This window comes from Orbaceae bacterium lpD04 (genome assembly GCA_036251935.1).
Classification (GTDB): domain Bacteria; phylum Pseudomonadota; class Gammaproteobacteria; order Enterobacterales; family Orbaceae; genus Orbus; species Orbus wheelerorum.
Genome location: CP133967.1, coordinates 1,382,869 through 1,844,241, shown reverse-complemented (window position 1 = coordinate 1,844,241; position 461,373 = coordinate 1,382,869). Strand labels below are relative to the sequence as shown.

Sequence of the window (461,373 nt, the reverse complement as noted above, 5' to 3'; positions counted from 1 at the left end):
CTGATTATAGTGGTAATGAACGTGTAACTGTCGGGCGATGGTTTAAACCATAATTTTGAATACAACTAGTAGGAAAAGAATATGAAACAAAAAATTGTTAAAATTGGTAATATTTCGGTTGCAAATGATCTTCCTTTTGTACTTTTTGGTGGTATGAATGTCCTTGAGTCAAGAGATTTAGCCATGAAAATTTGCGAGCATTATGTCAAAGTCACTGAAAAATTAAACATTCCTTACGTTTTCAAAGCCTCGTTTGATAAAGCTAATCGTTCATCTGTTCACTCTTACCGCGGTCCTGGCCTTGAAGAGGGTATGAAAATCTTTCAGGAATTAAAAACGCAATTTGGTATTAAAATTATTACCGATGTTCATAATGAAGAGCAATGTAAACCTGTTGCTGAGGTTGTTGACGTCATTCAATTACCCGCTTTTTTAGCAAGGCAAACAGACTTAGTTGTCGCGATGGCTAAAACCGGCGCAGTTATTAATGTAAAAAAACCACAATTTGTAAGCCCTGGCCAAATGGGCAATATCGTTGAAAAATTTGAAGAAGCGGGCAACGATCAAATTATTCTTTGTGACCGTGGTAGCTGCTTTGGTTATGATAATTTAGTAGTTGATATGCTGGGCTTTAATGTTATGAAAACGGTTAGCAAAGGCTCACCAGTGATTTTTGATGTAACACATGCGTTACAGTGTCGTGATCCTATGGGCGCGGCGTCAGGTGGACGCAGAGGTCAAGTGACAGAGCTCGCTCGCTCAGGTATGGCAATTGGTATCGCAGGTTTATTCATCGAGTCACATCCAGATCCAGCACATGCAAAATGTGATGGCCCTTCAGCGCTACCGTTAGATAAGTTAGAGCCATTTTTAAAACAGATGAAAGCCGTTGATGATTTAGTTAAACATTTTGAAGATATTGATACAGAAAACTAAATATTAATTGATAGCTAGTCACACCTTAATTCTCAGTAAGTTTATCAATCTACTGTAAACTTGCTGAGATTTATTCTTAATAAATCACATCATAATATAATTTTTTTAAAATAAATTATCATGTTAGCAAGTAAGTAAAACTAACCCTACATTTCTTTTTTTAACTAAAACCACATAATAACTGCTATATTCGTTTTTATAATTAAGCTAAATTATTATTGCAGCATCACTGATACCGCCTTTCGCATTTTAAATATTAGATTATCTATTTATTGTTTTATTTACTTTATATCATCAAAAAAATAAGCTAAGAATTCATCATTAGTAAATGATACCTAATGATTGAATATCAATATTTTGATTTGGTAGTCATAATATTCAAAAAGAGTAAATCTATCATCAAGCCCACAAAGCCAAATTAATAACAAAATCAAATTCAAAAGGGATGTTCGGTCACTCATTAGCTTCAAATTCAATGAGTACTATTGTGTTATTTGCTTTGCTATTATGCGAATTTATTTGTGCATTCGTATTAAAGTAATATTTAATTTAAGAATTGCGCTTGTTAAGGGATTGTTTTATATCAATAAAATACATGTAAACTTAATTGATAATTTTTTTATGTAGCAGGATTGGCGAAAATTTATCTAAATTTTAGATTAAAGTCGTATGTAGTTCACCAATGTGATTGAGTTCATGTAGAGATGAAAGGTTAAGGAATTGTAATGGTATCGCTTCATATAATAGATAGAAAGAATGGTTCAAAACAAGATATAAATAGTTTAAATGTTCAACTCAATGGTCCTAAAATCAGAGCGACTCGCTCAAACCTGATAGATAACTATAAAAAACAGATAACTATCAGATTCGATTTAAACTCGTACACATTAACCAAATCCAAAATATAGCTGCTATTAATATCAGCTATATTTCGATAAACTAAGGCTTGTTATCAATAATTATTTAAACGCTTAGATATATTCATTTCGATTTTACTAGGACAATTAGTGAAATGTTTCTTTGATAGTTTCATCATCTTCAAATTCATCATCGTCATCTTCGCCGTCTTCAAAATAGGTTCCCCAACCATCATAATTAACGCTAAACTTATTGGTTAGTTCGATTAATTGGGCGATTTGGGCGTTAATAACCTCTCCATCTAATGGGATCTCAGCAATAACATCACAGCAAACAAGCTCTTGCTCATTTTCATCATCCATGTCTTCAGGGTCAGTAACTTCATAACCTAGTTTAAATGCTTCAACAGCCACTTTTTCAAGTGTATCAAAATCAGTTGCAGATATGTGGTGTTCAATTAAATAGAGCGCATCAGGATCACTACCATCATTTAACAGTTCTTCAATAATAGAATAAGTATCTTGTTGGGCTAGCTCGATTTGTTTTTTCATAGTAAACCTATATGACAATAATATATAATGAGAAATAACGAATTTGTGTGGTATATTACACGTTTCTTTTATAAAGAATAATCTTTTATTAAGTTTAGTGTGCTGTTAAGTTAATATTTTCGTTATTATTTTGTTGTAATAGCTAATTATAGTGTAAAAAAGAGATGTATTCCATTTAATGACTAGCCAATCATATTGTTATGATCTTCATTCTCATTCAACTGCTTCTGACGGTATTTTTTCTCCTGCCGATTTGATGCAAAGAGCCATCGATAATCAGGTTAACGTCTTAGCATTAACTGATCATGACACAATAAAAGGGCTCTTAGCTGCTCATCAATATATTAAGCAACACAGTTTACCGCTACATTTAGTTAATGGCGTTGAAATTTCAACTTGTTGGAAAAATTCTGAAATTCACATTGTTGGGCTTAATATTGATGTAACAAGTAAGCCATTAAATATGTTATTAGATGCACAAGAAAATCAACGCATTGAACGGGCTAAAGAGATTGCTTATAAGCTTAAAAAAGTGAGTATTGATAATGCATATGAGCAAGCACAAATTTATGCTAAAGGGGACATTGTTTCGCGCGCGCATTTTGCCCGTTTTTTAATTGATAAAGGCTATGCAAAAGATATGAAGCGGGCATTTAAAAAATATCTAGGTAAATCAGGTTATGCTTATGTTGCGCCAAAATGGACAACAATAGAAGAGGCAATTTGTGTTATTCACCAAGCTAAAGGGCAAGCGGTTTTAGCTCATCCCTCACGCTATGACCTCACATTAAGCAAAATGCGTACCTTGATCGGTTATTTTAAACAACATGGCGGCGATGCAATCGAAGTATCACAAAGTAGACAAACTGTTGATGAGCTTAATATATTAGCGAAATGTGCTCGTGATTTTGATTTATTGGCTTCACAAGGTTCTGATTTTCATGATGCAATGAACTATTTAGATCTTGGCAAAACCCAGCCGTTACCGGAAAATGTGGTTCCAATTTGGCATAACTGGTCTTTATAAAATTAATTCAATGGGAAATCGTTAAATTATGGCTCAAATGTTTTATATTCATCCTGATAACCCGCAAACTAGGTTATTAGAACAGGTTGTTAAAATATTAAAAAATCAAGGTGTTATCGCTTTTCCAACGGACTCAGGTTATTCCATTGGCTGTCTGCTTGATAATAAGCAGGGCTTAGAACGGGTTTGTAAAATTAGAAATCTCGATAAAAATCATAACTTTACTTTAATGTGCCGTGATTTATCCGAGCTTTCGGCGTATGCACATGTTGATAATACGACATTTCGCTTATTAAAAAATAATACGCCAGGACGCTATGTTTTTCTTTTAGCTGCAAGCAAAGAAGTACCGAGACGTTTAATGAACGAAAAGCGTAAAACAATTGGACTTAGGATCCCAGATAATAAAATTGATTTAAGTTTGCTTGAACTTCTTGGCGAGCCATTAATGACATCGACCTTAATTTTACCAAATGATGATTTTGCCCAATCGGATCCCGAAGAGATCGAAGAAAAAATAGGCCATCAACTTGATGCTATCATTCATGGTGGTTATATTGGTGAGCAGCCAACAACAATTGTTGATTTAACTAATGACTATCCCGATATTATTCGCAGTGGTAGTGGTGATACGACACCTTTTAAATAAATTTTGTTAAAGCTGTATCAAATAGCTTTATATTGATTATTAACTAATGATACCTGTGAAGGTAACGAGGAAAAATGAAAAAACCTAACGATAATACTGAAAAACTACAAAAAGTACTGGCTAATTTTGGTCATGGTTCACGCCGAGAAATTGAGGCAATGATTGTTGCTAAAAAAATCAGTGTCGATGGTAAGATTGCAACTTTAGGCGATAGAATCGATATTCGCAATCAACCCAAAATCCGTATTAATGGTAATGTAATAACGGTTCGACCAAAAGACAAAGACGTTTGTCGAGTACTTGCTTACTATAAGCCAGAAGGCGAAATCTGCTCGAAAACTGATCCTAACGGCAGAGCAACGGTATTTACTAATTTACCGAAAGTTAAAAATTCTCGCTGGATCAATATTGGTCGTCTTGATATCAATACTTCAGGATTATTGCTATTTACAACAGATGGCGAACTGGCTAACCGCTTGATGCATCCGCGTAATGAAGTTGAGCGTGAATATGTTGTACGCGTTTTTGGGCAAGTAACCGATGCTCAAATTTTTCAACTTAAAAAAGGTATCCAGCTTGAAGATGGTCCCGCTGCATTTAAATCGATTAAGTCTCAAGGTGGAGAAGGATTAAACAAATGGTTTAATGTCACTATTACAGAAGGGCGTAATCGAGAAGTAAGGCGTATGTGGGAAGCAGTAGGGGTGCAAGTAAGCCGATTATTACGCGTACGCTATGGTAATATCTCGTTACCTAAATGGCTATCAAGAGGTACTTGGACAGAGCTTGATCTCAATGCTGTTAACTATTTACGTGAGCTTGTTCATTTATCAACTGAAGAAAAAAGTTTTTTAAGTGTTGAACAGCAAAAAAGTAAGCCGAAAAGAATCCAAGCGAAGCGCCCGATTGTTAACTTAAAATCAAATAAACGCTAGTTATTAGTCATATTTAACCAGCATTAGCTGGTTAAATATTATCGTGAGTTACCACTATTCTTCACTGTTTCTAATGGTTTTTATTATTAATTGAGTGAGTAGGGCTTACAAGTCGTTTCGTTAATAACCACCCTCGGGCTAGATCATAAATATAAGTATAAACCATGGTATAAATTAAAAAGAAAATGAGGAAAAATGCCTCCATAAAGAACGCTTCTTTAAGACCAATTTGCTTGTAAAACATAATAAATGTTAAAGCAAAAATAGAAAAAACAGCCTCAAATCCAAATCCGTGTAATATCCTATCTTTAGCTGATTTTATAATGTTGCCTTGCTTTTTAATCAAATAGCGATCAAATAAATGATTGAATATCATATTCCAAAATAGCGCGATAAATGAAAGCATAACACTTAAAAAGAACGTATCTATAGCGTTGTAGTCACTTATTATTTTTAATAAAATAGAGGCGAGTACAGAGCCGATAATTTCATACAAAATAGCACTAAATATTAATTCTAATTTTTTTTTGGGTTGGTTTTGTAAATTTGTGAATGTCATATATACAATTAATTTCTTTTATAATTAACTGAAGTATAGCATGACTAACGAAAAATTTAATTAACAAACCAATTATATCATTTATTCAACACATTAATTAATATAGAGATTAAAAAGACAACGGGTTTTATTGAAAATAAAGCTTGTATTATTCTCTCAATTATGAGTTAATAGACGTAGCAGATAATTGCATTAACACAATATTTAGAATACCTAGTTTTTAGTCAAAAATAATTCCTTTCTTGTTTTATATCTATTTTCTTAATTTTTTAATTCTGTAATGTAAAAATCTAGCACATGTGCGCCTTATGGCTGTAATTAATTTATTAAGAGATATATTGAAATGACAAAGAAAACAGGTTTAGTTAAATGGTTTAATGAAAGTAAAGGTTTTGGTTTTATCACTCCTGATGATGGAAGCAAAGATTTATTTGTTCATTTTTCATCACTTATTGGTGATGGATTTAAGACCTTATATGAAGGTCAAAAAGTTGAATTTTCTATTGGTGATGGCCCTAAAGGACCAGCAGCAAATAATGTAACGGTTATATAATTTGAAAAAATATTATTTTCTTGTTAAACGCAAGAATAAAAAAACTAAAGATATGATGAAATTTTAATCGTTAAATCAATAGTTTTTGCAGAAATAAAAAGCCTCACAATTGTGAGGCTTTTTATTTTATTATAGTAATTATTATTGATAAGAATATGTAATTCCTATTAGCGAGTTTGCTGTTCCTTTCGATATTTCTTCACCGGTTGGTGCATAACTAAAGTTTAATGAATATATTAACGGAATACTCGAACCATAAGCACTTGTCGTTTTTATCAGCGCTCTATCTACCGTCGTATCACCAGAAGGGAACGCTGCTGAAATATCGGGGCCAAAACGTAATTTTTTTGAACTAAAGCTTACACTATAGCCAACCCCTTTAGCGGTAGAATCAGCAGTCAATTTAGATATATATGAAACATTTGTTTGATCGGTTAAATCAACTAAGGAAAGCCAGACTTGAACGTTTGGGTCGCATTTTAATGAGAACCCTTGGCTAACCGTTCCAACAGTGCTACCACTGGTCTTAGCCGCTTCTAAATCTGCAAGGGATATCGGTTCCATCTTAACAATATCCGTTTTTTTATCAGGTACACAGCTTGTTACTACCCGATTTGTGTTTAGTGGCGTCATTATTATATGATTTATTTCTCTTATGTGATCTTTAGTGTCACGGCAGTTATAGTCCATTAAAAGAGTTTCATTTGGCACAGGATATAGCTTTTCATCACCAGCGGGAACGCGATCTGTGCCTTTATAAATATAAAATCCGTGGTCGACCCTTACTCCGCCTGTTGTTGATGTGTTATTTGTCATTTTACGCTGAGCATCGGGCATGTTGCCTTGCCAAACGGTTGTTGTTTGATAATAAATACTGGCTTGCTTAATACCTGTTGAAGGCATATTTTCTCCGCCATTAAAATTACTTGTTGAATACCAAGGTGCAATTTTATAAGCAGGTATATTAGTTTCAAATAAATAAAGCATCCCCCACCCAACGCCGCTACTAAAAGACATGTTTGAGTAAGTTACTCTAGGGATCATTTCAATCCTTCCCAAATCATATGAGAAGTCTGTAGCGGTTGCATTACATAAATAGTGTGCATTGGAGCCTGAATTATAAACCAATGATTGATATAGTTGTGCATCTGCTGCGCCGGTATAATACAATGTATCGTTAATAGAACGAATTATTTTGTTGTCTTCTTTAATTATAAGCGGCCCATCGGCACTAGCAACAAAAGAGCTTAATAGTAATGATATGGCAAGACTATAGGTGATTTTTTTCATAATAATACCAATAAAATAAGGTTATAAAGTTGAACGATTTATTGTTTGTATAATAGACTCATCATCATCAATAATCGATATCCATAAATTACATTGTGAATTTTGACAAATTGATATTGGCATGAGTTCATTTGGTGAAATAGTTTTCTTAATAAATGAACGGTTATCTTTAGTTAAACTAATCATTAACGATAGCACAAAATCAGTACTATTTTCTAAATAAAATTGATTATTCGCTTTTTTAATTAATTTTAGCTTGTCAAAATTTACATTTTTTAATGGCTCATGCCTATAAATTAAATGTAAGTTTGATCTTATTGCGAGTGATACTGTGCTATTGCTCATCATCGGCGACTTAGGTATTGTTGCAATTGACAATTTACAAAGATGATCTTGATTATTCTTTTCTATCTTTGACGGAATTATAGTAACAATATTTTTGGTATTTTTAGGTAAAATAAAAAGTGGCGGTGAAACAATAAACTCGTCATTAGTGTTACAAGTAATACTTGTTTTAATCAAAAAATCACCTTCATCATCATTTTGTAAACGAATATTGAGATGCTTTGTCTTATCGTTAACAATAAAACGCGTACCTAAAACGGTCACGCCAGCGATGCTATAAAATGATAATAGCACCGTTATCATTATGAATAATCTAGTCATAAACAATTTCAAATGATGCAATGCCATTAAATTTACCGGCTGATGCATCATTACTCGTTTTAATAAATGCTGCACTAAAATTTAAGTTAGTTTGTGCATTCTCTGAATCAATTTTAAAGTCACTCCAATTATCTTGCATATCTAATGGTTGATTTAGTGAATTATATACCACAATAGAATAACCAGTCGCATTTCCCTCAGCGACCTGATTTTCAATATAACTTGATGTACTATTCGTGGTAGTTAATCTGACATGTGCGTTATCCGTGCCTAATGGGCAGTCCTTAAGGACAATCGAGAATGGGGTACGCTGAAAAGGCTCCCCAAGCACGGTGCCTTTACCATTTGCTATACTCATATCAACAGTAATATCGTTATTGATAATAGTACATGATTTTTCAACTACTTTAGCAATTATATATATAGGCACTTGCGCAGCTAAATGATAAGAGATTGAAAGCATGCAAAAAGAAGTAAAATATAAAATATATTTAATCATAATTAAAATCCAAATAAACCACGGCTGATGCATCACCTACCGTGACTAACTCTTTTGTCGACTTATACCTTAGGAAGAAATTAAAATCATAGTTTGTTTCATCTTTAAATACAACATTGGTAAGTACATACGACTGACCAAGCTTAATTTGGCTATTCTTTGAATCAAGGATCTCTACCGCTAATCCTTCTGCTACCTTTACAAGGCCTGTATTTGGATTTCCGCCAATAACTTTAAGTAAATCAGGGTTATCAGAGTCTTCTTGACCCGTAAATTGATAAGTAATATGATCTATTGATTGTGAACAGCCTTCTAAACCCACAGTCACCGCTTGAGACGCACTCACGTCGCCGATTTTTTTGAAATCAGTCTGATTAAAGTCATCAAAATATACATTTTTTTCTTTATCTTTTACGATGACGTTACAGGTTTGGGTAACGACTTTACCGTTTATCGTGACTTCTGTATCGGTAGCATAAGATGAAAAACTAAATATAATTAAAACGGGCATAAGATCTACTAAATATTTTTTTGCCATTTTATATTACCTTTATTATAAGCATGATATTGTTCGTTTATTAATCATATTAGGAATGAAATTATCACCATAATTGACTTTAAATGAGCAAGTTGTATTTTTATCCAATTGGATATTAAATGATGCATTATCTTCTACGCCAGTTAGAAATACCGTACCATCATCATTAGTGATAGACGTAGATTTATTTGTAACGTTTGTAACTAATGCACCAAATGGTATTTGTTTACCTTGATAGTCTAAAGTTATAAGGAAATTATATCCATTTAATACCTCAAAAGTAACCTTGGTAATAGCCCCTTGTGTTGGCACTGTTTTTAAAACTTTGTTTTGAATATCAAAAGAATCTGAGAATGTTCCTGGATCTAATTCCACTTCATTATAACGATATGGCTGAATATAAGGAACCAAAGCATAACCATCTTTACCAATGACAATGTTATCACCTGAGCGAGTAATTCTTGCACCAGCAGCGCCTTTCGCTTCGACTAAAACCGCGGTATCATTGATTTCTCTTGAGAAAACAACACCACCACTATGGGCAAGCATACTACCCGATATACCATAATTTACTTGTGTAGTATCAGATGTTTGTGATGCGCCGATATTTAATTTAGCAACATCAGCTGAATAGGCTGCATTAACATTAGTTGTACCAGACCCGCCATGATTAGACAAACTTTCGCTAACTCCATAACTAAGTTTATTATCAAATGCATTACCATATAAATTGGTATTGTTATTAACATCATGACTTGATGTATTATAAGTAGTGCTATTGGACGCATACATGGTGTAACTATTTGATCGACTTGATAGCGGCATGCTTAATGATAAATAGATAGAGTTATTTTTTTGATTAGCGTATTTATAGTTGTTATATGTCGCATTTAATGACAAGCCATTTAATATATCAAAGGTTTTACTCCAACCAAATTGCAAGTTGGTACTACTAGCTGCGCCCCAATAATCAGTTTTTGTTCCCCACACATACACTTGCCCATAATTTCCTAAATTTTGGGAAAAATTAACTTGGAAAGTATTTTTTCGTCTACCATATAAGTAACGATTGATATATTGCCCTGTTACACTATCAAAAGACGTGCTTTTTGAAGAGGCTTCCGCGAAAGAATAATAACCGGCAGTTGAGTAGCGATAACCCATTAATTGGAAACTCGTTCCAGACGTTAAAAAGTTTTTAGAATAAAGTAATCGATATGATTGCCCTGATTCGTAAGTATCATCATCAAGATGAGCTTGTGATGAAATTATATCAATTGACATTGCTCCAAAATAACCAAAATCATGAGCTAAACCAAAACCAAAGGCTTTATATTTAGATGATAATTGGGCACCCATATAAGCGGTAGTCCCCTTTGGTAAACCATAGGTGAACGAGCCTTGAATAAAGCCCCTGTCAAATGTTTGATTATTGTCTAATTTCCCAATCGCAAAGGAGTAGTCAAAATTACCATCTGTTAGTAAGTTAGATACCGTTGCATAGGGCACGGTGTACGTTGTTGATATTCCATTCGCGGCGGTCACCTCAACTTCATAGTCACCACTTGAACCAACTGGGTTTAAGTCAGTAATGTTATAAGGACCCGGGTCTACGTAAGTTTGATAAATGATTGAACCATTTTGCCTAATGGTAATTTTAGAGCGCGAATCAACAATACCACGAATAGGCGGTGAATAGCCTTTTTCACTGTCAGCAAGCATATCACCGGCACGTGATAAACCAATACCAACATAAGATAATGAATCAAATAAATTTGAACCTAGGGAAGTTTGCCCTATAATTAAATTACTTTTTATTGGCGTAATCGCTCTAGATAAAAAGATACTATTAGTCCGAAATTCATTTTCACTATTTGAACCCGACTTATTTTCACTCCAATATCCACTGCCATAAAGGCGCCATGGCCCTAAATTGATTTTATTATTAATATTTAGAAAATAAGATTGATAGTCACTGCTATCTTTATTTTTAGAATAAGAACCTGAAAAATTATAATTCATTAAATAGCTTGTAATACCATCATCCCAATCTTTTTCAGGTGCTAAGGTTGAATAAGAGGCAGACAAAAAGATTTGTGGAATTGATAGTCTTAATGAGGACGTAGTTAAATCTACCTTATAACTACTATTAGGTAGGCTTGACGAAATATTAATACATTCATCAGCTGATTTATTTTCTATATCTAGTTTTTTAAGTGCGACCTTATTAAAGGGGAGAGACTGAATAATCTCTTTTGTAAGACAAGGTAATACTTTTTGAGTATTGGTATCTTGATAAAATTTTATGGATATATTTTGTATAAAAGTTTCACCAACATATAAATCTAAAAAATAATCACCAGGAGTAAATTCATTCCCTTGGTTTAAATAAGTTAAGTCAGCAATAGATGCAATATCCGAGCCTAGAAATAAAGGGTTAAAATAATCCTGAGCAAAAGATATGCCTGACTGGAAACAAGCCGTTACAACTAAAATCTTTTTTATTGTTGACATATTTTTTCATCATCTTTAATTAATTATTATTACTATTATTACTAATTTATTATTATATTATGTATTAATACTATTTATTGTATTTTTGTTATTTTTGTCGGTATATTATTACTTTTTTAACGGTTTTATTATTATGCTATTGGCAATAACCAATATTTAACTAAAAATAGTTACAATAGTGGTTATTGCGAGGTTTCATACTTATAACGCACAAGAATTATCTTTTATTTGTGCACCATAATCACTAATCATATTAAAAATTAATGCATTCCCTTTTTCTGTCGTTTTAACTTGTGCTGAGTCCATTGGCGGGATCATTACTGCATTTGATACTTCTTTATTGTTAACTCTTAACGTTACGAGATTCATATAAAAAGGTGTTGGGTTTTCAATTTTTATTTGATTATTTTGATAACTGCATTTCAATTTTTTATAAGATTCCATCGCCTCTTCAACAGTTAAATTACTAGGGCGCATAAATAATTTAATTTTTGATGTGGTAGAAATAAGTAATGCACTTTGATTACTATTTAAATCAGCGGTTGACGGTATTACTTTTGAGTAAAGGTAGAATAATGATTCTCTGTCTTTTGGTAAATTATCTTTATTGCCAGTAAAAACGACTCTAAGTACGTTATTGGTATCAGCTTTGATTACAAATAATGGCGGCGTGATAATAAAATCATTGGTTTTTTTATCTACACTGTTAGTAACCCAAGACTGAACAAGGTAATTTCGTTTTTCATCGGAGTTATAAACTTTAAGTGTTACTTGATTTGCACTAATAGGATAGATAATTCTTGTCGCTCCTAGTGATACACCACCTGCATAAGCAACTTGACATAAAAAAATAGATAGAAATACAGCGATAAATTTTTTTAACATAACAACACCATTTACTAGAAGTGCAAGCTCAATTAAGAGCTTGTTATACAATAAACATTACCTTCAAAAAAAGAAGGTAATGTTTTTTACATATTACAGATGACTCAATTATAATTAGTTATAATTTAATTGGAAATCAGCAGTAGAGGTAACAGGTCCAGAAGTAACGCCTACTGAAGTTGAAACGTAGTCAACAGAATAACGAAGTACGTTAGTACCAGTAACCATAGTTTTTGCACCAGCTTCTTTTGTACCTAAAGTGATTTTATCACCATCTTGTCCATAAAGTTGTAATGCTACATTTTTAGCTGCGCCAGCACCTGGGTTATTGTTACCTAAGTATGCTGAGTTAGTTGTATCATTTTGACCACTAAATGTCACACCTACAGTTTTGTAAGTTTCGATGCTACAGTCTTTTAAAGTAATAGTAAATTCAGTTTTAGCGTTAGCTACTTGATTTGCCGCAGTAAATGTTGATGCTTTAACAGATGGTAATTTAACAACTTTATCGTTGTCACCAGCTTCGATACTACAAGCTCCATCAATGATTTCACCATTAAAAGTGATTTGACCACCATTAACTTTTAACTCTGGAACTGGATCAGCTGCAAATGCAGTTGAAGATAAAAATGCGCTAGCAACAAGTGCAGATAAAACTAACTTTTTCATATTGGATCCTTATTTTTTTATAAAATTTTCATCATAAAGTAAGTAAAACCATATCGGAATATCACTTACTGCGCGGAGTATATATCCTTTTTTAGCAAATCGCAAAACTTTTTAAGGTAAAGTCACGTGAAATTCGTTTAATTAATCGAAAAGATATTGAAAAACATTAACTTAAAGATGTAAATGAGCATAAAAATATTTAATATTTAATAATTTTGCAGAAATAGTACTAATTAATGGTTGTAAAAAAAACTATTTTAGTATTTTTATTGATCTTAATTTGTTGTTTATACATAAAAATACTGACGTTGATTTTATTGTGATTAATTATCTGATTTTATTTAAGTTTATTTTAATGATTACTCACAAGCAGGTTGTCCTAATTAAACGCACATTATTTAGTGAGCTCATAAAATAAAGTGCAATATTGAAAAATAGAAAAACAAAACGTAGAATCAAAATACAACAGTGATGTTACTTTTTTACTAATTAAATTATTACTTAAATTTAATGACATTAATCGAATTCTGAAATTATTTAATGTTACTTATACTTTATATATAAAATTATTATTGTGTAGCCGTTATTTTAAATGAAGTCTAACGTCATCTTATGAGGTAATTAATAATGAAAATAAAACCTGTTTGTTTATCAATAATCTTTTTTTTAGTGCCACAAATGCCAATAATCGCTTCAGAACTTCCATTTGAACCGGATTCATCTAAATCTGTAAATAATTTTATAACCAATGTAAATAAAGATCGAAGTATCACATTTCGTTTATTTGCCCCTACAGCTAAAAGTGTCACTGTAATAACCGGAGCAACGCCAGAAAGTTTAGTTGCAAATAAAATGACAAAAGATTCGAGCGGTACTTGGTCATGGACAAGCAACGTTATGGCTCCTAATTTGTATGAGTATTATTTTAATATTGATGGTTTTCGCTCAATAGACACCGGTAGCCGCTTTCAAAAACCTCAACGGCAAGTCAATACAAGCTTGATATTGGTTCCAGGTAGCCTACTAGATGATAACGCAGTTGCACATGGCGACTTAAAGGCTATCACATATCATTCAAAGGCGCTGAAATCAGAGCGAAAAATATATGTATGGACGCCGCCCGAAGATACAAATATCACTAAAAAATTGCCAGTTCTTTATTTTTATCATGGCTTTGGTGATACGGGGCTTTCTGCTATCGAGCAGGGCAGAATTCCACAAATTATGGATAATCTTCTGGCTGAAGGTAAAATAAAACCGATGATTATTGTGATCCCTGATACAGAGACTGATACTCCAGAGGCAATACCTGAAAATTTTCCACCTAAAGATAGACGAAAAGAATTCTTTCCGCTAAATGCTAAATTAGCAAATGATGAATTAATCACCGACATTATCCCGATGATGAGTCAGCGATATAATGTTCGTGATGATGCTAATGGCCGCGCTATAGCTGGTTTATCGCAAGGTGGATACCAAGCTTTATATTCGGGGATTAATAATCTTGATCTTTTTGCCTGGGTTGCAACTTTTAGCGGTGTATCAACTGCTACGGTTCCTAATAAAGGTGTACAAACAAAATTAGATACACCTAACGACATTAACAATCGTTTACGTAATTTTACCGTTACAGTGGGTAGCAGTGATTCGATCACCGGCGAAGACGTTTCTCTTTTAAAATCTGAATTACAAACAAAAGGGATTCATTTTGATTATATTGAGTACCCAGGACTAGGCCATGAAATGGATGTCTGGCGACCATCATATATTGAGTTTGTGCAGAAAATTTTTAATGAATAAATTAACATAAAATTCGATAGGGTATATAAAGTAGGGGAGACTTAATTAGGCAGTATTAATGGTGCCCCCTACAGGATTATTCGCGACATCCTATCGCTCACCCTTTGGGGTCAACGCTAAAGCATTGTTCAAATTTTTTCCATAAAAATTTGTGTCGAACCCAAGGTTCGAATCCAGTGCAACATAGAATATAAGTGTTGTTTGAATGAGTGGACGAAATTAAATGGTGTCCCCTACAGGATTATTCGCGACATCCTATCGCTCACCCTTTGGGGTCAACGCTAAAGCATTGTTCAAATTTTTTCCATAAAAATTTGTGTCGAACCTAAGGTTCGAATCCAGTGCAATATAAAATATAAGTGTTGTTTGAATGAATAGACGAAGTTAAATGGTGTCCCCTACAGGATTATTCGCGACATCCTATCGCTCACCCTTTGGGTCAACGCTAAAGCATTGTTCAAATTTTTTCCATAAAAATTTGTGTCGAACCTAAGGTTCGAATCCAGTGCAATATAAAATATAAGTGTTGTTTGAATGAGTAGACGAAGTTAAATGGTGTCCCCTACAGGATTCGAACCTGTGACCTACGGCTTAGAAGGCCGTTGCTCTATCCAACTGAGCTAAGGAGACAATAATAGAGATAATGCTATGAAGACGCCATGTATTATATAAAGCAAATTAATTCAGTCAATGAATTTTAACCATTTATTGACTGTTGTAATAAAATATAGCCAATTTTAGTCCTTTCATGTTAATTCATCTTCATTTTTACATTATAATATATGATTACAACAAAAATTTAACGAAAAATGATAGGGTAAGAAATTTAGCAAAGGTACTTGAATAATGTATAAATTTATTTAAGTACCAATAAATTTTTTTAAAGACTCATTCGATTATAAAAATCTTATCTTAAAAATTATAGCTTAATGTTGCCGTAACATTACGCTCTGCACCATAAAAACACCAATAGTTACAACTTGCAATATAGGTCTTATTGGTTAAATTAGCCGCATTAAGCTGTAGATTTAAATCACGAGTAATGTCATACCTTATCATTGCATCCCACACGGTATAACTTGGCACAACGGTACCTGCTGGTAAAATTGCTTCATCTTTTGTTTTACCAACATAACGAATACCACTACCAATAGTTAAACCGTCAAAGAGGCCTTGAGTGAATTTATAATCAATCCACGTTGCAATGCTGTGTTTAGGGATCATTGGTGATTGTACGGCTTTTGTTGGACTCAGATCTGTTTTAGCATTGGTATAAGTATAAGCAATATTCCAATTAATTTGCTCCGTTAATTGGGTTTTTAGTTGCAGCTCAACACCGTCGCTACGCGTTTCGAGGGTTTGTGCCGCTTGTCCTGTACCATCTGGGGTAAAGCCATTTTGCGCTTTTATATGAAAATAATCGAATGTCATTTCACCATTTAACCAATCAGGGGCGTATTTTACGCCAACTTCCCATTGCTTAGCTGAATAAGGCTTATAAAGTGTTCTTTGACTATCACTATAGCCATAAACAGGCGTAAATGATTCTGAATAACTAATATAAGGCGAAATATCATTATCAAATACATACATCGCACCAAGATTAAATGTTGTATGATTATAGTCACGATTAAAATCAGAACCGCTCCAGTAACCGTCATTTTTTATTTTATTATAACGGATCCCTTGGCTTAAAATTAAGCTTGTATCATAAATTAGTTGATTTTGTAGGTACACCCCATATTCTTGAGCTTTAAGTAAGAATGGCGTATAAGGTTCACTCGGTTTATAACCATAAGTAGGGTGATAGAGATCAACCGAGCTTGCAGTGCCATTATAATCTTGTCCAGACATTTTAGTATGCTGATATTCAAATCCAACTAACAACGTGTCTACCCAGTTACCCAAGTTAAAGGCCTTAGTTAAACGGTTATCAATAGTATGGCTATCAACTGAACCTTTTTGACCAAACGAACTACGAGAGAGCTTAGCTATTACTTTATCAAATGAGCCTGCAAACACACCTTTAATATCAACTTTTTCATGTCCATAACGATAATTTTGGCTAAACGTCCAATCATTATCAAAAATATGCTTAAACTCATAGCCTAGTGATTGGTTATCTTTACTATAATAGTTATAGCCTGGCTCACCAAAAAACGTATTCTTATCTATTTTTCCCATTGGCGTGCCAATTAGCGTACCATAAGTAGGGAAAAATCCATTTTCAGGCGTTCCATGCGTTTTTTGTATCGAGGCTAAAAATGTAATGGCGGTTTGATTATCTATATCCCAAATTAATGATGGAGCAAGGTAATAGCTTTTGTAATTGGTATAATCTTGTTGACCATCACGATCACGATAGGTTCCAATTACTCGATAACGAACGCGATTATCATCGGTTAAAACGCCGCTATAATCACCTGCAACGCCTCGGTTATGATCGCTTCCAAAGTAGGTTTGAATTTGACCTTGCGGATGATCGGTCGGGCGTTTTGATATTAAATTAACGGTGCCACCAGGTTTACTTGCACCATATAAAAATGAGTTCGCTCCTTTTACCACTTCAACTTGCTCAACACCATAAATATCAGCAGTTTCACCAAAGTAGCCAGTACTAATTACTGGTGAGCCATTAAAGGTATAGGAAACATCAAGCCCTCTCATTTTTAACCAATTAGTTTTGCTATCATTACCATAGTAGCCTTGTAAGGCACCTGAAGTATAAGATAGAGCCTGATCGACTTTTTCAAAATTGTGCTGCGCGATAGTATCTTGCGTTACGCTATCAACTGATTGCGGGTCATAAAAGCGCATTTCGCCAGATTTAGCAACAGATCCAATAACCGTAATTACTTCAAGTTCATCATTCTTTTTATCGTTATTGTCTGTATTACCGTAAACAGGGGACGTTAAAGCAAGCAGTAAACCATTTGCAATAATTGTACGTTTAAATATCATTGATGAGTTTTGACGCATAAAAATCTCCGACTAAATATTAACTATAAACAGCTTTGCTGAGTAGATTATTATATTGCTATAACTTTCTCATCAAGCCTAAAAAACAGGTTCCACCGATTAAACTTGCGATAAGCCCCGCTGGGATTTCGTAGGGATAAGCAATACTGCGCCCAATCCAATCTGCTATCATCATAAGCCCGCTACCAATGAGCATTGATATGATCATTTGCCAACGAGTTTCGCTAAAACCAAGTAACCTTGCCATCAATGGTGCAAGTAAACCAATAAAACTAAGTGGGCCAATTTGTAACGTTGCTAGCGTAATTAACAAAGTGGTTAGCATAATTAGCCCTATTCGAGCATTAAATACTGATAAACCTAATGAACGCGCAATCGTTGCAGGTAATAAAAATAAGGTTAAAATTCGATGTGCTAGCCACAAAATCATTAAGCAAACTAAGCCAATTAGCGCGTAAATTAAGGTTGGCGTCAACTCGCTTGCATAAGTTGATCCGGATAACCAAATCAGTAAATACTGCGCTCTAGGATCACCATTAGTTAAAAATAGCCTTAATAGGGCAGTTAATAAGGCGGAAATTGCAACGCCGGTTAAAATAACTTTGTCTGGCTGAAATTGGTTACGGTAATTGATTAAGGCAATAAATAAGAACGTCACAATGGCGCCCGATAATGCAAATAACCATAAGAATTGATAGCTAATATTAAAAAATAAAAAAGCGGTAATAACAAAAATTGCAGAACCTGAGCTTATCCCTAATAATTCGGGGCTAGCCATCGGGTTGTGGGTTAAACGCTGTAAAACCATGCCACATAAACTCAGCATTGCACCGCTGCAAATTGCGGTTAAGATACGTGGTAATTTAAGCTGCAATAGTACACGGTCGTCATCTAATAATACTAACCCATGCGATGAATTACTGACAAAAAAACTCACTATTAATAGTAAAATAAATAGCGCACTGATGATAAATAGCCATCTATATTTTTTGGCTACATTATAAGGTAAAGATCCTGAGTTAGGCTCATTTGCCTGTAATTGACTTGGTAAAACACTAAAAATCAAATACAGAAGTAATGGCGTGCCAATAAAGGCAGTCGTTGCCCCAACAGGAAGATAAAAATCAGTATATTGTTGAAGTAAGATAAGCACACTATCGGTTAACAATAATAGTAATGCGCCAATTAGATAAGTTACAAATAAGCGCAACTTTATCGACATTAATTGGAACTGATTCACAATTGTCGCGCTCGCTAAACCAATAAAACCAATCATGCCAACTAAACTAATCGCTGTTGCACACAAATAACATAAACTCATCAATATAATTAATCTGATCCACTTAACACTTACGCCTAAGCTACTGGCTTGATCATCAGATAGTTGCATTATTTGTAATGACCGACTTAGCGTTAAAAATAAGCTAAGGCAAACAATACTGACAATTGAAAGTTTAATAACATCTTGCCAGCTATCTTGAATTAGTGAGCCAGCCTCCCATTGAAATAGTGCTTGTGAAGACTCTGGATTAAAAATAACCATAATCGCTGCAATCGCACCAAGATAAAGATTCAAAACTAAGCCAGCAAGTAACATCCGTGTTGATAAAAACTGTTGTCGATAAGAAAGCGCTAGCACAATAAATAACGCAAGAAGGGCACCAACAAGGGCAATTAACGAAGGATCTATCCAGTACAAAATAGAGGGCACAAATAGCGTCACAACAAGTAGCAATAAATAAGCGCCACTACTAATACTTAATGTAGTATCTGATGCGAGTGGATTATGAGTTATTTGCTGTAATAATAGCGAGCTAAGACTTAATGCTCCGCCAACTAAAATAGCCATGGCAATACGAGGTAATAGTGAGTCAAAAACAATAGTTATTAGTAGATCAGGTGAAACTTGTGCTTGATATAAATTATATTGCGCAATAAACGAAAAATAACAAGCAGTAAAAGTAAGTAGGCTTATAAGTAACAGACATAATAAACATTGCATCGATTTTTTCATAGTCGCCTCTTATTATTTACGCCAAGAATAAGGTTTTGGATTTAATAATGAGTCGGTCAATAAATCACTAAATCGCTGCATGGATGGTAAAGCGCCGAATGCCCAAACTGCGGGTATAACTCGATAATTTTGATGATTTATAAACGGTAATTGTAACCAGATCTGGTTATGATTTAGTTTTTCGGCGATATTCGTTGGATAAGGGGCAATAACTATCAATAACGTATTCGGTGGTAAGTTTGCTAAATCAAGTAGTGATATTTGCATAAATCCCCAGCCATTGGTTGGTTTTTGCCAAGCATTATGCAAATGCAATTTATTTAACACAACGCCATATAAACTATTGTTACCATAAATACGCAGATGCCTTGAATCAATAAATTGTACCATTGCAATGGGGCGATCTTTAAATTCACTAATTCGTAACCCATTTTTATCTATTGATGCTTCAACGTTTGCAATTAACGCATTAGCTTGATCCTCGCGCTTGGTTATTTCACCTAACTTTAGGGTTTGTTCGATGGTATTTTGCCAAGAAAGGCCATCATTATTATAAAAATCAATTGCATACAACGTATATCGATCGTTAATTAACTCCGGTGGCAAAATTTTTTGAAACCAACTTGAATTAATCAACGTATTTGCATTGGCATTAATTAAGGCTTCCATATTTGGCTGCGCCCGCAAACCTAAGTCAATGACATTATTTGGAATATTAGGCATTACTACCCAATTATTATATTGTACTACATCGCCGATCCCAACGACTGGCGCATTAAGCATTAGTAATGTTTCTGCAATTGACCAGTCTGTTGTGATTATCTGCTGGTTTACACCCGCATGTTGTGATGGATTATTGATAATATTAGCACATGCTATATAACTACAGCACATTAGCAGTGTTGCAGCTAAATAAGCGACTATTTTTGTTATCATGGATTTAAGTATCATGGTAAAGCTACAGGATGATGACGAATAGGGTGATCAATAATCGTAAAATTAACATCATAGATATCAAGAAGCGTTGATTGCTTAATAAATGCTTGTGCAGCTTGGTTATAAATGAGTTTGCCACGTTTAAAGGCTAAAATTGAATCACAAAATTCACTTGCAAGATTGATATCATGTATAACCACAATAATTGCAATATTATGCTGATGTGCTAGATTTTGTAGCAATTTCATCACCTCAATTTGGTGATGAATATCAAGCGCTGATAACGGTTCATCTAAAATCAAATACTGAGATTGCTGAGCAAGGCACATTGCCAGCCAGACGCGTTGCCTTTCTCCACCAGATAGAAACTGCAAGAACTGATTTTGATAGATTAGCGTTTGTGTTTGCTTTAACGCTTGCCGAATAATTTTATTATCTTCATCATTAAAACGCTTTAATGAGCCTTTCCACGGGAAGCGACCTAATTTAACTAATTCAGCGACCGTAAGATGAATGTCAGCAGGTAAATATTGAGGTAAATAGCTAATTTTTCGTGCGAGTTTTTTTGTTTGGTATTGATTTATCGCTACATTATCGACAAGTATATGGCCCGTCGAACAAGCTTGCTGCTTAGCAAGGAGTTTTACGAAAGTTGATTTGCCAGAGCCATTATGGCCAATAATGCCATATAACTGACCTTGTTCAAATTTTGCAGATGTTGGGAAAAGAATTTGCTTTTCACCTACTGCATACGAAATTTCATCGGCAATTAACACAATAGTTTTTTTAGGTAAGTAATAATCAGCGAAAATGATAATGAAAATGAGAATGATTGTCTATAACAATCCTATCTTTAAATTCATAAAAATTTCATGATTAATTGTATTATCTATTCGATATAAAACTTAGATCTATTTATAATGCTATCAATTAGATAAACAGGAGCACATTTATCATGGATAAAAACGAAACAGATAGCCCATTACATCAAATTAATTTTATTATATTTATTTTGCTAGGCTTTGGTTTTTTTTGCGCCGCCGTCACTTCATTTATACGCCTTGAATTATTTGGATTTGTTTTTCTCGCAATTGCGTTATTCGCTTTCTATTTTGTCTACCGATCTATTACATCTAAAACTGCATTAAAGAATAATAATGAGCAGAAAAACTAAACATTATTTTCTGTTTGCAATATCGCCTTTAAAATAGTTAATCGTTCAAATAAAGTTAAAGAATATTCTACTAAATAATTAATTAGTTATATTTTGCTTATTGTTTGCTTTTATCGCTATGAACGGTAATAATTGAACATAACAAATGCGCCGTTAATCAAATTTGGTTAATTGGCCATAGGTGATCTTTAATCATTGATAATTGGGGTTTATATGAAAAAATTAGCTATTGTTTTTGCTGTTATATTACTTGCTGCGTGTTCAACCACAAACAAGCACTCTCCTGAAAATATCGCTAAAATTTCGCTTGACTGGTCTGGCGTTTATCAGGGCGTTTTCCCTTGCGCTGATTGTGAAGGGATAGAGACATCATTAACTTTAAATAGTGATGATACGTTCAAATTAGAAAGAACTTACAAAAAAGGTAAATTAACATCTATGCGACAAGGTACGGTTGGTAAATTTACTTGGAACCCAACTAAACCATTAATTTACTTACCTGAAGATGGCGCAATACTTACTTTCTTTGTTGGCGAAGGATATGTTACCGCTTATGATATAGATGGTAACCCTATCGACAGCAAATTAAATTACACCTTAAATAAAGTACAAAATATTGAGAGTAATAACTGAGGATAAAATAAGATAGAATAAGTTTTCAACTCATTATCTTTATTCAATAAAACAGCATATACGATTATGCTGTTTTCGTTTTAGTATCATTAAAATAGTTTAAAATATAATCAAAAACATACTGATTTATTCGATTATAACGTGATCTTTTTGGGCGACATAATAGAACGTTCCAAGAGATAGGATCAGTAAAACGCTTTTCAATAATATTTTTGTCTAAATAGAAATGACGCACAGGAGAGGGTAAAACAGTAATAAAATCGGAATCCTTCGCGACTAACATTAAAAAATCCCACGATGATGACATAGCTGAAATTTTAGGTTTAATATTATAGGCGTCAAACTGTTTTTGTAGCTTGTGTTGAATAATAAATGAGGGATCCAAAATTGCCATAAGTTGATTATGTAAGTCAGGCCAATCGAGTTTATTTTTTATCGCCAGTGAGTGCTGGTTATTCATAAATGCACTTAACTCATCTTGTTGCAACAAGTGTTCATCGATAATGTCAGGATCGATATGCGTAGGATCAAGTAAAATAGCAAAATCTAACTCATCAACCATAAACCGTTTACTCAATTCATAAGCGCCTTTTTCGATAATTTCAAACTCAATATCAGGATGATGAATAATAAGTTGAGCAATAACATCAGCAAAAACGACACCTAAAATTAATGGCGGGATCCCAATTCTTACTTTACCTTTTAACTTTGCGGAGCCTTCACGAATTTCAGTTAACATATTATCGTATTGTAATAATATTTTTTTTGCATTGTCATAAAATACCTCACCTACAGATGTGAGCCCTTGTAATCTGCCTTTAGAACGCTCAAATAACTCAATATTTTCACTATCCTCAAATGACTTAATTAATTGGCTTAATGCTGGCTGTGATATATAAAGTTTTTTAGCTGCCAATGAAAGGTTAAAGTTAGATTTAACCACCACAACAAAATAATGCAAATGTCTTAAGTCCATAATCAATACCTATAGCATTAGTTATAACATTGATGAAAGAATCATTGATGGTGACGAAAACTCTGATCTTAAACGCATAATAACAGGTCGTTTTATATTATCTATAACTCTATCTTATAGCTACTATAAAAAACAAGACTTAGACAAGAAAAAAACCATCACTTAGCATGTGATTAAATTTTGATGGGTAACAAAAGGACTTATTGATGAACGATGTCGTAATTGTTTCAGCAGTTAGAACACCAATTGGTAGTTTTGGTGGTGCTTTTAAAAATATTTGCGCGGTAGATTTAGCAGTTATCGCAGTTAAAGATGCGATGGAGAGGATTTCGTTAGATCCAAAAGACGTTGATGAAGTGATTATTGGTAATGTATTACAAGCAGGCCTAGGTCAAAATGTTGCAAGGCAAGTTACGATCTTATCAGGTATACCCAATGAAGTGCCGAGTTTTACTATCAATAAAGTGTGTGGTTCAGGGTTAAAAGCAGTACAGTTAGCGGCCCAAGCGATTGCCGCTGGTGATGCTGAGATAATTATTGCAGGCGGCACTGAAAGCATGAGTCAATCGGCGTATATTATCGAAAATACCCGATTTGGCTTAAGGATGGGAAATGGTCAAATTGTCGATACAATGATTAAAGATGGGTTAACAGATGCATTTAATCACGAGCATATGGGCATTACTGCTGAAAATATCGCTAACAAATATACGATCACGCGCAAGCAGCAAGACCAACTTGCATTTGAAAGTCAGCAAAAAGCAGACATCGCCATTAAATCAGGGCGTTTTAAAGATGAAATCGTAACAATTACTATACCTAAGCGTAACGGTGAGATTGAGGTTATTCATAATGATGAATACCCTAAATTTGGTATAACTCTTGATAAACTAGCAAATTTAAAACCGGCTTTTAAAAAAGATGGAACAGTAACTGCGGGCAATGCATCAGGCATTAATGATGGCGCCGCAATTTTGATATTAATGAGTAGTAAAAAAGCCAAACAATTAGGGTTGAAATCATTAGTAACAATAACGTCTTATGCCTCAGTCGGCGTTGCGCCCGAGATCATGGGAACTGGCCCAATTCCCGCGTGCCTTAAAGCATTAAAAAAAGCCAAGTTAACCATCAACGACATTGACCTTTTTGAAGCAAATGAGGCATTTGCAGCTCAAGCTTTAGCCGTTAAAAATAGCCTTGAGATCCCTCATGATAAAATGAATGTTAATGGCGGCGCCATTGCGTTAGGTCATCCAATTGGCGCAAGTGGTGCTCGTGTTTTAGTCTCACTCATTTATGAAATGAGAAAACGCCGAGCTAAAACGGGATTAGTCACCTTATGTATTGGTGGTGGACAGGGGATCGCGATGATTGTTTCTAATCTAGAAAGCCATGGTGAAAATAATGAATAAAGTTACCAGTATTGAAAAAGCATTATCACACATTAAAGATGGTGCAACTGTTATGGTGGGAGGATTTATGGCGAATGGATCCCCTGAAAAATTAATTGATTACCTTTGTACAACAAATATTAAAAACCTCACATTAATTTGTAATGATACCGGATTGCCGCATAAAGGTGTCGGTAAGCTAGTACTACTCAAAAAATTTAGCAAAATCATTGCCTCACATATTGGATTAAACAAAGAAACAGGGCGGCAAATGAGCACTGGTGAAACTGAGGTTGTGCTCATTCCTCAAGGTACATTAATTGAATCAATTCGGTGCGCAGGCTATGGTTTAGGTGGTTTTTTAACGCCAACGGGGATAGGCACCTTAGTTGAAGAAGGGAAACAAAAGATCACTTTAGATGATAAAGAATATTTACTTGAAAAGCCGATAAAAGCTGATGTTGCACTAATTTTTGCTACAAAAGCTGATAAAGCCGGAAACTTAATTTACAAAGGCTCTATGAATAATTTCAATAATATGATGGCAACAGCGGCAAATATAACGATTGTAGAAGCTGGTGAGGTTGTTGGTATAGGAGAACTTGATCCTAATTATATTATGACGCCAGGACTATTTATTGATTATATCGTAGATAGCGGAGCGAACTTATGATGGATAAAGAACAAATACAAAACTATATTGCAAAGCGAGTTGCTAAAGAGTTAAAAGATGGTGATATTGTTAACTTAGGCATTGGCTTACCTACTCGGGTAGCTAATTTTTTACCTGATGATATTGACATTACATTGCAATCAGAAAATGGCTTTACAGGATTAGGCCCTACACCACAAAATGATGAAATTGATGAAACGATTGTTAATGCAGGTGGTCAGCTGGTAACTATTTTACCTGGCGGATGCTTTTTTGATAGTGCGACATCATTTGGTATTATTCGCGGAGGCCATGTCGATATTTCAGTATTAGGTGCATTACAAGTTGATGAAAAAGGTAATATTGCAAATTATCTGATCCCCGGCAAAATGGTACCAGGAATGGGGGGGGCAATGGATTTAGTCACCGGTGCCAAAAAAGTAATTGTCGCAATGGAGCATACTTCTAAAGGTGTAATTAAAATACTAAAACAGTGTTCATTACCATTAACTGCTGTTAATGCTGTTAATTTAATTATTACTGAAATGGGCGTTATTGAAGTCACTGCATCGGGCTTATCATTAATTGAAATTAATACTGAATATAGCCTCAACGAAATTATTACGGCAACAGAAGCCGAGTTACATATTAATTTAATTTAATTGTTTTATGATTCTTTAAATCTAACTTGTTAACTAAAAAAGTTAGATTTAAAGAATTATTTTATATTTCAACTCACTAGCGATATTTAGAAAATCAATTCGACACTCTATTTAAAATAACAAAAAATTTTCACCTACTTAATCGTATTTGCTCTGGAATAATGCGAATTTTCGTTTTAAAACAATATAATTACAATTATTTTACATTTAATTACACGTATAAACGTTGTAAAAATATTTATATCATTTAATATCTCGCAGTTATTTGTCATTAGTCGACAAATAAAGCAACCGACACGCTAAAATGTGTTAATTAAATGGAAAATAAAATAATGAAATGTAAAAAAATAGTATTGATATCGTCAATTCTAGCTGCAATTAGCTATAGTGGTATGGCTAATGCAGCGGCTTTAACTGATAGTGCAACGATTAACTTTACGGGATTATTCCAAAGTACTACTTGCAGTGTTAATTTAAATAACAGTGATGTTACTTCAAATGGTACGGTGAGCTTAGATCTAGGAATGCATCCCGTTGCTGAAATTAAAGCCGATGCAGAGTCAACAGCTGCGGTGCCTTTTGCCATAAATTTCACTAACTGTGGTGGAATTACAGGTGCTGAAATTGCTTTTGCTGGTACTCAAACTACATCAACACTTTTTGATCTTAGTACTAATGATAATAAGACAGCGGTTGGTGTTGGGATTAATACCTCAACAACTGCAGGTAATTATATTGCAGCAAACACACCAACTACAATTGATATTACTGATGGTAGCGGAGCTATTAATTTTTATGCTCGTTACGTAAAAATTGGTGATGTAGCAATAACTGGCGCGGATGCTCCAGCAACCGTTACCATGAATGTTACATATAGTTAATCGATTACTAAATTAACAATTCATGAAAGCTAGCATGGTGCTTTCGCTTAAAGATGATTAACACGGTAGGAGTGTTTTATATGAATATTAAAGGTATTGTTTCGTTTTTGATATTGTGTTGTACGTTTTTATCGTTGAACTCATATGCGGGTATTATGCTTAGCGGTACACGCCTCATTTTTAATGGTAATAAAAATGAGGCGGTTATTACGGTCTCAAATCCTGATAAAACATCCTATTTGATTCAATCTTGGGTCAGTGTAGAGGGCAAAAAATCCCCTGAATTTATTGTTACGCCGCCTCTTTTTCGGTTAGATGGCCTTTCATCTAATGCGTTAAGGGTTGTTTTAGCGAAAAATCATCTACCCAAAGATAAAGAGTCCTTATTTTGGTTAAATGTAAAAGCGATCCCGCCGTCAAACCCTGATGCCACCGACGCATTACTGATCGCACTGAATACCCAAATTAAGCTTATTTATCGGCCAAGTAGCTTGATGGGGCCTGAGGCAAGTACGGCCTATAAAAAGCTCGCCTTTAACATTGACGCAGCGACGCAACAATTGATTGCAACAAACTCGACCGCTTATTACATCAACTTATCAAGCATTATGTTTAATAATAAAAATATTGATAATCCCGGTATTGTTGCGCCATTTAGCGAGACTAAATGGAAAATTAAGCCAGCAGCAACCAATAACCATGTTAAGTGGCAAGTGATTAATGATTTTGGTGGGGTAACTGCCGCCGAGTCGCAACAACTCAATTAATCGAATTAAACTCAGTTGCTAAGCGTGATTGAGTTAACCCAATTTATCGGCTTTTTTATATCTTTAGGTATAAATCAGCCTTTTTAGCAATAATTTCAAAAGCGAGAGAATGGTGTTTCAGGATAAATACAGTCTTAATAAATTAGCCTCTTATATGACACTACTGATAACGATATCGGTGATAGAGTTTAACTCGCCTCGAGTTTATGCTAAAGATTACTTTAATCCCAATGCCTTAAGCAATATTGATGGAATAGATCTTGCTGATCTACAGAATTTAGCGCAGTTTTCAACGCCGGGCGCTCAGCTACCGGGCGAATATAATGTCAATGTTATCGTCAATGATAATGCCGTTGGGGTAACAAAACTTGATTTTGTGCGTAACGATGAGGGACAGTTAGAGCCGGTGTTAACCAAACAGATGTTAACCGAGTGGGGCGTAAAAACGAATGTGATCCCCAGCTTAAAAGAGTTAAGCAGTGACGCTAAACTTGAGGGTATTAATCACTATATCGAGTTTGCCAGTAGCCAATTTATTTTTTCACAGCAACTTCTCAAAATCAGTATTCCCCAAATTGCATTAAATGCCGATGTCAGAGGCAATATCAACCCAGCTTTATTTGATCAGGGTATGCCTGCTTTTATTTTAAATTATGATGTGACGGGTGCAAGAACATGGTATAAAAATAGTGATTATCAAGATAACCAATTTTTAAGTTTACGTAGCGGCATTAACCTTGGTGCATGGCGCTTACGTAACTACTCGACTTACGAGCATAACGATAACCGCAGTAAATGGAATAGCATTAATACCTATTTAGAGCGAGATATTCAGCCGCTTAACTCGCAACTTTCGCTAGGGGAAGTGACCACCAATGGCGATATTTTTACCGGTTTCCAATTTAAAGGGGTTAAGTTAAGCTCAGATGAGGGGATGTTACCGTATAGTTTACGCGGATTTGCGCCGGTTGTGCGCGGCTTTGCACAAGGTAATGCAAAAGTCACGATCCGCCAAAATGGCGCTATCATTTATCAAACGTATGTCTCTCCTGGTCCATTTGCGTTTAATGATTTGTACCCAACGTCTTATAGCGGCAATTTGGATGTAACGGTTGAAGAGGAGAATGGCAGTTCGCAATCGTTTGTGGTGCCCTTTGCATCACTTGCTATTATGCAGCGAGAAGGCAGCATTAAATACTCGGCAACGGCCGGTAAGTACCGCACAGAATCGGATAATGGTAAAACGCCTAATTTTATGGAAGGAACGGTAATATACGGCTTACCTTGGAACACCACCGTCTATGGCGGCACGTTATTATCAAGTGATTATCAATCTTACGCACTGGGGGTCGGCTTTAATTTAGGTGATTTTGGGGCAATTTCACTTGATGGTAAATACGCGTCAACCCAATTTGATTTTGAGCAAGATAAACAAACGGGGCAAGCCTATCGGCTTCAATACTCAAAAACCTTACAAGAAACGCACTCGACGATCAGTTTAGATGCGTATCGTTACTCGTCGACCGGGTTTTATGATTTTTCGGAGGCGAATGAAAATACCGATATTAACGCCCGTAGTAACGCAAATAGACGTTCACGTTATCAGATAAACTTAAGCCAATCGCTCGCAAATTATGGCAGCTTCTATGTGAATGCTTATCAACAAGATTACTGGCACACGTCGGGTAAAGATCGCAATGTGACGGCAGGTTATAACTTGGTTTCAAATGGTATTTCCTATGGTTTATCTTATGGTTACACCGACTCAACGAAAAACAATAACACGTCGCATCAAGTGACTTTCCGGATCAATATTCCGCTGGGCGAATGGTTTTCAACGCGCAACTATTTAACCTCAAGTGTGAGTTACGCAGGTCAAGGTAAGACAACGGCGCAAGCTGGCATTAGCGGCAATGCCTTGGATAATAACTTAACCTACTCGGTGCAACAAAGTTATGTGCAGCAAAATCATTACACCGGGGGAAATGCCGCTATTGGTTATCAAGGCAGCAATGGTTATGCCAATATGGGGTATGCGTACACCCAAAATAGCCAACGCTTTAATTATGGGCTGCAAGGTGCGGTGATCGCCCATCCTTACGGTGTGACATTGTCACAAACGGTAGGTGATACGATAGCTTTAGTGGCGGCATCAGGGGCGAGTGACGTCTCTTTACAAAATACCCAAGGGGTAAAAACCAATTACTGGGGATATGCGATAAAGCCGTATCTGACGCCTTATGCCGAAAACAAAATCACATTAAATGCCAGTGAATTGGCTGAAAATGTGGACATAACCAATAATAGCGTCACGGTTATTCCAACAAGGGGAGCGGTGGTGCTAGCAAAAATGAATACTCGCATTGGTTACCGGGTGCTAATGACCTTAAGCTTAAATGGTAAAGCGTTACCTTTTGGTAGTAGCGTTACGTTAAATGATGGCGAGAGCAATGGGATCGTGGGTGATAATGGTGAAGTGTATTTAAGTGGCATGCCAGAAAGCGGCTCATTAATTGCGAAATGGGGTAACAAGGCCGAACAAGTGTGCCATGTTAATTATCAGCTTCCCGACAATGCAGGGGAAGACTCAATTAAGTTTATCACCGCGCAGTGCACTCAATAACGGACGGAATATTTATGATAAAGCGTAAGCAACGAATGAACCGGTTATTACTAAGCCTCTTGGCTGTTTTTTCAGTGCCGATGCCGGCCGCAGGTGTGGGATATGATTCTAATCCGTCGTCAATCACAACCCAAGTGACGGCGTTTTATGCGCCGACACCGACCTTACTTGCATCAGTCACCCCATCAGGTGGTCAGGCTTGCTCGTTAAGTTCAGCGGAGAACGGGTTTACCTCGGTGTCATCAAAATGGCGTAGCCCGAGTATTGCTGGCACATTTAGTAGCGGCGGGTATACCTATCAAATCCAGCGCACCAATATATCGGGTGTTGGGGTGGTTGCGCGCCTTGGCGCCACATTTGATGGTGGGGCAAATAGTAGCCTTGCGCAAGTTATTGGGCCTGAATATAAAACCATTGCAACCACAGGCGTTAGCTCGGCGCAAGTTGATTTGGGCGATAAGTACTGGGGACTGGTGACTATCCCCGGTGATCCACTTATTCCCGGTACTTATGAGCTCGGGCAAGCAGAAACCATGACGGATGTTTGGTGCCAATCTGATGATGCAAGCAATGACAGCCATGGGGGAAGTTATTTAAGCGGTCAAGTGGTGATAGATTCGCCGACATGCTATTTTGGGCCAGAGGTCTCATCGGTAATTAATATTGATTTAGGTCAGCACCTTATGGCAGATGTGCGCAGTTTGGGTGTTAATCGCAACTTTGGCTCAGCGACGAAGTCATTGTCGATGGCGTGTCAGGCAGGGAGCTGGCCGAAGCTGACGATTTCAGATAAGAATAACAGTAGCAATAATAGTGATATTATTACGTTAACAGACCCGTCAGGTGCAAGAACGGCTCAGGGATTTGGTGTGCAAGTTTTTCTCAATAATCAATCGACGGCACAGAAATTAGCCACGCAATTGAATTTGACGCCATCGGCATTAAGTTCAGATAGCACGATTAATTTACCGATCGAATTTAAATATATCAAAACCAGCACGGAGTTTTCTTCCGGAGAGGCAAATGCGATTGTTGATTTTACGTTTACCTATAATTAAAGGGGGGATAAGGTTTAAAATGAAAAGATTAATTTTAACATTCCTTAGCGCGCTGATATTTAGTTCGGCAAGTTATGCAAGTGATGTACTTGAGTTTAATGTTACGGGCAGTATTGGCGTTGCAACATGTGATGTTAAAAATGCAGATCAAACTCATGATTTAGGATTGTGGCTTGTTTCAGATACAGCTAACGTAAAACCCGGTGCGACATGGACATCCACGGCAGTTCCTTATACCCTTGATTTTGATTGCCCTGCAGGACAAAAAATTGCTCTCCAATTATCGGGCAATCAATATGACGCTGGAAACGAGTTTTATATTGGTTTAGATAAAACTGACGATACGGCAGAGGGGATCGTTGTTGTTATGCATTACTTTGCTGAAGATTCAAGATGGATATCTGTCGTTTATAATAGGGCGGTAGTGCCAATATCGATGACTGTTGCTGGGACTAATACAATAAAATTGCGGTCATTTTATCGAACGATCGGGCAAGCCGTTAAGCCTGGTACAGCCAATGCAACAGTAACAGTAAACGTCAGCTATCAGTGATCCGTGCCATAAATAATAGACAAAAAAGCGTTATTTTTAGCTACCTTACTCGATCTAAATAATTAAAGTTGTGTCAATTTCCTTATTTATAATTATGCGATTGGTTTTAATTAACTGCTTTTTATCATTATTGGTTAAATGGTTATTTAAATTTTCTCTAATAAATTAACCGACTTATTTATAGTAAATTTAGTGGGTGTTTTGAGTGAAATTCCATCAAATTTTTATTAAACTCCCACTCATTTCTTATTTATTTCAATACAAATCCTACGTTTTAATTTTTTAAAATTAAGAAAATAATATTTTAAGTGTATTTAAAGCGTTTACGTTTTCTTTAAAATAAAAACATTGCAATTATATTTATATGGTTTAATATCAGCGTGTTTTATTGTGCTATCCATAATTAATAAAATTTATATTGCGTAAATACGTAGAATCGGTTGGAAATAAAATTACTAACGATTAAGAATAGTATTAATGTCTTAAATTTAATCGTTTTAAGCATGCAAAGATATCGCTAAAAATCGCAACCATTTATTTGACAAGTTATTTCAAAATTGAATCTATAGTATTAATTAGAATAGATAAGAATGCTACCAATGCTCAGCACAATAAATGTTACATATAATTAATTACTAAATTAACAATTCATGAAAGCTAGCATGGTGCTTTCGCTTAAAGATGATTAACACGGTAGGAGTGTTTTATATGAATATTAAAGGTATTGTTTCGTTTTTGATATTGTGTTGTGCGTTTTTATCGTTGAACTCATATGCGGGTATTATGCTTAGCGGTACACGCCTCATTTTTAATGGTAATAAAAATGAGGCGGTTATTACGGTCTCAAATCCTGATAAAACATCCTATTTGATTCAATCTTGGGTCAGTGTAGAGGGCAAAAAATCCCCTGAATTTATTGTTACGCCGCCTCTTTTTCGGTTAGATGGCCTTTCATCTAATGCGTTAAGGGTTGTTTTAGCGAAAAATCATCTACCCAAAGATAAAGAGTCCTTATTTTGGTTAAATGTAAAAGCGATCCCGCCGTCAAACCCTGATGCCACCGACGCATTACTGATCGCACTGAATACCCAAATTAAGCTTATTTATCGGCCAAGTAGCTTGATGGGGCCTGAGGCAAGTACGGCCTATAAAAAGCTCGCCTTTAACATTGACGCAGCGACGCAACAATTGATTGCAACAAACTCGACCGCTTATTACATCAACTTATCAAGCATTATGTTTAATAATAAAAATATTGATAATCCCGGTATTGTTGCGCCATTTAGCGAGACTAAATGGAAAATTAAGCCAGCAGCAACCAATAACCATGTTAAGTGGCAAGTGATTAATGATTTTGGTGGGGTAACTGCCGCCGAGTCGCAACAACTCAATTAATCGAATTAAACTCAGTTGCTAAGCGTGATTGAGTTAACCCAATTTATCGGCTTTTTTATATCTTTAGGTATAAATCAGCCTTTTTAGCAATAATTTCAAAAGCGAGAGAATGGTGTTTCAGGATAAATACAGTCTTAATAAATTAGCCTCTTATATGACACTACTGATAACGATATCGGTGATAGAGTTTAACTCGCCTCGAGTTTATGCTAAAGATTACTTTAATCCCAATGCCTTAAGCAATATTGATGGAATAGATCTTGCTGATCTACAGAATTTAGCGCAGTTTTCAACGCCGGGCGCTCAGCTACCGGGCGAATATAATGTCAATGTTATCGTCAATGATAATGCCGTTGGGGTAACAAAACTTGATTTTGTGCGTAACGATGAGGGACAGTTAGAGCCGGTGTTAACCAAACAGATGTTAACCGAGTGGGGCGTAAAAACGAATGTGATCCCCAGCTTAAAAGAGTTAAGCAGTGACGCTAAACTTGAGGGTATTAATCACTATATCGAGTTTGCCAGTAGCCAATTTATTTTTTCACAGCAACTTCTCAAAATCAGTATTCCCCAAATTGCATTAAATGCCGATGTCAGAGGCAATATCAACCCAGCTTTATTTGATCAGGGTATGCCTGCTTTTATTTTAAATTATGATGTGACGGGTGCAAGAACATGGTATAAAAATAGTGATTATCAAGATAACCAATTTTTAAGTTTACGTAGCGGCATTAACCTTGGTGCATGGCGCTTACGTAACTACTCGACTTACGAGCATAACGATAACCGCAGTAAATGGAATAGCATTAATACCTATTTAGAGCGAGATATTCAGCCGCTTAACTCGCAACTTTCGCTAGGGGAAGTGACCACCAATGGCGATATTTTTACCGGTTTCCAATTTAAAGGGGTTAAGTTAAGCTCAGATGAGGGGATGTTACCGTATAGTTTACGCGGATTTGCGCCGGTTGTGCGCGGCTTTGCACAAGGTAATGCAAAAGTCACGATCCGCCAAAATGGCGCTATCATTTATCAAACGTATGTCTCTCCTGGTCCATTTGCGTTTAATGATTTGTACCCAACGTCTTATAGCGGCAATTTGGATGTAACGGTTGAAGAGGAGAATGGCAGTTCGCAATCGTTTGTGGTGCCCTTTGCATCACTTGCTATTATGCAGCGAGAAGGCAGCATTAAATACTCGGCAACGGCCGGTAAGTACCGCACAGAATCGGATAATGGTAAAACGCCTAATTTTATGGAAGGAACGGTAATATACGGCTTACCTTGGAACACCACCGTCTATGGCGGCACGTTATTATCAAGTGATTATCAATCTTACGCACTGGGGGTCGGCTTTAATTTAGGTGATTTTGGGGCAATTTCACTTGATGGTAAATACGCGTCAACCCAATTTGATTTTGAGCAAGATAAACAAACGGGGCAAGCCTATCGGCTTCAATACTCAAAAACCTTACAAGAAACGCACTCGACGATCAGTTTAGATGCGTATCGTTACTCGTCGACCGGGTTTTATGATTTTTCGGAGGCGAATGAAAATACCGATATTAACGCCCGTAGTAACGCAAATAGACGTTCACGTTATCAGATAAACTTAAGCCAATCGCTCGCAAATTATGGCAGCTTCTATGTGAATGCTTATCAACAAGATTACTGGCACACGTCGGGTAAAGATCGCAATGTGACGGCAGGTTATAACTTGGTTTCAAATGGTATTTCCTATGGTTTATCTTATGGTTACACCGACTCAACGAAAAACAATAACACGTCGCATCAAGTGACTTTCCGGATCAATATTCCGCTGGGCGAATGGTTTTCAACGCGCAACTATTTAACCTCAAGTGTGAGTTACGCAGGTCAAGGTAAGACAACGGCGCAAGCTGGCATTAGCGGCAATGCCTTGGATAATAACTTAACCTACTCGGTGCAACAAAGTTATGTGCAGCAAAATCATTACACCGGGGGAAATGCCGCTATTGGTTATCAAGGCAGCAATGGTTATGCCAATATGGGGTATGCGTACACCCAAAATAGCCAACGCTTTAATTATGGGCTGCAAGGTGCGGTGATCGCCCATCCTTACGGTGTGACATTGTCACAAACGGTAGGTGATACGATAGCTTTAGTGGCGGCATCAGGGGCGAGTGACGTCTCTTTACAAAATACCCAAGGGGTAAAAACCAATTACTGGGGATATGCGATAAAGCCGTATCTGACGCCTTATGCCGAAAACAAAATCACATTAAATGCCAGTGAATTGGCTGAAAATGTGGACATAACCAATAATAGCGTCACGGTTATTCCAACAAGGGGAGCGGTGGTGCTAGCAAAAATGAATACTCGCATTGGTTACCGGGTGCTAATGACCTTAAGCTTAAATGGTAAAGCGTTACCTTTTGGTAGTAGCGTTACGTTAAATGATGGCGAGAGCAATGGGATCGTGGGTGATAATGGTGAAGTGTATTTAAGTGGCATGCCAGAAAGCGGCTCATTAATTGCGAAATGGGGTAACAAGGCCGAACAAGTGTGCCATGTTAATTATCAGCTTCCCGACAATGCAGGGGAAGACTCAATTAAGTTTATCACCGCGCAGTGCACTCAATAACGGACGGAATATTTATGATAAAGCGTAAGCAACGAATGAACCGGTTATTACTAAGCCTCTTGGCTGTTTTTTCAGTGCCGATGCCGGCCGCAGGTGTGGGATATGATTCTAATCCGTCGTCAATCACAACCCAAGTGACGGCGTTTTATGCGCCGACACCGACCTTACTTGCATCAGTCACCCCATCAGGTGGTCAGGCTTGCTCGTTAAGTTCAGCGGAGAACGGGTTTACCTCGGTGTCATCAAAATGGCGTAGCCCGAGTATTGCTGGCACATTTAGTAGCGGCGGGTATACCTATCAAATCCAGCGCACCAATATATCGGGTGTTGGGGTGGTTGCGCGCCTTGGCGCCACATTTGATGGTGGGGCAAATAGTAGCCTTGCGCAAGTTATTGGGCCTGAATATAAAACCATTGCAACCACAGGCGTTAGCTCGGCGCAAGTTGATTTGGGCGATAAGTACTGGGGACTGGTGACTATCCCCGGTGATCCACTTATTCCCGGTACTTATGAGCTCGGGCAAGCAGAAACCATGACGGATGTTTGGTGCCAATCTGATGATGCAAGCAATGACAGCCATGGGGGAAGTTATTTAAGCGGTCAAGTGGTGATAGATTCGCCGACATGCTATTTTGGGCCAGAGGTCTCATCGGTAATTAATATTGATTTAGGTCAGCACCTTATGGCAGATGTGCGCAGTTTGGGTGTTAATCGCAACTTTGGCTCAGCGACGAAGTCATTGTCGATGGCGTGTCAGGCAGGGAGCTGGCCGAAGCTGACGATTTCAGATAAGAATAACAGTAGCAATAATAGTGATATTATTACGTTAACAGACCCGTCAGGTGCAAGAACGGCTCAGGGATTTGGTGTGCAAGTTTTTCTCAATAATCAATCGACGGCACAGAAATTAGCCACGCAATTGAATTTGACGCCATCGGCATTAAGTTCAGATAGCACGATTAATTTACCGATCGAATTTAAATATATCAAAACCAGCACGGCGTTTTCCTCTGGAGAGGCAAATGCGATTGTTGATTTTACGTTTACCTATGATTAAAGGGGGGATAAGGTTTAAAATGAAAAGATTAATTTTAACATTCCTTAGCGCGCTGATATTTAGTTCGGCAAGTTATGCAAGTGATGTACTTGAGTTTAATGTTACGGGTAGTATTGGCGCTGCAACGTGCAATGTTAAAAATGCAGATAAAACCCTTAACTTAGGGTTTTGGACTATTTCAGATACCGACACCAGTACGAGCACTGCCGCGCCTAAATGGACATCGACTATGCTCCCTTTTACCCTTGATTTTGATTGCCCAGCAGGGCAGAAAATTAATGTTCGAATGGACGGTAATCAATATGCCACGGGAGACATATTTTATATTGGTTTAGATAAAACGGAGCAATCAGCAAGTGGCATTATTATCGAGATGCACTATTATCAGCAGAAATGGAAATCGGTCGTTTATGGCGAAACTCGAGAATTAATTACTAACACCGTTAATGGTTCCAATTCCGTTCAGTTAAGAGCATTTTATCGGCAAATAGCTAAACCAGTAAAACCTGGCACCGCAAATTCAACGGTAACATTAACCATCAGTTATGCTTAGCTTAATATAATAATTGCTTTATATTATGTTAGATATTGTGGTAATTATCGCAACACCTAACATAACAACAAGATTTAATTAAAGTTTATTGGCGATCGCATTAAACATTAATGACGCTTCTAATGGCTGCGCATTAAAAGAAGGCTCAGCTATAGGCCACGCTGACCATTGAACAATAACCAAATTTTCAGCTTGATTTACCATAATTATTTGACCAAAAATACCTAATGCCCACTGTGTATCACTACTTTTTAATTTATTAATGCCATTGCCTTTAACATTAGCTGGCAGGCTATTATTCCACCACTCATAACCATACGAACCATCAGGATGACTATTTGTTATAGAGTTCTTGGCATGGTTCCAAGTTCTTGCATCTTTAACCCAATTATCGGGTAGAATTTTGGTGCCATCAGGCAATACACCATCATTTGCAATAAACAGACCAAATTTACCCCAATCCTCAAGTGTCGCATTAAAACCATGGGCTCCAACGTCGTGCTTGCCAGTTATATAACTTTGCCATACACCATCCCTAACCATACCATTTGGCTGCCAGATTTTATCTTGCAAGTAAGTGGCAATCGGCACTCCTGTTGCTTTTTCAAGTGTATCACCAAGTAACCACGCGCCGCCAGATGAATACGCCCATTCATCCCCAGGCTTTGCATAGGCCCCGCGAGTAGGGGATTTCACCAATTTATTTACGCAGTTATAAACATCATTACCCGCTTCACATAGTGTCAATTTGGCAAAATCAGAATTAGGATCGGTATAATCTTCTCCCCACTCAACCCCTGATGTGTGTTGTAATAGTTGTTTAATGGTCACTTTTTCCCAAACCGTGCCTTTAACATCCGGATTATACTTAATAATTAAATCATCTAAAGACGCGATTTTACCTTCTTTTAATGCAACCCCAACTAGCGTTGACACAACGGATTTACCCACTGAGCGAGATGTCCACAGCGTTGTGTCATCATTGCCATTACCATAATATTGAAAAACTATTTTACCGTCTTTAATCACCATCATTCCTGTTACATCATTACGTTTAATGTACTCACTTAATGTATAGAAATGATTATCATATTTATAGGTAATCTTTGATAAATCTTTTAGATCTTGCGTAATAGGCTGCGGATTAGTTGCTTTAAAAACATCACCAGAATAGGCTCTATAGGTATTTCTAAAACCGATAACACGATCTTGCTGACTCCAAGTTAACATGTCTTTTGCAGCCGGTAACTTTTGGTCAATAACAGATGGACAGGTTAAATTATCGATATTACATTTACTGGTAAGGGCATTTGCTTGCCAAGTCATTGTTAAGCATAATATTGTTAAACAGGTTTTTAATTTCATTTCAAAACTCCACATTTGTTTTGCTTTTAAAGATAATTACTACCATGTTTTGCACTGTATCAAAGTGCAATAACATTAGATATTAGGTGAATCATTTTTACAAATAAATTATTGCAATTATTTGTAGAAATATCTTAATCATGATTGTATTTTCCCCCAAATCAGTTAATGTAGGGAAAACCGTCATCTAGTTAGATATGTTATGTCATCGATTCATTTTACCTTAGCGCAAATAGAAGCTTTTGTTGCTGTTTGTGCCTCAAATAACTTATCGAAAGCCGCAAGTAAATTAAATAAAAATCGCACGACGATTAGTGAATTAATTAGCTTGCTTGAAATTAATTTAGGTTATGATTTATTTATCCGAGCTAAAAAGCCTTTACAGTTAACATTAGAAGGTAAGCAGCTCTACACTCAAGCTTGTTTATTTTTACAGCAAGTTAGTATTTTTGACCAATTTGCGATGCAATTACCAAAGCAATTGAAACAAACATTAACGATTTGCTATGATTGTTTTATTCCACACTCTTTTATTGAAAGGCTTCTTTGTCATTTTACTGATCAGCAAATTGAATTAAATTTATTGAATATTGACCGATTACATGCAGAGAAAATGCTACTTGAAGATAAAGCCGATATCGGCATCTATCCGGCGCTTAATCGTATTATAAATACTGAGTTTACGTGGTGCGCAATTGGTACAATTGAACTGGGTATTTATGCTAACCAGCATTTTTTTACTGAAAAGTCTGAACGAATTTCGATGCTTGAACTTGCATCGACCAATCAACTGGTGCCTTTTGCTGAATTATCTTATCAATTAATACAAATGTTAAAAATTTCAGATAAATTGCAACACGTAACCAATATTGAGTTATTAAAGCAATTATTAAATAATAAAAAAGGCTGGAGTATTTTACCTATTCATTTATTTGATATGGCTTATAAGGAGATAACTCGGTTTGATACCGAACTATGGGATAAAGGTGCAATGTTAAATATTGTCTCTATTTGTAAACCAACCAACAATAAGCAGTTACAGCAATTTATCGATCAAATTTCGCGTCTCTATTGATAGCCAGTTACTTTATAGGGTGGTTAAGAGGGGCTTTGCATTAAGCAAAAAAATAGTACTAGTCCCATCATACAGAGAAAAAAGCAGACAAAAATTTCTGAAAAACGAAATTGTTTATCCATAATATTTTCATCAAAACTAGAAATAAAAACACAAAAAAATACAATCACAACGATTAAATATATAAGAATATGGTGATAAGGTGTTAGGCTACCGTAAGCCATCAGTGAACTTTTTAGCACAGGAACAATGGCTAAGATTGCAACATACAAAATGCCAAAGCCTTTGATAATTAGAAAATGTTTTTTTAGAAAAGTATTGATATGGCTTCTATGATTTTTATAAAGATAAAATAGTGCCAAAATAGCGATAATGAAAATAAGTGTCGCTTTAACATAGTCCTCAATGCGATAAATTAAAGTTTGGTTGGCATTGAATTCACTTATATTCAACTTAAAAACCAATGTTGATATAGGTAAAAAAAAGGTTAAAGCGATACATATTGCTGCCAAGATGATAACTTTACGGGTTTTCAAATTAGACATAGTGGGTTTCATAATATTTCCTATTTAAATAATACCTTCCATTATACAAAAATATATACGCTAAACGAGTGCGAGTTATCAGGATAAAATAATTGTTATTTACTATCAATAATTTTTTTTAGTTATCATAGATAGGGCATTACACCCTGTATCAATCTTACTTGTTTGCTGATTTTTTGTTCGAGAACTTTTCATTATAATCAAAGTTTACAACAAAAAAATAACGAAACTTAAAACAAATATTCAATTAAATCATTGCGCTTGAATTTTACACCAAGTGGTATTTTTGCTATACTTGCTCGACATTTTCAACAAAAGGAAATTGTTTTGTATTTATTAAATAATACAACTATCATTTATTACATAACATCAAATTTAGCTTTTTTATTATTCTCTTCTTTAATTGTGATTAGATTTTTACTCATCTTGTTTTGTTGTTTTATCTATTATTGATATGAAATATAACAGTTCATTTTTATACTTAAACATTTAATGAATATTTTATTAAATGACGTTTTTAACAGTATTTATAAAGGTTATACATCATGAAAAAAAGTAAAAAAACTCGCAATAGGCCACTCAATATTAATGATATTACTATTATCGATGATAGTAAGCTCAAAAAGGCGATCACAGCAGCGGCTTTGGGTAACGCGATGGAGTGGTTTGATTTTGGGGTATATGGCTTTCTCGCTTATGTTTTAGGCCAAGTATTCTTCCCTAGCGTATCACCAAGTGTACAAATGGTTGCTGCATTGGCTACCTTTTCGGTTCCCTTTCTAATAAGGCCTTTAGGTGGCTTAGTTTTTGGCATGTTAGGTGATAAATTTGGTCGGCAAAAAGTACTTTCTATAACGATAGTGATTATGGCATTAAGTACATTTTGTATTGGTTTAATTCCTTCCTATGCAACAATTGGTATTTGGGCGCCAATTCTATTATTACTTGCAAAACTCGCTCAGGGCTTTTCAGTTGGTGGGGAGTACTCAGGCGCAGCTATTTTTGTTGCTGAATATTCGCCCGATCGCAAGCGGGGTTTTATGGGCAGCTGGTTAGATTTTGGTTCTATTGCCGGTTTCTTGTTAGGTGCGGGCTTAGTTGTACTACTTTCTAGCCTATTAGGGGATGAGATATTTCATAATTGGGGATGGCGTATTCCGTTTTTCTTGGCATTACCTCTTGGATTTATTGGTTTATACTTACGTCATGCATTAGAAGAGACGCCTGCATTTCAGCAACACGTCGATAATTTGGCGAAAAATCAGCCAGAAAATAGTGCCGAACAACAATCCAGTGTCTCACTTAAAGAAATTTTTAATAAATATTGGAAAAGCTTATCGATTTGTGTTGGGTTAGTTATTGTAACCAATGTAACTTATTACATGCTACTAACTTACATGCCAAGTTACTTATCACACAACCTTCATTATAGTACTGATCATGGTGTATTAATCATTATTGCCATTATGGTTGGGATGTTATTTGTGCAGCCAGTAATTGGGCTGTTAAGTGATAAAATAGGCCGTAAACCATTTATTGTTGGTGGAAGTATTTGTCTCTTTATTTTTGCTTATCCTGCATTTTTAATGATTACTAGCGATATCATTGCACTAATTTTTATCGGTTTATTAATTCTTGCTGTGATATTAAACTGCTTTATTGGTGTAATGGCATCAATATTACCCGCTATTTTCCCAACTAACGTGCGTTATAGTGCACTTGCAATATCATTTAATATTTCAGTTCTAATTGCGGGGATAACGCCAACTGCCGTCGCTTGGTTAGTTGAAGAAAGCGGTAATTTATATATGCCTGCATTTTACTTAATGGTGGTTGCTGTTATTGGTATTGTAACGGGCTTAAAAATGAAAGAGACCGCCAATAAACCCCTTCGTGGCGCAACGCCTGCGGCATCTGATCGCTCAGAAGCCAAAGAAATCTTATCTGAACATTTTGATAATATCGAGCAAAAAGTTGACGATATTGAACAACAAATTGATGATCTACAAAAGCAACGTCAAAATCTGATTGATCAACATCCAAAATTGGATTAAACCACGAAACGAAACGGCCTTAAATGGCCGTTTTATTACTTATCTATAAATTTAATGCTTAAAGTGATCAAAAAGATTATTTTGATTTTTTCTTAAGCTCACTAATATACGCAAAAAATGGCAGACTCTCATTAAGTGAGTCGATTAACATTTCAGTTATACGGCAAATATCGATATTATCTATGTGTTGAATTTGGTTGTTAAGTGATTGAATTATCGCTAAATTCCCCTTTGGTTTTAACGATAAAACATACAAAATAGTTTTAATTTGAATAAAGCAATCAAGATCAAGTTTTGGCTGTTCAAGTTTAGCGTGTAGCATGGTGATAGCATAACCGACATTTAGCGTTGATAACAGGCCATTTGGCGCAGTATCACCTAATTTCCCTGCGCGGCTTAAATGAAGCATTAAACGTAACAGTTGCCGAGTTGATTGCTCATACCAATTTTTATTAACCGCATCTTGGGCGGCAATAATTCGGTCAAGATCGCGCTGAATTGATAAAATCGCATGAAGCGCTTGTACATCAGGTTTTCGTGGTAGCAAAATAAACATACCACAAATAATGCCTGCGCATAAAACATAAATAATATCGGTACTTAATACTGAAAATGTATTAGCAGCAGGCATACCAATGTGACCTGCAAACAAAAATGCCATATTGGCATCAATTGCCGGGATAGCTGTTTTTGGATGAGCTCGGCAAATTCCCGCGATTATTAAAAAAGGAATTAAGGTTGTTAGTAGCCAAAACGGATCGGGAATGTAGGGCTGAACAACAAAGCGATAAATCATCGCCACAATAACGCCGCTTGAAACACCAATAAATAACTTGGGCGCATTATTTTGTGGTAATGGAAAAGAGCCAAAAACAATTGCAAAAATACTAATGCCAGATGCAACTTGTTCCGACAGATTTAGCTGACTTAAATAGCAAGATAAACTAACTATGAAAACAATAAAGCAGGTAATTAATGCAATATTGATAGCCATATGCCAATCACGATGAGGTAACAAAAGGGTAGATGAATAGTTTTTAGCAATAAAGCTTTTATTTTGTTCTATATTGTTGAGTAATGCATCTTCCGCCGCTAGTAACTGCTGCACCGTATAAAGTAATCTTTTAATCTCAGGTTTTAGACCTAAGTCATCAATTTGCCATTTAATAAAAAAGTCACTATCTTCAATATTAAAGGGTTGTTGCTTACTAATTTGTTTTGACAGTTGCAACAAGTCATCACTAAATTCACTCGGTAATACATTACCACGCTGATTGCGGGCTAATATTGCTCGGCTTGCTGCCATCACATCTAAAGATGCGGCAATAATTGCATCAATATAACGTAATTTACGATTTTTATTAATAGAGCCGGCCGCTGCAACTGCCGAATTATCATTAATATCATTAATATTTGCTAATATTGTTTGTTCAATATCTTGGCACTCTTCTTTATTATTTGATGTTATCACTTGGTTTGAATAAAAAATCACATCACTGGTTAATAAATGAATTTTTTGATAAAAAGAGCGAATTGGAAACTGCGGCGTAAATAATGCTAAAAGAATCGTCACAACGATGCAGCCAATAAAAGTACATACTACGCGTGAAACGGCTAAATGGATCGCATCATGTGGTGACATTATCGATGGAATAACCACAATGGCAGCAGTTAGGCCTGCGGTAAAAAAACCGTAGGCAATCGTGCCTCTAAATATATGCGTACAAGTTGTTGTAACGCCAATAATTAGGGTAAAGAAAATCAATTGAAGAATGGGCGGAAATGGGATGAGTAAAATACAAAAACCAATTGCCGCACCAACAAAAGTACCTAAAAAACGGTAAATCGCCCGTTCGAATAATAGCCCGCGTGTGGGCTGAAAAATAACCCAAGCGGGCATTGCTGCCCAATATGGGTTTGGCATATCAACCATCACGGCAATAAAAAAAGCAAACCAAGATGAAAAAGCTAAACATAAACCGTAATAAAGAACAGGGCGAGTAAGAAATGGCTTAAAAGTTAAATGACGAAGAAGCATAATTTGTTAGTTGATATAATTAAATAATATAAATCAAAGTGATTGGCGCGTAATATACTCCTATTTATGCTATCAATGAAGAGGTTTACACTATAATTACGATTTTAACGCAGTTGGCTATCTTTACTGCCACGTCGATTATAAAGCGTAAGCGTTTTTTGTTGTTTATCTAATTCATTTTGGCATTGAATACAATGCAAAACACCGGGCATTGCTTTTTTTCTTGCGTCCGAAATCGCATCACCACATTCCTGACAAAAATCTGCACTTGGTGTATTTTGATTTAGTTGACGCCTAACATTATTAATTGCATCTAAAATTGAACTCTCAATTTGTTCATTAACTGCATCATCAGATGCCCAACCACTTGCCATAGTAAGCCCCCTTTAAGTGTCATGCTTTAAACTATATAGGGATAATTTAATAATTTTCAATAGCTAACGAAATGATTTTATTGCAATTAAAATAGCTGATAGTATATAAACAAAATAAGTATAATCACTAATTAATATTGATGGATATGGCAAAATGAATCAAACTGAAAAAGCAACATTTGCCGGAGGCTGTTTTTGGTGCATGATAAAACCATTTGATAGCTATGATGGCGTGCTTAGCGTTATATCAGGTTATACGGGGGGCCAGGTCAAAAATCCCACCTACGAGCAAGTTTGTGCGGGTAATACCGGTCATACTGAAGCGGTCGAAATCACTTTTGAGCCAAGTAAAATCAGTTATAATCAGCTATTAGATATCTTTTGGCAGCAAATTGATCCAACCGATGGCAAAGGGCAATTCGCCGATCGCGGTGATAGCTATCGACCCGCTATTTTTTATCATAATCATGCGCAGCAGCAGCAAGCGATTGCCTCGAAAGATTTATTACAGCAAAGTGGTAAATTTGCTCAGCCAATTGAGGTAGCCATCGAAAAAGCAGTCGAATTTTATCCTGCCGAGCAATATCATCAACAGTTCTATCAAAAACAACCCGAACACTATAATCGCTATTATCAGTTATCGGGGCGTGCAAATTTTATCGCAAAAAATTGGAACAATAACAAGTCGTAACATAAGGTCAAAGACAATGAAAAATTACCCTCAATATTCAACTAAACAAAAATGGATCCACTGGTTAACTGCAATTTTGGTTTTTCTAGTTATTTTATTGCCCTTATTAAAAGAGCATTTAGCATATTATTTAGGTGGAATGGGTAATTTATTTACACTGCATAAATCAATTGGCGTTATTATTTTTTTTCTAACTTTATGGCGAATTATTGTCATAATCAAACAAGGCTTACCTAAAGTATTACCTAAAGAGGAAAAGTTCCAGCGTATATTGTCAAAGTCGGTTCAAGGCATTATGTACCTATTATTATTAATATTACCGTTATCTGGATATTTAATGAGTGGGCGCAGTATGAATTTTTTAGGCTTGATTCAAATCCCATCAATCAATCTACCTAACCATGTGCATGGTTTTTTCCACTCCGTTCATATTGTAACGGCTTATTTATTAATTGCTTTATTATGCCTGCATATCTTTGGCGCTATCTACCATCATTTTTGGGTTAAAGACAATGTGCTAAAATCGATGTTACCAAGTCGATGGTTTAATTAAGTTTAGTTTTATAACCTGATTTGTCGTAATGCATTATTTACGTTATGATCAGGTTAATTATCCTCTTTAAATCAATTAACAATGTCTTCATTACGATTATTACTTTCTAGCTCGTATGATCCTTGGTTCAACTTAGCGGTTGAAGAAACCCTATTTAAGCATATGCCGGCGAACCAAAAAGTATTATTTTTGTGGCGCAATGATAATACTGTGGTTATTGGCCGCGCACAAAACCCCTGGCGTGAATGTAATACAGGCAAAATGCATGATGATGGTATTAAACTTGCAAGGCGCAGTAGCGGCGGTGGGGCGGTATTTCATGATCTCGGCAATACCTGTTTTACTTTTATGGCGGGTAAGGCTGATTATAATAAAGCAATTTCAACGCAAATTATTATTGATGCAATAAACTCATTTGGTCTAAACATTGTCGCTTCTGGCCGCAATGATCTGGTACTTAAAACGTTAGAGGGTGATAAAAAAATATCTGGCTCAGCGTATAGGGAAACTTTAGATCGCGGTTTTCACCATGGTACAATCTTACTTAATGCAAACCTAGCTCGGCTTAATGATTATTTAAATCCTGATCCTAAAAAATTGCAGGCCAAAGGTATTACTTCGGTGCGCTCTCGGGTTACTAATTTAATTGAGTTTATACCATCAATTGATCACGAAAAAGTATGCCGTGTTATTAGTGAACTTTTTTTTAAGTATTATGGTGAAACGGCGATCGCTGAAATTATCTCGCCAGATAAATTACCTAATTTACCTAATTTTAAGCAAGTGTTTGCTAAGCAGTCAAGTTGGGAGTGGAATTTTGGACATGCGCCGTCATTTAGCCATACTGTAGAGGAGCGCTTTAAATGGGGAAATATCGAGTTTCATTTTGATATTGAGCAAGGCTACATTAGCCGTTGTCAAATTTTTACCGATAGTTTAAACCCAATACCCATTCAAAAATTAGCGGCGCTCGTACAACAAAATAGTTACACTGTAACTACAGTTAATGAGGCGATAGCACAGGTTATAAACTTACATCCTGAATTTGCTGTTGAACTTACTGAGATGTCGGATTGGCTAATATCTGCAATACGCTAGTTTCGTTATTTTTTTGTTGTAATGCCTTATTTTAGTGAAAATTACGATTTATTAATTAGGAGCCTTTGATGAGTGATAAACTTAAAAATAGAGATATAACAACATTAACGCCCTTACAATATTATGTAACGCAGCAAAATGGCACCGAGCTACCTTTTGATAATGAATATTACAACAATGAGTGCGAAGGGCTATATGTTGATATTGTATCAGGTGAACCGTTATTTAGCTCGCGTGATAAATTTGACTCAGGGTGTGGTTGGCCAAGTTTTAGTCAGCCAATTAATATGACCAATATTTTGCAAAAGCAAGATAATAGCCATGGTATGATGCGAACTGAAGTGCGCTCAGTAAAGGCAGACTCGCACCTTGGACATGTGTTTAATGATGGTCCTAAGGCGCTTGGTGGTTTACGATATTGTATCAATTCTGCGGCATTACGCTTTATTGCCAAAGACGACCTCAAGCAGGCAGGTTATGGCGAATATTTAGCCTTATTTGCAAACGACAAGGTTTGATAACACAATTTAACAACAAAGTCTCAAAGGGGAATATATGGCAACGCATCTTGTTTGGTTTCGTAATGATTTAAGAGTAACTGACAACTCCGCACTTTATCATGCTTGCCAAGAACCCAACGCAAAAGTGATTGCTATTTACATTGCAACGCCAACGCAGTGGCAAACGCACCACATGTCAGCACGTCAAGCATGGTTTATTTTTCAGCATTTACAACAGTTACAACAAAATTTAGCCGAACTTAATATTGAGCTTATCTATCAAGAGGTCGATACCTTTGATGACTCAATTGCCATAATCGAAACAGTTTGTCAGCAGCGTGCGGTTACCGATTTATTTTATAATAAACAGTACCAATGGCATGAACGTCAGCGGGATAATGCTTTACTTGGGCAGCCAGCGATGGCCAATGTTAACTGCCATGCTTTTGATGATTCGGTCTTTTTTGCACCAGGTCGCATTACCACTGATGCGGGAAAAATGTATCAAATTTATACGCCATTTCGTAATAAATTTTATGAACACTTACAAAATAACGTGATCAAGGTAAATCGCAAGCCAGCAAAAAGGCAGCAGGAACTATTGGTCGAACTAACCGCGCTCAAACCATTTAGCTACCCAATGCAAACAAGTCAATATGCCCCTATTGGCGAGCAACAAGCGATTATGCGCCTTCAGCAATTTTGCCGTGAAGAGGTTGATTTATATCTTAATTTACGTGATTTTCCGCGTTTATCTGCAACGAGCGAGCTTTCTGCCTATTTAGCAATTGGCGTTCTTTCGGTAAGGCAATGCTTGGCGAGGTTACAGCTTGAACGCCCTGAATTTACGCAGTCGAAATCAAGTGGTGCCTTTGGCTGGTTTAACCAACTTATTTGGCGTGAATTTTACCTACACTTACTGTTTATTTATCCAAAACTATCAAAAAACCAGCCATTTATTGATTGGACCAAGCGAGTACAATGGCGCCGAAATGAGCAAGACTTTGTGGCATGGCAAACAGGGCAAACGGGTTACCCCATTGTTGATGCAGCAATGCGCCAGCTCAATCAAACCGGATGGATGCATAATCGGTTAAGAATGATCACCGCAAGCTTTTTAGTTAAAGATCTATTAATCGATTGGCGCCGTGGTGAAGACTATTTTATGTCACAACTTATTGATGGCGACTTAGCACTTAATAACGGTGGCTGGCAATGGGCCGCCTCAACGGGGAATGACGCTGCGCCTTATTTTCGAATTTTTAATCCCACTACGCAAAGTAAGCGCTTTGATATCGATGGCCAGTTTATTCTTAAGTATTTGCCTGAACTTGCGCAGGTTCCAATAGACGCGATACATGAACCACATAAATGGGCTCAAAAAAATAAGATCACGCTCAATTATCCAGAGCCGATAGTTGAACATGCGAGCGCCAGATTATACACACTAGCCGCATATAATGCCGCTAAATAGCGGTAATTTGAGTTAATTAGATAACTGATCGCTTTTGTTGTTTAGTTATAATTCGGCTTTAGTGGAACTAAATATTTAGTAATGGTAGAATTAACAAACCTCAAAATACGTATTAAGACTGTTCTATCAGTTTATTTTATATTGTATTTTGTATATAGTAAGGCACTTTTTTAAGAAACTCATTGAGATAGATAATTATGATTATTAAACCCAAAATTCGTGGTTTTATTTGTACCACCACTCATCCAGTCGGCTGCGCAGAGAATGTGAATCAACAAATCGCGTATGTTAAATCTAAAGGTAAACTAACTAATGGCCCTAAAAAAGTTTTAGTTATTGGCGCTTCAACTGGATATGGACTTGCGTCACGTATTACTGCGGCTTTTGGTTCTGACGCGGCAACAATTGGTGTTTTCTTTGAGAAACCAAGTTCAGAAAATAAAACTGGCACCGCTGGTTGGTATAATTCAGCTGCATTTGATAAAGCGGCTAAAGCAGCAGGTTTATACGCTAAAAGCGTTAATGGCGATGCGTTTTCAAATCAATGCCGCCAAGTTGTTATCGATTTAATTAAAAAAGATTTAGGCCAAATTGACTTAGTTGTTTACTCTTTAGCATCACCGGTTCGCAAAATGCCAGATTCTGGCGAGCTTGTCCGTTCAACATTAAAACCAATTGGTCAACCTTATAAATCAGTTGCACTTGATACGAATAAAGATGTGTTAATTGAAGCAACGGTTGAGCCAGCGAACGAGCAAGAAATTGACGATACCATCAAAGTGATGGGCGGGCAAGATTGGGAACTATGGATGGACGCGCTATCACAAGCGGGAGTACTTGCCGATAACGCGCAAGCGGTTGCTTATTCTTACATTGGTACCGAGCTTACTTGGCCAATTTACTGGCACGGCACTTTAGGTAAAGCGAAAGAAGATTTAGATCGTGCAGCGCACGCCATCGATAAAAAATTATCAGCAAAAGATGGTCATGCTTATGTTGCGGTACTTAAATCAGTTGTTACCCAGGCTTCATCTGCAATTCCTGTTATGCCTTTATACATTGCCATGTCATTTAAAGTGATGAAAGAGCAAGGTATTCATGAAGGCTGCATCGAACAAATTCAGCGTATGTTTGCCTCTAAACTCTATGCAAATGCGTTACCTGATACCGATGATAAACACCGCCTAAGACTTGATGACTGGGAACTTCGCCCTGAAGTACAAGATGCTTGTCAGCAAATTTGGGCTAAAGTAACTGATGATACTATCTATCAAGTAACGGATTATCAAGGTTATAAAGATGAATTTTTACGTCTATTTGGTTTTGGTTTAACTGGTGTTGACTATGATGCTGACGTTAACCCTGATGTGCAATTTGATGTGATCACATTAAATTAATGTCAATTTAATCTTATTGATATCGATAAAAAAGGTGTTATAAAATTAACACCTTTTTTTATTTCTGCTTTTTAAACAAGGTATTTTAAGATGATAGTAAAAGCGTTAACGCTATCAACCACATAATAATGCCAATGATCACATCTAATACTTTCCACGAAATAGGATTGGTAAATAGAGGCAAAAGCATTCTAGCGCCATAACCTAATGAAAAAAAGAAAATCCAAGATGCCAAAATCGTGCCACAGGCAAATTGATAGGTTGCATCACTAAATTGCAACGAGACTGAACCAATCAACAATACGGTATCTAAATAAACGTGCGGATTTAACCAAGTAAAGGCTAAACAAACACCGATCACTTTGAAAAAACTCCCTTTTTCAAGGTCGCTAGGTTTTAACGATCCCTGTTTTTTTATGGCAGTATAAAAACTCCGTAAACCATAACAAAAAAGAAAAATAGCGCCAAAATATTTAGCGATAGTGACAACGATTGGATACTGGGTAATAAAATGTGAAAACCCCATAATACTCAAATAAATTAAGATAGAATCAGACAGTGCACACACTAAGCAAACTGAAAACACAAAGTTTTTTTTCAAACCCTGTTTAAGCACAAACGCGTTTTGGGCACCAATTGCCATAATAAGCGAAAAACCGGTGCCCATCCCATACCAAAAAGCTAACATAATTTATGGATCCTAATAATTGTTTTAAATTGTAAGTAAATAATATTTAAGTTTACTACACAAAATTTTTATATGAAGAAATCAGATGTGGCAATCAATTCTATTTTTTGCATCAATAAAAAGCATGAATAAGGTCATATTTGCTTCTAATTTTAGCATAAGCAAGATACACAATTAGCGTCAATTTTGGAAGCTATTTTTCATGCAAAAAAGCAGTCAAAATGAACACGAGTTACGATGAAATAAACGTTCGCTTTATCTATGATATATCACTTTTTATTTTTTATATCATGACTATTTAATGTATTAATAGATAAAAACGAATATTTTATAAATCAATCAAGATACGTTAAACCGTGGTTAGCGGGTGATTGTTTCATTAGTTTATATCCAGCAAATCGGTTATCATTACCGCGTAAATTAGTGACTAAATCATCAATAATAAAGGAATAAAAATGAGAATGAACAAAGTATGGTTAACCGGGTTTGCTAGCTTTTTATTAACAACTGGGCTATTTTGCTCCGTCGTTCAAGCCGATGTACAGCCGGTTGGCAATAATAGTCTTTATGGTAGAGCTATGCTTGGCGCTATACCGCCTAAACAGCAACATAAGCAAGTCGATGGTTATTATCGAATGATGTTGGGCGATTATGAAGTTACTGCACTTTATGATGGTTATACTAAAATTGATAATAACCAACTAATTGACATTAGTGCTGATGATGCAAGTCAGTTATTACAAAAGATGTTTATTAATGGTGAACAGGGCGTACAAACCGCTGTGAATGCTTTTTTAATTCATACCAATGACAATTTAATTTTGATTGATACAGGCGCTGCAAATTGTTTTGGTGATACACTTGGCCAGATCAACGGTAATTTATCTTTGGCAGGTTATGCCCCCGAACACGTTGATAGCATTTTGTTAACTCACTTACATCCTGATCATGCTTGTGGCTTGGTTCAAAAAGGAAAAGCGCTATTTCCTAACGCGATTTTATATGTAGCAAAGGCTGAGGCTGACTTTTGGTTAAGCGATGACATTGCAAAGCAAATACCCGATGAAATGAAAGGCTTATTTAAAATGGCAAAAGACGCAATTGCTCCATATAAAGCAGCCGAAAGGTTTGTTACTTTTACTAATGAGTTACCACTAATTAATAACGTAAAGTTGGTACCGACACCGGGCCATACACCAGGTCATATGTCCTATCAAATCTCATCAGGTGGTGAAAGTCTATTAATTTTGGGTGATATTGTTCATAACTACGCAGTGCAATTTGCTAAGCCAGACGTTGCTATTGAATTTGACTCAGATCCTAAACAAGCCGTTATTAGTCGTAAAAATATATTGGATTTTGCCGCTATAAATAAATTATGGGTAGCAGGAGCCCATTTACCTTTTCCCGGTTTAGGGCATGTAAGCAAAAGTGATACAGGTTATCGATGGGTTCCTATTGAGTACCAACCAATTATTAAAAAATGATGTTTACTTACACATTAAAAATAAAGCGGCTCACAAGTCGCTTTATTTTTACTAGAATAATGATTAACTGCCCGATAAAAACAAATTCAGTAATCTAACAATATAAAAAAATCAATTATTTACTGAATTTTTTTAATTCGAGGCTTGGTATCGCGAGTTGCAAGCCAACATAAAATCGCTCCCAAACAAACCATTGCCGTGCCTTGCCAAAAAGAAAAAGAGAGCGAGGTCTTTAATAGTAACGCTGATATTGAGGCCGATAACACCGGAATAAAGTACGAGGCACCCGCAAGAACCGTGATATTGCCATATAATACGCCAAAGTTCCAAGCCGCATAACCAAAACCAATAGCACTTGCCGATAAAATCAGATAGATAATTCCGGCTGCATTAAATATCATGGTATTTTCACCTAATAATAAATACTTGATCCATAAAACGAGTGCAGTTAAAAAGAAAAATAAGGTGATGCCATTTTTACCTTTAGCGCATTTAATCGTCACCATACAGTAAGCCGCCCAAATAAACGCACCAATTAGCGCTAATGCATAGCTTAACGGATTATCGCTAATATTTTCTAACATCATCCATAAGTTGAGAGAGTGATCGCCATTAAGAACCCAAACAATGCCAATTAGCGGCAAAATTGCGCCTGGAATAATTAATAAATTCGTTTTTTGATTATTAAAAAAAACTGCTGCAAGAATGGTTAACGTTGGCCATAAATAATTAAGCATACTCACTTCAATAGCTTGCTGATCACTATTGGAAAGAGCAATTGACAATGAAAAGCACAGTTCATACAAAACAAATAATAAACTGCCCCAAATTAAATAACGACGAGGAAGCTCGCGCAGCTTGGTTGGGCCAATGATAAAAAATAATAAAATTGCCGCTAAGCTATAAATAAGAGCCAACCCACCAACCGCACCAAAGTTTTCGGTAACAATTTTAAGGGTGGCAACAATTGAACTCCATAACAAAATGGCGATAAAGCCAATTAAGGTTGCTTTGTTTCTACTGGTCACAAGGTTTATTTAATAAAAGAATTTGGCTAAATTATCGCGCTGTTCACGCCAAAAATAAAGGATAATCTATTTGCTGCTTGTCTTATTGTTGGTTTATTGTGATTAAAATGAAAAAACGAACCTTAGTGGTTAATTTAGATATTTTTTTATATTAAAAACATAGGTCACGATAGATTTTGAACGAGGTTTTGATTAGTGATCATCAACTGATTTTATATTTTTTGTTATATCAATTATGATACAATTGTTCTACTTCATTAGTGAATAAAAAACACTCAAAATTAAAAACGAATACAGGGATGTTATGAAGCAAAACATGATGATTGGTGGCCTTTTTGCCTTAATGGCAGCACTATTAAATGCGTGCATTGGCATCATTAGTCTACTATTAATTAACAGTGGATTATCATCTGAGGCGATAGCTTTCTTAAAAACGGTATTAGCGTATATACTTGTTACGCTTATCTTAATAAAAATACCAAATCACCAACAAAAAAACATTATTAGCACAACGACAAACAGTAAACGATTATTCATCAAAATGAGTATTTGTGCTTTTTTAGGTATTTTTATCTTATTCTTTTTCGAAACGATGGCATATTCATTCAGTTACAGCTCTCCCGCTAATGTTGTGGTTATTTTAATGTCCAGCGCTGCTGTTTCTGCTTTATTTGTTGGCTATTTGATCTTAAACGAAAAGCTTTTTGTGAGTACTATTTTGGGGGCCATGCTTGCTATTATTGGGGTTTCAATCATATCATGGCAAGGCACTATCAACGTACCGCTTTTATTAAATGCGAGTATTGCAGGCGTTGGTTACGGCCTATTTACTGTTCTTATTAAAAAATTCAAACTCAATGGTGGTATCTATTTGACTAAATATTTACTCCTATTTGGTTCATTTTATCTATTTTTGCCATTTATTATAAAATTTGATTTTGATATTGCCGGTAAGCTAAATTTGGACATTTTTATGGGGATCTTGTTTTTAGCTGTACTGCCAACTATCTGCGGGTTTTATTGTACAACAAAAGCATTAAAATATTTGAGTGCAGGCAATGTTCAAGTCACTGAACTGTCTGAACCGATTTTCTCTGCATTATTGACCGTGATATTTTTTGGCACAATGCCGAATAACGCATTTTATATTGGCGCATTATTTATTATTTTAGGACTTGTATTAATCAATCAGCTCTTTAAGAGACATGGTTAATAATAAATATTACTGAAATTTTGCGATCTGTTTCACTAATTTTTTTTTATAATTAGTAATTAATAACATAATTCTTTATCTTATTTTTATATTCTTATATCTATCAAGGTTAGTTATGTCACTTCGTTACCAGCAGTTTAAAAATATTCCATTATCGTCGATATTTTTTGATTCTTTGAGGAATGATTATATTGGGTTTGATGCTTGGTTAAATAAAAAATCAGAACAATGTGCCTTTGTTTCTTACGATAAATCATTAGATATTAATGGTTTTTTATATCTAAAAATTGAAAATGAAGCCATTGAGGATATATAGCCTAAATTCCCTCAAAAACGGCGCGTAAAACTAGGAACATTCAAAATAGATGCGCATGGTACAAAAATGGGACAGCGTTTTATTCGTAAAATAATCGATTTTACTATTTTTCATAATGTTGATGAAATCTATGTGACAATTTTTGATAAACATAAAAGTTTAATTAATTTGTTGGAAAAATATGGCTTTAAACTACAAGCCAGAAAAATAGCTAAAACACAAAATGGTCATGAAGGTGTTTATTTAAAACAATTCAATTCTTATTACAATAATATTGATGAAAACTACCCTTTAATAAAGTTAAATCAACGAAATTTTTTACTAAGCATTCATCCTAAGTGGCATTCTAGATTACTTCCAGATTCAATTCTTAATAATGAGAAAACGCTAGATCTGATCCACGATGTATCACATACAAATAGTATTGATAAAGTCTATTTAACGGCCATGCAAGGAACAGAATCATTAAGACAGGGAGATAATCTTTTAATCTACCGTACTAGTGATGGCCTTGGTTCTGCTAGATTTCGTTCTGTGGTGTCATCTATGTGCGTAGTAAAAGAGGTAAAAAATATTAATGAATTTAATAATTATAATTCGTTTAAAAATTATTGTTCTGCTTATAGCGTATTTACTGATCAAGAATTAATGCAATTTTATCAGACTAAAAGGTATCGGGTTATAATCAAATTTACCTATAATTTTCCGTTGTTGAAAAGATTAACAAGACAAGATATTATTGATATCACACACTATAGTGAAAAGCAGTATTGGGGCTTTTTCCCCTTATCTGATAAAAATATCAAAACGATATTAAAGCAAGGTCTTGTAAATGAAAGTCTTATTATCGATTAAACCCGAATATGCAGAGCTAATTCTTTCTGGCAAGAAAAAATTTGAGTTTCGTAAAGGAATATTTAAAAGGCCAGTTAAAACTGTGGTTATTTATGCCACGTTGCCTGTCGGAAAAATTATTGGTGAATTTGATATCGATGAGGTTATTTTTCGTGATACCGAAACACTATGGCAAGAAACAAAAAAGCATGCAGGTATTTCAAAAGTGTTTTTTGATAGTTATTTTAATAATCGAAACAAAGGCTTTGCAATTAAAGTTAAAAACCCCAAACGGTACGAAAACCCGATGACTTTTAAAGATTTTTTACCCAATTCGATACCGCCTCAATCATATCGTTATATTTAATCTCAACTATTTACCCACTCAAAAAGCACCATCAAACCCCGTTGCCGCATAATACCTAGCCAAGTTCGTCTTGCTTTGGTTACGGTGCTATGGCTTATTTTTAATCTTTCACTAATGGCTTTAATGGTTTCGCCCGCGATAAACATATCAATCATCGTTAGCCAATACTCACTGTAGCCTAAATTTTCAAGCCCACTGCCTGTTAGGCCGCTAAAATAACGCCAGCAAGATTGGCAGCGCATTCGGGGGCGGTTTTCGGCTATATTTTTCACATTTTCTGATTGGCAATATGGACAAGTCACTTTATCAGCTTGTAATAAACTATTGACCCAATGCTTTAGGATCTGAGCTTCCTCGATAACGGCAATTGGCTGAGCTGTTTTCCTTACGGCAATAAACTCTTTATACCAAGCATAAAGGGGTGGGTGATTTTTCGCCATTTGCTGTTCAATAACATTCACCCGCCGCTTTACCACCGATGGCGTACAATAATCAAGCTGGTAACGGATCGCAGTACAACTTTTACCACATAAACGCTGCTCGGCAATTAATGGTAACCAGCCTAATGGTGCTAAGCGATGGTAGGGCGTGCAGGTGCTTTTATTAAAGCCTTTATGACAGTTTTTACATTGATAATGCCCAGCCTTAGCATTAATAATATAAAAGCCTGTTTGCTGACAATAAGGGCAAGCGTGAGGCTTACTGCCTAGATTTTTAAGCTGATTAATAAACTCTTCTGCTTGAAGATGTAATGATATGGGCACAAAGTGATGGTACATCGTTTCGCCTTAAATAATTATCATCAATGACAATTATTATACATGGTTTAGCGTTTTTTTATATTAAAAACATGGGTCACGATAGATTTTGAACGAAAATAATCGATATCCTGCTATCACACCACAGGATATTGATTAATTTTATGACTTAATGATTAACTAGCTTTAAGGCATCAGCCGTATAACGTTCACCCGTATTAGGGTAAGTGCGGATAATTGCATCAATCTCGGCAATCTCAGCAAGCGTTAATTTAGCGTCAACCGCTTGCGCGTTTTGTTGCAAATATTTAATTTTTTTGGTGCCAGGAATTGGTACAATATCTTGCCCTTGATGTAACAACCACGCTAAAGCAAGTTGCGCTGTTGTCAGTGATTTACCATGGGCGAATTCCGTTAACGCCTGCATTAACTTTTGATTATTGATCAAGTGCTCGCCTTGAAAGCGTGGTAAACGAAAACGCAAATCATCGGCTTCAAATTGGCTAATATCAAAATTTTCACTAAACATACCACGACCTAACGGTGAGTAGGGGACTAACGTCATGCCGAGTTCACGTACTGTTGGCAATATCTCAGGTTCAATGCCCCGTGTTAATAATGAATATTCGCTTCGTAGAGCGGCTATTGGGTGCACTTTATTGGCGCGTTTTAACGATTCGCTTGATGCTTCAGACAAACCCAAATAGCGAACTTTTCCTTCTTTGACTAAATCTGCCATCGCACCAACGGATTCTTCAATAGGAACATTTTGATCAACGCGGTGCATATAATACAGATCAATGCACTCAACTTGTAAGCGTTTTAAACTAAGATCGATTGCCTGCCTCATCCAAGCTGGCGAACCATCAAACTTTGAGCCAAAATCACCATTATTATTTTGATATTTAAAACCAAATTTAGTCGCAATAAAGATTTTATCGCGATTGGGTTTTAACACTTTAGCAATCAATTTTTCATTTTCACCATCACCATAAAAATCGGCGGTATCCCAAAAATTAATCCCCAAATCTAATGCGCATTGTAAAGTATTAAGGCTTTGTGCCTCATCGCGATCGCCATAAGCGTGCGACATTCCCATACAGCCAAGCCCAATTGCCGAAATTTTTTCGTTAGTTTGCCCTAATTGACGATATTGCATGGTGTTCTCCTTATAGTATTGCAATAAAAGTTGGTTTACTCTAATCCTTAGAGTAAACTCTAGGTCAAGCGTTTTTTTTTGAGGAAAGCTTCAACATGTCTTATACCATAAAGCAATTTGCGCAATTGGTCGGTTTGACTGACCATACATTGCGCTATTATGAAAAAGAGCAGCTATTAAACCCCTTGCGATCAAGCAATGGTCATCGCGTTTTTAATCAGCGGGATATCGATTGGATACAATTTATTTTACGATTGAAAGAAACCGGTATGCCACTTAAAGTGATTAAGCATTATGCAATGCTATTAGCACAAGGTGATAACACCATTAGGGAGCGCAAAGAAATTTTAGAATTACATCAAATCTATCTAGATAACAAACTTAATGAATGGCAAGGGCACCGCGAAAAACTACAGCAAAAAATTGATAATTATCATGCTATGTGCCAGCAAAGAAAGTGTATATAAGCAATTTTTTTTATTCAAGAATACATGTGACAAATTACATCATCGTTAACCAATAAGTATTGAATATAGCTGTGGTTTTTATATTCAAAACATAGGTTACGATAGATTTTGAACGGTATAAATTACTCTCATCAATTACATTACTGAATTATCTACACAAATATAATTAATTTAAGGTATAGTAAGCAAAATTTTTATCGATTCAGGGATCTTTATCACCATGTCAACCGTTTCAATGGCGTTTAGCCAATTACCGCTAATCTCGCCGTTACAAGATAACTTACATTCACTCGAATATACCACGATGACACCCGTTCAAGCGTTAACCTTACCGGTTATTTTAGCGGGCAAAGACGTTATTGCGAAAGCAAAAACGGGCAGTGGCAAAACGGCAGCATTTGGTTTAGGGATTTTATCGGCGATAAAAGTAGATAACTATGCGGTGCAATCACTGGTTATTTGCCCAACGCGTGAACTTGCCGAGCAAGTGGCGATTGAATTACGCCGCTTAGCAAGATTGATGAATAATGTGAAAATTTTAACATTATGTGGTGGTACACCCATTGCCCATCAAATTAACTCACTTGAACATGGCGCACATATTATTGTCGGCACGCCAGGGCGTTTACTCGATCACTTACAAAAAAACACATTAGATCTTAGTGAATTACACCTTTTAGTGTTAGACGAAGCCGATCGTATGTTAGATATGGGATTTGAAGACGATATTGTTAGTATTATCAAGCAGACACCAGCGCAAAGACAAACGCTATTGTTTTCGGCCACCTACCCAGATGGCATTCAAAAAATTAGCAATAAAATTCAGCAGCAAGCAGAATTTTTAGCTGTTGATGAAGTCAATAATCAAATTGAGCAATATTTTTATGAAGTTGATGAAAACAGCCGCAAATTGTTACTTGCAAAACTGCTTACCGAGCACTTAGCCGAATCGACTATTATTTTTTGTAATACTAAAATTGCTTGTCAGGAAGTCGACAACTACCTTAATCAGTTAGGCTTTAGTGTTATTGCGCTCCATGGCGACTTAGAGCAGCGAGAGCGAGAGCAGGTTTTATTACAGTTTACCAATAAAAGTAAAGCCATTTTAGTTGCAACCGATGTGGCGGCCAGAGGCCTTGATATCAAAGAACTTGATTTAGTGATCAATTACCAAATTTCATACGATCCACAAGTACACGTTCACCGTATAGGGCGCACAGGGCGAGCAGGTGAAAACGGCCTTGCAATTACCTTAGTTGCAGCTCATGAAATGCCTAAAGCCAATTTACTTGAAGAGCTAGAAAAGATAACCCTTAATTGGCAAACCGTTAACAATATGACCGTTGATAAATCGCGTATTGTTAAGCCTGTAATGCAAACGGTTTCACTCACCATCGGCCGAAAAAATAAAGTCAGACCGGGCGATATACTCGGCGCCTTGACGAAAGATGCCGGCTTAGAGGGGAACTTAATTGGCAAAATTATCATTACCGACCTGTATTCTTATGTAGCAATTAATCATAAAGCGATTAAAAAAGTGCTGGAATACTTTAAGCAAGGTAAGATTAAAGGTAAATCAGTTAGAGCACGCGCTTTGTAAATAGCGAGTTATAAGCGCTGTACAAAAAATATATACGCTCTTTACTCGCACCCGCGTATAGATTGTGGCATAATGTGCGCCAAATCACATTATGGCCCGTCATTTTTATGATGTCATCCCTTTATTTTGAGAGTGAATTTTAGTGTTAAGTACAAATAATATTACGATGCAGTTCGGCAGTAAGCCTTTGTTTGAAAATATTTCCGTCAAATTTGGCGGTGGTAATCGCTATGGTCTTATTGGCGCTAATGGTAGTGGTAAAACAACATTTATGAAAATACTGGGTGGTGATTTAGTGCCAACTGCCGGAAATGTTGCTTTAGATCCTCATGAACGTTTAGGTAAATTGAAACAAGATCAGTTTGCTTTCGAACAATATAGCGTTTTAGATACCGTTATCATGGGTCATAATGAATTATGGCAAGTGAAGCAAGAGCGCGATCGTATTTATTCATTAGCTGAAATGAGCGAAGAAGATGGCTATAAAGTGGCTGATCTTGAAGGCGAATATGCTGAAATGGATGGTTATAGTGCAGAAGCAAGGGCGGGTGAGCTGCTACTTGGTGTGGGCATTCCTGTTGAGCAGCATTACGGCTTAATGAGCGAAGTGGCGCCGGGTTGGAAACTTCGGGTATTACTTGCGCAAGCACTGTTTTCTAATCCCGATATTTTACTGCTTGATGAACCAACCAATAACCTTGATATTGATACAATTCGCTGGCTTGAACAAGTGCTAAATGAACGCGAAAGTACCATGATTATCATTTCCCATGACCGTCACTTTTTAAATATGGTTTGTACCCATATGGCTGATATGGATTATGGTGAGCTGCGAATTTATCCTGGTAACTATGATGAATATATGAGCGCTGCAACGCAAGCTCGTGAACGCCTATTATCAGATAATGCCAAGAAAAAAGCACAAATTAATGAATTACAGTCTTTTGTTAGCCGCTTTAGTGCCAATGCTTCAAAATCAAAACAAGCGACCTCGCGGGCAAAACAAATAGATAAAATTCAACTTGAAGAAGTGAAAGCATCAAGTCGTCAAAATCCATTTATTCGCTTTGAACAAGATAAAAAACTTTATCGTAATGCGTTAGTTGTTGAAAAACTCACAAAAGGATTTGATGATAATGTCTTATTTAAAAATCTAAATATGATGGTTGAAGTGGGTGAAAAAGTTGCTATTTTAGGTACCAATGGTATTGGTAAATCGACGTTACTTAAAACCTTAATGGGTGAATATAGTGCGGATACTGGCACTGTTAAATGGTCTGAAAATGCCAATATTGGTTATTATGCCCAAGATCATGAGTTTGAATTTGACGAAAATCTTAATGTGTTTGATTGGATGAGTCAGTGGAAACAACCTAGTGATGATGAACAAGCGGTGCGCGGTATACTTGGCCGATTACTCTTTTCTCAAGATGATATTAAGAAAAAAGTTAAAGTCTTATCTGGTGGTGAAAAAGGCCGTATGTTATTTGGTAAACTAATGATGCAAAGGCCAAATATTATCGTAATGGATGAACCAACAAACCATTTGGATATGGAATCGATTGAATCATTAAATATGGCATTAGAAATGTATCAAGGAACCCTATTTTTTGTTTCACATGATAGAGAGTTCGTTAGTTCACTTGCAACTCGCATTATCGAAATGACGCCAAATAAAGTGATTGACCACACTGGCAATTACGAAGATTACTTGCTTAGCCGCGGTATCGACTCGTTTTAGTTTTAATCCCACCTCGGTGGGATTAATTTTTGCTATCTTATAATGCTGATTACTTATATAAGTAATGAAAGGGGATCGTCAATTGTAACTGTGCAACTAATTGGCTAAGGTAGCTTTCTGCTATTGCCGCTAATGCGCGATAAAATGGACTGATTTCGTTTTCTGATAATAGCGCTAAGTAACGCGGCGCCCAGATCATAATATGCTCACTTAGTAAGGTTTTGGCAGCCGTAAATTGCTCAGCCTCAATTAATAACGCTAACGCCATTAGCATTAAGCCAAATTGGTCTTCAGGTTCATTAATGCCAGTTTGGATCACAATATTATTTTCAGCAAGAAATTGCCGATAACGCGCGGCAGATTCTCCCATCAATAAATTTTCTTTATCAAGGTAAACAGAGCCCCATGGCGGCGCGGTCATCGTTCCTTGTCCTTCAAATAAAACTGAATATTGATAAGCGAGCTCTGTATCAGTCAAGTTGTCTATCATGATATTACGCTGATTAATCACTTGCTGAAAATCACGCCAAGAAAATAACGATTCAATTTCATTTAACGCAGCTTGAAGTTGTATTAACGTTTCACTTTCTGGCGAATAATAAAAAAAGGCCCCTAATAAGCGAGCAGGTAAGTTAATGCTATTTATATCTAAAGGTTGGCTCATAAGTATTAATTTCTATTTTAGCGGTGATCCCTATCCCCGTTTAAGCTTACAAAATATAAAAATCATAAGCCATAACGCACTTATGATTTTTATTAATGAGAGTTGTTATAATCAAGTTACATCGTAATAGCCCAAAGATTATAAAACGCAATGCGCCCTGATAACTCAGCAACTAACGCTAATAGTAATGCAAAAGTATAAATAATAGTTGAATGGCGATTTTTAACGGTATTAATAATGGCAATAAACATCGCCAACACCAGTAAACTACATTGCATTATCCACCAGCAATATTGTGCTTGAGCTAACTGGGCAACGTTTTGGCTAACTAAATTAATATAAGGTAATTTGGCTACTAGCACTAATAATGACCCGATAATAAAAAATGTTAAGCCAATTTTACGGATCCCAAAAACCGTCGCTAAAATGCCGCCAAGGATCAGCATTGCACTATACATTTGTAGGGCAGTATAGTAAGTATCCCAATTTTTAACCGTTGGGATCATATACGTTGCAACTATCGTCCAAACGAAAAATAGACTAACAATAATCAGCAAGATGGCAATAATTTTATCGATAGCGGGGATCTTATTAATGCGGTTAACTAATTTTTTAATGGCGGCCAGTTTATTGCCTTTATTCGGTTTGGCAAAATAGGCAAGTAATACACTGGCAAAGGTAATACCAAATAGTACACCAAAGGTGAAAATTTCATTACTCATCGGTGAGCGGCCAATGCCAAAAACCACATTTAAAGCACGCAAAGGGTGACCTAAATGTAGTGATGCAATAGCCATTGCAAGCGCCATAACAACTAACGCTGCAATATTGATTCGTTCCACTTTTAAAACGCTTGGTACTTGATTACAAATTAGATAATAAAGTGCGGAGATCAATACTGCGCCAGCCCCCATTTGGCCAAGCACAGTAAAAAATACTAAGGGTAATTCATGCATAATTAAATTTCCTCCGGATTAAGTATACGGCCAATCGTATCACCAGAGCACTTTGCATGCGCATGAGTATTTATGACAATATTTGGCTTGGTTAATGACGAGTTTGGTAACGGTGCGATATCTCGCTCATTACCGTATTTTTCGCGTAATACGTTGATATCATCAAACTCAAGTGCGCGCTGCGGGCAAGAGTCGACACAAACGGGTTTTAATCCTTGGCTAACACGCTCATAGCAACCATCGCATTTTGACATCACTCGTTTTTGATGATCAAATTGTGGTGCGCCGTATGGGCAGCGCATCTCACAGTAGCGACAACCTACACACACATCTTGGTCAACAACAACAAGGCCATCTTCTTTTCGTTTATGCATCGCCCCCGTTGGGCAGCCATGAACGCAAGTTGGCTCCTCGCAATGATTACATGAAATAGATAAATAATAAGCAAAGGTATTATTTTGCCATAAGCCATTCGTTTGTTGCCAGCTTCCACCACCATACTCGTATACACGACGAAACTTAGTGCCGATGTCAGTATCTTTTTCATCTTTACAGCTTACTTGGCATGTTTTGCAGCCAGTACATTTAGCGGAATTAATATAAAAACCGTATTGCATATTTTTTTACGCCTCTTTTATAGGGATAGTAATTTTACATCGACTAAATTAGTATGTTGTGGATTTCCTTTGGCAAGCACCGTTGGGCGCTGTGACGTTAGGCGATTTATACAGCCCCCAATATCAACACCGTCTTTATTGGTTTTTGCCCATGCACCTTGTGGAATTGCCAAAACCCCCGGTATGATCCGCGGCGTGACCTTAGCCGGAAGGTACAATCGTCCCCGATCATTATAAACTTCGACTAATTGACCATGTTTAATTTGGCGTTTTTCAGCGTCAATTGGATTTATCCAAACAGCATCAGCCGATGCTTCTTTTAGTTGAGGTAAGTTGGCGTAACTTGAATGACAATGACCTTTAGTATGATAGCCAGTAAGTTGTAATGGATATTTTTCTAAGCCAGCAACATCTTCCACCCCTTCAATTGCCGGTAAATAAGCGGGAATAGGGTAGAGCTTATCTTTTTCATCGAGCTCCCAATCACTTGCAATATTTGCCAGTGTTTGTGAATATAACTCAATCTTACCCGATGGGGTTTTTAATGGTTGGTTTATTGGATCGTCTCTAAAATCTTTTAACGCAATATGCTCATTACTATCGGCAAGCCTTCTATCAATCACGCCTTGACCATCGGTTTTTGTAAAGGTTGGTAAATCAGGATTATTGGCGCGTGTTTGCTCATAACATAATTCAATCCAATCTTGGTAACTTTTACCTTCGGTAAATGCATCTTTGACATTTAATTTTTCGGCAACATCAGTAAGCACATCATAAGTAATTCGATTTTCCCATAATGGTTTAATGGCAGCTTGCATACGAATTAAATAGTTATAAGCGCCCGATTGATAAGAGTTATTAATTAGATCACTCGTTTCAACCCCTGATACATCAGGTAGCAATAAATCGGCATACTTCGCTGACGCCGTCATATGGGTATCCCAAACTAAAATAAATTCACATTTTGATTCATCAGCTAATATTTGGTGGGTTTTATTTAAATCGGCATGTTGATTACCAATCACATTACTGGCGTAATTCCATAAAAATTTAATGCCAACATCAAGCTTATCTTTACCTTTAATAAAGGCATTTTTAGCGGTTAAACTCTCGCCATCGTCAATCGCTTTCGTCCACATAAATACGGGAATTGTCACTTTTACCGGATTTGATAAAGTTGGCATGCCAGCAACAGGGTAAGCAACGCTGCCTCCCCAAGTACCAATATTGGTGCCAGGGCGGCCAAAATGCCCAGTCATAATCGGTAATGTCATAATCGCTCGCGCGGCGTGCTCACCAGTTTGTGTTCTTTGTACACCCCAACCTTGTGAAATCCAAGCTGCTTTTGCATCACTGATTTCTAACGCTAATTGGCGGATCCGCTGCGCCGAAATACCGGTTAGCTTTTCTGCCCATTCAGGGGTTTTAGCTACATTATCTTTACCTAAACCCAGAATATAAGACTTATAATCACTATTTAGTGGCGCACCTTCAGGTAAACTTTGCGAATCCCAGCCGACACAGTACTTCGCTAACATCTCCTCATCAATTCGGTTTTCTTGAATTAAGGTATAGCTGATAGCGGCAACTAAGGCGGCATCAGTGCCTGGGCGAATAGGGATCCAATCAGCATTATAAGCAACGACGCTATCATTACACCTTGGATCAATAATAATTACTTTCGCGTTACTTTCGGCTAAGGCGTGGTAAAGCTCGGTAACTTGTCCGCCGCCAGACATACGCGTTTCAGCAATATTTTGACCAAACATAACCACTAAATCTGAATGTTTAATTTGATCAAACAATGATTGTAATTGCGTGCCATAATTATTATTTGTTGAACCAAATAGATAGGGCTGAATGGTCATTATTTGGGCATCAGAATAAGTGCCGTGATAATCAACAAAGCCACCTAAGGTATTAAGTAGACGTTTACTCATGCCGCGGCCACTTAGATTTGCACCAGTTGTGCCAGAGCCATATTGGTAAAAAATAGCTTCATTGCCATAAGTATCAATGGTATGCCTTAGTTTACTGGCTAAAATATCCGTCGCTTCATCCCATGAAATGCGTTTGAATTTTCCTTCACCGCGTTTACCAACGCGTAACATCGGGAATTTTAGTCTTTCGGGATTATAGGTGCGCCAGCGCACTGCTCGTCCACGTAAACAAGGGCGGATTTGATGCTGACCAAAAATTGCATCATTAATGCCGTCTTCAGATGATATCTTGGTAATAATGTCGTTTTTGACATGGACTTTCAACGGGCATCGACTACCACAATTGACAAGGCAGGCGCTGTAACTAATGGTTTCTTGATTTTCGCCAGCAAAAGGCACTTTAGCAGGTAAGTCTGCTTGGCCGTAGGCAAGTGGCATCGTAAATTTGTTCATCAATGCGGCGGCGCCACCGACAAGCAGTGATTTTTGTAAAAAATTACGCCGACTAAAATTTTGGGGTTTATTCGTATTATCCATAAAGCATATCCCTATTGTTTTTGTGGAATTTCGCCTATGATAAACGGAAAACTTATTTGATAAAATAGAAAAGTTAAGCAATTGAAACTATTTTATTTAATGAAAATAATTATCATTTGTATCTGATTTGGGTAATGATTTAATCCCAAAAATAAGCCATTTTAAATCAATAAATTGGCTTATTTAGGCGCGCTTTAGCTTAAAACAATACCAAGGCAGTAGAGCACATTAGCTAACATCGCAAGCTTAACCATTTTAAATAATAAAGGGGCAATTGCTGTTGTTGAACGAAATTTAAACACATTATAGATCTGCATATAAACAAGTGGCGTTGCTAATAAAAACGAATAGCCCCAAAGCGTTTTTAGATAATAAAAAGAAAAGTGGGCTAATAATAAAAATGCTAAAATTAATAGTGCAGCATGATAATAACAACCCGCATTTTCACCGATCAAAACAATGAACGTTCGCTTATTATTTAATTTATCACTTTTTACGTCACGCAAATTATTAATATTAAGAACGGCAACTGATAATAACCCACATCCAATCGCTGGGTAGAGTAAAAATAAAGGCAACTCTTTTGCTTGCAGGTAATAACTGCCTAAAATACTGACTAACCCAAAAAAGATAAGCACAGATAAATCACCAAGGCCAATATAACCATAAGGTTTTTTACCGATGGTATAAGTCATGGCGGCAATAATTGACACGATGCCAAGTAAGATAAATTGACCAAACTGAGCAAATGTATCGCAGGCTAAAATAAGTAACATTAGGCCGCTTGCTAGGCACAGTAAGATATTAATCGCTAATGCTACTTGCAACTGTTTAAGCGTTATTAATCCTTTTTGGATCCCGCGCAATGGGCCAATTCGATCGAGTTTATCAGCCCCTTTAATGGCATCGCCATAATCATTGGCTAAATTAGACAAGATCTGTAATAGCGCTGCAGTAATTAGGGTAAAGACCATAATCGTGCTATTAAAGTGCTGTTGCCAATAAGCTAAAGCATTGCCGATTAAAATTGCCGATAAAGCGAGGGGTAAGGTTTTTAAGCGTAAACTATCAATCCATGGAATTATTTTTATTTTCATCAGTCTTTTATATGATACATCGTATGGCTATGCGCGAATAATATCAGTAATTACGCCAATATTCACGAGGTTTGAAATAAAAAATGCTATTTTTATACGATTGTTTTTTAAAAAAACGCATAGCTGTATTATAATAACTATTTATTCATCGTTATAATTTTTTAAAATAACTTATCAAAAGGTAATACGCAGTGGAAAGAATTATTGTAGTCGGCGGCGGCGCTGGTGGTTTAGAGCTTGTGACCAAATTAGGCGATAAACTAGGGCGTAAGAAACGAGCAGAAATTATGCTTATCGATCAAAACACGGAGCATCTTTGGAAGCCATTATTACATGAAATCGCGACCGGCGCATTGAATGATCAAACCGATCATATTAGCTATCTTTCCCAAGCTCAAAGCCATCATTTTTCATTTAAGCAAGGTAAATTAATCAATATTGATCGCGATAATAAGCAAGTGATTATTACTGATGCTAATCGCGCAGCACTTGGTTATAGCGATGCAGACGTTGCGATTAATTATGATGTGCTAGTTATTGCAATTGGTTGTACTTCAAATGATTTTGGTACTCCTGGCGTCAAAGAGCATGCTATTTTTCTTGATGATCAAAAAAGCGCGATCAAATTACGCAAAATATTATTATCAACGTTTATCCGTTTCGATATGGATGCACCTAATGCAGCGCAGCAAAGTAAAATCAAAATCGCAATTGTTGGCGGCGGCGCAACGGGGATCGAGTTAGCATCAGAATTACCAAATATGGTTAACACATTAAAAACCAGTGGCTATCCTAACTTAGGTGAGCAGATGCTTGATATTAGCCTTGTTGAAGCGGCTGATCGCATTTCACCTGCATTACCTGAAAAAGTCTCATTAGGGATCACGAAAACCTTACAAAACATGGGCGTAAAAGTATTAACCAAAACCATGATTGTAAAAGCTGACAATGAAGGGCTTTACACTAAAGATGGGCAAACGATTGCTGCTGATATTATTGTTTGGGCTGCAGGCGTTAAAGCACCTGATTTCCTAAATAATATTGCGGGCCTTGAAAGCAACCGTAATAATCAACTCGTTGTTAAACCAACCTTACAAAGTACCCGTGATGATACCATTTTTGTTATTGGTGATAGTTCATCATGTATGCAAGATAACGGTAAGTTAGTATCACCAACGGCGCAAGCAGCTCACCAAATGGTGCCGGTTTGTGCTTATAACATTGAAAAATCAATGAATGATTTACCAATGAAAAAATTTAAGTACAACGATAAAGGGATCATTATTTCATTACATAATACCGCGCAAGGTGTTGTATCAATGATCGGTTCAAAAGGTTTTCATGCTAAAGGGTGCTTTGCACTTTTAATTCATCGCGTTTTATACCGCATGCATTTAGCCTCGTTATTAGGGATTTGTCGCACTGTTCGTTTTACACTTGCGGCGCGAGTTATTAATAAAACGAAATCGACCTTAAGCGGCGATAAATAATTCTATATTTAACGTCAATAATTTGATTAAGAGAATACTGTTTATTCGGCATTATTTTCTTAATCAATTCTTCTTCCTTCATTTCACGAATTAAGCAAAAAAAGCCATAATTGTCTCTATTTAATCCTAAATATTGGGTATAGACTGTTAGTTGTTGAGATCATCATCGCTATTGGATTGCGTTTTGCCGCAATTATCCAGTCTATTAAAAGCTATTTTGATGCTAAGTTTAAGTCTATTTATTAATATGGGAGAAGAGAGATGACAGCAAAAGTACTTGGCTATGGTGCGTTACAAGCAAAAGCTAAACTTGCCCCTTATCATTTTGAACGCAGAGCGCCACGCGTTGATGATGTCGTAATTGAAATACTTTATTGTGGTGTGTGTCATTCTGATTTACATCATGTTTATGGTGATTGGGCAACCCGCTATCCTATCGTTCCTGGGCATGAAATCATTGGTCGTGTTACTCAAGTCGGTGACAATGTCACAAAATTTAAATCTGGTGATCTTGTTGGTGTTGGCTGTATGGTTGATTCCTGTCAGCACTGCGAGCCTTGTGATCACGGACTTGAACAATACTGTGAAGAAGGCAATACCTTAACTTATAATAGCTTAGACAGACATGATCACATGCCAACATTTGGTGGTTATTCTGAAAATATTATTGTCAGCGATAAGTTTGTGCTAAAAATTCCACAAAATATGGAACTTAGCAGCGCAGCACCATTACTTTGCGCGGGCATAACAACGTGGTCGCCATTAAAGCACTGGAAAGTTAACCAAAATAGCCGCGTTGCAGTCGTTGGGTTAGGTGGGCTTGGTCATATGGCAATTAAATTAGCCAAAGGGCTTGGCGCTGAAGTAACGCTATTTACGCGCTCTAAAGGCAAAGAGCAAGATGCTGTCCGTTTAGGCGCTGATCATGTAATTTTATCAACTGATGAAAATCAGATGCAGTCAGCTAAAAACCGATTTGACTTAATTATTGATACCGTGCCAAGCATTCATGATTTAAATCCGTATATTCCAACGCTAACGCTTGATGGAACAATTGTTTTAGTTGGTTATTTAGGCGATTTAAATCCATTTTTAAATACGGCGCCAATGGTTATGGGGCGAAAATCTGTTGCGGGCTCTTTAATTGGTGGCATTGCTGAAACACAAGAAATGCTTGATTTTTGTGCGAAACATCATATCACCTCAGATGTTGAAATGATCGACATTCAATATATCGATAAAGCGTATGAGCGTATGTTAAAAAGTGACGTTAAATACCGCTTCGTTATTGATATGGCCTCATTAAAAAAAGATAAATAACTTTCAACAATATTATCGTAAAAAAATAAAGCCACACTAGGTGGCTTTATTTAATTATCGTTACATTTAAAGGGCGCTAATCTTTATTTTCACTAACCGTAAGCTGACAAATTAAATCAGTAAGCTGGTAGCTTTTGATAAAAGATTGCATCGGTAAAAACTCAAAATAAGAGTGAAAATTATGTGCACCAGTAAAATAATTCGGGGTGAAAATTCCACGAGCGGATAGGGCAGAACCATCGGTTCCTCCCCGCATGGCCATCACTTTTGGCGTAATTGATAATGATTTCATTGCCGTAAAAATAAGGTCAATTGCTGTTTTATCTTCACCTAATGAGTCATGAATATTGCTATACACATCTGTTACTTGATATTCAATTTTTGCCTTAGGATGACGGGCGGCAATTAGCTTAACAACTTCGCCAATATAGCTTTTTCTTGCTTCGTAACTTTTCTTGTCAAAATCACGGATAGATAACTTAATTTCTGCTGAATCAGGGTTTGCCTGTAGATCGGTTACATAAAAATAACCTTCACGGCCTTCGGTATGCTCTGGCGTATCTTGCCTATCAAAGCAGCCAATAAAATCATGTGCAACGCGAATTGGGTTAACTAACACATTTTTAGCCGACATTGGGTGAGCTGTGATCCCTTTGATTTTAACGCTAACTGACGCGGCATTAAACGTTTCATAAACCACTTCACCTAATTGGCAGCAATCGATTGTATAAGCAAAATCGACCGGAAAACGCGTTAAATCCATAACTTTAGCGCCACGTAAGCCAATCTCTTCATCAGGAACAAATGCAACGTAAATATCACCATAGTTATCAGGGTGAGTTGAAACTTGCTGCATTAACGTCATGAGTACGGTAATTGCCGCTTTATTATCTGCGCCAAGTACACTTGTACCATCACTAAAAATAATATCATCACCGACATAAGCTTTAATTTCGGGATGCTCTTCAACATTAAACCAAATATCTTGCTCTTTATTAAGACAAATATTTTCACCTTCGAAATGTTTAACTTGCGGTTTGATATCAGGGGATAATCCAACATCGACGGTATCTAAATGTGCAACAAAACCAATTTTAGGTGCCTTAGGATTTTTACCTTTAAAATGCGCAGTTAAAACGCTGTGCTCATCAATATGAACATCGGCAATGCCCATCTCGCTGAGCTCACTTGCTAAGCATTTAGCCAGTAAATGCTGCCCTTGTGTACTTGGAACCGTTTGAATTGCCGCATTACTTTGTGAGGTTATTGCGACATAACGAAAAAAACGTTGTTGTAATTGTTGCATAATTAATTGCATAAAAACCTCATTACTGTGTTTGTACTACATTATAGGTATAGCCACTATCAAAACCAATTGGGATCTCAAATCCCCAGAAAACAAATAACGTGACAATTAAGACTAACCAAATACCAATAGAAAACGGGATCATCATCGAGCAAAGCGTACCAACGCCCGCATTTTTACAGTATTTATGGCAATACATCAAAATAAGCGGATAAAAAGGGAACATCGGCGTACTTACATTGACGGCAGCGCTGATCCTAAATGAGGCTTGGGTTAATTCAGGCGAAATACCTACCGCCATTAACATCGGTACCATAACTGGCGCCATAATAGCCCATTTAGACGTTGCTGATGTAATAACAAGGTTTATACATGATGATAAAAGGATCATACCGATAATGGTTAACCATGCTGGCATGCTTAGTGAACGTAAAAAGTCTGCGCCGGCCATTGAAATTAATACGCCAACATTTGAATGATTAAATGAATATAAAAACTGCCCAGCAATAAAGCAAAATACAATAAATGAAATCAGCGATTTGAGGATGTTCTCCATTGAGTTGGTGACATCTTTTGATGATTTAAAGGTACCGGCAACAAAGCCATAAATTAAGCCGGGAACTGCAAAAAAGATAAATAAAAGTGGCACAATTGCCTGCATAACGGGGGCATCAGCACTGGTTAAGCTGCCACTGCCCGTTGCGCGAAAAGGGGAGTTATCTGGGTAGAGTAACGCCGCTAATAAAACAACGAGTGCAATGATAGATAAGCCTGCATAGCGAAAGCCTCTATTTTCATTGGGCGCGATATAACTGACATCACTATTTTGTTCGATCTCTCTATCGGTATCAACCGGGCAATTTTTATTTAACCAAGGTTCAACAATTTTTGCTGTTACAAACCAACATACCAAAATAACGCCAAATGTTGCGCCAAAACTGAAAAAATAGTTACAAAGCACATTGACGTTATAGGTTGGATCTAATAGCCTTGCGCCATGTTCGGTAAATTTTTGTAAAATTGGATCGATTTGCGATGGCATATAACTGGCGGTAAATCCACCTGCAAGGCCTGCAAATGCAGTTGCGATCCCGGCTAATGGATGGCGGCCGCTGGCATAAAACATCAACGCTGAAACCGGCATTAAAATCACATAAGCAGAATCAGAAACAATATGAGCAACTACACCAACAAAAGCAACCGTTGGGGTTAGCATTTTTGGCGAGATAATACCGAGCATCTTTTTTAATGCGGTATTAACAAAACCGCTACCTTCAGCAATACCAATTGCTAACGTTGCAACAATGGTAATACTTAACGGCGGGAAGCTGATAAAGTTATTTACGATCGTTGTTAGGAATGTCACGATTTCTTGGTAAGAAAACAGATTAATTACTTCTATTTTGTTGTGAGTCGATGGATTGACATAATTAAAATCAACAAACGAAAGTAGAAACGAAAGAACCCAACAAATAATAAGTGCATATAAAAATAACATCGTAATACTTGGCATCGCATTACCGACGCGCTCGATACGATTTAAAAACCCCTTGTTAGAGGGAAGACTTCCAGCCATAGTTTATTCCTATTACAATTAACACAAAATACGACGTATTTTATACAATAAATGCTAACACACAAATTAAATCCTATTGATTGAATATACTTTAGCCATTAAACCTCATGACTTATGGCCAATTTTATCGTGATGTAACTTCAATAGCACAATTGGATCGGCCATTATTTGTAATTTGCTTGGTTCATCGATATCACTAAGTTGTTGGTTTGATATACGCTGAAAAAATGCCTCACGGTATTGTTTTTGTTTCGCATTATTTAAATGGCGGCGCGTTGATAATGCGCACACTAAGTGATTTAAATCCTCTTGCTCAATCACTTGCTTAAAGGCGTCATGGATAATGCGCTGCGACATTTCATCAAGATTTCTATCAGTATCTGTAATAGCGGCATTCGGTGAGGTTTCCTCTTTGGTTAAGAAAATATTCCACCGTTTTAATGCAAGCCCAATTGACGATAAGCTCGATAGTTTTATCACTAACGGTGAAATAATCAATGGGATCAAGATCGCAATAAACCAAGTGGTAAATTGAGGATCAAGTTTAATTACCGCATATAACCAAACAATACCGAGTAACATTAAAGGCCAACAAGAATAGAATGTCTCGCGCCATGTTAACGCATCATCACTGCGCGCCGGTGAGCGCCATTGAACTTTACTACCAAATAGGGCTTTAATCACAAATTTACTATGAAAAAACATTTTGACAGGTGCTAAGATCATCGAAAATAGAATTTCAAGTATAATTGATAGCATAAACGCAAAGATCCCACCAACAGATTTCGGCCCTTGCTTGACTAATACAATTAGGCCTGCAATGATTTTAGGAATAAGCAGTAAGGTAAATGTGGCTAACAGTAGCTGCATTGCCAGCGTTTCATTCCACCTTGGCCAGATCGGATAGAGTTGGTTTGGATGTAAAAAATATTGTGGCTGATAGTTATTAAAAACCAATAACAGTAGCGTTGAGCACAGCAAAAATATCAGCCATAGTAACGATGATAGATACGCCATTGCGCTCGTTGCAAACATAATACGATGGATAAAACGAATACCAGGTTTAAATATCACATTAAGATTAATTAAGTTGCCCATACACCAACGATTATCTCGTTTTAAATCTTCAATAATATTCGCGGGCACTTCTTCATAGCTACCTTCTAGATTATAAGCAATCATAACATGCCAACCAGCTTGCTTCATTAATGCGGCTTCAACAAGATCATGAGACATGATATGAACAGATTTACGCCTTTTATGAAACGGCGTTAAGATGCAGTTTTCGATAAACGGTTTAAGGCGAATAATGGCATTATGCCCCCAATACTGCGCTTCACGAAGCTGCCAATAATGCACACCACTACAAAAGATATCACTATACGTTTGGTTAGCAAACTGCTGAATACGGCCATATAACGTACGCATTCTAATTGTTTTGGGCGGCGCTTGAATAATGCCAACATTTGGTGATTGTTCCATCATTGCTATCATATTCGTAATGCATTCACCAGTCATAACGCTATCAGCATCAAGAATAATCATATATTGATATTTATTCCCGAAACGGCGACAAAAATCATCAATATTGCCACTTTTACGTTTTACACGCCTCTCGCGGTGACGATAAAAAATTGATGGCGCGTCACCAAGCTCATCAACTAAATCTGCCCAAAGTTTTAATTCATTAGCATACTTATCTGCCGAGTTAGTATCACTGAGGATATAAAAATCACATAAACTCAGTTGACCGCTCTGTTTTAGCGATTGCCATGTCGCTTTTAATCCAGCAAAAACGCGCGCTACATCCTCGTTACAAATCGGCATGACTAAAGCAGTTCTATGCTCGGGATCAATCGATGTTACCTTATCGCTTGGAATATCAATTGTGTAACGTTCATGTTTAAATAATATGACTCTGATCCCCATTAACGCAGTCCAAAAACCGGTTGAGATCCAAGCAAAAAGCACCGCAAATAAACTCAAAATTACAAATTGCAATAAATAAGGCAGCGCATTTTGCATTGCCAGTGTCGGATTTATTTGCCAATCTTGTAAAATGCGCAGCTCATCAAAACCTTGGTAGGGCAGGAGTGAGGCTAGATAGGTTGTTGCAAAAAAGGTTTGCACTAAAATTAATGCTAACAAAATAAAACGGCGAATCGTTGCGATAATACTAAACGAGGGTATTTTACGCGTTGGTTTATTGGCTTTATTCCAATAATGCGGCGCAATTGATTGCCTTGATATCGGCGGCGCTGAATATAATTTATTTTGTATTATATTGAGCGTGTAATGTTTTATCAAATTTGGCCATCGGCTACTTATGGAATGTAGCATGCTTTGATCAGCGTTATTATTCATAATCTTTTATTGCCATATTATCAGGTTATATTCTATTTTTTCGGCTGAAAATTAGAGATAAATTTATAGGTTAAAAGACAATAATTAGAAAACTGAAATTATCGTCTTTTAAGTTTACTTTGATTGCGTATTAATAGTCTAAATACTGGGCATTCCACGTTTCGGATAATTGGGTATTTTTACCATCATCAGACACTAAGCTGACGTAAATTTCAGTTGGCTGATCAGCCTTTTTAACATTAAAACGCAAAATAACACGCCAACCTTTATCAACGTCATTATAAACTAACTTAGAATCGATTAATTTACCGTTATCGCTGATATTAACAAAGGGTTTAATATGAGCATCTTTAGGTAAGCGGCTTAATTTATCGCCAACAAAATCAACCACGTAAGATATGGTGCCATCAAGCTTACGAATCAAATTCGCTTGTTTAATATCGCCTAAAGAATAAAAGGTATTTTTTACCCTAGCCACATCATTTGGATAACGAGAAGCTTCTAATTGGGTGAAATAGACACGGTATTTTGTGTAAAGTTTATCACCTGGTTGATACTGTTTTTCTGGTACCCAAAACGCGATGATATTATCGTTAGTTTCATCAGGGGTTGGCAGTTCAACTAATTCAACATGGCCCGCACCCCAGTTATTTTGTGGTTCGATCCAAGCACTTGGCCGTTTTTCATAGTGATCATCGAGATCTTGATAATCATCAAAGCCATCATCGCGCTGAATCAATCCAAAGCCGCTAATTCCCTTAAGCGCAAAAGAGGACAGCGATAATCTTTCGGGATTATTAAGTGGTCGCCAAATCCATTTTTTGTCATCAGTCCAAATAGATAGTCCGTTGGAATCGTGGAGCTCTGGCCGATAATTACTAATTGAACTCGGCTGATTTTTACCATATAAATACATGCTCGTTAATGGCGCAATGCCGAGTTTTTCAACTTTTTTACGGAAAAATACGCTCGATTCAATATCGACAATCATCGCATTATGAGGCGTTAATGTGATCTTATAAGCGCCAGTTACACTAGGGGAGTCAAGCAGTGCATAAATCACGAAATTTTTTTGATTCGGCTTGGGCTTTTCAAGCCAAAACTCTTTAAAGTATGGAAACTCTTCACCGCTCATCAAACCAGTATTAATCGCTAATGCCCTTGCTGATAAGCCATAAACTTGATTTTTACCGATAACCCTAAAATAGCTTGCCCCTAAGGCTGAAAATATTTCATCATCTAACTTTTTAGGATCGTTTATTGCGTATTGCACTTTAAATCCGGCAAAGCCGTCAACAACGCCATCTTTTTCTTTAATATTTAGCGCACTGGTATCAAAATAGTCCGCATGATACTTAATCTCTTGCACCTTATTATCAATAATTTCATTAATTTTAACGCGGTGGTCAAAATACATCCCTTGATGATAAAAGGCTAAGCGAAATGGTGAATTATCATTTTGCCAATAGGTTTTGCTTTTATTAAAGGTGATTTTTTGATAATCAGCAAACGCTAATTGTTTAAATTCATTAGGTAATGTGGTTTTTGGGCTTTTAAAGCTATGTTTACTTAGTTCATCTGCTTTTTTTTCGACATCTTCTAATGAAAAGGCATAACTTTTATTGGGTAATAAGAAAATGCATAACATACAGATAAGAAGCGAGGAATGCTTGATTTTAAAATATTTCATCTATTTACTCTTTTTCTTTTTATCAATTAATCAGCACCGCGATAACATTCTAGTGTCAATCATTGTCATTATAATAGTTAAGTTAGTTATTTGAAATTATAGGCTAAAGGAAGAGACATATTATTGGCTGTAACATTCAATGGTTAGGCAAAAAAACTATACTCAACTAATTTCATATAATATTGCTTATTTTGATAAATATCAAATTTATCTAATTCACAAATCGCCATTTAAATGAAATTTAATCGTGATTTATTTCACGATAAATCACAAATAAGGTTAAGTTTTTAATTGTCATGGTATTTGTCATAAAAATAACAGAATTAACTTACTAATTTTATTAATTATTTTTAAATTGTTGTAATTTTAATCAAATGAACGTTAATTAATGACAAAATATTCATTTTTTATGGACAATTTGTGCTCATTATTTTAGCATGGCGCACTTTTTGTAAACTTGTGTTAAATTTTTGTGAAAAATATAATAATAAAACCACTATTTTGGCTATGTTGTCTTACTACCTTATCATTTGATAGTATCAGTGCCCCGTTACCAACGCTAGCTGAAAAAGCGATCAGTGATCAGCAATTAATTTATCAGCAAGAGCGGCAAAAGGCATTGCAAGGCAGTTTAGCATCGCCGCAGCCCGATATTCGATTATTAAAGGCGAGGGTCAAAACCAATACAATTAATTTCCCGGCGGAAACACCCTGCTTTGTCATTAACCACGTTGAACTGCGTGAGCGTGATAGTTTGCCGTTTATTATGCCGCTATACCCGTTATCAAACCAAGCAATAGGGCGATGCCTTGGCGGTGAAGGGATTGGTTTATTAATGAGCGAACTGCAAAACCGCATTATTAGCTATGGCTATATCACAACTCGCGTGGTTGCTCCCGAGCAAGACTTAACGAGCGGCACGTTAGTGTTATTACTGGTTAAAGGAACGGTAAGGGATGTCTATTATGCTGACGGCAGTGATAAACACAATAGTTTACAAAGCACCTTACCGGTAAACAAAGGGCAACTGCTTAATTTACGTGATATTGAGCAAGGGCTTGAAAATTTACAGCGTATCCCAACCGTTAAAGCCGATATGCAGCTAGTCCCCGGTGAAAACCCGGGCGAGAGTGATATTGTCATTAACCGCACGCAGTCAAAATACTGGCGTATTGGCGCATCACTTGATGATTCAGGCACCAAAGATACGGGGCGCTATCAAGGTGGGCTTACACTCTATTTAGACAATCCACTTGGCATGAGCGATGCGTTTTATGTCTCTGGCGGTCACGACTTGGATGGCAACAGCAAATATGGCTCTAAAAACTACCTATTTTCGTACTCAGTGCCGATGGGCTATTGGGCACTAAGTTCATCACTAAGCAGCAATACCTATAATCAAACCGTTGCTGGCACGCCAGATTATCAATATAGCGGACGAAGTCGTAATATCAATGTGCAGCTAAGCCGGGTTATTCACCGTAATGAATCGCAAAAAACCACCTTAAGTTATGGGCTTAACTTTAAAGAGTCACACAACTACATTAATGATACCGAAGTTGAGGTACAGCGCCGTAAAACCACCAGTTGGATTTTAGGCATTAATCACCGTCACTACTTTGGTAATATTACCCTTGATGCAGGCGCTAGTTATAAAAAAGGGGTACGTTGGTTTGGTGCGCATCAGGCGCCAGAAGAGGGCACCGGTTATGGCACCGCGTTATCCGATATTTTTAATGTCAATGTCTCTTTAAATGTGCCTTTTACCCTTGCTGAGCAAAGCTTTCGTTATAACTTCGATTATCAAGGTCAATTTACCCGTGGTGGCGATTTAACGCCGCCAGAGCGTTTTTCAATTGGGAGCCGCTGGACGGTAAGAGGCTTTGATGGTGAACTGAGTTTAAGTGCTGATAGTGGTTGGTATATTCGTAATGAACTGGCTTTAGCAACGCCATTCAATAATGAACTCTATTTAGGCCTTGATTACGGCGAAGTCTCTGGCGCTAATTCAGGCTACTTATTAGGTAAAAAACTTGCCGGTAGTGCACTTGGTTTACGCGGCAGCCTTTATGGCGTTTCGTATGATGCGTTTATGGGCACGCCACTGTATAAACCCCATGGTTTTAAAACCGATGATGTGACGCTGGGTTTTAATATTAACTGGAGTTATTAAGTGCATCACACCTTGAAAAATAACGATAAAAACAACAATAACAATAACAATAACAACAAGAATAAAAAACGGAATGGACTATGAACAAGCATTTTTACCGAATTATTTTTAATCAAGCCCGCGGCATGTTAATGGTGGTTGGTGAGATAGTTAAACGCCATCAAGGTGAAGGGCGAAGCAGCCAACAAGCGACAGAAACTAAAATCAATGATAACACCATCACGGCGGCTTTAAAGCCAATTCGTTTTTTAACTTACGTTGCACTGGGTTTTGTTAGCGTTAATGCCGCAAGCTACGCTAACACGATTATTGTCGATAACAATGCCGATAAGTCACAGCGGCCAACGGTTAATCAAACTGCCAACGGCGCGACGCAAATTAATATTCAAGAAGCGAGTAAAGCCGGCGTTTCACATAATAAATTCAGTCAGTTTGATGTGTCACAAAAAGGCGTGATTTTAAATAATAGCGCCCAGCTGTCAAATACTGAGCTAGCGGGTTACATTAAAGGCAATGATAATTTAATTCGCTCGGGCAGTGCCAAAGTGATTTTAAATGAAATCAATGCAAAAAATGCCAGCCAACTTAACGGTTATATTGAAGTGGCAGGTCAAAAAGCGCAGGTTATTATCGCTAATGCCGCGGGTATTACCTGTAATGGTTGCGGCTTTATCAACGCCGATAGGGCGACATTAACCACCGGTAAACCCGTATTTGAAAATGGTCAGCTAAAGGGGTACTTGGTTGAGCAGGGCAATATTACCATTAACGGCAAAGGCATGGACAGTTCACGGCAAAACTATACCGATTTAATTGCCCGCACGGTTAATATTAATAGCAGCTTATGGGCCAATGATGTAACGGTTATCGCAGGTAAAAACAAAGTAAGCCATGATTTACAAACCATTGAGGCGCTTGATAGCCTTGATGATAAACCGCAAGTTGCTATTGACGTTGCCGCGCTAGGCGGCATGTACGCGGGCGGCATTAAACTGATTGGCACTGAGGGCGGCGTTGGTGTTTATAATGCCGGCAGCTTAGGGGCAAGTGCTGGCAACTTAACGATTAGTGCTGACGGTAAAATTGTTAATACGGGCGCTATGCAGGCTAAGCAAGATATTACGCTTAATAGCTCACAAAATATTGATAATCAAAACAAAATTAACGCTAAGGCGAATATCAACCTTAAAACAAAAACGACCCTAAATAATGAGGGGACAGTTGTTGCGCAAAATAATTTAACTATCAATGCCGATAATCTAAATAACCAAGCTAATGCAACAATTGCAGCGGGCATTGATGAAAATGGCAAACTGACTCAGGCTGGTAATTTAACCATTAAAGCAAATCAAGCCTCATTAAAAGGGCAGCAGCTTGCAACGAATGTGATTTCGATAAATACGGCTTCAAATCTTGATCTGGCCGGTAGTCAAAACCGCGCAGGACAACTACTTATTGAAAGTGGCTCGCTTAATACGCAAAATGCAGCCTTTGCAATCGATGGTGATGGCACATTAACTACCCGAAATTGGTATAATCAACAAAGTAGCATGCAAGTTAATGGTGCGTTTAGTGCATCAGCTGATCACATCATCAATACCGATGCGATTTTGTATGCCGATAAACTCGATATCAATGCCACCTCATTATCGGGTGATGGTAAATTACTGGCTGATTCATCGCTTAATTTGACATTAAAAAACGATTTTATAAATCGTAATCAACTGTTATCAAATGGTGATCTATCGATTTATTCCGATAATGCGATCGAAAATGAGGGTCAGTTAACCTCAGGTAAAACCCTTTCAATAACCGGTAATGACATTATTAATAAAGACACTGGCGAAATTGAATCCGCAAGCGTTAATGTAACCGGTGTTAACCTCACTAATCAGGGCTTAGTTAATGGTAACTTAGTTACGAGCCATCTGACGGGCGAACTGAATAATGAAAATAGTGGGCGGATCTACGGTGATCAAATTACCCTAAATGCGCAAACGTTAAATAATCGAGCTTTAGCCGCAATTTCGCCAGTGATTGCTGCACGTAATCAGTTAACTGTGAATGTAACAACGCTAAATAATCTCAATCATGCATCTTTATTAAGTTTAGGGGATTTGCGCATTGATGCAGCAACAGTTAATAACCACTCATCGAAGATTGAATCTGCCGATAATATGGTATTAAACGTCGAGACGTTAAATAATATTAATGACAAAATTGAGACCCAAGAAGTATTAATTGATAGTCAGGATGTTTTAGAGTATTCACCGATAGGTTCAAGTGTCCATTACAATGCCGATGTGGTTAAAGCCTATCGAACGTCATCAAACCACAATTACCTAACACTAGAATCATTGGCTGGCGAGTTTGCTAAAACTTACCAGTTTTACAAGTATAGTTACCGTGCTAACACTTATGAAACGCAGATCACAGAAACTAATCCGGGTGAAATTCTTGCCGGTAAAAATCTAACCATAATGGGCAATAATGTAAAAAATGATAATAGCCAAATTATTGCTGGTAACGAACTTACAATTAGCGCTGCAAATATTGAGAATATCTCGCTAAAAGGTGAGCACCGAGTTGAAAATATCGGAACAACAACTTATTACGATCGTAAAAAAAGGACAAAAGTCCCAGGCCAAAGTCGTAAATGGAAACAAAGTTCATCGAACTCCGCCTATAACCAAATCGTCAAAAATGAAATTGATGTTGGTAATGGCAAAATCGATGAGCATACTGTTATTCAAACACCAACAGCAGACATTAAAGATCTGACCAATGCTAACGTAAGTAGCAATGTGGTTGGTTTAGTTGAGCCAAACACCGCATTACCCAACAACAGTATTTACACTATCAACAAAGGCGTTGATAAAAACTACCTGATTGAAACCGACTCACGCTTTACCAATAAAAAAGAGTGGCTTAGCTCAGATTATATGTTTAAGCAATTAAAAGCCGATCCGAACAATATCCAAAAGCGCTTAGGTGATGGCTATTATGAGCAGCAATTAATTAAAGAACAAATTGTGACCTTAACAGGGCAACGCCATTTAGGTGATTATGCTGATGATATGACGCAGTATAAAGCCTTAATGAATGCCGGCGCCGAGTTTGCTCAACGTTATGGTTTATCGATAGGGTTTGCCCTGACTGCAGAGCAGATGAATGCCTTAACCAATGATATCGTTTGGATGGTAAGCAAAACGGTAAATATTAATGGTGAAAATATTGACGTATTAGTACCGCAAGTTTATGTGGTTAATCGACCACAAGTGACCACATCGGGTGCACTGATTGCAGGTAAAGGCGTCTCAATTGAGTCTCGCGGTGATTTAAGTTCATCGGGCAGCGTTGTAAGTAAAGACAGCCTTAATATCCTAGCAAATAACGTGAGTAACCGTGGCGTGATAATGGGTGATAGCCTTGATATTAAGGCAGTTAACAGCATTACCAGCAATGGCGCATTAATGGCAGAAAATGGCATTTCGCTGGCAGCCAATAATAATATCAATTTAATCAGTACGACCAAGACAACCGAAACAACATATGGGCAAAACAGCACCGCTAATACGGTGATTAATCACGTCTCATCGGTGCAGACCAAAAACGGCGACATCACGATTAATGCCGGTCAAGATGTTAACCTAGGTGCCGCATTAGTGGTTAATCAATCAAAAGACGGTAAAACGGCAATCAGTGCCGGTAATGACATTAATTTATCAACCGTCACGACCAATACTCAGGAAAATACCGTCTGGGGCGGCAATAATTACCGTAAAATTGATAAAGATGAGGTGGTGGGCAGTGAAATACGGGGTAAAGGCGATGTGACGCTCAGTGCGGGCAATGATATCACAGTTAAAGCGGGCAATGTGTCGAGCGACTCATCACTGAGCTTGAGCGCCGGTAATACCATTGCCATCACCGGTGATAGCCAGCATGAGCAGCTAACTGACCATCAAAAAGTGAAGTCTAGCGGTATGCTAAGTAAAAGCTCGGTGACGACTCATATTGATGTTGATAACCTGACCCAAAAAGGCAGTAGCCTATCGGGTGATACGGTTAATATCAATGCTGGTAATCACTTAGTGGTAACCGGTAGTCAAGTGGTGGGCAGCAAGAATGTCAATTTAACCGCTAACAACGACGTAACGATTGATGCGGCCGAGGAGTCTTATTACAATCATCAACAAACCATTAAGCAAAAATCAGGCTTAATGAGCGGCGGTAATTTAGGGTTTGCAATTGGCAAAGAGAAAGATGACCTAAAACAGACTGACCGCACGCAGGGTTATCAAGCCAGCACTGTTGGTAGCACCGAAGGCAATGTGACGATTAATGCCGGTAAAGACTTATCGGTTAAAGGCAGTGATATCATTGCCAAAAAGGATATTACCTTAACCGGTGACAATGTCACGCTAGAATCGAATGATTCAAAGGTGACTTATAAAGAAGAGTACAAGTACGAAAAAACCGGCTTAACACTTGCAATAACGGGTACGGCTGCGGATGTGTATGATGCGGCTAAGGCGGTTGAACAAGCGAAGAAAAACGATAATGATAAACTGCTTGCGCTACAATCGATTAAAGCCGCCTTAACGGCGGTTCAAGCGGCTCAGGATTTACAGCTCAAAAATGAAAAAGGCGATACCCAAGCGTCAATTGGGGTTAGTGCGACCTTTGGTACACAAAAAACCGAACGTGAAATCAATCAAGAGCAGCATAATGTTGTTGGTAGCGGCGTGTCGGCGGGTGACAATATCACCATCAAGGCGGTTGGTGATGTGCAAGGTAACGGCGGTGATATTACGGTGAAAGGCAGTGAGGTTAAAGCCGGTCAAGATATCACGCTTGAGGCCGGTCATGATGTCAATGTTATTGGCGCCGTTAATACCCAGCACAGCGATAAAGATGAAAAAAGCTATGGCGGCGGCGTGGGGATCAGCTTTACGGTTGGTGGCGACCAAACGGGACTGCGCTTTACTGGTAATGCCAACTTTAGCCGTGAGCGTGAAAATGCCGATGGCAGCGCGTGGAGTGAAGGGATTGTTGAGGCGGGTAAAAACCTCATGGTTAAAACTGGTAACGATGCAACCTTAATCGGGGCGCAGTTAAAAGGTGATGGTGTTAAGATGGACGTCGGTCATAACCTTAATATTGCGTCCCTGCAAGATACTGATAACTATGATTATGAAAAAATCACCGCTTCGGTCAATGGCTCATTTGGTACAGGTTTTAGTGGTAACTTAGCGTTATCACAAACCAAAATGGACAGTAATTGGGCCAGCGTCACCGACCAGTCGGGTATTTTTGCCGGCAAAAATGGCTTTGATGTGACCGTTGGCAATAATACCGACCTTAAAGGGGCGGTCATTGCCTCAACCGCTGAGGATAAATCAAACAATAAACTCGACACTGGCACCATTAGCTTTAGTGATATTGAAAACAAAGCCGACTTTGATGTCAGCCATGTATCAATCAGTATTGGTACTAGCGGCGCATCACCGACAGCGGGTATGCCATCGATTTATCACAACAGTGATAGCGCTTCAAGTACGACTAAATCAGCGGTAGAAGACGGCACGTTAATTGTGCGTAATCAAGATGAGCAAAAGCAAAATGTTGATGAGTTAAGCCGTAATACTGAAAACGCCAATAATCCATTAGGACAAATCTTTGATAAACAAAAAGAACAAGATAAAATGGATGCGCTTGACCTAGTTAGAGACATTGCCGCCCAAACGAAAGATGTGGTCAATAAATACGACCGCATACAGGCACAAAATGACTTAGCGAAAGATAAAGATGGCATAATTAATAATGCAAAGGATACATACGATAAGTTAACGGATAGCGATAAAAAAGCGCTAGCAGAAAAAGGCATCAACTCAGCCGATGATTATGCAAATAATAGCTATTATGTTGCAGTTAATGATAAAGTTATCGATAATAAAAAGAACAACCTTGGAGGAATGGGCAGCACTGTCAGTAAAGGCATTGATGCTGCAACTGCGATTGTTAGCGGCCTAATTACCGGTGATTTTACTGGTGGGCTTGCTGGTGCAAGTGCGCCTTATATCGCAGGAATTATTAAGGAACAAACTTATGAGCGTGACGATAAAGGCAATATTCGTTATGATGATAAAGGTGATCCAAAGGTTAATACTGAAGCTAACTTAATCGCTCATGCTATCCTCGGCGCAGCAGTTGCAGCAGCGCAAGGTAACTCAGCATTAGCTGGGGGTATTGGTGCGGTTACGGGTGAAGCAGCGGCTGACTTTATTTATAAAACATTATATGGTGATACGCCAAAAGATAAGCTAACTCAAGAACAAAAAGAAAACATCAGCGCCTTAGCGCAATTAGCCAGTGGCCTTGCTGTTGCAGCAGGAAGTGGCGGCAATATTGGTGATGTTGGTACCGCGGTTGCCGGTAGTAAAAATGCGGTTGAGAATAACTTATTGAGTAGCCAAAAAGGTACTGAAAAACTAGATAAGGAAAGTAAAGAGCTTTACGAAAAGATTAAAGATGTTGTTGGTTATGATGAAATCGATCAGCTACAAAAACAGTACATGAATTGCCAAAGCGATGAATGTAGAACCGCGATCTATAATGATTATTATCAAAAAGAGCAGGAAGCTGGTCAGAAATTAGTTGATTTATATAAATCAGGTCAATTAACAAAAGCTGATTTTGAGCAACTTGTTACTTGGTATAATGACTCAATGCTTGATGGTGTTGAGCAAGCAAAAGCAGATGCAGGAGGTAATCGTAAACTTTGGGATATTTATGATGCGTCATCAATGGATATGACACCTGCTGGTTTAATCGGAAATCCTTATTTAGCTGAAATAAGAGGATTAATTTTACTAGATCAATGGCGATCTGAAGGATTATCAGAGTCACAAATACAAGAGAAGTTTTTAAAAGATGGCGTGTTAGGAGCATTTGGTTCTGCTCCTGATGTTAATGCAATTGTTCACCAAATACGTAATGATGGCTTAAGTCTTGAAGATGGATTAAAATTTGCAACGTTAGCTGCTTTTGGTAAAGTCACTAGTGATGCAAGTCAAGGGAAAGTTTCTCAAACTACTGTGAAAGGGACTAGTAATAATGTTGTAAAAGCTGATACAGTAACACAGGCTGATGCAAAAAATTATTTTGGTCAGCAACGGCAGTATTGGTCGAATGATCCTGTTCAATTTAAAGGAAATAAAGTTTATCAGCGTAATGATTTGTTTGATATCAATTTTGTTGATGCTAAAGGTAGAACTAATCTTGAGCGTATGCAGAAAGGACTGGCTCCAATCGGTAAAGATGGTCAATCAGTTAATTTACATCATATGACTCAAAAACAAGATGGTCCTATTGCGGAAGTGACTCAAAATTTCCATAAAGATAATCATAGTGTTATACATGTTAATGATAATTCTATTCCATCAGGGATAGATCGAAATCAGTTTAATAAATGGCGCTCTGAATATTGGAAAAATAGAGCGGATGAATTTAAAAAATAGGTTTATTATGAGTATAAAAGATGTGAAAGATGCTATAAATATTATTAATGAAGATATTGATTTAGCAGACTTTATTGGAGAAATATCACCAGATTTGATTGATAAGGCTGAAGGGATGTTAGGTGTAAAATTTCCTGAAAGTTATAAGTATTTTCTAGAAAATCTGGGTTGTGGAGATATATATGGTCAAGAATTTTACGGAATAATCAAAGCTGATTTTATTAATTCCGGTATTCCTGATGCAATTTGGATTACTTTAAAAATGCGAGAAGAGTCAGGCCTTCCTGATTATTTTGTTATAGTTTATTTTGGGGGGGATGGTGATTATTACGCTATTGATTGCCGAGACCCAAATAAGGCACCTTTAATCTGTTGGATGCCAGGAGAGTCTAAATATGATGGCTTGCATACAAAAATAGCAAATGATTTTGGTATTTTTTTTAAAGAAACAATTTTAAATGCTAAAGAAAATTGGTGATCATTTTTTTAGCTCAGTTCTGCGATCTTTATCGCAGAACTGAACAAATTATTTACCAACTATACGATGTACCTCGTAATCTCAACAACCAACTTACCCTTTTTAGCGGTAATGGTGACGGGCTTGCCGGTGGTGAAGCCGAGTTCATTAAGCAAGTTACCTTTTAGGTGTAGTACTGGGTGTTTGCTGTAGTGAACCTCTGTTGGGCTTGCTTTGGGTTTATGGCGAACGTTGATATAGCAGGCATTAAAATGTCGCTGCGAGGTAGTTCGTTATGTTTTACTTGCGGTTTTTGTTTTATCGGTTTTTGCCGTAGAATGGGCGTTAGTCATGATAGCTAAGCATTGGTAGTAGGTTTTCGCCTGTTACTACTGCATTAATATATTGTTTTACATTTATTTCGTTGATTAACTAAAAATATCTTAACCATCGTCTTATCTTCTAAAACGTCTGAAACGGCTTTAAAAACTCTCTATCTTCAAATCGGGCATAACCCGCTATTATCTCACTAATAAGCTTTAAGCAGCAGCCGCAATTTTTATATTAAAAACATATATCACGATAAATTTTGAACGAAAATAAAGCAAGCTAATATCACAGGTAGGCTAGCTGGTACCAGTGCGCCTTATTTAGCGGGTGTTATTAAAGAAAAAACGACAAGCTATGACGAAAAAGGTAATCCTATTGTCAACACCGAAGCAAACTTAATTGCTCATGCTATCCTAGGCGCAGCAGTTGCTACTGCGCAAGGTAACTCCGCATTAGCTGGGGGTATTGGTGCGGTTACGGGTGAGACCGCAGCTGACTTTATTTATAAAACATTATATGGTGATACGCCAAAAGATAAGCTAACTCAAGAACAAAAAGAAAACATCAGCGCCTTAGCGCAATTAGCCAGTGGACTTGCTGTTGTAGCAGGAAGTGGCGGTAATATTGGTGATGTTGGTACCGCGGTTGCAGGCAGTAAGAATGCGGTTGAGAATAACTCTTTATTTGGTGATTACATTCGAGACGAAACTAAAAAAAGTGCGGAGTATTGGAAGGATAATGTTCGTGATGTTGTGGGTGAAAATGTGGCTTCAGTTATTATTAATGGCGCAATCACGGTAGCAACAGAAGGTATGGATGGTGTAGTTGCATCAGGCGATACTGCTTTTGATGTATTGGCATTATTGGCAACATGCTCTACTAGTTCAAGTTATTGTGAACAAGCAAAAACTGATTATTCAAAAATAAATGGTACAATAGGTGCAACAGTCGATGCAATAACGACTGGAGATGCTTGGAACAGCACTAATCAGATGCTAAATGATGCTTGGAATGGCGACCAAAAAGCTCAAGAGAACACAGCAGCCTTAATTGCAGCAATATTATCGCCATCAAAATCGTTAGGCAATCTAGGTAAAACAGGAAATACTATAACTAAGGTTGAAAATGTTGCTGAGAAAGGAGTTATTACAGAAATCAAAACTGGAAAGGCTGTTGGGCTGGATGAGTTTAATAAACTTAATCAAATAGATATTCATGCAGGAAAAATAAAGCCAGCAGAAGCGTCTGCCGCAGTCGAAATTCAAAATTCTTTTAGTGGTAACTTAAAAAGGATCGATGATATTGAGAGTCCTGCTGATTTTGTATTTACGAGTGGTCCAAATAAAGGCAAAACAGTTGATTTTATGTTCACAACAGCAAATGGCACAGCCAAAGAAATAGAAGGAATAAATAAATTTTTTAATAACAACTGGAATAATAATATTAATACACTGAGTGAACATTTAAATAAAGCAGATATTGTTCCTTTGGATTTTAGGAATTTGAATCAAGCTAATCAGCAAAGATTGCTAGATCATATTAAAACGCTGCCTGCTAGTAGTCAGAATAAAATAGTTATTATGAGGTAATTGAATGTCAGCTACTTTTAGCTTTGGTAATGATTTAATCGTCGTTGTAAATAATGCTGGAATGGGAATACTTGATAGAGTATTAAGACCATGTTTTAATAATTATAGTGCTCTCAGCGAAAAAATATATTTTCATTATGATTTGTATGATGGCCCTATAGATTTTTCTGAATTAACATCTGAACAATATATGAAGGCTTATGGAATTATGAAAGATATATTTGAAAATGACTTGCAAAATAATTTATCCATAGGTGATAGCTCATGCCAATGGGCTATTGATTTATGGTTTAATGAAATAAAACCAAAGATGCAATGTTCTCCATTATATCGATCTTAATGGTTTTCTTAATTAATATCTAGTTCTGCGATTTTTATCGCAGAATTATCTAAATTATCTTTTAACTATGCGATCTACCACTTCTGCATTAATATATTATTTTATATTTATTTCGTTGATTAACTAAAAATATCTTAACCATCGTCTTATTTTCTCAAACGTCTGAAACGGCTTTAAAAACTTTCTCTCTTCAAATCGGGCATAACCCGCTATTATCTTACTAATAAGCTTTAATCAGCAGCCGCAATTTTTATATTAAAAACATATATCACGATAAATTTTGAACGAAAATAAAGTAAGTTAATGCATAGTCAAACGGTCGCAATTGAAGCTAGCGGTGATTTAAGTTCGTCGGGCAGCGTTGTAAGTAAAGACAGCCTTAATATCCTAGCAAATAACGTGAGTAACCGTGGCGTGATAATGGGTGATAGCCTTGATATTAAGGCAGTTAACAGCATTACCAGCAATGGCGCATTAATGGCAGAAAATGGCATTTCGCTGGCAGCCAATAATAATATCAATTTAATCAGTACGACCAAGACAACCGAAACAACATATGGGCAAAACAGCACCGCTAATACGGTGATTAATCACGTCTCATCGGTGCAGACCAAAAACGGCGACATCACGATTAATGCCGGTCAAGATGTTAACCTAGGTGCCGCATTAGTGGTTAATCAATCAAAAGACGGTAAAACGGCAATCAGTGCCGGTAATGACATTAATTTATCAACCGTCACGACCAATACTCAGGAAAATACCGTCTGGGGCGGCAATAATTACCGTAAAATTGATAAAGATGAGGTGGTGGGCAGTGAAATACGGGGTAAAGGCGATGTGACGCTCAGTGCGGGCAATGATATCACAGTTAAAGCGGGCAATGTGTCGAGCGACTCATCACTGAGCTTGAGCGCCGGTAATACCATTGCCATCACCGGTGATAGCCAGCATGAGCAGCTAACTGACCATCAAAAAGTGAAGTCTAGCGGTATGCTAAGTAAAAGCTCGGTGACGACTCATATTGATGTTGATAACCTGACCCAAAAAGGCAGTAGCCTATCGGGTGATACGGTTAATATCAATGCTGGTAATCACTTAGTGGTAACCGGTAGTCAAGTGGTGGGCAGCAAGAATGTCAATTTAACCGCTAACAACGACGTAACGATTGATGCGGCCGAGGAGTCTTATTACAATCATCAACAAACCATTAAGCAAAAATCAGGCTTAATGAGCGGCGGTAATTTAGGGTTTGCAATTGGCAAAGAGAAAGATGACCTAAAACAGACTGACCGCACGCAGGGTTATCAAGCCAGCACTGTTGGTAGCACCGAAGGCAATGTGACGATTAATGCCGGTAAAGACTTATCGGTTAAAGGCAGTGATATCATTGCCAAAAAGGATATTACCTTAACCGGTGACAATGTCACGCTAGAATCGAATGATTCAAAGGTGACTTATAAAGAAGAGTACAAGTACGAAAAAACCGGCTTAACACTTGCAATAACGGGTACGGCTGCGGATGTGTATGATGCGGCTAAGGCGGTTGAACAAGCGAAGAAAAACGATAATGATAAACTGCTTGCGCTACAATCGATTAAAGCCGCCTTAACGGCGGTTCAAGCGGCTCAGGATTTACAGCTCAAAAATGAAAAAGGCGATACCCAAGCGTCAATTGGGGTTAGTGCGACCTTTGGTACACAAAAAACCGAACGTGAAATCAATCAAGAGCAGCATAATGTTGTTGGTAGCGGCGTGTCGGCGGGTGACAATATCACCATCAAGGCGGTTGGTGATGTGCAAGGTAACGGCGGTGATATTACGGTGAAAGGCAGTGAGGTTAAAGCCGGTCAAGATATCACGCTTGAGGCCGGTCATGATGTCAATGTTATTGGCGCCGTTAATACCCAGCACAGCGATAAAGATGAAAAAAGCTATGGCGGCGGCGTGGGGATCAGCTTTACGGTTGGTGGCGACCAAACGGGACTGCGCTTTACTGGTAATGCCAACTTTAGCCGTGAGCGTGAAAATGCCGATGGCAGCGCGTGGAGTGAAGGGATTGTTGAGGCGGGTAAAAACCTCATGGTTAAAACTGGTAACGATGCAACCTTAATCGGGGCGCAGTTAAAAGGTGATGGTGTTAAGATGGACGTCGGTCATAACCTTAATATTGCGTCCCTGCAAGATACTGATAACTATGATTATGAAAAAATCACCGCTTCAGTCAATGGTTCATTTGGTACAGGTTTTAGTGGTAACTTAGCGTTATCACAAACCAAAATGGACAGTAATTGGGCCAGCGTGACTGACCAGTCGGGTATTTTTGCCGGCAAAAATGGCTTTGATGTGACCGTTGGCAATAATACCGACCTTAAAGGGGCGGTCATTGCCTCAACCGCTGAGGATAAATCGAAAAATAAACTCGATACGGGCAACATCAGCTTTAGTGATATTGAAAACAAAGCCGACTTTGATGTCAGCCATGTATCGGTAAGTATTGGTACCAGCGGCGCATCACCGACAGCGGGTATGCCATCGATTTATCACAACAGTGATAGCGCTTCAAGTACCACCAAATCAGCGGTAGAAGACGGCACGTTAATTGTGCGTAATCAAGACGAACAAAAGCAAAATGTTGATGATTTAAGCCGAGATACCGAAAACGCCAACAATCCATTAGGGCAAATCTTTGATAAACAAAAAGAACAAGACAAAATGGATGCGCTTGACCTAGTTAGAGACATTGCCGCCCAAGCGAAAGATGTGGTCAATAAATACGACCGCATACAGGCGCAAAATGATGTTGATAAGAATAAGGATGAGCTAGCTAAAGCGGAAGCGAAAAAAGTATACGATAAATTAAGTGATGAAGATAAAGCAAAAATTTCGTTAGATGATTTTTATAAAAGTGATAAAGACAGCTTTTACTATAGTGCGGTTGATACCCAAGTCAAAAACAACCAAGAAAAAGGTAAAACCAATGGCGGAATGGGTAGCAGTGTTAGCAAAGGCATTGATGCAGCAACCGCGATTGTTAGCGGCCTGATTACCGGTGATTTTACTGGCGGGCTTGCTGGCGCCAGTGCGCCTTATTTGGCAGAGCAAATCAAATTGGCGACAGGATCTAAAGACCCGATAACCGGCAAATGGAAAAATGAGAATCCAGAGGCTAATTTGATTGCTCATGCCATACTCGGCGCCGCAGTTGCAGCCGCGCAAGGTAACTCAGCATTAGCGGGCGGAATTGGTGCGGTTTCGGGTGAAGCGGCAGCTGATTATATTCGTAAAACCCTGTATGATGGTCGAGATCCAAGCGACTTAACGCAAGCTGAAAAAGAAAACATCAGCGCCTTAGCGCAATTAGCCAGTGGCCTTGCAGTTGCAGCAGGAAGTGGCGGTAATATTGGTGATGTTGGTACTGCGGTTGCAGGCAGTAAAAATGCGGTTGAGAATAACTATTTATACGCACCAGAAGATAAGATAAAAACAGATTTAGAGCGTCAATTACCATATCTTTCGCCAGAAGAGAAAGAAAAAGCTCAGGCCGCAATAGATAAAATAAATCAATCGAGCAAAGAAAAGAATGAAGCATTAATTGATGCATGCCAAAACTTGAGCTCATCAAAATGTGGAGAACTAAGACAAGATCTTGATGCCGCAGGTAAGTCCTATGATGGAAAGTTAAGTCCTGATGATCCTTATTATCATTATTTGCAAAGTCAGTATAAAGATCAGTATGATGGTTATAAAGAGATAAATTCATTAGAGTTTGATTTAGCTTTAAAAGATGTCGAGGCTTATCGAGAATGGAAAGCTCAGCAATTGACTAAAAATTATGGGTTTAGCATAGAAACCTCTCGAAATTTAGTTTTTTGGGAAAGAGTCAGTAATACTGCAATGGCTGCAGCTGCTGCAGTTGTTGGACCTAAAGTAGTACAAGAAGCAACAGGAACCAAACCACCAGTTAGTAGCACTGAAAAAGGAACCTCGACAACAGCTAATAAGCCGAATAATATAGGTGGGGAAGTTGTTGGTGATGCAAATAAAGGGATTACTGGGAATACAAATAATATTAATTTATCATTAAAATTGGGTGAAACAAAAGTAATAAATGAAGTAAATGTTACCCGTGTAGGTCGTTGGATGTCTCCTGATGAATTAGCTCAAATGAAAAGTACAGGTAAAGTAGTACAAGGTGGCGGAGGGCAAACATTTATTTCAGTAAACGGTGTAGATGATTTCAAAGGTGCTGCTCCAAAAGGATCTGTATATGTAGAGTTTGATGTTCCTTCAAATAGCTTAATTCAAGGCGGTAAAGATGGTTGGTATAAAATGATAGGTACAGATGCTCAACCGTCTCAAAAATATCAAGTAGAAAAAAAAGGTGGTTCACTAACGCCAAATGTTGGTAATATTAGTATTCTTGAGCATAAATAGGGTTAATTAAAATGGATATGAATTATATTAAAAATAGTGTTTCTTCTAAATTAAGTGACTATAAATTGACTTATAGCTCATATCCTAGCGGCGATTTTGGAAGTTTAGAAAGGATGGTAGTTGAAGGCTGTAATAAAATGGGAGGTATTGATATATGGTCTAAAGGATGGCTAGATATTAATATTTATGATTTGGTTCTAGATAAAGAAGTAATGAATATCCTTTTAGAACCATCGGAAACTGAAGAACAGGAAGATGCAATAGCTAAATTTTTAGGAATACTATTAAGTGAAAAGTAAAATAGAAATTATTCATGGTGATATTACTAAAATTGCTGTTGATGCTATTGTAAACGCGGCCAATAGCTCTTTATTAGGTGGAAGTGGTGTTGATGGTGCAATTCATCGTGCTGGAGGAAAAAAAATTCTAGATGAATGCCAAAAGATACGAGCGAGGCAAGGTGGTTGTAAAGTAGGTGAAGCGGTAATTACGACTGCGGGTAACTTACCCGCTAAATATGTTATACATACTGTTGGTCCACGTTGGAATGGCGGTAATAATAATGAGATTGAATTATTAATAGCATGTTATTTAAACTGCCTTGAACTCGCAAATGAGAGCAATATAACAACAATTTCATTTCCTAATATTAGTACTGGGATTTATAAATTTCCAAAAGATGAAGCAGCTAAAATAGCAATAAAAACAATTAAAAAAAGCTTAGCTAAAAATAACCATATAGAAAAAGTAAATATAGTTTGTTTTGAAGCTGATAACTATCAACTTTACCAAGAAATGATAAAAATATTTTTTTAAATATAAAGCTATGGATTTTTATAGAATTGTCATATTAACTTGTTAATATGAGTTTAAACTAGCTCAAACCAGAGCTGACAGTTATCCATTTTTCATTGGTTCTGTCAGGTTAAATCCGGTTCATATTTTTTCATTTCTCCAATCTTTATCGTAGAACTGACCTAATTATCTTTCAACTATGCGATCCACTACACAATTCTTACGATTAATCTATTTTTTTGCGAGGATCTGGTGACTACTTCTAAAGTAACAAACCTGAATTATTCTGTTAGTTCAATTCTTTGATTGAAAAGGCTAGTTAACAGCGTGAAAGTTAACAGGAGTAACCTTAGTAAAACTGAGTAATAATTACTTAGCAACCGCGGTTCAAGCGGTAGAGAATTTACAGCCTAGCAAACAACGTCAATAACCAAGGCATGAGTGCTACTTTTGGTACACAAAAAACCGAACGTGAAATCAATCAAGAGCAGCATAATGTTGTTGGTAGCGGCGTGTCGGCGGGTGACAATATCACCATCAAGGCGGTTGGTGATGTGCAAGGTAACGGCGGTGATATTACGGTGAAAGGCAGTGAGGTTAAAGCCGGTCAAGATATCACGCTTGAGGCCGGTCATGATGTCAATGTTATTGGCGCCGTTAATACCCAGCACAGCGATAAAGATGAAAAAAGCTATGGCGGCGGCGTGGGGATCAGCTTTACGGTTGGTGGCGACCAAACGGGACTGCGCTTTACTGGTAATGCCAACTTTAGCCGTGAGCGTGAAAATGCCGATGGCAGCGCGTGGAGTGAAGGGATTGTTGAGGCGGGTAAAAACCTCATGGTTAAAACTGGTAACGATGCAACCTTAATCGGGGCGCAGTTAAAAGGTGATGGTGTTAAGATGGACGTCGGTCATAACCTTAATATTGCGTCCCTGCAAGATACTGATAACTATGATTATGAAAAAATCACCGCTTCGGTCAATGGCTCATTTGGTACAGGTTTTAGTGGTAACTTAGCGTTATCACAAACCAAAATGGACAGTAATTGGGCCAGCGTCACCGACCAGTCGGGTATTTTTGCCGGCAAAAATGGCTTTGATGTGACCGTTGGCAATAATACCGACCTTAAAGGGGCGGTCATTGCCTCAACCGCTGAGGATAAATCAAACAATAAACTCGACACTGGCACCATTAGCTTTAGTGATATTGAAAACAAAGCCGACTTTGATGTCAGCCATGTATCAATCAGTATTGGTACTAGCGGCGCATCACCGACAGCGGGTATGCCATCGATTTATCACAACAGTGATAGCGCTTCAAGTACGACTAAATCAGCGGTAGAAGACGGCACGTTAATTGTGCGTAATCAAGACGAACAAAAGCAAAATGTTGATGATTTAAGCCGTAATACTGAAAACGCCAACAATCCATTAGGTCAAATCTTTGATAAACAAAAAGAACAAGATAAAATGGATGCGCTTGACCTAGTCAGAGACATTGCCGCCCAAGCGAAAGATGTGGTCAATAAATACGATCGCATACAGGCGCAAAATGATGTTGATAAGAATAAGGATGAGCTAGCTAAAGCGGAAGCGAAAAAAGTATACGATAAATTAAGTGATGAAGATAAAGCAAAAATTTCGTTAGATGATTTTTATAAAAGTGATAAAGACAGCTTTTACTATAGCGCGGTTGATACTCAAGTCAAAAACAACCAAGAAAAGGTAAAACGAATGGTGGAATGGGCAGCGCTGTCAGTAAAGGCATTGATGCAGCAACTGCGATTGTTAGCGGCCTGATTACGGGTGATTTTACTGGCGGGCTTGCTGGCGCCAGTGCGCCTTATTTGGCAGAGCAAATCAAATTGGCGACAGGATCTAAAGACCCGATAACCGGCGAATGGAAAAATGAGAATCCAGAGGCTAATTTGATTGCTCATGCCATACTCGGCGCCGCAGTTGCAGCCGCGCAAGGGAACTCGGCATTAGCGGGCGGCATTGGCGCTGTTTCGGGTGAAGCGGCAGCTGATTATATTCGTAAAACCCTGTATGATGGTCGAGATCCAAGCGACTTAACGCAAGCTGAAAAAGAAAACATCAGCGCTTTAGCGCAATTAGCCAGTGGCCTTGCTGTTGCCGCAGGAAGTGGCGGTAATATTGGTGATGTTGGTACTGCGGTTGCAGGCAGTAAAAATGCGGTTGAGAATAATTCTTTGGCTAAACCTATAATTAAAGGTTTGGAAAAGGGTTATGAATTCTGTATGAAGAATGCGACCTGTCGAAATGGCCTTGCGCAACTAGGTGTGAATTTTGGTTTAACTAATTCTCAAATCCAGGAAGCAATGGATGCAGGAAGGAGCCGTGATCCTGAACAGATTAAAGGATTAATGCCTGAACAGGTTGCTTGGCTAGATCAACAAATTTTAGCCAAAAAAGGGCTTGCACCTATCATGTTTGGTAGTGATACGTGGGGCGATAAGATTTATCATGAATCATTAGATAATGAATTAAAAACGACAATAGCAATAGATCCAAATGATAGCCCTAAGTTGGAAGGTACTCCAATACCAGAACAGACTAAACCGATAATTATTGGCACGCCAATTCAAGAGCAAGATAAAGATGAAGGGAAATTTGTTACTCCAATCATAGATCGAGATAAAAATGAGGGCATTTATGCCGGTCCTGAAATAAGTGTAGGTAATTGGCAAGATAATGTTTTAACTGCAGATGGATTACCTCCGCCAAATATGTCGCCAGAGGGAGCTGGAAGATCTGGTGCTTTTAATGAAGCAAAAAGACAATCAGGAATACCTGTTACAACACAACCAGATCGAGTAGTTGATAACTATGACCGTCAAGGTAAAAAGCAGGAGGGAAGAGTGTATGAATTTGATGTTAGACATGAAGATGGAACTATAGAGGTTATTAAGATTCGAGAAGATGCTGGTGGGCATATCTACGGAGAGAATAACCCTCAAAACAGAGGACCACATTTTAATGACGATAAAGGAAACCATTATGATTACTGATTATAAAATAAGAAAAACTAAAAATATTCGAGGTGATGATAATGGCGTTTTATATTTTGAATATGTTAAAAAATTATCTCAGGATTATCCTGCTATTAGTTTAGAAGGATTTAATCCAAATCGTGAACAAGGATATTTTGATATTTTAATGAAACTTATTTATGCCACTGGTATGGATAAAAGAAGTAATATACTAGGTTACTATAGTGAGTTTGAACCATTACAAGATGATAATCCTATTTTAAAACATAAGGGCTACTGGTGGTTAAAAAAGTCACTAAATAAAAAATATATAAATTTACCATGGAAAAAATACCCATTTTTGAATAATAAAAAAGAATTTATTATTCAAGTTGATAAAAAATTAAAAATGGGAGGTATTGCTTATTTAGATATTAAAAATACAGATGAAATTGATGAATTGATCAGCAGTGTGTCGTATAAAATTAATCGTGGTTTTTTCTTTCTAATTGATAAATCTAAAATTGATGAATTTGATATAGCTATTAATCAGGCGGATTACTCTAAATGCATTGATTTTATTCTAATTCAAAAAGGTATAGTGTTTATCTTATTAGGAGAAGAGGATTTTAAGATATCAGAAATTGTCGCTATTTCTAATAATGGTATTATAGATAAAATAGTTTATAACTTAGAGCATAATAAAGAAATTAAATTAACAAAAGTACTGTAAAATTAATTTGTTAACATGAATTTAAATTTGATGATTATCTTCTTTTATCACAAAAGCCTTTCTTTAATTTCTAGTTCTGCGATCCCTATCGCAGAACTGACCTAATTATTTATCAACCATATGATCTTCCTCGCAATTTCCTCAATTGATCGCTTTTAAAGTAATAAACATGAATTAACCTACTAGCACGATTTTTTGATTAAAATAGCTAGTTAAAAGCTTTCTGTAACAGGAGCAAAACAATTTTGTTAGAGAAAGCAAACTGTTATACTACCTCGAAGCATGATCTCAAAAATAAAAAACCACAACAAAATCTGTTTCTAATTTAATTAAAGTAGATACTAAAATGTGAACTGAATTAGTACAATACTTTGAACGAGAACAGCAATATTGGTCAAGCGATCCAATTTAAATGAAATAAAGTTTATCTGTGTAATAATTTGTTTTATTCAAAATACTCAATATTTGACTATCACTAAAATTAAATCTTTTCATCGTAAAATCGCCTTTGAATCAGTTTAGAAAATAGCGTTCTGATTATTGGAAAACTAGAGCAAATGATTTTAAATAATAGAGGATACTAATGAATAAATTAGATGAAGTTATTAATCAGTTAAAAAAACTATCCAATGGAGAGGTAATGAATGTAGCTCTTCCTAATAACACGTTGCTTGATAGCTATGAAAAAGATATAGATTTTAGCTTTCCAGTTGAGTATAGAAAACTTCTTAAAGAGGCTGGTAATATTTTATATGGCACAATTGAATTATTGCTAGTAACAAAAGATAAACAGTATCCTTGCGAGTTATCTATAGTATTAAATGAAGCTAGAGAGCAAGGTTTACCTAAAGATTGGTTAACAATATGTGAAGATAATGGTAGTTATTATTGTTTAACATCAGATGGTAAAGTACGTTATTGGACATTAGATGGTTACAGTAATGACTCTTGGAATGATCTTGCAGATTGGGTTGAACAAGTATGGATTAATGGAAATTAAATATTGTTATATCAGTCGCAATATTTTTCTAGCCGTTACCAACTATACTATAGTTGATTAAAAAGACGACTTAACAGGGCAAAAGTTAATAAAATATCTTAATAAAGTATCCTTGCCATTAGTTTTATTGATACCAAAAACAAAACTGCTCTTGATGTTAGCCATATCTCAATTAGTATTAGTACTAACAGCCTGTATTCCATCAATTAATCGCAACAGCGATAGCGCATCAAGTAAAACTAAATCAGCGGTTGAAGATGGCACGTTAATTGTGTGTAATCAAGACGAACAAAAGCAAAATGTTGATGATTTAAGCCGAGATACCGAAAACGCCAACAATCCATTAGGGCAAATCTTTGATAAACAAAAAGAACAAGACAAAATGGATGCGCTTGACCTAGTCAGAGACATTGCTGCCCAAGCGAGAGATACTTTAGGTGATAAAGCAACCGAAGATGAGGTTAACAAGTTAGCCTATAGTTATGCGGTTGATAAGCAAGTCCAAATTAATCAAGAAAAAGGCAAAACTAATGGCGGAATGGGCAGCACTGTCAGTAAAGGCATTGATGCAGCAACCGCCATTGTTAGCGGTCTGATTACCGGTGATTTTACTGGTGGGCTTGCTGGCGCCAGTGCGCCTTATATCGCAGGAATTATTAAGGAACAAACTTATGAGAGTGACGATAAAGGCAATATTCGTTATGATGATAAAGGTGATCCAAAGGTTAATACTGAAGCAAACTTAATTGCTCATGCTATCCTCGGCGCAGCTGTTGCTGCCGCGCAAGGTAACTCCGCATTGGCGGGTGGTATTGGTGCGGTTTCGGGTGAAGCGGCAGCTGATTATATTCGTAAAACCCTGTATGATGGTCGAGCTCCAAGCGACTTAACGCAAGCTGAAAAAGAAAACATCAGCGCCTTAGCGCAGTTAGCCAGTGGCCTTGCTGTTGCAGCTGGAAGTGGCGGTAATATCGGTGATGTTGGTACTGCGGTTGCAGGTAGTAAAAATGCGGTTGAGAATAACTATTTATACGCACCAGAAGATAAGATAAAAACAGATTTAGAGCGTCAATTACCATATCTTTCGCCAGAAGATAAAGAAAAAGCTCAGGCCGCAATAGATAAAATAAATCAATCGAGCAAAGAAAAGAATGAAGCATTAATTGATGCATGCCAAAACTTGAGCTCATCAAAATGTGGAGAACTAAGACAAGATCTTGATGCCGCAGGTAAGTCCTATGATGGAAAGTTAAGTCCTGATGATCCTTATTATCATTATTTGCAAAGTCAGTATAAAGATCAGTATGATGGTTATAAAGAGATAAATTCATTAGAGTTTGATTTAGCTTTAAAAGATGTCGAGGCTTATCGAGAATGGAAAGCTCAGCAATTGACTGAAAATTATGGGTTTAGTATAGAAACATCTCGAAATTTAGTTTTTTGGGAAAGAGTGAGCAATACGGCAATGGCCGCAGCCGCTGCCATTGTAGGACCTAAAGTAGTACAAGAAGCAACAGGAACCAAACCACCAGTTATTAGCACTGAAAAAGGAACCTCGACAACAGCTAATAAGCCGAATAATATAGTTGGGGAAGCTGTTGGTGATATAGGTAAGGGGCCGACAGGTAGCCAGACTATTACTAATGATATCTTAGATAACCCTAGAGTTGGTTATGGTGAAAAAGGTTCAGGAAGTGGTAATAAGGTTGACCAAATCACCAATAAACCAGTGCTAGACATTGATGGTCAACAGATAACTGTTTATCCAGAAAAATTAAAACCAGGCGCAGTTCAAGAGTTCCCTTCTACTGCTAAATCACATGGCTTTAATGACATTATTGATAATTATGCTGGTCAAGCTACAAAAACAACTTTAAACAATGGAGCAACACTTCATCAGTTAGAAGGAAGTTTAAATGGTGTTTCTGGTAGATTTGAATGGATAGTAGATCCTAAGTTAGGAGGCGTAAGCCATCGAATGTTTGTACCAAATGGAAAAATAAATGGAGCTCCGTCTAAACCATGATAAATAAAATATTTAATGAACTAAAAAAGTTAGATATAGTTGATTGGGGTGTTGTTTATTTAGGTTGTAAAGGCCTCCCGATAGGTGAATTATCGCCAAACAATGTTAGTGACTATGCATGTGAGCAGTTAGCAATTATAGAATCGAATGATGCGACTTTTATGTCAGTTTCTGAATTGTCTTTTTGTACAGAGATAAATATTGAGGTTATTAATTTAATTAGTAAACTTTGTGACTTGAATAATGTTAATTTAATTCTTTCAAAGAAAAAATGGGTTGTGCTTTCAATCAAAGAATTAATGAATCACTTATCAAAAGATAGTGTGTATGGGCTTCTGGAATTAAATAATTTTTGGAATGAATGGGGAGAGCTAAATAATAGTCCAAATATAATTCAAGGAGTTAACAATAGAATGACTCCAAGTGAGTTTTATTCTGATGAGAATTATTTAAAAATTGTATTAGATTATAATTTATGGATAAAAAAAGAGCTAAATAAGCTGTACACATAATAAGATGTATTAACTCAAATTTAATCTGATAGTTACCAGATTTTTAATTTAGTTCTGCGATCCCTATCGCAGAACTGACCTAATTATCTTTCAACTATGCGATCCACTACACAATTCTTACGATTAATCTACTTTTTTGCGAGAATCTGGCGACTACTTCTAAAGTAACAAACCTGAATTATTCTGTTAGTTCAATTCTTTGATTGAAAAGGCTAGTTAACAGCGTGAAAGTTAACAAGAGTAACCTTAGTAAAACTGAGTAATAATTACTTAGCAACCGCTATTCAAGCAATAGAAGATTTACAGCTTAAAAATAACAAAGGTGACACCCAAGCCCTAATCGGGGCGCAGTTAAAAGGCGACAGCGTTAAATTGGACGTGGGTAATAACCTCAATATTGAGTCATTGCAAGACAGTGACAACTACGATTATGATAAAATCACCGCTTCGGTCAATGGTTCATTTGGTACGGGTTTTAGTGGTAACTTAGCGTTATCACAAACCAAAATGGATAGCAACTGGGCCAGCGTCACCGACCAGTCGGGTATTTTTGCTGGTAAAAATGGCTTTGATGTGACCGTTGGCAATAATACCGACCTTAAAGGGGCGGTCATTGCCTCAACCGCTGAGGATAAATCAAACAATAAACTCGACACCGGCACCATTAGCTTTAGTGATATTGAAAACAAAGCCGACTTTGATGTCAGCCATGTATCAATCAGTATTGGTACTAGCGGCGCATCACCGACAGCCGGTATGCCATCGATTTATCACAACAGTGATAGCGCTTCAAGTACGACTAAATCGGCGGTAGAAGACGGCACGTTAATTGTGCGTAATCAAGACGAACAAAAGCAAAATGTTGATGAGTTAAGCCGTAACACTGAAAACGCCAATAATCCATTAGGTCAAATCTTTGATAAACAAAAAGAACAAGACCGCATGGATGCCATCGATTTAGTTCGGGACATTGTTGTACAAGGTAAAAACTTAGGGCAAAAATACAGTAAAATAGAGGCGCAGCTTGAACTGAAAGCGCAAGGTGGCGTAAGTGATAAACAAAAAGACGAAGCTATCGAAGCCTTAAATCGACAAGGCATTAAAGCGACACCAGAAGCGATTTATAATTATACGGTCAATCAACTGGTGCAGAAAAATGGCATTGGTAGTATGGGCGATGGCTTTAGTAAAGGGCTTGATGCAGCCAGTGCCATTGTTATCGGCATTATTAGTGGTGATATTACCGGCGGCCTTGCAGGCGCCAGTGCGCCTTATTTGGCTGAGCAAATTAAAAAGCAAACCGGTCATTATGATGAGGCGGCCAAAGATTGGAAGACTGATGATAAAGCAGCTAATCTAATTGCTCATGCCATTTTAGGCGCCGCAGTTGCTGCAGCGCAAGGTAACTCAGCATTAGCGGGCGGTATTGGTGCTGTTTCGGGTGAAGCGGCAGCTGATTATATTCGTAAAACCCTGTATGATGGTCGAGATCCAAGCGATTTAACGCAAGCTGAAAAAGAAAACATCAGCGCTTTAGCTCAATTAGCCAGTGGTTTAGCTGTTGCCGCAGGAAGTGGCGGTAATATTGGTGATGTTGGTACCGCGGTTGCAGGTAGTAAGAATGCCGTTGAGAATAACCGTTTGGCAACTGTAGTTGAAGAGCGAATTGTTGATAAACTGGTTAAAGATGGGCATGATCAACATAAGCTTGATGCGGCTAGTTGTGCGCTGATAAAATGTTATGCCCAATATGCCATAGGTTCTGAAGCTTATAACCAAGCTCTCTCTCTAGCTAAAGAAGGTGAGCAGTATAAAGACGAGCAAGTGTTGTTAAAAAATAGCACCGTAACGGTTCACTACACACTAGATCCAGTTTACTGGAATAAGGTTGGGGAGAAAGTCTCAAAAGAAGAAGGTGGATTTGGTTATTCGCAGAAAGATCAGATTGCCGATGGGCAGCAATCAACTGATGAATTTAAAATTAACTATATTGCAAAAGAACTAGGTGTTGATCCTGGAGTTGTCCGTTTAACAGAAACAGGTTTTAATTTAATGGGTCAGGCTGGTAGCCTATACTATGCAGGAAAACTCACCAAACCCGGTGGCATGTTGTCTGATGACCCATACTTAGCTAAAGCAGAAAAGGGCGGAACGCTCAATATTGGGGCAGGTAATAAGCCAATTGAAGGAACATATAATATTTCAAATCCTGATTACCTTATGGGGAAAGGTGTTTATGCCGGAAATGCTAACGATTTATCTAAAATAGCAACAGGCTCTCAGAAAACAATAATTATGGAAAATCCATATGGGTTTAAACCTTTTAATGATGAAATATTAAGAGTTTTAGATAATAACGGGACTATAATTATTAAAGGTAGTTGGAATAACCCAAGTATGAAAAATCTTGAAAAAATAGCTGAAAGTAAAGGTTTTACCTTATCGGAAAAAAACATAATCTCAAGCAAAGGTTATTCTCAGTCTGATGGGATGCAAATAAAAAATGAAACAATAACTGAATATATTTTCAATAAAAAATAATGAAGGGATTTTATGGAATATCAATTAGATATAACTAGCAACTATCAGCAGTTTCTTTGTCTTGATAGTTGTATTGGGATAGAAAACTACCTATCTTTTGACTTTGCTAGTATAAATAATGACTTTGAAGTTAATTTAGAAAATATAGAAGTTAATATGAGTGAAAGTATTTGGTATTCTCCTATTATAGAAAAAAACCCAAAAAGTATTATTTCTAGTGGATTAGCTAAAATTGATTTGAATGACTATAGTAGCATATTTACCCTTTTGCTAAGAAAAGCGAAACTAGTTATAAAAAATGCTAGGTGTATATATCTAAAGCTCATTGATAATAAAGATGAGATTTACCATACAGTAGATTCAAATTTTTCCATTGGAGATAAATATATTTGGTTAGTAGGCAAAAGTGCAGACTATCCTAATATGCAAGTTAAGTTGAAAATTATTTTCTCTGATGAGTTAAATTTTATTTTTGAGGAATCAGATATCTTAATTCAAACAATAGAATTTGATAATTTTTTTACTAAACAGGATGTGGATTTTATAAATCAATATCAAGATTATATTATAAAATTAAAGAATAGATCTATTGATGGGCTTAATGTGAATAATATTAGTTCTAAATTTTTAGATTTTGATTTTTCGAAGAATTATTTTATTAGTAGTGAAAATGGTAATATTGCGATTAAAAACTATAAAAATGAAGAATAGAAATTAAATAATTTACGTATAATTGAATACGGAACCTATAATCTAATAATTTTTGTATATGTTATTAACTTTACTAGCTCAAACCTGATCTGACAGTTACCCGTTTTTCATTTGTGTCTGTCAGGTTAAATCTGGTTTATATTTTTCTCATTTCTCCGATTTTTATCGCAGAAATTGCTTAATTATATCCTAATAATACGATTTACTTCGCAATTTCTGCAATCAAATTACTATTTAATTATCCAAATGACCGTTTTTTAAATAATAAACCTGAATTATTTTGTTAGCTCGATTCTTTGATTGAAAAGGCTAGTTAACAGCGTGAAAGTTAACAAAATCACCTTTGGCCCGCAAAAAACCGAACGTGAAATTAATCAAGAGCAGCATAATGTTGTTGGTAGTGGCGGCAATATTGGTGATGTTGGTACTGCGGTTGCTGGTAGTAAAAATGCGTTTGAAAATAATAACTTATTGGCTATTCAAATGTCAGTTACTCAGATTCAACAATCAACCGCAGCAATGCTAGGTATTCAAGGTAGTAGTAATAATGCCAATGAACAAATTTCATTAGCAGTTGTAGAAGCACTTAAAAATATGGGTAAACTTGCTGCCGATGCTTATGAAAAATTGACAGATGGAGAGAAAGCCAAATTTGTTCATGAATTAGTTAAAGAAATGAGTCCAGACGATAAAGCGAAAATTCAGTATCAAATAAAACTGGATGTTGAACGTAACCAAGTTGCTACGGGTAATCGTCCGAAAGCGGATAGTTTAAATGATTATTTAACAAAAAATGATTATCTGACAAATTTACATAAGGAAATATCTGATTCTGGCTCATTACAATTACCGGGATATCCAATTCCAGAACCATTACCTCCGTTGCCAGGACTCTCTATTCCAGAGCAAGACAAGGATGCTGGAAAATTTGTTACTCCAATCATAGTTCGTGATAAAAATGAGGGCATTTATGCCGGTCCTGAAATAAGTGTAGGTAATTGGCAGGATAGTGTTTTAACTTCTGACAAACCTTATGAACCAAATAAAGGCTCCGTTGGAAATATGGGCGAGTTTTTAGGGCAATCTGGATTTGGGGCTGATGTTAAAAATAATTCAACAAAGACTAAACAGCAATATGGTGGCCAGAGTATTCATGTTGCAACTGATGATATGGCTAGTGGTATAAATAAAGGTGATAAATTCTATTTAGATGGATTACACAAAGATCATATAGATGTATTTGATAGTAGAGGCCGATTTAAGTTTGTACTTAATTTAGATGGCACGAAAAATGATGTTAAAACTGATGCAGGTAGAGGTAGGAGATTACCAAAATGAAAATAGATATTGAATTTGATAAGTTGAAAGAAACAATTTTATTAGCCGCTCAGGTACAGGGATTGTCAAAAGACGAATTATTGAATAACTGGTGTATTAATTATAAAAGAAATCAGGATGAAAAATTTAAATCTACATTAGAAAAATTAGATGAAAATATTAAACTACTTCATCAATCATTAGAGCAGAAAGATATGTTAGTTGCTAAAGTAGCAATAGTTAGAGCGAAAGTCTACTCTCATGATTTAATGAATTTTTTTGAAAATATTAATGACGATATTGATCAACTAGGTTGGGGGGATGAGCTAAAAGATAAGTGGCCTACGATCCCAGAAGACTACAGAGTACCCGATCATTATGATTATGCAGATGCTAACAAGCCTTATGAATAGCAAATATCTGTTAGATCTTCTTTGTAACAATATCGTCTGGTGGGAATTCCCAGCTTAAAAAACTGGGATTTTTTATATCTGCGATCCACCTAGTGGAACTGAACTAATTATTTACTAACTATGCGATCCTCTACCTAATTTCTACAATTAATCTACTTTATGCCAAAGATGAAAATGACTGCTTTTAAAGTAATAAACCTGAACTACTTTGCTAACGCAGTTCTTTGATTAAAATGGCTAGTTAACAGCGTGAAAATTAACAAAATATTCTAATAAAACCCTCTTACTATTAGCTTTGGTGATATTGAAAACAAAGCCGACTTTAATGTCAGCCATGTATCGGTAAGTATTGGTACCAGCGGCGCATCACCGACAGCGGGTATGCCATCGATTTATCACAACAGTGATAGCGCTTCAAGTACGACTAAATCAGCGGTAGAAGATGGCACGTTAATTGTGCGTAATCAAGATGAACAAAAGCAAAATGTTGATGATTTAAGCCGAGATACTGACAATGCCAACAATCCATTAGGTCAAATCTTTGATAAACAAAAAGAACAAGACAAAATGGATGCGCTTGACCTAGTTAGAGACATTGCTGCCCAAGCAAAAGATGTGGTCAATAAATACGACCGCATACAGGCGCAAAATGATGTTGATAAGAATAAATTGCCTGACGATGCGATTAAAAAAGCGAGAGATACTTTAGGTGATAAAGCAACCGAAGATGAGGTTAACAAGTTAGCCTATAGTTATGCGGTTGATAAGCAAGTCCAAATTAATCAAGAAAAAGGCAAAACGAATGGTGGAATGGGTAGCAGCGTTAGCAAAGGCATTGATGCTGCAACTGCGATTGTTAGCGGCCTAATTACCGGTGATTTTACTGGTGGGCTAGCTGGTACCAGTGCGCCTTATTTAGCGGGTGTTATTAAAGAAAAAACGACAAGCTATGACGAAAAAGGTCATCCTATTGTCAACACCGAAGCAAACTTAATTGCTCATGCGATACTGGGTGCCGCGGTTGCGGCGGCGCAAGGGAACTCTGCATTAGCGGGCGGTATTGGTGCGGTTTCGGGTGAAGCGGCAGCTGATTATATTCGTAAAACCCTGTATGATGGTCGAGATCCAAGCGACTTAACGCAAGCTGAAAAAGAAAACATTAGCGCTTTAGCTCCATTAGCCAGTGGCCTTGCTGTTGCAGCTGGAAGTGGCGGTAATATTGGTGATGTTGGTACCGCGGTTGCTGGAAGTAAGCTAGGTAAAGTCGGTAATAAGGTTACTAAAGTTGATAATGTTGTTTCAGATGCGAATAAGATTAACAAAGCTGAAAATGCAGTAACTGATGCTAATAAAAGTTCAGACTGGAAATACGCAGAAGGTGAGTATAGCCAAAAACCAACAAATACACTTAATGTTGAAGCTCCAACAAATGGTAAATATGATGCAAATAACTTACCTTATAATGATACAAAACAATTTGTTAAACAGGAATATGTTGATATTTTATCAGAAGAAGCTAAAAATCACATATTATATGGAGATAAACCTGGCAGTGGAGGTCATTTATTTCCTGGTCAAGCAAATAAAACAACATTTCCAAGTAACTGGCCAGCAGAAAAAATAATTAATGATATAGGGGATATTGTTACTTCGTCTAATACGCAATGGTATGCTCAAACTGGAACGGGTGGTTTATATACAAACAAAGGACAACCTGCTAAATGGGTTAGTTATACTGTTAAAGATGGAGTAAGAGTAAAGGTTGTTTATATGCCCGCTACAGGAAAAGTAGTAACAGCTTATCCAGATAATGCCCCGTTACCTAATTATAAGCAAATAAAATAAAGGAGAATAAAAATGTTTGCTAATCAAATAATGCATATTGGAAATTATTTTCGTGGAAGATTAGATGATACATATTTAAATGGTGCCCTGGATTATGTTAATCATAATGAGGAACCATTAGCAATAGAGACTTTATGTGAGCATCTTTCTGAATATGAAATCACTATTACTAAAAATGAATATAATGATATTATTCTACTTATTCATAAAATGGGGTTATCTGAACTAGATCCTCCATATAGTTATCTAGAAGAATTGATAAAATAGATCTTGTCATTTTATTCCGTTAGCTCAGTTCTGCAATTTGTATTGCAGAACTGAGCTAATTATCTTCTAACAATGTAATCTTCCCTGCAAGCTCGATGACTAATTAACCTTTTAGCGGTACAAATAAACGCTTTTAAAGAATAGGTCTAAGCTTATCCATTGTTTATTTAACCTCAGTTTCGTTTAAGGAAAAAATAAAAAAAGGCGGATTATTCATCTGAACATGGATCAAATTGAATAACGACAAACAACATAATCCAAAAGTGCTCAGATCAATGAAGATAAAATAACGCCAATTTTTGTTGATGTCGATGATTTTTGTCAATCCATACTCAAAAATTGGTATGCGTATCAAAAAAGCGTTCATAATCGGAAACGTATTCGCCACCAACAGCTCACAGAAAGTGAAATTATCACCATCATGTTGTTTTTTCATTTGTCGTATTATCACAAATTTAAACAATTTTATCTGTTATCTATCAAAAGCATTCTATCTAAATTCTTCCCAAGTGCGATGAGTGTAACGGTCAACTAAATTGGTGATGTTGGTACCGCGGTTGCAGGTAGTAAAAATGCAGTTGAGAATAACTATTTATACGCACCAGAAGATAAGATAAAAACAGATTTAGAGCGTCAATTACCATATCTTTCGCCAGAAGAGAAAGAAAAAGCTCAGGCCGCAATAGATAAAATAAATCAATCGAGCAAAGAAAAGAATGAAGCATTAATTGATGCATGCCAAAACTTGAGCTCATCAAAATGTGGAGAACTAAGACAAGATCTTGATGCCGCAGGTAAGTCCTATGATGGAAAGTTAAGTCCTGATGATCCTTATTATCATTATTTGCAAAGTCAGTATAAAGATCAGTATGATGGTTATAAAGAGATAAATTCATTAGAGTTTGATTTAGCTTTAAAAGATGTCGAGGCTTATCGAGAATGGAAAGCTCAGCAATTGACTAAAAATTATGGGTTTAGCATAGAAACCTCTCGAAATTTAGTTTTTTGGGAAAGAGTGAGCAATACGGCAATGGCCGCAGCCGCTGCCATTGTAGGACCTAAAGTAGTACAAGAAGCAACAGGAACCAAACCACCAGTTAGTAGCACTGAAAAAGGAACCTCGACAACAGCTAATAAGCCGAATAATATAGTTGGGGAAGCTGTTGGTGATGTAGGAAAAGGGGTTAATGGGCATGTAGATAAGGTAATACCTAATGGAAATGGTAATTTACCAGTAGTTCGTGAAGGTAAAGTTACTTATGAGCTATCAGCAAAACCTAATGCGGATGAGTTGAGAGCTGGTAATAAGTTTTCAGAGCTAGGCTACGATGTAACATTTAAGAAAGAAAGTACCCAATCAGGAGTCAGAACTCAAGATCTTTGGGTTAATGGCGTTGGTAAAGTTGATGTGTATACCCCAAAAATAACAGATCAAACAAAAATAATTAGAGCTATTGAGAAAAAAGATACTCAAACAACAGCAGTACTTACTCAAATAGATTTATCAGGTAAAGAAATGGAGCAAATGGCAGGTAGAGTTTGGGGTAAACCAAATGTTAAAAATATCAATACACTATTCTTTCAAGATTCAAAAGGTCAGATCCATCGTTTCGATCGCCCAGTAAAAGGAAAATAAAATGTCAAAATTAGTATGTCGTTGTGGATATATAATGGCTGTCCATACTATGGAAGAGGATTTTTTATATGATCTTATTCCTCAGAAAAACATGATGGAAATAGTAGGAGCGTGGGAAAGAATAAGGGACAATGAATATCCTGATGATTTGACAGAATTGTACGATAAAGATGCTCATGAGATTTATATATGTCCTTCATGTGGAAGAATACTAGTTGCAAGTAATAAAAATCCTAATACTTTTGATTCATATATCAAGGAAGATTAACACTCTTACTTCTTAGCTCTGTGATTCACCTCGCAGAGCTAAGTTAATTACCCTCTAATTATGTGCACTAGCTTAAACCACTTTACCTAATGGAAATAACTTAATTCATACACAGAGTTTAGGAAATTCTCAATCAGTTATCAGCCATGTCAGCGCCGTGCAATGGCAATTAATTAAAATTGGCTAATTTAGCCTCTTCAAGTCTATCTTCTGGTGGTAAGTTATCCGCGAAAGAAATTGAACGTATCTCACAAGATTTGGCTGAAAAGGGGACGAGTGCAGCAGGACAAGTTGGTAATAATTTAAACATCAATGAATTAGTTAACTCTGCCAATAAGCAAGTAAATGCTCAAGGATTATCTGAGGCGGCTAGAGCTTGGGAAAAACATGCGGGTAGACAAGGCGGAACATTTGAATCATTGAAAGGTAATATTACTCAAAAGAATGCGGCAGCTAGTGAATTTGTTAAGGGAGTATTAGAAAATCCCAATGCAATTAAAACTGAATTATCCGTGGTGGTATTGAATATAGATTACCCAATGGACAAGGAATTCGTTATAATGCAGACGGATCTTTCTCTGGCTTTTTAGATCCAAAAAGGAAATAGTCAATGATAAGTAATGATTTTGAAATCGATTTCTTTAGTGATAATAAATATGAAGAAATAACTGTTGAAGTATCCTATAAGGGACAAATACTTTGTCAACTTAATAAAGATAAAGGTATCGATAATATAGAAATAGAGTTTTTCTTTGATTTGAGAATATTAACAGAACCAGTAACACCTAAATTCCCACTGAGTGAATTTATTAATATTTTAAATGAAGCAAAGCAAGATTTAATTGCTTCATAAATAGAATAGGGACAATCCCGACCTAACCAGCGGAGAGATTTATTTTTAAATCTCTAGATCTGCATCGCAAGTTCAACAATCAACTTGCCTTTTTAACGGTGATAGTGACGGGCTTACCGGTAGTAAATCCGAACTGTTCCAGCCAGTTGCCTTTTAGGTGCAAGGCTGGATGTTTGCTGTAGTGAACCTCTGTTGGGCTTGCTTTGGGTTCATGGTGGACGCTGATATAGCCGACGGTATAATGTCGCTGCGAGCTGTTTCGCAATGTTTTATTTGTGGTTTTGCCGTAGAATGGGTGTTAGTCATGATAATTAAGCATTGGTAACAGGTTTCTGCCTGTTACTGCTGCATTAATATATTGTTTTATATTTATTTCATTGTTTTACTAAAAATATCTTAACCACTATCTTATCTTCTTTCGGCAGCTTCTCAATCGCTTTAATCAGCTTAAAAAACTCTCTGTCATTAAATCGGACATAATCCGCTACCATCTCATTAATAAGCTTTGAGATGCAGCCGCTATTTTTATATTAAAAACATATACCACGATAGATTTTGAACGAAAATGAAGTAAGCTAATATCACAGGTAGGCTAGCTGGTACCAGTGCGCCTTATTTGACGCTGTTTAAGGTGAAGCCTCCGCTATAATGCTCTATACCCAAAGCAGCTTAACGCAAGCTGAAAAAGAAAACATCAGCGCCTTAGTGCAATTAGCCAGTGGCCTTGCTGTTGCCGCAGGAAGTGGCGGTAATATTGGTGATGTTGGTACCGCGGTTGCAGGAAGTAAGAATGCAGTTGAGAATAACTTGTTGAGTCCAGCAGAGACCTCTCGATTATAGCAGTTAGAATTGCTATTAAAAAATGCAAAAAATGAAGATGACAAGGCTGCAATTCAAGCTGGAATTGATTCTATCCATGCAATTGATAAAGCGACAGATGAATATATCAATGATGTTTGTCAAATAGGTTCAAAAACGTCAGATGCGTGCCAATCTGCCCATAAAATAGTTGCTGATATGAAAGCTCAATATGATACAGAATATTCAGCGTACCCTGCTAGCAATCCATTGTTAGTTAAAGAATTATTTTATAATATAGAAGCAGCAAAGAAAGTCGATGCAACTTTTGCGAAAAGCGAAGCTGGAGCATGGATGTACACATTAGAAAACTATATGAAAGCTCATAATGTGTCGTTTGACGAGGCATACGAAGTCCATAAACTAGCAATTGATGTCAATGTAATGGCCAATATAGCCTCTTATTTAATTATGACCAAGGTTGCTGTTGATGTTGGCTATAAACCCGTTTCTAAAGGAAAAGGTAATGTAGCAAACGGTGTGGCTAAAGCCGAGGATTTGTTAAATAATAAAACTGAAAAAAGTCAGGGTTCTCAGACTGGTAGTGGGGTGGTGAAACCAAATATAGAGGATGCCGGAAAGGGAACTGGTAGTAATTTACAAGGAAAAATTTTAGGTGAATATTCAGCGGTAAAACCAGGACCTCTTTCTAATGATTTAGCCGGTACCTTGCTGGTGCTAAGTATAAGGAAGTAATGTTACAACAAGATACTATTTTGTATAGAGCGGGTACCGCAGATAAGCCGTTCGATCAATTTTTTAGTACGGAATCACCTCAAGGAGTGTTACAAACCCGTATAGACAAAGCTGTTTTACCACAATGGCCGGGGGGCGCTACTTCTCCAATTGATTCATCAATAGCTATAAAAATCCCCGCGGGAACGAAAGTTTATGTCGGAGAGGTTAGGTCCCAAAATGGAGTTTACGTTGGTGGTACTGAACAAATAGTTGTTCCTAAGTTATGGTCAATAAAAGGAATAGAAATTAAAGAGGTTAGTCCATTAAAATGATAAATAATGATGAAAAAATGAAAGAAATTCTTTATGAAATATCTGAATTGTTGATTAAAGGCGGTTATCCAGACTGGGGGAATAGTTTTATTAAATTTAAAGACGAAATTGCAGTTGATCCTTTATTTGTAAAAAGTCAATTAGCAAAGGTATTTGGCGGTATGGGATCTTTTAATGATATTGTTCTTTATGAAGATAAAACCCCATTGTTTGATGAGAATGAACGATTGGATTTTTTGAGAACGCAATTATATAAATTAATTAGTTACTAACTGTAATCGTCAAATTAACTTTTTAAAACGAGTTAAAATTTGATGGCTACCCTCTAATTTTGAATTTAAGTTGTAACTTGGGTAATAACGTTCCATTCTTTAAGTTAACACTCAGCAAGAATTTGAGAGGTTTTAGTTGAGTGTTATTTATTATACGATCTACCTCGCAATTTCAACAATCAACTTGCTCTTTTTAGCGGTAATGATAACGATCTTGCCGTTGTTAAATCCGAACTGTTCCAGCCAGTTGCCTTTTAGGTGTAGTGCTGGGTGTTTGCTGTAGTGAACCTCTGTTGGGCTTTTGGGTTCATGGTGGACGCTGATATAGCCGACGGTATAATACCGCTGCGAGCTTTCTCGCAATGCTTTACTTGCGGTTTTGGTTTATCGGTTTTTACCGTAGAATGTGCGTTAGTCATGATAATTAAGCACTGATAAAAGGTCACCGCCGGTTATTTTATATTTATTTCGTTGTTTAACTAAAAATATCTTAACCATCGTCTTATCTTCTCAAACGTCTGAAACGGCTTTAAAAACTCTCTATCTTCAAATCGGGCATAACCCGCTATTATTTCACTAATAAGCTTTAAGCAGCAGCCGCAATTTTTATATTAAAAACATATATCACGATAAATTTTGAACGAAAATTAAGTAAGTTAATATACAGTTTAAGATGCAGCATAAGGTAATTCCGCATTAGCGGGCTGTATTGGCGCTGTTTCGGGTGAAGCGGCAGCTGATTATATTCGTAAAACCCTGTATGATGGTCGAGATCCAAGCGATTTAACGCAAGCTGAAAAAGAAAACATCAGCGCTTTAGCTCAATTAGCCAGTGGTTTAGCTGTTGCCGCAGGAAGTGGCGGTAATATTGGTGATGTTGGTACCGCGGTTGCAGGTAGTAAAAATGCGGTTGAGAATAACTTTTTGAGTGCGCAGGAAGATAAAGAGAAGAAGGATGCTCAAGCTAAATTAGACTTGATTGAAAAAGGGACAATGGTTGTTTCTGATGACGAAAAGCAAGCGTTACAAAATGAAGTGTTAACGAAAGAAAATTTAGATAAGCTACGCAATGAAAAGCTAAATCAAGTGTGTCAAAATATCAGTTCGGATGAATGTGCATCAGAACGTAAAAAATTAGATGAAGCTTATCAATCGTATTTTGAGACATTAAAGCCAGCGGATCAAAAGAGCTATAATGATGCTTATGGGACTTATACTAAATATTATGATGGTTATAAAGATATTGAGTCTTTACAATTTGATCTTAATGTTGCGCAAGTGGAAAAAGATCGAGATATTTTAGCACAGCGGATAAGCGAAAACTGGAATCTTGACAAAGAAACCGCAGATAAGATAGTCTTAGGGATGCGAATTAGTAATGATTTAGCCGGTATAGCAGCAGTAGTCGGGCCGAATATTATTAAAGAGGCGCCGAATGCTGGAAAGGGGACGACGGGGACAACCACCAATGGATACAAGGTATCGAATGGCTCTGATAAAGCAATCGCTAAAACAGATTTAGAAAATCCAATAGTTCAGTCTCGTATTAATGTGAAAACTGGTGACACTGAAGCTGGTTGGATTCATGTACAAAATCGCCATTTCTCAGGTAAAACGAATGCTAGTCAATTTACAATTAGTGAAGCAGAGGCCAAGGCGATTCTGAATAGTTCTGATACAACTAAAATTCCAATTAGTAATACTAGATCTTCGTACAATAAAGTCACTGGTAAGACCGATACGCTTTATGAACGAGTTATTACATTAGACAAAAATATAGGTATAGATAAATTTAGTGGTAAGCCAACAAATACTATGACGGTACTTACTGATAAAAAAGGCAATTTAGTAACGGTAACACCAGGAAAAATAAAATGACTAATGATCAAGTAATGGCTGAATTCAATAAGATGGAACAAGAAATCGTTATTCCTTACTTAAAAAGCGTTTTTAATACAGTGGCTTCAGCATGTTGTTTATATCACATGATAGAACAGGGTGAAGATATATATACTTATCTTATTAATGGTGAGTCTGTTATTACTCTTGAAATTTCTCGAATTGATAATTCAATTATAAATGACGGAATTATCACTATTGAGGAATACGCAAAAATGAATAAAGGTAAACAATACCATCGTTATCTAAAAGAGCTTTTAGAACTATCCCAGCGGAGTGATTTTCAGGTTTAGTTTTATTGTTAAAAAAGATCCCAGCCTGATACTGGGATCTTTTTACCTATTTTTTAGATCTGCATCGCAAGTTCAATAATCAACTTGTCCTGTTCAACTTTAATGATGACGGCAACCCGGGGTAAAAGCCGAGCTGCTCCAGCCAGCGCCCATTAATGGTTAGCTGTGGTCTGGGGTTAGTGAACCAAAGGGGGTACATATTGTACCTGCGAGACCGTAAAATGAACAATAATAAATTGCCACCAGAAAAAATAATTGATATTAGATCTAAGATGCAATTCTATATAATGAATAGCTTATTGGGTGTCGCAACAAAAAAAATAAGAGGAATTTCATTAAATTACGTTAATGAAATAATGGATATTAACGTATTTTTTGATAATGAATTGACAGAGGATGAAGAGGAAGAAATGCAGAATATTGATACGGATGCTATTTCCAGTGCTTATCCAGTTCTCTTTGATTGGAATAATAATCCAATTTTAAATATAAAACAGATGAACCTTAATCTGCTTATTATTCCATCACCTATTTCAATATTGGATAAAAGAGGGAGTTTAGGATGGATTTATTTGCGTAAAGAGTATGCTGAGTAAATAAAGTAAAAGCTCTTAGTTGTACTAGTTCAAACCTTCAAAATTAGCTCGGCTCTGCGATCTCCGTCGCAGAATCGAGTTAATTATCTTCTCATTATGCTATCTATCTCGCTAGTTCAACAATCAACTTGCCTTTTTTAGCGGTAATCTTGCTGGTGGTGAAGCTGAACTGTTCTAGTCAGTTGCCTTTTTGGTTTAGTGCTGGGTGTTTGCTGTAGTGGGGCGGTGGCAGACACTGATATAGTCAACGGTATAATGCCGTTGCGAGCGCTCTCGCAATATTTTACTCTGGATCAGATAAGCTGCTTTTTAGTAAAAAAGGCCTCCGTCTTATCTTCTTCCAGCAGCTCCTCAATCTCATGAAATAGATTTAAAAACTCTCTCTTTAAATCGACTGAACCATCGCCCAAGAAAATGGTTTAAATATAAAATACCTTATTAAGCCTTTTTTAAACTGGATTCGCACTTAGATGTTGAATTTAGCCGCCATTTTTATATTAAAAATATATATTACGATAGATTTTGAACGAAAATTAAGTAAGTTAATATACAGTTTAAGATGCAGCATAAGGTAATTCCGAATTAGCGGGCTGTATTGGCGCTGTTTCGGGTGAAGCGGCAGCTGATTATATTCGTAAAACCCTGTATGATGGTCGAGCTCCAAGCGACTTAACGCAAGCTGAAAAAGAAAACATTAGCGCCTTAGCGCAATTAACCAGTGGCCTTGCTGTTGCCGCAGGAAGTGGCGGTAATATTAGTGATGTTGATACCGCGGTTACAGGTAGTAAGAATGCGGTTGAGAATAACTATTTGACGACAAAAGATGTTGAAGAAGCAGATAAAAAATATGCTGCTTGTGATACTGATAAAAAGTGTCAAATGCAGGTAGTCAAAGAAACTAATGAACTTAGTAAGCAAAAAGATAGGGAACTCCAAGATACCCTCAACCAAATCACAAATGAGATGGGACAACAAATGCATGAGGCAGTCCAATTCTGTGCTGGAGATATGGAGTGCCAGAAATCTGAGTATGATCGGATAAGACAAGAATCCAGAGATAAATGGGATGCTTATAAGTAATCGGCTTTAGATGGAACTGATTGGGAAAAACTAGATAATAAATATTATCCTGATGATACTAGAATTCAAGCTATTTGGGAGGGAATAACGGATGCACCTGATAAGTTTGTTGATTCAGCCATTGATGGCGTTGATAAAACGATTCGCTATATCGATGATAATTCACTAGATCAAATCGGTAGTGATACTTGGGACTTTGGTAAGAAAATAGGCAGTATTCCAGTTGACTGGCTAAATAAAGAAATACCAGCAGACTCCTTTGAAACAGCATTAAATAATCTTGGTAGTATGACAGGGCACGATGTTGGCGAGGCAACTTTTTATACGGTTGCAGGAACGGCAACAGCGACTTTAGGTGGTAAAGTAATACAGTGGATTGATGGTAAATGGACGCCAGTTAAGGTTAGTAAATTAGAACCTGGTAATCCTACTAGCACAAGCATTGTTAGAAATGGGGATCGCTTAGTATTAAACCAAGGTAATTTTCCAACTTGTGGAGCAAACTCTTGTGCAATGTCATTGAATACTCTAGGAAAGGAATATGACCTAGGCAAACTTATTACTGATTCTAAGGTAGGAACAGGAGGAGCAAGTATGTTAGATGTGACTAAAGCTTTAAAAAATCAAGGAGTAAATGATGCTAGATTTATTTCTAAGGCATCACTTGAACAAATATCGATAGCTACATCTCAAGGCAACCCTGTTATTGTTGCGATTAACTTAAATAGAGGCGGACATGCTGTTGTTGTTGATGGTATAACAGTTAAAAATGGTAAAGCGGTTGTTGCAATTAGAGATCCTGCTGGAGGGCGCCAATATTTTACTCCTCTCGATGAATTTAAACAGAAATTCACAGGACAGGCAATTTTTACTAATTCTAAATCAAAGTAGGAAAAAAGATGACATCAGTAAATGAAATAATTAATAAACATCAATCTGGCTTCGTTTATTTGCAAGGATATTTTTATGTTTTAGGCGGGAAGAATATAACGGTTTTTATTTCAGATAAGGAAGAGTTTATGCCAAACGATCCTTTTATTATGTTACCTTCAAATATAGCTGATATTGTAATGTCTCAGGATGAGATTTTAGGTGTTCTTGTTGGTGGAATTTATTTATACTATTCAGTGAGGATAGAAATAGAAGGCGATATTAGCTTTAGTAAGGAATGCGCGTGCTTTGAAAATATATATAAACTAGTTCTTTTTAATGATGATGTAAAGCAATCATTTATTATTTGATTCATTTCATTAAAGATATTGTGAGTGATCTTGCAATATCTTTGTCTGTAACATTATATTTATATTTTGGCGATGATCAATATTGGTTAGTTTTTTTCTGTTGTAATCCTCTTAGCCTAACTCAGTTCTGCGATCTATTTCATATTTGTTGCTTATGCGATCTCCATCGCAATGTTTTACTTGCGGTTTTGGTTTTATCGGTTTTTGCCTGTAACTACTGAATTAATATATTGTTTTATATTTATTTCATTGTTTAACTAAAAATATCTTAACCATTATCTTATCTTCTTTCGGCAGCTTCTCAATCGCTTTAATCAGCTTAAAAAACTCTCTGTCATTAAATCGGACATAACCCGCTATCATCTCACTAATAAGCTATGATCTACAGCCGCAATTTTTATATTAAAACATATATCACGATAAATTTTGAACGAAAACTAAGCAAGCTAATGCACTGTTAAATGAATGCCATCGATTTAGTTCGGGACATTGTTGTACAAGGTAAAAACTTAGGGCAAAAATACAGTAAAATAGAGGCGCAGCTTGAACTAAAAGCGCAAGGCGGCGTAAGTAACGAACAAAAAGATGCTGCTATCGCAGCCTTAGGTAAGAATGCCAGCGACAAAGATATTGAAAACTATACCATCAATCAACTGGTGCAGAAAAATGGCATTGGTAGTATGGGTGATGGCTTTAGCAAAGGGCTTGATGCGGCCAGTGCCATTGTTATCGGCATTATTAGTGGCGATATTACCGGTGGACTAGCTGGCGCCAGTGCGCCTTATTTGGCTGAGCAAATTAAAAAGCAAACCGGTCATTATGATGAGGCGGCCAAAGATTGGAAGACTGATGATAAAGCAGCTAATTTAATTGCTCATGCGCTCCTCGGTGCTGCGGTTGCAGCAGCACAAGGTAACTCAGCATTAGCCGGTGGGGTTGGCGCCGTAAGTGGCGAAGTTGTGGCTGATTATATTCGTAAAAACTTGTATGATGATCGAGATCCTAAAGACTTAACCGAACAAGAAAAAGCCAATATCAGCGCCCTTGCGCAAATCGCCAGTGGCTTAGCTGTTGCCGCAGGAAGTGGCGGAAGCATTGCCGACACGGGTACCGCGGTTGCCGGTAGTAAGAATACAGTTGAGAATAATGAATTACAACAGCTAACAGGTTTTAATAGAAATGATAATTTTATTGAAATTTTTGATAAACAACATGAAGAAAGAGTTGCAAAAATTGCAGCAGATATATGTACGTCAGGAATGAGTGCTCAAGTTTGTACGGGTAAAGTTAATGAAGTTATTAAAAAGGAGTTTGATAAAGGTGTTAGCCAACTTATTGAGTTTACAACCTTATCACCATTAGTTGGTGAAGCTGACTCAATTTATATCATCTGGAAAGGTAGAAGTTTATCTGGAGATGAAGTCGATCGTTTGTGGGGAGTGCTTGGTGTATTTACTTTAGGTTATGGTCAAAAAGTAAAAATGGTGGACAAGTTAGGTAATGAGCTGATTTCTACTGGTGGTAAAATTATTAACAAAACAGATAATATTTTAAAACCAACTGAAACAAATAATTCCAAATCATCATCAAACTTAGGAGCTCAAGCAAGTAGTCCTCCGACTAAAGTTGAAACACCGACAAGTGGCTCTTCGATTGATGTGCCAAAAGTAGAACATACAGGAGGAATATCAGATTCTGTGTCAGTGACAAATCCAGGCTCTCAGTCAAGTAGTACGGCAACAATTCCAGGAAAGGGGATGACTGGTACAACAAGTAATGGTTATAAGGTATCAAATGGATCAGATACGATAGTTGCCAAGGCTGAATTAGAACATTTAATTACTCAGTCTCGTATTAATATTCAAAATGGCGATAATAAGACTGGCTGGAATCATGTTGTTGAGCGCCATTTTTCAGATAAAAATGCTAGCCAATTCACAATTAGTCAATCTGAATTGAAAACAATACTTCAAAGTAAGCAAGTTTCTAAAGTACCTATTAGTAGAGTTATTGATAGTGCTGATGGGCCTCGTTTCGAGCGAGTTATTACATTTGATAAAAATATAGGTGTAGATAAATTTAGTAAAGGTAATTTGATTACAACAACACCAGGAAGAATAAAATGAGATTAATAGGTTCTAGGACAGAAAGCTTAATAAGAGAGAGATTAGAAAAATTTGAGCGGATTCTTTTAAGTGATGAGGTTATATATAATCTCTTAGTTAGTCATTTTGACGAAGTTAAACATAGTTATTGTTTAAGTCAAATTATCGAACAAGCTGAGGATATATATACTTTGTTAGTTAATGGTGAGTATATTATCGAGTTTGAATTGTCCCGGTTAGATTATTCAATTAGTGATATACATGTAGAATCATTAAATGAATATTCTAAAAAAATTAAGGATAAATCATCTAAGTTGACTCTAGCTATTGCTATGGACCTCTCTAATAAATAGTAAATATAATCCTTGTAACGGTCAACTAAAATTGGAGACACTTTTAGGCAGTTTTTAATAAATTATACTCAAATTTAGCTGGCGAAATAAATCCTAGTTTATAGTGCCTTCTACCACCACAACGGACACGCAGCGAGGCTACCAAGCAAGCACTGTCGGTAGCACTGAAGGCAATGTGACGGTTAATGCGGGAAAGACTTGTCGGTGAAAGGCAGTGAGGTTAAAACGGGGCAAGATATTAGCCTTGATGCGGGCCACGATTTAACGATGCTAGGCGCAGTCAATACGCAGCATAGCGATAAAGATGAAAAAAGCTATGGCGGCGGCGTGGGGATCAGTTTTACGGTCGGTGGCGACCAAACGGGACTGCGCTTTACTGGTAATGCCAACTTTAGCCGTGAGCGTGAAAATGCCGATGGCAGCGCGTGGAGTGAAGGGATTGTTGATGCCGGTAAAAACCTGACAGTTAAAACCGGTAATAATACCAGCTTGGTCGGTGCGCAGTTAAAAGGCGATAGCGTTAAATTGGACGTGGGTCATAACCTCAATATTGAGTCATTGCAAGACAGTGACTACTACGATTATGATAAAATCACCGCTTCGGTCAATGGCTCATTTGGTACAGGTTTTAGTGGTAACTTAGCGTTATCACAAACCAAAATGGACAGTAATTGGGCCAGCGTCACCGACCAGTCGGGTATTTTTGCTGGTAAAAATGGCTTTGATGTGACCGTTGGCAATAATACCGACCTTAAAGGGGCGGTCATTGCCTCAACCGCTGAGGATAAATCAAACAATAAACTCGACACTGGCACCATTAGCTTTAGTGATATTGAAAACAAAGCCGACTTTGATGTCAGCCATGTATCGGTAAGTATTGGTACTAGCGGCACATCACCGACAGCGGGTATGCCATCGATTTATCACAACAGTGATAGCGCTTCAAGTACCACCAAGTCAGCGGTAGAAGACGGCAAGTTAATTGTGCGTAATCAAGATGAGCAAAAACAAAATATTGATGAGTTAAGCCGTAACACTGAAAACGCCAATAATCCATTAGGACAAATCTTTGATAAACAAAAAGAACAAGACCGCATGGATGCCATCGATTTAGTTCGGGACATTGTTGTACAAGGTAAAAACTTAGGGCAAAAATACAGTAAGATAGAGGCGCAGCTTGAACTGAAAGCGCAAGGTGGCGTAAGTGATAAACAAAAAGACGAAGCTATCGAAGCCTTAAATCGACACCAGAAGCGATTTATAATTATACGGTCAATCAACTGGTGCAGAAAAATGGCATTGGTAGTATGGGCGATGGCTTTAGCAAAGGGCTTGATGCGGCCAGTGCCATTGTTATCGGCATTATTAGTGGCGATATTACCGGTGGGCTAGCTGGCGCCAGTGCACCTTATTTGGCTGAGCAAATTAAAAAGCAAACCGGTCATTATGATGAGGCGGCCAAAGATTGGAAGACCGAGGATAAAGCAGCCAATTTAATCGCTCATGCGCTCCTCGGTGCCGGAGTTGCAGCCGCACAAGGTAACTCGGCATTAGCGGGCGGTATTGGTGCGGTTTCGGGTGAAGCGGCAGCTGATTATATTCGTAAAACCCTGTATAATGATCGAGACCCAAGCAACTTAACCCAAGCTGAAAAAGAAAACATCAGCGCCTTAGCGCAATTAGCCAGTGGCCTTGCTGTTGCAGCAGGAAGTGGCGGTAATATTGGTGATGTTGGTACCGCGGTTGCTGGTAGTAAGAATGCAGTTGAGAATAACCGTTTGGCTACGGTTGAAGAGCAAAAGCCAATCGATGGACTAGCTAAAGATAATGAACAAGAAAAGCTACTTTATCAGGCAGCAGCTTGTACATTAATAAATTGTTCAGCGGAACTCGCTGACGATGATCCAATGAAAAAGCTATATCAAACATTGGAAGAGCTAGGTAGTACTGATGAGCTAAAATCTTACCGTGAAGCGTTAGCGTTGCAAGAGTATATAAAAACGAATTTTGTACCAGATGTAACTGGTTTTTATCCAATTACTTATGAAACCGTTGAAAAGCTGTTTGAGTATACAAGTGTTGATAAGTTTGTAGATTCAGCTGCTTATATTAATAATGAATACAGTGTGACAACCCGTGTAGGTGGGGCACTCCAAGTTGGATTTGCAGCAGGAGAAGGGGCTTTAGCAATGACGCTTTCTCCTGCTTGTACAAGCGTAGTTGGGTGTGCTCCAAGTGCATTATTAACTTGGTCTGCCATTGATAATGCGACAACTGGAGTGACAGTGATTATTGATGGTAAGAGTTATGCAACACAAACAGGAAAAGGACTGGCGAAATTACTAAATATTTCTGAATCTAATGGGGATTTGTTGTTTAATGCCGCAACAGGTTTAGCTTCAGCAAAAGGGTTGGCTAATTTAGCCTCTTCAAGTCTATCTTCTGGTAATAAATTAACTACAAAAGAGTCAGAAACAATAAAGAGTGAAGTTGATCGTGTTGGCAAATTAACAGTAGATCCACATGCAGGAAAAGTAAAGTTAGCAGAAGGTTCAGCTGCGACTGATTTAGAAAAATTGTTAGGTGGAAAAGTTGAACGTATTAAAGATAAGGATAATTTAGCTGATTTTGTTTTTACAAGCGGCCCAAATAAAGGGAAAACAGTTGATTTTATGTTCACCACTGCTAATGGTACAGAAAAAGAAATCAATGCCATGAATCAATTTTTTAACAATAATTGGGATAACAATATTGAAGTTCTTCATACTCATTTAGATAAAGCTGATATTGTTCCTTTGGATTTTAGAAAGTTGACACTTGAAAATCAACAACGACTTGAAAGCTATATCAATACTTTATCAAAATCACAGTAATCAAAACTTTATATTATGAGGTAATTATGGCAAATGCTTTTGTTTTTGGTAAAGATAATGTTACAGGTTTTGGTTCTACGTTTATTGATGTTCTTGCTGATTATTGGAGACCTTATATTCAGCAAGTGGGTGTAGATGAAAAAGTTTATTTTTTTTATGATATGTTTTACGGGTATATTGATTTTAGTGAATTAACCCAAGAACAATATATGCAATGTTACAAACAGCTTGAGAAAGCTATTGAAATTGATTTAGATAAGATAGAGAATTTTTATAATCACTATCCTAAAGAACTTGTTTATAAGGCTTGGTTTAATGAAATTAAGCCAAAGATGCAGAGCTCCCCATTGTACCAGTCTTAAAATGTTTAACCCAGTTTTGCTATCTACTTCGCAGAACTGACTAAATTATCTTTCAACTATGCGATCGGCTTCGTAAGTTGGACAATCAACTTGCCTTTTTTGCAGTAATTATAACGGGCTGCCCGGGCGCAAAGCCGAACTGTTCCAGCCAGTTCCCTTTTAGGTGTAGTGCTGGGTATTTGCTGTAGTGGGGCTGCGTTCGGTTTGCTTTAGGTTCATGGCGGACGATGATATAGCAAGTAATATAATGCTACTGCGAGAACTCTCGCAATGTTTTACTTGTGGTTATGGTTTTATCGGTTTTTGCCGTAGAATGGGCGTTAGTCATGATAATTAAGCATTGGTATCAGGTTACCTCCTGTTACTGCTACGTTCATATATTGTTTTATATTTATTTCATTGTTTAATTAAAAACATCTTAACCATCGTCTTATTTTCTTTCAGCAGCCCCTCAATCTCCGGAAACAATTGCAAAAACTATCTATCTTCAATTCGGACATAACCCACCATCATTTTACTAATAAGCTTTAAGCTGCAGCCGCAATTTTTATATTAAAAACATATATCACGATAGATTTTGAACGAAAAAAGCAATCTAATATCTCAGGTAGGCTAGCTGGTACCAGTCGCCTTATTTGGCGCTATTTAAGGTGAAGCCAGCTACAACAATTGTTAGCAGGCTGGTGACGGACACTAGTATAATCGGTATATAATAAGACAGGATTACCCAAAACTTATGTCTGGAAGTAAGGAATAAAATCAATAAAAGAGGTTAAACAATTATGTTTAGATTTGAGTTAGGTGGGTATTATTTAGATAAAAATACACGAGTTCAGTTACCTATAAAGAAAGCTCCGTCAATTGACGAACTCACTAATTATCTTAATATCTTAAAAAAATATAATGGTGTTTTAGTTTTAGACAATAATCAGGAACATAAACATCGTCCTTATAAAATGGTACTTTACTCTGATTATAATTATCTAATTATGTTAGAAACATTAATGACTAATGGGGATATTGAAGTTAGAACCTTTTATGATAATTCAGTCTCTAAAGAATTTATATCTATACTAGGAGAATCTTATGCAAAAGCTTCTACCGTTACTGATTTTTCATTAGTAATACAAGTATTTAAAGAATTTTATGAAAATGGTAATGTGAGTAAAGATATTCTTAATTGATTTTATATATGTCACTCTGAACCAAGGTTGATATTGTTAAGTTGATTTATATAAATCAGGTCAGTTAACAAAAGCTGATTTTGAGTAACTTAGTTGCCGCATGAAGTGGTGGTAATGTCAGTGATGTTGGTACCGCGGTTGCAGGTAGTAAAAATGCGGTTGAGAATAATGAGTTTAGTTCATTGAATGGTGTTGATTTTATTGGTTTATCACCAGAAACAGGAGCAAATTATACTTCTATAGCTAAAACTCCAGCGGAATATATGAATAGAGAAGAGGTTATTGAAGCATTTGGGGAACTTATTAAAGGTAAAGGGATGTCAACTGGCAGTACAGAGATTGTTTATATTTATAGTGCGCCAGGAGTTATCGTAGGAGCTGCAGCAGTTGCTATTGAAGCTGGTGTCCCTGTTGCTATTGTGCAAAGTTCTGTGATTAGTGCTGGAAGTAATGGTGTGTATCAGTTGATAAACAAACCTCTTGATCAGTTTAATTTAACTGATTTTAGTTTATCTGCAATAACAGGTGCTGCAGGCTCAAAATTTGGTGTAGTTGGTAATTCTATATTAGGAGGTAGTAGTGGTTTTGTTAGTTCACTAATAAATGGAAAAGATCCTGTTTCTAGCACTATTGGCGGGGTTATTGGTGGTGGTAGTGGGAGTGTTGTAGATAAAGTTGCTGGGCCTATTGTAGGTTCGATTATATCAGAAGCTGTTAGTGACAATGCCACTGACTATATTAGTGATGATATGAAACAAACAAATAAATGATAAAGAAATAGAGAATTAATAATGAAATTTTATTTATTGCTTTTTTTTCGTTTAACTTTTTTAGGTATAATTATTTTTCCTGTAGCCTATTTAGGGGCATTTATATTATTAGAATTAATAAGCTATGCTCATTTTGATTGGCAAAAAATTATCACTCAATTTCCGATTAAAAAGATGATTGTCTGTGGAGGAATTGTTGTTGTAGCTAATTGGGTTAATTTTATTCTTAAATATAGAAGATCAGTTATAAGAGGTATTAAAAGTATAGAAGTACTAGTTTTATTTGGATATAAGGCACAAGTTAATAGTATATCGCCAAATATAAAAATTCCATTTTACAAAATTAATAATGATTTTTTTTACAATTATTCCCCAACGATTAATAAAATAAACATTATTTTAAAAGAAATAAAAAAGATAATTAAAAATGCTGAGCATAAAAATATCGTAATTAATTTAATTGATTCACCTGTTACATTTAAAGATCTAAGAAAAAAAATATTTACTAATTTTAACAATGAATTCAATAAAATAATTATTATTGATAAAACAATGAATGTAATAAAGATTAAAGATGGTGATTGGTTAAATATTAACTCCCTTAACTTATTATACCAATGTCCTTGCTGTGGTAATCATACATTAAATCAGCAAGGAAAAGAGGAAGTTTGTTCTATTTGTAGCTGGATTGATGATCCTTTACAAACATTAGATCCTGATTATAAAAATGGCGATAATAAGATTAGTTTGAATCAAGCTAGATTAAAATGTAGAAAAAGCAGTTGTTGAGAATAATAATTTGGGTCTGGCTTTAGTTAAGGCTGCAGAATCTAGATGTAGTGGTGATAAAGAATGTGAGCAAAAAACAATCGATGATGGTATTAAAGGTTATAATGATGGGCTAGAAAAATATGGTACGCCACAGGTCATAGTTTTAGGTGTAGCAATTGCTGCTCCGATTGCTTTAGAAGCAGCTATTCCAGCAATATCAGCGTGTTTGGGAAATCCTTTATTATGTCTAAATAGTGTAGGTACTTTTTCAATTGAACTTATAGGCGCAGATGCCACGTCAATGGGACTTATGGCTGGTGTTGGTTGTGGCGCCAAATTGACACAAGAAGAGATAAAAATACTCGCTGAGGCAATGAAGAAAGATCCCGTTTTTGCTAAAAAACGGGAAACCGCAGCAGTTGATCAAGTTAAAGCAATCACCAAAGATGTTATTTATGATGCCAAATACAATACTTTAACAGTATTAAAAAAAGAAGCTGGAAAGGGGAGATAGGGCTAATCACTAAAAATAGCGATGATTTTATTAAGCAAACACCGTTAGAAGGATAGGATCGTCTGAATACGCCAGATCTTGGTGGCAGTGGTAAATTAAAACCAACCGAAGCGGCAGCGGCTGCACAGCTTGAGTCATCTTTATGTAAAATGGAGCGTTATACGTCACCATCTGGAGCAACGCAGGGCACATCTCCAGATTTTGTCATCACATCTGGCCCAAATAAAGGTAAAACAGTAGATGCATTGTATACAACTGATAAACTATCACAAAACGAAATTGATGGCATAAATAAGTTTTATGAAAAAATATGAATGAGGGTAAAGGTAAAGAGGTTATTCGGAAACATTTGGAAAAAGCTGATTTTGTTCCTGTTGATTTTAGAGTATTAACGCCAGCTAATCAAAAAAATATTTATGGATCATATAAAAACACTACCTAAGTCACAGCAAGATAAAATTATTATTATGAGGTAATAACATGGGGGCAGTTATATTTTTTAGTCAAAATGATGAAAATGAAAAAACTGAAGATAAATTTAAATCAACTTATGTAAACGGTAGCTATTGGGATGCTTTTGGTGATCTGCTCGATGCGGTATTTTTGCCTAGCCACTCTAAATTACATGAAATAATAAAGTCTGAGGAAGGTGAATATCTAAAGTTTTATTCATTTGTAGAGTTAGATAAAGAGCAATTTAATCAGTCAGTTAATTTAATTATGGGTTATATTGCAAAGCAACAAAATCCGACTGAATGGCAAAAAATGGCACAGGTTGTATGGAACGAGATTGCTGAACCTTATGTTGTTCAAGATGAGCGTTATCAAAAAGATTAAATTTGATATTTTCCAATCCTGCTATCTATCATGGAGAACTGGCTTAGTTATCTCTTACTTATGCGATCTACTTCGCAAGTTCAATAATAAGTTGCCCCTTTTTAGCGGTAATGGTGACGGGTTTGCAGGTGGTAAATCCGAACTGTTCCAGCCAGTTGCCTTGCTGTTGCAGCTGGAAGTGGCGGTAATATTGGTGATGTTAGTACCGCGGTGGCTGGTAGTAAAAATGCGGTTGAGAATAATTGGGGTGCTTCAATGTTTGGATTAAGTACTGCGCTTAAAGGTTACTACACATCAGAAAAAATATCAGATGAAGATAAGAAAAATGCAGCAGAAGGTGGTGTTATTCTTGCTGGAGTTACAGCTGGTGTTGCCGCTGGAGTAGTTGCTTCTCCACTATTACCTGAAAGTGCAATCATCGGTGGTGCGATTAGTGGACGTATGAATGCTATAACTACAGGGGATGTTAATGCCACTGATGTTGGTATATGGACCGTAGTTGGTGTTATAACTGGAGGTTATGGTACTGTCGGTTGGGGAGTTGCGGGAGCTGCGACATCTAGTTACTTAAAAGACGAGGATCCTGTTGTAGGAGGAGTAATTGCTGGAACTTCTTCACTTATTGGTTATGGAGCCGGGAAATATGCTCAAGGTTTTTTTCAGAATAAACTTAATCCAGTAGCAAATAAGTATCTATACGAGGCAAGTAATGGTTTTACTGGTTTCACAGGTAATTATATAGAAAGCTCTATTCCCGCATATGCAGGGGGGTATTTAGTTCTGGCTCAAGTGAAGGTACTAATTATCTAATCGATAAAATGAGAAAATATAAAAATGAAAAGAAAGATGAATAAATATTATGGTTTATTTTTTTTATGTACAGCAATGTATTTAGGTCTATTTTTAACAATCATTGTAATAAGCTTTGTTTATGCATTATATATTTATGTTAGTTATGATTGTTTTTTGTATGAAAAAGAATATATTATTCTAGCACTAAAAATTTCTTTGTTAACTATACCTGCTAGTATATTTATGTGGTGTTTAGAGTGTCGTCGTCTAGGTATTAAGATCTTTAGCAAATGAGAAATATTATACCTTTATCGATATAATTTTAGTTCTATGATTTGTATTGAAGAACTTATGAATAGATAAATTATAATGCCCTTATTTAAAGAATGCAAATTTGCACTAAAAGATGATTTTACTATTATTGATAGTGATTTATTGGAAAGTACTATCACATTATCGAAAAATTATTCATTTTTAATAATGAATTAATTTTCTAACTCAATTCTTTGATTGAAAAGGCTAGTTAACAAGGCCAAAGTTAACAATAGCATCTTGTTAAATTATTTAATCAATCCTCGTATTTAAAAGCCTTCATGCCCTATCATTAGCTTTGACAATATAACCGACTATTGCCTAATAAGGCGTTAATATCAAGATGTATTTTTAGCTATCATGGCTAATTTCTGCATTATTTTTTCATTAAGATTAATTTTTCCTGATCGATAAGGAAAAAGTTGGTTAGTAATTTATTTTTTTCCTTTTTATAATAATTTTAAATTTAAAATCAACGATAGGTACTTAATTATGAATAATAAAGGATTACCAAAAGATTTTTTATGGGGTGGCGCAGTTGCCGCTCATCAACTTGAAGGTGCGTGGCAAGCTGGAGGGAAGGGAATTAGCGTTGCTGACGTTATGACGGTAGGCTCACCGAAAAGTCATCGTAAAATTACCGAAGGCGTGATTGCAGGTGAATACTATCCCAATCATGAGGCAATTGATTTTTACCATCAATATAAAGAGGATATGGCACTTTTTGCTGAAATGGGATTTAAGTGTTTTAGAACCTCCATTGCTTGGACTCGTATCTTCCCTAAAGGTGATGAACTGACACCAAATGAAGAAGGGTTGAAATTTTATGATGCGCTATTTGATGAATGCTTAAAACATAATATTGAGCCGATTGTAACGCTTTCTCATTTTGAGCTACCTTATCATTTGGTTACGCAGTATGGTGGTTTTAGTAATCGAAAATTAATTGATTTTTTTGTCCGCTTTGCGGAAGTTTGCTTCAAACGTTATAAAAATAAGGTCAAATATTGGATGACGTTTAATGAAATAAATAATCAAGCTAATTTTAATGAAGATTTTGCTCCATTTACGAATTCAGGTATCTTTTATAAAGCAGGTGATAACCGTGAATTAATTATGTACCAAGCCGCTCATTATGAACTTGTTGCCAGTGCAAAATCGGTTCAAATTGGTCATCAAATTAATCCTGATTTTCAAATTGGTTGCATGATTGCCGTGGTGCCAATTTATCCTCAAACATGTAAACCTGGCGATATATTAATGGCGCAAAAAGCGATGGAGCGCCGTTATTTTTTTACTGATGTTCATGTTCATGGCAGTTATCCAAACTACATTAAAAAATATTGGCAACGTAAAGGATTTGCATTAGATATTACCAATGACGATCTTAACATCTTAAAAAAAGGCACTGTTGATTACATTGGCTTTAGTTATTACATGTCATATGCTATTAACAAAAAAGCAGGTAATGATACCTATGATTATAATGAAAGTACCGATCTTGTTCGCAATCAATATGTAAAAGCGTCAGATTGGGGATGGCAAATTGATCCAGAAGGATTACGTTATACGTTAAATTGGTTGACTGATATGTATCGACTGCCACTCTTTATTGTTGAAAATGGTTTTGGGGCTTATGACCAAATTAAGGCCGATGGCACAATTGATGATCCTTACCGCATTGAATACCTACGTGAACATATCAAACAAATGAAACTGGCCGTTGAAGAAGATGGCGTTGACTTAATTGGCTATACGCCTTGGGGCTGTATTGATCTGGTTTCAGCCGGCACGGGTGAAATGGAAAAACGTTATGGGTTTATATATGTAGATAAAGATAACAAAGGCAATGGCACATTAGCGCGTCGTCGAAAAGCATCATTTGCGTGGTATAAGCAAGTTATCTTATCGAATGGGGAAACACTCTAAATACCAATTATCATTAGGAGAATATATGAAAAAAGCGTTAATTATCTGTGCTTCAGGCATGTCATCATCTTTAATGGCAAAAAAAGTAACAGACTATTTTGTAAGTAAAGATAAAGCGATTTCTGTTGATGCCGTTTCTGCAACCGAAGGTAATGGTATGATTAAAAATAGTGATTTCTCGCTGTTTTTAATCAGTCCACAAACTATGATGATGTTTGATAATCTGAAAAAGTTGGGCGATGAGGTGGGTAAACCGGTGGTTAGTATTCCTTTTCCTGCATATATTCCGATCCCATCAGGCATTGAGCAGCTAGCAAACCTTATCGAAGATAGTATTAAATGAGAATTATGATGTATTGCTCCTCATTATTTTTTAGGTGTCGTCATTTGGCGCCATCTAAAAATTAATGTAACAGTTAAGCTACGCTTATTTTCTGTTAGGTAAAATGCCTTAATTGCAAGCTTTGTGGCAAAGGGCGCATTATTTTCAATAATTATGGATACCGATGATAATGATAAAAAATAAGCAACGTGAACTAATTAGTTTGCTCGCTCGGTCTAAAAATACATTTAAAACCAGCACTGATCTTGCTATCGACTTATCATTATCTGATCGCACTGTTCGAACTTATCTTAAAGACTTAAAAGAGGTTATTGAAGATAACGGTGGACAAATTATTAGTAAGCAAGGACACGGCTTCCAGCTTCAAATTAAAGATAGGTCGGCATTTAATTCATTTTTAATCATGCACAATCTTTTAGATACAAATGAAAAACAATCGAAGAGCAGAGAAGCATCTGAAAGAAAACATTACTTACTCAATTTACTCTTATTAGAAAGTCAAAAAATAGATCTTGATGATTTATCCGAATGCCTATTTATCAGTACATCCCAGTTAAATAAAGATATTGCTGAAATAAAAAATCAGCTAATACCGTATGAATTAACGCTTAAAAAAAACAGATCAATCGTGTTTGTTGAAGGACTTGAAAGGGCTAAGCGGCACTTTATTATGAGTTATTTTTTTCGGCAAAAATCAGTTAATTTTTTGCAGCAGCTAACTAGTTCAAATAAGTTTTGCGAAGCGATCAGTTTTGATATGTTAACCATTATCATTTTAGATGAATGCCGTGAAGGTAATATAAGATTATCTGATGTAATGATCCAAAATGTAGTGTTACACCTTGCTTTAAGTATTAAACGTTTGCAATCAGGGCTTTCTATTCAAAATATAAGCATGCCTCAGGCAACGAAAACCAATGTTGAATATCAAATTGCTAAAAAGATTATTGATAGAATTGAATCTATTATTGGGTTTTCTTTTCCAAAAGAAGAGCAAATGTACTTAACGTTGCATTTAATGACGAAATCTAATTTTATGCGACACGAATCAGATTTAGATCTCTGCCTGCCATTGACCGATTTATTATTTAAAATCCAACAAGAAACCGGTTATCTTTTTGCTCAAGATGAGCAATTAAAAAATGGGCTCATTCAGCACTTAAAACCGATGTTGATACGTTTAGAGCAAAATATTAAATTAGACAATCCTCTATTAGATGAAATTAAACTAAATTATCCTGAACTTTTAGCGCTAATCAAACATTATTGTGGTCAGCTTCCTAATCTAATGCAGTTTGAAATTAACGATGATGAATGGGGATATTTAGCATTGCATTTTTTAGCGTCTATTGAAAAATTAAAAAATGAACAAAAAGCAAAAGTAATTATTATTTGTGCAACAGGCCTTGGTAGCGCTCAACTATTAAAAACTCGTGTTGAAAGTGAATTTGATGAACGAATAAAAATAGTTGCGATAAAAGGGTATTATGAAACTAATACTGAAATGTTAAACGATGTCGATTTTATTATTTCGTCAATCGATCTTTCCTCAAAAGTATTTAAAATTCCGGTTTTTCATGTTTCAGTTTTTCTAACTGAGCAAGATGTTCAGCAAATTCGCCGTTATCTTTCATGTTATAAAGCGCCTATATCAAATCGCAAAAAACCGAACGTAATGTATTCAAGTATCAATGCGGGTAGTTATTTAAGCGATATTGAGCAAATCATTGATGATTTAGCCGCCGATTATTTTTATCTTTGCCAAGAAACCGTAAAAGGCAAAGCAGAAATTTTAGACCATTTACTCAATTTATTAGCTTTCGATGAAGCCAAAAATTACAAACAAGAGATGAAACAGCAAATAGAAAATCGCATGGCATTAGGTGAAATCTTTTTTAGCCAAACCATTGTTGTGCCACATCCAGCCATTGCGGTGAGTAAATTATCTAAAATAGGCATTGCAATTATGCCTAATGGCTTATTTTGGGATCAAAATTACCCAAGTGTCCATTTTATTTTTATGATTTCCCCCTCTATTTACCAAAATCCTCATTTAGCAATAATGACGAAAGCGATTGTCGCGTTGATAGAGGATTTCGATGTACAACAAAAAATGCTACGGATTGAAAACTTTACTGAATTTAAAAAACTTTTTATGACGCTTATTGAAAAAGGAGCTTAGTAATGAATGAAAAAATGACCACCGAAGAGATCCAACTTGTTGCATTTACGATTATTTTGCATAGTGGTAATGCAAAAACCAAAACGCATCAAGCATTTAAAGCGATGCGAGAAGCTAATTTTACATTGGCAAATCAACTACTCGAAGAGGCAAATGACGAAATATTACAAGCTCATAAATCACAAACGGAGCTACTTCAATCCTATGCTAATGGCAAAAAAATTGAAATGGAAATTATTATGGTTCATGCGCAAGATCACTTAATGACAACGATGACTTTGCGGGAAATGGCGATTGAAATGGCTTATTTATATATGCAACTTAACAGTGTTACAAACAATGTAAGAGGTTAAAATGAATAGTATAATGAGGGAAGGGTTAAACATACAGAAAAAAGTCAGCTTGACCAATCTGTATTTCAACCGATTTTTAGCTATTCGTTATACCACTGCCTTTTTTTTATTTTTAAATCTTTATTGGGCTATATTTCTTATTGGTTCGTTATCATTTGCGGCTATTTTACCGTTGTTTTTATTTATTTTAAGCCTATTTACTGCATTGGAGCAAGTTAAGCTCTATCGCTGTCATAGTAACAAATTACCTTATGCGTATTTTTTTTATCGTGTTTTAGTGGTGAGTTGCATCATCTTACTTATTACACTTTATTCCCGTTTGTATAACGATTTCTACCCATTTCTAAAAAATACACACGATGTTTTAAATATATTAACGGTATTACTTATTTTTAGCCTATCTATTTCATTTTTAATGTTAAAAAAACTAAATAAAATTAAGCTCGACCAAGATAAACATTTTAAAAGAATTCAAGCTTATGAAGAAATTATTAATTAAATAAGGAAAATTCAATGAATACTGGATTTGTGGTTTTACAAAAGTATCTGATGACGCCTATGGCAAAAATATCTCAATTTAAGCTAGTACGTGCTGTCATGGCAGCAGGAATGGCATCGGTACCTTTCACTATCGTTGGCTCTATGTTTTTAGTCTTTAATATTTTGCCAATGACATTTACTGGATTACAAGGCTTTTTTGAAAGCACGTTTTTTAAGGTCAGCGATCTTTATATGATTGCAAATACTGCAACAATCGGGATTTTAGCGCTTTATTTTAACTTTGTTGTCGGTTACGAATTAACTAAAATTGAAGCAGAAGAAACAGGCCTTAATGTTAATGCACTTAATGGTGCGATGTTATCCACGTTTGCTTTTTTTATGACGTTGCCTGAATTAGTTGTACAAAATGGCATGATCAGTTTAATTAATAACCAAAGTGAGCAGGTGATCAATGGATTTCGAATGGGATCGGGAATAGTCCGTTTAGGCACCGGTGGCATTTTTATTGCAATTATTATGGCCGCTTTAGCAACCAAGCTCTATTTTTTATGCGTCAGGCGCAATTGGGTCATAAAAATGCCAGAAACCGTGCCATTGGGGGTTTCACGTTCTTTTACGGCACTAATTCCAACGTTTGTAATTGCGCTTAGTGTCATTATTCTTAATGGTGTATTAGTTTATTTTGGCACCGATATTTATAGTGTTATTGCTATTCCGTTTACCTTTGTAACCAATTTGACTAAAAGCTGGCTGGGTGTCATGGTGATCCTATTTTTAATCCATGCGCTATGGGTTGTTGGTATTCATGGGGCAAGTATTATTGGGGCGTTAATAACGCCTATTACACTGGTTAATATGTCTGAAAATACGATGGGAGCCCATATTCCATTTGCTGGTGAGTTTAACAATTCACTTGTTATTATTGGGGGTTCTGGAGCAACACTATTGATGACTTTTTTCATCGCTTTTTGTGCAAAATCAAGCCAATTAAAAATATTAGGTAGGGCATCTGCCGTTCCTGCAATATTTAATATTAACGAACCCGTTATTTTCGGTATGCCAATTGTTTATAATCCCTATTTAGCCATCCCCTTTTTCTTAGCGCCAATGGCGTGCGGCACGTTAGGTTATTTCGCAATTAATATGCAAATTATTCAACCTATTGTCGCATTAATTCCTTGGCCATCGCCGATAGGATTAGGGGCATTTATTAGCACAGGGGGGGATTATAAAGCGATTGTTGTTGCAATATTATCAGCAATTCTTGCGCTACTTATTTATCTTCCTTTTGTGAAGTTTTATGACAATAAATTATATAAAGATGAACAAAAAAAAGCTGAAAAATAGATTGAACGAGCATCATTATCAGTGACATATTGATAACCCCCAAAGTAATGGGGGTTTTTATTGCAAAGGGTATCAATAAATTGTTTCATTCCTCTTGAGTTTTTTTGCGTTTAAAGATAACCATTTTATTTGATTGAAACGGCTATTTAACAGGGCAAAAGTTAACAAAATAACCTTTACATAAATCACTAAAAAGTGCCTTATAAACAATTTTTAAAATTAGATGTTTTATCTTATGTCCAGATTGATTATGACGAGAAATCATCAATTAAATTTTACGCCTTAACGTAATGAGGATTTTATTTAATAACACAAATTATCGGTCATAATATTATCAATAAATGCTTTAATTACCTTGGCATTCTGCTTTTATGCATCGTTATTTGTTTTTTTATAAAAAATTTACACTTTAATAAGTAAATGTAGACTTAGTTAAGTTGAAACTGTTGATTTTTTTTGTTTTAATATCGTCGATTTTTCATTTGGTGACAAATCATACAACTTATTCTTATAAAATTTTTAACAAGGAAATAATAAAATGCGTTTAAAGCAGTTGGCAATCGCAGTTACATTAGGAACCATTTCAACCGTAGCGCTTGCTGAAAATACTGGATTTTATGTTGGTGGCAAGTTAGGTGCAAGTATCATGCAATCGAAAGATGTCCAGTCGCATGGTAATGATGTTACAGGTGCTGGTTATGACTATGATTTATATGGTGATAAGACAAAAACAGTTTTCAACCTAGGTGTAAATGCGGGTTATGATTTTAATGTTTCTTATAACATACCAGTGCGTGCTGAACTTGATTACACTTATCGTACTGATGCTAAAATAAGCACATCAGATTATATCTTTTCATCAATGCAAGGAACTGCTGGTGGGGAATATGAACATGCTAATTTTAAAATTAGACAATCAACATTAATGGCTAATGGTTATTATGATTTTTATAATAGTACTGCCTTTACGCCTTATGTTGGTCTAGGTTTAGGTGTGAGTTTTGTGAAATATAAAGATGACGTGGATATGTCAAAAACAAAATTTGCATGGTCGGCAATGGCGGGGGTAAGTTATAAAGTGATGTCAAACTTAACTGCTAATGTTGAATATCGTTATCTTGATAGTGGCAAAATTAAAGGCAGTGATAGTGATGATTATATGAATTATAGCTCTTCAGCTAAACTTCATACAAATGACGTCAGCATCGGCCTTCGTTACGCATTTTAATATTGGTAAAGCTTAAGCTATATTGATAGTAACTTTAAGCTAGTTTTGCAATTAACAAGGCAGAACTAGCTTTTTTCTAAACATTATTGCGCTATTTTTAATAAACACGATCTTATAAAAAACGATGAGGTATCGTTATCTCAAATCATTTTGATTAGCTGCAATAGGCGCTAATATCATCTATTTTAACAAACCTTCATTAACTAATTATGTGTCAAATAACTTAATAGTAGTGTAAAAACAGCCATTAAAACAACCGTTCCTAAGGCAATCCAATATTTACGTTTTACTTTATATTGTTTTGTTTGTCCAAATCCACCGTCGATATGAGAGTGCTTCTTGTTATAATAGTAATAAATCGGTAAGCCAATAAGTGTTAATACAATTGAGATAATACCATTTAAGGTTTGGTAAATTAACATACCATAAATAACATAAGCGGCGCCACAAATTGCAATTAACGGAATGATAGGGTAGCCGATGACTTTATAAGGCCTTGGTACATTTGGGTATTTTTTGCGGCCAATAATCACGCCTATGAAAGTTAATAGATAAAAAATCCAAATTGAAAACATCGATATTTCAGATAATCTATCGGCATCAAGTAACGTTACATATAAAAAAGCTAAGACGATAAGCAGTAAAATAGCATTAATTGGTGAGCGACTATCATCATCGATGGTACTAAGGAATTTTGCCCCAATAATATTACCTCTTTCACCCATACCAAAAATAGTGCGTGAAAGTGTCATAATATAACCATTAATCCCACCTAAAATTGAGATCATAATACCAACGGCAACAAGATTACCCCCAAGGTGACCAAACATACGCTGCGAGGCAACGGCTGATGCATCATGCCCCAGCGAAACCATCTCTTGTACCGGTAGGATTTTAAATAAAGCTATATTGATACAAGCGTAAACAACCACTAAAAATAAGATCCCTAAAATAATGGCTTTAGGTAATATTTTGGCTGGGTTATTAATTTCGCCAGCAACCGATGCCACCTGTGCCCAGCCATCATAAGCAAAGAGGGTAGCAAGAATTGCAACCGCAAACGGTGCCATTGATTCAATGCCTTGACCACTGCTACTAAATATCGCAACTTGGCCATTCCCTTTAAATAAGCCAAATACGGTAAGTAATAAAATTGGAATTAATTTACAAACGGTTGCAATGGTTTGTAAGTAGGCGGCCTCTTTTACACCAATTGCATTAACAAATGCAATAAAACCAAGTACCGCAATACTGACAACCATACGGTAGTCATCTGAGATCGAAAATAATAAGCAAAATACCGAGCTAAAATAACCGACTAAAGCGCCAACAAGGGAAGGGGCAAAAATGACGGTTATCATCCATCCATATAAATGGGCCACTTTTGGGCCGTAGATTTTTTCTAAATAAACTAACAACCCACCGGTTCTAGGAAACATCACACCGAGTTCACAAAGCGTTAATCCACCACAAATAGAAACCACACCGCCAACAATCCACGCTAATAATGCATAATTATAGTCTCCGGCGATTTCAAGTACTGCAGGTGGTTTCATAAATGCACCGGCGCCAAGTACCATACCAACAACTAACGATAACGCGGAAACGAGTCCGAGATCTTTACGTAATTTATTTTCAATATTGTTATTTTTTATATCTGCCATGCAGATCTCCTAAACGAATAGCATTTTAATGGCTGCAAATAATAGCTAAACTCTACTTTTTTGTGAGTTTTAGATTAACGATTTACTTTCCATCATCTTAATCAGGTTTAAATAGAATACTTTGCTGTATTATGCATTTATCTCGACACATCATCAAAGGTAAAAGTGAGTTAAAGTATGATTATAATTAATTTTAATGAGTGATAAGTGATCATTAAAAAATAGTCTCATTTTTTTGATTGCTCGTTATTTTAAATAAATTCACTGCATAAATCACCGATTTTTATCAATTAAGCCCGTTTATTATTCGCCTTTCATTCAATAAATAATTAATTTTACAGTTTATTTGTCTCAAAAATAATACTCTAACATTTTCATTTATTTATATTTTTTTTGAAATTAAAGAGTTGATATTCCTAGTTATTGCATTAAAATCGTTGCAATTAATGTCAATTAGGTAAATGAGCTTGAAAAGCGTGATGGTAAAAAGTATTGAATTATATTTTGAACGGACTGTTTTTAGACTCATGTATTCTAATTTTGGATCCTCCATTTCGGGGGATTTTTTTTGTCTAAAATTTATGTATCACAATAGTAAAATAGCGGGAGATTATCATGATAAATAAAGAAATTTTATTGGCGAGTCGAGATCAAAGTTTAAAGGCCTTTCTGATGAAAAGCATTAAAGAACAAGGTGGATGGGTTAATGCACATATGCATGCCGATCGCGCTTTTACTATCACTCGCGATAGCTTTGATGTCTATCAAAAGCAAACGCTTATCGAAAAATGGGATACATTAGATAAAATAAAAGCGGCAATGAGTGAAGATGACTATTATCGCCACTTTAGTATGGCCGTTGAGCGAATGATAGAACAGGGCGTAACCGCCATGGGATCATTTGTTGATATTGATCCTATCGCCCAAGAACGAGCAATTAAAGCGGCACTTAAAGCGCGAGAAAACTATAAAAAAGATATTATTATTAAATTAGTTAACCAAACATTAAAAGGCGTTATTGACAAAGAAGCGCGTTATTGGTTTGATAAAGGTGCTGATTTAGTCGATATTATTGGTGGCCTACCAAGGCGTGATGAACGCGATCATGGCCCGGGAATGGGGCTCGTACATTTAGATGTATTAATGCAAACAGCTAAAAAATTAGGTAAAATGGTGCACGTGCATGTTGATCAGTTCAATTCTCAAGATGAAATTGAAACCGAGCAACTTACCGACAAAACAATTGAACATGGAATGCATGGCCGGGTTGTTGCTATTCATAGTATTTCAATTACAGCTCATAGCCTTGAGTATCGACAAAAGCTTTATGCAAAAATGAAAGAAGCTAAAATGATGGTTATAGCTTGCCCATTTGCTTGGATTGACAGTCCAAGACGTGAGGATCAAGGGCCTACTCGTAATTCGTTAACGCCAGTGGATGAATTATCAATGGCAGGAATTCCCGTTGCGATAGGTACTGATAATATTAGCGATTATATGTTACCTTTCTCAACGGGTAATATGTGGGAAGAGTTGAAGTTACTTGTAACGGGTTGCCGTTATACCGATTTAGATAATGTTATTAATGTTGCAACAAAAAATGGTCGCCTTGTTTTAGGTATAAAATAAGTCATCAATATATAAATGACAGGTTAATTAATGAAAAAGACAATTACTCCTTTTTACGACCCATTATTAAGTTATGAAGATAACTATGAGCAGGGGCCATTTGGTGATTTTGCCCATAGTCCTAAGACAGTGATTGAGGTTACTAAGCCGTCACATTTTTTAAATTTAAGTGTTAATTTGCCATTTGGTATTCCCGCCGGGCCATTACTCAATGCCAACTATGTTAAAGCAGCTTTAGCATATGGCTTTGATTTATGTGTATATAAAACGGTGCGCACAAAAGCCCACAAAAGCCACCCATTACCAAATGTGCTATCTATTCATCCTAAAGGGCAATTATCTCATCAAGTCGATACGGTGCTTGCTGATCGTAATTATCAATCGCCTATATCAATTACTAATTCATTTGGTGTGCCATCATTTGATCCTGACGTTTGGCAAGAGGATTTAGCTGATGCGGTTAATGCGGCTAAAAAAGGTCAATATGTAATTGGTAGTTTTCAAGGAACGCCGGGTAATGAAGCAACGATCGAAAAAGACTACGCGTTAGCGGCACGTTTGGTTGCCCAAACAAATGCGCCGATCCTTGAGGCTAACTTAAGTTGCCCTAATGAAGGGGTACATAAATTACTCTGTTTTGATTTTGATAAAGTTGAACGCGTTGCCAAAGAGATTAAAAATGCGGTACCTGACAAGCCCCTATTTTTAAAATTAGCTTATTTTGCCAACGATGACGATGTGATGCCATTACTCAAAAAATTACACGGTGTGGTTGATGGGTTTAGTACCATTAATACCTTATCTGCAAGGCCTGTCGATAAAAATGGTGATCCTGCATTAGGTCATGATAGGCCAGCTGGCGGGGTTTGTGGTGATGCGATCCGCTGGGCTGGCATCGAAATGGTTATGCGTTTAGCGCGATTACGTAATGAGCTTGCTAGTGACTTTGCCATTATTGGTGTTGGTGGCGTGAGCTCAGCACAGCACTATCAGCAGTATATTGATGCTGGCGCTAATGCGGTAATGAGCGCAACTGGCGCAATGTGGGATCCAAACTTAGCTTTTGAGATCAAAAAGAATATTATCAAATAACGGTATTAGGATTATTCTAATCATAAATATGATAACGAGGGGATAAAGATGAGTATATTAAATATTGTCGCAATTTTTACTATTAAGCCTGAATTTAATGCTGAGTTTCAAACTGAATTTAAAAAAATTGTTGAAGGTAGTCGTAAAGAGCAAGGCTGCATTCAATATGATCTTAATCAAGATGTAAAAGATCCCTATACTTATGTTTTTACTGAGTCTTGGCAATCGAAACAAGCGATAGATGAGCATAATGCAGAGCCACATTATAAACATTTCGCGCAGTTTGCTGAGGGTAAAGTTGCGAAAAAAAAAGTTCATGTGATGAAACACGTTATTTAATACTTGTTTGCACGTTATATTACAAAATAATTATTAACAAACGCCCGGATGGGCGTTTATATTAATTAGCGATTAAATCGGTAGGGTTCATCCATGGGGATAAAATCTTTTTCAAGTAAGGCCTCTGCAATCCAGTCACTAATCCCTTTTGTTTGGTAGATAGTCTCAATATAACGATTCAAATGGTTCGAAGTTGGAATTTGATAGGTTTTTAATCTTAAACACATCGGTGCATAAAATGCATCAGCAACACTAAAATCACCAAATAAATATTTCCCATTCGACTTAGCTAAAATTGATGATATCTGTTCATCAAAAAATTTAATTTCATTTTTAACGTCAAGGTGGTCACGTAAAATAATTTGACCAATTTGAGCGAGTGACGCTTCAATATTCATCGGTAAATGATTACGAATATGCAAATAGCCATTATGCATTTTTGCAACGATGCTTCTTGCTATGGCTTTTTGTTTCGGATCTTTCGGCCATAACGCTAAATTTTGATGGTTTTCTGCAAGGTATTCACAAATCGCTAAAGAATCGGTGATGGTGGTATCATCATTAATCAGTACCGGCACGGTACCATAAGGATTAATCGTTAGAATGGTTTGTTTAAAGAGAGAGTCATTAGCAAAGCTATCAAATCGAATCAATTTTTCATCAAAATTGATATCAAAATATTTCATTACGACCCAAGGGCGCATTGACCATGTAGAGTAATTTTTATTACCGATGTAGAGGGTGTAGTCCATCAAAAGTCCTTATGTGAGTGAAGCTATAAAATAATATCGTAAATAAAATAAACAGCAATGCCATATCTATTGATATAACTTATTCTAATAACTCTACTTTGATTGTGCGAGCGTCACTGCGCCCTAAATCATCAACTACCAGTAATTTAAATACGCCGCTTTTCGTTGGTAGCAAATCTAATGTTTGGTTTTGTAAACTACTGCCAATGAATTGATTATCAATAAACCAGTATAATTTTTTAACCTCACCATCAACATTAGCATTTAAGCTAATACGTTCATTTTTTTGATTATTTATCCTAAATTGATATACCACATTCTTTAATGGCGAGGTGATTTTTGGGGCTTGACCTAAATAATTATGCGGTGATAAACAGTGAGAACTATCTGGGGGGGATTTCTTTTGCATGCCTGCTTTTGCAAAAATTTTGGCTAAGTCAGAGGGCCAATATTCAAATACTTCGACGTGTGATGTTTGCAAGTTATATGGCGCGCACGCAACTTTGCCCGATAGATTATCAATCATTACTGGGCGATAGATATTATCAACCGTGATTGGCGAAACGCCTGGAATAAACCATGTTTTACCTTTTACTTTGCACCATTTAGTAACGAGATTGCCGCTAGGCAAACAGATATCAACCTTTTTCATATTCTTTGGTAATTCCTGATTTGGTGCTCTGGTATTTGGATAATAGTTATTGATTGCATCAATAATGTTAAAAAATAGTGGGGTTGCGGCATCTGCGCCAACAAAGGCATTGTTGCTAGAACCATCAAAGTTACCTAACCAAACGATGAGTACATATTGTTTAAATCCGCCAGCGGTCCAAGCATCACGAAACCCCCATGACGTGCCAGTTTTAAAGTATACCGGGATTGCGGTATTTTGCTTCTTAAATAAGATATCTTGTTTACGCGTATTTTTAAGTAGCATATCTTTGGTCATAAAGCTTGCTTGTGGGCTTAAAAGCTTTTTAACAACTGAGGTATTATCTGTTTGCTTAGCGATAAATTTAAGTGGTTGCCATTTTCCCCGATTTTCAAGCATTGCGTATAATGTCGCTAGCTCTTGCGAGGTGACCTCACCACCCCCTAATACTAAGGCTAAACCGTAATGTTCTTCACTGGCTAGATTTGCGATATTTGCGGCTGTTAAAAACTGATAAAATGAAGGCGTTTTAAGTTTTGATGCAATAAAAACGGCGGGAATGTTACGACTTTTAATAAGCGCTTCGGTAGCTGAAATCGGGCCTTTAAAATTACGGTCAAAATTTTCAGGGGTATAAAAACCAAAATCAGTTTCAACATCTTTTAATATACTCATCGGATGTAAAATACCTTGATCGAAGCCAAGTCCATATATAAAGGGTTTTAAAGTTGAACCTGGCGATCTTTTGGCTATTGTCCCATTAACTTGGCCTTGTATATCATTATTAAAATAATCTGCCGAGCCAATAAGCGCTTTAACCCCCATCGTTTTTGTATCAACTAATAATACTGTGGCATTTTTAATGCCGGTTTGACTATTTCGTTCAATAAAGACATTTACTTGATTTTCAATGATTGTTTGTAAGTTATTATCTAGCGTTGTGATAATTTTTGATTGATGACTATTACCTAATTGCTGTTGAATAATTTGGTTAATAAAATGAGGCGCCAAAAAGGGCAGTTGCTCTGGCTGACGCATAATCAATGATTGATTAAATAATGCGGCAATATTATCCTCGCTATGGTAGATTTCTTGCCAGCGCTGAAATAATTGATTTCGAGCATTCACTAAGGCGTTACCGGCAATGCCAGTTTGTTTATCAATGCGATAGGTAGGTGATTGCGGTAAAACGGTAAGCGTCAATGCTTCAGGCAAATTAACTTGTGATACCGGTTTGTCAAAATAGATCAAAGAGGCCGCGCCAACGCTTTCGATATTGCGGCCAAAGGGGGCGTAATTAAGGTAAGCTTCTAAAATATCATGTTTAGAGTACATTAATTCGAGCTCGATAGCCCTTGCTAGCTGGATTAATTTTCCCTCAATGGTTTTAGTATTGAGTTTCCAATGCATTCTAGCTAATTGCATGGTGATTGTTGAGGCGCCTTGCCGGTTTCCTCCGCCCAGGTAGGTCGCAAAAAAAGCGCGTGTTAGGCTAATTGGATTAAAGCCAGGGTGATAATAAAACCACCTATCTTCATGTAATAGTAAACCATCAATAACATTAGGCGATATATCTTCAAGCGGCGTCCATAGTCGATATCGCTCATCGTCTGCTAAGGTTATTCGAAGCAGCTTATTATGCTCATCATAATAGGTATTTGAAAACGTTAATGATTGCGATAGCGGCGCATGGGGATACAATCGCACCGTAACTGCAATCAACGCTAACAGTAATAAAACCATTAAACTATTTTGATATTTTTTAATAAAATTTAAAATTATCGACATAACATCTTATGAATTAAATTAAAGGGTACTTTGGTACCCTTTATATGGCTTATCGCGCGGTTATTTCGCTATGACAGAGATCAGATCACCACCTTTCGATACCGCTTGGATATCACGATCATACATTGCTTCACCGTAAGCCGATGGTACGATGTACTGACCGATATTGGTTGCTTTTATTTGGTAAGTAAATGTTTGAGTCTTATTGTTAGCTGTTGAACCATAAATAATGACGCGATCTTCTCTTACATCAGTGTAATCAGGATACCAAGTATAATTACCCACTGCAATTGGTGATATCCAATGATATCCTTCATCGGATTGGTAATTTTCTTCATCTTCACCGTCATATTCATCATTTTCCTGATAGTTATCTTTAGTGCTGCTTATTGGCTGTTGAACAACCTCAAAGCCGCCCGGTAATAAGTCAACGATAGCTATGTTGGTTGCGCCTTCTTTTGATAGGGTTCTAATTCTGACGGTCACATTGATTTTATCACCAAGTGTAACTTGATTAACGATATTACCTTTTTCATCGGTAAATTCACGATAGACTTCAAGCCCTTTAGTAATTGGCTGTGTTTGTATGGTTTTATCAAATCCTTGCTGTGACATTAAATACCAAGCAGGTAGGTGAGTTTGATTATTAAAGCTAACGGTGCGAGCATCGGCGGTGAATGAGCCTTTAGCTAATAATCCTTTTAACTTGGCTATCGTTTGATATTTATTTTGTTCATCAACTTTAGATTCACTGGTGATAGTTAAATCATCAGCCGCTAGTTTGTCTTTGTTGATGCTTGAAACATAGCTATCTAAAGCAAGCAACGTCATTGCCGATGACTGGGTCGTATAACGCTCTTGATTAAGCATTAAAACAAGATTTTCTAATGCTTGTGGCGGAATATCTTTAGCTTGCTTAGGAAAATGTTTCGCAATTAAATAAATTTTTCCTGCTTCTAAAACCAGTGGATCGTAATAGTTATGATTCCACCAAGCGTTATCATAGGCATTAGCGAGTTCTTGCCATACTGGTTTTAATAATTGATTTGCTTCTCTATCCATTTTTAGCATCTGATAAGATGATGCTAAATAAAGTGCGGTTAAATCGGTTTGCCACCCCTTGCTGCGGTTATCATTAAGATCAGCGACAATTGAGGCTAAGTAACTGGTTGTGACCTGATTTTGCCGGGTTAATAAGTAAATGGCATAAGCACGTAAACGTAGACCGTATTGGTCAGTTCGTGTTGATGATGCGATTTGCTTGATATATTTATTGGCATTTTCAAGCATTTTATTCGGTATTAATTGATCTGCCTCTTTCGCTTCCAGCATAAAGTTTACTGCATATAAAGTAATAAACGGATCAACATTGTAGCTAGAGTACCATAAGCCAATTGCACCTTCACTATTTTGCCGTGTTTGTAGCATCTGGAAAAGGCTATCTAATTTAATCGAATTATTTTTAACTAATTCAAAATCTGGATACTTACTATTTAACAGTAGCGGCATTGCTTGGCTTAGGATCTGTTCTGAACATAAGTGAGGATAATTAGCAAGATAAGTCGCTAAGCCTCTACTTAAAATAAGAGGGGAATACGATACTGATGCATCACGCTCACTAAATGGTGCATACATATCCCTTATATCAGTAAAACTCTGCTTGCTACCATCCATTCGGCCCATAACTGTTTTAAGTCGATATTGAGAAGCAGGGCGCACAGAGGTACTGACATTACGCTTAACAACCTTATCATGATAACTTGCAGTAAAATGCAGATCGCCACTACCTAAATTATCGGTCGCTTTTAGTTTAAATTTAAGGGTGCCTTCTTTCATTGGACTAAGATCAATGGTTTTCGTCGCTTCATCAATAAGCGTTAATTGCGGCGTTGTGTTAAGGGTAACAGTAATTGGGATTGCCTTGTCGCTCGTATCTTCTAAATTATTTGCCACACTTAAACTAATTTCAAATTCATCATTTGGCGCTACAAAATAAGGAATGTTAGGCGTTAGTACAAAATCATTACGCACAGTTGTCGTTGTTTGGGTACTGCCCATCGTCTCTTTACCTACCGAAACCGCCATGATTCGAATTTTGCCGTTAAAATAGTCAGGAACGAAGTAGTCAACGGTTTTAACGCCATCTACATCAATAATACCAGACCAGTAGGTAACGGGATTATCTACCTTGCGTTTAAACGGGTTTAGATGCCCCGAAAGCTCATCTTTTAATTCATACATATCACCACCTGGCGCTGATAGGTTTAATAACCGATTATAGTCAGGCAAGATTAAATCAAGTATTTGTAGCGTTTTAACCGATAACGCTTTTTTACGAATGAATTCATTTAATGGATTTTTTAATTTATAGTCGGCAACTTGTAAAATACCTTCATCAATTGCAAAAATAATTACGCGCTGTTTACTATTGGTTTGAAGGGTAATAGGTAAAATCTCACCGGGTTTAATTTTATCTGGCGCAGTAAGTTTTATATGGTCATTAAATTTATCATTAGAGATTTTAAATGGCGTGACAGCGTAACTTAATGGGCTCATAAAAATTTCATCTGAGCTTGGATCGCGAATAAATTGCACATTAATATAGGCATTACCTTCAATGCCTTCAGGCACCGTGATTTTTTGAACTGAGCTTGTGGTCGTCGTTTTAAACCATTGCCATGCATAAACTTTATCACGTTCAATCGTAATGATGCCGCTACCAACATAAGGCGCGGTAATCGATACTTCAATTTCATCACCCGCTTTATATTGGTTATTACTTATTTTTAACTCTAACTCAGCATTACGATCCAAATTACGGGTAATATTTGCTGTGCCTGCAACCGAATAAGCCGTTTGATAAATGAGATAGCCGCTTTTATTTTTAATTTGTAATAGGTAATTTCCCGGCAGCTCATCACTAATTGCATAATTAGTCGATGTTTTATCAATAGCAAATGGCATTTGCGAAAGCACGGTATCCTTACGTTTAGATTCGTATTTATAAACACCCGATGGCTGCTTAACTAATACCGATAAATATTTTTGTTCAAGCTTAACAAGTGTTAGATCAGTTAATGATATTTGCTCAAGATTTGGCGCTATCGCAATGAAGTTGATGATACGTGTTGAATCTTTTTTAATGTAATCTAATCGGCCATCGGCCTTAGCACCAACAAGGTAATCATTTGGTGAAACAAAAATAGTTGATGTTGCAGACACACTTCGGCCGCTATCGGGCTCAAAAACTTCGGTTAATAGTTTAGCCGTATAGTTACCGTCGAAACTGGTAATGGGTAGCGCTAAGCTTGCAATCCCATTTTCATCGGTGAGCGTTTCCTCTATTGCAATATTAAAGCTATTTTGATTGCGACTAATGTTTTGATAGAACGCATAATTATCATATTTTTTAAAATAAGGTGCCGATGGCTCTAAATATAATTGACTTTTTACGACCCGATTTTGCGCAGGGGTGCCAAATAAATTTTTAGCGTCAACCTTAGCAGATAGTGCATCAGGATGAACCCAGCCCTCTTTTATTTCAGGTAATAATGTTAACGATACGGCAGTTTTATCTGGCTCAAACTCACGAATCACTACCGATGTTGAGCCTAATAGTGTCCGGTAATCTTCTTTTGGGTTTTTAAGATATAAATTAATATACCATTCACCGGTTGGCGAACTGTAATTTGTTTTATAGGCAAGTTCTTTAAATCCATATTCATCTAATACAATTGATTGAGTTTTAACTCGATTTGACTTAGGGTCATAAATATCAGCTTCTAACTGAATCCCATCAAGCGATTTAGACCAGTCTTGTGCTCTGACTATCATGCCAATATGGAACGTATCACCTGGTCTATACACGCCGCGATCTGAGAATAGGTGGGTGCGCAGTTCACCGCCATCAACCGTTTCATAAATACCACCAACATCAAAGCGCGAAAAGTTAAGCTGGCGATCATAGCTTGAAATTGGTAAAAACGAGAGATCTTGTCCTTTTTCAACCACAAAGTATAGTGGCTTTATACCCTGATAATAATCCGATAATGGCGCAAAATGAGCATGACCATTATCATCAGTTTGTTGTGACGTAATTTCGATGCCATTGACACCTAAAACCGAGACTTTAGCATTTTTAATTGGCTCGCCACTGCGGATTGATTGGATGAAAATATCTTGTGATTGATCTAATGATTTTTTATTAATAATGCCAATATCGGTTACAATAATAAAGCGCGAGGTATAGTAGTCAAATGACTCTTTTTCATTTTCTTGATGATTACCATATAAACGAACTAAAAATACCCCTCTAATTTCGTTACCGTTAAGATCTTTTTTTAGATATTGGCTTAAATCGACATCACTGTAATTAATAGACTCAGCAGCGCCATTAATCGATTTAGTTACACTATATTTTTCAACAAAGTTATCACTATCAAGATCACCAAAATCCATCCATTGAAAATCATTTTGATTAAATGAAACTAAATGTTGTAATTGTGAGGGAATAACGCGTTCAATATCTAATTTTAATTTAGACATATTACGTGACACAACTGGAATTTTTTTATCGCCACTCAGTGATAATAATGAACCACTGGTGGCAAAGTTCATAACAGCTGGGTACATTGGCACTGTTTTTACGTCAAGATATTCTTTTGATAAATAGTAACCCCCATCAGAAACTAAAGGCTGTTTAACTTCAATGTAAAGCTCTTTACCTTGATCTGCTTTAAATTCAAAGCTAATTTGATTTTGGTAATTTTGCTCGGTGTCGATAGCTTTTAAAGGTAATAGTTGAGCGTTGGCTAAATCATTTTGATCAACATTAAATCTGGTTTTATTTTTTTTAGAAAATACAGAGTAATAATCTTCACGATATTTTTTATTGCGATTTATAGGTAACTGCCATACTTTAAGTATTTTATTTAAATCACTTGCATTGACATTATAATTGAATGATATAGTCAGCACTTGCTGTATTTTTTGGTTATTAATTTCAACTAAAGATATATCTGAATTGTTTATATTTAAATTATATTTACTTGGCACAAATAAGGAGTCATAACTAGCCATACTAGTTAGATTACTACCCATTGAAGCCATTATACCCTTGTCTATTTTTAATTTTAAATCGCAATCCTCTTCTGGTAGATCAAGTTGTGAGCTTTTTATATAAGCAGTGGTTAGATTATCATCATAGCTAATAGTATAATCATAACTTTTGATAAAAAATGAAGAACGTTTATTGATTAGTTCTAATGATATTTTATTTTCAAATGATACTTTATTAACAGGGTGTGAAAAATTAATTGTAAAAATTGCCATTCTATTTTTAGTGTTAATTGGATCTTGATAAAGCTGTTTATCATTAATTGAATAGCTAAATTCTTGGGTGGCAAAAGTATAAGAATTTGAATTATCTTGTAATTTATTATCGTTAGCAAATAATTTTTCATCATTTAATTTGACGGTATATTTGACGCCTAATGGCCAAGTATGAGTAGGTTTAAACTCAATGATACTATCGCTACTCCAGCGCCATACACCATCAATATTCGGGCTAATAGAGATCCCTTCGGTAATTGGTTTGCCAATAAGTTCTAATGGCGCAGGTGAACGGCTATTGCCACTAAAACTGATATCTAATGTGGAATTACTGTAATAAGGCTTATCATAGTTTGCATGATAGGTATTGATAATTGTCGGCGCAAAGTCGATTGATTTTGGTCGATTTAAATACCAATGATACAAGTAGTTACCCGAAAAGTAAGCAATAATAACAATAATAATCGTGCTACCAATGAGTGTTTTACGTTTAGCTAGCGCAGCGCTTAAGCTTTGGTAGTGCTGTTTTACATTCGGATACCATTTGGGTGTTGACCAATTAACATCACCAATAATTGGGCTAATAGCCCACAATATAATGCGTAATAGCACCAGTAAAAATAGGGCAAAATACAGGCAAGCTTCCCAAATAATACTTAAGATATAGAAAGGAATACGAAGAAGTAAGCGCAAGAATCCCATAGTTATTTCATCCTCATTATTGTATGTAACACTTAAACTAATTTATTTTATTATTGATAAGTGAAGATGATATGAAGAATAATAACACTGAGATTCAATCGAGTTTGCAAGCATTAATAGTCGATTTTCACCTAATTGGCATTAAGGATTTTAACTATTAACCATTTTTTGAATCTAACTCGTTGTAATGATCATCTTTTAATCGATGATCATTATACGTGAAGTTGATCTTATTTCACTAAATTAGATAAAAAATATTATTTTGAGGCAATAAACACCGCGCGCATTGGTGCGGCGTAACCCTCAATCGTTTTATTATGATCATTTGGATCAAGAAAATCGATTAATGAACCGGTGGTCATCCAATTGGTTTTACGCTGTTCTTCCAAATTGGTTTTAGAGATATCAACGACATTGATATTTTTAAAACCACATTTAGATAACCAATTAACCATGGTTGGAATTGATGGAATAAAATAGACATTACGCATTTGCGCATAACGTTCACCGGGCACTAAGGATTGATGCTCATCACCTTCAATCACTAAGGTTTCTAAAATTAGTTGGCCATCGGAAACAAGCTGATCTTTTAGTTGATAAAGATGATCTAGCGGTGAACGGCGATGATACAAAACTCCCATTGAAAAAACCGTATCAAAAGCATTAAGCTTTGGCATATCTTCAATACCAACTGGAATAAAATGGGCACGTTGATCATCGCCAATAAGTTTTCTAATCGCTTCAAACTGGCATAAAAATAAAGGCATTGGATCAATGCCGACGGCAAGTTTAGCGCCTGCGCCAATCATACGCCATAAATGATAGCCACTATTGCAACCAACATCTAAAACGGTTTTACCTTCTAGATTATTAATATGCGGCGTAAGCCTTTGCCATTTAAAGTCAGATCGCCACTCTGCATCAACATCAATATCATAAAGTGAGAAGGGGCCTTTACGCCAAGGTGATAATGACATTAGTAACTGAGTAATTCGCTTTTGTTCACCCTCTGATAATGGCGATAAATTTTTAGCCGTCACGCTATGTAATAAATCCAAAATATCGGGCTTGATAGCGGGAAGGTGATCAATACAGTTAAGCCAATGATTAAAACGTACATCAACATTTTGTTTTTGCCAGCTTGATAGTTGGGCAGGTAGGGTTTCTAGCCAAGGTGCTAACTGGTTTTTTGCAATAATCTGATAAAAGTTACCAAAATCAATCATGTGAATATCTTCTTTATTTCTCTAATTTTCTCGGGATATTATTACTTTTTTATCGCAATAATTGAACCAAAATTAAAACATTGAAACCAAGTATTAATATGCTTAAAACCAGCATTAATTAATCTCGTTTTATGTGTTTCAATAGAGTCCGTTATCATTACGTTTTCAAGCATGCTACGTTTTTGGCTTATTTCTAATTCGCTATAGCCATTTGCTCGTTTAAAATCATAATGCATATCAAATAATAAATCATTAACCATATTATCTTCAAAACTAAATTTTTCTGATAAAACCAAAATACCATTTGGGTTTAAAGCTTGATATATTTTATTTAATACTTGTTGGCGCGCATCAGGCGTCAAAAATTGTAAGGTAAAGTTTAATACGACCATCGAGGCGTTTTGCATGGTAATACTATTTATATCTGCACAAATCACCTCAACTGGCGTTGCTGCCTTATAAGCACTAATGTGTTTTTGGCATCGTTCAACCATCGCTGTTGAATTATCAATCGCATAAATCATGCAGTTATCTTGCTTTATATTGCGCCTAATTGATAAGGTTGCGGCCCCTAAAGAGCAGCCTAAATCGTAAACATGAGTATTTGCAGTCACAAAGCGCGTTGCTAACATGCCAATCATTGAAATAATGTTTGAATACCCCGGGACTGAACGCTGTATCATATCGGGAAAAACTTCAGCAACTTTATCATCAAATGTCCAATCACCTAAGCTTTCTATTGGTGCTGAAAATAATAAATCTTTTTTTTGTTCCATAATTATATTAATGCATATCTTTAAACTATTTCTGTTATCATATCATTTTATCATTATTAGTATGTAATTTTTATGGGCTGGTTTTTTGCTGTAGCAGTAATAACAAGTTTGATAATTGCTTTTTACTTAGGTTTTAGGAGTATTAACTTATTCAACCTAGGTAAGCAAGGGTACTTTAATTCGACTGCGAAAAAAATACTGTGGTTAGTGATTATTCTTGGATCCTTATCTTTTGCGTTAAGCCGCTTGCTGCTGCCGATTTCAAATTATTGGTTTCCGCTAATTGGTAATATCATTTTTTCACTTATCTTATGTTTGTTCTATAGCATTATCATCATTGATATTATTCGTTTAATTCTATACCTTATTTTTAGGCAAACCGCTCGTTATCGCTTAGCATTGCAAATTGCTTATATTGCAATGGCAATGGTGTTTTTTATTGTTGGCCTATATATGGCAAGCAGCCCACGCATCGTACATTATCAAATTACAATTGATAAGCCTGCCCAAGTTAAACAGTTAAGAATTGTTCAGTTGAGTGATATTCATATTAGTGAGACGACCTCAAAACACTTTATCCAAACCATGGTTAATGATGTTAACAGGTTAAAACCTGACTATATTTTTATTACGGGTGATACTTTAGATCAGCGTTTACAGCCTTATTTAGATAAAAATTTAGCCGAGCAATTTGCTCAGTTAAAAGCGACTTACGGTACATTTATTATTTTTGGTAATCATGAGCACTATGGTATACAGCGAGATGAAAATAATAGCAATGCAGAGGTCGTTAGCGCATTTACCGCATCTAATATGAAGGTATTACAAGATAGTACTTTTTATGATAATGCAACAGGCATTACGATTATTGGCCGCGACGATTATGTGGTTAAAAACTTTGGTAAAATACGCGCAGAGTTACCAACATTACTTAGTTTTGTTGATGAGCATAAGCCTGTCATTTTACTTGACCACCAACCTAAAAATTTGATAGAACCCGCTAATTTAGGTGTTGATGTTATGTTTTCGGGCCATACTCATGCTGGGCAGGTGTTTCCAATGACTCTAATCGTAAATGCGATGTATAAAAATGCGTGGGGAATTGACAGCCCAGTTGTTAATAATCCATTTACGAGCATTGTTACAAGTGGTTATGGATTATGGGGACCCCCAATTCGCTTAATGACTCGCGCTGAAATCGTGGTTACCGAGCTAAATTTTAAGTAATATTTTAAATAAACAGTATCTAATTAGGTACTTAAATATCAATTACAATTAATTATATATTGGAAATTATTTTGTCTTATCAGCTTATTACAACGAATCAACAACTTAACGATTACTGTTCTCAAATCGATAATAATATCACTGCGATCACTTTAGATAGCGAGTTTGTTAGAACCAGAACATTTTACCCTCAGCTTGGCTTAATACAGCTTCATGATGGTACACATACTAAGCTCATTGACCCATTAAATATTACCGATTGGCAGTCGTTTACCTCTTTTATCAAAAATCCTAAAATTGAAAAATATTTTCATGCCTGTAGTGAAGACATTGAGGTATTTTGTCATCAGTTTGGTTTTGCCCCAACACCGATTTTAGATAGTCAAATTTTGGCATCATTTTTAGATAATCCGTTAAGTACAGGTTATGCGACGTTAGTAAAGAAATACATGGATATCGAACTTGATAAGAGCGAAACTCGCACGGATTGGTTACAAAGGCCACTATCTGATAAACAGTGTCAATATGCGGCTAATGATGTCATTTATTTACTGCCGTTGGTAACAAAATTAAAAGCTTTATTGCTCGATAAAGGCTGGTTAAATGCCGCTTATGAAGAGTGCGATAATGCCGTCAAGCGAAGGTGTGAATTTATTCAAGCCGATAAAGCGTATTTGCAAATCAAAAATGCTTGGCAGCTACGCGGTGAGCAATTAAGTTATTTGCAAAAGCTGGCTAGTTGGCGCTTTAGTTATGCCAAAGAGCATGATATTGCGTTAAATTTTGTGGTACATGAAGAGGTACTTTGGAAACTCGCGCGTTATCGCCCAACATCACTAGCGGAGCTGTCTCAATTAGGCCTTAGGGGTAAAGAAGTGAGATTATTTGGCACGTTACTCTTATCAATATTATCGCAAACAGCTGATGCAATTGAACCTATTCAACGAATAGTTAATTATCCAGATTATAAAAAATGGACCACATTAATTAAAGATTCCGCTAATCTTATTGCAGAGCAAACAGAGTTAAGTCCCGAAATTTTAGTATCACGAAGGCATATTGACCAGTTTGTTCGCTGGGTTAATAGTGATAAAACAGGGCATATTCCAGATTTATTGTCAGGTTGGCGAGGAAAGTTATTTGAACCTTATTTGAGTTTATGACTTAAGCATATAATAAATTAATTATTATTTTAATCATTTCACTATAAAAACATCACATGTAATATTTACATGTGATGTTTTTATGCTATTATGCATACTATATTTCACATACCCAAAGAAAGGGTAACAGCATGAATAAAATAAAAGAAACAAAAAGTTCTGCGTTTTATCAGCAGCAATATCGACAACGTTTACGTGAGCAAGGCTTAATAAAAAAAGAGGTATGGATCTTACCCGAACATACGTCAAAACTGTTAAATATAGAAAAACAGCTGCGCGTATTGACGATAAGTAAAAATAGTGAAAGCAACCCTAAACAACAGGAAAATGATGCGATGAAAAAACAAGTAGTTTGGTCTGTTTCTGAACTTTATCAAGAATTAGCTAGTGCAGAACTGTTTCATCAAGGTTCTGCAAGTATTGAACTCATTGATGGCGTTGATGCTTGTTTACATATTATTATGCATGAATATGGTGATTTACCACTGTTTATGAGTGTATCCAATCAACAAATTGTGGTGGAAGCACTACTATGGCCCGTAGATATAGTTAAAAATGAGAAGCAAATTAATCAAGAGATCCTTTATTCTCGTAAATTGTTCCCATTATCGACAATCGCAATTGAAAACAGCGGTGATGGTACATTGAATTATATTATGTATGGTGCATTAAGTGCTTCATCTTTACTTAGTAGCATTATTTATGAGTTAGAAATATTAAGTGATAACGTGATTAAAGCAACCGAAGCGTATCACAACTTACTTAATATTGATTGAATATAATATCAACCAAATAAATGGAGATAAAATTATGGCAATTTTTAATAAATTAGTGACTGCATTACGTGGTGGTATTAATGATGCAGGTGAGGCAATTGTTGACACTCAAGCTTTACGTATTTTAGATCAAGAGATTCGAGATGCTGATAACGAATTAAAGCAAGCTAAAGAATCGTTAGCTAATATTTTAGCTCAGCAAAAACTTGCAGAAAAGGCAGTGACTAAAACTAAAGCAAGCATTACAGAGTATGAAAACTATGCGATTAAAGCGCTTGATAGCAACAATGAATCATTAGCTCTTGAAGTTGCTGAAAAAATTGCTGAACTTGAAAATGAGTTAAGTACGCAACAAGAACAGCTTTCTGGTTTTGTTGACAGCGTAAAATCTTTACGCCAGTCAATTGCACAAGTAGAAGTCAATATTAAAAATTTAAAGCAACAAGTTGATATCGTTAAAGCGACAGAAAGTGTACAAAAGGCACAAATAGCCGTGGCTCAGCGTTACGGTAATTCTGGTGCTAAACTACATACCGCACTTGATTCTTTAGAGAGAATTAAAAAACGTCAAGAAAAAACAGCCGCAACGATTGATGCTAAAAATGAATTAGCGCAAGAGTCGGGTATAAATAGCTTAGATAATAAATTACGAGCAGCGGGCATAAAATCCACAGCGCTTAATGCAAATACGATTTTAACGAGATTGAAAAATCAGCAAGAGAAAACTGAATAGTTTATTTTTCAAATAATATTGTTCACAATGTTAAGAAAACGATAAGACAAATAGCCACAGTTTAGTTAAACTATGTTATATAAATAAATATAAGGATATTGAATGGAACTTTTTTTTGCTATTTTTTTCTCTTTTCCTGTCATTATTTTTAGTACTTTACTAACACTGTGCGTTTTATATTGGCTTGTCGCTGCTGTAGGCATTTTACATATTGATTGTTTAGATATCGATTTTGATGGTATTGATGCGCCGTCATCAACTGGACTTGGGGGACTTTTATTAAAGTTTGGTTTTAATGAAGTCCCGATGACACTTATTATTACCCTTATTTCTCTTCTGGGGTGGATATTATCTTATCTCAGCACTCGTTATGTTTTAATTCATATTTTCGATATGTCATGGTTATACTATTTATCTAGTGTGACTGTTTTTATTGCTAGTTTTATTGTTGCAACTTATTTAACGGCTTGGTTGATAAAACCAATTCGCCCGTTTTTTAATAAATTAGGTAGTGAGAATTCGCACCGAACTTTTTTAGGGCAAGCCGTTATTATCCGTTCAAGCATAGTTAATGAACAAAAGGGCGAGGCCATTTATGAAGATGGCGGTGCTGGGTTAATTTTACAGGTAAGATCAGATGATCGTTATCAATTTAAGCGAGGAGATAAAGCGATATTATTACGTTATGACAGCTTATCAAATAGCTATGAAGTTATTAATGAATCAGATTTTATGGAAAATGTTAAATAATTAAATTATTAAAATAAAATATTTGGAGCTTTTCTATGTATATTAGTTATGATGCAGTGATGTTTTGGTTAATTATTGTTGGCGTAGTCTTCCTTGCTATTATCGGTTTTTTCTTATTATTTAAAGCTTTTTACATCAAAGTTCCACAAGGAACAGCGTTAATTGTTAACGATATGACCTCAAAACCTAAAGTACATTTTACTGGTGCCTTAGTCTATCCCGTAATTTACAAAAAAGAATTTATGAAAATTTCATTAATCACTTTTGATGTAGAAAGGAGAGGGAAAGATGGTCTAATTTGTAAAGATAATTTACGTGCTGATATTTGTGTTGCTTTCTATCTTCGTGTAAATGAAACAACTGAAGATGTATTGAAAGTCGCTAAATCAATTGGTGTAGATAGAGCATCAGACCAAAAAGCTGTCAGTTCGCTCTTTAGTGCAAAATTTTCAGAAGCGTTAAAAACAGTTGGCAAACAGTTTGAATTATCAAAACTATTTGAAGATCGATTAGAGTTCCGTGAGCGAATTATTGATGTCATTGGTAAAGATCTTAATGGTTATGCGTTAGAAGATGTGGCGATCGACTATTTAGAGCAAACACCAATTAAATCACTTGATCCTGATAATATTTTTGATGCTGAAGGTATCAATAAAATTACGTCAATCACTGCTGTTCATAAAGATGAGACGAATAAGCGTGAAAGAGATCTTGAACTTGCTTTAAAGAAAAAAGACACTGAAACAATCGAAGCTAAATTAGAACTTGATCGTCAACAAGCTGACGCCGAAGCTCGACAAAAACGTGAAATAGAAACAATTCGTGCACGTGAACAAGCTGAAACGTTAAAAGTGCAACAAGAAGAGCGTTTAAAAGCCGAACAAGCTCGAATTCAGTCACAACAAGAAATTGACGTTAGAGAAGAAAATCGTCAACGAGAAGTTGAAGTTGCACAGCAAAACCGGCTACGCGCCGTTGCAATTGAAGAAGAACGAGTTGAACGTGCTCGTTCTCTAGAAGTTGTCGCAAGAGAGCGTGAAGTTGAATTACAACGTATTGATAAGGATAAAGCATTAGAAGAAGAAAAGAAAATTATTGCTAATGTGATCCGCGAACGTGTGGCGGTTGAAAAAACGGTTGCCGTAGAAGAAGAACACATCAAAGAAGTACGTGAAGTATCTAAAGCTGATCGTGAAAAACAGACCATTGTTATTGCTGCGCAAGCTAAAGCAGAGCAAGAGCTAGTGATGCAAGTTAAACAAGCCGAAGCCGATGAACAATCAGCTAAGCACCGTGCTATTGAAATTAGCACTATGGCGCAAGCTGAACTTGAAGCCGCGGCCAAACAATCCGATGCGAAAAAACAATTAGCAGAAGGAACCGAGGCTGAAGAAGCTGCAATTGGATTAGCAGAAGCAAAAGTACGTAAAGCGCGAGCTGAAGCAGAAGAAAAAGAAGGTTTAATCCGTGCTCATATTACTGCTGAAACCTTATTAGCTGAGGCTAAAGGAACACAAGAAAAAGGCCTTTCAGACGCAAGAGTAATTGAGGCTAAAGCAACAGCCCTAGAGAAACAAGGTTTGACTGAAGCCAAAGTTTTAGAGGAAAAACTATCGGCTCAAGCACGTGGTGATGAGCGAATTGGTCTAGCACAAGCTTTAGTAATTCGTGAGCGTTTAACCGCAGAAGCCAATGGTTTAGTTGAAAAATTCCGTGCAATGGATACGATGAGTGAACAATCAAAAAATCATGAAGAGTTCCGCTTAGCATTAGAAAAAGGCCTAGAGCAATCGATGGCTTCAATTGCGGCAAATAAAGAAATTGCAAGGGAGCAAGCTGATGTCTTGGCGGCGGCATTTAGCAAAGCGAATATTGAAATTGTTGGTGGTAACGATAACTTCTTTAATAGTTTCTCAAAAGCAATTAGCGTTGGTAAAGCGGTTGAAGGTGCTGTTGGTCAAAGCCCTGTATTACAATCAGCGTTACAATCTGTACTGTCTCGTTTATCGGGTAATAAAGATATTGATGTCAAAGAAACATTGGCTAATACTGATTTAAAAGCTTTAGCCAAACAATTTTTATCCGATAAGTCTGAAAAGGAATAATTATTTAAGTTATTTGCTTAGTTAATTGTTCACTAAATCGATTGGCAGTAAACACCTATTTGACAAGTTTACTGCCTATATTATTCTTCTATATAAAAAATCAATGAGCTAAATATGGCAGAAATTCCACAACAAAACCAACAACAAACTTCTTTAGATGATGCCGTCGCAGAAGGTGGTGCTTATGAAATTTTACGTAAACGTTTAACGGTACTTGGTCAAGATTTAAATCAAAAGACGGAACAACTTAACCAACAAAGACTCTCTGAATTTGGTAAAAGTGATATGTCAATCATTAGCCGCATTCGTATTCGTACTGATAATAATTGTATCGCACGTGATATTGTTCGTTTTGGTGACTGGTTATTATTTGGTTATAACGTCTTTTTAGGATTGAAGAAAGAGACTAAAATTGAGGATGTTTTTTCGCTTTATCATTTAGTCGAAAAAGAGGGGATGTATGATGCTGATCCTGTTGAACTTAATGATACGTTTTTGAATATCGACCGATTTGTACAAGATTTTAGTGAGCTCTATACCTATTATAAAAATGCCCAGCTGTTACAATTAGTTGAACGTGATGGTAAATTACTTGCTAGCTTTCAAATAGGTGAACGAGTCAGTGATATTAGGGTATTTCGTTGGTCAATATCTAGCGATAAAAAAACGATTAACTACATTGATAATCGTGGTGAGCGTGATATTGCCTTACCACCGGCTTATAGTTTTGAGTGGCAAGAAACCACGCGCGAGAATATCGTAAACGGCCGTTTTCCGCATATTAATATTTTAGATTCAGTATTTGTCGAAACTATTGGTGGTGATTTGACCATTAAATGTGAAAATAACACCAATGATGGCTTAGGTATTTATCGTGAAGAAGTGCTCGATAAAAATCAATCTATAAATGATGCAAAAATTGATTATGCTAAAGTCGGTACATTAATTTTACTAAAAATACTACCTTACAGAGAAGATCATTGCCGTTACCTTATCTATAATACATTGACGCAAAAAGTTCAAAGGATTGATGCAATTGGCCTTTCTTGTATTGAACTTCCTGAAGATCACGGAATTATTTTTCCTGGAGGTTATTATTTACAAAACGGCGAGTATAAATCGTTCGAACAATCTATGGACGGTATGCGTTTTCGTCGTATACGCCGCTCACCAAATGGTGAGGATGTACTCTATATTTTTTATGAGCCAACTTCAGGCCGCTTAGCTTTATTTAATTACAATATGATTGAACGCAAACTCAATAATCCTATTTTGGGTTATGGATATGCCGTATTTGAAGATGGCAGAATGGTCGTCTTTGAGGGCGAGAATAATGAGCCTACTCGAGTTCACCCCATGCAAATTTGGCAAACTCCATTTTATAGCGATGAGTTTGCAGCTCAGCAGCCAACTAACAATAGCTTTTTAGGTAAAATAGGTAATGCTGAATTAGTACGAGGGATTTCCGATCTCTATTTTATTTGCCGTGAAATAGATAATCAAAGTATCTCATCTCAGCTTTATGCGAAATTAAGCGAAGATACCCGAAAACTATTTGATAGCTATTTTTGGCTTAATGATGACAAAAATCTATCCTTTGTATCAATACTACGCGGTATTTCACAAACGAGTGAATTAGTGATTGATGAATATGAAAAAGTAGAAAGTATTCGGCGTCAATCAACTAGCGCAATGCGAGAAGCTATTTCAAACCAAAAAGAGCTACTTGCAAAATTATATCCAGATAGTTGGCAAGAAACCCAAGAATTTGTTGACGCCCTAAACTTAATAAATTTACAACTAGGCCAATTAGTTACGCTACGAAGTTACCGTTATATCGATCTTACTGAGATCGATAAAATGGAGAATGAATTAAAAGAACGACGAACTGTTGTTTCTTTAGCTACCGCTGAATTCTTAGCGGGTGAAAAAGCATTCCAACCATTCAATATTGCGATTGATAATATTGAAAAACAATTAATAACCGTGACAGTAGCAGTTCAGTTAAATGATTTAATTAAAACTGCAGAGCAGATGTCATTAGATCTTGATATGTTATCTCAATTAATGGCAACATTAAAATTTGATGATATTACCTTACAAACTAAAATTGTTGAATCAATTGCTGAGGTTTATTCTAAACTTAATCAAACTAAAGCTAGAATTAATCAAAAACGCAAGTCATTAACAAGCGTTGAAATGATAGCTCAATTTGGCGCTCAATTTAAATTATTTAGTCAAAGTATTGCGAGTGCTATAAGTTTATCTACTACACCAGAAAAATGTGATGATGAGTTATCTCGTTTATCATTACAACTCGAAGAGCTAGAAAATCAATTTAGTGATAATGAAACATTTTTAAATGATATCCTTGCTAAACGGGAAGAAATAATTGAAACGTTTGAAACGCATAAACAATCATTATTAGAAGAAAGAGCAAGACGAACCCAAACACTATTTACTGCCGCTGAACGAATTTTAGAAAGTATTCCAAGGCGCACAGCGAAATTCACTAACCAAACAGAACTTAATGCTTTCTTTGCTGCTGATCAGTTAGCAATAAAAATAACAGATCTCACTGAAAAGTTACGTGAATTATCTGACAACGTCAAAGCAGATGATATTGAAGCTCGTTTTAAAAATGCGAGAGATCAATCTATTCGTGCTTTACGTGATAAATCTGAGATTTTTGAAGCGGGTGGTAATGTTATCAAATTAGGCCCTCGGCATCGGTTTAGCGTTAATACCCAAGAGTCGGATTTAACTATTTTACCTAAAGATGGTAACCTTTACCTACAACTTACAGGTACCGATTACCAAGAGCAAATAAGTAATTCAAAACTACAAAGTTATAAATCATTTTGGTCAATAGCGCTTGAGTCAGAGTCGCCAACTGTTTATCGGGCTGAATACCTTGTTTATTCATTGATTGCATCGACGTTAAAAAATACTGAGGGCTTAACTTATAGCGAGCTTTCTTCGCAAATAAATCAACCAGAAATATTAATTAAAACAGTACGTGATTTTGCTGCAATACGTTATCGTGAAGGTTATGAAAAAGGGATCCATGACCATGATGCAGCAAAAATAATTACCAAGCTTGTCCCTCTTGGGGAGAGTGCGGGATTATTACGTTATAATCCATTAGCTCGCAGCTTAGCTATTTTGTATTGGCAATATAATCAAGATTTAGATTTTGTTGCTTTATGGCCGCAACAAGCTAAAACCTGTATGGATATTTTTGAACTTTTTAAACATGACGATGGTTTACAAAGCCTGCGCCAAGAAATGATTAATGCCATGGCAGATTTTTTCAATAATCAGTCTATTGCACATGAAAAATATCATTTAATACAAGCATCAGAATATTTAAGTTATGTTTTAGCCAATACACCAAGAGAATTTATCTTAAGCAAATACGGTAATCGATTATTTGACGGGTTAAAAAAACACTTAGAAAAAACACATATGTGGAGTAATTTTAATCAATCACAATTGAGTTTACATGAACGATTTGCTGATCGTTGGTTATTAATTGAAAATTGGTTAAAAGGTCTTTGTTCGCTTCCTGAATATCAAGCGATAAATAATTATATACCAGAAGCCATTATATTATTTATGCTAGAACAAGAAACTAACGCTGCATTAAATATGAGTGAGGTTGATTTAGATATCACCATTAGAGATTTACTCGGTGAGCATCCAACGGTGAAGCAAGGAACATTAACCATTAATCTCGATGACTTTTTTAATCGCATGCGTAGGCAATCTCGGGTTATTATTCCAGAATATCAACAATATCAAAAACTACGGCAAGAAATACTTAATGAACAGAGGAAAGCTTTACATCTTAGTGAGTTTAAAGCTAAACCGTTAAGTTCATTTGTGCGTAATAAATTAATTAATGATGTTTATTTACCGATAATTGGCGATAATCTTGCAAAACAGATGGGGACCGTGGGTGAGGGTAAACGCACCGATTTAATGGGATTATTATTGCTTATTTCCCCGCCTGGTTATGGTAAAACGACATTAATGGAATACGTTGCTAATCGTCTTGGTTTAATCTTTATGAAGATTAATGGTCCTGCTCTCGGTCATAATGTCTTATCGCTTGATCCACAGCAAGCACCAAATGCGACAGCTCGACAGGAATTAGACAAGATCAACTTAGCGTTTGAAATGGGTAACAATGTCATGCTTTATGTCGATGATATTCAGCATACTAATCCTGAATTTTTACAAAAATTTATTTCGCTTTGTGATGGTTCACGGCGGATTGAAGGTGTATGGAAAGGAAATACAAAAACTTACGATCTTCGTGGTAAAAAGTTTTGTGTAATTATGGCAGGTAACCCTTATACTGAATCAGGTGAAGTATTCAAAATTCCAGATATGCTTGCTAACCGAGCCGATATTTATAATTTAGGCGAAGTGCTAGGCGGAATGGAAGAGGTATTTGCCTCAAGTTATATTGAAAACTGTTTAACATCAAACTCAGTGCTTGCGCCTTTAGCACTAAGAGATCTTAACGATCTCTATAAACTCATCGATCATGCTTTAGGTAAGCCGCTAAATAGTAATGAATTAAGTTATGGGTATAGCCAAACTGAAATCAATGAAATTACTACCGTATTAAAGCACCTTATCAAAATAAGAGAAATCGTATTTAAAGTTAATCAACAATATATCATCAGTGCGGCACAGTCCGATAAGTATCGCCAAGAACCATCATTCAAATTACAAGGTAGTTACCGTAATATGAATAAACTTGCCGAAAAGGTTTCTCCGGTAATGAATGAGCAAGAGATTAATCAAGTGATCGATGATCACTATTTAGGTGAAGCTCAATTATTAACGACAGGGGCAGAAGAAAACCTACTTAAATTGGCTGAGATTCGTAATAAAATGACTGATGAGCAATCAATTCGTTGGGTGCAAATAAAGAAAGACTTTATGCGCAATAAAGCACTTGGCGGTAATGATCTTGATACTGGTGCAAAAATTGTTACTCAATTAGCTGATTTGGTACAAAGTGTTCAATCATTAAAACAGTGATAGCTATCATCAAAAAAATACCGCTTATTGACCATAAGCGGTATTTTTTTATTGTTTGGTTGAGATTTGATTAATGAAGATTATTTATTCCTAAAGACATTGTCATAAAATCATTATAATTAAGGAAATTATCATCAATTAAAAAAAGATGAGTGCCGCTTGTCTTTACCGCCTGCTGTAAGCGATATTTATCGCTATCATTTAGTAAATCATTAATACAGGCAACAACATAACTTGATGTTTTTGCTAATAGCGCTTTTTCAATCATATCAATCATATTTATTTGCTGTACATTTGATAAATGAATAATTTTTTGATGATTTAATCCAGCCTGATTTAACCAAGAGCGTTTTAACATCGGCCTTGATGAAATCCAAAATTGCCATTTATTTTGTTGATTTAATAGGTTTAATAATAATTGCTGTTGTTGCAATACTTGTTGTAGAGGCGATTCAAAACTTACCATGCTTAATTGATTATCTTTAGGTAAGTGGATTTGGTTTGATGTTTTATTTCTTTTTACGTTTAACATAGTCACCTCACTGTATTAATATACAGTGTATATTAATACAGTGATTTGCGAAAGTAAATAGCTATTTGAATCTTTACAATAAACATTTAATCTGTATAAACGTTATAATCCTTTCAACCATTGATAAGTTAAGATGCCAAGTACAGTCATTAATATTGAACCGATAACGTGAATTGCAATAGTACTTAAACCGAGCGTAATTTGGCCTTTTTGCAAAAAAGTGACAATCTCGGCTGAAAAAGTAGAAAAGGTAGATAAACCGCCACAAAAACCAGTAATAATAAGCAGTCGCCACTCAGGAGAAATATTCGGGCTATTGGCAAGTAATGTCATCGCAAAGCCAATAATATAACCAGCAATAAGATTTGAAAGAAGCGTGCCAAAGGGGATAATAAACAATGTATTAAATTTTGTTGATAAAACCCAACGTAAAACGCCACCAGCGGTTGAACCGATAGCAATTGCAATGATTGCTTTTAGCATAAAATACCCTTATAGAATAAATAATAAAATTGATAGCCATATTATAAGGAAAAATCAGTAAGCAAGATATTTTATTGATATGCACTGATCTCCTCGTTATTACTCGGCTTAATCAGGCGTCATCATCCGTTTAATTACGGCGGTTGGGAAAGGTGGAACACCATCACCTTGCCAGTAAAGTTACAATAATAGAGGTTATTTTGCAATAATTTAATGTTAGAATAGGCGTTAAATTTATATAAGGAACATTAGTTATGTATACCGGAATTGTGCAAGGTGTTGGCTTGATTGTTGATATTATTGATAAAGATAAATTACGTACCTATCAAGTAAAATTACCCCAAAAATTAACTCATGGTATTGAAATTGGTGCTTCAATTGCTAATGATGGTTGCTGCTTAACGGTAACATCATTGGCAAATGACTGTGTTACGTTTGATATTATGGAAGAGACACTAGCTTTAACTACCCTTGGTCATAAACGTGTTGGTGATTTAGTTAATATTGAACGCAGTGCTAAATATGGTGATGAAATTGGTGGTCATGTGATGTCTGGTCATATTTCTTGTACGGCTAAAATCTCAGCAATCAATAAAACCGCAACCAATTGCGAGATGATTTTAGCGATGCCTGCTGAGTTTATGAAATACGTGTTATATAAAGGATTTATTGGTATTGATGGGGCAAGTTTAACGGTTGGTAATGTGAGCAGTTGTGGGTTTGATATTCATTTGATCCCTGAAACATTGGCAATTACCACCTTGAAAGATAAAAAAGTCGGCGATTTAGTCAACATTGAAATCGATGCTCAAACTCAAGCAATCGTTGATACGGTAGAACGAGTGTTAGCACAAAAAATGGTTAAATAGATAATACTATTGATGGTTTTTTAAATTTTAGCTGACCTATATTTATACTCAATATGCGTAAGTTAAGTGCGCCGTTAACCGGCAATTTTACGTGCGTTATTTTGTGTTCGGTATTATCAAAACAGCAAGATAATACCGATTAAATCTTTTTAAAAGCTAGGTAATTGTAGCTCGGCAACTGAATATAATATTGCTTTACCCGCTAGCTTAACTCTTAACTTATCGACACTACAGTGCAGTGTGCCGCCTCGACTTGATGCTTGCCTCGCCACTAATTTTGATTTTTTTAGTTTTTCAGACCAAAGTGGCGCGATATGACAATGGCCTGAACCACACACCGGATCTTCAATTACCCCTAATTTAGGCGCAAAACTTCGGCTAATACAGTCATATTGAGAACTTTTAGCGCTAACATGCAGTAAAAGGCCCGGTAATTTTTTCGCATTTTCTAGATCAATTTTTACCTTTGAGATTTGCTCTTCATGCTCTAACACACAAATTAAATCACGGCCTAACCAAGCTTCAACTGGTTTAAAACCAATAACTTGTGTCATTTGCTCAGTGATGTCTGCCTGTTGTAATTGAAAGCGTGGAAAATCTAGCTCATAAAAATCATCAGTTTTAGTTACAATTAACTCGCCACTTAATGTTTGAAAATGAACTTTTGTCATATTCTTATCAACATAATTCATTAAAACAAATGCGGTTGCAAGCGTTGCATGGCCACATAAATCAATCTCACCACCGGGTGTAAACCAACGTAATTTATAGTGTTCGCCTTCTTTAACCGTAAAGGCGGTTTCCGATAGGTTATTTTCCATCGCAATTAGCTGCATTAGCTTATCATCAGCCCATGTTTGCATAACGCATATTGCCGCAGGATTGCCTTCAAAAAGTTTATCGGCAAAAGCATCTACAACATATTGTTTTAACATAAATTATCCTTATTATTGTCACACAAGATAAAATTTAGATTATCAATATCTTGCTATCTTAATGTATCGTTATATTATCAGTTTATATTTGTTATCGTACTATTGCATTAATGGTTTTAAACCAGAAGCAGATAAATTAATCGTAAATAAGCTTAAAATATTAGCGTCTAATCGTTATATAGACGCTAATATGGTGAGGGTGATTTTGTTGTAATTACAAATTAGTAAGCCCCTGATGCATCCCAAAAGTCACAATGATGTACTTGATTAAAATAATTTTCCTGCATAACTGCTTGGGGTAAAATAAGCCTCATATAATTATCTTTTTGTTTGTCATAAGCTGACCAATTAAAATGCCCATCGGTTAACTTATCAGTTTTTGTCCAAAATTGAACCATTTGGTTAGAAAGCTTCTCTTGAAATGCATTCAATTTTGTCTTGATACCATTACCACCATGAAACCCTGGAAAAATATAGGAAAGTTCATAAGTATGAGCAGCACCTAAAGCAAATGAAGTGGGTTTTAAGTAAGACGGCGCGGTGCGGTCTGAAAATTCATAAGCATATGTTGGCATTTTATCAGCAACTAAACGATTTATCATTCTTGCGGTGCACGCAAACTCCATATCGGTTGCCGCTGCTGCAAAAGCATTACTTCTTGTTACATATTGTGCAATAGGATACTCTTTTATCACAGCATCAGTATAATCACCAAAAAAGCCTTGCATCATGGTTTTATAGAGATCTTGGTCCATTACTTGTCCTGATTGATTTTCTGGGAAACCAGCAAAAAAAGTACCTTCATCTAATGTTGTTCCATTAACAAATGTCACGTGATTAAAATGACCATTTCGTAAAAGATCACTAGGGTGTGCTGGAATTACTGAACCATCAATAATAATTTGATTATGAATGTATGGCCGTTGGTTTGCTAGTATTTTATCTAAAGGCAATGATCTAAGACAAGATAATTGATTATCAACATCACATCCCATTATATGGGCAAATTTTTCAGCCATTTCATACGCATAATCAAGCGGTTTAGGGGCACCAAATGTAGGATGTTTCAAAATTACAGATGCGCCGCTCATGACGATTGCATGTTGAAACTTTCCGGCGGAAGCGGGAGATATAATATGAGACATAACGCTATTTCCGCCAGATGATTCACCTGAAATGGTTACATTAGTTGGATCGCCACCAAATGCGGCAATATTACGCTGAACCCAATCAAGCGCAAACTGCTGATCCATCAGTCCGTAATTAGCGAAATGATTATATTCTTTTTTAAGCTCAGGTGAGGCAAAATAACCAAGAATTCCAAGTCGGTAATTAATTGTTACAACGATTACACCACCTTGTAAAGCCAGTTTACTTGCATCATAATCGCGGTTAGCACCAACCCAAAGACTCCCTCCATGGATCCATACAAAGACCGGTCGTTTTTGGTCCTCAGTCATGGCTTTTTTACTAATATAAACATTAAGATTTAGGCAATCTTCTGCGCCGCCAGCCGCGCCAAACACTCCAAGATCGTCATTTTGTGGGCAAAAATTACCAAACTGCTTTGCATTATAAATACCAGACCATTTTGCTGGTAAAGTAGGGGGGGCCCAGCGTAAATTTCCGATTGGCGCTGTTGCATAAGGAATGCCTAACCAAGATATTAAATCTCCGTTATCTTTTCCTTGAACAATACCCGAATCGATTAAAATAGTATCTTTAATTTTAGATACTGTGTTAAAAGCGATAAATGGGCTTAAGCTTATTAGCGCTAAAATTAAAACTTTTTTGATCATATTTTTCATGATAATACCTTTATAATAGTGCTAAATATAATGTGCTGACTATACTTAGCATTTATTTGATTTTTTCTAACACGATGTATCCCTATTACCATTAAAAATGCTAGATAATGGTGTTGTAAATAACAACCGGCTATTTTCAAGTCTTTGCCTTTAATCACATACTTTTAAAGCACCAATACTAAATTTAAAAAGCAAGCATCTTGATTGAATACGGGTTTATAATTTTAAATAGGATTATCGACCAACCAACTTCATTGCTTGCTTACTATAACGATCACCTTGTACTTTTTGATTAACTAATATGTTTTCAATTGCAGCTAGCTCATCAAAGGTTAGTTTGACTTGCGTTGCGCCAATATTTTCTTGTAAACGACTCAATTTTGTTGTGCCGAAAATAGGAACAATCCAGTTTTTTTGATTGAGTAGCCATGCCAATGCAATTTGTGCAGTTGTGATCCCTTTATTTACAGCAATTTGGCTGAGGGCATTGATAAGTTTTTGATTAACTTTAAGTGCATTTTCTTGAAAGCGAGGTAAGGTGCTTCGAATATCGTCTTTATCAAATATGATATCCGTATTAATCTTGCCGGTTAGTAAACCTTTACCAAGTGGACTAAATGGCACAAAGCCGATCCCAAGCTCTTCAAGTACAGGTAAAATGTCAGCTTCTGGGCCTCGCGTAAACATGGAATACTCGCTTTGTAATGCGGCAATAGGCTGCACGGCATTTGCTCGGCGAATGGTTGTCGCTCCCGCTTCTGATAGGCCGAAATGCTTAACTTTACCTTCCTTAATTAAGTCCTTAACGGTGCCAGCTACCTCTTCAATTGGAATGGACGGATCGACTCGATGCTGATAAAACAGATCAATACACTCAATATTTAAACGTTTAAGCGACTGCTCAGCCACAAAGCGAATACGATCAGGATGGCTGTCTAGCTCTCCAGTGCGAGCATCACCATCTTTCCAGCCAAATTTAGTTGCAATAACAACTTTATCACTAAAAGGAGCCGTTGCTTCACCTAGCCATGTTTCATTATTTTCACCATATGCTTCGGCTGTGTCAAAGAAAGTAATTCCACTATCGTAAGCATCACGAATGAGCCTAATTGCTTCTTCTTTTTGTAATTTTGAAGCGTAACCATATGATAAGTTCATACAACCAAACCCCAATTCTGAGACTTCAAGCCCATTTACGCCAAGTATTCTTTTTTTCATTTGATATTTCCTAATCGAATTTTTCGCCAATTAACGTTTCACTGATATGCCATAAAGCTTTAGCATGCGTTAGGTTACGATGCATAAGAACTAACCCCGCCATGAATACCTTGAGAATCATTAATGCTTGCCATATGACAATCTTCACAATAATGACCACCAACAATCTCAGCGTCGGCAACAATAGCAGCCCATACCGTTGTCGCAGCTCCCTGAGGGATTGTTTTATATTTAAAAGGTGGAAGGCCAGCACTCGCATTTGTTGCATTAATAGAGGCAATAAGTGCCGCTTCTTCTGCTGCTGGATAATTACGCTGAAGACCGGTTTCAATGGCGCCGGGGTGAACTGCAATAGCTCGTATACCGTTTTTACGATAATGATGATCAAACGCAAGCGCGAATAACGCATTTGCCGTTTTTGATCGCCCATACGCAATCCATCGGTCGTATTTGGTCTTCTCAAAATTTGGATCATTCAGATCTACATCAGCGATATGATGTGCCGCTGACGATAAGACAACGATGCGAGCACTACTGCTGAGTAGTTTGGCAACACGATTTATTAAAGTGAAATGGCCTAGATGATTGGTGCCAAACTGCGTTTCAAAGCCATCTTGAGTATGACCAAATGGGGGCGCCATAACCCCCGCATTGGCAATTATTACATCAAATTGGCAAGCATCGGCAAGTAACTTATCAGCACATGCACGTACACTTTTTAAATTAGCTAAATCTAATTCAACAAGTGTAAACTTACCGCTATTTGATTTAGTGTCGAAAAACTCTTTTGTTGCTGCTTTAGCCTTGTACAAATCACGTGCGGTGCCAACCACCTCAGCGCCATGTGCAACAAGTACACGCGCTGTTTCAATACCAAGGCCCGAAGATACGCCGGTTACAAGAATTCGCTTATCCTTAAGATCATAACCAGCAAGTACTTCATCGGTGGTTGAGGTAAACGTAAAAGAATGTGTCATTTTAAACTCCTATAAATATAATTTTGATATCACAATAAAATCAATCGATCTGGTATTTTTACGACTGGTTAAATATATCTTCATCACCGATTTACAGATAGCGTATTACTCTTTATTTACTGCCTATTACTCTATAAATATGGAATTTAATTTATTTACATCTATTTAATGGTTAAATATATTCATATTAATCAGTTTGTTGTATTTTTATTAAACTTTATTATTTTACATAATCTCTATTTGGCGATACTATTACTTTTATTTTAATTGTACGACTATAATGACACTATGATAAAAGATTCACGCATAAACCCGACTAAAAGTTGGCAAATACTTAAAGATAGAATTCTGCAAATAACCGATGCTAGTACTGGTTCATATTCGACCGTAATTGAGGGGTTTTCATTTCATAGACATATTAATAATGATGATCCCAAACCTCATTTTTTTGAGCCTGTTGTTATTATTGTGGTACAAGGTGAAAAATTAGTTAAAATCGGCGTACAAGAATATCTTTATGGCCAAAATATCTGCTTTATTAGCGGAATAGATATACCTGTTACAAGCTGTGTAATGAAAGCAAGTAAAGATGCGCCTTATCTTGCTATGTCACTTAATTTGGATATTGGCCTTATTGCAAGCCTGGCATCTAAAACACCTATTTTGTCAACGCCGCTTAATACTTTGCCTAGAGGAGCAATGATACAAGCCGTGGAAGGCGATCTGCTTGATGCATTTTTACGTTTGATTGAACTCACCGAAAAGCCAGAGCAAATTCCAATTATGAAAGAATTATTATTACAAGAAATCCATTATCGTTTATTATCAAGTCCCTTTGGTCATACATTACGAGCTCTTAATACATTTGGTTCCCAAGGTAATCAAATTGCCAGAGTTATTGCATGGCTAAAAAATAATTATAAGCAACCATTACAAATAGAAGAACTGGCACAGCGCTCAAATATGGCAGCATCCACTTTTCATAAACATTTTAAAGACGTTACCAGCTTAAGCCCAATCCAGTACCTAAAACAGTTGCGACTTAGCGAGGCTCAGTACCTTATGCTATCAAAAGGGTATGATGTTACTCAAGCAGCGATGAATGTTGGATACGAAAGTGCAACGCAATTTATTCGCGAGTACAAACGATTATTTGGTGAACCACCACGAAAAAATATTACCAATATTATTAAAAAAAATGAATTTCATTCATTGGCATATTAATACATTCGAGTGATTAATTTTATCTTGCTAACCAAACTTGCACTTAGATATTGAATGTAGCTTAAATTTAGGCGTATTTTTATATTAAATACATAGGTTACGATAAGTTTTGAACGAGATTTTTATTAGTCAGTTAACCGTATAAATATTTATGGCGATGACAAGATTATTAGAGTTAAACACCTTACCATTAACATTTTAGAAACGGTAAGGTGTTATTGAAATTATTAATTAAATTTAGGGAGTTTATTTCTAGTTAAAGCTTGCCAAAATTGCCCTGTGGTTATTGATTTCCCTTTTAATCTAGCCTGATTTTCTTCTTTAGAATAGTATAAGTCTACACTAACGCCATCTTCAATCTCATCATTAGGATCATAATTAAAATCGATAATTGGCGAATTATTTAAGAATAAGCCAAATAGCATCACAACAGATTTAGTGACGCTTTGGATATCATTATCATCAGGCATGCTTTTTTGTGGATTACTGATTTGAGCCGCTAAGTAGGTAAGGGGCTTTAATGGTAAATTTACCTTAGCTTGAGCTAAGATAAGGTTATCTTCATCAAGCTGATCCCAAGGCATATTATCATTATCTGCAACATTTAATGTAAAACTAGCACTTAAGTTACCTTGTTGATTGTGCCATAATAATTTATCAAGCTTAACATACCAATTTCTTAACGCTTTATCATCGTTAGTCTCTGCCGATAAATCATAATTAAGCGGCAGGGTATAATTCGCTAATATCTCACCTTTACCTAAATCTTGCTGGCCCAAAAATAGATTATTAACCGATGAAGAGATATCTCCTGTTAAGCGTTTATTTTGCCGCGCTGCATTAATGTTTATCGCTAGTTGATTGACCTTGATACTGTCATTATTGTTAAGGTTTTCGTTATTCGAATTTACTCGGCCTATTAAGCCATTTTCGATGCTAACTTCAGTTTTAGCTTGATAACCTAAATCCGCATATTTAACAACGTTACCGGTTAAAACTAAATGGTTTATTTCTAAATAATCCATTTGGTTTTTTAACGTCAATTGATCGATCTGGCCTTGAATCACTAAATTATTTAACTGATTATCGATCGAGAGAAATAGGCTGTTTTTAGTTGCTTGTAAATTAGTACCAAGCTCTTCATTCGTATAATTTATTGGTTCGTTATTCGCTGTTAGTTTTATATTTTCACTATAATCAATACTTGAGTTGATGGTCATAAACGGTTTATTACCAGCAGCAAGCCATAGGCTCTCATTACTCTCTTTTGATGTTTGATAAATAAAAGCCCCCATTTTAGGCGAAAAATCACCAGACTTTATCTCGCTCCAAGGGAAAGGCCCATGGTAAATAGTGACTTTATCATTAAAAAGGGTGTTTTGATGATTTTCAAGATTAACGGTATTTACGGTTAAATTAAAAGAGGTCGAGAATATACCTTTATGATAGTCACTGTATTGAATATTGACATCAGGTAAACCTTTATATTGGTCAATTTGATTTGTTATTTGTGCTATTTTGGCATCAATATTATTTTCAATAATATTACCCGTGTACCAAGAAGCAAGTGTATATCCAGCCCCTAAAATGACAACAATACTTGTAGCAATAACTGTTTTCTTCATGATTTAATGTTCCTTATTTTGCTACTATTTAGCGCTATGTAAAGCAAATTGGCTAAGTAGTGTATTTATATAGTCGATACGTTGTTGTCTTTGTAATTCTGTTTTTAATAGTTTTAATCGATTTTGCCCATCTAGGCGATAACTTTTCGGATCTTTTTGTATTTCACCAATTAGGTAATCAACCGAAACTTGGTTATTGGCGCCAAATTCAATGTAACCACCTTTTTCGCCAAATTCAATTTTATTTATTCCTAATTGCTGAGCGGTAAACCTAATTTTAGTTACGTCTAATAAAAACTGCACGGGCTCTGGTAAACGCCCAAAACGGTCGATAATCTCAATTTTAATATCACTTAGCTCGTCAAGCTCTTCAATGCTTGCAATGCGCTTATAAAGTGATAAACGGCTATTAACATCTACAATAAAATCATCTGGAATGAGTGTTGGTAAACGCAGTTCAATTTCAACTTGTTGATTGCTTAATAGTGATTCTAATGACGGCTCTTTACCTTGTTTTAATGATTTGACGGCTTCATCAAGTAATTCCATATATAAATTAAAACCAATTGCTTCTATTTGACCGCTTTGATCGTCACCTAATAGCTCTCCAGCTCCTCGGATCTCTAAATCATGAGTTGCTAAGGCAAATCCTGCGCCTAAGTCTTCTAAAGACGCGATCGCTTCTAAGCGTTTTTTGGCATCTTTAGTTAATGCTTTTGGTGGCGGCGTTAATAAGTATGCATAAGCTTGATGATAAGAGCGCCCAACACGTCCTCTTAGCTGATGTAACTGCGCTAAGCCAAATTTATCGGCGCGCTCAATTATAATAGTATTAGCGTTTGGCACATCAATACCCGTTTCAATAATAGTTGTGCAAAGAAGTAGGTTATAACGTTGGTGGTGAAAGTCATTCATCACTCGTTCAAGTTCACGTTCATGCATTTGACCATGACCAATCGCTATGCGCGCTTCTGGGATGAGTTCTTGTAATTTTTCTCGTCTGCTTTCGATATCAGAAACATCATTATGCAGATAATAAACTTGCCCACCGCGTAAGATCTCACGCAAAATGGCTTCCCGGATCACATAATTGTCGTATTCACGAACGAAGGTTTTTACCGCTAAGCGCCTTGCCGGTGGCGTTGCAATAATCGATAGATCACGCATACCACTCATTGCCATATTGAGCGTTCTTGGGATCGGCGTTGCAGTTAAAGTTAAAATATCAACATTCGCTCGCATTGCTTTAATACGTTCTTTTTGCCTTACACCAAAGCGGTGCTCTTCATCGACAATGAGTAAACCTAAATCTCGCCATTTTACGTCAGTTTGTAAGAGTTTATGAGTACCTATAATGATATCTATTTTACCTTCTGCCAATTCGGTAAGTATTTTTTGTTGTTGTTTTGCGGTTTTAAAACGAGATAAAACCTCAATACGAATTGGCCAATTGGCAAACCTATCACAAAAATTCTCATAATGCTGCTGAGCAAGTAAGGTTGTTGGTACTAATAATGCAACTTGTTTGTGATTTATCACCGCTAAAAATGCAGCGCGGATTGCAACTTCAGTTTTACCAAAGCCAACATCACCACAAACTAAGCGATCCATTGCGATCGGCGCACACATATCACCAATTACAGCGCCAATTGCATTTAATTGGTCATCGGTTTCTTGATATGCAAAACCTTGACAAAATAACTCGTACTGCTCTCTATCTTGCTTAAATTCAAAGCCGGGCTTGGTTTCACGTTGAGCATAGATATCAAGCAGTTCAGCGGCAACGTCTCTAATTTTTTCAGCAGCTTTTTCTCGCGCTTTACTCCAAGTATCAGTACCTAGTTTATTTAGTGGCGCCGTTTCCTCATCACCGCCAGAATATCGACTAATTAAATTCAATGATGAAATAGGGACATACAATTTTGCGTCATTTGCATAAATAATAATTAAGTATTCAGCTGTTATGCCGCCCGTTTCAAGCGTTGTAAGTCCAGCGTAGCGTCCTACGCCATGCGCTAGATGCACAACTGGTTTACCCGGCGTTAACTCGGCTAAACTTCGAATTAAATTATCGGTATTAATCGCTTGTTTGGCTTCTTTTTTACGCCTGATAATACGGCGGCCGAGTAATTCATTTTCAGTAATTAAAGCAAAGTGATTATCAACATCAATAAATCCTTGCTCACTTGCGCCAACCATTAAATAAAACTGCGCAACTGTTGCATCAAGTTCGCTAACTGTTTCGATATATTTAGGATGAATTTTTATTCTACCCAGGATTTCTTGTAGCGCTTCACGGCGACCTTGTGATTCAACCGAAAAAATAATTTTATGATGATAATTTTCTAAAAATTGTTGAAAATGATGATAAGGATCTTTTTGTTGTATTTGGATCGCAAGCTCAGGTAACGGCTCATAACCTAAGTTTTGCGCTTTTTTATTATCTATTTTGTTACTGCTAATAACGATTCGAGGATAGTTTTTGAATTGAGCAAAGACTTCATCAACTTTTAGCCAAATTTCCTCTGGTTTAAGCAATGGCCGCATCGGGTCAACATTGCGGCTGTTATAGCGATTTTGTATATCTTGCCAATATTTTTCGGCAGATTGATGGATATGTTGAGTATTAATAAATAAGGTATTATTCGGTAAATATCCAAAAAGCGCTATCAGTGGCTCATTAAAAAAGAGCCGTTGCCAGTATTCAATGCCGGTTGGTAAAATATTTTTACTCACTTGCTGATAAATACTTTCAGCCTCAAGCCTAACTGCAAAATTTTCTCGCCATTGACTACGAAATAGCTCTATTGCCGCTTTATCAAATGGAAATTCATGAGCAGGTAATAATTGCACATTATCAATTTCATCTAAGGTTCGCTGCGTTTCAACATCAAAAAGCCGAATACTATCTATTTCATCATCAAAAAAATCGAGCCGGTAGGGCGCATTACTGCCCATTGGATAAATATCAAATAGTGCCCCACGAGTTGCATATTCCCCGTGCTCCATGACTTGACTAACATTACGATAACCGGCATTTTCAAGCTGTGATCTTAATCCTTCACGCGATATTTGTTGCCCTTTATGCATGATAAAAACATGACCACTTAAATATGAACTAGGGCAAACTTTTTGCATTAAGGTATTTACAGGAAGAATCAAAGCGCCTTTTTTAAAGGTTGGGAGCTTATAAAGGCACGATAATCGCTGCGAAATAATATCTTGATGAGGTGAAAAACTATCATAAGGTAATGTTTCCCAATCCGGAAACAAAATAGAGGGCATCGACGAATATTGCTTTAGTTCTTCATATAAACGGCTTGTTTGCTGCATGTCATCAGTGATAATAACAACAGGGCCTTGATGAAGTGATAATATTTTTGCGCAAAATAGCGAAATTGATGAGCCGATTAATTGACCAAACTCTTGGATTTCTCCCTGCGCGCTCGGTAGTGTAATATTAGGCATGTATAAATCTTAGTCGCACCATGATAAATTCAGTCCTTGATTATAGCTTAATTTGCACAATTAATAAATCAAGATATCATGATTGCAGTATTCTTGATATGATAATGGGCTATCATTATTATCATCATAATTTAAAACTATATAGTTAAAAATCAAGCGGTTAAATCAATTGGTTTTTAAAGAGAATTAAACATGTTTCATCCTTTGCCTATTTTTATTGGTTTTCGTTATGCCTATAGCCGAAAATCAGATAGTTTTGGTCGCTTTGTATCATGGCTATCTATGATTGGGATTATGCTGGGTTCTATTGGGCTAATTGTTATCATGTCGGTTATGAATGGTTTTGAAAATGAGATGCAAAAAAACATCTTACAATACCTTCCTCAAGCACAAATAACTTCGGATAATAATCGATTATTAACCTCACAATACCCGCTAACGGTAATACCAACGATTGCGCAAGTTGATAACGTCGTGCCGTTAGTCACGGCAGATGTGATTTTACAAAGTGCTAAAAATATAACAATTAGTACGATGATTGGCATTGATCCTAACGAGTGCGATCCGATCTCAAGTCGTGTTTATGGCGGCGATTATAGCTCGTTACAATCAGGTAAATATAATATTATCCTCGGTCGTAATTTAGCTGATTTATTAAACGTTGATATTGGCGATACGATTCGCTTAATGGTGCCAGAGGTTAGTCAAATTACACCAGTTGGTAAAATCCCAAGTCAGCGTATTTTTACTATTTCAGGGCTGTTCTCGACTAATCGAGATATAGAACAATCGATTATTTATCTCAATATTGATGATGCGGCCAAATTAATGCGCTACCCACAAAACACCATAACGAGTTGGCGTTTATACCTTAATAATCCATTAAACATTGATTCAATCGTGAAAACGAAACTGCCTGATGGGCTTCATTTTGATGATTGGCGTGAAAAACGTGGTGAGCTATTTCAGGCCATTAAAATGGAAAAAAATGTGATGGGACTCTTAATTAGCTTAATTGTTATTGTTGCTGCATTTAATATCATCACGTCATTAAGTTTGCTAGTTATGGAAAAACAAAATGAAATCGCAATTTTAAAAACTCAAGGCTTGACTCGTAAGGGCGTTATGATGATTTTTATTATACAAGGTGCCAGCTCAGGTATTATCGGTACGTTACTTGGCTGCCTCATCGGATTATTAATTAGTTATAATTTGAGTGAGATTATGTCGACACTAGGCTTAACTTTTTCGGGTATTCGTTTACCATCAGTTGTTGATACAAGCCAAGTTATAACGGTATTTATTGCCTTACTAATGTTATCGATTATATCAACGCTTTACCCTGCTTATCGAGCAGCAAATACTCAACCTGCACAGGCATTACGTTATGAATAATTATACTGAAATTGACACTAAAGCGCTTATTTCAACAACAAATTTATCAAAAAGCTATCAAGATGGTAAAGCGATAATTGAAGTGTTAAAAGATGTCAGCTTTTCAATTAATCCAAAGTCGATGACATCAATTATTGGTAGCTCTGGATCAGGAAAAAGCACACTCTTACATATACTTGGTGGACTTGATAAACCGACATCAGGTGAAGTTATATTTAAATCACAAGCATTAAATCGTTTATCTGAAGTGCAAAAAGCCGCACTACGTAATAAAGAGATTGGCTTTGTTTATCAATTTCATCATTTATTAGCTGATTTCTCGGCACTTGAAAATATTGCGATGCCACTATTGATAGCTGGAGTAAAAAGCAAAGAAGCCGAGCAAAGGGCATTTGAGATGCTTAAATCGGTAAACTTATCACATCGAGCTAAACACCGCCCCTCTGAGTTGTCAGGCGGTGAACGCCAGCGCATTGCAATAGGCCGAGCATTAATTAATCGTCCTTCAATTGTGATGGCAGATGAGCCAACGGGGAATTTAGACCAATCTACTGCTGAGACAATATTTGAGTTATTGATTGATTTAAATCAACAGCACGGCACCGCATTTTTAGTTGTTACACATGATCTAGCGTTAGCAAAAAAAATGGATCAGCAATACTCAATGTCCCAAGGGGCATTAACTTTACTTACAGGTGATTAAAACGCTATGTTATCACTTTTTCTAGCACGAAAATTTAGACAAGGACGAAGGCAAAGTGGCATGTTGTCTTTGATTTCTATTTTATCAACGTTAAGTATTGCTATCGGCATTGCCGCACTCATTATTGGTTTAAGTGCGATGAATGGTTTTGAGAAAGAATTAAAAAACCGAGTATTATCGGTTATTCCTCATGGCGAGCTTTACTCACCAAGTGGAACATTATCAAACTGGCGTGCATTACAAAATCAAATTCAGCGTGATCCGCATATCGTCTCATCGGCACCGTTTGTTAGTTTTACGGGTTTAATTGAAAATGCGAGTAAAATTAAAGCCGTTCAAGTACAAGGTATTAGCCTTTTGCAAGAGACGAAAATGAGCATTTTACCTAAATATATTTTAAATAATAAATGGCAATCATTTAAGGACAATAATAAACAAATTATTATTGGTATTGGCCTTGCAAACTCATTAGGTGCTAAAGAAGGGGATTGGGTAACCCTACTGATTCCAGTTAATGATGATGTGTCAGGGCAATTAAAGCAGCCTAAAAGAATTCGTTTATTAATTGCCGGAATTATGGATTTCAGCGGCACGTTAGGTAATGGTGTTGCCTTTATTCCACTAACGGATGCGCAGCAATATTTAAATATCGGTGACAACGTAACTGGAATTAAAGTTAATGTTGATAATATCTATAAGGCCAATTACATTATTCATAATATTGCGATAGATATAACCACGCCACTTTATGTCACTAGCTGGGAACAAAATTATGGCTATATGTATCATGATATCCAAATGATAAGGCAGATTATGTATCTTGCAATGATAGTTGTGATTGGCGTTGCATGCTTTAGCATTGTCTCAACGCTAGTTATTGCCGTTAAAGATAAACAGCGTGATATTGCCATTCTCAAAACATTAGGGGCAACAAATCAACTTATTAGTAAAACCTTTATTTTTTATGGTGTGATATCGGGATTTGTTGGCAGCATGATTGGTGTGTTACTGGGGATTGTTATTTCCTCACAACTGTCTAATATCATTAAGGTTATTGAATCTTTAATGGGTCATCAATTATTAAATAGCCATATTTACTTTATCGATTTTTTACCTTCTGAAATACATTTAACGGACATTATTATTGTATTTTGTACCGCAATGATATTAACTTTAGTTGCGAGTTACTATCCTGCTCGCCGCGCCTGTAAAGTCGATCCAGTCAAAATTTTAAATGGTTTTTAATATAATTAATCAGGCGCATTTACAGCGCCTAATTAACTTTATAATATGAGCCTTGACTTAGCTTATTTGATACTTAAAGCCAATACTAATTTGGCTTGAAATGGTAAGTTTACTGCACGAAAGCTAACAAATCATATTCAAATATCGCCTAAAAATCGCATTAGTTAAAAAGATTAATATCTATCGATTCAGCCATTGCTTTTAATCCGTTCGCATTGGGATGTAGCCCATCTCCAACATCAAATTCAGCTTTAATATATTGGGGCTTTTTATCATCACGAATGACAGCATCAAAATCAATGACCGCATCGCAGGTATTGCTCGTTCTTATCCATGTATTAATCGCTTGCCGTTTTTCTTCACCTTTTTCACTATAAAAATTTAAAAATTCCCCTTTAAATGGCGTTAATGTTGCACAATAGGTTTTTATTCCCTGATTTTTAGCTCGAGATATTAACTGTTTCCAGCCATTGATAATTTCGTCTGCGCTGACTTCTTGTTTTGTTAATCCATCAAAATTAGAATGCCCGATATCATTAATGCCTTGCATAATAACTAGCCAGCGAACATTTGGTACTGATAGTACATCTCTATCTAAGCGGGAAAGCGAACTTGGCCCATTTTGCCCAGAGGGTAGATCATTTAAGATCCGATTGCCGCTAATCCCCGCATTGACAATGCCAATATTATTAATATTAGCCTGCTTAAGCCTTTTTGCTAATACATCAGGCCAGCGTTGATTCATATCAACCCCAGAGGAATACCCATCCGTGATCGAATCACCTAACGTAACAATTGTTCCCCCATTTTGTTGATCGGTTGCAACTTCAACTCGAGAAAGGTAAAACCTCATCGTTGAAGTTGTGGCTGTTTGCGATAATTCTTCATTAGCCGTGGTGTTGCCATTTGAGTCAATCCAAGCCGTTTGCTCACCATTGGGATGAACAATACTTAATCCGGTTCTTTGTGGTAAATAAAGACTAATTGCCACATCATCTAATGCATTAACGTTGAAATCAATAGGATCTGAAAGTGCCGGCGCGCCGGGCGGTATGATGATATTTTTTTGACCGCCAAATAATACTTGTTTTAAGCTCTTACTATCAATGCTGCCGGGCTTTGCTCCTGGCCGAGCTATCGTTACAGCACCTATCATTAAAGGCTGGGTGCCGGTTTCATTTGAGAAACGTAACTGAATTTTTTCGCCGCCTTGGCTAAGTGTTACAAATTGCCTAATGGTATTTTGATTCATATCTTGGCCAACAGGGAAAACCGGACTTGCTCCCCATGAACCAATCCAATGACTTTGAGCCGCCTCGCTAAGAGGGATACTAACTGTAAAAACGAATGGAATTATTTGTTTTAAAAAGTTTTTTTTAGTTGAAGTGCGCATTGAATATTTCCTTAAAATAACAGCGATTATGAAGTTAAGACAAGTGTTAATATAAGATAAATTAGGTATAAAATAGGGCGCTTACTATATATTGGGCTTAATTCTACGGGGTGATAGTGAAATAGTTAATATACTTTTATGTGATTATTAGAACTTGGTCACATTATTAATAATAAGTGGTTACGTCTAAAAATAAGCTATAGTTTTTAAAGTTATTCATCGGGCAAGATAGTTAAATACGCGTATTTAACGTGACAAATGATGATAACATTTGATTAAGTTAGGTTAATTGCGACAGTAAAATATTAAATCAAAAAATCGCTTAATGATTTAGTTTGCGAATTTAAGGCAAGCTGTATTGGTTTTGGCATTCGACCTTGGCCAGTCCAAGTACGTAAATTACCTTCATTATCAATATATTTATATTTAGGGGGCCGAGGAGGGCGCATTTTTCGACGTTTTTTAAATGCCGGTAGATTGGCTTTTTTTAATAATTCAGTGACAGCAACACCATCATTTTTAATTTGCTGTAAGTAGGCATCGATTTTTTTGTTATGTTCAATTAGATTTTGTTTAGCTTCATCATCTTCTTGCTGGCGCTCATTGATGATTTGTTTCAATTTGGTTTGAATCAAATAGAGCTGTTCAAGCGGAATATTTCTGGTTTGAGCCTTAATACTTCGAATATTGTTAGATAAAAAAATCTTTTTTGCCATAATCATGTCAGCCTATCTTGAGCTCTAACTGCCAAGGTTTATTTTGTTGCCAATATTGCTGTTCTTGTTCTAAATCTAAACGAATCAATCGATTGGATTTAGCAAATGCTTTATCAATTGTTAGTGCTATTTTGTATGGATCATCATCTAAAACCGTGAGCTTAAATGCATTTGGATCTAAGGTATTTGAGCGTTGGTTATTGACTAAAACAGCCAATCGTAGAATTTGTAATAACGGATAAATTTGTTTGTTTTCAAATAAACTAAAATAAGGCAAGGTATCTAATTTAAAGCCTTTGCGGTGATATTTAACCAGTATTGATAATAAAAATTGTTGTTCCTCATTAAAACCTGGCATATTGCTATTGCGAATAATATAAGCAGAGTGTTTTTGGATCCCTGAAAAATTAATACTCAAGCCAATTTCATGCAGTAAGGCCGACCAATATAAGATCGATTCTAAAATTTTATCAATGATAACTGGTGAAAAATGTTGCCATTGCTTAAAAAAATGCTGGGCGGTTATCGCAACTTGATTTGCATGGGCCTCATCAACATTATATTGTTTAATGAGATTTTTGATTGTTTGCTGACAAATATCTTGGTGGATTTTATGATCGCCAACCATTTCATATAATAACCCTTCACGTAAAGCGCTTTGCGTATAATGAAGTTCTTGGATACCAAAGGCTTTAAAAACACCATAAAAAATGGCAAGTCCACTAACAAAAACATGTTTACGTTCTTTGGTTAATGATGGGTAATCAATATCTTTAAAATGCTTAAACTCAAGGACGTATGAAACAAGATCATCCAAACGTTTTGGCGTAATAATGCCATCGGTTACCCCAATATCAAGTAAGATGTTGTAGATACTTTTGATCGTGCCTGAAGATCCAAATGCCACAGAAATATTTTTACTTTTGACTAATTTAATTATTTTTTCAACTTGCTGCTCGGCTGCAAACCTCGCTCGCTCAAATGATTGGCGATCGATTGCTTGCAAAGGGAAAAACTGCTTTGCATAAGTAACACAGCCCATAGGCCTGCTTTCAACTAATATTGGCGTTGAATTTATGCCAATTGCAATTTCGGTCGACCCACCGCCAACATCGATGATAAATTTAACATCAGATTTAGCGACGAATTCATTATTTATGGCACCGATGTAGATAAGACGGGCTTCTTCTTGACCAGAAACAACTTCAATGGGATAGGGGAATACTTTTGCTGCTGCCCTTAAAAATTCATGTCTGTTTTTTGCAACTCGCAGCGTATAAGTACCAACGACTTTAACATGACTAACAGGAAAATCTTTCAAACGCTCTGCAAATAGCTCTAGGCAGCTAATTCCTCGTTTAATGCTACTTTTGCTAAGTTGATATTCATTATCTAAGCCAGTTGCTAGATGGATGTTTTTTTTATTTTTATAAATTACTTTTAAGGAATCATTGATCTTTTTAACCACCAGCATATAAAAGCTATTTGAGCCTAAATCAATAACGGCATATTCATTAAAATTATTATTTTTAGAGTGCACTGATTTGTGATCCTTTATCGTTTATTGATTTTCTAATTGATTTAGATATTCGTATATTGCACTTTGGGCTCTAACTTTTTTCTTATTACCCCGCTGAATATAGTTGTTTTGCAGATCTTTATCGATTATTCTTGCTTTTACGTTATCATTAACTTGGATCATGAAAATATCTTGAATGATCTTTTGTAACCTTGGGTCTAAAATTTTAACGCCGACTTCAACGCGGTAATCAATATTTCGAGGCATCCAATCTGCAGATGAAATATAGGTATCTTTTGCGCCATTATTTTCAAAAATATAGACTCGAGCATGTTCTAAAAAGCGGTCAACAATACTGGTAACTGTAATATTTTCACTTAAATTAGCCACTTGTGGAATCAATCCACACATACCTCTAACAATCATCCTAATTTTAACGCCTGCAGATGATGCTTCATAGAGCTTACTAATTAATTCTTTATCGGTTATTGCGTTAAGTTTTAAGTAAATGCCAGAGGCTTGACCTGCTTTTGCATGATCTATTTCCCGCTGTATTAATTCGATTAATCTTGTACGAGTATTTTGCGGAGAAACCAGTAAACAGTTAAATGACACGGGTTTAAATGGATTTTCAATAAAGTTAAATACTTTTTTTACTTCATCAGTAATTAGCGGATCTGCGGTTAATAACGAAAAGTCAGTATAAATTTTAGCTGTTTTTTCATTAAAATTACCAGAACCTATATGAGCATAACGAACGATACGATCTTGTTCTTTTCGCTCAATAAGGAACAGTTTGGCATGAATTTTTAATTTTGGCAGTGAATAGATAACTTTAACGCCTGAACTAATTAGTTTTTTAGCCCAACGAATATTGATCTCTTCATCAAAGCGCGCTTGTAACTCAACCACTACCGTCACTTTTTTACCGTTATTAGCGGCATTAATCGCCGCTTGAACAAAACGTGAGTCTTTAGCTACACGATAAATATTAATTCGAATATGCGTCACACTTGGATCAAAAGATGCTTGACGCATTATTTCAAGTACATGACTAAACGAGTAGTAAGGATAATAAAGTAAAATATCCCGATCTTTTATTGCATCAAATGCGTTTCTAAACTGTTTGAATCGATTATAAGTTAAGTTTGGTAATACTTTATTTAATAGGTTTTTAAAACCGATATTTGGAAACTCAATCAAATCTTTGAAGTTAGGGTAACGTCCACCTGGCATGGCATCATTTTCGGTCAGTTTTAGCTTTGCAAGCAAAAGATCAATTAGCGCTTTGGGCATGTTTTTTTGATACATAAATCGAACGGGCTGCGCAGTAAGGCGCTGTTTTAACCCTTGTGACATAAGTTCAAGTAAACTGTCTAATTCACTATTTAGTTCGTATTCAGCGTCTCGATTAATTTTAATTGAATACGCATTGAACTCTGTTGCATCAAAAAATATTTTAAATATATCCGATAAGCAATAACGCAAAATATTATCAAGGAAAATAATTGATTTATTTTTTGATACGGTATCTGAGGGTAACAAAACAAAGCGTGAGACTTTTTCTGTCGGTAACTCTAAAAGTGCATATTGAATTTCAGTATTATTGATGATTTCAACGGCTAAATAGGAATGATCATCTTTTAGAATTTGGATCAAATCAGTATGGCTATCAAGTAAAATAGGGGTGATATAGCGTTTTAGATTTTGTTTATAAAATCTTTTGATCCAATCTTCTTGGATTGATGTTAGCTGCCTTTCATTAATTAAGAATATTTGATTACGAGCCATTTCTAATAATAACTCATTGTAAAGCATGTCAAATTTTAACTCTGTCTGAACAACTTTTAGATGAACTTGACGTAAAATATGTTTTGCATTAGACGCATTACCTTGCTCTTGCTCAATAAGGACATCTTTTTTTAAGTTAGCAAATTGAACCTTATAAAACTCATCAAGATTATTGGAGTAAATACCTAAAAAACGCACACGTTCAATGAGGGGATTACTTTTATCAGCAGCTTCTTGCAGTACTCTTTCATTAAATGCAAGCCAACTAAGCTCTTTTTGAAAATATAAGTTGTCATTATTCATACGATGTTTTATTTGACCTGCTCTAAAAATACTATTATCAATTATATACTTAATTTAATTAGATGTGGATATTTTAGTTATGTTATCGTCTTATAATCATATAAAAAAAGCTGGCAAAAGCCAGCTTTTTTCATTATGTCGTAAATTAAATACGATGTACTGATGTCGTATTAGTTGTGCCACTTGGAACTAATGCTCCAGATACCATAACAACGATGTCACCAGATTTAGCGTAACCAAGTTTAACGGCCATTTCTTTACCTAAACGGTAAAAATCATCAGTTGAATTAATTGAGTCAATTAACACTGGCTCAACACCTTTAGTTAAAATTAACTGGTTGATGGTTTTTTGGTTTGAAGATAGCGCTAAAATATTTGCAGTCGGGAAGTAATGTCTCACTTCTCGTGCTGATTTACCACTACGAGTTGCAACAATGATTAATGGCGCATTTAATCTTTCGGCAATTTCAACTGCACCACAGCAGACAGCTGCTGTAATTCGTAATTTTTCTAATGGTAGTAAATCTAAAGACGCAGGAATGATTTTATCGGTGCGTTTACAGATTGTCGCCATCACATTAACGGTTTCTAATGGATATTTACCTTTAGCACTTTCACCTGAAAGCATAACTGCATCAGTGCCATCTAAAATTGCATTGGCAACGTCACCAGCTTCAGCGCGAGTAGGGCGTGGGTTTTTGATCATTGAGTCAAGCATTTGTGTTGCCGTAATAACTGGTTTAGATGCTTTAACACATTTTTTAATCATCATTTTTTGAGCGAAGATAACTTCTTCAACAGGAATTTCAACGCCTAAATCACCACGAGCAACCATGATACCATCTGATGCTTCTAAAATTTCATCAAAATTATCTAAACCTTCTTGGTTTTCAATTTTAGAAATAATTTTGATATTTTCCCCACCATGAGTTTTTAAGTGAGCGCGGATATCTTCAACATCAGAGCGCTTACGAATAAACGATGCAGCAATAAAGTCAACACCTTGCTCACAACCAAAGATAAGGTCTTGTTTATCTTTTTCAGCAAGAGCGGGTAATTGGATTGATACGCCAGGTAAGTTAACACCTTTGTTTTCGCCTAAGTCGCCGTTATTTAATACGGTACAAATAACGTCGTTACCTTTAACTTCTTTCACGTCCATCGCAATTAAGCCGTCATCAACTAAAACTCGATCACCTGCTTTAAGATCGCTTGCAAATCCAGTATAAGTTACCGCAACGCGCTCATTATTACCGACAACTGATTTGTCAGTTGTGAAGGTAAATTGTTGACCTGCAACAAGAGAAACATCATGGCCGCCTTCAAGTTTAATGGTGCGAATTTCAGGTCCTTTAGTATCAAGCATAACGGCTGCTTTTAGGCCTGTTTCTTGCATCACTTCACGAAGGTTTTTAATACGTCCGCCATGTTCTTCATAATCGCCATGAGAGAAGTTTAAACGCATAACATTCATGCCAGCATTTAATAATTTAGTTAACATTTCTTTGGACTCTGATTTAGGTCCGATTGTACATACAATTTTAGTCTTTTTCATAATGATATATATCTGCTGTTAAGTTAATATTGAAAGTTAAATTTATAAGAAATAAGCATAAAAAAACCAATGACAAGCATTGGTGTAGTTATAATTTGGATACGACTTGGCTAGTCTCAAGAGTAAATACAATATCGATAAAATAACCTATGTTTTTCATTGACGTTGTTCCCACTAAAATTAGCCCGTAAAAGTTTTAAATAATTAGCTACATTATATATTAACATTTTTTTTAATAAAGATTTTTGTGTCAATAAAAGCAAAATATTAAGATTAATCCCCTTTATTGGTACTTAATTTAAGGCTAGTTGTTATATTAAAAATACGATTAATATCATCATGTTATCTAGGCTAAATTTTACATAAGATCATGAAGTTTAAAAACTATTTCATTCTCGTTATTTTTAAGCGTTAAGCTCTGCTTGTCAGCGGTTTTATTTAAAATAACGGTCGCACCATGTTGTAATAGCTGGTTGATGACAAAATCGAGTTGATTTTGTTGTTCATCACTGCATAACATTTCAGTCGAGATTAAATGAGCAACATTGATCGTATCGTTAGTAAGCGCCGCTTGCCCTGAAAAGGCGTTACACATCTTGCCGTTAATGGTGAAGTTTTCACCAAATTCAATAAAGTTTTGGCTATTGCTATTAATTGTCTCATTATTTAATTTTATCGCCACAAAGCGATGGTGCCGCAAATCTTGCTCAGTAACTGATTGTTTATTATCACATGCCGATAATGTGATAACGCTAATTAATAGCGTTAGAACGTAACAAATACATTTCATGATAATTTCTTTCCTAATTAAGCCGTAAAATTTGCTATAATAGTAACAATTAACTCGATAAGTTACTAAGAATTTATGCCATATAATAAACCCATACAGAGACTTTTTGATCAGCTAAATACAGTTTGCTTGCATGATAAATATAAGCTGCAAAAAGAGTTACAACAAATGATTAAGCAGCAAAATCTTACATCGCAAAGCCTTGCTTTAGTGCAAAGTAAGATTGAAACCGCGCAAAATCATTATCAATTACGCCTGCAGCAATTACCAAAAGAGATTGATTACCCTGATTCATTACCGGTTATTACCAAAAGGCAGCAGATCTATGATGTGATAAAAGCAAATCAAGTCGTGATTATTGCGGGTGAAACGGGATCAGGTAAAACAACGCAGATCCCCAAAATTTGCCTAGAATTAGGCCTTGGTGTAAAAGGCTATATCGGTCATACTCAGCCAAGACGCCTTGCTGCCCGCTCGGTTGCAAGCCGCATTGCACAAGAACTTAACTGCGAACTTGGTGGCCTTGTCGGTTACAAGGTTCGATTTAATGATCAGGTACAAGATAATACGCTCGTAAAATTAATGACTGATGGTATTTTATTAGCTGAAATACAACAAGATCGGCTGTTAAGCCAATATGATACGATTATTATCGATGAAGCCCATGAGCGAAGTTTAAATATTGATTTTATTTTGGGTTATTTAAGGCAACTGTTACCTAAACGGCCTGATTTAAAGGTTATTATCACCTCTGCAACCATCGATGTTGAAAGGTTTTCTCATCATTTTAACAATGCGCCGATTATTGAAGTGTCAGGGCGGACATTTCCTGTCGATGTGCGCTATCGCCCTAGTCATGACGATGAAAATAATGAGGATGATGATTTTCAAGGCATTATCAATGCAATTGATGAGCTTTCATTTGAAGATAATCGTGGCGATATTCTTATTTTCTTAACTGGTGAACGAGAAATTCGAGATCTTGCAGATACACTTAATAAGCTCGATTTACACCACACTGAAGTAGTTCCTTTATATGCAAGATTATCTGCTACAGAACAAAACCGTATTTTCCAATCTCATAGTGGCCGAAGAATTATTTTAGCAACCAATGTTGCTGAAACGTCATTAACCGTTCCTGGAATTAAGTATGTTATTGATCCTGGCATGGCACGAATTAGTCGCTATAGCTATCGAACGAAGGTGCAGCGCTTACCCATTGAAGCGATATCTCAAGCATCGGCAAATCAACGTAAAGGGCGCTGCGGGCGAACATCAAATGGGATCTGTATTCGCCTATATGATGAGCAAGATTTTATCAGTCGACCTGAATTTACCGAGCCTGAAATTTTAAGAACTAATTTAGCTTCAGTTATTTTACAAATGACCGCGTTAGATTTAGGTAATATTGCCGCTTTCCCTTTTTTAGAGCCACCAGAGCAAAAACATATTAAAGATGGGATCCGTTTACTTGAAGAGCTGGGCGCTATATATCATAAAAAAGGTCGCTATCACTTAACTCGAACAGGCCAAATCTTATCGCAGCTTCCAATTGACCCTCGGCTTGCTCGAATGGTCGTTGAGGCAAGAAAAACGGCGAGTGTTAAAGAAATTATGATTATCTCCGCGGCGCTTTCAATTCAAGAGCCAAGAGAACGGCCACTAGATAAACAGCAAGCATCTGATGAAAAGCATCGACGATTTCTTGATAAAAATTCAGACTTTATTAGCTATGTTAATTTGTGGAAATATATTCATGAGCAGCAAGACTTATTAACGAATAACCAATTTAGGCAATTATGTAAAAAAGAGTTTCTTAATTATTTACGTATTAAAGAATGGCAAGATATTTATACGCAAATTAGGCAAACAATTAAACAACTCAATATTCCAGTCAACAGTCAAGATGCCAATTATCAGTCGATACATACCGCTATTTTAAGTGGTATGTTGTCTCATATAGGTATGAAAGAAATTGAAAAATTTGAATATATTGGTGCTAGAAATATTAAATTTGCTATCTTTCCAGGTTCAGGAGTATTTAAAACATTACCTAAATGGTGCGTTGCAAGTGAACTTGTTGAAACGGCAAAACTTTGGGGCCGTAATGTTGCTAAAATTGAACCAGAATGGATTGAGCCATTAGCAACGCATTTATCGAACAAACATTACAGTGAGCCGCGTTGGTCTAAAAAGCAGGGCACGACAATAGCTAATGAAAAAGTGACGTTGTTTGGTTTACCAATTGTGAACTGCCGAGTTGTCAATTATAACCATATTGATCCTAAACTGAGTCGAGAACTGTTCATTAAACATGCTTTAATTGAGGGCGATTTTGATGCTAAATATGATTTCTTATTAAAAAATCATAAATTAGTTGATGAAGTTTTAGAACTTGAACATAAATCAAGGCGCCAAGATATTTTAGTCGATGATGCATTATTATATGAATTTTATGACAGTAAAATACCGCTAACAGTAACCAGTGCTACCGAGTTTGCAACATGGTTTAAACAGCAACAATTAACGGACAGCAATTGTTTATTACTAACCAAAGCAATGCTGATAAACCCTAATGCAGATAAAGTAACTAAAAATGATTATCCAGATTATTGGCTTTATAATGAGCAGATAAAGTTAAAATTAACTTATCAATTTGATATTGGTGGCGTTTGTGATGGTGTTACGGTAAATATTCCGCTTTCAATTCTCAATCAGATTAATAATGAATGTGTTTTTCAGTGGCAGGTTAATGGCTTTCGACAAGAACTCGTTATTGCATTAATAAAGTCATTACCTAAATCATTACGGCGTCATTTAGTGCCTGCGCCTAATTATGCGACAGCATTTTTAGAGCGCACCGAACTTTATAAAAAAGATCTCTTTACCTCACTTGAGTATGAATTTAAAAAAATGACTGGGGTGAATATTAATCGAGACGATTGGCAACTCGATCAAGTTCCTGATCACCTAAAAATGAGTTTTAATATCTTAGATGAGAATAATAAGTCTATTTTGATTGGTAAAGATCTTAATGCGCTTAAAGATCAATTAAAAGTAGAAGTTCAGCAAGTATTAACTAAAATTACCCAGACTAGAAATAATGAAATAGAGAAAAGTAACCTTATTAATTGGGATTTTGGCGATCTCCCTAAAGTTTATGAAAAAAAACAACAAAACTATATGGTAAAAGCTTATCCAACTTTAGTTGACGAAGGTAAGAGTGTCGCAATTAAGCTTGTTGAACGTGAAGATGAACAAGCAAGATTAATGCAACAAGGAATAAAGCGTTTAATTTATCTTAATATTCCATCACCGATTAAATATTTACATGACAAACTACCGAACAAAGCTAAATTAGGCTTATATTTCAACCCTTTTGGTAAAATCACCGACTTAATTGATGATTGTATTTACTGTGGTATTAACTATTTAATTGAAAAAGATCATGGCATTATCTTTTCACAAGCCGACTTTTCGCCATTATTAGATAAGATAAAAGGGGATATTAACGAGGTTATTGTCAGTATCGCAGGCCAAGTTGAGCGGATCTTAACATTAAATTATGCCATCAATAAAAAATTAAAAGGGCGCTTGGATCTAAATATGGCACTATCTTTAGCGGATATAAAGCAGCATTTATCAAGGCTTATTTATAAGGGATTTGTTGCTGATAGCAGTTATCAAAAGCTACCAGATGTCTATCGGTATTTACAAGCTATCGACAAACGCATTGATAAACTTTATGCCGATCCAAATAAAGATCGCTTACATTTGATCGTTGTTGAGCACGTTACCAAACAATATATCGAATTATGGCAAAACCGTGAACTGCATAAAATAGCTGAGCATAAACTAAAGCAGCTACGTTGGATGATTGAAGAATTACGGGTTAATTTATTTGCTCAGCAGCTAGGAACGCCGTATCCCATTTCTGAAAAGCGAATTAATCAGTTCATTGATGAAATTAAGCAATAAAAAAGAGGGCTGTTGACCCTCTTTTCATTTAACTAACTATATTAATTAATGTTTAACGATATAAATCAACATAAATTGTTTTGTTAGGACCTTTCGAATCTTGTGCTATGCGTGAAATATGGTAGTATTTTGCGCCTTTTTCTGCTGCTTTTTTACCAGCATTAAAAGAGATCTCCTGCGCAGTCACATAGTAGCCTCTAAATTTGATACTATCAAATGGCACCATTTTAGCTGCCGTTGCATCATTGAGTTCTTCTATCTTTGTACCATTTGGTAATGTTACAGTGTAACGAGAAGATTTCTGCGGCACAATTGACGGCTTAGCTGAAACAGCCGGCGCAGTAGCGGCTATTGCTGTTTTGCTTTCCGCATCAGTATTTGCTGTCATGTTTTGAGCAGTTTCACCGCTTTTAACTGCTGCAGCTAAGTTAGTATCTGTAGTCGTTTCAACATCTTTTACTGATTTATTGTTAAACTTATCAGCATAAAATTGCTCATTAAATGAAGATGAGGAGTAATAACCAGGGCGTTCAACTTGCATTGCAGCTTCGCCGCCTTGCGCTAAAGCTTGCTGACCCGCTTCAGAATCATATGGAATCGCATTGTCAGGTTGAAGTTTGCGCTCAGGAGCATCTTTCTTAAAGATATACGCCGTGACTTGCTGATTACCACTGTTATTTACTTGAACTAAGCGATCAATGAAAAATGCGTAAGCGCCTCTTGATGAAGCCTCTTTTGCAACCGCATTATTAAGCGCTACTTGAGTTGGAAAATAGCCACGTAATCTAACAATGTCAAAAGGTTCAAAATGAATAGCGGTTGCTTTTGGATATTCATAAATGCCAGCAAATTGCCTAAAATTATCTTGCGGCTTAACTAATTCAGTCGCATCAGCCTTATATAATCTTGCATAAATAATTCTAAGACTATCATTGCTTGGGTGTGAATTTACGCTGGTAATATAAAAGTAAGCAGCATCTTGTTTATCAGCAGCTTTAGATATCGCTCTTGCATAATCAGATTCATTATAATATGAGCCTCTGATTGATATTTCCTTAAATGACTGCAAAGAGGCCGCTTTTTCTGGCGTAAGCTCTTGAGCTGCATAAGAGAACGGTACAACAGACGATAATATAAATAGAGCTAAACACGATTTTTTTAAATTTTTCATTTTCATATAAAAATAAACCTTATAAACAGTGACAACGTCACTAGTTTCTTGTTACTAAATTAAATATTTTCAGCGGCTAAACGAGCTAGAGCTGAGATATTTTTGATAGAAATATATTTACCTTTAACACTCAATATTTCTGTTTCTTGCATGCGAGTTAAAATACGACTTACCGTTTCGATTGTTATTCCCAAATAATTTGCAATATCAGAACGACTCATCGATAATTTAATATTAAGTGATGTGTGACCACGCTGAGCATACCTTGAATATAAAGAATAAATAAACGAAGCCAGTTTTTCTTCTGCATTTTTTTGTGAATATGATAATACAAGCTTTTGATAATTAAGTATATCTTTACTCATTAAGTCTAAAATCATATCTCGAACTTGAGCGTTCTGACTAATGAGTTTTTTAACTTCATCATATTCCAATTCACATGTAAGGGTATTGGTTAATGCTTTTATTGAGTTGTTGTATTTATTATTCGAAATACTATCTAATCCAACGATATCGCCAGGTAGATAAAAACCATTTATTTGCTCGACACCATTCACAGTGACATAGGTTTTCAATGCACCAGAGTGAATAATAAAGAGTTTTTGAAAGGGTGTTCCTTCATGGATAACAACTTGATCCTTAGTAAATTCATGCTTTCGGTTTAATACAGTATGAAGAGTATTACTTAACAACATCGGAATGCACATTGAACCGATACTACAAAGTTCACATGGCACTGAATAACTTTTAGAACGCAGTGGTTTATAAATATCTTGCATGGTGAAGTAATCAACTTTGATGATAACGCATGACAAGATTACCAGTTTTATTCTAAATCTCAAGAATTACCTATTATTATTTGGTAAATATTTTAAATAATTTTATCTAAAAGAACATTATTTTATTTTTTGGGCACTAATTTTTCACTGTAAAAATAGCCTTAACTTGGCTGAAAGATGAAAATATTCTTTTGGTTAGTGTGTATTTACTTATAAAGAGTGGTGATAGGTATGATGTTGATTAATATTAATTATAAATAATATCTTGTTTAACATAATATACATTATGCGAACCAAGATAGATTTTTAAGCAACAAACGAAGTTAACCAAATTAATAACTCAAACAATATAAAAATCTTTACAAAATTTTTTACGCCAAACGGTAACGCCTTACTTGTGTGATCGATATTCAAAATTTATCGTATAAAATAACTTATCTTATGAAAATAAATAAATATCGTTTAAAATCAATTCATTAGAATAATGTATATTATGTTAAACTGTGTATTTATACAGTTTTGAGCTATTTTCAAACTCTGAAGGTTTAATGTTGCCATTAAATGTTTTATGACTGATCAAATAATGATTTGATCGTAAATTCGATATTATTAAAATGATTGAAATATATTTGATTAAATTAATGCGCTGCAAATAATTGCCTATGTTAGCGTTATTTGATGTTCCAATTTAATGCTTATCAAATTACAAATATCTTATAAAGGAAGATGTAAACTTATAGCGCAAATAAAATACCGCTTATTTAAAACCATTTACTGATACTAAAATGCATTGAACTCGTCAAATAACCGGATAAATTCGCTGAAGGAACGTATTAATTAAGTCGCTTTTAGTGTGCGATTAAATTTTCTAATGCTTATGGTTATATTTCGTCCTTACGAATAACGCCTTGAATCAGATCAGGATTTGTTAGTTATCAACCGTTTTACACACGGTTTTTGTGGGTATTTAGGTTTATTGCTTAGGTTATTTGCTAAATGAAAATGGCTCAAAGTCATTTATAAGCCAATACCTTACTTACTTGGAATAAATTATTCATAACGCATAAAATGCGCATTAAAAAATGATACATTTCTTAATGTTAAGAAAAAATAGTTCTTAATGTTTCTTGCTTGTGGATAACTTGTGAATGAGTTTTATTGTAACGATATATTTACACTTATATTGCTATTTAGCCTTCATAATAACCACATATCGATGATCTTGATGACTTTATCGATATTTATCATGGTTAATATAATAATTTAAGTGACAGTGTAATGATAAGGTGATTTTTATTTATGATTTCAATACGTTTGTTATTGTCCGTATTGGCTGTGCTGAGTGAGCCTCCCCTATTCTATTTTTATATGATTGGTTTGTCGTGCAAAATATTTGTAATGATTAATTTGATGAAGATTTTGGCTCTACTATCTATTTATGGTGATATGTTTCATTATTTTTATGTGTTAGTCGCTTATTTTTAGTATAAAAAAAGCCTGCTTGATTAGCAGGCTTTAAAAGTAACATTTCGCTTAAATTACAGTTTTTCGATTTCAGCGTACTGTTCTAATAATTTTACTTTATCATCTTGGTAACCTTGGCGTTTTTCTTGCTCTTTAGCAACTACCGCTTCAGGCGCTTTATCAACAAAACCAGGATTAGATAATTTAGTCGTAATACGATTAATTTCATTATCCATGCGCTCAATTTCTTTACGTAAACGAGCAAGCTCATCGTCTTTATTAATTAAGCCAGCCATCGGAATTAGTAATTCAGCACCTTCAACTAATTTCGTTACCGACATTGGTCCTTTTTCACCGTCATCTAACATAATAATTTCAGATAAACGCGCTAATGACTCAATAAATGTGACATTGTCACTTATGCGACGGTGCGTGATAGCACTAGCATCTCTAATCAGTAATGTTAATGCTTTACTTGGTGCTATATTCATTTCAGCACGAATATTACGTACTGCGATAACGACTTGTTTTATCCAATTAAGGTCGTTAACAGCTTGTTCATCATGCCATTTAGCGTCATATGTTGGCATTTTTTGTAGCATAATCGTGTCAGCTGTGATCCCCATTAACCCTTTTACATTTTGCCAAATTGCTTCGGTAATAAATGGAATAATTGGATGAGCAAGCCTTAGCAATCCTTCAAGTACTGAGATTAATGTATGGCGAGCTGCGCGCTGCTGATTTGCATTACCATTAGCAATCGCTGATTTGGTTAGCTCTAAATACCAATCACAAAATTGATTCCAAGTAAATTCATATAATATACCCGACGCCATATCAAAACGATACGTTGCAAACGCTTCTTGATAGGCTTTAATCGTTTGATTAAACTCAGCTAAGATCCACTTATCGGCTAATGAATATTCTAGCTCACCGCCATTAAAGCCACAATCATGCTCCTGGGTATTCATTAGTACGTAGCGGCTGGCATTCCAAAGTTTATTACAAAAATTACGGTAACCTTCTAAACGCTTTAAATCCCAATTAATATCACGACCAGTCGATGCAAGGGCTGCTAACGTAAAGCGCAGCGCATCGGTGCCATGAGGTTCAATGCCATTTGGGAACTGTTTTTCAGTGCGTTTAGCTATTTTTTCAGCTAACTGAGGCTGCATCATATTACCAGTACGTTTTGCTAATAAATCAGATAATGAGATCCCATCAATCATATCTAAAGGATCAATTACGTTACCTTTAGATTTAGACATTTTTTGTCCTTCTTCATCACGAATTAAGCCAGTGACATAGACCGTTTTAAACGGTACTTGTGGCTTGCCATTTTCATCTTTAATAAAGTGCATGGTTAGCATTATCATTCTGGCAACCCAGAAGAAGATGATATCAAAACCGGTCACCAATACATCGGTTGGATGGAAGGTTTTTAAGTCATCGGTATTTTCAGGCCAACCTAAGGTTGAGAATGTCCAAAGCCCTGACGAGAACCAAGTATCAAGTACGTCATCATCTTGGGTTAATTTGATGTCACTTGCAATGTTGTTTTCACGTCGAACTTCATCTTCCGTGCGGCCAACATAAACATGGCCTTGCTCGTCATACCAAGCCGGAATTCGATGTCCCCACCATAATTGCCTTGAAATACACCAATCTTGGATATCATTCATCCACGAAAAATACATATTTTCATATTGTTTTGGTACAAACTGGATTTCACCGCTTTTAACCGCATCAATCGCAACTTCTGCAAGTGGCTTGGTTCTTACATACCATTGGTCGGTAAGCATTGGCTCAATCACAACCCCGCCACGATCGCCATAAGGAATGGTTAAATCATGGGGTTCAATTTTATCTAAAATAGCGAATGCTTCACACGCAGCAACGATCGCTTTACGAGCTGCAAAGCGCTCTAAACCTTGATATTGCGATGGTAAGTCAGCGCTGTAGTCTGTTGATGCTTCACCATTGGTATTAAATACTTCAGCTTGCTGGCGAATATCACCATCAAAGGTAAAAATATTAATCATTGGTAGATTATGGCGTTTACCTACTTCATAGTCATTAAAATCATGAGCCGGTGTGATTTTTACGCAGCCAGTACCTTTGGTCATATCGGCGTGTTCATCACCTAAAATCGGGATACGTCGATTAACAAATGGCACCATAACATATTTACCAATAAGGGCTTTGTATCTTGGATCTTCAGGATTAACTGCAATACCAGTATCACCGAGTAAAGTTTCAGGCCGAGTTGTTGCAACAACTAAATAGTCTTTTCCATCAGCGGTTTTTGCGCCATCTACCAGCGAGTAGCGAATATGCCACATTGATCCTTTAACATCTTTATTCTCAACTTCTAGATCTGAGATCGCTGTGCGTAATTTTGGATCCCAGTTAACGAGTCGTTTGCCTCGATAGATCAAATCTTCTTTATATAAGCGAACAAAAACTTCTTTAACCGCGTTTGATAAACCGTCATCCATGGTAAAGCGTTCACGATCCCAATCAACTGAGTCACCTAAACGGCGCATTTGTTTCGTTATGCTGCCACCGGATTCGGCTTTCCATTGCCAAATTTTGTCAATAAAAGCATCACGTCCATAATCGTGTCGGGTTTTATTTTCTTCCGCTGCAATTTTGCGCTCAACCACCATTTGGGTTGCAATACCTGCATGATCGGTACCCGATTGCCATAAGGTATTATTACCTTGCATGCGGTAATAACGGATCAGTGCATCCATAATAGTTTGCTGGAAAGCATGACCCATATGCAAACTGCCGGTAACATTTGGTGGCGGAATTGCGATGCAGTAACTTGGCGCAGATTTATCGCCATTAGGCTTAAAGTAGCCACTGTTTTCCCAATGTGTATAGATGGGTTGTTCAATCTCTTGAGGATTATAGGTTTTATCTAATGTTATTTTCATAATACTTTTCAGATCCAGCCACATAGGGCAAACAATAAATACAAATAAATGGGCAATATTCTACAACAAATTGCGCATAGATAAAAATGGAATAATGCGATTGGTAACCGATAAAAATCAGATAAACTCAATTATTCGACATAAAACAGGTATTATTTCCCAATCATTATGCTTTTACGTTGATGGTTTTTAAATTGAAGCCGACATTTTTGTAAGCAATATAACGCTCTCGTGCTAGCATTTTTAATCGATTTTCAAAGGGCACAAAATCAATGATCTCTCGATACATTGTTGCAAACTCTGGAAATGATTCTTGTAAATTTATCAGTAAGTGGCGGTTGTTATTCCCTTTTTTACCACTCCAAGCTATTTCAACTGGTGAGCCACTAGGCATGCCTTCACCAACTAAATTATGCGGTACAAAACTTGCTGAATCTTGTTGCCATAGGTATTCATCTATCTTTTCAGCTTGTAGCTGATCTTGACAGTTAACAAGGATACGAAATCCTTGTTGCCAACTAGCAATAATTTTTTCACAAGCCAATTTTTCATGGGGTAATAATAGTTTATCAGCAAGCTGCGCTTCATCTTCGATCAGGTAAAATATAACTTTCTTCAACTATTATTACTCCACTTAATGATATCTTTAAATTTTATACTAGAATTTGCTATTACAACAAAAAAATTAACGAGCCTGCCGTAATAAATATTCAACTAATAGGCTAACTGGGCGGCCGGTCGCCCCTTTTTTAGCACCAGATACCCAAGCTGTGCCTGCAATATCAAGGTGAGCCCAATGATAATTTTTAGTAAAACGAGATAAAAAGCAAGCCGCTGTAATGGTTCCACCATCTCGCCCTGCTGAATTGACAATATCGGCGCATGTTGATTTGATTTGCTGTTGAAAATCATCATCTAGCGGTAGCTGCCAAGCTTTATCATTCGATTGATTTGAGGCTGTAACTAACTGTTCAACAAGTTTATTATCATTTCCCATAATGCCAGTATAATGATGACCTAACGCTACAATACAAGCGCCGGTTAAGGTTGCAATATCAATAACACAAGCTGGTTTAAAACGTTCAACAAAAGTTAATACATCACACAATACTAAGCGACCTTCAGCATCAGTATTAATAACTTCAACCGTTTGGCCCGATAATGTTGTTAAAATATCCCCAGGGCGATAAGCGCCAGTACCTGGCATATTCTCACATCCAGCCATAACGCCAATTACGTTAACCGGCAAATTTAATTCTGCAATGGTTTGCATTACGCCATAAACGGTTGCAGCGCCGCACATATCGTATTTCATTTCATCCATGCCAGCAGAAGGTTTAATCGATATTCCACCTGAGTCGAACGTTAACCCTTTACCGACAAAAACGATGGGCTGCGCCTTTTTATCTTTAGCGCCACGATATTCAATTACGGTCATAATTGATTCATTTTGTGAACCTTGCCCAACGGCCAAATACGCATTCATACCTAATTTGGCTAATGCTTTTTCATCATAATAAGAGGCTTTTAAGTTGCTAAACTGCTCGGTTAGTTGTTTCGCGCTATCAGCTAAATATTGCGCATTACATACGTTAGAGGGCTGATTTGCAATTGTTCTTGTTGCCGCAACGCCTTTAGCAATGGCGCTACCATGGGTTAATCCTAACTTAGCTTGCTCTACTAGCGTTTTATCAGTAATCGATAATACGATTTTTTCTGTTTTAATTTTATCAGCTTTAGTGCTTTGGTATTGATCAAAGTGGTAACAATTATAAATAATGCCTTCAATAAAGCGCCTAACAAAACTATATACCTCTGTTTTTGTTAAATTTGGCATTGCAACAGCGATTTGTTTACTATTTAATGCTGTCAGTTGGCTTGCAACACTTTGGCTTATTTTATTAGCGCTATCGACGATATTACTTTTTTTATCACCAATACCGATAAGTAAAACTTTACTTGCTGTAATGTTAGGGAGATTATAAAGGACCAAGGTTTCACCTAATTTTCCATGAAAATCGCCTTTTTTGATTAAACCACTAACGAGATTGTGAGTTAACTGTTCAAATTCTTGTAACGTATCTAATTGCGTTTTATCTTGATAAACAGGTAAAATTAAGCAATCAACTTTTTGTTTAAACACAGCATTATTTTTAATTTCAAAATTCATGAAAAATCCCTTAAATAAATATTTTTATTATTTAGAATGTAATGTCACCATTCTAACGCGTAACAAATTCATATCAACAAAAAATTAATAACGGAAAATAGGATTTCACGTTATAATGAATCAATTTATTTTATGAATTTTACAGTTTGCAGGCTTAATACGTGATTATTCGTCGTTACATCATAAAAGAAACATTCAAAACACAACTAGCCATTTTATTAATCCTATTTATGATCTTTTTCTCACAAAAGCTGATAAGGATCCTCTCTAGTGTGGTTAGTGGTGATGTGCCCAATAATTTAGTTATGCCCCTTTTATTGTTAGGGGTATCGAGTATGGCACAATTGATTTTACCCCTAAGCCTATTTTTAGGTATTTTAGTCGCCTTTGGTCGCTTTTATACAGATAGTGAAATGGTGGCGATGTATGCGTGCGGCGTTAAAAAACGGATCATTTATCAAGTAGTGGTTTTTCTTTCTATTATTACTTGCTGCTTAAGTGCCGCTAATTTGGTTTGGTTTGGGCCATGGTCTAGCGTGCAAGAAGAGCAATTAGTTGAAAACGCTAAACTCAATCCTAGCCTTGCAGGCCTACTTGCGGGGCAATTTCAAACTACCCCCAAAGGTGATTCGGTTATTTACATTGGTCAAGTTGAGCATAGCAATATTAAACAAATTTTTATTGCACAAACTGACCCCGTTAATACTGCTCGCCCATCCGTTATTTTGGCGAATAAAGGTAAAATAGCCAGTGATGTTGAAGGTAACCAAATCATTGTTCTTGATGATGCTAATCGCTATGAAGGGACAGCTCAATTAAGAGATTTTAGAATTTCTCATTTTAATAATTATCAAGCAATTATTAAGCCTAAAACTCAAGTTTTATCAGAAGATGAAGCTAAAGATAAAGTTGAACAGTTATCTTTTGCTGAACTTAGGGAAATTAATACACCAAAATCTAAAGCTGAATATTATTGGCGAGTATCTTTAATCATTTCCGTTCCTTTAATGGCATTTTTAGTTATTCCAATGAGTGCATCAAATCCAAGGCAAGGACGTTTGGCAAGGATCTTACCCGCAATTTTACTCTACTTGGTCTACTTTTTACTTGAAAGCTCGATTAAAGCACATGCCAGTAAAGGCCGAATCGACCCGACTTTTTGGTTTAACTTTGTTAATGGTATTTATTTTTTGATGGCAGTCATTTTTAATATTTGGGATAGCATACCAATGAGAAAGTTTCGTTATCGATATATCCCTAGCCGCTTTGCATCATAAGGACATTTTGTATGCTATCTATTTTAGATCGTTATATAGGTAAAACAATTTTAAGCATGATAGGTATGACGTTATTTTTGCTCGTTAGCCTATCGGGCATTATTCGCTTTATTGATCAATTAAGACGTGTCAAAGCTGATTATGACGCTTTATCTGCTGCATTATATGCATTACTGATGGTGCCTAAAGATTTAGAGGTATTTTTTCCTATTGCCGCCCTACTTGGTTCATTAATTGGCCTTGGCATGCTTGCATCAAAAAGTGAGCTTGTTGTGATGCAAACGTCTGGTTTTAGCCGCTTACATATTATTAAAGCCGTACTAAAAACAGCAATACCACTAGTTTTAATTGTGATGGCGATCGGTGAATGGGTTGCGCCAATAGGTGAGCAAACCGCAAGAAATATGCGCTCAGAAAAAGCCTATGGTGGGTCGCTAATTTCCAACAAAAATAGTATTTGGGCTAAAGATGGCAATGATTACGTTCATATCGGTAAAGTTGAATCCGATAATTCGATTGCTGATATTGATATTTTTTTAGTAAATAGCAATAGTGAATTAGAATCAATTACCCATGCATCGTATGGTAAATTTGAAAATAATGCTTGGCAGCTTGTTCAAGTTGATAAGACAGATCTTACCGATCCAAGCGAAGTGAAAGGCTCGAATTTGCTGTCGATGGAGTGGCATACGACGATAACACCAGATAAACTCAGTATTGTTGCTCAAGATCCTGATTCGCTATCAATATCAGGGCTATATAAATATGCTCAGTACTTAAAATCATCAGAACTTGATTCAAGTAATTACCAGTTACTATTTTGGAAAAAACTATTAAAACCACTGTCGGTTGCGGTAATGATGTTACTTGCCCTATCGTTTATTTTTGGTCCGCTACGTAGCGTTCCGATGGGCGTGCGTGTTATTACTGGTGTCTTTGGTGGCTTCATCTTCTTTGTTGCAGATAGCTTATTTGCACAACTCAGTGTTGTTATGGGCTTGCCGCCCGTATTAGGCGCAATGCTAACAAGTGTTGCCTTCTTGGCTCTTAGTTACTTTTTGTTTAGCCGCAAAACATGATAATTGACTGATTAACTCAATTAAAGGTGATTTTTTCAGCAACTAAAGGAAAAAACAATAATTATAGTTGCAAGGACTGCGCAGCTTAGTATAATGCCAAAGTTTACTCTATTTACCTTCTATGCCTGAGTGGCGAAATCGGTAGACGCAGCGGATTCAAAATCCGCCGCCTTTAAAAGCGTGTCGGTTCGAGTCCGACCTCAGGCACCAAATTTTAAAACCTGCTGCTAGCAGGTTTTTTTATGCGTTAAATATGCCCTACTGAGCTTTATTGATATTAGTTTGTCAACTGAGGTTAACTGAAATTACCTCACATCAAATACAGTTGTGGGTAAAAATGAGGTAAAAGCGGTTCGATTTTGATTTTTACCCACAAATAAATACAAATGACTGATATAAAAGGCGAGCAACAATATACTGATTTAATTTTATTACAGTTAAAATATTAGCTAGTATCAAAAATAAACCTACAAAACTAAATAAAATTTTGTAGGTTTATTTTTGATAATTTACTTGCTGGATTGATTGCTTATACTTTTTAAGAAAATTTATAATAGAAAACTATAAAAGTATAGACCTCATCACCACGGAGGCGCTCATCTCGTCTCCTTGACAAACAACCAATTGCTTATCTTCAGTGCTACGAGCATGTTCGCTAGCGAGCGCTAATGCGGTAAAGTAAGCACAATTGCCAGTGTGACCGATGGTATTATCTAAATGGTACATATGCTTAAGTTTAATTCCTTGCTCATCAAGCTTTGTTGCAATCATCGGCACACTATCAAGCTCAATATGGCTATACCAAACTGTGGTTAATTCCGCTGCCTCTTTTGCGCCCCAAAGTACTCCGTGATGAATGACTTTATCAAGGTCGTGGCCGATTTCAGGGCGATGTAATGTGACTAATTCCACCGATTGCGTTGTAATTGCCTCTTTTGCTTTCTTATCAGAAAGTATACTCTCACCGGCTAATAATAATGCACTAAAGGCTTCGCCTTCTTTTTCTTGCGGCGAATCGAATAAATGCATTGAGACAACAAGCAATAACCCATCAATATCATTATCAATCCATGTATCAATAAGCCAGCTACTTTGTGTCGGTTCAATAAACTCAATACTTACAAAGCGATAAGATGAAAACACGTTTTGCCATAACGCTAGCAGCTGTTTTTGGTCAAGCTCGGTATCTACGCAAAATCGAACATGAATAGGATAATGAATCCAAGGCTCAATAAAAATAGGGCTAATTTGCTTATAAAGGCGTTCAAATAAATTTTTTGCCCGCAAATCAAGTGTTGTAAGTAGCAAATCATCCTCAAAAACTAACTTACTATGAGCCACCGCTTTAGTGCCTTGATAAGGCATTTTAGTTTGGATGGAAACACCTTCCTTTGTTATTTTTTGTGCCGTTCCTTGATACCCTTGCTCAGTATAAAGCGCACTAAAAAGCACATAAAGCGGTTGTTGCCCCGCCAGTGTTAACTCGGCATACCTTGCATCATACTGCTTATTCCAACTAATCGCGTAATCTTGACAATACGTGAGCCAATAAAACCAAAAGCCAGCGACAAAAATCCAACTAACCAGCGGGATAAAAAATACACCACCTAAAAACCAGCCATTTGAGATCGTGTTATCAAGGCTAATAGAGAGCGTAATTGACGCACCGATAATTAAAAATAAAATGAATAATAATGGCCAAACCCACCAACGTGGAAATTGCGGTGCGATCTGTTTTTCGGGAAGTCGCTCAAAATAAATTGCCATCTTACTTTATACCCACGTTTGATAATGAAGAGATAAGCGCGCAGCCACAGCCAGCATGATGACCATCAAGTGCTATCGGTTGGCCCTGATCTTTCATTCGACTATCCCCCTCAATAATAGTGGTAACACCATGCCCTTTACGTGGGCAACTAACTTTATCACCAACACGAGCAACGCCCTTCCCCTTAACCATCATAGTGCTTGATGCAGAAATGACTTGCCCACCATGATCAGTACTGTCTCCAAGTCGAATCACACTGCGCATAATTGCTCCTTATATTTTATTATTAGCGATAAAAGACTATCTACTATCATGTAAATCGCTTTATCGCCGCTTTGATTATTCCAGTCATAGCCACGCTGGATTTTTTCTTTATACGGGAAGTTATCACAAGCCGTTAGGAGTAAACTACTTACGCTTAATAAACTAATCCAAAATAGTCTTTTATTTATCATCTGACCGTGTTGCCCATTGATAAATACGATTTACCCCTGTAATTGTCTCTAATTTATCGTTTCTTAATACCTTAAAAGTGTGCCGACCAGACAGTTTTTCACCGGTTGTTACCTTTTTAGAGTAACGATAACGCGCATACGCATCCGAGTTTTTTATCCAATCAGGAATATTTTCAATATGGTAGGTGATAGAGACATCACGCTCTTTGCCTCCTCCCACACCATTAATAATATCTTTAGTCCCGTCAATCGAATCTATAACCACCCGCCCAAAGCAGAAATTAGTACCGCCAATTCCACTATAAACATATTGACGCCCCAAATCTGTTAGTTGATAGCGATAGAGCGGTTTACCCTCTGTTTCACCCACTTTTTCCTCGGTAAAAAAACCGAGCTGAGTAAAATAACGAAAGTTCTCATTTTCTAATCGATTAAAATACGCTTCTTTTAAACCGCTGTCGTAAGGTAAATCTTCCCCTTCCATATATTTAATGGTGTAGGGATACATCGATAGCGACACGTCACCCACAACCATGCAAATTGCTTTATTGCCGCTTTGATTATTCCAGTCATAGGTCTCTTGAATATCAGTTTTATACGGGTAGTTATCACAAGCCGTTAGGAGTAAACTACTAATTACCATTAAGCCGATCAATAATCGTTTTTTCATTTTATTTAGCCGAACTTGTAGCCCATTGAAAAGTTCTGCTGACCCCCGTAATAGGTTCTAATTTATCATTACGTAATACCCGGTAAGAGTGTATACCGGATAATTGCTCACCAGTTGTCACTTTTTTAGAATAACGAAAACGATTATAGGCATCTGAGTTTTTTACCCAGTCGGGGATATTTTCCACATGATAGCGGATATAAACATCCCGCTCTTTACCCCCTCCCACACCATTAACAATATCTTTAGTACTGTCGATAGAATCCACTACAATCCGCCCAAAACAGAAGTTAGTTTCGCCAAATGTCCAGTCAACATACTTGCGCCCCAAATCTGTTAGCTGATAGCGATAGATTGGTTTACCCTCGGTTTCACCCACTTTTTCCTCAGTAAAAAAACCTAACCCACTAAAAAAATGAAGGCTTTCATTTTTTAGCCGATTAAAATTTGCTTTTTGAGTTTTTGGGGAAAAAGGCAAATTCTCTCCCTCCATATAGTAAATAGTATAGGGGTACATTGATTCAGTAACACGCCCTACCATCATACAAATGGCTTTTTCACCCGTTTGGTTATTCCAATCGTAAATTTCTTGGATATCTGTTTTATACGGATAATTGTCACAGGCAGTTAAAAGCAAACTACTAATTACCATTAAGCCTATCAATAATCGTTTTTTCATTTTATGCTACCTCAATTAATCTTTTTTATAATGATAAGAAAGCAAGTACGGCGTTATCGCCTTACCGTCTTTATCTTTCTGCCCATTTGGCCAGTAATTGACCGAGGTAGTTATCACAGGCGGTTAGCCGTAAAATACTTAAACTCAATAAACTAATCCAAAATAGCCTTTTATTTATCATCTGACCGTGTTGCCCATTGATAAATGCGACTTACGCCTGTAATTGTCTCTAATTTATCGTTTCTTAATACCTTAAACGTGTGCCGACCAGGAAGTTTTTCACCAGTTGTCATCTCTTTAGGATAGCGATAACGCGCATACGCATCCGAGTTTTTTACCCAGTCAGGAATATTTTCAATATGGTAGGTGATAGAGACATCACGCTCTTTGCCTCCTCCCACACCATTAATAATATCTTTAGTCCCGTCAATCGAATCTACAACCACCCGACCAAAGCAGAAGTTGGTCCCATTTTGAAACCAATCAACATACTTGCGCCCCAAATCCGTTAATTGATAGCGATATAGCGGTTTACCCTCTGTTTCACCCACTTCTTCCTCGGTAAAAAAATCAAGCTGAGTAAAATAACGAAAGTTTTCATTTTTCACTCGATTAAAATAAGCGGAACGGCTATTGTAGTTGGAAAAAGGCAAATCTTCCCCTTCCATATATTTAATGGTGTAGGGGTACATCGATAGCGACACGTCCCCCAGCATCATGCAAATCGCTTTATCACCCGTTTGGTTATTCCAATCATAGCCTCGTTGAATTTTTTCTTTATAGGGATAATTGTCACACGCCGTTAACCCTAGAGTGCTTAGCGTTACTAACCCGATAAATAGTAATTTGTTCATTTTTATTACCTTTAATTAACCTTTTTTATAGTGGTAAGAAAGTAAGTATGGTGTTAACTCTTTACCATCTTTGTCAGTAAAACCATTGGGCCAATAGTTAACCGAAATAGTCACTTCATGACCACCAGTAACTTGCCCCAGTTTTTGTTTAATCAAAAACAGCCCCGTTGGGTTATCTGCTAGCTCAGCTTTATTTCCAGGTGGAGTACTATCTACTGGTAAAGTTTCCCCTGTTGTTACCGCCATTAATCTATCCCATAGTAACGCATCATCACTTGGTTCTTTCTCTTCCTTTTTATCGAAACGATACATCTCTTTTTTACTGTCCAACTCCTTTTCTGTTCTAGGAGTAAAGTAATCGGACTCAGCGGATGACGTAATGGCCAATTGTTTATCGCCATATTCGATTTGAAGCGTTGCCGATAGGGTGACGGGCTCAGATATAACCTTTTTCCCAGGTAACATCAGCGACCCACGCATCGTACCGGGGTTAAAATCAGGCGCGGTCTTCGCAGACAATACTTTTTTAATCGTCACCGTTCCTTTAAAGTCTGATTTTTGAGAATTAAAATCAGGTAGCCGCAAATCCAGATAAAGGTCATATTGATTACTCATAAACCCTGATTCACTCTCAAGTAAACAGCGCCCCCCATTGACTGCCAAATAGTAATCTTGCTGCGATAGCTGCATGCAAACTGGCGTTGGCAGGTAGTACGGTGGGTATTTTGAGGCGTGAAAATCAAAGTTGCCCAGCATACTGCGATTGAGCCACTTATCTATCTCATCCCATTCATTGCCATCATTGTAATAAATAGCCGTAATAATCGCCGCACCAATGCTAATAAAAATAAAGGCGATTTGCCCCCACACCGGCACCCCATTTGCAAAAGCGGCTAGCGATGTCACGACACTTAACACACTGCTCGCAACGGCAACCCTTGCCCCGGTGTTACCCTCATTGAGACTCATTATCGACTGAGCAAGTGCCATTGCACTATCAACCACCCCAATAATTTTACCCACCGCGCCGACCGCATCTAGGTATTTATTTAAATAACTATATAAAGTGCTACTGCGGCCTAAAAATAGCTGTAATGAGGAAGACGGTGCAAGCATCATCAGTTTTGCCCCTCGCATCACAAGCTCGGTTGCCGTCACTATCATTGCCGCATAACCGCTCATCACTTTCAGCTGCATAATCGTTTTACTTACTGGGTCTTTGAACGTATCAATCTGCTTTTGCAAACTCCGTAAACCCATTACCTGAAAGTAGAGACTCACCCCACCGAGTACAAAACTCGATGAAGTATCGATAATTTCAATATAACGCTGCTGCCTTGCTCCCCGTACAATTGTCGACAACGTATCAATATCGGTATCATCAAACGGCGTATTATTCATCTCAATAATATTAGGCTTAAGCTCTTTTAAAGTCGCCTTAGCGAAAGCGCCGTTCTGACTTCGCTTCAAAGCATCTTCAAATTTTTGCTGATTTTCCGGATTTTCAAAGGCCATCAACATATTCACCGTCACTTTTTCATTCGCCCCCGCCCCTTGAGGAATATGCCAGCGACCTTGCCTATTTTGCATGACGTTGATAATATTGCCTTTGTTGGTCTTCATCTGCTCATTAAAAAAGAAAGGCGTAAACTCATCCATCTTACTTAAATACTGCTGCAATCCTTTTACCGTCATCGTCACTTGGTATTGCCTTACCCGCTCAATATTATTACCTTTAAATAGGTTGATCACCTTTACAAAATGACTGCGCGCCATTAAGTCGTCAATGTGAACCTGATTACTAACCGCTTTATTGACCCCTTCAAGGCACGTCGCAATCATCTTTTCAGCCAGTATTTTCGTTAAGGTCATATTTTCTTTTAACTCAAGCCCTAAGGTGTCCTTAATCGTATCATTGAGCTCTTTACCGCCAAAACCCGGTATCGAAAAACCAGTGTCAGTATCTGAATTTTGCGATAATGTGCTTGTGTTAGGGGCCTGCGCGGATTCGGACTGCGTTGCGGCAAGCTCAGTATTCCAATAAGTTTTTGCATGCTCGGGGGTTGGCGCCGTTTCAGGTGCGATATCGCCGAGTAAATAAAAATAAATCGACTGCGTATTATTAAATAACAGGCCCCACAATGCCGCATGTAAAGGTAACGTCATCGTACCAATATTATCACTATCAAGGATTATCAAAAATGTGATTAAAAAACTCAAGTGCATATCCGAGCTATTGGGGATAATCTCGTTACGCCAAAAAGGCAGTGTGTTGAGTGCCTTCGGTAGTGAGGCTTTTGTCTCCGCCTTGTCAGTTTGATAATAACTGATATCCTCACCAAACAGCCAAATGAGGTAGTGATAATAGTCTTTTGAGCTATCATCAACATATTTAAATAACGAAGCGTAACCGTCTTTCTCAAGCTGCTCATAATTACCAACCGAGGATTGATTTAAGCGTTTTTTACGCTCATCCCAGGTACGGATAAGTTTTTTATCAGTAATGGTGTCTTTGATGTTTTTTAAATTATAAAACTTAACCACCTTTACGCTATTAACAAAATTGATATCCGGCCCTTTACTCATTTTAGCGTACTGTGCCAGTAATGCCTTTTGCTGTACCTCAGTTAATCTCTCTTCTTCATAATCACCGAGCCCTTGGGTGCCCGATACGCTATTGGCAATTCCTTGTTTGCTAAGCCGCCGACAATATAAATAAGAGGAAAATAAATTTGCCCGCTCTGTGTCAAACGGTTCGATCCCAAGTTTGTCCGCTAATGCATCCTCGCCAATAACGTCAATCACTTTAATTTTATCAATATCCGGCAGCGCATCAATCGGCCTAATTTCGTTAGCTAAAAAATTTAATTCATTATTCGCGCGAGTAAATTGTTGATTATTAAATGCGATGTCGTATTGCTCATCGTCTTTACCTGGCGCATAATTTTGTGATGCGTTATAAAATAAAAACAGGTAAGCCTCATTTTCGCTGTCGTTGATAAATGACGCACGGAGGGCTGCTTTATATTGCTCAATATGGCGGTAGTGATTGCGGGCATAGGCAACTTCAGGAGTAAAATAAGCCAGTGGGTAGCTGTTAATACTTGCGGCTTTCTCTTGATAATACTGGGCAAAGGTATCTCGCCCGCCGCTTTCTTGCATTGCACTGGCCAGTTTACTCTGGGCCGCTTTGCGCTGCTGCTCATAAAGAATATCATGACTGCTATTACGCACTAAATGCGTAAAGGGGCTTAATGCCTGTTTGCTGGTTTCACTTTGCTCGCTAAGCCCCTCAGCAACAGGGCCAAGCCGTTGCCGGCGCTGAATTGCCAGCTCTTCTGCAACACCAAAGCTATCTTCAACCACTAGCGCCGTTAGCTCAGCGGTGCCATACTCTTTATCAAGCTCATATTTACTGACCGTTAAGTCTAATGCGGCGCGGGCATCTGGATTATTTAGCGAGTTAAAATGACTGGCGGTATAAAACGTTTGGTTAAATAAACGTGTTAACGCTGAGGCAGTAGAGCTCAGTAAATCCGTTAATAGTTTGCCTTGTTTGCCAAGCAGCCCTTTGCGCATTGAATTCAGCAGTGGGTTATCACCCAAAGCGGTAGCGCTTTGCTGCGCCCCTTGCTGGCTCTCATCCTCAAAGTAATCACACACACTGCGATTGTCACATTCTAGCTCAAGTAAAAAACGGGCTTTATTTAAAAAGTCACGAAAGACAAAACTCCGCCCTTGCTCCGACACGTTAGTCGCTTTTTGCTGGGTTAAATCAACCTTGCTAAAACGCTGCTCGCGCTCTGAGGCCGTGTTGCGGTAATGTTTGAGGGTTGCTATCGTCCAGCGCACGGGAGTATAGGCAATCCAGGCTTTATCATAGACCCGGTTATCAATGGTGATAAACTGCGCTTTCACATGGTGGTTTGCAGTAACACAGCTTTGCGGAATTTCTTTCGGCCTTGAGCCTTTCACATCCCGAAACTCACGCAGCCGAAATGCCCCACCATGGGTGACTTCATACACCATAATCTCAAGTTTATTGTCGTCGGTGTTACCAATGCGGTTACATAAAATATACACATACCCTTCACGGAGCGTGCGATAGGCATAATGATAGTCCTGCCAACTGGCCGGTTGTGGCTCCCTATCACCGAGTGATACCATGCCTTGCTCCCAAGCCGTTGCTGACTGAAAGGTTTTAGGCACAATCGACTTGCGCACTAAAAATAACGGAAAACCACGACGGCCACACGCGCCGCACTGACCACTGTCAAGCGCCATCTCTTTTTCACTGGCTTCATTGATTAATTTGGGTTCAAAACCGGTTTGTTGCTGTTGCTGTTCTTGATTGTTGTGTCCAACTCCCATACCACCTCACCTTATGACGGATAGACGCGCTAGCCATTTTTGTCAGTCTAACCCTCATCCATTATGCCCATTATCAATAAATCAATTGGATTATTATTGTTTGTTATTTGTTATCTATTATTTGTTGTCTGTTGTCTGTTGTTTACTGCTTGTTACTTATTGTTTGCTTTTTTCTGTTTATTGTTGATTATTTGTTAATGCCTCAAGGGCTTGCCGCTCTTGACTTAATAACTCACCCAGTAGGCCTTGCTTATCCTCATGGTTAATCACCTCATCAATGCAATACGATAAACGCTTGCTCGCTGTTAACTGACCATATTGCAGTGAAAATAAGACGTAGGCTCGCCTATCGCGCGGATTAACCAATTGCGTTGCCTGTGAGTCATAAAAATACCCGATAATCGTCGATAAAAGATGAGGCACTAACGGCTTATCTTGCGCTTCACATAAATCGTGCCAAGTCACCACTAAGCCATAGAGCGTCATTTGATTAAGCAAGTGGTAACGCAAGGTTTGATTCACAAAGCGCAGGGTGAAATCGGACTCATCTAAATAAGACATAGCGTGAAAAACGTGCGCTTCAATATCACTGTCAACAAAGCAGTAACGCGTATCAGCAGGAAGTAACGTCCCAAGATGAGACGCCGGCGCATCATAACTGTGATAAAGCACATCGAGGGTAAATGGCTCATAAAACGGTAAGAAAGCACTGCCGAGTGCGCGCCCTGCTCGCAGGCAAGACTCAAGGAGCTCACCAGCAAGCGCCTCTGGGGGCAATGGGCTAGTGATAAAGCCGCACACGTAGTGTTTACGGGTTAAATGGTCATGTTTAATTTGGGCTAATGACGCTAAAAGTAGTGTCGCATTTAATGGCTCACCGGGCTCTGCCAAGCAAACGAGCAGTGGGCAGCTATCTAAGTTGTGTGCAAGCTCGGGACGCTTAATGACCGCCAATAATTCAGGGGCAACGGTATCTTGTAGGGCGTCGTTATAAAGGGGCGACAGCTCACTCACGACCCCAAGCCTATCAAAAAGTACATAGCGGTAGTGCGTTTTCGTTATCCGGTCATTAAGTTCGGTTTGCAGTACCTGATACACCGTAGATAATTGGGTGAGGATAGCCTCATCGTTCATTACAACTGTTCCTCACAACTGGCACCTAACGGCAGCTCGGGGGCAGGCACACTTAGGGTTGATGGCCCAGCGACGCCAAGGCTTGCAGCTAACGCCTCAACATCGCCGGGTGATATCAGTTTAATGCCATTAGGCTCAATCACAATCGCTGAATCGCCGCAGCTTAACGTGAGTTTGGTGCGAGCCGATACGGTGACGTCATTATTGATACTGGTTAATTTAACGTGTTTATTGCCAGTAAGGTGTAGCTCATCATTTTGCGCCTGAATATCCACTTTCCCTTCAGCAGCAAACAGGGTCATGCCCATTTTACTGGCAAACAGGCTAATGCGATTACCCGCATTGACCATAAATCGTTTAAAGGCGGTGATATCAACGCTTTGTTGCGCAGTATGGATAATATTTTTTCCCGCGGTATGTTGAATGCTGTCAGGGCTCACGGTGGCTATCCCTGCCGGCGCATAGTGTAAGAGTGCCGCCTCACTCAGCTGTTTGATTTTTTCCTCAAGTAGCTGTTGTTGGGTTTGTAAATCAGCGAGGGATGCTTTCGCCGCTTTGGCCTGTTCATTAAGCTTACTCACCATATGAAGCGCTTGCTCAAGCTCACTTATCGGTTTGTCAATATCAAGCACATCACCATCAGCGCGGTATTTGCCCTCAGTTGAAATATAGAGCCCTTTCGCCGCGCGAATCGCGCCCCACTCATCAGTGCGTAGCTCAAAGCCGTGGCCCCGATTTTCTTTTTCACTGTTAACTAAGTGACCGATATTGAGCTGAGTTTTGCCGTATTCGGTAGCAAGTTTTATATGCTCTTGGCCGCGCTTATCATCCATACGCAGTTTATTATTGGCCGGCGTTCTAAGCACATTGCGGTGTTTGTTGGCGGTGGTGACGTGGTCAGGATGGTTACTGTCATGTAAGCTGTGGGCAATATACGGCCTATCGGGATTACCACCCGTGAACGCAATAGCAACCCCAGTACCATCGATTAACGGAAAGTGAAAACCGTAAGTATCACCCGCATAGGGCTTTGCCAGCCTGACCCATAAACTTTCTTCACCGCTGCGCCAGGTTTTTAAGTCAAAATCAAATTTGACCCGGTAACGGCCTTGGGTGTCAATATAGCCATAGGTGTCATTATCAGGACTGGTTACTCGTGCAGGTAGTGTGCCCCTGACTTGTGGCCAAGGCAGGGGCTGTGGGCGATACGGCTTTAATACGTTGTAGGGAATAGCAGTAAATTGTATTTCATACGACTTACTGCGGTCACCGTAGGACTCAGTCGATAAGATAACAATCCCTTCACTAATCCCGTTCATCGGGCTACCGGTGACAATGATGCGTTGCCCAGCGGTTAAGTGGTAGTCATTACATTTACCGCTGATAATAATTTGGTCACTAATGTGCTGCTGATGGCGGATAGCGGCATACCAACTGCCGCTTTCAATAATACTGATATCACCTTTGCTTTTAAAGTGCTCACCATAACGGTAGTTGGTGCCTGAGGTGGTGGTCACTTTCGGCTGGCTGTTAACCAGCGAGTACATATCAGTTTGTGCCTGACGGTAGTTATCGTCTTGCACCATCACTTGACGTGGCACACTGTGACTTTGAAACTGTAAATCCCACACACTATCACGGGCTTTATCAACCATGCCACTTGGCAAGGTGTAAGCAATGCTCCCTGCATCGTCAAAACCTTGCTCGTAATCACTGAGTACCAGCACATCGCAGTTGTGTTCGCTATGGCTTTCAAAGCGAAACCATATGCCAACATCGGCAAGTAACCGCTGAATAAACGCAAGGTCGCTCTCTTGCCACTGGGTAATAAACTCGCGCGCTGGGTAGCTGTCTTTAAGCTCTAAGCGGTAATCAACGCCGGTAAAACCATGCCGGCGCAGCACCTCTTCAACCACGCTAACCACGCTTTGGTTTTGGTAAATCGCGCTGTAATGGTCGCTTGCAAACAGGGCCAGCCGTGGCTGCAAGACCACCTGATAATGCGCTTCATCTATACCCACCGATAACTGACTAAACTCGGTAACAACGCCATATAAGGTGCGGTTTATTGCTGGTTTATCAAGGGAGCTGATTTGCGTGACTTGCGGGGTAATATTGGGGGCTAAAAAGGTAAAACGGGCGGGCTGACTAAGGACACTGTCAATAGCAATGTGTTTATCAACGCTGGTGAAGGTTATCGTATAACGCCATGGCTGATTAAGCTGTTCATCACCTTGGAGAGATAAAACTGAAAGCGGCACCGCTTGGTCTGCAAGCGAAAGGAGATAATGATTGTGTTGCTGACCGGTAATTTTATCTATTAAGGTACTTACCATGGTAAGACTCCATTCATCCGATTACGTTCGTTTTAATTGATTTTTTTAGTCGATAACGGTTACTATTATAAATTATATTTAGCTAAAATTTAACAGTTATCTTTATATTTGCTATATGCAACCATTGTTAAAAAAATGAAAGATATTTCTGAAAAGTTTTATACTCTTTCCGCAAAAATCACCTACTTACTTTATAACATAATAAAAACTGATAGTACAAGTAAGTTTGCTCACTCAAACGCTTGAGAAGCGCCTATCTTCTTAGGTCATTTTATTACTTGTAAATAAACTTTTTAGCCCACTTTTTATCCTATTGTTATTTTATGGTAATCGTTAATCATCTAGGTCAAAATGCAGTAAATAATAGTTTTCATGATGAGCTAACAGTAAATCACTCCACCGCGTGGCATACCAAATAGGCGGAATGGTTTTAATTTCATATAAATAACATTTCGTTAATGCTATTGGGGATAGTGTATCAAGAAAACCTAAAGTTGCCGAATTTCCGTTTTCTTGGTGCACGGTAGGTGAATAATTCTGATTAAAAAACCATTTATCAATTTGATGTATAAATTCATCAACGGTGATCTGTTTCGGACTGATGTGCCAGAGTGCTGCGTCAAAATATTTTCCTTGTCCATTTGGAATAGATTGAAAATAATGGGCTAAGGTTTGAGTAAAATCGCCCTTGTTATCAAGTAATGTAATCATATAATTACAACAGTGATTAGGTCCGACATTTAAGCAACGCATTGCATCAAGATAACCATTTATGCAATCAAGATTTATTGTCATATTCTTTCTCATAATAAATATTGAAGAGTATTATCTAATCGTAGATCTTAGTTTATAAATTTGACTATTGCCCTAATTCTCTTACTAATAAATCAAAGATAATATTTTGGAATATTTTCATTTTTCCTTCATCGCCCAGTAATTGCTTCATTTGCTCTTTATGGGCTTCACTGCTATTAAAAATGGCATTGTCAGTTGCCGCAGAAAAGTCGCCAAGAATGGCTTGTTCACGGGTGTTATTTCTAATTTGCGTCATCACTGTTCTGTTTTCCGATAATTTATCTTTAATGCTCATCGCATAGTTGATCATATCTTTATTGGTCAAATGATCCGTGATAAACACCTCATTAAGTCGTGATAATATCACCGATAAAAACGTCTCTTTTTGATCTTTCGCACGGCCAGTGCCCGCTTCACCACCTTGCGGTAAATAGACGTTTTGATCCTCTTTAAGCTTAAGGGGTTGCTGACGAATTTTAGACAAGCGATAGTGACTCATTTCCACATTAGTTAAATCAATCTCATCTTCGGCAATGATTTGCTCACGCAGCATTGGCCGTAGATGGCGGGCATAAATACTAAGTTTTTCAAGGTCAGCATCACCATAATCGACGATTTGCGATAAAAACTCATAGGCGCGCACATACGTGCCTAAATCCTTTTTGAACATCTCAAGCCGATCCTTTTCAATTTTTATGATCGCTAAAGAATTTTCCGAATTGGCAATTAAAACCGGATCTTCGGTTTTTTTGGTCCGTTTAAGCATATCAAGACTGGTTTGATAAGTCTCTATAGCATGTTCATATTGCTTGCGCCAACGTTCAACCGCGGGTTTACAGATATTGCTAATCGCGGCCGCTGTTTTATTGGTCGTAAAGAAGCAGTCAATAAACTGCTCCACTTCGGCCCACGTAAAAATTTTTGCTGTTCGAATTTTATCGGCAAGATCAAAAATAGAATCAGGATCAGTTACATCTTCTAGCGATGCAGTTTGATAATACGGTTGGAAAGCAGCGAGAATATCCTCGGGCTCATTAAAAAAGTCGAGAATAAAGGTACCCGATTCCGCTTTACCGGGATACGTTCGATTTAACCGCGAGAGTGTTTGCACACACTCAACGCCGCCCAGTTTTTTATCGACATACATGGCACAAAGTTTGGGCTGATCAAAGCCGGTTTGGAATTTATTGGCAACAATCATCACTTGGTAATCGTCACTATCAAAGGCTTTGCGCATTTCACGCCCTTTGAGCTGCGGATTCATCTTATTTTCAGTGAATTTTTCGCCGATCAAATGGTGACTATCGGCATCGTGTTCATCAAAAAGCACTTCGCCCGAAAAGGCGACCATCGCCGTAATATCGGGGTAATGATTCTCGGCAATATATTTATCAAAGGCGAGCTTATAACGCACCGCCTCTTTGCGTGAACTGGTCACCACCATGGCTTTGGCTTGCCCAGCTAATAAATGCGAAATATGCTGTTTAAAATGCTCAATAATCACTTTCACTTTTTGTGAAATATTGTGCTCATGCAGGCGCACCCATTTATTGAGCTTAATTTTAGCCTTTTTCTCATCAACGGATTCGTCACGCGCGGCCAGCTTTTGGCGCAACTGATAGATCACTTTATAATTGGTGTAATTACGCAGCACATCCAAAATAAAACCTTCTTCAATGGCTTGGCGCATAGAGTAAACATGAAACGCCTCTGGCTTATTGTTTTTAGACGGCGGTAAGGTAGGATCAGGCACCCGGCCAAACAGTTCTATGGTTTTGGTTTTTGGCGTTGCCGTAAACGCATAATAACTTAAGTTTTTGTTCGGCCCTTTTGCCTCAACGGTAGCATTGAAATTATCCTCGGAAGATTGAAGCTCATTTTCGCCATCAACCATTAAGACTTCTTTTAGTTTATTTGCAGTGGAACCCGATTGCGAAGAGTGTGCCTCATCAGCAATAATCGCATAACGGCGAGTTTTTAATGAAACATCATCCTCAATCGCTTTTAATACAAACGGAAAGGTTTGAATGGTGACGATAATAATCGGCTTGGCATGCGCTAGCGCATGGGCTAATTTATCAGATTTACTGCCTTGCCCCACGTTATTATTGATGGGTTCAACCACGCCCTCGGCATGTTCAAATTGATAAATGGTATCTTGCAGCTGCGAGTCAAGCACATTACGATCCGTCACCACAATCACCGAGTCAAATAGCTTATTGCCATTGTCTTGGGTTAATTTCGATAACTGGTGAGCTGTCCAAGCAATCGAGTTAGACTTGCCAGAGCCCGCACTATGCTGAATTAGGTATTTTTGCCCTACCCCTTCGGTTTTGGCAGATTCAATCAGTTTTGCTACCACATCCCATTGGTGAAAACGCGGAAAAATCAGCGATTCTTCTTTATATTTAAGGCCTTGCCAGTCCTCTTTGTCCTTAATTTGCAAATGGATAAAGTGACCAATAATCGTTAATAAATGATCTTTTGTCAGCACCTCATTCCACAAATAATCAGTAGCATATCGATTAAGATCTGCCGGTTGCTCATTGCCGGCGCCACCATCTTGGGTGCCTTTATTAAACGGTAAAAAATAGCTATCCGCTCCTTTTAAGTGCGTTGCCATATACACTTCGTATTGGCTGACCGCAAAATGCACCAATGCACCGCGTTTAAAGGTTAATAGCGGTTCAATTTTTTTAGTTGCCGGATCTTTAGCCAGTCGCGTGGTTTTATATTGATGAATCGCATTATCAATCGACTGTTTAAACTCAGATTTCAACTCCATGGTGACAATCGGTAAACCATTGAGAAATAACACTAAATCAATGCGCCATTTTTTCGCTTCTTTACCGGTTAAGCTCTCGATATCGGCTTTAGTATGCGGGCTATACACTAACTCCGGCACAATACGTAAAATATTGTGTTGATAATTGGCCAGCACGGTCGAATTCAGCGTATTTTCCGGTTTAAATTGACATAAAAAGAAGTGGGCAGGCGTTGTTTTGATGCCATGACGCAATACCCCAAGCGTACCAAATTTACGTGATGCGTCGTTGGTGGCATTGATATCGGCTTTTTGAAGCTGCTTCACCACTGCTTCACAAAATTGTTGTTCGTTATTTTGCGGATAACGCTCACAAAACTTTTGCCATTCCTTGGGCTGGGTATTTTTGACAAAGGTGACAAGATCCGCTTCATACAAGGCGCGTTCACGGTTGTAATTTTTGGGCGAACCAAGTTGCCAGCCATGCGCCAGCATTTGGTTGATGATGTCCTGCTGAAACGTGGATTCTTTTGCCTTGTCCATATTCGTATTCCTTCACCATTTATGACGTTGTTAAGATTGGCCGTGTTATACCATCTTAATGGATTATGCTGTTATTTTCTAGTTAGGCGCCTGCCACTCACGCACATCGATTTTACCCGTTACCGCCGCCGAGATTAACGCGGTGCGGCGCTCTTTTAATAAATTGATCTGGAGCTCTGCCTTTTCTACTAATGAGGAATATAAACTCAAATTTTGTTTTATATAGATAGAAATACTATTTTGTTCTGCACTTGGTGGCACAGGTGCATTAAACTCGTTAAAAGCTTCTGTTGGTAATCGCCATCTACCAATATTCGCTGCGCCTTGACCAAGTGGATAGAATATTTTGTTGATATAACACATTTGTAATAAATATAGATAATATTGAGGTTCAGATAAAGAATCTTCTAATGTAAACACTCGATAATCAGGGCTTGTTACTCCAAGATATGGCGAAAGGTCAACAAATCCGGTTAGTAAATCCATGTGATTCATTGCGAAATCACCTTCATTTACAATTTGATATTTGGAATAGTCCATAGAAAGCTGTCCATCACCACTTTCTATATCTTTAATTTTTATTCCTCGCTGAGTAATTGATAAAATATCATAACCCAACGTGCCAGCTATTCTTTTACGAATTTTAAAAAAACGTTTAAAAGGTTTAATTTTCCAATGCTCCGGCACTTCGCCGAGCCATTCAACACCGGAGTCTTTCATTTTAACATTAGGATCAAGCCCTTTGGTCACCGCGTGGCTAATCACGGCTTGGCGCTTTTCTTTTAAAAGTTCAATCAGTTTTTGTTGTTTTTCAATAAGCTGGTCAATCTTAGCGGTTTCATAATCAAGGAATGCTAAAATTTTTGTCTGAATCAATATATCAGGAAATGTAATTTCAAAATTTAAAAATTGTGGCAAACGTAAAGAATCAACAGTTGATTTTGCATTACCATCTAAAGCAACTTTATAAAAACTTGCCAGCAAATAGTAATATATAAACCGCCCATTAACATAAGCAAAGTTAGTTAGTGCATAAACTCTTTGATGACAGCCAAACTTTCCATTAACGTAATGATATATTTTACCAACACCAGCGCCATCCCCTGCCGTTAATACTGCCTCACAATCGAAAGTATATGAATTAATCCTTTCTATATGAGGTGATCTGACAAAAAAAGGATATATACCATCCTCAACAGCGTTAACTGTATCTTTATCACCAGTTTTAATACGAGATAAATATTTTAATTTTTTTAATTCCCAATCACTTGGAATTCCCCCCAACCATTCAACCCCAGAATCTTTATATTCTGGGTAGGTTTGGTATTTAGCTAATGTGCTCATGATGAATGAACCTCTTCAAGTAGCGTCATAATCTCTTGGCTGATAGCAAAAAGATCGGCATCAATCGCGGCTAAATCACGGGGCGGTTGGTAAACATAAAAATGACGATTAAACGGGATCTCATAGCCGACTACGCCAATCTCGCCATCTTTTTCATCTTTTTTATCCGTATTGATCCAAGCATCAGCAACATGGGGCAGCACTTCTTTTTTTACATAGCGCTCAATTAGCTCGGTCGTGGTTACGGTTGGATCAAGTGCAATATTTTCATAATCGCGCAAATCACCATCTTGCTCAAATTCCACCACTTTACCGTGATATGGGCAAGCACCATAAAGCGGATTGACGGCGGTTTTAACTATTTTTTTAACTATCGGTTCAGCCTCAGGGTTCTTCCACGTGATGGCTTCGATAATTTGCTTGCGCTCTTTGGCGGTCAAGCTAACATTGGCCGATTTTTCTGCCTTTTTAAAGGCCTCATTAAAGTGGTTAAAATCGTTAGACTGGGCTGTACCCAAAACCGCTTGTAACGCTTTGGCTTTATTAAATAGTTCGGTTTGATCCTGCCACGTTTGGATGTTTAACAGATCTTTAATTTGCGTCTCTTTTAACTCGCTAAAATCGGCTTTGATCATGGCGCGTATTTCGACGGCTTTTTCGTGCAAGGCTTCGCTGCTAGTAAAAAATTGTCCATCATAATGCTCAACTAAGGTTTGCATAATGGCATTGAGCGGTTTTGGCGCATAACGCAATTTGGCAAGGCGTTCATCACTCATTTGTGCTGATAAGCGCAGTGGACGTTCAATGGTAATACGGCGATAACCAAATTCATGGGATGCAAAAACTTTGCTGGTTAAGCCATCAATATGTGGGCTGTCGCCATTTAATTGTTCACCATAGGCTTTAACAATCGCGTTGATGGCGGCGTCATCCAGATAGTGGCGTTTAGATCCTAATGATTTACGCATTTTGCTCGCTAGGCTTGCCGCATTAACCAGTTGGATATGCTTCCTACGCTCAACGCTTTTCTTATTACTGAGGATCCAGATATAAGTCGAGATGCCGGTGTTGTAGAACATATCGGTTGGCAGTGCGATAATCGCTTCTAATAGGTCCGATTCTAAAATATACCGGCGAATTTCACTTTCACCACTGCCGGCGCTACCAGTAAAGAGTGGTGAACCATTTAAAATAATACCAATGCGGCTACCGCCCTGTTGGCTATCATACATTTTACTGATTAAATGTTGCAAAAAAAGTAGCGAGCCATCAGAGACGCGTGGTAAGCCTGCACCAAATCGACCATTCCAACCTTTAACCGTATTTTCGTCTTTGATCTCTTTTTCGATTTTTTTCCAATCGACACCAAAAGGCGGATTAGACAGCATATAATCAAATTGCTTGCCCGCTAACTGATCATTGGATAAGGTGTTGCCCAGTTTGATTTGTTGTACATCTTGCCCTTTAATCAGCATATCGCCTTTGCAAATAGCATAGGATTCGGGGTTAAGCTCTTGGCCAAAAGCACGCATGATGGCCTTGGGATTAAGCTCGTGTAGATATTCCATGCCTGCCGATAAAAATCCGCCGGTTCCCGCTGTTGGGTCATAAATCGTTCGGATGGCACCGTCTTTGCTGAGCGCTTCATCATCGCCCGAAAAAACCAGTGCGGTGGTTAAATTGACGATATCACGCGGGGTAAAGTGTTCCCCAGCCGTATCGTTTGAGCTTTCAGCAAAGCGGCGAATAAGCTCTTCAAACACCAGCCCCATATCATGGTTGGAAATTGCTTTAGGGCTTAAATCATAATTGGCGAAGATTTGAATCACTTTATAAAGCAGATTAACGTCTTCAAGCTGAGTGAGAAACTCTTCAAATTTAAAATGTTCAAAAATTTCACGGGCATGTTTGGAAAAGCTTTGGATATAGAAGTTTAGATTTTTTTTAATATCCGCTTGGCCTAGTTTTTTTAAGTCCATCGGCGAAATATTAAAAAAAGTTAACGGCGCTATTTCACGAAGCAGCATTTTTTCTTGCATCTCTTCCGATAGATCCATCAGCTTAACTTCTTGATATTTACTCAGTACCTTCTCTTTACTGTCAGCTAATACACACTCCAAACGGCGCAGCAGAGTAAAAGGTAAAATAATGCGGCCATATTGTGATTGTTTGAAATCGCCACGCAAAAGATCAGCAACCGACCAAAGGAAAGCCGCTGTTTGTGAGAAGTTATTTGTCATGATTGAAAGACTTAATCGCTAATGTAAAGTTTAATACGGTAAATAATAGCAACAGTCATCGCAAATGTCGATTTTTCTAACTGCTATTGACGAAAAGATAATAGTCAGTAACTTTTACCAAACAGCCTCCCATAACTATGATTCCTTGCTTTATCTTCATTAACATCAATTTTAGTTAAGTACTCACGATCCTTAATGTAATTTAAAATAGTTTTTTACATTAAAAACAGCTATTACGATAACTTTTGAACGAGATTTTATTCAATATCATGAGTAGATTTGGTTACTTAATGGCTGATTCTTTTTAGCAAGAATTATTTTAATATAATAAGCGTTAATATATTTCGATGCAGAGCAGCCACATTATCACGCTGATTTTTATGTTGGATCGTTTGACCTAACTCCTTCCCAACCAATCATAGCCATTTTTCTATCACTTCCCCAATGATATTGACCTAAGACTCCGGTTGATTTTATTACTCTGTGACAAGGTATTAAAAAAGCAACGGGATTATGGCTAACTGCCGATCCAACTGCACGGCTAGCTTTGGGATTATCGATTCTCTTTGCAACATTTGCGTATGTCGATAACTTTCCCGTTGGAATTTTTAATAAAGCCTCCCAAACCTTAATTTGAAAATTTGTACCTTTAAGGTGTAATTTTACTTTATCTAGTTTCGACCAGTCCTGCGAGAATATAAAGAGTGCATTTTGCTGAATTTTATCGGTGCATTGCCTATATTGTGCATTAGGATAATGCGCTATTAATTGTTCTAGCGATAGACATTCATCATCAACAAAAGCAACATGGCAAATCCCTTTTGTCGTTGAAGCAATGATAACCTCTCCAAACGGACTATTAGCAAAACTATAATTAATTAATAAACTTTCTCCGCCATTTCTATACTCACCAGGGCTCATACCCTCAATGCTGATAAATAGATCATGTAATCGACTTGTACTTGATAGCCCTAAAGCATGAGTCGTATCTAGTAATGAGATATCATCTTGTTTTAAAATATTTTTCGCGTGAACAATATTAATGTAACGCAAAAACTTTTTAGGGCTAACCCCTGCCCAATCAGAAAACATTCGCTGAAAATGATAATTGCTTAAATAGACATGTTCGGCTACCAAATCTAACATCGGTTGAGACTTATAATTCATATCAATATAGGTAATTGCTTTTTTAATTCGCTCAAAATCTACCTCTTTTTGTGTTTTCATTATGATATCCATTTAATTATCAACGCTTGTGAGAATAAGCTTTGCAGCAATATTTGATAACTTTCTTCGCTACTGTTTAAATTTTTGTCTTATTTTCACTTTCATTATTCGATTATATAAATTTGATATGAGCATAACAATCTGATTGTTGCTGTTTAAAAGGAAATCGAGATTTTCCTAATCCTAAAAACAGATAACAACTACGCTAAATATTACCGTTCACCGATCACTCCTCACGTATAAATACTTTCATTTTATAAAGCGATTAACCGCATTAAAAATAGACAATAAAAAATTTCAGCAAGATCTGGATTGTCTATAAGCTGGTATAAATGCAAATATAATTGAGCAATAAACATAAGGACAATGACGAATGGAAGATCTAAACAATAAAAGAATGGAAACTAAAATGAACAACTTAATAATTCGTAAACTGTCTTATTCAAATTTATCTGCGCAGTTTTCAGAACAAATAATTATAGCCGTGCTTCCGATTATAGCGGTGCTATCGATGCATGCTTCAGCATCTGAAACGGCATTTATACAAATGATTAATACCCTACCGTTTCTATTACTATCGATTCCAATGGGAATACTTGCAGATAGAGTATCTAGAAAGAAACTAATGATCGTCATAGAAATAGTTCGTGCAGCCGCTATTTTTATATTATTTTATTTGATGTATTCAAAAAATCTGTCAATAAACAAAATTGCATTTTTTGGATTTTTTATAGCAATGGGTACTGTTATTTATAGTGTAGCAAATCCCGCTTTAGTCGCATCTTTTGTAAAAAAAGAACAATTGATTAATGCCAATAGAGCAATAGAAATTGCTAAAAGTGTGGCTTTTACTGCTGGCCCCGCTTTAGGCGGGATCCTTGCCGGTTATTTTTCTGGGGCATTAGCGTTTATATTGGCTTTTATGCTTTCGCTAATAAGCGCTATTTTCCTAATATGTTTACCTAAGGAGTTAGCGCAAGCAAAATCAGAAAGAAATATAATTCAAGAAGTATGTGATGGTTTTGTTTTTTTAGCCAACAACAAATATTTAATGCCGATAACTATCACCGCTTTTGTCTTTAATCTATCACTGTATTTACTACTATCGATTTTTTCCTATTATGTGATAAATAATCTGTTTTTTACTGCCTTTGAAGTTGGGTTTTCACTAAGTTTACTCGGTTTAGGAATGTTAATAGGATCATTTCTATATAAGTTTATATCGATAAAAATACACTTTGGCTTGCAACTGACTTTAGGTCCTATATCTGCTTTTATCGCATCAGTATTAATATTTTTAACGACGATATATCCAAGTAACATATTGGTTTTTATTTCATTTTTCTTTTTTGGATTTGGCCCTATTATATGGACGATATCGACAGTATCGCTAAGGCAGTTAGTTACCCCTAATAATATGATAGCCAAAATATCGTCGGTAATAATGACGGTTACCTTTGGTGCAAGGCCTTTAGGGGCGGCGGTAGGTGTATCGATAAGTACAAGTTTTGGTGTTAAGGGGTGTATTTCTGCTGTTTTTATCGGTTTTTTTATTCAGCTAGTCATTATTCTTTTTTCAAAGCCAGCTAAATTAAAAAATTTATCAGATGCAGAAAAATAATAGTAAAGTTATCAAAGTGCGTTGTTATTTAGCGTAGAACGCAATCTATTTTCATAAAACACGTAAACTTTGATTGAAAAGGCATATTAACAGGGCGAAAGTTAACATCGCTATGAACTAATACTAATGACTGATACATTTTCGGTTCTTTTTATGATAAAAAAACCATGTTAAACTTAACGCGGTTTAACGTATGGAAAATAACTATAATAATAGGAACCTCATCGCAATGCACTTTTAACAATTAATATTAAATAATTAAATCTCACTTTAAACGCCAAGTTTTAAAACTTGTTGTTAACAGCTTTTTTTATGTTTAAATAACTTCCCTACTCAGCTTTTTTTGGTAATAGTAAAATGAAAATACATATTTTATGACAATTAAATTACTCCATACCGAGCCGTTAATTGATGAAGTGATACAAGCTATTATTGATTTTTGGGGTGAGGGATTAATTCATATTATCATTACTCCAGATACTTTGCTTGAAGAAGATCTTGGTATTTCCGGTGATGATGGCATTGAGCTACTTGAAGTTATTGAACAAACTTTTAATGTTGATTTTAATTATCCCGATGATGGTGAGGATAATTTTCGTCATAACTTTGACTTAGACGAAAATGAATATTTATTTACTGGTGAAGGTTGGAGTTCTGGCTGTTTATTTGCTAATTTACTTGATTTACTGCGCCTTTCAAATATTCCTATTATTAAGAAAAATTTTTTTCCTGTTCAGCCTATTATCACCGATTTGAGTGTTCGAAAATTACATAGTGTTATCGGTAAAATTAAAAGATTAACTTGACGATGCCGCCAAATCATACAATATGGAGTACGATACATTAATGTTTAATAAAAAACCACTTTCTCATTACCATCCGTTACTTTATTGGTTAAGGGTGAATCAACGTCGTCTTTTTCGATGGTTGCATTGGTCTTTTTCTAGTAGAAAATATAGCTTACATTGCGAAACAGAGCTACGATTACCACATCGTTATAAAAAACACACATCAAAATTAATCCGCCGATTGGGCGATAGTGATATCAAGCTGCAATATAATAAAGTAATCAATTTAAAAATTGCTGTTAAAAAATTGAATGGCGTATTAATTAAACCAGGTGAATACTTCTCTTTTTGCCGCTTAGTAGGTAAACCAACTCAAAAAAAAGGATTTGTTGAGGGAATGGAGTTATCATTTGGCGAAGCACGAAAAGGGATCGGTGGCGGTATTTGTCAAATTAGCAACCTTATTCATTGGTTAGCATTGCATTCTGAATTAAAAATAATAGAACGTGCTAATCACAGTTTTGATCCTTTTCCTGACGAAGGACGGGTATTACCATTTGGTTCTGGTGCAGCAATTTTTTATAACTATATTGATTTAGTACTCTATAATCCTACCGATAATATTTTTCAAATGGTATTTACCGTGGGTGAAAACCAACTTGAAGGTGAATTGCTTTGTGATCATAGCCGTGAATACACCTACCACGTATATGAAAAACAACATGCATTTACCAAAAAACAAGATATCATTTATCGTCAAAATGAAATTTGGCGTGATGTATTAACAAAACAAAATGTTGGAGGATCCGCGCTTTGTTTAAACTCTACGATGCTTTATAAAAATAAAGTGGTAGTAAAATACTCTGTTGATAAAGAAAGGGTACAAAATTGATACGATAATAATAAACCACATGCAAACATCGGCATCTGATCTACCAACATTTGGTTTACAAAACGAACGACCGAGATGCCATAATATTAATCACGTTGTAACCTATGAAAAAAACATCTGTCACTCAAAGCCTATAGGCTAAATTTGAACAAAATTTATTAAAAATCGGCTTAATCAGTGCCTAAGAAAACGGCTTAAATATAAAACATCTTATCAAGCCTTTTTTAAACTAGATTGGCACTTAGATGTTGGATTTAAGTGCTTTTTTACATTAAAAACATAGGTTACGATAACTTTTGAACGAGGTTTTAATTAGTAGACATTAATCGATTTGGTAGTTGTACACACAAATATCCGTTTACCCTATCAAACTTTATTTCAACATAACGTTTAAAAAGATGACTGTTTTTTAATAAACGTAAGCTTATGTTCAATTAATGTATTATCAGCTAATGTTTGTAATATTTCAGATATCAGCCTATTCCTTTCTTTTAATTCAAATTCTCTCTCGATAATATGTGAGTATAAATAATCGATAAATAACAGAAATTGGGCTTTATCTTGTTGATTTGATGCAAATAAAATAGGGGAATTAACAACATTTATCGCCACTTTTTTTGAATTAAATGCTAATTGAACACCTCGGTTAAAACCCATTAATAGTTTAACTTTAGTGAGGTTGATCTTTTTTAATTCTGTTAGGGTATAAATCTCGGGTTCTTTATTTTGCTGATGAATAGTGATCCCAATTGGCGTAAATTTAATGGTCCATGTCTTTTTCATAACACGGCTTAGGTACATAGCAGCTAAAATTGCAGGAACAATGACTCCGATAAAAAGGCTACCAAAAATAACATAAGGAAGCCATGGGGTATCTCTTGCGGTCATGCCCATCGTAAATACTAAATATTGAGCGAGTAAAAAAAAGATTGCTCCACCAATTAAAAAACCAATCGTTAAAGACACATATATCAAACACTGGATTTGATTTCTTGCTAATCCACTAAACTGAAATGATTCGTTCATGATAATTATCTATAAATTTTAAAGCAAGAATGATATATAAAGTTAGTTTATATATCAATTAAATTATCTAAACAACCTAACAATAAGATTACTCGGTTAGATTTTAGTTGGCACCCTATTCTTTTTGATTTAACCAGAGCTAACAGCATCAAAGGCTAGTTTGGTGCCAACTGTTTTTTGAATTTAACCGCCCAATAAATAGCTTTAACAATCTAAAATATATCAATATCAGTCATTAAATTGCCCCAACAATGGGGTGCGGAGTATAGAGCTCTTCAAGATAATGAATATCGCTGTCTGAAAGTGAAATATCTAGAGCACCAACTGCATCGTTAATATATTCCAACTTTGTTGCACCAATAATCGGCGCTGTCACGCCTTTAGCAAAAAGCCAAGCTAATGCAATTTGTGTCATTGTTACGCCATATTTTTCAGATAGCTCTTTAACTCGAATGGTAATATGGGCATCAATATCTTGAGTTCGATCATATTTTTCAATCGCTGTTTTGTCTGTTTTGCTTCGCAACGTCGTACTTTCCCACTGCGGCCTTGATAATCGCCCTGCGGCAAGGGGGCTATAGGGTGTTAATGATACATTTTGCTGTTTACAAATAGGGATCAGCTCTCTCTCATCTTCACGATAAAGCAAATTATAATGGTTTTGCATTGAAACAAAGGGGGCAAAGCCTTCTCGCTCGGCAATAAGCTGCATATTATAAAATTGATAACCATACATTGCAGATGCCCCAAGTGCTCGAACCTTACCTTTTTTTACTAGGCTATTAAGCGTTTGCATCGTCTCTTCTATCGGGGTGGTATAGTCAAAACGGTGAATAATATACAAATCAATATAGTCAGTGCCTAAACGCTGTAAAGAACGATCTACCTCTTTTAAAATAGCCGTTTTTGAAAGGTGACCTTCATTAAAATAGACTTTGGTTGCCAGTATTACTTTATCTCGAGCGATATTTTTTTTGATTGCCTTACCAAGATATTCCTCGCTAGTTCCGGCTGAATAAGTGTTTGCCGTATCAAAAAAATTAATACCTAAATCGAGCGCGTGCTTAATTATCGTTTCACTTTTTACGGGATCTAACGTCCATGCATGCATATTGCTAGCGGGATCACCAAAGCTCATGCAGCCCAAACAAAAACGAGATACCTTTAGATCAGAATTGCCAAGTTTTATATAATTCATATTATGATCCTTATTGCAGCAAAGTTATCATACTGCTTAAAATTATCACGTTATTTATCTAACCCTTTTTCTTTCAACCAATTAGATAAATGATCGGCTATTTCCATGTTATTTAAATCTTGCATCATAAAATGACGGGCTTGGTATCACTTGGCTGCCACGAACAACGGTTGAGGACGAAATAAAAACCGGTAAACTCATTGAGTTTTTTACAAATATTAATATTACCTATCCGCCAATGTACCTTTACTATGCTAAAAATAAACACAAAACACCGGTAATTAACGCCTTGATAGAATTATTAAGGTGGCAAAATGATTAAACGGTGTATGCCATCTAGTTAAGCCGTTCTTATCATGTGCTTAACATTATAACGATGACAATAATAAAATATTCACCGCCGCCATTAGCATACATAATACGGTGACAATAAAACCTGATTTCATAAACTCCACAAACGAAATTTTTACACCATATTGTTTAGCTTGTTCCACAACAATAATCCCGGCTAAGCTGCCAAATACAAACATATTGCTTGAAAACCCCGAACCTAACACCAAGGCAGCACCTAACGCATCACTATGACCACTATGATGTAAAAATGGCACAAGTAACATAACCGATGGATTATTACCAATAATATTACTTAACACGCCCGTAACCAAAAATAGAACAATCGGATTATTAAGATCAATACCAATGTGCTTTAGATCATCAAGTAATGTTTGCGGGATCCCTGTTGATGAAAATGCGGCATTAACAATAAATAATCCCATAATTAATAATAATAAATTACCATCAACATGTTTAAGCATATCATTTGAAGATATAGTGCGGTTAAGCAATAAAAAGCCAGCAGCACCAAAAGCAATGAGTTCACGAGGAATATCGGTTGCAATAAATGCAATAATTACGATCACGGTAATAACGCCAGCTTTAACCGTTTCGGCTATATCAAGTGAATTTGCTGGATTATTTATCACGGCTGGCGCGGCTAATTGCGCCGATTTAGCTAAATACCAATTTTTATGATATAGCCATATTAATACTGCCCAAATAATGGGCAATGAAAGTAACGCAGGCAAAGCGGCAACGTGTAATAAGCCAGTAAAGGAAAGATCGAGCCCTTGAGCCACAATCATATTTTGTGGACTACCAATTAACGACCCAGAGGCGGCAGTATTACTTGCAAAACAAAAACCTAACAAAAAAGGCACTGGATTTAAACCACGTGACATCGTAATAGAAACTAACAACGGCGTCATTGCGACAACGACAACATCGTTGGTTAAAAAGGCTGATAATCCCCCACCGACAATAATGATAACGGCAAGTAATAAGGCGGGTGAAACCCGTAAAGTTGCAATGCGCGCCGCTGTCCAATTATAAAACCCAGAAACAATAAAAGAGGCCGAGACAACCATTAAGCCAAATAACAGACTAATAGTGCGATAATCAATTGCATTCCAGGCTTTTGAGGGAGAAATAACACCAAATGCTATCATAGCAAAAGCGCCAATTACGGCAGCGCCAGTGCGATCAACGTTAAAACCAGGTAAAAAACCAAGACACATTGCTAAGTAGACGAGTAAGAAAATCGAGATCGTAAGCGCCATTATATTATCCAAATATTGGTTAAACTAACTATGTCATATCAAATTCCTGACGTGCAATTTGATCCTCACAAAATATTGAATCTTGAAAATAACTAACATTTTTAGAAAATTTATTTCAAATAAAATAAGCTTATTGGCTTAATAGCGTAGACGTTAATGATAATAAATTCAATATTTTCAAACAAGAATTTATCAATAACAGCTCAAATTTAAACCATTTATATTACCCTAATATCATGATAAAACTGTTTCTAGCTAATGCTTTATTACTGCTATACTTTTAATAACCAAGTAAATAAAAAAAATATACTTGGGATGAGTCATTTAAGGAGATAATATTGGACATTAAAGTTTTACGCTATTTTTTAGCCCTTGCGCGTGAAGAAAGTATAACGGCCGCAGCGCAGTATTTACATCTAACTCAGCCAACCTTATCAAGGCAGCTTAGTGAACTTGAGCAAGAGCTAGGTAAAACCTTATTTATCCGCGGTAGCCGAAAAATAACCTTAACTGAGGACGGTATTCGGCTACGTAAACGTGCAGAAGAGATCTTAGAATTGGTTAAAAAAACCAAACAGGAATTTCAAACATCGGCAGAGCTCATCAGTGGCAATATTTTTATCGGCTGCGGTGAAACCCATGCCGTTGAACTAATTGCACAAGTGATTAAAGATTTACACTCTGAGCACCCAAACATTAATATCCATATTTATAGCGGTGATGCCGACGAAGTCACCGAGCAAATTGATAAGGGATTATTAGATTTTGGGCTATTAATTGGTGCTGATAATATTAGTAAATATGATTCATTACTCTTACCTGCAAAAGACACATGGGGCGTATTAATGAGAAAAGATAGCCCACTTGCGACTAAAGATACAATTTCGCCTCAAGATCTCTGGGATCTACCACTGATTTTTTCTAAACAAAAGGAAGTTGATAAACGCCTGACTCACTGGTTAAAACGTGATTTAGAAAAACTTAATGTTATCGCTACCTACAATCTAATTTATAACGCATCACTGATGGTTGAAAAAAATATAGGTTATGCACTAAGCCTTGATAAACTGATTAATACGACTGGTGATAGCCTCCTATGTTTTAAGCCATTAAGCCCACCTTTAACGGTTGATATTAATCTGGTTTGCAAACGTTATCAGGTTTTTTCAAAAGCTGCCGAGCTATTTTTACAACGTATTAAACAGGTTTTTACTCATATTGATGATGCTTAGCCTAAGCCTTAATTAAACGATATTGTTATTCAAATATCGTATTAATAATAATATTTCATCATTTTTTCCATGCTTTTAAAGCATGATTAAGCATAAAATATAAGTAATTTACATACTGCACCTTGCTATTTAAACTACCGTCAAGATAAATTTTACGGTTCAATTAAAAATCATGGTATCAATAAGATCTAATAACACATTAAATTCACCAGATAAAACGTATTGGTCAGCAATTTTTGCTTTATTTATGGGGGTAACGAGCCTTATTGCAGCAGAGTTTATTCCTGTTAGCCTATTAACGCCAATCGCACACGATTTACACATTACCGAAGGGCAAGCTGGGCAAAGCATCACAATGGTTGGAATTTTTGCAGTAATAACCAGCTTGCTACTTGCCCCACTGACTAAAAAAATAAATCGTAAATCGGTTTTACTCACCTTGTCTATTTTATTAATTTTATCAAATGTGATAGTTGCTCTTGCACCTAACTATTTTATGATGCTTATTGGGCGAACTATTTTAGGTATTTGTGTTGGCGGCTTTTGGTCAATGGCCTCGGCTGTCGTTTTACAACTTGCGCCAAGTAAGAATATACCCCGTGCATTAAGCATTGTTTATGCTGGGGTATCGGTTGCAACAATTATCTCACTGCCATTAGCCAGTTATTTAGGAAACATAATTGGTTGGCGTAATATATTTTTAATTGCTGCCGCATTTAGTTTTATCGCTTTAATTTTTCAATTATTTGCATTACCGACATTACCCCCTAATCGCCACAATAATTTTAAAAATATGTTTGCGTTACTGAAACAAAATTGGGTACTAATGGGCATTATTGGCACTGTTTTTAGCTATGGTGGTTACCACCTCTTTTTCACTTATCTACGCCCATTTTTAGATCATAATCTTGCATTACAAGCTAACCCTTTAACCCTCGTTTTATTGGTGTTTGGTTTGACGAACTGTTTAGGTACATTTATTGCGGGCTTGATACTTGGGCGATTTTTTAGGCCGATTATGATAGGCATGCATATTGTCCTTGCTTGCATTGCGATATTACTTTTATCAAGTATTGGCGATATGACAATTAAAATTGCACTGATCATGATTTGGGGGTTTATATTTGGCTTTATTACGGTTGGCTGGTCTACTTGGATAACGCGTACACTGGCAGATAAAGCTGAGCTTATTGGCGGGCTATTAGTCGCTGCTATTCAGTTTTCTATTGGTATGGCAGCAGGTATTGGCGGCTTTACTTTTGATAACTTCGGCATTGGCGCTATCTTTATTGCTTCAACCCTAATTTTTATTATGGCCGCAATTATTACCACTTTTTGTTTCTCACTTTATAAACACGCGACAGGTAAACTTGCCTGATCGCATCACGCATAAACTTTATTTTAACGCATCTCCTAATCAAGGATTAGGGAATAATCAAAACTAACTATTTAGAGGTCGATACTTACTTATGAAAAAAATAAGGCAATATTTTTTATTCACAATTTTACAACTCAAAAAATTATCAACCTGGCTGATGATATTTGGGCTATTTTCATCTGCCACAGCATTAGGAGCTGATATGTCTAACGGTGCAAACAATTTTTATCAAAGCGATAACGTGACTATGCAAAAAGTGAGCTTCAAAAATCAATATAATATGATGGTTGTTGGCGACCTTTTTATGCCAAAAAATATTAACGTAAATATCAAAAATCCCGCTATTATCGTTGGCCATCCAATGGGAGCGGTCAAAGAGCAAAGTGCCAATTTATATGCGATAAAAATGGCTGAGCAAGGATTTGTTACCTTATCTATTGATTTATCATTTTGGGGCGAAAGTGAAGGACAACCACGTCAGGTCGTATCGCCCGACATTTATGCTGAAACCTTCAGCGCTGCGGTTGATTTTTTAGATAGCCGCCCTTTTGTTGATCCAAATAATATTGGGGTAATTGGTATTTGCGGAAGTGGTAGCTTTGCAATTAGTGCCGCAAAGATCGATCCTCGTTTAAAAGCGATTGCAACGGTTAGTATGTATGATATGGGCTCGGCAAATCGTAATGCACTCAATCATTCAATGAGCCTTGAGCAACGAAAAAAGATTATTGCTGATGCAGCAGCGCAGCGCGATGTTGAGTTTAACGGCGGTGAAATCAAATATACCAGTGGCACTGTGCATGAAATTAATGAAAACTCAAATCCAATTGAACGCGAGTTTTATGATTTTTATCGTACACCACGAGGTGAATTTACCCCGGCAAGTTCAACGCCTTTGTTAACAACTCACCCAACACTTACGAGTAGTGTAAAATTTATGAACTTCTATCCATTTAATGACATTGAAAGTATTTCACCGCGGCCAATGCTATTTATTACTGGTGATAAAGCGCATTCGAAAGAATTTAGTGAAGATGCTTATCAGCGCGCCGCCCAGCCGAAGGAACTTTACTATGTTAAAGGGGCGGGTCACGTTGATTTATATGATCGGGTTAATTTAATTCCCTTTGATAAGTTAACCTCATTTTTCAAAGAAAATTTAAAATAATAGATAATTTAATAATAGCGTTAAATCCAATGAATTAGGTTAAGTTACTGTTTGTTAGTTAAAATTTCAAAATTAATTAATAAAACGAAACTTTCTTTTTACATAGCTTGACGCTATTATAACCATTACCAAATTACGTAAAATAGTGTATTGACTGCGCTTAATACCACGAATAGTTTATGAGGTAATCACATGAAACTTTTTCTAAAATTAATGCATCATCATGGTGTATCATTCTGTCTTGGCGCAATGCTGGTGTTAATTTACAATTGCATTGGGCTTATTATTAGTGGTGTTTATGATGACTATTTGTCTTACATTATTTATTCGGCAATAGGGAATACATTTTTTCTATTAATTGCCCTATTTTCCCTTATTTATTATCTTGTTAATCGCAAAAAACTGATTGTTGACGAGTATTAACTATTAAAAACCAAGGGCATTACTACCAAGATTAATTATTAGCCACTTTGGTGGCTAATAAATCGATAACCTTAAAACTCATCTATTGCAGCAGCTAAACTTAGCTGTATTCCCTGCAATTTATCTGCTCAATAATGTATCAAGTCATATTTAATGATAATCCTCCCCGCAAAATTAAGCATCCACTGCTATATTGAAATTGATCAGCTAAATATTATTTGACAGTAATTTTGGCTGTGATAGTTTTAAAACACATGACAAACCGATTACTGTTATAATGTAATTACTCTATATACAGCTCGCTGGCAACATTAATTTCCTTAATTGATATTTATAAATCTGCTGTTTTAAATAAGGATATTGTTATGAAACAAATAAATAAGAAGTGGTTTTTTATTATTGTTATTGCTGTTGTTGTTTTAGGCTTTGTTATATGGCAACAAACGAAAACCGATGGTTTTGGTGATGAGTTTGTCAGTGGTAATGGGCGAATAGAAGGCACTGAGATCAATATTTCGACCAAATTAGCAGGACGAATTAAGGCGATTAATGTTGAAGAAGGCGAATTTATTAAAAAAGGTCAATCCTTAGCAATTATGGATACTGATACATTAGTTGCGCAGTTAAATGAAGCCAAAGCAAAATATTTACAAGCAGTTAGTGATGAATCAAGTGCTAAAGCACAATTAGCATTAAAAATGAATGATAAGCTCGCCGCCCAGTCAGTTGTTCATCAGCGTGAAAGTGATTTAGATATCGCACAAAAACACCTTGCCAGAACCGCACAACTCGCCAAAAAAGGCGCCCTATCTGCTCAAGATCTCGATAATGACAATGCAGCCACTAATAGCGCAAAAGCAGTTTTAGCGACAGCAAAATCACAAGTTGATGCAGCCCAAGCGGCGATTGACGCGGCTAATGCAAATGTACAAAGTGCAACAGCGGCGATAAAAGTTGCCGAAGCAAACATTGCACAAATCGAAGCCGATATTAACGATAGCACTTTAACTTCCCCGGTTGATGGGCGTATTCAATTTAAAATTGCGCAGCCTGGTGAAGTGCTAGCAGCAGGCGGTAAGGTATTAAATTTAATCAATTTATCTGACGTCTATTTAACGTTTTTCTTGCCAGAAACGGTGGCAGGTAAAATCGGCATTCAAGATGAAGTAAGGCTAGTATTAGATGCATTGCCTGATATCACCATTCCAGCTAAAGTAACATTTGTATCAAGCATCGCGCAATTTACACCGAAAACAGTCGAAACTAAAGATGAACGTCAAAAGTTAATGTTTCGGGTTAAGGCGCAAATTAGCCCTGAATTACTAACATGCTATATCAACTATGTTAAAACGGGTTTACCTGGCGTTGCTTGGCTTAAACTAGATCCAAGTACGCCTTGGCCACAGGAGCTATCTGAATTAGCTAAATGTTCCAATCAATAATAATTGGGAGGTAGCTTATGTCAGATCAAATGAGCAGTTTATCGGCTTCATCGGCCCAGCTTAACGATGATAAGCGTGTTGTTAAAATAGAAAATGTGAGTTTGCATTATAAAAAAGTGCAGGCTTTAAATAATATTTCACTCGCTATCCCCGCTTACCAAATGGTGGGGTTAATTGGCCCTGATGGTGTTGGTAAATCAAGCCTATTATCACTTATTGCTGGCGCGCATATTATTCAAAATGGCACCGTTTATGTGCTAGATGGTAATATAAATGATAAAAAGCACCGTAATTCAGTTTGTACCCGAATTGCGTATATGCCGCAAGGATTAGGTAAAAACCTTTATCCAACGCTTTCAGTTGAGGAGAATTTACAATTCTTTGCTCGATTATTTGGCCATGACGCAGCAGAGCGCCGCAGGCGCATTGATGAGCTGACAAAAAGTACTGGTTTATACCCTTTCCTCTCAAGGCCAGCAGGCCGACTTTCGGGGGGGATGAAACAAAAAGTCAGTTTATGTTCAGCGCTTATTCACGATCCCGATTTACTTATTTTAGATGAACCAACAACCGGCGTTGATCCGCTTTCTCGGTCGCAATTTTGGGATCTAATTGCTAATATCCGTAAACAGCGCCCACAAATGAGCGTTATTGTTGCAACAGCCTATATGGATGAGGCGCAAAATTTTGATTGGTTGGTTGCCATGTATAATGGAAAAATTTTAGAAACCGGCACGCCACAATCATTACTGACTAAAACAAATAAAAATACATTAGATGATGCATTTATTCAATTAATGCCAGAAAGTGCCCGCGCCGGATATATGCCCGTTGAGATCCCTCCTTTAGCAATTACCAGCCAAACCCCGATCGCAATTGAAGCTAAAGGACTCACTAAACAATTTGGTGATTTTATTGCCGTTGATCATGTTAATTTCTCTATCCAAGAGGGTGAGATTTTTGGCTTTTTAGGATCGAATGGCTGTGGTAAATCAACGACAATGAAAATGTTAACCGGCTTACTCCCCTTATCAGAGGGCGAAGCATGGTTATTTGGTAAAGCTGTTGATGCCAGTAATATCAATATCCGCCGCCATTTAGGCTATATGTCACAGGCCTTTTCATTATATAGCGAGCTAACTGTTGAGCAAAATCTGGTATTACATGCGCGCCTTTTTGGCATGAATGAAAAACAGATCCCAACACGAGTCGAAACGCTATTAACTCGCTTTGGGCTTGTCGAGCATCGGCAAAGTCTACCTGATAGTTTACCCTTAGGCGTAAAACAGCGTTTATCGTTATCAGTTGCCGTTGTTCATGATCCACAAATTCTAATTTTAGATGAACCAACTTCAGGTGTTGACCCAATTGCAAGAGACGATTTTTGGCGTTTGATTATTGAGCTATCTCGTAAAGATAAAGTAACGGTATTTATAACGACCCATTTTATGAATGAAGCCGCCCGCTGCGATCGGATCTCATTAATGCATGCTGGTAAAGTGCTGGCAAGTGATACGCCGGATAATATTATTGCGCAAAAACAGGCTAAAACATTAGAAGACGCTTTTATTCAATATCTTATTGAAGCAGGTGCTGATAAGGCCTCACCCAAAACAGAGCGCGAACCCGCACCGCCTATCGCAACTTTACAACAAACGATTAAGCCTCATAATAGCGTATTTAGCCTGTCACGAATGGTTGGTTGCTTGTGGCGCGAAACATTAGAACTATCACGTGATCCACTGCGCGCAGTTCTTGCTTTACTTGGTTCGGTAATTTTAATGTTGGTGATGGGATATGGGATCACTATGGACGTTGAAGATCTCAATTTTGCTGTACTTGATCGTGACCAAAGTTCATTAAGTCATAATTACACCTTAAACCTTACCGGTTCACCGAGGTATTTTATCGAACAACCCTCTATTACTGATTATAACAATATGGACATTAGAATGCGAAGTGGCGAAATATCCCTTGCGATCGAAATTCCACCTAATTTTGAACGTGATATTAAGCGCGGTGATAACGTTAGTATTGCTATCTGGATCGATGGTTCAATGCCAATGCGCGCCGATACAATTAAAGGTTATATACAAGGCATGCATTTACAATGGTTAAGCGAAAAAGTAAAAGAATCAATAGGTACAACATCAACAAGCCTTGCAAACATTGAAACTCGTTATCGTTATAATCCTGATGTCAAAAGCTTACCCTCAATGGTACCGGCGGTGATCCCAATCTTATTATTGATGATCCCCTCTATGTTAGCGGCGCTGTCGGTTGTTCGTGAAAAAGAGATGGGCTCGATTATTAATCTTTATGTTACGCCAGTAACAAGGACCGAGTTTTTATTAGGTAAACAAGTCCCTTATATTATGCTTTCGATGACCAGTTTTTTATTACTGTTATTTATGGCGGTTACCATATTTGCGGTGCCAATAAAAGGTAGTTTTATCACGCTATGTATCGCAGCCTTAGCGTATTGTATTATTTCAACAGGAATTGGCTTATTTGCCTCAACGATAACTAAAAGCCAAGTTGCGGTGATATTTTTAACTTGTGTTGGCACCATGTTACCGGCAATACAGTTTTCAGGATTAATTAACCCTGTATCGTCACTAGAAGGCGCTGGCCGTTATATTGGTGATATTTATCCAACTACACATATGTTAATTATTTCGAGAGGCGTATTTAATAAAGCATTAGAATTTATGGATCTCCATGCCTCAATGTTGTCATTATTTATCACTATTCCAATTGTCCTTGGGGTAAGTATTCTTCTGCTAAAAAAACAGGAAGGATAACGATATGCAAACTCTCAATAATATTTATCGATTAGGCGTTAAAGAGCTATGGGGATTACTGCGTGATCCCATCATGCTAATCTTAATTGCTTACTGTTTTAGCTTTGATATCTACTCTGCTGCAACGGCCGCATCAGACACGCTTAACCGAGCAACAATTGCCGTTGTTGATGAAGACGATTCCCCTCTTTCAAGGCAAATCATTGCCGCTTTTTATCCGCCGATGTTTATGCCGCCAGTTAAAGTCTACACAATGGATGATATCGATAAAGGCATGGATACGGATAATTACACATTTGGGCTTAATATTCCCCCCAACTTTCAGCGGGATGTTTTAAATAATACCAGTCCTGAAATTCAGCTTAATGTTGATGCAACAAGGATGGGGCAAGCGTTTATCGGTAATGGCTATATTACGCAAATGATATCAGATGAAGTTACCCAATTTGCAAACCGTTACCGCTCGGTAGCAACGCTACCCGTTAACATTGAAGTGCACACGCTATTTAATCCCAATTTGACAAGATCGTGGTTTAGCTCGGTAATGGAAATCATTAATATCGTCACCACCTTATCAATTATTTTAACTGGCGCAGCTTTAATGCGTGAGCGTGAGCATGGCACGATTGATCATTTACTTTCAATGCCAGTAACGCCATTTGAAATTATGATGTCAAAAATTTGGTCAATGGGGCTTGTGGTGTTAATCTCAACTTGGGGAGCGTTATTTATTGTCGTACAAGGATGGCTACATGTGCCGATTGCAGGCTCGGTAACGCTATTTTTGATTGGCGCAGCGTTGCACCTTTTTGTCACAACATCACTCGGTATTTTTTTGGCTACAGTTGCAAAATCAACCGCTCAGTTTGCGATGTTATTAATCCTTATTTTATTACCCCTACAAATGCTATCAGGAGGTAGTACACCAAAAGAAAGCATGCCACAAGCGGTTCAAGATATTATGTTATTTGCGCCAACCACCCATTTTGTCGAGCTTGGTCAAGCCATTTTGTATCGAGGTGCGGGATTAAGTGTGATATGGACTTCTTATGTGTGGTTAATCGGTATTGGGGCGGTATTTTTTACAATTGCGTTAGTGCGGTTTCGTAAATCAATTGCGAATATGGGCTCATAATATTATTTGTGACATTGTAACTATTAAGCGGTATTCTCAATTAAAACCGACTATAATCGATGATAGTGTTCGTTATTTTTTTGTTGTAAGGTGTGATTATAATGAAAATTAAATGGTAGGTTATTAAGTACTGCAGCTAAAATCGTAAAATTAGCCCGTCGTTATTAATTGTCAGTTCCAGGTTATTCAAAGTTAATGTTATAATCCTGAGCTATTATAACCACGCAATCTTTGCTATAAGTAACATTATGAATTTTATTTACCCTTTAATTGCCGTCTTAATATGGTCTATTAACGCAATAGTTAGTAAACTTGCCGCAAGTTCAATTGATCCCGCTGCTATCTCATTTTATCGCTGGCTTATTGCGTTTGCTGTTATCACCCCTTTTGTGATCCCCTCTGTCGTTAGGCAACGCCAAATAATTAAACAACATTTAGCAAAGTTTTTTGTATTAGGTGCGCTAGGGATGTGCATGTTTCAAGGCTTAGCTTATTTTGCTGCGCAAACCATTTCAGCTGCGTTAATGGGCGTTGCGAATGGCGTTATTCCGCTATTAACCTTGATTCTCAGTTTATTTATTTTACGTTCGGCCCTAACACTAGGATTAATTATTGGTGCGCTATTGTCATTTGTTGGGTTAGTTTGGTTAGTCACAAACGGCCATCCACTTTCCTTATTATCAGACGGGATAAATAAAGGGGAAATGCTCATTTTATTAGCCTCATTAGCCTATGCATTGTATGGTGTGCTACTTAAAAAGTGGGCGATCCCAGTTACCCCTTGGGCATCACTTTATATCCAAATATTTTTTGGTTTAGTCTGTATAATCCCGTTCTTCTTATGTGCCGATAATGTTGCTTTAAATGCTACCAATATCCCATTAGTCTTATTTGCAGGGATCCCGGCATCGATCATTGCGCCTTTCACGTGGATGGCTGGCATTCGTTTACTTGGCGCCTATAAAGCATCGATATTTTTAAACTTTGCACCTATTTTTACGGTTATTATTGCAGCAATATTTTTAAATGAATCCATAACAATACATTTTGTTATTGGTACCATTTTAGTGCTTATCGGGGTGATAGTTGCCCAAACGGTTAAAAAAACCTTCGCAACCAAAAGTAAATAACATCTTTAGCCGCTGATATTAGCAATTGTTATAAGGCGTATCAGCGCGATTTACCGCCAATTAAATACCGCTTAATAATTTAACCGTGAATCCTATCATGCGATGTATAATGTTTATATCGACGATAAATTTTGACATATTATGAAATTTCAAGAACTACGCAAAGCTATGGTTTTAGGCACTTTAGCCGCCTTTTTTTTCGCATTTACGTTTTTGTTAAACAAACTAATGGCGGCGTCAGGCGGCCATTGGATTTGGTCATCATCCTTAAGATTTTATTGGATGCTTCCTTTCTTTTTAGTGATCGTCTTAATTAGAAAAAACCTATTACCGCTACTTGCCCATATCAAAGCAAACTTATTAGCTTGGGTTATTTGGAGTACCGTCGGTTTTGGCCTTTTTTATGCGCCGCTCACCTACTCAGCAAGTTTTAGCCCATCTTGGTTAGTTGCAAGCACTTGGCAATTTACCATTATTGCAGGCGTTTTATTAGCGCCCTTTATTTATAAAAATAGGGCTTATTTTTCTATTGGTAATTTTTTATTTTCTTTAATTATCTTACTCGGCATTATTATTATGCAGCTAAGCCAAGTTGCTACTATTAATACAAAAACGCTAATGTTCGGCAGTAGTTTGATTATATTTGCCGCTTTTTGTTACCCATTAGGGAATCGTAAAACCATCCTAATGATAAAAGGCGAATTAGATGTCTATCAACGAATTTTAGGTATGATTATCTGCAGCTTACCATTTTGGCTGATCTTAAATCTTTATGCGATCTTGGTTGAAAAATCACTGCCTACAGCAGAGCAAATACAACAAACATTCATTGTCGGGCTATTTTCAGGGGTGATTGCAACGTCGCTATTTTTTTATGCAACGCAGTTAGTTAGCCACAATCATAAAGCTTTGGCGTGTGTTGAATCAACGCAGTCCGGCGAAGTGATTTTTACGCTAATTGGGGAGATGATTATTTTACATATTGCACTGCCAAGTTTATATGCACTAATTGGAATGGCAATTATCTTTATTGGCATGATTTTATCGAGTTTATGTTCTAAATAACGACTGAAGATGAAAACAGGTTAAAGCCTATAATTCTGCTTTTACCTGTTTTCATCGATGATCATATTGTCCTTTTAATATTGACTCACTAGCCGTTCAATCATGGCAAGCAGTGCTTTAACATGAATAATTTTGGTATAAGGATTAAGTAAAGTTAATTTAAGCGTGGTTTTACCATCACGGCGCGTAATACCTAAATTCGCATTGCCTTGTTCAAATAGTAACTGCGCAATAAAACGATGCACTAACGTACTATCTTTCCCCATTAAGACTTCACTCTTAATACGAAATAACACGCTAGCAATTTGCGTTGAGTTAACCAATTCAAATGTTGATGAGCTATCAATATACGTAGCAACTTGCTGCGCTAAATCAATTGAATAATCAACCATTTCGGCATAGTTTTTAGCACCTAAACTGCGAAAACTCATCCACAATTTGAGTGCATCAAAGCGCCTTGTTGTTTGAATCGATTTGGCAACTAAATTAGGTACCCCTTCAAGCTCATCTTCAATCGGATTTAAATAATCATCATGTCGGCGTATTAATTCATAATTAGCCGCATCTTTTAATACAAACGCACCACAACTAATGGTTTGTAAAAATTGTTTATGAAAATCTAATGAAATGGAGTCAGCAAGTTCAATACCTAATAACCTATCACGGTATTTTTGCGAAAATAACAAGATCCCGCCCCACGCAGCATCAATATGTAGCCATACTTGATATTGGTTTGCTAATGTGGCAATAGCGCTAATATCATCAATGGCGCCGGTATCGGTTGTGCCAGCCGTTGCAATAATTGCAAAAGCTTTTTTACCGAGAGTTTTTAACTCTTGTAAAGTACTGGCAAGTTTATCAACGATTATTCGGCCGCCGTCATCACAAGCAATAGCAATTGTCGCACTATCATTAAAACCAAATAATAGCATCGATTGTTGCACTGAAAAGTGAGCTTGCTCAGAGCAGATAACCACTAATTCGCTCTGCTGATAATGCGAAAAATGCCGCTTTGCATGTTCACGAGCAAGTAATAACCCCATGAAATTACTTTGCGTACCGCCGCTAGTAAATACGCCGGCATCACCGACAGGATAACCAATTTGTTTACGTAATTGGGTAATAATATACTCTTCAAATAGCGTTGCTGAAGGGCTTTGATCCCACGAGTCCATCGATTGGTTTGATACATTAATTAAGACCTCCGCTAATTGGGAGGCAATCGTTGTTGGGCAATGTAAATGCGCTGAACAAAGCGGATGGTGCACTTGTAGGGCATGTTTTAAAAAATAGGTATTTGCTTCGTGTAGTGCTTGTAAATCGCCCACGCCTTGCTCTGGCAAAAAATCAAGCGTATTAAGCTCGGCGCGTAGCATTGCAATTGGGATCCCATCAAACATTTTTTCGCCAACTAACCAATTAGCTGCAACATCAACCGCTTCTTTCATTAACGTTCGGTATTGCTCAGCGCCGGCTAAGCCTATTGATGTAACCCCGGTTAAAAAATTTTTATCCATGGCATCTAACCCTTATGCTGTAAGCACTTTTAGTGCACTTTCTAAACGAACAAGAATTTGCTCAACTTCATCAAGTGATAATGTTAATGGGGGTAAAAACCGTAACACGGCGCCATGTCTGCCACCACGTTCAGCAATTAGGCCGTGATCAAAGCAGGCTTTTTGTAATGCAACAGACAGTTCTGGCGCGTATGGTAGGCTGCCTAACTTGTCAGCTTGCCCTTTACTATCAACAATTTCAATCCCTAACATAAGGCCACGTCCGCGCACGTCACCAATGCAAGGAAAACGTTTTTGTAGCGCTAATAATCCTTGTTTGAGTGCGTTGCCAGCGATATTAACGTTGTTTAATACCCCTTGGTTAGTTATCACATCAAGCGTTGCAATGCCCGTTGCCATTGCGAGCTGATTACCTCTAAAAGTGCCAGCGTGAGCTCCTGGCGACCAAATATCGAGCTCTGCATTATAAGCAACAAGAGCCATCGGCAAGCCGCCGCCAATCGCTTTTGACATTACAATCATATCAGGCACAATGCTAGACTCTTCAAATGCAAAAAATTGACCACTGCGACCAATGCCAGCTTGAACTTCGTCTAAAATTAAAATAATGCCTAACCGTTTAGTGACTTCACGAATTTTTCTTAGCCATTCAACCGGTGCGGGAATAACGCCGCCCTCGCCTTGAATCGCCTCTAAAATCACTGCAGCAGGCTTTGTTATGCCGCTTTCGATATCATCAAGAAAACGTTCAAATAGCGTCGCTAAAGCCTCACTCGCTTTATCGCCGCCAATACCAAGCGGACACCGATACGAATAAGGATATGGCATAAACTGCACATAAGGCATTAATCCACCAATTGGCGTTTTAGCTGATAAATTACCAGTAGCACTTAACGTGCCGTTAGTCATGCCATGGTAACCGCCCGAAAAACTAATAATTGCGGAGCGGCCGGTAACGGTTTTTGCTAATTTAAATGCAGCTTCATTAGCATCGGCGCCTGTTGGGCCGCAAAACTGTAATCGCCAGCTACTTGGTGAGCCGGGCAATAGATCAAGAACAGTTTGTGAAAACTGATCTTTTAGTGGAGTGGTTAAATCTAATGTATGGAGTGGTAATTGGCTATCCAATACCCGTTTTATCGCATTTATAACATTTGGATGGTTATGTCCCAAAGCCAAAGTTCCAGCACCTGCAAGACAATCTAAATATTTTTTACCCTCAACATCTTCAAGCCATGCGCCCTTTGCTGATTTTATCGCAATTGGAAATTTGCGCGGATAACTTCGTGCATTTGATTCGAAATTAGATTGTCGATTTAAATAATATTCATTATTCAATGAAGATGATTGTGTTGTTCCCATGTCAAACCCTCTGTAATAAAAGTTCTACTGTGGAAATAAAAGTAACGTGAGATTGAATGCTAACTATCCACCTAATGATACATTCTATTAGATTTATCTAGGTCATAAATCTAACTTGATTCAATTTTTGTTCTTTTAATTTAACAGTAATATTTTGGTTATCAATGCCAAGATAATACAACGTTTAGTGTAGTATCTATTGGCCCTCCTGAAAATTTAATAAACATACTTTCGCTAATCAATAGCGCGCTAATTTTGCCCTATAAATTCCTGATTGGCAATGAAATAGTATTGATAAATAAAAATTAATTACGAAGGCATTACATGAGAAAGGATAGATGCAATATCGGCTATATATTGCGGGGTTTTAAGCGTATTTAATTCAAATTATTGATAGCATGTGCAGACACATCAATAATAAAACGATATTAATTTTAAATAAAATTTAAGCTTGTTAGCTTGATAAATAAATCAATTTTTAACGGTTTTTTATTCCCCACTCACACATTAAATCAAAAATAGGCATGAGCGAGAGTCCTCGCTCTGACAAGCTATATTCGACTTTAGGTGGAATTTGTGAGTATTGAGTTCGAACGATTAGCTCATCTGATTCGAGCTCTTTTAACGTATTACTTAATGTTTTAAATGAAATATTATTGATAGAACGTTTTAACTCATTAAAACGAATGACTGGTTTATTTTGATATAAGCAATACATTATAATCATTTTATATTTGCCATTTATCAAAGACAATGTATAGCCAAATGGAAAATCTTCAGCCATAACATTGCTTAATATACATGAATCATTTACTAATTTATTTTGCTCAATCGCTGACATTATCACTCTCTTTATAGATAGTATATAACCTTAATTACCGTACTTCACAAATATCAATTCATATATATACTCAATATTAACAGTATTGTAAATATTGTTTTCTATTAACATTAAGTATGGAGTTTGCTATGAATAAAACACTTATTATTGTTGCCCATCCGAATATGCAAGACTCAGTAATAAATAAGCGCTGGATCAAAGAATTAGCATTATATCCTGAAAAATTTACTATTCATGATCTATATAGTACATACCCTGATGAACAGATCAATGTTGAACAAGAGCAAGCATTAATCGAATCTCATGATAACTTAGTTTTACAATTTCCGATTTATTGGTTTAATTGCACCCCACTGTTAAAAAAATGGTTAGATGAAGTATTTACCTACGGTTGGGCTTATGGTTCAAAAGGTAAAAAATTAATGGGTAAAAAAATAGCACTCGCGGTATCACTAGGCAGTAAAAAGGAAGAATACCAAGAGCCTTTTACCTTAACTAATTTACTTCGACCATTTGAGGCAACCATCAATTATGTTAATGGTCATTATCAAGGTGCATTTACCCTATATGGCGCACATACTGAGCCAGATAAAGTAAGTATTACCCAGCAAATAATTGAGCAAAATGCTAAAGATTATGTCCAATTTTTATCTGATCTTTAATGGTGGTAAGCTATATTTAGATACTAAACAATAAATGAGCGGTATCTAAATATAAGCTTAAAACTAGCGATTAAATCAACTTTAAGTCTTTTAGTGAGAGTTTAATAAAAGCGTAAAATATTGGCGCAAAAACTAGCCCTATTAGGCCAAACAATGTTTCACAAAATAGCATGGCAATGAGTAATTCGCAGATCCCAGCTTGAATTTTGCTACCTACAATTTTGGCATTTAGTACATATTCGACTTTATGGATCAAAATAAGGTAGATAATAACCGGGATTGAAACACCAAATGATACGGTGAAAGCGACTAGGAACATTAATATGTTAACGATCAAATTCCCCACAATCGGAATTAAACCAAACACAAATGTTGCTAATACTAAACTTTTACTAAATGGTAAGTGAACACCAAAAATTGGCAAAATAACAAATAGGAAAATTGCCGTCATAATCGCATTAAATAGCGCGATAACAAACTGGGATATAGCCACGTACTGAAACACGATCACAAGCCTATCAACGCAGGCATTAAAGGCTTGTGCTAATGGCGTTTTTTGCTCTTGTGTCGTTAAATTTGATTGCTTTTGATGCTTAAAGCCTAATATCAATCCAATAATCATACCGACAATTAAAATAACAAGAATATGAAATGCATGGGCAATAATCGATTGTAAATAAAAGATGTGCTCTTTTAAATAGACCGTCACATTATCTTTAATGCCGTCGATATCATCAGGCAAATACGATTTAATACTTGCAGGTAAGGCATTGGATACGTTATCAATAACGGGTTTAATGGCGGCCATTGTTTCTGTAGGATGCTTTGCAACGCCAACAAACCAAGTAAATAAATACCAAGAACCCCCAATAATAATAGCCATAATGATTGTTATTAGTAAAGTTACTGAGATCAGCTTTGACTTACGGCCTAATTGGCTCATATTTTGAGATAAAAAATCATCTAACTTGAGCGTTAAAGTGTAGGTTAATAGGCCGGCAATTAGCCCAGGCATTAAATGAACTTGCATTAAAATAATAAATAAAATCGCAAATCCAACTACACAAAAAATACCTAGCTTTTGATTATTATTAAATAGCATTATTGTTAAGTCCTTTATTATCGGTTTTCATAACTAAATCTCGATGTTAATTCGCAGTGGACTGATAAGTTAGCTTAAAATAATAGGCTATTCAATAGATAATTAAAAACAAGTAAAAAGATCATCCCCGATATCGTTTCAACATTTATATCAAGGATGTTATCTTAAATCAATAAGGCTAATATTATTACGCCTTTAGGTTATTGCAATAGAGGTAAATTGACTCATAAGGTTTAAGCTCAAACGATGAGGATAACTCAAATAAGTCATGATAGTTGTGCATCAATATTTGCCAGTTTTTATCTGTTAATGACTTAGGTAGTGAGTACATGAGCGGCGCTGCATGTAAATTAGCAATGACAAATAAGATCTCATCATTATGTTGCCTTGTATAACACCATACTTTATCTGTGCTTGGATCTAAATCATGATAGTTACCTAAACTAAAGATCGGATATTGTTTGCGTAATTCGATTAAGGTTTGATAACAGTAAAATATCGAGTCATTATCGGCTAAAGCGGCTTTAACATTAATGGTATTGTAGTTATTTGCAACCTCAATCCATGGTTCGCCTGTCGTAAAACCAGCATGAAGCGAACTGTCCCACTGCATTGGCGTACGGCTATTATCACGTGATTTAGAGGCTAAGATCGCCATTATTTTTGCCCTATCCATGCCTTTTTGTAGCATCTCATCAAACATATTTAAGCTTTCAATATCGCGATATTGACTAATTTGAGTAAAGTTAGGATTGGTCATGCCAATTTCTTCACCTTGATAGAGGTAAGGCGTACCTTGTAAACCATACAATGCCATCGCCAGCATTTTAGCTGACTGATTATGGTATTTTCCGCTATCACCAAAGCGCGAAACTACACGCGGCTGATCGTGATTACACCAAAATAAAGCGTTCCAAGCTTTGTTATGCATTCCTTGTTGCCAATGTCCCATAATTTGTTTTAACTCTACAAAATCGGGTTTAGCAAGCGACCATTTTTCGCCATTTGGGTAATCAACTTTTAAGTGATGAAAGTTAAAGGTCATGGTGAGTTCTTTACCATCAAGTGAGGCATATTGTTGGCAATGCGCTAATGATGTTGATGACATTTCGCCAACAGTTACTAATTTATTGGGAGTAAACACATCCCGGCTCATCTCTTGCAGATATTCATGAACTCTTGGCCCATCAGTATAAAAACGTCGCCCATCGCCAATATCATCATTGGCAAAATCTTGTTGTTTAGAAATTAAATTAATCACATCAAGCCTTAAGGCATCAACCCCTTTATCCGCCCAAAATTGACAGACTTTTTTTAGTTGTGTTCGTACTTCTGGGTTTTCCCAATTTAGATCAGCTTGCTTTGTCGCAAATAGGTGTAAATAATATTGATTAGATGCTTTATCTAATTGCCACGCTTTACCACCAAATTTTGAGCGCCAATTATTAGGCTCTTTGCCTTCGCAATTAGCCTCTTTCCAGATATAAAACGTGCGATATGGGCTTTTTATATCTAAAGATGATTGAAACCAAGGGTGCGATGTTGAAGTATGATTAAGCACCATATCCATCATGATTTTTATATCAAGCTGATGGGCTTTACAAACTAATGCTTCAAAATCAGCCATTGAGCCATAGTCAGGATTAATATCACAATAATTAGACACATCATAACCATTATCAACTTGAGGAGAAGGATAAATCGGTGTTAGCCAAATGGCACTTACTCCAAGTTGTTTTAAATAATCTAAACGTTTTATGATACCGGCAAGATCGCCTGTAGATCGCCCATTGGTTGCTTGAAAGCTTTTAGGATAAATTTGATACACAGTTCCCGTTTTCCACCAAGGTAAAATATTTTGTGACATAGATACACTCTCTAACATAAATAGGGATAAATGAATAATGCGCGGCTTAATCGACGCATAGCGTGCCGTTTTTTGATTTGATTTTATAGACCAGTATTGTTAATAAAATCGGCACAATGATCGCAACTAACATCGCAAAAAGATAAATTAACCAATACGTTGGCTGTATTGATAAAATACCCGGTAAACCGCCAACGCCAATGCCGTTTGATAACACGCCAAAAAGCCCGCAAATAAGCCCAGCGAGTGCAGCGCCAATCATCGCACAAAGCATCGGAAATTTGTATCGTAAGTTAATACCGTACATTGCAGGCTCTGTAACCCCTAAATAACCCGCAATTGCGGCAGGAACAGAAACTTCACGTTCATTATATTTTCGGCTGACAAAAATAATGCCGACAACCGCCGAGGCTTGCGCAATATTTGATAAGGCAATAATTGGCCAAATTGGCGTTCCGCCCATACTGTTGGTCATCTGTAAATCGATAGCCAATGTGGTATGGTGAATGCCTGTTATTACTAATGGTGAATAGAAAAAGCCAAATAAAGCAGCGCCAATCGGAGCAAAATCACCCGTCATTAAAAATTTGACGCAGTACGCAACGCCTTCACCGAGTTCTCGGCCAAGCGGCCCTAATACCATATGAGCAAGAAAAACTGAGACTAATAAGGCAATAATTGGCACTAAAACGATATGCAAATAAGTGGGAATAACTTTGCGTAATCGTGTTTCAAGCCAGCCAAGCACAATCCCGGCTAAAATTGAGGGAATAACTTGCGCTTGATAGCCGACTTTTTGAACCGTAAACCAACCAAAATCCCATACTTCCGGAATTTTCACACCTAAATCATAAGCATTCATTAACTGCGGTGAAACTAACGTGATGCCAAGTACAATCCCTAAAACCGGAGAGCCACCCATTTTTTTAACCGTTGACCAACAAATCGCAACAGGTAAAAAGTGAAATATTGCCTCACACGGTAACCAAAGCATATCATAGATAGGCTTTAACCAATGGTAAGATGCCACTAATGGCTGATTATTAATCGTTGGCATTTCACCAATAATATTGCGTAATCCTAATAATAAGCCCCCGGCAATTAATGCTGGCAATAATGGCACAAAAATTTCGGCAAGATTAGCAATTAGCCTTTCATACCAGACCATATTTTTTTTAGCGGCAACTTTAGTTTGTTCTTTGCTCTCTTCACTTATTCCCAGTTCTTTAATTAAGGCTTTATAATAGTCACCAACGTTGGTGCCAACAATTACTTGGAACTGGCCACTATTGGTGAAACAGCCTTTAACAAAGGGTAATGTTTTGATTGCATCAATATCGGCTTTATCTGGATCATTTAACGCAAAACGCAAACGCGTTAAGCAATGAGTGACGCTACCCACATTATCTTTACCACCAATAAAATGAATGAGTTGTACTATCATGTCGTTATCAATTAACGTTCTTTTAGCCATTTAACGATCCCCTTTTATGATTAATGATCGCTTTATTTAATTAATTGAGTATAAAATATTCTGGTTACTCGTCAATTGGGAACGTTCCCAATTTGTGACAATAGTCACAAATATGTCATAAAATAATAACGCTCTAAGCTAAATTGAATCAATCGATAGTGTTGATGGCACGATAGTTTGTGTTGGTTTGAATGGTTTTTTTAATAACATCAGTAATGTTTGCGCCGCTAAAATGCCGGCTTCATTAAAACCAAGATGGACTGAGATCGTATTTGGAAACAAAAAATGCAGTAATTTACTTTGCCCTATACTGCCGACAGTGATATCGGTAATGTTGTTTTCTTGCAAATATTTATTCACCCCTAACGCGAGCAGATCTGTTGCACAAATAATGGCGGTAAACCCATGTCGATTAGATTTGATTAGTTCACTGGCAAATTGGTAGCCGGTGTGGTAGTTCATTTCGCCAAGTCTTGCGTAAGGCGCTAATTGATGTTGCTGGCAAAAGTCTTGATAGGCCTGATAACGTAACTGCCCTGTTGTATGATCTTGCTCTTTAATGCCAATATAAGCAATATTTGTGTGTTTCAATTTATGATGAAAATGCCCCATCAACTGCATAACAGCGCCATGATCGTCATAACAAATAGAGTGATAGTCAATAAATGGCCGCGCAATTACTACCGCTTTGTTTTGCCACTCACTAAGTAAATCAGGCTCTAAGCCCGTAAAGGCAAAAATAATTAAGCCATCAATTTGCCGCTGAGCAAACATGTTTAAATGTTCAATCACTTTTTTACGATCAAATTGACTTTCAACAATGATGGGATCAAAACCACGTTGATAAAATAGCGGTAATATTGCACTAATAGCTTGGTTTTCAGAGGTTGAGTCGAGCCTTGAAACAATAATGCCAATCGCTTTATTGCTATAACCACGCATCGCTCTAGCTGATTTAGATGGCACAAATTGTTGCTGTAAAATAACTTGTTCAACCAGTTCTCGGGTCGCTTGTTTAACATGAATATCGCCATTAATAACCCGAGAAACCGTCGACTTTCCTACGCCACTTAATTTTGCGATATCTTTAATGGTCAAACGAGGCGAATTTTTATTCATAATGATTAACGTTATTTATTGATAGACAACATTAGCTATTTTTATTAGCGCTAATAGTAATATAGTTTTATCAAATTGACGATATTTATATACTCGGTGATGGTTTAATTAGTTACAACGTCACTAAGATTATTATATCTTATCAAGCAAAGCATTAGCTTGGCTGCATTTTTTTATACTCATCACCCCATTTATACATCGCATCATGCACAACTGACAAGCTTTTGCCTATTTCAGTTAACGAATACTCTACTTTGGGTGGAATTTGCGCATAGACTTTTCGATTAACTAAGCCGCTCTCTTCCATTGATCTTAAGTGCTGGGTTAATACTTTTTGCGATATACCCGTTAGCGATTTTTTTAACTCACCAAAACGTTTAGTTTCCTTTAATAAATCACGAATAATTAGGGTTTTCCACTTATCGCCCATCAGCATTAAGGTGATTTCAACAGGACACTTAGGTAGTGTTTTAATTACATTTTCATTCATATATATGGTTTCTTTTTGGTTACTATAACACTTTAGGGTGCTTACTTTACAATTAACACCGATAATTATAACATCTATTTTATAAAAAGCATTGTTCATAAAGAGGAGTTAAAAATGAAAATTGCAGTGATAGGCGCAAATGGTAAATCAGGTCATCTAATTGTGGAAGAAGCTCTTGCCCGTGGCCATGAAGTAACGGCAATTGTACGGGATGCAAAAAAGTTACAGGAACGCAATTTACCGGTTATTGAAAAAGATCTCTTTGCATTAACTTACGATGATATCAAAAATTTTGATGCGATCATTGATTGTTTTGCCGTATGGCGTGAAGAAGATCTACCTAAACATGTTACCTCGTTACAACATTTAACTGCGTTACTTAAAGGTAAAGCAAATAGACTATTAATTGTAGGGGGTGCGGGAAGTTTATATACCGATAAAAGCCATACAACGCGTTTAATTGATACACCTAATTTTCCTGATGCTTATAAACCACTGGCATCAAATATGGCAAAAGGACTGGATTTTTTACGCACAGTAACCGATGTTAACTGGGCATATTTTAGCCCTGCTGCCGAGTTTATTGCTGATGGTAAACGCACCGGTAGCTATCAGCTAGGTAATGAAGAATTTTTTACTAATAGTAAAGGTGAAAGTAAAATTAGCTACGCAGATTATGCAATTGCAATGGTTGATGAAGTTGAAATGGCAAAACATAATAAAGTAAGGTTTACTGCCATAGATCAATAATTAAAGTACTATTTATCATTAAAGCCATATCGAACGAGTATGGCTTTACTTACCGACACGTAAATAAATTAACTGATCCATGACTTAACGCCAAGCAAATACTTTAAAATAATAGAATATATCAAGATTCATCATGGCGATTTAAATGCCTATTTGAGCTATTTTTAATTAATAGTAAAATAATAATATGGATCGATAAATCTAATTCCCAATTCTATTATTAGGCTAAAAATCAATCATGAAATTTGACTTAATCTACTTGGCGATAAAAAAACTCATTTATCACTATAATATAGGTACTCGATTACCATCTGAGCTGCAATTATCTGACGAATTTAATGTTTCTAGAGCAACCATTCGCAAGGCTTTAACCATATTAAAAAATGATGGCATTATTCGTTCACAAAAGGGAAAAGGCTATTTTTTAATAAAGCAACCCTCACCAGATATTACCGATAATCTTAGCTTTATTGAAATCTCGCCCAACGTTGATGAATATAAAATTCTACACTTTGAGCTATTAACCGCTACCCTTAATTTGAGCCAATTATTACAGTGTCAAAATGGCGAAAAACTGTTTTTACTAAAAAAAACACTAAGCTTAGCGGGTCAAACGAAGATTATAATTGATCAGTACATCCCATTTAATAAATTTCCGTTGTTATCGATTGAAGAACTCAGCCACTGCGCTATTCTTCTACTCAATGAGCAACTTAGCGATCCTATTATTTATCAAGCAATATTTAAGCCCGCCAAAGCCGGACTTGCATTAGATAAAATACTAAATTGCGTAGCTGAACAACCAATCCAACAAGCCTTTATCACGGCTAAAAAGTTAGATAATTCATTAATGTATTTCACAATCGTTAGCTACGATCCTACTCAAATAAAGATCAGTTTTAACCACCAAATATAAGTATCACGCCATTTTAAAGCTACCTTGCTTTAAAGTAATGTTGACTATTATAACGCTCAGTAACAATTAATTGTTCCGAGATCTCAATGGGTAAACCTTCAAATGTAAAAATCGTAGTGGTTAATTTTAATAATGGATGATTGATTGCAACTTGCAATAACTCAGCTTGATATTCATCTGCCAAGTGAGGCGTAAAAACACGATAGCCATCATAAATGCTAATCCCCCCTTCATTTTGGATAAATTTAAATTTAGAGTTTTCCATATGCATAACCGTTAGTGCCGGAAATAAATTAACCGGCAAATAGCTATACTCAAGTAGAAAAGGTAATTGATTTAAGATCCTTAATCGCTCGATATCATAGACTAAATCTTCATCGGCTATTTTTAGTATTTTAGCTAATTTTTTATTGGCATGTTTGGTCGAAAATTTGATCACTTTATTAATCGTATTTTTGTGCTCACTTTGCTCCATTACACGGTAAAATCCAGTTAAGGGCTGATTTTTATAATTGGTTTTTTTTATTAGCTGATAACCTTTGCCCTGCACCGCAATAATAATTTTTTCTTTAACAAGGCAATAAAGTGCTCGCCTTATGGTTGATATCGCAACCGTAAACTCAGTAGCAAGTTGCCGCTCGCTGGGTAACCAACTTAATACCGGATAAAAATCACTATTAATTCGGCTTCTTAATTCCATCTCAATTTTTTTATATACAGGTTTCATACAACTTTCTATTTAATTAAATATTTGAATTTAAATGAATTTAATTTTACACATATCGATTTTTTTTACTATTTGATATCAATTAGTTTTTAAGGTTTTGTGATAAATATCACATTCAAAATAGAAACAAAAAATAATCCTCATTATTAATCTTTATAGTAAAGCGGCAGATTAACTATAGGGAAAAACTATGAAAAAATATAATATTGTTATTATCGGTGGCGGAAGTACCTTCACACCCGGTTTTTTAAAATCATTTTGCCGTATGAAAAATGAATTTCCATTAGCCAAATTAGTTTTATTTGATATTGATGCCAACAGGCAAAAGCCAATTGGTGAATATGGCAAAATTCTCTTTAAAGAGCTCTATCCAACAGCCGAACTAATTTACACCACCGATATCGCTCAGGCTTATACCGACATGGATTTTGTTTTTATGCAAATGCGCGTTGGCGGCTATGAAATGCGTGAAAAAGATGAAAAAATCCCACTAAAACATGGCATTATTGGGCAAGAAACCTGTGGGCCTGGCGGCATTGCTTACGGTTTACGATCAACCAAAGAGATGATTAAAGCCATTTATGATATTCGTCACTATGCACCTAATGCTTGGGTATTAAACTATTCAAATCCAGCAGCGATCGTTGCTGAGGCGTTAAGACGTGAATTCCCTACTGATAAAAAAATATTAAATATTTGTGACCAACCGGAAAATGTGGTGCGTTCCTGTAGTCGACTGCTTGGTTGTAATTTTAAGGATCTACAACCTGTCTACTTTGGGCTTAACCACTATGGCTGGTTTACCAACATGTATGATAAAAATACTGGTGAAGATTTGCTACCAAAAATACGGGAATTAGTGAAAGAGCGAGGCTTTTTGCCCCAAGATGCCGAACAAAGAGACAAATCTTGGTTAGAAACCTACGGCATGGTGCAGCAATTGATGGCCGATTTTCCTGATTATTTACCCAATACTTATGACCAATATTATTTATATCCAAGTTATAAGGCAAAAAGCCTCAATCCAAACTTTACCCGCGCAAATGAAGTGATGGCAAGCCGTGAAAAGCGCGTGTTTGCTGAATGTCAGCAAGTTATTGAGGCCGGAACAACTAAAGATTTAGTTAATATTCATGAAGATGCGCACGCTGAATTTATGATTGATGTCGCAATGTCAATTGCCTTTAACTTAAATAACCGTTTTATCGTCATCATTGAAAATTATGGCGCGATAAATAATCTACCTGATGATGGTATGGTTGAAGTGGTTGCTGAACTTGGTGCTAATGGCCCTAGCCCAATGCGAGTAGGCAATATTCCTACCTTTTATAAAGGGCTACTTGAAAATCAACTTGCCTCAGAAAAACTCGCGATCGATGCTTACTTCGAAGGCTCATATCAAAAAGCCTTACAGTCATTAACCCTAAATCGTACGGTAAATGATGCCAAAATTGCAAGAGTCATTTTAGATGAACTCATTGAAGCAAACAAACTTTACTGGCCTGAACTTAAGTAATCAATCTAATGCAGAGAGCGCTCGCTCTCTGCATTTTTTGGAGGCAATTTAATGAAAATCATAACAAAAAAACAATTGATGGACTTTTTTTCTGATTTTGGCAGAAGTTTATTACTTCCCATTGCAATACTGGCTTTAACTGGCTTATTACTTGGGATATCAGCGGCACTTCTTAGGGCGGACATTCAAGATTTACTGCCTTTTTTAAAAAATCCAATTATCTTTTATATCTTAACTACGATCCGCTCAATCTCAGGAAAAGCCTTTGAACTTATTCCGATTTTATTTGCCATTTCGGTTGCATTTGGACTTGCCAAAAAAGAGAAAGAGATCGCTGCATTAGCAGGCTTTATTGGTTATTATATGATGCTTTTTAGTGCTTCATTAATGATAAAAACCGGCCTTGCTGATACCAATGAAAGAATGTTAACGTCAGTATTAGGCATTAACGATACTTTACAAATGGGCGCTGTTGCAGGAATGATTGCTGGGGTATTAACGGCATTTTTGCATAACAAATATTATAAAATACAATTCCCAATTGCGATTGCTTTTTTTGGTGGTAAACGTTTTGTGGCAATTGTTGTGATCATCTGGTCAGCTATTTTAGGTCAATTACTGCCTTTTATTTGGGGCCCTATTTCAATGGCGATTGAAGCGATTGGTACGATAATTAGCCATGCTGGCTATATCGGCGTGTTTTTATTTGGCTTCCTTGAAAGAATACTAATCCCAACCGGGCTTCACCACATTATTAACCAATTATTTAGAACAACTGTAGTGGGTGGATCATTTGGCGGTATTGATGGTACATTAAATATTTTCATGGCCTATTTTGGTAAAGTCGATATTTCGCAGTTAAAGCCCTTTACTCAGTTTTTAGGCCAAGGCAAAATGCCATTTATGATGTTTGGTTTACCCGCCGCCGCTTATGCGATTTATAAAACCACGCCGAGTAATAAAAAGACTAAAGTAAAAGCACTGATGATTGCAGGCGCCGCGGCCGCTTTTGTGACTGGAATAACTGAGCCCATTGAGTTTGCCTTCTTATTCATTGCCCCGCTACTATTTGTGTTCCATGCTGTTATGGCTGGACTGTCATTTGTACTGATGAGTTTATTAGGTGTTGGCATTGGTAATACGGGTGGTGGGCTTATTGACTTTATATTATATGGCGTCTTAGTAAAAGACTCAAAATGGTATATGGTGGTGATTGTTGGATTAATTTATGCACCGAGTTATTATTTTGTTTTTAAATGGTATCTGACTAAAAAACATATCTCGATCGATACCAGCGATGAGGAGCTTACTCCCCAAAATACCGGTAAAGCCAATAATATCGATAATATTGAAGAGTCGATAGAGTCGTTAATTATCAGCGGCTTAGGTGGACGTAATAATATTGACGTTGTAAATAACTGCTTAACACGCCTACGCGTTGATATTATCGATAAAACCAAAGTTGACCGAGCGTTACTTAAAGCCACGGGCGCGTTGGGGTTTGTTGATAGTAGTGATACACATATTCAAGTTATTTACGGCCCTAAGGTAGAAAAATTAGCAAGCCTAGTTCGAGATATTTTATAAAAGCTAAAACCTAACGATAAATAGTATGAAAGGTATCTTAAATTTTATCGTTAGGTTTCAAATACGCTCTAAGAATAATTAAACCATTTTTTGTAAACTTTCGCCCTGTTAAGTAGCCTTTTCAATCAAAGAATAAAACTAATAATTTTTAAAATAAACAAAAGATAAGTACCAAACCATTAATATAAACGCAATAATTTGCCAAATATTCGGCAAATGGATATGGGGATTTTTAGTTAGCGCATTTATTACGGTGAGCTGCCTTTTCCCGCACTTACGGCATTATGCTAACTTAGCTAATACTTTTTCAACGACGGATAATACATGTTCGCACTGCTGTTTTGTAATAGTTAGGGGGGGCTCTATTCGCACTGATTTTGCATTATTTAATGTACCTGCCACTAAAATTTTTTCTCGAAACATTTCACTGGCAAAGGCATAGCCTGTTTCATTTTTATTAAATTCAATCGCTTGTAATAAGCCCATGCCACGCACTGCCACAATTAAATTGGGGTATTTTGCTGATATTTTTTTTAAGCCATTTAATAAAAAAGTTCCGTTTATAGCGGCTTTTTCAGGTAATTTTTCAGATAATAAAACATGGATTGTTGCTAAGGCCGCCGCGCAAGCTAATGGGTTACCCCCAAATGTTGTGGTATGAATAAATGGATTATCAAATAGCACACTAAATACTTTTTCAGTGGCAACCGTTGCACTAATTGGCATAACGCCGCCACCTAGTGCTTTGGCGAGGCACAAAATATCGGGTTGAACGTGATAGTGTTCACAGGCAAACATTTTACCTGTTCTGCCCATTCCGGTTTGCACTTCATCAAGAATGAGTAATGCACCAATATCATCACAAAGCGCTCTAACTTCAGGCAAGTAATTATCAGGAGGGATAATCACTCCGCCCTCACCTTGAATTGGCTCGAGAATAATTGCGGCAATTCCTTCACCATTTTGCTGGCACTGTTTAACTTGTTGCTTCATGGCCGCAATATCACCAAATTCGACATGGTGAAAACCGGGTAATAATGGCATAAAAGGCTCACGAAAAGCAGGCTTAGCGGTTGCCGAAAGCGATCCTAATGATTTACCATGAAATGCGCCATGCGTTGCAATAAAACTGAATTTGCCATGAGGTGATTGGTAGGCTTTAGCTAATTTTAGCGCAGCTTCAATTGATTCAGTGCCACTGTTGCCAAAAAAACTGTACTTTAAATCCCCAGGTGTAATTTTAGCGAGCACTTTGGCTAATAATGCCCGTAAAGGATCAAGTAATTCTTGGCTATGCAGTGGCTGCTTTTTTAACTGCATTTCAACTGCGGCAAGCACCACTGGATTACGATGACCTACACTAAAAATGCCATATCCACCAAGGCAATCAAGATACTCATTACCGTGGATATCGAGCAATGTATTTGGGCCGTTTGCTCGCCATTCAATTGCAGCGTAGCTTCCACCTGATGTTACTGATTTTCGATATTCAAGAAAACCGGGATTAACATGATGATAAAAGGCATCGAGTGTTTCGCTGCTTAGTGTCGTAATATCATCTGCAGATAGTGTTTCTTTCATGACCCATTCTAATGCCTGCTCAGCAACGATTTTTGGATCGGATTCGTTAATATATCTAGACAAAATAGACTCCTAAAATTAGTGTTTCATATGAAACGATTAATGAAAGACAATTATTATGTCAACTGAAATACGCGGTAAAGGTAACACATACAAGTAATCATAAAATAGGGTTAAATACAATAAAATTTTAACGCGATTATGACTTGATTATGATAAAAGCGCGTGTTCTGGGCCCCTTGCTCTATACCAAATCATCCAAGCACAACCAATAATAGCCCATGAAATTCCAAGTGTTATGGCATCTATATCTAAATTTATACACATCGTGCCCACACATAATATCCCTAATATAGGAAGGACTAGATAATGTATTTTGTCTTTGATTGTATTCATTTTGCGTTTTTTTACCGCGTATAGCGCAATCACTGAAACGTTTACTGAGGTAAACGCGATTAATGCACCAAAGCTAATCAAAGAAACCGCTGTATCTAACCGAAAAAAAACCGCGCTCATAGTAAAAATGCCAACAAAGAGTACACAATATAATGGGCTACCAAGGCGTGGATGGATATAGCTAAATAATGCAAATGGAAACACGCCCCCTCGCCCCATAATATATAAAAGGCGCGCTGCACTGGCGTGCGAAGCTAAACCAGATGCGAGGGTATTAAATAAGATCGCGACTAAAAAAATTGATTGAAACAAAGCCCCACCAACATAGAGTACAATTTCAGGCATCGCTTCAGTCGGATTATTAAACGCATCGTTAGTTGGATACCAGAGCTGAATAAACCACGATGCAATAAAGAAAATTGCCCCACCAATCAGCGCGGTGATAAAAACAGCCTTGGGAATAATGTGGTGTGAGCCGTTTGTTTCATCAGATAAGGTGGTTACCGCATCAAATCCCAAAAAAGAAAAACATAAAACAGCAGCGCCTGCAATAAGTGGTGTAATGCTACTATCACCGTTTAGCAAAGGGTTTATTGTCAATAGTGCATAGCCACCAGATTGATAGCTAACCCCATGAATAACCAATATGATAAATATAACCATCAGTAAAACTGGCACACCGACAAATAAAAAATTAAGATTCGCCATTAGGCGGATATTACAGCAATTAATCACGGTAACTATTGCCGTAAATAAAGTGATCCATAGCCAATCGGGCAACTGTGGAAAAAGCGATCTTAAGTAAATACCAGCGAGTAGCGCATTTATCATTGGTAAAAGCAGATAATCAAGTAATGACGTCCACCCAACTATAAACCCAATATTATGACCAAAGACTTTTCGAGTATAAGTATAAGCAGATCCGCCTTTAGGGAAAGCGCTAGCCATTTTACTATAACTCATCGCTGTGAGTAATATTGATGCTAAAGCAAGAAGATAAGCAAGCGGAACCCGCCCTTTAGTGATCCCCGATACAATGCCAAAGGTATCAAATACCGTCATCGGCGTCATATATGCAATGCCAACTATCACCACTTGCCATAATCCTAACTTTTTTTTAGATGCTAAACTATTGGCCATTTTTAATCCCCAAAAAGTAAGCTCATTATTAATAAAGCAATTATTATGCCAACCGGTGATTATTTGCACGAGCACGATAATTAATATCTATAACGACATGTTTTTTATTAATTTAAAATTAAACCCTACTTAATTAATGTAAAATATTTTTACTTTTCTAAGTAATTAATAATATGTTTTTGCATCAATAATGCATGATTAACGGGCAGCTTATGCACGGTTAGCACACATGTTTAATGATTATTTAGTGTGGCTCTCTTTAACGCCTAAAAGCCGTTATTTATACCGATAAAGAATACGTTAATTGTTGAGCTTGCGAAGTAGATCGCATAGTTGATAAATAATAGGTTAGCTCAAGGAGATAGATAGCAGAACGGGAAAATATCAATTTTAATCTTTTTGTCCGTTACTTACGCAGCCTTAGGCTTTTAGTACAAGCAAAGGCTCTATCTTACGGCACTTGTGCCCTACGTTTTATTCTTGTAAAACAAGATCCCGAACTAAATCGATTGCATCGATTTAACTGTGTATTAATTAGCTTCGTTTTCGTTCAAAATCTATCGTAGCATATGTTTTTAATATAAAAATAGCGGCCGCAGCTAAAAGGATATCATCGGGATGATGGCAGGTTACGTCCGATTTAAAGACGGGAGTTTTTAATGTGGTTTACTTTTAGTTTTGAAAGTATTTAAGAATTTTTAATGTCAATTTTATCTATAATATCATATATATACATTTTTTCATTCGTAAAACACCTTCCTTCAACACCAAAAATTGCAGTGTATGCAATCATACCTTCCAATATTTGCATAATTAAACTAGCTGCCGCTTCACATGATGAAGTTCCACCCAAACAATGGTGAATCGAACGTTGAATCCACTGTTTATGCATTCTTACGATAGCGCAAATTTCCTCGCTTTTATTTCTATATTCTGCCTGAGCACGAACAAACATGCAGCCTCGATAATTTTCATCGTGAAACCAGCGAATATGCCATGACATGATGGCATTGATTTTATCTTTTTTCTCAGTGAATACTGCAATCACATCAGTAAGCGATTCTTGAAAAAAGATATCTCGCCTAAGTAATACTTTACTCACAAGCCCATTTTTATCGCCAAAGTATTTATACAGCGTTCTTTTCGAAACGCCTGCTTTTTCAGCAACTAACTCTAAACTAACGGGGCAGTATCCTTGCTCGTTGAATAATAATTCTGCGGAATCTAGTATGGTATCAATAATTTCAGGCTTTAGTTTCATATATCAACTCTCACTTCTTTTATTATTGTTACTTATTTCAACCTAATATTCTTACTTTATCACAACAACCCTATTATAGATAATTATGCACATGATTTGATCTTCAATATCTTTTAATGTAATTTATGTTCGCAATATCGTTTACATAAATAATTTATTTACACGGTTTAGGTTAAATTTATTAAGCAAGGATAGAAAATGTTAAAAAAGATGAAAGGCGGAGGCGTGATACAACCTAGACCTGATGTTATCTCGGTGATACGTGGCTTTTTGGGCGGTACATTGGGCATTTTAATGTTGCTTATAGTGACTTACTGGGGAGGAACGCCATCAATTATGGCACCATTTGGAGCAACATGCGTTTTATTGTTTGCTGTGCCCAACGCCCCGCTATCACAACCGAGAAGCGTGATTGGTGGCCATTTTATTTCTGCTTTAGTGGGACTTTTATTCATTAATTTATTCGGTGATGGAATGATATTCATCGCATTGGCTGTTGGAGTATCTGTTGCATTGATGCAAATACTCCGAGTGGTTCATGCACCTGCTGGAGCAAATCCGATCTTAATATTCCTGTCTGGAATCCATGATTATACATTCCTATTAACACCTGTACTTAGTGGTGCGGTGGTTTTGGTACTCATTGCATTAGTTGTTAATAATATCGGTAGTAGATCGATCTGGCCTTGCTATTGGTTAGGACGCCCTGTGATTAAAAACAAAACGATAAACACAAAGGAGAGATAAAGATGCCAATATTATTCCTAACAACATCTATTGATGTTAAACAATTGAAGTTAGAGTAAATTGCAAATAATTTGACAGAGTTGACTTTACGACACTTGCGTAAAAATTAAGATGTAACGGTAGTTGATACTCCTCTTTATCTGGTTTGTGTCATAATGTGTCTATTTCGTGATTGTGATAGTTAATAATGATTTGCTGCTGGATTAGTAAGTTAGTTGGTGAGCGTTGAAAATTACAGGTATCAACCTCAAGATAGCAACCTAACAGTCTCTGAAGTGTACGTGTATTTATGTCTAGTAACTGTCTAAATTCACTATATGGAATACCACGATAAAGTTTTTCTATCGGCTGCAAAAAATTGAGATTGCGACGAGATCGGTGAGTAAGCTCTTGTCGTATCCAATGGCTTAGACTGGGGGTTCCTTTTTTAAGAATTATTTCTGCTTTCGTAGGAAAAATACCCAATTCATCGAGATGTAACACCTGATCACAGAAAAGATCTAACGGTATATTAAAAATTTCGAACCAAGCAGCAGAGCGTAGTCGTAGACTTAATATATGGCCTTGTTTACAAGTGGAAAAAATCAGACGGCTGTAGCGTGGACTAAGTAATATCGCAGCACCTTGATTAACTAAAAAATTCTAAGATAAGCCATACTGAGATATGCTTGTTATCGAAAAATTATCTCCCAAATTAAAAAGAATCTCAGCGCCCGTCCCTGGGAAAATTTCTGGTAAAATGTCGTTTTTATTGAAGCTACACTCCCAACAATGAGCTAGCCAAGGCGGCAAATCGGGTTGAGGTCGGTATCTGCGGCATAGCAAATATGGTGGGATATTTAAGATTTAGAAAATGACATGAACAGTGTATCAATGATGAGGTTATCTGAGCAAGGATGACGTTCAAAAAGTACAACACCAATATGCATTCGCCCGTCGATAGACTTCACTATACTAGCAACCCTCAAATGACCGAATCCTGCACATATCAACCTTCGGGATATAAATCATCAATTATCATACAGCCTTGATGATAATCATGCACTGCGAGCATTTTAACGTGAAACTTGTCTGTCTTTACCCTAGACATGTGCTTTTTAGAATCAGCAGCCGGCGCAACAAAAATAAAGGCAGCTTTAAAAATATCAGACATATTGAAACTCCTCTTATAAAATTATCCCATGATTTTTTCAAAGTTTCTTTTGTATAAAGCTTCGCTTCCGACTTAAAATTATTTATTTATTTATTTATTTATTTATTTATTACGGTAAAATTAGTCCTCAATTTTTTCAATCTTAAATATATTATGCATTTAAAATATCGTTCAGATATTGACGGACTTCGTGCTATCGCAGTACTTGCAGTCATTATTTTTCACCTTAACAATAGTTGGCTGCATGGTGGCTTTATTGGGGTAGATATCTTCTTCGTTATATCAGGTTATTTAATCACTAAGATTATTTATAGTGATATCCAAAATAATCAATTTAGTTTTAAGGTTTTTTACCAGCGCCGTATTAACCGAATTTTACCTGTCTTTTTTGTTGTTATGTTTTGTACTACTGTAGTTGCTTGGTATTTATTATTGCCTGATGAATTTATGCTTTTTCTTAAAAGTTTAAAATCAACGACCTATTTTTGGGAAAATATGTTTTTCGCTCAAAATACAGGGGGGTATTGGGATCAATCAGCCGAGATAATGCCAATTCTTCATACATGGAGTTTAGCGGTTGAAGAACAATTTTATATTCTATTCCCTTTTATTTTATTGCTTTTAATTGGTATTAGATATCAATCTAAATTTAACTTAATAAAGTTAAATGCAAAAGCTATTTTAATTTGTTTAATATTAATTGCGTTAGCATCTTTTGTTCTTGCTCAACTCTCATCTAAATCAGTGTTTTTAACAAAATATAATTATTATTCTCTATTTACTGGTCGAGCTGGTGAATTATTAATAGGATCTATTATCGGGATTTTATCTTTACATAGAAATAAAGAGTTATTAGCAAAAGCTCCTTGCGATAATAGTAATAAAATCATGCAGAATTGTTATAATTTATTAACTATTTTAGGTTTAATAGCGGTTGTGCTTTCTATTATCTATATTTCAGGGAAGAACTTATTTCCAAGTTTTTGGGCTGTCATCCCAACAGTTGGTACTGGGCTTATTTTATATTTTTTTCACCCAAAAACTATAGTTGCTAAAGGACTTTCGTTAAAACCTTTAGTTTTTATTGGTAAAATATCTTATTCGCTTTACCTATGGCACTGGCCTGTTATTGTGCTTGCCCGTAAATATTTATTTGTTGAGCAATTCACATCAATAAAACAATATTTTATTGTTGCATTAACGACTATCATCCTATCTCTTTTAACTTATTATTTTATTGAAACACCAGCAAGGAAGAAAAATAAAAGCTTTACCTTTTCATTCATTGCCTATTACCTCATTCCAAGCTTAATTATTTTAGGTATTTATGAAATTCAAAAGAAAACTGAGTTTTTAGATTTTAGGTATGAGAAGAGAATGGCACTGTATAATTTGCAGAAGCAATTTTTAAACCCTGAAAGTAATTTTTGTCATAATAATATTATTGGTAATTGTATATTTGGTGATTTAAAAAAAGAACCTAAAGTATTGCTAATAGGTGATTCTAATGCTGCTCACTATGCACCATATTTGGATGAGGCCGGGAAGAAATATGGCTTTTCAATACAAATAATGACTAATGATAGGCATATTTGCGCTTTGATACCAGAAGAAAGAGATAAAGTGTCGTCAAAAGAATTTACAGAGAAATGTAATCAATTTTTAAAAATACTCGATAGTGCAATAAAAAATTCTAACATAATAATGTTTACAACAAGGCAAGAAAATATATTTCACAATCAAAATTTAAAATTTTTACTAGATACACCATTAAAAAATTATCTTTCATTTTTAGGCGGTAATAATAGAAAGGTTGTTTTTTTATCTCAAGTTCCCATGCTAAACATGGATGAATATAATAGGTATTATAACTCTTATCTAAATGGCGTACCATTTAAGAGCGATCATTTTTTATTAGGGACTGAAAAGGTCTCAAATGAATTTGTTCGTAAGTCTTTAGTTGATACTAATGTTATTTATATGTCACCTCTTGATAGTTTAAGTAAAATATCTAAAGAAAATTGGCCTATATATAATGGCCTCCTGGCATATAGCAAAGATAATAATCACTTAAACGAATACGTGACTCGCCAATGGTCGCAGGAGGTGTTACCTAAACAAAAAGCATTTTGGGAGAAAATTGCAAAAGAAGCGAATGAGCTAGATGTAGTAAAATAAACTGTGTCACTCAGAACCTAGGTTGACATCGTTAGTTTGAAAATTTAACTTCTGTTTTAACATCTCATAAGGTGTTTATCCAAAATGAGCTGAATGGGGGCGATGAAAATTATCAAATGCCTCCCATTCGGTTAGTTATTGATGCAAATCGACATCATCAATGTATCAATTAACTGATAGAATTCTTGTTTATCGGTTTGAATTGTTTTAATCCTAAAAGGAAACTTCTCAATCATATAGTTAATAAAATCAATGGCATTAAGTTGATTGTGTCGCTCATAGATTTTGAGCGCTCTTATGCGAGTCGATCATCTATGGCGGTATATTGGAAACGTTTAATACGCTCACCTTGTGAATTTTTGAAAAATAGAAACTTCACATCGACTTACCAGGAACTTGCTTCTGGGCAAGGCATATTAGTAATTACCGCTTTTTCACTCTGATTTTCAGTTATATTATAGAGGCGGCATCTATCCACTTTTTTGGTGAGGATCATTCTGTATAGATAAAATAAAATGAAAGATCCCCACTAGTTTATATTTTTATTTGATTCTAAAGTAATTTAGTGTTTTTAATCGCTTCAATAGTTTTAGTGCCCGCCAATTGCATTGTAATAGATAGCTCTTTATTTAGGTGTTCAAATACGCATTTAACGCCATCAGCGCCACCTAAGTTTAAGCCATAAATAACCGGGCGACCGATACCGACTAAATCAGCGCCACTAGCAAGAGCTTTAAATACATGCTCTCCGCGACGAATACCACTATCAAATATAATAGGTACTCGCTTTGCAACAATATCAGCAATCAAAGGTAAAACCTCAAAAGAAGCAGGCCCACCATCTAACTGCCGCCCACCATGATTTGATACCCAAATACCGTCTGCCCCAGCAGCTATTGCGATCGCTGCATCTTCTGGTGATTGAATCCCCTTTACTATCACCGGTAATTTCGATAATACTTTGATTTTTTCTATATCCGTTGGAACAATTCCTTGTTTTGCCGCTGCATAGATTTCGCTAATACCTTTTCCTTTACCATCACCTGAGTTGTTGTAGGCATTGAGGTTTTGCATTGGTAGCGGAAATTGAAAATGATTTATGATATCTTCTTCTCTATATCCACCCAATGTTGAATCTACGGTCAAAATAATAGCCTTTGCGCCTGCTTTTACCGCTTTATCAATAATGAAACGATTAAAATTATCATCTTTACTCATATAAAGTTGGAAAAAATAAGGCGCGTTAGGCGCGGCGGCAGCGGCATCTTCAATTGATGTGTTAGCATAAGTACTGATCGAAAAAATAGAACCTGCTGCTGCAACCCCTTTCGCTGTATCGATTTCACCTTTTACATGAGCGAGGCCATGTGCAGCAGAGGGAGATTGTATGATAGGTGTATTTAATTCAATACCCCATAATCTTGTCGCTAAGTTGGCGCTATCAATTCCTTGTAATACACGAGGAACTATTTTTTTGCGATTAAACGATAATGTATTTTCTCGCATTGTTAGTTCATCCTCTGCGCCACCACGAATATAACCAAAAGCGCCAACCTCCATTCTTGCTTTTACTAATTCTTCAAGAGAAGCAATATTTACAATCTCTATTGGACATTCATCATTACTAGTTTTATATGTCATTACAATTTCCCCTTTTTGCTAATAAAATAGACCATTTTATGCTAACGTATAAATGAACTAGAAATATAAAAATGGGGGGCTATTACTTCATAGCCTCCAAGTATAAACAGACAAAAAACGATAACCTACAATAATATCGATAGGCAAAAAAATCAAACAGAATTGACCGAGCGGATTAGTTTAGATTTATTACTTTAAAAGTCGCTATTTGTATCGTCAAAAAAAATAAGTTGATTGTGGAAATTGTGAGGGAGATCGCATGATCATAAGATAATTAAGTTCGTTCTGCTGATTCAAATCGTAGAACTAAAAAAAATTAAGTTTTAGTATTATAAACTAATTGATTTATCGGCTTTATATATAAGTAACGATTATTTAAGTCCAAACCCAATAATTCAACGATCTTAAGCACTTTTTGATATTCAACATCATTAAGTTTCACATCAAAATCTGCAATATGATCACATAATGTTTCAAATGCTAAAATATTTTCTGAATGATTAATATAATCTAAAGCATAATCGACAAGCTCAGGTTCTAATCTATCTTTTATTGAATTCCCTAATTGTTTTATACGATCATTAACTAACATAACGTTCATCCTAATTAAATTCTTAGTTTATTTTATTGTTTCATATTTTTATAAATAACACCATTATTAGGAAATACGGTTATTGCTTAGCCATTCGCAGGCTCGAAAATAACTCTTTTGCGAATCTCACCTCAAATTTCATATGAGACGTATCTTGTTGATTTTCGGCTTTAGTATACAAACAATCAGTTCCACTTTAAGCATACTATCGCGTATTAGGCGAGGATCGTATAACACTCTATTGTGAATAAATTTCTATATCATCTAAAGCATCTTGAACCCGTCCTCTAATCGCAGGATCATTAACCTTCTGCTCTAAAGCCAATAATACTTTTTGTTTATCTAAATTATGGTGAATTCTTGCAATATGACCTAAACTAGTCGCAGCCAACCCACTAATAATTGGATTATCACTATCCAAAAAATATAGACAAATATTTTGAGCCCAGTACCAATCTTTTTCATATAATGAAAGTGATACAAGGCTTTCAGCTATTAGATCCACATCATTAGAAGCAAAATTCAATTCTAATTCTTCTTTTGTTTTTGGCTCTGGATTATTAAATTCCATAATTACCTCGTTATAACTCGACCTTCATTTTCAGTAACACCACGTTTTATTAAAGTATTTTTAATTTCCTGAGTTAATTCACTCCATGATCGGACATGACCATGATAAGTATTATTTATAGTGTTATCAAAGATTACAAATTCATTTTTTTTATAATCGATCCCTATACGGCGAGTAGATGTATCTTTTCTTTGTAAAGATAAATCGAGTGTATCTTGACCGTATTCAGGTGCTTTATTTTTAACTGAGTTATTTGTAGTACCGTGATAAGGTGCTGATTCATAATTTAAATGTTGTAATGAATTTGAGCCATCACTTAACTTAACTTCATTATATATTTTACCATCAGCACCTAATATTTTTTCTCACCTGTAATATCACCGCTAATAATGCCGATAACAATGGCACTGGCCGCATCAAGCCCTTTACTAAAGCCATCGCCCATACTACCAATGCCATTTTTCTGCACCAGTTGATTGATGGTATAGTTTTTCTTTGTCGCTGGCATTCTTACCTAAGGCTGCGATAGCAGCATCTTTTTGTTCGTTACTTACGCCACCTTGCGCTTTCAGTTCAAGCTGCGCCTCTATTTTACTGTATTTTTGCCCTAAGTTTTTACCTTGTACAACAATGTCCCGAACTAAATCGATGGCATCCATGCGGTCTTGTTCTTTTTGTTTATCAAAGATTTGTTCTAATGGATTATTGGCGTTTTCAGTATTACGGCTTAACTCATCAATATTTTGTTGCTGCTCGTCTTGATCACGCACAATTAATGTGCCGTCTTCAACCGCCGATTTAGTGGTGCTTGAGGCTTTGCCATCATTATGGTAAACCGATGGCATACCTGCTGATGGTTGATAGCTATTGCCGCTTCCAACACCAACACTGATTGACACATGGTCGACATTAAAGTCGGCTTTGTTTTCAATATTTTCAAAACTAATGGTGCCTGTATCGAGTTTGTTTTTCGATTTATCCTCAGCCGTTGAAGCAATGACCGCCCCTTTAAGGTCGGTATTATTGCCAACGGTCACATCAAAGCCATTTTTGCCAGCAAAAATACCCGACTGGTCGGTGACACTGGCCCAATTACTGTCCATTTTGGTTTGTGATAACGCTAAGTTACCACTAAAACCCGTACCAAATGAACCATTGACCGAAGCGGTGATTTTATCATAATCATAGTTGTCAGTATCTTGCAGGGACGCAATATTGAGGTTAAACCCATCACTATCACCGTTAAAAAAGGCAAGTTGATTGTCGAAATTGTGAAGTAGATCGCATAATTGGTAAATAATTAATCCAGTTCTGCAAGGTAGATAGCAGAACTAGGAAATTAGATTGGTAAGGTGGTCAATGTTACGGCAGAGAGTTTATCATCTGGACTAAATTCGAATCGTAATGAATAACTATCATCTACATAGTATGCAATCCATTTATTTATATAGCCTAATAATTTATCATCTTTTCCGCCTCCGTTTAGAGTTGGCTGACCTAATAAGTCAATTACACTTATACTACTGGTTGATAGTTCTATTCCAGAAGGTAACTCACCACAATATTGATTATAACCATCTTGATTTTTGGTTAAGTATAAATGTATCTGCTTTACGTTATTATCAATTATTGTAAACTCAATACCATTGAGAATAAATTTGTAATATTTACTTGTTTCAGGATCATTGTACTCAATAGGATCTTCCGATATTTTAGGTTTCTCCCCAATTACCTTTTTTACCTTTAAAAAAGGTATCGAGTTTTCTGATTTACCTAAAGCATTAACTAATTCTGTCCATTCAATCATTATCAATAAACCCCCATTTCTTTATTACGATCTTTGATTTTATTTATTGCGTCTTCTACTTCTTTAGGCTCATAACCTTTTTGAATCATATTTTGACGTAATGCGTCAGTATCTCTACAGACCGCACCGCAAAGATCTACTGCATCTTTCTGAATTTGCTCTTTTGTATTTTTACCACCATATGTTGGTCCTGCTTGATGTACATCTTTAGGAACTTCAACTGCCGTCGCTTCATTGTAAAGTTGTTTTTTTTCTGCTTCAGATAACTTACGACCTAATTCCTTTTCCTTATTTGTTTTCAGAGCAGCAAATGATGGAATATGATCATGCTCTAGCCCATCCCCTACAACAGAACCTTTTTTTAATTCTCGATAAGAACTAACATCAAGAACTTTAACTTGTGTTGACTGGCTAGCCGCTTGGTCCATTAGCTTATTAGCTTGAGAAATATTTCCCGAACTATAAGCAACCTCAGCGTCTTTAACCAAAGTTAGAGCTGCTTTAGTTTCTACCTTAACAACTTTTCCACCAATTTTAATAAATTTGGTAGCTTTACCAACCACTGGTATTGTTCCAGCAACCGCGATAGCATAATCCCCCCAAGTTTCAGCATCTTTAAAAGCGATAACATCACCATAAGGAGTTGTAAATATTGCGATATCTTCTGGTAATCTTTTGAGATCCTCTCTTAAAGGATCATACATAAACTTACCATTGTTTATGTCATCAAAAAGCTGGATCGTTTCTTCTTGCGTTAAATAACCAGCTGCAGATGCGTGAAGTGTTGAGCTATAGTTTTCACTTGTTTGTGAAGGGAAGCCGATTACTTCACCAAACCCAAATATAGGAGACTCAGAGTTATTCTCAACCGCATTCTTACTACCACCAACGGCAGTATTAACATCAGAAACACCGCCGCCACTTGCTGCAGTTGCAAGTCCTGCAATAAGACCCGCTAGCGCATTGATTGTCTCTTTTTCTTCAACTGAAAGATGGTTCATGTCCTTATCTGGATATAAGCTATCTTTAATTATACCTGCTGCACGCTCACCGAGTCCAGCCCCTAGTGCACCCGAAAGCCCACTATTTCCTTGAAGCTCTGCAATCACACCACCCAAAATAGCATGAGCTATCGTGTTTGAAACTAAATCGACTTCAGGCTTGCCATCTTTATCTAATACAACCTTGCCATCTTTGGTTTTATAGGTGTTTTCTTTGATTAAAGTCGCTAAGTAAGGACCACTTGCACCAGCAAGTCCTCCCACCATATCGCCCGTAATTAAACCACTGATAATTGACGTCGCTGCATCAATTCCTTGACGAACGTTACTGCCCATTGCTGAGTAGCTACTATCACCATTCATATAACCATTATACACATACTCATAAATATCGTTATCCGTGATAACTTTGTCCTTATCCTCACTGGATAAAATACCTTTGATTCGGTCTTTCTCATCGCTATCTTCAAGAACTTTATTCGCCGCTGCTTGTGCACCTAATCGGTCTATATTTTGAACGACTTTAATTGCCTGATTACCGATATCCTTAACAAGCTCACTTTGAGTAATTTTATCTTGTTCTTTTTGTTTATCAAAAATTTGACCTAATGGATTATTGGCATTGTCAGTATCTCGGCTTAAATCATCAACATTTTGCTTTTGTTCATCTTGATTACGCACAATTAACGTGCCGTCTTCAACAGCAGACTTAGTAGTGCTTGAAGCGCTACCGTCATTATGATAGGAGCTGGGTAAACCAGCACCACTTGTGCCAATGCTCGCACTACTACTATCTACTTTAAAGTCCGCTTTGTTTTCAATATTTTCAAAACTAATGGTGCCAGTATCGAGTTTATTGTTTGATTTATCCTCAGCCGTTGAGGCAATTACCGCCCCTTTAAGGTCAGTATTATTACCAACCGTCACATCAAAGCCATTTTTGCCAGCAAAAATACCCGACTGGTCGGTGACGCTTGCCCAATTGCTATTCATCTCAGTTTTAGATAATGATAAATCAAAGCTATATCCCCCAAGACCTCCCGAACCACTAACCGAGGCAGATAACTTATCATAATCGTAGTTATCAGTATCTTGCAGGGACGCAATATTGAGGTTATTACCCACGTCCATCTTAACGCTGTCACCTTTTAACTGCGCCCCAACTAAGGTGGTATCATGACCCGTTTTAACCGTCAGGTTTTTACCGGCTTCAACAATCCCTTCACTCCACGCGCTGCCATCGGCATTTTCACGCTCACGGCTAAAGTTGGCATTACCGGTAAAGCGTAGCCCACTTTGGTCGCCACCGACCGTAAAGCTGATCCCCACGCCACCGCCGTAGCTTTTTTCATCTTTATCGCTGTGCTGGGTGTTAACGGCGCCAATGACGTTAACATCATGGCTTGCTTCAAGGCTAATATCTTGATCGGCTCTAACTTCACTGCCTTTCACCGTAATATCACCGCCGTTACCCTGAGTATCAACGGCCGCTTTAATGGTGATATTGTCAGCCGTTGGTGAGGAGTAATTTTCAATATCACGAAAATTAATGGTAATAGTTTATTAAGACGTTTTTGCTAACTTTCACGCTGTTAACTAGCCTTTTCAATCAAAAAACTGAGTTGGCTGATTAGTCCAGGTTTATTACTTTTTATCCTCGCAAAAAAGTAGATTAATCGTAGGAATTGCATAGTGGATCGCATATTTGAAAAATAATTGATTTAGTTCTGCTATAGGGATCGCAGAACTAAGATTAAAAATCTGGTAACTGTCAGATTAGATTTGAGCTAATACAACTAATCTTCTTTAATATATGAATCAAAAACATTAGGATCTTTATCGCTTGCAACTAATATTCTTCCACATGAAGGGCATTTATACACTTCTTTAGCTGCTTTATTATATAATTCAGTCAACTTATCCGCATATGAATCATTTCGTATTTCATCCCAAGCAGAAAGTATTTCTGAAAGATTTTTTAGAGGAATAAGATCATATAAAAAATCTTCTTCCATTGTGTTTACAGCCATTACATTACCACATGGGCATTTAAGTTTTGACATTTATTTAGCTCCATTATTAGGTCGATCATATCGATAAATTTGTCCTTTAGAATCTTGGAAGAATAAGGTATTAATATTCTTTGCCCCTGATTTACCCCAAGTCCTGTTAACTATTTCTGTTATTTGATTTTTTGGTAGATCCGCTTGAATAATTATAGAGGTTGTTTGTTGATTCTTTTTCTCTATCATTCCTAAAATAGTTTTAGAGTTAAGATTTTGAGGTGTATAAACATCAACCTTACCAACTCCTTCAACATAAAGATCTTGAGTTTTTACTTTATTTTGATTGACTTCTTTTTTGACAACGACATCATAACCTAAGTTTAAAAAACCGCTACCAGCTCTTATTTCATTAGCATTCGGAGTTGATCCTTGTTCAAAAATCATAGAACCCGTTTTTCCTGAATTAATATTCCCCATAGAATTACTACCTGGTGCAAGTTCAATTTGAGAACCTTTATCTGAAATAATACTTTCCGTTATTCCTGCCGAATTACCTTTAGGTATTAAATTAGAAGTTACCACCGGTGTTAATGTTAAAACACCATCCATAACTTTTAATACAGCATCTGTTGTAAATTTTCCTTCATGATATATTTGGCCAGCACCTTCACCTAAGGCATAACTTCCTTGAGCTGTATCAATAGCATTATAAATAGCACCAATATTGCCCGGAAAAAAATTCATCACAGGACGGCCAACTTGGCGTTCCCATTCGGTTCCTTGGATATATTTTTGAATAGCATACTGTTCTTGATAATACGCTTCATTTTCATCCTGAGGACGAGAACTTAATAATTTATCAAGTAAGGATTTATTTGCAATTGAATCCTTATAAGCATCGCTATACTGCCCCTTATGCTCATCATAACTTAAATATGGATAATCGTAATTATTAGCATGATAACCCCAATTTCCACTCAATAAATCTTTCACCGCTTGCGCCGCTGCTTGCTCTCCACTCATCCCTTCAATTTGTTTATAATAAGCAGATAATGATGCAGCTAATCTTTGTGCTTCAGCCTCTGTTAATGAGTTCGGATCTTTGTAGTATTTACCAACAAGATAATCACCTTTTTGATCCTTTTCATCCAGCATAAACATTTCTATTTTTTCAGATTGGCTTAAGAAACTTTCATTTCGTTTTTTTCTTAACTCTTCTAAACGGCTTTGATCTTGAGGACCCAAGAAATTATTCTCAACTGCATTCTTACTGCCGGCAACCGCGGTACCAACATCGCCAATATTACCACCACTTCCTGCGGCGACAGCAAGGCCACTGGCGATTTGCGCGAGGGCGCTGATATTGGCTTTTTCTTGTTCAGTTAACTCACTCGTTGTTTTACCAGGGTAAAGTGTATCACGAATAAATTTTGCCGCAACTTCACCCGAAACCGCACCAACACCGCCCGCTAACGCTGAGTTACCTTGCGCAGCTGCAACCGCAGCACCGAGGAGCGCATGAGCAATTAAATTAGCTGCTTTATCATCAGTCTTCCAATCTTTGGCCGCCTCATCATAATGACCGGTTTGCTTTTTAATTTGCTCAGCCAAATAAGGTGCACTGGCGCCTGCAAGGCCGCCGGTAATATCGCCACTAATAATGCCGATAACAATGGCGCTGGCCGCATCAAGCCCTTTACTAAAGCCATCGCCCATACTACCAATGCCATTTTTCTGCACCAGTTGATTGATGGTATAGTTTTCAATATCTTTGTCGCTGGCATTCTTACCTAAGGCTGCGATAGCAGCATCTTTTTGTTCGTTACTTACGCCACCTTGCGCTTTCAGTTCAAGCTGCGCCTCTATTTTACTGTATTTTTGCCCTAAGTTTTTACCTTGTACAACAATGTCCCGAACTAAATCGATGGCATCCATGCGGTCTTGTTCTTTTTGTTTATCAAAGATTTGACCTAATGGATTATTGGCGTTTTCAGTATTACGGCTTAAATCATCAATATTTTGTTGCTGCTCATCTTGATTACGCACAATTAATGTGCCGTCTTCAACCGCCGATTTAGTGGTGCTTGAGGCTTTGCCATCATTATGGTAAACCGATGGCATACCTGCTGTTGGTTGATAGCTATTGCCGCTTCCAACGCCAGCACTGATTGACACATGGTCGACATTAAAGTCGGCTTTGTTTTCAATATTTTCAAAACTAATGGTGCCAGTATCGAGTTTATTGTTTGATTTATCCTCAGCCGTTGAGGCAATTACCGCCCCTTTAAGGCCGGTATTGTTGCCAACGGTCACATCAAAGCCATTTTTACCAGCAAAAATACCCGACTGATCAGTCACGCTGGCCCAGTTGCTTTCCATCTGCGTTTTACTGAGTGAGACGTTAGCATCAAAATTACCGCTACCATAAGTATAACTGCCACTAACTGAGGTCGATAATTTATCATAATCATAGTTATCAGTATCTTGCAGGGATGCAATATTGAGGTTATTACCCACGTCCATCTTAACGCTGTCACCTTTTAACTGCGCCCCAACTAAGGTGGTATCATGACCCGTTTTAACCGTCAGGTTTTTACCGGCTTCAACAATCCCTTCACTCCACGCGCTGCCATCGGCATTTTCACGCTCACGGCTAAAGTTGGCATTACCGCTGAATTTTATTCCCATGTCACCGGAGCCAAATATCAGTCCAACCCCAATACTGCCACCATAGCTTTTTTCATCTTTATCGCTATGCTGCGTATTGACTGCGCCGAGCATCGTTAAATCGTGGCCCGCATCAAGGCTAATATCTTGACCAGCTCTAACCTCACTACCTTTAACCGTAATATTACCACCATTATCCAGCTCATTACCGCTTGCTTTGATGATGATATTGTCACCCGCCGACACGCCGCTACCAACAACATTATGCTGCTCTCGATTTTCCGTGCGTTCCGTTTTTTGCGTGCCAATAGATGCGCTTACACCAATGGAGGCTTGATGGTCTTCTAAACCACTTTCTTTAGCATATAAATCAAGCCCTGCATCAGCAAAAGTTAAACCCGATTTTATCGACTGTAGCGCAAGTAACGTGTCATTATCTTTCTTTTTCGCATTATCGATGGCTTTTTTCGCATCATAAATATCAGCCGCCGTACCGGTTAACGCTACCGTTAAGCCGGATTTTTCGTATTTGTACTCTTCTTTATAAGTCACCTTTGAATCATTCGATTCCAGCGTGACATTGTCACCAGTTAAATTAATGTCCTTTTTGGCTATGATATCACTGCCTTTAACCGACAGGTCTTTGCCGGCATTAATCGTAACATTGCCTTCGGTGCTACCAACGGTACTGGCTTGGTAACCTTGCGTGCGGTCGGTCTGTTTTAGGTCCTCTTTTTCTTTACCGTAAGAAAAACCTATATTACCGCCGCTCATTAAGCCTGATTTTTGTTTAATGGTTTGCTGATGGGTGTAATAAGACTCCTCTGCGGCATCAATCGTTACGTCGTTGTTAGCGGTTAAATTGACATCCTTGTTGCCAACAACTTGACTACCGGTTACCACTAAGTTATTACCGGCATTAAGATTAATACTATCAGCAGATAAGCTACTGCCTTTTTCTGTTATATTATCCTTCTGATAAATATCAATTCTTGTTTTACTACTTAGAATCCCTTTTTTAGTTTGCTTGAGATAATAATCAACGTCAGTGCTTTCTTGTGCAGAGATAATTTCAATATTACCCGCAGCTTGCATTGATAGATTCTTATTTGCAGAAATATTTGCCGCATTAGTTGTAATACGATTACCAGATGAAAAAGCCACATTGCCTTCACTAATAATTTCAGTCCCATTTGCTTGTGTTTCATCTGTTTTTCGATAATGATCCTTATTAAAAATAACGGCATATTTGTCTTCAGTTTGCATAGTGGATAATTTAATATCATTACCAGCATCAATGCTTATTAAACCATTATCATTAGTATTTGTAATAAGTGCTGAAGATAAATTAATATCATTTTGAGCATTTAGTTTTATATCCCCATGGGCCACTTGTAAACTAGAAATTCTATCTATATTAGTTGTAACAGAATTATTTCCTTTTGTTTGTGTGCTTGTAGTTGAAAGGAGATTTATATCTTGTCTTGCTGTTAATGATATTAAGTTATCCGCGATTAATTTTCCGCTGCTATTAATATTTTCATTAGCTTTAATAATAATATTATCGCTATACAGCAATCCTTGATTAGAGATATTATCAACGGTTATTCCTATTTCATTTTTGGCAACAATTGAACCATTATTATCAATCTGCTGACCATCAATTGAAATATTATTACCTGATAGTAATGAACCATCCGTTGATACTTTCGGTCGATTAACAATATATACTTGTGGAACAAGTACACTGATAGGCTCGCCATCAATATTGACTGTTTTTTCTACTAACCAAACAATATCTGTCGTTAATGATTGCATTTGCTCTGCAGTTAATGCAACTCCAATAGATAAACCATATTTTTCGGCAAAAACAACGCCATCATTCATTAGCCCTTTATATTGTTCTAAATCATTTGAATAATCACCTAAATAACGATTACCAGTTAATGAAATGATTTGTTCTTGAATAAGCTGCTGTTCATAGTAACCATCACCTAATCGCTTTTGAATGTTATTAGGTTCTAACTTTAATTGCCTAATCATGTAATCAGAATTTAGCCAATTTTGTTTATTTGTAAAACGAGGATCTGTTTCAACTAAGTAATTACTTTCGCTATTCTTATTTATATTATATAAACTACTATCGGGTATTTTAGTATTAGGCTCTAGAGTGCTAATCACTATTTGTGATAAATCATGTTGGCCCGCATTAATATTTGAACTTCCATTGCTATCAACAATCACATCAGTGGTAGCCTTATTTTCGGGCTGAAATTCATCGGAGTTTACAATTTGCTGATCTATAATATTTAAATTACTAATATCATTATGAACGATTTGATCAGCTCTAATATAGGCCGACTCAGACTTTGAAAAAGAGCCATTTGTATTATGCTTATGGAAAAACACTTTCCCTTTGTAAGCTGATCTTTCAGTACTTGGTAAAGCCTTATTCTTTAAGGTTTCGATTTCCATGACAAGATTATTGCCAGCAACAATTTTACTATTTTCATTTGTTAATACTTTACTATTGATTGATATATTAGCAGCCGAAGTAATCATTGATGAATCAGATTCTAAAAGAGATGTAATGTATTTTTCGATAGTATAATCATAATGATAAAACCATCTAAAATCTTCCCCAGTGCTTCTTATTTTTATTCTTCGGATTTCACTATTATTTTTCTCTGAATCGCTAAGTTCATCCCACGAAAGAAAAATAAATGATCCATTGCGGTTGACTTGGAATGTTAATTCATCTACTGAAAATTTTGAATCAGGTAAATCTTTTGGTTGAAAATAAATTACTCGCTCAGGTATATCCGTACTTAACTTTTCTTCTGTTGTTACCTTATTATTTAAATTTTCAATATTATTAGCATTAATGAACATATCACCGTGTGATTCAATCGTTGCCGAACTATTAATTATATTATTAGCTTGCTTTGTCACAATACCATTTTCATCAATGTCTCCACCAATACGTAAAATACCAACGCTCAAAAGTTTTGCATGACCTTCATTTTTTAACGTTTGAACTCCAATATTTAATGATTCTCTTGCTGCAATAATTGGTGCTATACCATTAATTGCTAAATTATTTAATTCATCACTTTTTATAAAAATATTTGTTCCATAGATTTTCGCAGAACTAATATTATTTAATTGCTTGCTTGATAATAAATAAAGAGAAACGCCGTTGAGAATGCCACTATTATTTAGAATATTATTATCAAGATAAACCATATCAGAACTTATTTCCGAATTGAGATTGTTCGTCAGTTGGTTACTTTTCAAAACGACTTTACTTCCAGAAATTATCTGGCCATCATTAATGATATCTTGAACTGACTTAATAGTGATATTACCATTAGCCAAAATTTTTGAATCATTAATATAAGTTTGATTAGTATTAATTGATAAGTTGTTTGCACTTTGAATATCATGCATACCGGTAAATGCATCTGTAGTGAAATTGATATTTCCAGCTAAATAGAAAGAGTTTTGATTAGTAATATTATCATCAACAGTAGCATTTAGATTATTTGTTGTTTTTATATTCGAAAATTGATTAAACCACTTACTCGCCATTACATCAAAGTTAGATGAGATAATATTATTATATTGAGTGCTTAGTTGTCCAACTGTAAAGGTTAAGTCCTGATTAGTAGTAATATTTGAATAATTTCCAAAATAAGAATTTGCTTTTATAGATATGGATTGATTAGTTTTAGCCGATATATTATTAGCATTAATTAAGTTAGCGCTAATTGATAATTTTTTTTCACCAATCAATGATGCATTATTAAGATCAATCTGATCACTAACTATTGAAATATTATCTTTTCCTTTAATTTCTGAACCATTAAGTGAAATTTTTCCACTTGATAAAAAATTAATTTCGCGTTCTGCAAAATAGCTACTATCATCTGTATTCAAATCATTTGATGATATATTGATTGAATCTTTAGTACTAAATATAGCGTTTTTATTATTAATTTGTTTAGCTTTAATCGTTATCATTTTAGACGAATTAAAGCTTGCGTTGTCTGCCAATATATTTATAGAGTTAATATTTAACGAAGCTAAGGAATTAAGCTTACTAGAAAGATTATTAAATTCTGCTGAGTTAATAACAATATCATCTTTGGCTTGTAGCTCACTATTGGCATTATTAAATAAATAATCAACACTAATAGTCATGTTACCGCCTGATACTAATTGGCTATGTTTATTGTCTAATAATTGACTCGCAGTAAGTTCTATTCCTTGCTCTGCGATCCAAGTACTACCCGCATTTTGAATGCGGCCCGCATCAATTTGAACTTTTCCTTGGCTCGATATCGATGAGTTTTCCGTATTAGCGATATCTGTCGCATGAAGACTTAATGCATCACTGCTGTTAATCGTTGTTGCTTGGGCTGAAACGTGTGCACCATTGATCGCAATATTGCCACCAACTAGCGTACTTTTATCTAAATTAACGGTATCATCTGCGGTTAAGTTGACTGATTTTGTGGCTAAATTCTGTCCAGATAAGGTCATATCTTTGGCTTTTGCCGTTATACCACCTATTGTAGTCAATTTACCATTTTCATCGATCCCTGCTGCAACAGTACTTTGCTTGCTACTATTAATCGTTTTAGCCGTTAATGCAATATCATTTTGTGCAATCAGTGTACCGTTATTATTAATCGCTTGCCGACTATCAAGATGAATAGTTTGTTTACTGTATATCTGTTTTTGATTATCAATATTTTGTGAGCTATTAAGCGTAATATCTTGCTTAGCCTGCATAGCGCCCGTATTAACAATTTTACCGTCAGTACTAATCGTTAAGTTGCCAGCACTTGCCCCTAAGCTGCCGGCATTATAAACACCAACGCCGCCCTCAGTGCCAATCAGTTTAATGCCGCCCGCGTACATGCCGCCTAGCGCGGCAACGTCAATTGCAACTTGCGGTTTATCATCAAGGCTATCAAGCGCCTCAATAGTTTGTAAATCATGGCTTACTTTGTTTTTACCTGCGATAACCGTTACATCATTGGCCCATAAGCTGCTATTAATATTAACCGTGCGGGCAATTAAATCGGTATAGTTTTGCCGTGAACTGTCCATGCCTTTGCCGTTAATGGTAATATTGCCTTGCTCAACCAAGTAACCCTTTAGCTGGCCGTTTTCAAATACGGGTTTACCGGTGGTTAATGTCGCCCTATCGGCGTTGATAAAGCCGCAACCATTACAGGTAATACCCGCGGCATTAGCGATAATAACCTGCGCTTTTTGACCTGCCACTTCGATATAACCGTTAAGTTGGCTGGCATTTTTAGCATTGATTTCATTTAAAATCACTTTGGCACTGCCCGAGCGAATTAAATTATCATTGCCTTTAATGTAACCCGCTAGCTCGGTATTTGACAGCTGGGCGCTATTATTTAAAATCACGCCTTTTTGTGACACATCAAACTGACTAAATTTATTATGTGAAACGCCGGCTTTACTCGCTTCTTGAACATTAATTTGCGTCGCGCCGTTGGCAGTTTGATTAACCGTTGGCCGCTGTGACTTATCAGCATTGTTATCAACAATGATGGTACTTGCGTAGCTTGCGGCATTAACGCTAACAAAACCCAGTGCAACGTAAGTTAAAAAACAAATTGGCTTTAAAGCCGCCGTGATGGTGTTATCATTGATTTTAGTTTCTGTCGCTTGTTGGCTGCTTCGCCCTTCACCTTGATGGCGTTTAACTATCTCACCAACCACCATTAACATGCCGCGGGCTTGATTAAAAATAATTCGGTAAAAATGCTTGTTCATAGTCCATTCCGTTTTTTATTCTTGTTGTTATTGTTATTGTTATTGTTGTTTTTATCGTTATTTTTCAAGGTGTGATGCACTTAATAACTCCAGTTAATATTAAAACCCAGCGTCACATCATCGGTTTTAAAACCATGGGGTTTATACAGTGGCGTGCCCATAAACGCATCATACGAAACGCCATAAAGGCTGCCGCGTAAACCAAGTGCACTACCGGCAAGTTTTTTACCTAATAAGTAGCCTGAATTAGCGCCAGAGACTTCGCCGTAATCAAGGCCTAAATAGAGTTCATTATTGAATGGCGTTGCTAAAGCCAGTTCATTACGAATATACCAACCACTATCAGCACTTAAACTCAGTTCACCATCAAAGCCTCTTACCGTCCAGCGGCTCCCAATTGAAAAACGCTCTGGCGGCGTTAAATCGCCACCACGGGTAAATTGACCTTGATAATCGAAGTTATAACGAAAGCTTTGCTCAGCAAGGGTAAAAGGCACATTTAAAGAGACATTGACATTAAAAATATCGGATAACGCGGTGCCATAACCGGTGCCCTCTTCTGGCGCCTGATGCGCACCAAACCAACGTACCCCTTTTTTATAACTAGCGCCTGCATCAAGGGTAATATTACCAAAGTAGTGACGGTGATTAATGCCTAAAATCCAACTGGTGGTTTTACGGCCCTGTACCTCAACTTCGGTATCATTAATGTAGTTGTGTGACTCTTTAAAGTTAAGCCCATAACTTAAAGTAGTTTTTTGCGATTCATTACGGTGAATAACCCGGCTTAGCTGCACATTGATATTACGACTTCGCCCGCTATATTGATAATCTGGCGTGCCAGCAACGGTTTGATTATAGGTATTGCTGCTTAGTGATGAACTTAGTGCCCAATAGCCCATCGGCACTGAGTATGAAAATAGGTAGTTTTTAGAGCCATATTTGCTGTTGCCATCCAAGTCGTGACCGCCAGAAACATAAAACGCATCGCTCATGCCAAGTGGATTGTCTAAATAGAGTGTAAGCCCACCTTGATAGCGCCCCGTATCTTTGGTGCCTGAATCATCAAGTGATGCGCCAATACGCCAGTATTTTGACTGCGTGCGGTTAATGACAATATCACTCTCGCCCGGGTTTTCACCGGGGACTAGCTGCATATCGGCTTTAACGGTTGGGATACGCTGTAAATTTTCAAGCCCTTGCTCAATATCACGTAAATTAAGCAGTTGCCCTTTGTTTACCGGTAAGGTGCTTTGTAAACTATTGTGTTTATCACTGCCGTCAGCATAATAGACATCCCTTACCGTTCCTTTAACCAGTAATAACACTAACGTGCCGCTCGTTAAGTCTTGCTCGGGAGCAACCACGCGAGTTGTGATATAGCCATAGCTAATAATGCGGTTTTGCAGTTCGCTCATTAATAAACCAATCCCTTCACCGCCAAGGCATCGCCCTATTGCTTGGTTTGATAACGGGTATAGCGGCATAATAAACGGCAAACTATCACGCTCACGCAGTTCAACGTGGTTAATGACAAAGCAGGGTGTTTCCGCCGGGAAATTAATTGTATTGGTTTTGACCCTCGCCTTTAATAATCGAATATCGGGCTGCGGCGATGCTAAACTGCCTTGCAATGCCTTTTGCCGCTCTTGCTGATAAATTAATTGCTGATCACTGATCGCTTTTTCAGCTAGCGTTGGTAACGGGGCACTGATACTATCAAATGATAAGGTAGTAAGACAACATAGCCAAAATAGTGGTTTTATTATTATATTTTTCACAAAAATTTAACACAAGTTTACAAAAAGTGCGCCATGCTAAAATAATGAGCACAAATTGTCCATAAAAAATGAATATTTTGTCATTAATTAACGCTCATTTGATTAAAATTACAACAATTTAAAAATAATTAATAAAATTAGTAAGTTAATTCTGTTAATTAAGTAATAATCAAATAAAGCATTACTAAATTAAAATGGGGGATTAGCTAGCTTAATAACGATAAACTAGCTAATTAAATAGCGCTATTTTTCACCGCTGAGGATTTTAGAGCGGTTTATAGATGCTTCAACCGCGTCCATAACTGCGGCTCTAAAGGATTTTTCTTCAAGAACTTGAACACCATCAATTGTTGTGCCGCTCGGTGAACAAACCATGTCTTTTAGCTCGCCGGGATGTTTACCGGTTTCCAATATCAATTTAGCCGATCCCATCACGGTTTGAGCGGCAAATTTGTAGGCTTGTTTTCGCGTCATACCGCCTTTAACGGCGCCATCGGCTAAGGCTTCAATAAACATAAATACAAATGCCGGGGCACTGCCGCCAACAGCGGTTGCGGCATGTACTTGGTATTCAGGCAATACTTCGCTAAGGCCAATACAATTTAAAAGCGCTCTTACAGTCAGCAGTTCTTCGGCTGAAACTTCTGTATTTGGTGTAATTGAGCACATTGCAGAATTAACTAATGCCGGGGTATTTGGCATAACTCGAATCACTTTTTGTTCGTAACCAATTACCGTTTCAATAGCTTTAAGTGTAATGCCTGCTGCAATAGAGACAACGACAGTTGATTTTTTAAGTTCTTTTTGGATTTCAACTAAGACTTCATGTACATTATTGGGTTTTACCGCAATAAAAACGATATCGGCTTCTCTGGCAACATCTTTAGCTGTTTCCGATACATTAATAGCAAATTGCTGCTTGAGTGAGTCAGTTGCTTCCGAGCTAATATCATAGACATACAGCTTTGATGGTAAGATAGTATCACTTGCTAAAATACCTTGTAATATTGCACTTCCCATATTGCCTAATCCAATAAATCCTATTCGTTGTTCCACTGTACTCACCTCTGATCATTAAATAAATTGAACTGCCAAAGTTATATAATGATTTAATTGAAATAGCAAAATATATTTTTGGCTTGAAAATTAATTTTTTTAATTGAATATTCGCTATTTAATTATATAGTTATTTACCTTGTTAATTTTTAAGGAAATATTATGTTTATTTTTAAATTAAGTTATCAGCAGTCACTTGATGAAGTTGAAAAACACTTACCTGAACACCGAAATTACCTTGATAAGTATTATGCATTAGGGCATTTTGTTGCCTCAGGCCCACAAGAGCCACGAACTGGTGGCATTATACTATGTCGAGCAAGCAGCAAAGAACAAGCACTTGATATTATGAGGGCCGACCCATTTTATTTACATCAAATTGCTAAATATGAGATCACCGAGTTTACACCGACTAAATATGCAATAGGATTTGATCCCTTTATTAAATAATACAATAAGTGATAGCACAATTTAGTTTTTAAAAAATTACACTATAATTAGGTATTACAACAATATTTTAACGAAACGGGCCTTTATGGCCTAAATTCCTAAAAAAGCGGCGATCGTTGTATTACTTTGTAGTTGCTGATAATTGCCATCAAATACAATTTTGCCCTCTACAATCACTAAACAGCGATTATTACTTGTTGCAATATCATCTAATTGATGAGTAACCATCAAAATAGTCAATTGGTACTCTTGCTGAATTTGGTAAAGTAACTCAAACATCTCTTTTTTAAGTTTTGGGTCGAGTGAAGAAAATGGCTCGTCGAGCAGTAAAATGGGGCGATGCTGTAATAAACAGCGCCCTATCGCAACGCGCTGCTTTTGTCCGCCAGATAGCTGCGTAGGATAAGTTGATAAATAAGCTTCAAGGCCAATTCGCTTAGCGATAAGCATTAATTGCTGCTGCTGTAAAGGCGTGAGCTTTAATGAGGGCGATAATCCTAATGCCAGGTTCTGTTCAACGGTTAGATGAGTAAATAAGTTGTTATCTTGAAATAACATCGATACAGGCCTTTTACTTGGCGCTGTATTGGTTTCATCTTGATTATTTAATAAAATTTTGCCAGAACGAGGTATAACAAAGCCAGCAATTAAACTGAGTAATGTACTTTTACCCGCGCCACTAGGGCCAAGTATTGTGATAAACTCGCCTTGCTCTGCGGTGAAGTTAAATAGCATTTTTTCGCTGTCGTAAAGATAAACAACCTCATTAAGTTCGATCATGATTGGAATACTCAAATAGTGTCATAAATAAAAAGCTGATTAGCAATAATAACAGTGCGCTAAATGATGCTTCTTGATAACGATAATGGCTAATTAGTTCATAAAGGTAATAAGGTAAAGTCATAAACTGCTGCCCACCAAATAATGCCACAATACCAAAGTCACCCATAGACATAATACAGGCTAAGGTGAAGCTATAAATAAATAATTTTTTTAGTGCTTTAAACTCAATAAGGTAAAAGTAACGTAACCCACTAATATTGAGTGATTGGCTTAAAAAATGATATTGTTTTGTTAAATCAGCTAATGGCGATGCCAACTGTTTTAAAATAAACGGTAAGGCTAATAAGCTATTGCTAATGATAACTAATATAAATATCACGCCATAAATATCAGTCAAACTATAAAATAGAATAAAGAAGCCGGCTGATAGTACCATACTTGGCACGGCTAAAATAAGTGATCCTAATAGCATTAATATCTCACTTAATTTATTTTTACCAATAAGTTGTAATCGGCTATTAGTCCATAACACTAAAATAGCTTGCAACATAGCAAGTATTGCTGAACATATAGCGATAATTATTGAGGTAGATGCTGCATTAACTAATGATTGGGTTAAAAATGAATAAGAAAAATAATAGATCCCTTCACAAAAAATAGCGAATAACGGCATAAAAATAAATAAGGCTCCAGCGCTAATGATGCTAAAACTTAAACACTTTTGCCATGCGCCGCTATTACCAATATAAGCTTTACTGTTATTAATCAGCAATGGGGCTTGCTTAGGCTCAAGCCGCTTTAATAGTAGTAAAAACCCACAGCAAAATAGCAGTTGAATACACGATAAAATGACCGCTTGGTTAAGCTCAAAATCGCGTACTGCTTGATAAATTGCAACTTCTATTGTGGTATATTTTGGTCCACCACTAAGCGCGAGCACCGTTGCAAAGCTCGAAAAACAAAACATAAAAATAAGCCCACTCAGTGGTAACAGCTGCTTAACTAATACCGGCAATTCTAAATAACGAAAGGTGTATAGCGCATTTAATCCAAGTTGCTCAGCTAACTGCCTTTGTTGATTTGGTATTAATAATAGTGACTGGTAACAATACTTACTGGCAAAAGGAAAGTTTAAAAATACATGGGCAATTAAAATGCCATTTAAGCCATAAATCGAGAATGAATAATCAATATTGAGATATTGAGATAATTTAGCAATCCAGCCATGATTACCATAAACCGCTAATAACCCAGTCACAACAACTAATGATGGCAATACAAAGGTGAGAGATAAAACGCGCAATAACCAAATTTTACCAATAAAATGATTTTGATATATCGCTTTAGCAAAAAATACCGCCAAGATGATAGAAATTAGTGTTGATAACGCTGCTTGTACAAAGGTAAATGAAAGTACTTGCCAAAGGTAGCTATCAAAATAAAACGCTTCATCGCCATTAATAAAAGCAAACTGCCATAACGCCGCCAATGCGGTAAAAATGATTGTGGCGATAAATGCCACAACAATTGCGCCAGGGATCAAGGCGCCTATTGACTGACGGCTTGTTGCCATTGCTTAATCCATTGCTTTTGATGACTAAATACTTCATTTTCATTAAATGATAAAGGCTTACTCACTTTGGGGATTTCGGCGTAAGCGTCTGGCACGGTGGTATTGATTGCCGGATACATAATATTTTTTTCAGCAAACAGTTGCTGAACGTCAGGAGTTAATAAAAAAGCGAGAAACTGCTTAGCTAAATCAGGCTGCTTTGTATATTTGGTCATGGCCGCGATTTCGATTTGCTGATAATGGCCTTCGCTAAATATTGCTGCTTGATAACGATGATCGTTATCATTAATAATGTGCACTGCGGGTGATGTGGTGTAACTTAAAACAAAGTCAGCCTCACCTTGTAAAAATAGGCCATACGACTCGCTCCAACCCTTAGTCACTGTTAATGTTTGTTTAGCGAGTTTTTGCCATACACTTGGCGCATCTTGACCATAAATTTTATTGATCCAAAGTAATAGCCCTAGCCCTGGCGTACTGGTACGGGGATCTTGATAAACAATTTTCCACTTGGGATTATTAAGCAGCTGGGCAAAGCTTTGCGGCGGTGAGGTAATTTTGTCTTTATTATAGATAAAAGCAAAGTAACCGTAGTCGTAAGGAATAAACTGCTCATCAAACCAATCGATAGCTAAGTTATCGGGTCGATTAATGTGATGAGGCTGAATCAAATCGGCTTTTTTAGCCATACTAATTAGGTTGGTATCAAGGCCAATAATCACATCCGCTTTGCTTCGTGAGCCTTCTAATCTTAAGCGGTTTAAAATCATTACGCCATCGTCAATACTGATAGTATTAAGTTGGCAGTCACATAGCGCTTGAAAATCTTGTTTAATTTTATTACCCGGCCCCCACTCTGATAAAAATGAGCTATAGCTATAGATAGTCAGCACCGGTTTATCTTTAGCATACAGTTGACAGCTAATTAGTAAGGTTATGGTGAAAAGAGAAATAATACGTAACATTTTGCCCTCTTAGCTATATATCGTCATAGATAACGGTATATAAATCAGATAAAAACTACACTTAATTTAAGACAAAAGGTTTGAGCTGATAAAAAATTAAAAAATATTAACTTTGATATACTCAATCCCTCCGCCGGTATTAGCCGGTTCAGGTTCGACGGGTCATGCTTACGCAACTCTCAGCTTAGGTTTTCACCAATTTGCTCCCCGTTGAGAACGATTTATTCTAGCGGATTAAATACTAAAGTAAATCATCTTTTACGTGGAGAATGACTTTTTTTACCTTTACAGGTATTATATGCGCCAATATTTTATCAATATTTAGGTAGATCCAAGTGAACATTCAATTATTATTATCTGACAAAATCAAACAAGCGATGGTTGCAGCAGGTGCACCAAGCGATTGTGATGCATTAATAAAGCAATCGGCGAAAGCGCAATTTGGCGATTACCAAGCAAATGGTATTATGGCCGCCGCTAAAAAATTAGCGATTAATCCTCGAGAATTAGCTGAAAATGTGGTTAAGCATTTATCAATTACCGATTATGTTAGTAAAATTGAAATTGCTGGGCCGGGTTTTATTAACCTATTTCTAAATGAAAACTGGTTAGCTAAACAAAGCGATTTGGCTTTAAATAATGAAAAACTTAATCTAACCTTAGCGGATAAACCACAAAATATTATTGTTGATTATTCAGCGCCTAATGTTGCTAAAGAGATGCATGTTGGTCACTTGCGTTCAACAATTATTGGTGATGCATCGGTGCGTGTTTTATCATTTTTGGGTCACAATGTCATCAAAGCAAACCATGTCGGTGATTGGGGTACGCAATTTGGTATGCTAATTGCCTACTTAGAAAAAATGCAAAATGAAAATGCTAATGATATGGCGCTATCAGATTTAGAAACGTTTTATCGTGAATCTAAAAAGCATTATGACGAAGATCCGGTTTTTGCCGAAAAAGCCCGTAACTATGTGGTTAAATTACAAGGTGGGGATGAGTATTGCCGCGCTATGTGGCGTAAACTTATCGATATCACAATGACTCAAAATATTGCCACTTACAAACGGTTAAACGTGACGTTGTCACTAGAAGATACCATGGGTGAAAGTATCTATAATGCGATGTTACCAGGCGTCGTTGCTGATCTTAAAGCGCAAGGGATCGCAGTTGAAAGTAATGGTGCAACGGTGGTCTTTTTAGATGAGTTTAAAAATAAAGAAGGCGAACCGATGGGCGTTATTATTCAAAAACGTGACGGGGGTTACCTTTACGCAACAACCGATATAACGGCGGTAAAATACCGTTATGAAGCGCTGCATGCTGATCGCATTTTATACTACATCGACTCAAGGCAGCATCAACATTTAGAACAAGTATGGTTAATTGCACATAAAGCGAATTATATTCCATCATCATTACAACTTGAACACCATATGTTCGGCATGATGCTTGGTAAAGATGGTAAACCATTTAAAACCCGCTCAGGTGATACAGTAAAACTTAATGACCTACTCGATGAAGCAATTGAGCGTGCAACGACTTTAATTAAGTCAAAAAACCCTGATTTAAGTCATGACGAGCTAGCAGCTATTGTTGATGCGGTAGCAATTGGCGCGGTTAAATATGCTGATCTATCAAAAAATAGAACCACTGATTATGTATTTGATTGGGACAATATGTTGTCATTTGAAGGCAATACTGCGCCTTACCTACAATACGCTTATACTAGGGTGTTATCGATTTTTCGTAAAGCGGAATTATCGGCCGATAATTTAGCGGGCCAAATTAGCCTTGAACATGATAAAGAGCGCGCTTTAGCGATTAAATTATTACAATTTAATGAGACGGTTAATATTGTTGCTAATGATGGTTTACCGCATGTACTTTGCGCTTATCTTTATGATATTGCTACCCTATTTTCAAGTTTTTATGAGCATTGCCCTGTATTATCAGCAGAGACTGAAGCACTTAAACAAAGCCGTTTAAAATTAGCGGCCTTGACAGCGAAAACATTAAAAATAGGGTTAGATATGTTAGGAATAAAAACTATCGAAAAGATGTAATGGTAGTAAGAGCGCTTTACAATAAGTAAGGCGCTTTTAATTTCATATGCCAATTATTAGTGCCCTGCAACGCTAGAAAAAAGATTAATAATAATTACCCCAAACATAATAAATCCCATTCCAATTAACGCAGCGAGATCAAGTGCTTGCTTAAAAAACAGCCAAGCAATTATGCTAATGAGTATAATGCCAATACCCGACCAAATTGCATAAGCAATCCCAACAGGGATCGTTCTAAGGGTTAATGACAATAAGTAAAATGAGGCGCTATAGCCGATAATTGCGATTATTGTTGGCATTAATTGAGTAAATCCGTTTGATAGCTTTAACGCAGAGGTGGCGATTACCTCACAAATAATTGCCAAAAATAGGAGTAAATAGGCATACATATTCGTTCTTCACCTTAATAAGAGTTAGATATTATTGGTCACATTAATTAAGTTGCAGTTTAAACTCACTCAATTTGTGTGTGTACGCCCCATTTTTTTGCAATAGGGTTAATGGTAGACTTTGCTAACCAATGATTAATCGCATTAAGTAGATCGCTATTTTGTAACTTAACCATATACGCTTTATAACTTTTAGTACCCGCAAATGGCGTTTTTGTTGCTAAGCATAAAGTACCCGGCTCAGAATATTGATAATGATAACCTTCAATTAAATCAGTTATCATCATATCCGCGGTTTTATCTCTTAACGCTTGAATATTATCAATATTATTTTTCACCCGAATAATTTGAGCATGAACAATATGAGTATTTACAAAGCTTTCATTTGTACCACCAGGATTAACCACAACTTTTATATCTGGCTGATCAATATGCGCTAAATCAATTAATTTAGGTGCCGATTGACAGCTTGCTAAGGCAATTTTGCCATTAGGAATAATTTGATCCGTTAATAAAAACTGCTCAGCCCTTGCTTTGGTGTAAGTAACGCCGCCCATTGCGATATCATATCTGTCATCGGCTAAGTCTTTGGCAAGCGTTGGCCAACTCGTAATAAAAAACACAGGGACTAAATTGAGTGATTTCGCTAAGTTTTTAGCCATATCAATATCAAAACCAACGAGTTTACCCTGCTTATTATGATAAGCAAGTGGTGCATAATCAGCAGGCACGCCGATTATCAAGATTCCAGAGGATTTGATCTGCTCAAATGTTCTCGCTTGTGCATTGTAAGTAAGCACCATTGTTAATAATACTAATAGTATTTTTTTCATCATTGTCCTTGTTATTTATGATCGACACTTTGGTACTAATTATTATTCAATATTAATCCTTTTTTCGTCTAGTAAAAATAAGTAAAACAAAAAATGACGATACTTACGCCACATAAAAGTCATTTTTTTGTGTGTATAACTGAATTTTTAAGCTATAATCGCGAGCTTTGTTATTAATTAATTTTAAACTCTATGCGTATTATTCTTATTGGTATCACTCTTTTTGCATTATTTTTTGGCGCAGGCAATCTTATTTTTCCTGTAATGTTAGGGCAACTTGCGGGCGATCATTTTGATCTCGCGGCTTTAGGTTTTGTTATTACTGGCGTTATGATGCCACTACTTGGTGTTATGGCGGTTGGGTTTTCGGGTGAAAGAGATTTCCTAAAAATTGCACAACGATGTGGTGTGGTGTTTGGGCTTATTTTTGCAACAACACTTTACCTAACCATCGGTCCTCTATTTGCCATGCCTCGTACAGGTAGTGTCTCTTACGAAATCGCGTTAAAACCATTTGTTGATGAAGAATCTAATTCTATTTATTTAGCCATATTTACAATTTGCTTCTATGGTATTTGTTGTTTTCTCGCGCTTAATCCACGAAAATTTATTGATATTGTGGGTAAATTTCTAACGCCAGTAAAAATCACATTCATTCTTATTCTAATCTTAGCCGCGCTAATATTCCCAATGGGTGAAATGTTACCTGCGGTTAATGCCGATTACCAAAATTTACCATTTTTTACAGGTTTTACCCAAGGTTATCTAACGATGGATACCTTAGCGTCTCTCGTTTTTGGTATTATTGTGGTACAAAGTATCATGAATTATGGTATCAAAGATAAAACGAAGATCATGATAGCATGCTTTAAAGCAAGCTTAATTGCCGGCGCAATCTTAGCCTTTTTCTATATATCGTTAGTTTATATGGGGGCAACGAGTGTCACTAAATTAGGGATTCTTGAAAATGGTGGTCAGATTTTAGCAAGAGTTTCTACCTATTATTTTAGCGCGTGGGGTAATCTGATTTTAGGTATAATGGTTACCGTTGCTTGTATGACCACGAATATTGGCTTAACCAATGCTTGTGCAAATTATTTAGTTTCACTCTACCCTAAGCTTTCTTATCGTCAATATGCAGTTATTTTCTCAGTTGTTAGTGCGTTATTTGCAAACATTGGTTTAACCTCATTGATTTCGTTTTCAGTGCCGGTTTTATCTATTATTTACCCTGTTACTATCGTATTAATTATTTTAATGTTCTTCCATCCACTATTTAATGGACGTAAATCAGTGTATGTTGGTGCGATTTATTTAACATTATTAACAAGTATTTTATTTGAAATTGACTCAGTTATGGAGCCGGGTTCTAAACTATCAAATTATTTACCTAATGTTGCAAAAATCTTCCAGCAACTAAATGATTTATTAATAGCGCACCTGCCACTTTATGAGCAAGGTCTTGGTTGGATTATTCCGGCATTGATCGGCGCAGTACTTGGCTATATTTATACCAAATGTATTGTTAAAAAATAATTGAATTGTAAATAAGGAAAATACGCTATGCCAAACCTGCAAGCTAAATTAGCCATTATAAAAGAAAGTATTATTACGATCCCAAATTACCCTAAAGAAGGGATTTTATTTCGTGATATCACCAGCTTATTAGAAAACCCACAAGCGTTTAAACTAACAATTGAATTGCTTGTTGCGCATTATAAAGATAAAAAAATCGATAAAGTGGTTGGTACTGAGGCGCGCGGATTTATATTTGCAGCGCCAATTGCACTAGCCTTAGGCGTTGGCTTTATTCCCGTTCGAAAACCCCATAAGCTCCCTCGCCATGTTTTTAAAGAAGAGTATCAATTAGAATATGGTACCGATACGCTTGAGATCCATACCGATGCGATCAAAGAAGGCGAACACGTCCTTATTATTGATGATTTATTAGCAACGGGTGGCACCGTTGCAGCTACCACTAAATTGATCCGTAAATCAGGTGGAATAGTTGAAGATGCAGCTTTTGTTATTAATCTACCCGACTTAGCGGGTAAAGATAAACTTACATCAATGGGCGTCAACTGTTTTTCACTCGTTGAGTTCGAAGGTCACTAACACTTCAACATGATTTCTTTAACGTTTTGATAATTAACGTTATACCGCTAAAAACCTCAAATAAATACGATTATTTGAGGCTTTTTTTATTATTTAATTTATTGTTTTAACTCATTTTTTATTGAAAATACTGATGTAATGTGTAAATCGTAACTATCTCATATCAATCATTTAAAACATTAAATATATAACGCCTTGAAAAAATTATTTTTATGATATTAAATGTCCGTAATTAAGTACCTATTTATTGAATAATATGAGGAGTTTAAATATGGATATACAAAATAAACCCAAAGGGTTACGCAAGTGTTGTATCTACTTAGTTGCAATAATCTTACTTTTAAGTAGTCTATTTTTAGTGATTAATGGGATCCGGTTAATCATAGTTGGCGGTAGTTGGTATTTTGCTTTAATGGGCCTTACCATGCTGTTTTGCTCGATTGCATTATTTAAATATAGACCGATTGGCGCAATTGTTTATGGTATCGCTTATGTAATAACAATTATTTGGGCATTAATCGAAGTTGGCTGGCAATTTTGGCCGTTATTCTCTCGACTCGCTGTATTAGGTGGTTTTGCGATATTAGTTGCGCTAATCTATCCTTCACTTATTTATATAACAAGAAATCAGAAGTCGTTAGGTGGATACCGATTAGCAAGTGTGCTTATCATCGTTATGATTATCTCATTAGGATGCATGTCTGTTGAACATAATGCTATCTATAAATCAATTGAAATCAGCAAAAATAACGTGACAAGTAAGAATGCACCAACGGATTGGCAGCAGTATGCAAACACGACCATGGGGACTCGTTTTTCTGGCGCAGAGCAAATAACTAAAGATAATATTAATGATCTTAAAGTTGCTTGGACATTTCGAACCGGAGAAATCCCAGAAAGTAACGGCTCTGGCGCTGAAGATCAAAATACGCCCCTGCAAATTGACGATACCGTTTATCTATGCACTGCTAATAATATTGTCATTGCTGTTGATGCTGATAATGGGAATGAAAGATGGCGCTATGATCCAAAAACCTCAGTGCCAAACTGGCAACGCTGTAGAGGACTTGCCTATTATAGCGATCAGAACAAAACGCATATAACAAGCACTAAACAAGATGTAGATGGCGCTAACACTTGCAGTAGCCGAATTATTCTAACCACGCTTGATGCAAGATTGATGGCAATTGATCCACAATCAGGTCAATTATGTAATGATTTTGGTGATGCAGGCATCGTTGATTTGAAAAAAAATATGGGTGATATTCCACCAGGTTATTACACCATCACATCAGCGCCATTAGTTGCCGATGATGTGATTGTTGTTGGTGGGCGCGTTGCCGATAATTTTTCTGTTGGTGAGCCTGGCGGCGTAATTCGAGCCTTTGATGTACATAGTGGTAAATTAGTTTGGGCATTTGATCCGGGTAATCCTGATACCAAAACAGTGCCACCATCTGGCCAAAACTATACTCGCGGCACCGTTAACGTATGGACAAGCATGGCTTATGATCCCGAGCTTGAATTAATCTATGCGCCAACAGGTAATGCAACGCCCGATTTTTTTGGCGGTGAGCGCACCAAATACGACGACGAATATAATTCTTCCATTGTGGCATTAGACAAAAAAACAGGCCAAATCCGCTGGAAATTTAGAACCGCGCACCATGATCTCTGGGACTATGATTTACCATCACAGCCACTGCTATACGATATTGCTAATAGTAATGACGAGGTAACGAAGGCGATTATCCAAACAACCAAATCTGGGCAAATTTTTATGTTGGATAGAGAAACCGGTCAACCTTTAGCCAAAGTAGAAGAGCACCCTGTTCCACAAGGCGATGTTGCAGGTGAATACTATTCTCCTACTCAACCATTTTCAGTTGAAATGCCATCAATTGGTAACGAAACCTTAACAGAAGCGGATATGTGGGGAGCGACTATCTTTGATCAGCTTCTTTGCCGTATTGATTTTGCAGGATCTGATTACCAAGGATTATTTACGCCGCCAGGAATGAGTAAAACGTTACAATATCCAGGCTCACTTGGCGGTATGAACTGGGGAGGTGTTGCCGTTGATCCACAAACCAATATTATGTATGTTAATGATATGCGTATTGGTTTAACTAACTGGATGATCCCGCGGGCTGATATTCCTGCAAATGCAAGTGGGATCGAGATGGGGATAGTGCCACAAGATGGAACACCATTTGGCGCCATGCGCTTACGGTTTATGTCACCCATTGGTGTACCTTGCCAAAAACCCCCTTATGGAACAATGACTGCTATCGATTTAAAATCTAAACAAATCTTATGGCAAAAACCGGTTGGAACACTAATGGATACTGGCATTTTTAATATTCCAATGCATATGCCTATCCCAATTGGGATGCCAACTATTGGTGGATCAATGACAACGAAGTCCGGCTTGTTATTTTTTGCAGCGACGCAAGATTTTTATCTACGTGCATTTGATAGTGCAACCGGCGAAGAAGTTTGGAAAGCACGCTTACCTGTAGGCAGCCAAGGTACGCCAATTACGTATATTTCACCTAAAACAGGTAAACAGTATATTGTTATTTCAGCTGGCGGAGCAAGGCAATCACCTAAAAGAGGTGATTATGTGATTGCTTATGCATTACCTGATAATAAATAGTCAATTTATCACTAATTAATCGCCCGCTTTGCGGGCTTTTTTATTTTAATTAAATGCATGAAAAATTATTTAAAACTTGATTTAAGCTATTAAAGTGAATTATTATGCAAATTTACAGCATAAATAATAAAAAGGATAGGTTATGATTAGATTTAAACATGTTATAACAAGAACGCCGAGTAAAACATTAATTGATGGATTAACCTCAGCCAATTTGGGAAAACCTGATTATCAAAAAGCCTTAGATCAACATAATGAGTATATTCGAGCATTACAACAGTGTGATGTGGAGATAACGATACTACCCGCTAATGATCAATTTCCAGACTCTGTTTTTGTTGAAGATACCGCACTTTGTACGCCCTACTGCGCCATTATTACAAGGCCCGGTGCAAAAAGCCGTCTTAATGAAATTGAAATTATTGAAGATTGTATCACTCAATTCTATTGCAATCATGTTGAAAGAATTTCTGCGCCAGGTACGGTTGAAGCGGGCGATATAATGATGGTTGGTAGCCATTACTACATCGGTTTATCTGCGAGAACCAATCAACAAGGCGCAGAGCAAATGATCGCAATTTTAAGCAAATATGGGTTAACAGGCTCAATTGTGACGCTAGATAAAGTCTTACATTTAAAGACGGGGCTCTCCTATTTAGAAAATAACAATTTGCTTGCCACGGGCGAATTTATCACTAAAGAAGCCTTTTCTCATCTTAATATCATCGAAATTCCAGAACAAGAGAGCTACGCAGCTAACTGTATTTGGGTCAATGGTAATGTAATAATGCCAGCAGGTTACCCTATTACAAAAGCAAAAATTCAAGCATTAGGCTATAACGTAATTGAAGTTGATACCTCAGAGTACCGTAAAATTGATGGTGGTGTAAGCTGCATGTCACTGCGTTTTTGATGCTTAAAGATAAGCATAATACGATATTTAGCCGGCTAATCCGGGTATTTTTATAACGGTGCGGGGTTGTTGATAAATATGCTTTATGTGATGATAGCGGTGAGCCCGATTGACTCCTTTAGCTGGTTTTATAAAAGCGAGAAGTTTGATAAATTTAGCCAGTAAACACCCTTTTTTCACTAAAATAGGGTGTTACAACAAAAAAATAACGAAATATAAGCCTGCGATGATTATTGACTTATTTTTGGAATAAATAAAAATCACCTAGTAACAAACGAAAATCATGAGTATAACAATTTTCACTATCTCGCATCGTTAGGCTTTGCTTAGTGCATATTTCAACTGTTTGCAGACTAAAACAGAGCAAACTTAATGACGCCGGTTTATTATCGGTATATTTAATTTGCATCTGCTGAACTAAATGCCAGTCATGTTGCAGGCAAAGCTGGCTAAATTCATCAGATAAATGGTAAGGCAATACCACGCAAAAATAGCCATTGGGCTTTAGTAATCTTTTTGCGGTTGTAATAAGCTGTGTATGATTTAAATTTTCGGTATAACGCGCTTGCTGACGCTGCTTGTTACGGCATTCAACTGCTGATTCGAAATATGGCGGATTACTGACGATCAAATCATAATATGGCGCTTGATTTAAGCGATATTGGTTAATATCGATGCACCTAGCGGTAATATTTTTAAACGTAGCTTGATTAATATTCTCTTGGCATTGCAAAGCAGCGTTAGAATCAATATCGATAGCATCAATATGACTCTCATGGTGTTCAAGGCGCTGTGCTAACATTAACGCAATAATCCCGCAGCCACTGCCAATATCAAGCACTTTTTGGGTATTTGCTGTAATTGGGCTCCATGCCCCAAGTAAACAGCTATCAGTGGTTACTTTCATCGGTGATTTATCATGGGCGATAAAAAAACGTTTAAAGGTAAAGCCATTTTTGCGCAACTCAGTCATAAATTATTTCGCTAATTATTGTTTTTAAAATTGTGTAATAGTTTTTGTAATAGAGGTTTATTTGAGGCAACGGCATCGGCAAACCTTGTTGGCTCAGGCAAACGATACCCTTTTAAGCAAGCTTTAACCCAATTCAGCGCCGATAGCTGACTTACTCGATGTCCTGCTGAAATAAACAATGGGTTACATTTTACTTTACTGCGTAATACGCTGCCAATTTGCTCAATACCTGTTTTATCAAATAAAGGCTCTTGAGCAAGTCGCTCATCTGGTAATGGCTGATATTGACCATATAATTTCTTTTTTGCAACGCCAATAGTTGGAATATCAAGCAATAAGCCTAAATGACTTGCGATGCCAAGTTTTCTTGGATGAGCAACGCCTTGTCCATCAACTAATAATAATTGTGGCTTATGCTCGATTTTTTGCCACGCCGCAAGTAACGCAGGATATTCTCGAAACGATAAATAACCCGGAATATAAGGTAATGTGGTTGGCATTTTCGCAATTTGATATTCAACTAGTGTTAAATTTGGGAATGATAGTACGACAATAGCAGCTCGCGTTATTTGCCCGCCCTCTTCAAAACCAACATCCGTTCCCCCAATCAAGGTGGGAGTACTAAAATGATTATCATCTCGTAAAATAATACGATTAGCATATTCAATTTGTTGCTGTTTTAATTGAGCTAAATTAATAGACATTTTATTTATGTTTAGTATGATTAAGGGCGTTTGGTTATTCTAACAGAATTAAGCATGTTATATACATTAATTACCCCATTTACAATTAACGAAGAGATAAAAAAAAGTCGCTTTATCGTTAATGCAGCGCCAATTGATCATTCGCAGCATGCTGCTGATTTTATCGCACAAGTAAGCGATATTAATGCAACGCATAACTGCTGGGCGTGGAAAATGTCAAATCAGTATCGCTTTAATGATGATGGCGAGCCAACAAGTACCGCTGGGCGGCCAATTCTTGCTGCCATCGAAGGTCAAAACTGCGATAATATCGTTGTCGTTGTAACGCGGTACTTTGGTGGAATAAAGCTCGGTACCGGCGGCTTAATGCGTGCTTATGGCGGTAGTGCTAGTCACTGCTTACAGCAAGCGCCCTTAACCGCGATTATTTTACGCCATTCTTACCACGTTTCGTGCCTATATAATGAGTGGCCTATTTTTGAAAATAAACTTAAAGAAGCACAAGCGATCATTGAAGAACAAACTTTCGATGCTAATGGCACATCATTACGTATTGCGATAACTGATGATAAATTTCAATTACTTAATGAGTTTATCGCTAACCTTAGCCGAGGCAGAGAGCAGTTAATACGGCTAAATCAACGATAAAAAAAGTTAGTTAACTCATTGATAGTTAATGTTTTTGTAATTAAACCCTCCGTCTTAGAAGAGCTTGCTACGGCTAATGAGTAATTTTTTGCTACTTGTTGCCAATTTAAAAACCACGCATTTTTATCGACAGTAATAACTGAATTATTGATAAAAGGTAATGGCAGAGTAAAAGAGTTAGGGGCTAAATAAAATCCCCGCCCATCAGCTTTAATAATTGCCTCTTTTAGTGTCCATAACTGAATAAAATCAAGCTTACCATGATTAATTGCTTCAATTTCATCCTCAGTGAGCACCTCGTGATATTCATCAATATTGATCGGTTGCTGCGCCTCAATATCAACGCCTATTTGCCCTTGTTCGTTATAAGCACAAACGACCCAGTCGCCTGCATGAGCAATATTAAAACTTCCCTGCATATTTTCGATAAACGGTTTAAAATACTGGTTATAAGTTAAGTTAGGCAGTTGTAATGCTGGGTATGTTGCGTGTTTTTTTAGTACATAAAGTAATAATAACTTTCCCAGCAGTGTTCGACATTTATCATCATTAACCCGCAATTGATTAATCGTTTGCTGGTCATTTAACGTTAAAATCCCTTGATAGTCTTTTAGCTGTGACCAGCTAAGTTGGTTTAGGCAAGTTGTATAGATATAATTCATTTTATTACCTTTAATAAATAAACTTACGCTTACGTTTAGTCGGCGTAAGTTTGCTACATAACCCGACAAAACTAGGCGAATTGATTTAAACTGTCGATAATTTCTTGCTCTTTTTCTAAAACACCGTAATGATCAGTTGCCAGCTCAATAACGCTTAATTGCTGCGCTGAATTTAAATAAGCATCAATATTATTGACCAAATATTTATCATGTAGCGCGCCAAATCCTTTTTCATCCATCGCTTTAAATAATATAACTCGCGTATTTTTAAGCTTAGCTGAAATAGGTTGTAACGAAATTTGCTTATCGACCTGTGTCACCGAAACGACATTTGAATGTAAATATTTAGGGATATTCAACTCCGCCATAAGTTTATCTAAATTAATAATTGGCATATCCGCGGTAATATCATCAGGATTAAGTAGCCATGTATCTAAGGCATAAACTGTAATATTTTGTATATTACGCGCCTCTAATATCGTTGCGATTTCTAATGCAATTTGCCCACCTAATGACCAACCAAACAAGCTTACCGGTTTCGTTACGTCAAGTACCCTATCAATATAAGATAAATAATATTTTGCTAATAGATTAAGCTTTTCAATTTTATTATCATGATAAAAGTTATAAGAATCAACGCCATAACAGCAGTAATTGGCTTCAAGCTTGTTTGCTAATGATAAATAAACTGAGCAGCCGCCCATACCGGGGTGGATCATAAATATTTGTGGTTTATTATTAATGGCCGTTAATGATACAACAGGATTAAATTCTAATTTGTCTGTTGTCATCACTTTTATCGCAAGCTCTCTTATTGTTCGGGCATTTAAGATGTCAACTAACGATAATCTAACTTGAAATACCTGATTAATACGGCTATTAAGCTTCATTGCTAAAATACTATTTCCCCCAAGGGTAAAGAAACTGTGCTCCATACTAATTTCATTACTCGCGATATTTAACGTATCAGAGATAATTTCACATAGTATTCTTTCAACTTCATTATCAGGTAACACGTGGGCAACCATATTGTTAAATTCTGGTTTGGGTAGTAATTTTCGATCGAGTTTACCATTAGAGGTTATGGGTAAAGTTGATAAGTGGACAAATGCCACTGGTAGCATATATTCGGGTAATGTTTGCCGTAAATGCTTAATAATTGAATCATTATTAAGTTCACTATTAGCAACATAGTAGGCAACAAGGTACTTATCCTTCGTTGAGCGCTCATAAGCAATAACAATAGCATGATTGATATCTGGATGATGAGTTAAACGCGCTTCAATCTCTTTAAGCTCGATGCGATAACCGCGAATTTTTACTTGAAAGTCATTACGACCTAAATATTCAATATTACCATCATGCCGATACCGAACAATATCCCCGGTTTTATAGATACGATCATTGTAATTTTGTTGTTTTTGTTGTTTGTTTTGCAGTGGATTTGCTATAAAACGTTCACTCGACAAGGTTTGATTATAAAGATAACCGCGCGCAACTGGGTCGCCGCCAATGTATAGCTCACCTATTGCCCCAATTGGCACTGCTTGTAAGTTTTCATCTAAAATATATGCCGTTGTATTTGCTATTGGTTTACCAATAAAAACATTTGAGGTCTTGGCATCATTACAATCATAGTATAGGACTTCTATCGTTGTTTCAGTTGGCCCATATAAATTGTGTATTTGGCAATGAGGCATAAGTCGATGACATTTCTTAACCTCCTCAAGATTTAATGCTTCACCACTACAAAATAAATATTTTAAGGAATTTAATTTAGTCCTTAGCGATACTTGCCCTTCTAATGTTTCAAGAAAAGTTGCCAGCATTGAAGGGACAAAATGTATTGTTGTGATACCTTCTTGCATGATAAGTTCAGTCAAATATACGTTATCTTTATACGACTGAGAATGAGCAAAAACAATGCTGGCACCATACCAGTTAGCCCAAAATAGTTCCCACACAGAGACATCAAATGTGTAGTTGGTTTTTTGTAAAATACGATCGTGCTCCGTTATTGGGTATTGTTTATGCCGCCAAATAATTTTATTGATAACACTTTGGTGCTCAATCATAACGCCTTTGGCATTACCCGTCGTGCCACTGGTATAAATAACATAAGCCAGGTTACTAGCCTTAGCTAAAGGCGGAAGATTTTTGCTTATATAATGAGAAAGTTGCTCAATCATCGTCGGCGATTGCAGGTTTACAACAGTTTGCCCTTTTTCTATAAGCTCACAGCATTTATCATAATAAGCATCAATAGTTAGAATAACGCGTGCTTTGGTATTGGTTAGAATATATCGTGATCTATCACTTGGTGCTAAAGGATCGATAGGCACATAAGCTGCGCCCGACTTTAGCACGGCTAATATGGCAAGTGGCATATAAAGAGAACGATCTAGATACAGTGCAACAAGGTCATCTGCTTTAATAGTAAAGTTATCTCTTAAATAAGAGGCCAATCGATTCGCTTTATTATTAAGCTCAATGTAGGTTAATCGCGTATTTTCATAAATAACTGCAATATTATTTGGCGTTCTCTCGACTTGCTCCTCAAACATTTGGTGGATAGTTTTATCATGCGGATAATCTTGCCTCGTTTGATTCCATTGATTAATTATGGTGTTATAGTTATCGTCATCAAGATAAGTTATTTGGCTAATTAACTGGCCTTTTACAACTAAATCACTTAACTGTTCAAGTATATGGCAATAAACATTGATATAGCCTTTTATTGTTTCAGCTTTAAATAGTGCCACTGCATAGTTAAAATTACCGCGGATAATCGTTTGGCTATCATCGAGCATGGTTGATAGATCGAATTTAGCAATATTATATTGGCTAGAATCAGTTTGATATGGTGTCAATAATGACGTTGTATCCGCCCTATCGTTAAAACCAAATGATTGTAAACCAAACATAACTTGGAATAATGGATGCCTTGATGAGTCTTTTTCTATCTGCAATGCATCAACGAGCTTCTCAAAAGGAAGATCTTGATATTGCTGTGCTTGGTTAAGCCTTATTCCCGTTGTTTGAATAAAATCAGCTAAACGTTGCATTGGATCAATTTCACGCCGTAACGCTAAGGTATTAACAAAACAGCCCATTGTGTTTTCAATGCCAGGATAATGGCGCCCCGCTATTGGCGTTCCAAGTATTATATCATTTTGATTACTATAAGCTTTAAGTAATAGATAGTAAGCACTGAGTAATACGGTGTATAAACTGACATTTAAATTTGAGGCTAACTGCCTAAGTTTATGACTTGTCTGTTTTGTTAAACTAAAGCCAATATCTGCGCCGCGATAATCAATTTGTATTGGGCGAGAATAATCGAGTGGTAAATTAAGGGGCTGATAGTCAATTAAGCTGTTATACCAATAATCTAACTGAGATTGTAGCTGCTCATTTTGTAGGTATTGACGTTGCCATAATGCAAAGTCTTTATATTGAACTTGTATAGCCGGTAGTTCCGCTATTTCGCCTTGCATACTAAAGAAATGATAATAATAATTTAGCTCTTTTATCAATAGCTCAACTGACCAACCATCAAAGGCAATATGGTGAATGACTAAACTTAAATAGTATCGATCGTGTAATTGATAGCTTTGTGCCGAGATCGGAATTTGGGTTTTTAAGTCAAAAATACGATTTATATGATCACCTATACGTAAATTGAGCATATCGATATCTTCACAGTCGCAATTTTCTATTCTTATATCAATACTATTTGCAGCTAAAATATATTGATAACCCATTCCATCAGCATTAATCTTAATAATCGTACGTAATATTTCGTGTCGTTCAATGATTTTATCAATCGCCTTAGCTAAAACACCAAGCGATACATGCTCACTTAGTACAAACGTGAGTGGAATATTATAGGCATTACTGCCCCCCTCGTAATTATCAATAAACCATAACCGTTCTTGAGCAAATGAGAGTAGCTGATCTTGCTTTCGCTCTATACTCGGTGCCAAAATCACTACTGGATGGCTAATAATAGTGTCAATATACTGACTTATCATTTGTATGGTTTTATAGCTAAAAATATCAGCAATATGAATAGCTTTATCGGTTGTATCGGATAATTTTGTTGCTAACTTAATCGCTAAAATACTATTTCCACCCATTCTAAAGAAATCATCGGTAATACTGATATTTTGATAATCAATTCCCAATAATTCACTGTAGATTTTTGCCACTTGATGCTCGGTATTTGTACTCGGTTTTACGCTATTTTCAGTAAGATCTAGCGTTGCAATGGGTAGCGCTGCTCTATTTACTTTGCCATTTAGCGTAAGGGGTAATGCCTCAAGATAGACAAAAGCTGCTGGGATCATATAATCGGGTAATGATTGCTGTAAATAATCAATGAGTTCGTCACGAGTAATTGCTTTATTTGCAACATAATAGGCGACAAGTTGTTTATTACCGGCATTATTATCGCAAGCAAGTACCAGCGCTTGCTTGATATTCGGATATTTTAATAAATGGCTTTCAATTTCAGCCAGTTCAATCCTAAATCCACGAATTTTAACTTGAAAATCATTACGCCCTAAATATTCAATATTGCCATCGGCAAGATAACGTACAATGTCACCCGTTTTATAAAGCCGGCTATTTTCACCGGCAATTTTTTGCAGCTCACTTTGGAATGGATTTGTAATAAAGGCTTTTTGGCTTAATTCAAAATTATTTAAATAACCACGCCCAACCCCAACACCGCCAATATAAAGCTCACCAAAAGCACCAATTGGTACTGGCCTTAATGCATTATCTAATATATAAACGCTAGCATTATAAATTGGTTTACCTATATTGTTACTTAGATCACCTTGTTGATATTGCCGGTAAGTAGCCCAAATTGTTGCTTCAGTAGGCCCATAAGCGTTAATTAAATGGCGATGTTGCTGATGATAATAATCAACAATATGCTGTGAAATTGCCTCGCCACCGACTAATATAGTGTCAATTGGAATAATTTGGTTTTTATCTAATAATGCCGGTGGTATAAACGCATAATCGATATGCTCTTTTATGGCATAATCAATTAAGCACTGTAGATCTAAACGTTTATCTTGAGCAAGAATATGTAATGTATTTCCTGTTAATAGCGGTGTAAAGATATCGAGCACATGGGCATCAAAAGTATAATCTGAATACCATAACGTGTTTTTACTTTTATTATTGAGATCACAGTTTTTTAGCACCATGGTATTGCATTGCACTAAAGTTGCATTAATAACACTGTGATGCTCAATCATCACCCCTTTTGGCTTACCCGTTGTGCCACTCGTATAAATAATATAGGCTAAATCGTTGGCTGTTGTCTTAGTGACGACATCATCAACGCCACTGACAGCGAGTTTATTTTGTATATCGACATCATCAATGCACACCAAACTAGCACTCGTATCATTTAAAACACGATTTAGTTCAGTTTGATACGCTAATGAAGTGATAATAACTTTACACTGGGTATCTGTTACTAGCCACTGCTTTCGCTCATCAGGTAATTTAGGGCTTAGTGGCACATAAGCAGCGCCAGCTTTTAAGACTGCAAAAATGCTGACGATTAATTGTGGGCTTTTATCTAGGCAGATAGTCACTAGATCATCACGTTGTAATGAAAATTGGCTTTTTAAATAGTATGCTAATTGATTTGCTTGTTCATTTAATGCGCGATACGTTAAGCTTTCATCATCATAAACGACAGCAATATTATCTGGCGTTGTTATCACTTGCTTTTCAAATGCCTGCGCAATAGTTTTATCACGAGGATAATCATGCTGAGTTTTATTCCAGTTATAGATTACGGTATTATATGATTTTTTATCAAGGTAACTTAGCTTGCTAATTGGCTGCGGCTTTTTGCTAAGTGTGATGATTTCATCAAGAATATGGCAATAAGTGTTGATATATCCGTTTATTGTTTCTGGCTTAAATAGTGCTGTCGCATAATTAAAATAACCATTGATGGTCTCTTGGCTGTCATCTAAAATCGTCGTTAGATCAAATTTTGCAATTTGATATGCCATAGCATCTGTTTGATAAGGCGTAAAAAGTGGTTCATCCGATTGGTTACTTAGCGAGCCAAACGATTGTACACCAAACATCACTTGGAATAACGGATGCCTTGATGGATCTTTTTCTATTGTTAAAGAATCAACAAGTTTTTCAAATGGTAGGTCTTGATGCTGCTGAGCCTTAATAAGCGACTTAGCCGTTGCTTGAATAAAATCAGTAATACTGATTTGATCATCAATTTTACATCTTAAAGCTAAGGTATTAACAAAAAAACCCATCGTATTTTCGATGCCTAAATAGTGCCTACCTGCTATTGGTGTGCCTAAAATAATATCAGCTTGGTTACTGTATGCTTTGAGCAATAAATAATAACCGCTTAATAAAACAGTATATAAACTGACATTTAAATTAGCGGCAAGTTGCCTAAGTTTTTGGCTGGTTACGTTGCTTAAGCTAAAGCGAATATCCGCGCCACAATAATCGATTTGCGGTGGACGAGGATTATCTAAAGGCAAATTAAGTGGCTGGTGATCTTGCAGCAGATCATGCCAGTAGCTTAGCTGCGTTGGTAATGTTTCGGCTTGTAAATATTTGCGCTGCCAAAGCGCAAAATCTTTATACTGAACAGATATTGGCGGGAGTTCGATGATTGCCGCCGATGAATTAAATTGTTTATAGTAATGTTCAAGTTCTTTTATAAGTAAATCGACTGACCAGCCATCGAAAGCAATGTGATGAATAACAAGGCTTAAATAGGTCTGTTCATTTAACTGGTAACTCTGCACTGATATTGGAATTTGCGTTGCTAAATCAAAAATAGCGTGAACATGCTCAGCAATATATCGATTTAACGCCTCAATGTGATGGCATTTTTTATGATTAATGGAAATAGTTGCACTTTCTATCGCTAAAACGTGTTGATATCCTTCACCATCATGGCTTGTTTTAATCACCGTGCGAAGCACTTCGTGCCGGGCAATGATTTTATTAAGTGCTTTGCTTAGTACATCTAACGATATTTGCTGACTTAATGTTAATATTAGTGGAATATTATAGGCATCACTTCCCTTTTCATAGCGGTCAATAAACCATAAGCGTTCTTGTGCAAACGAGAGTAATTGTTGCTCAGCTTGCTCTACTTTTTGCGGTAAGATTGCATATTTTGAGCTAGCTAAAGTATCCATATACTGGCTTAATCCTTGCGCCGTTTTATAGCTAAAAATATCAGCCACATGAACCGCTTTTGAACTAATGCTCGCTAAACGATTGGCTAACTTGATGGCTAAAATACTATTGCCGCCCATCTTGAAAAAATCATCAGTGATACTGATAGTATCACTATTTAAGCTCAATAATTCAGCATAAAGCGCGATGATTTGATGTTGGGTTGTCGTTACTGGGCCAATATAATTGCTATTGATGTCAGTTGTAACATCAGGAAGCGCCGCTCGATTTATTTTGCCATTTAACGTTAATGGCAAAGCATCAAGGTAGATAAACGCTGAGGGGATCATATATTCAGGTAAGTGTTGCTGTAAATAATCAAATAGTATATTACGGCAAATAGGTTCACTGGCAACATAATAGGCAATGAGTTGCTTATTACCGCTGTCATCAATTTTTACGATAACGAATGCTTGTTTAATTGCCAAATGTCGATGTAAACATGCTTCGATTTCGGCTAATTCAATCCGAAATCCGCGAATTTTAACTTGTAGATCATTTCGGCCAAGATATTCAACATTACCATCAGCAAGGTAACGAACTAAATCACCGGTTTTATACAAACGGCCATTATCGTCGGTTAGCTGCTGAGCCTTTGTCTGAAATGGATTTGGGATAAAAACGTTACGGGTTAACTGTGGATTATTTAAATACCCTAAACCAACACCTGCCCCGCCAATATATAATTCACCTATCGCCCCTATTGGTACTGGGCGTAACTGACTATCAAGAATATATAACGAGGTGTTATTGATCGGTCTACCAATTGGTACACTATGGCTAAATTCGGTTTTAGCTGAGTTGATTAAGTAAGTAACAGCAAAAGTGGTTGTTTCTGTTGGGCCATAGCCATTAACTAATTTAACACGAGGATATCGCTGCCTAAAACAATTAATATGATGAACCGATAAGGCTTCACCCCCGACTAAAAGATAATTCAATTGCCCAAGGTTAGTAACCTTGGCATCAACTAAGGTATTAAAAAATGCGGCGGTAATAAAGCAATTGCTAATTTTATAATCACTAATAAGTTGATTAAAATCACTTAAGTTTAAAATTTGCTGTTTTTCCGCTATCACAATCGCCGCCCCATTTAGTAACGGCGCGAAGATATCATAAATTGAGGCATCAAATTGATAACCCGAAATATCAAGAAATCGATCATCACAACCGATGTCGGTGTAATTAGGATTTATCACTAAACGATTGATATTGCGATGAGTAATTAATGTCCCTTTTGGTTTACCCGTTGTGCCACTGGTGTAGATACAATACGCTAAATCATTCGATTTAGTTGTCGTAATCACATTATCGTTACACTGTAACGAAATGGTGTTCACTACCTCAACTTGATCGATAACAATTAAGGGAATATTTGGTGAAAATGCCGCAACCTTGCTTTGATAACACTGCTGCGTTATCACCGTTTTGACATTGGCATCAGTAATAATAAATTGGTTTCGTTCATTTGGTGTATCAGGATCAATAGGCACATAAGCTGCGCCAGATTTTAGCACCGCAAACATAGCGATAACCATCTGCTCACTGCGATTGAGATATAACCCGATACAATCATTAGGTTGAATATTATATTGCGATTTTAATTGATGGGCGAGCTGATTTGCGCGTTGGTTTAACTGCTCGTAGCTTAATGTTATCTGGTTAAAAATTACCGCAGGCAAATTCGCTGACGTCTTAACTTGAGCTTCAAATAAATTCACTACGGTTTTATCAGCTTGGTAATCAGCTTCAGTATTATTCCAATCATAAATAACACGTTGCAATTGATGTTTATCAAGGTAAGAGAGCTCTTTGAGAGGCTCATTTAACGTAACTAAATCACTAAATTGTTCTAATATATAGCAATATACATTGATATATCGCTCAATAGTGTCTTTGTTATATAAAGCGGTAGCATAGTTAAAAACACCACTTATCGCTTCTTTACTATCATCAAGCATGGTCGAAAGATCAAATTTAGCAATTTTATAATGCGCGATATCTGCAGTATAAGGGGTGAATAATGCTTTTGGATCTTCCTCATCAACTGCTCCAAACGACTGTACACCAAACATGACTTGAAAGATTGGATGCCTTGATGGATCTTTTTCAATTTGTAGCGCATCTACCAATTTTTCAAAAGGTAAATCTTGATACTGCTGAGCATCATTAAGCAATTTAGCCGTTGATTGAATAAAGTCGGTTAAGCTTTCTTGATCATCAATTTTCTGCCTTAATGCTAAAGTATTAACAAAGAAACCTAGCGTATTTTCAATACCGGGGTAGTGCCTGCCCGCTATTGGTGTACCAAGAATGATATCAGATTGATTGCTATAAGCTTTAAGTAATAAATAATAGCCGCTGAGTAATACGGTATATAAACTGACATTCAAATCAGCGGCTATTTGCCTTAATTGATGGCTCGTTTCTTTGCTTAAATTAAAGCGAATTTCATCACCACGATAATCAATATTTAATGGCCGTAAGTTGTCTGTTGCAAGATTCAACGATTGATGATCTTGTAATGCTAACTGCCAATAATCAAGCTGAGGTTGGAGCTTATCTGCTTGTAAATATTGACGTTGCCATAGCGCGAAATCTTTATATTGAATAGCAATATCAGGTAAATCTGGTAAATGGCCTTGATAGTTGTAAAAGCGGTAATAGTAATCAAGCTCTTTACTAAGTAATTCAATTGACCAACCATCAAATGCAATATGATGAATAACGAGACTAAGGTAAGTTTTTTCACCAAGTTGATAACTCTGCGCGGATAATGGAATTTGTGTCGCTAAGTTAAATATTTGGTGAGCATGTTGATTAATATTATTGTTAAGTTCATCAATATTTTGACATATTTGTTGGCTAATATTAAGTTTTACCCCTTCTATCGCTAAAACTTGCTGATAGCCATCGCCTTGTTCATTAGTGTTGATCACCGTTCGAAGTATTTCGTGGCGTTCAATGATCTTATTTAGCGCTTTAGTTAACACAGTGAGTGATATTTGTGGCTTTAAGATTAACGTTAATGGAATATTGTAAGCATTACTACCGCCCTCATAACTATCGATAAACCATAATCGTTCTTGCGCATATGAAAGATATTGTTCTTGCTGACGATCAACGCTGTTAACACTAATAACTAATTGTGGCTTATGCAAACTATCAAGGTACTGACTTAATATGCGAATCGTTTTATAACTAAAAATATCGGCAACATGAACCGATTTATTAGCCATATTTGATAATCGACTCGCCAGTTTGATGGCTAAAATACTATTGCCACCTAATCGAAAGAAATCATCATTAGTGCTTATCCTATCAATACTTATTGAAAGTAGCTCACTATAGAGCTGACACACTTGTTGTTCAGTTGTTGTCGCTGGCGACGTATAATTAGCGGTAATATCAATTGTTACCGCGGGTAGCGCTGCGCGATCAATCTTACCATTGATATTTAATTGGAACGCGTCAAGATGCATAAAGCCTGCTGGTATCATATACTCAGGCAAGTTTTGTTTAAGGTGATCAAATAACGGATCACGATCAACTGGCTGCTTTGCAACGTAGTAGGCAACGAGCTGTTTGTCCTGACCATTGTCACAGGCAATAACTAATGCTTGATTGATACTAGGATACGATATTAATTGCGCTTCAATTTCAGCTAATTCGATTCTAAAACCGCGGATTTTAACTTGAAAATCATTTCGACCTAGGTATTCAATATTGCCGTCAGAAAGGTAGCGAACTAAATCCCCGGTTTTATAAAGCCGTTGATTATAAGCTTGTTGCTTGGGTAATTTAGTTTGAAATGGATTTTCAATAAAGTGTTTATCCGTTAATTCCGGATTATTAAGGTAGCCAAGGCCGACGCCTCCACCACCAATATATAACTCACCAACGGCGCCAATAGGTACTGGTTTTAAAGCGCGATTAAGTACATACAATGTTGTGTTATTAATTGGCTTACCTATCGGCACGGCATAATTAAAGTCAGTGTTAATTGTATTAGTTAAAAATGACGTTGCATAAGTCGTCGTTTCCGTCGGGCCATAAACATTTACCAGCTTAACGTTTGGATAAAGCTGCCTAAAACGATTAATATGGTAAGTTGATAATGTTTCCCCTCCCACTAAAACATAATTTAATTGATTTAAATTAGTGATTTCAGCATCGACTAAAGTATTAAAAAATGCGGTGGTAATAAAACAGTTGGTAATGCCTTTGTCACTAATTATTTGATTGAACTGTTTAAGATCTAAAAATAACTGTTTTTCAGCGATAACAAGGCTAGCGCCATTGATTAAGGTAGCAAAAATATCATAAATGGAGGCGTCAAAATGGTATCCCGAAATAGCGAGTAACCGTTCAGATTTATTAATATGAGTGTAATTAGGGTTGATGACTAAACGATTAATATTACGATGCGTAATTAACGTACCTTTTGGTTTACCGGTTGTGCCACTAGTATAAATACAGTAAGCAAGATCATGACTTGTTGCCGTGCTTATTGGGTTACTCGTGCTTTGATTTAATAATGCCGTCACCATTTGGCCATGGTCAAGATCAATAACATTAGCGGTAAATAAACTCGCCTTTGCGTGATAAGCTTTTTCAGTAATAATCGCCCTCACTTTAGCATCACCGATAATATATTTATTGCGTTCATCTGGCGCATCAATATCCATAGGGACATAAGCTGCGCCAGCTTTAAGCACGGCTAAAATAGTTACGACAATATTTTCACTACGCGCTAAATATAAGCCGACAAAATCGTTGGGGCTTAACTGATAAATGCTTTGTAAGTAATGGGCTAATTGATTCGCTTGTTGGTTTAGTTGCTGATAAGTCAACGTGATGTCATTAAAAAGAACAGCTGGATAATTTGGTGTTTGTAGAACTTGCTGCTCAAATAGGTTAATCACTGTTTTATCGGCGCAATAATCGCAGGCGGTATTATTCCAATCATAAATGACTGTTTGATACTGCTCAGTATTTAGATAATTAATGTCATTTTGCTGAGCATATGGATTTTTAATAATTTGGCTAATAATGTGTTTAAATGTAGCTAAAATATTTTCGATAAGCCCATCATCAAATAACTCGCTAGCATAATTTAACGTTAAGATTAACTGCTGGCATTCTTCTGACACACTCATCACTAATGGGTAATCTTGCTTTTCCAAAATGCCCAGGAAGTTTAGTTGCAGTTTATCGTCAAAATTATTTTTAGGGATCGGATAATTTTCAAAAACAAATAATGAATTAAATAAGCGCACTCCCGATTGCTGTAGTTCCGCCAAATTGACATTGCTGTAACTATTAGCCTTATTAATGTCATTTTGTAGTGTTTTTATTGTATTAAGTAAGGACTGCGAGGCATTATGTTCGACAATAAGTGGCAGTGTATTAATTAATAACCCAACGGTTTGCTCTATTCCCTCTATCGGTAAATTTCGACCAGCAACAACCACGCCAACAAGCGTATCATCACTTCCCGTATATACGCTAAGAACCTTATGCCAGCAATACTGCAATATGGCATTGGTTGTTAATGCGTATTCGCTCGTCATTTGTTTAAGTGTTAAGTAGCATTCGCTATCGATGGATAGTGTTTTTTTAGCTGGATCAGTGATATGTTTATAGCTATTTAAGTGGATCGCTCGAGCTTCTCCTTTAAGTAATAAACTTAAATCATCTTTAGTTTGCCGTTGACTTAAATATTGCTGCCAGTAATTTATATGTTCAGTGCGGTTAATTTGTAAGTAATTTTGTATATCTTGATAAGCACTATCTACATTCAAATCGATTGGGCAATTGGTTAATAACCGAAGATAAGTATCGTGCACCGCTTTAATCAATATTGGATTACTCCAACCATCTAAAATGGCATGATGACTGCTAAAGATACAGTGATAATGTTGATGACTAAATTTGATTAAATACACACGAAATAGCCCGGCTTTAGTTAAATCGTAAGCTTGGCTGCGATCTTTGTGACGTAACTCAGCTAAGAAGCTTTGCTGCTTGGCTGCTGATTGATTTGAAACATCGTAATAAGACCAATTTAATTCAGCTGCTTTATCGATAATTTGAATAAGCTCTTCATCCCAATTAAAACGTATACGTAAACTTGGATAATTAGCTTGTACTCGTTGCCACGCTTTTTTTAGTAATTGTGGGTCAATTGGACTTTGATAATCCCAAAACATTTGCGTACGATAGGCATCATCAATATCGCCTTGATTGATGGCGTGATAGATAAACCCGGCTTGTAAACTATTTGCTAAATAAATGGCTTGTATTTCTGAATGTTGTTGTAATTGTTCTAATAAGCTTGTTGATACGACATTGTTAATGTCTGTTGCCGTTAAATAGCCTCTATCTATAGTGATAAGCTGAGAAATCGTAGATTTTAAGATTGCTATATATTGCGCGGCTAATTGCTCAAGTGTGTCGTGTGCTAGGTAACTGGCAAACGTTATTTTTAACTGTCCTTGGACAATACCACAATCAAGGCTTAAGGCACTAGCGGCCTTATTTTTATTTGAAACAGCGACACCAGGGTCATTAAAACTAAACTGCCAATCTTGTTTTGCTGCGTTATCAAATTGACCCAAATAGTTGAAACTAATTGGTGATAGCATGTGGTCTTGATAACCAAACAATGCTGAAAAACCAATGCCACGATGAGGGACCGTTGCAAAGCTCTCTTTGGTATTGGCTATGTGGGTTAGAATATTGTCGTCAGCTAATATTTTAACCGGGTACATATTTGTAAACCAACCTACGGTGCGGTTAATATCTATATGTGGGGATAGTGATTCTCGCCCATGCCCTTCTAACGTAATGTATTGTGTATCTAAGTGAGTGAATTTTTGCAGTACCAAAACAAAACAGGCGAGTAAAATATCATTAATTTGCGTTGATAAAACAGTATGTATTTGTGTCTGTAATTTGGCGGTATCCCTTTGACTTAACGTTAACTGGCATCGATTTAATGATTTATCGGTGAAGAATTGACTAACACTTTGGCGATAAGTTGCAATATCCTTGGTAATATCGAGCCAATAAGCTCGTTCTGCTTTGATTTCAGGGTAATTGATATAATCTTGCAGCTGAGTACCCCATTGCCGATAGCTAGATGGTTTTTCGCCTAAAATATCGATGGCACAGTGATTATTTAGTGAGTTAGCATCTAACGTTTGATAAATTTTTTGTAGATCTTGCTTAATAATATGCCAACTCATGGCATCGATAATTAGATGATGAACAGCAAAGTGTAGCTTAGCACGATGATTATCACTAGACTCAACATAACCAATATGGCAAAGCGGTGAATGATAAATATCAAACCCTTGTTGCCATTGATTAAATAATTGTGTTGGACTATCTTTAGTTGATGTTAGATTAATATAATCAAACGGAATACAGCTATCATTTTGTGCATAACTTTGACTGTAATTACCATTCTCATCACGCATGAATGTTAGGCGTAAAGCGTCGTGATAACTAAATAATAACCTTAGACTTTGCTGTAATGTGAACGTGTTGAGCCGCGGAACATCGATAATAAATGATTGATTCCAATGCTGGTATTCTAAAAATTGAGCTTGCTCAACTTGTTTAAAAAACCATTGCTGAATAGGCAGTAATTTGAATGAACCAGACAGTTGGCCTTGCTCAGCAATGATGGCGATATTTTTTTCAGTATCATTGAGATCAATATTTTTTGCTAACATGCGAACTGTTTTGGCAGCAAAAATATCGTTAATAGCGATAATAGCCTTTAATTTATGACGAATTTTACTTGCAACTAAAATAGCGCTAATACTATCGCCGCCTAATTTGAAGAAATCGTCATCAATACCTAACTTATTTTCATCAATTCCTAATGCCTGTGCATAGATTTGACATAGTATCGTTTCTATATTATTTGTCGGTGCTTGATACTTTGTTTTATCATTGAAATCAGGCTGCGGTAATGCCGACCTATTTAACTTACCATTAACCGTTAAAGGAAGCGTTTTTAAATGAATAAAGGCGGTTGGCAACATATATTCAGGTAGAAAATCACTTAAATGTTTTAGCATTTGCGCCTCATCAATCACATCTTGTGTAATATAGTAAGCGACTAATGTTTTTAAGCCAGAGTTTAGCGTATATGCCAATACTACTGCTTGGCTGATTTGTGTCATTTGCATTAGGCAATTTTCAATTTCGACCAGCTCAATTCTAAAACCTCGAATCTTTACTTGAAAATCTTTTCGCCCCACATATTCAATAGTATCATCAAGCATTTTTCGTGCTAGATCACCCGTTTTATACAATCTTGCTTGCTTTGCTCTATTCGCTTCAAATGGGTTAATAATAAATGCTTGTTCACTTTGCTCTATATTATTTAAATATCCGCGAGCAAGCCCAATACCACTGATATATAAATCACCAATAACCCCTTCTGGAACTGGCTTTAAATTTTTATCTAAAATATATGCCTTAATATTTGTTAATGGCCTGCCTATATTAAGATTACTGTCGCCTATTTGATAATGATGCAGTGATGCACACACCGTACTTTCAGTTGGTCCATAAGCATTAATTACCTGAGTACCTTGCAAACTATAGCGATCCATTATTTCAATATTAGCACTTTCCCCTGCAACAATAAGGGTATTTAACGAAAGCAGTTGGTCTTTATTTAATAATGCAGGTGGAATGGTTGCAATATCAAGGTTATTGACCTTGATATAATTGGCTAACGAGTTAAAATCAAGCCGTATATCTTCGCTAACAATATGTAATACATGGCCATTAGCAATGGCGGTAAAGCATTCTGATACATGGGCATCAAAGACATAACTTGCATACCATAAACAGTTTTTTGTTGTGTGATGGTCAAATGCCAAACCAAATTCATTTCCTTGATTAATGGCTAAATTAATTAAGCCACTATGCTCAATCATAACGCCTTTTGGAGCGCCGGTCGTGCCACTGGTATAAATGATATAGGCCAATTGAGAAGCGCTAATTGTTAAATTTAAATTATCATTTTGATAGGCACTTAAAATACGCTGAATTTTAGGTTCATCAATCTTGATATGCGGCGTATTTGTTTCATTAATCACTGATTTTAAAGCGGTATTAAGGCACTCATTAGTGAGTATTGCTTTAGCATTTGTATCTTTTAATATATAGGCAAATCTTTGCGGTGGCGCTTTAGGATCGATAGGTACATAAGCCGCCCCAGCCTTTAATATTGCTATGATACAAACCGGCAATAGTGCTGATTTTTCCATGCACAGTGCAATTAAATCGTCAGCTTGAAGTTTAAAATTAGCAATCAAATAACGTGCTAACTGATTAGCCTGTTGATTAAGCTGCTGATAGGTTAGAGAGTTATCGTTATAAATAATAGCGTAACGATCTGGAAATTTTTCAACAACTTGTTCAATACGCTCTATTATATGGGCATCAAGTGTGGGTTCGAATGGCCTAGCTGAGGTTATTGGCAGATAGTTGCTACGTTTAATAAGATCAATATTTTTAATCAAAGTATGACTTTGTTGATTAGTCAGTATCGTTAAAATATCAATAAAAAGTTTTTGGTAAAAATGAATAAAATTTTTCACTAACTTTTCATCAAGAATACGGCTATCAAAACGAACACGATAATTGATTTTGTTGTTGTGTTCTTGCTGCTCGAAAAGTAATTTACTGGCTAGATCTACTTGAAAGTTGTGATTTACAGATTCAGTTTTAATATCAATTAAACCGGCTTCATGATCACGATAAAAAGTTTGTGCAAAAGCAATATTTAATAGTGATGAATCGCCACCAAAGCGAATGATCTCATTAATTGGTAAATATTTAGCATTAGCAAGTTTTAGCTGTTTATAAAAAGCGAGTGTTTGGCAAATAAGTGAATTAAGCGTGGTTTGTTCATCAAATCGGTAATCAATAATCATCGTATTGATATGTGAGCCATACAATAGCTCTTTACCTTCCAAAATAGCAATGGGATATGCTAAGGCGATATTATCAATGTTAGCGATTTTATTTAGTGCAACCGCCATCACAAGCTGACCAAATAAATATGGGGTAATTTTATACTGACGACGTAAACTATTAACCTGATTAGTGATTTTCTCATCATAATCAAAGAGATATTCAATAATAGATGATGTTTTTGTTTGATTTAAGCGAGCTTGATGTGATTTTAGAAAGCTAAGATCAACGCCAGGTAAATCATGCAAATGTGTTTGCCAAAAATGGCACATTTGCGTTTTATGGTTAACAAATAAATGATCAAAATATTGATAAAGATTTTGATGCATTATCGTTTGTTGTGATAACGATGGAACCTGATAATCAATGCCGTTATATAAATTACGCCACTTGTCCCAAATTTCAGCCGTGCTAATGCCATCGACAACAATATGATGAAAAATAAAAATCATTCTATAACGTTCATCACCGAGTTTAATTAGGTGAATTCTAACTAATGGACCATGATGTAAATCGAAAGGCTGCGTAACTAATGTGTAGATTTGTTCATCATCTAAAGGCTGCTCATGAAAAGTCGTTAAATTAACAATAGGTTCAGCAAGTTGCCAAAATGGCCCGTCTTCGCTATCTTTGATTAGATGCCGTGTAATAAAGTGCTCATTTAATAGTCTTTTGAAACTATTATCATATTTTTGCCGATCGAGTTTACCAATTACGATATTATCGATAACGATATTATAATCACTTCGACTAGGATTATTTAACCATTCATAATAAAAAATTGATTGATAAGGCGTAAGTTTAGTATGGTTCATATTTTTTATATCCATATATCAGTAACAGAAAATTTATTAAATATAATTCGAAACTAATGAGTTGAAATGAAAATAGTCGTTTTATTGAGTATTAAAACGTGAGTAAATAAAGTACACATATGCGTTTTTTGATTACTGAATAAAAGGCTTGTAGGTAAGGATTGGCGATAATAACTAAGGCTTTTAGTATTTAAATAAGATAACGTCAAAATACTAGAATAATTAACTAGTAATTTAAACAGCGTAACTAATGTCACGTAAAATTTGAGAGGATTCTTAAAACAACGGATATTGAATTGATTTTTAATATTATTATAAAGTGGAAGCATACAAATCTCTTATTATTTTTTTTAGAATAAAGAATCTTGAATGTACCTAAATAGATAATCCATATTGGTTACTCCATTAACATACAAAAATTTGCGCAAAGTTTCAATGATTTATAAAAATATTTTAAGATGATAATAATTAACTTATAATAAACAGATAGATATGATTTAAGCAGACTTATCGTTTTTTAAGTCTGCTTAAAATTGAATATAGCGTGAGGAAATGAAAAGGATAATTTAAAATATCAGTTATTGTTTTTTGATAAACCAAATATCTTTAACGGCTAAAAGTAAACCAACAATAAGCCCAACCAAGTGAGCGGTATTTGCTATCGGCCCTAAAATGCCAGTGAAACCAGCTAGTAACCAAACGATAATAATAATTATCATTGCCCGTTCAAATCGTAAGCCCGATGATGGCCGCGTCTCACCATATAACCATACATATCCCATTAAAGCATAAACAACGCCAGATAACCCGCCAAAATCAGGCCCTGAAATACTCGCTTGAGCATAGTTAGAGAGCAAGCCTGAAATAACCGTGATTTCGATTAGCTTAAATCGCCCTTTTAGATGTTCAATCATTCCACCTAAATACCACCACCACATTATATTAAACACAATATGTAATAATGAAAAATGAATAAAAATTGGCGTAATATAGCGCCACAATTGAGCTTGCTGACCAGGAAGTGGGTAGCCTAGATACGTTAATATTTGAGTTGGCCCAAAAATAAACAATAAACCATAGAGCGCAATACAAACAATGGTAATAATAAGTGTAATTACCCCGACTGGCGCGAGGTTAAGTATGCCCGCATTCAATTTTTTTGCGGGTAGTTTAAATGAATGATTATTGCTTTTTTGCCAAGTAGCATCAAGATAACGTTTATCATAAGGATTTTGAATATATTGTTCTAGTTCTTGTTTAACTATGGTGAGTTTGTCATCGCAACTATCATCGAAAAATAACTGGCTGTTACCGTCTTTATCTAACTCTGTTCGTAAAATGATATCTTTCGTTGCCATATAATCAATGAAAGTATAGGCAAATTCAGCTTGTTTGAATGAAATGAGGTACATAAAATAAATTATCCTTTGTGGCTATAATTGTATATTAAACGTCACGAGTTTAAAGGCAATACAAATATTATCATGTACCAATAAAATCAAGCAATCTAACAATTTTTATCATACCAATAACCGATACACTCATTAAGGTAATTTGCAAAAGTCTAGTAATAGTTATTGAAAATAGATAGATATCATATTAACTTAAGCAATATCAAATACTAAAATAAAAACCGACTATTTTTTCTACCCAAAAAATATCAGGATTACGATAGTATATTAAATATTTACAAGCTAATGCCCATTTGGAGTTACTAAGTTTTATGAGAAAGTTACTAGTTTTAATAATGTTCCTAAGTACTTCTGCTTTTGCAGATTTTTCGGCCAAAGTGATTAATATTATTGATGGTGATACGATTGATGTACTGACTTATAATAATAAGAGAATCCGGATCCGTTTAGTTGATATCGATGCGCCAGAAAGAGGACAACCCTTCGTAAATGAATCAAAGCAATTTTTATCATCATTAATTACTAAAAAAGTCGTTTTAATTAAAGAACAAGGTCAGGATATTTATAACCGCATGCTAGGAACCATTTATTATAAAAAACAAAATATTAATGAGTTGATGGTTTTAAACGGCTATGCTTGGGCCTATCGATATCGAAATAAAGCATCAAATAAAACTATGATTATGCTAGAAACAAAAGCTAAACAAAACCATTTAGGTTTATGGCAAGAAGATAACCCAGTTGCACCATGGGAATTTAAACGAAGAGCGATAAAATAAAAAACCCGCTCGATAGACGGGTTTCTATTAATAAAATAACAATAAAGTTATTAGATTACTTTAACTTCAGCTGCTGCTGGACCACGAGCGCTATCTTGGATAACGAATTCTACGTTTTGCCCTTCCGCTAATGTTTTAAATCCTTCATTCATAATAGCTGAGAAGTGAACAAATACATCTTTGCTACCATCAGCAGGAGTGATAAATCCAAAACCTTTATTTTCGTTAAACCATTTAACTTGGCCAGTTTTCTTTGTCATTTCAAAAATTTTCCTAAAAAAGTAATTGCTGCATATCATCACGTATGCTCGTTTACATAAAACTTACATAATATTTTTAATAATTAAAAAAACTACGCGTTATTATGTGACATCTATTAACGCATATTCGCGTATATATAGCAAGTTTATTTTAAATTATTCGTAAAGATATCATATTAATATATTTAGAGAAAATTCGAAAAATATTGATTATTGCTTCAAGTTTCAACCACTTAGCGATAATACATACTGATTACCTTTTTTTATATTTGATTTTAAATGTATGTTTAGATAGAATACGTCTGACTTTACAAAGTGGGTTGTTAGCTCAGTCGGTAGAGCAGTTGACTCTTAATCAATTGGTCGTGGGTTCGATCCCCCCACAACCCACCATAGAACTTAGTTTAAAACAAAGTGTTATGATAAAAATAAAGTTTCGTTAATTGTTTAAACATTGAGCAATGGCGGTAAAGTGGCGATACAGAAAATCAATTTATTAATACTAAGTAAAAATTGCCAAATTAATATGACGTATAGCTGAATTTTTTTTTCTATAATCAATTAAATTTATTGTTTTTGTCTTTTTCTCTTATTTCTTTCAACATATTGGTAATATTTTCTATAGTTACCGGATCCACATTCATAGTTTTCTTATCGATTTCAATTTTATTTTTCTTTCTATTTTTTAATTGGTTATATATAAAGATAGCTATATGTTTAATAGTTTCAGTAGAAAGTGTAGCCACAACAGCTATACAAATATCATAATCAGCTGAATCATAGGCTAATGTTGGGTTTTTACTATATCGATCCTCAATAGTATAGTTAAATAAATTTACTTTATTTATTTCCACTAAGTCATTAATACTGACATCTTTTATTTTTACTAAAGCCATTTTTATGTCCTTTTATATTATTAGTAGATTTATATAATATTAAATATAACATAACAGATATAGAATAAATCATAATATCTACTCTATTTCTAATTTCAGTTTTTAAAATAAAAATCTATTTTAAAATCAAATAGATTTTTATTTTTAACGTAAGAAATTATTTTAAATAATGTCACCTAAAATAAAAATATATAAATAAATCAGTAAATTAAAGCATCGCAACAATCCTTTTATATACTCAAAAACTGTAAAAAAGTGAAAAGTCTTTCAATTATTTCAGTTTCTTACGATCCTATCAGATCCTTTTTACAACAAGCCCCGGCAATTTGTTTTGTAGTAAAATAAAACTGAAAAAAAATTACAGATCGAAACCCGTAGGCGGGAGCGGTGTAGCGCCGATTTGGTCGGATTAATATTTGCTGGTGTGGGCTTTTAATGGACATAAAAAAGCCCGCGTTATGCGGGCAATGAGGAAAAAAGCGCGTTTATTTCGCTATGATTGATGAATACTTATCGTTTGTGCTTGCAGCGTCTTTGCTTAGAGCGCTTATTGCACTGCCATTGTTAGGTGGTGAGCTGTTGCCGTGGACATGCGCAGCGGTTAAATCTGCCAGGCGCTTGACTAAGTCGAGCGTATCTAACATGCACTGTGTAGCGTTAATTGTAGAACTACCAAGCCAGATTGACGGCGCCATAATTTGCGCATTATTCCCGGCCACGATTGAATAAATTGTGTCGGCCTTTTCACTGATTTGTTTTGCTATCACTTGTATATCATTGTTTGCGGCCACGCTAATCGCATTTGCTTTTAACGTGTAATTTGCATCAATCGTTAACTCATAATTTTGCTTAACATAATGATAATAATTTGCGCCGGTACCAATCCCGAAATCTTGTATTGTCGATACTGCAATCGCCCCAGCATTAACCGTTCTATTGCCTAATACATTAATTTCATCATTTGCGCTTATAGTCGTTTTACGCTCAATGATATTATTATCCTGGTTATCTGCTGTAATATAATGATCTCGGCTAACGTCTCGCAATTCCTGATCGGTTTCCCTGGTTATGTTTCCGACTTTATCTATTCGCTGATAAACCTCTGGTCGTTGCTGTATTAAGATCTCACCGTGCTTAATTGCCGGCACGGCGACATTAACCGGGTACACATTACGTATGATCGGCTGATCAGCTCTACCATAAGCGAAAGCGATATCAACTACCGATCCGATATCTGGATAACAAAATGCGCCCTTTTCCCAACTACCGAGCGCCACCGGTAAAGGTACCGCTTTAAATACGAGGGCGCTTGAATCCTCGCCATTTTCATCGAGCAATTGCACATCAACCGCATAACGCGGACGAAATGGCGTTGATATATTACCGGTATTACAAATATCACTAATTGCAACTACCCGACCAAACATCGGCAAATGATAGCCGGCGGAAATCTCCGGATTGCTTTTACTTAATTGTTTTTTAAACTGATCACGATTACCGCCATCAAATGTCAAATGAAGTTCATCATTAATTAAATTAACCTCTTTAACTATCCGATTATTTAATATGACGCCAGGGCGGATTTTTGGCACAAACGGCACCACTATAGTATTAACACCCGTGGTACTTAACGACATTTTATTTAAATCGTCGCCTAAATCGATTTGCTTATCACCGTAATAACAATCGCTATAACTACCCAAATAAATGGTACCGACTTGATTTTGATAAAAAACATAATCTGCAATATTAAACGCCTCGCCGATTGCCTTTAATAAATGGTTACCCGTGCCGGAATGCTTAAAATGCGGTATTTTCGTATTAATATAGTCTTTGTCCGGTAAATCAAATTTTAATTGGTAATTAGCGGTTAGCCAGTTTGTAATATCTTTAATTGTCGGGTGCTGAAAAGAACAATTAAACTCACGACTATAAACGCCTATCAGCTCTCGAATGATTAATTTTTTGGTACCTTTTTTCGCCGGCTGCTCACTTTCAACATAACCAGTGAACCAGCGAGAAACAGAGCCATAGTAGCCGAGATCAATTTTTACTATTGTATTTGTCAGTATTTCTGATTGTTCAGCATTGACGACAATAAATCCACGGCCGCAGCCGCTTAACTCTAACAAAATATTAGTATCAATTAGTTGCTTTTCGATGTTATTAATAACTAATTTTTTAATAATTTTCATGATAGAGCCTTATCTATTTTATTTAACATGTTTTCTTCAAACCCATTTAAATCGGCTTTATCGTCTGCTTTATCATCATCAATAATCAACTCGCCACTATCAGATTGTTTTATTGCTTCTTTTTTTTCCGGCACCGAAAAACGCTCTTTTAGTGTAAAACTCACATTCCAAGCTAAAAATTTACTATCGGGCGTTGCCGATATCTCCCCCGAAAAAACGCCCTGCCGAAATTTGACAGCCAGCGCTAAGCTGTTAGCGATTCGATAGACTTTTTTGGCCCCGCTTTCTGTTCTTTGCCCTGCTAACTCAAATAACCGGGTCAAGCAGGCCACGCTTGTATATTCAATTACACCGCTAACGCTTAAAACCTTTGCTTTTTGGCCTTGTTCGCTAGCCGTTGTTGATGATGATTGCCCGCTCTGGTCTTCTTCTGCAATCGTTTCCTTTAGTACGATTTGCGGGTTTTTAATCTGTATTGCTTCACCATCTAACGCTAAAACATTTGTACTACTCATGCAATTAACCCCAATAATTTAATAATCTCTGACCCTGTAAACCCGGTTAATAACGTAAATGAATGGGTTTCATTTGGTACATCTTTTTTTAAATCACTCGCTAAACCAAAATAATAATTTACCGCAATAATTGCGCCACCTGCTGAACTTGCAATCGCTTTGGTATTATCAATCATCTGCGCTTGCTTACTCGAAAAAGCACTAATGTTACTTTTCATCATTGATATATTTAATGATTTGATTTGTCCGATTTTCTGCGCTGTTAATATTGCGCGGCTTTGCTGAGTGGATAACGGCGCCGAACTAATCGAAGTGTCGGGCGCTGGGATAATCATTTTATTACTATCGAGATTAACTAACGTCTTACTAATTCTTAATGCTTTTTTAAAATCAGGTAATGCCCAACTATCAACCAACGATTGTATTTTATTAACAAAGCTGTTTTCCGTTGTTGCAGTTAACATGATACAAAAAACAAGATCATTCCCGTTAACCCTACTAAGTAAATTATCTACCGCATTAACCGGCGTTAGATATTTTTTACCATTCGAAAAAAACGGCATTACCGTAAAATTATGACAATTGATTTGTTCAATGTTCTTTAGTGATAAAATGCCAGGTAGCCACATTATCTACTCACTTATAAAATTAGGTTGCTGCGGCTTTGCTGGCCAATTAATAGAATCAGGTTGATTAATATTGATTTGCTTAACAACAAAGCGATACTGCCGCCAAGATTTATGCAACTCTTTTTGTGCATCGGTTGCAAGTTCAAGTTCAATGGCTTCATTTAAATCATAAATATAACTATCTGCCTCACTTAAACGGCTCTCTTGCTCTTGCTTAGCTAAATCAATTCTATTTTTTAATGCTTTTTCTTTATCTTCGATCCACTCTTTACCGTTCCAACTATCAAATGCACTACCTGGCACTTTATCGGTGTAGGTGTCCGGTAATTCTCCTATAAAATCAACAGTTTTAGGGGATCCGTCATGAATATTATAAATTTGCTTACCTCGATGATCGGGCGGGTAAATCCATTGATTATTTTTAACGTCTCGTACAATTGCCGTATTTTCATCAATATAATTTGGTGCATCTAAGCAACTGTCGGCCGGTATACTTATTCCTGCAGGTAACTGCCGAATAGTTGTCGCAATAAATTCATAAGTTACATTATCAAAGTTATACAATGTGACATAGCCAGCATTTTGTGAAAATCCTTTATCATTAAATATAGCTTCAATCGGTTTTATTTGATATTTCATTGATTACCCTTAATTAGTTTGCTCTTGTTATTACGTGACATGCGATATTTTTCATGCGATTTTCGTTTGCAGTCCAACCAAGCAGCGAAGAGTTAAACTCTACAAGCTGCCCATCGCCATCACCGCCATTTTTAGTCCTACCGTTTCCAATTTGTCTAAAAGCACCGCTTAGCGGGTTGCCGGATTTGGTTGCGACAAATGTCCCATATATTGGCCTTGCGGCGTCATCTTGATAACTTCCTAACGCTCGATAAGGATCTAAACCGCGGCCGTTGTCCATACCACGACGTACCACGCCCCTTACATCTGGCAAAATTCCATTCGGGAAAACTTTAGCAAGATTTGGATATAAATTTTTATCAAAGCCCGATCCATCAAGATATAAATAAATATGCCCATCTTGTGGTAATTGATCACTAAACCAATCGATCGGAGCACCAATTGGATAAGAGGCTACTTTTTCATTTAAATTTGTGGCGGTTATGATTTCGTCCCAGCTTATTTTGTCATTTTGGCTTATGCTTTTTCCTATCCAAGATCGCCCCCCTATTTGGCATTCTGAAAGAAGATAACACCCGCCCGAATAGTCTTCCTCGGTCACCCCTATTTTATATAAATAACATGGTGATGTTGTTGGTAGTGTATTGCCCCAGGCATCATTAACTAGCGATGATTCGCTAGCACTCATTAAATCAAGAGAGATTGGCGAAGATACAGACCTTTTTTTTGTAGATATTGCCAAAAGTCCACATAATCCTTGATATAAGATAGATTTATCTTTAAATCTGACTGAATTGCATAAAAAGTTTAACGAACCGTTGGAATGATTATACTCTAACGTATTACTTGTATAATCGGTGTCATTTATTCTTGAGTTTTTTGTTATGCCCCATTTTTCACTAGATGAAAAAAAACCGACCCAATTATTTGAGTCCAGATCTTTAATTCGCAGCGCAGGAATTTGATTTGATACAATATCCAAAGTGCCGTTTAACTTACCGCCATTAGTTGAAAGTGCACCAATAATTTCGGGGGTGATCATCACATCGCCAGTTTTACCGTTTACGCTCGTTACAATTTGTGCGCTAGGCCTTACTTGGGTTATTTCGCCGTCATCACCAACGACCGCAATTCTGGCCGCATGGTAATGAATACCATCTTCGATAAAATCAAGCGCATTGATATTTAATGCAATTTTTGTTTTGACTTTATGCGCCCCAGTTACGCTACCGGTCAAACAAGAGACTAAATAAATTTGATCGCCGTTTTCAACATTAATTTTTATATCATCTTGTAACGTTGAACGTAGCCCTCTCACGTAACCCCAACCGCTAGAAATCGTGCATTGATTATCTAGCTTAGTGACGTTAAGCCCTGCCATAACCGCAAACACGCCGTAAATATCAAAATTAGCAAATCTCGCCCTTTCGTCCATTTCGGCAAGTCGTGACGAATAATCGATCATCCACGTTTCAGCGTTAACCGTGATCCCGGTTGCCTGCGCTGCGCCGTCAATCTCTAGCCATAATGATTCCGTTAAGCTATTACCTTGTTGCTGCCCCTGAGTTTTTAATTTTTGCTGCAGATCAGTATGGAAAACCATACACAACGTATTCGTTTCGGCGTTCATTAACCCAATATAATTAAACTCAAAATCGCCGATCGTTGTGTCTAACACCACGGAATAAACAACGGCATTATCACTAATTAACCCCGACTGTGTCACTTCTGAGACGTATTTTATTTGGCTTACTACCGGCACGGCTGCATTAACGTTAATATCAGTATTACCATTAACGTAGGGGACATTAGCAAAGATAAACTTATCTAATTCAATTTTTTTATTGTTCGCAATACAATTTGCAAAATATTGCTCACCTGTTTTAATTACTGCTACTTTAGCCATTATATTTCACTCCGTTGTAACTGGTTACATTGCCGAACTCACCGCAATTATAAAAAGCTCGGCCAACAACAATAATCTCAAAATTATAGCGCCGGCATGTTCGGCCGTATTGCCTTACGATCTCATTAATTAAAGTTTGATTTTGTGATAGCTGGCTATCGCTCACACGTAAAATTATGACGTCCCAATCGTAGCCCTTTTGTCGCTCTAATATTTCAACCGTGCCGATCCCAAGGCGCATAAAAATATTTTTAAAGCCAATCACCGACGCTGAATCTTGTGCATTAATAAACGCATATTTAATTCGCTTTCTAAAAAGCGATAACGGCTCATTACTTAATCGCTTAATATCTCGTTGATAAGCAAATAAGAATAATAGTCTTTCATCGCACGTTTCAGGATCAGATTGTTTTATCGGAAATAATAGGCACTCTTCCAATTTTTCCCAAAATTTAACCAAGGCATTTTTAAATTTTATAACCTCGCCTTTATTTAACCAGATAGGCAAATTAACCTTAATCATTGGATTTGCTCCGATAGTGCGATATTAATGTTAAGGCTTTTTAAGCGTGGCACGTCAAGCGTACTTACAATATCGTCAATATTGATAACAATAGAGTGAATCTCATTAAATACCTGGTGTAATTCGGTCTCTAAATTAGAGATACTAAAGCGAGAATAGGCATTGACTTTTGTTACGCTATAATCGTTATTCTGACGAAATGCGCAGCGTATAAAGTTGGCCATATTGATTTTGTATTCATCAATATTACTTGGCATTTGTTCTGCTAAAAAATAGACGGTCATATCGATATCAATCGGTTTTTCTGGCATAGCAAAACATTGCAAATCATCGCCGTGGCCGTGGTTGCCTTTAGTCATGATAAAATCATTAACATTACTAATAAAATCATTCGTCGCAACGCCATCATCAAGCAAAACATAAACGTTAGCTGTACCAGGGCCGCGGGGTGCATCATGAACAAAATAAATTTGATTAGTCGCAATTCCAGTAATTGACGAGATAATGCCGCGGTAAACGGCGTCAGTATGATAATTACCCACGAAATTATATTGATTACGAATACGCTCCCGGTAATCGTCCGCTTTTTCTGTGTCTGCGCCAGGTGTTACTATCCAATCATCATCATTGGTAATAAATTCAATGCCGGGAATATCCTCAACAAGAATCGAATAATAACCGGCTGCCAAGTTATAAGATTCGCCCGGACTTTCCGCAATAACAGAAATTCGACTTGATAAAACGCCGGCGGGGATTTCAAAATCAATCAATGTACGCAATTGATAGATATGTCCATTAATTGGCGGTGATTGTATTACTGTTCCCGCTTTAACGAATATCATTTGATTAATGTCTGTTTTAGTAAAGATTACTACGCCAGTCGCTGCACTTTCAGATTTTCGTGATAAATTCACTGCAGCACCGAACATATCGAGCGCCCAATCTTGCGCCGTCATTAAAAACATATTAATTAATACATGATCAATTAACGTATCTTTTAAATATAGATACGGCTTTACCACTAACGCCGTGATTAATCGCCAAAACGGTGACATTTTCGACCGGTTAGTGATTAAGTTTTCAGATTTAACTACTTCGTCAAATTCTGCACGAATAGCGGCTTCTGTTGTTGGCATTCCACTATCTTGTAATACTTTTTCAAAATCAATTTTCATGCTGTTGTTACTCCAATAGCAATGAGTTCATCATAATTATAAGCTTTGGCCGTTAATAAATAGCGCTCGGTGGTTTCTTCGGCAATATTAACGGTACCCGGAATTATTCGCCGATCTTGCTCGGCCAATAATTCAATTTGATTAATAATGTCTGTTCGTATAAGCGGCGAGCGTTCACCGATTAATTTTATTGCTAACCCACTCTCTATAATGGCGTGCTTAATATCTTGTCCGATACTGATAAAATCACAGGTGATAACTGGCTCATTGACGTTATCGAGTGTAATATCGTTACCATTTATCAGTAAATCAAAGTAAAGTTTATCCATTTTGTAATGCTTGCCATTCTTGTAGCTGCTGCGGCGTTAAGCCATTTGGCGCCGAAATCGTTACCGAGTTAATATTTTGGCTATTATCAACTGATTGACTTTGACTATTTTTAATCTCTTTCGAAATACCGCCGGGATCAACGCTGTTAATACTTGTACCAGTTAAGATATTGGTCTGCGGGATCAATGTAGGTGCTGAAATGGGCGCAGGGTTTAATACCGGTGTCAGTGCTAACGCCTGATCGGGTGATTTTGTTACCTTTGAGACAAGTTCGGACTCGTCATCATCACGCTTGATTAAATCAATATTCACGCCAGGCAGATAATTTGCTTTTTGTATTAACCAGTTAACCGCATCAATAAATTTATTTTTAATGTATTTGATAGCGGATCCGAACCCACTTGAGATACTTTTGCCAATTTCACTAATTTTTTTGACAATCGGGCTATTCGTTATCATACTTGCGAACTCGTCCCATTTCTTACTAATCCAGCCTATAATTGTCCCCCAATTATCCCAAAGCAAATAAACACCGGCGGCAATTGCTGCAATACCCAAAATAATAAGCGTGATCGGCGATAATATTAACGATAATGCGCCGCCAACAATTGCCAACACCGCACCAACCGCGGCCAGTGCCAAAAATGCGGCGGTAACTATTCCGATCCATTTAGCTAAATTCGGAAACATTTCAAGCCATTTGGAAAATTTGCCCACCGTTCCATCAAGCATCTTAAATAAAGGGTTAAAAACAGGCAGTAAAACCCGCCCGATTGATTCCCGCATATTATTTATTTTTGCATTAATTTTATCCCACGGCTTAACATTTGCTTCAGCCATTTTTTGTACTAAATTAAGGCCGTTATTTTGACCTATCGCCTTGATGTGCTGGTTTAGTTTGTCGCTATCTTTCATTAGTGCTTTAACTGCTGGCGCACCACCGCCAAAGGCACGATTTAATGCGTTTTGCGCTTTAACATTACCCTCGATATTTTTTCCGAATTTATCTTGTAATTTAGTTAAAATTTCGGGCATCGCTAATAATTTGCCGTTAGTATCCGTAAACGTAATACCAAGTTGCCGGCCGGCGCTTTGCATATTATCAAGCATTTTTTCATAACTACCCGCACCGGCGCCGCCCATCGATTTATTAAGCGTTCCGAGTACCGCAAATTGTTCTGACATGTCAACGCCGTAGTTATTACCAGCATTATTTGCGCCAGCCATCATGCTTTGCATTTGACCTGGTGACATACTGAAATTTTGCTTTGCATAAGCAGCAATATTTGAGACATGATCAACAAAATTAAGCCCGCCCATTTTGATAGCGGTTTGTTTGTAGTCATTTAACATTTTCGCCATGTATTGCGTGGATTCCTCAGCGCTGGCACCGGTTGATTTAGCAAGTAGATTAACTTTTTCGGTAACTTTCGGCAAAGCACGGTCGGTAATGCCATTAATCGAATTTTTAATTAATATCGACGAATTGACAAAATCAACGGCACTTGTTGCATATTCCCCAGCAAAGGATTTTGCTTGTTTGCGCATTTTATCTAGTTCTTTTACGCCACTTAAACCAGCAAAATCTAATGCTCTTTGCATTTCCTCTGCTGGCTCAATTAACGCACTAAACGCAGCGCCAACGCCCCATAATGCAATCGCACCGGTGCCGATTTTCTGGAAAGATTGAGTTGTTCTATTCGTGACTTTTTCAAGCTGTTCAATCGCTTTACCTATTCCTTTGAACGGCTTAGTAAATTTATCAACTAACCCAATTGTAAAATCTAAAGATTTACCCAAAATCAAACCCCTTTAAACGCTAAACCAATACCATTTGCAACCGATGCCCGCAATATTTCAGCGTTACGATTATCTAACCACGCAGCGCGGGCAAGACTTTCGATACTATCGTCCTCGCTTGGTAAGTAATGCCGCCGCAAAATCAATAACTGCTCTAATTGATTTTGATTGATTTTACTTAACCGGCTTTCTAGTTTTTTATGGTAATTTCAAGATCGGGTGCAAAATCTTCGATTAATTTTCCTGCAATTTGTAGCGCCGCACCGGGGTAATCATTTAAAAGCGTTTTTAATTTTTCGCTATCGTCTTTGTTAACGGTTCGATTAACAAATTGAATACTCGGCGCTATTTTATTTTGTTGCGTGATTTCGTTAACATAACTGTTATAAGCTAGCGTTGTAACGTTAAAAGTTAATTCATTGCCGGCAATTGTTAATATGATTTGTTTAGTTTTCATGTTGTTCCTCAATAGTTGTAATTAGTTTGTTATGCCTTAATGCACAATCAACATACATTGATCGCATTTGATGTAAAAATAAATCTAGTCGTTTCTTTTCAAGGTCTGGCCACGTTATCGGGCACCGCTGTAGCATGTTGGCCTGATAATATGCGTTGGTATTTTTTACTTTGTTGGTTGTACAACTTGATAAAATCATCATCAACGCAAGCATGATCAGAATTAACCCTATCCCCTTTCGTAGCCTGTATTGCGGTTGATGTGATAGTTTGCTCATGTTGTTTTACCTGTTGTAATTGTTTTTCTAATGTGTTTGCGTGCTTGCTACTTACCTCGATTTTTTTATTAATCGCTTCTTGCTGCGCTCTTTCTTGTTTTAAGATTGTTTTATTTTGTTGTAAATCTCTAACGTAATAACCAAACCCAAAAGCAAGAATAAGCGCAAAAATCGGTACCAGCGTTTTAAAGCTAATCATTTTCGACCGTTATGGGCTAATGAGAAATGATTACCATCATTAAACCGCCCGCCCCATGTTCCGCCCAGTGATTCCCAATATTCACCCAATAATTTATAGGTCTGTGAATCTTGCTGATAAACCCCGTCAATAAACAAATTTAAATCAATCGCTAGCCGTTCAGTGTGCAAACTATTTTTAATTCCACTGCCTTTTTGTGCATAAATTGCAGCCATTTCCGGCGTGCGAAAAGCTTCGCCGAATGTTAAACCGTAGCCCGTTTGTTTATAAGCAAAGAGAATTAATAACCCGATCATATGGCTAAATCGTTGTTGTTTTTGGCTTAATGTTTCAGCGTTCATTTTTACCCCCGGCTTTTTTGTCAAGATATTTAATCGCTAAATATTCGATAACCGAATGCCCTAAAATGCCAAGCAACGAAGATAAGCCAACAATCGCCAACTCTGACAAATCGGGCTTATGAATTAATATCGAAAAAGCCACCATTGACGATGCCGAGCCTAAAATTGTGCGACCAATTACCTTGCGAATTGATAGCGGCTCACTACCCGCCAGCAATTTACCGACTGCAACTAGGGCACCAATAAGCGCCACTTTAACGATCAATTCGTCTTCTACTTTCATAATTACGCATTCAATAAATGGCGGGTATCGTCTGCTGACAAATACGGCACGCCGTCGATTTTAATAAAATCCGGTGATGTGACGATAAACGGAACAGTGTGCATTGTTGAATCGTCACTGCTTTTATCTACATTCAGTAAATCAGTGATCGTTAATTTGCAGCCGAATACTTCAATTTGTAGCTCTTCACTACCGGTATTAGCGTAAAACATTAGATCAACCGGCGGAATATCACGATATGAGCCGAATGACTGCGCTTTAGCTTTTAACACCTTAAAATATTTACTTGAGAAAACAATTGAGCCCGACGCCTCAACGCTACCTTGCAAGGTACCATCGGGCACGCCGTTAGTTTTTGCCGCTGCTGTGTTATCGGTAATTGATATACTGGCGCTTTGTGCTTGAATCACATCGCCCCACATTGTTATATCAAAAGCCTTAGCATTTATTCTTGAATTATTGCCCATGATTTTCATTACTCCGTTTCGATATCGTTATTAATCATTATGTTAATTGTGATTTTTAGCGGTATATCCGTTACACGAACAACAACATAAATTTGTACAGTTTTATTATTAATCCAGGTGATTGTAATGTCGCCATCTTGTGGGGTTTTAACTTCCCCCGGAAATTGAATACCGTTTATTTGGCTTGCTTTGGCCATTTCCCGCAAATCGCCCAAAAAGTAGGATTGATTTGCTTTTATTGAAATAATCGAACTGTTAAAAGAACGATCCCCAATTTTAGCAATGCCTTTTAATAATATTTTGCGAGCCACTTTATCAACAACGCGAACAGTTTCCGCGCTTTGATAGTCGCCCCCCTCAGCATCAAGCGTTCTATCATCTGCCCAATACATACCATCTAACGCCGGATACCACATTGGGACGCTGTAACGGTTAGATTCAAGGGTTTTAAGTGTTGATAATGGTAACTCGACGCCGTCAGCGTCTAACGGTTTATTGTCACGTCCTAAATCTTTTACTGCCCCTGTTTGCACTCTAGCCAGTGTATCGGCAATCGATACGCTGCGGTTACACCCTCGGCCAGCGTTTACAAATGGCTCATTGCCATAGATCATTGGTACCAGTGTCACGCCATATTCAGCAATGCCACTTTGCAACGCTGCCAAACGAGATTCGTAGCCGCTCCACGTCTCTTTTGCTTGCAAACCCTCAACACCTAGTATAAAACGTGTCCAGCGTGCGAATTTCGCCATTAAAAGCGCTCTTTGATTGACAGCTTTGTTGATATCTTCCTTTGAGTTGACATTTTCAGCATATACCACCGTTTCAAACGATCCTATGCTTTGCGCTGCTTGAACAACATCAATCCAATCCTGATCGGTGTTTAATACCCCAACTGAGGCAAACCAACCCGACCCGGCATTAGTCATCGCAGCAATTAAGCCACGCTTTAATGCACTATCGGCAACGCCTAACACATCATCAAAATTTGTTGTTGTATCAACGGATATAATCTTGCCTTTATTTTTTGGTGCATTACCAATAAACAAATAACGGCGCTCAACTTCTTTAGTCTCACCCTGCATTAAATTAAGCTGATTTACTTCAACTGCTGGCCAAGTCATAACTATTACCCCTGTTTTTAATATTTTCTGCGTTTACGCTTTAACCAAAATTGATCCGGTTTAACTCTCTCGCTAGTGCTTTGCTAAAATCTATATCGCTTATGCCTAAAAAGACTCGACTCGGTAACTCAATCGCCCAAGATGCAGCGCCCGCCGGCATTTTTTCGCCATGCTTTAAGGGTTTTCCGCTTTTCATAATGCGAATAATTAACCCCGCATGCGCCCTGGTTAAATGATTTTGTAACCATTTTTTAGGTGCTTTTTTCTTTGTACCTGGTATTTCAAAATTAAGATCTCGCAAGCGCTTTATTTGCTGCTTTGTGATCTCACCTTGATTTAATTCTTTCTGGCTCTTACCCGTTTTGTCCTTAACTGCTTTAAACTGGCTCTTGCTTTGCCTTATTGTTGCCCCGTCTTGCTGTATACCCGCAATAACTCCGGCGCTAATCTCTTTAGATGCTGTACTTTTATAACGGCCTCTAAAATAGAGCTTTACTGCTTCTTTTTCCGGTAAGTTTTTTATCGCCAACAATTTAGGCATTTTTGCTAACATCGATTTTTTGCGTTTAGTCTTACGATTAGTAAACTTACCGCCGCTCACGTTGACTTGCTCTTTAACATGCCTTTTTACTGCTGGGATAACGCCATATTTTGCCAGGCGCCATAATAATTTTTGTTTTTTCTTATCATCTAAATTTAGATCTTTAAGCGCGTTTTTTATTTCTTTTAATTGCGTTCGATTTAGACTAATGGCCATTTTTTGTAATCACTTCGATACTTTCCGGGTTATACCAAATAACCGGATTATCAATTCGATAACGTTTATTCTTAAACGGAATATCGCCCTTATCGTCTTCAACCATATACAAGTTTTCAGTGATTTTTATCGAGACGGTAATATCCGCTAGTTCTTCATCTATCAAATCAACGTCAAGCGTTGGATTCTCGATAATTTCGTAATGATCTGATTCTGGCAATTCTTCAACCCAAACATTAACCAGCAAAAATAATGATTGCGGGTTAATTTGTCTAAACGGCCAGTCTTCAAACTCAAATACAGCCTCATAACGAATAATGCCGCCTTGCAACTGATTATTTGTTACCACTTTAAAAACTCGCTCAAGTTCCATACTGTCGGTAAATGGAGTGAATTTTTGCCCTCTAAAAATCACTTCGGGTAAATTGGCTTTTAAAAATACCGTTAATTGATTAATTAAACTCATATAAGCACCACCGAAGTACGTTTTAAACCTAATATTTTTCTAACTTCACGGCTACTTTCAGCAATTAATGATTTAGCCATTTGTAACTGACTTTCCCCGATCTTATCTTCACGATTTGAAATCGACACAAATTCGCCAATAAGATCGGCTTTTGCCCTTGCAAATACCGCTTTGTTATAAATAATTACTGTTGATGACAGCCCATCAAAACTAATTACTCCAATTTCCTGCGCTAAATTAATACCTTTTGCTTTTTGTGTTATTTGATAGTTTTCAAGTGTGATATTTATTTCAATCATTGCCGATACTAACGCTTGACTTAATAACGCTACATTTAAATTAGGTGACATGCTGCGTTCTCTCTGAAAGTCCGCCAGATTTAGATCTGGCCAAAAACCATCATTTTTAATGATTTGGTTATCTTGCTTTAATTCTTGTCCGCTAAACATATCAATCCTTTATTAAAAAAAGTGCCCGTACGCAAATTTTGAAAACTTAGCAAACGCGGTTTTCTCGTTTGCTGGGCACTTGGCTTGCGTGTAGTTGGTTATTTATTTAATGCGTTAATTCGTGATTCAATTTCTTTTATTCTTGTGCCAACACCAATTTTCGAATAAAAATTATTGGCTGTTGTAAACAATTCTTTTACTTGCTCTAGTTTTGTAATGTCACCTATTGCGCTTATTGGTTGAACTTTTCCGTTATCGTCCAATAACGCGTTTAAGCCTGCGAGCTTGTACCATTTGGCGCTAATTTCCTCATGTAGCCGCCACTTATTTTTAATTAACTCAAAAACCTGTGAAAAATACGGCTCGATTGATTCGCCATTGGTCATTGATTTTTCGCACCAATCAAATACTGTATCAGCGACAAACGTTGATAAACGGCTTTTAAAATTCCTCGGCGTATCTTGATTTTGATCTATTCCAACAAGCGCCCACTCAATCGCTAGATCGAATTGCTCTGTATCAAAAAGCCAAATAATGCAGTGAACAAAAATGGAATTTTGATAAATTTTACCTTCTTTCAAATACTGATCGGCCTTTGGTTGCCATTTGGGTAACAATACTGTGCGTTTATATTCAATTCGATCTTCGGTATTCACAAAGTTTTTGCGTAAAAAATCAATATCCTGTTCAAGCTCAATATTTAAAATATGTACACTTGACGGGGCATCAACTAACGTTGATGTTTTATTTTGCACCATCATACGGATCCGTTCTCGGTGCTGCTGAAAGGGTGATAATACTGAGTTCATCTATTTCCCCAATTAGCGCAGAATATTCTGCGCTTTATTGTTATAACGTGAGTTTATACGAATGATACGGCTGATTCGTCAAACGCGGCATAGAGTTCCGGCGCTTCTAGTGCATAGCCTTCATTACGCCAATATTTATTTTCGAATTGTTTACGATCTTGCACATCTTCAACCGCTCGTCTACGTGACCCACGTTGCGTATAGATATGTAGATTTGACAAGGTTGTCGCAACCATTCGTTTGCCTGGCATAAATGGTGGAACATATGCCCGTTTACCCGCAACAAATGTGCCGAGCTGCTGAGCTGCCGCGTGTTCGGTTGGCTTGTCCGCTTTGTCATATAAGCGGTACTGCTCACGCGCTAAAATCTCACTGCCAACTAAAATCACAATATCCGGATTATCTCTACTTTCTACCGGTAAGGCATTTACAAGCTCTGAACCCATCGAATCAATCGTGTTATAATCACCACCTGCACCAAGTTTTATTGGGGTAGTCATTACCTGCAAACCACCATTCCAATTTTTAGCAATTTGATGCCAACCGATATTGACGTCTTCACCATTTGGATTTTTACTCGGATCGGTTGTAGGTGAGGCACTTATACCATTAAATCCGATGCGTAACATATCTAAAGCGAATGTTTTATCAATAAACGATTGCATACGTTTAAAAAACTCGTTTTCGCCACTAGAATTTCCCCAAACGGATAAAGTATTCCAATCAAGTGCAGCGCACGAATCCGTTTCAACTAGTTCAAATGTGTTACCGTCAACCCCTAAATTTTTAGTGAATCGACCGCCTTTAACGCGCCCTGTTAATAATTGAGAAGCCCCAGTTATAATGACCTGCCCTTTTAACTGATCAACATCTAAACAGGTAATCAATTTTAAAAATTCATCACTGTGTAAAATCGCATCACGTAATCGTGTTTCCATCGGCTCAGTAAGCGAAAACTGCCGAGCTGGATTACTTATACCCGAAGCTTTTGCAAGACTGATGCAATATTGCATTAGAAGTTTTTCGGCTCTTTGATTTAACATTTCTCTACCTTTTTAATTTTTTATTTAATTAAACGTTTAATAAGTTATTTTATAAAGACACTAATTAGTGAAATTCAAAACCGTCACCATTTGCGCTAATGCCTGGCTTTGTTGTTACAGGAGTGCTCACCGCTTGACTAAATTTTTTTGATAAATCATCTAGTTTTGCGTTTAATTCAATATTTTGTTTTTTTAGCTTTGCAAATTCAGCTTTATCCGCGGCGTTCTCTACTGCATCGCTTGCCGCTTCGGCTTGATCTGCGGCTTTTTCTGCTTCAGCTTTGGCGCCGGTTGTATCGTTAGCACTTAATTTAGTATTAAGATCTTCGATAGTTGTTTGTAATTCAGCAATTTTGGCTTTAGCCGCTTCCAGTTCCGCAACAAGTGCGTCGATTTCTTCTTGTGTCATAGTGGGTTTCTCTTCTGTTTCTGTCGTTTGAGTAAATTTAAATCGGTTAAAAAAGCTTTTTTTAGCTTGTTTTTGCTCAACACTAAATAAAATAGGCATACTAATTAATCGTTGTGGTTTGCCCTCTTTAGAAAAAGCGAGCCTTGTAAGTCCTGTACTTGCCGGCTGATCGGTGAGCGCTAACCCTGATAAATAATGCTGTCCCTCTTCGGGAAAATCTGACATTAATTCAATTGATGTAAAAACTTTTTGCTCAGCTTTATTTAGCTCTTGTAAAAACTGATTAGCACGTAAACGAGCCATTAAACGTAACTTGCCGTTTTTCTCTTCAGTTTTCACTTCTTCGACCATGCCGAAATTAGTACACCATTGGCGCCACTCAGGATCTTCATGCTCACACCAGATCATTGCTGCATAGAGTTCAACACTATAAGTATTCGCTGCGCTTTCTATCCATTCTCGTTTGATGTCTCGCCCGTCGATGGTTTTACCCTCTTGCGCAATGCAAAACCAATCGCTTTTTTTAATTTCTTCTGCCATGTCGATTTTTAATAATGGTTAATTGATGTGTGCATGTTAATTTGTGTTATCACTTATTGCACGCGGTAGGATTCGGATAAAAACCCTTATCCGAAAAGCGTTTGATGATTGTTTTTTATGATTACTAGACAATAGTGTCATGAAATATACATCCGAACTGCGAAATGCAGCAAAAGCGCTTTACTTACAGCGCCACACACCGAAAGAAATCGCCAAATCGTTACGCTTACCAAGCGCAAGGATCGTTTACTATTGGGCGGAGAAATATAATTGGGCATTACTACTTAGCGAAGAATCCGTTGAAGATGCGATTAACCGGCGGATAGTGTTATTAACCGGGCGAGAGAATAAAAGCGAGCTTGAATTAAAAGAACTGGAACGATTGATTGATCAGCATTGTAAGATCATGAGTAAGAAGCTAAAAGCTTCGCCATTAAATACTGCTTTAACCACCGCCGCCGGCGCTGTACATAATGAATTAAATCAGGAATCCGCGGCTCAACATAGCAATGCTAAAGCGAGTAAAAAGAAAGGCAAAACAAAAAAAAATGATATATCGCACTTAACGAAAGACGATTTCAATCAGGTTGCCGGTGATTTGCTCTACCCCCATCAATTATATGTTCGTGATAATAAAGATATTTCACTGCGCCGATTCATTTTAAAAAGCCGGCAAATTGGCTTTACGTTCTATTTTGCCTATGAAGCATTCGAAGATGCGGTATTAACCGGTAATAATCAAATATTTGTATCAGCATCAAAAGCCCAAGCCAAAATATTTGAAATGTATATCAAAAAAATTGCCGATCAGTTCTTTGATATTGAATTAAAAGGCGATGGTAAAGATAAAATCATCTTGAGTAATCACGCTTATTTAATCTTTTGCGCTAACAATGTAAGCACAGCGCAAGGCTATAGCGGTAACTTATATTTTGATGAAGTTTTTTGGATGTCAAAATTCCAACAGCTTTATGATGCTGCTAGCGGAATGGCAACGCAAAAATATCGTGAAACATTATTCTCAACGCCAAGTATTAAAGCCCATCAAGCTTACGCAAAATGGAGCGGTGAAGAGTGGAAAAAAGATAATCCTAAACGCAAAAATATTGTATTCCCGAAAGATAAAGATTTAGAAATGAATTTCACCGTATGCCCTGATAAATGGGCACGGCTCGTTATTACACTACAAAATGCGGTTGATCTTGGTTTTGATAAAGTCGATATCGAGGATCTACGAGATTCAAAAAGCGCCCAAGCCTTTAATATGCTGTATTGCTGCATATTCGCTGATAGCGGCAAAGGTGTATTTGATTTTGATAAATTACAAAAATGTATTACCGATTCGGCAACCTGGCAAGACTTCGACATAAAACTAAAACGGCCGTTTGGTGATCGTGAAGTTTGGGGAGGATTTGACCCCAGCCGCACCCGTGACAATGCGACATTTGTCGTTATAGCGCCCCCGATACACGAGAGGGAAAAATTTCGAATTTTAGAGATCTACCAATGGCGAGGCGTCAACTTTAAACATATGGCGAGTGAGATAAAAAAAATCAAAGATAAATACCGCATGACCTACATCGGTATTGATATTACCGGGATTGGTTATGGTGTTTATGAACATGTAAAAGAATTCGCACCACGTGAAACACGGGAAATTCATTATAACGTCAATATAAAAAATCAATTAGTGCTAAAAATGCTAGATGTGGTCGGCGACGAGCGGATCGAGTGGGACGAAAGCAATAACACCTTAATCGCTTCATTTTTATCAATTGAACAACAAACTACGGCTAAATCAAATCAAATTACCTATGCAGCAAGTAGAAGCGAATCAACTGGGCACGCTGACGAATTTTTTGCAATTTCGCACGCCGTATTTAACGAACCACTTAACACCACAAAAATACGTAAATCAAGATGGGGATTTTCAAAGTGAGTAAATTATCAAAGAAACAGAATAAAAAAAACAATAAACCAATGCGCATGAGTTCAATAGCATTTGAACGCCCCGAAGTCGTTTTGACTGATTTAAGTTATTATTACGGGACAAGCACAAATCATAATAGCGACTGTTACCCGGTACCCGTTGAGCGCCTCGCCCTTTCTCAATTGCCCAATATCAACCCTCAACACGGCGGCATTGTGCAAGCGCGGCGCAATATGCTACTTAGTACATATCTAAGTGGCGGGTTAACCAAATCGCAAGCGATGGCGTGGTTTTATGACTTCATTGTTTTTGGTGATGCGTATTTATTAAAAATGCGCAATGTATTTGGTCACGTTATCGGACTTGTGCCGCTAATGTCGTTATATGTTAAAGCTAAAAAAAATGAGGACGAAACCGCGATTGAGGGGTTTATTGTTCCAACCAAAAAAGAGGCAATTTTTTATAATGAAAATGATATTATTCAAATAAAAATGCCTGACCCAACTCAACAAGTTTACGGCTTGCCGGATTATTTGGGCGGTGTTAATAGTGCCATGCTTAATAGTGAATCAACCATGTTTAGACGCCGTTATTATAATAATGGCGCTCATATGGGTTACATTTTTTATACTAACGACCCAAGCATGACCGATGAAATGGAAGAAGCGATCAGAGCTAAAATAGAGAACTCAAAAGGTGTGGGTAACTTCAAAAATATGTTTGTTAGTATTCCGGGTGGCACAGAAAAAGCGATTCAATTAATACCAGTCGGCGATCTAAACTCGGCCAAAGATGAATTTGCTAATATTAAAAACATTTCAGCGCAAGATTTATTGAACGCTCACCGCTTCCCTGCGGGGCTTGCTGGCGTTATTCCAGCCAATGGAAGCAATAACGGTGACGTGACCAAGTCACGTAAAAATTACATGGCAACGGAAACAAAAGTATTACAAGATTTAATTAGTGATGCGGTAAACAATGACGAGGATATTAAAAATTCACCGAAAAAAAGCGATTTAATCCTTGAATTTCAAACTATTACAATGCCAGAGGATTAAATAACATGTTATAATTGGCTCGTGTAGAAATTAGGAGTAAACAGCATGAGCCGAACCGCTTTACTATTTTGTCCTGAATGTGGTCAAAAAGCCATTATTACCAAAACCGCCCGCGCTCATAAATTACTAAATTATCGTTACTGTTCTTGTTCTGATCCAGAATGTGGGTTGACGTTTCGAATAAAGGAAGAGTTTGAAAAAGTATTAAGCCCAAGCGCTAAAGGCTTTAACCGCTTAAATGACTACCTAATGCAACACGGCAGCCACTCACAACTTGCTTTAGATATTATTAATCCAGCTTAATATCGTCTGTCTGTTTTATTTCTGTTAACAACTCATGCAATAAGCACAAACCAATTTTAATATCTTCTTGTGATAAATCCGTATCAATCATAACGCGGTTTACAAACTCGGCGTATTCTATTACTGTATTTTTTCTCATGTTGTCCATACTTTCACCTTAATTGTGTTCATATATTGCATAAAAATAAAATCATTAAAAACAATACCCTCCTGGTATTGCATTATCGATTTTATATAACAGTTTCAAATAGTTATATATGCTACACAGGTAATCCATTTAAAAACTCCAGTCAATATCCGGTAAAATAGCCACTTTTGGGGTGTTTTTAATCCAATCTTCTAAAATTTGAACATTCTTTCTATATATTTGTTTATTTTTTCCCTCTTTGGTTGGCCTTTGCTGCTGCCGTATCGCAGGATTTTCCAGCCAACGATTAAAATCAATTTCTTTACGCTCTAAATCGTCCAATATTTCATCTAATTTCGAGCCTTTTTTTATTCTCTTTTTCTGATCGTCCGCTACCGGATCAAAGCTCGGCGTACAGTTATTGACAGAACTCCAAGCCGTTCGTTCCGCCCGTTTTTTTAGGTCAAGACCCTTGCTCTGTTTACCCTTTTTAACTATCTTCCATTTAATTAAACGTGTACAAATAAAAGAAGCAAGGCCGGTAATTGGTGAAAAAACCCCTTTTATTTTTTGTTGTGGCTCTTCAAATTGATTAAGTTTTTCTTCATACGATATACGTACTTTTAAATCTTTACGCTTAACCATTGCGCCGCCTTGTAGCTCTGTATAAGTAGCCCAGCACCCAACATCAGCCGCAGCGAGTATAGGATCGACATTTTCATCTTGGACTTTTTTATCTTTTAAGCGTCTAAGCTCTCGGTATACCGTCACAGGCGCCCCGCCTATTTGCTGAAATTGACGAATACGCCAGCGGCTAGCCCACGCGGTAACCGCTTTTGACATGGTTTTTAGGTCTTGGCCGGTTTCGTCGTCAAGCTCACCGTTAAGCGCGTAACCATCAATATTTTTTGATATGTATTTAGCTATATAACCTGTTGCGCTGCCTTTTTCTTTTTCAATATCGACAAATTTAAATCGGTTTTCGCTTGCGCCGGGTTCGTCGCCGTCAACTTCAAGCGCATAAGCTCGCATGATGCGTTCCACTGCGTCCCGGTGCTTTGGTTGCATAAAAACTAAAATATGCCAGTGCGGCGTGCCGTCATGATGCGGCTCGGCCACTCTAAACCCGAAAAGGTGAATATCATCACGATTTAATTTAGCCCGTATTTTAGCCCAAACGCTACAAAGGTATTTTTGTGTATCACGTGGATTATTTCCGATCCAGTTCTGCACAAAGCCCCCTTTGCTGTGGCATGAGTGATATTTTGACGGGGCGGTTAAAGTAATAAATGCGCCAATATAGCCGTGCTCGTCGGCGAGATCTTCAAAGCCCCGCATACGCACCATCAATTCACAACGGCGGATCGCTGGGTTAGCGTTTGATTTATCAATCTGTAACGTTAATTCGAACTGCTCGCCCTCTTCATTTTGAATTAATTGATTGTTCGCCCATTCTCTATTACTTTGCTTTTGCTGCGTCCACTCACTAATACATGATCGGCTTGCGTATGCGCTAGCCTTATTTTGCACTTGCCCGGCGGCAATCGCCAAATGTTCCTTTTGATGATCTCGGCGGCGTTTTAACTGGTTGTACCACCATTGATTATCACTAACTTTAGCGAGCGCAATTAATGCTTCACGCTCCGACAACTTACCTTGTTTATAATTGGCAAAATAGGGAGGTAAAATATTTAATCCTTTTAACTCTTTAAAAATTATATAGTAACCCTTGTGCGCATGGGTATTCATAGCTGGATCGTCAGAAAATACGAACTTCCGTTTTTTCACATTATCCAAATCATCATTATTAATAATATTCCCTGACAAGGTAAAATCTCGATTTTTTATGTCATAACAAACCAAGTCATTAACATAAATGCTTATGCGATAAGCCAAATCGGCTATTCTTTCTCGGCTATAATTTGGCAGTTCGTTAAATTCTTTATTAAAATGGATTGCTAGTAATGAGGGCTTTGTTTCGTAGATGGCATTAACTAAATCTAAGCGTTTTTGAATATTACCGCCGAGCGTTTCACGAACAAACGTATTTGCAGCTTTACGACCTTTACTTTTAAATAATGTAATATATTTATTAGCGAAATACCCACCCAAATAATCAGGAAGATCGCAAAAATATTGACGGTACCAATCAAAATCTGCACGGTTTACTTGCCACAATTTAGATTCTTGATCGTTCATATCTTTTGGTTCGGGACGATATGAAATTAACTCTCGACCAAATTCAGGGCGCACATTAAAAGACTGTGCTATCTTTTGCGGCTGCTGATACTGTCCAATATTTTCGTAATAATCACGCGTAGCCAAACCCGACAAAAAGCGATCTTTTGCTGGGATTGAGTTTGTTAGTTCTCTTAGTTGCTGCGTGATTGTTGACATTTAATTACCTTTATCGTATATATCAATATTACAAATGATTTTCAAGGGTTACACATGAGAGATAAATACATCAAAGACATAGAAATTAGTAAACTTGATAATGAAATTACTAACATAGTGAACAAAAACCAAAGTACCGAATTAGGTGGAAAACCTATGGTGATTGCTATAAAAAATGAAAACGGGCTAGTGTACAGAGAATTAATCACTTTCGGGCTTAGCTCCTATTTAGACATTGTTCAAAGTATTGCTAAATTAGGGCTAGTTGATTTATACGCTAATGACCTGAGCCCTAATAAGTATGATAGTTTATTTGTGTTTAATTAATTTTTTACAACCCTCTTGATTGAGGGTTTCTTTTCCTTTTTTACTTTCATCACTTTCACCATACTTAAACTCGTATTTTTCGATATATTTTAATAAATTCATTTTTATCTACTTCCTTTTATTACGTAGTTTTTTAGCCGCTCTTTTAGCCTTTGCAATTCCGCTAGGTTTGTGCGCTTTACGTCCACGCCCTTTGCCCATCTTCTGGAAAGGTCTAGCATCTTTTACATCTCGATTGAGTTCATCGTTATAACAAACTGGCACTGATTGTTTATTTTTAGATAAGCCGATTGACGACAAAATTACTTTCAATGCTTTTTTCATCATGTGATGATTTCCTTTTGTTTAAGAGTTAAGTTAAATCATATCGGGCGTTAATATGCCGATGATTTCTTTCGCTGGTTTACGGTTTCCATTCGCTGCGATGGTACGCGGGGCATCTATAGAGTAAATTTTGAAATGTTTAAAAATCTCTCTTGTAGTTTCATTATCGCTATTAGATATAATGGCGGTAGCGCCTTTCTTCACTGCGATATGTAATTGACAGGCTAGATCTTCGGTTAGAATGGTATTAAACCCACCAGCAGTGTAGCCAACAAAGCTATCATTTTTATTACCTGATAAATAAGGGGGATCACAGTAAATAACATCACCATCACCGGCGTAACCGATCGCATTATAATAGTGCCCACTAAACATCATAACGCTGTTAGTATTTAGTTTATTGCTAAAGTTTATTAGCTCAACTTTCGGGAAATAAATATTTTTATGCTTACCTTTTGGCGTGTTAAATTTTCCGTTTTTGTTATATCTACAAATGCTATTAAAACAATGGCGCATTAACCAAATAAATCGGGCGGCTTGTTCGACACTATCAAGATCAAGCGGATAGCAAGAATTGAATAACTCTCTCACTTCGTAATAATCTAAATCGCTATTAAATAATTCTTCTGTTTTATTTACTAATAGAGCAACATCATCATAAAGCCATTGGTAAACGTTAATTAAATCGGGATTATTATCACAAATAATATAGCTATCATAATTTGTATTAATAAATACATTACCGGCACCAACAAACGGTTCAATAAAGCGTTTTCCGCCTGGCAAATGTGCTAATAATTGCGGCATAATGCGTCCTTTACCGCCGACCCACTTTAAAAATGATTTTTCTACACGCATAAAAACCTCATAAGGCGCATAAGCGCCTTTTGTTATAATTGAATTTTTTCAAATTTAACGATTAGGTCGGAAGCATCGACTTTAGATACACCAACATGAGTTATAACAACAAAAATACTTGCATTACCCGCCCTAAAAAGTATGCGTTCACCGATTTTTAAACCATAGTTTTTAGACAAAGAAATAGTAGTGACTTTATGTTCAATAGCTAATTCGAGCTTTTCCGAGCTAATAGAAATTGTTTTAATTGTTTTATCCTTAAAGGTATCAAACATTGTTTTTTCTCCCGATTGATTTAAAAAATTATTTTCATTATTAATCGGTGAAGCAGGATCAAAGCCGACCCAAACTGCACCATCAGACCATTGAACACCACGGCCAAAATTATTTAAAATTGCATTCTTTAATGATTCATCAAACATTTAAACGCCCTTTCTTATCTTCAATTACTTTGCAATCAATACATAAATTGCACCCTTTTACTGCTTCACGCCTTGCTTGCGGAATGGGTTCGCCGCAAGCATTGCAATAAATTGATGACTCACCGCTATAGATTGGTCTATTTGAAAGTGCGCAATCGATTAATAGCTGGGTTTCGTCTTGTGCTTTGTCTAGTTGATCGGCATAATTCATTAATAATCGCCTCGCTGTTGCGCTTGGATTTTATTAGATTCCTGATCGATTAATTCGGCGGCCTCTGTAGCCGTTAAATTCTCATAACGAATCACTGATGCTATATTATTTAAACGAGCACAAAAAATAGCGCTTTGCTCTTTCTTCTGCTGATTCAGCGCAATTAATAATTCATTTTTCATTTATGCCACCTGTTCAGTATTTGATTTAGTTTTAAAGTCATCTTCATTACAAAACTTAAAAGCAACTAAAATTGATTTAATTCTGATTAAGCCTCGATATAGTTTTTCTATTTCAACGTCATTTAGTTGCGTAGAATCGCTAACGTCTCGATTTATTCCTGATGCTAAAAGTAAATATTTTTGCTGGCCGGCTTTTAAATTATCAAATACAGCCCGTGCCTTAATTCGATTATCGTTAATCATGCTTAATAAACTTTTAGCATGATTAAGCCTGTGTATTCTTAGTTCGTAATCTTGCTTAGTTTCTTGAATTTGCATTTTGCGGCACTCCAAAAACGAAAAGATTTTGGCATCTGGTTTAAGTGTTGACCTTTCGGCGTTTCTATCCAACCTTTAGGGTTGTGGCGATTTAAGAAAACCTTTATACCGATTTGAGATTCGGCATATTTTGAAGTTAGTTGAATTGTTTCGATCATGAATTTACCTATAAAGTAACTGTTAAATTGTCTTTATTTAACGCCTCTGCAACCAACTGAGCGTTATTAATGAGGACTAAAGATTTTTTACCGGCAATTTTTTTTGATCTAACGGGCAACAAACCTTGTTTCACATAACTTTTTATGGTGTTAATTTCCATGCCTGAAAGCTCTGAATATCTTGCAATAGTGACGTAAGCACCGCCAAAAGATGTTGATAAATCTTGATTCATAGTGCATTATTCCCCTTTTTAGATACCTATATTAATTTGTATTGATATTAAACATTACCTATTTGGTATTTTTTAAAATATACTTTACCTTAAAGGTAATTGTCAATACCTTTTAGGTTTTATTTTCTTTTTGGTAATTCTAGAGGTTAATATGATTCAGTTTGATAGTGCCAAAAATATAATAGACAGAATGATTAGTGCTTATAAATTAAAAACGATGAAGGCGCTTTGTGAAAATTTTGGTGTTGGTATTAGCGTTTTAGCTAATAGGGTGGTTAGAAATACGATTCCAGCAGAATATATAATACAGTGTGCTTTAGAGACTGGAGCAGATCTTCAATGGCTTTGCTCTGGACAAGGAGAATCTGGTATTGATGGCGTAAAAGTCGTAAAAAAGATAGTTTTATCTGATGAAATACTGGAAAAACTGGAGCGTTTAAACTCTCTAAAAGAAAAAGGGGCAATTACCTTAGAAGAGTTCAATATATTAAAAGCTAATCTTATTTAATGTTTGGAAAAATAATATGACTATTATTGAATATTTATTAAAAGCAATTGAGGACAAAAATGAGTTAACGATCATTTATCACGAGGGGGCGAAACCTGGTAGTACAAGGAAAATAATATCACGTAGTATCGAGGGTGATACATTAAAAGCCGTTGATACAGCAGACAATAGAGTGAAATCATACAGCATAAGCAAAATAGAAATACTAAATGATATAGATGAAATAATAGCCTTTGAGACACACAATAACGATAAAAGAAATGAACCCACAAAAACGAATAATATCTTTAAACTAAATCATTTACTCTCAACTGAAACATTTATAATTTTTTTTATAACCATATTTTCCTATTTTATGGTCTACTCTTATGAATTTGGTTATGCAATATATTACAATATTAATATTCATTTTATTAACATTAGTCTCTTTATGTTTTTTCATATACTTTTATTTAATATCTTATTTCCTTTTTTTTGTGTAATAATTATTTCATATATATTTTTCAAACTTAGTAAGCTTGTAAAACTAAAAAAATCAATCCAATATGAAAAATATATTCTAGATATCATATTTCTTTTGTTTATTATATTATTGAGCATATCCAAGATATCAAAAAGCGCAAAACTTGAAATATTTTTATTGACATTCACTAATATTTTAACAGTTTTAATTTTCCCGATTGTATATTTTACGTATGTAAAAGACAAAGCTAACATAGAAAAACTTAAAACATATATTTGCATATGCATTATGTATGTGTTTTTTTTCGTATGGATTGGTTATTCTAATGCGAAATTACTTACAACATTTGATTCATTCACTTTTAATAACAAACTTTATGCGGTAATTAGAATATATAATAACACAATAATAGCTAGTGAAATTATTGATAATAATCTAGATAAAAATTTATTATATATTACTGATAATTTAGAAAAACCTTTAAGATTAGAAAAAATCACTTTAGATATTACAAGCAGATAGAATGGCGATACGAAAAAACGCAAAAACTAACAAATGGTTATTTGAAAAATATCTCGATGGTGGACGTAGACTTCGCAAGTCTTTTGCAACTAAGGGCGAAGCATTAGCCTACGAAAGTTACATTGAAGAACAAGCTGCAACAAAGCCATGGATAGCTGATAAACAAGATCGTCGGCGTTTATCTGATCTGATTGAAATTTGGCATAACGCACACGGCAAGACATTAAGTGACGGTCAGAATGTTTATACAACTCTATTATTTATTGCAGAAAGCATTCAAAATCCTTTAGCCCCAAATTTCACATCAAAAGAATTTACCGACTACAGGACCAAAAGATTAAGCGGAGAAATATACCGTACAGAACGAGTTAAAATAGTAGCGCCTAGAACGCTAAATCTTGAACTAACCTATTTGAAATCCATGTTTAACGAGCTTATTAGGCTTGGTGAATGGACGTTAAAAAATCCCGTTGAACGAATACGACAATTTAGAATAGACGATCAGGAAATGGCGTACTTAACGCCAGAGCAAATAAAACTATTATTAGCTTCATCAGATGTTAGTAAAGCTAAAGACTTAACCACTATCATAAAAATATGTTTGTCAACGGGCGCAAGATGGAGCGAAGCGGAATCGCTAAAAGATTCGCAAGTTAAAAATCAATCAATAACTTATATCAAAACGAAAGGCAAAAAGAATAGGACAATCCCAATAGATAAAGCGCTATATGATGGAATACCCAAAAATAAAGGTTCATTATTTACGCCATGTTATTCTGCTTTTCGCTCTGCAATAAAAAGAGCTGAAATAGAATTACCCGATCGGCAATTATCGCATGTGTTACGTCATACGTTTGCAAGCCATTTTATGATGAACGGTGGCAATATTTTAGTATTGCAAAAAATACTTGGTCACACTGATATAAAAATGACTATGCGTTATGCACATTTTGCACCTGATCATTTCGAAGATGCAATAAAACTGAATCCATTGAGTAATATTTAAAGTGGCGATAAAATGGCGGTTAAGGTGATTTATATTGATATTTATTGATTGATATTGATTTCATAACTCTTTAATTTAAATATAAGTTATTGATTTCCAACGCTCAAACATAGAACTCTTAATCAATTGGTCGTGGGTTCGATCCCCCCACAACCCACCATTTCGAATTAATTGAATTGTCTTGATTTACTTGAGATTATTTGGGATTAATTTTAACTATCAAACTTAAACCATTAACTAGTTTAAAAATGGAATAATTACAATTCGAATAAAGCACTACTATCTGTTGTTAAGATTATTGTTAAATGTGGGCACTTCTCGTCTTTTAATATTCATCGTATTTACCTTTTTAGAAGTGGTTTACCTTACCTCTTAAAAAATGTACGAATTAATGCAGCCTATCAACATCTCCAGCCGCTTATAATTATTGTTGATAATGGTAATCGTCTAATAAATTATTTCATAAAATTAGCATTAAAGTGATCAATAAATGCACGAACATTTGTTCCAGAATCTTTATTGTTTGACCAGACTATAGAAACATCACGAACGGTACTCTGTGTATTTTTAAACCGGACTAATTCACCGCTATTTATATAATTATCACATATAGCTTCAGGTAAAAAAGCAATACCAACACTTTCAATACATAATTTTAATATCATACTTATAGAATTGAATATATGCTTATTTTTAATATTATTCATATCAAGGTTATCGTATCCATGCCAATACTCAATCTTTCCTGATGAAGGATATTTATATAAAAGAAATGTATTAAGATCATCGTTAAGTGTTGTTTTATATTGACTTGAATGAAAAACCCCCATTTTTAGCTCACCTATTTTCTTTGAAAATAGCCTAGAATCTGAAATTTTACCAAACCGAATAACAGCATCAAAACCCTCTTTTATGATATTAACTTTATCATCATCAAAATGTGCCTCTACTTCAATTCCAGGATATTTAATTAAAAATGAGATCAGTAAATCTTCAAATAATTCATTTATATTTGGCATTCCAATTTTTATTTTACCCGTATAGGATTTATTTTTTGGGGTCAAATTGATTTTCGCCAAATTGATCTCAGACATGATATTGATAGTATGTTTGAGTAACATTTCTCCATCTTCAGTTAATGATACATTTCTAGTATTTCTATGAAAGAGAATCGTTTTATATTCATGCTCAATTTTAGTGATCACTTTCCCCACTGCCGATGAAGTCATACCAAGAATAGTAGCAGCTTCTGTAAAATTTTTACTTTGGCTGACACAAAGAAAAACCGAAAGATCTTTTATCGAATGCATATTCTTCTCACGCTCAATTAGAGAATTTTTTTCTAAAATGTTATTCCATATTTTAACTTAAATAGAAGACCAATTGTATATATCATTATTGTCAACAAACAAGTTGGTATCTGAGTTTTATAAAATAAATGCTTACTTTTAAGTATAAAACTTATTCTGAATGTCAGTTGCCAACTGTAGTTTATTAAAATTTATATCAATAATTATACTTAAGGAGCTATAAAATGACTGAAAAATTCCCTTACTCAGGAAAAGAGTTTTTAATAAAAATGGATAATGGTCTAGAAGTTAAGAACTCTTACGACAGCGATAAAAATATCATTCAAGTCGAGTTTTTAAATGGAGATTTACAGGGTACAGTTATGCAAGTGCCTTTTCAATGGCGATTATTATCAGATGGCTATCTGATGATTTCTTGGCAAGAATCCGATAACAATACAGTTGTACATTGCGATAATTTTGAGAAAAAAATTTCATATGCATACTACACAACAATGGGGGGGGATTTTTATGTAATGGAAGGTAAAATCTCCCAACTATAAAACTTACATATCAATGCCTTGAATGTTAGTAAATAACTAACTAGATATATAACTTAAATAAATAATAAGGAATTTATTGTGGCAATCTCTATCAAAAAATTAAGTATATTTTTAATACTTGGATTAATTTCATTATACCTATCCATATCCAAGCAAGTACCGAATGACTGGAGGATCTATCTTGTTGACTGCTGTTTTTAATTTGATTTAATATTATACATAACGCTATTTTGTTAACTTTCACCCTGTTAACTACCCTTTTCAATCATAAAATCACCCTAAATTTAACATCTAGGTGCGAATTCAGATTAAAAAAGGTGTTATAAAGTATTTTATATTTAAGCCATTTCCCTAGGAGATGATTGTATATCACTCATAACCTAGGTTAACATTGTTAGCTTAAAAAATTTAACTTCTATTTTAACATCTTATTCGTCGTTATTTATTGTAGATTCAAGTTACGTTCATAACAAGAATCTAACTTTAAATTGCTCTAATTACAGCAAATAACCTGATATGATTAATAATAAAATTATTTTATTTGCTCCAGCCAATAATCAATTCGATCGGGTATATCACTAACAATTTGTCTCATTTTATTATCAGGTTTTGCGTTACCTTTTAAGCTATCTAATAAATAGAGATAAGCATCATCTAAAGCAGGTAGAATGATCGTTTCTTCTAATTCGGTAAGTTGATTATTTTCATGTTTTTCATTTAGAATTTTATGCTGCTTTTCTATATAGCGTCTTAAATTAGTATATTCATTGGTGATTAGTTTTGTACGGATTGGATCATTTAGCATCTCATCTAATTCAATTGCCATGATTTTAGCTTCAATTAGTCTTTTCATTATTAATACCTTAGTTTTGAATATTCGCCTCTTATCATACAGCTTGGTTTTTCTATTGCCAAAAGATAACGATAAAATAATGTTGACGGTTTATTGACGCCCTCTTCAATAATTTTAGCTAACTTATTAATTTAAAGTATACCACTCATATTTTGACATGAAAAAGCCGCCCTAAAGCGGCTTGTTAGCAATTAAAAGATTATGATACGATATTATTACTTATTGTTTGTGGTGGCACTTGTGATGGTATTTGTGGGGCATTTTTTTGTCTATCTTTAGTGTTTGAAATACCCAATAAAACTCCCAAAATATTAGATATGATAGATAGGCCCAATGCAATCATTAGATGGGTTTTGTATTCGATATAATCATCTACATTTAAAATAGCGTAAAGAGCAAGAAGAGTAAAAGAAATAATGAATATCATAAGAACAACTGCGGTAACAATGCTGGTTAAAACACGCCCTTTAGGCGCAACAGAACCTGCAACATCAACCATTGCCATGTAAACTAAGCCTGATGTAATTGCACCAACATATAAAGATAATAGAAAAGATTCTTTTTCAAGCATAGCCAAAACTGTGCCTAAAAATAAAAACTTTACCATAATGAATGTAATAAGCAGGGCTGGCAATAAAGAAATCCATCTCAATATCGGTGACCAGTTTTTCATTAATATCAACCCGCCATTTTCATCATAACCGAGTCTGTTTTGTTTGGTTTTGGTTTTAGTTTTGTTTATCATCATTAAATCCATCAAATAAAATATGTGGTATCGCATCTTAAACTAATTTATTTTTTTGTAAATAATAGGCAGATAAATATTAATAATTTTTTATCATTGTAATTTAAAAAAGTGTTAAAACATGAACATTATTATATAAATAAGTACATTATATTATTGGAAATATTTGCTTGTTTAATAAAAATAGGCAACGCAATTGGGTTATTTAGATGATTAGAAGTAGACGATATGAAAAAAACCTCGAGTTATATCGAGGCTTGTCAGTATTCTAGGCTTCTTAGAGCTTTAATTTAAAGATTATAGCTTAGCTTTTACATCATCAGCGGCAGTGGTTACCGCTTTTCCACCACCTTCAATATCCTCGCCAGCACCAGCGATGGTATTACAGCCAGATAAAAATATTAACGATGTGATAAAAATCAAAATCATTTTTTTCATAATTCAACTCCTCAATTAAGAACGATAGTAGACAAATATAATTGCAAATAAACTATTGAATTACAATATCATATGATTAAAATAGCTTTTATCGTTAACTTTTTAGAGTTGATTACTAACTAACAGGCGTGACCTATATATTATTTATTTTTTTGAATAAAATCCCAAAAATATCAATTTTATTTTGACAAAACCATACAAATCATAGGATTATAATACCAATATAAAAACAAAGGTTTTATATCACTAAAATAATTAAGGAATAAATATGAAATTAAAATTAACGCTAGTGGCAATAGCTTTAGGTTTAGCAAGTACAGCAAGTTATGCTCATAAAGCTGATGATATTATCATTAGAGGTGGTGCGGTGTATGTACACCCTAAAACCAGTAGTGATGCAGTTAAAATAGATGGCGCTAAGACAGATTTAAAAGCAAAGGCCGATCACGATACTCAATTGGGTTTAAACTTCCAATATATGGTGACAGATAATTTAGGTGTTGAATTACTTGCTGCAACGCCATTTAGTCATAAAATTAGCCTAAATAATGGCACTAACCTTGGTAAAGTTAAACAGTTACCACCAACATTAAGTTTAGTATGGTACCCGCTTGATTCAAATTATAAAGTACAGCCTTATATTGGTGCTGGTGTAAATTACACATTCTTCTTTAATGAGAAACTAAGTGGAGAAGCTAAAGACGCAGGATTTAATAATGGCCTTGATCTTGATTCTTCATGGGGCTGGGCTGCGCAAGTTGGTTTAGATTATTCAATCACTGACAATTGGCTAGTTAATGCGCAGGCACGCTATATTGATATAAAAACTGATGCAACAACTTACGCTGGATCACAAAAAGTTACGGCACGATATAAATTAAACCCTTGGGTTGCTATGGTAAGTATCGGTTATCGATTCTAAGATTTATTTACTCCTGGCTTAAAATGCAAAAATTAAGTCAGGAGCAAAATTGATTTAAACAATCCTTTCTAACTGTTTGTATTTGAGCGAACTAACGATAAAGTGCAACCGATTTAATACATTAACCTCTCCAGCGCCATCATCAAAATCTAAATACAGTAAATTTAACTTGGGATTAAGATCTCGCATCCGTTTTTCAACCCCTTTTGATACTACATGATTTGCAATGCAGCCAAATGGCTGAAAACTAATAACATTATCAATACCCTGCTCTGCAAATGTCATGATCCCAGCGGGAATTAACCAACCTTCACCAAATTGATTACTCAAGTTTAAAATATTTTTGGCTTTCGTTGCCATATCACGAAGATCGTGGAAAGGTTGATAATATTTAAACTGGCTAATTATTTTATTAGTTTGATTGATATATTTTTGTGCTATTTTTTCAAAAAAGAACATTAAGTAAGAAAGGAAACTTTTTTGAAGTAAATAGTTTTCAACATTACTATCATAATTGACAAAACATTGCGCAAAAAACTCCATCATCGAGGGAATAACCGGTTCAATCCCCTGCTCAACTAGCCAATCAACGCTGTGCTGGTTACCAAAGCTATTGTATTTAACATAAATTTCACCAACAATACCAATTTGTGGGCAATGCTTATTTGCTGTTTTAATTTGGTTAAAACTTTCTACAGCCTGCGCTAATAATGTAAATATCGCTTTCTTACCCGATTTAAGCATAATTAGTTGTTTTAGCTGCTGGGTATATTCGTCACGTAATTGCGCCGCCTGACCTTTTATTACTTCCCTTGGCGCAACCGCGTAATACATTTTTGATAGTGAATCTGCAAATAACATAGCAAAGAAAGTTGGCCCAAGCGATTTTAACCTATTCAATTTAAAACCGGGTTGTTGATGCTCATCCATATTACCATTACTCAATGATACGATAGGAATATCTTCAAAACCATTACTAATCATGGCTTTTTTTATTAATGAAAGATAACTACTCGCCCGGCATTGCCCGCCAGTTTGAGTAATACCAATTGCGACATTGTCGCGTTGATATTTACCTGAATGCAGCGCTTTAATAATATCGCCAACAATAATTGTTGCCGGATAGCAGATTTCGTTATTGCAATATTTTAATCCCCATTCTACCGAGCTTTTATCTGGTTTAGGTAAGGTTTCAAGTTTGTAGCCCGATAACGCAAAAATGGGGGGTAAAATAGGTGAGTAAAATTCTGAAATAAACGGCGCAAGGATCGTTCGCTGCGCTTTATCTTCACGACGAAATATGGCAATATTTTTGCGTTGTTTTTTTATTAAAGGTTGTTTGCTATTCATACGAATAGATTCAACAATAGAACGCAATCGTAATCGAACCGAGCCTGTCGCTGAAATTTCATCCACACGAATTATCGTACACGTTTTACCTGCGGCTTCTAAAATTGATTTACATTCATCAGTTACAATGGCGTCAGGGCCACAACCAAATGAATTAAGTTGAACGAATTGAATGTTCTTTGGTTGATTTGCAACGAAAGACGCCGCTGCGTACAACCGGTTTGGATAGCTCCATTGTGAGCAAATCTGTAAATCTGCAGATAGTGCATTAACGGTGCCAAGCACCGAATCCTCGGTGACAACGTCACAGCCAAGTGCATTGAGTATTTCAGGCGTTTTATGATTAATTAAACTATCAGCATGGTAAGGCCTTCCTGCTAAAACAAATACATCTCGGCCTGATTCTTTCGAATCATTGATAACTTGAGTTGCTTTTTGATAGAGTGCTTGTTTGTATCTCGCTTGTTCATCAATCGCTTTTGTAAATGCAGCTTCAAATTGTTGCTTCGGTATACCAAGTGTTCTTAAATAAGCAAAGCACCCCTTTTTGAGTAACTTAAGATCAGTAAAATTAATCACTGGATAATCAAATGGTATGCCATATTTTAACTCAGGATTAATGGCACTATTCATCACTTCTGAATAGCTACTCACTATCGGACAGTTATAGCTATTTACGGCATTATTAAATTCGCCAGACTCTAATACCACCATTGGCATAAAAATTCGATCAACGTTCTTTTCAGCCAATTCAATAATATGCCCATGAACTAATTTTGCCGGAAAACAAATACTATCTGACATCACGGTGCCTGCCCCTTTTTCGTAAATATTAATTGTTGAAAAAGGTGACAATGTCACTGATAAATTACACTCGGTTAATAATGTATGCCAAAATGGAAAGTTCTCGTATTGACCTAATACTCGCGGAATACCAATATTAAGTTTTGCATCATTAGGCTGATAATTAGCACGTTCAAATAATAATTCATTTTTATAATCGAACATATTAAATGAATCACTATCTTTAAGCGGATTATTACTTAAAAATCGTTCACATTTATTACCCGAATAATACCTTTGACCATTAGCAAAGCGATAAATCATGATATCGCAGTGATTCTCACAGCCTTTACAGCGAGACTCTTTAGCTCGGTTTTCCTCGGCTTTATGTAAGTTTTCAAGCCCAATAAACTGCGACGATTTTCGCTCTTTTAAGTAATTGTTTTTAGCAACTAATGCACTACCATAAGCCCCCATAAGTTCAGGGATATTAGAGCTTGATATTTCCACCCCGGTTAACTGTTCTAGCGCTCTAAATACGGCTGGGTTTTTAAATGTTCCGCCCTGCACGACAATATGTTTACCAAGCCTACTCATATCATGCAGTTTTAAGACTTTATGGATCGCATTTTTAATCACCGAAAAAGCAAGGCCTGCTGAAATATCACCGACCGAAGCACTTTCACGCAGCGCTTGCTTAACCTTTGAATTCATAAAAACAGTACAACGCGTACCAAGATCACAAGGACTACTGGATTGACATGCGGCATTTGCAAAATCGATGGTATTTGAGTTAAGTGATTTGGCAAAGGTTTCAATAAAAGAACCACATCCAGATGAACACGCTTCATTTAGTTCAATATGGTTAACAATGCCATTTGCGACAAAAATCGCTTTCATGTCTTGCCCACCAATATCCATAATAAACGAGACATTTGGCTCAATATGTTTTGCCGCGGCAAAATGTGCCATGGTTTCAACTAAACCATCATCAATTGCAAATGCAGCTTTTAATAACTCTTCACCATAACCCGTTACGCCAGTGCGAACAATATTAATGGATTTACCACTATTTGCGATCTCTTCTTTTAATACCTTTAATCCCTTTATTAACGCTGCAATAGAATGACCATTATTTGGCGCATAATAAGTAAATAATAATGCATTATCTTCACTAATTAATGTGATTTTTGTCGTCGTTGATCCACTATCGATCCCCAAATAAGCATCTGTTTTTTGATATTGAGACAACTCAATACGAGGGATCTGAATATAGCGCCGTTTGGTTTTCCAATCGTCAAAACTTAACGACTGATTAAATAAAGGTTTTAATCTAAATGATGCACTTTTCTCAGACTGACTGGACTGATTAAGCTTTGTAATTAACTCATCAATGTGTATTTCGCTACGTTCAATTTGATGAATTGCCGCCCCCCAAGCCGATAATAAGGTTGGGTGCTGAGTTTTAATACTTTGTTCTTCTGTTAGATTTAATGTTTCAAGTGCGGCTTTATTGAGCGTTGGAATAAATGAAAATGGCCCACCAATGAGCATTACTTTGGGAATAATATCGTAACCACGCGCTAAGGTATTAACTAATTGAATACAAACCGCATGGAGTACCGAGTAAGCGATATTTTCTTTAGAAACATTGCGGCTAATGAGGTTTTGTACGTCAGTTTTAGCAAAAACGCCACAACGAGAAGCGATAGGAAACACATGATCATGATTTTTAGCTAACTGTTCAAACTCTTGTACGGGCACATTAAGTAAACTTGCCATCTGATCAATAAACGCCCCCGTGCCACCTGCGCAGCTTCCATTCATGCGAATGTCGGGCGCTCTATCGGGAAAGAAAAAAATCATTTTACTGTCTTCACCACCAATATCTATTAGCGTTCTGACATCTGGATATTTTTGTTGCACAACTTCTGACGCGGCAACAACCTCTTGAATAAAGGCAATATCTGCTTTTTCAGAGATCCCCATTCCCGCAGATCCGGTTACTTTTACAGAAAGTAAGGCATTATTGCCGATCTGTTGTTTTATCTCATTAAGTAATTGAATAACGGTAGGCACAATGTAAGTATTATGACGAACATAATTAGTATAGATAAAATTATCTTGCTCATCTAGCACTACACATTTTGCGGTGGTTGAACCAACATCAAGACCAAGCCTAAATTTTTTTGACATAAAACAAACTCACTTTACAATATTTTTAGTTTTCAAAAAAGTAAAATAGCCAATTCATGCATCATCGATATTTTATTTCACTATCACATTTTTATCAATATAACGAAATAGATATTATTATAACCATTATTTATTGATTATAAACAATAAATAATGAGTAACACCAAGCATTCAGCGCACCTAATTCGATAACTGTTTGAATTTTAAATCGATCAATTACTCTCATACAAATCCAACAAATATGTTACACTGACACTTTGCTTATAATTGTGAACTTAACATGACTACCGATGATTTTTCATCTTTTGATTTAAATGAGCTAATTCTAAAAGCACTTAGCTTGCAAAACATTACTGCGCCGACAACAATTCAAGCGCAAACTATTCCTTATGCACTTGATAATCGTGACATTTTAGGATCTGCGCCAACGGGAACAGGTAAAACCTTAGCCTATTTAATTCCAGCAGTGCAGCATTTACTCGACTTTCCTCGTCGCCAACCTGGGCCTCCGCGCGTTTTAATTTTAACGCCGACAAGAGAGCTGGCGATGCAAGTTGCTGAGCAAACTAAATTATTAACCCAGTTTACCTCATTAAGTACTGCAACGATTACAGGCGGCGTTGCCTATATGAATCACGCTGAAGTATTTAGTAAAAATCAAGATATCGTTATCGCAACAACGGGTCGCCTACTTCAATATATCAAAGAAGAAAACTTTGATTGCCATGCAGTTGAAATGCTTATTCTTGACGAGGCAGATCGTATGCTTGATATGGGATTTGCCCAAGACGTCGAAACGATCTCAGCAGAAACACGCTGGCGAACTCAAACTCTTCTATTTTCGGCAACATTAGAAGGAAATGATGTCCATGAGTTTGCCCAAAGAATTTTACAAGAGCCAGTTGAAATCAAAGCGGATCCTTCGCGTAAAGAACGTAAAAAAATCTTACAATTTTATTATCGTGCTGATGATATTGAACATAAAACGGCATTATTAATTCATTTATTAAAACAAGACGATGTAACAAAAAGCGTCATTTTTGTTCGCAAGCGTGAACGTGTTCATGAATTAGTGACTTGGTTAAACAATGCCAAAATTCGCACCTGTTACTTAGAGGGTGAAATGGTACAAGCTAAACGCAATGAGGCAATTAAGCGCATGGCGAATAATACGGTCAACATTTTAGTTGCAACTGACGTTGCATCAAGAGGACTTGATTTTGACGACATTAGCCATGTATTTAATTTTGATATGCCAAAAACTGCTGATGTTTATCTACATCGCATTGGCCGCACGGCAAGAGCAGGTAAAAAAGGTACAGCGATTTCATTAGTTGAAGCTCATGATTATGATTTACTGAAAAAAATTGAACGTTATATCAAAGAGCCATTAAAGCTACGTATTGTTCATGAGTTAAGACCGAAAACTAAGGCTCCAGCCGTCAGTAAAAAGAAAAAAATATCAGAAAAAGCTAAGACGAAGAAAAATGAAAAAAACCAAGAAGTGAAGAAGAAAAAAGTACGGGAACGCGATACTAAAAACATTGGGAAACCAAAGAAAAAATTATCAATAAGCAAAACTTAATAGTTATAACTTATACAAACAATTGTTTTTACCATGTTTGATAATTTGATTTGAACGTTATAATAGCTACATCTTTCAGATTTATAAGTTAGATATCGTTAATAATAATGTTTTTATAAAATCGTACAAATATAATATAGAATAGTTAAGGAGACGTACCATGGTATTAGTTACTCGCAAGGCACCTGATTTTACTTCATCTGCAGTATTAGGTAATGGTGAAATTGTTAATAATTTCAATTTTTCAAGTTTTACTAAAGGTAAATATGCGGTTGTTTTCTTTTGGCCAATGGACTTTACGTTTGTTTGCCCATCTGAAATCATTGCTTTTGATCACCGTTTAGAAGAATTTAAAAAACGTGGTGTTGAAGTGATTGGTGTGTCAATGGACTCAGAATTTGTTCATAACGCATGGCGTAAAACGCCACAAGACAAAGGTGGTATTGGTGAAGTAAGATTCCCTATTATTGCTGATGTTAAACATACTATTATGCAAGCTTACGGTATTGAACATCCTGATGTTGGTGTTGCTTTACGTGCTTCATTCTTTATTGATAAATCTGGCATCGTTCGTCACGAAACAGTAAATGATTTACCTATCGGTCGTAACATCGATGAAATGTTACGTATTGTTGATGCTTTCCAATTCCATGAAGAACACGGTGAAGTTTGCCCTGCACAATGGACTAAAGGTAAAGCGGGAATGAAAGATAGCCCAGATGGCGTTGCAAGCTTCTTAAAACAGCACGCTAACGACCTATAATTTTTAATCAATATTGCAAGAACCGGAAATTAATTTCCGGTTTTTTTTATTATAAACCGGCTTTAATAGTTCGTTATTATTTTGTTGTAACATATCATTATAGCGTAAAAAAATTACGATTATCGTTAGTCTAATTTTAAAACTCACTTTGCCAATTTAACGCATAAAAATACAGGGTGAAATAATTAGTTAACTGCCGTTTTATATGCTAAAATACGCAACAATAATCACATCTGTAATCAATTGATTTTTAACAACTTACTCTTTTATACTATAATTTAATTATGATTAATATTTCTCCTACGATTGGATTTGTCAGCCTTGGCTGCCCAAAAAATTTAGTTGATTCAGAAAGAATACTGACTGAACTTAGAACCCAAGGCTATCAAGTTGTACCTAGCTATGATAATGCAGATCTTGTTATTGTTAATACCTGCGGCTTTATTGATAGCGCGGTACAAGAATCACTTGAAGCTATTGGTGAAGCACTTAACGAAAATGGCAAAGTAATTGTTACTGGGTGCCTTGGCGCAAAAGAAGATCAAATTCGTAAAATTCACCCTAAGGTACTCGAAATATCGGGCCCTCATAGCTATGAGGCAGTATTAAGCCATGTCAATAAGTACGCACCAAAACCAACTTATGATCCTTATACAAGCTTAATTCCTGCTCAAGGTGTTAAATTGACACCAAAGCATTATGCCTATTTGAAAATTTCGGAAGGCTGTGATCACCGATGTACATTTTGTATCATTCCCTCGTTACGCGGTGATATGGTTAGCCGGCCAATTGGTAATGTGCTTGATGAAGCGAAAAGACTTGCTGATAGTGGCGTAAAAGAATTGCTAGTTATTGCTCAAGATACGTCTGCTTATGGTATCGATATTAAAAACCGAACGGGTTTTTGGAACGGTATGCCTGTTAAAAGTGATATTCAAACTCTGAGTGAACAACTATCATCATTAGGTATATGGGTTAGGTTACACTATGTTTACCCTTACCCACATGTTGATGACTTGATCCCATTAATGGCTGACGGAAAAATACTGCCGTACCTCGATGTTCCCTTGCAGCACGCAAGCCCAACTATTTTAAAATCAATGAAAAGGCCTGGTTCTATTGAACGTACCCTTGAGCGTATTCATAAATGGCGTGATATTTGCCCTGACATTACGCTACGTTCAACATTCATTGTTGGCTATCCCGGCGAAACTGATCGTGATTTTGATATGTTACTAAACTTTTTAGATGAAGCTAAACTTGATCGCGTTGGCTGCTTTACCTATAGCGCAATCGAAGGCGCGGCAGCTAATAATTTAGCAAATCAAATACCTGAAGATGTTAAACAAGAACGTTTTCATCAATTTATGCAGTTACAACAAGCGATTTCAACAGAAAAGCTTGCCAATAAAGTTGGAAAAACATTACCGATTTTAATTGATGAAGTTGATGAAGAAGGCGCGATCGGCCGTAGTATGGCTGATGCTCCTGAAATTGATGGCGTTGTTTATTTAAATGAAGAGTTTTCAGTTAAAGTTGGCGATATCGTTGATGTCAAAATTGAGCATTCAGATGAATATGATCTTTGGGGCACGGTAAGTAAGTAACTCGCAGATATGATAAAACAAGCCTATCGTAAAGAAGTTAATATCATTGTTAAATTGGCAATCCCAGTTATTGTCGCTCAGCTTGCGCAAACTGGGATCACCTTTGTCGATACGATAATGGCTGGCCATTATAGTGCAACCGCACTATCTGGCGTTGCCATCGGCGCATCAATATGGTTACCTACAATTTTGTTTGGGCAAGGTCTACTCTCAGTCCTTACGCCTATTATATCAAATCTAAATGGCGCAGCTAAACGAGAGCAAATTGCCGATCATACTCGTCAAGGCTTAGTGATTGCGACTATTTTATCCATCTTTATGATGGCATTTTTATATAACTCAGATAAATTAATTGCCCTACGTAGTAGTATTGAAAATCCGATTGATCCTGAAATGGTTTATGTTGCAGTTCATTTTTTACGATCAATCATGTGGGGCGTACCTGGTTTCTTATTTTATTTGGTCTATCGTTTTCAATGTGAAGGCCTTTCTAATACTAAACCTGCTATGTTTATTATGTTTATTGCCTTAGTTGCTAATATTCCAATTAACTATGTACTTATCTATGGTAAATTAGGTTTTCCTGAGTTTGGTGGCATTGGCTGCGGAATAACAGCGGCGATTATCTTTTGGTTAATGTTTATTTTAATAAAATGTTTTACTCTATTTGCTGGTAGTCAAAAAGATATAAAAAAAACCCCCTTTACTCAGCTATTTCATCAAAGCATTATTAAACGAATTATGGTGCTTGGGCTTCCTCTTGCATTGGCTTATTTTTTCGAGGTGAGCTTATTTGCTATTATTGCCTTAATGATTGCGCCGTTAGGTAAAGAAGCGGTATCGTCTCATCAAATTATTTTTACCATCAGCAGTATGACATTTGCAATCCCTCTTTCATTAGGCGTTGCAACGAGTATTCGTGTTGGCTATTTGTTAGGGAATAAAAAGCCAGAATTAGCGAAACAAACCGCTAGAATCAGTTTAACCATTGCCATAATAAGCGCCCTAGCCGTTGCCGTTATGCTTGTGTTATTTAGGTCGATACTGATTGCTTGGTTTACCGATAATAGTGTGATTACGATTTTATGCATGCAATTAATTATCTTACTTGCAATCTATCAGTTATCTGATTATTTGCAAGTTACCGCAAGCAACGTGCTTCGTGGTTATAAAGACACCAAAAGTATTTTATATATTACGTTAATCTCCTATTGGGTTATAGGCTTGCCATTAGGTTATATATTATCATTTACGACGCTAATAACGACCCACCCTATGGGCGTTGCTGGTTTTTGGGTTGGTATTATCGTTGGCTTATCATTTGCGGCTATTTTATTAATCGCGCGTATGATTTATATTCAAAAGCAACCCGTTGATAAAATACTGGCACAAGCATCTAAATAATAGTATAAATTTTAAGGTAAAGATAAAGCCGTCAATTGCACCAATTTGGTTGTTTTATAATCAACCGCTCATTGGTGGCATAAAAAACAAGCTATTTTTAATTTTTTTACTTGCTAGAATCAACGAACAACGTTAATATTCTTTCTGTCTTATACGCCCGTAGCTCAGTTGGTTAGAGCATCACCTTGACATGGTGGGGGTCGGTGGTTCGAGTCCACTCGGGCGTACCATTTTAAACCCATCCCCTCTAATAGTTTGCAATACTTTTTATTTATCTTATTTATTATCTTGTGGTAAAACTCACGACTAATTTTATTTTTATGTTTTAATTATTTACCCTACCTCGCACTGACTTATTCCACTAATTTAATCAAAATTAAACCCATGTATCATAAATAGAACACATGAGCTTAACATGACCACAATCAACTACATAAAACAACTACCTATATTCGATTTCAATACAATGAGAATGACGTTATAAGCGATGATTCCTATATTATCGATGTAACAGAAAAAAGCAGTAAGGTTATGTATAAAGATGAAATGACAATTGAAATAGCTGTGTTTAAATAGCTAATTGATGCGATTTAACATGTTAAGTTTTTGTGTGATTAAACCTTGCTTGAATGCTTTAAATAGATTATCGTTATAGTTCATTTAAAATAACAATAATAATAAACCGTGATGAAATATTACCTATTAATGACCACAAGGCAGTGGCAAGAATTACAACAACCGATTGATGATAATTCGCTTTTCCCTCGCAGCTCTATAGTCCCTCGAAGTATTGTTGATTATACTAAATTGAAACCTGTCCGTTATCGCTATAGTAGTGAAATGGACGACGTTGTTAAACACTGTGTTAAAAATCAAGACCAGTGTAAAAACCTTTACCCCACTCTCGAAAAGCTTGGTTTATATTACGGTACAAATACCTACAACAAAGATGATATTAAATTTAGTCAGGCACTCAAAGACGCACTAACATCGCAGCGCGCTATCTTAATTGATATGCCAGTTGACCCCTGTTCGGGAATGATGGCACCAGAAAATAACTTTCTAAAGCTGCCTAGTAATAAAATCGCCCGTAGATTAACCCCAGAAGAAGTAAAAGCCTGTGAACTTGCAAGGTATGGTACAGAAGATAACTGGATTGAAATCACTGTTAAAGATTTACCGAATCAACCGTTTACCTTATTTAATAACGGTAGTCGGGAAATTGTTAAGCAAGGCACGTTAGATAGTAACGGCTATGCGTATGTTGATTTACCTGTTAACGCGCAATATGTGGATATTGTGTTTGATAAAAAGCAAGAGTATCGCCCTTGGTACTATGATGTGCCCCTGCAAATATGGGGTGGTATTGTTGATGCTGGGCAGTCGGTAACGGATTTACTTTGGGATATTTCACCATTTAGTCAGGCGATTAAAGTCGATTTTAACGACGGACAATTCAGCTCTGCCAAATTTGAAAAAGCACCTGAAGGCGAAAGTCCACCCAATCCTATCCAGTTTGGGAAAGTGCCCGAAGCCGAAACGGTAGCTGGTGCGCTTGCTCATGGTGTTAGTCAGTTTTTAGTGGGTTTTCTTCCTACCTCAAGAGCACTTAAAATTATCAAGCCGCTAAAAAAAATGGGGACGCTAACTCGAGGTATGATTGCGGGTGGTGTTGCTGATTTTGCTGTCTTTGCACCACATGAAGAGAGACTATCAAACCTTGTTGAATCATTCGATGAGTTAAAAAATCCTGTTACCGAATATTTAAAGGCCAGCCCTGACGATAGCGCCGCAGAGGGACGGTTGAAAAACGCATTAGAAGGCGCAATGATTGGCGCATTAATTGAGCCTTTCTCTCATTCATTACGTGCATTAAAATATGCTAGAATTAAGCGAATGGTAACCGATGTTAAAACTCAAGTTCATTATAAGCTTGAAGTTGTCACCATCGAAACCGAATCTGGCAGTAAAGGAAAGTGGAATAAAACCCTAAACAATCCAGAACCAAATAAAATATATAAAGTCGATGGCAATAAAATATATCACACTGACGACATAGGACGATTAAAACAGGTTGAAGCCGAACTTAAACTTGATACACTAGATAGAAACACTTATCAGCAATTAAAGGCAGGTAAGCAAGGTATTGATGGCGACGAAGGTGGTCATCTAATCGCGTCAATACTAAATGGCTCAGGTGAAAAAATTAACATGATACCAATGAACGCTAATCTTAATCGCGGTGCGTGGAAACAGATGGAAAATACATGGGCTAAAGCATTACAAGAGGGGAAAACAGTTAAAACTACGATCGAACCGCTTTACAAAGGTAATGATATTCGTCCATATAAATTTGAAGTTGCTTATTCTATTGATGGAAAAGATACTATATATAAAGATTTTTATAATTTGCCACAAGGAACAAAATAATGAAAAATGATATTTACAATAAAATTGGTGGTATTTTAATTAATAGTTCACCAAATGATAGTAAAAAAATTATTGCAAAAATTGAAATATCTGAGAGCAATGATGTTGGTACTTATACCTTTAACTCTACGGATTTTTTTGATAAAAGTGAGAGCTATAGACCTATTTCACAAGCTCGAGATGATCTGTTTTCTGCAATGCTAGAATTGAAAAAATATACTATTGATAATAATCTTACAAACGGCAATCCTATTTGGGTAGGTTGTATTGTAACTGTTGATATCGAAAATGCTAAAATTAATATCGAATTTAAATATGAGCCATTTATTGAAGAGTAAAGATGGCGACTTATGTCGCCTTAGTTTATGTTTGATCGGTAATCCCTCCTAATGGTTTACTACACTTTTGATTATTTTCAATAATATAAAATTTTCTCATACATTATTAATTTTCATAATGCTCATAAAACTACCTGGTTTAGGTATTTATTTAACCTAAAAAAAACAATATACTGTATAAATGAACAGTACAAAGAAATTAAATTCGTTAGCCTTTATTCCGATTATTAGTAATTCAACTTATGAAGCGATTACTTTGCCTTTTTTTGGCGAATCTGTTGCCGCTGGTTTTCCAAGTCCTGCACAAGATTTTATTGAAAAGCGTATAGATTTGAATGAATTAATGATAAAACATCCCTCTGCAACTTATTTATTAAAAGCATCAGGTGAATCAATGGTTGATGGGCACATCAGCGATGGCGATTTACTTGTTGTTGATTCGGCTAAAATACCATGCCATGGCGATATTGTTATTGCTTGTATCGCTGGCGATTTTACAGTTAAAAAACTTTGTCTGAAACCTAAAATAATGCTTAGTCCTATGAATGATAACTTTAAACCTATTGAAATTGATAATGGTGATGATCTCGAAATTTTTGGCGTCGTGACCTATATAATACATAAGGCTTAATATGTTTGCTCATGTAGATGTTAATTCGTTTTATGCAAGTTGTGAAAAGGTATTTCGCCCAGATTTGAAAAACTTACCGGTCATTGTATTAAGCAATAATGACGGATGTGTGATTGCTCGGTCGCAAGAAGCTAAAAAACTCGGTATAAAAATGGGTCATCCCTATTTTCAACTTAGTGATAAATTTATTAAGCAAAATAATGTCCATGTCTTTAGTAGCAATTATGCTCTTTATGCAGACATGTCAAATAGAGTAATGGATACAATTGAATCACTTGTTCCTTATCTTGAAATCTACAGTATTGATGAAGCATTTTGTGATATTTCGGGATTAGATCATATCAGCTCATTTTATACACTTGGGCAAACAATTAGAAAAACAGTTAATCAATATACTCACCTAACTGTTGGTGTTGGCATTGCCCAAACTAAAACACTCGCTAAATTAGCAAATTACGCAGCAAAGACATGGGCAAAAACCGGCGGCGTGGTTGACTTGTCAGATAAAAAGCGACAAAAAAAACTGATGTCGATAACCCCAGTAAACGAGGTTTGGGGGATTGGCTGCAAATTATCAAAACGGTTAAATGAACTAAATATTCAGACCGCCTTAGATCTATCAAATCTATCACCATACGAAGCACGTCAAAAGTTTAATATTGTGCTAGAAAGAACAATAAGAGAGTTGAATGGTGAATCATGTTTAATGCTTGAAGATGTTGCGCCGCCTCGTAAACAAATTATCTGCTCACGCTCTTTTGGGCTGAAAGTTACTGAATATAATATTATGCGTGAGGCCATATGCAATTATACTGCGCGAGCAGCTGAAAAATTACGAGAAGATAATCAATATTGTAAAAATATAACGGTCTTTATTAAAACTAGCCCATTTGCTCAACAGCAGTATTATTCTAACTATTCGTCAGAAAAAATAATTGCTACCAATGATACTCGTCAGTTATTACAAACATCAGAAAAGATTTTAAAAAGAATATGGGCAGATAATAAGCACTACCAAAAGGCGGGGGTTATTCTTAATGATTTTTGTGATATCGAGATAAACCAGTATCATTTATTTTCTGATTATCACTCTAAAGAGCGAAATGAGAAATTAATGAAAGTTATCGATACGATTAATAAATCGAGATACAGTCCATTATTTTTTGCATCACAAGGAACGCAAGGAAAGTGGCATATGAAACAAGATCAATTATCCCCTTCTTATACAACAAGAATAAATGATATTGCTAACGTTAAAATTTAATTTAGTCTTGATAAGACTAACTAAATAAGCAAGTTATTAGGCTATTTTAATCGATACCGTTGTTTACTTATTTTTAAAGCTAATAAGTACTCAACCTTGTTTTTCTTTTACCATGCAATAACCGTGAAATATTTATTCGGGTAACCAATCTTCAGAGGTAAATACATTTTCTATTATTGCCAGCACCGTTTGCTTTTCCTCTTTAGTGCATCCCGAAACATCTATATTTTTACTTGAACTCACCCGCACTCGAACGATTGCATCAGAATGAAGAGAAACAATTTGTTTTTCTAACTCAATTTGCAGTGCATCAATAATTTTGGGGGGAACGTTATCGTCTTTAGACAATAAAATATCAACTCGAAGCATAGTAACCTTAAAATAAGCTGTACAAAAAAACAGTATAAATTATTTTAAATAATATGCAATAAAATCCAGTCCGAAAAAGCTACTTTTTACAGTAGCATTATTGCTTTCATCGATATCAATTAATTAAGTATTTTTCTTTTTTGAGTCTCAAATTCTTGCTCCGTTAAAATACCTTTTTCTTTTAATTCGTATAGCTTTTGCAGTTCATCGGCAATCGATGTTATGCCATTAGTATTTCTGTTTGCATATGTATTTGTATATTTGTTTGTATTGATATTTGACTCAGGCATTTGATAGTAATGACTATCATTAAAACGCTGCATCAACATAGCCACAATATTGTACCAATCAATTGCATCATTCATGATCTTTCTGTATTTTTTACTGTTTTTATTAACCTTTTTGCCACTGATTAAAACTTCACAACAACCATTATATGAACTATTTACCAATACTCGCAGTAAGATTTTTTGTACTTTGCTATTTGCTGAAATTTTATCAATAGATCTTGCTATATCATCAAATAATGGTCCGCCAATTAGTGGCCCACTGTTGTCATACGTTCTTAATGTTTCAGCAATAACATTATCATCTTCAAGTAGTTGAACTGAAATAATATCCATCGACTCAACAACTTGATAAGCCGTATTGTATTTTCCATTGTTTTTGAAAAAACAAAGGCGCTGACCTCTTTCATCAACGGCAATCGCCGTTTTTAATAAATCATTAATGAATGCTTTATCACAGTAAAAATTAGCTTGTTTATAAAATCCTTTTGTAATTAGTTTACGTTTTTTACGGTAGCGAAAGTAAAAAACGCCCAAGACTATAATCACAATAATGATGAAAGAAGATCCGCCGCTACTTTTTTCGTTTTCTGCTTGTGAGCTCTGTTGTTGTGATTGAATTTCGGTGTTTGATTGGCTACTTTCACTTTGAAACATGCTAGCTAAGGCGCTAGAATCATGCTGCTCTGTAGCATGTGATGGAAAGATAAAAATGCATGCAAAAGTAACAATTAATAGTATTTTTTTCATTTCAACATTAGATAAAGTTAAGATGGCCGCTAGGATAGATGATTTTTAGCAGCCAATCAATATTTCATCTTATATCGCCTTTATTTATAGACTATATCGCTCAACAATGAATGCCCTCTTATGTTATTTACGCTTCCAAGCAGGAAGTTTTTTTAAAATAACATAGGCTGTTTGTTTAGCAATAATATCATCCATGCGATGAATTTTTATATAATGCGCGGTTAATTCTGCTAATTTTTCATCGAAAAGTTTCATCGTACCATCAGTATGAGCACAATATTTACAATAGTTTTTAGATATATCATATAGAGGATAATCACCAATTTGGGTCATCGGCATACCACAGGCAATGCACATTTTCATGTTTATTCCAAATAAAAGTAAGCGAGCATTTAAATGCTACTACTCGTAAAAAAAATTTTCAATATGATCTTCATTTGTTGATCACATGACTTAATCTCGATTTTTTGCTATAGTTTGGAAAATTATCATAATCAAGGAACGCTTAATACATGAACTCAATCCCAAATTGCCCTATTTGCCAATCAGAACATACTTACCATGATGGTACACTCTATATTTGTCCTGAGTGTGCTCATGAATGGGATGAACAAGCAGCAACCTCAACTGAAGACGAATTACAAGTGAAAGATAGCAACGGTAATTTATTAGCTGATGGTGACGATATTATCTTAATTAAAGATCTAAAATTAAAAGGCTCATCTACCGTAATAAAAAAAGGGGCTAAAGCTAAAGGGATCCGCTTAGTTGAAGGTGATCATGAAATAGATTGTAAAGTTGATGGCATGAAAATAATGCTAAAAGCCTGTTTCGTAAAAAAAGCCTAGTCTTATTATTTAATGCTGGTTTAATCAGCATTAAAGTAAATCAAGCTGCTCACTATCGTTAGTTTGTTGCAATACCGCTTTTTGTTGCTGTTGATACTCAAAATATCTTTTCCTTAACGCCCGTTGCCGGCAAAGTCGTAATATATTTTGCTTTTGCTCATCAGAGAATTTTAACCAACTAAAGCGTTCATCACGAGAACGAAAACAAGTTAAACAATAACCTTGCTTATCCGTTTCGCAGACTCTTTTACACGGACTTGGTATAGTGAAAATTTCGATTTGTTGTGACATTATGCTTAAGTCGCAGTAACGGTTAAAATAACGTACAGTATACACAAATAAATTATTTTTTGATGTTTTTTTATACAAGAAATTATCACGCGGATCTTTTTACTTTAGAACGCTTTTTAGTTATTCACAACGAGGCAAATTGACTGCATAATATTAAATATCACTCGTAAACAATATCAATTTAATATGAATAATATCGCTGATGAAATAATATTTGCTGATGCACAATTAACTGACTTACCTTTTATTGTTGAAGTTTATAATCAAACGATTGCCAGTCGAATGGTAACAGCAGATACATCACCAATAACCGTTAATGACCGATTAGAATGGTTTAATGCACATAATGCCCAAACAAGGCCATTGTGGTTAATTAAATATAACAATCAGCCATGTGGCTGGATAAGTTTATCAACGTTTTATGGTAGGCCAGCATACGCTAAGACGGTTGAATTAAGCTTATATATTCATCAAGCGTTTCGTGGCAAAAAAATAGGTCAACAAGCAGTTATGGCAGTAGAACAATTTGCCCGAAAAAATAAGATTGAAACCATACTTAGTTTTATTTTTGCGCATAATCAGCCTAGCATCTCGTTATTTGAAAAATTAGGTTATAGCAAATATGGCCATCTACCAAATATCGCAGAGCTTGATGATATTAAGCGAGACTTAGTGATACTAGGAAAAGCAATTACAGCTTAAAAAGAGATTCTCCTGCAACAAATTGCAGGAGATAAAAGCGTTAGATACTAAATGATGAACCGCAGCCACACGTTGTTGTTGCATTTGGATTATCAACGACAAAACGTGAGCCTTGTAATCCTTCAACATAATCAATCGTACCACCAACAAGATATTGAAGGCTCATTGGATCAACAACTAAGGCAACCCCATTTTTTTCGATGGTTAAATCATCGTCATTCATTTTTTCATCAAACGTAAAACCGTATTGAAAACCGCTGCATCCACCGCCGGTAATATATACGCGTAATCTTAAGTTCGGGTTTTCTTCTTCTTCAACTAATGATTTAACTTTATTCGCTGCAGCATCAGTAAACACTAATGGTAATGTATCACTCATTGCTTTCTCCTACTCTTATTTGCAAAGAAAAAAATTCACAAAATCAGAAAATATTAATAATGATTTATTATATTACAATTAATATCAGGACTAAATATCAAATTACAAATAAAACCAATCAGTAAAATTGCTTATTTGGGAGCTTGAATTTTCATTCAATTTATGAATAAATACACATTCTAATTAGGTAATGAGAATCAACAATGAATAAATCACAATCCCTTTATGAACAAGCAAATCAAGTCATGCCTGGCGGTGTTAACTCGCCGGTAAGAGCATTTAATAGTGTTGGTGGAACGCCGCTATTTATTGAAAAAGCTGATGGTGCTTATATTTATGATGTTGATAATAAAGCCTATGTTGATTATGTCGGTTCATGGGGACCGATGATATTAGGTCATAATCATCCTGAAATTGCGAGTGCAGTTTGTCATGCTGTCCATAAAGGACTTAGCTACGGCGCACCAACTGAAATGGAAGTAAAATTAGCCAATTTGGTTACAAGCATCATGCCATCAATTGAAATGATCCGTATGGTTAACTCGGGCACCGAAGCGACAATGAGCGCTATTCGCGTTGCAAGAGGATTTACTGGCCGCGATAAAATTATTAAATTTGAGGGTTGTTACCATGGTCACGCTGATTACTTATTAGTAAAAGCAGGATCTGGCGCACTAACTTTCGGGCACCCAACATCGCCTGGTGTTCCTGCTGATTTTGTTAAACATACGCTAGTGTGTGATTATAATGATCTTGAATCGGTGAAAAAAAGCTTTGAACAATATCCCGATCAAATTGCAGCAATTATTGTTGAACCAGTAGCCGGTAACATGAACTGCGTTCCAGCTAAACCTGAGTTTTTACAAGGGCTACGAAATTTATGTGATAAATACGGAGCACTACTGATTATTGATGAAGTCATGACTGGGTTTCGAGTAGCACTTGGTGGCGCACAAGATTATTACAATATCACACCTGATTTAACCTGCTTAGGTAAAGTTATCGGTGGAGGAATGCCTGTTGGTGCATTTGGTGGACGAGCTGATATTATGCAGCAATTAGCGCCTATTGGGCCGATTTATCAAGCAGGAACGCTATCGGGCAACCCTATCGCAATGACTGCTGGCTATACTGCGCTAAATTTATTAAATGATGTTGGGATCTATCAACAATTAGATAGTTTAACAAGCCAACTTGCCGATGGACTTTTATATGTTGCTAAACAAAATAATGTACCATTAGTTATTAATCATGTTGGCGCAATGTTTGGTTTATTTTTTACAACTGTAGAAGAAGTCAGCAGTTACGCTGATGTAATGCAAAGTAATGTTGAATTATTCAATAAATTCTATCATCATATGCTGACTGAAGGCGTCTACTTTGCACCATCTGCTTTTGAAGCCGGATTTATGTCACTTGCGCATGGCGATCGGGAGATTAATCATACCATCGATGCTGCAAATCGTTTTTTTAAAACACTTAAATAACTCAATAATTATAATAGGTGATAATTAATATGATTACCCCACTTCAAGTAGGCGAAAAAGTTCCACAATTTACACTGCCTGACCAAGATGGTGAAGAAGTTAGCTTTACTGATTTTAACAACCAACGTGTTTTGATCTATTTTTATCCAAAAGCAATGACACCAGGTTGTACAGTGCAAGCATGTAACTTACGCGATCATTTAGATGATTTCAAAAAATATAATGTTGCAATTATTGGTATTAGTACCGATAAAACAGAAAAACTATCACGTTTTTCTGAAAAAGAATTACTTAATTTCACACTACTTTCTGATGAAAATCATGAAATTGCCGAAAAATTTGGTATATGGGGTGAAAAAGAATTTATGGGTAAAACCTATGATGGTATTCATCGCATAAGTTTTTTAGTTGGTAAAGACGGTAAAATCGAGCATATTTTCGATGATTTTAAAACCAGTAATCATCATGAAATAGTATTGAATTACTTAAAAGATCATCAATAAATAAATCGATAAAATCAAAAAAAGAGCTAACTAGCTCTTTTTTTATAAATATAACTCGCTATTAATACGCGACATTAACTTTGTTGTACACTTTTAGGCCATGCGTTGATAATTGCTTTGACTAACGTTGCAAGCGGAATGGCAAAAAATATTCCCCAAAATCCCCATAATCCACCAAATATCAGTACCGCAATAATTATCACAATAGGATGAAGATTGAGTTTTTCTGAATATAACAAAGGCACGGTTACATTACCATCAAGCATTTGTATCACAATATAAACGGCAATAAGAATAGCAAACTCTGTACTTAATCCCCACTGAAATAGAGCAACTAAAATCACTGGAATGGTTGAAATAATAATACCCACATAAGGAATAATCACCGATACGCCAACAATAAACGCTAATAATAAAGCATAATCTAAGCCTAAAAACCAAAATGCAACATAGGAAAAAATAAATAAGATAATGATGTGTAGCACACTACCTACAATATAATTACCAATTTGTTTATCCATTTCGCTGGCAACTTTATTAATAATCGTTCTATTTTTAGGTAAAATCTTAGAACAATAATTCCAAATTTTTTCTTTATCTTTTAGTAAAAAGAACATCATAATCGGAACTAATACTGCATTAATAATAACCGAAAGTAAGCTAAAGATAGAAACAATTGAAAACTGCAATAAAGAATTGCCAGATTGAACGACTTTATCTTTAATGCTTTGAATTAATGAATCAAATAATCCAACATCAATAAGTTCAGGGAATTTTTGTGGTAACGTTGTTAAAAACTGATTTAAAAATGTCAACATGGAAGGAATATTTCGAACTAAACTGACACCTTGTTGCCAAATTAATGGTAGTAAAATCATCACACTAAGTAATACGATTGAAATAAAGAGTAAGAGTACGATAATAACCGATAACGTTCTTGGCAGCCCTTTTCTATTTAAATACTTAACAGGTGTATCAAGTAAATAAGAGAGAACGACAGATACAATTACCGGTAATAAAATTTGATTAAAAAAGTAGATAACGATAAAAAGAGAAACAATGACGATAATTAATGAGGCGACATTAGGATCACTAAATCGCTGACGATACCAATCCATAAATATTTTTAACATCTTTTTTCTCACGCTAACAAAAAATATTATCTATATTAAATGATTAACATATTTTAGTCTCTATTTATTAATAGCATCACTTAATTGTTGCTGTTTACGTTTGATGTAAATCAGATCTCGAATAATAAGTAGTAATAATATAGAAAATAACAAACAGCAAAGTAATACTGATATTTTTCCCCACCAATTAACACAGATGGCACCAATAGCCGCGCCAATACAGAAAAATAAAATAATCGATAAGTAACGTAAACCTTGTATTAAAGAGTGACTATCTTTGTTTGAAATAGCGAGGAAGAGTGATCCCATTGCCGAGCGAAGATTACCAGTACACATAGTACTAGTATAAGGCGCTCCACATATTTTACGAAAGCTACCAATTTGAATTGAACACATAAATGAAATTGCAGCAGTCACAACAACTTGTGGCGTATTATCGGGTAAAAATGCAATAATAAATAAAATGATAATTTCAGTAATAAGTACCCAAATATAAAAACTACCTGACAGATATTTCAATAAATATTCCGTCATTAAAATACCAAAAGAGAAAGCAATAATGGGGATTAAATAATGAAAAAAGTTAATATAATCGGCGTTAATAAGACTTACGCCCAGTAATACCATATTACCCGTCTGAGCGTTAGCAAATACCCCGCCATAACATAAAAATGAATAAGCATCTAAAAAACCGCCAACTACCGCTAATAATAGGCCAATTTCTAATTTTTCATGTAGAGGAGAGTTTTTATCAGTTAAGTGAATCATAGACATGAATTATCAATATTACAAAATAACAGGCAATTATACGCGAATTAATATTATACTCAATTTAACATTACCCAATATCACTAATTGTCAAAATCACGAATTACTTTTTATATTATTAGCACTATTAATAAGTCATATTAGTGCTTTTTCGTTATTTTTTTGTTGTAAGGTATCATTATAGTGAAAATTCAATGATTAAATGATTGTTATAAACCTAACGAGGTTTACGGATAAAGTATAAATAGCCACCGATAATATGAGCAATAAATACAATTGCTAATATGATTCGTACATGTAAAGAGTTAAACAAAATAAAAGGGATCATTAATACAATAAATACCGCTAATAACATTTTGAATAATTTTTTAGGGGTTACGTTCTTTTCAATTAATGTTTGCTGAACGTATTTTTGATAATATTTAGAATTAACCAGATATCGATGTAATTTATCTGAACTATTCATCCAAAGGTAAGCGGTTAACAAATAAAATGGCACTGTTGGCAATAATGGCAAAAAAATACCTATGGTTCCTAAAAAAAAGGATAAAAAGCCAAGCACCATAAATAAATTTTTTTTCATATAAAATACAGCCTTTTGTTAATCTTGGATTATAATTTATTGTCCAATTTTGGTTATATACTATATTGCATAAATGGTTTTATTGCAGTCTCTACTTACAAATAAATAAAAATATCTAATAATGTGATGATAAAAAATAATTATTTATTACATTCATTTTGTCAAAAAGCAGATAAACGCGTATGATAATGTCAATAAAGATTGCTTCTTGATAACATAATAGCCACTAACCATGAAACATTTTTTAGCTCGTCATGCAACAATGCGTCATCGCGTATATTCCCTTTACTATACTACATTTAATTATGGGCGCAGTTTTCTTATTTTATTTATTTGCCTATGGGTTGGTAATTTTATTTCAACACTTTTACCAATTACAATCCCAGGAAGTATTCTTGGTTTATTGATTTTGTTTTTTATGTTGGTATTTCAACTAATTCCATCTAGATGGATCCGTAATGGCTGCAACTTGTTCATGCGTTATATGACAATCTTATTTATTCCTGCTGCGATGGGAATTATGGACAACTATATTTATTTAATTGAAAGCTGGGTACCGATTTTAGTTGCAAGTATTGCCAGCACATTTATCGTTATGCTCTTTATTGGCTGGCTAACTCAGCATCTACACTCACGCTCTTTACCCCCAATAAATGATCCTGCCGATGTCAATCAGGAGCAAAAATAATGATTTGGATGCTACCTTTAACCATCATCATATTTTTCTTAACGCGCCACTTAGCCATTAAAATAAAAAGCACGTTATTTAATCCTTTAGTCGTATCGACAATCATACTTATTCCGATTTTACTGTTAACGGGTACGTCTTACAGCGAATATTTTTATCATGTCCGCTGGATTAATGATTTACTGCCTTACTCAGTTGTCGCTCTTGCTTATCCTTTATATGAAATGATCCCTCAAATAAAATCCCGCTGGAAATCGATTATTTTTATCACTTTTATCGCCTCATTATCATCAATGATATCTGGGGTATGTATTGCCTTTTGGCTTGGAGCAGATCCTGAAGTAGCGGCATCGATTTTACCAAAATCAGTAACAACAGCCATCGCCGTAACCGTTTCAGAAAATCAAGGTGGCGTTCCATCAATTACCGCATTAACGGTTATTGTTGTCGGCATACTCGGTGCTATTTTCGGTCATCAATTGCTAAATTTATTTAAGATCAATACCGTTGCAGCAAGAGGACTTGCTATTGGCAGTGTATCTCACGCCGTTGGCACAGCAAGATCTATTGAAGTAAATTATCATGAAGGCGCTTATAGCTCTTTAGCATTAGTTTTATGTGGTATTATGACATCATTAGCCGCCCCGTTTCTATTCCCAATCCTTGTAACACTACATAATTGGTTATAGAGGTAAATTAATGTTTAAAAAAATACTTAAATATATTCTCTATTTAATGGTTGTTACAACAATCACAATATTTTCATTGGATTGTTGGATTAGCCTTAAAACAGAGCCTTATATTTACCATAACTATAATGATATTCCACCAAGTTCGGTTGGCGTGGTTTTAGGGACGTCAAAATATATCAAAGGCGGTGGAATTAATGTTTTTTATAAAAATCGCATCAATGGGGCAATTGAGCTTTATCAATTAGGTAAAGTCGATTACTTATTACTTAGCGGCGATAATGCGCTTATGAGCTATAATGAACCAATAATGATGAGACGAGATCTAATTAAAGCGGGCATTCCAAGCTCGGCTATCGTACTTGATTATGCTGGTTTTAGAACATTAGACTCAATTATTCGGGCTAATAAAGTATTTGACGCAAATAATTTTACAATTGTTACTCAAGAGTTTCATTGCGAGCGAGCACTGTTTATTGCACAATCTCAAGGAATCGATGCCAAGTGCTTTGCCGTACCTACACCCAATAATATCAAAATGATTAGAATTCGTGAAATGCTTGCTAGAATGAGTGCATTTATTGATATTTATATTCTTAATAAAGAGCCAAAATTTTTAGGCCCAATGTTACCAATTGTTCGTGAAACGGATGATTTACCTAAACTCGATGAAAATATTACCTCGCCCGCTCAATAATCTAATAATTTAGATTGCATCTTTATGCAAAAAAATATAATATTTAATCAGTTTTAATTTAAATATTATCTTAAATAATTTATGAACATTGAATTAAACCATATTAACTGTTTTTATGGTTCACATCAGGCTTTATGCGATATCTCATTTAGCTACCCATTAGGTGAAACAATTGTATTACTCGGCCCTAGCGGTGCGGGTAAAAGCTCTTTATTAAAAGTCTTTAATCTACTTGAAGTGCCAACCTCTGGCTCTATGACTATCGCTGATCTTGATTTTCAATTTACGCAAAAACCAGCTGAACTAATGGTCAAAAAATTACGCACAAATGTGGGAATGGTTTTTCAAAACTATAATTTATGGCCACACCTTACGGTTTTAGACAATTTGATTGAAGCCCCTTGTCAAGTGTTGGGTGCACCAAAGGCAGAAGCCATCGATAAAGCGCATAAAATTTTATCTAGGTTACAACTTGATAGCATGAGTAATCGCTACCCGCTTCATTTATCGGGCGGTCAACAACAACGCGTTGCAATTGCACGGGCATTGATGATGGAGCCTAAGATTTTGTTATTTGATGAACCGACTGCGGCATTAGATCCTGAAATAACCTCACAAGTTGCTGAAATTATAAAAGAGTTGTCAGAAACAGGCATTACCCAAATTATTGTGACTCATGAAGTTGATTTTGCTAAAAAAATTGCATCTCAAGTCATTTATATGGAAAAAGGAAAGATAGTTGAACAAGGTGATAAATCCTGTTTTATTCACCCTATTTCCAAACAATTTCAAATGTATTTATCTCATTAATAAAATTAAAATAAAGGTGAATTTATGAAGAAAATTTTACTCATTGCAGCGCTCGCTAGCGCAGTATTTGGTGCTTCAGCTAAAAATATTAACTTTGGTTTAGAAGCAACTTATGCACCTTACGAGTTTTATGATGAAAATAATCAGCTAGTTGGCTTTGATATCGATATTGCTAATAAAATTTGCGAAGAATTACAATATACCTGTAAATTTACAAATCAATCCTTTGATAGTTTAATTCCAAGTTTAAAAACGCGTCGAATTGATGCCGCAATATCTGGCATTGATGTTACCCCTGCGCGAAGTGAACAAATTGATTTTACTGATTTTTATTATACTGATAATGCCGCAACTTTCACGGTTAATAAAGATAGTTTTAAAACGATTGATGAGCTTAAAGGTAAACGCGTTGGTATTCAAAATGGTACTACACATCAAAAATACTTAATGCAAAAACACCCTGAAATTGAAGTGGTTAGCTATGATAGTTATGAGTACGCTATTTTAGATCTAAAAGCAGGAAGGATTGATGCAACCTTAAGTGATTCAGCTGTTGCGGATGATTGGTTAAATAATAATCCAACCTTAACCCAGCTTGATGAGAAAGTAACCGACCCTGATTTTTTTGGTTCAGGACTTGCCATTGCGGTTCGTAAAGGTAATAGCGAACTGCTAAGTCAACTTAATCAAGCCTTAGCAACAATAAAAGCAGATGGTAGCTATGATACTATCTACAAAAAATGGTTTGAAAAAAAATAACAAAGTGCCATTAACTAACTTTGATATGCCGCATACTAGCGGCTATTTTCTTTTTAATGAATGATATAAATAGATAAATTTTAATTATGTTTGATTGGCTAAATTATTTTGTACCGCTATTAGATGCAACAAAAACGACGCTATTTATTGCGTTCACTTCACTCGTGTTCGGTTTACTCCTTGCATTTTTATTTACTATACTTGAATCTTGCCGATTAAAACCTATCGCATGGTTAATATCAATAATTGTCACCATTGTTCGCTCACTGCCAGAGATCTTAGTTGTTATCGCCATTTATAATGGTATTCCTTTTTTACTGATCTTTTTAGCCGATAATGTGTTAGCTGGCGGCGTTGATTTATCTATTCCATTAGGCTTTACCGAATTAAATTTTCACTTAGAAATCACCAGTTTTGATGTAAGCCCTATTTTATGTGGGATCATCGCTTTATCATTACTTTATGCAGCTTATGCATCACAGACGTTACGCGGCGCCTTTAAAGCGATCCCTGTTGGTCAAAAGCAAGCGGCTGAAGTATTAGGGATCAGCAAACCTCGAACTTTATTTCGCATCATTATGCCACAAATTTGGCGGCATGCGCTGCCAGGGCTTGGTAATCAATGGTTAGTTTTATTGAAAGATACTGCATTAGTTTCACTCATTACGATAAATGATATCATGATGCAAACACGCAGTATTATCGCAAGTACTCATAACCCTTTTACTTGGTATTTAATTGCCGCTGGAATTTATTTAGTCATATCGTTAATTAGCCAAAAATTACTACAGAAGCTTGAAACTAAAGCTCTTTATTTTGAAACGACTTCAACAGTGACAGAGAAATAAGGAGTATATGTGATGTCAGATAAATTTTTCGACTATTTTTCAATCCTGATTAAAGGATTGCCAGTAACGCTATCATTAAGTTTTGCAGGTATTATCACTGCATGTTTGATTGCTATCATACTTTCTGTATTGATAACGACAACAAGCAAGTGGTATATCGTAAAACCGATTAAAACCTACCTTATTGTATTTACTGGTACACCATTATTAGTCCAGCTCTTTCTAATCTATTATGGCCCGGCGCAATTTACGTTTATCAGTCAAAATCTACCAAGCTTATGGCGCGTCATATCGCAGCCATGGTTTTGCGCGTATTTAGCATTAACCTTAAATAGCGCCGCTTACACAACTCAAATATTTGCAGGTGCAATTAAAGCGGTGCCACAAGGTCAATGGCAAGCTTGTGTTGCGCTAGGTATGAATAAAACCCAAACATTGAAAGTTATTTTACCTTATGCATTAAAACGCGCCTTATCGACTTATTCAAATGAAATTATTTTTGTCGTTAAGGGCACCGCATTAACGTCAACAATTACGTTAATGGATATCATGGGGTATAACCAATTCCTCTATGGTACTTACTATGAATTTTCCATATTTATTGCGACTGGTTGTATTTATCTCTTGATAAATGGTTTATTAAGCATCATGATGAGATTAATTGAGAAACGTGCTCTTGCATTTGAGAGCACTACACATTAATGTTTATTAATATTGTGATTGCTGTTTATGAAACAAGAGCGCTTTGATTCTGTATCATTTTTAAAAACAGTCCCCCATAAACCGGGGATTTACCAAATGTTTAATGATAAAAATATTATTATCTATGTTGGTAAAGCCAAAGATTTAAATAACCGCTTAAAAAGTTATTTTAATAGTAGCGTAAAAACCTTAAAAACAGATCTATTAGTTAGCCATATTGATCATGTTGAATTCACGTTGACCAATACCGAAACTGAAGCGCTATTACTTGAACAGACTTACATAAAAAAATATCAACCACGTTATAATGTGCTGCTAAAAGATGATAAAAGTTATCCATTTATCAAAATAAGTAAAGAAAGGCACCCACAATTATCACTCTACCGAGGCTCGATTAATCGTAAACAAGATGAGTTTTTTGGTCCTTATCCGAGCTCCTACGCCGTTAAACAAATTTTAGCATTAATGCAAAAAACATTCCCAATACGGCAATGTGCTAATGCCACTTATGCTAATCGTAGCCGGCCTTGTTTACAATATCAAATAAAACGTTGCCTTGGGCCTTGTGTTGCAGGACTAGTTTCTGACGAGGAATACAATGAGCAAGTTAATTATGTTCGGCTCTTTTTACAAAACCAATCAGACCAAGTTGTCACTAAAATAACTGACGATATGTTAAAAGCAAGTGAGGCGCTTGAGTTTGAAAAAGCGGCTAAATTACGTGATCAGCTACATGCTATTAGTAAAATTAAAGAAGAACAAGCAATCTATAGCAATAATGATAATTTAGATACAATTGGCTTTCATTATCAAGCGGGTATTGCTTGCGTATATGTCTTATTTATTCGCAATGGACAAACTTTTGGCCATAGGGCATATTACCCCAAAATTCCTGCCAATGCAGAGCTTGAAGAAGTGATTGAAACATTCTTAGGCCAGTTTTATTTACAAGGCAATGCAAATCGTAATATCCCTAAAAAGATTTTATTAAATTATTCACTATCAGACAAAAAATCAATGGAAGATAGTTTATCGCTTATCGCAAATTATCAGGTCAAAATTGTTGATGAACCAAAAGGAAATAATTTAAAACTACTTAATATTGCGATTGAAAATGCGCAAAAAGAAGTAAAAAATAAGTTACTACAAAGTTCAACAATCAAACAGCGTTATGTCGCGCTTTGTGAATTTTTAGGGATCAAACATATTGCTCGAATGGAATGCTTTGATATCAGTCATTTCATGGGCAAAAATACCATTGCATCGTGTGTTGTATTTGATGATAAAGGGCCGGTAAGATCTGAGTTTCGTCGCTATAATATCACTGGCATAACTGGCGGTGATGACTATGCTGCAATGGATCAGGTATTAACAAGGCGTTATAATAAAAAGCAACTTCCTGAAGATAAAATTCCTGATATTATTTTTATTGATGGCGGTAAAGGGCAACTTAATCAAGCATTACAGGTTTTTAATTCGTTAAATGTCGAATGGAACAAAAATCATCCTATTTTAATTGGTGTAGCTAAAGGCTCTGAGCGTAAAGAAGGCCTTGAGACACTCTTTTTTGAAGCACATGGTAAAGGGCATTATCTTGACTCTCACTCACCTGCTCTGCTTCTTATCCAGCAAATTCGTAATGCCTCGCATGATCATGCAATAGTTGGACAAAGAAATAAAAATGCTAAACAGCTAACAGATAGCGCTTTAGAACATATTGAAGGGATCGGTGCAAAACGGCGCCAAGCATTACTTAAACACTTTGGTGGGTTAAGAGAGTTAAAAAATGCCACGATTGACGAAATTTCGCAAGTGCAAGGCATATCAAAGCCGTTAGCAGAAAAAATTTACAATAACTTGCAACAATAATCTGAATAATAATTGAAAGATGAAGATTAATAGTGCAACATGTTAAGTATTAATTTGATTTTTTTCTAATAAAACTAATCATTTGATTTATTTGTTATTAATTTAGAGCTTGATTATGAAACTCAATGTACCAATCTATTTAACGTTATTTCGAGTCATTTTGATTCCTTTTTTTGTATTAGCATTCTATTTACCATCTGAATGGTCAGCTTTTTTTACCGCACTTATTTTTTTAATTGCCGCACTAACCGATATGCTTGACGGTTATTTAGCAAGGCGCCTTGGTCAAACAACACGCTTTGGGGCATTTTTAGATCCCGTCGCTGATAAAATAATGGTTACAATCGCGTTAGTTATTGCAACTGAGCATTATGATGCTTGGTGGATAACAATTCCTGCAATTATCATGATTTCGCGTGAGATTATTATCTCAGCCTTACGTGAATGGATGGCTGAAATTGGCAAACGTAAAAGCGTTGCTGTATCGGTAATAGGTAAAGTAAAAACGATTGCCCAAATGACTGCTTTGACATGGCTACTTTGGCGCCCTTGTGATTTGGTTATTTATGCAGGCCTCGTTGCGCTTTATATCGCGGTTATTTTAACGTTATGGTCAATGTTTGAATACCTTTGGCGTGCGCATGATGATCTACTTGATAACTTGGAATGATTTAAATTTAACCGATCAAACACAAATAAGTAAAATTATTCTTGATGTAAAAATTTAGCGCCGTATAATGCACTGGTTTTATTAAATCACGATCCAAATGCCCGGGTGGTGAAATCGGTAGACACAAGGGATTTAAAATCCCTCGGCCTTTTGGCCGTGCGAGTTCAAGTCTCGCCCCGGGCACCATTTTTATACCAAGTCTCTATGCGGGAATAGCTCAGTTGGTAGAGCGCAACCTTGCCAAGGTTGAGGTCGCGAGTTCGAACCTCGTTTCCCGCTCCAATTTCACTCTTAAAGTGATATTTCATTTAATATTCAATAAGTTAAAAAAAATCCCTATTCATCCTCAATGTTATTTGAGTTTAACCTTATGTTTTTGGCTAAAGATTATGATGATGCATTATTACCTTTATTTTTTCTACTTATATATTATTTTTGTAATATCGGATCATTATTGGGTAAACAGGACTTATGTAATACGGTCAAAACAATAATTTTGTTTGAATCTTGGATAAAGTAAATAATATGACTTTGACTGGGAAAATAGCAAATATTTTTATCATATTGCATGGCAATACTTGGTGACTGAGCAAGCAGAGAGATTGTTTTATGCAAGCTTATAACATAGTCTTTTGCTTTCTCTTTACCCCAGTTTTTTATGGAATACTCATAAATGTTTTTTAGCTGTTTGGCAGCATGTTGAGTAATTTTTATTGATAGCAAGACTAGTCCTTTAATAAATTATTAAAGAAGGCATCAGCATCGACTATTCTACTCTCGTCAAGGTCTTTCAACCCAAGTTTGATTTGTGCATCAACATGATTCTTTTTCATCGTTTCAAATAGCTTATATTCAGCCATCGACATCATTACTAACACGGGCTTACCGTTTTTAGTGACGGTTATGGGTGCAGTTTGTGCACTAAGCACTGCCTCACCAAATCGGTTTTTCACCTCATAGGCAGTTAGAACTTTTGTTGACATTTCATTTCTCCATTTTAGCTAAAATAGCTAATTTGCATAAATTTTACCTGTTTTTAAAATTATGACAATAATTACTTTATAGTATTAATTTAAAAAAATATTATTTATTTACCGCAGATTATGATTAAAGTTCGAACCTCGTTTCCCGCTCCAATTTCACTATTAAAGTGATATTTTCTCTAATATTCAATACATTAACTTTTGAGTATAAAAGTCTTTTTACATTCCACCCTATCTATTATCTCATTGATTTTATTTATTTTTTATTACAACCTTCGCTATTTAGATCGAGTACATCGATAATTTTGTTTTTTTTGTCGTTATCTTCTGGCCTCTGACTTTTGGTATTCGTTGGAAAATATCGATGGCATTGATGGAAAAGTAGTACGTTATGCTAACCTACCGATAAGCCTTATTTAATGAATGATGGACGGAATTGTCGTTGTTTGTTGTTTGTTGTTTGTTGTTTGTAATGATCGGCGAAGTTGGCATTTTTGTTTCTGTTGGCAAGTAAAGTAATATGTGTTTCGTTAGGTTTTTTCCTTCGGTGGTTAATTATGCGTATTTAAAACGTTTACCTTCACAAAAAAGGAGGTTTACGCAGCAGTTAGATAAAAAGTCGATGTCCATCCATTTTGATACAACAAAATTAATAGGCACTTGTTGGTTAAACTAAGCAGAAGGCAAATGATTACAGTCACTATTGTAATAAAGACTAGTCTTTTATATTTGTTTGGTAGAGCAAGGTCAACGCCGCTCAGTCGATAAGATTTTAACCACATCTGCCCTGCTCTGGCAATATATCGAGTAAACGTTGGCGATCGATTGCATTTTGTGGGTAATAAATATTTAATCGATTACTTGCATCGCCATTAAAGTTCCACCATAGCTGTTTATCTAATAGGATCTCTCCGAGCTTTATATGGTTATAGGTATACAATCGTTCTTCTGGTTGTAGTACTGTATTATCTGTCCAAGCCTTATCAAAGATATGTGATTGTTTTTTGAAACTAGCAATTTTTTGTTGCAGAACTTCATCGTTAGGCCGTTTGGCTAAAGTATCTCTGAGAAAACCTGCCATTCTAGTTATTTGAATCGCTAACTTATCTTCACTATCGATAGATAGAAATGTTTGCCAAATAGCGTTGTTAATGGTTAGGTCAAGATAATTTTTTTCAGCAAGAGGAAGCTCGTCAATATTAAGACCGACCATAAGATTAAATGCAGAATTACAAGTAACAATATCTAAATTATCATTCATTAATAGTGCTGGTAAAGGATTAAGTTGCAACAATAATTGAGCAGTATGCTTAGAAATCGTATAACAAGGATCTCTTTTTGGTATTGCTTGTGGTGAAATTAAATTACATAAGTAATCGTACTCTAATTTAGTCAGGCATAAAGCTGTCGCAATCGATCTAAGTACTTGTGATGAGATGCCGGCTGCTTGGCCACGCTCAATTTTACTGTACCAAATGGTGCTAATCCCTGAAAACTCAGCAACATCATCCCGCCTTAAACCTTGCGTTCTAGCCCTAGCTAGTTTGATTAATCCAACCGTTTCAGGAGCAATACTTTCTCTTTTTGCCCGTAAAAAATCACCGACGAGCTTTAGATTATTATGTTTCATTGATTACCTTATACAATTTATATGTGTATAACCTGTTTCTTGTTAGCGATAAAACAAACGTTATAATGCCGGCCTATATGCAGCAAAACGTTGGGAAGTAGGGGCTGGCGTCTGTATAACAAATTTTACCATAGACCATTTAAAATAACTAACGAGGAACTCATGAAATGTTAGGTCAGAATAAAACACAACAACTCTCTATGTTTGGGATATTACTTTTGGTCATGGGGCAGGTATTACCTCAAATAGATTTCTCAATAGTCAATGTTGCACTTGATGTCATTGGTAGCACATTAAAAACAGATGAAACGGGGCTCGTTCTAATTGTTTCTCTATATGGGGTCAGTTTTGCCGCTTTAATTACTACGGGAGGCAGACTTGGCGATAAATACGGCAGAAAACGAATGTTTCTAATCGGGATTATCGGCTTTAGTCTCGCTTCGGTGATATGTGGGTTAGCAACTGATATTATCATAATGCTCATTGGTCGTGTGCTACAAGGTTTTTTTGCCGCACTTTTATTACCACAAATACTTGCGACAATTCACTCAACACTAACAGGAGCACGCCACCGTTATGCAGTTAGTCTTTACACATCAATTGCCGGCCTCTCAGTTGTTATTGGTCAGGTTGTTGGGGGATGGTTGGTTTCAGCAAACTTATTTGACTTGGGGTGGCGAATTGCGTTTTTTATTAACGTACCTATTTGTATAGTTATATTTCTACTCGGCTATTTTATTATTCCTGAAACTAAATCAAACGCTGCGAAACAAAATATGGATATAGGCGGCATCGTGTTATTTATTTTATGTCTTTCATTACTAATGATACCGATCTCTTTAGGTAAACGTTGGCCTGAGCTATGGTGGTTATTGTTAGGCGTTTTACCTTGCGCCATTTTATTGTGGCGGGTGGAAAAGTCATATGAACTTACCGGTCGTAAGGCGGTGTTACCGCCCTCTTTGTTTAAAATACCGATGGTAATAAATGGCTTCATTAGCGAAATGATCGTTACCTTTACTTATCCAGGCTATTTATTTGTTACCGCATTATGCCTGCAAAGTGAAATCGGGTTCACACCATTTGAATCAGGAAATACATTTATTGTACTTGGCATAATGTTTTTTATCGGTTCATTACTAAGTAGGCCGTTAAGTCAACAAATAGGCGATCATAAATCCTATGCGATAGGTGGCGCTCTTACCCTTATTGGTTTTTTAGGAACGATCGCATTATTTCATAGCTACCATTATGAACTTAGGTTTTATCACTTATGGATTGCTACTGGGTCGGTAGGCTTAGGTAATTCTATTATGTTAACGTCTGCTTACCGGCTAACATTATCACAGGTTGCAAAATGCTATGCGAGTGAAGCAAGTAGCGCCTTAGTGACCGTGCAGCAAGGGTGCTGCGCGTTAGGCACGACATTTGCCGGCACCATTTACTCATTGGTATTAGCTTTGGGATACTTAAATGCGATTACAATATCAATCGGTATTTTGTCTTTGATCGTACTATTGGTTTGTATTGCTATTTATATTAAAACGCGTGGTGATTTAACGCAGTGTTTAGGCTAATCTATATAAAAGCACTCTTTTTAGCGTGGTTTAAATTTGAATGCCACCTTCTAATTTCGAATTTTAGGCAAAACGTAGGTAATTAAATCCCATTCTTTAAATCGGCGATCATTTATCATTCGAAAGGTTTTAGCTGCGCAGCCATCCCCTACATAATTAAACGATCGTATATATTACCAAAACACGATAAGAATCATTGAGGGATGATAATGGTGGCGTTAATAGATTTTATTGTGCTACTTGTATGTTATTTATGTAGCTCGGGATCATTGCTAGGTAAACAAGACTTATGTAAAACAGTCAAGACGATCATTTTTTTGTATCTTGGGTAAAGTAAATAATATGAATTTGAATGGGGAAATAGCAAGTATCCTTTTCATATTGCATAGTAATACTTTGCGACTGAGCTAGCAGAGAGAAATTGTTGGGATAATGCACTAGCTGAAAGTTTTTTTCATACATTAAAATGCGCATTATTCATGATTGTGATCACAAAACAGGCGAGGATCAGTGAATAAAGCCCTATTTGAATATATTGAAATCTATTATAATCGAATAATTAATATTCATATTTAAATCATGTATTGTGGGTTCAATTTAGTGATATGCCAAACCACTTAATTATTTACAAGATAAAGGAAAATATGTTCAAAAAATTTTTTGTGCTTATTACTATTATCATCTTAATCACTATTAGCCTCAAGGGATGTGTGACGAATTCTAATGAAGTTCGAATTGTTGGTAAAGAAATGATTAAGCAAGCAGATATTACTGGTTTTTCACAGATAAGTTTACAAATAGATGATTACTATGATCCTTTTTTATCTAAAGAAGAAAATAATAAGTTTCTACAAAATCTAGATGAAAATAACATTAAAATTACAGCTACATATGAACCGATAATCGATAAAACAAAGAGAGTCATAAAAAGAACGCAAATAGAGGAGCCAAAAGCATGGTCGTCGTCTACAAATAAAATCATAGTAACTGACAAAATTAATCAAGTATCATATGCAACAAACTTAAAATTTGATAATGAACAACGTATCATCACATTTACTATTCCAAAACCGGTTAATAATAAAGAACAAGAATATGTACTAAGCGAAATTTATCTTAATATTCCAATAGCAGACAGCCCCGCAATTTCTGCATCAACATACATAGATAAATTTAATAAATTCACTGTATTTGAAAATAAGTACGCCAATGGTCAATTACTTGGTATGCAAGACCGATTTCAACATCGACGTCTTAATTGGCATACCTTATATGATGGGCCCAGTTTATATGATAAAACTCATTGGATTCCAATAGAAATAGGTAGATATATTGCTTTAAATACAACTCTTTATTTTGAAGATAAAAGACGTTTAAAAAATGAGGTATTAAGTGAACAAGAGAGACAAGATCTATTTGATGACTTATCTACTCGATTATATGGATATTACGTCAATTTAAATATTCCAGAAACGTTGCCAAATTGGTTTGGTGTAGATAAAGTTAAAGGTGCTTATATAAATAGCGATTCGTTTGAAATAATTCAACTAAATGGAAATCTTCCAAATAAAAATGATAGTCGTATGGAGAAAAATGAAACTTGGATAATTCGTAATGGTGTATTGATGTCAATATATCAAACATATTACGGTGGTAATGATTGTGAATATAATTATAAAATTGTTTTTGAGCAAAGTAAAAATGAAAGAAAATATATTGAAAAGAAGGTTTGGCTTACAGATAAAAACAAGTGGGGAATTGAAAAAAAATACATAACTCGGCATAATTTTAGTAAGCTTGATGAAACCAAAAAAGAAAAAGAACTATATTATGAGAGTCTAAAAGATAGCTCATATGGAGCTGATTATGTCTATGAAGTTTTAGCAAATAAGCGCCCGCAATGTATGAGGATAATTAACGATTCAAAATTGATGTTTGGTGCATCAAAAGAAGAACTTAATATTTTATTTAATGAATATAAAAAGATTATTATGAACGGAAAAAATGAATTACATGGGCATAAATAACTAATCTGCGCATGGATTAGTAGTAAATTTCCCATCCTAAAAGTGAGCGTTTATCATACAATTATTCACTGGAATTTTAGTGCATAAAAAAATAAAGTAATTACAACTCGATTAAATAAAGCAAGTATTTTAGGATTAAGAATCTAATTTAAGCTATGGTACTATTACTGGGAAATATAATCTTTAAAAGTTTTATATAAAATAGGAATACTAAATGTCTGAACCTTGGGGATGTATTGTTGATGTAAAAATAACCACATCAGCACTAGATAAGTATTTGCGAAGTAAACAAAAAAATAGAAATTGTGAAGAATTCTCCCAACCTAATCAACAGCAGCTAGTTAGTATTGATACATCAAAAAGTATTGCCTATTTTTATGCTTTCAATAATAAAGTTTACGAAAATAGAAGAGATAATTATCTTGAGTTAGTAGGAGCCGATCCTGTTACATTAAGGGAAGTACTAATGCTTGATTTATGCGTTGATAAAAACAATGTTTATCTCGATCAAATTACGGAAAATAGAACACTAATTAAACTTGATAATGTTGATGATAAAACATTTCAATCAACTAATCATTATGGTTTTGCTATAGACAAAAATCATGTCTATTTTAAAGGTAAAATTTTACCTCTAGATGTTAAATCTGCTCGATTAACTGTGTATGGATTTGCATTTGATAATAATGATGTTTACTATTACTTTCACCCTGTAGAGCTAGACGGTAAAACATTTAAAGTGTTACGTTATCAGTCTTCCTTATTTTCTGAACCTTTCATTGTATCAGATAAAAATGGCCTTTATCATTATGATACTGATTCAAATATAAACATACTTAAAAAATCACAAGAATTATCACCAGTTGATTTGGACAAAATAGCACAGTTCAAATGTATGAAATCGATTTTTAACTTAACTATTTTTAGTAACTTTTTCTCAATTGATAATCTCCATTAAAATATATGATAAATTTATTTAATAAAAAAAACCAAAACCAACTCCGCATAATAAAACGATTAAAAAATATCGAGCGGTTACAAACACCAAATGGGTGGCAAAAAATCGTCTCAATCGCTGTTGGAGGTTTAACTGAAATTGGTTTTTCTAAGACAACAAATCACCTACTAATTATTTCAAATACAGGGCGTAGCCTTATAAACTGTTCAAATGGCGAAAGACTAGCGAGAGATTATGAAGAAAATGGTGATTGGTATAATCCATTAGCGCTAACATGCCAAGGAATTGGTACTATTGCTGGTGAATTAATTGATATAACAGGACTATGTGGTGGTGGCCTTCCCATCATTAATCAATATGGAGAAAGTCTCGAGTTAGTCGCTATAAATTGGCCATTAGAAGATATCTATTTTTGCCCATCAGGAAAATCTGTTTTTATTGAAAACCTTCAAACAAGCTGCCAACATATTTTTTCTGATTATATTCAGAGTTATGGATTTTCATGGAATGGTGTGTTTATTGTTATAGCAACATCAAGCGATGTAACTATTTGGCAACGCTTAAGCCCAAAATTATGAGTTTATTAAATATTGATTAATTTTATATTATTGCTCAAATTAAATATTCACCTGTTTAATAAATAAGCATATGTATTTGTAAAACAAAATCAATATTTCCACATCTAATTACAAATATAAATCATGCCTTTTAAGCATAATTAAATATCAAATATAAGTAATTTACATATTAAGTCATCTTTTTTACACTACCTTATAGCAACTTGATTAAGGTAAATATTTTGCAACGATTTACTATTATCTTTATTTGCTAAAAATAAGAAAATGAAATATTGACCGTATACAAGGGCTATGTTTAAGCCATATCTAGCCAAATCATCCCAGATAGGAGTGATGTAGTGAATATATTTAAACTCAACAAATTTATAAAATATTTTGGACTATTCGTTATTTTTTTTCTGAGTTTTCCGCTATTTGCACAATCAATTAAGGAGCAAACGGTGAATAAATTTTTAGCTAAAATAAGGATCACATTTTCGCAGCAAGAAGTTATTATTAATTTGTATGATAATTATGCAAGTCAGCAATTCTTAGCACAATTACCATTAGAACTCGATTTTTCAGACTATGCCAGTAGCGAGAAAATTGCATACCTGCCGACAAAGTTAACAACTGAGAACAGTCCTAATGCAGAGCAACTTAATGGCGATGTTACCTATTATGCGCCTTGGGGGAATTTGGCTATTTTTTACAAAGGGATGGGCTATAATAGCCAGCTTTATACTCTTGGCTATATAGTTTCGGGTAAAGATAAACTCGCGGCAGTTAAACAAAGTTTTAGCGCAACTATTGAGCGTATTGAGGAATAATATTTTAATAATAAATATAGGGTAAATTTACCCTATATTCGTATTAGATAAAAACAGTAAATAAGCCTATCGACAAGGTTGATTTAAAGGCACTTCAGCATCAGGCTCTTTAGTAATTAAGTTTCGCACATTTCGACGAATCATCTCTATTGCCCAAAACCATGCGCAATGCCCAAAAATTTCCGAAAAATACTCATCAAATGGGATTTGAGTTAACGGCGGGCTCATGCCAAATGCAGGAATAAAAATACCGTGCACGATGATCGTAACAACGAGTCCCATTGCTATTCCTTGCCATAATTTAATACGAGGAAATACCTCAGCAATTAAACAATAAATAATAGCAAAAGAAAGAGAGAAAATAATATGCATAATCATAACAGGATTGATTACATGTTCAGAAAACGTATAAATAATCGAATTAGGATCTATTCCCGTATAATCTCTTAAAAAAATAAAAGGGGGATTAAGCGTATCACGACTTAATAAACCGCCATGTAATGTTCTTGGCGGAAATGGCACTTCTGCGCCCCATTTAACAAAAGCACCAATAATTCCTGATAAAATTCCTGCCCATAATGCAACGCCAAAACGACGACGTTTTTTGTCTGTCATAAAAAATAACCACTTAATCATTTTTACCCTCTTATTTTATTAGTATTTGAACGGCGGCTATTCTACCTTGAGTATATTACCCTATCAAGGCATTCTCTTATTTGCTGATTAAATCAAATTAAGCGTTTTTTTTTAAATTTGTATAATAAAAAATAATCAATTAATTTACACGTGAACCTAAATCATGATCGTCATCGTGACCACTGATTAGGTGGGTTAATTCATCACACTGTATAATTTTTGCATCTTGTAGCGTAAATTGTGCCATCACTTGAGTATGCATCTTACTACCATTGTGTTTTAGTGCTAATACATGATGGTGGCTAAACACGATATCGCCTTCTTCGACCATAGCAATAATTTTAATTTCTACAGATTTTAAAACCTGATGTAACAATCTGACATGTTTAACAAAGTCAGCATACAATAACATTTCACCATTAACAGTTTGGCGATAATTAGCGTTGAAATAATATGCTATTCTTTCGATAGAAAAATCATGTGAAGGCGTTATGATCTCTTGCAAAGCTGCGTTAATAAAGTCTTTATTATTCATAAAATACTCCTTATTGATTGAGTTTATATTCGATGTAATAAATCGTTAGTTTATTTCTTTTTATATTGGCGTAATATAGCTATAAAGACATTTAATATAGCTAACTGGCCAATGCTAAAAAAAGACGATGCGCAATTTTTTTCTACCCAATATCTTTGCCATGATAAAAATCATCAAACACCAACTCATTGCCACGCAGTCGGTCAGCTTTATTTACTTAATTCGGGCTTAATAAGCTGCAACACTAAAGATAAACATTGGTCAATAACCCCAAATTGTCTAGGTTGGATCCCGCCGATGACAACACACAGCGCAATAAGTTGGGGAAAGATAGCGGGTTGGAGTTTATATATACCAGCGTCATGGTGTCATTTGCTACCGGCTAATACCTGTATATTACGCACTAACGAGCTAATATCTGCGATAATAAATCGCCTTATCAAATGGCCAAAATTGAGTGAATTTACCGATAGGCAAATAAGGCTAATTACCGTACTTATTGATGAAATGATACAAAGTGAGGTCGTCGACTCATTATTATTACCTTATCCAACCGATCCTAGGTTAGTTAAAATAACGCAGGCAATATGGCATAATCCGTTAGATAGCAAAACACAAGTAGAATGGGCAAATTGGGCTGGTATCAGTATTCGAAGTTTGAGCCGTCATTTTATGCGTGATACAGGTATGACATTTTCGCATTGGAAACATTTAGCTAAAGTGATTTTATCGTTAGAAAAACTAACGCAAGGCTTATCAATTAACGAAATTGCGTATTCATTGGGGTTTAGCGATGCAAGTACTTATATTGCCTCATTTAAATCGATTTTTGGTGTATCCCCTAAGCGCTATTTTAATTAGTCGTTATCGCGAATTTTGTATAACGTCGCTAAACTGGGATCAGTTAAATATTGCAGTGCATTTAATCGCCGTAAAAATAAATGTAATTTAAACGGCTTGCATCGTTTTAAAGTAAAGATGGCTGCATCACGACCTGATTTAATTTTTGGTTAAATGTCTGGTAAGTTTGACGACTAATACTTATTGGAAAGCTTAGGATCTCAAGCTTGTGTGGCTCATATTGTGGATGATAACTCGGGTGAACGTGGCTATAATTATTTTCTTTAAAGCCGCAATGTTGGTAAAAGCGTAACCGTTTCTGACTAATCTCATCAATAACGGGATCAATTTCTAAAATAATATTTTTTACTTGCCAACTAAACATCTTTAATACTTTTTGACCATATCCTTGCCCTCTTAAGGTTGGCAATACAGCAAAATGCTCAATATAAAAAAAATCATCAATTTTCCAACTACCAATAAAGCCAATAAAAGCCCCATTATCAGAAAAATAATATAAATAATAATCATCAAGGCGCTGTATGCTATTACGTCCTTGATAACGTCTTTTTTCATGCTCAGGAAATGCCGAATCATAAAGTGAATTAACGAGGTCTATTTCCAATAAATCTTTATCGGTTAATCTTGTTACTGACAGCATAATGCTTTGGATCCATCATCATTTATAAAAATAAAATCTAGAATACTAAATATTCTTCAATTTTCAACTCGTTTTTATACCTTGAAATTTTCTTATCGATGTAAAAAAGTGATCTCTCTATAAATTTATAATAATTCATCTAATCCTTAAAAATAAAGCTATGATAAAGTAACTATGTTAGTTAATTATTTCAAATAGATGATTTACTAATATAGTTAGCTGTAGCAAATAATTAAGTTAATTCCCCTCACCTTGATGCCAAATATTGGCATAGGCTAAATAATAAGGAGTAAAAAGTATGCCTTTTTATGATTTAAAAAGTTTTATAACTGAATTAGAAAAACAAGGGCAATTATTAACAATTACAGAGCAAGTGATGCCTGAGCCGGATATTTCAGCTGCAGCATGCGCGATCAATAAGCTAGGAGATAAATCACCAGCATTACTTTTTGAAAATATCTATGGCTACCATCATGCAAAAATCGCTATGAATATACATGGTTCTTGGCCAAACTTAGCAATTGCAATGGGCATTGCTAAAAATACACCGCTTAAGCAGCAGTTTTTTGAATTTGTTAAACGTTACCAAAATTATCCTGGCGAAGTTGAATATCGCAATCAAGCACCATGGCAAGAAGTGATTATAGATAAAGATATTAATTTATTTGAGATCCTACCGTTATTTAGACTAAATCATGGTGATGGTGGTTTTTATATTGATAAAGCAAGCATTGTCAGCCGAGATATAACCGCAAGTGAACCGGCTAAAACACAAAATGTAGGAATGTACCGAATCGAAGTAAAAGGCAAGGATAGCTTAGGTATACAGCCTGTACCGGCTCATGATATTGCACTTCACTTACAGCGCGCCGAAGAGCAAGGCTTAGATTTACCTATTGCATTAACGATCAGTAATGATCCCATGATATCAACCGTCGCTGCAATGCCTATTTTATATGATCAATCTGAGTATGCGATGGCAGCAGCATTAAATGGCGAACCTTACCCGGTTGTGACAACCGAGCTTACCGGCCTTGATGTACCTTGGGGATCACAATACGTATTAGAAGGATATGTTGTATCAAGATATCGTGAGGCTGAAGGCCCTTTTGGCGAATTCACGGGGCATTATTCTGGCGGTAGGCGCATGCCTGTTATAAAGGTAACAAAAGTATCACATCGTAAAAACCCAATATATGAACATTTATACCTTGGCATGCCATGGACAGAAATTGATTATTTAATGGGAATTAATACTTGCGCACCAATATACGTTCAATTAAAACAATCATTTCCCGAAGTTGAAGCGGTTAATGCACTTTATACCCACGGCTTAATCGTTATCGTTTCAACCAAATCACGTTTTGCTGGATTTGGTAAAGCTGTTGGTAATAGAGTCTTTACTATCCCTCATGGGCTTGGCTATGCCAAGATAGTTATAGTGGTAGACGAAACAGTTGATCCATTTAATTTACCACAAGTAATGTGGGCAATTTCTACAAAGTTTAATCCAGAATTTGATTTAATTACGTTACCGGGTTTATCGATACTGCCACTCGATCCGGCTTCTCATCCGCCAGGTATTACAACTAAAATGTTAATTGACGCGACAACCCCCTATCCTTCTGAGCAACATGGCCATTTTTCACAAGAATTAAAAGATCCTATCACCACAGATAAATGGGTTGAAAAATTATCAAATATGCTAAATGCAAAGCAATAGGAGCAAGATCATGACGAAGATTAAACAACCTGAAATGTGCCCACGCTGCGAATCATTAAAACCAGAAACGTTATGTCACTCACCAGTTAAAAATGCTTGGATTATCTACCATTGTCCAGTTTGTTTTTTTACCTGGCGTAATACCGAGCCTGATTTTATTACTGATCCGGCGCAGTATAATCCTCATTTTAAATTCAAACCAGAGTCAATAGATACATTTGATATTATGCCCGCGATCCCTGAACTCAAACGATAACGCTAATCAGCTCATTATTTACTGTTATGGCGCTTTATATCGCAGCGTTAATAAATCAAAGGCCAAAGCGCCTGCGATATAATCAAACTTAGGTATAGGCAGAGTTATCACGTCTGCCTTATTTAGATGGAATAACACTCATTTAATCAAGTCTAGACCAGCGTAGTTTTTTACCAAATCCCAATTTATTATCAGTCATTTTTAGCGTATTTAGTTTAATTTCCCACATTGGTGCTTTTTTTAATTTAGCGATAGGATAGGCTGCACAAAATAAACGCCGTGCTTTTAATTCATCCTCATTTTCAAGTAACCTGATCTCGCCGCTATATTGCACACCTTTTAAATGTAAAATAGAGCTAAGCTGATCATTTACTGTTCCGGCAACTTTTGGCGCAGTTAACATTATGCTTGCATGCTGCGTACTTAGTGATGAAGTTAGATAAAATACCATAAGGTTTTTATCTAACACATAGAAGCAATTGCAACAATGAGGGATCCCGTCATCAACGCAACATAACGTTAAGCTTGTTTTGCTCACTAAATAGGCTATGATCTTATCCAAAATATCATTGTCATTACTCATTTAGTTACCTCTGCAGCGCCATTAGTTTAATTTTTCTATCGTGTGATTGAAAAAAGCATTCGATTATTATAACAGCTATGTCTGCTAGCAAAGAGTGCTATATTAAAAGTACGATATTTGAAGTGCAAAATTTGGCTTTAAGAGCGCCTATTTGAGCCTAACCGAGAAGATGATGCACAATACATAATTTATATTGTGCATCAATATGGTTAAAACGAAATGGTAGTAGCTAAGTAATAAAAGCGCCCAGGTTCATTATAGGTACTCGCACCTTTTGCCTCACGGTAAATTTGTTTATTTAGTAGATTTGAAATACCCAAATTGACACGCCAATCTTTCATAATTTGATAATTAGCACCTACAGCAAACTGCGCGTAAGAACCGACTTCAACATCAGATATCGTTTCGCCCATACGGGTTTCATACTGTTTCGGTTTTTGCTTGCCGTACTGCGTCCAATTAACAAACGTATTTAACTTATCATTTACTTTCCATTCTAAAGTTGAATTAATGGTAAATTTCGGAATGATTGATAAAGGATTACCCGTATTTTTATCCTTAGATTCAATCATATAAGTCATATTATTTGACCATAATAATGACGGTAATAATGGAATACGTAAATTACCCTCTAAACCTTGAATAACCGCTTTACCTGAGTTTTCCCACTGTGTGACATTATATTGAGTATTACCGACAACAATTTTATCAAGTACAGTCTGGCCTGAAATAATTTTATTTTTATAATCATTCCTAAAATAGGTGAAACTTGCTTGCCACGATTCATACTGGTACTCAAGACCAATCTCTTTATTGACGCTTATTTCGGGATCTAAATCATCATTACCAACCAAATAACATTGTCCCGTACTTGCAGTTAATGGACATCCATTACCTCGAGTTAGTAATAAATAACCGGTATTGGACTGATATAAATTAGGTGCTTTAAACGCCCTTGCAATGCCCGCTTTTAATTTAAAATACTCACCTAATTGCTGTGAAAAATTCAAACTTGGACTGAAATTAGCGCCAAATTCACTATGATAATCAAAGCGTAAACCGGGAATAATATTCGTACCAACTAACGGTTCAATATTATCTTCAATATACAAACTGGTTGTATTGGCATCAGCAGATCCCCTATTTTTATTATTATTTGTTAAACCTAACGCATCAGCCTGAGATGATGAGCCAGGATCATCGAGTTCTTGCCTTGTCCATTCAAAGCCAAAGGTTAATGATTGATTAACAAATTTTTCAATAGGAATAATTGTTTCACCATTTAAATAATAATTTTTTAGCCTACTGGTGTTAAACTCCAAATCACTTGAAATCGCTCCTTCAACTCGCCCCGTTAAACCTTCTTTTAAGCGTGTATTATTGGTTTTATCATATTGAAAAGTTAATTTAGCTTCACCAAAATCCCAGTAACTATCATAGGTAAAAGCATAATTTTGACGGTACATGCGATTAGTTTCTTCACCTGATTTCGCTAAATTAGGAATTGTATCATCAAGAGGAGCCGTACTATTTTGAGTATCACCAGTATAGATATTGCCTTGACGACTATAACCGGCATCAAATGTTAAGAACTGGTTTTCAGCAATAGTCCAAATAAATGAACTATTTAGATCTTTATTCCTTACCCCTTCACGTCCTGCAACACTCGATGAGCTATTGATACCATACTTATCTGAATCGGTTTTATTTAAGTTACCATACAACCGAAAACCCAAGACATCTTTAATAAGTGGGCCGGTTAAACTTAGATTAATTCGCTTGGTATCGCCATATTTGCTATCTTCAGGGATCGCGGTGTAAAGAGATACCGCGCCCCCCCATTTATTCGTGGGCTTTTTAGTAACAATATTAACAACCCCACCTGCCGCACCTGATCCATAACGAGCCGCTGCCGGGCCCCTTAATATTTCAACGCGTTCGACTTGCTCAACAGGAACCCAGTTAGAATCACCTCGAGTATCACGTTCTCCTGACCAACTATAGCGAACAGAATTACGTGAAGTAACGGGTTTTCCATCAATAAGAATCAGTGTATTTTCTGGTCCCATACCTCGAATATCGATTTGACGATTGTTTCCTCTTGCACCAGATGAAGAGTTACCAGTAAGATTTACACCAGGTTGCTTACGAATAATGTCAGATAAATCGTTCACCGGTTGACCATTTTCAATATCTTCACTGGTGATCGTTGTCGCGCCGAGTTGTTGTTTTAGCATATCTTGCGCAGATACCGCCGTTACAACTATGACATCATTTTCGTTATTTTCTTTATCATCAATTGCATAAGCCGAAAAAGGTAATATGCTCAATATCGCATAAGAACAAAGATAGGATAATAATTTAGGGGATGTTTTTATATTTGTTATCATATAGTACGTCTCTTTGTGTAATAAATTTAAAGAGGCATTATTCTACATGATAATGAGAATAATTATCAATATCATTTTAAGGTTGGCTAGTGATTTTTATTTATAAATTGTTCTCTAAAATAACTGAAATTTATATTAGCTTAAGAGTCGTTAATAAAAATAATACCGCCAAGTAACTCTACATTAAAAAGCGATATTAAATACAGGCTAAAACTAACGATAATAGAGCGCAATTAATTGATCATCAATTTGCTTAATGGCTAAAGGTGTATCAAAAATGTCTTCTAATATTTCTGATTTCATCAGCTCTGCTGGACTACCCTGATAACAAAGGATCCCATTTTTCATTGCCATAATATGATCAGAATAAGCCGAAGCAAAATTAATATCATGAATGACCAAAATGATGGTTTTACCAAGTACATCAGCAGCTTGTCTTAATTGTTTCATCATCGCAACTGCATGCTTCATATCTAAATTATTAAGCGGCTCATCAAGCAAAACATAGTCTGTATCTTGGCAAAGTACCATTGCGACATAAGCGCGCTGGCGTTGCCCACCTGAAAGTTCATCTAAAAAACGATGCCGTAAATCGGTAAGGTTTAAAAAGGATAAAGACTCGGTTATTTTTTCGTGATCTTTTATCGTTAAGCGCCCTTTACTATAAGGATAGCGACCAAAGCCGACTAATTCTTCAACAGTTAAACGGCTATTAAATTGATTTTCTTGACGTAAAATAGATAAACATTTCGCTAACTTTGCACTTTTTGTTGTAACAACATTAAGTCCATTGACGTTAACGGTTCCCGAATCTGCAAATAATAATCGACCAATTATTGATAAGAGTGTTGATTTCCCAGCACCATTAGGCCCAATGATTGATGTGATACCGCCTTTAGGGATTGTCGTACTAATGTTATCTAAAATGACCACGTCATCATAATGTTTTACGATTTTATCAATTGTTATCACATTAAAACCTTTTTAATACAAGATAAATAAAGAAAATACCGCCAATAAATTCAAGCACCACAGAGAGCGATCCCGCCATATGTAATCCATACTCTAAAATTAATTGGCCACCAATTAAGGCGATAACCGCTAATAAAAAAGCCGTTGGTAAAATATAGCGATGTTGACAACTACCTGCAAGTAAATAGGCTAAATTAGCAACCATTAAGCCCAAAAATGTGAGTGGTCCAACTAAAGCCGTTGAAACGGCAACCAAAATAGAAACCAATAATAATGTTGTAGTTACTGTGCGGCGATAGTCAACACCAAGGTTAATTGCATGGCTACGACCTAGTGCTAAAACATCAAACAAATAGCGTTTGCGCCATAAAATAAAACCAAAAAAGAAGACAACTAAAGCAGAAAACCAAATTAATTCAGGTGTTGTTTTAGTGAAAGTTGCGAACATACGGCTTTGTAGTACTGAAAACTCATTGGGATCTAACAAACGTTGTAGTAATGTTGCTGCGCTACGAAATAATGTACCAAGTACAATACCAATCATTAAAATAAGGTTAATATTAAAATGAACCGACGAGAATAGCCAACGGTAAAGTAACACAGAAAAGGCAACCAATAAGCACGACTCACCAATGAATTTAATAATATTAAATAACCAATAAGATGAGGTGCCACTATAAAAAAAGACAATCAAGGTTTGGATCAGAATAAACAATGCTTCAAAGCCCATCAACGAAGGTGTTAAAATTCGGTTATTAGTCACACTTTGAAATAATACCGTCGAAATACTCGCAGCAAAAGCCACAATCACCATCGTAAATAAAATATAACCTCGACGAACTAGGATATAGTGTAAATTATTACCTAAATTAATGGTCATAAAAAGCGTCATTATCACCGCAACAAGGAACAATAATAAGCCAATACGTTGCTTAGGTGATAGCTTGATGCTAGATAGACGGGAATGTTCTTTAATTTTTTGCATGTCGTGACTGATTAATTAATAAGAATAGAAAAATCACCGCACCGATAACACCTAAAATAGTGCTGGCTGGAATTTCAAATGGGTAACGAATAATTCGGCCGATGATGTCACATAATAAGACTAATCCCCCGCCCATTAAACAGACCCAAGGAATTGTTTTACGAATATTATCGCCCATCATTAAACTAATTAAATTTGGTACAATTAAGCCTAAAAAAGGTAATGCGCCAACAACCACAATGATAATACCACTCACAACAGCAATTACAGATAAGCCAATTAACATAATTCGGCGATAATTTAATCCAACATTCGTTGCAAATTCACGGCCCATACCAGCGACAGTGAAGCTATCTGCAACCCAACAAGCGAGCAGCGTTAATAGCCCAACTAACCATAAAAGTTCATAACGGCCTTGTATAACACCCGAAAAGTCACCGCCACTAACCCAAGCACCAAGCGATTGCAATAAATCATAGTGCATTGCGATAAAAATCGTTATCGCACTAATAACGCTACCAAGCATAATGCCAACTAACGGCACGATTAATGCTGACTTTAAAACAATCTTGCGTAAAATAATCATAAACAGCAGCGTACCTGCCATCGCAAATAGGCTTGCAACAATCATTTTAGTGACAATCGATGCTGAAGGGACAAAAATCATAATAATAAGTAAACCAAGGCTTGCCGATTGCGTTGTGCCGGCAAGTGATGGCTCAACAAAGCGATTTTGAGTCAATAGTTGCATAATTAGCCCAGCGACACTCATTGCACTACCTGCTAATAATAATGCAACCGTCCTTGGTACCCGGCTAATAAAAAAAATATCGCGCATATGGGGATCGCCCCATAAAGAGGATAATGAAATATCACTAACGCCAGTAAATAGGCTTATAACAGATAAGCCTATAATACTAATAATGGCAATAATTAAGTAAGACGATTTCATTTAATTATTTTGACTAAGTACCAAATTAACCTGATCAAGTAATTGATTATAAGTTTGTAATCCGCCTGCAATATACATCGCTGAAGAATCTAGATAAACAATCTTATTATTGTTCCAAACCTTTGTTTTATGCATTAAAGAGTTATCTAATACTTGCTTAGCTGGCTGCGCATCGCTAGTTCCAATTGCGCTATCACGGTCAAGCACAAATAACCAATCAGGGTTTAGGCTTAATAACAGCTCTGCATTAACAATATTGCCATGCTTACCGGTATCGGTAAAAGAGGTGGCAGGTTTAAATCCTAACTCATCATAGATAAAGCCAAAACGTGAGCCAGGTCCATATGCCGACATTTTGCCACCACTAATCATAATAATCATCGCCGTACCTTGATCACTCGCTTTATCTTTTACCGCTGCAATTTTTTGTTTAAATTGATCGATTAAGTCTTTAGCTTGAGCTTCTTTATTAAATATTTGACCAAGTTGTAATGTGCGCTCAGTTAAACTATTAATAAAATCTTTATTATCAACAGCTAAAGAGATAGTTGGTGCGATTTCACTTAACTTGTCATAAGCATCGTTAGCCCGTCCACCTGCAATAATAAGGTCGGGTTTTAGGTTACTTAGTGCTTCGTAATCTGGCTCAAATAACCCACCCGCATTTATATATTCCTTACCTTCATATTTTTTTAAAAATTCAGGTAAATGAACGCTAGTTTGTGGAACGGCTGTAATTTTAATACCTAAAGCATCCATGGTATCAAGTGTTGCGGTATTAAATACCACCACTTTTTGAGGATTTACAGTAACATCTGTCGTTCCTTGCTCATGCTCTATCGTGATTTTTTGCACTGAAGCATCATTAGTATTAGAATTTTTATTATCACAACCTGTAATTGCAAGTGCTAGAATTAAAGAAAATACAGTAGCAGCGGTTTTAACGAACATAGTAATACCTCTATTTTTGTAAAAGAGACTTATTCTCATTATCAATTGATTGCTCACTATAGCAAAATTTGTTTATGATCAAAATAAGATTAACAATTAGTGAGTTCGGTTGTCGAATAAATAAGCATATCAACCGATTATTAATGACAAGATTAAAAAAGTATTACTAAATGAATCTTTTTTCAAAAAATAAGTGGGTTTTAAAGCGATAAAAAATGTCATGACGATGATTTGACTATATGATCGGCAACCAATAAGCCACTTGCCGCAGCTTGTGATAATGAACTGGTGATGCCAGAACAATCACCAATAACATATAAATTAGGTACTTGAGTTAAAAAGAATTGATCGGTTTTTATCACCGGAGCATAAGATTTACTATCCATAGCATATAAAATGGTATTACCATCAATTGGCTCGCCTAATAGTTTTTCTAAGCCGCTTAAAAAATCACAAGTGTCATGTAAATAATTAGCTGGCGCTATTGTTGATAAATTAGTAAATATTGCAGTTGATAAGGTTGGCTCAATATGGTGCTTTCGATGATGAAACCTTGCATCGATATCCGCTAGTCTTTGCGCAGCAATAATACCTTGTTGCTGATTAATCTTTGCTATTGTGTGCTTTAAATAGTTATCAGCGTCACTGCGCAATTTAAACCAAGTCGGAATAAATAAGGTGAAATTAAGGTTAGCACTGTGCCCTACTTCATTGCAGTTTTGGCCATCAGGCATTACCATGCTATCTTGATATTTCGCAATGACTCGACCATTTGGATTCATACAGTAGGTTGTCGCGCTATAGTTTTCACTTTTGAAATACAGTTTCGTCTCATCAACTTTTTGCAATAACGAAGCTAATTGCTTATTATGCATTTCAATACGAAAACCTAAGTCTAAACGCGTATTTTCATAATTAAATGCCAGCTTTTTAGCAATGGGTTCTAACCAATTCAGTCCGCTACGACCGACGGCAATAATCACCTTTTTAGTGGTGATTTTTTCTTGATTAGCTAACGTTAATAATAATTGTTGCGCTGAAAAATCAATATCAGACACGGTGGTATTAAAAGCAAATTCAACTTTTGAACTTAAATAATTCGCAAATTCTTGAAATATTGCTGTAGATAAACGTGTGCCTAAATGACGGGTTTTGGTTGATAGAATTTTAAAACCAACTTGATCTGCCCTTTTTGCTAATTCAGAATCAAACGTGTTATACAGCGCCTTTTTATCAGCGCCATACTCACACAACAATTGATCGACTTTTTGTTGATAAAGTAAGCTTTCTTGATTGCCGATCTTACTGGCTAAATCACCACCAAAATCGTTAGTAAAGTTATACTTACCTTCAGAAATACCAAGTCCGCCAAAACCGAGGTAACGATCGTTTGTTTGGTTACTTGCAATATCTTGACCTAATGAAGATAATCGCTCATTTAATGGTTTTGCGCTATCGATAACTAAAATACGTTTTGATGTCGTAGCAAGCTTCATGGCTGCAAATAAGCCACTAACGCCAGCACCAATAATTACAACATCAAAGCGCGCCATGATACTCTCTTAATTTATCTTGTAACAATGACGCCAAATAACTAAATTTACATTTAAATGAATGAGAACTGATAATAAAAGGCGATCCATATAGCTGCTGTGTTTTTATTGCCAACAATTGGTTGATTTTCGCCATTTTATCAAGGTATTTTTCTGCATCAATGACATCAATTCGAATTAATTTTGTGCGGTATATTTCAATGGTTGTAAAACCGCAAATATCTTGCCATGCTATTAATCCGGTTTTAGGTATAATAATTCCTTGATCGTTAATAATAAGGCTTTGCGCCCGACTAAATAATTTTTTACTTATAAAAATAGCAAAAATACCAAACGTAACAATGCTTAAAATACCGATAAAGGTGATATATGAGGATGATAAACGCATTTGCGGAGGATAAAAAGTAAAAACAAAGCCCAATCCAATAAATATTAATGAGCCGAGCAGCCCTAGCGCAATTTTGGTCTTACTTTTTTGGATCGCTATTTGCTGCATCATCCTACTCCATCATCTAATCAGTTATATTATAAATATTCACTTACTAAATTTAGTCTCAAAGCATGGGATCAAGATGCCGTTTTAGCTAAATAATGATATTTTTTCAACCAAAATCGACCGGCAAAATAACTCGCCAAACAAGTCAAAATTGAAACAACAAAAATACTATTTAACATGGCATAAAGTAATGAAATATAGTGAGTATAACGATCTATCTCACCTGTAGGCTGAGTTGTAACAAAATACCACTGCACTACGTAGATAGTTAATAATGAAATAATAACTGAAATAACTAGCTGAGAAAGAACAATCCGGCTAATAACGTTGATTACAGTTTTAGCATCAATGCGATAGTTATAGCCTTGCTTGCGTGATAAAAACATCACTAACAAAATAGCGGTCATAATTGCTGATAAATAGAATGAAAAATTATGAAATTCAGGTAAATCACCGCCACCAGAAAATAGATAAACAGCAATATATAAATAGCGTTGAAAAATAAAATTAACGGCTAAATAACCAATTGTTAAATACATAATCTGTATTTTTTTTGCGGTATCGTTATCAATCAAATTAAAATTAATTTTTTCATCAGCCCAATTTAAATAATTTTTGACCAAATAACTTATCAAGGCGACAGTCAAAAATAACAGTAATATCATGACTAGTCGACTAGCAACGGGATACCAAAAAACAAAAATTTTATAGCCATTCACGTTGTCCAAATCAACGCTATGGGCAAATAAATCAAACAAATACATTTCAGACCAGTAACCTAGCAATAACGCAAGTGATACCGTGACAATGATAAAAATAATATTACGAATAGTGAGTAAATATAATTTAATGCGGTTTAGGCATATTGATGTAATTAATAACATCAATAAGCTAAGGCCTAAAATTCGCATAAAATCGGGTGAATAATGATAATTTATTGCCTGCTCACCAATACTATTTAACTTATCAACCAATTGTAAAAATAAAATAGCAAACGTTGCGATAAAGCTAACAATAGGTAATCGAAAAAAAGCTGTTATTTTCATATATCTGTTACCGGGCAATGAATTTGCCGCCCCTTCTCATTAAATAGGTATCTAAACTAAACACACATAGTGCCAACCAAATAAAACCAAAAGTCACGAGTTTTTCTAAACTGAAACTTTCATGAAAATAAAAAATTGCTAATAAAAATACTAATGTTGGTGAAGTATATTGTAAAAAACCGATCGTCGAATAAGGCAGATGTTTAGCCGCCAAATTGAATAATATAAGAGGCACGAGGGTTAATGGCCCCGCTAAAATACAGAGCCAAATTAAATGACTAGACCAAAAAACATCCGTTAATGTCATTGAGGCTGGATTGCACCAAAGCCATAATAATGCAACGGGCACTAAGATCCAAGTTTCAACTACCATCCCTGGTAACACATTTATAGGAACTACTTTTCTAATAATGCCATACGATGCGAAAGAGAGTGCTAATAGTAATGATATCCATGGTAACTCACCAATAAGGACAATTTGAATAAGTACGCCAATTAGCGCTAAACCAACAGCAAACCATTGCATTTTACGCATTTGCTCTTTTAACACAATGGTGCCGAGTAAAACCGAAAATAATGGATTGATATAGTAGCCAAGGCTAGCCTCTAACATATAATGATTATTTATAGCCCATACATACAAAAGCCAATTAGCCGATAACATAAGCCCTGTGCAAAATAGAACAATTAAGTATTTGGGATTGTTAAATAATGGCTTCCACCATTGTGGCTGTTTATAAAATAAGATAAAAATAGCGCAAAAAAAGGCTGACCAAATGATCCGATGAAAAATAATCTCACTTGCCGGTAAACTTGCAATACTTTTAAAATAGATGGGCGATAATCCCCATATTAAATAGGCTAGAATACCAAGCATTAATGCTTTAGATTGGGACATAATCGTTGAAGCCTTCGGTTTTATTATATAAGTAGATGTACATAAGCGTTACATTCTATGCTGTTCGATAGTTAAAATCTAGCTTTATAGGCGGTTAATTGTCGTTAACGCCATCTTACTGTCAGTTGATCCATGATTCGTTAAAATATTGTTGTAAGCTATCATTTTAATGAAAAAATCTAACTAATTTAATTGTTCTAATAAAAAATCAATTAGGCATTCCGTTCGCAGTGGAAGTAATTTTCGACTAGGATAAACAGCATAAATATTATAATCAGCAACCTGATATTGCGGTAATACTTGAGCTAACCTACCTTGCTTTAAATCATCACCAATAATAAAATCGGGCTGTAATGATATGCCGCCATGATCTAACATTATTATTCGACATGTATCGCCATTATTACAGTATATCTTAGCTTTTACCTGCACTTGGTGCATTGTTTTACCTTGCCAAAACTCCCATCGCTCATCTTTAGCCCAGTGACTATAAAGAATAATATTGTGCTGTTTTAATTCATTAGGATGGCTTGGTGTACCATGCTGCATTAGATATTGTGGCGAGGCAGCAGCAATAATTCGCGTTGATGTCAATTTACGAGCAATCAATGATGAACTTTCAAGCATACCGATGCGTATCGCTAGATCATAGCCCTCTTCAAGTATATTAACTACTCGATCAGATAGCGTGATATCTAATTCAATGTTGGGGTATTTATTGATAAATTTTTGCCACAGTGGTGCTAAGTTTAACACCCCAAAACTTACTGGCACATTCACTCGTAATCTGCCTACAGGGTCAATTTTTTTGGCGTGAATAATTGCTTCAGCCTCATCAATAGAATCAATAATATTTTTAGCTTGTAAGTAAAAGTTTTGCCCTTCATAAGTTAAAGAAATCGTTCGGGTTGTGCGCTGTAATAATCTAACTTGCAAACGCTCTTCTAGTGCATTTAGGTAGCGTGATACTGCTTGTTTTGATAAATGTAATTTATCCGCTGCCGCACTAAAGCTGCCTTCATCAACAATCGTAATAAAAATCGTCATTTCTAATAGTTTATTTGATTTATCCACTTTATTATTCCACTTTTAGAGACAATAAGTCATATTTTAACCTATTTATCTCAATAATGTTAATGATTATAATTACTGTATTAATTAGCAATCAATATTATTGTTGTTAACTTTTGAGTCAGCATAGGAGTTAGTTATGTCACAAAAATTACCAGTATTATTTATTACTCATGGTTCACCCATGTTAGCAATTGAACCCGGTAAAACAGGGCCACTATTGATGGATCTTGGTAAGCAATTAAAAAAACGACCAATTAACGCTATTTTGGTTATCTCTGCACATTTTATAACGCAGGGTAAAACAATGCTTACAGCAGCGAAAAACTTGCCTACTATTCATGATTTTAGTGGATTTCCAAGCGAGCTTTATCAGCTAGAGTATAACGCTAAAGGTGCACCTGATATTGCAATGCAAATACAGCGTGAATTAAGTTATAACAATATTCATGTAGAGTTAGATCCAAAACGCGGGCTTGATCATGGTGCATGGATCCCTTTGCAGTATCTATTTCCGGATGCCGATGTGCCTGTTATTCAACTATCAATGGCTTGGCCAATGGATGTTACGCAGGCAATAAATTTTGGTAAGTGCTTGAAAATTTTACGCAATCGCGGTATTTTGATTATCACATCGGGTAGCATGACTCATAACTTATACGATGTCGGTTATGATGACGAGAAACCATTACATTATATAAAACCATTTATTGATTGGGTTGAAAATACGCTAAAAAATCATGATATCGATGCGATGAAAAATTATCGAGAACTCGCGCCTTATGCTAAAAAGGCCCACCCTACAGAGGAGCATTTTTTACCGCTAATTATTGCGCTAGCAAGTAGTGATAAAGATGAGTTAATTACCGAGCTAGATGGTGGCGTTACCTATCAAGCGCTAGCTATGGACAATTATATTTTTGGACAATATTCATAATTTTTTACTTAGGAGAGAAAAATGACCCAATATCGTATCGATTTAGCCGCGCTAATGCTTCGTATCGGCTTAGGGGCGATGTATTTAGCCCATGGATTAACTAAATTACTGATCTTTACCCCGGCAGGTACTGCGAGTTATTTTGAATCGCTTGGTATTCCTGGCATTATCGGCTACCTAACAATTATATTTGAAATTGGAGGTGGGCTCTTTTTATTGTTAGGTATATTAACGCAATTAATCGCCTTATTAGCAGTTATTCAGATGATTGTGATTAGCTTTATTCACTCACCAAATGGGTTTTCATTTAGTAATACAGGTGGTGGCTGGGAATACCCTGCTTTCATGGCTTTAACGGCGCTTGCTTTACTGTTATTAGGTGGTGGCCGATTTAGCGTGCTAAGGCTAGCTAAGAAATAATAAAAAGGGCTAATTAGCCCTTTTTTAATTGATAAAAAATCAATAATCTCGAAACATAAACACACTAAATAATCAAGCCTGATAGTTTAGTGTGTTATCAAATAATAATTAGGCGCTGTTTTTAACCAATTCAGCAAGCGATTTACTTTCTAACATTGCTTTTCGTATGCTTTCAGGGCTGACATCAAACGGTAAAAGTTTATAAGCATTTGGTTTTACTTTTACCCTATCAGCAATTTCAATTAACATTTCATCGGTAATTTCTGTTGAAAGCTGCGCTGGCGTCAAAGGGATATCAAGCCTTGCTAACCATTTTAATAAAGGTAGGCGATCACTTGGGTTTGGGTATTCCAAAATAGTTTGAACCGCTAAGCCATAACCGACTTTTTCGCCATGAACCCACGATGCAAGTTGAGGTACATGCGTTAAACTGTCATGGATTGAATGAGCCATACCACTTCGCTGTGAGCTATCACGAACACTATTGGCAAGTCCAGCAAGTGCAATGGCTGCATCAACAGTATGACTAAATGCTTCACTCACCTTACCATCTATATTATCTTTAATTGCCTTATCGCTATTTTCGACTAAAATATCTAAAGTCAATTTTGCAACTTGTAGCTGTAATAATAAATTAACATCATTACTCGTTTTTAAATAAGGCGAAAACTCATACCATTTAGCGATAGCATCAGTAATACCTGATTTTAAGAAGCGAACCGGTGCTTTAATTAATACATTGCTATCAACTAAAATCCATTCAGGAAAGCGAGTAAGCGCAAAGCTTTTATCATGCCCACCTTGTAAGTTATAAAAGACACTAAATGGAGACCATGCAGCGCAAGTTGCGGCAATTGTTGGCACTTGTATAACCGGTAATTGATTTGCATATTCGCTAATTGCTTTAGAGGCATCCATAATTGAACCGCCGCCAACGCCAATAACCACATTTGCACCAAATTCAACGGCTTTTTTAGCTAATATTTGTAATTTTTCTGCATTACATCGCCCGTAATAAAAATCAACTTGATATTGAATGTTGGCATCGGTAAGGCTTTTTTCAATGATAGTTTGAGTTTGCGCCCAAGCCTTTTCACCTGCAACGATGTAGACTTTATCGCCAAACTCAGCAACATATGAATTAATTTTAGTTAAAATATCAGGTTCTTGGAGGTAGTTTTTAGGTGTTTGAATCTTTAACATTTTTTATATCCTATTTTAATTCAATTATAATTATCAGGTTAGGCAAATAAACCTTAATGTTAGAAAAATATAATGTTTAAAATAATGTAAAGTCATCTGACTTATATTGCAAATCATTTATTTTATAACTTAAGCAGCGATAGTAATTTATTTAATCTCACTTAGCGTTTTAGTCTATTTTATCGTAGCATAATATTAATAACTGAGATGAAAATTAACCTTTTTGGAAAGTAGATGATATGACAAGCGTAAACGCGTTTTTTTATGAAAATATGACAACATTCACCTATGCATCGGGTGAAAAAATCACACTGCAAGTTGGTTATAAAACATTAGCAAGCACTCATTTTAAAGATGAATTACCAACGCCTTATGAAACTGAATTAGCGATTATCGTGATTGAAAATGCGATTGAAGATATTTATTCAAAATGGCAAAAAGTCGATACTATCATCACTGATAATGAGCAAGTTTATTTAATGATTGATTATTTTACAGCTGAAAATCAAATAGATTCAATACAAGTTGAGAGGTTATTTAATCGGCTCGCCGACGTTATATCAGGATCGCCAAAGCAGGAATTAGTCTTTTTTTCGTCGCCTTATTTTATCGCAACGTTATTAATTTTACGCGAAATCATTCATCATTTAGGTATTAATACAATTAAAAAATTTAAGGCTAAATCATCATTTCAAATTTAGCCTTAAATCGTAGGTGAAAACTAATTATTCACCAAATCCAGTTGCAAAAAGCTCACGAATTTCATCGATTGCCGCTTGCTCATCTTCACCATCACAAATGATTTCAACAGTTGAACCGCCTTTAACACCAGCACCTAATAATGCCATCATGCTTTTCATTTTAATTGTTTTATCATTATAGATAAGTTCGATAGTACTTTTGTAACGGCCTGCTAATTTAACTAATGCAGTTACAGGGCGAGCATGAAGACCTGTGCTATTTTTTACTACCATTTGTTCTTTTAACATAATTAAAGTCCTTAGATTGCTTCAATAAAATTCAATTATTAATTTAAAAAATTACTCTATTTTGGCTTATTTATTTAGATTCGTCCAGAATAAAAACGCGGATCACAACTCTTAGTGTTATTTTCAATCAATAACGATTATTGGTTTTATACTATCATGATGACTATGCTGTCTATTGTTACATTAACACGATTAATTAGCGGTAATGAATTTTTCAATTTCATCAAGAAAAAGCTCACCATATTTTTCTAATTTTATTTTACCAACGCCAGTTATTCCTAATAATTCTCGTTTACTTTCAGGCTGAGTTTTTACCATTTCGAGTAATGATTCATCACTAAAAATAATATAAGGTGCAACATCATCCATATCGGCAATCTCTTTTCTTAGCCGTTTTAAATTATTAAATAAACTGCGCTCTTCGTAAGATAAAATCGTTGTTTGATTAATCGATCTGGCATAGCGGTTTTGCCGTGTTCTTTTTACTAATTCTAATCGAGGTTTAACGAGTGATAAGCTAATATCACCGCGTAATACATTACGAGCCTCTTCACTCAAAAATAAGGCTGAAAATGAAGTTGGATCTTGTTTCAAATACCCTAGGTGAATAAGCTGGCGTATAATACTCGTCCAATAGTCAGCCGAATGTTCTTTGCCAATGCCATACACAGATAATGTATTATGACCGTTTTCTTTAATCAAACTCCGATTTGAGCCTCGTAATACATCAACAATATACTGTGTACCGTAATTTTGACCTACACGATATACGCATGATAGAATTTTTTGTGCATCAACTAATCCGTTATAATGCTCTAACGGGTATAAACAAACGTCGCAGTTGTTACATTTTTCTACGCGGTGTTCTCCAAAATAGTTAAGTAATACAATTCGGCGGCATGTTTGCGCTTGGGTAAATGCAATCATCTCGCTAAGCTTATGTAGCTCAACTGATTTATGAAATCCTTCTTCTTTTTCAGCAATAACGGTTTGATACCAGTTAAAGTCACGTTCATTATTTAATAATATTGCTTCAGCGGGTAATCCATCACGGCCAGCTCGCCCGGTTTCTTGATAGTAGGCTTCAATCGTTCTTGGTGCATTAGCATGAATAACGAAGCGAACATTAGGTTTATTAATGCCCATACCAAACGCAACGGTTGCAACCATTATAGCAACGTCATCTTTTAAAAATCGCTCTTGCGCATTTGCTCGCTCTTGCGTAGTGAGTCCCGCATGATAAGCGGCAACGCTATAACCTCGATTAGCTAAACGTGAGGCCATATCATCAACCTTGGCCCGGCTTGAACAATAGATAATGCCACTATTACCTTTTTGGTTAGTAAGAAAGGAAGAGACTTGTTCTAAAGGATTAAGCCTTTCAACTACCGTGTAACGTATATTTGGTCGGTCAAAGCTAGTTAGTCGAACTTGTGGCTTATCAAGATTAAGTCGCTCAATAATATCTTTACGCGTAACGTCGTCAGCGGTAGCGGTTAACGCAATAATTGGCACCGCCGAAAATTTCGCTTTAAGCTGGCCAATTTGTAAGTATTCTGGCCTAAAATCATGACCCCACTGCGAAATACAGTGAGCTTCATCAATAGCTATCAATGATGGCGCAACGGATTTGAGCATATTGATAAATGTCGAAGTTGCCAATCGTTCAGGGGCAATATAGAGCAGTTTTATCTCGCCTTGGATATATAAATTAGCAACAAATTGCTGCTCTTGTGGTGACTGTGAACCGTTTAAATATGCTGCTTTTATGCCATAAGCCAGCAATTGATCGACTTGATCTTTCATTAACGCAATCAGAGGGGAAATAACAACTGTCGTACCCGGTAATATTAATGCCGGAATTTGATAACAAAGGGATTTTCCGCCGCCGGTTGGAATAATGACCACATTATCTTCACCACGAATCACTGATTCAATTATTGGTAACTGTTGATTTCGGAATGACTTGTATCCAAAAACAGAGTGAAGAATTTCGTTGGCTTGTTCTGCTATTGACATATTTACTCTAATTTTTATTTTCAAAAGGCTAGGTACGGTATGATATAACTGGCGATTGTATGATTTTATCACAAAATATGATTATGATGGCACTTTGCCACCATAATCATTGCTGTTTGGTAAATATAATTAGCCTAGTACAGAAAAGTGTTTAATTGAAAAAGCAATTCGCTCTTCAACCGTTTCTGTTTTATTGGCTTGTTTTAATTTAGCTATATGCGCCTCAACAACGCTAGCCCTTTTCGCTAAGCCGACATCATTTGCGATTTGAATATTTAATCCTGGCCGCGCATTAAGTTCTAAAATTAAGGGCCCTTTCGTCTCGTCTAAAACTAAATCGACACCAATATAGCCAAGATCAACTAATTCGTAACAACTTGTCGCTAGGTGAATAAACTTATCCCATAGTGGCAATTGAATATTACTGACCATATTATCGGTATCAGGGTGACGCACAATTTGTTCATTAAACCAAGATCCATTAAGTGTTGTTCCGGTTGCTAAATCAACGCCAACCCCTATCGCACCTTGGTGTAAATTAGCCTTTCCATTTGATTGTCGAGTGGGTAGCCTTAGCATCGCCATAATAGGATAACCTAATAATACAATGATTCGAATATCTGGCACACCTTCATAGCTAATACTCTTAAATATTGGATCAGGCTTTACGCGATATTCAATAATCGCACTATCACGCATACCACCTAACGAATAAAGCCCGGTAATGATATTTGATAATTGGTATTCGATTTCGCTATGTCGCATTAATTTGCCGGAAACCGTTTTATAGCGATCTTTATCATACCTATCTGCGATAACGATAATACCATCACCACCTGAACCTTGTGCTGGTTTAATTACAAAGTCGTCATGATTTTTAACAATCTCTTCAAATTCAGAAATATCGTGCTCAGTACGAATCACACCATATAATTCAGGCACACTTATTCCGGCAGCTATCGCACGCTGTTTTGTTAAAATTTTATCATCAACGAAGGGATAATTACGTCGATTATTGTATTTTAAGATGTAATCAGCATTACGCTGATTAATTCCCATTATGCCTTTTTCGTTTAGTTTTTTCCAAGTTTTAATCAATGAGATCATATTTATTGCTCACTATTTTAGCATTGCTTTAAAACGAAATAGCTCAAGTAATCGATAACCACGGTAACGCCCCATTGCGAGCATAAAGGCAATCAATAACAATAAAATAGCCGGGAAAGTAAAGACTAAATAAATCAGCGGTTGATATCCCATTACCATATAAGCAATTGAAGCGGTTATCAACGTGCCTATCGCAACTTTTAAGGCAAAATTAGCGCCTCGCTCTTCCCAAGTTATCGATAAGCGCTCTATGGTCATGGTTAAAATAACCATAGGGAAAAGTGATATCGATAATCCCTGTTCAAAGCCAAGTTTATGGCTAAATAAACCAACAAAAATGATTAATAGCACCACAAATGTTAATACTATTGATAATCTTGGTAACATTTGTAATTTTAAATGCTCTAAGTAAGAGCGCAGCAATAAACCAAAAAAGACAATAATAGAGAAGAAAACAACCCCAAATGCAAGGCCGGTTTCCCTAAAAGCTAACGCCACAAGGACGGGTGTAAATGTACCTAATGTATTTATACCAATCACATTGCGTAATAATAAAATAATTAATACCCCAAATGGGATCAGCAACATGATCTGATAAGCAAGTTGTGTTGAAATCGGTAATGTATAAAAAGAGTATTCAGTTAAGCTACTACCTTCTGCCGTTAATTTAGCTAAGTTAATGGCGGTTAATTCGCTCTTATCCAAACTAAAATTAACTCTAACTTTGCTGCCATTTTCAACATTAATGATATTACCACTACCAACCCACCATACTACTTGATCAGCGGGTAAACCAACACTGCCATTAATAGGATTAAAGTAATACCAACTACCATTGCCACCACTAACGATACTATCGCGGTTATCAACGCTTTTATTTGCCTCTATATAACTGCGGATCCATAGTGTTGGTGTTTGATTTGTTGATTGATTTAAGACTAAAGTATGTGCTTGTTGAATAGGTATATAAGCTTGAGATAAGATTAATTCAATCGCTTTTACTTTGTTTTCAAGTGAATTTTTATTATTTAAAAGTAACTGAACATCGCTATTTGTCGAATCATTTATGGTGTTGATAGTTGTGGTTATAAACGTTGAAACGTTAGCTGATTTGCTACGAATATCTTTAACTAATCGTTCGACGGCTTCTTTTTCAGGACCAGCAACGGCAATAGGTGCTCGCCATAAATCACCTTTTTCACTATTTTCAATTTCATCTGAAAAACGTTTCGTTAAATTTAATCGATAAAATAAGGTTTGCTGACCAGAGACTGACCGCGCCGACCATGTAACTAAACGATTAAATTTCTGACTAGTAATATTTTGCCCATAACCACTAGCTAAAAATAACTCATTAGACACGCTATAATCGCCACTTTTAGGCGGAATATAAAACTCAATATTCACCGGCTTATTACCACTAACTTCAAAGTTAATTTTGGCATCGATGGTCCAAAGATTATCGACTTCACTTTCAGTTAAGGGGGTTTTTAATACAAAAATTTGATAACCAATGATTGCAATACCAAGTGCAAACAAAATAATAATCGCAATTTTTAGGTGCATGGTTAAAGAGCGCATATAAATATTTACCTGTTTAGTCTTAAAGTTTACATTGAGTCGTTTTTGATTGGTATTTAACACTAGGATCAACAATAGCCTTAAATTGTACCAACGCAGAACTACCAAGCAAAAGAGGATAATTAAATCGAGAACGATCGGTCAAATTTACTTCAGTCGGATATAATGTGCCATCAAAGCAGATATTAATTACCACGACAGGACGCTTTGAATGAGAATTGTCTTCATCATCACGAAGATCATCACTTCGAGTTTTTATTTTACTATAACGGACAATTGGTTTTTCGATCGTTTTTGGTGCTTTACCTGCAATTTGTGGTTTAAAACGAACCCACTCTTTACCGTCTTTTTCAAAAAAGTGAATATCCGTTGCCCCAAAAGATGACGTTAAGGCGCCAGTATCTAATTTAGCTTTAATAACTTGGCTGCCGATTTCGGGTAATTGAACTTTTTCATACAGACCAAATATGTTTTTTGCTTGTGCATTTAACATGCCGATCACCAATAAAAATAACCCAGTAGAAAGAAAAATGCTAAGACGCATAATAAATAGTTCCAATTTTAATTATGGTTTAGATAAACCGCAATAACTTAGACAATAAAGGATCTAAATCGATAGCGCAATGAGAATAAAAATTAAGTCTTATCATTTAATCGTTAAATTAATTGTAAAAATGCACCGTATAAAATAAAACGAATTAATAAAATAGCAACATTATTTTTACGTTTTTTACATTTATTTTATTAACGACTAAAATCAATTATAACAAAGCCAAATTTGCTAATTTAATCACTAACCATTTAATACCTTCGTTGACAAATGCAATTTGTACTCGTCGATGTTCACCCTCACCATCAAGATTAATAATCGTGCCTTCACCAAAACGTTTGTGCACGACTTTACGGCCAAGAGTATAACCTTGATTCGTCGATTCACTCTTAATAAATGATGCTTTTCGTTCATCTATAAATTGTTTATTTTGTTCATTACCATTAAGCGCATCACCAGATGGTGATTTTGAAAAATTAGCACTACGGCGGTAGCTCAAATCTTGTAGCAACGCTTGCGGTAATTCAGCTAAAAACCTTGAAGGTAAATTGCGCTCTTCTTTACCGTATAAGCGGCGCAGTTCCGATAAACTTAAGGTTAAATGTTTTCTAGCTCTTGTAATACCAACATACGCAAGGCGGCGTTCTTCTTCCATTTTTTGTGGATCAGCAATTGAGCGCTGAGCTGGAAAAAGCCCTTCTTCTAAGCCAACAATAAATACATGATCAAACTCTAATCCTTTCGCTGAATGCAGCGTCATTAGCTGTACACTATCGGTATTCTTTTTATTTTCCTTGCCTTCCAAAGACGTATAGGACAGGAATAACTCTAACACATTTAATGTGCTAGCGTTTTGCACATCAACTAATTCGTCATCATTAAGCGATTTGCTAGTTTGTTTATCATGCTGCTGATAAAACTGCTCAGCGGCGCTGACTAATTCATCTAGATTTTCTAAACGTGATTGCCCTTTTATGCCCGCTTCTTGCTCATACATTTCATAAATACCCGAAACTTTAATGATCCGGTCAAGCTGCTGATAAAAAGGTAAAGCGGCAACGTCTTGATAAATTGATTGTATTAATTCAATAAACCGCGCTAAACCAGAACTTTGCCTTGGTGTGATAGCTTTCATGCTAATGGCTTGGATGATTGTCTGCCACATAGATTGGTTTTGTGTGCGAGCGAGCTGGCGAATTTTATTTAATGTTACCTCACCAATACCACGAGTTGGGGTATTAATCACTAATTCGAGTGCATTATCATTGTTATGATCATGTAATAAACGAAGATAAGCTAACGCTAATTTAACTTCTTGGCGCTCATAAAAGCGTATAGAACCATAAATTTGGTAAGCAATACCTGTTTGCAATAATGTATCTTCAAGTAAACGTGATTGGGCATTATTACGATACAATATTGCGCAATCTCGATACTTAACCTTATCATCATGTAATTTTTTTATTTGGCCGATAACAAAACGGGCTTCATCAATATCGTTAAAACCAACGTATACTGCGGTTTCCTCGCCAAGGTCACTTTGTGTCCATAAATTTTTACCGAGCCGGTTAGTATTGTTTGCGATAAGTGCATTAGCAAGTTGCAATATACTGCCTGTCGATCGGTAATTTTGCTCTAAACGAATGATTTCAGTATCTGCATAGTCATTAATAAATAGCTGTAAATTATCAGCATTAGCGCCGCGCCAACTATAAATTGATTGATCATCATCACCAACAATCATGACATTTGCGGTATGGCCCGATAAAATCTTGACGAGTTGGTATTGAATGTAGTTAGTATCTTGAAACTCATCGACTAAAATATTACTAAAACGTTGATGGCAATAAGTTAATGCTTCTTGGTTATTTTTTAATAATTCGTAGGTTCTTAAAATAATTTCCGAAAAATCGACATAACCGACACGATCACATATCGCTTGATAATCAATATAAATTTTCTGCCACATGGCGGTTTTAGGATCATCAATTGCAATATCTTTTGCTCTTAAACCGTGTTCTTTTTGGGTTGAAATAAAGCCAACACACTCTTTTGATGACCACTGTTTTTCATCGATTTTACGCTCTTTAAAAATACGTTTAATTAAGCGATTTTGATCATCGTTATCAATTAACTGAAAATTAGTCGGTAAGCCAGCTTGTTTTGCAAAAATACGGAGTAAGCGATGCGCAAGTCCATGAAATGTACCAACCCACATGCCGTTGAAATGCCCTTCACCAATTAATGCTTGAATTCGCTCTTGCATCTCGGCAGCGGCTTTGTTTGTGAATGTTACCGCAAAAATTGAGCCTGCTGGGTAGTGTTTTTCTAAACATAACCAAGCAATACGATGAACAAGTACTCGCGTTTTGCCGCTTCCAGCGCCAGCTAAAACTAGAGTATATTGACTGTCGGTACTAACTGCATTTTGCTGCTCTTGATTAAGATCAGCTAATAAAGATGATTTCATAGTTTCTACATTAATGTTGGTTTTATAAATTATTACCAGTAAATATAGATAATAATTCGTGTAAAGCTATCAAATATACCGCGATAATTAATGATAAATGTAAGCTAATCGTATGTTACTGTATTTTTATACATACATTATAACAAACTATTTAATTCTGACAATTGCTTGATTTCAATATGAGGTAATACTGTGGCTTCACTTTGATGGTAAATATCAGTGCCAAGGACATTGATCCAACATGCTTGCATACCGCTATTAATTGCCCCTTGCACATCGGCATGAAGATTATCACCAACATGTAATATATTTTCGCTAGGTAATGCAAGCTTATCAGCGGCCAAGTTAAATAGATCAGGAAATGGCTTTGAAGGCCCATTTGCACCGCCTCGCAAAGCAAATTTAAAATACGGCGTTAACCCAATTTTAGTAATATCGGCATTACCGTTAGTGATAACGGCTAAAGGAAATTTTTCGGCTAATGCGGCTAATGTGGCAAGTGACTGCTTTGGCACCACCACTTTATTACGCCAAAAGACAAAAGTATCCATCGCTTGATCGGTGATTTGGTTTATTTGTTGCTGCTTGTTAATACCTTTAAGATGTAAAAAGCGCCGAATTGATTCAGCACGCCACGTCAATACATCGTGATATATTTCCGGTTTATCAATGAGTAGATCTTGCTTAACTTGATTGAACTCGACAAGTTTTATCTGCTGTAATCCATCAACTTGCCTTAGTGCGTCCATCATTTTATCGATCGCTTTTTCAAGAAAAGGGGCATTATCGTAAAGTGTATCATCGAGATCAAACGTCAGGGCTTTAATGGGACTTAATGAACGATAAAAATGCATAACTATTTCCCCCTTTTTGCGCGAGGATGAGCTGAATCGTAAACATTAGCCAAGTGGCTAAAATCTAAATGCGTATAAACTTGCGTCGTTGATAAATCGGCATGACCAAGTAGTTCTTGCACCGCTCTTAAATCGCCGCTAGATTCTAACATATGCGTTGCAAAGGAGTGACGCAATTTATGCGGATGAATATGCACACTTAGCCCTTGCTTTATGCCCCACTGCGCAAAGCGTTTTTCAACATTTCGAGGTGAAATTCGTTTGCCTAATTTGGAAATAAAGAGTGCATCATCTTGTGGTGATAAAAAATCACGCATAGATAACCAATGACGTAACCATTTAATCGACTCTCGACCTAACGGCAATTTACGCTCTTTACTCCCTTTACCAATAACCCGGACTTCACCATCAATTAAATTCAAGGTTTTGCAGTTTAAATTAACCAGTTCCGATAAACGCAAGCCCGAGCCGTACATCACCTCTAACATCGTGCGATCCCTAACCGATAAAGGATCATTATATTTAATATCCATCAGTTGATTGATATCATCAACATTAATATTTTTAGGTAGATGTCGTCCCTGCTTAGGGTTTAAAACCCCTTTAGCGGGGTTGGCATTAAGCTGTTTTTGATTAACCATCCAGTTAAAAAAACTACGTAGCGACGATAAACGCAGTGCCAAACTACTCGCATTTAAACCTTCTCGCTTACTGCGTCCAATCATCAACCGCACTGCCGATGAATCAACATTTTGCCAGCACGAGATCTCAATTTCACTCGCGAGTTTAATTAAGGCATAAAGCTGACGACGATAATTGACTTGGGTGTTTAGGCTTAATTGCCTTTCAGATTTAAGATACAGCAAAAACTGCTCAATAGGTTGAGTCAGTAATTCGCTGTAGTTGAAATGTGTTTGCTGCGTACTCAAAATAACCCTTAACCCTTGTTGCAACTCGGTCAATTAACCTAATTGACGGACTTATTGTCGCTTATTATATACCTTAATGGGTTTTTTTATTAGTTTTTCACTATAATGATACCTTACAACAAAAAAATAACGAAAAGTCATTTTATTCATTGTGATTATTCAAATGTATTAGTTATAAGGCAAACATAAGTTAATTTTTGCGTATAACCCAGCGATTAATTAAAATGGGTAACATTTCACTGATTTTTTCTAGTAACAATGTCCCTTGCCCTGTTTGGTAATGATTAGGGTTTCGACTAGCAAAAACAAGCACACCTAAGTCGCCAAAGCGACCAAGCAATGATAAAGCGACTGAGCCAATATAGGTTTTTTCAGGAATTAACAAATTAAGTTCAGTATTATTTAATTGCCCTAAATATTGATAGTTGTACTGTAAGTGGCGGACACGAATAAAGTCAAATTTGTCTGTTGATAAAGCAAAATGGCGATAACTAGAGGGAATATTTAGCTGCCATTTGTTGTCAAAGAGGTAGAGATAAGCACCGACTAAACCTAACGATTTTGCCCATTGGTTTAGTTTAGCGAGTAAATCATTTAAATCACTGGCTAATAATAATTCATTTTGTAAGCGCATTAATGATTCAAATAATTGTTCATTACTGCATGCATGCTCCATTAATAGAGTAATTTCAGACTCTAACTGCCGTATTTTATTTCGTTGTCTGGCAAGTTGCCATTCAGATAGAGAGATTACTCCACGTACTGGATGAGGAATTTTCATCTCTTCTATCTGTTTGGCATGACGAATAAAAAAATCAGGATTTTGAATCAAATAATCACTAACTAATTCATCATTGAGTAATATTTTCTTAGTTTTGCTGTGTGCTATTGACTTTTTACGCGGTACGCTCGTTTTTTTGTTAGTGGATTGTACATTTTTAGGCGTTAAAGTCATTGTTAATTTCCTTACGAGTTATAATGAAATAAAACCATCATAAACATGAGTTGCACTACCGGTCATAAATAATGAAAAACAGTTACCTTGCCATTCAATCAGCAGCTCACCGCCGGGTAAATTGACTTTCACTTTTTCAGCTAATAATCCCTGACGGATCCCTACAGCAACAGCAGCGCATGCACCTGTACCACAGGCCTTAGTTTCCCCAGCTCCGCGCTCAAAAACACGCAAGCGAATATTATTACGATCGACAACTTGCATAAAACCAATATTTGCCTTTTCAGGAAATCGTTCATGGCTTTCAAGTAACGGGCCAAGTGTTGTTACATTAGCTGTCATAACATCATCAACTTGTATTACACAATGCGGATTTCCCATTGAGGCAACGCCACATAATATGGTCTGTTCTTGAACGCGAATAATATAGGTTTTTTCTTCTTTGATGGCTTTAAAAGGAACTTTGTTAGGCTCAAAACAGGGTTCACCCATATCAACTCTAACGGTGTCATTAGGGTTAATCGTTAAGATAATAATGCCTTTTTGAGTGCTTACTTTTAACACTCGTTTTTTGGTTAATCCTTTTAATATCACAAACCGAGCAAAGCAGCGTGCACCATTGCCGCATTGTTCAACTTCGCTGCCATCAGCATTAAAAATGCGGTAATGGAAATCAGTATCAGGGGAGTACGGTGGTTCAACAAGTAATAATTGGTCGAAACCAACACCGGTATGTCTATCGGCAAGCCGTCTTATGGTTTCTGGTGATAAATGAACATTTTGAGTAATGCTATCAATGACCATAAAATCATTACCTAACCCATGCATTTTGGAAAAATTCATTTTTCTGTCACTCGTGTATTCTAATGCATTATTTTTATTTATGAGGTTATTATAGCAGTGAGTAAGCGACGTGGCTATTGGTGCATGACTTTTATCATATTTTATTGAAAATAAGCTAAAGATACAAAAACAAAGGCGCTTTGATGCGCCTTTGTTTAGAGAAGATAAAGTAAGATAAATTAAATTATTTCACCTTGCCACAACATATCAAATGTTTCACGCTGACGAATTAAACGGTGCGTATTATCGTCAACCATAACTTCGGCAGGTCTTGGATGACTATTGTAATTTGATGCCATACTAAAACCATAAGCACCTGCACTACATACAACTAGTAGATCATCTTGCTGTGCAGCAAGTTCTCGCTCTTTACCTAAAACATCACTCGATTCACAAATTGGCCCCACAACATTATAACAGTAGCTTGGCTTATCTGGGCCTGCTTGCTCTGCCGGCAAAATGCGCATCCAAGCTTCGTATAATGCAGGGCGAATTAAATCGTTCATGCCAGCATCAACAATAGCAAAATGATTATCATCTTGATGTTTAATATATTCAACTTTAGTAATTAAGATACCCGAATTTGCCACAATAGAGCGACCCGGCTCAAATAGGATCTCAATATCAGGATAGTGAGTTAATTTTTTTAACAGTGCATTAACTAAATCTGACGATTTAGGCGGCACTTCATCATCATAACAAACACCAAGGCCACCACCAAAATCAATATGTTTAATTGTGATCCCGGCGGATTTTAATTCATCAACTAATGATAAAATGCGATCGGCTGCATCTAAAAAAGGGGATAATTCAGTCAGTTGTGAACCAATATGACAATCAATACCACAGATCTCAATATGCGATAATTTTGCTGCTTTTTTGTAAACATCAAGGCCAAGTTGATGGCTGATCCCAAATTTATTTTCACGCAGGCCAGTTGAAATATAAGGATGGGTTTTGGCATCAACATCAGGGTTAATACGTAATGAAATTGGCGCCACTTTATTTAATCGTTTAGCCACATCTTGAATACGGTAAAGTTCAGCTTCTGACTCAACGTTAAAGCATTTAATACCAACGTCTAAAGCACGTTCAATCTCAGTAGTTGATTTAGCTACCCCCGAAAAAACAATTTTTTTAGGATCCGCGCCGGCTTTAAGTGTACGCTCTAATTCACCTTGAGAAACAATATCAAAACCAGACCCTAATTTTACTAAAGCATTTAGGATCGCAAGATTACTGTTCGCTTTAATCGCATAACAAATTAAATGTTTGCGCCCTTTTAAGGCATTATCAAATTCAATCCATTGTGTTTCGATATAGTTTTGGCTATAAACGTAAAGTGGCGTACCATACTGCTTTGCAATATCAGCGATGGCATGACCATGGGCAAATAATTTGCCATTTTGATAATTTAAAAAATCCATTAAGCAACCCGATAAAATAAAGGAGAACTAAACATGAAGGTTGTCGTTTGTTTATCTGGTGCATAAAGTGGTCCTTTTAAACCACATGCGCTTAATAAACAACTCAGTAATAAAATTGATAGAAATATTCTCATCATAATATATCTTATATAAGTACCCTGTTAATAAACAGTATTGATTAATAATAATTAAAATAACTATTTGATGCGATAAAGCATATTTGACAGCTATTCTACTCTATTTTGAAAATGATTAGCTACTATTATGCAATTAGATTGTAAAAATAGTGATAAGTTCAAAATAATAATTAATTTATATTATATAAATACCACAAATAATATTATTATTTGATATAACAAAGCATTAAGATTTGAATTAATTTGCTTTTTTTACCAAAATAGCATCTTACAACAATATTTTAACGAAAATATCGAATATTTAATGATAAATATTATTTTTCACTTTGAATAATACCGAAATGACGATAAGCATGAGGCGTTGCAATTCGACCTCTTGGCGTACGTTGAATATAACCTTGCTGGATAAGAAATGGCTCAAGCACATCTTCAATCGTTTCACGCTCTTCACCAATTGCTGCGGCTAAATTATCTAAACCAACTGGCCCACCCATAAATTTTTCAATGATAGCAAGCAGTAATTTGCGATCCATAAAGTCAAATCCTTCGATGTCAACATCAAGCATATCTAATGCTTGTGTTGCAACAGCGGCATCAACAATGCCGTTAGATTTAACATCAGCATAATCGCGAACCCGGCGTAATAAGCGGTTAGCGATACGTGGCGTACCTCGTGAACGTTTTGCAATATGATGGGCACCTTCTGCTGATAGATCCATTCCCAAAAATTTAGCACTTCGACTAACGATGTATTCTAAATCCGCAACTTGATAAAACTCAAGCCGCTGCACAATACCGAAACGATCACGCAGTGGTGAGGTTAACGAACCCGCCCGAGTCGTTGCGCCAATTAAGGTAAATGGCGGTAAATCAATTTTAATTGAGCGAGCAGCTGGGCCTTCTCCAATCATAATATCCAATTGATAATCTTCCATTGCTGGATATAAAATTTCTTCAACAACTGGCGATAATCGATGGATCTCATCAATAAATAGTACGTCGTGGGGTTCAAGATTAGTTAACATAGCAGCTAAATCGCCAGCTTTTTCAAGCACAGGGCCTGATGTTGTTCTTAAATTCACATTGAGTTCATTGGCAACAATATTGGCAAGTGTTGTTTTACCAAGTCCTGGTGGCCCAAAAATAAGTAGATGATCAAGTGCATCACCGCGCTGCTTTGCTGCTTGAATAAAAATTTTCATCTGCTCGCGTACGTGCGGTTGACCAATGTATTCATCCAAACTTTTAGGTCTGATTGCACGATCGATGGTCTCTTCTTCTTTTTGTACAACTGGAGATATTAAACGATCTGCCTCAATCATAATATTTATATGCTCTTTAATGTTTTAGTATAAAATTTAATAGTTATAATGCCGATTTTAATGCTTCTTTAATCAGTGTTTCGCTATCCATATCAGGCCTAATCACTTTACTAATGATTCGACTCGCTTCTTGCGGTTTGTAGCCCAAAGCAACTAATGCTGAAATAGCTTCGCTTTCAATCTGACTTGATGAGCGCAGTGCTTGCACTGACTTATCTTTGCTATCATGGGGAATGGTTTGATTGAGAAGTTCGCCACCAAAATTCTTGAAGCGATCTTTCATTTCAACGACTAATCGCTCAGCGGTTTTTAAGCCAACACCGGGGAGTTTTACTAACGTTTTGATTTCACCTTGCTCAACTGCACCAACAAATTGCGTTGCTGACATACCTGATAATATTGCTAATGCAAGTTTTGGGCCTACGCCATTTACTTTAATTAACTCACGAAAAAGTAGCCTTTCTTGTTTATTATTAAAACCATAAAGTAGTTGTGCATCTTCCCGAACAACAAAATGGGTTAAAATAATCGCTTCTTGCCCGTTATCGGGTAGTTCATAAAAGCAAGTCATCGGCATCATAACTTCATAACCGATCCCATTCACCTCTATTAAGACTTCTGGGGGCTGTTTTTCAACAATAATACCTCGTAAACGACCAATCACATTCGATACCTTTTACCACTCTAAAATTGCACTTAGTTTACTTTAATATTGATAAAGAATAAAGAAAAACTGTATAAATAGACAGCTTTATATGATAAATAATTTTGTCGTTATAAAAAAAGGAACCCCGTAATATTTTATATTGCAGGGCTTGATCGATTAATGGGTTTTTGATATTTTCTTGAAGGTTAAATAAACTCTTAATTGTGCTGTAAAAAGTGCTAAGTACATAGCAAGCTCGCCCAATTCTTCCATTATTTGAATTTGCCCTTCTGTATAATCGCTGACAAATGGCAGGGATAAATGCATATGTTCCTCTGCGGCTGTTGATATTATTGCCCCTAGCGCTGCAAATCCAAACTCAATTAAAGGAAACTGCTTTTCTCGCCATAATAAAATTATAGTACGATACTGCTTTGTAATTAAAAAGACTAGTGCTATCGCACCTAATAGTAACCATAGTAGTGGATGGATGATAGGTTTATACCATAATAATGAAGATGGGTATTTGCCACCGGTTTCGGGATCGATTATTGTTGGAGGATATAAACACGCTCCCCAGCTCAATTCTCGCCAAAACATAATAAACCATATGGCAATAATCATGCTCCAAAACCAACGAAGATCGCTATTTTTTTCAATGTAGAGTGCATAGCTTGCAAATAAAAAACCGATAAAACAAAGTATCAGTTGAGTATTTTCAATTATACCATTTTCCCATCCCCACTGAACGGGGAAATACCACGCAACAGGATAAAGTGATAGGTAAATTAGGATGGTGAGTATTCTTAATCGTTTTACATTTTTATTAGCTATAAACATCGCTTCCCTCTTTATTATGCCTGTTATGGCAGTATTTTGATTGAAATTTCGCCCACTAATACATTGATTTGATTATAGTAATAAATAACTTTAATTAACAATGAATATTAAAAATATATTTTTATATTTACTCAAATTATTTATAATTTTTTATTAGATTTTGATAACTGTGCGCATGAGTAATCGCAATAGCCAAAGCATCAGCCGCATCAGCTTGCGGACTTGCTGGTAACTTAAGTAGCATTTTTACCATATGTTGAACTTGCTTTTTATCAGCGGCGCCAGTACCAACAACCGATTGTTTAACTAATCTTGCTGCGTACTCAAATACCGGTAAATCACAATTTACCGCCGCAACAATTGCAGCGCCTCGGGCTTGACCTAATTTAAGAGCGGAATCGGCATTTTTAGCCATAAAAACTTGTTCTATCGCAAACATATCTGGTTGAAATTGTAATATTATTTCACTTACACCAGCATAAATACGCTTTAAGCGAGTTGGCATATCATCAGCAGAAGTGCGAATACAGCCACTACCAAGATATGTTAATTGACGTCCAACTTGACGGATCACTCCGTAACCCGTCAAGCGAGAACCAGGGTCAATGCCTAGAATAATAGACATTATAGTGTCGCTGCAACCTCATCAGACACTTCACCATTATGGTAAACTTCTTGTACATCATCACAATCTTCAAGCATATCAATCAAGCGTACCAGTTTTGGGGCTGATTCGATATCAAGGTCGATTTTAGTTGCCGGGATCATTGAAACTTCAGCCGACTCAGAAACTAAACCTGCCTCGTCTAATGCATCTTTCACTTCACCAAATGATTCAGGTGATGTAAATACATCAATTGCACTATCATCATAAGTCACAACATCATCAGCGCCAGCTTCAAGTGCAGCGTTCATCACGTGATCTTCATCGGTTCCAGCGGGATATGAAATCACACCTTTTTTAGTAAATAGATAAGAAACCGAACCATCAGTCCCTAAATTACCCCCCGTTTTGGTAAAAGCATGGCGAACTTCAGATACTGTTCTGTTACGATTGTCACTTAAACATTCAACCATAACAGCAGTGCCCGCGGGGCCATAACCTTCATAAATGATAGTTTCCATGTTGCTATCATCTTCACCACCCACACCACGCGCAATTGCACGGTTCATGGTATCTCGAGTCATATTATTCGATAATGCTTTATCCATTGCTGCACGTAAACGTGGATTTGACGCTGGATCGCCACCGCCGATTTTTGCAGCCGTTACTAACTCACGAATAATTTTTGTAAAAATTTTACCGCGCTTTGCATCTTGCGCCGCTTTACGGTGTTTGGTATTGGCCCACTTACTATGACCTGCCATAATAATCTCCAGATATAATTGCTTTTATAAAAATCGGTGTTATTTTAGCAGAGATTTTTTGAAAATTCATTATAAAGTCAAAATATCTATCATGCTAAAATGGTCTACTTAGTTACCTACAATTAATCATAGGTTATATTGAATATCATTTTCGCATCAACTACGCCTGGCGTTATACTACTGCCATACCGATAATAACGCGCGATGTAATTCGGGCTTACAAAATAAACCGTTTCCGATGTTGCCAAAGAGCCAACAATATATTTTTTTTCAAACTCTAGCGGCTTTTTTTGACTATCTAACACTTGAATACCAACGCCCTGCGCGCCGCTTGAATCTGCATCATTAGCAAGTACACCATCCGCATTAGAGAGATTAGTCGGAATTGTTCCAGAAAAAGCCATTGATATATTGTCAAAACCCGAATTTACCGATGAACCACCACTGCACTTTAATTCGATTTTGAAATTTGTGTCGCCAGCGGTTGAACCAACCGTGGTTAGTTTTGTATTATTTATCGGCTCTAAATAAACATTTTGCTGAGCGCCGCTTACGACCGAGCAAGATGGCGAAACAATTTTTGTGCCATTCGCACTCATATACGTTGTTAAACCTGATGCAGCAAGCCCGCCACCTTCAGGCCCATAAGTAGTGTAATTACCACTTGATAAGACGCCAGAGCCTACTGCTTCAGCTGTTTTGTACAATTTGACGTAAAAATTACCTGAAGGTAAATAAATATTATTCGTCGTTTTTGCTGCATACATGTAGGGATAAGTACTGTTATTCCTTATCAACTGTATGCCAACACCTGGGATATTTGTTTGATAGATTTGATTATTATTAGTGGTAAATAGCGCAGTATTAACGGCGGCTTCCAAATAATCACCTTTGTTGCAATAAAATAAAATTTGTGTTTCACCATATGGAAAAGTTTGCTGCGCTATAATATCACCAACGTTTAAATTAGGATTAACAACGACAATGCCCATATCTAAATACAATACAATTCCTGGATTATCAAGTCTAGTACATACGGCATAACTTTGAGTAATAAAAAATAAATTTAGCAATAAAAAAAATTTTATCAATTTTTTCATAAACATACCTTATCTTTCTCGTTTATATAATGTAATCAAAATAAGTATTTTCTTTTAACACATTTAATCATTCCGCTTATTACCAATAAACGATCACCAGTTTGACAAATAATGCTAACAGGTTAATTTTTTGGTGGTAATATTTAACTCAAGTATTAATTTTTCCCTTTTACCTTAACAATATTAAATACTGCTGTAATATAACTGAATTATAAATCTTACTATGATTAATAATTAATCATACGTCATATTAAAGACCATTTGAGCTTCGACAGTACCGGGCGTTATGGTAGTACCATATCGGTAATAACGTGCGGTATAGTTAGAGGTTAAAAAATAGCTGTCTTGCGGCGTTGCTAATGAGCCCACGATATATTTGTTATCAAATTCAATCGCTTTTTTATTGCTATCTAACACTTGAATACCGATCCCTTGAGCACCATTAGAACTCACATTATTAACAAGCACACCGTCAGCATTCGATAAATTAGATGGGATCGTACCTGAAAAAGCCATAGAAATATTATCATAACCAACATTAAGTGAAGCGCCACCACTGCATTTTAATTGTATGGTAAAATTGGTATCCCCAACAGTCGCACCAACAGTTTTAAGTTTTGTATAACTGACCGGATCTAAATATACATTTTGCTGCGCACCACTAACAACGGTGCAAGAAGGTGCAACAATAGTTGTACCATTAGCACTCATGTAAGTTGTTAACCCTGAGGCAGTGATCCCACCGCCTAGCGGCCCATAGGTAGTGTAATTACCACTAGTTAAAGGACCTGAACCAACTACCTCATTAGTTTTAAATAACTTAACAATAAAATTACCTGCAGCCATATAAATGCTATTGGTACTTGCTGGTTTATAAATATAGGGATAGAGGTTTTTATCACTATTTCTTGATAACTGTATCCCGATACCAGGTATGTTTGTTTGATAAATTTTATTGCTATTATTAGTAGTAAATCCGATGTTAATCGCTCCTTCTAAAGTATCACCAGCATTACAATAAAATAAAGTTTGTGTTTGACCAAATGGAAAAGATTGCTGCACTATCATATCACCAACATTTAAATTAGGACTAACAACGACAGTCCCCATATCTAGATATAATGTAACGCCTGGATTACCTAATCTTGAACAAGCCGCGTAACTTTGAGTAATAAAAAATAAATTTAAAATTAAAAAAAATCCTACTCTTAGTTTCATAAACATACCCTATCTTTTTCGTTACTTTCATTTAGTAAAAATGAGCATTTCCCTTTGCGCCCTTCAACGATTGCTTCAGTTGCTTTGTCGTCGTAAATAAACACTTGACCACCTTGCCCAACTACGCCAATCGATTCATTATTTTGATTTACTACATTTTGCCCAAATACCAGCGGTTTCCCTTCGTTATTAACAACATTATAGACTCTCGTTTTTTCTATTTTGGTATCAAACTTAACTTTGGTAATGGTTCCTTCATAAGGTACTACCTGCATAGACGTATTATCGAAAGTAACATCTTCATTGCTCCCCTTAGGATCAATTGATATAGTATTTAGTCGGTAAGGCCTGACATAAGAAGCGATTGCATAGCCATTACTATCGATATTGGTTCCTAAAGACCCCGGAATGGTTGCACCCTTAGCATCTTTAGCTTCAATTAGTGTCATTGTATTTGAAGTATTTGGCGTAAATGTTACCCCCCCACCATGCATAATAAATGATCCATTCGCACCAACGCCAAATTGTCTATAGTGATTACCTTGACTAAAATTAGCACTCAGATTAGAGACTGAGGAACGATAATTAGTATTCAAAGCAACACTTTGATTACCGCCAGTCCCAACTGAACTGCTAACGCCATAAGTCGCCAAACCATCGTTATCTAACGTACCACTTAAACCAACTTGAGTTGAACCAAAATGGGAGTTATTAAATAAGGTACTCGATGTTGCTGTCGTTCTTCTATCTATCGAACCTAATGGATAATTAAAACCAATTGAGAAACGATTGTCAGCATTATTATCAGAATAAACTCGAGTAAAAGTTAGCGAATACGATAAGTTACCAAAATGGTTATTGTACGTCTGTTGAATTTGCTTTCTTGTTTTGGAATCACCCCAATAATTATAGATTTGCCCCGTTAAATAAAAACTACCATAACCAGATGGTAGGTTTTGATTAATGGTCATATTAATTACATTTTTACGAGTTAATAAATTATTTTTAATTCGTCGTTTATAGTCATCAATAAAATAAAGGGCTTCATTGGTATCTAAGTAATCTTTAGAACTTGAATGTGACGCACTGATAATTAAATTTGTATTTGTGTCAGTGAATTGCTGATTAAATGATAGGCGATAATTATAACCGCTTCGAGAAACGTCATCAAAAGAAGTCTTTGCATAAGTAATATCAAATCCTAACGCACCAATGCCAGTATTAAGCCCTGTACCAAGTAAATACGCTTGATAATCATTAAATAAAGTCGCACCTGAATATAAGGTTAATGTATTATTGAGTCCATGTTGAATACTTGCTTGTAAAATATTAGGTTTATTAGTTAAATTTTCCACATCGGCCTTACCAATAGCAACTTGATAATGAGTGAAGCCAGGCCTTGATAATTGAGAAATTGAAGCATAAGGAACAACAAATTTATTTTCACTACCATCGGCTTCTTTAACTGTCACGTCTAAATCGCCACCAAAACCTATTGATGAAATGTCTTTGATACTAAATGGGCCTGGTGATACCGATGTTTGATAAATTATATTACCATTTTGCCGCACAGTAACTAAAGCATTACTCATCGCAAGTCCATTAATATCAGGAGCATAAGATGACATACCATCAGGATACATGTTGTCATTAGTCGATAATTTAGCACCCTTTAATTTCACACTATCAAATAATGAACTTTCCGTATAAAACTGACCTAAAACAAAATTTGATCTAATCGATGCAATTGAACGTTGTACATAGGTTTGATTACTGTCCCATTTTAATTTATCGGTATTTTGCCAAATAAAATTGCCAGAATTTTTTAATAGCCACCCATTAAATGACACGCCACTATCTAAATTTAGGTAAAAAGATTTTGTATCTTGTGCATTATTACCAGAATAATGGCTATCATAATAATTACTAATATAACTCACATTGATTGCTGGAATGCCTGTATCCCAAAACTCAGCAGGGACATAACCTACAGAATGAGATAAAACATAAATTTGAGGCATTGAAATCAATAACTTTAAAGATGATGGTTCAAAAACATCTTTAATATTATCGCTGTTATTCCATGTTGAAAGTTCACCACAAAATGAGGGGTCACTGCTGAGTTTACTATTTAATTCACGGGCATTAATACCGAAGTCATTTAGCATCTTGGCAGTATAGCAAACGCCTAATACGCCACTTTGTTGCTTAGTAATATTTAAATCATAACGGCCACGCCATTGATCATTGGTATATACATCTACCGAGTAAATACCTTCATCGATAGATGCTTTATTAAAACGTTTTAGATCAATATTATCCGTCGAACCAGCAAGAAAGCCCTTATTGAATTCATAATCTTGAGGAATGTCAGCTATAGCAGAACGAGTAAAACAAGCAAATACTGTAAATAAAAAAATTTTCGTTTTCAATTTTTCTGACTTTAACATGTTCTACTGTTCCCATAAGGTTATAGACTATATTTACTTTATTTTAATACTACTTTTTACATCAGCACCATAATCATTAAACGTATTAACTGTAACAAGTTGACCTGGTTTTAATGCTTTTTTAACTGTTAATGTTTCAGCTGAAAATGGCGCTACCATTACTGTTTTAGTATTTAATGGCGTTTTATCATCGAGTGCAATTTTAGTTACGGTAACATAAAAAGGCGACTTATTATCAATAGTTAATTGATTGCCTTTAGCTTCAAAAGATAATTGCTTAATTGCTGTTTCTGGATTGCCAAGCCCAACAGGTCGATATATAAATTTAAAACGCGAGCGAATGGCTAGTTGTAAAACATTTTGATCTTTACCCTCTTTTTTAGATAAAGACGGAATATCAAGAATATTTAACCACCATAAACTTTCCCGGTCGGTAGGAATGGCTTGTTTATCCATCAATTTGATACGTAAAACTTGCCCGCCTTTTGCCTCAATGCGAGAAATGGGTGGCGTGATTTGAAATGGCGTTTTTATCGTATCGGGGGATTCATTTGGATCACCATTATCTAGCCATGCCTGCGCAATTGCGGGGCGGTCAGCAGAGTTAGTCATCTGAACCGTAATTTCTTTTTCATTACTAGGGTAAATAAAACGTGTTCCATTCACAATGATATTATTTGCAAATGAACAAAAACTAAAAATTAAGCTAAAAAAAAGTATCGTTATTTTCATGACATCTCCCATAAGAAAAACGATAATTTTTAGTATTATCGTCTTATTACATTAATAAATAGAACGATTATCCGTAATAGCTCAAATATAATCTTACTGCTTAGCAATTTACCGCATATTTTTCAGATTAAATTTGTTTAAACTTTACTCGTCCTTGAGTAGATGGTCATCCAACAATATTGCTATCAATGTTTAATGGTAGCAAACGTTACTCTAATAGGTTCCTTTATTATTGTAATAATTCAACTATTTGTCTAGAACTGTTTACACTTAGTTTATATCTGAATAGAATTTTTAAGGAATATCTCTATATAAAACGCAGTTAAAATCATTTTATAAAAATGTTGATAAATTTGTAATGTATAAGGGTATCGCTTTTCTCTTCATATATTTAATATCATTAATGATAAACTACAATTAACAATAATATTTTTGACTTAATAGTACGAACGTCGCGTTACAAGTTTTAGATATATTCAGAATTAGACTTAATTAAATAAGCCGACTATATTTTTGGATGATTTGATTGTTACTATATTTTTGAGCGTTACCTGATTTGAAATTTGATATCAAACGGGGAACGCTCTATTTTCGATGTTCTTTAACTAATTATATTATATCTAATAGCAATTATTCATAAGTAATTTCATAAGTAGCATAACTAGTTAGCTGTCCTGGTGTTACTTGGGTTGGTGCTGATGAAACATAGCCAACATAATAAGTAAATCGAGAAACATCGCCGCCACTAGTACCAGAAATAGTCGTTGCAGTTGCTTGTGGTTGGCTGCTAGCACCAGGAATGATTTTATTTGTTAAAGTTGAACTTGAATCAGTTGATAAAACAAATTGAACATTTTCTGCGCCAGAAGTACCGGTAGAATTTGCTAAATAACCATTACTTGAACCCGTTAATAAATTACCACCAGTCCAATTTACAGAGATAGTTTTAGTCTGTCCTTCCGTTGCAGCGGGTAAACAGTTGCTAACATCAATTGTAAACGATTTGGCTTTATATAAAGTATCAGCTTTAGCTATTTCGCTCATTGAAATAGGAGCAAGATAAACACTTGAATCACTTCCTTGACCATCGACTGAAACGGTACAAGATACATTTGTGACCAAACCAAAGAAATTAACTTGTCCGCCGGCAACATTAGACGTTGCAGCATGAGCAATTGAAGTTGTAAATAGTGCAGCTAAAGTGGTAGCTAATAATATTTTTTTCATGAAATGCCTCTTTAATAAAAGTGAAATTAATTAAATTCTATAACGTCTAAAAACAAACATAAAAACTTATAAGATATTAAATAAATATTTAAATATTTTTTAAATGCTAAATGCACTTAAAAAAGGTTAATAACATAATATTTCCTTTTAAATAAAAATCAACCTGTTTTTGATTAATATCTAAAAATAATAGTTTATTTAAACAAATTATCTAATTCGCTTACAAATAATTAATAATCAAAAGACGTTTTTATTTATTTTTCAGTTTAATTAATTTTTTTATGACATTTTTAATGACAAGCATTTATCGATGAGAATGTATTTTTTTATGAAGGAAATAATTATTAGCTTTTAAGCAAAAAATCAGCACTAACGACTGTCATTAATTAGGCTAAAATATTAAACCAAAAATGAAACAGCGTGTTATTTTGAATTGACGAAAATTGCCAGAAATTGGCTTATGGCTAATGTTATAAAAATATTCAATAATTGTTGAAATATTTATTATGTTATTAAAAGTGATGAGGTAAATCTTGAGTGATTGGCGAAAAGGTTGAATAAAAAAATCTATTAAATATTCTCTTTACAACGAATATCATTTATAGACTCGATCGCTTGTCGATTATTCCATGAGACGGTGATTTCAGCCGCTTTGTCATATGATAGCCACTGATAATCAAGATGTTCAGTCAAGATAGGCATAATTTCATGTGGTAAAGACAAATAAAACCAATGTTCTCGATTAGTTGTTACATTTGGTGCATAGCGGTGCTTAAATTGTGGAAATATTTCAAATTCCACTATCTGCTTTGTATCAATTAATAAATAATTATCCTTTTTAATATCAATGCTCGTTTCTTCATTTACCTCACGCAAAGCGGCTTGGTATGGAGTCTCCCCTAACTCAAGGCTACCCGTTACTGATTGCCAAAAATTTGCATCATCTTGACGTTGTAACATAAGGCAGCGCTGCGTACTGGAACAAAATATGACAACTAAAACTGACTCAGGATTTTTATATTGCATAACTTTTATACTCGTAGCCAATATTGATGCCCAAAAATAGCGCTAAAAGTCAGATAGTGGAAGAACTCAGGACTTCGTCCTGTACCCTTTTTAAACGAAAGGAGGGGCGAAGTCTCTAATCACTATGCTTTTAACAACGCTGAAGTTAAAACTAACAAATCAAGTATCTTGATTTCACTTGGGTATATAATCAAAGCGTTAAAAAAAGTTTAACGCTTTAAATAAATAGATATTATTTCTTACTCACTTCAATACCAAGCTCTTGTAATGAAGCTGGATTTGCAGGGCTTGGTGCATCGGTTAATAAACAAGCTGCTGCCGTTGTTTTTGGGAATGCAATCACATCACGAATATTATCAGTGCCATTTAGTAGCATCGATAATCGATCTAAACCAAATGCAAGCCCAGCATGAGGCGGCGTTCCATATTTTAATGCATCAAGTAAGAAACCAAATTTTTGACGTTGCTCACTTTCACTAATACCTAATATAGTAAATACGGCTTGCTGCATCTCGTTACGATGAATACGAACCGAGCCACCGCCCACTTCATATCCATTAATCACCATATCATACGCATTTGCAACAGCATTAAGCGCATCAGATTTTAGTTGCTCTGGTGAATAATCTTTTGGTGCAGTAAATGGATGATGCATCGCACTAAGCCCGCCATCGCATTCTTCAAACATTGGGAAATCAACAACCCAAAGTGGCGCCCATGATTTTTCATCAGTTAATTGTAAATCTTTACCTACTTTAAGCCTTAATGCGCCTAACGCATCACTCACCACTTTATAACTATCGGCGCCAAAGAGTAAGATATCACCATCTTTTGCCTGAGCTCTTGCTAAAACAGCTGTCATTTGCTCTGCGGTAAAGAATTTTGCGATTGGGCTTTGAACACCGTCTAACCCTTTAGAGACTTCATTAACTTTAACCCAAGCCATCCCTTTTGCGCCATAAATGCTGATAAACTGAGTATATTCATCGAGTTGCTTACGCGTTAATGTTGCACCATTAGGAACGCAAAGTAGTGCTACTCGCCCTTTTGCATCATTTGCTGGCGCTTGAAATACTTTAAAATCAACATCTTTAACTAAATCAGCAACGTCAATAATTTCAAGTGGATTACGTAAATCAGGCTTATCACTACCAAAACGGCGCATTGCCTGTGCAAACGTCATAATAGGAAACTTACCTAAATCAACGTTAATCGTTTTTTGCCATAGACCGCGGATCATTTGCTCCATAATCTCACGCACTTGCTGCGCCGTCATAAATGACGTTTCAACATCAATTTGAGTGAATTCGGGTTGGCGATCTGCACGTAAATCTTCATCGCGAAAACATTTTACGATTTGATAATAACGGTCAAATCCTGACATCATTAATAATTGTTTAAAGATCTGCGGTGATTGTGGTAATGCATAAAATTCACCTTTGTGAACACGGCTCGGAACCAGATAATCACGCGCCCCTTCAGGCGTTGCTTTCGTTAACATCGGCGTTTCAATATCTAAAAAGCCGTGTTCATTCATAAACTGGCGTACAAATGCCGTGATATTTGCCCGCATTTTAAATATTTTAGCCATTTCAGGACGGCGTAAATCAATATAGCGGTATTTTAAACGTTGTTCTTCGGTATTATTTTGATTGAAATCCAATGGTAAAACATCAGAGCGATTAAAAACCATTAGCTCTGTTGCTAGTACTTCAACTTCACCCGTCGCCATATCTTTATTTATTTGACCTTCAGGACGGGCTCTAACTTTACCTTTAATTTGAATACAAAATTCATTGCGTAGCTCTGATGCTAGCTTAAATGCCTGCTCAAACTCAGGATCAAAAAAGACTTGTACAATTCCTTCACGATCGCGCATATCAATAAAAATCATACCGCCAAGATCACGGCGTTTATTAACCCAACCACATAATGTTATATCGTCATTGATATGTGAGGCATTTAATTGCCCGCAATAAATTGTTCGCATAAAATATCCTATAAGCTGTCTTGCAAATGCTAATCATTATAGAGCAAATTCAATTTGTATAAAGTGTGTTAACTAAAATATTCATTATTTATTTTATTTATAATAATTAGTCCATAATTATTTCGCTTAATTTTAGGATTTATTAACTTATTTAAATTCATAAAGATACTAAAACCTATGATAAAAAAGCGTATTTAGTAAAAAAAATCATCATCATTACGCTTGTCATAATCACCATTTATTAATAATATTTAGTCATATATTCTTTTAATAATAAACCTATGAAAGCGCTTATTTCAATTGATTATACTAATGATTTTATTGCCGGTAATGGCGCATTAACCATCGCACCAGCAGGTGCACTTATCGAGTTAGCGCTTGTTAAGTTGACTAAATCATTTATCGATGATAATCACTTGGTTGTTTTTGCTATCGATGCCCACCATCCATTTGATAAATTTCATCCTGAAAATCAACTCTTCCCTCCACATAATATTATCGGTAGTGAAGGACAAAAATTATATGGATCATTAAATCAGTTCTATCTTCAAAATCAGTCATCACCCGATGTTTATTGGCTAAATAAACGCCACTACTCTGCATTTTGCGGTACCGATCTCGATTTACGATTACGTGAACGTCATATTACAGAGCTTCATCTTACCGGCGTATGTACAGACATTTGTGTGCTACATACCGCAATTGATGCTTACAATCTAGGCTATCAAATCATCGTACATAAAAATGCTGTTGCAAGTTTTAACCCTGCTGGTAATCAATTTGCACTTAATCATTTTCAACACGCATTAGGTGCTAGCGTTATATAAAATCACAATACAATATAAGAGGTTCCATAATGGAGATTTTAAAGGACTACAAAGTACATCTACTCGCACTATTAGTCGTTGTAGTTTGTGAATTTATTGGCAAACAAACTTTCTGGGTTATTACTGTTTACCCGATGTTATATGCCATGATTATTGGCGGTGCGATTAGCTTACCTAAGCTTAAAATTTTAAAAGAGAAAAATATGCATCATGCAAGTAGCGTTATGATAGTCACATTAATGCTTTTAATTGCTAAACTTGGTGTTGCCGTTGGTCCTAAAATCAATGAAATTTTCAATGCCAAGCTAGCACTTATATTTCAAGAAGTCGGGCATTTTGCAGGCACTATATTACTTGGTTTACCACTAGCAATGATGCTAGGCATGGGACGTGAAGCTGTCGGTGCTACCTACTCGGTTGCTCGCGAACCCAATATTGCCATTGTCGCCGACAAGTATGGTCTTGATTCTCCCGAAGGGCGCGGGGTAATGGCTATGTATGTGTGTGGCACGCTCTATGGCGCAATTTGGATGAGTATTTTGGCAAGTATTATTGCAAGGCTTGATATTATTCACCCTTACGCCCTTGCAATGGGGGCTGGCGTGGGTAGTGGTAGTATGATGGCGGCGACACTTGCACCAATTAGTGATCTTTATCCGGCAATAGCGGGTGAAATTAAAGCGTATGCAACTGCCGCTAATTTAATGTCTAGCGTACTTGGGATCTATATTTATATTCTATTCTCACTGCCTTTTGCATCATTTTTATATAATGTATTTAACCGTTTTCGTAATAAAAAATCAGGAGCAAAATAATGAAAATTTTAGAAACGATTTTTCTGCTTATTTTAGTTGCGATCATTATGGCAGCGGGTAATACCATTGGCTATCAAATTAATTTTATCGATTCATTGCAAGCACTCGGTATTTTAGTGATTATTTCGATTATGGGCTTCTTGATTAGTAAATTCCCTGTATTTAAAAAATTACCGGTAATTTTATGGGTATCGGTAGTTGCAGCGTTAGTATCATCGCCCATTTTTCCTGGCCATAACTGGGTTGTTGAAATCACTGATAACGTATCGTTACTGGCTATTTGCACGCCGGTGCTTGCTTATGCAGGGCTTGCTATAGGTAAAGATTTAGCATTATTCAAACATATTTCATGGCGTATTATCCCCGTTTCTTTAGCGGTTTTTTCAGGTACATTTATTTTTGCGGCATTAATTGCCCAAGTAACCCTGCACTGGGAAGGTATTATCTAATTTTATAAAAATCTATTTTAATAAGGTATCAAATGAATAAAGAACAGCTTAAAAAACAAGTCTGCCAAGCTATTGCCGCACGAAAAGCAGATATTAAAGCAATCGCAGAAGCAATTTGGGCAGAGCCAGAATTAGGCTATAAAGAGACCAAAACAGCTGAAAAAGTTGAAGCAGCATTTAAAAAACTGGGCATTGAATATAAAAACAAATTAGCATTAACTGGCGTTAAAGGCCGTTTAAAAGGTGGTAAAGGGAGTAAATTAAGTATTGCTGTCATTGGTGAACTTGATGCGATTATTTGTGCTGACCACCCTGCTGCTAATGAATTATCTGGCGCCGCTCACTGCTGTGGACACAATGCTCAAATTGCTAATATGATGGCGGTTACCATGGGGCTTATCGATTCTGAAGCAATGCGTTATTTAGCCGGTGATGTGGTGCCTTTTGCTGTGCCAGCTGAAGAGTATGTTGAAATTACTTACCGTAATCGTTTAATTGAAGAAGGTAAAATTAAATATATTGGCGGTAAGCCTGAACTCATCTATCGTGGTGAATTCGATGATATCGATATGGCACTACAAGTTCACTTAACCAGTGTGGCTAAAGAGCGTGAAAATGGCTTTATTGAAATTTCAACCACCAGTAATGGTTTTATTGGTAAATTAATTCAATATAAAGGCGAAGCGGCGCACGCAGCAGCAGCGCCACATGCTGGCGTTAATGCATTAAATGCTGCCATGATGGGGATGATGGGTGTACATGCCATTCGCGAAACATTTCGTGAAAAAGACTATATTCGCTTTCACCCTATTATAACCCAAGGTGGCGATTTAGTTAATGTCGTACCTAGCGATGTGCGCATGGAAAGTTATGTTCGAGCGGGTAATGTACCTGCAATTATTGATGCAAATGAACGAATTAACCAAGCCCTTAAAGCTGGTGCCATGGCTGTTGGTGCGCAGTGTGAAATCAAAGATCTGCCCGGTTATTTGCCACTACAAAATAATGCAACCCTCAATGATTTGTTGCAAAACAATGCTGAGCAGTTAATTGGTAAAGAAAATGTCTGGGTTGCACCGCATATGACTGGCAGCACCGATACCGGTGATTTATCTCATATTATGCCAGTTAGCCATCCTTGGATTGGCTCCATTCGGGGTGGTTTACACGGTAAAGATTATACTGTTTTTGATGAAGATATGGCCTATATTCGCCCAGCGCAAATGATGGCATGCACGATTATCGATTTACTTTATGATGATGCAGTACAGGCAGAAACGCTTATGGCTAGTTATAAGCCATTGATGACAAAAGAGCAGTATCTACAATTTTTAGCTAAATTCGACAAATAATTCGCCACAATAAATTGGCACTCTATGTGCCAATTTTTATGCTAAAATACCTGCCATTAATTGATAAAATATCATTTCACTATGCAACAACTGACCGATAAACAACTATTACGTTATGATCGCCAAATTACCCTTAAAGGATTTGATATTGATAAACAAGAGCGACTTCAAAACCAATCAGCACTTATTATTGGTGTTGGTGGTCTTGGTTGCAGTGCCTCATTATTTTTAGCTAGTGCAGGTATTGGCAGTTTAACCCTAGTTGATTTTGATATAGTAAGTGAATCAAATCTAAGTAGGCAAATTCTTTATACCGAGCAGTCGCTTAAGCATAAAAAAGTATTAGCAGCCAAACAACGACTAACCCAGCATAATCCTGATGTGTTAATTAATACTATTGATCAGCGATTAGATGATAAAAGTCTTACTGCGCAAATTAAACAGCATACTATTGTGATCGATTGTAGCGATAATATCCAAACTCGAGATCAAATTAATCGCTGCTGTTATCAGCTAAAAAAACCGCTTATTTCAGGTGCTGCAATTAGGATGGAAGGTTTATTATCGGTGTTTACCTATCAAGATGATGCACCTTGTTATCACTGCCTGAGCATGCTTTTTGGTCAAGAACAGTTAACATGTGTTGAGGCTGGCGTTATGTCGCCGTTAGTTGGCATGATGGGATCGCTTCAAGCAATTGAGGCAATAAAAGTATTAACCAATTACGGCAAACCTTTAATTAGCCGTTTATTAATGGTTGATGTTATGACGATGCAATTTAATGAAATCGGTTTTACCAAGCTACCTAATTGCCCGGTGTGTAGTACATAAACCAATATCTTGATAAGTGCTATTGTTACCTAAATTGCGTATGGTCATTATTATCAATATCACATTGATACTGATCATGCTCTTTATCATAGCCATAACAGCGTATACGAACCTGATTACTAATTAAATAATCACTGTATACTCGTTCAATCTCACCATTATCATATAATTGTTCAAAAGACTTTGAAATTGAAGGAGGGATTCCCATTACATAATAATCAATAAAGATATCTTGCCCTCGCCAGTTTTTATAAAGCTCTTCAGCGGAAAGTTCTCGCTGAAATGTTAAGGTTTCATTAGGCCGAATTAAACGATAATCATTATCACTAATAATTCGGCGAATTCCTATTTCATTCCCAGGCAGAATAAAATTGGAATTAGTAAAATGATAGATATCTTTCCCACCGTTAAGATAGAAGTAGAGATGATCATCTTTATTAAGAAACCATGCATAATATTGATTATTACTAATATTAACTTGTACAATAATCTGATTATTTTTTAATTTAGCAGTAGCATTAGCAACCAGTGGGCTTATATTATAAATACGTCTATCGTTACTAGATTTCATCGAAAGAGAGGGTATGATTATTTTAATTAATTCATGATCTTTTATCTCGGTAAAAGATAATGATTTGTCTATTGGTGTGATTATTAAATCACTAGTCATCGTATTTGCCATCGTAATAGCTCCAAAACTGGTTAGTAATAAAAAAAAAGTCAAATAAAATTTAAAAATAGTCATAATTATCGTTCGCATAATTGCTACCTTGTTTTTTATCATAGTTAATAAAATAACAAAAATTATCGGCATTGCATAACGCAGCAATAGGAGATTTTTTTGCAATGTCTTTACAGTTATCTTCACCATAAGGAAATATTTCAAATGTAGTTTTTTGTGCGTCAATATACTTTAGTCTCAAATCATATAATCCTTTTTTTAATAAAGTACCGTTTGAATCAGTCATTTCTCCGACATCATAAAAGTGCGCAAGCTCATGTGCAATTGTTTCAATATTCATTAAATTACTTTGACCTTGTGTTTGTAACATCTCTGCGGTACTTTTACCTGCTAAATATTGATAACCAAAGTGAATATGATGCCGTGAATCGTCAGCATAAACATAAGCCAAACAACCGTTAAAAAAATTATAGGCTTTTACATAATTGCTTATACCAATGGTTTCAATCAACGCGATCTGACGCTGAATAATATCACGAATCCAAATAATCGCATGAGGCAGTGTATTTATAATAGGTAATGATAATAATTGATTACTATTATTGTTATATACCTCAACTGGCGGTGTAGGTATTGTCGCTTGGTTATTAGTTTTACTATTAGGTGTTGGTGCAACCTGTTCAAAACCAAACCATGTTTTAAAGGCCATTTTTAACGCATCTGTTGCAGTGCCTTGTGGCGTAATATCACTGACTTTTGCACTGCCGAGCCAAGTATTAAGCTCTTGCTGCCTTAAACGCAACTTTAACAATGCTTCACTGCTATGTTTATCCATATATTGGTATAATTTAAATGGATTGGGTGCATCCCAATATGGAGTATGAATTTTACGTAATTGTTCAATAAAACTAACTGGATGAAAATGCCATACTTCATCACTTTGTGGAAAACTTGGAATTTGCGCTTGCACTTCTTGCCAAAAACAGTGCTGTTTTACCGTATCAATAAACTGCAGATAATTAGTAATTTTGTTTTCAATTGCACTATATTTGATATCTAATTCTTTACTAGACCACTCACTTTTAGCTTTAAAAACCATGCACTCAGTACTAGCGGGTAACGATTTATTGGAGTCGACTTGCCCTGCATCCGTTAAATACTCGGTTATTGGTTTTAGTTGCCAAGCGGTTGGCCCTTCTAACCAATCGGCATCGGAACAAATTTTAAGGGGATTAGCATAAGGAACCCTGTAGCGCGGATCAATTGTGGTGTAATTATGTACACTACCATCAGACAGGATCATTGAGTTTTCGGTATTGAGTATATTATAATCGATTGTCCGCCTATTATTGTCATAAGCTGCATCAATATGATAGTAGTGATGCCAATTAGTGCTGCTCGCACCGCTATCAAGGTAAAACTTACCTGCAGCAAATGATTTATCATAACCAAGATCATTCAATAATAGATAGAAGTATCTCGCATTATTTTTATAATAAGCTCCTATACCATTTTCAACACTGATATTATTCATAAAATCTGTATTTTCGGCAAAGATTTCAAAATGAAAAAGTCCACCCACCTGTTTTTTGTCAATAATCGTTCCCCCTTGGTAACCGATTAGTTCGCCAGCATCCACTTCAATTGGCATGGCGGGTATCACAATTTTATCATACTCAATCGACGGGTCTAGCATATCAACATTGTTTGAAAAGGGTTGATAATAATAATCTAATGGTGAAGCCATGACATATTGATTCGCGGCTTTTAATTTAGCAACATTAGTTTTAGGAATATAAATTGTACCTAAATTACTATGTAATATCGCGACTAAATGGTTTGCCGTCGCTAAATTAATATTATCGGTTGGCTTGCCACTAGCAGGGTTGATTAGCGTAATATCTTGACTACGTTTTAAAGGCGTGGTTAATGGTTTTCGCTTAGTGGTTAAAAACCAAGGGAGATCAATTTTGGCTGATTGTAAGTCAGTAATCGGGGCTAAATGCATATATAATGAGTAAAATTTACAACCGTTAAAAATAATATTACCTAATGCCTTGTTAACAGGCCGAATATACTCATATTCTAAATTATGTTCAATTAACACAAAGCTGGTTGAATATCGTTCAAATGAGGTTTTTTTAACATTATTTTTAAATGATTGAACAACTTCTTGTTGTAGCCATTCTTTATTTAACCGATAGGCAATAATTTTACCTTTCGCTATTGACTGTACCGCTTCATTAAAGGTTTCCGCTTCTTGAGGAAATTCGGTTATTTTAGGTTTTGATAATATTTTGCATTGTTTGCTGTTATTAGTTGCAATATTAAATAAATTAGTTGTATCAGGAAGCAAATTAAATGAAGTTTGATTTGATATGCAAGTAGGATCATCGGATAATTTTAAAACTTTAATACTATCATCGTAATCAAATGTTTCGGTTATTGCTGCTCGATTATCTTTACCCGTATCGGTGATACTTTTAAAGTGCATACCGCCATGCCACCAGCCGTTACTTCCTAACAAAAATGTCCCTGATTTGGCACGCTTTGCACGTTCGGTCATATCTTTTTTATTATATGATGCATCACTATTGCCTTTTACTTGGATTGGATAAGCAATAATTTCCATTTTATTAACCTTTTATTGTTTTTATAAAATAATCTATTATCCCGAAAACCACATATTATCGGATTCCATAGGCTGATACTCTGGCAATAAGTCAGGATCAGCAAATGCCTGACTAGGTAAGCGCCTGCTAGTTGAAAGTTGACTTGGTCCCATTTTTTGCAGTGCCGTACTTTTAAACGTCACATTACTTGCTGTTGCCAATTCAATACCATTCGCGTCGATTTTAACATACGATCCGCCACAAATAAGTGTGATAGTATTGGTAGCTGTAATCGTTATTTTTCCATCAACACTATCTATTTTAACATTTTGTTTAGCTGCAAGATCCATTGCCGAATTTTGTGCCTGAATTTCTACTTTACCTTGATTTGCAAACGCCTTAATTCCCGCTTTATGAGCAAATAGACTCACTGCATCGCCAGCAGCTAAGGTAATGTTTTCTAGTGTATTGATATCGGTTTGCGCCTCACTAGTCAAAGTGATACTGTTACCACTCGATAATTGGATATTCTCATCACTAGTCAGGCCAATGCCGTTAGGTGCATAAGCAATAATTCCTGCTTTGGTCAGCTGTTTTAGGGCAACTTGTAGCTGCTGTTGGCTATCGGTATCAGCTTGGTGAGCTTGTGCGGTATTAGCCGCATTTTGTAGCGCCTTAGCAATCGATAATGCATTTTCTAACTGCGTAATAGCAGCTTGCATATCAAGCTGTTGTCCTTGAGCCTTCGGCTGAGTTTGTGCTGCCAAATAAAGGCCTTTATTGGCGGCAACTGCGCCCCAATTATCAGTGCGTAGCTCAAATCCCTCACCTCGTTGTACTTTTTCACTATCAACTAAGTGACCTAAATTAAGTTGAGTTTTAGCATATTCGGTAGCAAGTTTGATATGTTCTTGCCCTCGTTTATCATCCATACGCAGCTTGTTATTAGCAGGCGTTCTAATTACATTACGGTGTTTATTAGTCGTTGTAACATGATCAGGATGAGTCGAGTCGTGCATAGCATGAGCAATATAAGGCCGATCGGGATCGCCATTAACATAAGCTACCGCAACTTGTGTACCATCAGTAAGCGGAAAATGAATACCATAACTATCGCCCGCATAAGGTTTAGCTAATCGCAACCATAAACTTTCTTGACCTGCTGGCCAAGTTGTTAAATCATAATCAAATTTAACGCGGTAGCGACCCTGCGTATCAATATAGCCATAAGTATCATTATCAGGGCTACTTACCCGTGCTGGCAATGTGCCATTAATTATTGGCCATTGACGCAAGGTTGGCCGGTAGGGTTTTAGCTCATCAAATGGGATGGCAGTAAACCTTAATTGATAAGCCTCACTACGATCACCATAACATTTGGTGCTTAATATAATAAGTCTTTGATGATTGAGTTCAGACGTGTTATCAATAATAATTTTTTGCCCTGGCATTAAATGGTAGTCGTTTGATTTACCTTCAATTAATGTCTGTTGGCTAATTTTTTGCTGATGGCGAATTGTGGCATACCATATGCCACTTTCGACCGTATCTCGATCACTTTTTTGCGCGTAATGTTCACCATAACGATAATTTGTGCCGACTAACGTCTCATCTTGTGGTTGTGTATTTATAGCTGCTAGCATATCACTTTGTGCACGACGATAATTACTATCATTTAGGATTATTTGTGATTCAATTAGTGATGTGCGCTGATTAATATCCCATACACTACGTTTAATCGTGTCGACCATACCGCTTGGCGCCTGTTGGGTTATCGAGCCACCATCATATAAACCTTGTTCATAATCACTCATAACAATAATATCACATTGATGCTTATCGTTAGTTTCAAAACGGAACCAAATACCAATATCAGCGAGTAATCGCTGAATAAATTCGAGATCACTTTCATCCCATTGGGTTATGAGTTCGCGCTTAGGGTAGTTATTATTTAGTTCAAAACGGTAATCAATCCCTGTAAAACCATGCTTACGTAATACCTCTTCAACTACCGTTACAACACTTTGATTTTGATAAATCGCATTATGATGAGAATTCGCTAACATCGCCAATCTTGGTTGTAACGCAATTTGATAGTGCGCTTCATCTTGATTAACTGATAATAGAGAGAACGCAGTAATAACACCATACAAAGTACGAGGAGCTGATGGAATTTCTAGTGAGCTAATCTTTGCTAATATTTCAGTCGTAGATTGAGGTAGAAAACTAAGAGATGCCGATTGCGTTAAAACCTGGTTAAGATCGATTCGCTTATCAGAACTTGTAAATATAATCTTATAGCACCAAGGTTCATCAAGGATTTCATAACCGTCTATTGATAAAATAGAAATTGGTGATATTAGGTCGTTTATCGTTAAACGATAACGATTATGAGCAAATAATCTACTCAGAGGCGAAACAAGACTAACATTGTTATTCATCCGCTATCCTTGCATTATTAGCACAATAACGCACTGATTATATAGTTATTATTTTACGATTTTACCTTGAAATAATAATCGATACAACAGTAATATCTATCACAACAAAAATATAAGCTAAAATAATAAAATTACATATTAATTTTGCGATAAATGGTATTCATGCAATTAATTATTTATAATCATGTATCAATTGAGCTGAGTATTTTTTATTGCAGCTTATTTTTAATTTTAGGTTATTTTGAATGCGTGTAATGCTCGCCCCAATGGAAGGCGTTTTAGATGGTTTTGTTAGGGAATTATTAACAGAAATCAATGATTATGATCTTTGTGTGACTGAATTTGTTCGGGTAGTTAATACTCTTTTGCCAGCCAAAACATATTATCGACTTTGCCCAGAACTGCATAATAATGGCTATACAAAATCAGGCGTACCTGTTCGTGTACAATTATTAGGTAGTTCACCGCAGTGGGTTGCAGAAAATGCCGTTAGAGCAATAGAATTAGGCTCTCATGGCATCGATTTGAATTGTGGTTGCCCCGCTAAAAAAGTGGTAGGAAGTGAAGGTGGAGCGAGTTTATTAAGAAATCCTGAACTTATTTATCAAGTCACTCACGCTATACGTAAAGCTATTCCTAAAGATCAAATACTTTCAGTTAAAATTAGGTTAGGTTGGGATTCTATTGATGAGCGATTTGAAATTGCCAACGCAGTTGAGCAAGGTGGAGCCAATGAAATTGTGGTTCACGGCAGAACGAAAGATGATGGCTACAAAGCAGATAAAATCAACTGGCTTGCTATTAATGATATCCGTCAACGTTTATCAATTCCAGTTGTTGCCAATGGTGAAATTTGGAATTACCAAGATGGACAACAATGTTTAGCTAGTTCTGGTTGTGATGCACTAATGGTTGGTCGTGGCGCGTTAAATATACCTAATTTAGGCTCGGTTATCAAATACGAGCAACCTCAATTAGCTTGGCAACAAGTGTTAAATCTACTTAAACGATATGTTCAAATACAAAATCCTAATGATACTGGTTGTTATCATGTTGCCCGTATTAAACAATGGTTAAACTATTTACGTAAAGAGTATGCTGAAGCAACCGCGCTTTTTTTTAAAATAAGAGCAATAAGCGATAAAAAACAACTAGAAATATTGATACTCAACGAGTAACTAAGTAATACTTTATGGAATATTACGCTTATTCATTTTATATTGACCAGTTTAATATAAAATGCTAAATTGCTGTATATAAAAACAGTATGTTGATATTTACTGCTCACACAACAATAAGGAGTAATGGCCATGACATGTGGTACGATTAATACTTCAGCGCAAAATATTCTAACGGTTATTCCAGCAACTTATCAGCTAAGTTATCCGTCTAAACGCTACTTTATGCAAGAAGAGTTAGCGCATTATAATACCAATAGACTAGATGAATTAATTCCCGATGAGATCCTTGAACAGTGTTTAGCTTTGGTTTATGCAATGATAGAAGTGCAACACCAAGGGGTTCGAGAATCGTTAACACTAGTATTGCAAGAACGCTTACAACTATTACAAGATAAATTATCTTAGTGCTATCTTATAACTAAGCAGTTATTGGCAAGTTTAACTTGCCAATTGTTGTTGAAAGGCGAAAATATCGTATAATTTTCGTTATTTTTTTGTTGTAAGCATATAGTTTAGTGTAAAAATTAGTTTTTTGGCTTCTGCTCAAGGTACATTCCTGCACCAAGTAATCCAGGATCAGAATGCGTAATCACATAAACTGGTATGGTTTTTAGTAATCGCCCCATCCGGCCTTTCGTTTCAAAGTTATGTCTAAAATCTGATTGTTTAAAAAATTCAAGAAAACGAGGTACGATCCCACCAGCAATATAAACGCCGCCACGGGTATTAAGTGTAAGTGCTAAATTACCACCAAAACGGCCCATAAAAGCACAAAATAGGGTTAGTGTTTGTAGCGATAATTGACAGCTTTTATCAAGTGCCTGTGCGACAATATCACTTGGAGATATCTCTTTTTTATCTTGATTTGTGATTTCAGCTAAAGCTTGATAGATATTGACTAAACCACTACCTGATAAAAATCGTTCTGCTGATACTCGGCCAAATTTATTACGCAGCACAGATAAAACCTGATCTTCATGGGCATTAATCATCGGTAGCTCAACATGGCCACCTTCGCCAGGTAAACTAAGCCATTGATTAGCTGCATTAATTAGATGAGCAACACCTAAACCGGTGCCAGCACCATAAATTGCAACAGGATAATTCATATCAGGCTCTTTGCCACCAATTTGACATTTGTCTTGCTCTTTTAGCGCAGGCACTGACATGGCAACAGCAGTAAAATCATTGATCACTTCTAGCTGCTTTAAACAAAGTGATGATTGCAACTCGCTACGTGAAAACTCTATGTGGTTATTTGTCATAGCAATTTTATCGCCCTCAATTGGACAAGCTATAGCAAGGCAAGCACGCTCAACCTTAACGCCACATTGCTCTAGGTAGTGTGTAATTAATTGGGGTAAACGCGTTTCATCAGTAATAGTATATTTTTCGATATTTGATAATGTTTTTGTCGCTTTATTATATAAAGCAAAACGGGCATTAGTACCGCCAATATCTGCAACTAATAGCTTTTCCATCTCTCGACCTTGTTCAATCATAAGACTAAAGCCACTATTTTATGGCACAAAAATTTTTACTGCAATGCAATAATGTTGTGTCAATTAATAATGGCTACCTTTGAATAATTTATTATGGTAGTTAATTAGCAAATTGGCTATCTTTCGTTTCTTTAATTAACGCAATAGCAATAACACTAATTAACGAGGTGACTGATACATAATAGCCAACCCAAACCAAACTACCTTGTGCAACTAAGTAATTAGCGATGATTGGTGCAAGTGATGCCCCTAATATTCCGCCAACACTATAAGCGACAGATGAGCCAGTATAGCGCACATTAGTTGGAAATATTTCTGGTAATAAAGCCCCCATTGGTGCAAAGATGATCCCCATTAAAAATAGCTCTAAACTTAAAAAGCTTAAGATAAGGAGATCAGAACCACTCGTCATAAACATCGTCATCAAAGTGCCCGATATTGCGGTACATAATAAGCCAATGATTAGAACTGGTTTTCGTCCGTATTTATCGCTTAATAGCGCAGAAATCGGCGTTGCTATCGCCATAAAGACAATTGCAATACAAAGAAAACTTAAAAAGCTATCTTTAGCAATGGCTAAATATTTAGTGCCGTATTGCAGTAAAAAGGCGGTAGTAATATAAAATAACGTATAGCAGCCAACCATTGAAAATGAGCCTAAGATTACGGCTTGCCAATGGTATTTAAACATATTAATGACTGGCATTTTAACCTGTTTTTTAGCCGATAATGTTTTTGCAAAAATTGGGCTTTCAACAAGCTTTAAACGAATATAAAGACCAATAATCACTAATACCGCACTTAAAATAAAAGGAATACGCCATCCCCATTGTAGAAATTGTTCATTCGATAATGATAATGTTACTATTAAGAAAACCGCATTAGACATCAAAAATCCAATTGATGGACCCAATTGCGGGAACATACCAAATAGTGCTCGTTTACCTTTAGGTGCGTTTTCAGTCGCCAACAATGCAGCGCCGCCCCACTCCCCGCCAAGCCCAAGACCCTGCGCTAAACGTAAAATACATAATAACAGCGGAGCCCAAAAACCAATCGAACTATGGCCAGGTAATAAGCCAATTAATGTTGTTGCAAGTCCCATCAATATTAATGAAAAAACTAAGGTTGATTTACGACCAATCCTATCACCAAAATGACCAAATAACATGGCACCAATCGGCCGTGCAATAAATGCAATACCAAAGGTTGCAAAAGATTGTAGCGCTTGCGCTGATGGTGAGCTATCAGGAAAAAAAACCGGTCCAATAACTAATGCAGCGGCAGTTGCATAAATGTAGAAATCATAAAATTCAATAGCAGTGCCAATAAAGCTTGCTAATGCAATACGAGATGTTGAATTAACGGCTTGATGATTTACATCCATGAAAAATAACTCCAATATTTTTATTATCAAATAGTGGGGAATTATAAAGTAGTCAATGAGGTTTTGTTATGAAAAAAACAAAATATCATAGTGCTAATGATGATATAAGCGCTGGCTTATAATAATTAATTGCAGCGCTATTGAAATTAGGATCTTGAACTGCTAAAAAATAGCTTAATTTATAAGAACTATAACCATTTTTTTAGTTTAAAGTAGACATAAGGTGCAAGGCCGGCAACTAGCATAAGACCTAATGCCATAGGATAACCATAGTCCCAATGCGTTTCTGGCATAAAATCAAAGTTCATACCATATGCTGATGCAACCACTGTTGGCGGTAAAAATACCACAGATACTACCGAGAATATTTTAATGATCCGGCTTTGCTCGATATTAATAAAACCTGTCGCGGCTTGCATTAAGAAGTTAACTTTTTGAAACAATGATTCATTATGCGGGATCAGTGATTCAATATCGCGAATAACTTCACGAGCTTGATCTAATTGATTATGCGGCATTTTGGCTCGTCTAATTAAGTAGTTTAAAGCGCGCTGGCTATCCATCAAACAGAGTCTAACTTTCCAAGCAATATCTTCTATCTCAGCAAGTTTTGTTATTGCTTCATCATAATGCTCTTGAGCTTCACGGTTCATGATAATTAGGCTAAGTTCTTCAAGCTCACTATAGATATTTTCAATTTCATCTGCCAATTGTTCAACTTTTACCTCAAAAAGATCGAGTAAAATCTCATAAGCATTACCATCAACCATTTCTTGATAGCGTGAACGCATACGATATAAACGAAAAGCAGGTAAATCGCGCTCTCTTAAGGTAAATAATCGACCGTTATTAATCGTAAAAGCGACGGTTGAGTTACCAGCTCTATCTTCAGCATCAGCAAAGAAGAAAAAGGAATGGACATGTAAGCCTTCTTTATCTTCAAAAAAACGTGCTGAAGCCTCAATATCATCTAGTTCAAAACTCGTGGCTAAATTTTGGCCAAGCTCAGCCAAAACAACTTCGCGATCAATTTCCTCAGGTTCGATTAGATCAACCCAAGCGGCACTATTAATATCAACATCATTATTAATTTTCGCTAAGTGTTTATTATTTAATTTAAACGCATTAAGCATAAGTGCCTCTTCTTTTTTTCTATGATAACAAAACGGCGCATTATAACCTACTTCACCATTAATTTCACACCATTAAACATCGTTAATATTTGATTATTATTTGTACACGCTATAGCTTGATTAACCATTTTCTTATCTAAATGTGCAGAAAATTGATAAATAAAATCATACATGTAGTTTCGTAAATATAAGGAACGCAAAAAAACAATATAAGTCGTATGATACGAAAAGATATGGCTTGCATTTAATATTACTAAGTCTTGATCATATTGTTCATCTAT

At 36.2% G+C, this 461,373-nt stretch carries 385 protein-coding genes, 6 tRNA genes, 3 pseudogenes and 2 riboswitches (2 of these 396 cut by a window edge); of the genes and pseudogenes, 192 read left to right on the top strand and 202 right to left on the bottom strand.

What is annotated here, in order from left to right:
- Together prmC and kdsA are read left to right on the top strand one after the other, a co-directional pair.
- Positions 1–53, top strand: the 3' end of a protein-coding gene (gene prmC, locus RHO14_08300; GenBank protein WVD70355.1) for a peptide chain release factor N(5)-glutamine methyltransferase. It extends 784 nt beyond the left edge of the window; only the last 53 of its 837 coding nucleotides appear in the window; its start codon lies off the left edge, out of view; its stop codon occupies positions 51–53.
- Positions 54–81: 28 nt separating this feature from the next.
- Positions 82–936, top strand: coding sequence for a 3-deoxy-8-phosphooctulonate synthase (kdsA, locus tag RHO14_08295; GenBank protein ID WVD70354.1), 855 nt, complete (start codon positions 82–84; stop codon positions 934–936).
- A 1,004-nt stretch (positions 937–1,940) separates the two neighbouring features.
- Here the strand turns inward: kdsA and rraB are convergent.
- Positions 1,941–2,345 carry a ribonuclease E inhibitor RraB gene (rraB, locus tag RHO14_08290; protein WVD70353.1) on the bottom strand — a complete coding sequence of 135 codons (405 nt, stop codon included), beginning with the start codon at positions 2,343–2,345 and terminating at the stop codon, positions 1,941–1,943.
- 178 nt (positions 2,346–2,523) lie between these two features.
- On the opposite strand from rraB, the gene RHO14_08285 reads away from it, so the two are divergent.
- From RHO14_08285 to rluB, 3 genes are all read left to right on the top strand, one after another.
- A complete protein-coding gene (locus RHO14_08285; GenBank protein ID WVD70352.1) occupies positions 2,524–3,372 on the top strand; it encodes a PHP domain-containing protein in 849 nt (282 codons plus the stop codon).
- Positions 3,373–3,400: 28 nt separating this feature from the next.
- On the top strand, positions 3,401–4,021 hold the full coding sequence (locus RHO14_08280; GenBank protein ID WVD70351.1) for an L-threonylcarbamoyladenylate synthase: 621 nt from the start codon (positions 3,401–3,403) through the stop codon (positions 4,019–4,021).
- 74 nt (positions 4,022–4,095) lie between these two features.
- Entirely contained in the window at positions 4,096–4,956 is an 861-nt protein-coding gene (gene rluB / locus RHO14_08275) for a 23S rRNA pseudouridine(2605) synthase RluB (protein WVD70350.1), read from the top strand.
- 70 nt (positions 4,957–5,026) lie between these two features.
- On the opposite strand, the gene RHO14_08270 is transcribed toward rluB, so the two are convergent.
- Positions 5,027–5,515 (bottom strand): PACE efflux transporter, encoded by a 489-nt coding sequence (locus RHO14_08270; GenBank protein ID WVD70349.1) that lies wholly within the window; start codon positions 5,513–5,515, stop codon positions 5,027–5,029.
- 343 nt (positions 5,516–5,858) lie between these two features.
- On the opposite strand from RHO14_08270, the gene RHO14_08265 reads away from it, so the two are divergent.
- Entirely contained in the window at positions 5,859–6,068 is a 210-nt protein-coding gene (locus tag RHO14_08265; GenBank protein WVD70348.1) for a cold-shock protein, read from the top strand.
- Between the two features lie 141 nt (positions 6,069–6,209).
- Here the strand turns inward: RHO14_08265 and RHO14_08260 are convergent, their stop codons facing one another.
- The 7 genes from RHO14_08260 to RHO14_08230 all read right to left on the bottom strand — a co-directional run bounded on the left by RHO14_08260 (position 6,210) and on the right by RHO14_08230 (position 13,129).
- Entirely contained in the window at positions 6,210–7,358 is a 1,149-nt protein-coding gene (locus RHO14_08260) for a hypothetical protein (GenBank protein ID WVD70347.1), read from the bottom strand.
- Between the two features lie 21 nt (positions 7,359–7,379).
- Positions 7,380–8,024 (bottom strand): fimbria/pilus periplasmic chaperone, encoded by a 645-nt coding sequence (locus RHO14_08255; GenBank protein ID WVD70346.1) that lies wholly within the window; start codon positions 8,022–8,024, stop codon positions 7,380–7,382.
- Entirely contained in the window at positions 8,017–8,523 is a 507-nt protein-coding gene (locus tag RHO14_08250) for a fimbrial protein (GenBank protein WVD70345.1), read from the bottom strand. Before RHO14_08250 ends, RHO14_08255 begins: the two co-directional genes overlap by 8 nt.
- Entirely contained in the window at positions 8,516–9,061 is a 546-nt protein-coding gene (locus tag RHO14_08245; GenBank protein WVD70344.1) for a fimbrial protein, read from the bottom strand. Before RHO14_08245 ends, RHO14_08250 begins: the two co-directional genes overlap by 8 nt.
- Before the next feature lie 15 nt (positions 9,062–9,076).
- Entirely contained in the window at positions 9,077–11,575 is a 2,499-nt protein-coding gene (locus RHO14_08240) for a fimbria/pilus outer membrane usher protein (protein WVD70343.1), read from the bottom strand.
- A gap of 201 nt (positions 11,576–11,776) precedes the next feature.
- Complete coding sequence (locus RHO14_08235) at positions 11,777–12,460, bottom strand: fimbria/pilus periplasmic chaperone (GenBank protein WVD70342.1); 684 nt, start codon at positions 12,458–12,460, stop codon at positions 11,777–11,779.
- 114 nt (positions 12,461–12,574) lie between these two features.
- Complete coding sequence (locus tag RHO14_08230; GenBank protein ID WVD70341.1) at positions 12,575–13,129, bottom strand: fimbrial protein; 555 nt, start codon at positions 13,127–13,129, stop codon at positions 12,575–12,577.
- 627 nt (positions 13,130–13,756) lie between these two features.
- On the opposite strand from RHO14_08230, the gene RHO14_08225 reads away from it, so the two are divergent.
- Positions 13,757–14,929 (top strand): alpha/beta hydrolase-fold protein, encoded by a 1,173-nt coding sequence (locus tag RHO14_08225; GenBank protein WVD70340.1) that lies wholly within the window; start codon positions 13,757–13,759, stop codon positions 14,927–14,929.
- A 553-nt stretch (positions 14,930–15,482) separates the two neighbouring features.
- Here the strand turns inward: RHO14_08225 and RHO14_08220 are convergent.
- The 5 genes from RHO14_08220 to RHO14_08200 all read right to left on the bottom strand — a co-directional run bounded on the left by RHO14_08220 (position 15,483) and on the right by RHO14_08200 (position 21,634).
- Positions 15,483–15,559 (bottom strand) — tRNA-Arg (locus tag RHO14_08220).
- 282 nt (positions 15,560–15,841) lie between these two features.
- Positions 15,842–17,908 (bottom strand): TonB-dependent siderophore receptor, encoded by a 2,067-nt coding sequence (locus RHO14_08215; protein ID WVD70339.1) that lies wholly within the window; start codon positions 17,906–17,908, stop codon positions 15,842–15,844.
- Between the two features lie 58 nt (positions 17,909–17,966).
- Positions 17,967–19,922 (bottom strand): Fe(3+)-hydroxamate ABC transporter permease FhuB, encoded by a 1,956-nt coding sequence (gene fhuB / locus RHO14_08210; GenBank protein ID WVD70338.1) that lies wholly within the window; start codon positions 19,920–19,922, stop codon positions 17,967–17,969.
- Between the two features lie 12 nt (positions 19,923–19,934).
- Positions 19,935–20,858 carry an iron-siderophore ABC transporter substrate-binding protein gene (locus RHO14_08205; GenBank protein WVD70337.1) on the bottom strand — a complete coding sequence of 308 codons (924 nt, stop codon included), beginning with the start codon at positions 20,856–20,858 and terminating at the stop codon, positions 19,935–19,937.
- Positions 20,859–20,869: 11 nt separating this feature from the next.
- Positions 20,870–21,634, bottom strand: coding sequence for an ABC transporter ATP-binding protein (locus RHO14_08200; GenBank protein ID WVD70336.1), 765 nt, complete (start codon positions 21,632–21,634; stop codon positions 20,870–20,872).
- A 179-nt stretch (positions 21,635–21,813) separates the two neighbouring features.
- Between RHO14_08200 and RHO14_08195 the strand changes: the two genes are divergently transcribed.
- Together RHO14_08195 and RHO14_08190 are read left to right on the top strand one after the other, a co-directional pair.
- Entirely contained in the window at positions 21,814–22,032 is a 219-nt protein-coding gene (locus tag RHO14_08195; GenBank protein WVD70335.1) for a hypothetical protein, read from the top strand.
- Positions 22,033–22,245: 213 nt separating this feature from the next.
- Complete coding sequence (locus RHO14_08190) at positions 22,246–22,665, top strand: copper resistance protein NlpE (GenBank protein ID WVD70334.1); 420 nt, start codon at positions 22,246–22,248, stop codon at positions 22,663–22,665.
- 64 nt (positions 22,666–22,729) lie between these two features.
- Here RHO14_08190 and RHO14_08185 read toward each other — a convergent pair whose 3' ends face one another.
- A complete protein-coding gene (locus RHO14_08185) occupies positions 22,730–23,641 on the bottom strand; it encodes a LysR family transcriptional regulator (protein WVD70333.1) in 912 nt (303 codons plus the stop codon).
- Positions 23,642–23,847: 206 nt separating this feature from the next.
- Between RHO14_08185 and RHO14_08180 the strand changes: the two genes are divergently transcribed.
- The 12 genes from RHO14_08180 to RHO14_08125 all read left to right on the top strand — a co-directional run bounded on the left by RHO14_08180 (position 23,848) and on the right by RHO14_08125 (position 37,857).
- Positions 23,848–25,053, top strand: a complete 1,206-nt coding sequence (locus RHO14_08180; GenBank protein ID WVD70332.1) for an acetyl-CoA C-acetyltransferase — start codon at positions 23,848–23,850, stop codon at positions 25,051–25,053.
- Positions 25,046–25,705: a CoA transferase subunit A gene (locus RHO14_08175; protein ID WVD70331.1), complete on the top strand. Its 660-nt coding sequence runs from the start codon at positions 25,046–25,048 to the stop codon at positions 25,703–25,705. The genes RHO14_08180 and RHO14_08175 overlap by 8 nt, the downstream gene beginning before the upstream one ends.
- A complete protein-coding gene (locus RHO14_08170; GenBank protein WVD70330.1) occupies positions 25,702–26,346 on the top strand; it encodes a 3-oxoacid CoA-transferase subunit B in 645 nt (214 codons plus the stop codon). Before RHO14_08175 ends, RHO14_08170 begins: the two co-directional genes overlap by 4 nt.
- 332 nt (positions 26,347–26,678) lie before the next feature.
- Entirely contained in the window at positions 26,679–27,227 is a 549-nt protein-coding gene (locus RHO14_08165) for a fimbrial protein (protein WVD70329.1), read from the top strand.
- 80 nt (positions 27,228–27,307) lie between these two features.
- Complete coding sequence (locus tag RHO14_08160; GenBank protein WVD70328.1) at positions 27,308–27,994, top strand: molecular chaperone; 687 nt, start codon at positions 27,308–27,310, stop codon at positions 27,992–27,994.
- 109 nt (positions 27,995–28,103) lie between these two features.
- Positions 28,104–30,617 carry a fimbria/pilus outer membrane usher protein gene (locus RHO14_08155; GenBank protein WVD70327.1) on the top strand — a complete coding sequence of 838 codons (2,514 nt, stop codon included), beginning with the start codon at positions 28,104–28,106 and terminating at the stop codon, positions 30,615–30,617.
- Positions 30,618–30,631: 14 nt separating this feature from the next.
- Positions 30,632–31,675, top strand: coding sequence for a fimbrial protein (locus RHO14_08150; GenBank protein WVD70326.1), 1,044 nt, complete (start codon positions 30,632–30,634; stop codon positions 31,673–31,675).
- Between the two features lie 19 nt (positions 31,676–31,694).
- Positions 31,695–32,228 (top strand): fimbrial protein, encoded by a 534-nt coding sequence (locus tag RHO14_08145; protein ID WVD70325.1) that lies wholly within the window; start codon positions 31,695–31,697, stop codon positions 32,226–32,228.
- 708 nt (positions 32,229–32,936) lie between these two features.
- Positions 32,937–33,623, top strand: coding sequence for a molecular chaperone (locus tag RHO14_08140; GenBank protein WVD70324.1), 687 nt, complete (start codon positions 32,937–32,939; stop codon positions 33,621–33,623).
- 109 nt (positions 33,624–33,732) lie between these two features.
- Positions 33,733–36,246 carry a fimbria/pilus outer membrane usher protein gene (locus RHO14_08135; GenBank protein WVD70323.1) on the top strand — a complete coding sequence of 838 codons (2,514 nt, stop codon included), beginning with the start codon at positions 33,733–33,735 and terminating at the stop codon, positions 36,244–36,246.
- A gap of 14 nt (positions 36,247–36,260) precedes the next feature.
- The gene (locus RHO14_08130; GenBank protein WVD70322.1) at positions 36,261–37,304 is read left to right on the top strand and encodes a fimbrial protein; all 1,044 of its coding nucleotides are present in this window, start codon (positions 36,261–36,263) and stop codon (positions 37,302–37,304) included.
- 19 nt (positions 37,305–37,323) lie between these two features.
- Positions 37,324–37,857 carry a hypothetical protein gene (locus RHO14_08125; GenBank protein WVD70321.1) on the top strand — a complete coding sequence of 178 codons (534 nt, stop codon included), beginning with the start codon at positions 37,324–37,326 and terminating at the stop codon, positions 37,855–37,857.
- A 78-nt stretch (positions 37,858–37,935) separates the two neighbouring features.
- Here the strand turns inward: RHO14_08125 and RHO14_08120 are convergent, their stop codons facing one another.
- The gene (locus RHO14_08120) at positions 37,936–39,222 is read right to left on the bottom strand and encodes a serine hydrolase (protein ID WVD70320.1); all 1,287 of its coding nucleotides are present in this window, start codon (positions 39,220–39,222) and stop codon (positions 37,936–37,938) included.
- Between the two features lie 202 nt (positions 39,223–39,424).
- On the opposite strand from RHO14_08120, the gene RHO14_08115 reads away from it, so the two are divergent.
- Positions 39,425–40,297, top strand: coding sequence for a LysR family transcriptional regulator (locus RHO14_08115; GenBank protein WVD70319.1), 873 nt, complete (start codon positions 39,425–39,427; stop codon positions 40,295–40,297).
- Positions 40,298–40,320: 23 nt separating this feature from the next.
- Here the strand turns inward: RHO14_08115 and RHO14_08110 are convergent, their stop codons facing one another.
- A complete protein-coding gene (locus RHO14_08110; GenBank protein WVD70318.1) occupies positions 40,321–40,854 on the bottom strand; it encodes a hypothetical protein in 534 nt (177 codons plus the stop codon).
- 533 nt (positions 40,855–41,387) lie between these two features.
- Here RHO14_08110 and proP point away from each other — a divergent pair.
- Entirely contained in the window at positions 41,388–42,896 is a 1,509-nt protein-coding gene (proP, locus tag RHO14_08105; GenBank protein ID WVD70317.1) for a glycine betaine/L-proline transporter ProP, read from the top strand.
- Between the two features lie 76 nt (positions 42,897–42,972).
- Here proP and RHO14_08100 read toward each other — a convergent pair whose 3' ends face one another.
- Entirely contained in the window at positions 42,973–44,934 is a 1,962-nt protein-coding gene (locus tag RHO14_08100) for an FUSC family protein (GenBank protein ID WVD70316.1), read from the bottom strand.
- A 104-nt stretch (positions 44,935–45,038) separates the two neighbouring features.
- Positions 45,039–45,308, bottom strand: coding sequence for a DksA/TraR family C4-type zinc finger protein (locus tag RHO14_08095; protein ID WVD70315.1), 270 nt, complete (start codon positions 45,306–45,308; stop codon positions 45,039–45,041).
- 154 nt (positions 45,309–45,462) lie between these two features.
- On the opposite strand from RHO14_08095, the gene msrA reads away from it, so the two are divergent.
- The 6 genes from msrA to RHO14_08065 all read left to right on the top strand — a co-directional run bounded on the left by msrA (position 45,463) and on the right by RHO14_08065 (position 51,021).
- Positions 45,463–45,999 carry a peptide-methionine (S)-S-oxide reductase MsrA gene (msrA, locus tag RHO14_08090; protein ID WVD70314.1) on the top strand — a complete coding sequence of 179 codons (537 nt, stop codon included), beginning with the start codon at positions 45,463–45,465 and terminating at the stop codon, positions 45,997–45,999.
- A 16-nt stretch (positions 46,000–46,015) separates the two neighbouring features.
- Positions 46,016–46,552, top strand: coding sequence for a cytochrome b (locus tag RHO14_08085; GenBank protein WVD70313.1), 537 nt, complete (start codon positions 46,016–46,018; stop codon positions 46,550–46,552).
- 81 nt (positions 46,553–46,633) lie between these two features.
- A complete protein-coding gene (locus RHO14_08080) occupies positions 46,634–47,650 on the top strand; it encodes a lipoate--protein ligase (GenBank protein ID WVD70312.1) in 1,017 nt (338 codons plus the stop codon).
- Positions 47,651–47,718: 68 nt separating this feature from the next.
- Entirely contained in the window at positions 47,719–48,168 is a 450-nt protein-coding gene (gene msrB / locus RHO14_08075) for a peptide-methionine (R)-S-oxide reductase MsrB (GenBank protein WVD70311.1), read from the top strand.
- A 37-nt stretch (positions 48,169–48,205) separates the two neighbouring features.
- Entirely contained in the window at positions 48,206–49,624 is a 1,419-nt protein-coding gene (phrB, locus tag RHO14_08070; protein WVD70310.1) for a deoxyribodipyrimidine photo-lyase, read from the top strand.
- Positions 49,625–49,821: 197 nt separating this feature from the next.
- Positions 49,822–51,021 carry a trans-2-enoyl-CoA reductase family protein gene (locus RHO14_08065; protein WVD70309.1) on the top strand — a complete coding sequence of 400 codons (1,200 nt, stop codon included), beginning with the start codon at positions 49,822–49,824 and terminating at the stop codon, positions 51,019–51,021.
- 85 nt (positions 51,022–51,106) lie between these two features.
- Here the strand turns inward: RHO14_08065 and RHO14_08060 are convergent, their stop codons facing one another.
- The gene (locus RHO14_08060) at positions 51,107–51,709 is read right to left on the bottom strand and encodes a LysE/ArgO family amino acid transporter (GenBank protein ID WVD70308.1); all 603 of its coding nucleotides are present in this window, start codon (positions 51,707–51,709) and stop codon (positions 51,107–51,109) included.
- A 455-nt stretch (positions 51,710–52,164) separates the two neighbouring features.
- Here RHO14_08060 and RHO14_08055 point away from each other — a divergent pair, with 455 nt between their 5' ends.
- Positions 52,165–53,196: an MBL fold metallo-hydrolase gene (locus RHO14_08055; protein ID WVD70307.1), complete on the top strand. Its 1,032-nt coding sequence runs from the start codon at positions 52,165–52,167 to the stop codon at positions 53,194–53,196.
- A 119-nt stretch (positions 53,197–53,315) separates the two neighbouring features.
- Here RHO14_08055 and yddG read toward each other — a convergent pair whose 3' ends face one another.
- Positions 53,316–54,224: an aromatic amino acid DMT transporter YddG gene (yddG, locus tag RHO14_08050; protein ID WVD70306.1), complete on the bottom strand. Its 909-nt coding sequence runs from the start codon at positions 54,222–54,224 to the stop codon at positions 53,316–53,318.
- A gap of 304 nt (positions 54,225–54,528) precedes the next feature.
- Between yddG and RHO14_08045 the strand changes: the two genes are divergently transcribed.
- The 4 genes from RHO14_08045 to RHO14_08030 all read left to right on the top strand — a co-directional run bounded on the left by RHO14_08045 (position 54,529) and on the right by RHO14_08030 (position 56,954).
- Positions 54,529–55,437: a DMT family transporter gene (locus RHO14_08045; protein ID WVD70305.1), complete on the top strand. Its 909-nt coding sequence runs from the start codon at positions 54,529–54,531 to the stop codon at positions 55,435–55,437.
- 115 nt (positions 55,438–55,552) lie between these two features.
- Positions 55,553–55,753: a hypothetical protein gene (locus tag RHO14_08040; protein ID WVD70304.1), complete on the top strand. Its 201-nt coding sequence runs from the start codon at positions 55,553–55,555 to the stop codon at positions 55,751–55,753.
- Between the two features lie 66 nt (positions 55,754–55,819).
- Positions 55,820–56,608, top strand: coding sequence for a hypothetical protein (locus RHO14_08035; protein ID WVD70303.1), 789 nt, complete (start codon positions 55,820–55,822; stop codon positions 56,606–56,608).
- Complete coding sequence (locus tag RHO14_08030) at positions 56,586–56,954, top strand: ASCH domain-containing protein (GenBank protein ID WVD70302.1); 369 nt, start codon at positions 56,586–56,588, stop codon at positions 56,952–56,954. Before RHO14_08035 ends, RHO14_08030 begins: the two co-directional genes overlap by 23 nt.
- Before the next feature lie 2 nt (positions 56,955–56,956).
- Here RHO14_08030 and RHO14_08025 read toward each other — a convergent pair whose 3' ends face one another.
- A complete protein-coding gene (locus tag RHO14_08025; GenBank protein WVD70301.1) occupies positions 56,957–57,733 on the bottom strand; it encodes a hypothetical protein in 777 nt (258 codons plus the stop codon).
- Positions 57,734–57,881: 148 nt separating this feature from the next.
- Entirely contained in the window at positions 57,882–58,871 is a 990-nt protein-coding gene (locus RHO14_08020; GenBank protein ID WVD70300.1) for an aldo/keto reductase, read from the bottom strand.
- Between the two features lie 95 nt (positions 58,872–58,966).
- Between RHO14_08020 and RHO14_08015 the strand changes: the two genes are divergently transcribed.
- The 3 genes from RHO14_08015 (at position 58,967) to RHO14_08005 (ending at position 62,679) form a co-directional block, all read left to right on the top strand.
- Positions 58,967–59,338 (top strand): MerR family transcriptional regulator, encoded by a 372-nt coding sequence (locus tag RHO14_08015; protein ID WVD70299.1) that lies wholly within the window; start codon positions 58,967–58,969, stop codon positions 59,336–59,338.
- A 220-nt stretch (positions 59,339–59,558) separates the two neighbouring features.
- Entirely contained in the window at positions 59,559–60,938 is a 1,380-nt protein-coding gene (gene dbpA, locus RHO14_08010) for an ATP-dependent RNA helicase DbpA (GenBank protein WVD70298.1), read from the top strand.
- A gap of 142 nt (positions 60,939–61,080) precedes the next feature.
- Positions 61,081–62,679 carry an ABC-F family ATPase gene (locus tag RHO14_08005; protein ID WVD70297.1) on the top strand — a complete coding sequence of 533 codons (1,599 nt, stop codon included), beginning with the start codon at positions 61,081–61,083 and terminating at the stop codon, positions 62,677–62,679.
- Between the two features lie 49 nt (positions 62,680–62,728).
- Here the strand turns inward: RHO14_08005 and dmsD are convergent, their stop codons facing one another.
- The 5 genes from dmsD to RHO14_07980 form a co-directional block, all read right to left on the bottom strand.
- Positions 62,729–63,343 carry a Tat proofreading chaperone DmsD gene (gene dmsD / locus RHO14_08000; GenBank protein WVD70296.1) on the bottom strand — a complete coding sequence of 205 codons (615 nt, stop codon included), beginning with the start codon at positions 63,341–63,343 and terminating at the stop codon, positions 62,729–62,731.
- 116 nt (positions 63,344–63,459) lie between these two features.
- Complete coding sequence (locus RHO14_07995) at positions 63,460–64,299, bottom strand: DmsC/YnfH family molybdoenzyme membrane anchor subunit (GenBank protein WVD70295.1); 840 nt, start codon at positions 64,297–64,299, stop codon at positions 63,460–63,462.
- Between the two features lie 2 nt (positions 64,300–64,301).
- Complete coding sequence (locus RHO14_07990; GenBank protein WVD70294.1) at positions 64,302–64,916, bottom strand: DMSO/selenate family reductase complex B subunit; 615 nt, start codon at positions 64,914–64,916, stop codon at positions 64,302–64,304.
- 17 nt (positions 64,917–64,933) lie between these two features.
- Positions 64,934–67,393, bottom strand: a complete 2,460-nt coding sequence (locus tag RHO14_07985; protein ID WVD70293.1) for a DMSO/selenate family reductase complex A subunit — start codon at positions 67,391–67,393, stop codon at positions 64,934–64,936.
- A gap of 194 nt (positions 67,394–67,587) precedes the next feature.
- A complete protein-coding gene (locus tag RHO14_07980) occupies positions 67,588–68,490 on the bottom strand; it encodes a 1,4-dihydroxy-2-naphthoate polyprenyltransferase (protein ID WVD70292.1) in 903 nt (300 codons plus the stop codon).
- A 191-nt stretch (positions 68,491–68,681) separates the two neighbouring features.
- Here RHO14_07980 and RHO14_07975 point away from each other — a divergent pair, with 191 nt between their 5' ends.
- Positions 68,682–69,980 carry an NAD(P)/FAD-dependent oxidoreductase gene (locus tag RHO14_07975; GenBank protein ID WVD70291.1) on the top strand — a complete coding sequence of 433 codons (1,299 nt, stop codon included), beginning with the start codon at positions 68,682–68,684 and terminating at the stop codon, positions 69,978–69,980.
- Between the two features lie 261 nt (positions 69,981–70,241).
- Positions 70,242–71,300, top strand: a complete 1,059-nt coding sequence (locus RHO14_07970; GenBank protein ID WVD70290.1) for an NAD(P)-dependent alcohol dehydrogenase — start codon at positions 70,242–70,244, stop codon at positions 71,298–71,300.
- Positions 71,301–71,376: 76 nt separating this feature from the next.
- Here the strand turns inward: RHO14_07970 and pepT are convergent, their stop codons facing one another.
- From pepT to RHO14_07950, 4 genes are all read right to left on the bottom strand, one after another.
- Entirely contained in the window at positions 71,377–72,618 is a 1,242-nt protein-coding gene (gene pepT, locus RHO14_07965; GenBank protein ID WVD70289.1) for a peptidase T, read from the bottom strand.
- 10 nt (positions 72,619–72,628) lie between these two features.
- Positions 72,629–74,182, bottom strand: a complete 1,554-nt coding sequence (locus RHO14_07960) for an AbgT family transporter (protein ID WVD70288.1) — start codon at positions 74,180–74,182, stop codon at positions 72,629–72,631.
- A gap of 105 nt (positions 74,183–74,287) precedes the next feature.
- Positions 74,288–76,546 carry a glucans biosynthesis glucosyltransferase MdoH gene (gene mdoH, locus RHO14_07955; GenBank protein WVD70287.1) on the bottom strand — a complete coding sequence of 753 codons (2,259 nt, stop codon included), beginning with the start codon at positions 76,544–76,546 and terminating at the stop codon, positions 74,288–74,290.
- A gap of 130 nt (positions 76,547–76,676) precedes the next feature.
- Positions 76,677–78,236, bottom strand: a complete 1,560-nt coding sequence (locus RHO14_07950) for a glucan biosynthesis protein G (protein WVD70286.1) — start codon at positions 78,234–78,236, stop codon at positions 76,677–76,679.
- 472 nt (positions 78,237–78,708) lie between these two features.
- Between RHO14_07950 and RHO14_07945 the strand changes: the two genes are divergently transcribed.
- The 54 genes and pseudogenes from RHO14_07945 to RHO14_07680 all read left to right on the top strand — a co-directional run bounded on the left by RHO14_07945 (position 78,709) and on the right by RHO14_07680 (position 138,999).
- The gene (locus RHO14_07945; GenBank protein WVD70285.1) at positions 78,709–80,409 is read left to right on the top strand and encodes a ShlB/FhaC/HecB family hemolysin secretion/activation protein; all 1,701 of its coding nucleotides are present in this window, start codon (positions 78,709–78,711) and stop codon (positions 80,407–80,409) included.
- 80 nt (positions 80,410–80,489) lie between these two features.
- Complete coding sequence (locus RHO14_07940) at positions 80,490–87,932, top strand: hemagglutinin repeat-containing protein (GenBank protein WVD70284.1); 7,443 nt, start codon at positions 80,490–80,492, stop codon at positions 87,930–87,932.
- 7 nt (positions 87,933–87,939) lie between these two features.
- Complete coding sequence (locus RHO14_07935; protein ID WVD70283.1) at positions 87,940–88,410, top strand: SMI1/KNR4 family protein; 471 nt, start codon at positions 87,940–87,942, stop codon at positions 88,408–88,410.
- Positions 88,407–88,577, top strand: coding sequence for a hypothetical protein (locus tag RHO14_07930; GenBank protein ID WVD70282.1), 171 nt, complete (start codon positions 88,407–88,409; stop codon positions 88,575–88,577). Before RHO14_07935 ends, RHO14_07930 begins: the two co-directional genes overlap by 4 nt.
- A gap of 906 nt (positions 88,578–89,483) precedes the next feature.
- The gene (locus RHO14_07925; protein WVD70281.1) at positions 89,484–90,308 is read left to right on the top strand and encodes a hypothetical protein; all 825 of its coding nucleotides are present in this window, start codon (positions 89,484–89,486) and stop codon (positions 90,306–90,308) included.
- A gap of 4 nt (positions 90,309–90,312) precedes the next feature.
- Positions 90,313–90,648 carry a hypothetical protein gene (locus RHO14_07920; GenBank protein WVD70280.1) on the top strand — a complete coding sequence of 112 codons (336 nt, stop codon included), beginning with the start codon at positions 90,313–90,315 and terminating at the stop codon, positions 90,646–90,648.
- Positions 90,649–90,951: 303 nt separating this feature from the next.
- Positions 90,952–95,082 carry a hemagglutinin repeat-containing protein gene (locus RHO14_07915; protein ID WVD70279.1) on the top strand — a complete coding sequence of 1,377 codons (4,131 nt, stop codon included), beginning with the start codon at positions 90,952–90,954 and terminating at the stop codon, positions 95,080–95,082.
- A gap of 11 nt (positions 95,083–95,093) precedes the next feature.
- Positions 95,094–95,381: a hypothetical protein gene (locus tag RHO14_07910; GenBank protein WVD70278.1), complete on the top strand. Its 288-nt coding sequence runs from the start codon at positions 95,094–95,096 to the stop codon at positions 95,379–95,381.
- Positions 95,371–95,898, top strand: a complete 528-nt coding sequence (locus tag RHO14_07905; GenBank protein ID WVD70277.1) for an O-acetyl-ADP-ribose deacetylase — start codon at positions 95,371–95,373, stop codon at positions 95,896–95,898. Before RHO14_07910 ends, RHO14_07905 begins: the two co-directional genes overlap by 11 nt.
- 416 nt (positions 95,899–96,314) lie before the next feature.
- A complete protein-coding gene (locus RHO14_07900) occupies positions 96,315–97,679 on the top strand; it encodes a hemagglutinin repeat-containing protein (GenBank protein ID WVD70276.1) in 1,365 nt (454 codons plus the stop codon).
- Positions 97,622–98,911: an HNH/endonuclease VII fold putative polymorphic toxin gene (locus RHO14_07895; protein WVD70275.1), complete on the top strand. Its 1,290-nt coding sequence runs from the start codon at positions 97,622–97,624 to the stop codon at positions 98,909–98,911. Before RHO14_07900 ends, RHO14_07895 begins: the two co-directional genes overlap by 58 nt.
- Positions 98,901–99,605 carry a hypothetical protein gene (locus tag RHO14_07890; GenBank protein ID WVD70274.1) on the top strand — a complete coding sequence of 235 codons (705 nt, stop codon included), beginning with the start codon at positions 98,901–98,903 and terminating at the stop codon, positions 99,603–99,605. Before RHO14_07895 ends, RHO14_07890 begins: the two co-directional genes overlap by 11 nt.
- Before the next feature lie 583 nt (positions 99,606–100,188).
- A complete protein-coding gene (locus RHO14_07885) occupies positions 100,189–100,605 on the top strand; it encodes an SMI1/KNR4 family protein (GenBank protein ID WVD70273.1) in 417 nt (138 codons plus the stop codon).
- A 154-nt stretch (positions 100,606–100,759) separates the two neighbouring features.
- Positions 100,760–102,631 carry a VENN motif pre-toxin domain-containing protein gene (locus RHO14_07880; protein ID WVD70272.1) on the top strand — a complete coding sequence of 624 codons (1,872 nt, stop codon included), beginning with the start codon at positions 100,760–100,762 and terminating at the stop codon, positions 102,629–102,631.
- Positions 102,628–103,143, top strand: coding sequence for a DUF2247 family protein (locus RHO14_07875; GenBank protein ID WVD70271.1), 516 nt, complete (start codon positions 102,628–102,630; stop codon positions 103,141–103,143). Before RHO14_07880 ends, RHO14_07875 begins: the two co-directional genes overlap by 4 nt.
- A gap of 255 nt (positions 103,144–103,398) precedes the next feature.
- Positions 103,399–105,684, top strand: a complete 2,286-nt coding sequence (locus RHO14_07870) for a VENN motif pre-toxin domain-containing protein (GenBank protein WVD72501.1) — start codon at positions 103,399–103,401, stop codon at positions 105,682–105,684.
- Positions 105,685–105,696: 12 nt separating this feature from the next.
- Positions 105,697–106,395, top strand: coding sequence for a hypothetical protein (locus tag RHO14_07865; GenBank protein WVD70270.1), 699 nt, complete (start codon positions 105,697–105,699; stop codon positions 106,393–106,395).
- A gap of 321 nt (positions 106,396–106,716) precedes the next feature.
- Complete coding sequence (locus RHO14_07860) at positions 106,717–107,733, top strand: hypothetical protein (GenBank protein WVD70269.1); 1,017 nt, start codon at positions 106,717–106,719, stop codon at positions 107,731–107,733.
- Positions 107,730–108,125 carry a hypothetical protein gene (locus tag RHO14_07855; protein WVD70268.1) on the top strand — a complete coding sequence of 132 codons (396 nt, stop codon included), beginning with the start codon at positions 107,730–107,732 and terminating at the stop codon, positions 108,123–108,125. Before RHO14_07860 ends, RHO14_07855 begins: the two co-directional genes overlap by 4 nt.
- A gap of 381 nt (positions 108,126–108,506) precedes the next feature.
- Positions 108,507–109,970: an EndoU domain-containing protein gene (locus RHO14_07850; protein WVD70267.1), complete on the top strand. Its 1,464-nt coding sequence runs from the start codon at positions 108,507–108,509 to the stop codon at positions 109,968–109,970.
- 12 nt (positions 109,971–109,982) lie between these two features.
- Positions 109,983–110,237 carry a MafI family immunity protein gene (locus tag RHO14_07845; GenBank protein WVD70266.1) on the top strand — a complete coding sequence of 85 codons (255 nt, stop codon included), beginning with the start codon at positions 109,983–109,985 and terminating at the stop codon, positions 110,235–110,237.
- Positions 110,238–110,982: 745 nt separating this feature from the next.
- On the top strand, positions 110,983–111,873 hold the full coding sequence (locus RHO14_07840; protein ID WVD70265.1) for a hypothetical protein: 891 nt from the start codon (positions 110,983–110,985) through the stop codon (positions 111,871–111,873).
- Position 111,874: 1 nt separating this feature from the next.
- Positions 111,875–112,141 carry a hypothetical protein gene (locus tag RHO14_07835; protein ID WVD70264.1) on the top strand — a complete coding sequence of 89 codons (267 nt, stop codon included), beginning with the start codon at positions 111,875–111,877 and terminating at the stop codon, positions 112,139–112,141.
- A 179-nt stretch (positions 112,142–112,320) separates the two neighbouring features.
- A complete protein-coding gene (locus RHO14_07830; protein ID WVD70263.1) occupies positions 112,321–112,731 on the top strand; it encodes a hypothetical protein in 411 nt (136 codons plus the stop codon).
- Between the two features lie 20 nt (positions 112,732–112,751).
- A complete protein-coding gene (locus RHO14_07825; protein WVD70262.1) occupies positions 112,752–112,994 on the top strand; it encodes a hypothetical protein in 243 nt (80 codons plus the stop codon).
- A gap of 648 nt (positions 112,995–113,642) precedes the next feature.
- A complete protein-coding gene (locus RHO14_07820; GenBank protein WVD70261.1) occupies positions 113,643–113,834 on the top strand; it encodes a VENN motif pre-toxin domain-containing protein in 192 nt (63 codons plus the stop codon).
- A 9-nt stretch (positions 113,835–113,843) separates the two neighbouring features.
- Positions 113,844–114,548: a hypothetical protein gene (locus RHO14_07815; GenBank protein WVD70260.1), complete on the top strand. Its 705-nt coding sequence runs from the start codon at positions 113,844–113,846 to the stop codon at positions 114,546–114,548.
- Positions 114,548–114,862, top strand: coding sequence for a hypothetical protein (locus RHO14_07810; protein WVD70259.1), 315 nt, complete (start codon positions 114,548–114,550; stop codon positions 114,860–114,862). The genes RHO14_07815 and RHO14_07810 overlap by 1 nt, the downstream gene beginning before the upstream one ends.
- 17 nt (positions 114,863–114,879) lie before the next feature.
- Entirely contained in the window at positions 114,880–115,134 is a 255-nt protein-coding gene (locus RHO14_07805; protein ID WVD70258.1) for a hypothetical protein, read from the top strand.
- 924 nt (positions 115,135–116,058) lie between these two features.
- Entirely contained in the window at positions 116,059–117,012 is a 954-nt protein-coding gene (locus RHO14_07800) for a hypothetical protein (protein WVD70257.1), read from the top strand.
- On the top strand, positions 117,009–117,326 hold the full coding sequence (locus RHO14_07795; GenBank protein WVD70256.1) for a hypothetical protein: 318 nt from the start codon (positions 117,009–117,011) through the stop codon (positions 117,324–117,326). Before RHO14_07800 ends, RHO14_07795 begins: the two co-directional genes overlap by 4 nt.
- 221 nt (positions 117,327–117,547) lie before the next feature.
- Positions 117,548–117,922 carry a hypothetical protein gene (locus RHO14_07790; protein ID WVD70255.1) on the top strand — a complete coding sequence of 125 codons (375 nt, stop codon included), beginning with the start codon at positions 117,548–117,550 and terminating at the stop codon, positions 117,920–117,922.
- Between the two features lie 810 nt (positions 117,923–118,732).
- Entirely contained in the window at positions 118,733–119,002 is a 270-nt protein-coding gene (locus RHO14_07785) for a hypothetical protein (protein ID WVD70254.1), read from the top strand.
- 288 nt (positions 119,003–119,290) lie between these two features.
- A complete protein-coding gene (locus RHO14_07780) occupies positions 119,291–119,893 on the top strand; it encodes a cysteine peptidase family C39 domain-containing protein (protein WVD70253.1) in 603 nt (200 codons plus the stop codon).
- 8 nt (positions 119,894–119,901) lie between these two features.
- A complete protein-coding gene (locus RHO14_07775) occupies positions 119,902–120,243 on the top strand; it encodes a hypothetical protein (protein WVD70252.1) in 342 nt (113 codons plus the stop codon).
- A 461-nt stretch (positions 120,244–120,704) separates the two neighbouring features.
- Positions 120,705–122,369: a VENN motif pre-toxin domain-containing protein gene (locus RHO14_07770; GenBank protein ID WVD70251.1), complete on the top strand. Its 1,665-nt coding sequence runs from the start codon at positions 120,705–120,707 to the stop codon at positions 122,367–122,369.
- Positions 122,366–122,701, top strand: coding sequence for a hypothetical protein (locus tag RHO14_07765; GenBank protein ID WVD70250.1), 336 nt, complete (start codon positions 122,366–122,368; stop codon positions 122,699–122,701). The genes RHO14_07770 and RHO14_07765 overlap by 4 nt, the downstream gene beginning before the upstream one ends.
- Positions 122,702–122,905: 204 nt before the next feature.
- Positions 122,906–124,093 (top strand): hemagglutinin repeat-containing protein, encoded by a 1,188-nt coding sequence (locus RHO14_07760; protein ID WVD70249.1) that lies wholly within the window; start codon positions 122,906–122,908, stop codon positions 124,091–124,093.
- Entirely contained in the window at positions 123,985–125,574 is a 1,590-nt protein-coding gene (locus RHO14_07755) for a VENN motif pre-toxin domain-containing protein (GenBank protein ID WVD70248.1), read from the top strand. The genes RHO14_07760 and RHO14_07755 overlap by 109 nt, the downstream gene beginning before the upstream one ends.
- A gap of 26 nt (positions 125,575–125,600) precedes the next feature.
- Positions 125,601–125,936 (top strand): hypothetical protein, encoded by a 336-nt coding sequence (locus tag RHO14_07750; protein WVD70247.1) that lies wholly within the window; start codon positions 125,601–125,603, stop codon positions 125,934–125,936.
- 782 nt (positions 125,937–126,718) lie between these two features.
- A complete protein-coding gene (locus tag RHO14_07745) occupies positions 126,719–127,120 on the top strand; it encodes a hypothetical protein (protein WVD70246.1) in 402 nt (133 codons plus the stop codon).
- A 263-nt stretch (positions 127,121–127,383) separates the two neighbouring features.
- Positions 127,384–127,890: a hypothetical protein gene (locus tag RHO14_07740; protein ID WVD70245.1), complete on the top strand. Its 507-nt coding sequence runs from the start codon at positions 127,384–127,386 to the stop codon at positions 127,888–127,890.
- 21 nt (positions 127,891–127,911) lie between these two features.
- Complete coding sequence (locus RHO14_07735; GenBank protein ID WVD70244.1) at positions 127,912–128,679, top strand: CPCC family cysteine-rich protein; 768 nt, start codon at positions 127,912–127,914, stop codon at positions 128,677–128,679.
- A 10-nt stretch (positions 128,680–128,689) separates the two neighbouring features.
- Complete coding sequence (locus RHO14_07730) at positions 128,690–129,175, top strand: hypothetical protein (protein ID WVD70243.1); 486 nt, start codon at positions 128,690–128,692, stop codon at positions 129,173–129,175.
- Positions 129,176–129,324: 149 nt separating this feature from the next.
- A pseudogene (locus tag RHO14_07725) lies at positions 129,325–129,617 on the top strand (hypothetical protein).
- Positions 129,618–129,655: 38 nt separating this feature from the next.
- Positions 129,656–130,012, top strand: a complete 357-nt coding sequence (locus tag RHO14_07720; GenBank protein ID WVD70242.1) for a hypothetical protein — start codon at positions 129,656–129,658, stop codon at positions 130,010–130,012.
- 210 nt (positions 130,013–130,222) lie between these two features.
- Positions 130,223–130,822 (top strand): hypothetical protein, encoded by a 600-nt coding sequence (locus RHO14_07715; GenBank protein WVD70241.1) that lies wholly within the window; start codon positions 130,223–130,225, stop codon positions 130,820–130,822.
- 786 nt (positions 130,823–131,608) lie between these two features.
- Positions 131,609–133,045: a 6-phospho-beta-glucosidase gene (locus tag RHO14_07710; GenBank protein ID WVD70240.1), complete on the top strand. Its 1,437-nt coding sequence runs from the start codon at positions 131,609–131,611 to the stop codon at positions 133,043–133,045.
- A gap of 25 nt (positions 133,046–133,070) precedes the next feature.
- Positions 133,071–133,388 carry a PTS cellobiose transporter subunit IIB gene (locus tag RHO14_07705; protein ID WVD70239.1) on the top strand — a complete coding sequence of 106 codons (318 nt, stop codon included), beginning with the start codon at positions 133,071–133,073 and terminating at the stop codon, positions 133,386–133,388.
- Positions 133,389–133,557: 169 nt separating this feature from the next.
- Entirely contained in the window at positions 133,558–135,570 is a 2,013-nt protein-coding gene (locus RHO14_07700) for a PRD domain-containing protein (protein ID WVD70238.1), read from the top strand.
- 2 nt (positions 135,571–135,572) lie between these two features.
- Positions 135,573–135,923, top strand: coding sequence for a PTS cellobiose transporter subunit IIA (locus tag RHO14_07695; GenBank protein WVD70237.1), 351 nt, complete (start codon positions 135,573–135,575; stop codon positions 135,921–135,923).
- A 1-nt stretch (position 135,924) separates the two neighbouring features.
- Positions 135,925–136,422 carry a hypothetical protein gene (locus RHO14_07690; GenBank protein ID WVD70236.1) on the top strand — a complete coding sequence of 166 codons (498 nt, stop codon included), beginning with the start codon at positions 135,925–135,927 and terminating at the stop codon, positions 136,420–136,422.
- A 14-nt stretch (positions 136,423–136,436) separates the two neighbouring features.
- The gene (celB, locus tag RHO14_07685) at positions 136,437–137,771 is read left to right on the top strand and encodes a PTS cellobiose transporter subunit IIC (GenBank protein WVD70235.1); all 1,335 of its coding nucleotides are present in this window, start codon (positions 136,437–136,439) and stop codon (positions 137,769–137,771) included.
- Between the two features lie 538 nt (positions 137,772–138,309).
- Positions 138,310–138,999, top strand: coding sequence for a porin family protein (locus tag RHO14_07680; protein ID WVD70234.1), 690 nt, complete (start codon positions 138,310–138,312; stop codon positions 138,997–138,999).
- A 203-nt stretch (positions 139,000–139,202) separates the two neighbouring features.
- Here RHO14_07680 and RHO14_07675 read toward each other — a convergent pair whose 3' ends face one another.
- Positions 139,203–140,663 (bottom strand): amino acid permease, encoded by a 1,461-nt coding sequence (locus tag RHO14_07675; GenBank protein ID WVD70233.1) that lies wholly within the window; start codon positions 140,661–140,663, stop codon positions 139,203–139,205.
- Positions 140,664–141,278: 615 nt separating this feature from the next.
- On the opposite strand from RHO14_07675, the gene RHO14_07670 reads away from it, so the two are divergent.
- From RHO14_07670 to RHO14_07660, 3 genes are read left to right on the top strand one after another with little or no spacing between them, the layout of a single operon-like run.
- The gene (locus RHO14_07670; GenBank protein WVD70232.1) at positions 141,279–142,292 is read left to right on the top strand and encodes an amidohydrolase family protein; all 1,014 of its coding nucleotides are present in this window, start codon (positions 141,279–141,281) and stop codon (positions 142,290–142,292) included.
- 30 nt (positions 142,293–142,322) lie between these two features.
- Positions 142,323–143,384 (top strand): hypothetical protein, encoded by a 1,062-nt coding sequence (locus RHO14_07665; GenBank protein WVD70231.1) that lies wholly within the window; start codon positions 142,323–142,325, stop codon positions 143,382–143,384.
- 48 nt (positions 143,385–143,432) lie between these two features.
- The gene (locus RHO14_07660) at positions 143,433–143,723 is read left to right on the top strand and encodes a putative quinol monooxygenase (protein WVD70230.1); all 291 of its coding nucleotides are present in this window, start codon (positions 143,433–143,435) and stop codon (positions 143,721–143,723) included.
- 65 nt (positions 143,724–143,788) lie between these two features.
- Here RHO14_07660 and RHO14_07655 read toward each other — a convergent pair whose 3' ends face one another.
- From RHO14_07655 to cmoA, 5 genes are all read right to left on the bottom strand, one after another.
- The gene (locus RHO14_07655) at positions 143,789–144,475 is read right to left on the bottom strand and encodes a glutathione S-transferase (GenBank protein WVD70229.1); all 687 of its coding nucleotides are present in this window, start codon (positions 144,473–144,475) and stop codon (positions 143,789–143,791) included.
- Between the two features lie 79 nt (positions 144,476–144,554).
- Complete coding sequence (gene pbpC, locus RHO14_07650; protein WVD70228.1) at positions 144,555–146,915, bottom strand: penicillin-binding protein 1C; 2,361 nt, start codon at positions 146,913–146,915, stop codon at positions 144,555–144,557.
- A gap of 60 nt (positions 146,916–146,975) precedes the next feature.
- Positions 146,976–152,948 (bottom strand): MG2 domain-containing protein, encoded by a 5,973-nt coding sequence (locus RHO14_07645; protein WVD70227.1) that lies wholly within the window; start codon positions 152,946–152,948, stop codon positions 146,976–146,978.
- 257 nt (positions 152,949–153,205) lie between these two features.
- Positions 153,206–154,174 carry a tRNA 5-methoxyuridine(34)/uridine 5-oxyacetic acid(34) synthase CmoB gene (cmoB, locus tag RHO14_07640; GenBank protein ID WVD70226.1) on the bottom strand — a complete coding sequence of 323 codons (969 nt, stop codon included), beginning with the start codon at positions 154,172–154,174 and terminating at the stop codon, positions 153,206–153,208.
- Between the two features lie 41 nt (positions 154,175–154,215).
- Positions 154,216–154,950 carry a carboxy-S-adenosyl-L-methionine synthase CmoA gene (gene cmoA / locus RHO14_07635; protein WVD70225.1) on the bottom strand — a complete coding sequence of 245 codons (735 nt, stop codon included), beginning with the start codon at positions 154,948–154,950 and terminating at the stop codon, positions 154,216–154,218.
- Positions 154,951–155,157: 207 nt separating this feature from the next.
- On the opposite strand from cmoA, the gene RHO14_07630 reads away from it, so the two are divergent.
- The 7 genes from RHO14_07630 (at position 155,158) to RHO14_07600 (ending at position 166,762) form a co-directional block, all read left to right on the top strand.
- Positions 155,158–156,177 carry a metallophosphoesterase gene (locus RHO14_07630; GenBank protein WVD70224.1) on the top strand — a complete coding sequence of 340 codons (1,020 nt, stop codon included), beginning with the start codon at positions 155,158–155,160 and terminating at the stop codon, positions 156,175–156,177.
- Between the two features lie 71 nt (positions 156,178–156,248).
- Positions 156,249–157,340 carry a ribonuclease D gene (rnd, locus tag RHO14_07625; protein ID WVD70223.1) on the top strand — a complete coding sequence of 364 codons (1,092 nt, stop codon included), beginning with the start codon at positions 156,249–156,251 and terminating at the stop codon, positions 157,338–157,340.
- A 131-nt stretch (positions 157,341–157,471) separates the two neighbouring features.
- Complete coding sequence (locus RHO14_07620) at positions 157,472–158,116, top strand: DUF2170 family protein (protein WVD70222.1); 645 nt, start codon at positions 157,472–157,474, stop codon at positions 158,114–158,116.
- Positions 158,117–158,150: 34 nt separating this feature from the next.
- Complete coding sequence (locus RHO14_07615; GenBank protein ID WVD70221.1) at positions 158,151–158,849, top strand: PspA/IM30 family protein; 699 nt, start codon at positions 158,151–158,153, stop codon at positions 158,847–158,849.
- Between the two features lie 102 nt (positions 158,850–158,951).
- Positions 158,952–159,599, top strand: coding sequence for a DUF1449 family protein (locus RHO14_07610; GenBank protein ID WVD70220.1), 648 nt, complete (start codon positions 158,952–158,954; stop codon positions 159,597–159,599).
- Positions 159,600–159,634: 35 nt separating this feature from the next.
- Positions 159,635–161,704, top strand: coding sequence for a hypothetical protein (locus tag RHO14_07605; GenBank protein ID WVD70219.1), 2,070 nt, complete (start codon positions 159,635–159,637; stop codon positions 161,702–161,704).
- A gap of 114 nt (positions 161,705–161,818) precedes the next feature.
- Complete coding sequence (locus RHO14_07600; protein WVD70218.1) at positions 161,819–166,762, top strand: DNA repair ATPase; 4,944 nt, start codon at positions 161,819–161,821, stop codon at positions 166,760–166,762.
- Between the two features lie 70 nt (positions 166,763–166,832).
- On the opposite strand, the gene RHO14_07595 is transcribed toward RHO14_07600, so the two are convergent.
- Both RHO14_07595 and crcB read right to left on the bottom strand, forming a co-directional pair.
- Positions 166,833–167,294, bottom strand: coding sequence for a SulA-like leucine-rich domain-containing protein (locus RHO14_07595; GenBank protein ID WVD70217.1), 462 nt, complete (start codon positions 167,292–167,294; stop codon positions 166,833–166,835).
- Positions 167,295–167,396: 102 nt separating this feature from the next.
- The gene (gene crcB, locus RHO14_07590; protein WVD70216.1) at positions 167,397–167,777 is read right to left on the bottom strand and encodes a fluoride efflux transporter CrcB; all 381 of its coding nucleotides are present in this window, start codon (positions 167,775–167,777) and stop codon (positions 167,397–167,399) included.
- A gap of 106 nt (positions 167,778–167,883) precedes the next feature.
- Positions 167,884–167,954: riboswitch (Fluoride riboswitch) on the bottom strand.
- Between the two features lie 77 nt (positions 167,955–168,031).
- Here crcB and RHO14_07585 point away from each other — a divergent pair.
- Positions 168,032–168,646, top strand: coding sequence for a riboflavin synthase subunit alpha (locus RHO14_07585; GenBank protein WVD70215.1), 615 nt, complete (start codon positions 168,032–168,034; stop codon positions 168,644–168,646).
- Positions 168,647–168,795: 149 nt separating this feature from the next.
- On the opposite strand, the gene RHO14_07580 is transcribed toward RHO14_07585, so the two are convergent.
- The 4 genes from RHO14_07580 to RHO14_07565 form a co-directional block, all read right to left on the bottom strand.
- Positions 168,796–169,581 (bottom strand): PhzF family phenazine biosynthesis protein, encoded by a 786-nt coding sequence (locus RHO14_07580; protein ID WVD70214.1) that lies wholly within the window; start codon positions 169,579–169,581, stop codon positions 168,796–168,798.
- A gap of 221 nt (positions 169,582–169,802) precedes the next feature.
- Entirely contained in the window at positions 169,803–171,389 is a 1,587-nt protein-coding gene (locus RHO14_07575) for a carboxylesterase family protein (protein WVD70213.1), read from the bottom strand.
- Between the two features lie 234 nt (positions 171,390–171,623).
- On the bottom strand, positions 171,624–172,607 hold the full coding sequence (locus RHO14_07570; GenBank protein WVD70212.1) for an aldo/keto reductase: 984 nt from the start codon (positions 172,605–172,607) through the stop codon (positions 171,624–171,626).
- A 74-nt stretch (positions 172,608–172,681) separates the two neighbouring features.
- A complete protein-coding gene (locus RHO14_07565; GenBank protein WVD70211.1) occupies positions 172,682–173,584 on the bottom strand; it encodes an SDR family NAD(P)-dependent oxidoreductase in 903 nt (300 codons plus the stop codon).
- Positions 173,585–173,872: 288 nt separating this feature from the next.
- Here RHO14_07565 and RHO14_07560 point away from each other — a divergent pair, with 288 nt between their 5' ends.
- Positions 173,873–174,808, top strand: coding sequence for an AraC family transcriptional regulator (locus RHO14_07560; GenBank protein ID WVD70210.1), 936 nt, complete (start codon positions 173,873–173,875; stop codon positions 174,806–174,808).
- Between the two features lie 227 nt (positions 174,809–175,035).
- Here RHO14_07560 and RHO14_07555 read toward each other — a convergent pair whose 3' ends face one another.
- Positions 175,036–176,433: a DUF945 family protein gene (locus tag RHO14_07555; GenBank protein WVD70209.1), complete on the bottom strand. Its 1,398-nt coding sequence runs from the start codon at positions 176,431–176,433 to the stop codon at positions 175,036–175,038.
- 24 nt (positions 176,434–176,457) lie between these two features.
- Positions 176,458–179,901, bottom strand: coding sequence for a transcription-repair coupling factor (gene mfd, locus RHO14_07550; protein ID WVD70208.1), 3,444 nt, complete (start codon positions 179,899–179,901; stop codon positions 176,458–176,460).
- Positions 179,902–180,093: 192 nt separating this feature from the next.
- Here mfd and lolC point away from each other — a divergent pair, with 192 nt between their 5' ends.
- Genes lolC through lolE form a run of 3 tightly spaced genes read left to right on the top strand, consistent with a single transcriptional unit; the run spans position 180,094 to position 183,244 of the window.
- Positions 180,094–181,296, top strand: a complete 1,203-nt coding sequence (lolC, locus tag RHO14_07545) for a lipoprotein-releasing ABC transporter permease subunit LolC (protein ID WVD70207.1) — start codon at positions 180,094–180,096, stop codon at positions 181,294–181,296.
- Positions 181,289–181,999, top strand: a complete 711-nt coding sequence (gene lolD, locus RHO14_07540) for a lipoprotein-releasing ABC transporter ATP-binding protein LolD (GenBank protein ID WVD70206.1) — start codon at positions 181,289–181,291, stop codon at positions 181,997–181,999. Before lolC ends, lolD begins: the two co-directional genes overlap by 8 nt.
- 6 nt (positions 182,000–182,005) lie before the next feature.
- The gene (gene lolE, locus RHO14_07535) at positions 182,006–183,244 is read left to right on the top strand and encodes a lipoprotein-releasing ABC transporter permease subunit LolE (GenBank protein WVD70205.1); all 1,239 of its coding nucleotides are present in this window, start codon (positions 182,006–182,008) and stop codon (positions 183,242–183,244) included.
- A gap of 160 nt (positions 183,245–183,404) precedes the next feature.
- Here the strand turns inward: lolE and RHO14_07530 are convergent, their stop codons facing one another.
- The 6 genes from RHO14_07530 to RHO14_07505 all read right to left on the bottom strand — a co-directional run bounded on the left by RHO14_07530 (position 183,405) and on the right by RHO14_07505 (position 191,311).
- Positions 183,405–184,637, bottom strand: a complete 1,233-nt coding sequence (locus tag RHO14_07530; GenBank protein ID WVD70204.1) for an SGNH/GDSL hydrolase family protein — start codon at positions 184,635–184,637, stop codon at positions 183,405–183,407.
- Between the two features lie 305 nt (positions 184,638–184,942).
- The gene (locus RHO14_07525) at positions 184,943–185,353 is read right to left on the bottom strand and encodes an H-NS family nucleoid-associated regulatory protein (GenBank protein ID WVD70203.1); all 411 of its coding nucleotides are present in this window, start codon (positions 185,351–185,353) and stop codon (positions 184,943–184,945) included.
- Positions 185,354–185,360: 7 nt separating this feature from the next.
- Complete coding sequence (locus tag RHO14_07520) at positions 185,361–186,893, bottom strand: exopolyphosphatase (GenBank protein WVD70202.1); 1,533 nt, start codon at positions 186,891–186,893, stop codon at positions 185,361–185,363.
- 21 nt (positions 186,894–186,914) lie between these two features.
- Positions 186,915–188,966: a polyphosphate kinase 1 gene (ppk1, locus tag RHO14_07515; protein WVD70201.1), complete on the bottom strand. Its 2,052-nt coding sequence runs from the start codon at positions 188,964–188,966 to the stop codon at positions 186,915–186,917.
- Between the two features lie 145 nt (positions 188,967–189,111).
- Positions 189,112–190,521, bottom strand: coding sequence for a pyruvate kinase PykF (gene pykF, locus RHO14_07510; protein ID WVD70200.1), 1,410 nt, complete (start codon positions 190,519–190,521; stop codon positions 189,112–189,114).
- Between the two features lie 358 nt (positions 190,522–190,879).
- Positions 190,880–191,311 (bottom strand): META domain-containing protein, encoded by a 432-nt coding sequence (locus tag RHO14_07505; GenBank protein ID WVD70199.1) that lies wholly within the window; start codon positions 191,309–191,311, stop codon positions 190,880–190,882.
- A gap of 75 nt (positions 191,312–191,386) precedes the next feature.
- On the opposite strand from RHO14_07505, the gene hrpA reads away from it, so the two are divergent.
- Positions 191,387–195,289: an ATP-dependent RNA helicase HrpA gene (hrpA, locus tag RHO14_07500; protein ID WVD70198.1), complete on the top strand. Its 3,903-nt coding sequence runs from the start codon at positions 191,387–191,389 to the stop codon at positions 195,287–195,289.
- Positions 195,290–195,341: 52 nt separating this feature from the next.
- Here hrpA and RHO14_07495 read toward each other — a convergent pair whose 3' ends face one another.
- From RHO14_07495 to RHO14_07475, 5 genes are all read right to left on the bottom strand, one after another.
- Complete coding sequence (locus RHO14_07495; protein ID WVD70197.1) at positions 195,342–196,466, bottom strand: DUF1471 domain-containing protein; 1,125 nt, start codon at positions 196,464–196,466, stop codon at positions 195,342–195,344.
- A gap of 53 nt (positions 196,467–196,519) precedes the next feature.
- A complete protein-coding gene (locus tag RHO14_07490; protein ID WVD70196.1) occupies positions 196,520–197,239 on the bottom strand; it encodes a helix-turn-helix domain-containing protein in 720 nt (239 codons plus the stop codon).
- Between the two features lie 1,538 nt (positions 197,240–198,777).
- On the bottom strand, positions 198,778–201,645 hold the full coding sequence (locus RHO14_07485; GenBank protein ID WVD70195.1) for a valine--tRNA ligase: 2,868 nt from the start codon (positions 201,643–201,645) through the stop codon (positions 198,778–198,780).
- A 166-nt stretch (positions 201,646–201,811) separates the two neighbouring features.
- A complete protein-coding gene (locus tag RHO14_07480; GenBank protein WVD70194.1) occupies positions 201,812–202,264 on the bottom strand; it encodes a DNA polymerase III subunit chi in 453 nt (150 codons plus the stop codon).
- Positions 202,265–202,330: 66 nt separating this feature from the next.
- The gene (locus RHO14_07475) at positions 202,331–203,815 is read right to left on the bottom strand and encodes a leucyl aminopeptidase (GenBank protein WVD70193.1); all 1,485 of its coding nucleotides are present in this window, start codon (positions 203,813–203,815) and stop codon (positions 202,331–202,333) included.
- Between the two features lie 161 nt (positions 203,816–203,976).
- Here RHO14_07475 and lptF point away from each other — a divergent pair, with 161 nt between their 5' ends.
- The 3 genes from lptF (at position 203,977) to RHO14_07460 (ending at position 206,381) form a co-directional block, all read left to right on the top strand.
- Positions 203,977–205,092, top strand: coding sequence for an LPS export ABC transporter permease LptF (gene lptF, locus RHO14_07470; GenBank protein WVD70192.1), 1,116 nt, complete (start codon positions 203,977–203,979; stop codon positions 205,090–205,092).
- Between the two features lie 11 nt (positions 205,093–205,103).
- Positions 205,104–206,171 carry an LPS export ABC transporter permease LptG gene (gene lptG, locus RHO14_07465; protein WVD70191.1) on the top strand — a complete coding sequence of 356 codons (1,068 nt, stop codon included), beginning with the start codon at positions 205,104–205,106 and terminating at the stop codon, positions 206,169–206,171.
- Between the two features lie 123 nt (positions 206,172–206,294).
- A tRNA-Leu gene (locus RHO14_07460) sits at positions 206,295–206,381 on the top strand.
- A 351-nt stretch (positions 206,382–206,732) separates the two neighbouring features.
- On the opposite strand, the gene RHO14_07455 is transcribed toward RHO14_07460, so the two are convergent.
- The 13 genes from RHO14_07455 to RHO14_07395 form a co-directional block, all read right to left on the bottom strand.
- Complete coding sequence (locus RHO14_07455) at positions 206,733–207,938, bottom strand: hypothetical protein (GenBank protein ID WVD70190.1); 1,206 nt, start codon at positions 207,936–207,938, stop codon at positions 206,733–206,735.
- A 1-nt stretch (position 207,939) separates the two neighbouring features.
- Complete coding sequence (locus RHO14_07450; protein ID WVD70189.1) at positions 207,940–208,203, bottom strand: PAAR domain-containing protein; 264 nt, start codon at positions 208,201–208,203, stop codon at positions 207,940–207,942.
- Between the two features lie 180 nt (positions 208,204–208,383).
- Entirely contained in the window at positions 208,384–209,064 is a 681-nt protein-coding gene (locus RHO14_07445; protein WVD70188.1) for a hypothetical protein, read from the bottom strand.
- Between the two features lies 1 nt (position 209,065).
- Positions 209,066–209,743, bottom strand: coding sequence for a hypothetical protein (locus RHO14_07440; protein WVD70187.1), 678 nt, complete (start codon positions 209,741–209,743; stop codon positions 209,066–209,068).
- 170 nt (positions 209,744–209,913) lie between these two features.
- Complete coding sequence (locus RHO14_07435) at positions 209,914–210,597, bottom strand: hypothetical protein (GenBank protein WVD70186.1); 684 nt, start codon at positions 210,595–210,597, stop codon at positions 209,914–209,916.
- A 15-nt stretch (positions 210,598–210,612) separates the two neighbouring features.
- Positions 210,613–214,968 carry a hypothetical protein gene (locus tag RHO14_07430; GenBank protein ID WVD70185.1) on the bottom strand — a complete coding sequence of 1,452 codons (4,356 nt, stop codon included), beginning with the start codon at positions 214,966–214,968 and terminating at the stop codon, positions 210,613–210,615.
- 177 nt (positions 214,969–215,145) lie between these two features.
- The gene (locus tag RHO14_07425) at positions 215,146–216,102 is read right to left on the bottom strand and encodes a hypothetical protein (protein WVD70184.1); all 957 of its coding nucleotides are present in this window, start codon (positions 216,100–216,102) and stop codon (positions 215,146–215,148) included.
- Complete coding sequence (gene vgrG, locus RHO14_07420) at positions 216,102–218,438, bottom strand: type VI secretion system tip protein VgrG (protein ID WVD70183.1); 2,337 nt, start codon at positions 218,436–218,438, stop codon at positions 216,102–216,104. The genes RHO14_07425 and vgrG (RHO14_07420) overlap by 1 nt, the downstream gene beginning before the upstream one ends.
- A 333-nt stretch (positions 218,439–218,771) precedes the next feature.
- Positions 218,772–219,233, bottom strand: a complete 462-nt coding sequence (locus RHO14_07415) for a hypothetical protein (protein ID WVD70182.1) — start codon at positions 219,231–219,233, stop codon at positions 218,772–218,774.
- Between the two features lie 64 nt (positions 219,234–219,297).
- On the bottom strand, positions 219,298–222,540 hold the full coding sequence (locus tag RHO14_07410) for a type I restriction endonuclease (GenBank protein WVD70181.1): 3,243 nt from the start codon (positions 222,538–222,540) through the stop codon (positions 219,298–219,300).
- 78 nt (positions 222,541–222,618) lie between these two features.
- Positions 222,619–223,884 (bottom strand): restriction endonuclease subunit S, encoded by a 1,266-nt coding sequence (locus RHO14_07405; protein ID WVD70180.1) that lies wholly within the window; start codon positions 223,882–223,884, stop codon positions 222,619–222,621.
- A complete protein-coding gene (locus RHO14_07400; protein ID WVD70179.1) occupies positions 223,881–226,124 on the bottom strand; it encodes a class I SAM-dependent DNA methyltransferase in 2,244 nt (747 codons plus the stop codon). The genes RHO14_07405 and RHO14_07400 overlap by 4 nt, the downstream gene beginning before the upstream one ends.
- Before the next feature lie 378 nt (positions 226,125–226,502).
- On the bottom strand, positions 226,503–227,351 hold the full coding sequence (locus RHO14_07395) for a methylated-DNA--[protein]-cysteine S-methyltransferase (GenBank protein ID WVD70178.1): 849 nt from the start codon (positions 227,349–227,351) through the stop codon (positions 226,503–226,505).
- A gap of 409 nt (positions 227,352–227,760) precedes the next feature.
- Here RHO14_07395 and RHO14_07390 point away from each other — a divergent pair, with 409 nt between their 5' ends.
- The 3 genes from RHO14_07390 (at position 227,761) to RHO14_07380 (ending at position 230,652) form a co-directional block, all read left to right on the top strand.
- Positions 227,761–228,972, top strand: a complete 1,212-nt coding sequence (locus RHO14_07390) for an MFS transporter (GenBank protein ID WVD70177.1) — start codon at positions 227,761–227,763, stop codon at positions 228,970–228,972.
- A 374-nt stretch (positions 228,973–229,346) separates the two neighbouring features.
- On the top strand, positions 229,347–229,778 hold the full coding sequence (locus tag RHO14_07385; protein ID WVD70176.1) for a hypothetical protein: 432 nt from the start codon (positions 229,347–229,349) through the stop codon (positions 229,776–229,778).
- A 40-nt stretch (positions 229,779–229,818) separates the two neighbouring features.
- Entirely contained in the window at positions 229,819–230,652 is an 834-nt protein-coding gene (locus RHO14_07380; GenBank protein ID WVD70175.1) for a VanW family protein, read from the top strand.
- Positions 230,653–231,042: 390 nt separating this feature from the next.
- Here RHO14_07380 and RHO14_07375 read toward each other — a convergent pair whose 3' ends face one another.
- From RHO14_07375 to RHO14_07365, 3 genes are all read right to left on the bottom strand, one after another.
- Positions 231,043–231,678, bottom strand: coding sequence for a hypothetical protein (locus RHO14_07375; protein ID WVD70174.1), 636 nt, complete (start codon positions 231,676–231,678; stop codon positions 231,043–231,045).
- A 235-nt stretch (positions 231,679–231,913) separates the two neighbouring features.
- Complete coding sequence (locus tag RHO14_07370) at positions 231,914–232,876, bottom strand: aldo/keto reductase (protein WVD70173.1); 963 nt, start codon at positions 232,874–232,876, stop codon at positions 231,914–231,916.
- 368 nt (positions 232,877–233,244) lie between these two features.
- A complete protein-coding gene (locus RHO14_07365) occupies positions 233,245–234,492 on the bottom strand; it encodes an SLC13 family permease (GenBank protein ID WVD70172.1) in 1,248 nt (415 codons plus the stop codon).
- Positions 234,493–234,830: 338 nt separating this feature from the next.
- Here RHO14_07365 and RHO14_07360 point away from each other — a divergent pair, with 338 nt between their 5' ends.
- The 9 genes from RHO14_07360 (at position 234,831) to RHO14_07320 (ending at position 246,269) form a co-directional block, all read left to right on the top strand.
- A complete protein-coding gene (locus RHO14_07360; protein WVD70171.1) occupies positions 234,831–235,724 on the top strand; it encodes a LysR family transcriptional regulator in 894 nt (297 codons plus the stop codon).
- A gap of 172 nt (positions 235,725–235,896) precedes the next feature.
- Entirely contained in the window at positions 235,897–237,102 is a 1,206-nt protein-coding gene (locus RHO14_07355; GenBank protein WVD70170.1) for an MFS transporter, read from the top strand.
- 202 nt (positions 237,103–237,304) lie between these two features.
- Positions 237,305–238,270: an alpha/beta hydrolase gene (locus RHO14_07350; protein WVD70169.1), complete on the top strand. Its 966-nt coding sequence runs from the start codon at positions 237,305–237,307 to the stop codon at positions 238,268–238,270.
- Between the two features lie 192 nt (positions 238,271–238,462).
- Complete coding sequence (locus RHO14_07345) at positions 238,463–238,693, top strand: hypothetical protein (protein WVD70168.1); 231 nt, start codon at positions 238,463–238,465, stop codon at positions 238,691–238,693.
- Between the two features lie 365 nt (positions 238,694–239,058).
- Positions 239,059–240,135, top strand: a complete 1,077-nt coding sequence (locus tag RHO14_07340) for an HlyD family efflux transporter periplasmic adaptor subunit (GenBank protein ID WVD70167.1) — start codon at positions 239,059–239,061, stop codon at positions 240,133–240,135.
- 17 nt (positions 240,136–240,152) lie between these two features.
- Entirely contained in the window at positions 240,153–242,939 is a 2,787-nt protein-coding gene (gene rbbA / locus RHO14_07335) for a ribosome-associated ATPase/putative transporter RbbA (GenBank protein WVD70166.1), read from the top strand.
- 4 nt (positions 242,940–242,943) lie between these two features.
- A complete protein-coding gene (locus RHO14_07330) occupies positions 242,944–244,074 on the top strand; it encodes an ABC transporter permease (protein WVD70165.1) in 1,131 nt (376 codons plus the stop codon).
- Positions 244,075–244,322: 248 nt separating this feature from the next.
- On the top strand, positions 244,323–245,204 hold the full coding sequence (locus RHO14_07325) for a DMT family transporter (protein ID WVD70164.1): 882 nt from the start codon (positions 244,323–244,325) through the stop codon (positions 245,202–245,204).
- 141 nt (positions 245,205–245,345) lie between these two features.
- A complete protein-coding gene (locus RHO14_07320; GenBank protein ID WVD70163.1) occupies positions 245,346–246,269 on the top strand; it encodes a multidrug resistance efflux transporter family protein in 924 nt (307 codons plus the stop codon).
- 74 nt (positions 246,270–246,343) lie between these two features.
- On the opposite strand, the gene RHO14_07315 is transcribed toward RHO14_07320, so the two are convergent.
- From RHO14_07315 to RHO14_07305, 3 genes are all read right to left on the bottom strand, one after another.
- Complete coding sequence (locus RHO14_07315) at positions 246,344–247,786, bottom strand: aspartate aminotransferase family protein (GenBank protein WVD70162.1); 1,443 nt, start codon at positions 247,784–247,786, stop codon at positions 246,344–246,346.
- Between the two features lie 12 nt (positions 247,787–247,798).
- Complete coding sequence (locus tag RHO14_07310; protein ID WVD70161.1) at positions 247,799–249,148, bottom strand: diaminobutyrate--2-oxoglutarate transaminase family protein; 1,350 nt, start codon at positions 249,146–249,148, stop codon at positions 247,799–247,801.
- Positions 249,149–249,626: 478 nt separating this feature from the next.
- Positions 249,627–249,932, bottom strand: coding sequence for a helix-turn-helix domain-containing protein (locus RHO14_07305; GenBank protein ID WVD72500.1), 306 nt, complete (start codon positions 249,930–249,932; stop codon positions 249,627–249,629).
- 185 nt (positions 249,933–250,117) lie between these two features.
- On the opposite strand from RHO14_07305, the gene RHO14_07300 reads away from it, so the two are divergent.
- Positions 250,118–250,651 carry an NAD(P)H-dependent oxidoreductase gene (locus RHO14_07300; protein ID WVD70160.1) on the top strand — a complete coding sequence of 178 codons (534 nt, stop codon included), beginning with the start codon at positions 250,118–250,120 and terminating at the stop codon, positions 250,649–250,651.
- A 70-nt stretch (positions 250,652–250,721) separates the two neighbouring features.
- Here the strand turns inward: RHO14_07300 and RHO14_07295 are convergent, their stop codons facing one another.
- From RHO14_07295 to RHO14_07275, 5 genes are all read right to left on the bottom strand, one after another.
- The gene (locus RHO14_07295) at positions 250,722–251,753 is read right to left on the bottom strand and encodes an AI-2E family transporter (protein ID WVD70159.1); all 1,032 of its coding nucleotides are present in this window, start codon (positions 251,751–251,753) and stop codon (positions 250,722–250,724) included.
- A 187-nt stretch (positions 251,754–251,940) separates the two neighbouring features.
- Positions 251,941–253,620, bottom strand: a complete 1,680-nt coding sequence (gene treC / locus RHO14_07290) for an alpha,alpha-phosphotrehalase (protein WVD70158.1) — start codon at positions 253,618–253,620, stop codon at positions 251,941–251,943.
- Positions 253,621–253,666: 46 nt separating this feature from the next.
- Complete coding sequence (gene treB / locus RHO14_07285; GenBank protein WVD70157.1) at positions 253,667–255,094, bottom strand: PTS trehalose transporter subunit IIBC; 1,428 nt, start codon at positions 255,092–255,094, stop codon at positions 253,667–253,669.
- A gap of 138 nt (positions 255,095–255,232) precedes the next feature.
- Positions 255,233–256,213, bottom strand: coding sequence for a trehalose operon repressor TreR (treR, locus tag RHO14_07280; protein WVD70156.1), 981 nt, complete (start codon positions 256,211–256,213; stop codon positions 255,233–255,235).
- 154 nt (positions 256,214–256,367) lie between these two features.
- Positions 256,368–256,703 (bottom strand): helix-turn-helix domain-containing protein, encoded by a 336-nt coding sequence (locus tag RHO14_07275; GenBank protein ID WVD70155.1) that lies wholly within the window; start codon positions 256,701–256,703, stop codon positions 256,368–256,370.
- Positions 256,704–256,817: 114 nt separating this feature from the next.
- Between RHO14_07275 and RHO14_07270 the strand changes: the two genes are divergently transcribed.
- Positions 256,818–257,453, top strand: a complete 636-nt coding sequence (locus RHO14_07270) for an NAD(P)-dependent oxidoreductase (protein WVD70154.1) — start codon at positions 256,818–256,820, stop codon at positions 257,451–257,453.
- 238 nt (positions 257,454–257,691) lie between these two features.
- Positions 257,692–258,369, top strand: coding sequence for a GntR family transcriptional regulator (locus tag RHO14_07265; GenBank protein WVD70153.1), 678 nt, complete (start codon positions 257,692–257,694; stop codon positions 258,367–258,369).
- 19 nt (positions 258,370–258,388) lie between these two features.
- Here RHO14_07265 and RHO14_07260 read toward each other — a convergent pair whose 3' ends face one another.
- The gene (locus tag RHO14_07260) at positions 258,389–259,096 is read right to left on the bottom strand and encodes a GntR family transcriptional regulator (protein WVD70152.1); all 708 of its coding nucleotides are present in this window, start codon (positions 259,094–259,096) and stop codon (positions 258,389–258,391) included.
- A gap of 190 nt (positions 259,097–259,286) precedes the next feature.
- Between RHO14_07260 and RHO14_07255 the strand changes: the two genes are divergently transcribed.
- Together RHO14_07255 and RHO14_07250 are read left to right on the top strand one after the other, a co-directional pair.
- On the top strand, positions 259,287–260,612 hold the full coding sequence (locus RHO14_07255) for a 6-phospho-alpha-glucosidase (GenBank protein ID WVD70151.1): 1,326 nt from the start codon (positions 259,287–259,289) through the stop codon (positions 260,610–260,612).
- 51 nt (positions 260,613–260,663) lie between these two features.
- On the top strand, positions 260,664–262,199 hold the full coding sequence (locus RHO14_07250) for a PTS transporter subunit EIIC (protein WVD70150.1): 1,536 nt from the start codon (positions 260,664–260,666) through the stop codon (positions 262,197–262,199).
- A gap of 282 nt (positions 262,200–262,481) precedes the next feature.
- Here the strand turns inward: RHO14_07250 and ygjG are convergent, their stop codons facing one another.
- The 3 genes from ygjG to RHO14_07235 form a co-directional block, all read right to left on the bottom strand.
- Positions 262,482–263,843 carry a putrescine aminotransferase gene (ygjG, locus tag RHO14_07245; GenBank protein WVD70149.1) on the bottom strand — a complete coding sequence of 454 codons (1,362 nt, stop codon included), beginning with the start codon at positions 263,841–263,843 and terminating at the stop codon, positions 262,482–262,484.
- 147 nt (positions 263,844–263,990) lie between these two features.
- On the bottom strand, positions 263,991–265,316 hold the full coding sequence (locus RHO14_07240; protein ID WVD70148.1) for an APC family permease: 1,326 nt from the start codon (positions 265,314–265,316) through the stop codon (positions 263,991–263,993).
- 688 nt (positions 265,317–266,004) lie between these two features.
- Positions 266,005–266,577 carry a TetR/AcrR family transcriptional regulator gene (locus RHO14_07235; GenBank protein ID WVD70147.1) on the bottom strand — a complete coding sequence of 191 codons (573 nt, stop codon included), beginning with the start codon at positions 266,575–266,577 and terminating at the stop codon, positions 266,005–266,007.
- Between the two features lie 198 nt (positions 266,578–266,775).
- Here RHO14_07235 and RHO14_07230 point away from each other — a divergent pair, with 198 nt between their 5' ends.
- A complete protein-coding gene (locus tag RHO14_07230) occupies positions 266,776–267,324 on the top strand; it encodes an HPP family protein (GenBank protein ID WVD70146.1) in 549 nt (182 codons plus the stop codon).
- Between the two features lie 988 nt (positions 267,325–268,312).
- Here RHO14_07230 and RHO14_07225 read toward each other — a convergent pair.
- Entirely contained in the window at positions 268,313–268,477 is a 165-nt protein-coding gene (locus RHO14_07225) for a DUF6506 family protein (protein ID WVD70145.1), read from the bottom strand.
- 153 nt (positions 268,478–268,630) lie between these two features.
- Between RHO14_07225 and RHO14_07220 the strand changes: the two genes are divergently transcribed.
- The gene (locus RHO14_07220) at positions 268,631–270,655 is read left to right on the top strand and encodes an acyltransferase family protein (GenBank protein WVD70144.1); all 2,025 of its coding nucleotides are present in this window, start codon (positions 268,631–268,633) and stop codon (positions 270,653–270,655) included.
- 75 nt (positions 270,656–270,730) lie between these two features.
- Here the strand turns inward: RHO14_07220 and RHO14_07215 are convergent.
- The 11 genes and pseudogenes from RHO14_07215 to proC form a co-directional block, all read right to left on the bottom strand.
- Positions 270,731–271,040: pseudogene (locus RHO14_07215) on the bottom strand (IS481 family transposase).
- A gap of 167 nt (positions 271,041–271,207) precedes the next feature.
- Entirely contained in the window at positions 271,208–272,296 is a 1,089-nt protein-coding gene (locus tag RHO14_07210) for a lactate oxidase (GenBank protein WVD70143.1), read from the bottom strand.
- A 316-nt stretch (positions 272,297–272,612) separates the two neighbouring features.
- Complete coding sequence (locus RHO14_07205) at positions 272,613–272,888, bottom strand: MafI family immunity protein (GenBank protein WVD70142.1); 276 nt, start codon at positions 272,886–272,888, stop codon at positions 272,613–272,615.
- A gap of 238 nt (positions 272,889–273,126) precedes the next feature.
- Entirely contained in the window at positions 273,127–273,459 is a 333-nt protein-coding gene (locus RHO14_07200) for a hypothetical protein (GenBank protein WVD70141.1), read from the bottom strand.
- A 446-nt stretch (positions 273,460–273,905) separates the two neighbouring features.
- A complete protein-coding gene (locus RHO14_07195; GenBank protein WVD70140.1) occupies positions 273,906–274,562 on the bottom strand; it encodes a hypothetical protein in 657 nt (218 codons plus the stop codon).
- Positions 274,563–274,798: 236 nt separating this feature from the next.
- Positions 274,799–275,266 carry a hypothetical protein gene (locus RHO14_07190; protein ID WVD70139.1) on the bottom strand — a complete coding sequence of 156 codons (468 nt, stop codon included), beginning with the start codon at positions 275,264–275,266 and terminating at the stop codon, positions 274,799–274,801.
- Between the two features lie 2 nt (positions 275,267–275,268).
- Positions 275,269–277,803 carry a hemagglutinin repeat-containing protein gene (locus tag RHO14_07185; GenBank protein WVD72499.1) on the bottom strand — a complete coding sequence of 845 codons (2,535 nt, stop codon included), beginning with the start codon at positions 277,801–277,803 and terminating at the stop codon, positions 275,269–275,271.
- A 260-nt stretch (positions 277,804–278,063) separates the two neighbouring features.
- Positions 278,064–278,330, bottom strand: coding sequence for a hypothetical protein (locus tag RHO14_07180; protein WVD70138.1), 267 nt, complete (start codon positions 278,328–278,330; stop codon positions 278,064–278,066).
- Positions 278,331–286,757, bottom strand: a complete 8,427-nt coding sequence (locus RHO14_07175) for a hemagglutinin repeat-containing protein (protein ID WVD70137.1) — start codon at positions 286,755–286,757, stop codon at positions 278,331–278,333.
- A gap of 80 nt (positions 286,758–286,837) precedes the next feature.
- Positions 286,838–288,538 carry a ShlB/FhaC/HecB family hemolysin secretion/activation protein gene (locus RHO14_07170; GenBank protein WVD70136.1) on the bottom strand — a complete coding sequence of 567 codons (1,701 nt, stop codon included), beginning with the start codon at positions 288,536–288,538 and terminating at the stop codon, positions 286,838–286,840.
- A 243-nt stretch (positions 288,539–288,781) separates the two neighbouring features.
- On the bottom strand, positions 288,782–289,594 hold the full coding sequence (gene proC / locus RHO14_07165; GenBank protein WVD70135.1) for a pyrroline-5-carboxylate reductase: 813 nt from the start codon (positions 289,592–289,594) through the stop codon (positions 288,782–288,784).
- A 162-nt stretch (positions 289,595–289,756) separates the two neighbouring features.
- On the opposite strand from proC, the gene RHO14_07160 reads away from it, so the two are divergent.
- The gene (locus RHO14_07160; protein WVD70134.1) at positions 289,757–290,044 is read left to right on the top strand and encodes a YciI family protein; all 288 of its coding nucleotides are present in this window, start codon (positions 289,757–289,759) and stop codon (positions 290,042–290,044) included.
- Positions 290,045–290,134: 90 nt separating this feature from the next.
- On the opposite strand, the gene thiQ is transcribed toward RHO14_07160, so the two are convergent.
- From thiQ to thiB, 3 genes are read right to left on the bottom strand one after another with little or no spacing between them, the layout of a single operon-like run.
- Positions 290,135–290,824 carry a thiamine ABC transporter ATP-binding protein ThiQ gene (thiQ, locus tag RHO14_07155; GenBank protein ID WVD70133.1) on the bottom strand — a complete coding sequence of 230 codons (690 nt, stop codon included), beginning with the start codon at positions 290,822–290,824 and terminating at the stop codon, positions 290,135–290,137.
- Positions 290,811–292,400, bottom strand: coding sequence for a thiamine/thiamine pyrophosphate ABC transporter permease (thiP, locus tag RHO14_07150; protein WVD70132.1), 1,590 nt, complete (start codon positions 292,398–292,400; stop codon positions 290,811–290,813). The genes thiQ and thiP overlap by 14 nt, the downstream gene beginning before the upstream one ends.
- Entirely contained in the window at positions 292,376–293,365 is a 990-nt protein-coding gene (gene thiB, locus RHO14_07145) for a thiamine ABC transporter substrate binding subunit (GenBank protein ID WVD70131.1), read from the bottom strand. The genes thiP and thiB overlap by 25 nt, the downstream gene beginning before the upstream one ends.
- Positions 293,366–293,473: 108 nt before the next feature.
- Positions 293,474–293,585, bottom strand: a riboswitch (TPP riboswitch).
- Between the two features lie 115 nt (positions 293,586–293,700).
- Between thiB and argS the strand changes: the two genes are divergently transcribed.
- A complete protein-coding gene (gene argS / locus RHO14_07140; protein ID WVD70130.1) occupies positions 293,701–295,434 on the top strand; it encodes an arginine--tRNA ligase in 1,734 nt (577 codons plus the stop codon).
- Between the two features lie 56 nt (positions 295,435–295,490).
- On the opposite strand, the gene RHO14_07135 is transcribed toward argS, so the two are convergent.
- Together RHO14_07135 and RHO14_07130 are read right to left on the bottom strand one after the other, a co-directional pair.
- Entirely contained in the window at positions 295,491–295,823 is a 333-nt protein-coding gene (locus tag RHO14_07135) for an SMR family transporter (GenBank protein WVD70129.1), read from the bottom strand.
- Positions 295,824–295,888: 65 nt separating this feature from the next.
- The gene (locus RHO14_07130; GenBank protein ID WVD70128.1) at positions 295,889–296,656 is read right to left on the bottom strand and encodes a transporter substrate-binding domain-containing protein; all 768 of its coding nucleotides are present in this window, start codon (positions 296,654–296,656) and stop codon (positions 295,889–295,891) included.
- A 192-nt stretch (positions 296,657–296,848) separates the two neighbouring features.
- Here RHO14_07130 and brnQ point away from each other — a divergent pair, with 192 nt between their 5' ends.
- The 4 genes from brnQ to RHO14_07110 all read left to right on the top strand — a co-directional run bounded on the left by brnQ (position 296,849) and on the right by RHO14_07110 (position 302,343).
- Positions 296,849–298,192, top strand: coding sequence for a branched-chain amino acid transport system II carrier protein (brnQ, locus tag RHO14_07125; protein ID WVD70127.1), 1,344 nt, complete (start codon positions 296,849–296,851; stop codon positions 298,190–298,192).
- 27 nt (positions 298,193–298,219) lie between these two features.
- Positions 298,220–298,771, top strand: coding sequence for an adenine phosphoribosyltransferase (gene apt / locus RHO14_07120; protein WVD70126.1), 552 nt, complete (start codon positions 298,220–298,222; stop codon positions 298,769–298,771).
- 271 nt (positions 298,772–299,042) lie between these two features.
- Positions 299,043–301,430, top strand: a complete 2,388-nt coding sequence (locus RHO14_07115; protein WVD70125.1) for a membrane-bound PQQ-dependent dehydrogenase, glucose/quinate/shikimate family — start codon at positions 299,043–299,045, stop codon at positions 301,428–301,430.
- 142 nt (positions 301,431–301,572) lie between these two features.
- A complete protein-coding gene (locus RHO14_07110; GenBank protein WVD70124.1) occupies positions 301,573–302,343 on the top strand; it encodes an arginine deiminase family protein in 771 nt (256 codons plus the stop codon).
- Positions 302,344–302,581: 238 nt separating this feature from the next.
- Here RHO14_07110 and RHO14_07105 read toward each other — a convergent pair whose 3' ends face one another.
- Together RHO14_07105 and nfi are read right to left on the bottom strand one after the other, a co-directional pair.
- Positions 302,582–303,316, bottom strand: a complete 735-nt coding sequence (locus tag RHO14_07105; GenBank protein ID WVD70123.1) for a methyltransferase — start codon at positions 303,314–303,316, stop codon at positions 302,582–302,584.
- An 11-nt stretch (positions 303,317–303,327) separates the two neighbouring features.
- A complete protein-coding gene (gene nfi / locus RHO14_07100; protein WVD70122.1) occupies positions 303,328–304,020 on the bottom strand; it encodes a deoxyribonuclease V in 693 nt (230 codons plus the stop codon).
- Positions 304,021–304,074: 54 nt separating this feature from the next.
- On the opposite strand from nfi, the gene RHO14_07095 reads away from it, so the two are divergent.
- Positions 304,075–304,668: a YigZ family protein gene (locus RHO14_07095; protein WVD70121.1), complete on the top strand. Its 594-nt coding sequence runs from the start codon at positions 304,075–304,077 to the stop codon at positions 304,666–304,668.
- Here RHO14_07095 and RHO14_07090 read toward each other — a convergent pair.
- The 3 genes from RHO14_07090 to glpG all read right to left on the bottom strand — a co-directional run bounded on the left by RHO14_07090 (position 304,659) and on the right by glpG (position 324,822).
- Positions 304,659–305,330 carry a 4'-phosphopantetheinyl transferase superfamily protein gene (locus RHO14_07090; protein ID WVD70120.1) on the bottom strand — a complete coding sequence of 224 codons (672 nt, stop codon included), beginning with the start codon at positions 305,328–305,330 and terminating at the stop codon, positions 304,659–304,661. The two genes, RHO14_07095 and RHO14_07090, sit on opposite strands and share 10 nt — an antisense overlap.
- 71 nt (positions 305,331–305,401) lie before the next feature.
- The gene (locus RHO14_07085; GenBank protein WVD70119.1) at positions 305,402–323,410 is read right to left on the bottom strand and encodes an amino acid adenylation domain-containing protein; all 18,009 of its coding nucleotides are present in this window, start codon (positions 323,408–323,410) and stop codon (positions 305,402–305,404) included.
- A 578-nt stretch (positions 323,411–323,988) separates the two neighbouring features.
- Complete coding sequence (gene glpG / locus RHO14_07080; GenBank protein ID WVD70118.1) at positions 323,989–324,822, bottom strand: rhomboid family intramembrane serine protease GlpG; 834 nt, start codon at positions 324,820–324,822, stop codon at positions 323,989–323,991.
- A gap of 311 nt (positions 324,823–325,133) precedes the next feature.
- Here glpG and RHO14_07075 point away from each other — a divergent pair, with 311 nt between their 5' ends.
- On the top strand, positions 325,134–325,601 hold the full coding sequence (locus RHO14_07075; GenBank protein WVD70117.1) for a thermonuclease family protein: 468 nt from the start codon (positions 325,134–325,136) through the stop codon (positions 325,599–325,601).
- 50 nt (positions 325,602–325,651) lie between these two features.
- Here RHO14_07075 and RHO14_07070 read toward each other — a convergent pair whose 3' ends face one another.
- Entirely contained in the window at positions 325,652–325,861 is a 210-nt protein-coding gene (locus RHO14_07070) for a cold shock domain-containing protein (protein ID WVD70116.1), read from the bottom strand.
- Between the two features lie 317 nt (positions 325,862–326,178).
- On the opposite strand from RHO14_07070, the gene RHO14_07065 reads away from it, so the two are divergent.
- A tRNA-Lys gene (locus tag RHO14_07065) sits at positions 326,179–326,254 on the top strand.
- A gap of 164 nt (positions 326,255–326,418) precedes the next feature.
- Here the strand turns inward: RHO14_07065 and RHO14_07060 are convergent.
- The 23 genes from RHO14_07060 to RHO14_06950 all read right to left on the bottom strand — a co-directional run bounded on the left by RHO14_07060 (position 326,419) and on the right by RHO14_06950 (position 344,090).
- Positions 326,419–326,757: a hypothetical protein gene (locus RHO14_07060; GenBank protein ID WVD70115.1), complete on the bottom strand. Its 339-nt coding sequence runs from the start codon at positions 326,755–326,757 to the stop codon at positions 326,419–326,421.
- A gap of 485 nt (positions 326,758–327,242) precedes the next feature.
- Positions 327,243–328,952, bottom strand: coding sequence for a hypothetical protein (locus tag RHO14_07055; protein WVD70114.1), 1,710 nt, complete (start codon positions 328,950–328,952; stop codon positions 327,243–327,245).
- The gene (locus RHO14_07050; protein ID WVD70113.1) at positions 328,949–329,467 is read right to left on the bottom strand and encodes a hypothetical protein; all 519 of its coding nucleotides are present in this window, start codon (positions 329,465–329,467) and stop codon (positions 328,949–328,951) included. The genes RHO14_07055 and RHO14_07050 overlap by 4 nt, the downstream gene beginning before the upstream one ends.
- Positions 329,464–330,096 (bottom strand): hypothetical protein, encoded by a 633-nt coding sequence (locus RHO14_07045; GenBank protein WVD70112.1) that lies wholly within the window; start codon positions 330,094–330,096, stop codon positions 329,464–329,466. Before RHO14_07045 ends, RHO14_07050 begins: the two co-directional genes overlap by 4 nt.
- 3 nt (positions 330,097–330,099) lie before the next feature.
- Positions 330,100–330,735: a tail fiber assembly protein gene (locus RHO14_07040; GenBank protein WVD70111.1), complete on the bottom strand. Its 636-nt coding sequence runs from the start codon at positions 330,733–330,735 to the stop codon at positions 330,100–330,102.
- Positions 330,736–330,748: 13 nt separating this feature from the next.
- Positions 330,749–332,641 (bottom strand): phage tail protein, encoded by a 1,893-nt coding sequence (locus RHO14_07035; protein WVD70110.1) that lies wholly within the window; start codon positions 332,639–332,641, stop codon positions 330,749–330,751.
- Positions 332,634–333,164 (bottom strand): hypothetical protein, encoded by a 531-nt coding sequence (locus RHO14_07030; GenBank protein WVD70109.1) that lies wholly within the window; start codon positions 333,162–333,164, stop codon positions 332,634–332,636. The genes RHO14_07035 and RHO14_07030 overlap by 8 nt, the downstream gene beginning before the upstream one ends.
- Positions 333,161–334,339, bottom strand: a complete 1,179-nt coding sequence (locus RHO14_07025) for a baseplate J/gp47 family protein (protein WVD70108.1) — start codon at positions 334,337–334,339, stop codon at positions 333,161–333,163. The genes RHO14_07030 and RHO14_07025 overlap by 4 nt, the downstream gene beginning before the upstream one ends.
- Entirely contained in the window at positions 334,336–334,668 is a 333-nt protein-coding gene (locus RHO14_07020) for a DUF2590 family protein (protein ID WVD70107.1), read from the bottom strand. The genes RHO14_07025 and RHO14_07020 overlap by 4 nt, the downstream gene beginning before the upstream one ends.
- Positions 334,661–336,469, bottom strand: a complete 1,809-nt coding sequence (locus RHO14_07015) for a phage tail tape measure protein (protein WVD70106.1) — start codon at positions 336,467–336,469, stop codon at positions 334,661–334,663. The genes RHO14_07020 and RHO14_07015 overlap by 8 nt, the downstream gene beginning before the upstream one ends.
- A gap of 2 nt (positions 336,470–336,471) precedes the next feature.
- On the bottom strand, positions 336,472–336,615 hold the full coding sequence (locus RHO14_07010) for a hypothetical protein (protein ID WVD70105.1): 144 nt from the start codon (positions 336,613–336,615) through the stop codon (positions 336,472–336,474).
- A gap of 44 nt (positions 336,616–336,659) precedes the next feature.
- A complete protein-coding gene (locus RHO14_07005; GenBank protein WVD70104.1) occupies positions 336,660–336,926 on the bottom strand; it encodes a putative phage tail assembly chaperone in 267 nt (88 codons plus the stop codon).
- Between the two features lie 98 nt (positions 336,927–337,024).
- Positions 337,025–337,402: a hypothetical protein gene (locus RHO14_07000; protein WVD70103.1), complete on the bottom strand. Its 378-nt coding sequence runs from the start codon at positions 337,400–337,402 to the stop codon at positions 337,025–337,027.
- Positions 337,399–337,743, bottom strand: a complete 345-nt coding sequence (locus tag RHO14_06995) for a M15 family metallopeptidase (protein ID WVD70102.1) — start codon at positions 337,741–337,743, stop codon at positions 337,399–337,401. The genes RHO14_07000 and RHO14_06995 overlap by 4 nt, the downstream gene beginning before the upstream one ends.
- Entirely contained in the window at positions 337,733–338,026 is a 294-nt protein-coding gene (locus RHO14_06990) for a holin (protein ID WVD70101.1), read from the bottom strand. The genes RHO14_06995 and RHO14_06990 overlap by 11 nt, the downstream gene beginning before the upstream one ends.
- A gap of 2 nt (positions 338,027–338,028) precedes the next feature.
- The gene (locus RHO14_06985) at positions 338,029–338,493 is read right to left on the bottom strand and encodes a DUF2597 family protein (GenBank protein WVD70100.1); all 465 of its coding nucleotides are present in this window, start codon (positions 338,491–338,493) and stop codon (positions 338,029–338,031) included.
- Positions 338,494–338,501: 8 nt separating this feature from the next.
- The gene (locus RHO14_06980) at positions 338,502–339,617 is read right to left on the bottom strand and encodes a DUF2586 domain-containing protein (GenBank protein WVD70099.1); all 1,116 of its coding nucleotides are present in this window, start codon (positions 339,615–339,617) and stop codon (positions 338,502–338,504) included.
- Positions 339,618–339,657: 40 nt separating this feature from the next.
- Positions 339,658–340,374 carry a hypothetical protein gene (locus tag RHO14_06975; GenBank protein WVD70098.1) on the bottom strand — a complete coding sequence of 239 codons (717 nt, stop codon included), beginning with the start codon at positions 340,372–340,374 and terminating at the stop codon, positions 339,658–339,660.
- A complete protein-coding gene (locus RHO14_06970) occupies positions 340,364–340,840 on the bottom strand; it encodes a phage tail protein (GenBank protein ID WVD70097.1) in 477 nt (158 codons plus the stop codon). Before RHO14_06970 ends, RHO14_06975 begins: the two co-directional genes overlap by 11 nt.
- Positions 340,837–341,289 (bottom strand): head completion/stabilization protein, encoded by a 453-nt coding sequence (locus tag RHO14_06965; GenBank protein WVD70096.1) that lies wholly within the window; start codon positions 341,287–341,289, stop codon positions 340,837–340,839. The genes RHO14_06970 and RHO14_06965 overlap by 4 nt, the downstream gene beginning before the upstream one ends.
- Before the next feature lie 98 nt (positions 341,290–341,387).
- The gene (gene gpM, locus RHO14_06960) at positions 341,388–342,098 is read right to left on the bottom strand and encodes a phage terminase small subunit (protein WVD70095.1); all 711 of its coding nucleotides are present in this window, start codon (positions 342,096–342,098) and stop codon (positions 341,388–341,390) included.
- A gap of 53 nt (positions 342,099–342,151) precedes the next feature.
- Positions 342,152–343,141, bottom strand: coding sequence for a phage major capsid protein, P2 family (locus tag RHO14_06955; GenBank protein ID WVD70094.1), 990 nt, complete (start codon positions 343,139–343,141; stop codon positions 342,152–342,154).
- Between the two features lie 64 nt (positions 343,142–343,205).
- Positions 343,206–344,090 carry a GPO family capsid scaffolding protein gene (locus RHO14_06950; protein ID WVD70093.1) on the bottom strand — a complete coding sequence of 295 codons (885 nt, stop codon included), beginning with the start codon at positions 344,088–344,090 and terminating at the stop codon, positions 343,206–343,208.
- A 139-nt stretch (positions 344,091–344,229) separates the two neighbouring features.
- Between RHO14_06950 and RHO14_06945 the strand changes: the two genes are divergently transcribed.
- The 3 genes from RHO14_06945 to RHO14_06935 are packed head-to-tail and all read left to right on the top strand — an operon-like array spanning position 344,230 to position 347,381.
- Positions 344,230–346,029 carry a terminase family protein gene (locus RHO14_06945; protein WVD70092.1) on the top strand — a complete coding sequence of 600 codons (1,800 nt, stop codon included), beginning with the start codon at positions 344,230–344,232 and terminating at the stop codon, positions 346,027–346,029.
- Positions 346,026–347,078 carry a phage portal protein gene (locus RHO14_06940; GenBank protein WVD70091.1) on the top strand — a complete coding sequence of 351 codons (1,053 nt, stop codon included), beginning with the start codon at positions 346,026–346,028 and terminating at the stop codon, positions 347,076–347,078. The genes RHO14_06945 and RHO14_06940 overlap by 4 nt, the downstream gene beginning before the upstream one ends.
- A gap of 45 nt (positions 347,079–347,123) precedes the next feature.
- Positions 347,124–347,381: an ogr/Delta-like zinc finger family protein gene (locus RHO14_06935; GenBank protein ID WVD70090.1), complete on the top strand. Its 258-nt coding sequence runs from the start codon at positions 347,124–347,126 to the stop codon at positions 347,379–347,381.
- Here the strand turns inward: RHO14_06935 and RHO14_06930 are convergent.
- Positions 347,368–347,529, bottom strand: coding sequence for a hypothetical protein (locus RHO14_06930; protein WVD70089.1), 162 nt, complete (start codon positions 347,527–347,529; stop codon positions 347,368–347,370). The genes RHO14_06935 and RHO14_06930 overlap by 14 nt on opposite strands.
- A 129-nt stretch (positions 347,530–347,658) precedes the next feature.
- Complete coding sequence (locus RHO14_06925; GenBank protein ID WVD70088.1) at positions 347,659–349,905, bottom strand: replication endonuclease; 2,247 nt, start codon at positions 349,903–349,905, stop codon at positions 347,659–347,661.
- A 54-nt stretch (positions 349,906–349,959) separates the two neighbouring features.
- Here RHO14_06925 and RHO14_06920 point away from each other — a divergent pair, with 54 nt between their 5' ends.
- Positions 349,960–350,232, top strand: coding sequence for a hypothetical protein (locus RHO14_06920; protein ID WVD70087.1), 273 nt, complete (start codon positions 349,960–349,962; stop codon positions 350,230–350,232).
- A 108-nt stretch (positions 350,233–350,340) separates the two neighbouring features.
- Here RHO14_06920 and RHO14_06915 read toward each other — a convergent pair whose 3' ends face one another.
- The 7 genes from RHO14_06915 to RHO14_06885 form a co-directional block, all read right to left on the bottom strand.
- Positions 350,341–350,559, bottom strand: a complete 219-nt coding sequence (locus RHO14_06915; protein ID WVD70086.1) for a hypothetical protein — start codon at positions 350,557–350,559, stop codon at positions 350,341–350,343.
- Positions 350,560–350,589: 30 nt separating this feature from the next.
- Complete coding sequence (locus RHO14_06910) at positions 350,590–351,414, bottom strand: Dam family site-specific DNA-(adenine-N6)-methyltransferase (GenBank protein ID WVD70085.1); 825 nt, start codon at positions 351,412–351,414, stop codon at positions 350,590–350,592.
- Between the two features lie 32 nt (positions 351,415–351,446).
- Positions 351,447–351,836 (bottom strand): hypothetical protein, encoded by a 390-nt coding sequence (locus RHO14_06905; protein ID WVD70084.1) that lies wholly within the window; start codon positions 351,834–351,836, stop codon positions 351,447–351,449.
- Entirely contained in the window at positions 351,829–352,047 is a 219-nt protein-coding gene (locus tag RHO14_06900) for a TraR/DksA C4-type zinc finger protein (protein ID WVD70083.1), read from the bottom strand. Before RHO14_06900 ends, RHO14_06905 begins: the two co-directional genes overlap by 8 nt.
- The gene (locus RHO14_06895; protein ID WVD70082.1) at positions 352,047–352,229 is read right to left on the bottom strand and encodes a DUF2732 family protein; all 183 of its coding nucleotides are present in this window, start codon (positions 352,227–352,229) and stop codon (positions 352,047–352,049) included. The genes RHO14_06900 and RHO14_06895 overlap by 1 nt, the downstream gene beginning before the upstream one ends.
- Positions 352,230–352,547 (bottom strand): hypothetical protein, encoded by a 318-nt coding sequence (locus RHO14_06890; GenBank protein ID WVD70081.1) that lies wholly within the window; start codon positions 352,545–352,547, stop codon positions 352,230–352,232.
- A gap of 166 nt (positions 352,548–352,713) precedes the next feature.
- Entirely contained in the window at positions 352,714–352,938 is a 225-nt protein-coding gene (locus RHO14_06885) for a hypothetical protein (protein ID WVD70080.1), read from the bottom strand.
- Positions 352,939–353,089: 151 nt separating this feature from the next.
- Between RHO14_06885 and RHO14_06880 the strand changes: the two genes are divergently transcribed.
- Genes RHO14_06880 through RHO14_06870 form a run of 3 tightly spaced genes read left to right on the top strand, consistent with a single transcriptional unit; the run spans position 353,090 to position 355,437 of the window.
- A complete protein-coding gene (locus RHO14_06880; GenBank protein ID WVD70079.1) occupies positions 353,090–353,446 on the top strand; it encodes a helix-turn-helix domain-containing protein in 357 nt (118 codons plus the stop codon).
- A gap of 16 nt (positions 353,447–353,462) precedes the next feature.
- Positions 353,463–354,431, top strand: coding sequence for a hypothetical protein (locus RHO14_06875; protein ID WVD70078.1), 969 nt, complete (start codon positions 353,463–353,465; stop codon positions 354,429–354,431).
- 1 nt (position 354,432) lies between these two features.
- Positions 354,433–355,437, top strand: coding sequence for a tyrosine-type recombinase/integrase (locus RHO14_06870; GenBank protein ID WVD70077.1), 1,005 nt, complete (start codon positions 354,433–354,435; stop codon positions 355,435–355,437).
- Positions 355,438–355,892: 455 nt separating this feature from the next.
- Here the strand turns inward: RHO14_06870 and RHO14_06865 are convergent, their stop codons facing one another.
- A complete protein-coding gene (locus RHO14_06865) occupies positions 355,893–356,747 on the bottom strand; it encodes a LysR family transcriptional regulator (protein ID WVD70076.1) in 855 nt (284 codons plus the stop codon).
- A gap of 224 nt (positions 356,748–356,971) precedes the next feature.
- On the opposite strand from RHO14_06865, the gene RHO14_06860 reads away from it, so the two are divergent.
- Positions 356,972–357,289, top strand: coding sequence for a hypothetical protein (locus RHO14_06860; protein ID WVD70075.1), 318 nt, complete (start codon positions 356,972–356,974; stop codon positions 357,287–357,289).
- A 532-nt stretch (positions 357,290–357,821) separates the two neighbouring features.
- Here RHO14_06860 and RHO14_06855 read toward each other — a convergent pair.
- The 3 genes from RHO14_06855 to RHO14_06845 all read right to left on the bottom strand — a co-directional run bounded on the left by RHO14_06855 (position 357,822) and on the right by RHO14_06845 (position 359,325).
- On the bottom strand, positions 357,822–358,142 hold the full coding sequence (locus RHO14_06855) for a hypothetical protein (GenBank protein ID WVD70074.1): 321 nt from the start codon (positions 358,140–358,142) through the stop codon (positions 357,822–357,824).
- A gap of 199 nt (positions 358,143–358,341) precedes the next feature.
- Positions 358,342–358,890, bottom strand: coding sequence for a hypothetical protein (locus RHO14_06850; protein WVD70073.1), 549 nt, complete (start codon positions 358,888–358,890; stop codon positions 358,342–358,344).
- A 294-nt stretch (positions 358,891–359,184) separates the two neighbouring features.
- Positions 359,185–359,325 carry a lipoprotein gene (locus tag RHO14_06845; GenBank protein WVD70072.1) on the bottom strand — a complete coding sequence of 47 codons (141 nt, stop codon included), beginning with the start codon at positions 359,323–359,325 and terminating at the stop codon, positions 359,185–359,187.
- Between the two features lie 268 nt (positions 359,326–359,593).
- Between RHO14_06845 and RHO14_06840 the strand changes: the two genes are divergently transcribed.
- Positions 359,594–360,247 carry an OmpW family outer membrane protein gene (locus RHO14_06840; protein ID WVD70071.1) on the top strand — a complete coding sequence of 218 codons (654 nt, stop codon included), beginning with the start codon at positions 359,594–359,596 and terminating at the stop codon, positions 360,245–360,247.
- A 54-nt stretch (positions 360,248–360,301) separates the two neighbouring features.
- On the opposite strand, the gene RHO14_06835 is transcribed toward RHO14_06840, so the two are convergent.
- Entirely contained in the window at positions 360,302–364,576 is a 4,275-nt protein-coding gene (locus RHO14_06835) for an acyl-CoA dehydratase activase-related protein (GenBank protein ID WVD70070.1), read from the bottom strand.
- 280 nt (positions 364,577–364,856) lie between these two features.
- On the opposite strand from RHO14_06835, the gene srmB reads away from it, so the two are divergent.
- From srmB to umuC, 9 genes are all read left to right on the top strand, one after another.
- Positions 364,857–366,161, top strand: a complete 1,305-nt coding sequence (gene srmB / locus RHO14_06830; GenBank protein WVD70069.1) for an ATP-dependent RNA helicase SrmB — start codon at positions 364,857–364,859, stop codon at positions 366,159–366,161.
- Between the two features lie 160 nt (positions 366,162–366,321).
- Positions 366,322–366,924, top strand: a complete 603-nt coding sequence (locus tag RHO14_06825; GenBank protein WVD70068.1) for a peroxiredoxin C — start codon at positions 366,322–366,324, stop codon at positions 366,922–366,924.
- 284 nt (positions 366,925–367,208) lie between these two features.
- On the top strand, positions 367,209–368,531 hold the full coding sequence (gene rimO, locus RHO14_06820; protein ID WVD70067.1) for a 30S ribosomal protein S12 methylthiotransferase RimO: 1,323 nt from the start codon (positions 367,209–367,211) through the stop codon (positions 368,529–368,531).
- Positions 368,532–368,540: 9 nt separating this feature from the next.
- Positions 368,541–369,935: an MATE family efflux transporter gene (locus RHO14_06815; GenBank protein WVD70066.1), complete on the top strand. Its 1,395-nt coding sequence runs from the start codon at positions 368,541–368,543 to the stop codon at positions 369,933–369,935.
- Positions 369,936–370,088: 153 nt separating this feature from the next.
- Positions 370,089–370,165, top strand: a tRNA-Val gene (locus RHO14_06810).
- Between the two features lie 457 nt (positions 370,166–370,622).
- The gene (locus RHO14_06805; protein ID WVD70065.1) at positions 370,623–372,365 is read left to right on the top strand and encodes a DNA/RNA non-specific endonuclease; all 1,743 of its coding nucleotides are present in this window, start codon (positions 370,623–370,625) and stop codon (positions 372,363–372,365) included.
- A complete protein-coding gene (locus RHO14_06800; GenBank protein ID WVD70064.1) occupies positions 372,365–372,703 on the top strand; it encodes a hypothetical protein in 339 nt (112 codons plus the stop codon). Before RHO14_06805 ends, RHO14_06800 begins: the two co-directional genes overlap by 1 nt.
- A 181-nt stretch (positions 372,704–372,884) precedes the next feature.
- Positions 372,885–373,334, top strand: coding sequence for a translesion error-prone DNA polymerase V autoproteolytic subunit (gene umuD / locus RHO14_06795; protein WVD70063.1), 450 nt, complete (start codon positions 372,885–372,887; stop codon positions 373,332–373,334).
- 1 nt (position 373,335) lies between these two features.
- Entirely contained in the window at positions 373,336–374,598 is a 1,263-nt protein-coding gene (umuC, locus tag RHO14_06790; protein WVD70062.1) for a translesion error-prone DNA polymerase V subunit UmuC, read from the top strand.
- A 132-nt stretch (positions 374,599–374,730) separates the two neighbouring features.
- Here the strand turns inward: umuC and RHO14_06785 are convergent, their stop codons facing one another.
- The 3 genes from RHO14_06785 to RHO14_06775 all read right to left on the bottom strand — a co-directional run bounded on the left by RHO14_06785 (position 374,731) and on the right by RHO14_06775 (position 376,367).
- Entirely contained in the window at positions 374,731–374,967 is a 237-nt protein-coding gene (locus RHO14_06785) for a DinI-like family protein (protein ID WVD70061.1), read from the bottom strand.
- Between the two features lie 119 nt (positions 374,968–375,086).
- Positions 375,087–376,004, bottom strand: a complete 918-nt coding sequence (locus RHO14_06780; GenBank protein WVD70060.1) for an SHOCT domain-containing protein — start codon at positions 376,002–376,004, stop codon at positions 375,087–375,089.
- Between the two features lie 123 nt (positions 376,005–376,127).
- Positions 376,128–376,367, bottom strand: a complete 240-nt coding sequence (locus tag RHO14_06775) for a zinc ribbon domain-containing protein (protein WVD70059.1) — start codon at positions 376,365–376,367, stop codon at positions 376,128–376,130.
- 149 nt (positions 376,368–376,516) lie between these two features.
- Here RHO14_06775 and RHO14_06770 point away from each other — a divergent pair, with 149 nt between their 5' ends.
- Entirely contained in the window at positions 376,517–376,852 is a 336-nt protein-coding gene (locus tag RHO14_06770; GenBank protein ID WVD70058.1) for a zinc ribbon domain-containing protein YjdM, read from the top strand.
- Between the two features lie 30 nt (positions 376,853–376,882).
- Here the strand turns inward: RHO14_06770 and RHO14_06765 are convergent, their stop codons facing one another.
- Entirely contained in the window at positions 376,883–377,143 is a 261-nt protein-coding gene (locus RHO14_06765) for a DUF1289 domain-containing protein (protein WVD70057.1), read from the bottom strand.
- 186 nt (positions 377,144–377,329) lie between these two features.
- On the opposite strand from RHO14_06765, the gene RHO14_06760 reads away from it, so the two are divergent.
- Positions 377,330–377,845 (top strand): N-acetyltransferase family protein, encoded by a 516-nt coding sequence (locus RHO14_06760; GenBank protein WVD70056.1) that lies wholly within the window; start codon positions 377,330–377,332, stop codon positions 377,843–377,845.
- 40 nt (positions 377,846–377,885) lie between these two features.
- On the opposite strand, the gene erpA is transcribed toward RHO14_06760, so the two are convergent.
- Positions 377,886–378,224, bottom strand: coding sequence for an iron-sulfur cluster insertion protein ErpA (erpA, locus tag RHO14_06755; GenBank protein WVD70055.1), 339 nt, complete (start codon positions 378,222–378,224; stop codon positions 377,886–377,888).
- Between the two features lie 203 nt (positions 378,225–378,427).
- Between erpA and hemL the strand changes: the two genes are divergently transcribed.
- Together hemL and bcp are read left to right on the top strand one after the other, a co-directional pair.
- Positions 378,428–379,711 carry a glutamate-1-semialdehyde 2,1-aminomutase gene (hemL, locus tag RHO14_06750; protein WVD70054.1) on the top strand — a complete coding sequence of 428 codons (1,284 nt, stop codon included), beginning with the start codon at positions 378,428–378,430 and terminating at the stop codon, positions 379,709–379,711.
- 29 nt (positions 379,712–379,740) lie between these two features.
- Positions 379,741–380,214 (top strand): thioredoxin-dependent thiol peroxidase, encoded by a 474-nt coding sequence (bcp, locus tag RHO14_06745; GenBank protein WVD70053.1) that lies wholly within the window; start codon positions 379,741–379,743, stop codon positions 380,212–380,214.
- A gap of 74 nt (positions 380,215–380,288) precedes the next feature.
- Here the strand turns inward: bcp and RHO14_06740 are convergent, their stop codons facing one another.
- The 3 genes from RHO14_06740 to RHO14_06730 form a co-directional block, all read right to left on the bottom strand.
- Positions 380,289–381,347: an AI-2E family transporter gene (locus RHO14_06740; GenBank protein ID WVD70052.1), complete on the bottom strand. Its 1,059-nt coding sequence runs from the start codon at positions 381,345–381,347 to the stop codon at positions 380,289–380,291.
- A gap of 60 nt (positions 381,348–381,407) precedes the next feature.
- Positions 381,408–382,121, bottom strand: coding sequence for a YoaK family protein (locus RHO14_06735; GenBank protein ID WVD70051.1), 714 nt, complete (start codon positions 382,119–382,121; stop codon positions 381,408–381,410).
- A 211-nt stretch (positions 382,122–382,332) separates the two neighbouring features.
- Positions 382,333–382,698 carry a YbaN family protein gene (locus RHO14_06730; GenBank protein ID WVD70050.1) on the bottom strand — a complete coding sequence of 122 codons (366 nt, stop codon included), beginning with the start codon at positions 382,696–382,698 and terminating at the stop codon, positions 382,333–382,335.
- A gap of 232 nt (positions 382,699–382,930) precedes the next feature.
- On the opposite strand from RHO14_06730, the gene RHO14_06725 reads away from it, so the two are divergent.
- The 11 genes from RHO14_06725 (at position 382,931) to RHO14_06675 (ending at position 390,712) form a co-directional block, all read left to right on the top strand.
- Positions 382,931–383,386, top strand: a complete 456-nt coding sequence (locus RHO14_06725) for a CidA/LrgA family protein (GenBank protein WVD70049.1) — start codon at positions 382,931–382,933, stop codon at positions 383,384–383,386.
- The gene (locus RHO14_06720) at positions 383,386–384,075 is read left to right on the top strand and encodes a CidB/LrgB family autolysis modulator (protein ID WVD70048.1); all 690 of its coding nucleotides are present in this window, start codon (positions 383,386–383,388) and stop codon (positions 384,073–384,075) included. The genes RHO14_06725 and RHO14_06720 overlap by 1 nt, the downstream gene beginning before the upstream one ends.
- Positions 384,076–384,085: 10 nt before the next feature.
- Positions 384,086–384,772 carry an ElyC/SanA/YdcF family protein gene (locus RHO14_06715; GenBank protein WVD70047.1) on the top strand — a complete coding sequence of 229 codons (687 nt, stop codon included), beginning with the start codon at positions 384,086–384,088 and terminating at the stop codon, positions 384,770–384,772.
- Between the two features lie 81 nt (positions 384,773–384,853).
- A complete protein-coding gene (gene artP / locus RHO14_06710; protein ID WVD70046.1) occupies positions 384,854–385,582 on the top strand; it encodes an arginine ABC transporter ATP-binding protein ArtP in 729 nt (242 codons plus the stop codon).
- Between the two features lie 24 nt (positions 385,583–385,606).
- The gene (locus RHO14_06705; GenBank protein WVD70045.1) at positions 385,607–386,341 is read left to right on the top strand and encodes a lysine/arginine/ornithine ABC transporter substrate-binding protein; all 735 of its coding nucleotides are present in this window, start codon (positions 385,607–385,609) and stop codon (positions 386,339–386,341) included.
- 86 nt (positions 386,342–386,427) lie between these two features.
- Positions 386,428–387,189 carry an arginine ABC transporter permease ArtQ gene (artQ, locus tag RHO14_06700; protein WVD70044.1) on the top strand — a complete coding sequence of 254 codons (762 nt, stop codon included), beginning with the start codon at positions 386,428–386,430 and terminating at the stop codon, positions 387,187–387,189.
- Positions 387,190–387,201: 12 nt separating this feature from the next.
- On the top strand, positions 387,202–387,891 hold the full coding sequence (gene artM / locus RHO14_06695) for an arginine ABC transporter permease ArtM (protein ID WVD70043.1): 690 nt from the start codon (positions 387,202–387,204) through the stop codon (positions 387,889–387,891).
- A 27-nt stretch (positions 387,892–387,918) separates the two neighbouring features.
- Positions 387,919–389,760, top strand: a complete 1,842-nt coding sequence (gene uvrC / locus RHO14_06690; protein ID WVD70042.1) for an excinuclease ABC subunit UvrC — start codon at positions 387,919–387,921, stop codon at positions 389,758–389,760.
- Positions 389,761–389,875: 115 nt separating this feature from the next.
- Positions 389,876–390,430 (top strand): CDP-diacylglycerol--glycerol-3-phosphate 3-phosphatidyltransferase, encoded by a 555-nt coding sequence (pgsA, locus tag RHO14_06685; protein WVD70041.1) that lies wholly within the window; start codon positions 389,876–389,878, stop codon positions 390,428–390,430.
- 99 nt (positions 390,431–390,529) lie between these two features.
- A tRNA-Leu gene (locus RHO14_06680) sits at positions 390,530–390,616 on the top strand.
- A gap of 20 nt (positions 390,617–390,636) precedes the next feature.
- Positions 390,637–390,712: transfer RNA gene (locus RHO14_06675), tRNA-Gly, on the top strand.
- A 147-nt stretch (positions 390,713–390,859) separates the two neighbouring features.
- Here the strand turns inward: RHO14_06675 and RHO14_06670 are convergent.
- The 3 genes from RHO14_06670 to RHO14_06660 all read right to left on the bottom strand — a co-directional run bounded on the left by RHO14_06670 (position 390,860) and on the right by RHO14_06660 (position 393,043).
- A complete protein-coding gene (locus RHO14_06670; protein ID WVD70040.1) occupies positions 390,860–391,153 on the bottom strand; it encodes a type II toxin-antitoxin system RelE/ParE family toxin in 294 nt (97 codons plus the stop codon).
- A gap of 2 nt (positions 391,154–391,155) precedes the next feature.
- Complete coding sequence (locus RHO14_06665) at positions 391,156–391,413, bottom strand: type II toxin-antitoxin system prevent-host-death family antitoxin (protein ID WVD70039.1); 258 nt, start codon at positions 391,411–391,413, stop codon at positions 391,156–391,158.
- Between the two features lie 772 nt (positions 391,414–392,185).
- Entirely contained in the window at positions 392,186–393,043 is an 858-nt protein-coding gene (locus RHO14_06660; protein ID WVD70038.1) for a helix-turn-helix domain-containing protein, read from the bottom strand.
- Positions 393,044–393,210: 167 nt separating this feature from the next.
- On the opposite strand from RHO14_06660, the gene RHO14_06655 reads away from it, so the two are divergent.
- From RHO14_06655 to RHO14_06630, 6 genes and pseudogenes are all read left to right on the top strand, one after another.
- Positions 393,211–394,620: an MFS transporter gene (locus tag RHO14_06655; GenBank protein WVD70037.1), complete on the top strand. Its 1,410-nt coding sequence runs from the start codon at positions 393,211–393,213 to the stop codon at positions 394,618–394,620.
- 419 nt (positions 394,621–395,039) lie between these two features.
- A pseudogene (locus RHO14_06650) lies at positions 395,040–395,175 on the top strand (IS3 family transposase).
- An 89-nt stretch (positions 395,176–395,264) separates the two neighbouring features.
- Positions 395,265–396,647 (top strand): hypothetical protein, encoded by a 1,383-nt coding sequence (locus RHO14_06645; protein WVD70036.1) that lies wholly within the window; start codon positions 395,265–395,267, stop codon positions 396,645–396,647.
- Between the two features lie 214 nt (positions 396,648–396,861).
- Entirely contained in the window at positions 396,862–397,605 is a 744-nt protein-coding gene (locus tag RHO14_06640; GenBank protein WVD70035.1) for a DKNYY domain-containing protein, read from the top strand.
- Between the two features lie 5 nt (positions 397,606–397,610).
- Positions 397,611–398,183, top strand: a complete 573-nt coding sequence (locus tag RHO14_06635; protein ID WVD70034.1) for a hypothetical protein — start codon at positions 397,611–397,613, stop codon at positions 398,181–398,183.
- A gap of 440 nt (positions 398,184–398,623) precedes the next feature.
- Positions 398,624–398,992 (top strand): cyclophilin-like fold protein, encoded by a 369-nt coding sequence (locus RHO14_06630; GenBank protein WVD70033.1) that lies wholly within the window; start codon positions 398,624–398,626, stop codon positions 398,990–398,992.
- Between the two features lie 66 nt (positions 398,993–399,058).
- On the opposite strand, the gene RHO14_06625 is transcribed toward RHO14_06630, so the two are convergent.
- Both RHO14_06625 and RHO14_06620 read right to left on the bottom strand, forming a co-directional pair.
- The gene (locus tag RHO14_06625; protein ID WVD72476.1) at positions 399,059–399,607 is read right to left on the bottom strand and encodes a DUF1440 domain-containing protein; all 549 of its coding nucleotides are present in this window, start codon (positions 399,605–399,607) and stop codon (positions 399,059–399,061) included.
- A 160-nt stretch (positions 399,608–399,767) separates the two neighbouring features.
- Positions 399,768–400,163 carry a nuclear transport factor 2 family protein gene (locus RHO14_06620; protein WVD72475.1) on the bottom strand — a complete coding sequence of 132 codons (396 nt, stop codon included), beginning with the start codon at positions 400,161–400,163 and terminating at the stop codon, positions 399,768–399,770.
- Positions 400,164–400,274: 111 nt separating this feature from the next.
- Between RHO14_06620 and RHO14_06615 the strand changes: the two genes are divergently transcribed.
- Entirely contained in the window at positions 400,275–401,024 is a 750-nt protein-coding gene (locus RHO14_06615; GenBank protein ID WVD72474.1) for a helix-turn-helix transcriptional regulator, read from the top strand.
- A 106-nt stretch (positions 401,025–401,130) separates the two neighbouring features.
- On the opposite strand, the gene RHO14_06610 is transcribed toward RHO14_06615, so the two are convergent.
- Positions 401,131–401,664: a GNAT family N-acetyltransferase gene (locus RHO14_06610; GenBank protein ID WVD72473.1), complete on the bottom strand. Its 534-nt coding sequence runs from the start codon at positions 401,662–401,664 to the stop codon at positions 401,131–401,133.
- Positions 401,665–401,962: 298 nt separating this feature from the next.
- Between RHO14_06610 and RHO14_06605 the strand changes: the two genes are divergently transcribed.
- Positions 401,963–403,387 carry a non-oxidative hydroxyarylic acid decarboxylases subunit C gene (locus tag RHO14_06605; protein WVD72472.1) on the top strand — a complete coding sequence of 475 codons (1,425 nt, stop codon included), beginning with the start codon at positions 401,963–401,965 and terminating at the stop codon, positions 403,385–403,387.
- Between the two features lie 10 nt (positions 403,388–403,397).
- Positions 403,398–403,643 carry a non-oxidative hydroxyarylic acid decarboxylases subunit D gene (locus RHO14_06600; GenBank protein ID WVD72471.1) on the top strand — a complete coding sequence of 82 codons (246 nt, stop codon included), beginning with the start codon at positions 403,398–403,400 and terminating at the stop codon, positions 403,641–403,643.
- 142 nt (positions 403,644–403,785) lie between these two features.
- Here RHO14_06600 and RHO14_06595 read toward each other — a convergent pair whose 3' ends face one another.
- The 11 genes from RHO14_06595 to RHO14_06545 form a co-directional block, all read right to left on the bottom strand.
- Complete coding sequence (locus RHO14_06595) at positions 403,786–404,226, bottom strand: hypothetical protein (protein ID WVD72470.1); 441 nt, start codon at positions 404,224–404,226, stop codon at positions 403,786–403,788.
- A 209-nt stretch (positions 404,227–404,435) separates the two neighbouring features.
- The gene (locus tag RHO14_06590; protein ID WVD72469.1) at positions 404,436–406,616 is read right to left on the bottom strand and encodes a FepA family TonB-dependent siderophore receptor; all 2,181 of its coding nucleotides are present in this window, start codon (positions 406,614–406,616) and stop codon (positions 404,436–404,438) included.
- A 213-nt stretch (positions 406,617–406,829) separates the two neighbouring features.
- Positions 406,830–407,588, bottom strand: a complete 759-nt coding sequence (locus tag RHO14_06585) for an ABC transporter ATP-binding protein (protein ID WVD72468.1) — start codon at positions 407,586–407,588, stop codon at positions 406,830–406,832.
- 1 nt (position 407,589) lies between these two features.
- Positions 407,590–408,573 (bottom strand): iron chelate uptake ABC transporter family permease subunit, encoded by a 984-nt coding sequence (locus tag RHO14_06580; protein ID WVD72467.1) that lies wholly within the window; start codon positions 408,571–408,573, stop codon positions 407,590–407,592.
- The gene (locus RHO14_06575) at positions 408,560–409,525 is read right to left on the bottom strand and encodes an iron chelate uptake ABC transporter family permease subunit (protein ID WVD72466.1); all 966 of its coding nucleotides are present in this window, start codon (positions 409,523–409,525) and stop codon (positions 408,560–408,562) included. The genes RHO14_06580 and RHO14_06575 overlap by 14 nt, the downstream gene beginning before the upstream one ends.
- Positions 409,526–410,476, bottom strand: coding sequence for a siderophore ABC transporter substrate-binding protein (locus RHO14_06570; protein WVD72465.1), 951 nt, complete (start codon positions 410,474–410,476; stop codon positions 409,526–409,528).
- A gap of 218 nt (positions 410,477–410,694) precedes the next feature.
- Positions 410,695–412,029, bottom strand: a complete 1,335-nt coding sequence (locus RHO14_06565; GenBank protein WVD72464.1) for an FAD-dependent oxidoreductase — start codon at positions 412,027–412,029, stop codon at positions 410,695–410,697.
- Positions 412,016–412,528 (bottom strand): STM3941 family protein, encoded by a 513-nt coding sequence (locus RHO14_06560; protein WVD72463.1) that lies wholly within the window; start codon positions 412,526–412,528, stop codon positions 412,016–412,018. The genes RHO14_06565 and RHO14_06560 overlap by 14 nt, the downstream gene beginning before the upstream one ends.
- Before the next feature lie 68 nt (positions 412,529–412,596).
- Positions 412,597–413,571, bottom strand: coding sequence for a hypothetical protein (locus tag RHO14_06555; GenBank protein WVD72462.1), 975 nt, complete (start codon positions 413,569–413,571; stop codon positions 412,597–412,599).
- A gap of 7 nt (positions 413,572–413,578) precedes the next feature.
- Positions 413,579–414,469, bottom strand: coding sequence for an EamA family transporter RarD (gene rarD / locus RHO14_06550; protein WVD72461.1), 891 nt, complete (start codon positions 414,467–414,469; stop codon positions 413,579–413,581).
- Positions 414,470–414,652: 183 nt separating this feature from the next.
- Positions 414,653–415,543 carry a LysR family transcriptional regulator gene (locus tag RHO14_06545; protein ID WVD72460.1) on the bottom strand — a complete coding sequence of 297 codons (891 nt, stop codon included), beginning with the start codon at positions 415,541–415,543 and terminating at the stop codon, positions 414,653–414,655.
- A gap of 136 nt (positions 415,544–415,679) precedes the next feature.
- On the opposite strand from RHO14_06545, the gene RHO14_06540 reads away from it, so the two are divergent.
- Together RHO14_06540 and RHO14_06535 are read left to right on the top strand one after the other, a co-directional pair.
- Positions 415,680–416,477, top strand: a complete 798-nt coding sequence (locus RHO14_06540; protein ID WVD72459.1) for a class III extradiol ring-cleavage dioxygenase — start codon at positions 415,680–415,682, stop codon at positions 416,475–416,477.
- 21 nt (positions 416,478–416,498) lie between these two features.
- Positions 416,499–416,897, top strand: coding sequence for a DoxX family protein (locus tag RHO14_06535; GenBank protein ID WVD72458.1), 399 nt, complete (start codon positions 416,499–416,501; stop codon positions 416,895–416,897).
- A 108-nt stretch (positions 416,898–417,005) separates the two neighbouring features.
- Here the strand turns inward: RHO14_06535 and RHO14_06530 are convergent, their stop codons facing one another.
- Positions 417,006–418,100: an iron-containing alcohol dehydrogenase family protein gene (locus tag RHO14_06530; GenBank protein WVD72457.1), complete on the bottom strand. Its 1,095-nt coding sequence runs from the start codon at positions 418,098–418,100 to the stop codon at positions 417,006–417,008.
- 239 nt (positions 418,101–418,339) lie between these two features.
- Between RHO14_06530 and RHO14_06525 the strand changes: the two genes are divergently transcribed.
- Positions 418,340–418,801: a hypothetical protein gene (locus RHO14_06525; GenBank protein WVD72456.1), complete on the top strand. Its 462-nt coding sequence runs from the start codon at positions 418,340–418,342 to the stop codon at positions 418,799–418,801.
- Positions 418,802–418,825: 24 nt separating this feature from the next.
- On the opposite strand, the gene RHO14_06520 is transcribed toward RHO14_06525, so the two are convergent.
- From RHO14_06520 to aspS, 24 genes are all read right to left on the bottom strand, one after another.
- Positions 418,826–419,089 carry an HPr family phosphocarrier protein gene (locus RHO14_06520; protein WVD72455.1) on the bottom strand — a complete coding sequence of 88 codons (264 nt, stop codon included), beginning with the start codon at positions 419,087–419,089 and terminating at the stop codon, positions 418,826–418,828.
- 192 nt (positions 419,090–419,281) lie between these two features.
- The gene (gene recQ / locus RHO14_06515; GenBank protein ID WVD72454.1) at positions 419,282–421,108 is read right to left on the bottom strand and encodes a DNA helicase RecQ; all 1,827 of its coding nucleotides are present in this window, start codon (positions 421,106–421,108) and stop codon (positions 419,282–419,284) included.
- Positions 421,109–421,237: 129 nt separating this feature from the next.
- Entirely contained in the window at positions 421,238–422,215 is a 978-nt protein-coding gene (locus tag RHO14_06510; protein WVD72453.1) for an alpha-L-glutamate ligase-like protein, read from the bottom strand.
- Positions 422,216–422,227: 12 nt separating this feature from the next.
- Positions 422,228–423,796, bottom strand: coding sequence for a UUP1 family membrane protein (locus RHO14_06505; protein WVD72452.1), 1,569 nt, complete (start codon positions 423,794–423,796; stop codon positions 422,228–422,230).
- Between the two features lie 22 nt (positions 423,797–423,818).
- A complete protein-coding gene (locus tag RHO14_06500) occupies positions 423,819–424,340 on the bottom strand; it encodes an ATP-dependent zinc protease (protein ID WVD72451.1) in 522 nt (173 codons plus the stop codon).
- A 217-nt stretch (positions 424,341–424,557) separates the two neighbouring features.
- Positions 424,558–426,816 (bottom strand): DNA helicase II, encoded by a 2,259-nt coding sequence (uvrD, locus tag RHO14_06495; protein WVD72450.1) that lies wholly within the window; start codon positions 426,814–426,816, stop codon positions 424,558–424,560.
- A gap of 137 nt (positions 426,817–426,953) precedes the next feature.
- The gene (gene yigB / locus RHO14_06490) at positions 426,954–427,670 is read right to left on the bottom strand and encodes a 5-amino-6-(5-phospho-D-ribitylamino)uracil phosphatase YigB (protein ID WVD72449.1); all 717 of its coding nucleotides are present in this window, start codon (positions 427,668–427,670) and stop codon (positions 426,954–426,956) included.
- 2 nt (positions 427,671–427,672) lie between these two features.
- Entirely contained in the window at positions 427,673–428,560 is an 888-nt protein-coding gene (gene xerC, locus RHO14_06485; protein WVD72498.1) for a tyrosine recombinase XerC, read from the bottom strand.
- A 229-nt stretch (positions 428,561–428,789) separates the two neighbouring features.
- Positions 428,790–429,554: a DUF484 domain-containing protein gene (locus RHO14_06480; GenBank protein ID WVD72448.1), complete on the bottom strand. Its 765-nt coding sequence runs from the start codon at positions 429,552–429,554 to the stop codon at positions 428,790–428,792.
- 18 nt (positions 429,555–429,572) lie between these two features.
- On the bottom strand, positions 429,573–430,397 hold the full coding sequence (gene dapF / locus RHO14_06475) for a diaminopimelate epimerase (protein ID WVD72447.1): 825 nt from the start codon (positions 430,395–430,397) through the stop codon (positions 429,573–429,575).
- A gap of 179 nt (positions 430,398–430,576) precedes the next feature.
- Positions 430,577–431,824 (bottom strand): diaminopimelate decarboxylase, encoded by a 1,248-nt coding sequence (lysA, locus tag RHO14_06470; GenBank protein ID WVD72446.1) that lies wholly within the window; start codon positions 431,822–431,824, stop codon positions 430,577–430,579.
- Entirely contained in the window at positions 431,824–431,961 is a 138-nt protein-coding gene (locus tag RHO14_06465) for a lipoprotein (GenBank protein ID WVD72445.1), read from the bottom strand. The genes lysA and RHO14_06465 overlap by 1 nt, the downstream gene beginning before the upstream one ends.
- Positions 431,962–432,275: 314 nt before the next feature.
- On the bottom strand, positions 432,276–433,283 hold the full coding sequence (ruvB, locus tag RHO14_06460; protein WVD72444.1) for a Holliday junction branch migration DNA helicase RuvB: 1,008 nt from the start codon (positions 433,281–433,283) through the stop codon (positions 432,276–432,278).
- Between the two features lie 43 nt (positions 433,284–433,326).
- Positions 433,327–433,947 carry a Holliday junction branch migration protein RuvA gene (gene ruvA, locus RHO14_06455; protein WVD72443.1) on the bottom strand — a complete coding sequence of 207 codons (621 nt, stop codon included), beginning with the start codon at positions 433,945–433,947 and terminating at the stop codon, positions 433,327–433,329.
- Positions 433,948–434,106: 159 nt separating this feature from the next.
- Positions 434,107–434,769: a hypothetical protein gene (locus RHO14_06450; GenBank protein WVD72442.1), complete on the bottom strand. Its 663-nt coding sequence runs from the start codon at positions 434,767–434,769 to the stop codon at positions 434,107–434,109.
- A 136-nt stretch (positions 434,770–434,905) separates the two neighbouring features.
- Entirely contained in the window at positions 434,906–435,394 is a 489-nt protein-coding gene (ruvC, locus tag RHO14_06445) for a crossover junction endodeoxyribonuclease RuvC (GenBank protein ID WVD72441.1), read from the bottom strand.
- Entirely contained in the window at positions 435,394–436,137 is a 744-nt protein-coding gene (locus RHO14_06440; protein WVD72440.1) for a YebC/PmpR family DNA-binding transcriptional regulator, read from the bottom strand. Before RHO14_06440 ends, ruvC begins: the two co-directional genes overlap by 1 nt.
- Positions 436,138–436,259: 122 nt before the next feature.
- Positions 436,260–437,237 (bottom strand): fimbrial protein, encoded by a 978-nt coding sequence (locus tag RHO14_06435; protein ID WVD72439.1) that lies wholly within the window; start codon positions 437,235–437,237, stop codon positions 436,260–436,262.
- Positions 437,238–437,471: 234 nt separating this feature from the next.
- Complete coding sequence (locus RHO14_06430; GenBank protein ID WVD72438.1) at positions 437,472–438,455, bottom strand: fimbrial protein; 984 nt, start codon at positions 438,453–438,455, stop codon at positions 437,472–437,474.
- Positions 438,452–440,905: a fimbria/pilus outer membrane usher protein gene (locus RHO14_06425; protein ID WVD72437.1), complete on the bottom strand. Its 2,454-nt coding sequence runs from the start codon at positions 440,903–440,905 to the stop codon at positions 438,452–438,454. Before RHO14_06425 ends, RHO14_06430 begins: the two co-directional genes overlap by 4 nt.
- Positions 440,906–440,938: 33 nt before the next feature.
- Complete coding sequence (locus tag RHO14_06420; protein WVD72436.1) at positions 440,939–441,637, bottom strand: molecular chaperone; 699 nt, start codon at positions 441,635–441,637, stop codon at positions 440,939–440,941.
- Between the two features lie 630 nt (positions 441,638–442,267).
- Positions 442,268–442,864, bottom strand: coding sequence for a fimbrial protein (locus tag RHO14_06415; protein WVD72435.1), 597 nt, complete (start codon positions 442,862–442,864; stop codon positions 442,268–442,270).
- A 570-nt stretch (positions 442,865–443,434) separates the two neighbouring features.
- A complete protein-coding gene (gene nudB, locus RHO14_06410) occupies positions 443,435–443,890 on the bottom strand; it encodes a dihydroneopterin triphosphate diphosphatase (protein WVD72434.1) in 456 nt (151 codons plus the stop codon).
- A gap of 232 nt (positions 443,891–444,122) precedes the next feature.
- Entirely contained in the window at positions 444,123–445,880 is a 1,758-nt protein-coding gene (gene aspS, locus RHO14_06405) for an aspartate--tRNA ligase (protein WVD72433.1), read from the bottom strand.
- Between the two features lie 281 nt (positions 445,881–446,161).
- On the opposite strand from aspS, the gene RHO14_06400 reads away from it, so the two are divergent.
- From RHO14_06400 to RHO14_06380, 5 genes are all read left to right on the top strand, one after another.
- A complete protein-coding gene (locus tag RHO14_06400; protein WVD72432.1) occupies positions 446,162–446,707 on the top strand; it encodes an isochorismatase family cysteine hydrolase in 546 nt (181 codons plus the stop codon).
- 29 nt (positions 446,708–446,736) lie between these two features.
- Positions 446,737–447,522, top strand: a complete 786-nt coding sequence (locus RHO14_06395) for a DUF3100 domain-containing protein (protein WVD72431.1) — start codon at positions 446,737–446,739, stop codon at positions 447,520–447,522.
- The gene (locus RHO14_06390) at positions 447,522–447,971 is read left to right on the top strand and encodes a hypothetical protein (GenBank protein ID WVD72430.1); all 450 of its coding nucleotides are present in this window, start codon (positions 447,522–447,524) and stop codon (positions 447,969–447,971) included. Before RHO14_06395 ends, RHO14_06390 begins: the two co-directional genes overlap by 1 nt.
- A 32-nt stretch (positions 447,972–448,003) precedes the next feature.
- The gene (locus tag RHO14_06385) at positions 448,004–449,323 is read left to right on the top strand and encodes an amidohydrolase (GenBank protein WVD72429.1); all 1,320 of its coding nucleotides are present in this window, start codon (positions 448,004–448,006) and stop codon (positions 449,321–449,323) included.
- An 81-nt stretch (positions 449,324–449,404) separates the two neighbouring features.
- Positions 449,405–450,154 (top strand): molybdopterin-synthase adenylyltransferase MoeB, encoded by a 750-nt coding sequence (locus RHO14_06380; protein ID WVD72428.1) that lies wholly within the window; start codon positions 449,405–449,407, stop codon positions 450,152–450,154.
- Positions 450,155–450,179: 25 nt separating this feature from the next.
- On the opposite strand, the gene RHO14_06375 is transcribed toward RHO14_06380, so the two are convergent.
- From RHO14_06375 to vgrG (RHO14_06365), 3 genes are read right to left on the bottom strand one after another with little or no spacing between them, the layout of a single operon-like run.
- Positions 450,180–450,836: a hypothetical protein gene (locus RHO14_06375; GenBank protein WVD72427.1), complete on the bottom strand. Its 657-nt coding sequence runs from the start codon at positions 450,834–450,836 to the stop codon at positions 450,180–450,182.
- Between the two features lie 49 nt (positions 450,837–450,885).
- On the bottom strand, positions 450,886–453,468 hold the full coding sequence (locus RHO14_06370) for a hypothetical protein (protein ID WVD72426.1): 2,583 nt from the start codon (positions 453,466–453,468) through the stop codon (positions 450,886–450,888).
- A 36-nt stretch (positions 453,469–453,504) separates the two neighbouring features.
- Positions 453,505–455,889, bottom strand: a complete 2,385-nt coding sequence (vgrG, locus tag RHO14_06365) for a type VI secretion system tip protein VgrG (GenBank protein ID WVD72425.1) — start codon at positions 455,887–455,889, stop codon at positions 453,505–453,507.
- 245 nt (positions 455,890–456,134) lie between these two features.
- Here vgrG (RHO14_06365) and dusC point away from each other — a divergent pair, with 245 nt between their 5' ends.
- A complete protein-coding gene (dusC, locus tag RHO14_06360) occupies positions 456,135–457,067 on the top strand; it encodes a tRNA dihydrouridine(16) synthase DusC (protein ID WVD72424.1) in 933 nt (310 codons plus the stop codon).
- A 132-nt stretch (positions 457,068–457,199) separates the two neighbouring features.
- Positions 457,200–457,475: a hypothetical protein gene (locus RHO14_06355; protein WVD72423.1), complete on the top strand. Its 276-nt coding sequence runs from the start codon at positions 457,200–457,202 to the stop codon at positions 457,473–457,475.
- Between the two features lie 119 nt (positions 457,476–457,594).
- Here RHO14_06355 and RHO14_06350 read toward each other — a convergent pair whose 3' ends face one another.
- The 4 genes from RHO14_06350 to RHO14_06335 form a co-directional block, all read right to left on the bottom strand.
- Positions 457,595–458,572 (bottom strand): glucokinase, encoded by a 978-nt coding sequence (locus tag RHO14_06350; protein ID WVD72422.1) that lies wholly within the window; start codon positions 458,570–458,572, stop codon positions 457,595–457,597.
- Positions 458,573–458,672: 100 nt separating this feature from the next.
- The gene (locus RHO14_06345; GenBank protein ID WVD72421.1) at positions 458,673–459,959 is read right to left on the bottom strand and encodes an MFS transporter; all 1,287 of its coding nucleotides are present in this window, start codon (positions 459,957–459,959) and stop codon (positions 458,673–458,675) included.
- A gap of 188 nt (positions 459,960–460,147) precedes the next feature.
- A complete protein-coding gene (corA, locus tag RHO14_06340) occupies positions 460,148–461,092 on the bottom strand; it encodes a magnesium/cobalt transporter CorA (GenBank protein WVD72420.1) in 945 nt (314 codons plus the stop codon).
- A gap of 47 nt (positions 461,093–461,139) precedes the next feature.
- A protein-coding gene (locus RHO14_06335) for a LysR substrate-binding domain-containing protein (GenBank protein ID WVD72419.1) crosses the window boundary here: on the bottom strand, positions 461,140–461,373 show its end. Its footprint extends 738 nt past the window's final position; only the last 234 of its 972 coding nucleotides appear in the window; its start codon lies off the right edge, out of view; it ends in the stop codon at positions 461,140–461,142.

Bases quoted from the DNA above. Each gene is read 5' to 3' on its own strand.
- kdsA (WVD70354.1), top strand. From the start codon at position 82: ATGAAACAAAAAATTGTTAAAATTGGTAATATTTCGGTTGCAAATGAT.
- rraB (WVD70353.1), bottom strand. From the start codon at position 2,345: ATGAAAAAACAAATCGAGCTAGCCCAACAAGATACTTATTCTATTATT.
- RHO14_08285 (WVD70352.1), top strand. From the start codon at position 2,524: ATGACTAGCCAATCATATTGTTATGATCTTCATTCTCATTCAACTGCT.
- RHO14_08280 (WVD70351.1), top strand. From the start codon at position 3,401: ATGGCTCAAATGTTTTATATTCATCCTGATAACCCGCAAACTAGGTTA.
- rluB (WVD70350.1), top strand. From the start codon at position 4,096: ATGAAAAAACCTAACGATAATACTGAAAAACTACAAAAAGTACTGGCT.
- RHO14_08270 (WVD70349.1), bottom strand. From the start codon at position 5,515: ATGACATTCACAAATTTACAAAACCAACCCAAAAAAAAATTAGAATTA.
- RHO14_08265 (WVD70348.1), top strand. From the start codon at position 5,859: ATGACAAAGAAAACAGGTTTAGTTAAATGGTTTAATGAAAGTAAAGGT.
- RHO14_08260 (WVD70347.1), bottom strand. From the start codon at position 7,358: ATGAAAAAAATCACCTATAGTCTTGCCATATCATTACTATTAAGCTCT.
- RHO14_08255 (WVD70346.1), bottom strand. From the start codon at position 8,024: ATGACTAGATTATTCATAATGATAACGGTGCTATTATCATTTTATAGC.
- RHO14_08250 (WVD70345.1), bottom strand. From the start codon at position 8,523: ATGATTAAATATATTTTATATTTTACTTCTTTTTGCATGCTTTCAATC.
- RHO14_08245 (WVD70344.1), bottom strand. From the start codon at position 9,061: ATGGCAAAAAAATATTTAGTAGATCTTATGCCCGTTTTAATTATATTT.
- RHO14_08240 (WVD70343.1), bottom strand. From the start codon at position 11,575: ATGTCAACAATAAAAAAGATTTTAGTTGTAACGGCTTGTTTCCAGTCA.
- RHO14_08235 (WVD70342.1), bottom strand. From the start codon at position 12,460: ATGTTAAAAAAATTTATCGCTGTATTTCTATCTATTTTTTTATGTCAA.
- RHO14_08230 (WVD70341.1), bottom strand. From the start codon at position 13,129: ATGAAAAAGTTAGTTTTATCTGCACTTGTTGCTAGCGCATTTTTATCT.
- RHO14_08225 (WVD70340.1), top strand. From the start codon at position 13,757: ATGAAAATAAAACCTGTTTGTTTATCAATAATCTTTTTTTTAGTGCCA.
- RHO14_08215 (WVD70339.1), bottom strand. From the start codon at position 17,908: ATGCGTCAAAACTCATCAATGATATTTAAACGTACAATTATTGCAAAT.
- fhuB (WVD70338.1), bottom strand. From the start codon at position 19,922: ATGAAAAAATCGATGCAATGTTTATTATGTCTGTTACTTATAAGCCTA.
- RHO14_08205 (WVD70337.1), bottom strand. From the start codon at position 20,858: ATGATAACAAAAATAGTCGCTTATTTAGCTGCAACACTGCTAATGTGC.
- RHO14_08195 (WVD70335.1), top strand. From the start codon at position 21,814: ATGGATAAAAACGAAACAGATAGCCCATTACATCAAATTAATTTTATT.
- RHO14_08190 (WVD70334.1), top strand. From the start codon at position 22,246: ATGAAAAAATTAGCTATTGTTTTTGCTGTTATATTACTTGCTGCGTGT.
- RHO14_08185 (WVD70333.1), bottom strand. From the start codon at position 23,641: ATGGACTTAAGACATTTGCATTATTTTGTTGTGGTGGTTAAATCTAAC.
- RHO14_08180 (WVD70332.1), top strand. From the start codon at position 23,848: ATGAACGATGTCGTAATTGTTTCAGCAGTTAGAACACCAATTGGTAGT.
- RHO14_08175 (WVD70331.1), top strand. From the start codon at position 25,046: ATGAATAAAGTTACCAGTATTGAAAAAGCATTATCACACATTAAAGAT.
- RHO14_08170 (WVD70330.1), top strand. From the start codon at position 25,702: ATGATGGATAAAGAACAAATACAAAACTATATTGCAAAGCGAGTTGCT.
- RHO14_08165 (WVD70329.1), top strand. From the start codon at position 26,679: ATGAAATGTAAAAAAATAGTATTGATATCGTCAATTCTAGCTGCAATT.
- RHO14_08160 (WVD70328.1), top strand. From the start codon at position 27,308: ATGAATATTAAAGGTATTGTTTCGTTTTTGATATTGTGTTGTACGTTT.
- RHO14_08155 (WVD70327.1), top strand. From the start codon at position 28,104: ATGGTGTTTCAGGATAAATACAGTCTTAATAAATTAGCCTCTTATATG.
- RHO14_08150 (WVD70326.1), top strand. From the start codon at position 30,632: ATGATAAAGCGTAAGCAACGAATGAACCGGTTATTACTAAGCCTCTTG.
- RHO14_08145 (WVD70325.1), top strand. From the start codon at position 31,695: ATGAAAAGATTAATTTTAACATTCCTTAGCGCGCTGATATTTAGTTCG.
- RHO14_08140 (WVD70324.1), top strand. From the start codon at position 32,937: ATGAATATTAAAGGTATTGTTTCGTTTTTGATATTGTGTTGTGCGTTT.
- RHO14_08135 (WVD70323.1), top strand. From the start codon at position 33,733: ATGGTGTTTCAGGATAAATACAGTCTTAATAAATTAGCCTCTTATATG.
- RHO14_08130 (WVD70322.1), top strand. From the start codon at position 36,261: ATGATAAAGCGTAAGCAACGAATGAACCGGTTATTACTAAGCCTCTTG.
- RHO14_08125 (WVD70321.1), top strand. From the start codon at position 37,324: ATGAAAAGATTAATTTTAACATTCCTTAGCGCGCTGATATTTAGTTCG.
- RHO14_08120 (WVD70320.1), bottom strand. From the start codon at position 39,222: ATGAAATTAAAAACCTGTTTAACAATATTATGCTTAACAATGACTTGG.
- RHO14_08115 (WVD70319.1), top strand. From the start codon at position 39,425: ATGTCATCGATTCATTTTACCTTAGCGCAAATAGAAGCTTTTGTTGCT.
- RHO14_08110 (WVD70318.1), bottom strand. From the start codon at position 40,854: ATGAAACCCACTATGTCTAATTTGAAAACCCGTAAAGTTATCATCTTG.
- proP (WVD70317.1), top strand. From the start codon at position 41,388: ATGAAAAAAAGTAAAAAAACTCGCAATAGGCCACTCAATATTAATGAT.
- RHO14_08100 (WVD70316.1), bottom strand. From the start codon at position 44,934: ATGCTTCTTCGTCATTTAACTTTTAAGCCATTTCTTACTCGCCCTGTT.
- RHO14_08095 (WVD70315.1), bottom strand. From the start codon at position 45,308: ATGGCAAGTGGTTGGGCATCTGATGATGCAGTTAATGAACAAATTGAG.
- msrA (WVD70314.1), top strand. From the start codon at position 45,463: ATGAATCAAACTGAAAAAGCAACATTTGCCGGAGGCTGTTTTTGGTGC.
- RHO14_08085 (WVD70313.1), top strand. From the start codon at position 46,016: ATGAAAAATTACCCTCAATATTCAACTAAACAAAAATGGATCCACTGG.
- RHO14_08080 (WVD70312.1), top strand. From the start codon at position 46,634: ATGTCTTCATTACGATTATTACTTTCTAGCTCGTATGATCCTTGGTTC.
- msrB (WVD70311.1), top strand. From the start codon at position 47,719: ATGAGTGATAAACTTAAAAATAGAGATATAACAACATTAACGCCCTTA.
- phrB (WVD70310.1), top strand. From the start codon at position 48,206: ATGGCAACGCATCTTGTTTGGTTTCGTAATGATTTAAGAGTAACTGAC.
- RHO14_08065 (WVD70309.1), top strand. From the start codon at position 49,822: ATGATTATTAAACCCAAAATTCGTGGTTTTATTTGTACCACCACTCAT.
- RHO14_08060 (WVD70308.1), bottom strand. From the start codon at position 51,709: ATGTTAGCTTTTTGGTATGGGATGGGCACCGGTTTTTCGCTTATTATG.
- RHO14_08055 (WVD70307.1), top strand. From the start codon at position 52,165: ATGAGAATGAACAAAGTATGGTTAACCGGGTTTGCTAGCTTTTTATTA.
- RHO14_08045 (WVD70305.1), top strand. From the start codon at position 54,529: ATGAAGCAAAACATGATGATTGGTGGCCTTTTTGCCTTAATGGCAGCA.
- RHO14_08040 (WVD70304.1), top strand. From the start codon at position 55,553: ATGTCACTTCGTTACCAGCAGTTTAAAAATATTCCATTATCGTCGATA.
- RHO14_08035 (WVD70303.1), top strand. From the start codon at position 55,820: ATGGGACAGCGTTTTATTCGTAAAATAATCGATTTTACTATTTTTCAT.
- RHO14_08030 (WVD70302.1), top strand. From the start codon at position 56,586: ATGAAAGTCTTATTATCGATTAAACCCGAATATGCAGAGCTAATTCTT.
- RHO14_08025 (WVD70301.1), bottom strand. From the start codon at position 57,733: ATGTACCATCACTTTGTGCCCATATCATTACATCTTCAAGCAGAAGAG.
- RHO14_08020 (WVD70300.1), bottom strand. From the start codon at position 58,871: ATGCAATATCGTCAATTAGGGCAAACTAACGAAAAAATTTCGGCAATT.
- RHO14_08015 (WVD70299.1), top strand. From the start codon at position 58,967: ATGTCTTATACCATAAAGCAATTTGCGCAATTGGTCGGTTTGACTGAC.
- dbpA (WVD70298.1), top strand. From the start codon at position 59,559: ATGTCAACCGTTTCAATGGCGTTTAGCCAATTACCGCTAATCTCGCCG.
- dmsD (WVD70296.1), bottom strand. From the start codon at position 63,343: ATGAGCCAACCTTTAGATATAAATAGCATTAACTTACCTGCTCGCTTA.
- RHO14_07995 (WVD70295.1), bottom strand. From the start codon at position 64,299: ATGCATGAATTACCCTTAGTATTTTTTACTGTGCTTGGCCAAATGGGG.
- RHO14_07990 (WVD70294.1), bottom strand. From the start codon at position 64,916: ATGCAATACGGTTTTTATATTAATTCCGCTAAATGTACTGGCTGCAAA.
- RHO14_07985 (WVD70293.1), bottom strand. From the start codon at position 67,393: ATGGATAATACGAATAAACCCCAAAATTTTAGTCGGCGTAATTTTTTA.
- RHO14_07980 (WVD70292.1), bottom strand. From the start codon at position 68,490: ATGAAAATAAAAATAATTCCATGGATTGATAGTTTACGCTTAAAAACC.
- RHO14_07970 (WVD70290.1), top strand. From the start codon at position 70,242: ATGACAGCAAAAGTACTTGGCTATGGTGCGTTACAAGCAAAAGCTAAA.
- pepT (WVD70289.1), bottom strand. From the start codon at position 72,618: ATGCAATTAATTATGCAACAATTACAACAACGTTTTTTTCGTTATGTC.
- RHO14_07960 (WVD70288.1), bottom strand. From the start codon at position 74,182: ATGGCTGGAAGTCTTCCCTCTAACAAGGGGTTTTTAAATCGTATCGAG.
- mdoH (WVD70287.1), bottom strand. From the start codon at position 76,546: ATGAATAATAACGCTGATCAAAGCATGCTACATTCCATAAGTAGCCGA.
- RHO14_07950 (WVD70286.1), bottom strand. From the start codon at position 78,236: ATGAAATATTTTAAAATCAAGCATTCCTCGCTTCTTATCTGTATGTTA.
- RHO14_07940 (WVD70284.1), top strand. From the start codon at position 80,490: ATGAACAAGCATTTTTACCGAATTATTTTTAATCAAGCCCGCGGCATG.
- RHO14_07935 (WVD70283.1), top strand. From the start codon at position 87,940: ATGAGTATAAAAGATGTGAAAGATGCTATAAATATTATTAATGAAGAT.
- RHO14_07920 (WVD70280.1), top strand. From the start codon at position 90,313: ATGTCAGCTACTTTTAGCTTTGGTAATGATTTAATCGTCGTTGTAAAT.
- RHO14_07915 (WVD70279.1), top strand. From the start codon at position 90,952: ATGCATAGTCAAACGGTCGCAATTGAAGCTAGCGGTGATTTAAGTTCG.
- RHO14_07910 (WVD70278.1), top strand. From the start codon at position 95,094: ATGGATATGAATTATATTAAAAATAGTGTTTCTTCTAAATTAAGTGAC.
- RHO14_07900 (WVD70276.1), top strand. From the start codon at position 96,315: ATGAGTGCTACTTTTGGTACACAAAAAACCGAACGTGAAATCAATCAA.
- RHO14_07895 (WVD70275.1), top strand. From the start codon at position 97,622: ATGGGCAGCGCTGTCAGTAAAGGCATTGATGCAGCAACTGCGATTGTT.
- RHO14_07890 (WVD70274.1), top strand. From the start codon at position 98,901: ATGATTACTGATTATAAAATAAGAAAAACTAAAAATATTCGAGGTGAT.
- RHO14_07885 (WVD70273.1), top strand. From the start codon at position 100,189: ATGAATAAATTAGATGAAGTTATTAATCAGTTAAAAAAACTATCCAAT.
- RHO14_07880 (WVD70272.1), top strand. From the start codon at position 100,760: ATGTTAGCCATATCTCAATTAGTATTAGTACTAACAGCCTGTATTCCA.
- RHO14_07875 (WVD70271.1), top strand. From the start codon at position 102,628: ATGATAAATAAAATATTTAATGAACTAAAAAAGTTAGATATAGTTGAT.
- RHO14_07865 (WVD70270.1), top strand. From the start codon at position 105,697: ATGGAATATCAATTAGATATAACTAGCAACTATCAGCAGTTTCTTTGT.
- RHO14_07855 (WVD70268.1), top strand. From the start codon at position 107,730: ATGAAAATAGATATTGAATTTGATAAGTTGAAAGAAACAATTTTATTA.
- RHO14_07850 (WVD70267.1), top strand. From the start codon at position 108,507: ATGCCATCGATTTATCACAACAGTGATAGCGCTTCAAGTACGACTAAA.
- RHO14_07845 (WVD70266.1), top strand. From the start codon at position 109,983: ATGTTTGCTAATCAAATAATGCATATTGGAAATTATTTTCGTGGAAGA.
- RHO14_07835 (WVD70264.1), top strand. From the start codon at position 111,875: ATGTCAAAATTAGTATGTCGTTGTGGATATATAATGGCTGTCCATACT.
- RHO14_07825 (WVD70262.1), top strand. From the start codon at position 112,752: ATGATAAGTAATGATTTTGAAATCGATTTCTTTAGTGATAATAAATAT.
- RHO14_07820 (WVD70261.1), top strand. From the start codon at position 113,643: ATGCTCTATACCCAAAGCAGCTTAACGCAAGCTGAAAAAGAAAACATC.
- RHO14_07810 (WVD70259.1), top strand. From the start codon at position 114,548: ATGTTACAACAAGATACTATTTTGTATAGAGCGGGTACCGCAGATAAG.
- RHO14_07805 (WVD70258.1), top strand. From the start codon at position 114,880: ATGAAAGAAATTCTTTATGAAATATCTGAATTGTTGATTAAAGGCGGT.
- RHO14_07795 (WVD70256.1), top strand. From the start codon at position 117,009: ATGACTAATGATCAAGTAATGGCTGAATTCAATAAGATGGAACAAGAA.
- RHO14_07790 (WVD70255.1), top strand. From the start codon at position 117,548: ATGAACAATAATAAATTGCCACCAGAAAAAATAATTGATATTAGATCT.
- RHO14_07780 (WVD70253.1), top strand. From the start codon at position 119,291: ATGACAGGGCACGATGTTGGCGAGGCAACTTTTTATACGGTTGCAGGA.
- RHO14_07775 (WVD70252.1), top strand. From the start codon at position 119,902: ATGACATCAGTAAATGAAATAATTAATAAACATCAATCTGGCTTCGTT.
- RHO14_07770 (WVD70251.1), top strand. From the start codon at position 120,705: ATGAATGCCATCGATTTAGTTCGGGACATTGTTGTACAAGGTAAAAAC.
- RHO14_07765 (WVD70250.1), top strand. From the start codon at position 122,366: ATGAGATTAATAGGTTCTAGGACAGAAAGCTTAATAAGAGAGAGATTA.
- RHO14_07750 (WVD70247.1), top strand. From the start codon at position 125,601: ATGGCAAATGCTTTTGTTTTTGGTAAAGATAATGTTACAGGTTTTGGT.
- RHO14_07745 (WVD70246.1), top strand. From the start codon at position 126,719: ATGTTTAGATTTGAGTTAGGTGGGTATTATTTAGATAAAAATACACGA.
- RHO14_07740 (WVD70245.1), top strand. From the start codon at position 127,384: ATGAATAGAGAAGAGGTTATTGAAGCATTTGGGGAACTTATTAAAGGT.
- RHO14_07735 (WVD70244.1), top strand. From the start codon at position 127,912: ATGAAATTTTATTTATTGCTTTTTTTTCGTTTAACTTTTTTAGGTATA.
- RHO14_07720 (WVD70242.1), top strand. From the start codon at position 129,656: ATGGGGGCAGTTATATTTTTTAGTCAAAATGATGAAAATGAAAAAACT.
- RHO14_07710 (WVD70240.1), top strand. From the start codon at position 131,609: ATGAATAATAAAGGATTACCAAAAGATTTTTTATGGGGTGGCGCAGTT.
- RHO14_07705 (WVD70239.1), top strand. From the start codon at position 133,071: ATGAAAAAAGCGTTAATTATCTGTGCTTCAGGCATGTCATCATCTTTA.
- RHO14_07700 (WVD70238.1), top strand. From the start codon at position 133,558: ATGATAAAAAATAAGCAACGTGAACTAATTAGTTTGCTCGCTCGGTCT.
- RHO14_07695 (WVD70237.1), top strand. From the start codon at position 135,573: ATGAATGAAAAAATGACCACCGAAGAGATCCAACTTGTTGCATTTACG.
- RHO14_07690 (WVD70236.1), top strand. From the start codon at position 135,925: ATGAATAGTATAATGAGGGAAGGGTTAAACATACAGAAAAAAGTCAGC.
- celB (WVD70235.1), top strand. From the start codon at position 136,437: ATGAATACTGGATTTGTGGTTTTACAAAAGTATCTGATGACGCCTATG.
- RHO14_07680 (WVD70234.1), top strand. From the start codon at position 138,310: ATGCGTTTAAAGCAGTTGGCAATCGCAGTTACATTAGGAACCATTTCA.
- RHO14_07675 (WVD70233.1), bottom strand. From the start codon at position 140,663: ATGGCAGATATAAAAAATAACAATATTGAAAATAAATTACGTAAAGAT.
- RHO14_07670 (WVD70232.1), top strand. From the start codon at position 141,279: ATGATAAATAAAGAAATTTTATTGGCGAGTCGAGATCAAAGTTTAAAG.
- RHO14_07665 (WVD70231.1), top strand. From the start codon at position 142,323: ATGAAAAAGACAATTACTCCTTTTTACGACCCATTATTAAGTTATGAA.
- RHO14_07660 (WVD70230.1), top strand. From the start codon at position 143,433: ATGAGTATATTAAATATTGTCGCAATTTTTACTATTAAGCCTGAATTT.
- RHO14_07655 (WVD70229.1), bottom strand. From the start codon at position 144,475: ATGGACTACACCCTCTACATCGGTAATAAAAATTACTCTACATGGTCA.
- pbpC (WVD70228.1), bottom strand. From the start codon at position 146,915: ATGTCGATAATTTTAAATTTTATTAAAAAATATCAAAATAGTTTAATG.
- RHO14_07645 (WVD70227.1), bottom strand. From the start codon at position 152,948: ATGGGATTCTTGCGCTTACTTCTTCGTATTCCTTTCTATATCTTAAGT.
- cmoB (WVD70226.1), bottom strand. From the start codon at position 154,174: ATGATTGATTTTGGTAACTTTTATCAGATTATTGCAAAAAACCAGTTA.
- cmoA (WVD70225.1), bottom strand. From the start codon at position 154,950: ATGGAACAAAAAAAAGATTTATTATTTTCAGCACCAATAGAAAGCTTA.
- RHO14_07620 (WVD70222.1), top strand. From the start codon at position 157,472: ATGAATAAAATAAAAGAAACAAAAAGTTCTGCGTTTTATCAGCAGCAA.
- RHO14_07615 (WVD70221.1), top strand. From the start codon at position 158,151: ATGGCAATTTTTAATAAATTAGTGACTGCATTACGTGGTGGTATTAAT.
- RHO14_07610 (WVD70220.1), top strand. From the start codon at position 158,952: ATGGAACTTTTTTTTGCTATTTTTTTCTCTTTTCCTGTCATTATTTTT.
- RHO14_07605 (WVD70219.1), top strand. From the start codon at position 159,635: ATGTATATTAGTTATGATGCAGTGATGTTTTGGTTAATTATTGTTGGC.
- RHO14_07600 (WVD70218.1), top strand. From the start codon at position 161,819: ATGGCAGAAATTCCACAACAAAACCAACAACAAACTTCTTTAGATGAT.
- RHO14_07595 (WVD70217.1), bottom strand. From the start codon at position 167,294: ATGTTAAACGTAAAAAGAAATAAAACATCAAACCAAATCCACTTACCT.
- crcB (WVD70216.1), bottom strand. From the start codon at position 167,777: ATGCTAAAAGCAATCATTGCAATTGCTATCGGTTCAACCGCTGGTGGC.
- RHO14_07585 (WVD70215.1), top strand. From the start codon at position 168,032: ATGTATACCGGAATTGTGCAAGGTGTTGGCTTGATTGTTGATATTATT.
- RHO14_07580 (WVD70214.1), bottom strand. From the start codon at position 169,581: ATGTTAAAACAATATGTTGTAGATGCTTTTGCCGATAAACTTTTTGAA.
- RHO14_07575 (WVD70213.1), bottom strand. From the start codon at position 171,389: ATGAAAAATATGATCAAAAAAGTTTTAATTTTAGCGCTAATAAGCTTA.
- RHO14_07570 (WVD70212.1), bottom strand. From the start codon at position 172,607: ATGAAAAAAAGAATACTTGGCGTAAATGGGCTTGAAGTCTCAGAATTG.
- RHO14_07565 (WVD70211.1), bottom strand. From the start codon at position 173,584: ATGACACATTCTTTTACGTTTACCTCAACCACCGATGAAGTACTTGCT.
- RHO14_07560 (WVD70210.1), top strand. From the start codon at position 173,873: ATGATAAAAGATTCACGCATAAACCCGACTAAAAGTTGGCAAATACTT.
- RHO14_07555 (WVD70209.1), bottom strand. From the start codon at position 176,433: ATGAAGAAAACAGTTATTGCTACAAGTATTGTTGTCATTTTAGGGGCT.
- mfd (WVD70208.1), bottom strand. From the start codon at position 179,901: ATGCCTAATATTACACTACCGAGCGCGCAGGGAGAAATCCAAGAGTTT.
- lolC (WVD70207.1), top strand. From the start codon at position 180,094: ATGTTTCATCCTTTGCCTATTTTTATTGGTTTTCGTTATGCCTATAGC.
- lolD (WVD70206.1), top strand. From the start codon at position 181,289: ATGAATAATTATACTGAAATTGACACTAAAGCGCTTATTTCAACAACA.
- lolE (WVD70205.1), top strand. From the start codon at position 182,006: ATGTTATCACTTTTTCTAGCACGAAAATTTAGACAAGGACGAAGGCAA.
- RHO14_07530 (WVD70204.1), bottom strand. From the start codon at position 184,637: ATGCGCACTTCAACTAAAAAAAACTTTTTAAAACAAATAATTCCATTC.
- RHO14_07525 (WVD70203.1), bottom strand. From the start codon at position 185,353: ATGGCAAAAAAGATTTTTTTATCTAACAATATTCGAAGTATTAAGGCT.
- ppk1 (WVD70201.1), bottom strand. From the start codon at position 188,966: ATGAATAATGACAACTTATATTTTCAAAAAGAGCTTAGTTGGCTTGCA.
- pykF (WVD70200.1), bottom strand. From the start codon at position 190,521: ATGAAAAAGACTAAAATTGTATGTACAATCGGACCTAAATCAGAGTCC.
- RHO14_07505 (WVD70199.1), bottom strand. From the start codon at position 191,311: ATGAAATGTATTTGTTACGTTCTAACGCTATTAATTAGCGTTATCACA.
- hrpA (WVD70198.1), top strand. From the start codon at position 191,387: ATGCCATATAATAAACCCATACAGAGACTTTTTGATCAGCTAAATACA.
- RHO14_07495 (WVD70197.1), bottom strand. From the start codon at position 196,466: ATGAAAATGAAAAATTTAAAAAAATCGTGTTTAGCTCTATTTATATTA.
- RHO14_07490 (WVD70196.1), bottom strand. From the start codon at position 197,239: ATGCAAGATATTTATAAACCACTGCGTTCTAAAAGTTATTCAGTGCCA.
- RHO14_07485 (WVD70195.1), bottom strand. From the start codon at position 201,645: ATGAAAATAACATTAGATAAAACCTATAATCCTCAAGAGATTGAACAA.
- RHO14_07475 (WVD70193.1), bottom strand. From the start codon at position 203,815: ATGAATTTTGAAATTAAAAATAATGCTGTGTTTAAACAAAAAGTTGAT.
- lptG (WVD70191.1), top strand. From the start codon at position 205,104: ATGCTATCTATTTTAGATCGTTATATAGGTAAAACAATTTTAAGCATG.
- RHO14_07455 (WVD70190.1), bottom strand. From the start codon at position 207,938: ATGGCAATTTATTTTGAGCGACTTCCCGAAAAACAGATCGCACCGCAA.
- RHO14_07450 (WVD70189.1), bottom strand. From the start codon at position 208,203: ATGCGCAGTGTGATTCGACTTGGAGACAGTACTGATCATGGTGGGCAA.
- RHO14_07445 (WVD70188.1), bottom strand. From the start codon at position 209,064: ATGAAAAAACGATTATTGATCGGCTTAATGGTAATTAGTAGTTTACTC.
- RHO14_07440 (WVD70187.1), bottom strand. From the start codon at position 209,743: ATGAAAAAACGATTATTGATAGGCTTAATGGTAATTAGTAGTTTGCTT.
- RHO14_07435 (WVD70186.1), bottom strand. From the start codon at position 210,597: ATGAACAAATTACTATTTATCGGGTTAGTAACGCTAAGCACTCTAGGG.
- RHO14_07430 (WVD70185.1), bottom strand. From the start codon at position 214,968: ATGGGAGTTGGACACAACAATCAAGAACAGCAACAGCAACAAACCGGT.
- RHO14_07425 (WVD70184.1), bottom strand. From the start codon at position 216,102: ATGAACGATGAGGCTATCCTCACCCAATTATCTACGGTGTATCAGGTA.
- vgrG (WVD70183.1), bottom strand. From the start codon at position 218,438: ATGGTAAGTACCTTAATAGATAAAATTACCGGTCAGCAACACAATCAT.
- RHO14_07415 (WVD70182.1), bottom strand. From the start codon at position 219,233: ATGACAATAAATCTTGATTGCATAAATGGTTATCTTGATGCAATGCGT.
- RHO14_07410 (WVD70181.1), bottom strand. From the start codon at position 222,540: ATGGACAAGGCAAAAGAATCCACGTTTCAGCAGGACATCATCAACCAA.
- RHO14_07405 (WVD70180.1), bottom strand. From the start codon at position 223,884: ATGAGCACATTAGCTAAATACCAAACCTACCCAGAATATAAAGATTCT.
- RHO14_07400 (WVD70179.1), bottom strand. From the start codon at position 226,124: ATGACAAATAACTTCTCACAAACAGCGGCTTTCCTTTGGTCGGTTGCT.
- RHO14_07395 (WVD70178.1), bottom strand. From the start codon at position 227,351: ATGAAAACACAAAAAGAGGTAGATTTTGAGCGAATTAAAAAAGCAATT.
- RHO14_07390 (WVD70177.1), top strand. From the start codon at position 227,761: ATGAACAACTTAATAATTCGTAAACTGTCTTATTCAAATTTATCTGCG.
- RHO14_07385 (WVD70176.1), top strand. From the start codon at position 229,347: ATGACAATTAAATTACTCCATACCGAGCCGTTAATTGATGAAGTGATA.
- RHO14_07380 (WVD70175.1), top strand. From the start codon at position 229,819: ATGTTTAATAAAAAACCACTTTCTCATTACCATCCGTTACTTTATTGG.
- RHO14_07375 (WVD70174.1), bottom strand. From the start codon at position 231,678: ATGAACGAATCATTTCAGTTTAGTGGATTAGCAAGAAATCAAATCCAG.
- RHO14_07370 (WVD70173.1), bottom strand. From the start codon at position 232,876: ATGAATTATATAAAACTTGGCAATTCTGATCTAAAGGTATCTCGTTTT.
- RHO14_07365 (WVD70172.1), bottom strand. From the start codon at position 234,492: ATGGCGCTTACGATCTCGATTTTCTTACTCGTCTACTTAGCAATGTGT.
- RHO14_07355 (WVD70170.1), top strand. From the start codon at position 235,897: ATGGTATCAATAAGATCTAATAACACATTAAATTCACCAGATAAAACG.
- RHO14_07350 (WVD70169.1), top strand. From the start codon at position 237,305: ATGTCTAACGGTGCAAACAATTTTTATCAAAGCGATAACGTGACTATG.
- RHO14_07345 (WVD70168.1), top strand. From the start codon at position 238,463: ATGAAACTTTTTCTAAAATTAATGCATCATCATGGTGTATCATTCTGT.
- RHO14_07340 (WVD70167.1), top strand. From the start codon at position 239,059: ATGAAACAAATAAATAAGAAGTGGTTTTTTATTATTGTTATTGCTGTT.
- rbbA (WVD70166.1), top strand. From the start codon at position 240,153: ATGTCAGATCAAATGAGCAGTTTATCGGCTTCATCGGCCCAGCTTAAC.
- RHO14_07330 (WVD70165.1), top strand. From the start codon at position 242,944: ATGCAAACTCTCAATAATATTTATCGATTAGGCGTTAAAGAGCTATGG.
- RHO14_07325 (WVD70164.1), top strand. From the start codon at position 244,323: ATGAATTTTATTTACCCTTTAATTGCCGTCTTAATATGGTCTATTAAC.
- RHO14_07320 (WVD70163.1), top strand. From the start codon at position 245,346: ATGAAATTTCAAGAACTACGCAAAGCTATGGTTTTAGGCACTTTAGCC.
- RHO14_07315 (WVD70162.1), bottom strand. From the start codon at position 247,786: ATGGATAAAAATTTTTTAACCGGGGTTACATCAATAGGCTTAGCCGGC.
- RHO14_07310 (WVD70161.1), bottom strand. From the start codon at position 249,148: ATGGGAACAACACAATCATCTTCATTGAATAATGAATATTATTTAAAT.
- RHO14_07305 (WVD72500.1), bottom strand. From the start codon at position 249,932: ATGGCTGAAGATTTTCCATTTGGCTATACATTGTCTTTGATAAATGGC.
- RHO14_07300 (WVD70160.1), top strand. From the start codon at position 250,118: ATGAATAAAACACTTATTATTGTTGCCCATCCGAATATGCAAGACTCA.
- RHO14_07295 (WVD70159.1), bottom strand. From the start codon at position 251,753: ATGCTATTTAATAATAATCAAAAGCTAGGTATTTTTTGTGTAGTTGGA.
- treC (WVD70158.1), bottom strand. From the start codon at position 253,620: ATGTCACAAAATATTTTACCTTGGTGGAAAACGGGAACTGTGTATCAA.
- treB (WVD70157.1), bottom strand. From the start codon at position 255,094: ATGGCTAAAAGAACGTTAATTGATAACGACATGATAGTACAACTCATT.
- treR (WVD70156.1), bottom strand. From the start codon at position 256,213: ATGAATAAAAATTCGCCTCGTTTGACCATTAAAGATATCGCAAAATTA.
- RHO14_07275 (WVD70155.1), bottom strand. From the start codon at position 256,703: ATGAATGAAAATGTAATTAAAACACTACCTAAGTGTCCTGTTGAAATC.
- RHO14_07270 (WVD70154.1), top strand. From the start codon at position 256,818: ATGAAAATTGCAGTGATAGGCGCAAATGGTAAATCAGGTCATCTAATT.
- RHO14_07265 (WVD70153.1), top strand. From the start codon at position 257,692: ATGAAATTTGACTTAATCTACTTGGCGATAAAAAAACTCATTTATCAC.
- RHO14_07260 (WVD70152.1), bottom strand. From the start codon at position 259,096: ATGAAACCTGTATATAAAAAAATTGAGATGGAATTAAGAAGCCGAATT.
- RHO14_07255 (WVD70151.1), top strand. From the start codon at position 259,287: ATGAAAAAATATAATATTGTTATTATCGGTGGCGGAAGTACCTTCACA.
- RHO14_07250 (WVD70150.1), top strand. From the start codon at position 260,664: ATGAAAATCATAACAAAAAAACAATTGATGGACTTTTTTTCTGATTTT.
- RHO14_07240 (WVD70148.1), bottom strand. From the start codon at position 265,316: ATGGCCAATAGTTTAGCATCTAAAAAAAAGTTAGGATTATGGCAAGTG.
- RHO14_07235 (WVD70147.1), bottom strand. From the start codon at position 266,577: ATGAAACTAAAGCCTGAAATTATTGATACCATACTAGATTCCGCAGAA.
- RHO14_07230 (WVD70146.1), top strand. From the start codon at position 266,776: ATGTTAAAAAAGATGAAAGGCGGAGGCGTGATACAACCTAGACCTGAT.
- RHO14_07225 (WVD70145.1), bottom strand. From the start codon at position 268,477: ATGTCTGATATTTTTAAAGCTGCCTTTATTTTTGTTGCGCCGGCTGCT.
- RHO14_07220 (WVD70144.1), top strand. From the start codon at position 268,631: ATGCATTTAAAATATCGTTCAGATATTGACGGACTTCGTGCTATCGCA.
- RHO14_07210 (WVD70143.1), bottom strand. From the start codon at position 272,296: ATGACATATAAAACTAGTAATGATGAATGTCCAATAGAGATTGTAAAT.
- RHO14_07205 (WVD70142.1), bottom strand. From the start codon at position 272,888: ATGTTAGTTAATGATCGTATAAAACAATTAGGGAATTCAATAAAAGAT.
- RHO14_07200 (WVD70141.1), bottom strand. From the start codon at position 273,459: ATGGAATTTAATAATCCAGAGCCAAAAACAAAAGAAGAATTAGAATTG.
- RHO14_07195 (WVD70140.1), bottom strand. From the start codon at position 274,562: ATGGACAGTAATTGGGCCAGTGTCACCGACCAGTCGGGTATTTTTGCT.
- RHO14_07190 (WVD70139.1), bottom strand. From the start codon at position 275,266: ATGATTGAATGGACAGAATTAGTTAATGCTTTAGGTAAATCAGAAAAC.
- RHO14_07180 (WVD70138.1), bottom strand. From the start codon at position 278,330: ATGTCAAAACTTAAATGCCCATGTGGTAATGTAATGGCTGTAAACACA.
- RHO14_07175 (WVD70137.1), bottom strand. From the start codon at position 286,757: ATGAACAAGCATTTTTACCGAATTATTTTTAATCAAGCCCGCGGCATG.
- RHO14_07160 (WVD70134.1), top strand. From the start codon at position 289,757: ATGTTTATTTTTAAATTAAGTTATCAGCAGTCACTTGATGAAGTTGAA.
- thiQ (WVD70133.1), bottom strand. From the start codon at position 290,824: ATGATCGAACTTAATGAGGTTGTTTATCTTTACGACAGCGAAAAAATG.
- thiP (WVD70132.1), bottom strand. From the start codon at position 292,400: ATGGCAACAAGCCGTCAGTCAATAGGCGCCTTGATCCCTGGCGCAATT.
- thiB (WVD70131.1), bottom strand. From the start codon at position 293,365: ATGTTACGTATTATTTCTCTTTTCACCATAACCTTACTAATTAGCTGT.
- RHO14_07135 (WVD70129.1), bottom strand. From the start codon at position 295,823: ATGTATGCCTATTTACTCCTATTTTTGGCAATTATTTGTGAGGTAATC.
- RHO14_07130 (WVD70128.1), bottom strand. From the start codon at position 296,656: ATGAAAAAAATACTATTAGTATTATTAACAATGGTGCTTACTTACAAT.
- brnQ (WVD70127.1), top strand. From the start codon at position 296,849: ATGCGTATTATTCTTATTGGTATCACTCTTTTTGCATTATTTTTTGGC.
- apt (WVD70126.1), top strand. From the start codon at position 298,220: ATGCCAAACCTGCAAGCTAAATTAGCCATTATAAAAGAAAGTATTATT.
- RHO14_07115 (WVD70125.1), top strand. From the start codon at position 299,043: ATGGATATACAAAATAAACCCAAAGGGTTACGCAAGTGTTGTATCTAC.
- RHO14_07110 (WVD70124.1), top strand. From the start codon at position 301,573: ATGATTAGATTTAAACATGTTATAACAAGAACGCCGAGTAAAACATTA.
- RHO14_07105 (WVD70123.1), bottom strand. From the start codon at position 303,316: ATGACTGAGTTGCGCAAAAATGGCTTTACCTTTAAACGTTTTTTTATC.
- nfi (WVD70122.1), bottom strand. From the start codon at position 304,020: ATGTCTATTAATTTAGCTCAATTAAAACAGCAACAAATTGAATATGCT.
- RHO14_07095 (WVD70121.1), top strand. From the start codon at position 304,075: ATGTTATATACATTAATTACCCCATTTACAATTAACGAAGAGATAAAA.
- RHO14_07090 (WVD70120.1), bottom strand. From the start codon at position 305,330: ATGAATTATATCTATACAACTTGCCTAAACCAACTTAGCTGGTCACAG.
- RHO14_07085 (WVD70119.1), bottom strand. From the start codon at position 323,410: ATGAACCATACTAAACTTACGCCTTATCAATCAATTTTTTATTATGAA.
- glpG (WVD70118.1), bottom strand. From the start codon at position 324,822: ATGTACCTCATTTCATTCAAACAAGCTGAATTTGCCTATACTTTCATT.
- RHO14_07075 (WVD70117.1), top strand. From the start codon at position 325,134: ATGAGAAAGTTACTAGTTTTAATAATGTTCCTAAGTACTTCTGCTTTT.
- RHO14_07070 (WVD70116.1), bottom strand. From the start codon at position 325,861: ATGACAAAGAAAACTGGCCAAGTTAAATGGTTTAACGAAAATAAAGGT.
- RHO14_07060 (WVD70115.1), bottom strand. From the start codon at position 326,757: ATGGCTTTAGTAAAAATAAAAGATGTCAGTATTAATGACTTAGTGGAA.
- RHO14_07055 (WVD70114.1), bottom strand. From the start codon at position 328,952: ATGAAAATTATTAAAAAATTAGTTATTAATAACATCGAAAAGCAACTA.
- RHO14_07050 (WVD70113.1), bottom strand. From the start codon at position 329,467: ATGAGTAGTACAAATGTTTTAGCGTTAGATGGTGAAGCAATACAGATT.
- RHO14_07045 (WVD70112.1), bottom strand. From the start codon at position 330,096: ATGTGGCTACCTGGCATTTTATCACTAAAGAACATTGAACAAATCAAT.
- RHO14_07040 (WVD70111.1), bottom strand. From the start codon at position 330,735: ATGAAATATCAAATAAAACCGATTGAAGCTATATTTAATGATAAAGGA.
- RHO14_07035 (WVD70110.1), bottom strand. From the start codon at position 332,641: ATGGCTAAAGTAGCAGTAATTAAAACAGGTGAGCAATATTTTGCAAAT.
- RHO14_07030 (WVD70109.1), bottom strand. From the start codon at position 333,164: ATGATTAAGGTTAATTTGCCTATCTGGTTAAATAAAGGCGAGGTTATA.
- RHO14_07025 (WVD70108.1), bottom strand. From the start codon at position 334,339: ATGAAAATTGATTTTGAAAAAGTATTACAAGATAGTGGAATGCCAACA.
- RHO14_07020 (WVD70107.1), bottom strand. From the start codon at position 334,668: ATGGATAAACTTTACTTTGATTTACTGATAAATGGTAACGATATTACA.
- RHO14_07005 (WVD70104.1), bottom strand. From the start codon at position 336,926: ATGAAAACTAAACAAATCATATTAACAATTGCCGGCAATGAATTAACT.
- RHO14_07000 (WVD70103.1), bottom strand. From the start codon at position 337,402: ATGATTAGCTTTAAAACGCTGGTACCGATTTTTGCGCTTATTCTTGCT.
- RHO14_06995 (WVD70102.1), bottom strand. From the start codon at position 337,743: ATGAACGCTGAAACATTAAGCCAAAAACAACAACGATTTAGCCATATG.
- RHO14_06990 (WVD70101.1), bottom strand. From the start codon at position 338,026: ATGAAAGTAGAAGACGAATTGATCGTTAAAGTGGCGCTTATTGGTGCC.
- RHO14_06985 (WVD70100.1), bottom strand. From the start codon at position 338,493: ATGGGCAATAATTCAAGAATAAATGCTAAGGCTTTTGATATAACAATG.
- RHO14_06980 (WVD70099.1), bottom strand. From the start codon at position 339,617: ATGACTTGGCCAGCAGTTGAAGTAAATCAGCTTAATTTAATGCAGGGT.
- RHO14_06975 (WVD70098.1), bottom strand. From the start codon at position 340,374: ATGGCCATTAGTCTAAATCGAACGCAATTAAAAGAAATAAAAAACGCG.
- RHO14_06970 (WVD70097.1), bottom strand. From the start codon at position 340,840: ATGAGTTTAATTAATCAATTAACGGTATTTTTAAAAGCCAATTTACCC.
- RHO14_06965 (WVD70096.1), bottom strand. From the start codon at position 341,289: ATGTTTAGCGGACAAGAATTAAAGCAAGATAACCAAATCATTAAAAAT.
- gpM (WVD70095.1), bottom strand. From the start codon at position 342,098: ATGAACTCAGTATTATCACCCTTTCAGCAGCACCGAGAACGGATCCGT.
- RHO14_06955 (WVD70094.1), bottom strand. From the start codon at position 343,141: ATGTTAAATCAAAGAGCCGAAAAACTTCTAATGCAATATTGCATCAGT.
- RHO14_06950 (WVD70093.1), bottom strand. From the start codon at position 344,090: ATGGCAGAAGAAATTAAAAAAAGCGATTGGTTTTGCATTGCGCAAGAG.
- RHO14_06945 (WVD70092.1), top strand. From the start codon at position 344,230: ATGAAATATACATCCGAACTGCGAAATGCAGCAAAAGCGCTTTACTTA.
- RHO14_06935 (WVD70090.1), top strand. From the start codon at position 347,124: ATGAGCCGAACCGCTTTACTATTTTGTCCTGAATGTGGTCAAAAAGCC.
- RHO14_06930 (WVD70089.1), bottom strand. From the start codon at position 347,529: ATGGACAACATGAGAAAAAATACAGTAATAGAATACGCCGAGTTTGTA.
- RHO14_06925 (WVD70088.1), bottom strand. From the start codon at position 349,905: ATGTCAACAATCACGCAGCAACTAAGAGAACTAACAAACTCAATCCCA.
- RHO14_06920 (WVD70087.1), top strand. From the start codon at position 349,960: ATGAGAGATAAATACATCAAAGACATAGAAATTAGTAAACTTGATAAT.
- RHO14_06915 (WVD70086.1), bottom strand. From the start codon at position 350,559: ATGATGAAAAAAGCATTGAAAGTAATTTTGTCGTCAATCGGCTTATCT.
- RHO14_06910 (WVD70085.1), bottom strand. From the start codon at position 351,414: ATGCGTGTAGAAAAATCATTTTTAAAGTGGGTCGGCGGTAAAGGACGC.
- RHO14_06905 (WVD70084.1), bottom strand. From the start codon at position 351,836: ATGTTTGATGAATCATTAAAGAATGCAATTTTAAATAATTTTGGCCGT.
- RHO14_06900 (WVD70083.1), bottom strand. From the start codon at position 352,047: ATGAATTATGCCGATCAACTAGACAAAGCACAAGACGAAACCCAGCTA.
- RHO14_06895 (WVD70082.1), bottom strand. From the start codon at position 352,229: ATGAAAAATGAATTATTAATTGCGCTGAATCAGCAGAAGAAAGAGCAA.
- RHO14_06890 (WVD70081.1), bottom strand. From the start codon at position 352,547: ATGCAAATTCAAGAAACTAAGCAAGATTACGAACTAAGAATACACAGG.
- RHO14_06885 (WVD70080.1), bottom strand. From the start codon at position 352,938: ATGAATCAAGATTTATCAACATCTTTTGGCGGTGCTTACGTCACTATT.
- RHO14_06880 (WVD70079.1), top strand. From the start codon at position 353,090: ATGATTCAGTTTGATAGTGCCAAAAATATAATAGACAGAATGATTAGT.
- RHO14_06875 (WVD70078.1), top strand. From the start codon at position 353,463: ATGACTATTATTGAATATTTATTAAAAGCAATTGAGGACAAAAATGAG.
- RHO14_06870 (WVD70077.1), top strand. From the start codon at position 354,433: ATGGCGATACGAAAAAACGCAAAAACTAACAAATGGTTATTTGAAAAA.
- RHO14_06865 (WVD70076.1), bottom strand. From the start codon at position 356,747: ATGCATTCGATAAAAGATCTTTCGGTTTTTCTTTGTGTCAGCCAAAGT.
- RHO14_06860 (WVD70075.1), top strand. From the start codon at position 356,972: ATGACTGAAAAATTCCCTTACTCAGGAAAAGAGTTTTTAATAAAAATG.
- RHO14_06855 (WVD70074.1), bottom strand. From the start codon at position 358,142: ATGAAAAGACTAATTGAAGCTAAAATCATGGCAATTGAATTAGATGAG.
- RHO14_06850 (WVD70073.1), bottom strand. From the start codon at position 358,890: ATGATGATAAACAAAACTAAAACCAAAACCAAACAAAACAGACTCGGT.
- RHO14_06845 (WVD70072.1), bottom strand. From the start codon at position 359,325: ATGAAAAAAATGATTTTGATTTTTATCACATCGTTAATATTTTTATCT.
- RHO14_06840 (WVD70071.1), top strand. From the start codon at position 359,594: ATGAAATTAAAATTAACGCTAGTGGCAATAGCTTTAGGTTTAGCAAGT.
- RHO14_06835 (WVD70070.1), bottom strand. From the start codon at position 364,576: ATGTCAAAAAAATTTAGGCTTGGTCTTGATGTTGGTTCAACCACCGCA.
- srmB (WVD70069.1), top strand. From the start codon at position 364,857: ATGACTACCGATGATTTTTCATCTTTTGATTTAAATGAGCTAATTCTA.
- RHO14_06825 (WVD70068.1), top strand. From the start codon at position 366,322: ATGGTATTAGTTACTCGCAAGGCACCTGATTTTACTTCATCTGCAGTA.
- rimO (WVD70067.1), top strand. From the start codon at position 367,209: ATGATTAATATTTCTCCTACGATTGGATTTGTCAGCCTTGGCTGCCCA.
- RHO14_06815 (WVD70066.1), top strand. From the start codon at position 368,541: ATGATAAAACAAGCCTATCGTAAAGAAGTTAATATCATTGTTAAATTG.
- RHO14_06805 (WVD70065.1), top strand. From the start codon at position 370,623: ATGAAATATTACCTATTAATGACCACAAGGCAGTGGCAAGAATTACAA.
- RHO14_06800 (WVD70064.1), top strand. From the start codon at position 372,365: ATGAAAAATGATATTTACAATAAAATTGGTGGTATTTTAATTAATAGT.
- umuD (WVD70063.1), top strand. From the start codon at position 372,885: ATGAACAGTACAAAGAAATTAAATTCGTTAGCCTTTATTCCGATTATT.
- umuC (WVD70062.1), top strand. From the start codon at position 373,336: ATGTTTGCTCATGTAGATGTTAATTCGTTTTATGCAAGTTGTGAAAAG.
- RHO14_06785 (WVD70061.1), bottom strand. From the start codon at position 374,967: ATGCTTCGAGTTGATATTTTATTGTCTAAAGACGATAACGTTCCCCCC.
- RHO14_06780 (WVD70060.1), bottom strand. From the start codon at position 376,004: ATGAAAAAAATACTATTAATTGTTACTTTTGCATGCATTTTTATCTTT.
- RHO14_06775 (WVD70059.1), bottom strand. From the start codon at position 376,367: ATGAAAATGTGCATTGCCTGTGGTATGCCGATGACCCAAATTGGTGAT.
- RHO14_06770 (WVD70058.1), top strand. From the start codon at position 376,517: ATGAACTCAATCCCAAATTGCCCTATTTGCCAATCAGAACATACTTAC.
- RHO14_06765 (WVD70057.1), bottom strand. From the start codon at position 377,143: ATGTCACAACAAATCGAAATTTTCACTATACCAAGTCCGTGTAAAAGA.
- RHO14_06760 (WVD70056.1), top strand. From the start codon at position 377,330: ATGAATAATATCGCTGATGAAATAATATTTGCTGATGCACAATTAACT.
- erpA (WVD70055.1), bottom strand. From the start codon at position 378,224: ATGAGTGATACATTACCATTAGTGTTTACTGATGCTGCAGCGAATAAA.
- hemL (WVD70054.1), top strand. From the start codon at position 378,428: ATGAATAAATCACAATCCCTTTATGAACAAGCAAATCAAGTCATGCCT.
- bcp (WVD70053.1), top strand. From the start codon at position 379,741: ATGATTACCCCACTTCAAGTAGGCGAAAAAGTTCCACAATTTACACTG.
- RHO14_06740 (WVD70052.1), bottom strand. From the start codon at position 381,347: ATGTTAAAAATATTTATGGATTGGTATCGTCAGCGATTTAGTGATCCT.
- RHO14_06735 (WVD70051.1), bottom strand. From the start codon at position 382,121: ATGTCTATGATTCACTTAACTGATAAAAACTCTCCTCTACATGAAAAA.
- RHO14_06730 (WVD70050.1), bottom strand. From the start codon at position 382,698: ATGAAAAAAAATTTATTTATGGTGCTTGGCTTTTTATCCTTTTTTTTA.
- RHO14_06725 (WVD70049.1), top strand. From the start codon at position 382,931: ATGAAACATTTTTTAGCTCGTCATGCAACAATGCGTCATCGCGTATAT.
- RHO14_06720 (WVD70048.1), top strand. From the start codon at position 383,386: ATGATTTGGATGCTACCTTTAACCATCATCATATTTTTCTTAACGCGC.
- RHO14_06715 (WVD70047.1), top strand. From the start codon at position 384,086: ATGTTTAAAAAAATACTTAAATATATTCTCTATTTAATGGTTGTTACA.
- artP (WVD70046.1), top strand. From the start codon at position 384,854: ATGAACATTGAATTAAACCATATTAACTGTTTTTATGGTTCACATCAG.
- RHO14_06705 (WVD70045.1), top strand. From the start codon at position 385,607: ATGAAGAAAATTTTACTCATTGCAGCGCTCGCTAGCGCAGTATTTGGT.
- artQ (WVD70044.1), top strand. From the start codon at position 386,428: ATGTTTGATTGGCTAAATTATTTTGTACCGCTATTAGATGCAACAAAA.
- artM (WVD70043.1), top strand. From the start codon at position 387,202: ATGTCAGATAAATTTTTCGACTATTTTTCAATCCTGATTAAAGGATTG.
- uvrC (WVD70042.1), top strand. From the start codon at position 387,919: ATGAAACAAGAGCGCTTTGATTCTGTATCATTTTTAAAAACAGTCCCC.
- pgsA (WVD70041.1), top strand. From the start codon at position 389,876: ATGAAACTCAATGTACCAATCTATTTAACGTTATTTCGAGTCATTTTG.
- RHO14_06665 (WVD70039.1), bottom strand. From the start codon at position 391,413: ATGTCAACAAAAGTTCTAACTGCCTATGAGGTGAAAAACCGATTTGGT.
- RHO14_06660 (WVD70038.1), bottom strand. From the start codon at position 393,043: ATGAAACATAATAATCTAAAGCTCGTCGGTGATTTTTTACGGGCAAAA.
- RHO14_06655 (WVD70037.1), top strand. From the start codon at position 393,211: ATGTTAGGTCAGAATAAAACACAACAACTCTCTATGTTTGGGATATTA.
- RHO14_06645 (WVD70036.1), top strand. From the start codon at position 395,265: ATGTTCAAAAAATTTTTTGTGCTTATTACTATTATCATCTTAATCACT.
- RHO14_06640 (WVD70035.1), top strand. From the start codon at position 396,862: ATGTCTGAACCTTGGGGATGTATTGTTGATGTAAAAATAACCACATCA.
- RHO14_06635 (WVD70034.1), top strand. From the start codon at position 397,611: ATGATAAATTTATTTAATAAAAAAAACCAAAACCAACTCCGCATAATA.
- RHO14_06625 (WVD72476.1), bottom strand. From the start codon at position 399,607: ATGACAGACAAAAAACGTCGTCGTTTTGGCGTTGCATTATGGGCAGGA.
- RHO14_06620 (WVD72475.1), bottom strand. From the start codon at position 400,163: ATGAATAATAAAGACTTTATTAACGCAGCTTTGCAAGAGATCATAACG.
- RHO14_06615 (WVD72474.1), top strand. From the start codon at position 400,275: ATGCTAAAAAAAGACGATGCGCAATTTTTTTCTACCCAATATCTTTGC.
- RHO14_06610 (WVD72473.1), bottom strand. From the start codon at position 401,664: ATGCTGTCAGTAACAAGATTAACCGATAAAGATTTATTGGAAATAGAC.
- RHO14_06605 (WVD72472.1), top strand. From the start codon at position 401,963: ATGCCTTTTTATGATTTAAAAAGTTTTATAACTGAATTAGAAAAACAA.
- RHO14_06600 (WVD72471.1), top strand. From the start codon at position 403,398: ATGACGAAGATTAAACAACCTGAAATGTGCCCACGCTGCGAATCATTA.
- RHO14_06595 (WVD72470.1), bottom strand. From the start codon at position 404,226: ATGAGTAATGACAATGATATTTTGGATAAGATCATAGCCTATTTAGTG.
- RHO14_06590 (WVD72469.1), bottom strand. From the start codon at position 406,616: ATGATAACAAATATAAAAACATCCCCTAAATTATTATCCTATCTTTGT.
- RHO14_06580 (WVD72467.1), bottom strand. From the start codon at position 408,573: ATGCAAAAAATTAAAGAACATTCCCGTCTATCTAGCATCAAGCTATCA.
- RHO14_06575 (WVD72466.1), bottom strand. From the start codon at position 409,525: ATGAAATCGTCTTACTTAATTATTGCCATTATTAGTATTATAGGCTTA.
- RHO14_06570 (WVD72465.1), bottom strand. From the start codon at position 410,476: ATGTTCGTTAAAACCGCTGCTACTGTATTTTCTTTAATTCTAGCACTT.
- RHO14_06565 (WVD72464.1), bottom strand. From the start codon at position 412,029: ATGGCGCGCTTTGATGTTGTAATTATTGGTGCTGGCGTTAGTGGCTTA.
- RHO14_06560 (WVD72463.1), bottom strand. From the start codon at position 412,528: ATGATGCAGCAAATAGCGATCCAAAAAAGTAAGACCAAAATTGCGCTA.
- RHO14_06555 (WVD72462.1), bottom strand. From the start codon at position 413,571: ATGAAAATAACAGCTTTTTTTCGATTACCTATTGTTAGCTTTATCGCA.
- rarD (WVD72461.1), bottom strand. From the start codon at position 414,469: ATGTCCCAATCTAAAGCATTAATGCTTGGTATTCTAGCCTATTTAATA.
- RHO14_06540 (WVD72459.1), top strand. From the start codon at position 415,680: ATGTCACAAAAATTACCAGTATTATTTATTACTCATGGTTCACCCATG.
- RHO14_06535 (WVD72458.1), top strand. From the start codon at position 416,499: ATGACCCAATATCGTATCGATTTAGCCGCGCTAATGCTTCGTATCGGC.
- RHO14_06530 (WVD72457.1), bottom strand. From the start codon at position 418,100: ATGTTAAAGATTCAAACACCTAAAAACTACCTCCAAGAACCTGATATT.
- RHO14_06525 (WVD72456.1), top strand. From the start codon at position 418,340: ATGACAAGCGTAAACGCGTTTTTTTATGAAAATATGACAACATTCACC.
- RHO14_06520 (WVD72455.1), bottom strand. From the start codon at position 419,089: ATGTTAAAAGAACAAATGGTAGTAAAAAATAGCACAGGTCTTCATGCT.
- recQ (WVD72454.1), bottom strand. From the start codon at position 421,108: ATGTCAATAGCAGAACAAGCCAACGAAATTCTTCACTCTGTTTTTGGA.
- RHO14_06510 (WVD72453.1), bottom strand. From the start codon at position 422,215: ATGATCTCATTGATTAAAACTTGGAAAAAACTAAACGAAAAAGGCATA.
- RHO14_06505 (WVD72452.1), bottom strand. From the start codon at position 423,796: ATGCGCTCTTTAACCATGCACCTAAAAATTGCGATTATTATTTTGTTT.
- RHO14_06500 (WVD72451.1), bottom strand. From the start codon at position 424,340: ATGCGTCTTAGCATTTTTCTTTCTACTGGGTTATTTTTATTGGTGATC.
- uvrD (WVD72450.1), bottom strand. From the start codon at position 426,816: ATGAAATCATCTTTATTAGCTGATCTTAATCAAGAGCAGCAAAATGCA.
- yigB (WVD72449.1), bottom strand. From the start codon at position 427,670: ATGCATTTTTATCGTTCATTAAGTCCCATTAAAGCCCTGACGTTTGAT.
- RHO14_06480 (WVD72448.1), bottom strand. From the start codon at position 429,554: ATGACTTTAACGCCTAAAAATGTACAATCCACTAACAAAAAAACGAGC.
- dapF (WVD72447.1), bottom strand. From the start codon at position 430,397: ATGAATTTTTCCAAAATGCATGGGTTAGGTAATGATTTTATGGTCATT.
- lysA (WVD72446.1), bottom strand. From the start codon at position 431,824: ATGGATTTTTTAAATTATCAAAATGGCAAATTATTTGCCCATGGTCAT.
- RHO14_06465 (WVD72445.1), bottom strand. From the start codon at position 431,961: ATGATGAGAATATTTCTATCAATTTTATTACTGAGTTGTTTATTAAGC.
- ruvB (WVD72444.1), bottom strand. From the start codon at position 433,283: ATGATTGAGGCAGATCGTTTAATATCTCCAGTTGTACAAAAAGAAGAA.
- RHO14_06450 (WVD72442.1), bottom strand. From the start codon at position 434,769: ATGTTTATAGCTAATAAAAATGTAAAACGATTAAGAATACTCACCATC.
- ruvC (WVD72441.1), bottom strand. From the start codon at position 435,394: ATGTCTATTATTCTAGGCATTGACCCTGGTTCTCGCTTGACGGGTTAC.
- RHO14_06440 (WVD72440.1), bottom strand. From the start codon at position 436,137: ATGGCAGGTCATAGTAAGTGGGCCAATACCAAACACCGTAAAGCGGCG.
- RHO14_06435 (WVD72439.1), bottom strand. From the start codon at position 437,237: ATGAAAAAATTGATAAAATTTTTTTTATTGCTAAATTTATTTTTTATT.
- RHO14_06430 (WVD72438.1), bottom strand. From the start codon at position 438,455: ATGAAACTAAGAGTAGGATTTTTTTTAATTTTAAATTTATTTTTTATT.
- RHO14_06425 (WVD72437.1), bottom strand. From the start codon at position 440,905: ATGTTAAAGTCAGAAAAATTGAAAACGAAAATTTTTTTATTTACAGTA.
- RHO14_06420 (WVD72436.1), bottom strand. From the start codon at position 441,637: ATGAAAATAACGATACTTTTTTTTAGCTTAATTTTTAGTTTTTGTTCA.
- RHO14_06415 (WVD72435.1), bottom strand. From the start codon at position 442,864: ATGAAAAAAATATTATTAGCTACCACTTTAGCTGCACTATTTACAACT.
- nudB (WVD72434.1), bottom strand. From the start codon at position 443,890: ATGCAATATAAAAATCCTGAGTCAGTTTTAGTTGTCATATTTTGTTCC.
- aspS (WVD72433.1), bottom strand. From the start codon at position 445,880: ATGCGAACAATTTATTGCGGGCAATTAAATGCCTCACATATCAATGAC.
- RHO14_06400 (WVD72432.1), top strand. From the start codon at position 446,162: ATGAAAGCGCTTATTTCAATTGATTATACTAATGATTTTATTGCCGGT.
- RHO14_06395 (WVD72431.1), top strand. From the start codon at position 446,737: ATGGAGATTTTAAAGGACTACAAAGTACATCTACTCGCACTATTAGTC.
- RHO14_06390 (WVD72430.1), top strand. From the start codon at position 447,522: ATGAAAATTTTAGAAACGATTTTTCTGCTTATTTTAGTTGCGATCATT.
- RHO14_06385 (WVD72429.1), top strand. From the start codon at position 448,004: ATGAATAAAGAACAGCTTAAAAAACAAGTCTGCCAAGCTATTGCCGCA.
- RHO14_06380 (WVD72428.1), top strand. From the start codon at position 449,405: ATGCAACAACTGACCGATAAACAACTATTACGTTATGATCGCCAAATT.
- RHO14_06375 (WVD72427.1), bottom strand. From the start codon at position 450,836: ATGGCAAATACGATGACTAGTGATTTAATAATCACACCAATAGACAAA.
- RHO14_06370 (WVD72426.1), bottom strand. From the start codon at position 453,468: ATGGAAATTATTGCTTATCCAATCCAAGTAAAAGGCAATAGTGATGCA.
- vgrG (WVD72425.1), bottom strand. From the start codon at position 455,889: ATGAATAACAATGTTAGTCTTGTTTCGCCTCTGAGTAGATTATTTGCT.
- dusC (WVD72424.1), top strand. From the start codon at position 456,135: ATGCGTGTAATGCTCGCCCCAATGGAAGGCGTTTTAGATGGTTTTGTT.
- RHO14_06355 (WVD72423.1), top strand. From the start codon at position 457,200: ATGACATGTGGTACGATTAATACTTCAGCGCAAAATATTCTAACGGTT.
- RHO14_06350 (WVD72422.1), bottom strand. From the start codon at position 458,572: ATGATTGAACAAGGTCGAGAGATGGAAAAGCTATTAGTTGCAGATATT.
- RHO14_06345 (WVD72421.1), bottom strand. From the start codon at position 459,959: ATGGATGTAAATCATCAAGCCGTTAATTCAACATCTCGTATTGCATTA.
- corA (WVD72420.1), bottom strand. From the start codon at position 461,092: ATGCTTAATGCGTTTAAATTAAATAATAAACACTTAGCGAAAATTAAT.